Annotated in this window: 433 protein-coding genes, 2 tRNA genes and 7 pseudogenes (2 of these 442 cut by a window edge); 210 read left to right on the top strand and 232 right to left on the bottom strand. The window is 60.4% G+C overall.

Annotation, left to right across the window (positions count from 1 at the left end):
• The 3 genes in view from PSH66_RS08320 to PSH66_RS08310 are tightly spaced (at most 5 nt apart) and all read left to right on the top strand, a layout consistent with a single transcriptional unit that may run on beyond the window.
• Window positions 1-28, top strand: the 3' end of a protein-coding gene (locus PSH66_RS08320) for a phage tail tape measure protein (RefSeq protein ID WP_305428710.1). It extends 3410 nt beyond the left edge of the window; the window shows 28 of its 3438 coding nt (coding positions 3411-3438); the start codon falls outside the window, past its left edge; the stop codon is at window positions 26-28.
• A gap of 5 nt (window positions 29-33) precedes the next feature.
• Entirely contained in the window at window positions 34-474 is a 441-nt protein-coding gene (locus PSH66_RS08315; protein ID WP_305428708.1) for a phage tail protein, read from the top strand.
• Window positions 471-1742 (top strand): phage late control D family protein, encoded by a 1272-nt coding sequence (locus PSH66_RS08310; protein ID WP_305428706.1) that lies wholly within the window; start codon window positions 471-473, stop codon window positions 1740-1742. The genes PSH66_RS08315 and PSH66_RS08310 overlap by 4 nt, the downstream gene beginning before the upstream one ends.
• Before the next feature lie 32 nt (window positions 1743-1774).
• On the opposite strand, the gene PSH66_RS08305 is transcribed toward PSH66_RS08310, so the two are convergent.
• The 3 genes from PSH66_RS08305 to PSH66_RS08295 form a co-directional block, all read right to left on the bottom strand.
• The gene (locus tag PSH66_RS08305) at window positions 1775-1939 is read right to left on the bottom strand and encodes a hypothetical protein (RefSeq protein WP_305428704.1); all 165 of its coding nucleotides are present in this window, start codon (window positions 1937-1939) and stop codon (window positions 1775-1777) included.
• 133 nt (window positions 1940-2072) lie between these two features.
• Window positions 2073-2867, bottom strand: coding sequence for a zinc ribbon domain-containing protein (locus tag PSH66_RS08300; protein ID WP_305428702.1), 795 nt, complete (start codon window positions 2865-2867; stop codon window positions 2073-2075).
• Between the two features lie 92 nt (window positions 2868-2959).
• Window positions 2960-3289, bottom strand: a complete 330-nt coding sequence (locus PSH66_RS08295) for a helix-turn-helix domain-containing protein (RefSeq protein WP_305428700.1) — start codon at window positions 3287-3289, stop codon at window positions 2960-2962.
• A gap of 84 nt (window positions 3290-3373) precedes the next feature.
• On the opposite strand from PSH66_RS08295, the gene PSH66_RS08290 reads away from it, so the two are divergent.
• From PSH66_RS08290 to PSH66_RS08250, 9 genes are all read left to right on the top strand, one after another.
• The gene (locus PSH66_RS08290; protein WP_305428698.1) at window positions 3374-3589 is read left to right on the top strand and encodes a DNA-binding protein; all 216 of its coding nucleotides are present in this window, start codon (window positions 3374-3376) and stop codon (window positions 3587-3589) included.
• Between the two features lie 29 nt (window positions 3590-3618).
• A complete protein-coding gene (locus tag PSH66_RS08285) occupies window positions 3619-4089 on the top strand; it encodes a YmfL family putative regulatory protein (protein WP_305428696.1) in 471 nt (156 codons plus the stop codon).
• On the top strand, window positions 4089-4382 hold the full coding sequence (locus PSH66_RS08280) for an ogr/Delta-like zinc finger family protein (protein ID WP_305428694.1): 294 nt from the start codon (window positions 4089-4091) through the stop codon (window positions 4380-4382). The genes PSH66_RS08285 and PSH66_RS08280 overlap by 1 nt, the downstream gene beginning before the upstream one ends.
• Window positions 4379-4753 carry a hypothetical protein gene (locus tag PSH66_RS08275; RefSeq protein ID WP_305428693.1) on the top strand — a complete coding sequence of 125 codons (375 nt, stop codon included), beginning with the start codon at window positions 4379-4381 and terminating at the stop codon, window positions 4751-4753. The genes PSH66_RS08280 and PSH66_RS08275 overlap by 4 nt, the downstream gene beginning before the upstream one ends.
• A gap of 70 nt (window positions 4754-4823) precedes the next feature.
• Complete coding sequence (locus PSH66_RS08270) at window positions 4824-5069, top strand: hypothetical protein (RefSeq protein WP_305428692.1); 246 nt, start codon at window positions 4824-4826, stop codon at window positions 5067-5069.
• Between the two features lie 11 nt (window positions 5070-5080).
• Window positions 5081-7879 (top strand): toprim domain-containing protein, encoded by a 2799-nt coding sequence (locus PSH66_RS08265; RefSeq protein WP_305428691.1) that lies wholly within the window; start codon window positions 5081-5083, stop codon window positions 7877-7879.
• A gap of 62 nt (window positions 7880-7941) precedes the next feature.
• Entirely contained in the window at window positions 7942-8253 is a 312-nt protein-coding gene (locus tag PSH66_RS08260) for a hypothetical protein (protein ID WP_305428689.1), read from the top strand.
• A gap of 58 nt (window positions 8254-8311) precedes the next feature.
• Window positions 8312-8572, top strand: coding sequence for a hypothetical protein (locus tag PSH66_RS08255; RefSeq protein WP_305428687.1), 261 nt, complete (start codon window positions 8312-8314; stop codon window positions 8570-8572).
• Between the two features lie 265 nt (window positions 8573-8837).
• Window positions 8838-9113: a pyocin activator PrtN family protein gene (locus PSH66_RS08250; RefSeq protein ID WP_124416728.1), complete on the top strand. Its 276-nt coding sequence runs from the start codon at window positions 8838-8840 to the stop codon at window positions 9111-9113.
• Here PSH66_RS08250 and PSH66_RS08245 read toward each other — a convergent pair.
• Complete coding sequence (locus tag PSH66_RS08245) at window positions 9088-10239, bottom strand: site-specific integrase (RefSeq protein WP_305429591.1); 1152 nt, start codon at window positions 10237-10239, stop codon at window positions 9088-9090. The two genes, PSH66_RS08250 and PSH66_RS08245, sit on opposite strands and share 26 nt — an antisense overlap.
• 103 nt (window positions 10240-10342) lie before the next feature.
• Between PSH66_RS08245 and dusA the strand changes: the two genes are divergently transcribed.
• Window positions 10343-11353 (top strand): tRNA dihydrouridine(20/20a) synthase DusA, encoded by a 1011-nt coding sequence (dusA, locus tag PSH66_RS08240; RefSeq protein ID WP_305428686.1) that lies wholly within the window; start codon window positions 10343-10345, stop codon window positions 11351-11353.
• A 266-nt stretch (window positions 11354-11619) separates the two neighbouring features.
• A complete protein-coding gene (gene tal / locus PSH66_RS08235) occupies window positions 11620-12546 on the top strand; it encodes a transaldolase (protein WP_003172603.1) in 927 nt (308 codons plus the stop codon).
• 115 nt (window positions 12547-12661) lie between these two features.
• Here the strand turns inward: tal and rssC are convergent, their stop codons facing one another.
• Together rssC and rssB are read right to left on the bottom strand one after the other, a co-directional pair.
• Window positions 12662-13144 (bottom strand): anti-sigma factor antagonist RssC, encoded by a 483-nt coding sequence (gene rssC, locus PSH66_RS08230; protein WP_003172602.1) that lies wholly within the window; start codon window positions 13142-13144, stop codon window positions 12662-12664.
• Window positions 13144-14325: a two-component system response regulator RssB gene (gene rssB / locus PSH66_RS08225; protein ID WP_003172599.1), complete on the bottom strand. Its 1182-nt coding sequence runs from the start codon at window positions 14323-14325 to the stop codon at window positions 13144-13146. The genes rssC and rssB overlap by 1 nt, the downstream gene beginning before the upstream one ends.
• Before the next feature lie 276 nt (window positions 14326-14601).
• Here rssB and PSH66_RS08220 point away from each other — a divergent pair, with 276 nt between their 5' ends.
• On the top strand, window positions 14602-14898 hold the full coding sequence (locus PSH66_RS08220; RefSeq protein WP_003172598.1) for a PilZ domain-containing protein: 297 nt from the start codon (window positions 14602-14604) through the stop codon (window positions 14896-14898).
• A 62-nt stretch (window positions 14899-14960) separates the two neighbouring features.
• Here the strand turns inward: PSH66_RS08220 and PSH66_RS08215 are convergent, their stop codons facing one another.
• Window positions 14961-15650, bottom strand: a complete 690-nt coding sequence (locus tag PSH66_RS08215; protein WP_003172597.1) for a VacJ family lipoprotein — start codon at window positions 15648-15650, stop codon at window positions 14961-14963.
• A 196-nt stretch (window positions 15651-15846) separates the two neighbouring features.
• Here PSH66_RS08215 and PSH66_RS08210 point away from each other — a divergent pair, with 196 nt between their 5' ends.
• Window positions 15847-16455, top strand: a complete 609-nt coding sequence (locus tag PSH66_RS08210; protein ID WP_141064533.1) for an HAD family phosphatase — start codon at window positions 15847-15849, stop codon at window positions 16453-16455.
• Window positions 16456-16565: 110 nt separating this feature from the next.
• On the top strand, window positions 16566-16832 hold the full coding sequence (locus PSH66_RS08205; RefSeq protein ID WP_141064532.1) for a DUF4404 family protein: 267 nt from the start codon (window positions 16566-16568) through the stop codon (window positions 16830-16832).
• Between the two features lie 138 nt (window positions 16833-16970).
• Here the strand turns inward: PSH66_RS08205 and queF are convergent, their stop codons facing one another.
• Complete coding sequence (gene queF, locus PSH66_RS08200; RefSeq protein ID WP_003172594.1) at window positions 16971-17801, bottom strand: NADPH-dependent 7-cyano-7-deazaguanine reductase QueF; 831 nt, start codon at window positions 17799-17801, stop codon at window positions 16971-16973.
• Between the two features lie 66 nt (window positions 17802-17867).
• A complete protein-coding gene (locus PSH66_RS08195; RefSeq protein ID WP_042944350.1) occupies window positions 17868-18404 on the bottom strand; it encodes a plastocyanin/azurin family copper-binding protein in 537 nt (178 codons plus the stop codon).
• A 156-nt stretch (window positions 18405-18560) separates the two neighbouring features.
• Between PSH66_RS08195 and PSH66_RS08190 the strand changes: the two genes are divergently transcribed.
• Both PSH66_RS08190 and PSH66_RS08185 read left to right on the top strand, forming a co-directional pair.
• On the top strand, window positions 18561-19241 hold the full coding sequence (locus PSH66_RS08190) for a heavy metal response regulator transcription factor (RefSeq protein ID WP_003172591.1): 681 nt from the start codon (window positions 18561-18563) through the stop codon (window positions 19239-19241).
• Window positions 19238-20593 carry a heavy metal sensor histidine kinase gene (locus PSH66_RS08185; protein ID WP_305428685.1) on the top strand — a complete coding sequence of 452 codons (1356 nt, stop codon included), beginning with the start codon at window positions 19238-19240 and terminating at the stop codon, window positions 20591-20593. Before PSH66_RS08190 ends, PSH66_RS08185 begins: the two co-directional genes overlap by 4 nt.
• Before the next feature lie 55 nt (window positions 20594-20648).
• Here the strand turns inward: PSH66_RS08185 and PSH66_RS08180 are convergent, their stop codons facing one another.
• Genes PSH66_RS08180 through PSH66_RS08170 form a run of 3 tightly spaced genes read right to left on the bottom strand, consistent with a single transcriptional unit; the run spans window position 20649 to window position 23893 of the window.
• Complete coding sequence (locus PSH66_RS08180) at window positions 20649-21893, bottom strand: lipoprotein-releasing ABC transporter permease subunit (RefSeq protein WP_003172589.1); 1245 nt, start codon at window positions 21891-21893, stop codon at window positions 20649-20651.
• A 58-nt stretch (window positions 21894-21951) separates the two neighbouring features.
• Window positions 21952-22635, bottom strand: coding sequence for a lipoprotein-releasing ABC transporter ATP-binding protein LolD (gene lolD / locus PSH66_RS08175; RefSeq protein ID WP_165448107.1), 684 nt, complete (start codon window positions 22633-22635; stop codon window positions 21952-21954).
• 7 nt (window positions 22636-22642) lie between these two features.
• The gene (locus PSH66_RS08170; protein WP_305428684.1) at window positions 22643-23893 is read right to left on the bottom strand and encodes a lipoprotein-releasing ABC transporter permease subunit; all 1251 of its coding nucleotides are present in this window, start codon (window positions 23891-23893) and stop codon (window positions 22643-22645) included.
• Window positions 23894-23987: 94 nt separating this feature from the next.
• On the opposite strand from PSH66_RS08170, the gene PSH66_RS08165 reads away from it, so the two are divergent.
• On the top strand, window positions 23988-24572 hold the full coding sequence (locus PSH66_RS08165) for a PilZ domain-containing protein (RefSeq protein ID WP_305428682.1): 585 nt from the start codon (window positions 23988-23990) through the stop codon (window positions 24570-24572).
• Window positions 24573-24616: 44 nt separating this feature from the next.
• Window positions 24617-25339: a glycerophosphodiester phosphodiesterase family protein gene (locus PSH66_RS08160; RefSeq protein ID WP_003172585.1), complete on the top strand. Its 723-nt coding sequence runs from the start codon at window positions 24617-24619 to the stop codon at window positions 25337-25339.
• 42 nt (window positions 25340-25381) lie between these two features.
• On the opposite strand, the gene sthA is transcribed toward PSH66_RS08160, so the two are convergent.
• Entirely contained in the window at window positions 25382-26776 is a 1395-nt protein-coding gene (gene sthA, locus PSH66_RS08155; RefSeq protein ID WP_003172584.1) for a Si-specific NAD(P)(+) transhydrogenase, read from the bottom strand.
• Window positions 26777-26990: 214 nt separating this feature from the next.
• Between sthA and PSH66_RS08150 the strand changes: the two genes are divergently transcribed.
• Window positions 26991-27524 (top strand): chalcone isomerase family protein, encoded by a 534-nt coding sequence (locus PSH66_RS08150; RefSeq protein WP_003172583.1) that lies wholly within the window; start codon window positions 26991-26993, stop codon window positions 27522-27524.
• Window positions 27525-27630: 106 nt separating this feature from the next.
• Here PSH66_RS08150 and PSH66_RS08145 read toward each other — a convergent pair whose 3' ends face one another.
• Window positions 27631-29094: a glyceraldehyde-3-phosphate dehydrogenase gene (locus tag PSH66_RS08145; RefSeq protein WP_078732042.1), complete on the bottom strand. Its 1464-nt coding sequence runs from the start codon at window positions 29092-29094 to the stop codon at window positions 27631-27633.
• 340 nt (window positions 29095-29434) lie between these two features.
• Between PSH66_RS08145 and mfd the strand changes: the two genes are divergently transcribed.
• From mfd to PSH66_RS08130, 3 genes are read left to right on the top strand one after another with little or no spacing between them, the layout of a single operon-like run.
• On the top strand, window positions 29435-32884 hold the full coding sequence (gene mfd / locus PSH66_RS08140; protein WP_003172580.1) for a transcription-repair coupling factor: 3450 nt from the start codon (window positions 29435-29437) through the stop codon (window positions 32882-32884).
• Between the two features lie 11 nt (window positions 32885-32895).
• Window positions 32896-33462 carry a CsiV family protein gene (locus PSH66_RS08135; RefSeq protein WP_003172579.1) on the top strand — a complete coding sequence of 189 codons (567 nt, stop codon included), beginning with the start codon at window positions 32896-32898 and terminating at the stop codon, window positions 33460-33462.
• Window positions 33463-33471: 9 nt separating this feature from the next.
• The gene (locus tag PSH66_RS08130; protein ID WP_003172578.1) at window positions 33472-36162 is read left to right on the top strand and encodes a DEAD/DEAH box helicase; all 2691 of its coding nucleotides are present in this window, start codon (window positions 33472-33474) and stop codon (window positions 36160-36162) included.
• Window positions 36163-36277: 115 nt separating this feature from the next.
• Here PSH66_RS08130 and nagZ read toward each other — a convergent pair whose 3' ends face one another.
• Complete coding sequence (nagZ, locus tag PSH66_RS08125) at window positions 36278-37288, bottom strand: beta-N-acetylhexosaminidase (protein ID WP_141064528.1); 1011 nt, start codon at window positions 37286-37288, stop codon at window positions 36278-36280.
• Window positions 37289-37432: 144 nt separating this feature from the next.
• Complete coding sequence (psrA, locus tag PSH66_RS08120; RefSeq protein ID WP_003172576.1) at window positions 37433-38140, bottom strand: transcriptional regulator PsrA; 708 nt, start codon at window positions 38138-38140, stop codon at window positions 37433-37435.
• Window positions 38141-38403: 263 nt separating this feature from the next.
• On the opposite strand from psrA, the gene lexA reads away from it, so the two are divergent.
• Window positions 38404-39012, top strand: a complete 609-nt coding sequence (lexA, locus tag PSH66_RS08115) for a transcriptional repressor LexA (RefSeq protein ID WP_003172575.1) — start codon at window positions 38404-38406, stop codon at window positions 39010-39012.
• 10 nt (window positions 39013-39022) lie between these two features.
• Complete coding sequence (gene sulA / locus PSH66_RS08110; RefSeq protein WP_003172574.1) at window positions 39023-39496, top strand: SOS-induced cell division inhibitor SulA; 474 nt, start codon at window positions 39023-39025, stop codon at window positions 39494-39496.
• 335 nt (window positions 39497-39831) lie between these two features.
• On the opposite strand, the gene PSH66_RS08105 is transcribed toward sulA, so the two are convergent.
• From PSH66_RS08105 to PSH66_RS08075, 7 genes are all read right to left on the bottom strand, one after another.
• Complete coding sequence (locus PSH66_RS08105) at window positions 39832-40065, bottom strand: hypothetical protein (protein WP_010212068.1); 234 nt, start codon at window positions 40063-40065, stop codon at window positions 39832-39834.
• 118 nt (window positions 40066-40183) lie between these two features.
• Window positions 40184-40705, bottom strand: coding sequence for a DUF6586 family protein (locus PSH66_RS08100; protein WP_141064526.1), 522 nt, complete (start codon window positions 40703-40705; stop codon window positions 40184-40186).
• Window positions 40706-40973: 268 nt separating this feature from the next.
• Window positions 40974-43595: a type I DNA topoisomerase gene (topA, locus tag PSH66_RS08095; protein ID WP_305428681.1), complete on the bottom strand. Its 2622-nt coding sequence runs from the start codon at window positions 43593-43595 to the stop codon at window positions 40974-40976.
• A gap of 114 nt (window positions 43596-43709) precedes the next feature.
• Window positions 43710-43946, bottom strand: a complete 237-nt coding sequence (locus PSH66_RS08090; protein WP_003172568.1) for a DUF1653 domain-containing protein — start codon at window positions 43944-43946, stop codon at window positions 43710-43712.
• A 94-nt stretch (window positions 43947-44040) separates the two neighbouring features.
• On the bottom strand, window positions 44041-45216 hold the full coding sequence (gene fadA / locus PSH66_RS08085; protein WP_003172567.1) for an acetyl-CoA C-acyltransferase FadA: 1176 nt from the start codon (window positions 45214-45216) through the stop codon (window positions 44041-44043).
• A gap of 29 nt (window positions 45217-45245) precedes the next feature.
• On the bottom strand, window positions 45246-47393 hold the full coding sequence (gene fadB, locus PSH66_RS08080) for a fatty acid oxidation complex subunit alpha FadB (protein ID WP_141064524.1): 2148 nt from the start codon (window positions 47391-47393) through the stop codon (window positions 45246-45248).
• Between the two features lie 487 nt (window positions 47394-47880).
• Window positions 47881-48318, bottom strand: a complete 438-nt coding sequence (locus PSH66_RS08075) for a hypothetical protein (RefSeq protein WP_003172564.1) — start codon at window positions 48316-48318, stop codon at window positions 47881-47883.
• A 105-nt stretch (window positions 48319-48423) separates the two neighbouring features.
• On the opposite strand from PSH66_RS08075, the gene PSH66_RS08070 reads away from it, so the two are divergent.
• On the top strand, window positions 48424-48864 hold the full coding sequence (locus PSH66_RS08070) for a universal stress protein (RefSeq protein WP_305428680.1): 441 nt from the start codon (window positions 48424-48426) through the stop codon (window positions 48862-48864).
• A 120-nt stretch (window positions 48865-48984) separates the two neighbouring features.
• Here the strand turns inward: PSH66_RS08070 and PSH66_RS08065 are convergent, their stop codons facing one another.
• A complete protein-coding gene (locus tag PSH66_RS08065; RefSeq protein WP_003172562.1) occupies window positions 48985-50904 on the bottom strand; it encodes an ATP-binding cassette domain-containing protein in 1920 nt (639 codons plus the stop codon).
• A 213-nt stretch (window positions 50905-51117) separates the two neighbouring features.
• Between PSH66_RS08065 and PSH66_RS08060 the strand changes: the two genes are divergently transcribed.
• On the top strand, window positions 51118-53046 hold the full coding sequence (locus PSH66_RS08060) for a transglycosylase SLT domain-containing protein (RefSeq protein WP_042944346.1): 1929 nt from the start codon (window positions 51118-51120) through the stop codon (window positions 53044-53046).
• 87 nt (window positions 53047-53133) lie between these two features.
• On the opposite strand, the pseudogene PSH66_RS08055 reads toward PSH66_RS08060, so the two are convergent.
• Window positions 53134-53898 (bottom strand): annotated as a pseudogene (locus tag PSH66_RS08055) (Fic family protein); the annotation flags it as partial.
• 62 nt (window positions 53899-53960) lie between these two features.
• On the bottom strand, window positions 53961-55727 hold the full coding sequence (locus PSH66_RS08050) for an ABC transporter transmembrane domain-containing protein (RefSeq protein WP_141064522.1): 1767 nt from the start codon (window positions 55725-55727) through the stop codon (window positions 53961-53963).
• A gap of 242 nt (window positions 55728-55969) precedes the next feature.
• Here PSH66_RS08050 and PSH66_RS08045 point away from each other — a divergent pair, with 242 nt between their 5' ends.
• Window positions 55970-56143, top strand: coding sequence for a PA1571 family protein (locus PSH66_RS08045; RefSeq protein WP_014717504.1), 174 nt, complete (start codon window positions 55970-55972; stop codon window positions 56141-56143).
• Between the two features lie 53 nt (window positions 56144-56196).
• Here the strand turns inward: PSH66_RS08045 and pdxB are convergent, their stop codons facing one another.
• Entirely contained in the window at window positions 56197-57339 is a 1143-nt protein-coding gene (gene pdxB / locus PSH66_RS08040) for a 4-phosphoerythronate dehydrogenase PdxB (protein WP_305428679.1), read from the bottom strand.
• Window positions 57340-57520: 181 nt separating this feature from the next.
• On the opposite strand from pdxB, the gene PSH66_RS08035 reads away from it, so the two are divergent.
• The gene (locus PSH66_RS08035) at window positions 57521-58915 is read left to right on the top strand and encodes an MATE family efflux transporter (RefSeq protein WP_305428678.1); all 1395 of its coding nucleotides are present in this window, start codon (window positions 57521-57523) and stop codon (window positions 58913-58915) included.
• On the opposite strand, the gene tusA is transcribed toward PSH66_RS08035, so the two are convergent.
• Window positions 58912-59163: a sulfurtransferase TusA gene (tusA, locus tag PSH66_RS08030; RefSeq protein ID WP_003172555.1), complete on the bottom strand. Its 252-nt coding sequence runs from the start codon at window positions 59161-59163 to the stop codon at window positions 58912-58914. The two genes, PSH66_RS08035 and tusA, sit on opposite strands and share 4 nt — an antisense overlap.
• Window positions 59164-59190: 27 nt before the next feature.
• The gene (gene rlmM, locus PSH66_RS08025) at window positions 59191-60267 is read right to left on the bottom strand and encodes a 23S rRNA (cytidine(2498)-2'-O)-methyltransferase RlmM (protein ID WP_003172552.1); all 1077 of its coding nucleotides are present in this window, start codon (window positions 60265-60267) and stop codon (window positions 59191-59193) included.
• A 196-nt stretch (window positions 60268-60463) separates the two neighbouring features.
• Between rlmM and acnA the strand changes: the two genes are divergently transcribed.
• Window positions 60464-63205, top strand: coding sequence for an aconitate hydratase AcnA (gene acnA / locus PSH66_RS08020; protein ID WP_305428677.1), 2742 nt, complete (start codon window positions 60464-60466; stop codon window positions 63203-63205).
• 130 nt (window positions 63206-63335) lie between these two features.
• Here acnA and PSH66_RS08015 read toward each other — a convergent pair whose 3' ends face one another.
• Complete coding sequence (locus tag PSH66_RS08015) at window positions 63336-64274, bottom strand: aspartyl/asparaginyl beta-hydroxylase domain-containing protein (RefSeq protein ID WP_003172550.1); 939 nt, start codon at window positions 64272-64274, stop codon at window positions 63336-63338.
• Between the two features lie 109 nt (window positions 64275-64383).
• Window positions 64384-65358, bottom strand: a complete 975-nt coding sequence (cysK, locus tag PSH66_RS08010) for a cysteine synthase A (protein WP_003172549.1) — start codon at window positions 65356-65358, stop codon at window positions 64384-64386.
• Window positions 65359-65483: 125 nt separating this feature from the next.
• On the opposite strand from cysK, the gene PSH66_RS08005 reads away from it, so the two are divergent.
• The 3 genes from PSH66_RS08005 to PSH66_RS07995 all read left to right on the top strand — a co-directional run bounded on the left by PSH66_RS08005 (window position 65484) and on the right by PSH66_RS07995 (window position 68688).
• The gene (locus PSH66_RS08005; RefSeq protein ID WP_003172546.1) at window positions 65484-66560 is read left to right on the top strand and encodes a DUF748 domain-containing protein; all 1077 of its coding nucleotides are present in this window, start codon (window positions 65484-65486) and stop codon (window positions 66558-66560) included.
• A 104-nt stretch (window positions 66561-66664) separates the two neighbouring features.
• Window positions 66665-67510, top strand: coding sequence for a MoxR family ATPase (locus PSH66_RS08000; RefSeq protein WP_078823644.1), 846 nt, complete (start codon window positions 66665-66667; stop codon window positions 67508-67510).
• Window positions 67510-68688, top strand: a complete 1179-nt coding sequence (locus PSH66_RS07995; protein WP_003172544.1) for a VWA domain-containing protein — start codon at window positions 67510-67512, stop codon at window positions 68686-68688. The genes PSH66_RS08000 and PSH66_RS07995 overlap by 1 nt, the downstream gene beginning before the upstream one ends.
• A gap of 50 nt (window positions 68689-68738) precedes the next feature.
• On the opposite strand, the gene PSH66_RS07990 is transcribed toward PSH66_RS07995, so the two are convergent.
• From PSH66_RS07990 to PSH66_RS07980, 3 genes are read right to left on the bottom strand one after another with little or no spacing between them, the layout of a single operon-like run.
• Window positions 68739-69647, bottom strand: a complete 909-nt coding sequence (locus PSH66_RS07990; RefSeq protein WP_141064518.1) for a biotin-dependent carboxyltransferase family protein — start codon at window positions 69645-69647, stop codon at window positions 68739-68741.
• The gene (pxpB, locus tag PSH66_RS07985; protein ID WP_305428676.1) at window positions 69644-70348 is read right to left on the bottom strand and encodes a 5-oxoprolinase subunit PxpB; all 705 of its coding nucleotides are present in this window, start codon (window positions 70346-70348) and stop codon (window positions 69644-69646) included. Before pxpB ends, PSH66_RS07990 begins: the two co-directional genes overlap by 4 nt.
• Complete coding sequence (locus PSH66_RS07980; protein WP_305428675.1) at window positions 70345-71085, bottom strand: 5-oxoprolinase subunit PxpA; 741 nt, start codon at window positions 71083-71085, stop codon at window positions 70345-70347. Before PSH66_RS07980 ends, pxpB begins: the two co-directional genes overlap by 4 nt.
• 176 nt (window positions 71086-71261) lie before the next feature.
• On the opposite strand from PSH66_RS07980, the gene PSH66_RS07975 reads away from it, so the two are divergent.
• Complete coding sequence (locus PSH66_RS07975) at window positions 71262-72182, top strand: LysR family transcriptional regulator (RefSeq protein WP_003172538.1); 921 nt, start codon at window positions 71262-71264, stop codon at window positions 72180-72182.
• 64 nt (window positions 72183-72246) lie between these two features.
• Here PSH66_RS07975 and PSH66_RS07970 read toward each other — a convergent pair whose 3' ends face one another.
• The 3 genes from PSH66_RS07970 to PSH66_RS07960 are packed head-to-tail and all read right to left on the bottom strand — an operon-like array spanning window position 72247 to window position 74132.
• Complete coding sequence (locus PSH66_RS07970) at window positions 72247-72789, bottom strand: DUF2937 family protein (RefSeq protein WP_003172537.1); 543 nt, start codon at window positions 72787-72789, stop codon at window positions 72247-72249.
• Between the two features lie 11 nt (window positions 72790-72800).
• Window positions 72801-73577 carry a class II glutamine amidotransferase gene (locus tag PSH66_RS07965; RefSeq protein ID WP_003172536.1) on the bottom strand — a complete coding sequence of 259 codons (777 nt, stop codon included), beginning with the start codon at window positions 73575-73577 and terminating at the stop codon, window positions 72801-72803.
• A gap of 21 nt (window positions 73578-73598) precedes the next feature.
• Complete coding sequence (locus tag PSH66_RS07960) at window positions 73599-74132, bottom strand: hypothetical protein (RefSeq protein ID WP_042944342.1); 534 nt, start codon at window positions 74130-74132, stop codon at window positions 73599-73601.
• 24 nt (window positions 74133-74156) lie between these two features.
• On the opposite strand from PSH66_RS07960, the gene PSH66_RS07955 reads away from it, so the two are divergent.
• Window positions 74157-76199, top strand: coding sequence for a S9 family peptidase (locus PSH66_RS07955; RefSeq protein WP_305428674.1), 2043 nt, complete (start codon window positions 74157-74159; stop codon window positions 76197-76199).
• A gap of 68 nt (window positions 76200-76267) precedes the next feature.
• Window positions 76268-76753: a cyclic nucleotide-binding domain-containing protein gene (locus PSH66_RS07950; protein ID WP_003172533.1), complete on the top strand. Its 486-nt coding sequence runs from the start codon at window positions 76268-76270 to the stop codon at window positions 76751-76753.
• Here PSH66_RS07950 and PSH66_RS07945 read toward each other — a convergent pair.
• Window positions 76750-77028, bottom strand: a complete 279-nt coding sequence (locus PSH66_RS07945; protein ID WP_042944336.1) for a hypothetical protein — start codon at window positions 77026-77028, stop codon at window positions 76750-76752. The two genes, PSH66_RS07950 and PSH66_RS07945, sit on opposite strands and share 4 nt — an antisense overlap.
• 78 nt (window positions 77029-77106) lie before the next feature.
• Here PSH66_RS07945 and PSH66_RS07940 point away from each other — a divergent pair, with 78 nt between their 5' ends.
• Entirely contained in the window at window positions 77107-77793 is a 687-nt protein-coding gene (locus PSH66_RS07940; RefSeq protein WP_003172530.1) for a spermidine synthase, read from the top strand.
• Between the two features lie 83 nt (window positions 77794-77876).
• Here PSH66_RS07940 and PSH66_RS07935 read toward each other — a convergent pair whose 3' ends face one another.
• Window positions 77877-78797 (bottom strand): ParB/Srx family N-terminal domain-containing protein, encoded by a 921-nt coding sequence (locus PSH66_RS07935; RefSeq protein ID WP_305428673.1) that lies wholly within the window; start codon window positions 78795-78797, stop codon window positions 77877-77879.
• A 97-nt stretch (window positions 78798-78894) separates the two neighbouring features.
• On the opposite strand from PSH66_RS07935, the gene PSH66_RS07930 reads away from it, so the two are divergent.
• The 3 genes from PSH66_RS07930 (at window position 78895) to PSH66_RS07920 (ending at window position 80251) form a co-directional block, all read left to right on the top strand.
• Entirely contained in the window at window positions 78895-79269 is a 375-nt protein-coding gene (locus tag PSH66_RS07930) for a YajD family HNH nuclease (RefSeq protein WP_003172528.1), read from the top strand.
• Between the two features lie 96 nt (window positions 79270-79365).
• Window positions 79366-79833 (top strand): RNA methyltransferase, encoded by a 468-nt coding sequence (locus tag PSH66_RS07925; RefSeq protein ID WP_003172527.1) that lies wholly within the window; start codon window positions 79366-79368, stop codon window positions 79831-79833.
• Between the two features lie 67 nt (window positions 79834-79900).
• On the top strand, window positions 79901-80251 hold the full coding sequence (locus PSH66_RS07920; protein ID WP_003172526.1) for a DUF2892 domain-containing protein: 351 nt from the start codon (window positions 79901-79903) through the stop codon (window positions 80249-80251).
• A gap of 100 nt (window positions 80252-80351) precedes the next feature.
• Here the strand turns inward: PSH66_RS07920 and PSH66_RS07915 are convergent, their stop codons facing one another.
• A complete protein-coding gene (locus PSH66_RS07915) occupies window positions 80352-81572 on the bottom strand; it encodes a hypothetical protein (RefSeq protein ID WP_305428672.1) in 1221 nt (406 codons plus the stop codon).
• A 13-nt stretch (window positions 81573-81585) separates the two neighbouring features.
• The gene (locus PSH66_RS07910; protein WP_003172524.1) at window positions 81586-82035 is read right to left on the bottom strand and encodes a YcgN family cysteine cluster protein; all 450 of its coding nucleotides are present in this window, start codon (window positions 82033-82035) and stop codon (window positions 81586-81588) included.
• 153 nt (window positions 82036-82188) lie between these two features.
• Between PSH66_RS07910 and PSH66_RS07905 the strand changes: the two genes are divergently transcribed.
• Window positions 82189-82782: a nitroreductase family protein gene (locus PSH66_RS07905; RefSeq protein WP_003172523.1), complete on the top strand. Its 594-nt coding sequence runs from the start codon at window positions 82189-82191 to the stop codon at window positions 82780-82782.
• Between the two features lie 123 nt (window positions 82783-82905).
• Here PSH66_RS07905 and PSH66_RS07900 read toward each other — a convergent pair whose 3' ends face one another.
• The 4 genes from PSH66_RS07900 to PSH66_RS07885 form a co-directional block, all read right to left on the bottom strand.
• Window positions 82906-83838: a D-2-hydroxyacid dehydrogenase gene (locus PSH66_RS07900; RefSeq protein WP_305428671.1), complete on the bottom strand. Its 933-nt coding sequence runs from the start codon at window positions 83836-83838 to the stop codon at window positions 82906-82908.
• 106 nt (window positions 83839-83944) lie between these two features.
• Window positions 83945-84238 carry a YcgL domain-containing protein gene (locus tag PSH66_RS07895; RefSeq protein ID WP_003172521.1) on the bottom strand — a complete coding sequence of 98 codons (294 nt, stop codon included), beginning with the start codon at window positions 84236-84238 and terminating at the stop codon, window positions 83945-83947.
• On the bottom strand, window positions 84235-85368 hold the full coding sequence (gene rnd / locus PSH66_RS07890) for a ribonuclease D (protein ID WP_003172520.1): 1134 nt from the start codon (window positions 85366-85368) through the stop codon (window positions 84235-84237). Before rnd ends, PSH66_RS07895 begins: the two co-directional genes overlap by 4 nt.
• 122 nt (window positions 85369-85490) lie before the next feature.
• Window positions 85491-86090: a class I SAM-dependent methyltransferase gene (locus PSH66_RS07885; RefSeq protein WP_003172519.1), complete on the bottom strand. Its 600-nt coding sequence runs from the start codon at window positions 86088-86090 to the stop codon at window positions 85491-85493.
• 181 nt (window positions 86091-86271) lie between these two features.
• Here PSH66_RS07885 and PSH66_RS07880 point away from each other — a divergent pair, with 181 nt between their 5' ends.
• Both PSH66_RS07880 and PSH66_RS07875 read left to right on the top strand, forming a co-directional pair.
• Window positions 86272-87045 carry a transporter substrate-binding domain-containing protein gene (locus PSH66_RS07880; RefSeq protein WP_078823631.1) on the top strand — a complete coding sequence of 258 codons (774 nt, stop codon included), beginning with the start codon at window positions 86272-86274 and terminating at the stop codon, window positions 87043-87045.
• A 51-nt stretch (window positions 87046-87096) separates the two neighbouring features.
• Window positions 87097-87936: a cache domain-containing protein gene (locus PSH66_RS07875; RefSeq protein WP_305428670.1), complete on the top strand. Its 840-nt coding sequence runs from the start codon at window positions 87097-87099 to the stop codon at window positions 87934-87936.
• A gap of 66 nt (window positions 87937-88002) precedes the next feature.
• Here the strand turns inward: PSH66_RS07875 and PSH66_RS07870 are convergent, their stop codons facing one another.
• Complete coding sequence (locus PSH66_RS07870; RefSeq protein ID WP_305428669.1) at window positions 88003-89520, bottom strand: MDR family MFS transporter; 1518 nt, start codon at window positions 89518-89520, stop codon at window positions 88003-88005.
• Window positions 89521-89586: 66 nt separating this feature from the next.
• Complete coding sequence (pobA, locus tag PSH66_RS07865; RefSeq protein WP_176156610.1) at window positions 89587-90771, bottom strand: 4-hydroxybenzoate 3-monooxygenase; 1185 nt, start codon at window positions 90769-90771, stop codon at window positions 89587-89589.
• A 188-nt stretch (window positions 90772-90959) separates the two neighbouring features.
• On the opposite strand from pobA, the gene PSH66_RS07860 reads away from it, so the two are divergent.
• The gene (locus tag PSH66_RS07860) at window positions 90960-91838 is read left to right on the top strand and encodes a helix-turn-helix domain-containing protein (protein ID WP_141064509.1); all 879 of its coding nucleotides are present in this window, start codon (window positions 90960-90962) and stop codon (window positions 91836-91838) included.
• Here PSH66_RS07860 and PSH66_RS07855 read toward each other — a convergent pair.
• The gene (locus tag PSH66_RS07855) at window positions 91831-92007 is read right to left on the bottom strand and encodes a hypothetical protein (protein ID WP_003172511.1); all 177 of its coding nucleotides are present in this window, start codon (window positions 92005-92007) and stop codon (window positions 91831-91833) included. The genes PSH66_RS07860 and PSH66_RS07855 overlap by 8 nt on opposite strands.
• A 100-nt stretch (window positions 92008-92107) precedes the next feature.
• Window positions 92108-93013: a LysR family transcriptional regulator gene (locus PSH66_RS07850; RefSeq protein ID WP_305428668.1), complete on the bottom strand. Its 906-nt coding sequence runs from the start codon at window positions 93011-93013 to the stop codon at window positions 92108-92110.
• Between the two features lie 107 nt (window positions 93014-93120).
• Between PSH66_RS07850 and PSH66_RS07845 the strand changes: the two genes are divergently transcribed.
• The 4 genes from PSH66_RS07845 to PSH66_RS07830 all read left to right on the top strand — a co-directional run bounded on the left by PSH66_RS07845 (window position 93121) and on the right by PSH66_RS07830 (window position 97099).
• Window positions 93121-93987 carry an MBL fold metallo-hydrolase gene (locus PSH66_RS07845; protein WP_305428667.1) on the top strand — a complete coding sequence of 289 codons (867 nt, stop codon included), beginning with the start codon at window positions 93121-93123 and terminating at the stop codon, window positions 93985-93987.
• A 34-nt stretch (window positions 93988-94021) separates the two neighbouring features.
• Window positions 94022-94636, top strand: coding sequence for an NAD(P)-dependent oxidoreductase (locus PSH66_RS07840; protein ID WP_141064508.1), 615 nt, complete (start codon window positions 94022-94024; stop codon window positions 94634-94636).
• A 160-nt stretch (window positions 94637-94796) separates the two neighbouring features.
• A complete protein-coding gene (locus tag PSH66_RS07835; protein ID WP_042944331.1) occupies window positions 94797-95984 on the top strand; it encodes a CynX/NimT family MFS transporter in 1188 nt (395 codons plus the stop codon).
• Window positions 95985-96118: 134 nt separating this feature from the next.
• Window positions 96119-97099 (top strand): LysR family transcriptional regulator, encoded by a 981-nt coding sequence (locus tag PSH66_RS07830; protein ID WP_003172504.1) that lies wholly within the window; start codon window positions 96119-96121, stop codon window positions 97097-97099.
• 12 nt (window positions 97100-97111) lie between these two features.
• Here PSH66_RS07830 and PSH66_RS07825 read toward each other — a convergent pair whose 3' ends face one another.
• From PSH66_RS07825 to PSH66_RS07815, 3 genes are all read right to left on the bottom strand, one after another.
• A complete protein-coding gene (locus PSH66_RS07825; RefSeq protein WP_003172502.1) occupies window positions 97112-97477 on the bottom strand; it encodes a 5-carboxymethyl-2-hydroxymuconate Delta-isomerase in 366 nt (121 codons plus the stop codon).
• A gap of 55 nt (window positions 97478-97532) precedes the next feature.
• The gene (locus tag PSH66_RS07820) at window positions 97533-98456 is read right to left on the bottom strand and encodes a LysR substrate-binding domain-containing protein (protein ID WP_078823620.1); all 924 of its coding nucleotides are present in this window, start codon (window positions 98454-98456) and stop codon (window positions 97533-97535) included.
• Between the two features lie 97 nt (window positions 98457-98553).
• On the bottom strand, window positions 98554-98700 hold the full coding sequence (locus tag PSH66_RS07815) for a hypothetical protein (protein WP_003172500.1): 147 nt from the start codon (window positions 98698-98700) through the stop codon (window positions 98554-98556).
• 199 nt (window positions 98701-98899) lie between these two features.
• On the opposite strand from PSH66_RS07815, the gene PSH66_RS07810 reads away from it, so the two are divergent.
• Together PSH66_RS07810 and PSH66_RS07805 are read left to right on the top strand one after the other, a co-directional pair.
• Window positions 98900-100207, top strand: coding sequence for an MFS transporter (locus PSH66_RS07810; protein WP_141064506.1), 1308 nt, complete (start codon window positions 98900-98902; stop codon window positions 100205-100207).
• Window positions 100204-100962 (top strand): substrate-binding domain-containing protein, encoded by a 759-nt coding sequence (locus PSH66_RS07805; protein ID WP_003172498.1) that lies wholly within the window; start codon window positions 100204-100206, stop codon window positions 100960-100962. Before PSH66_RS07810 ends, PSH66_RS07805 begins: the two co-directional genes overlap by 4 nt.
• On the opposite strand, the gene PSH66_RS07800 is transcribed toward PSH66_RS07805, so the two are convergent.
• From PSH66_RS07800 to PSH66_RS30070, 3 genes and pseudogenes are all read right to left on the bottom strand, one after another.
• Window positions 100954-101856, bottom strand: coding sequence for a LysR family transcriptional regulator (locus PSH66_RS07800; protein WP_003172497.1), 903 nt, complete (start codon window positions 101854-101856; stop codon window positions 100954-100956). The genes PSH66_RS07805 and PSH66_RS07800 overlap by 9 nt on opposite strands.
• An 82-nt stretch (window positions 101857-101938) precedes the next feature.
• Window positions 101939-102535: pseudogene (locus PSH66_RS30075) on the bottom strand (methyl-accepting chemotaxis protein); the annotation flags it as partial.
• A 309-nt stretch (window positions 102536-102844) separates the two neighbouring features.
• Window positions 102845-103564: pseudogene (locus tag PSH66_RS30070) on the bottom strand (MCP four helix bundle domain-containing protein); the annotation flags it as partial.
• A gap of 563 nt (window positions 103565-104127) precedes the next feature.
• On the opposite strand from PSH66_RS30070, the gene PSH66_RS07790 reads away from it, so the two are divergent.
• The gene (locus PSH66_RS07790) at window positions 104128-105354 is read left to right on the top strand and encodes an MFS transporter (RefSeq protein ID WP_078823616.1); all 1227 of its coding nucleotides are present in this window, start codon (window positions 104128-104130) and stop codon (window positions 105352-105354) included.
• Window positions 105355-105468: 114 nt separating this feature from the next.
• Here the strand turns inward: PSH66_RS07790 and PSH66_RS07785 are convergent, their stop codons facing one another.
• From PSH66_RS07785 to dapA, 7 genes are all read right to left on the bottom strand, one after another.
• Complete coding sequence (locus tag PSH66_RS07785) at window positions 105469-105897, bottom strand: DUF86 domain-containing protein (RefSeq protein WP_003172494.1); 429 nt, start codon at window positions 105895-105897, stop codon at window positions 105469-105471.
• Entirely contained in the window at window positions 105887-106282 is a 396-nt protein-coding gene (locus PSH66_RS07780) for a nucleotidyltransferase domain-containing protein (protein WP_305428666.1), read from the bottom strand. Before PSH66_RS07780 ends, PSH66_RS07785 begins: the two co-directional genes overlap by 11 nt.
• A gap of 120 nt (window positions 106283-106402) precedes the next feature.
• Window positions 106403-106492, bottom strand: a tRNA-Ser gene (locus PSH66_RS07775).
• A gap of 83 nt (window positions 106493-106575) precedes the next feature.
• Window positions 106576-107289: a phosphoribosylaminoimidazolesuccinocarboxamide synthase gene (gene purC, locus PSH66_RS07770; protein WP_003172493.1), complete on the bottom strand. Its 714-nt coding sequence runs from the start codon at window positions 107287-107289 to the stop codon at window positions 106576-106578.
• A 27-nt stretch (window positions 107290-107316) separates the two neighbouring features.
• Window positions 107317-108075, bottom strand: a complete 759-nt coding sequence (locus PSH66_RS07765) for an MBL fold metallo-hydrolase (RefSeq protein WP_141065062.1) — start codon at window positions 108073-108075, stop codon at window positions 107317-107319.
• Between the two features lie 4 nt (window positions 108076-108079).
• Window positions 108080-109195, bottom strand: coding sequence for an outer membrane protein assembly factor BamC (gene bamC / locus PSH66_RS07760; protein ID WP_003172490.1), 1116 nt, complete (start codon window positions 109193-109195; stop codon window positions 108080-108082).
• A 17-nt stretch (window positions 109196-109212) separates the two neighbouring features.
• Entirely contained in the window at window positions 109213-110091 is an 879-nt protein-coding gene (dapA, locus tag PSH66_RS07755) for a 4-hydroxy-tetrahydrodipicolinate synthase (RefSeq protein ID WP_003172489.1), read from the bottom strand.
• A gap of 272 nt (window positions 110092-110363) precedes the next feature.
• Here dapA and PSH66_RS07750 point away from each other — a divergent pair, with 272 nt between their 5' ends.
• Together PSH66_RS07750 and PSH66_RS07745 are read left to right on the top strand one after the other, a co-directional pair.
• On the top strand, window positions 110364-110924 hold the full coding sequence (locus PSH66_RS07750; RefSeq protein WP_003172487.1) for a glycine cleavage system protein R: 561 nt from the start codon (window positions 110364-110366) through the stop codon (window positions 110922-110924).
• Between the two features lie 10 nt (window positions 110925-110934).
• Entirely contained in the window at window positions 110935-111408 is a 474-nt protein-coding gene (locus PSH66_RS07745; protein ID WP_305428665.1) for a peroxiredoxin, read from the top strand.
• A gap of 147 nt (window positions 111409-111555) precedes the next feature.
• On the opposite strand, the gene PSH66_RS07740 is transcribed toward PSH66_RS07745, so the two are convergent.
• Window positions 111556-112626, bottom strand: coding sequence for an AI-2E family transporter (locus tag PSH66_RS07740; RefSeq protein WP_003172484.1), 1071 nt, complete (start codon window positions 112624-112626; stop codon window positions 111556-111558).
• A 31-nt stretch (window positions 112627-112657) separates the two neighbouring features.
• Window positions 112658-112897 carry a sulfurtransferase TusA family protein gene (locus PSH66_RS07735; protein WP_003172483.1) on the bottom strand — a complete coding sequence of 80 codons (240 nt, stop codon included), beginning with the start codon at window positions 112895-112897 and terminating at the stop codon, window positions 112658-112660.
• 96 nt (window positions 112898-112993) lie between these two features.
• Between PSH66_RS07735 and PSH66_RS07730 the strand changes: the two genes are divergently transcribed.
• The gene (locus PSH66_RS07730; RefSeq protein ID WP_003172482.1) at window positions 112994-114427 is read left to right on the top strand and encodes a M48 family metalloprotease; all 1434 of its coding nucleotides are present in this window, start codon (window positions 112994-112996) and stop codon (window positions 114425-114427) included.
• Between the two features lie 67 nt (window positions 114428-114494).
• Here PSH66_RS07730 and PSH66_RS07725 read toward each other — a convergent pair whose 3' ends face one another.
• The 4 genes from PSH66_RS07725 to rpoE form a co-directional block, all read right to left on the bottom strand.
• A complete protein-coding gene (locus PSH66_RS07725; RefSeq protein ID WP_003172481.1) occupies window positions 114495-115934 on the bottom strand; it encodes a DegQ family serine endoprotease in 1440 nt (479 codons plus the stop codon).
• A gap of 234 nt (window positions 115935-116168) precedes the next feature.
• Complete coding sequence (locus tag PSH66_RS07720) at window positions 116169-117131, bottom strand: MucB/RseB C-terminal domain-containing protein (RefSeq protein WP_003172480.1); 963 nt, start codon at window positions 117129-117131, stop codon at window positions 116169-116171.
• Between the two features lie 16 nt (window positions 117132-117147).
• On the bottom strand, window positions 117148-117735 hold the full coding sequence (locus tag PSH66_RS07715) for a sigma-E factor negative regulatory protein (protein WP_003172479.1): 588 nt from the start codon (window positions 117733-117735) through the stop codon (window positions 117148-117150).
• Window positions 117736-117767: 32 nt separating this feature from the next.
• A complete protein-coding gene (gene rpoE / locus PSH66_RS07710; RefSeq protein WP_003172477.1) occupies window positions 117768-118349 on the bottom strand; it encodes an RNA polymerase sigma factor RpoE in 582 nt (193 codons plus the stop codon).
• A gap of 462 nt (window positions 118350-118811) precedes the next feature.
• Between rpoE and nadB the strand changes: the two genes are divergently transcribed.
• On the top strand, window positions 118812-120428 hold the full coding sequence (gene nadB / locus PSH66_RS07705; protein WP_078823613.1) for an L-aspartate oxidase: 1617 nt from the start codon (window positions 118812-118814) through the stop codon (window positions 120426-120428).
• Here nadB and PSH66_RS07700 read toward each other — a convergent pair.
• Together PSH66_RS07700 and PSH66_RS07695 are read right to left on the bottom strand one after the other, a co-directional pair.
• Complete coding sequence (locus PSH66_RS07700; protein WP_042944327.1) at window positions 120397-120843, bottom strand: hypothetical protein; 447 nt, start codon at window positions 120841-120843, stop codon at window positions 120397-120399. The two genes, nadB and PSH66_RS07700, sit on opposite strands and share 32 nt — an antisense overlap.
• Window positions 120827-121081 (bottom strand): succinate dehydrogenase assembly factor 2, encoded by a 255-nt coding sequence (locus PSH66_RS07695; protein WP_003172473.1) that lies wholly within the window; start codon window positions 121079-121081, stop codon window positions 120827-120829. The genes PSH66_RS07700 and PSH66_RS07695 overlap by 17 nt, the downstream gene beginning before the upstream one ends.
• A 140-nt stretch (window positions 121082-121221) precedes the next feature.
• Between PSH66_RS07695 and PSH66_RS07690 the strand changes: the two genes are divergently transcribed.
• Both PSH66_RS07690 and PSH66_RS07685 read left to right on the top strand, forming a co-directional pair.
• On the top strand, window positions 121222-122163 hold the full coding sequence (locus tag PSH66_RS07690) for a folate-binding protein YgfZ (RefSeq protein ID WP_078823611.1): 942 nt from the start codon (window positions 121222-121224) through the stop codon (window positions 122161-122163).
• A gap of 37 nt (window positions 122164-122200) precedes the next feature.
• On the top strand, window positions 122201-123022 hold the full coding sequence (locus tag PSH66_RS07685; RefSeq protein ID WP_003172471.1) for an HDOD domain-containing protein: 822 nt from the start codon (window positions 122201-122203) through the stop codon (window positions 123020-123022).
• On the opposite strand, the gene PSH66_RS07680 is transcribed toward PSH66_RS07685, so the two are convergent.
• Together PSH66_RS07680 and PSH66_RS07675 are read right to left on the bottom strand one after the other, a co-directional pair.
• Window positions 123023-124408, bottom strand: coding sequence for a sensor histidine kinase (locus PSH66_RS07680; RefSeq protein ID WP_003172470.1), 1386 nt, complete (start codon window positions 124406-124408; stop codon window positions 123023-123025).
• Window positions 124401-125072 carry a response regulator gene (locus PSH66_RS07675; protein ID WP_003172468.1) on the bottom strand — a complete coding sequence of 224 codons (672 nt, stop codon included), beginning with the start codon at window positions 125070-125072 and terminating at the stop codon, window positions 124401-124403. The genes PSH66_RS07680 and PSH66_RS07675 overlap by 8 nt, the downstream gene beginning before the upstream one ends.
• Before the next feature lie 235 nt (window positions 125073-125307).
• On the opposite strand from PSH66_RS07675, the gene PSH66_RS07670 reads away from it, so the two are divergent.
• The 5 genes from PSH66_RS07670 (at window position 125308) to PSH66_RS07650 (ending at window position 130686) form a co-directional block, all read left to right on the top strand.
• A complete protein-coding gene (locus tag PSH66_RS07670; RefSeq protein WP_003172467.1) occupies window positions 125308-126600 on the top strand; it encodes an OprD family porin in 1293 nt (430 codons plus the stop codon).
• A 34-nt stretch (window positions 126601-126634) separates the two neighbouring features.
• Window positions 126635-127618, top strand: coding sequence for a tripartite tricarboxylate transporter substrate binding protein (locus tag PSH66_RS07665; RefSeq protein WP_003172466.1), 984 nt, complete (start codon window positions 126635-126637; stop codon window positions 127616-127618).
• A gap of 63 nt (window positions 127619-127681) precedes the next feature.
• On the top strand, window positions 127682-128140 hold the full coding sequence (locus tag PSH66_RS07660) for a tripartite tricarboxylate transporter TctB family protein (RefSeq protein ID WP_003172465.1): 459 nt from the start codon (window positions 127682-127684) through the stop codon (window positions 128138-128140).
• A 1-nt stretch (window position 128141) separates the two neighbouring features.
• Entirely contained in the window at window positions 128142-129656 is a 1515-nt protein-coding gene (locus PSH66_RS07655; RefSeq protein ID WP_003172464.1) for a tripartite tricarboxylate transporter permease, read from the top strand.
• Complete coding sequence (locus PSH66_RS07650) at window positions 129649-130686, top strand: AbrB family transcriptional regulator (protein ID WP_003172463.1); 1038 nt, start codon at window positions 129649-129651, stop codon at window positions 130684-130686. Before PSH66_RS07655 ends, PSH66_RS07650 begins: the two co-directional genes overlap by 8 nt.
• 319 nt (window positions 130687-131005) lie before the next feature.
• On the opposite strand, the gene ung is transcribed toward PSH66_RS07650, so the two are convergent.
• Window positions 131006-131698, bottom strand: a complete 693-nt coding sequence (gene ung, locus PSH66_RS07645; RefSeq protein WP_141065057.1) for a uracil-DNA glycosylase — start codon at window positions 131696-131698, stop codon at window positions 131006-131008.
• A gap of 136 nt (window positions 131699-131834) precedes the next feature.
• Between ung and PSH66_RS07640 the strand changes: the two genes are divergently transcribed.
• Entirely contained in the window at window positions 131835-132947 is a 1113-nt protein-coding gene (locus tag PSH66_RS07640) for an enoyl-CoA hydratase/isomerase family protein (protein WP_305428664.1), read from the top strand.
• 85 nt (window positions 132948-133032) lie between these two features.
• Here the strand turns inward: PSH66_RS07640 and PSH66_RS07635 are convergent, their stop codons facing one another.
• The 3 genes and pseudogenes from PSH66_RS07635 to PSH66_RS07625 form a co-directional block, all read right to left on the bottom strand.
• The gene (locus PSH66_RS07635; protein ID WP_305429589.1) at window positions 133033-133371 is read right to left on the bottom strand and encodes a group II intron maturase-specific domain-containing protein; all 339 of its coding nucleotides are present in this window, start codon (window positions 133369-133371) and stop codon (window positions 133033-133035) included.
• Window positions 133372-133536: 165 nt separating this feature from the next.
• Window positions 133537-134198, bottom strand: a pseudogene (locus PSH66_RS07630) (reverse transcriptase domain-containing protein); the annotation flags it as partial.
• A 722-nt stretch (window positions 134199-134920) separates the two neighbouring features.
• Window positions 134921-135304 carry a hypothetical protein gene (locus PSH66_RS07625; RefSeq protein ID WP_080547072.1) on the bottom strand — a complete coding sequence of 128 codons (384 nt, stop codon included), beginning with the start codon at window positions 135302-135304 and terminating at the stop codon, window positions 134921-134923.
• Between the two features lie 317 nt (window positions 135305-135621).
• Between PSH66_RS07625 and PSH66_RS07620 the strand changes: the two genes are divergently transcribed.
• From PSH66_RS07620 to PSH66_RS07590, 7 genes are all read left to right on the top strand, one after another.
• A complete protein-coding gene (locus tag PSH66_RS07620) occupies window positions 135622-137244 on the top strand; it encodes a methyl-accepting chemotaxis protein (RefSeq protein ID WP_003172460.1) in 1623 nt (540 codons plus the stop codon).
• A gap of 68 nt (window positions 137245-137312) precedes the next feature.
• Complete coding sequence (locus tag PSH66_RS07615) at window positions 137313-137525, top strand: cysteine-rich CWC family protein (protein WP_042944323.1); 213 nt, start codon at window positions 137313-137315, stop codon at window positions 137523-137525.
• The gene (locus PSH66_RS07610) at window positions 137515-138207 is read left to right on the top strand and encodes a pseudouridine synthase (RefSeq protein WP_305429587.1); all 693 of its coding nucleotides are present in this window, start codon (window positions 137515-137517) and stop codon (window positions 138205-138207) included. Before PSH66_RS07615 ends, PSH66_RS07610 begins: the two co-directional genes overlap by 11 nt.
• Before the next feature lie 306 nt (window positions 138208-138513).
• Window positions 138514-139398 carry an alpha/beta fold hydrolase gene (locus PSH66_RS07605; protein ID WP_078823598.1) on the top strand — a complete coding sequence of 295 codons (885 nt, stop codon included), beginning with the start codon at window positions 138514-138516 and terminating at the stop codon, window positions 139396-139398.
• Window positions 139399-139510: 112 nt separating this feature from the next.
• A tRNA-Gly gene (locus tag PSH66_RS07600) sits at window positions 139511-139584 on the top strand.
• A 203-nt stretch (window positions 139585-139787) separates the two neighbouring features.
• On the top strand, window positions 139788-140312 hold the full coding sequence (locus PSH66_RS07595; protein WP_003172456.1) for a DUF3833 domain-containing protein: 525 nt from the start codon (window positions 139788-139790) through the stop codon (window positions 140310-140312).
• A 21-nt stretch (window positions 140313-140333) separates the two neighbouring features.
• Window positions 140334-140639, top strand: a complete 306-nt coding sequence (locus tag PSH66_RS07590; protein ID WP_305428663.1) for a DUF6482 family protein — start codon at window positions 140334-140336, stop codon at window positions 140637-140639.
• A 77-nt stretch (window positions 140640-140716) separates the two neighbouring features.
• On the opposite strand, the gene PSH66_RS07585 is transcribed toward PSH66_RS07590, so the two are convergent.
• The gene (locus tag PSH66_RS07585) at window positions 140717-140956 is read right to left on the bottom strand and encodes a DUF6124 family protein (RefSeq protein WP_003172454.1); all 240 of its coding nucleotides are present in this window, start codon (window positions 140954-140956) and stop codon (window positions 140717-140719) included.
• Window positions 140957-141500: 544 nt separating this feature from the next.
• Between PSH66_RS07585 and PSH66_RS07580 the strand changes: the two genes are divergently transcribed.
• The 3 genes from PSH66_RS07580 to PSH66_RS07565 all read left to right on the top strand — a co-directional run bounded on the left by PSH66_RS07580 (window position 141501) and on the right by PSH66_RS07565 (window position 143118).
• Window positions 141501-141665 (top strand): type II toxin-antitoxin system HicA family toxin, encoded by a 165-nt coding sequence (locus tag PSH66_RS07580; RefSeq protein WP_305429585.1) that lies wholly within the window; start codon window positions 141501-141503, stop codon window positions 141663-141665.
• A 22-nt stretch (window positions 141666-141687) separates the two neighbouring features.
• Complete coding sequence (locus PSH66_RS07575) at window positions 141688-142098, top strand: type II toxin-antitoxin system HicB family antitoxin (RefSeq protein ID WP_003172451.1); 411 nt, start codon at window positions 141688-141690, stop codon at window positions 142096-142098.
• 519 nt (window positions 142099-142617) lie between these two features.
• The gene (locus tag PSH66_RS07565) at window positions 142618-143118 is read left to right on the top strand and encodes a methylated-DNA--[protein]-cysteine S-methyltransferase (protein ID WP_003172450.1); all 501 of its coding nucleotides are present in this window, start codon (window positions 142618-142620) and stop codon (window positions 143116-143118) included.
• On the opposite strand, the gene PSH66_RS07560 is transcribed toward PSH66_RS07565, so the two are convergent.
• On the bottom strand, window positions 143119-143901 hold the full coding sequence (locus PSH66_RS07560) for a GNAT family N-acetyltransferase (protein ID WP_003172449.1): 783 nt from the start codon (window positions 143899-143901) through the stop codon (window positions 143119-143121).
• 177 nt (window positions 143902-144078) lie between these two features.
• On the opposite strand from PSH66_RS07560, the gene PSH66_RS07555 reads away from it, so the two are divergent.
• Window positions 144079-144486: a low affinity iron permease family protein gene (locus tag PSH66_RS07555; RefSeq protein WP_141064228.1), complete on the top strand. Its 408-nt coding sequence runs from the start codon at window positions 144079-144081 to the stop codon at window positions 144484-144486.
• Between the two features lie 53 nt (window positions 144487-144539).
• Here PSH66_RS07555 and PSH66_RS07550 read toward each other — a convergent pair whose 3' ends face one another.
• The gene (locus PSH66_RS07550; protein ID WP_042944321.1) at window positions 144540-145067 is read right to left on the bottom strand and encodes a DUF4142 domain-containing protein; all 528 of its coding nucleotides are present in this window, start codon (window positions 145065-145067) and stop codon (window positions 144540-144542) included.
• Window positions 145068-145280: 213 nt separating this feature from the next.
• Window positions 145281-145691 carry a fosfomycin resistance glutathione transferase gene (gene fos / locus PSH66_RS07545; protein WP_305428661.1) on the bottom strand — a complete coding sequence of 137 codons (411 nt, stop codon included), beginning with the start codon at window positions 145689-145691 and terminating at the stop codon, window positions 145281-145283.
• A gap of 98 nt (window positions 145692-145789) precedes the next feature.
• On the opposite strand from fos, the gene PSH66_RS07540 reads away from it, so the two are divergent.
• Together PSH66_RS07540 and PSH66_RS07535 are read left to right on the top strand one after the other, a co-directional pair.
• Window positions 145790-146029: a CopG family ribbon-helix-helix protein gene (locus tag PSH66_RS07540; RefSeq protein ID WP_003172444.1), complete on the top strand. Its 240-nt coding sequence runs from the start codon at window positions 145790-145792 to the stop codon at window positions 146027-146029.
• Entirely contained in the window at window positions 146019-146303 is a 285-nt protein-coding gene (locus PSH66_RS07535; protein ID WP_042944318.1) for a type II toxin-antitoxin system RelE/ParE family toxin, read from the top strand. Before PSH66_RS07540 ends, PSH66_RS07535 begins: the two co-directional genes overlap by 11 nt.
• A gap of 59 nt (window positions 146304-146362) precedes the next feature.
• Here PSH66_RS07535 and PSH66_RS07530 read toward each other — a convergent pair whose 3' ends face one another.
• On the bottom strand, window positions 146363-147037 hold the full coding sequence (locus PSH66_RS07530) for an NAD(P)H-binding protein (RefSeq protein WP_305428660.1): 675 nt from the start codon (window positions 147035-147037) through the stop codon (window positions 146363-146365).
• 86 nt (window positions 147038-147123) lie between these two features.
• Window positions 147124-148272 (bottom strand): L-threonine dehydrogenase, encoded by a 1149-nt coding sequence (yiaY, locus tag PSH66_RS07525; RefSeq protein WP_003172442.1) that lies wholly within the window; start codon window positions 148270-148272, stop codon window positions 147124-147126.
• 126 nt (window positions 148273-148398) lie between these two features.
• On the opposite strand from yiaY, the gene PSH66_RS07520 reads away from it, so the two are divergent.
• The 4 genes from PSH66_RS07520 (at window position 148399) to PSH66_RS07505 (ending at window position 153703) form a co-directional block, all read left to right on the top strand.
• Complete coding sequence (locus PSH66_RS07520; protein ID WP_305428659.1) at window positions 148399-149415, top strand: DUF4917 family protein; 1017 nt, start codon at window positions 148399-148401, stop codon at window positions 149413-149415.
• 96 nt (window positions 149416-149511) lie between these two features.
• Complete coding sequence (locus tag PSH66_RS07515; RefSeq protein WP_003172439.1) at window positions 149512-150051, top strand: RNA polymerase sigma factor; 540 nt, start codon at window positions 149512-149514, stop codon at window positions 150049-150051.
• Window positions 150048-151016 (top strand): FecR domain-containing protein, encoded by a 969-nt coding sequence (locus PSH66_RS07510; protein ID WP_305428658.1) that lies wholly within the window; start codon window positions 150048-150050, stop codon window positions 151014-151016. Before PSH66_RS07515 ends, PSH66_RS07510 begins: the two co-directional genes overlap by 4 nt.
• A gap of 128 nt (window positions 151017-151144) precedes the next feature.
• Window positions 151145-153703, top strand: coding sequence for a TonB-dependent receptor (locus PSH66_RS07505; RefSeq protein WP_305428657.1), 2559 nt, complete (start codon window positions 151145-151147; stop codon window positions 153701-153703).
• A gap of 25 nt (window positions 153704-153728) precedes the next feature.
• Here the strand turns inward: PSH66_RS07505 and PSH66_RS07500 are convergent, their stop codons facing one another.
• From PSH66_RS07500 to PSH66_RS07485, 4 genes are all read right to left on the bottom strand, one after another.
• The gene (locus tag PSH66_RS07500; RefSeq protein WP_305428656.1) at window positions 153729-154931 is read right to left on the bottom strand and encodes an SAM-dependent methyltransferase; all 1203 of its coding nucleotides are present in this window, start codon (window positions 154929-154931) and stop codon (window positions 153729-153731) included.
• 219 nt (window positions 154932-155150) lie between these two features.
• On the bottom strand, window positions 155151-155768 hold the full coding sequence (locus tag PSH66_RS07495) for a TPM domain-containing protein (RefSeq protein WP_305428655.1): 618 nt from the start codon (window positions 155766-155768) through the stop codon (window positions 155151-155153).
• Between the two features lie 31 nt (window positions 155769-155799).
• Window positions 155800-156519 carry a YgcG family protein gene (locus PSH66_RS07490; protein WP_141064234.1) on the bottom strand — a complete coding sequence of 240 codons (720 nt, stop codon included), beginning with the start codon at window positions 156517-156519 and terminating at the stop codon, window positions 155800-155802.
• A gap of 18 nt (window positions 156520-156537) precedes the next feature.
• The gene (locus PSH66_RS07485; RefSeq protein ID WP_305428654.1) at window positions 156538-157149 is read right to left on the bottom strand and encodes a LemA family protein; all 612 of its coding nucleotides are present in this window, start codon (window positions 157147-157149) and stop codon (window positions 156538-156540) included.
• A gap of 241 nt (window positions 157150-157390) precedes the next feature.
• Here PSH66_RS07485 and bglX point away from each other — a divergent pair, with 241 nt between their 5' ends.
• On the top strand, window positions 157391-159682 hold the full coding sequence (gene bglX, locus PSH66_RS07480; RefSeq protein WP_141064235.1) for a beta-glucosidase BglX: 2292 nt from the start codon (window positions 157391-157393) through the stop codon (window positions 159680-159682).
• 66 nt (window positions 159683-159748) lie between these two features.
• Here the strand turns inward: bglX and PSH66_RS07475 are convergent, their stop codons facing one another.
• From PSH66_RS07475 to PSH66_RS07460, 4 genes are all read right to left on the bottom strand, one after another.
• A complete protein-coding gene (locus tag PSH66_RS07475; RefSeq protein WP_141064236.1) occupies window positions 159749-160906 on the bottom strand; it encodes a phosphatidylserine/phosphatidylglycerophosphate/cardiolipin synthase family protein in 1158 nt (385 codons plus the stop codon).
• Between the two features lies 1 nt (window position 160907).
• Window positions 160908-161489, bottom strand: a complete 582-nt coding sequence (locus PSH66_RS07470; protein ID WP_305428653.1) for a YceI family protein — start codon at window positions 161487-161489, stop codon at window positions 160908-160910.
• A 91-nt stretch (window positions 161490-161580) separates the two neighbouring features.
• On the bottom strand, window positions 161581-161895 hold the full coding sequence (locus PSH66_RS07465) for an amidase (RefSeq protein WP_305428652.1): 315 nt from the start codon (window positions 161893-161895) through the stop codon (window positions 161581-161583).
• Window positions 161892-162965: a serine hydrolase gene (locus PSH66_RS07460; RefSeq protein ID WP_003172418.1), complete on the bottom strand. Its 1074-nt coding sequence runs from the start codon at window positions 162963-162965 to the stop codon at window positions 161892-161894. Before PSH66_RS07460 ends, PSH66_RS07465 begins: the two co-directional genes overlap by 4 nt.
• A 184-nt stretch (window positions 162966-163149) precedes the next feature.
• Here PSH66_RS07460 and olsB point away from each other — a divergent pair, with 184 nt between their 5' ends.
• Together olsB and PSH66_RS07450 are read left to right on the top strand one after the other, a co-directional pair.
• On the top strand, window positions 163150-163905 hold the full coding sequence (gene olsB / locus PSH66_RS07455; protein ID WP_003172415.1) for an L-ornithine N(alpha)-acyltransferase: 756 nt from the start codon (window positions 163150-163152) through the stop codon (window positions 163903-163905).
• The gene (locus PSH66_RS07450) at window positions 163905-164696 is read left to right on the top strand and encodes a lysophospholipid acyltransferase family protein (RefSeq protein ID WP_141064239.1); all 792 of its coding nucleotides are present in this window, start codon (window positions 163905-163907) and stop codon (window positions 164694-164696) included. Before olsB ends, PSH66_RS07450 begins: the two co-directional genes overlap by 1 nt.
• 71 nt (window positions 164697-164767) lie before the next feature.
• Here the strand turns inward: PSH66_RS07450 and PSH66_RS07445 are convergent, their stop codons facing one another.
• A complete protein-coding gene (locus PSH66_RS07445; protein WP_305428651.1) occupies window positions 164768-165352 on the bottom strand; it encodes an ACP phosphodiesterase in 585 nt (194 codons plus the stop codon).
• Between the two features lie 154 nt (window positions 165353-165506).
• On the opposite strand from PSH66_RS07445, the gene PSH66_RS07440 reads away from it, so the two are divergent.
• The 3 genes and pseudogenes from PSH66_RS07440 (at window position 165507) to PSH66_RS07430 (ending at window position 168086) form a co-directional block, all read left to right on the top strand.
• Window positions 165507-165833 carry a helix-turn-helix transcriptional regulator gene (locus PSH66_RS07440; RefSeq protein ID WP_042944312.1) on the top strand — a complete coding sequence of 109 codons (327 nt, stop codon included), beginning with the start codon at window positions 165507-165509 and terminating at the stop codon, window positions 165831-165833.
• An 11-nt stretch (window positions 165834-165844) separates the two neighbouring features.
• Window positions 165845-167011, top strand: coding sequence for an MFS transporter (locus tag PSH66_RS07435; protein WP_003172411.1), 1167 nt, complete (start codon window positions 165845-165847; stop codon window positions 167009-167011).
• Window positions 167012-167037: 26 nt separating this feature from the next.
• Window positions 167038-168086, top strand: a pseudogene (locus tag PSH66_RS07430) (alkene reductase).
• A gap of 242 nt (window positions 168087-168328) precedes the next feature.
• On the opposite strand, the gene PSH66_RS07425 reads toward PSH66_RS07430, so the two are convergent.
• Window positions 168329-168961, bottom strand: a complete 633-nt coding sequence (locus tag PSH66_RS07425) for a TetR family transcriptional regulator (protein ID WP_003172409.1) — start codon at window positions 168959-168961, stop codon at window positions 168329-168331.
• A 288-nt stretch (window positions 168962-169249) separates the two neighbouring features.
• Here PSH66_RS07425 and PSH66_RS07420 point away from each other — a divergent pair, with 288 nt between their 5' ends.
• The 7 genes from PSH66_RS07420 to PSH66_RS07390 all read left to right on the top strand — a co-directional run bounded on the left by PSH66_RS07420 (window position 169250) and on the right by PSH66_RS07390 (window position 180911).
• Window positions 169250-170392, top strand: a complete 1143-nt coding sequence (locus PSH66_RS07420; protein WP_003172408.1) for an efflux RND transporter periplasmic adaptor subunit — start codon at window positions 169250-169252, stop codon at window positions 170390-170392.
• A 3-nt stretch (window positions 170393-170395) separates the two neighbouring features.
• Window positions 170396-173557 (top strand): efflux RND transporter permease subunit, encoded by a 3162-nt coding sequence (locus PSH66_RS07415; protein WP_078823568.1) that lies wholly within the window; start codon window positions 170396-170398, stop codon window positions 173555-173557.
• A complete protein-coding gene (adeC, locus tag PSH66_RS07410) occupies window positions 173554-175011 on the top strand; it encodes an AdeC/AdeK/OprM family multidrug efflux complex outer membrane factor (RefSeq protein WP_078731944.1) in 1458 nt (485 codons plus the stop codon). The genes PSH66_RS07415 and adeC overlap by 4 nt, the downstream gene beginning before the upstream one ends.
• A 204-nt stretch (window positions 175012-175215) precedes the next feature.
• Entirely contained in the window at window positions 175216-176913 is a 1698-nt protein-coding gene (locus tag PSH66_RS07405; protein WP_078823567.1) for a molecular chaperone HscC, read from the top strand.
• 11 nt (window positions 176914-176924) lie between these two features.
• Complete coding sequence (locus tag PSH66_RS07400; RefSeq protein ID WP_305428650.1) at window positions 176925-178538, top strand: J domain-containing protein; 1614 nt, start codon at window positions 176925-176927, stop codon at window positions 178536-178538.
• A 137-nt stretch (window positions 178539-178675) separates the two neighbouring features.
• Window positions 178676-179926: an OprD family porin gene (locus tag PSH66_RS07395; protein ID WP_305428649.1), complete on the top strand. Its 1251-nt coding sequence runs from the start codon at window positions 178676-178678 to the stop codon at window positions 179924-179926.
• An 85-nt stretch (window positions 179927-180011) separates the two neighbouring features.
• Window positions 180012-180911 carry a polysaccharide deacetylase family protein gene (locus tag PSH66_RS07390; protein ID WP_305429584.1) on the top strand — a complete coding sequence of 300 codons (900 nt, stop codon included), beginning with the start codon at window positions 180012-180014 and terminating at the stop codon, window positions 180909-180911.
• A 70-nt stretch (window positions 180912-180981) separates the two neighbouring features.
• On the opposite strand, the gene pcaC is transcribed toward PSH66_RS07390, so the two are convergent.
• The 11 genes from pcaC to pcaR all read right to left on the bottom strand — a co-directional run bounded on the left by pcaC (window position 180982) and on the right by pcaR (window position 191616).
• Window positions 180982-181377 (bottom strand): 4-carboxymuconolactone decarboxylase, encoded by a 396-nt coding sequence (gene pcaC, locus PSH66_RS07385; protein ID WP_003172401.1) that lies wholly within the window; start codon window positions 181375-181377, stop codon window positions 180982-180984.
• Between the two features lie 10 nt (window positions 181378-181387).
• Complete coding sequence (gene pcaD, locus PSH66_RS07380) at window positions 181388-182179, bottom strand: 3-oxoadipate enol-lactonase (protein ID WP_305428648.1); 792 nt, start codon at window positions 182177-182179, stop codon at window positions 181388-181390.
• Between the two features lie 10 nt (window positions 182180-182189).
• Window positions 182190-183554, bottom strand: coding sequence for a 3-carboxy-cis,cis-muconate cycloisomerase (locus PSH66_RS07375; protein ID WP_003172399.1), 1365 nt, complete (start codon window positions 183552-183554; stop codon window positions 182190-182192).
• Between the two features lie 10 nt (window positions 183555-183564).
• Window positions 183565-184860, bottom strand: coding sequence for an MFS family transporter (locus tag PSH66_RS07370; RefSeq protein ID WP_003172398.1), 1296 nt, complete (start codon window positions 184858-184860; stop codon window positions 183565-183567).
• Between the two features lie 137 nt (window positions 184861-184997).
• The gene (gene pcaG / locus PSH66_RS07365) at window positions 184998-185564 is read right to left on the bottom strand and encodes a protocatechuate 3,4-dioxygenase subunit alpha (RefSeq protein WP_003172397.1); all 567 of its coding nucleotides are present in this window, start codon (window positions 185562-185564) and stop codon (window positions 184998-185000) included.
• 1 nt (window position 185565) lies between these two features.
• The gene (pcaH, locus tag PSH66_RS07360) at window positions 185566-186270 is read right to left on the bottom strand and encodes a protocatechuate 3,4-dioxygenase subunit beta (protein ID WP_003172396.1); all 705 of its coding nucleotides are present in this window, start codon (window positions 186268-186270) and stop codon (window positions 185566-185568) included.
• Window positions 186271-186287: 17 nt separating this feature from the next.
• Window positions 186288-187490, bottom strand: a complete 1203-nt coding sequence (gene pcaF / locus PSH66_RS07355; protein WP_181408622.1) for a 3-oxoadipyl-CoA thiolase — start codon at window positions 187488-187490, stop codon at window positions 186288-186290.
• Window positions 187487-188266, bottom strand: coding sequence for a CoA-transferase subunit beta (locus PSH66_RS07350; protein ID WP_003172394.1), 780 nt, complete (start codon window positions 188264-188266; stop codon window positions 187487-187489). Before PSH66_RS07350 ends, pcaF begins: the two co-directional genes overlap by 4 nt.
• Window positions 188266-189123: a CoA transferase subunit A gene (locus PSH66_RS07345; protein ID WP_003172393.1), complete on the bottom strand. Its 858-nt coding sequence runs from the start codon at window positions 189121-189123 to the stop codon at window positions 188266-188268. The genes PSH66_RS07350 and PSH66_RS07345 overlap by 1 nt, the downstream gene beginning before the upstream one ends.
• A 163-nt stretch (window positions 189124-189286) precedes the next feature.
• Window positions 189287-190627, bottom strand: coding sequence for an MFS transporter (locus tag PSH66_RS07340; RefSeq protein WP_305428647.1), 1341 nt, complete (start codon window positions 190625-190627; stop codon window positions 189287-189289).
• 146 nt (window positions 190628-190773) lie between these two features.
• The gene (pcaR, locus tag PSH66_RS07335; RefSeq protein ID WP_003172390.1) at window positions 190774-191616 is read right to left on the bottom strand and encodes a pca regulon transcriptional regulator PcaR; all 843 of its coding nucleotides are present in this window, start codon (window positions 191614-191616) and stop codon (window positions 190774-190776) included.
• Between the two features lie 559 nt (window positions 191617-192175).
• On the opposite strand from pcaR, the gene PSH66_RS07330 reads away from it, so the two are divergent.
• Together PSH66_RS07330 and PSH66_RS07325 are read left to right on the top strand one after the other, a co-directional pair.
• Entirely contained in the window at window positions 192176-192376 is a 201-nt protein-coding gene (locus PSH66_RS07330) for a hypothetical protein (RefSeq protein WP_003172389.1), read from the top strand.
• 312 nt (window positions 192377-192688) lie between these two features.
• Window positions 192689-194164, top strand: coding sequence for an inorganic phosphate transporter (locus PSH66_RS07325; protein WP_003172388.1), 1476 nt, complete (start codon window positions 192689-192691; stop codon window positions 194162-194164).
• A gap of 168 nt (window positions 194165-194332) precedes the next feature.
• Here PSH66_RS07325 and ccoM read toward each other — a convergent pair whose 3' ends face one another.
• From ccoM to PSH66_RS07310, 3 genes are all read right to left on the bottom strand, one after another.
• Entirely contained in the window at window positions 194333-194449 is a 117-nt protein-coding gene (gene ccoM / locus PSH66_RS07320) for a cytochrome c oxidase subunit CcoM (RefSeq protein ID WP_303047262.1), read from the bottom strand.
• 143 nt (window positions 194450-194592) lie between these two features.
• Window positions 194593-194754, bottom strand: a complete 162-nt coding sequence (locus PSH66_RS07315) for a hypothetical protein (protein WP_003172386.1) — start codon at window positions 194752-194754, stop codon at window positions 194593-194595.
• A 105-nt stretch (window positions 194755-194859) separates the two neighbouring features.
• Window positions 194860-195201, bottom strand: a complete 342-nt coding sequence (locus PSH66_RS07310; RefSeq protein WP_042944308.1) for a hypothetical protein — start codon at window positions 195199-195201, stop codon at window positions 194860-194862.
• Window positions 195202-195421: 220 nt separating this feature from the next.
• On the opposite strand from PSH66_RS07310, the gene rapA reads away from it, so the two are divergent.
• A complete protein-coding gene (gene rapA / locus PSH66_RS07305) occupies window positions 195422-198268 on the top strand; it encodes an RNA polymerase-associated protein RapA (RefSeq protein WP_305428646.1) in 2847 nt (948 codons plus the stop codon).
• Window positions 198269-198387: 119 nt separating this feature from the next.
• On the opposite strand, the gene PSH66_RS07300 is transcribed toward rapA, so the two are convergent.
• Window positions 198388-199734 carry an MFS transporter gene (locus PSH66_RS07300; RefSeq protein ID WP_042944306.1) on the bottom strand — a complete coding sequence of 449 codons (1347 nt, stop codon included), beginning with the start codon at window positions 199732-199734 and terminating at the stop codon, window positions 198388-198390.
• 251 nt (window positions 199735-199985) lie between these two features.
• Here PSH66_RS07300 and PSH66_RS07295 point away from each other — a divergent pair, with 251 nt between their 5' ends.
• Entirely contained in the window at window positions 199986-200354 is a 369-nt protein-coding gene (locus PSH66_RS07295; RefSeq protein ID WP_003172382.1) for a YkgJ family cysteine cluster protein, read from the top strand.
• 235 nt (window positions 200355-200589) lie between these two features.
• Window positions 200590-202785: a hypothetical protein gene (locus PSH66_RS07290; RefSeq protein WP_003172381.1), complete on the top strand. Its 2196-nt coding sequence runs from the start codon at window positions 200590-200592 to the stop codon at window positions 202783-202785.
• A gap of 45 nt (window positions 202786-202830) precedes the next feature.
• Here PSH66_RS07290 and PSH66_RS07285 read toward each other — a convergent pair whose 3' ends face one another.
• Window positions 202831-203919: a hypothetical protein gene (locus PSH66_RS07285; protein WP_003172380.1), complete on the bottom strand. Its 1089-nt coding sequence runs from the start codon at window positions 203917-203919 to the stop codon at window positions 202831-202833.
• A gap of 260 nt (window positions 203920-204179) precedes the next feature.
• Entirely contained in the window at window positions 204180-204482 is a 303-nt protein-coding gene (locus PSH66_RS07280) for a DUF2288 domain-containing protein (protein WP_305428645.1), read from the bottom strand.
• A gap of 341 nt (window positions 204483-204823) precedes the next feature.
• Between PSH66_RS07280 and PSH66_RS07275 the strand changes: the two genes are divergently transcribed.
• The 9 genes from PSH66_RS07275 to PSH66_RS07235 all read left to right on the top strand — a co-directional run bounded on the left by PSH66_RS07275 (window position 204824) and on the right by PSH66_RS07235 (window position 212451).
• A complete protein-coding gene (locus tag PSH66_RS07275; RefSeq protein WP_003172377.1) occupies window positions 204824-205951 on the top strand; it encodes a branched-chain amino acid ABC transporter substrate-binding protein in 1128 nt (375 codons plus the stop codon).
• A gap of 229 nt (window positions 205952-206180) precedes the next feature.
• On the top strand, window positions 206181-207104 hold the full coding sequence (livH, locus tag PSH66_RS07270) for a high-affinity branched-chain amino acid ABC transporter permease LivH (RefSeq protein WP_003172375.1): 924 nt from the start codon (window positions 206181-206183) through the stop codon (window positions 207102-207104).
• Window positions 207101-208354, top strand: coding sequence for a high-affinity branched-chain amino acid ABC transporter permease LivM (locus tag PSH66_RS07265; RefSeq protein ID WP_003172374.1), 1254 nt, complete (start codon window positions 207101-207103; stop codon window positions 208352-208354). The genes livH and PSH66_RS07265 overlap by 4 nt, the downstream gene beginning before the upstream one ends.
• Window positions 208351-209118 carry a high-affinity branched-chain amino acid ABC transporter ATP-binding protein LivG gene (gene livG, locus PSH66_RS07260; RefSeq protein ID WP_012722652.1) on the top strand — a complete coding sequence of 256 codons (768 nt, stop codon included), beginning with the start codon at window positions 208351-208353 and terminating at the stop codon, window positions 209116-209118. Before PSH66_RS07265 ends, livG begins: the two co-directional genes overlap by 4 nt.
• A 1-nt stretch (window position 209119) precedes the next feature.
• Window positions 209120-209821, top strand: coding sequence for an ABC transporter ATP-binding protein (locus tag PSH66_RS07255; RefSeq protein ID WP_078731918.1), 702 nt, complete (start codon window positions 209120-209122; stop codon window positions 209819-209821).
• Between the two features lie 197 nt (window positions 209822-210018).
• A complete protein-coding gene (locus tag PSH66_RS07250) occupies window positions 210019-210315 on the top strand; it encodes a DUF2282 domain-containing protein (protein WP_305428644.1) in 297 nt (98 codons plus the stop codon).
• A 26-nt stretch (window positions 210316-210341) separates the two neighbouring features.
• Window positions 210342-211196 carry a DUF692 domain-containing protein gene (locus PSH66_RS07245; protein ID WP_305428643.1) on the top strand — a complete coding sequence of 285 codons (855 nt, stop codon included), beginning with the start codon at window positions 210342-210344 and terminating at the stop codon, window positions 211194-211196.
• A complete protein-coding gene (locus PSH66_RS07240) occupies window positions 211193-211969 on the top strand; it encodes a DUF2063 domain-containing protein (protein ID WP_141064246.1) in 777 nt (258 codons plus the stop codon). Before PSH66_RS07245 ends, PSH66_RS07240 begins: the two co-directional genes overlap by 4 nt.
• Window positions 211966-212451: a DoxX family protein gene (locus PSH66_RS07235; RefSeq protein ID WP_003172368.1), complete on the top strand. Its 486-nt coding sequence runs from the start codon at window positions 211966-211968 to the stop codon at window positions 212449-212451. Before PSH66_RS07240 ends, PSH66_RS07235 begins: the two co-directional genes overlap by 4 nt.
• Here the strand turns inward: PSH66_RS07235 and PSH66_RS07230 are convergent.
• The gene (locus PSH66_RS07230) at window positions 212448-213356 is read right to left on the bottom strand and encodes a LysR family transcriptional regulator (protein WP_305428642.1); all 909 of its coding nucleotides are present in this window, start codon (window positions 213354-213356) and stop codon (window positions 212448-212450) included. The two genes, PSH66_RS07235 and PSH66_RS07230, sit on opposite strands and share 4 nt — an antisense overlap.
• Window positions 213357-213460: 104 nt before the next feature.
• Between PSH66_RS07230 and PSH66_RS07225 the strand changes: the two genes are divergently transcribed.
• From PSH66_RS07225 to PSH66_RS07215, 3 genes are all read left to right on the top strand, one after another.
• Window positions 213461-214060: a short chain dehydrogenase gene (locus PSH66_RS07225; protein WP_078823545.1), complete on the top strand. Its 600-nt coding sequence runs from the start codon at window positions 213461-213463 to the stop codon at window positions 214058-214060.
• Window positions 214061-214157: 97 nt separating this feature from the next.
• Entirely contained in the window at window positions 214158-214829 is a 672-nt protein-coding gene (locus PSH66_RS07220; RefSeq protein WP_078823544.1) for a COG3650 family protein, read from the top strand.
• A 106-nt stretch (window positions 214830-214935) separates the two neighbouring features.
• A complete protein-coding gene (locus PSH66_RS07215; RefSeq protein WP_305428641.1) occupies window positions 214936-216549 on the top strand; it encodes an NAD(P)/FAD-dependent oxidoreductase in 1614 nt (537 codons plus the stop codon).
• A gap of 69 nt (window positions 216550-216618) precedes the next feature.
• On the opposite strand, the gene PSH66_RS07210 is transcribed toward PSH66_RS07215, so the two are convergent.
• Window positions 216619-217713, bottom strand: coding sequence for a PLP-dependent cysteine synthase family protein (locus PSH66_RS07210; protein WP_003172361.1), 1095 nt, complete (start codon window positions 217711-217713; stop codon window positions 216619-216621).
• 216 nt (window positions 217714-217929) lie between these two features.
• On the opposite strand from PSH66_RS07210, the gene nhaA reads away from it, so the two are divergent.
• The 3 genes from nhaA (at window position 217930) to PSH66_RS07195 (ending at window position 220827) form a co-directional block, all read left to right on the top strand.
• Complete coding sequence (gene nhaA / locus PSH66_RS07205; protein ID WP_003172359.1) at window positions 217930-219105, top strand: Na+/H+ antiporter NhaA; 1176 nt, start codon at window positions 217930-217932, stop codon at window positions 219103-219105.
• 151 nt (window positions 219106-219256) lie between these two features.
• Entirely contained in the window at window positions 219257-220495 is a 1239-nt protein-coding gene (locus tag PSH66_RS07200; RefSeq protein WP_141064249.1) for an S-type pyocin domain-containing protein, read from the top strand.
• Window positions 220492-220827 (top strand): hypothetical protein, encoded by a 336-nt coding sequence (locus tag PSH66_RS07195; protein ID WP_141064250.1) that lies wholly within the window; start codon window positions 220492-220494, stop codon window positions 220825-220827. Before PSH66_RS07200 ends, PSH66_RS07195 begins: the two co-directional genes overlap by 4 nt.
• Window positions 220828-220918: 91 nt before the next feature.
• Here the strand turns inward: PSH66_RS07195 and PSH66_RS07190 are convergent, their stop codons facing one another.
• Complete coding sequence (locus PSH66_RS07190) at window positions 220919-221383, bottom strand: glycine zipper 2TM domain-containing protein (RefSeq protein WP_003189251.1); 465 nt, start codon at window positions 221381-221383, stop codon at window positions 220919-220921.
• A gap of 157 nt (window positions 221384-221540) precedes the next feature.
• Between PSH66_RS07190 and PSH66_RS07185 the strand changes: the two genes are divergently transcribed.
• Entirely contained in the window at window positions 221541-221786 is a 246-nt protein-coding gene (locus PSH66_RS07185; RefSeq protein ID WP_305428640.1) for a hypothetical protein, read from the top strand.
• A 50-nt stretch (window positions 221787-221836) separates the two neighbouring features.
• Here the strand turns inward: PSH66_RS07185 and pdxH are convergent, their stop codons facing one another.
• The 5 genes from pdxH to dinG all read right to left on the bottom strand — a co-directional run bounded on the left by pdxH (window position 221837) and on the right by dinG (window position 229558).
• Window positions 221837-222484 (bottom strand): pyridoxamine 5'-phosphate oxidase, encoded by a 648-nt coding sequence (gene pdxH, locus PSH66_RS07180; protein WP_003172353.1) that lies wholly within the window; start codon window positions 222482-222484, stop codon window positions 221837-221839.
• Between the two features lie 27 nt (window positions 222485-222511).
• Window positions 222512-223657: an OmpA family protein gene (locus PSH66_RS07175; protein ID WP_078823539.1), complete on the bottom strand. Its 1146-nt coding sequence runs from the start codon at window positions 223655-223657 to the stop codon at window positions 222512-222514.
• A 143-nt stretch (window positions 223658-223800) separates the two neighbouring features.
• A complete protein-coding gene (locus tag PSH66_RS07170; RefSeq protein ID WP_305429583.1) occupies window positions 223801-224946 on the bottom strand; it encodes a serine hydrolase domain-containing protein in 1146 nt (381 codons plus the stop codon).
• 81 nt (window positions 224947-225027) lie between these two features.
• Window positions 225028-227325: a beta-galactosidase gene (locus PSH66_RS07165; RefSeq protein ID WP_305428639.1), complete on the bottom strand. Its 2298-nt coding sequence runs from the start codon at window positions 227323-227325 to the stop codon at window positions 225028-225030.
• Between the two features lie 88 nt (window positions 227326-227413).
• Window positions 227414-229558: an ATP-dependent DNA helicase DinG gene (dinG, locus tag PSH66_RS07160; RefSeq protein WP_003172348.1), complete on the bottom strand. Its 2145-nt coding sequence runs from the start codon at window positions 229556-229558 to the stop codon at window positions 227414-227416.
• A gap of 99 nt (window positions 229559-229657) precedes the next feature.
• Between dinG and PSH66_RS07155 the strand changes: the two genes are divergently transcribed.
• Window positions 229658-230122, top strand: coding sequence for a CopD family protein (locus tag PSH66_RS07155; protein ID WP_003172347.1), 465 nt, complete (start codon window positions 229658-229660; stop codon window positions 230120-230122).
• A 115-nt stretch (window positions 230123-230237) separates the two neighbouring features.
• Here the strand turns inward: PSH66_RS07155 and PSH66_RS07150 are convergent, their stop codons facing one another.
• Complete coding sequence (locus PSH66_RS07150) at window positions 230238-230996, bottom strand: collagen-like protein (RefSeq protein ID WP_141064254.1); 759 nt, start codon at window positions 230994-230996, stop codon at window positions 230238-230240.
• Window positions 230997-231152: 156 nt separating this feature from the next.
• Window positions 231153-231848, bottom strand: a complete 696-nt coding sequence (locus PSH66_RS07145) for an OmpA family protein (protein ID WP_305428638.1) — start codon at window positions 231846-231848, stop codon at window positions 231153-231155.
• A 190-nt stretch (window positions 231849-232038) separates the two neighbouring features.
• On the opposite strand from PSH66_RS07145, the gene PSH66_RS07140 reads away from it, so the two are divergent.
• The 14 genes from PSH66_RS07140 to pdeM all read left to right on the top strand — a co-directional run bounded on the left by PSH66_RS07140 (window position 232039) and on the right by pdeM (window position 246714).
• Entirely contained in the window at window positions 232039-232536 is a 498-nt protein-coding gene (locus tag PSH66_RS07140) for a DUF6231 family protein (RefSeq protein ID WP_305428637.1), read from the top strand.
• 4 nt (window positions 232537-232540) lie between these two features.
• On the top strand, window positions 232541-233011 hold the full coding sequence (locus tag PSH66_RS07135) for a YchJ family protein (protein ID WP_305428636.1): 471 nt from the start codon (window positions 232541-232543) through the stop codon (window positions 233009-233011).
• 19 nt (window positions 233012-233030) lie between these two features.
• A complete protein-coding gene (locus PSH66_RS07130) occupies window positions 233031-233513 on the top strand; it encodes an LEA type 2 family protein (RefSeq protein WP_003172339.1) in 483 nt (160 codons plus the stop codon).
• Window positions 233510-233710, top strand: a complete 201-nt coding sequence (locus tag PSH66_RS07125) for an SEC-C metal-binding domain-containing protein (RefSeq protein WP_003189235.1) — start codon at window positions 233510-233512, stop codon at window positions 233708-233710. The genes PSH66_RS07130 and PSH66_RS07125 overlap by 4 nt, the downstream gene beginning before the upstream one ends.
• Before the next feature lie 169 nt (window positions 233711-233879).
• Window positions 233880-236321 (top strand): penicillin acylase family protein, encoded by a 2442-nt coding sequence (locus PSH66_RS07120; RefSeq protein WP_305428635.1) that lies wholly within the window; start codon window positions 233880-233882, stop codon window positions 236319-236321.
• A gap of 133 nt (window positions 236322-236454) precedes the next feature.
• Complete coding sequence (locus tag PSH66_RS07115) at window positions 236455-237459, top strand: ligase-associated DNA damage response exonuclease (RefSeq protein ID WP_141064258.1); 1005 nt, start codon at window positions 236455-236457, stop codon at window positions 237457-237459.
• Entirely contained in the window at window positions 237456-239090 is a 1635-nt protein-coding gene (locus PSH66_RS07110; protein WP_305428634.1) for an ATP-dependent DNA ligase, read from the top strand. The genes PSH66_RS07115 and PSH66_RS07110 overlap by 4 nt, the downstream gene beginning before the upstream one ends.
• Before the next feature lie 243 nt (window positions 239091-239333).
• Window positions 239334-240113, top strand: a complete 780-nt coding sequence (locus PSH66_RS07105; RefSeq protein ID WP_003172332.1) for a transporter substrate-binding domain-containing protein — start codon at window positions 239334-239336, stop codon at window positions 240111-240113.
• A gap of 58 nt (window positions 240114-240171) precedes the next feature.
• Entirely contained in the window at window positions 240172-240900 is a 729-nt protein-coding gene (locus PSH66_RS07100) for an ABC transporter permease (protein WP_003172331.1), read from the top strand.
• The gene (locus PSH66_RS07095) at window positions 240897-241607 is read left to right on the top strand and encodes an ABC transporter permease (protein ID WP_003172329.1); all 711 of its coding nucleotides are present in this window, start codon (window positions 240897-240899) and stop codon (window positions 241605-241607) included. Before PSH66_RS07100 ends, PSH66_RS07095 begins: the two co-directional genes overlap by 4 nt.
• 9 nt (window positions 241608-241616) lie before the next feature.
• Window positions 241617-242735: a succinylglutamate desuccinylase/aspartoacylase family protein gene (locus PSH66_RS07090; RefSeq protein WP_305428633.1), complete on the top strand. Its 1119-nt coding sequence runs from the start codon at window positions 241617-241619 to the stop codon at window positions 242733-242735.
• Window positions 242736-242748: 13 nt separating this feature from the next.
• Window positions 242749-243513 (top strand): ABC transporter ATP-binding protein, encoded by a 765-nt coding sequence (locus PSH66_RS07085; protein ID WP_305428632.1) that lies wholly within the window; start codon window positions 242749-242751, stop codon window positions 243511-243513.
• Between the two features lie 58 nt (window positions 243514-243571).
• On the top strand, window positions 243572-246052 hold the full coding sequence (locus PSH66_RS07080) for a ligase-associated DNA damage response DEXH box helicase (RefSeq protein ID WP_305428631.1): 2481 nt from the start codon (window positions 243572-243574) through the stop codon (window positions 246050-246052).
• Window positions 246052-246714, top strand: coding sequence for a ligase-associated DNA damage response endonuclease PdeM (pdeM, locus tag PSH66_RS07075; RefSeq protein WP_305428630.1), 663 nt, complete (start codon window positions 246052-246054; stop codon window positions 246712-246714). The genes PSH66_RS07080 and pdeM overlap by 1 nt, the downstream gene beginning before the upstream one ends.
• An 11-nt stretch (window positions 246715-246725) precedes the next feature.
• Here the strand turns inward: pdeM and PSH66_RS07070 are convergent, their stop codons facing one another.
• Window positions 246726-246923: a hypothetical protein gene (locus tag PSH66_RS07070; RefSeq protein WP_003172321.1), complete on the bottom strand. Its 198-nt coding sequence runs from the start codon at window positions 246921-246923 to the stop codon at window positions 246726-246728.
• A gap of 107 nt (window positions 246924-247030) precedes the next feature.
• On the bottom strand, window positions 247031-247597 hold the full coding sequence (gene dcd, locus PSH66_RS07065) for a dCTP deaminase (RefSeq protein ID WP_003172320.1): 567 nt from the start codon (window positions 247595-247597) through the stop codon (window positions 247031-247033).
• Between the two features lie 388 nt (window positions 247598-247985).
• Between dcd and PSH66_RS07060 the strand changes: the two genes are divergently transcribed.
• Complete coding sequence (locus PSH66_RS07060; protein ID WP_002554837.1) at window positions 247986-248195, top strand: cold-shock protein; 210 nt, start codon at window positions 247986-247988, stop codon at window positions 248193-248195.
• A 209-nt stretch (window positions 248196-248404) separates the two neighbouring features.
• Here PSH66_RS07060 and rpoS read toward each other — a convergent pair whose 3' ends face one another.
• From rpoS to PSH66_RS07020, 8 genes are all read right to left on the bottom strand, one after another.
• Window positions 248405-249412, bottom strand: a complete 1008-nt coding sequence (rpoS, locus tag PSH66_RS07055; protein WP_141064263.1) for an RNA polymerase sigma factor RpoS — start codon at window positions 249410-249412, stop codon at window positions 248405-248407.
• A 105-nt stretch (window positions 249413-249517) separates the two neighbouring features.
• The gene (locus tag PSH66_RS07050; protein WP_305428629.1) at window positions 249518-250354 is read right to left on the bottom strand and encodes a peptidoglycan DD-metalloendopeptidase family protein; all 837 of its coding nucleotides are present in this window, start codon (window positions 250352-250354) and stop codon (window positions 249518-249520) included.
• Window positions 250355-250561: 207 nt separating this feature from the next.
• Entirely contained in the window at window positions 250562-251197 is a 636-nt protein-coding gene (locus PSH66_RS07045; RefSeq protein WP_169899534.1) for a protein-L-isoaspartate(D-aspartate) O-methyltransferase, read from the bottom strand.
• A gap of 41 nt (window positions 251198-251238) precedes the next feature.
• Complete coding sequence (gene surE, locus PSH66_RS07040) at window positions 251239-251988, bottom strand: 5'/3'-nucleotidase SurE (protein ID WP_003172302.1); 750 nt, start codon at window positions 251986-251988, stop codon at window positions 251239-251241.
• A complete protein-coding gene (gene truD, locus PSH66_RS07035) occupies window positions 251976-253034 on the bottom strand; it encodes a tRNA pseudouridine(13) synthase TruD (protein WP_305428628.1) in 1059 nt (352 codons plus the stop codon). The genes surE and truD overlap by 13 nt, the downstream gene beginning before the upstream one ends.
• The gene (gene ispF / locus PSH66_RS07030) at window positions 253031-253504 is read right to left on the bottom strand and encodes a 2-C-methyl-D-erythritol 2,4-cyclodiphosphate synthase (RefSeq protein WP_305428627.1); all 474 of its coding nucleotides are present in this window, start codon (window positions 253502-253504) and stop codon (window positions 253031-253033) included. Before ispF ends, truD begins: the two co-directional genes overlap by 4 nt.
• Before the next feature lie 56 nt (window positions 253505-253560).
• Window positions 253561-254406: an S-formylglutathione hydrolase gene (gene fghA / locus PSH66_RS07025; protein ID WP_003172299.1), complete on the bottom strand. Its 846-nt coding sequence runs from the start codon at window positions 254404-254406 to the stop codon at window positions 253561-253563.
• A gap of 8 nt (window positions 254407-254414) precedes the next feature.
• A complete protein-coding gene (locus PSH66_RS07020) occupies window positions 254415-255527 on the bottom strand; it encodes an S-(hydroxymethyl)glutathione dehydrogenase/class III alcohol dehydrogenase (protein ID WP_042944300.1) in 1113 nt (370 codons plus the stop codon).
• 108 nt (window positions 255528-255635) lie between these two features.
• Here PSH66_RS07020 and PSH66_RS07015 point away from each other — a divergent pair, with 108 nt between their 5' ends.
• A complete protein-coding gene (locus PSH66_RS07015; protein WP_305428626.1) occupies window positions 255636-256532 on the top strand; it encodes a LysR substrate-binding domain-containing protein in 897 nt (298 codons plus the stop codon).
• A 121-nt stretch (window positions 256533-256653) separates the two neighbouring features.
• Here the strand turns inward: PSH66_RS07015 and ispD are convergent, their stop codons facing one another.
• The 23 genes from ispD to rpsB all read right to left on the bottom strand — a co-directional run bounded on the left by ispD (window position 256654) and on the right by rpsB (window position 282804).
• Window positions 256654-257361 (bottom strand): 2-C-methyl-D-erythritol 4-phosphate cytidylyltransferase, encoded by a 708-nt coding sequence (gene ispD, locus PSH66_RS07010; RefSeq protein WP_305428625.1) that lies wholly within the window; start codon window positions 257359-257361, stop codon window positions 256654-256656.
• The gene (ftsB, locus tag PSH66_RS07005) at window positions 257358-257636 is read right to left on the bottom strand and encodes a cell division protein FtsB (RefSeq protein ID WP_003172294.1); all 279 of its coding nucleotides are present in this window, start codon (window positions 257634-257636) and stop codon (window positions 257358-257360) included. Before ftsB ends, ispD begins: the two co-directional genes overlap by 4 nt.
• A 183-nt stretch (window positions 257637-257819) precedes the next feature.
• Window positions 257820-259109 carry a phosphopyruvate hydratase gene (gene eno / locus PSH66_RS07000; protein ID WP_003172293.1) on the bottom strand — a complete coding sequence of 430 codons (1290 nt, stop codon included), beginning with the start codon at window positions 259107-259109 and terminating at the stop codon, window positions 257820-257822.
• 157 nt (window positions 259110-259266) lie between these two features.
• A complete protein-coding gene (gene kdsA / locus PSH66_RS06995; protein WP_003172292.1) occupies window positions 259267-260112 on the bottom strand; it encodes a 3-deoxy-8-phosphooctulonate synthase in 846 nt (281 codons plus the stop codon).
• 5 nt (window positions 260113-260117) lie between these two features.
• On the bottom strand, window positions 260118-261749 hold the full coding sequence (locus PSH66_RS06990; protein ID WP_078731881.1) for a CTP synthase: 1632 nt from the start codon (window positions 261747-261749) through the stop codon (window positions 260118-260120).
• Between the two features lie 273 nt (window positions 261750-262022).
• The gene (tilS, locus tag PSH66_RS06985; protein ID WP_305428624.1) at window positions 262023-263342 is read right to left on the bottom strand and encodes a tRNA lysidine(34) synthetase TilS; all 1320 of its coding nucleotides are present in this window, start codon (window positions 263340-263342) and stop codon (window positions 262023-262025) included.
• A gap of 136 nt (window positions 263343-263478) precedes the next feature.
• Window positions 263479-264426 carry an acetyl-CoA carboxylase carboxyltransferase subunit alpha gene (locus tag PSH66_RS06980; RefSeq protein WP_003172288.1) on the bottom strand — a complete coding sequence of 316 codons (948 nt, stop codon included), beginning with the start codon at window positions 264424-264426 and terminating at the stop codon, window positions 263479-263481.
• Window positions 264427-264564: 138 nt separating this feature from the next.
• Complete coding sequence (dnaE, locus tag PSH66_RS06975) at window positions 264565-268086, bottom strand: DNA polymerase III subunit alpha (protein WP_305428623.1); 3522 nt, start codon at window positions 268084-268086, stop codon at window positions 264565-264567.
• Between the two features lie 76 nt (window positions 268087-268162).
• Window positions 268163-268795, bottom strand: a complete 633-nt coding sequence (gene rnhB, locus PSH66_RS06970) for a ribonuclease HII (RefSeq protein ID WP_003172285.1) — start codon at window positions 268793-268795, stop codon at window positions 268163-268165.
• The gene (gene lpxB / locus PSH66_RS06965) at window positions 268792-269931 is read right to left on the bottom strand and encodes a lipid-A-disaccharide synthase (protein ID WP_003172284.1); all 1140 of its coding nucleotides are present in this window, start codon (window positions 269929-269931) and stop codon (window positions 268792-268794) included. The genes rnhB and lpxB overlap by 4 nt, the downstream gene beginning before the upstream one ends.
• 2 nt (window positions 269932-269933) lie before the next feature.
• Window positions 269934-270710 carry an acyl-ACP--UDP-N-acetylglucosamine O-acyltransferase gene (gene lpxA / locus PSH66_RS06960; RefSeq protein WP_003172282.1) on the bottom strand — a complete coding sequence of 259 codons (777 nt, stop codon included), beginning with the start codon at window positions 270708-270710 and terminating at the stop codon, window positions 269934-269936.
• Complete coding sequence (gene fabZ / locus PSH66_RS06955; protein WP_003172281.1) at window positions 270707-271147, bottom strand: 3-hydroxyacyl-ACP dehydratase FabZ; 441 nt, start codon at window positions 271145-271147, stop codon at window positions 270707-270709. The genes lpxA and fabZ overlap by 4 nt, the downstream gene beginning before the upstream one ends.
• Before the next feature lie 111 nt (window positions 271148-271258).
• Window positions 271259-272314: a UDP-3-O-(3-hydroxymyristoyl)glucosamine N-acyltransferase gene (lpxD, locus tag PSH66_RS06950; RefSeq protein ID WP_141064268.1), complete on the bottom strand. Its 1056-nt coding sequence runs from the start codon at window positions 272312-272314 to the stop codon at window positions 271259-271261.
• Between the two features lie 3 nt (window positions 272315-272317).
• Window positions 272318-272821, bottom strand: a complete 504-nt coding sequence (locus PSH66_RS06945; RefSeq protein ID WP_003172279.1) for an OmpH family outer membrane protein — start codon at window positions 272819-272821, stop codon at window positions 272318-272320.
• 46 nt (window positions 272822-272867) lie between these two features.
• Window positions 272868-275255 (bottom strand): outer membrane protein assembly factor BamA, encoded by a 2388-nt coding sequence (gene bamA / locus PSH66_RS06940; protein ID WP_003172278.1) that lies wholly within the window; start codon window positions 275253-275255, stop codon window positions 272868-272870.
• A gap of 74 nt (window positions 275256-275329) precedes the next feature.
• Complete coding sequence (gene rseP / locus PSH66_RS06935; protein ID WP_141064269.1) at window positions 275330-276682, bottom strand: sigma E protease regulator RseP; 1353 nt, start codon at window positions 276680-276682, stop codon at window positions 275330-275332.
• Between the two features lie 51 nt (window positions 276683-276733).
• A complete protein-coding gene (ispC, locus tag PSH66_RS06930) occupies window positions 276734-277924 on the bottom strand; it encodes a 1-deoxy-D-xylulose-5-phosphate reductoisomerase (protein ID WP_305428622.1) in 1191 nt (396 codons plus the stop codon).
• Complete coding sequence (locus PSH66_RS06925) at window positions 277921-278730, bottom strand: phosphatidate cytidylyltransferase (RefSeq protein ID WP_003172275.1); 810 nt, start codon at window positions 278728-278730, stop codon at window positions 277921-277923. The genes ispC and PSH66_RS06925 overlap by 4 nt, the downstream gene beginning before the upstream one ends.
• Window positions 278731-279486 carry a polyprenyl diphosphate synthase gene (uppS, locus tag PSH66_RS06920; protein ID WP_003172274.1) on the bottom strand — a complete coding sequence of 252 codons (756 nt, stop codon included), beginning with the start codon at window positions 279484-279486 and terminating at the stop codon, window positions 278731-278733.
• 17 nt (window positions 279487-279503) lie between these two features.
• Entirely contained in the window at window positions 279504-280061 is a 558-nt protein-coding gene (frr, locus tag PSH66_RS06915; RefSeq protein WP_003172273.1) for a ribosome recycling factor, read from the bottom strand.
• Window positions 280058-280801, bottom strand: a complete 744-nt coding sequence (pyrH, locus tag PSH66_RS06910) for a UMP kinase (protein WP_003172271.1) — start codon at window positions 280799-280801, stop codon at window positions 280058-280060. Before pyrH ends, frr begins: the two co-directional genes overlap by 4 nt.
• Before the next feature lie 209 nt (window positions 280802-281010).
• On the bottom strand, window positions 281011-281874 hold the full coding sequence (gene tsf, locus PSH66_RS06905; protein ID WP_003172264.1) for a translation elongation factor Ts: 864 nt from the start codon (window positions 281872-281874) through the stop codon (window positions 281011-281013).
• Window positions 281875-282066: 192 nt separating this feature from the next.
• A complete protein-coding gene (rpsB, locus tag PSH66_RS06900) occupies window positions 282067-282804 on the bottom strand; it encodes a 30S ribosomal protein S2 (protein WP_003172263.1) in 738 nt (245 codons plus the stop codon).
• Window positions 282805-283191: 387 nt separating this feature from the next.
• Between rpsB and map the strand changes: the two genes are divergently transcribed.
• The 3 genes from map (at window position 283192) to dapC (ending at window position 288013) form a co-directional block, all read left to right on the top strand.
• Entirely contained in the window at window positions 283192-283974 is a 783-nt protein-coding gene (map, locus tag PSH66_RS06895) for a type I methionyl aminopeptidase (protein WP_003172262.1), read from the top strand.
• Window positions 283975-284039: 65 nt separating this feature from the next.
• Window positions 284040-286742: a [protein-PII] uridylyltransferase gene (locus PSH66_RS06890; RefSeq protein ID WP_305428621.1), complete on the top strand. Its 2703-nt coding sequence runs from the start codon at window positions 284040-284042 to the stop codon at window positions 286740-286742.
• 71 nt (window positions 286743-286813) lie between these two features.
• The gene (gene dapC / locus PSH66_RS06885; protein WP_305428620.1) at window positions 286814-288013 is read left to right on the top strand and encodes a succinyldiaminopimelate transaminase; all 1200 of its coding nucleotides are present in this window, start codon (window positions 286814-286816) and stop codon (window positions 288011-288013) included.
• 9 nt (window positions 288014-288022) lie between these two features.
• Here the strand turns inward: dapC and PSH66_RS06880 are convergent, their stop codons facing one another.
• The gene (locus PSH66_RS06880; RefSeq protein ID WP_141064271.1) at window positions 288023-289666 is read right to left on the bottom strand and encodes a Na+/H+ antiporter; all 1644 of its coding nucleotides are present in this window, start codon (window positions 289664-289666) and stop codon (window positions 288023-288025) included.
• A gap of 268 nt (window positions 289667-289934) precedes the next feature.
• Here PSH66_RS06880 and PSH66_RS06875 point away from each other — a divergent pair, with 268 nt between their 5' ends.
• The 4 genes from PSH66_RS06875 (at window position 289935) to PSH66_RS06860 (ending at window position 292997) form a co-directional block, all read left to right on the top strand.
• Window positions 289935-290243 carry an arsenate reductase gene (locus tag PSH66_RS06875; RefSeq protein ID WP_232291318.1) on the top strand — a complete coding sequence of 103 codons (309 nt, stop codon included), beginning with the start codon at window positions 289935-289937 and terminating at the stop codon, window positions 290241-290243.
• A gap of 34 nt (window positions 290244-290277) precedes the next feature.
• Complete coding sequence (dapD, locus tag PSH66_RS06870; RefSeq protein WP_078823513.1) at window positions 290278-291312, top strand: 2,3,4,5-tetrahydropyridine-2,6-dicarboxylate N-succinyltransferase; 1035 nt, start codon at window positions 290278-290280, stop codon at window positions 291310-291312.
• Window positions 291313-291381: 69 nt separating this feature from the next.
• A complete protein-coding gene (locus PSH66_RS06865) occupies window positions 291382-292587 on the top strand; it encodes an aminotransferase class V-fold PLP-dependent enzyme (protein ID WP_305428619.1) in 1206 nt (401 codons plus the stop codon).
• Window positions 292584-292997 (top strand): SufE family protein, encoded by a 414-nt coding sequence (locus PSH66_RS06860; RefSeq protein ID WP_003172253.1) that lies wholly within the window; start codon window positions 292584-292586, stop codon window positions 292995-292997. Before PSH66_RS06865 ends, PSH66_RS06860 begins: the two co-directional genes overlap by 4 nt.
• 19 nt (window positions 292998-293016) lie before the next feature.
• Here the strand turns inward: PSH66_RS06860 and tcdA are convergent, their stop codons facing one another.
• Window positions 293017-293826, bottom strand: a complete 810-nt coding sequence (tcdA, locus tag PSH66_RS06855; protein ID WP_003172252.1) for a tRNA cyclic N6-threonylcarbamoyladenosine(37) synthase TcdA — start codon at window positions 293824-293826, stop codon at window positions 293017-293019.
• Window positions 293827-294036: 210 nt separating this feature from the next.
• Here tcdA and PSH66_RS06850 point away from each other — a divergent pair, with 210 nt between their 5' ends.
• From PSH66_RS06850 to PSH66_RS06835, 4 genes are all read left to right on the top strand, one after another.
• Window positions 294037-296628, top strand: a complete 2592-nt coding sequence (locus tag PSH66_RS06850; RefSeq protein ID WP_305428618.1) for a glycosyltransferase — start codon at window positions 294037-294039, stop codon at window positions 296626-296628.
• 110 nt (window positions 296629-296738) lie between these two features.
• Window positions 296739-297890 (top strand): succinyl-diaminopimelate desuccinylase, encoded by a 1152-nt coding sequence (gene dapE, locus PSH66_RS06845; protein WP_003172250.1) that lies wholly within the window; start codon window positions 296739-296741, stop codon window positions 297888-297890.
• Window positions 297890-298699: a putative RNA methyltransferase gene (locus tag PSH66_RS06840; protein ID WP_305428617.1), complete on the top strand. Its 810-nt coding sequence runs from the start codon at window positions 297890-297892 to the stop codon at window positions 298697-298699. Before dapE ends, PSH66_RS06840 begins: the two co-directional genes overlap by 1 nt.
• A gap of 53 nt (window positions 298700-298752) precedes the next feature.
• Window positions 298753-299130, top strand: a complete 378-nt coding sequence (locus PSH66_RS06835; protein ID WP_003172246.1) for a hypothetical protein — start codon at window positions 298753-298755, stop codon at window positions 299128-299130.
• A gap of 70 nt (window positions 299131-299200) precedes the next feature.
• On the opposite strand, the gene PSH66_RS06830 is transcribed toward PSH66_RS06835, so the two are convergent.
• On the bottom strand, window positions 299201-299410 hold the full coding sequence (locus PSH66_RS06830) for a cold-shock protein (RefSeq protein ID WP_003172245.1): 210 nt from the start codon (window positions 299408-299410) through the stop codon (window positions 299201-299203).
• 184 nt (window positions 299411-299594) lie between these two features.
• Between PSH66_RS06830 and plsB the strand changes: the two genes are divergently transcribed.
• From plsB to PSH66_RS06815, 3 genes are read left to right on the top strand one after another with little or no spacing between them, the layout of a single operon-like run.
• A complete protein-coding gene (gene plsB, locus PSH66_RS06825; protein WP_003172244.1) occupies window positions 299595-302099 on the top strand; it encodes a glycerol-3-phosphate 1-O-acyltransferase PlsB in 2505 nt (834 codons plus the stop codon).
• A gap of 51 nt (window positions 302100-302150) precedes the next feature.
• Window positions 302151-302552: a YbaY family lipoprotein gene (locus tag PSH66_RS06820; protein WP_305428616.1), complete on the top strand. Its 402-nt coding sequence runs from the start codon at window positions 302151-302153 to the stop codon at window positions 302550-302552.
• 22 nt (window positions 302553-302574) lie between these two features.
• Window positions 302575-303264, top strand: coding sequence for a DUF4197 domain-containing protein (locus PSH66_RS06815; RefSeq protein WP_141064275.1), 690 nt, complete (start codon window positions 302575-302577; stop codon window positions 303262-303264).
• Between the two features lie 495 nt (window positions 303265-303759).
• Here PSH66_RS06815 and PSH66_RS06810 read toward each other — a convergent pair whose 3' ends face one another.
• Genes PSH66_RS06810 through PSH66_RS06795 form a run of 4 tightly spaced genes read right to left on the bottom strand, consistent with a single transcriptional unit; the run spans window position 303760 to window position 308529 of the window.
• Complete coding sequence (locus PSH66_RS06810) at window positions 303760-304023, bottom strand: hypothetical protein (RefSeq protein ID WP_305428615.1); 264 nt, start codon at window positions 304021-304023, stop codon at window positions 303760-303762.
• 5 nt (window positions 304024-304028) lie between these two features.
• Window positions 304029-304355, bottom strand: coding sequence for a hypothetical protein (locus PSH66_RS06805; protein ID WP_305428614.1), 327 nt, complete (start codon window positions 304353-304355; stop codon window positions 304029-304031).
• A gap of 2 nt (window positions 304356-304357) precedes the next feature.
• Window positions 304358-307423 (bottom strand): efflux RND transporter permease subunit, encoded by a 3066-nt coding sequence (locus PSH66_RS06800; RefSeq protein ID WP_305428613.1) that lies wholly within the window; start codon window positions 307421-307423, stop codon window positions 304358-304360.
• Window positions 307424-307428: 5 nt separating this feature from the next.
• The gene (locus PSH66_RS06795; protein ID WP_305428612.1) at window positions 307429-308529 is read right to left on the bottom strand and encodes an efflux RND transporter periplasmic adaptor subunit; all 1101 of its coding nucleotides are present in this window, start codon (window positions 308527-308529) and stop codon (window positions 307429-307431) included.
• Between the two features lie 93 nt (window positions 308530-308622).
• Here PSH66_RS06795 and PSH66_RS06790 point away from each other — a divergent pair, with 93 nt between their 5' ends.
• Window positions 308623-309276 (top strand): TetR/AcrR family transcriptional regulator, encoded by a 654-nt coding sequence (locus PSH66_RS06790; protein ID WP_042944293.1) that lies wholly within the window; start codon window positions 308623-308625, stop codon window positions 309274-309276.
• 43 nt (window positions 309277-309319) lie between these two features.
• Here PSH66_RS06790 and PSH66_RS06785 read toward each other — a convergent pair whose 3' ends face one another.
• A complete protein-coding gene (locus tag PSH66_RS06785; RefSeq protein ID WP_003172237.1) occupies window positions 309320-310102 on the bottom strand; it encodes a class I SAM-dependent methyltransferase in 783 nt (260 codons plus the stop codon).
• A gap of 96 nt (window positions 310103-310198) precedes the next feature.
• Here PSH66_RS06785 and PSH66_RS06780 point away from each other — a divergent pair, with 96 nt between their 5' ends.
• Window positions 310199-310819: a hypothetical protein gene (locus PSH66_RS06780; RefSeq protein WP_003172234.1), complete on the top strand. Its 621-nt coding sequence runs from the start codon at window positions 310199-310201 to the stop codon at window positions 310817-310819.
• Between the two features lie 3 nt (window positions 310820-310822).
• Here the strand turns inward: PSH66_RS06780 and PSH66_RS06775 are convergent, their stop codons facing one another.
• The 7 genes from PSH66_RS06775 to ppc all read right to left on the bottom strand — a co-directional run bounded on the left by PSH66_RS06775 (window position 310823) and on the right by ppc (window position 318054).
• Window positions 310823-311521: an extensin family protein gene (locus PSH66_RS06775; protein WP_305428611.1), complete on the bottom strand. Its 699-nt coding sequence runs from the start codon at window positions 311519-311521 to the stop codon at window positions 310823-310825.
• A 3-nt stretch (window positions 311522-311524) separates the two neighbouring features.
• Window positions 311525-312352, bottom strand: coding sequence for an oxaloacetate decarboxylase (locus PSH66_RS06770; protein WP_305428610.1), 828 nt, complete (start codon window positions 312350-312352; stop codon window positions 311525-311527).
• A 27-nt stretch (window positions 312353-312379) separates the two neighbouring features.
• Window positions 312380-313240 (bottom strand): DUF72 domain-containing protein, encoded by an 861-nt coding sequence (locus tag PSH66_RS06765; protein ID WP_305428609.1) that lies wholly within the window; start codon window positions 313238-313240, stop codon window positions 312380-312382.
• A complete protein-coding gene (locus PSH66_RS06760) occupies window positions 313240-313530 on the bottom strand; it encodes a hypothetical protein (protein WP_003172229.1) in 291 nt (96 codons plus the stop codon). The genes PSH66_RS06765 and PSH66_RS06760 overlap by 1 nt, the downstream gene beginning before the upstream one ends.
• Window positions 313531-313689: 159 nt before the next feature.
• Window positions 313690-314376 (bottom strand): tRNA (adenosine(37)-N6)-threonylcarbamoyltransferase complex dimerization subunit type 1 TsaB, encoded by a 687-nt coding sequence (gene tsaB / locus PSH66_RS06755; RefSeq protein ID WP_042944292.1) that lies wholly within the window; start codon window positions 314374-314376, stop codon window positions 313690-313692.
• 89 nt (window positions 314377-314465) lie between these two features.
• Entirely contained in the window at window positions 314466-315113 is a 648-nt protein-coding gene (gene adk / locus PSH66_RS06750) for an adenylate kinase (RefSeq protein WP_003172225.1), read from the bottom strand.
• Window positions 315114-315408: 295 nt separating this feature from the next.
• On the bottom strand, window positions 315409-318054 hold the full coding sequence (gene ppc, locus PSH66_RS06745) for a phosphoenolpyruvate carboxylase (protein ID WP_003172223.1): 2646 nt from the start codon (window positions 318052-318054) through the stop codon (window positions 315409-315411).
• A 183-nt stretch (window positions 318055-318237) separates the two neighbouring features.
• Here ppc and PSH66_RS06740 point away from each other — a divergent pair, with 183 nt between their 5' ends.
• Window positions 318238-318546, top strand: a complete 309-nt coding sequence (locus tag PSH66_RS06740; protein WP_370694826.1) for a hypothetical protein — start codon at window positions 318238-318240, stop codon at window positions 318544-318546.
• Between the two features lie 89 nt (window positions 318547-318635).
• Entirely contained in the window at window positions 318636-318956 is a 321-nt protein-coding gene (locus tag PSH66_RS06735) for a hypothetical protein (protein WP_305428608.1), read from the top strand.
• 414 nt (window positions 318957-319370) lie between these two features.
• Here PSH66_RS06735 and PSH66_RS06730 read toward each other — a convergent pair whose 3' ends face one another.
• From PSH66_RS06730 to PSH66_RS06715, 4 genes are read right to left on the bottom strand one after another with little or no spacing between them, the layout of a single operon-like run.
• Complete coding sequence (locus PSH66_RS06730; RefSeq protein ID WP_305428607.1) at window positions 319371-320315, bottom strand: hypothetical protein; 945 nt, start codon at window positions 320313-320315, stop codon at window positions 319371-319373.
• The gene (locus PSH66_RS06725; RefSeq protein ID WP_305428606.1) at window positions 320315-322072 is read right to left on the bottom strand and encodes a hypothetical protein; all 1758 of its coding nucleotides are present in this window, start codon (window positions 322070-322072) and stop codon (window positions 320315-320317) included. Before PSH66_RS06725 ends, PSH66_RS06730 begins: the two co-directional genes overlap by 1 nt.
• Window positions 322069-323313 (bottom strand): metallophosphoesterase, encoded by a 1245-nt coding sequence (locus tag PSH66_RS06720; RefSeq protein ID WP_305428605.1) that lies wholly within the window; start codon window positions 323311-323313, stop codon window positions 322069-322071. The genes PSH66_RS06725 and PSH66_RS06720 overlap by 4 nt, the downstream gene beginning before the upstream one ends.
• Window positions 323310-324122: a Dam family site-specific DNA-(adenine-N6)-methyltransferase gene (locus PSH66_RS06715; RefSeq protein WP_305429581.1), complete on the bottom strand. Its 813-nt coding sequence runs from the start codon at window positions 324120-324122 to the stop codon at window positions 323310-323312. Before PSH66_RS06715 ends, PSH66_RS06720 begins: the two co-directional genes overlap by 4 nt.
• 176 nt (window positions 324123-324298) lie before the next feature.
• On the opposite strand from PSH66_RS06715, the pseudogene PSH66_RS06710 reads away from it, so the two are divergent.
• The 3 genes and pseudogenes from PSH66_RS06710 to PSH66_RS06700 form a co-directional block, all read left to right on the top strand.
• A pseudogene (locus PSH66_RS06710) lies at window positions 324299-324397 on the top strand (pilin assembly protein); the annotation flags it as partial.
• A 284-nt stretch (window positions 324398-324681) separates the two neighbouring features.
• Complete coding sequence (locus tag PSH66_RS06705) at window positions 324682-325107, top strand: DUF4398 domain-containing protein (protein ID WP_042944289.1); 426 nt, start codon at window positions 324682-324684, stop codon at window positions 325105-325107.
• 55 nt (window positions 325108-325162) lie between these two features.
• Window positions 325163-325948 carry an OmpA family protein gene (locus PSH66_RS06700; protein ID WP_003172220.1) on the top strand — a complete coding sequence of 262 codons (786 nt, stop codon included), beginning with the start codon at window positions 325163-325165 and terminating at the stop codon, window positions 325946-325948.
• Between the two features lie 74 nt (window positions 325949-326022).
• Here PSH66_RS06700 and PSH66_RS06695 read toward each other — a convergent pair whose 3' ends face one another.
• The 17 genes from PSH66_RS06695 to PSH66_RS06615 all read right to left on the bottom strand — a co-directional run bounded on the left by PSH66_RS06695 (window position 326023) and on the right by PSH66_RS06615 (window position 343871).
• A complete protein-coding gene (locus tag PSH66_RS06695; RefSeq protein WP_141064284.1) occupies window positions 326023-326388 on the bottom strand; it encodes a hypothetical protein in 366 nt (121 codons plus the stop codon).
• Window positions 326389-327256: 868 nt separating this feature from the next.
• Complete coding sequence (locus PSH66_RS06690; RefSeq protein WP_003172218.1) at window positions 327257-327397, bottom strand: hypothetical protein; 141 nt, start codon at window positions 327395-327397, stop codon at window positions 327257-327259.
• Between the two features lie 132 nt (window positions 327398-327529).
• Complete coding sequence (locus PSH66_RS06685; protein ID WP_003172217.1) at window positions 327530-327856, bottom strand: hypothetical protein; 327 nt, start codon at window positions 327854-327856, stop codon at window positions 327530-327532.
• On the bottom strand, window positions 327853-328758 hold the full coding sequence (locus PSH66_RS06680; RefSeq protein ID WP_305428604.1) for an alpha/beta hydrolase: 906 nt from the start codon (window positions 328756-328758) through the stop codon (window positions 327853-327855). Before PSH66_RS06680 ends, PSH66_RS06685 begins: the two co-directional genes overlap by 4 nt.
• Window positions 328759-328867: 109 nt before the next feature.
• The gene (locus PSH66_RS06675; protein WP_003172215.1) at window positions 328868-330145 is read right to left on the bottom strand and encodes a flavohemoglobin expression-modulating QEGLA motif protein; all 1278 of its coding nucleotides are present in this window, start codon (window positions 330143-330145) and stop codon (window positions 328868-328870) included.
• Between the two features lie 22 nt (window positions 330146-330167).
• A complete protein-coding gene (locus PSH66_RS06670; RefSeq protein WP_003172214.1) occupies window positions 330168-330716 on the bottom strand; it encodes a hypothetical protein in 549 nt (182 codons plus the stop codon).
• Window positions 330717-330751: 35 nt separating this feature from the next.
• On the bottom strand, window positions 330752-331468 hold the full coding sequence (locus PSH66_RS06665) for a TetR/AcrR family transcriptional regulator (protein WP_003172213.1): 717 nt from the start codon (window positions 331466-331468) through the stop codon (window positions 330752-330754).
• Between the two features lie 106 nt (window positions 331469-331574).
• A complete protein-coding gene (gene lysS / locus PSH66_RS06660; protein ID WP_003172211.1) occupies window positions 331575-333077 on the bottom strand; it encodes a lysine--tRNA ligase in 1503 nt (500 codons plus the stop codon).
• Window positions 333078-333147: 70 nt separating this feature from the next.
• A protein-coding gene (gene prfB / locus PSH66_RS06655; protein ID WP_100226016.1) for a peptide chain release factor 2 occupies window positions 333148-334243 on the bottom strand; the annotation gives its coding sequence in 2 pieces (ribosomal slippage) (window positions 333148-334170 and window positions 334172-334243; 1095 coding nt in all).
• Window positions 334244-334517: 274 nt separating this feature from the next.
• Complete coding sequence (locus PSH66_RS06650) at window positions 334518-335519, bottom strand: diguanylate cyclase (protein WP_305428603.1); 1002 nt, start codon at window positions 335517-335519, stop codon at window positions 334518-334520.
• Between the two features lie 52 nt (window positions 335520-335571).
• Window positions 335572-336582, bottom strand: a complete 1011-nt coding sequence (locus PSH66_RS06645; protein ID WP_078823486.1) for a chemotaxis response regulator protein-glutamate methylesterase — start codon at window positions 336580-336582, stop codon at window positions 335572-335574.
• The gene (locus tag PSH66_RS06640) at window positions 336579-338861 is read right to left on the bottom strand and encodes a hybrid sensor histidine kinase/response regulator (protein WP_003172206.1); all 2283 of its coding nucleotides are present in this window, start codon (window positions 338859-338861) and stop codon (window positions 336579-336581) included. The genes PSH66_RS06645 and PSH66_RS06640 overlap by 4 nt, the downstream gene beginning before the upstream one ends.
• Window positions 338858-339559: a chemotaxis protein CheW gene (locus PSH66_RS06635; protein WP_305428602.1), complete on the bottom strand. Its 702-nt coding sequence runs from the start codon at window positions 339557-339559 to the stop codon at window positions 338858-338860. Before PSH66_RS06635 ends, PSH66_RS06640 begins: the two co-directional genes overlap by 4 nt.
• Window positions 339556-340809: a protein-glutamate O-methyltransferase CheR gene (locus PSH66_RS06630; protein WP_003172204.1), complete on the bottom strand. Its 1254-nt coding sequence runs from the start codon at window positions 340807-340809 to the stop codon at window positions 339556-339558. Before PSH66_RS06630 ends, PSH66_RS06635 begins: the two co-directional genes overlap by 4 nt.
• On the bottom strand, window positions 340806-341318 hold the full coding sequence (locus PSH66_RS06625) for a chemotaxis protein CheW (RefSeq protein WP_003172203.1): 513 nt from the start codon (window positions 341316-341318) through the stop codon (window positions 340806-340808). The genes PSH66_RS06630 and PSH66_RS06625 overlap by 4 nt, the downstream gene beginning before the upstream one ends.
• Window positions 341318-342940 carry a methyl-accepting chemotaxis protein gene (locus tag PSH66_RS06620; protein ID WP_003172202.1) on the bottom strand — a complete coding sequence of 541 codons (1623 nt, stop codon included), beginning with the start codon at window positions 342938-342940 and terminating at the stop codon, window positions 341318-341320. Before PSH66_RS06620 ends, PSH66_RS06625 begins: the two co-directional genes overlap by 1 nt.
• Before the next feature lie 217 nt (window positions 342941-343157).
• Window positions 343158-343871: a tellurite resistance TerB family protein gene (locus PSH66_RS06615; protein ID WP_305428601.1), complete on the bottom strand. Its 714-nt coding sequence runs from the start codon at window positions 343869-343871 to the stop codon at window positions 343158-343160.
• 190 nt (window positions 343872-344061) lie between these two features.
• Here PSH66_RS06615 and PSH66_RS06610 point away from each other — a divergent pair, with 190 nt between their 5' ends.
• From PSH66_RS06610 to PSH66_RS06570, 9 genes are all read left to right on the top strand, one after another.
• Window positions 344062-344973, top strand: a complete 912-nt coding sequence (locus tag PSH66_RS06610; RefSeq protein ID WP_003172200.1) for a LysR family transcriptional regulator — start codon at window positions 344062-344064, stop codon at window positions 344971-344973.
• Between the two features lie 133 nt (window positions 344974-345106).
• Window positions 345107-346564 (top strand): gamma-aminobutyraldehyde dehydrogenase, encoded by a 1458-nt coding sequence (locus PSH66_RS06605; protein ID WP_042944284.1) that lies wholly within the window; start codon window positions 345107-345109, stop codon window positions 346562-346564.
• A gap of 70 nt (window positions 346565-346634) precedes the next feature.
• Window positions 346635-347786 carry a putative ABC transporter substrate-binding protein YdcS gene (gene ydcS / locus PSH66_RS06600; RefSeq protein ID WP_305428600.1) on the top strand — a complete coding sequence of 384 codons (1152 nt, stop codon included), beginning with the start codon at window positions 346635-346637 and terminating at the stop codon, window positions 347784-347786.
• Window positions 347787-347925: 139 nt separating this feature from the next.
• Window positions 347926-348960, top strand: a complete 1035-nt coding sequence (locus PSH66_RS06595; RefSeq protein WP_078823476.1) for an ABC transporter ATP-binding protein — start codon at window positions 347926-347928, stop codon at window positions 348958-348960.
• A 1-nt stretch (window position 348961) separates the two neighbouring features.
• On the top strand, window positions 348962-349894 hold the full coding sequence (locus PSH66_RS06590; protein WP_078823475.1) for an ABC transporter permease: 933 nt from the start codon (window positions 348962-348964) through the stop codon (window positions 349892-349894).
• Window positions 349884-350693: an ABC transporter permease gene (locus PSH66_RS06585; RefSeq protein WP_003172193.1), complete on the top strand. Its 810-nt coding sequence runs from the start codon at window positions 349884-349886 to the stop codon at window positions 350691-350693. The genes PSH66_RS06590 and PSH66_RS06585 overlap by 11 nt, the downstream gene beginning before the upstream one ends.
• A 63-nt stretch (window positions 350694-350756) precedes the next feature.
• On the top strand, window positions 350757-352181 hold the full coding sequence (locus PSH66_RS06580; RefSeq protein WP_003172192.1) for a gamma-aminobutyraldehyde dehydrogenase: 1425 nt from the start codon (window positions 350757-350759) through the stop codon (window positions 352179-352181).
• Window positions 352182-352451: 270 nt separating this feature from the next.
• The gene (locus PSH66_RS06575; RefSeq protein ID WP_141064293.1) at window positions 352452-354077 is read left to right on the top strand and encodes a glucan biosynthesis protein D; all 1626 of its coding nucleotides are present in this window, start codon (window positions 352452-352454) and stop codon (window positions 354075-354077) included.
• Between the two features lie 122 nt (window positions 354078-354199).
• Entirely contained in the window at window positions 354200-355378 is a 1179-nt protein-coding gene (locus PSH66_RS06570) for a J domain-containing protein (protein WP_305428599.1), read from the top strand.
• A 9-nt stretch (window positions 355379-355387) separates the two neighbouring features.
• On the opposite strand, the gene PSH66_RS06565 is transcribed toward PSH66_RS06570, so the two are convergent.
• The 3 genes from PSH66_RS06565 to PSH66_RS06555 form a co-directional block, all read right to left on the bottom strand.
• The gene (locus tag PSH66_RS06565) at window positions 355388-355573 is read right to left on the bottom strand and encodes a hypothetical protein (RefSeq protein WP_003172188.1); all 186 of its coding nucleotides are present in this window, start codon (window positions 355571-355573) and stop codon (window positions 355388-355390) included.
• 270 nt (window positions 355574-355843) lie between these two features.
• Window positions 355844-356950, bottom strand: coding sequence for an NADH:flavin oxidoreductase/NADH oxidase (locus tag PSH66_RS06560; protein WP_003172187.1), 1107 nt, complete (start codon window positions 356948-356950; stop codon window positions 355844-355846).
• Between the two features lie 136 nt (window positions 356951-357086).
• Window positions 357087-358988 carry a potassium transporter Kup gene (locus PSH66_RS06555; RefSeq protein WP_003172185.1) on the bottom strand — a complete coding sequence of 634 codons (1902 nt, stop codon included), beginning with the start codon at window positions 358986-358988 and terminating at the stop codon, window positions 357087-357089.
• 289 nt (window positions 358989-359277) lie between these two features.
• Here PSH66_RS06555 and rimO point away from each other — a divergent pair, with 289 nt between their 5' ends.
• The 5 genes from rimO (at window position 359278) to tsaA (ending at window position 363239) form a co-directional block, all read left to right on the top strand.
• The gene (gene rimO, locus PSH66_RS06550; protein ID WP_003172183.1) at window positions 359278-360618 is read left to right on the top strand and encodes a 30S ribosomal protein S12 methylthiotransferase RimO; all 1341 of its coding nucleotides are present in this window, start codon (window positions 359278-359280) and stop codon (window positions 360616-360618) included.
• 103 nt (window positions 360619-360721) lie between these two features.
• Window positions 360722-361192: a GNAT family N-acetyltransferase gene (locus PSH66_RS06545; protein WP_305428598.1), complete on the top strand. Its 471-nt coding sequence runs from the start codon at window positions 360722-360724 to the stop codon at window positions 361190-361192.
• 108 nt (window positions 361193-361300) lie between these two features.
• Window positions 361301-362011, top strand: coding sequence for an rRNA pseudouridine synthase (locus PSH66_RS06540; protein ID WP_078823469.1), 711 nt, complete (start codon window positions 361301-361303; stop codon window positions 362009-362011).
• 67 nt (window positions 362012-362078) lie between these two features.
• Complete coding sequence (locus PSH66_RS06535) at window positions 362079-362540, top strand: DUF1456 family protein (protein WP_003172180.1); 462 nt, start codon at window positions 362079-362081, stop codon at window positions 362538-362540.
• A 3-nt stretch (window positions 362541-362543) separates the two neighbouring features.
• On the top strand, window positions 362544-363239 hold the full coding sequence (gene tsaA / locus PSH66_RS06530) for a tRNA (N6-threonylcarbamoyladenosine(37)-N6)-methyltransferase TrmO (RefSeq protein WP_305428597.1): 696 nt from the start codon (window positions 362544-362546) through the stop codon (window positions 363237-363239).
• A 53-nt stretch (window positions 363240-363292) separates the two neighbouring features.
• On the opposite strand, the gene fpr is transcribed toward tsaA, so the two are convergent.
• Window positions 363293-364072: a ferredoxin-NADP reductase gene (gene fpr, locus PSH66_RS06525; protein WP_003172178.1), complete on the bottom strand. Its 780-nt coding sequence runs from the start codon at window positions 364070-364072 to the stop codon at window positions 363293-363295.
• A 124-nt stretch (window positions 364073-364196) separates the two neighbouring features.
• On the opposite strand from fpr, the gene PSH66_RS06520 reads away from it, so the two are divergent.
• Window positions 364197-365123: a LysR family transcriptional regulator gene (locus tag PSH66_RS06520; RefSeq protein WP_042944277.1), complete on the top strand. Its 927-nt coding sequence runs from the start codon at window positions 364197-364199 to the stop codon at window positions 365121-365123.
• A gap of 3 nt (window positions 365124-365126) precedes the next feature.
• Here PSH66_RS06520 and PSH66_RS06515 read toward each other — a convergent pair whose 3' ends face one another.
• From PSH66_RS06515 to PSH66_RS06505, 3 genes are all read right to left on the bottom strand, one after another.
• Window positions 365127-365489, bottom strand: a complete 363-nt coding sequence (locus PSH66_RS06515) for a diacylglycerol kinase (RefSeq protein WP_003172176.1) — start codon at window positions 365487-365489, stop codon at window positions 365127-365129.
• A gap of 75 nt (window positions 365490-365564) precedes the next feature.
• Complete coding sequence (gene erdR / locus PSH66_RS06510) at window positions 365565-366215, bottom strand: response regulator transcription factor ErdR (RefSeq protein ID WP_003172174.1); 651 nt, start codon at window positions 366213-366215, stop codon at window positions 365565-365567.
• A gap of 252 nt (window positions 366216-366467) precedes the next feature.
• A complete protein-coding gene (locus PSH66_RS06505; RefSeq protein ID WP_003172173.1) occupies window positions 366468-367187 on the bottom strand; it encodes a tRNA-uridine aminocarboxypropyltransferase in 720 nt (239 codons plus the stop codon).
• Between the two features lie 179 nt (window positions 367188-367366).
• Here PSH66_RS06505 and PSH66_RS06500 point away from each other — a divergent pair, with 179 nt between their 5' ends.
• A complete protein-coding gene (locus PSH66_RS06500) occupies window positions 367367-367801 on the top strand; it encodes a PA3611 family quorum-sensing-regulated virulence factor (RefSeq protein ID WP_003172172.1) in 435 nt (144 codons plus the stop codon).
• Window positions 367802-368094: 293 nt separating this feature from the next.
• Window positions 368095-369207: a TIGR00730 family Rossman fold protein gene (locus tag PSH66_RS06495; RefSeq protein WP_003172171.1), complete on the top strand. Its 1113-nt coding sequence runs from the start codon at window positions 368095-368097 to the stop codon at window positions 369205-369207.
• A 138-nt stretch (window positions 369208-369345) separates the two neighbouring features.
• On the opposite strand, the gene recX is transcribed toward PSH66_RS06495, so the two are convergent.
• The 10 genes from recX to PSH66_RS06445 form a co-directional block, all read right to left on the bottom strand.
• Complete coding sequence (gene recX, locus PSH66_RS06490) at window positions 369346-369813, bottom strand: recombination regulator RecX (RefSeq protein WP_003172170.1); 468 nt, start codon at window positions 369811-369813, stop codon at window positions 369346-369348.
• Between the two features lie 8 nt (window positions 369814-369821).
• The gene (recA, locus tag PSH66_RS06485; protein WP_048720087.1) at window positions 369822-370880 is read right to left on the bottom strand and encodes a recombinase RecA; all 1059 of its coding nucleotides are present in this window, start codon (window positions 370878-370880) and stop codon (window positions 369822-369824) included.
• 83 nt (window positions 370881-370963) lie between these two features.
• On the bottom strand, window positions 370964-371464 hold the full coding sequence (locus PSH66_RS06480) for a CinA family protein (RefSeq protein ID WP_305428596.1): 501 nt from the start codon (window positions 371462-371464) through the stop codon (window positions 370964-370966).
• A gap of 81 nt (window positions 371465-371545) precedes the next feature.
• Window positions 371546-372037, bottom strand: a complete 492-nt coding sequence (locus PSH66_RS06475; RefSeq protein ID WP_003172167.1) for a lysis system i-spanin subunit Rz — start codon at window positions 372035-372037, stop codon at window positions 371546-371548.
• A complete protein-coding gene (locus PSH66_RS06470; protein WP_003172166.1) occupies window positions 372019-372582 on the bottom strand; it encodes a glycoside hydrolase family 19 protein in 564 nt (187 codons plus the stop codon). Before PSH66_RS06470 ends, PSH66_RS06475 begins: the two co-directional genes overlap by 19 nt.
• 350 nt (window positions 372583-372932) lie before the next feature.
• Complete coding sequence (locus PSH66_RS06465) at window positions 372933-373238, bottom strand: hypothetical protein (protein WP_305428595.1); 306 nt, start codon at window positions 373236-373238, stop codon at window positions 372933-372935.
• A gap of 2 nt (window positions 373239-373240) precedes the next feature.
• Window positions 373241-373432 (bottom strand): Com family DNA-binding transcriptional regulator, encoded by a 192-nt coding sequence (locus tag PSH66_RS06460; RefSeq protein WP_305428594.1) that lies wholly within the window; start codon window positions 373430-373432, stop codon window positions 373241-373243.
• Between the two features lie 177 nt (window positions 373433-373609).
• On the bottom strand, window positions 373610-374125 hold the full coding sequence (locus tag PSH66_RS06455; protein ID WP_305428593.1) for a hypothetical protein: 516 nt from the start codon (window positions 374123-374125) through the stop codon (window positions 373610-373612).
• Between the two features lie 21 nt (window positions 374126-374146).
• Window positions 374147-374491 carry a phage holin family protein gene (locus PSH66_RS06450; RefSeq protein ID WP_003172163.1) on the bottom strand — a complete coding sequence of 115 codons (345 nt, stop codon included), beginning with the start codon at window positions 374489-374491 and terminating at the stop codon, window positions 374147-374149.
• A gap of 587 nt (window positions 374492-375078) precedes the next feature.
• Window positions 375079-375813 (bottom strand): XRE family transcriptional regulator, encoded by a 735-nt coding sequence (locus PSH66_RS06445; protein ID WP_003172160.1) that lies wholly within the window; start codon window positions 375811-375813, stop codon window positions 375079-375081.
• 193 nt (window positions 375814-376006) lie between these two features.
• Between PSH66_RS06445 and PSH66_RS06440 the strand changes: the two genes are divergently transcribed.
• The 3 genes from PSH66_RS06440 to fdxA all read left to right on the top strand — a co-directional run bounded on the left by PSH66_RS06440 (window position 376007) and on the right by fdxA (window position 379488).
• Window positions 376007-376225, top strand: a complete 219-nt coding sequence (locus PSH66_RS06440; protein WP_003172159.1) for a hypothetical protein — start codon at window positions 376007-376009, stop codon at window positions 376223-376225.
• Window positions 376226-376429: 204 nt separating this feature from the next.
• A complete protein-coding gene (gene mutS / locus PSH66_RS06435) occupies window positions 376430-379021 on the top strand; it encodes a DNA mismatch repair protein MutS (RefSeq protein WP_078823450.1) in 2592 nt (863 codons plus the stop codon).
• 143 nt (window positions 379022-379164) lie between these two features.
• On the top strand, window positions 379165-379488 hold the full coding sequence (gene fdxA, locus PSH66_RS06430; protein ID WP_003172109.1) for a ferredoxin FdxA: 324 nt from the start codon (window positions 379165-379167) through the stop codon (window positions 379486-379488).
• 494 nt (window positions 379489-379982) lie between these two features.
• Here the strand turns inward: fdxA and apbC are convergent, their stop codons facing one another.
• Entirely contained in the window at window positions 379983-381077 is a 1095-nt protein-coding gene (apbC, locus tag PSH66_RS06425; protein ID WP_141064102.1) for an iron-sulfur cluster carrier protein ApbC, read from the bottom strand.
• A 171-nt stretch (window positions 381078-381248) separates the two neighbouring features.
• Between apbC and metG the strand changes: the two genes are divergently transcribed.
• From metG to PSH66_RS06405, 4 genes and pseudogenes are all read left to right on the top strand, one after another.
• Entirely contained in the window at window positions 381249-383300 is a 2052-nt protein-coding gene (metG, locus tag PSH66_RS06420; RefSeq protein ID WP_141064101.1) for a methionine--tRNA ligase, read from the top strand.
• A 171-nt stretch (window positions 383301-383471) separates the two neighbouring features.
• Window positions 383472-383846, top strand: a pseudogene (gene rsxB / locus PSH66_RS30065) (electron transport complex subunit RsxB); the annotation flags it as partial.
• Between the two features lie 624 nt (window positions 383847-384470).
• Window positions 384471-385109: an endonuclease III gene (gene nth, locus PSH66_RS06410; protein WP_003172105.1), complete on the top strand. Its 639-nt coding sequence runs from the start codon at window positions 384471-384473 to the stop codon at window positions 385107-385109.
• A 107-nt stretch (window positions 385110-385216) separates the two neighbouring features.
• Window positions 385217-385399 (top strand): PA3496 family putative envelope integrity protein, encoded by a 183-nt coding sequence (locus PSH66_RS06405; protein WP_003172104.1) that lies wholly within the window; start codon window positions 385217-385219, stop codon window positions 385397-385399.
• A gap of 76 nt (window positions 385400-385475) precedes the next feature.
• Here the strand turns inward: PSH66_RS06405 and PSH66_RS06400 are convergent, their stop codons facing one another.
• The 3 genes from PSH66_RS06400 to PSH66_RS06390 all read right to left on the bottom strand — a co-directional run bounded on the left by PSH66_RS06400 (window position 385476) and on the right by PSH66_RS06390 (window position 388986).
• Entirely contained in the window at window positions 385476-386108 is a 633-nt protein-coding gene (locus tag PSH66_RS06400) for a response regulator transcription factor (RefSeq protein ID WP_003172102.1), read from the bottom strand.
• Between the two features lie 622 nt (window positions 386109-386730).
• Complete coding sequence (locus PSH66_RS06395; RefSeq protein ID WP_003172101.1) at window positions 386731-387948, bottom strand: argininosuccinate synthase; 1218 nt, start codon at window positions 387946-387948, stop codon at window positions 386731-386733.
• 129 nt (window positions 387949-388077) lie between these two features.
• Window positions 388078-388986: an OmpA family protein gene (locus PSH66_RS06390; RefSeq protein WP_305428592.1), complete on the bottom strand. Its 909-nt coding sequence runs from the start codon at window positions 388984-388986 to the stop codon at window positions 388078-388080.
• 156 nt (window positions 388987-389142) lie between these two features.
• Between PSH66_RS06390 and pyrC the strand changes: the two genes are divergently transcribed.
• Window positions 389143-390189, top strand: a complete 1047-nt coding sequence (gene pyrC, locus PSH66_RS06385) for a dihydroorotase (protein ID WP_003172099.1) — start codon at window positions 389143-389145, stop codon at window positions 390187-390189.
• Entirely contained in the window at window positions 390186-390863 is a 678-nt protein-coding gene (gene rnt, locus PSH66_RS06380) for a ribonuclease T (protein WP_003172098.1), read from the top strand. Before pyrC ends, rnt begins: the two co-directional genes overlap by 4 nt.
• Before the next feature lie 78 nt (window positions 390864-390941).
• On the opposite strand, the gene PSH66_RS06375 is transcribed toward rnt, so the two are convergent.
• The gene (locus tag PSH66_RS06375; protein WP_003172097.1) at window positions 390942-391544 is read right to left on the bottom strand and encodes a peroxiredoxin; all 603 of its coding nucleotides are present in this window, start codon (window positions 391542-391544) and stop codon (window positions 390942-390944) included.
• Between the two features lie 242 nt (window positions 391545-391786).
• On the opposite strand from PSH66_RS06375, the gene PSH66_RS06370 reads away from it, so the two are divergent.
• Window positions 391787-392005, top strand: coding sequence for a bacterioferritin-associated ferredoxin (locus tag PSH66_RS06370; RefSeq protein ID WP_003172094.1), 219 nt, complete (start codon window positions 391787-391789; stop codon window positions 392003-392005).
• 201 nt (window positions 392006-392206) lie between these two features.
• Window positions 392207-392677, top strand: a complete 471-nt coding sequence (gene bfr / locus PSH66_RS06365; protein ID WP_003172093.1) for a bacterioferritin — start codon at window positions 392207-392209, stop codon at window positions 392675-392677.
• Between the two features lie 80 nt (window positions 392678-392757).
• Here the strand turns inward: bfr and grxD are convergent, their stop codons facing one another.
• Together grxD and PSH66_RS06355 are read right to left on the bottom strand one after the other, a co-directional pair.
• Window positions 392758-393096, bottom strand: coding sequence for a Grx4 family monothiol glutaredoxin (gene grxD, locus PSH66_RS06360; protein WP_003172092.1), 339 nt, complete (start codon window positions 393094-393096; stop codon window positions 392758-392760).
• An 85-nt stretch (window positions 393097-393181) separates the two neighbouring features.
• The gene (locus PSH66_RS06355; RefSeq protein ID WP_305428591.1) at window positions 393182-395290 is read right to left on the bottom strand and encodes a molybdopterin oxidoreductase family protein; all 2109 of its coding nucleotides are present in this window, start codon (window positions 395288-395290) and stop codon (window positions 393182-393184) included.
• Window positions 395291-395722: 432 nt separating this feature from the next.
• Between PSH66_RS06355 and argF the strand changes: the two genes are divergently transcribed.
• Both argF and PSH66_RS06345 read left to right on the top strand, forming a co-directional pair.
• On the top strand, window positions 395723-396643 hold the full coding sequence (gene argF, locus PSH66_RS06350) for an ornithine carbamoyltransferase (protein WP_003172090.1): 921 nt from the start codon (window positions 395723-395725) through the stop codon (window positions 396641-396643).
• Complete coding sequence (locus PSH66_RS06345; protein ID WP_305428590.1) at window positions 396640-397749, top strand: ABC transporter ATP-binding protein; 1110 nt, start codon at window positions 396640-396642, stop codon at window positions 397747-397749. Before argF ends, PSH66_RS06345 begins: the two co-directional genes overlap by 4 nt.
• Before the next feature lie 71 nt (window positions 397750-397820).
• Here the strand turns inward: PSH66_RS06345 and ybaK are convergent, their stop codons facing one another.
• The gene (ybaK, locus tag PSH66_RS06340) at window positions 397821-398291 is read right to left on the bottom strand and encodes a Cys-tRNA(Pro) deacylase (protein ID WP_305428589.1); all 471 of its coding nucleotides are present in this window, start codon (window positions 398289-398291) and stop codon (window positions 397821-397823) included.
• Between the two features lie 328 nt (window positions 398292-398619).
• On the opposite strand from ybaK, the gene PSH66_RS06335 reads away from it, so the two are divergent.
• The 11 genes from PSH66_RS06335 (at window position 398620) to PSH66_RS06285 (ending at window position 410939) form a co-directional block, all read left to right on the top strand.
• On the top strand, window positions 398620-399474 hold the full coding sequence (locus PSH66_RS06335; protein ID WP_003172087.1) for an MIP/aquaporin family protein: 855 nt from the start codon (window positions 398620-398622) through the stop codon (window positions 399472-399474).
• 78 nt (window positions 399475-399552) lie between these two features.
• Window positions 399553-401058 carry a glycerol kinase GlpK gene (gene glpK / locus PSH66_RS06330; protein WP_003172086.1) on the top strand — a complete coding sequence of 502 codons (1506 nt, stop codon included), beginning with the start codon at window positions 399553-399555 and terminating at the stop codon, window positions 401056-401058.
• A 95-nt stretch (window positions 401059-401153) separates the two neighbouring features.
• The gene (locus PSH66_RS06325) at window positions 401154-401909 is read left to right on the top strand and encodes a DeoR/GlpR family transcriptional regulator (protein WP_003172085.1); all 756 of its coding nucleotides are present in this window, start codon (window positions 401154-401156) and stop codon (window positions 401907-401909) included.
• 224 nt (window positions 401910-402133) lie between these two features.
• A complete protein-coding gene (glpD, locus tag PSH66_RS06320) occupies window positions 402134-403672 on the top strand; it encodes a glycerol-3-phosphate dehydrogenase (protein ID WP_003172084.1) in 1539 nt (512 codons plus the stop codon).
• Window positions 403673-403986: 314 nt separating this feature from the next.
• Window positions 403987-404913, top strand: a complete 927-nt coding sequence (locus PSH66_RS06315) for a glutamate/aspartate ABC transporter substrate-binding protein (RefSeq protein ID WP_042945595.1) — start codon at window positions 403987-403989, stop codon at window positions 404911-404913.
• A gap of 194 nt (window positions 404914-405107) precedes the next feature.
• Window positions 405108-405854 carry an amino acid ABC transporter permease gene (locus PSH66_RS06310; RefSeq protein ID WP_032891809.1) on the top strand — a complete coding sequence of 249 codons (747 nt, stop codon included), beginning with the start codon at window positions 405108-405110 and terminating at the stop codon, window positions 405852-405854.
• Window positions 405854-406525 carry an amino acid ABC transporter permease gene (locus PSH66_RS06305; protein ID WP_078823438.1) on the top strand — a complete coding sequence of 224 codons (672 nt, stop codon included), beginning with the start codon at window positions 405854-405856 and terminating at the stop codon, window positions 406523-406525. Before PSH66_RS06310 ends, PSH66_RS06305 begins: the two co-directional genes overlap by 1 nt.
• A complete protein-coding gene (locus PSH66_RS06300; protein ID WP_305428588.1) occupies window positions 406522-407256 on the top strand; it encodes an amino acid ABC transporter ATP-binding protein in 735 nt (244 codons plus the stop codon). The genes PSH66_RS06305 and PSH66_RS06300 overlap by 4 nt, the downstream gene beginning before the upstream one ends.
• 109 nt (window positions 407257-407365) lie before the next feature.
• The gene (locus PSH66_RS06295) at window positions 407366-409267 is read left to right on the top strand and encodes a sensor histidine kinase (protein WP_141064096.1); all 1902 of its coding nucleotides are present in this window, start codon (window positions 407366-407368) and stop codon (window positions 409265-409267) included.
• A gap of 53 nt (window positions 409268-409320) precedes the next feature.
• Entirely contained in the window at window positions 409321-410601 is a 1281-nt protein-coding gene (locus PSH66_RS06290; RefSeq protein WP_254854402.1) for a sigma-54 dependent transcriptional regulator, read from the top strand.
• Entirely contained in the window at window positions 410601-410939 is a 339-nt protein-coding gene (locus PSH66_RS06285) for a GlpM family protein (protein ID WP_003172076.1), read from the top strand. Before PSH66_RS06290 ends, PSH66_RS06285 begins: the two co-directional genes overlap by 1 nt.
• Window positions 410940-410965: 26 nt before the next feature.
• Here the strand turns inward: PSH66_RS06285 and PSH66_RS06280 are convergent, their stop codons facing one another.
• The 6 genes from PSH66_RS06280 to PSH66_RS06255 form a co-directional block, all read right to left on the bottom strand.
• Window positions 410966-412366 carry a sigma-54 dependent transcriptional regulator gene (locus PSH66_RS06280; protein WP_141064095.1) on the bottom strand — a complete coding sequence of 467 codons (1401 nt, stop codon included), beginning with the start codon at window positions 412364-412366 and terminating at the stop codon, window positions 410966-410968.
• A complete protein-coding gene (locus PSH66_RS06275; protein ID WP_141064094.1) occupies window positions 412356-414125 on the bottom strand; it encodes a HAMP domain-containing sensor histidine kinase in 1770 nt (589 codons plus the stop codon). The genes PSH66_RS06280 and PSH66_RS06275 overlap by 11 nt, the downstream gene beginning before the upstream one ends.
• Window positions 414125-415249 carry a GNAT family N-acetyltransferase gene (locus PSH66_RS06270; protein ID WP_042944239.1) on the bottom strand — a complete coding sequence of 375 codons (1125 nt, stop codon included), beginning with the start codon at window positions 415247-415249 and terminating at the stop codon, window positions 414125-414127. The genes PSH66_RS06275 and PSH66_RS06270 overlap by 1 nt, the downstream gene beginning before the upstream one ends.
• 123 nt (window positions 415250-415372) lie before the next feature.
• The gene (locus PSH66_RS06265) at window positions 415373-416284 is read right to left on the bottom strand and encodes a carboxylesterase (RefSeq protein ID WP_305428587.1); all 912 of its coding nucleotides are present in this window, start codon (window positions 416282-416284) and stop codon (window positions 415373-415375) included.
• Window positions 416281-417675 (bottom strand): aspartate aminotransferase family protein, encoded by a 1395-nt coding sequence (locus PSH66_RS06260; protein ID WP_003172069.1) that lies wholly within the window; start codon window positions 417673-417675, stop codon window positions 416281-416283. Before PSH66_RS06260 ends, PSH66_RS06265 begins: the two co-directional genes overlap by 4 nt.
• Complete coding sequence (locus PSH66_RS06255) at window positions 417668-418366, bottom strand: HAD-IB family phosphatase (RefSeq protein ID WP_141064092.1); 699 nt, start codon at window positions 418364-418366, stop codon at window positions 417668-417670. The genes PSH66_RS06260 and PSH66_RS06255 overlap by 8 nt, the downstream gene beginning before the upstream one ends.
• Before the next feature lie 227 nt (window positions 418367-418593).
• On the opposite strand from PSH66_RS06255, the gene PSH66_RS06250 reads away from it, so the two are divergent.
• Window positions 418594-419349, top strand: a complete 756-nt coding sequence (locus PSH66_RS06250; protein ID WP_305428586.1) for a MipA/OmpV family protein — start codon at window positions 418594-418596, stop codon at window positions 419347-419349.
• Window positions 419350-419487: 138 nt separating this feature from the next.
• On the opposite strand, the gene PSH66_RS06245 is transcribed toward PSH66_RS06250, so the two are convergent.
• The 5 genes from PSH66_RS06245 to PSH66_RS06225 form a co-directional block, all read right to left on the bottom strand.
• Window positions 419488-419880 carry an EamA family transporter gene (locus PSH66_RS06245; RefSeq protein WP_003172065.1) on the bottom strand — a complete coding sequence of 131 codons (393 nt, stop codon included), beginning with the start codon at window positions 419878-419880 and terminating at the stop codon, window positions 419488-419490.
• Complete coding sequence (locus PSH66_RS06240; protein ID WP_078731770.1) at window positions 419877-420257, bottom strand: transporter; 381 nt, start codon at window positions 420255-420257, stop codon at window positions 419877-419879. The genes PSH66_RS06245 and PSH66_RS06240 overlap by 4 nt, the downstream gene beginning before the upstream one ends.
• The gene (locus tag PSH66_RS06235) at window positions 420254-421174 is read right to left on the bottom strand and encodes a hypothetical protein (protein ID WP_003172062.1); all 921 of its coding nucleotides are present in this window, start codon (window positions 421172-421174) and stop codon (window positions 420254-420256) included. The genes PSH66_RS06240 and PSH66_RS06235 overlap by 4 nt, the downstream gene beginning before the upstream one ends.
• A gap of 137 nt (window positions 421175-421311) precedes the next feature.
• Window positions 421312-421965: a DsbA family oxidoreductase gene (locus tag PSH66_RS06230; RefSeq protein WP_042944234.1), complete on the bottom strand. Its 654-nt coding sequence runs from the start codon at window positions 421963-421965 to the stop codon at window positions 421312-421314.
• A gap of 53 nt (window positions 421966-422018) precedes the next feature.
• Window positions 422019-423038: an alpha/beta fold hydrolase gene (locus PSH66_RS06225; protein WP_042944232.1), complete on the bottom strand. Its 1020-nt coding sequence runs from the start codon at window positions 423036-423038 to the stop codon at window positions 422019-422021.
• Between the two features lie 182 nt (window positions 423039-423220).
• Here PSH66_RS06225 and metR point away from each other — a divergent pair, with 182 nt between their 5' ends.
• Window positions 423221-424138: a transcriptional regulator MetR gene (metR, locus tag PSH66_RS06220; protein WP_003172058.1), complete on the top strand. Its 918-nt coding sequence runs from the start codon at window positions 423221-423223 to the stop codon at window positions 424136-424138.
• Window positions 424139-424204: 66 nt separating this feature from the next.
• Here the strand turns inward: metR and PSH66_RS06215 are convergent, their stop codons facing one another.
• Entirely contained in the window at window positions 424205-424711 is a 507-nt protein-coding gene (locus PSH66_RS06215; RefSeq protein WP_042945594.1) for a GNAT family N-acetyltransferase, read from the bottom strand.
• Between the two features lie 14 nt (window positions 424712-424725).
• The gene (locus PSH66_RS06210; RefSeq protein WP_003172056.1) at window positions 424726-425139 is read right to left on the bottom strand and encodes an NUDIX domain-containing protein; all 414 of its coding nucleotides are present in this window, start codon (window positions 425137-425139) and stop codon (window positions 424726-424728) included.
• 35 nt (window positions 425140-425174) lie between these two features.
• On the opposite strand from PSH66_RS06210, the gene PSH66_RS06205 reads away from it, so the two are divergent.
• Window positions 425175-429482, top strand: coding sequence for a dermonecrotic toxin domain-containing protein (locus tag PSH66_RS06205; RefSeq protein ID WP_305428585.1), 4308 nt, complete (start codon window positions 425175-425177; stop codon window positions 429480-429482).
• Between the two features lie 27 nt (window positions 429483-429509).
• On the opposite strand, the gene PSH66_RS06200 is transcribed toward PSH66_RS06205, so the two are convergent.
• Complete coding sequence (locus PSH66_RS06200; RefSeq protein WP_003172053.1) at window positions 429510-430823, bottom strand: HD domain-containing phosphohydrolase; 1314 nt, start codon at window positions 430821-430823, stop codon at window positions 429510-429512.
• A 220-nt stretch (window positions 430824-431043) separates the two neighbouring features.
• On the opposite strand from PSH66_RS06200, the gene PSH66_RS06195 reads away from it, so the two are divergent.
• The 6 genes from PSH66_RS06195 (at window position 431044) to PSH66_RS06170 (ending at window position 439124) form a co-directional block, all read left to right on the top strand.
• Window positions 431044-432918 carry a bifunctional diguanylate cyclase/phosphodiesterase gene (locus tag PSH66_RS06195; protein ID WP_305428584.1) on the top strand — a complete coding sequence of 625 codons (1875 nt, stop codon included), beginning with the start codon at window positions 431044-431046 and terminating at the stop codon, window positions 432916-432918.
• A 25-nt stretch (window positions 432919-432943) separates the two neighbouring features.
• Complete coding sequence (locus PSH66_RS06190; RefSeq protein ID WP_370694825.1) at window positions 432944-433906, top strand: cytochrome-c peroxidase; 963 nt, start codon at window positions 432944-432946, stop codon at window positions 433904-433906.
• A 10-nt stretch (window positions 433907-433916) separates the two neighbouring features.
• A complete protein-coding gene (locus PSH66_RS06185) occupies window positions 433917-435731 on the top strand; it encodes a DAHL domain-containing protein (protein ID WP_305428583.1) in 1815 nt (604 codons plus the stop codon).
• Window positions 435728-437107, top strand: coding sequence for an ATP-binding protein (locus PSH66_RS06180; protein WP_305428582.1), 1380 nt, complete (start codon window positions 435728-435730; stop codon window positions 437105-437107). Before PSH66_RS06185 ends, PSH66_RS06180 begins: the two co-directional genes overlap by 4 nt.
• Window positions 437108-437207: 100 nt before the next feature.
• Complete coding sequence (locus PSH66_RS06175; RefSeq protein ID WP_003172048.1) at window positions 437208-438827, top strand: FMN-binding glutamate synthase family protein; 1620 nt, start codon at window positions 437208-437210, stop codon at window positions 438825-438827.
• A 12-nt stretch (window positions 438828-438839) separates the two neighbouring features.
• Window positions 438840-439124, top strand: coding sequence for a putative quinol monooxygenase (locus tag PSH66_RS06170; RefSeq protein WP_305428581.1), 285 nt, complete (start codon window positions 438840-438842; stop codon window positions 439122-439124).
• 116 nt (window positions 439125-439240) lie between these two features.
• Here the strand turns inward: PSH66_RS06170 and PSH66_RS06165 are convergent, their stop codons facing one another.
• Entirely contained in the window at window positions 439241-439534 is a 294-nt protein-coding gene (locus tag PSH66_RS06165; protein WP_305428580.1) for a GtrA family protein, read from the bottom strand.
• A 222-nt stretch (window positions 439535-439756) separates the two neighbouring features.
• On the opposite strand from PSH66_RS06165, the gene PSH66_RS06160 reads away from it, so the two are divergent.
• The gene (locus PSH66_RS06160) at window positions 439757-440881 is read left to right on the top strand and encodes an OpgC family protein (protein ID WP_305428579.1); all 1125 of its coding nucleotides are present in this window, start codon (window positions 439757-439759) and stop codon (window positions 440879-440881) included.
• Window positions 440882-440932: 51 nt separating this feature from the next.
• Here PSH66_RS06160 and PSH66_RS06155 read toward each other — a convergent pair whose 3' ends face one another.
• On the bottom strand, window positions 440933-442345 hold the full coding sequence (locus tag PSH66_RS06155) for an amino acid permease (RefSeq protein ID WP_205489670.1): 1413 nt from the start codon (window positions 442343-442345) through the stop codon (window positions 440933-440935).
• Between the two features lie 310 nt (window positions 442346-442655).
• Between PSH66_RS06155 and PSH66_RS06150 the strand changes: the two genes are divergently transcribed.
• Together PSH66_RS06150 and PSH66_RS06145 are read left to right on the top strand one after the other, a co-directional pair.
• Window positions 442656-445751 carry a transglycosylase domain-containing protein gene (locus PSH66_RS06150; RefSeq protein WP_305428578.1) on the top strand — a complete coding sequence of 1032 codons (3096 nt, stop codon included), beginning with the start codon at window positions 442656-442658 and terminating at the stop codon, window positions 445749-445751.
• Between the two features lie 165 nt (window positions 445752-445916).
• Window positions 445917-451043, top strand: a complete 5127-nt coding sequence (locus PSH66_RS06145) for a dermonecrotic toxin domain-containing protein (protein WP_305428577.1) — start codon at window positions 445917-445919, stop codon at window positions 451041-451043.
• Here PSH66_RS06145 and PSH66_RS06140 read toward each other — a convergent pair.
• On the bottom strand, window positions 451001-452224 hold the full coding sequence (locus tag PSH66_RS06140; protein ID WP_305428576.1) for a hypothetical protein: 1224 nt from the start codon (window positions 452222-452224) through the stop codon (window positions 451001-451003). The genes PSH66_RS06145 and PSH66_RS06140 overlap by 43 nt on opposite strands.
• A 315-nt stretch (window positions 452225-452539) precedes the next feature.
• Between PSH66_RS06140 and PSH66_RS06135 the strand changes: the two genes are divergently transcribed.
• Both PSH66_RS06135 and PSH66_RS06130 read left to right on the top strand, forming a co-directional pair.
• A complete protein-coding gene (locus PSH66_RS06135; RefSeq protein WP_003172039.1) occupies window positions 452540-453109 on the top strand; it encodes a PadR family transcriptional regulator in 570 nt (189 codons plus the stop codon).
• Window positions 453106-453882, top strand: coding sequence for a siderophore-interacting protein (locus tag PSH66_RS06130; RefSeq protein ID WP_305428575.1), 777 nt, complete (start codon window positions 453106-453108; stop codon window positions 453880-453882). Before PSH66_RS06135 ends, PSH66_RS06130 begins: the two co-directional genes overlap by 4 nt.
• Window positions 453883-454479: 597 nt before the next feature.
• On the opposite strand, the gene PSH66_RS06125 is transcribed toward PSH66_RS06130, so the two are convergent.
• A complete protein-coding gene (locus tag PSH66_RS06125) occupies window positions 454480-455103 on the bottom strand; it encodes a Pr6Pr family membrane protein (protein ID WP_305428574.1) in 624 nt (207 codons plus the stop codon).
• 4 nt (window positions 455104-455107) lie between these two features.
• The gene (locus PSH66_RS06120) at window positions 455108-455353 is read right to left on the bottom strand and encodes a VF530 family DNA-binding protein (RefSeq protein ID WP_078823405.1); all 246 of its coding nucleotides are present in this window, start codon (window positions 455351-455353) and stop codon (window positions 455108-455110) included.
• Window positions 455354-455535: 182 nt separating this feature from the next.
• Between PSH66_RS06120 and PSH66_RS06115 the strand changes: the two genes are divergently transcribed.
• Window positions 455536-459512 carry the 5' portion of a membrane-targeted effector domain-containing toxin gene (locus tag PSH66_RS06115; RefSeq protein WP_305428573.1) on the top strand. The gene runs 1798 nt beyond the window's last position, so only the first 3977 of its 5775 coding nucleotides appear in the window; its start codon is at window positions 455536-455538; the stop codon falls past the right edge of the window.

The raw sequence follows: 459512 nt of genomic DNA, 5'->3' as shown, positions 1-459512 counted from the left end.
GCGCAGCAAGCTATCGGATCGGGATTAATCGCCATGATGCTCAGCCTCGGCATGTTTGTGTTCAGCCTATCGACCCTCGCCTACCAAGAACTGCAGCGCCAGACCAACTGGCGCCATGCGAGCAACAGTCGCGTCGGTGCGGCCCCTGCGCTGCAATTTGTTGGCCGTGGCGACGACACCATCACCCTCCCCGGCATCCTCCTGCCGGAACTGGCCGGCAGCATTCTCAGCCTGGACGCTCTGCGTTTGATGGCGAACACCGGCAAGGCCTGGCCGATGGTCGAGGGCACCGGGCGGATTTATGGTTTGTGGGTGATTGAAAGCCTGAGCGAGACGAAAACACTGTTTTTCCGCGACGGCACGCCACGACGTATTGAGTTCACCCTGAACCTGAAACGTACCGATGATGACCGTATCGACCTGCTCGGCGCTGCTACCAGCACCGGCCTGAACATTCTGAGAGGGCTGCTGTGATTGACGCCGCGCTTTCCAAGGTCACAGGGTTCCTCAAGGACACAGCCGAACGGTTCGTCAGGGACGCAGCCTATCCCGTGCCGGCCTTCCGTCTTTCTGTGGACGGTAACGACATCGCCCACCTGATAAGCCCGCGGTTGATGACCTTGGGGCTCACCGACAATCGTGGTGTGGAGGCCGACCAGCTCACAATCACACTGAGCGACCACGACGGCCTGTTGTCGATACCGCCAAAGGGGGCAGTACTTCGTTTGTGGTTGGGGTGGAGCGACACGGGCCTGGTGGACAAAGGCACCTACACCGTGGACGAAACCGAACACAGCGGCGCTCCGGACGTCCTCAGCATCCGCGCCCGCTCGGCCGACCTGCGCAAGGGCCTGAAAACCAAACGGGAACGTAGCTGGAGCAACACCACGCTCGGCGACGTGCTGGGCGATATCGCCATTGGTAACGGTCTGACGGCCACCGTCGCCGGGGCACTTGATGGGTTGCCCATTCTGCAGCTCGACCAGGCCAATGAGTCAGACGCCAACCTGATCAGCCGCCTGGGCGAAGAGTTCGACGCGGTGGCCAGCGTCAAAGCCGGATGCCTGCTGTGCCTGCCTGCGGGCGGCGGCAAGACCGCCAGCGGCATGGACCTGCCGCACATCACTCTCATCCGCGCCGACGGCGATCAGCACCGCTACCTCCAAGCCGACCGCGACAGCTACGACGGTGTGCGCGCGTATTACTACGACGTGAACAGCGCCAAGAAACAGGAGGCCATTGCCGGCGGCGGCGAGAATCTCAAAGACCTGCGCCATACCTACAGCGACCAGCAATCAGCATTGCGCGCCGCCCGTGCAGAGTTTCGGCGCCTGCAACGCGGTAGCGCCACGCTCAGCTACACCCTGGCTATGGGCCGGCCGGACCTGATCCCCGAGCTGACGTACACGCTCCAAGGGGTGAAGGCGGAAATCGACGAGATCATCTGGTATGGCGGAAACGTGGAGCACAGTTTGACCGCAGACGGCGGCTACACCGTGAGCTTGGATTTGGAAAGCAAATTGCCAGAGGACAATGTCGAGGACTTGGCTGAAGAAAATAAGGGCGATTACACGGGGATCATCGCGTACTACCGCGACCATAAAACCGAGAAGGAAAAGACCGTTACGGCGGGAGATCAGTCGAAGCCGAGGCGGTTGCGTTGGCTATATGCCAGTGAAAAGACCGCCAAGCGGGCGGTGGATCGGGAGTGGAAAAAGGCTCAGGCCGACAAGCAAGTATAAACCCCGGAACTTGTCCGGGGCCTGCTCGCAACTTACTCAGGTGCCTGGGTGAAAACCTCCAACAGTCGCAGCACATCTTTCTGACGCTGGTGGCTGATTGTCCTGAACATCGCCAGCAACATCACTTCCTGATCGCTAAGGCAGTTCGCATCTACGACTTGCACTTGGCCTTCCGATACACCGCTGTTCTCCATCATGCGAATACTCCTTTCACACGCAACGGGGACTCGGCGCCCACATGGCGCCATTAAAGTTTCCCCGGAGAACAGCTAATTTCCATCACGTTTTCCTGTGTCATCGGATGGCAAGAAAAAAGTGTGTTTTATTGCTTCATTGTGCGGGTTTGAAAGGGGGCAGCGTCATGTACACCCCGTTCTCACCCCAGCCTTGCAAGTTGCCCTTAGCGTCAACAACGTAATGCTCGTTGAAGTCGCTCTCGGGATCGTCGAGACGCAGCCCACCATCCGCCAGTTTTTTAGAGACGTATTTCACTGTGTTTTTCCCGCCACTGGGGAATATGGAGTCGATCAGGTACTTGTCATCCTGCTTGTACAACACCATCACATAACCCGTTGAACCGTCCCGCAACCAGCTCCCAATCCTGTTTGGGTACGCCTTCAGGTCAAGCGCTTTCAGGGTCTGGTAATCCGGCAGGCTCAAACCAATAAGTGAGGCTTTATAGTCGGGATCAAAACTAGCGTTTGCCCAGTAGGTCCTTTCGGATTGCCCTTCAACGCGAAACCCAATGAAGGTTTGGTCTGCCTTGATTTTAGTATTTGCACGAATGGCTTTTGCCACTTCAGCCAGTTCTGCCTCGTTTAAACGATTAGGGAGCATGACCTCGACTTTACGTGGTCTACCTTCCCGAAAATCGTCTTTGGTGATTGAGTAGGCGGGCGGCAAAACAGTCGTTGGGGAGCTTTGCTTCGTAGCCTTTTCAGGAGGGCTATCATTACTCGCTATCGAACACATCGAAACGACCACAACGATGATGAGCAGTAGTGTCACCAGCCTGAATACTTTCTGACCCGTGGTCAGTCCTGGATTTTTAATCCCACAGCTGGGACAGTTTTTTGCGGAGGTATCCACTGTGTGTTTGCAGGATCTACAAGGCTTCAAAGCCATTCCTTTTCTCCTTTACCTTCCATGAAAAAACCGACCTTCGTGGTCGGCGTGATGCTTCCGATTATTTAATGACGACTCGTATCAAACGCGAGTTAACCGAAACCTGCGACCTTGGCAAATGCTGAAGCCATACGCAGCAACACTTGGCGGTCATCTTCACTGACGCACTCGTAGGCCTTCAACAATTCCGCAGCATCGGCACTGATGCTATCGGTCGGCGTCGGCTTACGCTCCCCGGTGACTACATACAAAATATCCATCCCCAGCTGTGCGACGGCAGCAAGGTACGTCGCGTCCGGGCTGCCGACTCCCTTTTCGTAGTTTATTTGAGTGGTTTTTCCGACCCCGCCTACCGCCCCTAAATCAGTCTGACTTAGCTTCAGGCGCGCCCTCTCTTCCTTCAGCCGAACGCTGATGGTCATATTTTTGAACCTCAAACATTGACAGGTTCAAATATTTGAACCAATATCATCACACCATTACGCGAAATCACACGAATCCGAACTATGCACGCCACCTATGCACCCGAGCAAGCATGCCAGGCAGCTAGAACTCGTCTGGAAATGAAAGGCATGTCTGTAAAGGACTTTGCCCTCCAGTACGACCTTCATCCTTCAACCGTCTACGCAGTACTGAACGGGCAGAAAAAGTGCCTGCGCGGTGAGGCTCATCGCGCCGCCGTTTTACTCGGCATTAAGAAAGACGGCGTGATCACAAACTAGGGCCTCTGGCTCCAAGGGGAAACCAGAAGATGAAACGCCCAGTTCTAGACAGCAGAAAGAGCGTCGTTATGGCCGTCATCGGCGCCTACCCTGGCGGTCGGTCGTATGCCTCGGCAGACCTCGGCATGCCTCTAAAGAAGTTCGACAACCAAGCCTACGAGAACGCTGGCAGCCGCCCGCTGACCGATGAACACATTCACCGCTTGGAGCAGGTCGCCGGTACAACATTCCTGGCTGACTACATCGCTTCAATGTACGGCGGCATGTTCGTACCACTGAGCGTCCCGGAAAGCCTGGACAACGTGGAGCTATACAGCCGCTCGCTCAAGGCCTCGGCTCAGCGGGGCAAAGTCGACCAGATCATGTCTGCGGCTCTGGATGACGGTGTGATCGAAAAGCGTGAAGCCGATGCGATCATCGGAGCCTTGATCACCTACATGTCGGCCCGGTATGCCGAGGTTTTCGCGACCATTCAGCTCTACAGCCAGGGAGCTGTCTAGTGAGTACTTACAAACTGGTCTGCCCCCACTGCCACTGCCGCATGCGCATCCGCACCAGCGAAGGCCAACACATTTTTCTACGTATTACCTACATGCAATGCACCAACGAGGCCTGCGGCTGGGCGGTGCGTGCTGAATTTCAAATGACCCACGAACTGAGCCCCAGCGGCATGCCAAACCCGGCTGTACAGCTGCCGGTAGCTGACGTTGTCATTCGTCGCCAGGCAATGAAAACCGCCAACGATCAGCCCGATCTGTTGGACCAGTTGGAAATGGAGGCCACAACCGTATGAAAGCCATTACCCTGACTACCAACCCTGCCAGCGATTACCGTGCGGCAATGCAGCAAGCAGCGGTGGCTTACCTCTACCGTCATCGCTGCGAGCATCTTGCCGGTGACACTCAGTTGCTCGACAACTGCGTACGCTACCTGACGCTCTCACTTGAAGTCCCTCAGTACCTGGTGCATCGCATTGCTGAACTGGCGGTGGCCGAGTTCGAAAGCATGACCTGCAAGCGTGTGGCCTGGCTGGGCATTCATCCCACCAGCGGCCCCTTCCGCCCGGTGATCTTGTTGCTCGACAACTGCACCCAACAGCGACATCCCGTTTCAGCGCGCTTGCTCCCCACACGTCTGCTGCTGACTCGCAACCTCCCGCACTAATCCAAAACCCTCCCTGTTTGATGCCCGCACCGCGTGGGTAGGGGAAATTTGCAACTTACTGGTGGCCGAAATGAGCAAAATCACCATAAAACTGGAGCTGGACGAACAACAGGCGCAGCACTACCTGTTGTGGTTGACCAGTCAGTACGAAGTCACGATGGCTGATATTTGGTACTCCGACCGCTACCGGAATGTGCCAACTGGTCAGCGGGCGCCGAAGGTGCTTGAGGACTTGCCCTACCTGGCAGGCATCTGCAAGACGCGCAGCGAGCTGAAAAAACAGCTCGTTGTTACGGTCGCGGAGCATCTGCAGTGATTCGAAAGCCCATGGAAGACAAGATCCGCGCTGACGTGCTTCAGCGCCTGGAGTCTGATTACGGCCTTCAGCACATGAAAGGCACGCACTACATGCGCAAGGGCACATGCCCGCAGTGCAATCAGAAACGTTTGTTTTCGCGCCACGATGAACCCTGGTTCATTCGCTGTGGCCGCGAGAAAAATTGCCGGTACATGTCCCCTACCAAAGAGCTTTACCCGGATCTTTTCGACGACTGGAGCAAGCGTGCACCGGCCACCCGTGACGAGCCTGCCGCCAGTGCAAAAGCGTACCTGACGTTTGCCCGAGGTTTGCGCGTTGAGCTGATAGAGGGCTGGTACACCCAAGAAAGCTACTTTGATCGCGACCTGAATATTGGCTCTGCCACCGTGCGCTTTCCGCTGGAGCATGGTGGGTACTGGGAGCGCTTGATTGACCAACCGTCGCGCTTCGGTAAGAAGAAGGCCCGCTTCCAACCCCTCAAGAGTTACAGGGGGCACTGGTGGTGCCCGCCGTGCCTGGATCTACTTGACGTGGAAGAGCTGTGGATCGTTGAAGGCATCTTCGACGCCATCGCGCTCATTCAAAACGGTATCTCTGCGGTTGCTGCCCTTTCTTCGAACGCCTTTCCAGAGGAATCACTGAAGGCCCTGATCAGCGCTCGCGGCGGCAAAACTCCCAAGTTGGTTTGGGCTCTGGACAACGAGCCAGGCGCTCACAAGTACACCCGTATGTGGGTCAACCGTGCCCGTGAACTTGGCTACACCTGCGACGCAGCCCAGATATCACAGCCTGACGCCCGCAAGGTTGACTGGAACGATCTGCATCAACGCTGGGCATTTATCGACGATGAAAAAGTCCGTGCTGATCGCATAGAAACGGACCTGAAAGAAGCCCGCCATCAGGGTGCCCTGCTGATCGCAGAAAGTGCCAGCGATAAGGCGTTGCTGATGTACCAGTGGCGGGAACGGGAGGAATTTCACTTCTGTTTCGACTCTCGCCTGTACTGGTGGAAATTGGACCTTGCGAAATACAACAGCGCCAAACAGGCCCTTGAAAAAAGCGACGGCCACGAAGCCCAAACACTCAGCGAAAAGCAGCTTCGGGAGAAGGCGCTGAACGTCGCCGGCTGCGTCGTAGAGATCGCCAACTGTTACCCGAAAGCCCTCTATTTCCAGCGCAACGAGATTACAGACGAATCCTGGTACTTCTTCCGCGTGGACTTCCCTCACGACGGCGGTTCCGTGAAAAACACCTTCACTGGCGGCCAGGTCGCCGCCGCTAGCGAATTCAAAAAGAGACTTCTCGGCATGGGTGCCGGAGCCGTGTTCACCGGCAGTGGACAGCAATTGGACAAACTCATGAAAGACCAGCTTTTCGGCATAAAGACCGTTCAGACCATCGACTATGTGGGCTACAGCAAGGAATACCACTGCTACGTGTTCAACGACGTCGCCATCCGCGAAGGCCAGGTGATCCACATCAACGAGGAGGAGTTTTTTGAGATGGGCAAGTTGAAGCTCAAGACTCTGCAAAAGGGTGTGAAAATCGATCTGGAAAAGGATGGCAAAAAATACGATGACCAGTGGCTAGGGCTTCTGTGGCAGTGCTTTGGCGCCCAGGGCATCGTGGCGTTGACCTTCTGGTTTGGCTCGCTGTTCGCCGAACAGATCCGCGGCCGGTATCAGTCGTTTCCTTTCCTTGAGGCCACAGGTGAGGCCGGCGCCGGCAAGACCACGCTGCTCACTCTGCTGTGGAAACTCGCAGGCCGCGACGGATACGAAGGGTTCGACCCGTCCAAATCCACCAAGGCCGGCCGCAGCCGCTTGATGGGCCAGGTATCCGGCATGCCCATCGTGCTTCTGGAATCAGACCGCAGCGGCGACGACAAGGCTCACGCCAAAACCTTCGAATGGGACGAACTCAAGGATTACTACGGCGGCGGCACCCTGGCGACCAAGGGTGTAAAAACCGCCGGTAACGAAACCTACGAACCACCGTTTCGCGGCACCATCGCCATCAGCCAGAACGCCCCTGTGGTGGCGTCAGAAGCGATTATGACCCGGATCGTAAAGCTGCACTTTGTCCGACCGAACGTCACCGCTGAAAGCCGTGCGGCGGCAGATCGACTCAATGCGCTGGAAGGTTCGAGACTCAGCAACTTTGTGTTGCAGGCCGTGCGTAAAGAGCTGGAGGTGATGGAGCTGTTCAGCCAGCGGATAGCGGGCTACGAGGCGAAGTTACGCAATCTGCACTCCCACTGCTTTGCCTGCGACACCCCATTTAAAGACGAGCACAGCGAATGTAGCCATTGCGGCAACAAGCTGCGCGGCTACATCCGTGTGGAGCGGATCAACAAGAACCACGCCCAAATGCTCACCCTGCTGGACTGCCTGTGCATGGTGGTGCAGCTCACCGACGCACAGGTCGAGCATACCCGCTCGCAGATCATCCGCATGGCAATCGAACGCCAGGCCTCGATCAGCTCCGACCATCCGGTAGTGGCTGAATTCTGGGAAGTTTACGAATACCTGGAAGGCCTCGACGCCGATGGCCCGGTGGTCAACCACAGCAAGAAAGACCACGTCATCGCCATCAACCTCAACGACTTCGTGAAATGCGCTGCAGAAAACCGGCAAAAAATCGCCGACGTCAGCGAGCTGCGCGAGCGCCTGAAAGACTCCCGCTCGCGGAAGCTGCTTGACGTTAACAAGGCGACCGACAGCGCGGTACGGGCTCACCAGGCCAGTAAAACCAACGCGGTAATAACCAAGCAACCCATCGTCAAGTGCTGGCACTTCCAGGCCTGACACATCAACAGCTTTACCCGTCAGGCGCTGCAACGTCTGTCACTACCCAAAGGAGAAGCACCATGCACGTACAAGTCATCACCGGTGAAGGACAAAACGGCGCCACAAACCGGCTCAGGCATTTGACAGAGCTTAAGGCTTGGTTCGGCGAGAGCTCAAAAGGCATTCATGCCGAGGCCTATGCACCTGACGGTCTGATCGAAATTTTGGAAGTTCGTGCGGCAACTGATTTTGAAATTTTGGTGCTTGAGTGCAGCAGGGAACAGATCGAGGCAGTCCTGCTGTGGCAATCAGCAACCGAAGAAGTTGCCGCGCTTGAAAACGTGCTTGTGCACCTGGTGCGCAAGCAAAACCCAATCGGCGAAAGCCAGTAAGAAGGTGGTGCCGAGGGGCTGCAACCCCTCGACACCGACCACCCAAAGGAGAAGCACCATGCAAGTGAATCAACCCAAAGGCGGCACCGCAGAGGCTACCACAACCCCGCTGGCTGTCGGCGACAAGGTCAGTTACGTCGCTATGACCGGTGGAGGTCGGGAATACCGTCTCAGCGCGTGTACGGGCGTGATCGTAGAGATCGATGGAAACGTTGCCACCGTGCGTGCGACGACCGGTTCCACCATCACCAAACCGCTCGACAAGCTGACTCCCGACGGCCAGCCCAACGCGCTTACATGCATGCTCATGGGAGGTTAGCGGATGATCGTGTCCCTTCTACTTTACCTATGCACGGATGCGACCCGGACGAATTGCCAGGTGGTGAAAGCCGATAGCTGGGATGGCCCTTACGCCTACGAACAATGCATTGAGGTCCTGCCACGACTTACAGAGTCGTTGACTGCGCCCAACCGGGAACGACACAGGTTCGTTTGCGAGATACAGGGTGATGGAGCAAAACCCGCAGAGCATAAGGCTCAACCGGCATTCATCCATCAATCGTTTTGGATGTGAGGGATTCATCATGAATACAGCGTTTATCCTGATGGCCCAATACGAGGGCCAGGCGATTATCTCGCTGGAGTTGGTGTGTCGGGATTATTTCACGCATCTGACGCCGGAGATGTTCCAGCGCAAAGTGATGAGCGGCCAGATCAAGCTGCCCATCACCCGCCTGGAGCCGAGCCAGAAGTCTGCCAAGGGCATTCACCTCACCGACCTGGCTGCGTACCTGGACCTGCAGCGCGCAGCCGCAGTTAAAGAGCACAACCAGCTCAACGGGTTAAAACACGCCTTTTGAGCCACTTCATTGATGCGGCGCCCAGTTGGACGGGCGCCCTCAATATCTTTTCATGCCATTCCCAGCCCACATATCGGTCACCCTTGCCGCGCAGGTGGGTGTATCGCCGCATCGAGTTCCAATCCCGGTGGCCGGATACGCTCGCCACACGTGGGATGTCCCAGTCCATTTCAAACAGGCGGCTGATGCCTTCATGGCGTAGGTCATGGAAGTGCAGATCCGCAATTTCTAGGAACTTGCACGCTTTCGCCCAGGATGTAGAGATTGATTCAGGGCTGTAGGGGAAGATGTCGTCGCCTGCCTTGGGCATTGTCTGAAGGATGTGCCACGCCTCGTCCGGCAAATAACACCAAACGTCGTTGCCGATCTTCTGCCCGGGGTTTTTCATGTCACGCACCAGCACCCGCTGGCCAGCCTCGTCGAGGTCCGCCCAGCGAATACGGGTTATTTCATCCAGGCGCCGCGTGGAGAACAGAGCGAAGCCCACGACCTTCAACATATTGGTGACTGTCGGGCGTCTCACCTGCATGTCTTGGTAGTGCTTCAGCACCTTTCCCAGCTCGTCCAACGTCGGCCGGCGATCACGCTCCCGGCTTTTCAGGTTATAGCCCAGCTTGCGCAGCACTCGACGGGCGCCTCCCATAGCCAGCGGATCGACCTGGTAGCCCCATGCGTCTTTGGCGATCGATAGAACAGCACCGAGATGCGCCAAGTCGTTGCCGGCTGTTTGCGGCTGAACCCCACCACCCTCTCGGCTCATTCTCCACAGAGCGAAGTCGACCAGGCACTGAGGGTTAATATCGGTATCGTTCAACTTGCCAAAGTCCGTTTCGCCGATGGCGGTGAGAGTGCCCTTCTTGGTTTTGCCCAACGGCCGGGCCTTCCCTACCTCCAGCAGGTATTGGTCGATCATCTCTTTGACAGTGACACCCTTGCGGCTCGCTCGCTCGATCGCACCTGGTTCATCCAGCTCTGCCCCGCGCTTACGCGCCCAGGCCTGGGCGGCCTGTTTTCGGGCGAAGGTCTGGCTCTCTTGGTAGACTTGCACTCCGTCGCGCTTGATGCGGATCTGAGCCGTGTAGCTCACCGTCCCATCCGCCAGTTTTCTAGCCCTGATAGTCGCCATATCGAAAGTGGTACGCGTCAGTTTTGAAGTGGTACATCGTACCACCGAGCCCTCAAAAACGCCTGAAAACGCCCGAAATACCGCCCAGAACACGTTGAAGAAAATGCTAGATAAACAGAGCCTTAGCCCAACAGAATCAAGCTCCGCGCTGTCTCGGCGCTTTAGCGTTGCGCCCATGATGGACTGGACCGACCGCCACTGCCGGTTCTTCCTACGCCTGCTGTCCAAACACGCCCTGCTCTACACCGAGATGGTCACCACCGGCGCGATCCTCCACGGCGACCACGAACGCTTCCTGCGCCACAACGAAGCCGAGCACCCTCTGGCCCTCCAATTGGGTGGCAGTGTCCCCGCCGACCTGGCCGCGTGTGCGCGCATGGCCGAAGCCGCCGGTTATGACGAAGTGAACCTGAACGTCGGCTGCCCCAGCGACCGTGTGCAGAACAACATGATTGGCGCGATCCTGATGGCGCACCCTGCCCTGGTGGCCGATTGCGTGAAGGCCATGCGCGATGCGGTGTCGATTCCAGTAACGGTGAAGCATCGTATCGGCATCAACGGTCGTGACAGTTATGCCGAGCTGTGTGATTTCGTCGGGACGGTGAAGGACGCCGGTTGCACCAGTTTCACGGTGCATGCGCGGATTGCGATTCTGGAGGGGTTGTCGCCCAAGGAGAATCGCGATATTCCGCCGTTGCGCTATGACGTGGCGGCGCAGTTGAAGCGGGATTTTCCGGAGTTGGAGATTGTGCTTAACGGTGGGATCAAGACGCTGGAACAGTGCCAGGAGCATTTGCAGACGTTTGATGGGGTGATGTTGGGGCGCGAGGCTTATCACAACCCGTATCTGCTGGCGGAGGTGGATCAGCGGTTGTTCGGGAGTGAGGCGCCGGTGGTTGGTCGGGCTCAGGTACTGGCGCAATTGCGGCCTTATATTGCTGAGCATCTGGCGAGTGGTGGCGTGATGCATCACATCACTCGGCATGTGCTGGGGCTGGGCACCGGTTTCCCAGGGGCGCGCAGGTTCAGGCAGCTGTTGTCGGTGGATATTCATAAGGCGGCGGATCCGTTGGCATTGCTGGATCAGGCAGGGGCTTTGTTGGAAGGGCGTTAACTGGTTGGCTTGCTGCGGGTCAGTGGGTTATGGCTCGACTGATACATTGCTATCGGGGCAAGCCCCCTCCCACATTAGATCCAGTTGTCATCGGGCAGTTGGGTTGAACCTGCGGTCAGTTTTGACCTCCTATTGAGCAGTACGGCCGGTCACTCAAACGGCTGTTTTCAGGCTTATTGCCCGCGCAAACGATCGAGCGCATTTGCGCCTTGAGCGCCTGTCGACGCTCGGGTAATGTCACCAGACCCATAGGACAGAGCACGCCCATGACTTCCAAGCTGGAACAACTCAAGCAATTCACCACTGTCGTAGCCGATACCGGCGATTTTTCAACGCTCGCCAAGCTCAAGCCGCAGGATGCGACCACCAACCCTTCCCTGCTGCTCAAAGCTGCGTCGATCACAGGTTATGCCAAGCTGCTGGACGAGTGTGTGCAGGACTGCAACGGCGATGTCGGCCTGGCCAGCGACCGTTTCGCGGTGGCGGTGGGTCAAGAGATTCTCAAAGTGGTACCGGGGCGTATTTCCACCGAGGTGGACGCCCGCCTGTCGTTCGATGAGGGCGCGATTCTCAAGCGTGCGCACCGTCTGATCGACCTGTACGAAAAAGCCGGTGTTGGCCGTGACCGTGTACTGATCAAGATCGCTTCCACCTGGGAAGGCATCCGCGCGGCGGAGAAGCTGGAAAAAGAAGGCATCCAGACCAACCTGACGCTGTTGTTCTCCTTCGCTCAGGCCGTGGCCTGCGCAGAAGCCGGCGTGTTCCTGATTTCGCCGTTCGTGGGCCGTATCTATGACTGGTACAAAAAGGCCAACGGCAACGACTACACCGGTTCCGATGATCCTGGCGTACAGTCGGTGACGCGCATCTACAACTACTACAAGGCCAACGGCTACAAGACCGTGGTGATGGGTGCGAGTTTCCGCAACCTGAGCCAGATCGAAGAGTTGGCCGGCTGTGATCGCCTGACCATCAGCCCGGACCTGCTGGAGAAACTGGCGGCCGATGAAGGCAAGCTGGAGCGCAAGTTGTCGCCAGGGCATGCCGGTGAAGCGCGGGTGCATATGACTGAAGCGCAGTTCCGTTGGGAGTCCAACGAGGACGCGATGGCGACGGAGAAACTGGCGGAGGGGATTCGTCAGTTTGCTCGGGACCAGGAGAAGCTGGAGGCGTTGTTGTCGGCCAAGCTGTAAGGGCAGATAGCAGCAAAAAGGGCGGCACCTGTGAGGGTGCCGCCCTTTTTTGTGTCTTCGCCGGTCTCAAGCCGAGCAGACTCCAACTGTGGGATGTGTTTCGACAGGAAGGACGTCAGTGGCGCTCGAGGGCGTTGACGAGGTCGTGGAAGGCTTCGCGGTTGGACTCGTTGAGGCCCATGAGGATCTTGTGCGCTTCCAGCACCTTGACCCGCACCACTTCCTCGGACTGGTCCTGGGACGGCAGGTCGGTCAGGCATTCCGGGCACGGGATCGGGCGGTCAACGATGTTGAACACCTGGTCGAAGCCCATGGACTGCAGCAGACGCGTGATGTCTTCGTGGGTGGTGACGACGGTAGGCAACAGGCCGACCTTCTGCCGCGACAGAATGGACAACTTGGCCAGCAAACCAAGGGTGGTGCTATCGATGCTGCGGGTTTCGGTCAGATCGATCACGATCGCCGAGAAATTCAGCGCAGTGAAGATCCGCTCAATCGTCGCATCCAGCGCCGAACACAAGGTCAGGCGCACTTCACCGACAAACTTCAGGACAAAGGTCCCGTCTTGCTCGGCGAACTGGATTCTTCCGGTACTCATCAAAGATTCCTGCTCAACACCAGTAGGGCGATATCATCCGGCATCTCCCCCAGCGTGGCCAATCCAAAAACCTGCCGCAGGCCATCCAGGCTGCCGCCCGCCGACTTGACCCGTTGGGGCAAGGCGGCTTCTTTCTCTTTGAGTGTAGGTTCCGGCAAAAGGTCCAGAATGCCGTCGGACATCAGCGTGAGACTGAACGTCGGCGGCAACTCCAGGATGTGGTCTTCGTAAGTGGCTTCATTGAACAAGCCGACCGGTAGGCCACGCCCTTCCAGGTAACGCACACTGTCAGGAGTGTATAAAACAGGCATCGGCAGGTGACCGCCAATACTGTAGGTCAAAAGACCGGTTTCTTCATCGATCACGCCGCCGACCATCGTCACGTGCTTGCCCAGCTTGCAGCTGATCAGGCCCCGGTTGATGTGGCCCAGCACTTGCGACGGGGTGAACTCCGGCAAGGTGCCATTGCGCTTGGATTCGAACAGCAGCCGTGTGGTCATGAACTTCAACAGCACGGTGACAAAGGCGGAGGACGCGCCATGCCCGGAGACATCGGCCAGGTAGAACGCTACGCGCCGCTCATCCACACGGAAGTAGTCGACAAAATCTCCCGACAGATACAGCGACGGGATGATCTGGTGCGCGAACTGGAACTCGTCGATGGTCCAGGGGCTGACCGGCAGCATGTTCATCTGCACCTGGCGACCGGCGTTCTGGTCTTCCTGGAGCAAGTTGAGGCTGGCTTCGAGTTCGCGGTTGGCCGTTTCGAGCTTTTCGCGGTAGCGCTGGTTCTCGACCAAAAGGCGTGCACGATCCAGGGCACGGCGCACCGAGTGCTCCAGTACCGCGAGGTCTTCGAGGGGCTTGATCAGGTAGTCGGCGGCGCCCAGGCGCAGGGCCTCGACGGCATCGTTCATGACCCCGGCACCGGACACGACAATCACTGGCGTCTGCGGGGCAAGCTCGGTCACCTGGCGGATCAGCTCAAGGCCGCCCATCTGGGGCATGCGCAGGTCGCAGATCACGAGGTCGGGCTGGTCGCGCTCGAATACCTGGAGACCCTGTTGACCATTGCTGGCCTGCAATACGCTGAAGCCGCTGTCTTCCAAATAGGCCGCGAGGCTCGCGCGCACTACTTCGTCGTCATCGATTATCAGCAGCGTGGCACTGGTTTTTTGCATGTGGGCAAACGGCGCCAGAATTAGGTTGGCGTAGGTGGCTCGGCAATGACCGGGCTCACGTACTGGATTCGCTTTCTAGCCTCTCTGTCCTACAAAGCATAGGCGTTTTGCCCACGCACAACTGTAAAGCAGAGGTGCCCTTCTAAGGCGCAGACGGTACTCCCATCCGACAGGCGTTTCAAGCTCATGCCGATGGTCGCCGAGCGTCTTTACACCGCAAATCACCGGGAGTTATAAGAACAGGCACAACCACAACACAAAGTAAGGACGGAACCGATGAGCCAGCAAGAGCGCGACTATGCTGAAAAACGTGATTTCATCCGCATGAAAGTGGATGCCGATGTGTCACTGATTCACGCTGGGCAAGAGATTGCGGGGGTTTGCGTAGACCTTTCCAGCTCTGGCATGCAGGTACAGGCGCCTCGCCAGTTCACTGTGGGTGACCTGCTGACCGTGCGCATTGATTCGGAGCACGCTGCGCTCGCGGGCCTGGAGGCGGACACGCAAGTGGTGTGGGCTAAAACCGCAGGGGACGAGCAGCAGCTTGGTCTGAAGATCCTGAAAATGCGCTGAAACCCGCACACAAAAAAGGCGACCTCCAGGGGTCGCCTTATTTCGTTTCAAAACATCACAGCTTAAAAGTCGTCGACGACCTTGCCATCCTTGACCTTGAACTCGCGGTTCTGCAGGTAGGCGTTACGGATGAAGGTGTACTTGTCGCCGGTGATCAGCTTCTCACTGTCGAGCAAGCTGGCACGGGTGTCGACGATGTTCAGGCCCATGGTGCTGTTGCGCCAGCCGATATCGTTCATGTAGCGATACGGTTGCGTGTAGCTGTCGACGTATTTGGACGGTGCATCACGCAGTGTGCTCGGGCCCAGCAAAGGCAGCATCACGTAGGGACCGCTGCCCACACCCCAGTAACCCAGGGTCTGACCGAAGTCTTCATCGCTGCGTTGCAGCCCCATTTTGGTGCCGACATCAATGAAGCCCAGCACGCCGAAGGTGGTGTTGACCAACAAACGCGCCGTATCAACGCCTGCGTTGTGCGGCTTGAGTTGCAGCACATTATTGGCCAGGTTGCCGACATCGCCGATATTGCGGAAGAAGTTGTGGATACCGTCTTCGACAAATTGCGGCGTGATCCACTCATACCCTTGGGCCAATGGCTTGAGGGCGTAGGTATCAACGGTGTCGTTGAACGTGAAGATCGGACGGTTGACGCTTTCCCATGGGTCATCTTCCGATGCGGCCTGGGCGGCGAACGGGGCCAACAGGACAGTGGCACACACCGACAGCTGAGCGAAGTAGTGGCTCCAGCGCATAGCTTTATGCTCCTTGAATGATCTGTCATGGGCGCTATGCCCTGAATAAGGCCGTCAGTATATGACGGAAGTCTCCAATTAGGCAGCAACCAAGAAGAGTCATACGGAAAATGGACAAAATTCCTACAATTAACGCGACTGTCATCCCCTTGTCATTCTGCACCGATAGCGTCAGAGCTATTTCAGGGATGCTCACATGCCTCAAGCAGAGACCGCCGTCGCCGACGGCCCCGCCTTGACCGCCGTACTGTTTGGCCTGAGTGGTTGCCTGGTCGACTTTGGTTCCCAGGCGCGCACCGACTCAGCATCCCCCGACTCCCACGTCACCCCAGGCGCGCTGAAAAGCCTGCGCAGCCTCAAGGACCAAGGTGTGCCCTGCGCCTGGCTGGATGAGCTGCCCGCCTCGGTCACCACCCCTCTGGCCGCCTCCCTGCCCAACTGGCTCAAGGCCGCCTCGCCCTCCTCCATCCGCTGGCCTGCGCCCCATGCGTGCTGGCAAGCCTTGATGGAACTGAACATCGAACGCCTGGAAGGCTGCGTATTGGTCAGCGGTGAGCCACGCTTGCTGCAATCAGGCCTGAACGCCGGGCTGTGGACCATCGGCCTGGCCTCCTGCGGTTCGCTGTGCGGCCTCGCGCCCGAACAATGGCAGGCCCTGAGCGACAAGGAGCGCGAGCACAAGCGCGGCAAGGCCACCGTGGCGCTGTATGGCTTGGGGGTCCACTCGGTGATCGATCACCTTGGCGAGCTCGGCACCTGTCTGGCCGACATCAGCCTGCGCCGGCTCAAAGGCGAGAAGCCCTGATCGAGATCATGCACAGTCGGCGCCCGTGGATTAATCTACAGGTCAGTCCATAGACCTTTCACGGCGTGTCGCGGTCTATGCCAGTGCCTATCGATAAAAGGAAGAATGTCATGCCTGATCGCAAAAAACTGGAAGAACAGGTCGAGATCCTGCGCGGGCAGTTGGAACAGAAACCGCTGCTGTCTGAAGAAAAACGTGAAGCGCTGGAAGAATTGATCGCCAAGTTCGAAGTACAGCTGAAAATGGAACCGGCCACCCAGACACCCAGCATCGCTGACGATGTGAACCGGGCAGTGGAAGGTTTTGAACTGGATCATCCTGGCATTGCCGGGACACTGCGCAATATTGTGATTACCTTGGGCAACATCGGCATTTAACCCAAGCCTAAGCCGGATACAGAACCAAATGTGGGAGGGGGCTTGCCCCCGATAGCGGAGTGTCAGTCACAACATCTGTGTCTGAATATCCGTAATCGGGAGCAAGCCCCCTCCCACATTTTGGTTGTGTGTGAAGGCTTATTGGCGCGCCAGGCGCACGTTCTGGAACGCTACATCCTCAGTACTGCGATACGGGTTGATATCCAACCCACCCCGGCGCACATAGCGCGCATACACCGTCAATTTTTCCGGCTTCAGCAGGCGCTGCAAGTCCAGGAAGATGCGCTCCACACATTGCTCATGAAAATCCGAATGCTGGCGAAAGCTCACCAGGTATTCCAGCAAACTGGCGTGATCCAGTGCCGAACCACGGTACTCCACCACCACGCTGCCCCAGTCGGGCTGGCTGGTCACCGGGCAGTTGGACTTGAGCAGGTGGCTGTGCACGCTCTCCTCCAGCACGCGCGAATCATCGCAGCGCAACAGCTCCGGACGCGGGTGCTCGTAACCGCTGACGTTGATGTCCAGGTCGTCGATACACACACCCGGCAGCGCCATCACCCCTTCGGCTTCGATCTCGGCCAGGCTGCGGATACGCACACTCACCGGCTTGCCGGCAGCGGCACTGAGGTCCGTGCGCAGGGTCGCTTCCAGGCCTTCGATATCGGCAAACACGGTCTGGTTCAGCGAGTTGAGGTACAGCTTGAACGACTTGGACTCGATGATATTCGGCGAGTCGGCCGGGATGCTGAACTCACCGATCGCCACCACCGGCTTGCCCGACGGCAGCAGCCAGGACAATTCGAAGCAGTTCCAGAAATCCACGCCTTTGTAAGGCAGGGTCTCGGCGCTCAGGCCAAGCTCGGCCCACTTGGCCGCGCGAGGGATCGGGAACAGCAACGAAGGCGTGTAGGTGCTGATGTATTCACTGGACTTGCCCAGCGGCGAATGTTCGGCTGCGGGATGCATGGCGGAAACCTGGCTAAATAAACCGCGCCAGTCTACCAGCCTTTGCCTGAGCTCTTAAGCGGCACCTCACTCAACGGTCAGCTTGCCGACCATACCCGCCTGGTAATGCCCGGGCAGGTTGCAGGCGAACTCCAGGCCCGTGGCCTGAGTGAAGGTCCAGGTCAGTTCGGCGGTTTTACCAGGCTCGACCAGTACACTGTTAGGGTCATCGTGTTTCATGCCGCCCATATCACCATGGCCCCTATCACCATGACTCATGGCGCTGTGGTCCATCTTGCCCATCCCCGTGGAGGTGAGCATGCCGCTGGCCTGCATCTGTAACATTTCCTTCTGGTGTTCGGCGTGCATCGCCGCGTCACCGAGGTTGAATTCGTGCAGTAGCTGGCCCTTGTTGACCAATACAAAGCGAACGGTCTCACCGGCCTTCACCTCCAGCGACTTGGGCGAAAAGGCAATATCCTGCAGCGTGACGTCCACCGTGCGCGTGGCCTTGTCCGCCGTTGCCGGCTGGCCGAACGCATAGGTATGTGTCGCGTCGGCCATCGCATCGACACTCAACGCCAACAGGCAACCGGCCAACAACAGAGGTGTACGCAATGCCATCGAAATTCTCCCCATATAAGTAACCCGCTTGTGCAGCACTTTAAGATGACGTCGCTGCCAGCCAACTGACTGCTAGATTACAACTTTGTCAGGTTGCGCCCTTGGCCTGGCACCCGCGGTATAAAGCCCGTCGCCACCCGTTGCCAAGAGCTGCCCATGAAACTGCTGATCGTCGAAGACCAACCGAAAACCGGCCACTACCTGCGCCAGGGCCTGGCCGAGGCGGGGTTTACCACCGAATTGGTCGCCGACGGCACCAGCGGCCAACACCTGGCGCTGACCGGTGATTACGACCTGCTGATCCTCGACGTGATGCTGCCCGGCCGCGATGGCTGGCAAATCCTGCAGGCGGTGCGCAGCGCCGGCCTGGATATCCCGGTGCTGTTCCTCACCGCCCGCGATGCGGTGGAGGACCGTGTGCACGGCCTGGAGCTGGGCGCCGACGATTACCTGGTCAAACCCTTCGCCTTTTCCGAGCTGCTCGCCCGCGTGCGCAGCCTGTTGCGCCGTGGCAGCAGCACGCCCCAGGACACTGCCCTGCAACTGGCCGACCTGCGCCTGGACTTGATCCGCCGCCGTGTCGAGCGCGACGGCCAGCGCATCGACCTCACAGCCAAGGAGTTCGCGTTGCTGGAACTGCTGCTGCGCCGCCAGGGCGAAGTGCTGCCCAAGACCTTGATCGCCTCCCAAGTGTGGGACATGAATTTCGACAGCGACACCAATATCATCGAAGTGGCGATCCGCCGCCTGCGCCTGAAAGTCGACGACAACTTCCCCAACAAACTGATCCACACCGTGCGCGGCATGGGGTACGTGCTTGAGGAGCGCCTGTCTTGATCAAGCGCCTGTCCCTCGCCAGCCGCCTGGCGCTGCTGTTTGCCGCCTGCACCGCCGTGGTCTCGCTGATCGCCGGCGTGCTGTTCAACCACGCCAGTGAGGCGCATTTTATCGAGCTGGACCAGCAACAGCTCGACAGCAAACTCATGGCGCTGCGCAGCACCTTGCAAGGTGTCGACTCGCTGGAAACCTTCGTTCAACGTGAAGCGCAATTGCGCGCCGACCTCACGCGCCAGCCCGACCTCAGGCTACGCATCAGCGCTGACGGCCGACGCTGGCTGGACGATGCGCCGAGCGTCAACCTGCCGACGGCGCCCGGCCTGTATAGCCTGCAAACGGCCGGCACCGATTACCGCGTGTACAACGCACCGCTGATGGCAGGCCAAGCCGGCTCGCCGCAACTGAGCCTGATGCTCGACATCACCCACCACCAACACTTTCTGCAACGCATGCAGCATTTGATCTGGCTCACCGTCGGGCTGTCCGCCCTGGCTACCGCGCTGTTGGGTGCCTGGGCCGCACGCAGCGGGTTGCGCCCGTTGCGGCGCATGGGTGAAGTGGCCGCCGGCGTGTCCGCCCATTCCCTGACCCAGCGCCTGCCCCAGCAGCAGATGCCGACGGAACTGGCGGAACTGGCCCAGGCCTTCAACGCCATGCTCGGCCGACTGGACGATGCGTTCCAGCGCCTTTCAGCCTTCTCCGCCGATATCGCCCATGAACTGCGCACCCCGCTGTCGAACCTGCTGACTCACACCCAGGTCATCCTCACCCAGCCGCGCCCGCTGGAGGATTACCGCGAGGCGCTGCACAGCAATCTGGAAGAGCTGCAATGGATGGCGCAACTGGTCAATGACATGCTCTACCTGGCCAAGGCCGACCACGGATTGTTGATGCCCAAGCGTGAACCCCTGGCGCTGGCGGATGAAGCAGAGGCGCTGCTGGAGTTTTTTGCATTGCTGGCCGAAGACGCACAGGTTTCGCTGGTACGCGAAGGTAGCGCCCACACGGCCGGGGATCGCGGCATGCTGCGTCGGGCCTTGTCGAACTTGCTGGATAACGCGCTCAGGTTTACCCCCGCCGGTGGCGAAGTGCGCGTGCGCATGATGCAAAGCATGAAGGGCGTGACGCTGACGGTGGAAAACACGGGAGACGGCATTCCGACGGAGTTGTTACCCCGGTTGTTTGATCGGTTCTACCGGGCCGACCCGGCGCGGCATGAAGGCAGCAGCGAGCATGCAGGGCTGGGGCTGGCGATTACCCAGTCGATTGTGCGGGCGCACGGAGGGAGGATTTTTTGTGAGTCTGGGGCGGGAGTGACGCGGTTTGTGATTGAGTTGCCGGCTGGAGATTGAGGCAAGCAGTACCGGCCCTATCGGGGGGGTAAGCCCCCGATAGCAGTCTAAAGGCTTACGAATACCTCAGCGCATGCGCCGGCTCGATCTTCGCCGCCCGATACGCCGGATACAACGTCGCCAAAAAGCTCAACACAAACCCGGCCGTGCAAATCAGCAGCACATCCCCGCCTTGCAGCTCCGAGGGCAGGTTGCTGACAAAGTACACATCCGAACTGAAGATATGCTGCCCGGTCACTCGCTCGACCCAGCCCACCAACTCGCTCACGTTCAACGCCGCAATCACCCCCAGCACACCACCGATCAAGGTGCCGACGATGCCGATTACGGTGCCCTGCACCATGAAGATCGCCATGATCTGCCGTGGCGTGGCGCCGATGGTGCGCAAAATCGCGATGTCCGCGCCCTTGTCGTTCACCACCATGATCAAGGTGGCGATGATGTTGAACGCGGCAACGGCGACGATCATCAGCAGCAACAGGCCGATCATGGTCTTTTCCATTTTCATCGCGCTGAACAGGCTGCCCTGGGTGTGGGTCCAGTCATCGGGTTTATAGCCGGCGCCGAGGCTGCCGGCGATATCCGCCGAGACGCTGGGCGCTGCGTACAGGTCTTTGACCGCCAGGCGCACGCTCTGCACCTGGTTGGGCTGCCAATGCTGGATTTCTGCGGCGTCAGCCATGTGGATCAACGCCATGGAGCCATCCAGCTCGGCGCCGACCTTGAAGATACCGACCACGTTCAACCGCTGCATGCGCGGGGTGATGCCGCCCGGTGCGCTGCTGATTTCCGGCACGATCAGGGTCACTTTGTCGCCCACATTCAGGCGAAAACGCCGGGCGGTGATGTCGCCGATCACCACGCCGAACTCACCGGGTTTCAAATCCTCCAGCTTGCCCCGCACGATATGCTGGGCAACGATCGACACCTTGCCTTCCTGAGCCGGGTCGACGCCGCTGATCTCGATCGGCTGCATCGCGCCCTTGTAGGAGAACATGCCGTCCATTTGGGTGAACGGAACGGCGGCGGTCACTTGCGGGTTTTTCATCGCTGCGGCGGCCACCGGCTGCCAGTCATCGATCGGGTTCACGCCGACGATGGTGGCGTGGGGCACCATGCCGAGGATGCGCGAGCTCATTTCGCGCTGGAAGCCGTTCATCACCGACAGCACCACGATCATCGCCAGCACGCCCAGGGCGAGGCCGATCATCGAGGTCATCGAAATAAACGAGACAAAACGGTTGCGGCGCTTGGCGCGGGTATAGCGCGTGCCGATGAAAATCGATAACGGTCTGAACATTCGCGGGCACCGTTGAAAAAATGGAAAACCCGGCGTCGGACGCCGGGCTTGAAACGGGTCAGATGGCGACCAGATGACCTTCCTGCAGGTGCAGCACACGGTCCATCTGCCGGGCCATGCTCATGTCATGGGTCACCACCAGGAACGCAGTGCGCATCTGGGTGCTCAGTTCCAGCATCAAATCCTTGATGCCCTGGGCGGTGTGGGAGTCGAGGTTGCCGGTCGGCTCGTCGAGCATCACCAGCCCTGGGTTGTTCACCAAGGCTCGGGCAATCGCCACACGCTGGCGCTCGCCGCCGGACAATTCAGCCGGTTTGTGCTCCAGGCGATGGCCCAGGCCGACACGCTCCAGCAGGGCCTTGGCGCGTTGGCGGGCCTGCGGGATCGCGGTCTTGCCGATCAGCAGCGGCATGCACACGTTTTCCAGGGCGGTGAATTCCGGCAGCAGGTGGTGGAACTGGTACACAAAGCCCAGCGACCGGTTGCGCAACTGGCCACGGGCCTTTTCATTCAGGGCGGACAGTTCTTCACCGGCCAACCAGACGCTGCCCTGGGACGGCGTATCGAGGCCGCCCAGCAGGTTCAACAAGGTACTTTTGCCCGACCCGGAACTGCCGACGATCGCCACGCGCTCGCCCGGATGCAGCTCCAACTGCAGATTGGACAGCACCACCACGGATTCCGGGCCTTCCTCGTAGGATTTGCCCAGGTTGCGGCAGCTCAGGATTGCTTTTTCACTCATGCCCGATTCACTCATAACGTAAGGCCTGTGCTGGCTGGGTACGTGCCGCGCGCCAGGCTGGATACAGGGTGGCAAGGAAACTCAGGACCAACGCGGCGCCGCCCACCATCAACACGTCCTGGGCCTGAACCTGGGACGGCAAGTAATCGATGAAGTAGACGTCGGCGTTGAGAAACTTGTGGCCGATCACTTTTTCAAGCAAGGCAATGGCGGCGCTGACGTTCAGCGCGGCCAGAATACCGACCGCCGTACCGATCAGGGTACCGACCACGCCGATCACGGTGCCCTGCACCATGAAAATCGCCATGATCTGCCCCGGCGTGGCGCCAAGGGTACGCAGGATGGCGATATCGCCCTTCTTGTCGTTCACCACCATGACCAGCGTGGAGATGATGTTGAAGGCGGCAACGGCGACGATCAGCAGCAACAGCAGGCCGATCATGGCTTTTTCCATGCGGATGGCCTGGTACAGGTTGCCGTGGGTGCGGGTCCAGTCGCGGGCGTAATACTGGCTTTCGCCTAGATGCTGGGCGATTTCCCAGGCGCCGCGCGGGGCGTCGAACAGGTCGGAGAACTTCAGGCGCAGGCCCTGCACCTGGTCCGGCTGCCAGCGGTGCAGGCGCGCCAGGTCGGTGAGGTTGGTCAGGCCGAGGTAGCCGTCGATCTCGCCGGCGCCGACGTGGAAGGTGCCGACCACGGTAAACCGCTTCATGCGCGGGAACATGCCGGCCGGGGTCACGGTGACCTCCGGAGCGACGAAGGTCAGCTTGTCGCCCAGGCCCACGCCGAGCTTGGCCGCCGCCTTGTCGCCGATCACGATGCCAAAGCTGCCGGGCGCCAGGTCATCGAGTTTGCCCTGCAACATGAACTTGTCGATGATCGAGACGTTGCGCTCCTGGGCCGGATCGATGGCATTGAGCAGGATCTTCTGCACCTTGCCGTCGTGGGTCAGCAGCCCCTGCATCTGAGTGAACGGCGCGACGGCCAGCACTTTGGGGTTCTGCTTGACCTTGGCGGCCAGGCTTTGCCAGTCGCTGATGGGCGCATCGCCCTCGATGGTCGCGTGGGGCACCATGCCCAGCACGCGCGTGCGCATCTCATGATCGAAGCCGTTCATCACCGACAGCACCACGATCATCACGACCACGCCCAGGGCGAGACCGATCATCGAGGTCAAGGAAATGAACGACACAAAATGATTGCGACGCTTTGCACGGGTATAACGCGTGCCAATAAATACGAAGAGAGGTCTGAACATGTCGGGGCTTGTTCGGAGGAAAAGAAGACGTCCCGGTGGCGGGGTCTGGTAAGCAGCTTTACACTCAGACCATTACCGTTACCTGGGGTTCGCCATGTCGACATTAGATGAAGAAGAGCGCCGCGAATACTACCGTATCGACGACATGATCGCACTCCAAATCAGCACATTGTCTGGCTCCGAAGCGGCGAGCAAGGAAGTGTTGCTGGATGATTCGCCGCTGTTCAATCTGCTCAGCGAACTGCACCTGAGCGAATTCGAAGCCCAGCACCTGCTGCGCCAGATCAGCGAGAAAGATCGCAGCCTGGCGGCCTTCCTCAAAGTGCAGAACAAGCGCCTTGACCTGCTCAGCCAGGTCATGGCCCGCGGCCTGCTGGCTGAAGTGGGCGCGCCGCAGCCGGTGATCCTTTCCGAGGGTGGCATCGACTTCCAGCACCCTACCCCGCTGGCCCCCGATACCCATCTGGCGGTCAAGCTGGTGCTGATGCCCCAGGCACTCGGCCTGCTGCTGCGCGCGCGGGTGACCCATTGCGATCCAAAGGGCAGCGTTTTTGACATAGGCACCGAATTCGAAGCCATGACCGATGCCCAACGGCAACTGCTGGCGCGCTACATCCTGCAGAAACAAGCGCAGGAACGCCGCCTGGCGCGGGAAAAGAGCGACGCCCAAGACACCTGATTTCGTATTGACCTGGCCAGAAGAGCTGGCATTAAGGAGCAACTGTGACCCTGATTTACGGCCATCGCGGTGCCAAAGGCGAAGCACCGGAAAACACCCTGACCAGCTTTCAGGAATGCCTCAAGCACGGCGTACGCCGTTGCGAACTGGACTTGCACCTGTCCATGGACGGCGAACTGATGGTCATCCATGACCCCACCCTCAAACGCACCGCAGACCGGCGTGGCAAGGTCGTCGAGTATTCGGCGGCGGACCTGGTGAAGATGGACGCGCGTAAAGGCGGCCCAGGCTGGGTGAGCCCCTGCCCGATCCCGCGCCTGGAGGAGCTGTTTGAAAAGTGCGACTTCGATCACTGGCAACTGGAAGTCAAAAGCGCCTCGCGCACGCGCGCCGCGACCACTGTGCTGGCGATTCGCGAGATGGCGGTACGGTTCGGCCTGATGGACAAGGTCACAGTGACCTCGAGCTCTCGGGAAGTGCTGAAGGCGGCGGTTGAACTCACACCCGACCTGTCACGCGGACTGGTGGCCGAATATGCCTGGCTTGACCCGCTGAAGGTCGCGCAGAACTACGGCTGTGAATACCTGGCATTGAACTGGACGTTATGCACCCCCGAGCGTCTGGAAAAAGCCCAGCGCCAGGGTTTGCATGTATCCGTGTGGACGGTCAACGAACCTGCACTGATGCGCAGGCTCGCCGACTTCGGCGTAGATAGCCTGATTACAGACTTTCCCGGTTTGGCCACTGCCACCCTTGGGAATTACTGAAATCGGTCTCCCCGGCCGGCTCAGGCCACCGGCCGGAGCCGCTCAAAAAAGCCGGTTGAGGCCGTCGTAGGCCGCTACCCGATAGGCTTCGGCCATGGTCGGGTAGTTGAACGTGGTGTTCACAAAATACTTGAGGGTATTTTGCTCACCCGGCTGGTTCATGATGGCCTGGCCAATGTGCACGATCTCCGAAGCCTGGTAGCCGAAGCAATGCACGCCGAGCACTTCCAGGGTCTCGCGGTGGAACAGGATCTTCAGCATGCCTTGCGGCTCGCCGGCGATCTGCGCACGCGCCATGCTCTTGAAGAACGCCTTGCCCACTTCATAAGGCACCTTGGCCTTGGTCAGCTCGTGTTCGTTCTTACCGATCGAGCTGATCTCGGGAATCGTGTAGATCCCGGTCGGCACGTCATTCACATAGCGCCAGCTGCCATTGTCGACAATGCTGCCGGCCGCCGAGCGGCCCTGGTCATGGGCGGCACTGGCCAGGCTTGGCCAGCCGATCACGTCACCGGCGCCGTAGATGTTCGGCACGCAGGTGCGGTAGTTCTCATCCACCTCGATCTGGCCACGGCTGTTGACCTTGACCCCGATGTTCTCCATGCCCAGCTTGTCGGTGTTGCCGGTACGGCCATTGCACCACAGCAAGGCGTCGGCCTTGATCTTCTTGCCGGATTTGAGGTGCAGGATCACCCCGTTGTCCAGGCCTTCGACGCGCTCGTACTCTTCGTTGTGGCGCACGGTGATGTTGTTGTTGCTGAAGTGATAGCTCAACGCCTGGGAGATTTCCGAGTCGAGGAAGCTCAGCAGTTGATCGCGGTTGTCCACCAGCTCCACCAGTACACCCAGGCCGCTGAAGATCGAGGCGTATTCACAGCCGATCACGCCGGCACCGTAGATGATCAGTTTGCGCGGGGTGTGACCCAGGCTCAGGATGGTGTCGCTATCGTAGATACGCGGGTGGTGGAAATCGATGTCCGCCGGACGATAAGGGCGCGAGCCGGTGGCGATAATGATGTGCTTGGCTACCAGTTTCTCGACCACACCGTTGGAGCACACCACTTCAATGGTTTGCTCGTCGGCGAAGCTGCCGGTGCCGAAGAACAGGTCGACTCGGTTACGGGCGTAGTAGCCGGTACGCGAAGCGACTTGCTTGGCGATGACTTTTTCGGCGCTTTTCAATACGTCCGGAAACGAGAACCAGCGCGGCTCACCAATGGCCCGGAACATCGGGTTGGTGTTGAACTGCATGATCTGGCGCACCGAGTGACGCAAGGCCTTGGACGGGATGGTACCCAGGTGGGTGCAGTTACCGCCGACCTGGCGACGGCTATCGACCATCGCGACCTTGCGCCCAGCTTTGGCGGCGTTCATCGCCGCGCCTTCTCCAGCCGGGCCGGAACCCAGTACCACCACGTCGTAGTTGTAGACAGCCATGCGTACTCCTCAGAACAGGCCAGGCGTACGGTTGGACGCCAGGCTAAATCATGCCGCGGCCAGCGGGCATGAAGGACAATTTGGCTCAAGTGTGTGAACCGGGGCACAGTCTATATAAGGCTCAACGCCGCGCACATTAACCCTTGGTCGCGTCGTAGGCCAGTATTGCCATACTACATGACGCAAATCAGCGCCGATTTCAGGATGAGCCATTATGCGACAACTCTTTGTGTGTTTAATGCTGATGATGTCGATCGCCGCCCATGCCAATGACGCCGACCGACTCAAGCAGGCTGATTTCCCCGCACAGTTCGAGGGCCTGGCCCGGAAAAACCAGGCGGTGCTCAACTACCTCTGGGCGGATGTCTACGCCGCCGGGTTGTATGCCTCTGCGGATGTAAGCGCCAGACAGGCCTGGGCACAACAACAGGATCTGCGTTTGGTGCTGTATTACTTTCGCGACATCGACCGCAAGGATGTGATCAAGGCCGCCACGGCGACGTTGGAGCGCCAGCAAGCCAGTGCTCGTTTGAAGCCTGAACTGGATCAACTGCATGCACGCTTTCGCAATATCCGCAGCGGCGATCGCTACGCCCTGGATTTTCGGCCGGGGCGCGGTTTGAACCTGGAGATCAATGGCCAGGTGGTGTTCAGCAGTCGAGATACTGAATTGGCGAAAGCCTATATGGGTATCTGGCTGGCGCCGAAGGGGTTGTCGGACAGTTTGCGCGGGCAGTTGCTCAATTGATGCGTCGGCTGAACGACCGCTATCGGGGGCCCTCACAGGCAGCCCAAAACCCACAGCCATAAAAAAGCCCCGAACCAGTCGGGGCTTTTTCATTCAACACTCAGGCTTAGCGCGGAAACGCCGGCGGGTTAACCCCAGCCATGTCTTCCATCACACGAACCACCTGGCAGCTGTAGCCGAACTCGTTGTCGTACCACACGTACAGCACGACACGGTTGTCCTGGGTAATGGTCGCTTCCGCGTCCACCACACCGGCGTGGCGCGAGCCGACGAAGTCGGTGGACACCACTTCCTGCGAATTGACGAAGTCGATCTGCTTGTGCAGGTCGGAGTGCAGCGCCATGTAGCGCAGGTACTCGTTCATCTCTTCACGGGTCGCGGCTTTCTCAAGGTTCAGGTTGAGAATCGCCATCGACACGTTCGGCGTCGGTACGCGGATCGCGTTACCGGTCAGCTTGCCGGCCAGTTCAGGCAGGGCCTTGGCAGCAGCGGTGGCCGCACCGGTCTCGGTGATGACCATGTTCAACGCGGCGCTACGACCACGGCGATCGCCCTTGTGGAAGTTGTCGATCAGGTTCTGGTCGTTGGTGTACGAGTGAACGGTTTCGACGTGGCCGTTGACGATGCCGAACTTGTCGTTCACAGCCTTGAGCACCGGCACGATGGCGTTGGTGGTGCAGGAAGCGGCGGACACGATCTTGTCGTCAGCCGTGATTTCACCGTGGTTGATACCGTGCACGATGTTCTTCAGCTTGCCCTTGCCAGGCGCGGTCAGCACAACGCGGTCGATACCCGGGCAGGCCAAGTGCTGGCCCAGGCCCTCGGCATCACGCCATACGCCGGTGTTGTCCACCAGCAGGGCGTTCTTGATGCCGTACTGGGTGTAATCCACCTCGGACGGGTTCTTGGCGTAGATCACCTGGATCAGGTTACCGTTGGCGGTAATGGTGTTGTTTTCTTCGTCGATGGTGATGGTGCCATTGAACGAGCCGTGCACCGAGTCGCGACGCAACAGGCTGGCGCGCTTGGTCAGGTCATTCTCGGCGCCTTTGCGCACCACGATGGCCCGCAGGCGCAGGCCGTCGCCGCCACCGGTTTTTTCGATCAGGATGCGCGCCAGCAGGCGGCCGATACGGCCGAAGCCGTACAGCACCACGTCGGTGCCTTTGCGGGCCGCGGCGTTTTGCTGGCCAACCACGTCGGCCATTTCTTCACGCACGAACTGCTCGGCGCTGCGGCCGGCACCTTCCTTGCGGAATTTATAGGCCAACTTGCCCAGGTCTACCGAGGCCGCGCCGAGCTTGAGCTCGCTCATGGCCTTGAGCAGTGGGAATGTTTCGTGGACGGAGAGTTCGCTGTCGTCGGCGGAGCGATGGCGCGCAAAGCGGTGGGCTTTGAGAATCGCGATGACAGACTGGTTGATCAGGCTGCGGCCATAGATCGAGCTCACCACATTGTTATTGCGGTACAGCTGACCGATAAGCGGGATCATCGCTTCTGCGAGTGCTTCACGGTCGATCCATTCACCAAGACACTGGTCGGGCTTCTGAGTCACGGGAACCTTCCACATGTAGGGGCTGAAAAAAGGGGCTACATTATGTCGCCCGAGTGCCGGTTGAGCAATGCGCGACGGGCAACAAAAAGCCCTTGCAAAAAAATACCACCGCTCTACAGGCCAGGAAATACGCGGGTTCCAGAAGGCCACTAGTGGAACAACCCTGCCGACTTGTCCGTAACCCTCCGAAACAACCGCGGCCTTTGGCACTACATATTGAGTCAAAACCCTGCATTGTTTGTCTTAACCACTACATTTCCTACAAACCGCATTCCACACAGTCAGCAACTGACAGGCGGCACCTCGGGCCGTTACAATTGCCGACTTTGTCGCAACGCTTGGAGCTCAACCTTCCGTGCCCGTTCTGCGTCTACCGCTACTCCCTGCCGCGGCAGGTAAACAGCACTGGGGCAACCTGCCCGGTGCCGCCCTGAGCCTGGCCATCGCCGAGGCTGCCAGCGCAGCCAAGCGCTTTACCCTGCTGCTCACCGCCGACAGCCAAAGTGCCGAACGGTTGGAGCAGGAGCTGAGCTTCTTCGCCCCCGATTTGCCGGTGCTGCATTTTCCCGACTGGGAAACCCTGCCCTACGACCTGTTCTCGCCGCATCAGGACATCATTTCCCAGCGCATCGCCAGCCTGTACCGCCTGCCGGAACTGGCCCACGGCGTGCTGGTGGTTCCGATCACCACGGCGCTGCATCGCCTGGCGCCGACCAAGTTCCTGCTCGGCAGCAGCCTGGTGCTGGATGTCGGCCAGAAGCTTGACGTGGACCAGATGCGCACGCGCCTGGAAGCCAGCGGTTACCGGTGTGTCGACACGGTGTACGAGCACGGTGAGTTCGCGGTACGCGGTGCACTGATCGACCTGTTCCCGATGGGCAGCAAGTTGCCGTACCGCATCGACCTGTTCGATGACGAGATCGAGACGCTGCGCACCTTCGATCCGGAAAACCAGCGTTCCATCGACAAGGTCGAGTCAATCAAGCTACTGCCGGCGCGGGAATTCCCGTTGCAAAAAGACGCGGTCACCCGCTTCAAGGCGCGCTTCCGGGAACGCTTCGACGTGGACTTCCGCCGTTGCCCGATCTTCCAGGACTTGAGCAGCGGGATTACGCCGGCCGGTATCGAGTACTACCTGCCGCTGTTCTTCGACGAAACCTCGACCCTGTTCGATTACCTGCCCCAGGACACCCAGGTGTTCTCGCTGCCGGGCATCGAACAGGCGGCGGAAAACTTCTGGAACGATGTGCGCAACCGCTACGAAGAGCGCCGCGTCGACCCCTCCCGCCCTCTATTGCCGCCCGCCGAACTGTTCCTGCCGGTGGAAGACTGCTTTGCGCGCCTCAAAAACTGGCCACGTGTGGTCGCCAGCCAACAGGACGTGGACGCCGGCGGTGGCCGCGAACGTTTCCCGGCGCAGGCGCTGCCCAACCTGGCCATTGAAGCCAAGGCCAACCAGCCGCTGGAAGCGCTGTCGAACTTCCTCGGCGACTTCCCGGGCCGTGTGCTGTTCACCGCCGAATCCGCCGGGCGCCGCGAAGTGCTGCTGGAGTTGCTGGAACGCCTGAAGCTACGCCCGAAAACGGTCGACAGCTGGCCGGATTTTGTCGCGAGCAAGGACCGCCTGGCGATCACCATTGCGCCGCTGGATGAAGGCCTGTTGCTGGATGACCCGGCCCTGGCGCTGATCGCCGAGAGCCCGCTGTTCGGCCAGCGCGTGATGCAGCGTCGTCGCCGTGAAAAACGCGCCGACGCCAACAACGACGCGGTGATCAAGAACCTGACCGAGCTGCGCGAAGGCGCGCCGGTGGTGCATATCGACCACGGTGTCGGTCGCTACCTCGGCCTGCAGACCCTGGAGATCGATAACCAGGCGGCCGAATTCCTCACCATGGAATACGCCGAGGGCGCCAAACTCTACGTGCCGGTGGCCAACCTGCACCTGATCGCTCGCTACACCGGCAGCGACGACGCCCTGGCGCCGTTGCATCGCCTGGGCTCGGAGACCTGGCAGAAAGCCAAGCGCAAAGCCGCCGAGCAGGTGCGTGATGTCGCCGCCGAGCTGCTCGACATTTATGCGCGCCGCGCCGCCCGCGAAGGCTACGCGTTCGCCGACCCGAAAGCCGACTACGCCACGTTCAGCGCCGGCTTCGCCTTCGAAGAAACCCCGGACCAGCAAACCACCATCGAAGCGGTGCGCGCCGACATGCTCGCGCCCAAGCCGATGGACCGCCTGGTCTGCGGCGACGTGGGTTTCGGCAAGACCGAAGTGGCCATGCGCGCCGCCTTCATCGCGGTACACGGCGGCCGCCAGGTGGCGATCCTGGTACCGACCACCCTGCTCGCCCAGCAACACTACAACAGCTTCCGCGACCGCTTTGCCGACTGGCCGGTGACCGTGGAAGTGATGAGCCGCTTCAAGTCGGCCAAGGAAGTGAACGCCGCCGTCGCTGACCTGGCCGAAGGCAAGATCGACATCGTGATCGGTACGCACAAGCTGCTGTCGGACGATGTAAAGATCAAGAACCTGGGCCTGGTGATCATCGACGAAGAGCACCGCTTTGGTGTGCGCCAGAAAGAACAGCTCAAGGCCCTGCGCAGCGAAGTCGACATTCTCACGCTCACGGCGACGCCGATCCCACGCACCCTGAACATGGCGGTGTCGGGCATGCGCGACCTGTCGATCATCGCCACGCCGCCGGCGCGACGCCTGTCGGTGCGCACCTTCGTCATGGAACAGAACAAAAGCACGGTGAAAGAAGCCCTGCTGCGCGAACTGCTGCGTGGCGGCCAGGTGTACTACCTGCACAACGACGTGAAGACTATCGAGAAATGCGCCGCCGACCTCGCCGAACTGGTACCGGAAGCGCGCATCGCCATCGGCCATGGACAGATGCGCGAACGCGAACTCGAACAGGTGATGAGTGACTTCTACCACAAGCGCTTCAACGTGCTGATCGCCTCGACCATCATCGAGACCGGCATCGACGTGCCGAGCGCCAACACCATCATCATCGAGCGCGCCGACAAGTTCGGCCTGGCGCAACTGCATCAGCTGCGCGGCCGCGTCGGGCGCAGTCACCACCAGGCGTATGCCTACCTGCTCACGCCGCCGCGCCAACAGATCACCTCGGATGCCGAGAAGCGTCTGGAAGCCATCGCCAACACCCAGGACCTGGGCGCCGGTTTTGTGCTGGCCACCAACGACCTGGAAATCCGTGGCGCCGGCGAACTGCTGGGCGACGGCCAGAGCGGGCAGATCCAGGCCGTGGGCTTCACGCTTTATATGGAAATGCTTGAGCGCGCCGTGAAAGCGATCCGCAAGGGCGAACAGCCGAACCTCGACCAGCCGCTGGGCGGAGGTCCGGAAATCAACCTGCGTCTGCCGGCGTTGATTCCCGAGGACTACCTGCCGGATGTGCACGCAAGGCTGATTCTGTACAAGCGCATCGCCTCGGCCACCGATGAAGACGGCCTCAAGGACCTGCAAGTGGAGATGATCGACCGCTTCGGCCTGCTGCCGGAACCGACCAAGAACCTGGTGCGCCTGACCCTGCTCAAACTGCAGGCCGAGCAGCTTGGCATCAAGAAAGTCGACGCCGGGCCGCAGGGCGGGCGCATCGAGTTCGAAGCGCAGACGCCGGTGGACCCGTTGGTGCTGATCAAGCTGATCCAGGGCCAGCCCAACCGTTACAAGTTCGAAGGGGCTACGCTGTTCAAGTTCATGGTGCCGATGGAACGCGCCGAAGAACGCTTCAATACCCTGGAGGCGCTGTTTGAGCGCCTCATCCCGAAAACTGTTTGAAGGACGCCTCAATGCGCCTGTTCCGCATGCTGAGCTTGTTGTTGGTGGTCGTGGCGCCTTCGGCCTTTGCCGACAGCCCGTACCTGGTAGAAATGATCCTGGTACGCCAGAACGCGGAGCCTGTGATCAACAGCCGCGCCGCGCCGGAAAACTGGGACGAAGGGGCGGTGCGCCTGGGCGATAAAATGAGCCCGCCGCGCCTGAACAACATCGTCGACAAGCTCAATGCCGATAACAGCTACACCGTGCTGGCGCACAAGGCCTGGGAGCAGAACCTGGGCGAGCAGCCGGTCAAAATCGCGATCACCGACGGCCAGGAGCAGTTCGGCCAGTTCCCTGTCGAGGGCACATTGAACCTGCAACTGGGGCGCTTTACCGACATCGACGCGCAGTTCTGGGTCAATCAATTCGACAGCAACGCCAGCGTGATCGCCAGCGAACACCTGAACCAGACCGACGTACGCACCAAGAACAACCAGCTCAATTACCTGGATGGTGGCCACCTGGCGCTGCTAATCAAGATCACCTCGCTGACCGCCAAGCCACCGAGCGCACCACCGCCCGACATCCAGGACTGATCCAGCGCCATGCCCCTGACGCCGTCGCTGACCAAACCCCTGGCCCCTTCGTGGGCCAATCGCTTCAAAGAGCAGAGCCTGGAGCGCGGGCGACGTTATGCCCTGGAGAACCGCGTGCGTATCGTCGAATCCGGCGACAGCACCATCATCGCCAGTTGCGAAGGCTCGGGCGGCAACGTCTATCGGCAAACCATCTCCCTGCGCGAATCCGCCAAGGGCCTGTTGATCCTGGTGGACAGCCGCTGCACCTGCCCGGTGCACACCAACTGCAAACACATCGCGGCCGTGCTGCTCAAGGTCCAGGAAACCCTGGCCTATCCAGCAGCGGCGCAGGATGCCGAACTGCTGGAAAAACTCCAGGCCGTGCTGGATAACCGTGTAGTGCTGCCGCAGGTGGTGATAGAGGATGCGCTGCCGATCCCGCGCCTGTGGCTGGCCAGCGTTGAATTCAGTGCGTTCGAACCGCGCAATGGCAAGATGCAGCGCTATATCCAGCACCGTGCGGCGCTGTCGTTCAATTATCGGGGCAACTATGTCAGCGGCCAGAAGAACGCCGACATTATTGTGCGCGAGGAAACCCGGAGCCTTCGCATCAAGCGCCATCCCGAGCTGGAGCAGCCCTACCGCGAACAACTGCGCCTGCTGGGCTTCAAGATCGCCACGCGCCAGAGCAAGGCCTTGCCGGAAAGCGCCGGCGAGCTGTTCGAGATGGTCAATGACAGCGCCTGGCTGAACTTCACCCTCAACGCATCGCCCACCTTGCGTAGCGAGGGGTGGGAGTTGCAGATCGATGAGGACTTCGGCTTCGACCTGAGCCCGGTCGACGACTGGTACGCCACCGTTGATGAAGGGCCTGAGCGTGACTGGTTTGACCTGGAACTGGGGATCATCGTCAACGGTGAGCGACTGAGTCTGTTGCCGATCCTGCTCAACCTGATGCGCTCCCACACCGAGATCCTCAACCCGGAAAAAGTCGCGCGGCGCCGCGATGACGAGCTGATCCTGGTCAACATCCCCGGCTTGCCCAACGGTCACGGCCCGCTGCAAGTGGCGCTACCCTACGGCCGCCTGAAACCAGTGCTGGCAACCCTCGGTGAGTTTTACCTGCAAGAGGCCGGCACCACCACGCTGCGCCTGGCCAAGGCCGATGCCATTCGCCTCAACCCGCTGGAAGACCTGCCGCTGCAATGGGAAGGTGGCGAGAAGATCCGCAACTTTGCCCAGCGCCTGCGCGATATCAAGGACTTCACCTGCGTGGCGCCCGAAGGCTTGAACGCCACCTTGCGCCCTTACCAACTGGAAGGCTTGAGCTGGATGCAGTCGCTGCGCCAACTGGATGTGGGCGGAATTCTTGCGGATGACATGGGGCTGGGCAAAACCCTGCAGACCTTGGCGCATATCCTCAGCGAAAAGATCGCCGGGCGCCAGGACCGGCCGTGCATGGTGGTCATGCCCACCAGCCTGATTCCCAACTGGCTCGACGAGGCGGCGCACTTCACCCCACAGCTCAACGTGTTGGCACTGTACGGTGCCGGGCGTAAGAAACATTTTGCCAACCTGCAGGACTACGACCTGCTGCTGACCACCTACGCCCTGCTGCCCAAGGACATCGACCACCTCGCCACCCTGCCCTTGCATGTGCTGATCCTCGATGAAGCCCAGTACATCAAGAACCCGTCCAGCAAGGCGGCCCAGGCGGCACGCGAGCTGAACGCGCGGCAACGCCTGTGCCTGAGCGGTACGCCACTGGAAAACCATCTGGGCGAGCTGTGGTCGTTGTTCCACTTCCTGCTGCCGGGCTGGCTGGGCGACGTGAAAAGCTTCAACCGCGACTACCGCGTGCCCATCGAAAAACGCGCCAGTGACGTGCGATTGCAGCACCTCAACGGTCGGATCAAACCCTTCCTGCTGCGCCGCACCAAGGAACAGGTGGCCACGGAATTGCCGCCCAAGACCGAGATCATCCACTGGGTCGACCTCAACGAAGCACAGCGTGACGTATACGAAACCATGCGCCTGGCCATGGATAAAAAGGTCCGCGACGAGATCACCCGCAAGGGCGTGGCGCGCAGCCAGATCATCATCCTTGAAGCGCTGCTCAAACTGCGCCAGGTCTGCTGTGATTTGCGCCTGGTCAACGACGCCACCCCGCCCGCCCGGGGCAGCAGCTCGGGCAAGCTCGACAGCCTGCTGGAGATGCTCGACGAGTTGTTTGCCGAAGGCCGGCGGATTCTGTTGTTTTCGCAGTTCACTTCGATGCTGAGCCTGATCGAAGCCGAACTGAAAAAACGCGGGATTGCCTACGCGTTACTCACTGGCCAGACCCGTGATCGGCGCACGCCGGTGAAGGATTTTCAAAGTGGCAAACTGCAGATTTTTCTGATCAGCCTGAAGGCAGGCGGCGTCGGCCTGAACCTGACCGAAGCCGACACCGTGATCCACTACGACCCGTGGTGGAACCCCGCCACGGAAAATCAGGCCACCGACCGTGCGTATCGCATCGGGCAAGAGAAGCCGGTGTTCGTTTACAAAATGATTGCGCGGGGCACAGTGGAAGAGAAAATCCAGCACCTGCAGAAAGAAAAATCCGACCTGGCGGCGGGTGTGCTGGATGGGCGTACCACCGGGGATTGGCAATTGGGCAACGAGGAGATCGAGGCGTTGTTTGCGCCGCTGCCCAACAAGCAAGAGAAGCGATGACGGTCGGATCGCCATCGGGGACGAGTCGAATCGCCGCACCGCTCCTCCCCCCCTTTGATGGCGAATACATACAAATATGGGAGGGAACTCGCCCACGATGAGCGCGACTCAGTCTTCAGTCAATTAACTGAGCAGCCCGCAACGCGGCAAGCGCTGCCAGCCAACGCGGATCCTGTTTGTACTGCGTCGAAGCAATCGCTTGCCCGCGCATCCGCGCAATACGAGCAGACGGTGTGACCTTCATGCGCTGCGCCGCACTCAGCGCCAACTCGGCCGCTGCACGATCGTTGCACACCAGGCCCATGTCGCAACCGGCAGTCAGCGCCGCTTCAATCCGGCTGGCCGCGTCGCCGACCACATGGGCACCGGCCATGGACAGGTCATCGCTGAAAATCACCCCATCAAACTGCAGCTCACCGCGCAGGATGTCCTGCAGCCAGCGGCGCGAGAAGCCGGCGGGCTGGTTATCGACGTGCGGATAAATGACGTGCGCCGGCATCACCGCCGCCAGTTGCTTGCTCAGGCGTGCGAAAGGCACCAGGTCGTTGGCGCGAATCTGTTCCAGGCTGCGCTCGTCATTGGGAATGGCGACGTGGGAATCAGCCTCGGCCCAACCGTGACCGGGGAAGTGCTTGCCGGTAGCGGCCATGCCGGCGCTGTTCATGCCACGGATAAATGCACCGGCGAGCACGGCGGCGCGCTCGGGGTCGCCTTCGAAGGATCGGGTGCCGACCACGGCGCTGCGCTGATAGTCCAGGTCCAGCACCGGGGCAAAGCTCAGGTCCAGGCCGACGGCCAGCACTTCGGTGGCCATGATCCAGCCGCATTGTTCGGCCAGGTATTCGGCATTGGGGTTATCCGCCAACGCGCGCATGGCCGGCAGGCGCACAAAGCCCTGGCGCAGGCGCTGCACGCGGCCGCCTTCCTGATCGACCGCCAGCAGCAAGTCCGGGCGCACCGCGCGAATCGCCGCGCTCAGTTCCCGTACTTGGCGCGGGTGCTCGATATTGCGCGCAAAAATGATCAGGCCACCCACTTCAGGCTGGCGCAAGAGGTGGCGATCCTCGGCCGTCAGCCAGGTACCGGCGATGTCGACCATCAAAGAACCTTGCAGGGCAGCAGTCATAAACCTTCCTTAAATAACGCCCACAACCCAGTGCGCCGACGTCGCGCGGCAAGCACGGCAAGCACAATGGGTTGCGGGTAAATAGCTGAAATCGGCATGGCGGCTAGCTTAGCGGATGCAAGCGGCCGCGCACACCCGCAGCGGTCAAACCTTGGCGGGAACCGGCACGGTTTTGCTGCGTGGACGCAACTGCGCAGCCGCCATCGTCGGGTCCGTCACGCCGGTTTCGGCGCGCATGCCGGCGGCGAGGAACGGCACCATCAGGCGCATGACCTGCTCAATGGAGGTGTTGACGCCGAAATCGGTCTCGGCAATCGCACGTAACGCCTTGATACCGGACATGCTGAACGCCGCCGCACCGAGCATGAAGTGCACGCGCCAGAACAGCTCGATCGGTGGAATACGTGGGGCGGCTTCGTTGACCAGCAACATATAGCGGCGAAATACCTTGCCGTACATGTCTTCCAGGTAGCGGCGCAGGTGGCCCTGGCTCTGGCTGAACGCCAGGCCCAACAGGCGCATGAAGATCGACAAGTCATTACCGCTGCGTGGCTGGACGACCAAGGCTTGCTCAACGAGGATTTCAAGCAGTTCTTCCAGGCTGGGCTTGTGGTCGGCCTTGGCCTGGCGACGCTCCAGCTCACGATCGAGACTGGCGCAGAACGGCCCGAGAAAGCGCGAGAACACCGCCTGGATCAGGGCTTTTTTCGAGCCGAAATGGTAGTTCACCGCGGCAAGGTTGACCCCGGCCTTGCTGGTGATCAGCCGCAATGAAGTTTCGGCGAATCCTTTTTCCGCGAACAATTGCTCGGCAGCATCGAGAATGCGTTCAACGGTTTCCGACTGGGCCATGGCTACTCCGCCTGACAAACACTTGTTTGAAACATACGTTTCAGGGTGTGTCTTGTCAAGTCTGCAGGTTCGCTTTGCGGCTGGGCAGTCATCTATTTCAGCGCTATTTAATCACATCCTTCCAGCTCTGTAGGCAGCGCTATCTCTACCTTGTAGGACGGATAAAGAACGACCGTCCAGCGGAGTCCCGAAAAAGGATGATTGCCAAGCGCAGTTCACTGTATATAATCCCAGTCACTGTATAAAAAGACAGAGCGATCAACATGCTAAAACTGACGCCACGCCAAGCTGAGATTCTGGCTTTTATCAAGCGCTGCCTCGATGACAACGGCTATCCGCCGACGCGAGCCGAGATTGCGCTGGAGTTGGGGTTCAAGTCCCCCAACGCCGCCGAAGAGCACCTCAAGGCCCTCGCTCGCAAAGGCGCGATCGAGATGACCCCTGGCGCTTCGCGCGGCATTCGCATCCCTGGCTTCGAAGCCAAGGCCGACGAATCGACCCTGCCGATCATCGGCCGCGTTGCAGCCGGTGCGCCGATCCTGGCGCAGCAGCACGTCGAGGAATCCTGCAACATCAACCCGACCTTCTTCCATCCGCGCGCCGATTACCTATTGCGGGTCCATGGCATGAGCATGAAAGACGTGGGCATCTTTGATGGTGACTTGCTGGCCGTTCACACCACCCGTGAAGCCCGGAATGGTCAAATCGTCGTCGCCCGTATCGGCGATGAAGTCACCGTCAAGCGCTTCAAGCGCGAAGGCAGCAAGGTCTGGCTCCTGGCCGAGAACCCTGAGTTCGCCCCGATTGAAGTGAACCTGAAAGATCAGGACCTGGTGATCGAAGGCTTGAGTGTCGGCGTTATTCGTCGCTAAAGGAGGCATCATGCAGATCGTGCACACCCCACAACACACACAACTGTCGCTGTTCGAAGCCTTTATGGCCCAACCTCTTGCGCCTATCCTCAAGGAGACGGTCGAAGCGCCCTGGGGCGCCGAGCCTGAGGCGTTCAGTGAGCTGTCGTTGCGCGGTGCTGCCGGAAGCTGCCTGAGCCTGCTGGCGCCCATCCTGCGTGAGTTGAGCGAGGAGCAGGATGCACGGTGGCTGACGCTGATCGCCCCGCCAGCCAGCCTCACCCAGGCCTGGCTGAGGGACGCCGGCCTCAACCGTGAGCGCATCCTGCTGCTGCAACCACGCGGCGCACAAAGCGCCCAGCAGTTGACCTGTGAAGCATTGCGCCTGGGGCGTAGCCATACAGTGGTGAGCTGGTTGAATCCGCTGAATGCGACGGCCAAGCAGCAGTTGATCAGTGCTGCACGTTTGGGCGATGCGCAGAGCTTGAATATTCGATTGGGATAATTGATGCACCAACGACCAGCCCTGCGATGAAGGGCAGCCTGTGATGAGGGGGTTTGTGCGATGAGCAGGCTTGTTGTGGTGAGCGGGCTTGCCCCGCGCTGGGGCGCGTAGCGGCCCTAACCAAAAGATGAATGCGATATATCAGGTAGTCCACGGTGCCTGGTTTGGGGCCGCTTCGCAGCCCAGCGCGTGGCAAGCCCGCTCACCACAATAAGCCAGTTCACCACAGCAATCCAATTCACCAAAACGAGCCAGTGTCCACAGAAGTCAGTTCATCTGAGGCCAGGTTCAGCACAGAAAACCAGGCTCAGCAGTAAGCTCATTCCTCACACGACTCAGTGCAGAACCCGCGGCCCGTCTTCTTTCTCCGGCTCGCCTTCCGCCAGCCGTCCGGCCATCTGCACACCCACGCTCAACATGGCTTTTGCCACTTCAACGTGCTGGCCCTGCAAAAACACTTTTGCGTCTTCGGAAAAATCCAGGATAACCAGAGAACCTTCGTCCTCGGCCCGGCGCAGCTCGATTCGACCGTCAGGCAGTTCAACAATTTCCAGAAAGGACGTCGGCATAAAAGTCTGTTCTCCACGAAAGGCCGGGATTATATCAGTCATACACCCAGCCTCGCTGAGGATCTGAACAGGTTTCTTTACAGCTTGATGAACGGTGCTTTTTGAGTCCGAGCCGCTATTAACACTCGTTAAGACCTTCACGAAAGCGCAGTGCCATCTTCTTCAGCTCTTGCCGCCAGCCTTCCAACTCCTCCCGACTCAGGGGCTTGGGCTCTTCCTCCTCCAACGTCACCGCCACGATCAGCGGTTGGGTCACGTCGCCCTTGGGCACATGGGGAACCCTTGGTGGCTGGAACATATCAGCATGGGCCTTGAGCAAACGCGCCACCCAGCTGTCGGGGCTCTGAGCCATTTCCACCAGTTCAGCCAGTTCGGGGATGGCCATGGACGCCAGCACTTCGCTGTTCATGATCATTTCCGCACGCGGCGAACCGGCCTGTGGCAGACGGTAGAACCCGGCGATCTCATGGCACAAGCCCAGCAAGGCGCCGTACAAGTGGAACAACGCCGCTTCACGTCCTGCCTGGACCAGCGCAATAGCATTCATCTCCTTCCCTTCCTCGGCCCGGCCGAGGGCTTCCAGGGACAAACCCGCAAAGTAAATTTTCTGATTGGTACGGGTATAGAGTTCGTTGGCCATAACGGCAAATCTCCACAACGAATAGGCAGGATGCTGGCTGAACAGTGTCACGGATCAGCCGAGCGCACTGCAAGTGCCATGAACGGCTGCTTATGCAGGTCAACACTCTACTTTCAGAAGCAAACAGATCCAAATGTGGGAGGGGCGGTGCGACGATTCGACTTGCTCCCGGTAGAGGTGCATCAGTCATACACATGTCGACTGATGCACCGCTATCGGGAGCAAGCCCCCTCTCACATTCAAGCGTCAGGTCAGCGTATCCGGTGGATCAAGCGCCCTGGCGCTTGTCCTCGACCTTCCACTTGCCGCCGTCGTAGAACGCTTTCCAGCCGGTAGGCTTGCCGTCCACTTCGGTCTGCACGTACTGCTCCTTGGTCTTGCGGCTGTAGCGGATCACGGCTGGGCGACCATCCGGGTCCTTCTTCGGCGCTTCACACAGGAAGTGGTACTTCGGATCGATCTCGTCCTTGTGCGGCACGATCTCCAGCACCAGCGGTGCACGGGTCTCGCGGTTTTTCGGGAACTGGCTGGCGGCCAGGAACAACCCCGAAGCACCATCACGCAGGATGTAGGTGTCGTTGACCTTCTCGCACTTGAGCTCAGGCATCTTCACCGGGTCCATCTTCGGTGGCGCCGCGTCGCCGCTTTTGAGCAGTTTGCGGGTGTTCTTGCAGGTCGGGTTGGTGCAGCCGAAGAACTTGCCGAAACGGCCGGTCTTGAGCTGCATCTCGCTGCCACACTTGTCGCACTCCAGGCTCGGACCTTCGTAGCCCTTGATGCGGTAAGTCCCCTCTTCGATCTCGTAACCATTGCAATCCGGGTTATTACCGCAGATATGCAACTTGTGCTTTTCATCCAGCAGGTAGGCGTCCATCGCCGTGCTGCAGATCGGGCAGCGGTGCTTGCCACGCAGGACCAGCGACTCGGACTCACCTTCGTCATCGGCAGCGATTTCATCACCCGGCACCAGGTTGACGGTGGCCTTGCAGCGCTCTTTGGGTGGCAGGCTGTAGCCCGAGCACCCCAGGAACACACCGGTGGATGCGGTACGAATCTGCATCGGCCGGCCGCAGGTCAGGCACGGGATATCCGTCATCACCGGCTGGTTGGCACGCATACCGCTCTCAGGGCTTTCGGCCACTTCGAGTTTCTTCTTGAAGTCGCCGTAGAACTCGTCGAGCACGTTTTTCCAGTCGCGCTCGCCCTGGGCCACGTCATCGAGGTTCTCTTCCATGCCGGCGGTGAAGCCGTAGTCCATCAGGTTGGAGAAGCTCTCGGACAGGCGCTCGGTAACGATGTCGCCCATCTTTTCCGAATAGAAACGACGGTTGTGCAGCGCCACGTAGCCACGGTCCTGGATGGTCGAGATGATCGCTGCGTAGGTCGAAGGACGACCGATACCGCGTTTTTCCATCTCTTTTACCAGGCTGGCTTCCGAGTAACGCGCCGGCGGCTTGGTGAAGTGCTGCGACGGGTCGAGCTTGATCAGCTTCAACGTGTCGCCCTGGGCCATGTCCGGCAGCACGTCGTCATCGCCAGGCTTGGCGATCTGTGGCATCACGCGGGTGTAGCCGTCGAATTTGAGGATACGGCCCTTGGCACGCAGCTCGAAGTCGGAAGCCGCCACGCTCACGGTGGTGGACAGGTATTGCGCCGGCAGCATCTGGCAAGCCAGGAACTGGCGCCAGATCAGCTCGTAGAGGCGCTCAGCGTCACGCTCCATGCCGCTCAGCTTGGCGGGCGTGGTGTTGGCGTCGGAAGGACGAATCGCTTCGTGAGCCTCTTGTGCGCCTTCCTTGCTGCTGTAGACGTTCGGCTTCTCCGGCAGGTACTTCTTGCCGAATTCGCTCTCGATATAAGTACGCGCCATCGCCACCGCGTCCAACGACAGGTTGGTGGAGTCGGTACGCATATAGGTGATGTAACCGGCTTCGTACAGACGCTGGGCCATCATCATGGTTTTCTTCACACCAAAACCCAGGCGGTTGCTCGCGGCCTGCTGCAGGGTGGAGGTGATGAACGGCGCCGACGGTTTGCTGCTGGTCGGTTTGTCTTCGCGCTTGACGATGCTGTAGCTGGAGGCCTTGAGCTTCTCCAGCGCGGCCATGGCCTGGGCTTCGTTCAGCGGCTTGAAGGCCTCGCCTTTCTCGCGAGCCACTTCAAAGCGCACGTTGGCGCCCTTGGCGGTGCCGAGGTCGGCGTGGACTTCCCAATATTCTTCTGGGTTGAACGCACGGATCTCGCGCTCACGCTCCACCACCAGCTTGACCGCTACCGATTGCACACGGCCGGCGGACAGGCCACGGGCGATCTTCGCCCACAGCAGCGGCGAAACCATGTAGCCCACCACGCGGTCGAGGAAACGCCGGGCCTGCTGGGCGTTGACGCGGTCGATGTCCAGCTCGCCCGGCTTGGAGAAGGCTTCCTGGATGGCTTTCTTGGTGATTTCGTTGAACACCACGCGCTTGTAGCGGCTGTCGTCGCCGCCGATGGCTTCGCGCAGGTGCCAGGCAATGGCTTCCCCTTCGCGGTCCAAGTCCGTTGCGAGATAGATGGTGTCTGCATCTTTGGCGAGCCGGCGCAGCTCTTCGATGACCTTTTCCTTGCCCGGAAGGATTTCGTACTTGGCCTTCCAGCCATGGTCCGGGTCTACGCCCATGCGCGAGACGAGCTGCTTGCGCGCTTTCTCTTTAGGCGTGAGCACCGGACCTTCGCCCGCAGCCGCCTTGCCGCGCTTGGCGGCTGGTTCCTTGCTGGCGCTAGCCGAACCGCTGGTGGGCAGGTCTCGGATATGGCCGATACTCGACTTCACCACGTACTCGTTACCCAAGTACTTGTTGATGGTCTTGGCCTTAGCCGGGGATTCCACAATGACCAGCGATTTGCCCATGGATCGGAAAATTCCTGAATTCGAGAAGTGAAAGGCAGTTGGCGCCTGACGCGGCAACGCTATATATAGTGGCAACCGGGTGAGGTCAAGCGCAGCATTCTGCGCGACCTGCCGTTATTGCCCTGAAAAAAGACTGGGTTCGGCCTGGACCAAAGCAAAGCGCGGGACCTGCTCGCCGTCAACTTCGACGGACTCCAGGAACATGCTCAAGGGGCGCACCCAAAAACCGTATTCGCCATACAGTGCTTGGTAGAACACCACTTCTTCTTCGGTTTCGGAGTGCCGCGCCACACTGAAAACACGGTACTGCGGCCCCTTATAATGTTGGTAGAGCCCTGGTTCAACTTTCATGCTCCGGCCCTCTTAGAAAATTTGTTAAAAAAATACAAAAAAACCCAAAAACAAAAACCGGGGCACTGGGCCCCGGCTTCCGTCAACTCAACGCTTAGACGCGTTCGAAGACGGTGGAAATGCCTTGGCCAAGACCAATGCACATGGTGGCTACCCCGAGGTTGCCGCCATTTTGCTTCATCACATTGAGCAAAGTGCCAGAAATGCGTGCACCGGAGCAACCGAATGGGTGGCCCAAGGCAATCGCACCGCCGTGCAGGTTAACCTTCTCGTTCATCTTGTCGAGCACTTTCAAATCTTTCAGCACTGGCAAGGCTTGTGCGGCGAAAGCTTCGTTGAGCTCGAAGAAGTCGATATCGGAGATGGAAAGGCCCGCGCGCTTCAAGGCTTTTTGTGTGGCCGGTACTGGACCATAGCCCATGATCGCCGGGTCCACACCCGCCACCGCCATCGAACGGATCACGGCCAGTGGCTGGATGCCCAGGTCCTGGGCACGCTGCGCCGACATCACGATCATGCACGAAGCACCGTCAGTGATTTGCGATGAAGTACCGGCCGTCACGGTGCCGCCCTTTGGATTGAAGGCGGGCTTGAGCGCCGCCAGGCTTTCCAGGGTGGTATCCGGACGAATGGTCTCGTCGTAGTCGAACAGTTTCAGAAAACCGTTCTCGTCGTAGCCGTTCATCGGGATGATTTCATCCTTGAACTTGCCTTCCACGGTCGCCTTGTGGGCGAGTTGGTGGGAGCGCACGCCGAATGCATCCTGGGCTTCACGGGTAATACCATGCATTTTGCCGAGCATTTCCGCGGTCAGGCCCATCATGCCCGACGCTTTTGCCGCATACAGGGACATGTGCGGGTTCGGGTCAACGCCGTGCATCATACTGACGTGGCCCATGTGCTCCACGCCGCCGACCACGAACACATCGCCGTTACCGGTCATGATCGCCTGGGCGGCCGTGTGCAGCGCGCTCATCGACGAACCGCACAGGCGGCTCACGGTCTGGCCGGCCGCGGTGTGCGGGATCTGCGTCATCAGGGAAGCCATGCGCGCGATGTTCCAGCCCTGCTCCAGGGTCTGGTTGACGCAGCCCCAGATCACGTCCTCGACTTCGTTCGGGTCGACCTTGACGTTGCGCTCCAGCAGTTTGCTGATCAGGTGTGCCGACATATCTTCGGCACGGGTGTTGCGGTGCATGCCGCCCTTGGAGCGGCCCATCGGTGTGCGACCGAAGTCGACAATCACCACGTCTCTTGGATTCAAGCTCATAAATATTCTCGCTCTAGTCGTTTGGGCGCTTAACCGAAGAAGCTCTGGCCATTGCTGGCCATTTCACGCAGCTTCGCGGTCGGGTGGTACAGCGGGCCCAAATCAGCGTATTGATCAGCCAGGGCAACGAATTCAGCCACACCGATCGAGTCGATGTAACGCAGCGCACCGCCACGGAAGGGAGGGAAGCCAATACCGTACACCAGGCCCATATCGGCTTCGGCGGCGGTCTCGACGATGCCGTCTTCCAGGCAACGCACGGTTTCCAGGCACAGGGCGATCATCATCCAGTTAATGATGTCCTCATCGGACACTTCACGCTGCTCGTAGATGACTGGCGCGAGTACCTCATGCACCGAAGGATCAGCGACTTTCTTCTGCTTGCCCTTCTTGTCGGTCTCGTAGGCGTAGAAGCCCTTGCCGTTCTTCTGGCCCAGGCGCTTGGCGTCGTAGAGCGCGTCGACAGCCGAGCGGCGGTCGTCCTTCATGCGGTCCGGGAAGCCTTCAGCCATCACGTCGCGACCGTGGTGGCCGGTGTCGATACCGACCACGTCCATCAGGTACGCCGGGCCCATGGGCCAGCCGAATTTTTCCATCACTTTGTCGATGCGTACGAAGTCCACACCGGCGCTGACCAGCTTGGCGAAACCGCCGAAGTACGGGAACAGCACGCGGTTGACCAAAAAGCCCGGGCAGTCGTTGACCACGATCGGGTTCTTGCCCATTTTCTTGGCGTAGGCAACGGTGGTGGCAACGGCCAGCTCGCTGGACTTCTCGCCACGGATCACTTCCACCAGCGGCATCATGTGCACCGGGTTGAAGAAGTGCATGCCGACGAAGTTTTCCGGACGCTTGAGGGCCTTGGCCAGCAGCGAGATGGAAATGGTCGAGGTGTTGGAGGCAAGGATGGTGTCGTCTTTGACCTGGGCTTCCACCTCAGCCAATACCGCCTGCTTGACCTTCGGGTTCTCGACAACCGCTTCGACCACCAGGTCGACATGGCCGAAATCGCCGTAGGACAACGTAGGACGAATGCCGTTGAGCACTTCAGCCATTTTCGCAGCGGTCATGCGACCTTTATCAACGCGGCCCACCAGCAGCTTGGCGGCTTCCGCCAGGCCCTGCTCGATACCGTGCTCGTTGATGTCTTTCATCAGGATCGGCGTGCCTTTGGACGCCGACTGGTAGGCGATACCGCCACCCATGATACCGGCGCCGAGTACGGCAGCCTGTTTCACGTCCTTGGCAATTTCGTCATAGGCCTTGGCTTTTTTCTTCAGTTCCTGATCGTTCAGGAACAGGCCGATCAGACTCTGGGCAGCCGAGGTTTTCGCCAGTTTGACGAAGCCTGCCGCTTCCACTTCCAGGGCTTTGTCGCGACCGAAGTTCGCGGCTTTCTGGATGGTCTTGATCGCCTCAACCGGCGCCGGGTAGTTCGGGCCGGCCTGGCCGGCCACGAAACCCTTGGCGGTTTCGAACGACATCATTTGTTCGATGGCGTTGAGCTTGAGTTTTTCCAGCTTCGGCTGGCGCTTGGCCTTGTAGTCAAATTCGCCACTGATGGCGCCTTTGATCAGGTTCAGAGCGGCTTCAGCCAGCTTGTCCGGGGCAACCACAGCGTCGACGGCACCGACTTTCAGCGCGTCTTCGGCACGGTTTTCTTTACCGGCGGCGATCCACTCGATCGCGTTGTCCGCGCCGATCAGACGTGGCAGGCGCACGGTGCCGCCGAAACCTGGGTAGATGCCCAGTTTCACTTCCGGCAAACCGATTTTGGCGGTGGCGGACATGACGCGGAAGTCCGCAGCCAGGCACATCTCGAACCCGCCGCCCAGCGCGATGCCATTGATCGCGGCAACGGTCGGCACGTTGAGGTCTTCGAAATCGCTGAAAATCTTGTTGGCTTCGAGGTTGCCAGCCACCAGCTCGGCATCGGGCAGCTTGAAGTTGTCGACGAATTCGGTGATGTCAGCGCCGACGATGAATACGTCCTTGCCGCTGGAGACGATCACACCTTTGATCGATGCATCAGCCTTGATGGTGTCTACGGCCTGACGCAGTTCATTCAGGGTTAGACGGTTGAACTTGTTGACGGACTCACCCTTGAGGTCGAATTTCAATTCGACGATGCCACTTTCAAGAGCCTTAACCGTGATGGCTTTACCTTCGTAAATCATCAACTGATCTCCACGATATGGAAGCTGAACAGTACACACTGGACGCTGGCCTCTGGTTTGACATTGACAGTTGCATCAATGCTCACGCCAATCCGCCAGGCACACCCGCCAATGCGATAGTCGGGGTTCTGTATGAACGGTCTGACAGACAAACGCTCAATTCATACGCCCGTTTGATTTGGGTACGCCACCTTCATCCAATTCCAGGCAATTGTCAATCGCCCGAAAGGCCAGGAAAAAGGCGACTTTCCAGTCATTTTCAGAACCTGCCCCCAGGCACGCGCCGCGTCAATATCGCATTATTCATGAAATCAATAATTGAAAAGATTTGGCAAAGGACTGTACAGAACCGGATATGCCGCTAGGCTAGCGACAACCGTAACGCGCCTGGATGAACATCCGACGCGACAAACACTGATTTACCGGCCTGCCTGGCCAACTCCAGCCCGATGATGATGTCGGGCTTTTTATTGCCTGCTGCTTTTAATCAAGCCAAGGCCTTGAGCAGGGCATCAATGGCCAGCAAATCACTTGCTTCGCCCTTCTCGCCCCAATACAAAGCGATCATTTGCGTGTCAGCTTCCACCTTGTAAACGTTGGCCGGCAACGTCGCAAAATGCGGCAACAACTTCTCATCCACACACACTTCGCGCCACTGGTTGACCCACACACCCGGCTCCAACTGCCAATAACTCCAGATCGACGGTGTGCTGCCGCGCCGTGGCCGGCAATACTGCGCACAGGGGCTTGGCGGCTCCTGCTTGAGCCAGTGCGGCCACTCCTGGGGCGCCAGTTGCATGGCCAGGCCGATACGTCGCGCCTCCATGCGCAGGGCCATGCGCCCGCTCTGCCCACGCGACGGGCGCAGCCAGGCCAGGGGGCTTAAAACCACCGCAAGGATTGACACCACTATCCACACCGTCATATGTGTACTCCCGAATTTCTAGATGAGCGGATTTGACCTGACGCAACCCCATCCGCTTGAAAGCAGCCATACTGAACTTATTGCAGTCCCTTGGAGGAACGCCTCATGCCCTACCAACATATTCTGGTCGCTGTCGACCTGACCGAAGAGTGCGATCCGGTGATCAAGCGCGCGCAGGAATCTGCATTGGCCAATGGCGCCGTACTATCGCTGGTGCATATCGTCGAGCCCATGGCCATGGCCTTTGGCGGTGACGTACCGATGGACCTTTCCCAGTTGCAGCAACAACAATTTGACCAGGCCAAGGAGCGCCTGGACCGTTTGATTCTCAAATACCCGCATCTGAAAAAGGAAAACTGCCACCTGACATACGGCCAACCGCGCCAGGAAATCCACCACTTGGCCAAGGAAAAGGCTTGCGACTTGATCGTGGTGGGTAGCCATGGTCGTCACGGTTTGGCGTTGTTGCTGGGTTCTACTGCCAATGATGTGCTGCATGGCGCGCCATGTGATGTGCTGGCGGTGAAGCTGGTCAAGAGTTCATAAGACCACTGAAGATCAAAATGTGGGAGGGGGCTTGCCCCTCCCACATTTAAACCGCATTTCATATGAAAAAGCCCGGCGCTCATAGAAGAGCGCCGGGCTTTTTTATTGCCCGCGAATCAATCAGGCATCCAACTCAGCCCAACGCTCAACCAGCACTTCCAGCTCCTGGTTCAACGCCTCCAGCGAAGCGATGACCTTGGCGGTTTCCGCCGCAGGACGCTGGTAGAAACCCGCGTCGGCCATTTCTGCTTCTACCGCGGCGATCTGCTGTTCCTTGGCGTCGATATCACCCGGCAAGGCTTCCAGTTCCCGTTGCAGCTTGTAACTGAGTTTCTTCTTGGCGGCGGGCGCGGCTTCCTGTGCCGGTGCGGCAGCAGCGGCAGGTGCCACCACCGCCGAGTTCAAGTCGGCCTTGCCGGACTTGCTCTCGGTCACACCCAGCAGGCGCGGTGAACCACCCTGGCGCAGCCAGTCCTGATAACCACCGACGTACTCGCGCACCTTGCCTTCACCTTCGAAGACCAGGGTGCTGGTGACCACGTTGTCGAGGAATGCCCGGTCGTGGCTGACCATCAGTACCGTGCCGTTGAAGGTCAACAGCACCTCTTCCAGCAGTTCAAGGGTTTCCACGTCGAGGTCGTTGGTCGGTTCGTCGAGCACCAGCAGGTTCGCCGGTTTGCTGAACAGTTTGGCCAGCAGCAAACGCGCACGCTCACCACCGGACAAGGCTTTGACCGGCGTACGCGCACGCTGCGGGCTGAACAGGAAATCGCCCAGGTAGCTCAACACATGGCGGCTCTGACCGTCGATGTCGATAAAATCGCGGCCTTCGGCCACGTTGTCGATCACGGTTTTTTCCAGGTCCAACTGATGGCGCAACTGATCGAAGTAGGCCACATCGATACGCGTGCCCTCTTCCACGCTGCCGCTGGTCGGTTGCAGACCACCGAGCATCAACTTGAGCAAGGTGGTCTTGCCGGTGCCGTTGGCGCCCAGCAGACCGATACGGTCGCCGCGTGCCAGGACCATGGAAAAGTCCTTGATCAGGAACGGGCCGTCCGGATGATGGAAGCTGACATTCTCCAGCACCATCACCTGCTTGCCCGATTTGTCGGCGGTATCCAGCTGGATATTGGCCTTGCCGGTACGCTCGCGGCGTTCGCTGCGCTCGACACGCAACGCTTTCAACGCACGCACGCGGCCTTCGTTACGGGTGCGGCGCGCCTTGATGCCCTGGCGGATCCAGACTTCTTCCTGGGCCAGTTTCTTGTCGAACAACGCGTTGGCGGTTTCTTCCGCGGACAACGCGGCTTCCTTGTGCACCAGGAAGCTGGCGTAGTCGCCGTTCCAGTCGATCAGGCCGCCACGGTCCAGCTCCAGGATGCGCGTGGCCAGGTTTTGCAGGAAGGAACGGTCGTGCGTGATGAACAGCACGGCGCCCTGGAAATCCTTGAGCGCTTCTTCCAGCCAGGCAATCGCGCCAATGTCCAGGTGGTTGGTCGGCTCATCGAGCAGCAGCAGGTCGGGCTCGGACACCAGGGCCTGGGCCAGCAGCACGCGACGACGCCAGCCGCCGGACAACTGGGCGAGGGTCTTGTCGGCCGGCAGTTGCAGGCGGCTCAGGGTGCTGTCGACCAGTTGCTGAAGACGCCAGCCGTCACGGGCCTCAAGGTCTTGCTGGACGTGCATCAGTTTGTCCAGGTCCTCTTCGGTGACGCAGTTCTGCGCCAGATGATGGTACTGCGCAAGCAGTTCGCCAACGCCGTCCAGGCCCTCGGCAACCACGTCGAACACTGTCCGTTCGTCGGCCACCGGCAATTCCTGCGGCAATTCGCCGATCTTCAGGCCTGGCGCGCGCCAGACAGAGCCTTCATCGGGCTTCTGGTCGCCTTTGACCAGCTTCATCATGCTGGACTTGCCGGTGCCGTTGCGGCCGATGATGCACACCCGCTCACCACGGGCGATCTGCCAGGACACCTTGTCCAACAACGGCATAGCGCCGAAAGCAAGGGACACATCGCTGAATTTGAGCAGGGTCATACGCTTCTCCAAAAACTGGGCGCGCATTCTACCTGAGTTGAGGGTGGGATGCGGCCCGCATTTTCACTGCTGATACGTTCTGTAGGACATTTCTGGCGAACTTGAACGAACCGCCCGGCAAAGCTTTCGCCCGCCGCTGGCAAAAGGCTAAGCTAGGGGCAATCAGTGTCGGCGGTGCCGGTGCTAGTCGTGATTTCTCTGCACGGACGTCTCATGCGCAGTCGCCTTTTCAACTTTTTATCTTGTCTGCTTCTTTCCGCCACCGCCGTTCAATCCGCCCAGGCCGTGGACCTCACCACCCAACGTCAATATTACGATGAAGCCAAACGCGCCCTCGCCAAAGGCGATACGGGCCCGTACATGCAATACAGCCAGGCCCTGGCCGACTACCCGCTCACGCCGTACCTGGCCTATGACGAACTGACCGCGCGGCTGAAAACCGCGAGCAACGAGGAAATCGAACAATTCCTCGCCAAAAACGGCGACCTGCCCCAGGCCAACTGGATGAAACTGCGCTGGTTGCGCTGGCTGGCCGAACGTGGCGACTGGCAGACCTTTGAAAAGTACTACGATTCCAAGCTCAACTTCGTCGAACTGGATTGCCTGCACGGCCAGTATCAGCTCACCCACAACCTGAAGGCCGAGGGCTACAAGACCGCCGAAAAGCTGTGGATGACCGGCAAATCCCAACCCGCCGCGTGTGATGTCACCTTTGGCCAGTGGGCCTCCGATGGCCAACTCACTGAACAGAAGATCTGGGACCGCGCCAAACTCGCCGCCGAAGCACGCAACTACGCGCTGGCCAACAGCCTGGTGAAAACCCTGCCCACCCTCGGCGCTCAAGGCCGCCTGATGGTGGACGTGGCGCAAAAGCCCGATATGCTCAGCGACCCGTCACGCTTCCGACCGGCCACCGAGGCCATGTCGGACGCCGTGGGCCTGGGCCTGCGTCGCCTGGCGCGCCAGGACCCGGACAAGGCCATGGCCCTGCTCGACGGCTATGCCAGCAGCATGCACTTCTCCCGTGACGAAAAAGTGTCGATCGCCCGCGAAATCGGCCTGACCCTGGCCAAGCGCTTCGACCCGCGCGCCCTTGAAGTCATGACCCAGTACGATCCCGAACTGCGCGACAACACCGTTTCCGAATGGCGCCTGCGCCTGCTGTTGCGCCTGGCCCGTTGGGAAGATGCCTACCAGTTGACCCGTAAACTCCCACAAGACTTGGCCACCACCAACCGCTGGCGCTACTGGCAGGCCCGCAGCCTGGAACTGGCCGAGCCGAAAAACCCGCAAGCCCTGGTGCTGTACAAGAACCTGTCGCGGGAGCGGGACTTCTACGGATTCCTTGCCGCCGACCGTTCCAAGGCGCCGTATCAGTTGAACAACAAGCCGCTGGTGATGAGCCAGGCGCTGATCAACAAGGTCCGTAACACCCCCGGCGTGCGTCGCGCCCTGGAATTTTATGCGCGTGGTCAGGTGGTGGACGGCCGCCGCGAGTGGTATCACGTCAGCCGTCACTTCAACCGTGACGAGATGGTCGCCCAGGCCAAGCTGGCCTACGACATGAAGTGGTATTTCCCGGCCATCCGCACCATCAGCCAGGCGCAGTACTGGGACGACCTGGACATCCGCTTCCCAATGGCCCACCGCGACACCCTGGTGCGCGAAGCCAAGGTCCGCGGCCTGCATTCAAGCTGGGTATTCGCCATCACCCGCCAGGAAAGCGCCTTCATGGACGACGCCCGCTCCGGCGTCGGCGCCAGCGGCCTGATGCAACTGATGCCCGGCACCGCCAGGGACACCGCACGCAAGTTCAGCATCCCGCTGGCCTCCCCGGCCCAGGTGCTGGACCCGGACAAAAATATCCAGCTCGGCGCCGCCTACTTGAGCCAGGTGCACAGCCAGTTCAACGGCAACCGCGTGCTCGCCTCCGCCGCCTACAACGCAGGCCCCGGCCGCGTGCGCCAGTGGCTGCGCGGGGCGGATCACCTGAGTTTCGACGTATGGGTGGAAAGCATCCCCTTCGACGAAACCCGCCAGTATGTGCAGAACGTGCTGTCTTATTCGGTGATCTACGGGCAAAAGCTCAATTCGCCACAGCCGTTGGTGGATTGGCATGAGCGGTATTTTGATGATCAGTAAGAGGCGCAGCTTCAAGCGGCAAGTTTGAAGCTTCAAGAGGAGTGCCCGCATTGAGAGATGCGGGCATTTTTATGGAACCGCCGGACGTTCGCTTTGCACCGCTTCGGCCAACGCCAGACTCAGCGCCTGCAACATGAACTCAACGAAGGGAGTCGCCTCGGCTCGCTGATCGGCCGCCGACAGCGCGCCATAGTAGGCGTCCTGCTGCTCCCGAATCACCGCTTCCACCGGCAAGTAAGCCAATACAGGCCGCCACTGACTAAGGATCAAGGTTTGCCATAAACGCCCCATCCGCCCATTGCCATCCGCAAATGGATGGATAAATTCAAACTCGTAGTGGAACACGCAGCTCGCGATCAGCGGATGCCAATCAGAAACAGATAGCCATTGCAGCAAGTCATCTATCAAATGCGTCACGCGACTTGCCGGCGGAGCCATATGAACTAACTGCTCGCCACGATAAATGCCGACGCCCGACTGGCGAAACCGTCCGGCATCATCGATCAATCCAAACATCAGCAGTTCATGCGCCTTAAGCAGGTCAGCACGATCACCCACAGCCCACTGCGGCATCGCCTCGTAGGCAGAAAATGCATTACGCACTTCCTGGATTTCCCGAGGCAAGCCCAACACCCGCTTACCCTCTAGAACAGCAGTCACTTGCTCGACGCTAAGGGTATTGTTCTCGATAGCCAGCGAGGCCTGGATAGTGCGGATTCGATTGCCACGCCTTAACTGAGGCGTCTGACGATTATCATCACCGACTGAAAGTTGACCGATCTGCTCACTGATGTCGGCGACCAGAGCCAGCATCTTTGTAGTCAGTGTCAACGGAGGTTGATAACGGCTCATGTCCTCATCCAGTTCAATAACGAAAGGTCACATGATGCCTTAGGAACAGGCTAACCGCAGCTTCATTCCGCCTCAGCCCCATCACTGAACTGCAACGCCGCCAACCGTGCATACAGCGGATTACTCGCAATCAACTGCTGATGCGTGCCCACCGCCACCAGCTTGCCCTGGTCCATCACCGCAATCCGATCAGCGTTCTTCACGGTGGCCAATCGATGTGCAATCACCAGCGTGGTACGCCCCTGCATCAACTGCGGCAACGCTTGCTGGATCAGGTGCTCGCTTTGGGCATCGAGGGCGCTGGTGGCTTCGTCCAACAATAGGATCGGAGCATCTACCAGCAACGCGCGGGCGATGGCCAGGCGTTGGCGTTGGCCGCCCGAGAGGCCCATGCCGCCATCGCCCAGATGCGTCTGATAGCCGTTGGGCATTTGCAGGATGAAGTCGTGGGCGTGGGCAATGCGCGCGGCGGCTTCGACCTGCTCGCGGGTGGCGTTCGGGTTGCCGTAGCGGATGTTTTCTTCGACGCTGCCGAAAAACAACGCCGGGCTCTGCGATACCAGGGCGAAGTGACGGCGCAGGTCCATGGGGTCGAGTTCGGTCAGCGCCTGCCCTTCGAGCAGGATGCGCCCGTGCTGGGGGTCGTAGAAGCGCAACAGCAGGTCGAAGATCGTCGATTTGCCGGCGCCGGAAGGGCCAACCAGAGCCAGGGTTTCACCGGGGTTGATGCTCAGGCTCAGGCCGTCGATGGCGTAACTGTCAGGCCTTGAAGGGTAGGAAAAACGCAGGTCCTGCAGTTCCATGCGCCCACTGACCCGCTCCGGCAATTTCACGGCATCGGTGGCGGGCGCCTGGATTTCGTTGGTGGACTGCAACAACTCACCGATGCGCTCGGCTGCGCCGGCAGCGCGCTGCAATTCGCCCAGCACTTCACTCAACGTACCGACGGCGCTGCCGACGATCAGGCTGTAGAACACAAACGCCGCCAGCTCGCCGCCGGAAATGCGCCCACTGATCACATCCATGCCGCCCACCCACAACATCACACCCACGGCGCCGAGCACCAGCATGATCACCAGGGTAATCAGCCAGGCGCGCTGGGCAATGCGTTTGCGCGCGGTGACGAAGGCTTCCTCCACGGTCACCGCAAAGCGTTGTTCGTCCTGCCGCTGGTGGTTGTACGCCTGCACGGTCTTGATCTGGCCGAGAGTCTCGGACACGTAGCTGCCGACATCGGCAATACGGTCCTGGCTCAACCGCGACAGGCTGCGCACGCGGCGGCCGAAGATCAGGATCGGCGCCAGCACCAGCGGCAGCGCCACCACCACGATGCTGGTGAGCTTGGGGTTGGTCACAAACAACAGCACGATGCCGCCGATCACCATCAAGGCATTGCGCAGGAACAGCGACAGCGACGAGCCGATCACCGATTGCAGCAAGGTGGTATCGGTGGTCAGCCGCGACTGGATTTCCGAGCTGCGGTTGTTTTCGTAGAAACCGGGGTGCAGGTAGATCAGGTGGTCGAACACCTGGCGACGAATATCCGCGACCACCCGCTCGCCGATCCACGACACCAGGTAAAAGCGCGCAAAGGTGCCCACCGCCAGGCCCAATACCAGCACCATGAACAGGCCGATGGACTGGTTGAGCAGATGCGGTGACTGGGTCATGAAGCCCTGGTCGACCAGCAGGCGAATGCCCTGCCCCATGGACAAGGTAATGCCCGCCGTGACGATCAGTGCCAACAAAGCGCCCAGCGCCTGCCAGCGGTAAGGCGCGATAAAACGGCTGGCCAGGCGAATCGCGCGGCGTTGACGGACTGAGAGCATAGCGGGATCACCAATGAAGAATCTATCCTCAACATTGGGGGAACTTGGGCAAATAGCAATGAGTCAGGTTAATTATACCCGCCGATGCATGCCTCTAGAGGCTATCGGTCTAACGCCCGGCTGGAAATCCACCGCCGTTTCTGGTGGACTGGGTGTTCGAACCCGTGACCGGCAGGGAGTTGTAACAGCGCGGTCACGCGGGGGTTTTAGAGTAGGTACACAACCTGATGAGGAGACAGGCCATGACCTTGCAAAACAGCAGCGATGCCAAGATTGAAGTAATCCGCCAGCCGCAGCAGCTGCCTTGCTCGTATATCGACGCCAAGGGCCGTGAAGTGCAGATTACCGAAGAAATGATCCAGCAAGCCTGCAGCGAACTGGAACAGCGCCTGGTCAAACCTGCCCAGCAAGGCTGAAGCGCCCACGCTCTTTCAGACCCGGCCTCCATGGCCGGGTTTTTTATGGGAGGTTAAATCGCTTCGGCACCGAGGGCCGAGACGATCTGCGAAAGCGCGACGGATTCGCCGTTGATCCGCACCTTCAGCCCCTCGATCTCACGGCGTGCGGGGTAGTGCTTGCGCAGCAGGTCGAACGCCGTACGCTGCTGCTCCACCGATCCCACAAGACTGCGACGAAAATCCGCATCATCGCGGCGTGGGTCGTACACGCTGCGGCACACGGTCGCCAGCGCCCACGCCGGATCGCTTGCGGCGTTCAAGTGCACCTCGGCCAACCACAGGGGCGGCAGCAGATCACTCAATTGAATCCGCGGCACTTCGCCCAGGTGCGCACAGAACGCCTGGTAAATCTGCGCCGTGCCGCGCTGGCGACCTTCAAGGCTGTAGCCGGCGATATGCGGCGTGGCCAGCACGCACAGGTCGGCCAGGTCGACATCCACCTCGGGCTCGCCTTCCCATACATCCAACACCGCTTGCAGGTCTTCGCGTTCCAGCAGCACCTCGCGCAAGGCGGCGTTGTCCACCACCGGGCCACGGCTGGCGTTGATCAGCCAGGTGCCCGGCTTAAGCTGTTCGAGGCGCTGGCGATCGAGCAAATGCCAGGTGGAACCGTTGCCGGACTTGACCAGCGGGGTGTGCAGGCTGATCACATCGCACTGCTCGACGATCTGCGCCAGGCTTACGTAATCGCCGTCTTCGGCGATCTGCCGCGGCGGGTCGCACACCAGCACATTCCAGCCCAGCCCTTTGAGCACCTTGACCAGCCGCCCGCCCACTTCACCGGCACCGACGATGCCATAGGTGCGTGTGGTGAGGTCGACGCCTTCGATCTCGGCCAGGGTCTGCAGGCTGCCCAGCACATAGTCCACCACGCCACGGGCATTGCAGCCGGGGGCGCTGGACCACTGGATACCGGCCTGCTTGAAGTAGCCGAGGTCCAGGTGATCGGTGCCGATGGTGCAGGTGCCGACAAACCGCACCTTCGTGCCCTCCAGCAACGCACGATTGACGTTGGTCACCGAGCGCACCAGCAGCACGTCGGCCTGCTCGACCGTGGCGCGGTCGATGGAACGACCGGGCACCCGGCGAATCTCGCCAAATCCTTGGAAAAATGCATCGAGCAGCGGGATATTTTCGTCGGCAACAATCAGCATGGCAGGCTCCTTTGGCGGATCGGCAGTGTACAGGGATGCGATCCAAGTAACACAGGAGGACCCTGTGGGAGGGGCGGTGATCTTGGGAGCGCTTACAAATCGCTAACACAGGTTTTTTCCTGACTGATGCGTCAAGGCGTAGAATCCGCCGTCCTTGCGCGCCCCTATTGGACACCCGTACGTGAACACTGCCACCGCCCCCCTCACCCGCCCCGCCCGCATCCGCCAGGAAGTGCGCGGCCTGATGACGCTCGCGCTGCCGATCATGATCGGCCAACTGGCCACCACCGCCATGAGTTTCGTCGACGCGGTGATGGCCGGGCGGGTCAGCCCCCAGGACTTGGCGGCTGTGGGCCTGGGCAACTCGATCTGGATCCCGGTGTACCTGCTGATGACCGGTACCCTGCTGGCCACCACGCCGAAAGTCGCCCAGCGCTACGGCGCGGGCCAGTTCAGAGAGATCGGGCCGTTGGTGCGTCAGTCATTGTGGCTGGCCGTCGTGGTGGGGATCATCGCAGCCCTGCTGTTGCTGTGCGCCCAGCCGATCCTGCAGGCGATGAAGGTCGAGCCTGACCTGATCGCCCCGTCCATGGGCTACCTGCATGGCATCGCCGCCGGTATGCCGGCGGTTGCGCTGTATTACGTGCTGCGCTGCTTCAGCGATGGCCTGGGCCGCACCCGGCCCAGCATGGTCCTGGGCCTGGTCGGCCTGGCGCTGAATATTCCGCTGAACTACATCTTCATCTACGGCCACTTTGGCGTGCCGGCCATGGGCGGCGTGGGCTGCGGCTGGGCCACGGCCATTGCCATGTGGGTGATGATGCTCGGCCTGGCCGCCTGGACGCGCTGGGGAGCCGCCTACCAGAGCAGCGAATTGTTCAAACGCTTCGACTGGCCGCAATGGGCGGTGATCAAACGCGTGCTGGGGATTGGCCTGCCGATTGGCGTGGCGATCTTTGCCGAATCGAGCATCTTCGCGGTGATCGCCCTGCTGCTCGGCAGCCTGGGCGCCACGGTGGTGTCGGGGCATCAGATCGCGCTGAACGTCAGCTCGCTGGTGTTCATGATCCCCTACTCCCTGAGCATGGCCGTGACCGTGCGGGTCGGCCAGGCCCTGGGGCGTGGCGAGGCGCGGGAAGCCCGCTTCGCCGCCGGGGTCGGCATGGGCACCGCGCTGGCGTATGCCTGCCTGTCGTGCAGCCTGATGCTGGTGTTTCGCGAGCAGATCGCAGCGATCTACACGCCGGACCCGATAGTGATCCACCTGGCGTCGACGCTGATCGTGTTTTCCGCGCTGTTCCAGTTCAGCGACTCGATCCAGGTCACCGCCGCCGGCGCCCTGCGTGGCTACCAGGACACCCGCGTCACCATGGTGCTGACCCTGTTTGCCTATTGGGGCGTGGGGCTGCCGGTGGGTTACGCCCTGGGGTTGACCCACTGGCTGGGCGAACCCAGCGGCCCAAGCGGCTTGTGGCAAGGGCTGATCGTGGGGTTGAGCTGTGCGGCGGGGATGTTGCTGGTGCGCCTGGCGCGCAGTGCACGCCGGCGCATCCGGGCCGACAAGGCGCGGGCTTAATCAGCCTTCTTGCGGATCCAGTACAGGTAGGTACCGGCCTGTTCCTGCTGATCCACCAGTTCGTGATCAAGGAACACGCAGAACTTGGGGATATCGCGGCGGGTCGACGGGTCGGTCGCGATCACCTTGAGCAGGCCGCCGGGCGCCAGGTCGCGGATGTGTTGGTGCAGCATCATCACCGGCTCAGGGCAATTGAGGCCCGTTGCGTCGAGGGTGCCATCAACGGCGGTGTCGAAAATATCGCTCATTGTCTACTCCTGAAACCGGCGCTCAGTTCAGCGGGCCTTGGTTTTCTTCACATCCACCAGCCGACGCAGGTGGCACGTCACTTCCTCACGGTCGTGATACAGCTGCTTGCAGCCGATTTCCACGCGAATGCCGCGCGCCTTGAAGCCGTCTTCGATGCGTTCCAGCAGGCGCTTGACCTCGGCATAGCGCTGCTTCATCGGCAACTTCAGGTTCACCACCGCCTCACGGCAATACCCCTCGCCGATCCAGGTTTCCAGCAATGCCGCGTTGCGCGCGGGTTTCTCGACGATGTCGCACACCATCCAGTCCACCGGCTGCTTGGGCACGAAGGTGAAGCCGTCGGCCATCAGGTGTTGCACCAGGCCGGTGTCCATCAGGCTTTCGGCCATGGGACCGTTGTCGATAGCAGTCACCAGCATGCCACGGTTGACCAGTTGCCAGGTCCAGCCGCCCGGCGCGGCACCGAGGTCGACGCCGGTCATGTCGCCATGCAGACGTTCGTCCCACTGGTCGCGAGGGATAAAGTGGTGCCAGGCCTCTTCCAGCTTTAGGGTCGAACGGCTTGGCGCGTCCCGTGGAAACTTCAGGCGCGGGATGCCCATGGGCCACATCGCCGAGTTATTCGACTCGGCCAGGCCCATGAACACTTCGCGGCCACTCTTGAATGTCAGCAGCAGGCGCGGCTTGCTCGGGTCGTCCACCAGCTTGCCGGCATTCAACAACGCTTTGCGCAGGTGCACTTCGAACTTTTTGCAGAAATTCGACAGTTCCTTGCCGTCGTTGGTGTCGACCATCTCCAGCCACAGGCTGCCACACACAGGAAACGCGCGCAGGTGGGTGAGGATCACGCTGATGCGGTCGGTTTCCGGCAGGTCGATGAACACCCCACGCGCCCACTGCCGGGGGAAGATCAGCTCGGCAAAGCGCTGGCCGTGCATCAGGCGCTGGGCGCCGTCTTCTTCGGTGCAGACAAATTCGGCGCAGGCGCTGCCGGTCTTGGCCTTGGCGTAGCCGGAAACGTTCAGGCGCGCGGCGTGTTCCGCGATCTCGGAACAGACTTCGCCTTCAAAGCCCGGACGGCAGTGCATAAAAAGGGTGTTCATTGCATCTCCTGGTGAATCAACCGGCATTGCGCTATCGCAATGCCTGTCATGAAAACGCGCGCATGATAGCCGAGTTCGGAACCTTGGACTTAACCATAGAGTCCAGTTATTAGCCTGCTAATGAAAACAGCGCTAAGTTGATAGCTCTGTTCGTCCCGTCAGGTCCGTAGCCGTGCGGACCAAAAGGAGTCGTGTCATGTCATCGCTTGATAGCCTGAGTACCCTCAAGACCCTGCAAATAGACAGCAAAACCTATCACTACTTCAGCTTGCCCGAAGCCGCCAAGAGCCTGGGCGACCTGGACAAGTTGCCGATGTCGCTCAAGGTGCTGCTGGAAAACCTGCTGCGCTGGGAAGACAACAAGACCGTCACCGGTGCCGACCTCAAGGCCATTGCCGCCTGGCTCAAAGAGCGCCAGTCCGACCGCGAGATCCAATACCGCCCCGCCCGTGTGCTGATGCAAGACTTCACCGGGGTGCCCGCCGTGGTCGACCTGGCCGCCATGCGCGCCGCCGTGGCCAAGGCCGGAGGCGACCCGCAGCGCATCAACCCGCTGTCACCGGTGGACCTGGTGATCGACCACTCGGTGATGGTCGACAAGTTCGGCAACGCCGACGCCTTCGAACAAAACGTCGACATCGAAATGCAGCGCAACGGCGAACGCTACGCCTTCCTGCGCTGGGGCCAGAGCGCCTTCGACAACTTCAGCGTGGTGCCGCCGGGCACCGGCATCTGCCATCAGGTCAACCTCGAATACCTGGGCCGCACCGTGTGGACCAAAGACGAAGACGGCCGCACCTACGCCTTCCCCGACACGCTGGTAGGCACCGACTCGCACACCACCATGATCAACGGCCTCGGCGTACTCGGCTGGGGCGTCGGCGGGATCGAAGCGGAAGCGGCGATGCTCGGCCAACCGGTGTCGATGCTGATTCCGGAAGTGATCGGCTTCAAGCTCACCGGCAAACTCAAAGAGGGCATCACCGCCACCGACCTGGTGCTGACCGTGACCCAGATGCTGCGCAAAAAGGGCGTGGTGGGTAAATTCGTCGAGTTCTACGGCGACGGCCTGGCCGATCTACCCCTGGCGGATCGCGCGACCATCGCCAACATGGCCCCGGAATACGGCGCCACTTGCGGCTTTTTCCCAGTGGATGAGGTCACCCTCGACTACCTGCGCCTGTCCGGGCGCCCGACCGAAACCGTCAAACTGGTGGAGGCCTACACCAAAGCCCAGGGCCTGTGGCGCAACGCCGGCCAGGAGCCCGTGTTCACCGACAGCCTGGCCCTGGACATGGGCAGCGTCGAAGCCAGCCTCGCCGGGCCGAAACGCCCGCAGGACCGCGTGGCCCTGCCGAATGTCGGCCAGGCCTTCAGCGACTTCCTCGACCTGCAATTCAAACCCACCAACAAGGAAGAAGGCCGCCTGGAAAGCGAAGGCGGCGGCGGTGTGGCCGTGGGCAATGCCGACCTGGTGGGCGAAGCCGATTACGAATACGAAGGCAACACCTACCGCCTGAAAAACGGCGCGGTGGTCATCGCCGCCATCACTTCGTGCACCAATACCTCCAACCCCAGCGTGATGATGGCCGCCGGGTTGGTCGCCAAAAAAGCCGTGGAAAAAGGCCTGACCCGCAAACCCTGGGTCAAAAGCTCCCTGGCGCCGGGTTCCAAAGTGGTCACCGACTACTACAAGGCTGCCGGCCTCACCCAATACCTGGACGCGCTCGGCTTCGATCTGGTGGGTTATGGCTGCACCACCTGCATCGGCAACTCCGGTCCGTTGCCCGAGCCGATTGAAAAAGCCATCCAGAAGGCCGACCTCACCGTCGCCTCGGTGCTGTCCGGCAACCGCAACTTTGAAGGCCGCGTGCACCCACTGGTCAAAACCAACTGGCTGGCTTCGCCGCCGCTGGTGGTCGCTTATGCCCTGGCCGGCACCGTGCGCATCGATATCAGCAGCGAGCCGCTGGGTAACGACAAGGACGGCAAGCCGGTCTACCTCAAGGACATCTGGCCGAGCAGCCAGGAGATCGCCGACGCGGTGGCGCAGGTCAGCACCGGCATGTTCCACAAGGAATACGCCGAGGTGTTTGCCGGCGACGCGCAGTGGCAGGCCATTGAAGTGCCACAGGCCGCCACTTACGTATGGCAGCCGGACTCCACCTACATCCAGCACCCGCCGTTCTTCGACAACATTGCCGGCCCGCTGCCGGTGATCGAAGACGTCAAAGGCGCCAACGTGCTGGCCCTGCTGGGGGATTCGGTGACCACCGACCACATCTCCCCCGCCGGCAACATCAAGGTCGACAGCCCCGCCGGCCAATACCTGCGCGAGCAAGGCGTGGAACCGCGTGACTTCAACTCCTACGGCTCACGCCGGGGTAACCATGAAGTGATGATGCGCGGCACTTTCGCCAATATCCGTATCCGCAACGAAATGCTCGGCGGCGAGGAAGGCGGTAATACGCTGTATATCCCCACCGGCGAGAAGATGCCGATCTACGACGCCTCGATGAAATACCAGGCCTCGGGCACGCCGCTGGTGGTGATCGCCGGGCAAGAATACGGCACCGGCTCGAGCCGCGACTGGGCCGCCAAGGGCACCAACCTGCTGGGGGTCAAGGCGGTGATCGCCGAGAGTTTCGAGCGCATCCACCGCTCCAACCTGGTGGGCATGGGCGTGCTGCCGTTGCAGTTCAAGCTGGACCAGAACCGCAAGACACTCAAGCTGACCGGCAAGGAGAAGCTCGACATCCTCGGCCTGACGGACGTGGACATCGTGCCGCGCATGAACCTGACGCTGGTGATTACGCGGGAGGATGGCGGTAAAGAGAAGGTCGAGGTGCTGTGCCGGATCGACACGCTCAATGAAGTGGAGTACTTCAAGTCAGGCGGGATTTTGCACTATGTGCTGCGCCAGTTGATTGCCTCTTGAAGAACGACGTAAACCAATGTGGGAGGGGCTTGCTCCCGATAGCAGTGTGTCAGTCAATACATCAGTGACTGAACCACCGCTATCGAGAGCAAGCACCCTCCCACATTTTGACCGCGTTTAATGTTTCAGATCAGCCGAACAACCACTTCCACAGCAGCACCAGCACCGCCACCGCCAACACCGGCCGGGCAATGCGGTAGGCCTTGGGATGCTTGCGCTTCCACTGCTTGACCACACCGCTGAACTTGTCGCTGAAGGTCTTGCTCCAGGCATACGCCTGGTTGATCCCGCCGACGCGCTCGTCATCCAGGTTCTGTGGCGCCGTGGCGCGCCCCAGCTGCTTGCTGACCCAACGGTTGACGCGGGTCATCAGGCGGTTGCTCAGCGGGCGTTCGATGTCGCAGAACAGGATCACGCGGGTCTGCTCGGTTTCGTTCTTCACCCAGTGCACGTAGGTTTCGTCGAACATCACGTCTTCACCGTCACGCCAGGCATAGACCTGGCCATCGACGAAGATGCGGCAGTCATCGGAATTGGGCGTGGACAGCCCCAGGTGATAACGCAGGGAACCGGCAAACGGGTCGCGGTGCGGGTTGAGGTGGCTGCCGCCCGGCAACAGCGCGAACATGGCGCCCTTGACGTTGGGAATGCTGCTCACCAGCGCCACGGTTTTCGGGCACAGCGCCTCGGCCGATGGCAGCGGTTTGTCGTACCACTTGAGGTAGAAACGCTTCCAGCCTTTCTTGAAGAACGAACCGAAACCGGCGTCGTTGTTCTTTTCGGCGGCGCGGATGTAACCCTCGTCGAACAGATGCATGGCCTCTTCGCGGATCACTTCCCAGTTGTCCTTGAGCACATCCAGTTCCGGGAACTTGCTGCGGTCCAGGTAAGGTTTGGAGGGCACCGCCGAAAACAAGTACATCAAGGCGTTATACGGGGCGAACAGCGCCGAATGGTTGACGAACTGGCGCAACATCGGCAAACGGGCCTTGCCGCGCAGATGTACATACAGCGTGCTGCCGATAAACAGCAGCAACACCGACAACTTGGCGGCCAACGAAAAGGTCATGTAGCAACTCCTGGAAATAAGCGCCTGGCCAACAGCAGACGTAGCAGCCGGCCATGATAAACAGTTGGGCCAGTATGCAGAAGGCCCAGACTATCGGCGCTGACCCAAATCAAGCCTGGTTTTCCTGCTCGGTAAACAAATCGCTGAACAGCATGCTCGACAGGTAGCGCTCACCGGAGTCCGGCAACACCACGACGATGGTTTTGCCCTGCATCTCCGGTTTTTCGGCCAAACGCACGGCCACGGCCATGGCGGCACCGCAGGAGATGCCGCACAAAATCCCCTCTTCCTGCATCAGGCGCAGGGCCATGGCCTTGGATTCGTCGTCGGTCACCAGCTCCACGCGGTCAACCATCGACAGATCGAGATTTTTCGGCACAAAGCCGGCGCCGATCCCCTGGATTTTGTGCGGGCTGGGCTTGATCTCTTGCCCGGCGAGCGCCTGGGTGATCACCGGCGACACGGCCGGCTCAACCGCCACCGACAGAATCGGCTTGCCCGCGGTGTTCTTGATATAGCGCGATACGCCGGTGATGGTGCCGCCGGTACCCACGCCCGCCACCAGCACGTCTACCGCACCGTCGGTGTCATTCCAGATTTCCGGGCCGGTGGTTTTCTCGTGGATCGCCGGGTTGGCCGGGTTTTCGAACTGGGCCGGCATAAAGTAGGTGGACGGGTCGCTGGTGACGATCTCGCCGGCTTTTTCGATGGCGCCTTTCATGCCCTTGGCCGGCTCGGTCAGCACCAACTCGGCCCCCAGGGCCTTGAGCACCTTGCGCCGCTCCAGGCTCATGGACGCCGGCATGGTCAGCAGCAGCTTGTAGCCGCGTGCGGCGGCGACAAACGCCAGGCCGATGCCGGTGTTGCCCGACGTCGGCTCGACGATGGTCATGCCCGGCTTGAGTTTGCCGCTGCTTTCGGCGTCCCAGATCATGTTGGCGCCAATGCGGCACTTCACCGAATACCCAGGGTTACGCCCTTCGATCTTGGCCAGGATGGTCACGCCACGCGGGGCGATGCGGTTGATCTGAACCAGGGGCGTGTTACCGATCGAATGCGCGTTGTCTGCAAAAATTCGGCTCATGGCGGGTCCTATTGGGCAATTTCAGGAAGGCAACAAGGGTATGCCTCGTGTTGCGAAGCGTCCAGTCGGAGGAACGTTGAGCGCGTCTCGGCAGTCAATTTGCTACACGCAAGGAGAACTGCCCCATGAAACGTCGCTACAGTTGGCCGCTATGGACCGTCGCCGGGCTGGTGGTGCTGCTGGTTGCCTTGAACATCGCGTTGCCCTATCTGGTACGCAACTATTTGAATGAAAAGCTCGCGGACATGGGCGACTACCGTGGCGAAATCGCCGATGTAGACCTGGCTTTGTGGCGTGGCGCCTATCGCATCAACGGCCTCAAAATCGTCAAGGTGGACGGCAAGGTGCCCGTACCGTTCGTCAACGCTCCGCTCATCGAATTCGCCGTCAGCTGGCACTCGTTGTGGTACGACCATGCCGTAGTCGCCGAGGGGCAGTTCGTCAGGCCTGAAGTCAACTTCGTCGACGGCGGTGCGAACAAGCAAGCATCCCAGACCGGTAAAGGCACGGATTGGCAGGAGCAGTTGAGCAAACTGTTGCCCATCACCCTCAACGAAATACGCATAGAAGACGGCAAGATTGCCTTCCATAACTTCACCTCCAAACCTGCGGTGAACATCAACGCCACGTCGGTCAACGCCAGTTTCTACAACCTGACCAACGTGGTCGACGTCAAAGGCAAGCGCGATGCCCGCTTCGACGGCAAGGCCCTGCTGCAAGGCCAGGCGCCGCTGGAAGCCAGTGCCACCTTTGACCCGCTGAGCGATTTCGAAGAGTTCGAGTTCCGCTTCCGCGCCCGCGACCTGCAGCTCAAGCGCATGAACGACTTCGCCTCGGCCTACGGCAAGTTCGATTTCAAGGCCGGTACCGGCGATGTCGTGATCGAAGCCCAGGCCGAAAAAGGCCAACTGCGCGGTTATATCAAGCCCTTGCTGCGCGATGTGGAAGTTTTCGATTGGCAGCAGGACGTGGAAAACAAGGATAAGAACATCTTCCGCTCGATCTGGGAGGCCGTGGTGGGCGCCGGCGAGACCGTGTTGAAAAACCAGGGCAAAAACCAGTTTGCCACCCGCGTCGAACTCAGTGGCAGTGTGCATCAGCAAGATGTCAGCGCGTTCTCTGCGTTTTTAGCGATCTTGCGCAACGGTTTTATCCAGGCCTTCAACGCACGGTATGAACAGCCCAAGCCGTCAGCGGACTGAGGCCAGGGTGACTGGCCATTCAGAGACTGAATAACCCGTCTGCGTTCACAGTCGCCGGGGCTGCGCGGTATAGTCCGGGCATTGATGAATGCGAGGAAACACCGATGAAGTTCGAAGGCACCCAGGCCTATGTGGCTACCGATGACCTGAAACTGGCCGTCAACGCCGCCATTACCCTGGAGCGGCCGTTGCTGGTCAAGGGCGAACCGGGCACCGGCAAGACCATGCTCGCCGAGCAACTGGCCGCGTCGTTCGGCGCCAAGTTGATCACCTGGCACATCAAGTCCACCACCAAGGCGCATCAGGGCCTGTACGAGTACGACGCGGTCAGCCGCCTGCGCGACTCGCAACTGGGCGTGGACAAGGTGCACGACGTGCGCAACTACCTGAAGAAGGGCAAGCTCTGGGAGGCGTTCGAGTCCGAAGAGCGGGTGATCCTGTTGATCGACGAAATCGACAAGGCCGATATCGAGTTCCCCAACGACCTGCTGCAGGAACTCGACAAGATGGAGTTCTACGTCTACGAGATCGACGAGACCATCAAGGCCAAAAAACGTCCGATCATCATCATTACCTCCAATAACGAAAAAGAGCTGCCGGACGCGTTCCTGCGCCGCTGTTTCTTCCACTACATCGCCTTCCCCGACCGCACCACGTTGCAGAAGATCGTCGATGTGCACTACCCCGACATCAAGAAAGACCTGGTCAGCGAAGCGCTGGACGTGTTCTTCGACGTGCGCAAGGTACCGGGCCTGAAGAAAAAGCCGTCCACCTCCGAACTGGTCGACTGGCTCAAGCTGCTGATGGCCGACAACATCGGCGAAGCGGTACTGCGCGAGCGCGACCCGACCAAGGCCATCCCGCCCCTGGCCGGTGCCCTGGTGAAGAACGAGCAGGACGTGCAATTGCTGGAGCGTCTGGCGTTCATGAGCCGTCGCGGTAACCGCTGATGCTGCTCAACCTGTTCAACGAGATGCGCGCCGCCAAGGTGCCGGTGTCGGTGCGCGAGTTGCTCGACCTGATCAACGCGCTCAAGCAGCGCGTGACCTTCGCCGACATGGACGAGTTCTACTACTTGGCCCGGGCGATCCTGGTCAAGGACGAGCGGCATTTCGACAAGTTCGACCGCGCCTTCAGTGCCTATTTCAACGGCCTGGAAAAGCTCGACGACCACTTGCAGGCGCTGATTCCCGAAGACTGGCTGCGCAAGGAATTCGAACGCTCACTCAGCGATGAGGAGCGCGCACAGATTCAGTCCCTCGGCGGCCTGGACAAGCTGATCGAGGAGTTCAAGAAACGCCTGGAAGAACAGAAAGAACGTCACGCCGGCGGCAACAAATGGATCGGCACCGGCGGCACCAGCCCATTCGGTTCCGGCGGTTACAACCCGGAAGGCATTCGCGTGGGTGATGCGGGCAAGCGCCAGGGCAAGGCGGTGAAAGTCTGGGACCAGCGCGAGTACAAGAACCTCGACGACCAGGTGGAACTGGGCACGCGCAACATCAAGATCGCCCTGCGCCGCCTGCGCAAATTCGCCCGCCAGGGCGCGGCCGACGAGCTGGACATCGATGGCACCATCGACCACACCGCCCGCGATGCCGGGCTGCTGAACATCCAGATGCGCCCCGAGCGACGCAACACCATCAAGCTGTTGCTGCTGTTCGACATCGGCGGTTCGATGGATGCCCATGTGAAGATCTGCGAAGAGCTGTTCTCGGCGTGCAAGACCGAGTTCAAGCACTTGGAGTATTTCTACTTCCATAACTTCGTGTACGAATCGGTATGGAAGAACAACCAGCGCCGCACCTCGGAACGCACCTCCACCCAGGACCTGCTGCACAAGTACGGCGCCGACTACAAAGTGATCTTTATCGGCGATGCCTCGATGGCGCCGTACGAGATCACCCAGGCCGGCGGCAGCGTCGAGCACTGGAACGAGGAGCCTGGGTATGTGTGGATGCAGCGCTTCATGGCCAAGTACAAGAAGCTGATCTGGATTAATCCGTATCCGAAGGACACCTGGGACTTTACGGCGTCGACGGGGATTGTGCGGGAGTTGGTGGAGGATCAGATGTATCCGCTGACGCTGCGCGGGCTTGAGGAAGGGATGCGGTTTCTTTCCAAGTGACCCTGATCTGCGATCCGATCCACATCCAATCCACATCTTAATTTGCGGCGCTATTTAAATCGGCGCAAATATTCGATGTGCCGCCGATGCGCCGTCTCCTGCACCACCGGCACCAACCTCACCTTTTCCCCCGGCAAACACTGCGCCAGTCGCGCCAGCGATAGAGGCGTCAGCGCGCCCAATCGCGGATACCCGCCAATGGTCTGCCGATCATTGAGCAATACAATCGGCTGCCCATCCGGCGGTACCTGGATGGCGCCCAGGGGAATCCCTTCGGAAATCAGCGACGGCCCCTGATACTGCAACGGCGTGCCCAGCAAGCGCATGCCCATGCGGTCGGCGCGGCTGTCCAGGGCCCAGTCGGTGTTGAACGCATCGAACAGGCTCTGGCCGCTGAACTGGCCAATTTGCGCGCCGACAATCACCTCCAGCGGCGCTTTAGCGGGCAAGGCGGGCTCGCTCAGAACGTTCATCGCCCCGCCCGTGCCTGAATACGCCAGGCGCCCGCCTTCGGCCAACGCCTTGCCGAAACCGTCCACCCCGCCCAGGGCCTCACGCACGACAGTGGCGCAACTGCCCAGCACCTGCGGCGCCTCAAACCCACCCGGCGCCGCCAGGTAAGCCCGCGCACCGCTGAACGGCTGGGTAAAGCGCAGGCGCTGGCCCTTTTGCAGGATAAAACTGCGTCCGGAGCTAATGGCGCGCTCGTCGACGTACGCGCCCAGGTCCGCACCGGCCAAGGCCAGCAGGCAATAATCCTCAGCCTGTACGGTAAACCCACCCAGGGTGACTTCCACCACTGGCGCATCCAGCGCATTACCCAGCAGCCAGTTGGCCCAGGACATCGATACCCAATCCAGCGCGCCGCCCTGGGTCACACCCAGGTGGCGCACGCCAAAGCGACCGGCGTCCTGTAACAGGCACAGCGGCGTGCTGGCCTCAATGATCAAGCGGCTCATGCCTGCGTCTCCAACGGCGTGTCGTCGCCACCCAAGTGGATGAACTCGGCGTGATCGACCGATTCAAAACGTACCGTGTCGCCGGGCCGCATCAGGCTGTAACCGTCACGCTCGCGGTCAAACAGCTTGGCCGGGGTGCGGCCGATCAGGTTCCAGCCACCGGGGGAAACCACCGGGTAAGCTGCGGTTTGCCGTTCGGCAATGCCGACACTGCCGGCCGCCACGCGCTTGCGCGGGGTGTTCAGGCGTGGAGTGGCAAGGCGTTCGTCCACCAGCCCCATAAAGGCAAAACCGGGGGCGAAACCAAGGGCGAACACTTGGTATTCATGGGCGCTGTGGCGGCGGATCACGTCGTCTACCGTCAGTCCGCTGCGCTGGCTGAGCAACGTCAACTCGGGGCCGACGCTCAGGTCGTACCATACCGGCAACACATGGCACTGGCCGCTGCCCTGGGCCAGGGGTTGCAGGTCGGTGAGCGCCTGGTCGATCAGTTCGCGTGCCTGGGCCGGGTTCAACGCGGTGAGGTCGTAATGCACCATCAAGGTGGTGTAGGACGGCACCAGATCCACCAACGTCGCACCGAACTCATTGCGCAGACGCTGGGTGGCGGCGAGCATCCACGGCATGTTGGCTTCGGCGATCACGTCAAACAGACGCACCATCAGGCAGTCGATGGCGACCACTTCAATGCGTGGCTTCATGCTGGCTTCAACGCCTCGCGGATACGCTGCACCGCCGCGATCGAACTGGCGTTGTCGCCGTGTACGCACAGGGTATCGGCCTGCAGGACCAGAGGGCTGCCGTCGCTGGCGGTCAGCGGTTGGCCACGGGAAATGGTCAGGGCCTGTTGCACGATGGTCTCGACGTCATGGTGCACCGCACCCGGTAACTGGCGGGACACCAGGTGGCCGTGGTTGTCGTAGGCACGATCAGCAAAGGCTTCGAACCACAGGGTCACGCCGTATTCGTCGCCCAGGGCCTGGACCGCGCTGTTGTCACGGGTGGCCAGCAGCATCAGCGGCAACTCGCCATAGGCGGCCATGGCCTGGATCACCGCGCGCAACTGCGCGGGGTTGGCCATCATGTCGTTGTACATCGCGCCGTGAGGCTTGACGTAACTGACCCGCACCCCCTGCGCCCGGCAGATGCCGTCGAGCGCGCCGATCTGATAATGCAACAGGTCCTGGATTTCCTGGGGCGTGTACTGCATGGAGCGACGGCCAAAGCCTTGCAGGTCTTGATAGGCCGGGTGTGCACCGACTTGCACGCCATGCTTGAGCGCCAGGCTGACGGTCTTGCGCATGATGCTCGGGTCGCCGGCATGGAAGCCGCACGCCACGTTGGCACAATCGATGAACGGCATGACCTCGGCATCCAGACCCATGGTCCAGTTGCCAAAGCTTTCGCCGATGTCGCAATTGAGTAAAAGGCGGCTCACGCTGGTCGCTCCTGTAGGCTTTGTTTTTTTGTAGTGTGGGATCTTTTACCAAGATCCCGCAACGCTGTTGTCCTGACACCCAACGACGCTTATCGTGGAATGGCTCGATTTTTGGCGCTTGCCCGCGACGCGTCCAACTAATAAAAACCGATCCATGCATAAGAAAAGTTGATCCCATGAATTTGAAGTTTCTCGAAACCTTCGTCTGGGTAGCCAGGCTCAAGAGCTTTCGCCTGACCGCCGATAAGCTGTTCACCACCCAGGCGTCGATTTCCAGCCGCATTGCCGTGCTGGAAAGCGAACTGGGGGTGAAGCTGTTTCTGCGTGATTCACGCGGCGTGAGCCTGACCCCGGACGGGGTGAAGGTGCTCGACTACGCCGAGCAGATGATGGTGACCATGCAGGGGTTGAAACAGTCCCTGGAGACCACCAGCAGCAAGGTCGGGCGCATTCGCATCGGCGCGATGGACACGGTGATCCACACGTGGCTCAGCCCGCTGGTCGCCGAATTGATGGACCAGTTTCCCCTGGTGGAAATCGAATTGGTCGCCGATACCGCGCTCAACCTCAGCGATCAGCTGCAAAAAGGCTTCCTCGATCTGATTCTGCAAACCGATCTGCTGCGCCTGGAAACCGTGCGCAGCCTGGAGTTGTGCAGCCACCCCATGGCCTGGATCGTCGCCAGCCAGTCGATCTATAACCGCGACTATGCCTCCCTCGCCGAACTGGCCCAGGAACGCATCATCACTTACTCGAAAAACTCCCACCCGCATCAGGATGTGCTGAGCCTGATGCAGGCCAACGGCGTGGCCGCGCCACGCATGAACTGTGTGAATTCAGTGTCGGCGATTACCCGCTTGCTGCGCGACGGGTTTGGGATTGGCGCATTGCCGCCAGTGCTGGTCAGTGAAGAACTGGCGCGCGGGGAATTGCTGATGTTGCCGATGGCGCAGCGTTTGCCGAACTTGCAGGTGGTGGTGTCGTGGCGCGTGGGCGTGGAGCTGGTGGAGGAGATCGTGGGGTTGTGTCAGAAGGTGGTGGCGCGGTATGCCGAGGAAGTCGGCGAAGAGCGGATGGTGCTGAGCACACCGATTTGACTGAAGAAACACGATTAAAACTGTGGGAGCAAGCCCCCTCCCACGGTTTGACCGAGTTGGGTCTTTAGAGGCCCTTGAGGTCACGCTCTTCAATCGGCCGGCTCTGGCGCATGCGTTTGCCGCCCAATACGATCCAGTCGATCAAACGGAACAGGCATTCCAGGCCGAACGACAACAGCATCGCCCCGCCCAGCCCCCAGCCCATCGCCTCTGGCGTCAGCAGGATCTGGTAGCTGTAGCCGTTCCAGGTTTCCAGGCGAATGTCCGGGTCGGCCGCCACCGCCACCTGCAGCGCGCGGATGTACCACGGGCCTTGCATGGCCTGGAATTGTTTATCCAACGCCACCTGACGATCGAGCATGGCGCCCAGGCTGTTGGCGTCGCTCTGGAACACCGGATCATCGCTGGCGCGGTAGTGCGCCACCAGGGCCTGCAAGTCACCCTTGAAAAACTGCTGCGCGGTGGATTCAAACCCGCGCAGGCCGGTCTGGGCCTCGATCAGGTGGGCTTCGACGCGCTTGGCGTAGTCATTGATAAACCCCGGCACTTGCACGCCGACCAACAGGCCAATGGCAAACAGCACCAACCGCAGATAGCTGAGCAGCATGGTCGATATCCTTACTCGGTAATGCCCTGGCTGACGCATTCACCGCGTCGCCACAGGCTCCATTGGCCCGGTTCATAGCGGGTCCAGTTTTCGTTGTCGGTCAACGGCTCGGTGGCGATCACTGTCACGACGTCATTGGGGGTGGTTTCGGCTTGAAAATCGACGATCACGTCGACATCTTTCAAGCGCGCCGGGCCAAACGGGGCACGGCGCGTGATCTGCGCCAACTTGGTCGAGCAGTAGCAGAACAGCCAGTCGCCATCGCTGAGCAGGCAATTGAACACGCCTTTGCTGCGGTATTCGGCGCAGGCAGCAATCAGGTCCGGCAGCATTTGCTCGATGTCCACCGGTTCGGGGAAGGCTTCGCGCACACGGTTGAGCAAGTCGCAGAAGGCCGCTTCGCTGTCGGTATCGCCCACCGGTCGATAGAAGGTGGCGCGAGGGCTGAAGTCCGCCAGTTGGCCGTTGTGCGCAAAACACCAGTTGCGCCCCCACAGCTCACGCACGAACGGATGGGTGTTGGCCAGGCTCACCTTGCCCACGTTGGCCTGGCGGATATGGCCGATGACCACTTCACTCTTGATCGGATAACGCTGCACCAGCAGGGCGACTTCCGATTCACTGCTGGCGGCCGGGTCCTGGAACAGACGCAGGCCACGGCCCTCATAGAAGGCAATGCCCCACCCGTCGCGGTGCGGGCCGGTGCGCCCACCGCGCTGCATCAGCCCGGTAAAGCTGAACACGATGTCGGTAGGGACGTTGGCACTCATGCCCAATAATTCACACATGCCAGGGCTCTCGCTGCAACGTTAAAGGCGCGGTTCGACCCGCATACCGCTCACCGGCGCCGGACGACGGAATGGCTCGTCGTCATCCTCGTGCGGCTCGGCGGCCAACGCGGCATCCGTGGCGGCCTTGCGCTCACGGCGCGCATTGGCCGCGCGCTCGATGGGCCAGCGGATCAACACAACTACCAGGTACACGCCAAAGGCGATCATCGTGTACATGAACAGGTCGGAAATCGCCCGCCAGGCGTTGTTACCGACCTTGAGCACCAGGTCCAGGGCGGTGATGGCCACGGCCGGCGCGAACTGGGTCTTGACCGGGTCGACGATGGTCGGGCTGAACAGCAGCACCGCCATCAGCAACTGCAACGGCTCGCGCAGCCAGCGCCAGATCCAGCGGGTCATGCGCCACCACACCAACAGGCAGCCCAAAGCGGCGAAGGCGTAAAGGCCCCAAGCGGTCAGATAGTCGTTCTCGGTCATGGTGTCCATGGCAAGGCTGGCAAAGAGGCGGCTATGATAACGGCTTTTGCGTGTCGCGGCTGCAATGCCTGCCACCGTCCGCCAGACAGAGAGTGTTCCATGCCTACCTCAACCGCCCCAATCGCCCGCAAGGCCCCAGGCCAAGACCCGTACGCCTGGCTGCAAGAGCGTGACAACGGCGAAGTACTCGATTACCTCAAGGCCGAAAACGCCTGGCAGGAAGCCCAACTCGCCGATCAGGGCGCATTGCGTGAAAGCCTGTTTGAAGAGATCAAGGGCCGTATCCTCGAAACCGACCTGTCGCTGCCCTCGCCCTGGGGCCCGTACCTGTATTACACACGCACGACCGCCGGCGACGAGTACGCCCGCCACTACCGCTGCCACCGCCCCGCCGATGACAGTAACCAGGTGGACGAGAGCAGCGAAGAGCTGCTGCTGGATCCGAACGAACTGGCCAACGGTGGCTTCTTCTCCCTCGGCGCGTTCAGCATCAGCCCCGACCACCAGCGCCTGGCCTACAGCCTCGACACCAGCGGCGATGAGATCTACACCCTGTTCGTGAAGGAATTGACCAATGGCAAGGTCAGCGAACTGGAGTTCCAGGACTGCGACGGCAGCATGACCTGGGCCAATGACAGCCTGACCCTGTTTTTCGGCGAGCTGGATGACACCCACCGCCCGCACAAGCTGTATCGCTATCGCCTGGACGGCACGGCGGCGCAGGAAGTGTTTCACGAGCCTGACGGACGTTTCTTCCTGCACTGCTACCGTTCCAGTTCCGAGCGCCAGTTGCTGCTGGCCCTGGGCAGCAAGACCACCAGCGAAGTCTGGGCGCTGGACGCCGACCAGCCGCACCTGGCCTTCACCTGCCTGGCGCCTCGGGTCGAGGACCATGAATACGACGTTGACCACGGCCAACTGAATGGCGCGTGGACCTGGTTTATCCGCAGCAACCGGGATGGCATCAACTATGCGCTGTTCGTTGCAACCGACATTGGCGATGTGCCTACCGAGGATGAGTGGCAAAACCTGATCCCCCATAGCGATGACGTGATGCTCGACGGCGTGAGCCTCAATACCGGCGCCATGACCCTGAGCCTGCGCATCGGTGGCCTGCCGGTGATCGAAGTGCACCCGCAGGGCGTGCCTGCGTATCGCGTGGAATTGCCCGACGCCGCCTACAGCCTCTACGTACAGAACAGCCTGGAATTCGTCAGCGACAAAATTCGCCTGCGGTATGAGGCTCTCAATCGCCCGGCCCAGGTGCGTCAGCTGGAACTGGCCAGCGGCGCGCAGCAAGTGCTCAAGGAAACTCCGGTATTGGGCGTGTTCAACGCCGACGACTACGTGAGCCAACGCCTGTGGGCCACCTCCGCCGACGGGACCCAGGTGCCGATCAGCCTGGTGGTCAAGCGCGACCAACTCGGCAAAGCCACGCCGTTGTACCTGTACGGCTATGGCGCCTACGGTTCGAGCCTCGACCCATGGTTTTCCCATGCGCGCCTGAGCCTGCTCGAACGTGGCGTGGCGTTTGCCATCGCCCACGTGCGCGGCGGCGGCGAGCTGGGTGAAGCCTGGTACCGCAACGGCAAGCAAGAGCACAAGCAGAACACCTTCAGCGACTTTATCGCCTGCGCCGAACACCTGATCGCCCAGGGCCTGACCACGTCCAGTCAACTGGCGATCAGCGGCGGCAGCGCCGGCGGCCTGTTGATCGGGGCGGTGCTCAACCAGCGCCCCGAATTGTTCCAGGCGGCGATTGCCGAAGTGCCGTTTGTCGATGTGCTCAACACCATGCTCGACCCGGAACTGCCGCTGACCATCACCGAGTACGACGAATGGGGCAACCCCGAAGAGCCTGAAGTGTATGCGCGCATCAAGGCCTACGCGCCGTACGAGAACGTCCGCGCCCAGGCCTACCCGCACCTGCTGGTGATCGCCGGCTACAACGACAGCCGCGTGCAGTACTGGGAAGCGGCCAAATGGGTGGCCAAGCTGCGTGACACCAAGACGGATGACAACCTGCTGTTGCTCAAGACCGAACTCGGTGCCGGCCACGGCGGCATGAGCGGGCGTTACCAGGGATTACGTGACGTAGCGCTCGAATATGCATTTGTGTTCAAGGCGCTGGGGTTGATTTAAGGAACTTAGGCCAGCGGTCCTGTCTGAACACAGGACCGCCGACTGATTGATGGATCAAGATTGCAGCCATGGCACTATCGACTTTAATGAGCGCTTCTCTACAAACAGAAATCCGCGACATGCTCATGGATTGCGGCCTGTTCGACCCGCTGTTGCCGGAAGATTTTCACATCGCCGCCGGCTACTTCAACATCAGCACCATTGCCCGTGATGAAGCCATCTTCCTCGAGGGCGACGCCGGCACCTTCATGTGCATCATCCACAGCGGCCAGGTGGCGGTGCAGAAAACCAACCACGAAGGCCAACGTCTGACCATCGCGACCCTGCGCAGTGGCCGGGCCTTCGGTGAAATGGCGGTACTCGACGGCGAGCGACGCTCCGCCAGTTGCGTGGCGGCCAGTGACTGCGTGCTGTTGAACCTGGGCAAGGACTCCCTGGAAAAGATGCTCAACGAAGCCCCGAGGATTGCCGCCAAGATCATCCGCGCCATTGCGATTGCCTTGTCCAAACGCTTGCGCATGGCGGATGGGCAATTAATCAATCAACAGTTTTAACCGCCGGGGGTCTTCGGCTTGCTGTCGTTCTGCTGCAGACCGGGCACCGTCTGGTCCTTTGGCGGCGTCGGCAACACAATCGGCGCCAGGGGCGGCGAGCCGTTGGTCTTGGGCAATGCCGGCGGCGTGACTTGCGGGTACAGCGTCGGCGTTGGCGTGCCCGGCGCGCCGGAGGTTGGCGCGGGGGCGACCGGTACGGTTTGCAACTCCTGAGCCTGCGCTGCACCGCAGGCGAGCGCGCTCAACACAATGACCGTTAGAATGCTGCACTTCATCGATGGCTCCATGGCCTGACCGGAATGTCGTAAGGCTACTCCCAACCGCGCAAGAATGCCCTTCCCAATGAGATTTCCATGAAACGTTTCGTTCTGCTCGACACCACCCCGATCCCCGATAACGGCGGTGCCTTGTGCCTGTTCGAATACGGTGAAGATTTTGTCATCAAGATCCAGGGCGGTGACGGCGGCCAGCTGATGAATACGCGCATGCACGGCTCCGAAGATGCGCTGGCCGAAATCCCCTGCCGCAAGGTCGCTGGCCGCCCGGGTTCACGGGTACTGATCGGCGGCCTGGGCATGGGCTTTACCCTGGCGTCGGCGCTCAAGCATCTGGGCAAGACCGCCGAAGTGGTGGTGGCGGAACTGGTGCCCGGCGTCGTGGAATGGAACCGTGGGCCGCTGGGCGAAAAGTCCGGGCGCCCGTTGCTCGACCCGCGCACGGTGATCCGCCTGGAAGACGTGGCCAAGGTGCTGCAAGCCGAGCCCCAGGGCTTTGACGCGATCATGCTCGACGTCGACAACGGCCCCGAAGGTCTCACGCAAAAAGCCAACAGTTGGCTCTATTCCGCCGGTGGCCTGGCCGCCTGCGCCAAGGCCTTGCGGCCCAAGGGCGTGCTGGCCGTGTGGTCGGCCAGCGCCGACAAACTGTTCAGCGACAAACTGCGCAAGGCCGGTTTCAAGGCCGAGGAAGTGCAGGTGTTTGCCCATGGCAACAAGGGCACCCGGCACACTATCTGGATTGCGGAGAAGCTCAAGGCCTGAGCACTTTTAACCAAGTACTGAAGATCAATGTGAGAGGAAGCAAGTCGAATCGTCGCACCGCCCCTCCCACATTTTTGGCCCCGTCAGTTGTGGGATTTGCGGTAGTCGATCACATACGGCACTTTTTTATCGAAGGTCTTTTCCAGCTCTTCGCGGTCCAGCTTGCTCATGCCGCCCAGTTGCTGCGCGGTGAAACCGCTGTCGCCGACCTGCGCGCCGGGTGCCAGGCTGACCATGCGCTTGGCAACCGCTTCGATCGCATCCTTGTAGCCGCCTTTTTTGTTCAGGTCGTACCGGCCCAGATCAATCTGCGTGCGCAGCCAGTTACCCCAATAGAACTCCAGGAATTCCGGGGCGACCTCCCCCGCCTCCGGCTTGCCGTAGGCGGCCTTGCGCGTGAAATACACCAGGCTGCGAAAGGTATCGTCCTGCAGGCTCTTGAACCCAAGATGGGCCGGCAGTTGCGCGGGCGACAGGGGGTGGCCCTGGTTGTCCTTGAGCCAGACCTTGCGGGCCGCCTCCATGCGCCGCCAGAAGGTGGCGAGGTCCGGGCTGTTGCTGAAGTCGTCCGTCACCTTGACCCACATCTTCAAGCGAGGGCCGGCGCCGGGCGTTTCCCACAGGGTGGTGAAGCTGTGATGACCGTCGGTCAGGTACAACTGGTCGCCGGGGCCGACCACCACGGTTTTCATGTCCTCGGGATGAGTGCCCACCGGGTCTTTGCAGGTGAAGCTTTCGGGTTTATGCAAGTCAGCGTGCTTGGGCACCTTGTCGGCTTCGCCCTGGCCGTTGGTTTCGCAGTACTCATCAAACGCCTTGGCGGGTTTATCGGCGAACAGCCCCAGGCTGTAGTCGATCTGGTCGAAGCCGACCACGGCCTGGGTCGGGTGCAGTTGCTCAAGGGTGACCTCGATCACCTGGCCGGGCCTGGGCGTCGAGAACGCCTGGGCCTGGGCCGACAGGGCGCCCAATAGCAGTGCTACTGTCCATATGTGCCAACGCATAGGTCTCTCATCCTGGTGAATTGCATGAACCGATACTACAAATGGGCGCCGACGGCTAGAATCAAGGTTATCCGTGACCCACCAGACAGGAGCCATGATGAGCTCGACCAACCCGCCCTCCCACACCGCCAAGCTGGACCGCATCCTCGCCGATGCCCAGCGCGACCGGGAAATGGGCTACCGCGACAAAGCCCTGAAGATGTACCCCCACGTGTGCGGCCGTTGCGCCCGTGAATTCGCCGGCAAGCGCTTGAGCGAACTCACCGTACACCACCGCAACCACAATCATGATGACAATCCCCAGGACGGCTCCAACTGGGAGTTGCTGTGCCTGTATTGCCACGACAATGAACACTCGCGCTACACCGACCAACAGTATTTTGGCGAGGGTTCCACCAGCAGTCCGACGATTGCCAAGGCCACGCACAACCCGTTTGCGGCGTTGGCGGGGTTGATGAAAAAAGACAGCTGAGAGCTGCAAGTTGAAAGCTGCAAGAAAAAGCCACTCTGCTTTTAACTTGCAGCTTGTAGCTTGCCGCTATAATGCCGCCTTTTTAAAGGCACACCCGTGGGCAATAAACGCTACAGCTGCATCGGCCTGTATAACCCCAAATCCCCCGAAAACGTCGGTTCGGTGATGCGCGCCGCCGGTTGCTATGGCGTGGCCTCGGTGTTCTACACCGGCGTGCGTTACGAGCGCGCCCGGGACTTCGTCACCGACACCAAGAAAGTCCACCACGACATCCCGCTGATCGGCATCGACGACCTGAAAAAAATCCTGCCCCTGGGCTGCATTCCGGTCGCGGTGGAACTGGTGGAAGGCGCCCGCCCGCTGCCCGAATACACCCACCCCGACCGTGCGCTGTACATCTTCGGCCCCGAAGACGGCTCGCTGGACAAAGAGATTCGCGACTGGTGTGAAGACGTGGTCTACATCCCGACCACCGGTTGCATGAACCTCGCCGCCACCGTCAACGTGGTGCTCTATGACCGGATGGCCAAAGGCAACAACACCCGTTCGGGCCCCAAATACTGATTTTCTTGGAACATCCGACACCTGCGAGCAGTCATCTACCTATCACTAGCCCTGTTGGAGAACGATCATGAGCGACAGCACAACCTTGCGCCCCGTCATCGAACACACGCCCTTCCAGACCCAACCCACGCAAAACGTGCACGGCTGGGAGCGCATCGGCTCGGTCGCCGGTGGCGTGATGATGGTGGGCAAAGGCCTGCGCCGTGGCGGGATTTTCGGCTTGATCCAGGTAGCGATTGGCGGCGTGGCACTGGCCCGCGGTTTTACCGGGCACAGCTCGCTCAAGGCCAAGCTGGAGCAGGGTCGCCAGGAAATGAACAGCGTGCGCACGAAAATTGAACGCGCAGGTGAAGAGCTGAGGAACTTGAAAACCAAGGCGGAAGTGGCGGCTGAGAAAGCGGTGAAGAGCCCCAACTGACCTCAGTCTCCAAACTATTGGAGATCAAAATGTGGGAGGGGCAGTGCGGCGACGATTCGACTTGCTCCCTCCCACATTTCGTTTTGTGCAGGGCTAGGAATCAGCGTAGGAGTTTGGAATCCAGCACCACAGACGATTCGCCAAGGATGCTCTCGGCCAATTTAACGAAGTCTTGGGTATTGACGGTCTCGACGCGCATCACCGCCTGCGTCAAATCATCCAGCGAACGCTTGTTATGGGTTTTAACCCGAATCTCGCGGTCCAGCTCCTGCATCACCAGCACCGCCCGGGACACCGTCGCGCCGTTGACGTGTTCACCGCGTAGCGTGGTGACGTCCTTGCCTTCCTTGGTCAAACGCGCCTGTATCGCTTGATACCGCTCATCGGTGATCCCCCCGGCACGCCGCACCAGGTCGATGGCGTAATACTCCGCCAAGCCCTCGCTAATCCAATCGCTGCGGTCGTGGTCGTTGAAACGGCCGATGGCCTGCACCACTTCACGCATCAACGGGCTGCTGCCGTTTTCGCTGACCAGCGGCGTGCGGCTGTTGAGGTAGATCGAGTCATGTGCCGCGAACGCGCCACGGCGCATCGGGTCACTGGCCCCCACCACCAACAGCTTGGCCGGATGACGCGGGAACGCCGCTTCCACCTGGGGCCAGACGAACGTCAGCAAGGTCAGCACATCCATGCGGCGCATGGCCTGGCCCTTGGGCGAGGCCACGGTGACGTCGGTTTCGCCCAGGCGCACACGGCGGCTGCCCAGGGTACCGGCGAGCATCCAACCAGTGGGGCGGTCGAACAGGCGGGAAACGTTATCGATGCGGAATTTGTTTTTGCCGATGCGCGGCCAGGCGGTTTCAATGCTTTTCCAGCCGGCCGGCAGTTCGAACATCAGGCGCGATACCAGCTCGACGCCGTCCTGCTGGTCCAGACGTGCGGGCGGCACCAGGTCTTCGCCACGAAACAACGCCCAGCTCGGGGTCATCCGTGCGTCATAAATACCCGGTTTGCGCGCACGGGTCAGGCGCACTCGGTAGGTCAGGCTGGACTTCTCGGCGCCGGGCTGCCACCGCCCGCGGCTGCCGGCGACCTTCCACTGTCCGTCGGCCTTGAAGTCGCTGTAGTCGCCGCTGTTGCCGAGGTCGAAGTCCAGGCTGCGCACCGCCGAACCCTGGGACAGGCTGACGCGTACCTCGGCCTGGTCACTCTGGGGCAACAACTTGACGTGATAGTCCAGGTCGACTTTCTTCGCGCACCACGCCGAGCCGCTCAGCGCCAGCAGCATCAGGCTTGCCGCCAGCTGGATTGCCCCCTTCATACACACTCCTTGTTCAGCCTGCGCGGAAGATCAGGTAATCCTCCCAGTCGTCCTCGGGAACGCTGCCTTCGCTGAGCATGCGTCCGGACTGGGAAATGCGTTCATGGTGCACAGCGTCGCGGTCGCCGCAGACCAGGTGGTGCCACAACGGCAAGTCCTTGCGCTCGCTGACCAGGCGGTAGCCGCAGGTGGGCGGCAGCCACTTGAACTGGTCGGCCTGGCCTGGGGTGAGCTGGATGCAGTCGGGCACCGAGGCGCGGCGGTTGGGGTAATCGGTGCACTGGCAGGTTTTGAGGTCGAGGAGTTTGCAGGCGATCCGCGTGTAATAGACGCTGTTGTCGTCTTCATCCTCAAGCTTTTGCAGGCAGCACAGGCCACAACCGTCGCACAATGACTCCCACTCCTCCTGATCGAGGTGCTCAAGGGTTTTGCGTATCCAGAAAGGTTCGACTTTGGCGGCCATGGCTCTACATCAGTATCGGTCGGTGAAAAGGCCGCCAGTCTAGTGCCCCAGGCCCTTGGAACCAAGTGCTTGCGACTGGCGGCGTTACAAGACTTGTCAGTCTAGCGGGCGCGCAGTAGCTTTGAGCGCAGAATTGACCATCAGGAACCGTTCATGAGCACTAACCCACGCGTCGCCGACCACCCGATCCACAGCCAATTTACCGACCGCTGGTCGCCCCGCGCGTTCACCGGCGAGAGTATCCCGAAGGACACCCTGCTGAGTTTCTTCGAAGCCGCCCGCTGGGCGCCGTCGGCGTACAACTCGCAGCCGTGGCGTTTTCTCTACGCGCGCCGCGACACGCCGGACTGGGCGCGTTTCCTGGGCCTGCTCAATGAATTCAACCGCGGCTGGGCGCAGCACGCGTCGGCCCTGGTGATCATCGCCTCGAAAACCGACTTCATCGCACCCGGCGCCACCGAAGAAACCCCCGCGCTGTGGCACACCTTCGACACCGGCTCGGCCTGGGGCCACCTGGCGCTGCAGGCCAGCCTCAGTGGCTGGCACACCCACGGCATGGCCGGCTTCGATCAGGAACTGACACGCAAGGAACTGAAGATTCCAGACGGTTATGCCCTGCACGCGGCCGTGGCGATTGGCAAACTGGGCGACAAGTCGACCCTGCCGGAGTACCTGCAAGGCCGTGAAGTGCCGAGCCCGCGCAAGCCGTTGAGCGAGCTGGTGTCCGAGGGTGACTTCAGTCTTTAAGACTCGCACAGTACCAATGTGGGAGGGGTCTTGCCCCCGATAGCGGTGGGTCAGTCAGAGATGTTCCAACTGACCCACCGCTATCGGGAGCAAGCCCCCTCCCACATTTTTCTCCGCGTCAGGTCAGTAACCGCGCTCGAAATTCACTTCCCCGCGCAACGCTTCATTGGTCCGGTAGGCACGTACGTTCTGTAAAAACAACGCCACCATCATCGGCGGCGACGTCGGCGCCGAACTGTGCCCGGTCAACAGCAGGCCCCAGGCGGTCCAGAATGGATGACGCTGCGGCAGCGGTTCCTGGCGGCACACATCGATCACCGCGCCGGCCAGATGCCCTTCTTTCAAGGCCTCGACCAAATCGGCGTCGACCACCGCCACCCCACGTCCAACGTTGATGAACAAGCCCGTCGGCTTGAATTGCCTGAACAGCGCGGCGTCATACAGGTCGTGGGTGTTCGGTGTGTTGGGCAGCAGGTTGATCACGTAGTCCACCTCCCCCACCAGGCGGCCCAATTGATCGAGACCGGACACTTCGATAAACGGCGCCTGCTCGCGGGCAATGCTGGCGATGCCATACAGCTTGACGCCAAACGGCACCAGGAACTCGGCGACGCTCTGGCCGATATCACCCGTGCCGACGATCAACACCTTGCGCCCCGCCAGGCTCTGGCCGGTGCGGTTGTCCCATTTGCGCTCGACCTGGCTGACCAGCCGCGCCAGCACTTCACGTTCGTGGCCCAGCATGTAGGTGAGGACAAATTCGGCCATGACCTGGCCATAGATGCCGACCGCGCGGGTCAGGCGATAGTCGCGCGGCAAGCCTTCGGCCAGCAGCGGCGTAATGCCCGCCCAGGTCGATTGCAGCCATTGCGGGCGATGGCCCTGGCGCAACAGCGTCGCCAACAGGTCCGGCTGGCCGAGCCACACCGGGCAATCGGCGGCCAGGCGCGACAACTCGGCCGAGTCGCCGCTGGTGAGCACCTCCAGGTCCGGCGCCGCTTCGTTAAGCAATTGGGCGTAGAGCGGGTGATCCTGCTCAGCAATCAGAACACGCATGGTTCAAACCTTTCAAAAACAGTGCAGACGGCCACACACATCCTTACGGCCACCGCCCGCTAATACGATTCCATGAAGCCTGTGCCCTGACGCGGGCACTGATTGATCACATCGGGTCGTTGCGGCGCAGCAGCTCTTCGGGCAAGTGTTCGATGTACTCGTCCTCGGCCGGCGGCATTTGCAGGTGGTAGCCCTGCTTGTCGAGGTTTTCCAGCACCACCAGGATGTCCTCGCGCGACAGCTTGCGCTCCGGTGTCAGCACCATGTCGAACGCGTGGTGCGGCTTGCCGAAGGCGGCCATCAGGGGCTCCGGCACGCGCTCCAGGGCATCGCTTTTGAGCACGTAGAGGTACATGCCGTCTTTTTTCAAGCTGCGATAAATGGAGCAAATACGCTTCAAGGCTGTTCTCCGGCAGTGGCCAGGCTGTCGAGCAGCGCCTGGCCCATCAACTCGCGGCGCCAGCCACGCAGCGAGTCTGGCAATTGGTAAGGCCCATCGGGGTAGCCACTTTTAACCAGGGCTTCGAGGGTTTTCTTGCGCAGCATCAGTTCCGGCGCCATGTCCAGGCGCTCGGCGAACGTCTGGCCCAGGGTGCGCAGTTGCTTGATCAGCGCGGCGGCGTCCACCGGCAGCGGTTCGGCCACGGCGGGCGGCCACTGATCCATGGACACGCTGCCGGCACGTTTGATCAGGTCCAACAGGAACTGGCCATCCTGACGCACGGTGCGCGGGTGCATGTCTTCGATCTTGCCCAGCGCGGCGAGGTTATCCGGCTGGGTTTTGGCCAGGGGCCACAACGAGTGCTCGCGAACGATGCGATTGCGCGGCAGGTCACGGGCGCGGGCCTGCTGCTCGCGCCAGGCGCACAGTTCACGCAGCACGGCGAGCTGGGCACGGGACAGTTTCCACGCCAGCTTGGCGTCGCGGTACACCTCGTACGGGTCGACTTCGCGGCGCAGGTTGGCCACCAGCTCGGCGCCGTCCTCCAGCACCCAGGCGTACTTGTCATCGGACAGCTTCGGTCGCAGGCGGGTATAGACCTCGGCCAGGTGCACCGCGTCTTCGGCGGCGTAGCTGATCTGTGTCTCCGAGAGTGGCCGCTGCAGCCAGTCCGAACGCGTCTCGCCCTTGGGTAAATCGATGTCGAGCACGGCCTGCACCAGGCGCGAGTAGCCCATGGAGAACCCGAGGTTCAGGTAAGCCGCCGCCAATTGGGTGTCGAACAACGGCACCGGCAGGCTGCCGGTCAGGCGCAGCAAGACTTCGAGGTCTTCGCTGCAGGCGTGCACCACCTTGATGACGCTTGGGTTTTCCAGCAAGGCGGCCAGGGGTTGCCAGTTGTCGATGGTCAGGGGGTCGATCAGGTAAGCGCGTACGCCATCGCCGATCTGGATCAACCCGGCAATGGGGTAAAAGGTGTCGACCCGCATGAATTCGGTGTCGAGGGCGACGAATGGCAACTGCTGCCATTCGGCGCAGTGCTGGCCGAGGCTATCGTTGTCGCAGATCCAGTGAATATCGATGGCCACACGGCTCTCCCTTGAAGAATGGCGCGCAGTATATATCGCGAAAGGGGCTAACGAGCATCCGCAGTGCACAGGCAACCATGAAAAGTCAGGCAAGAGCTGAAGAATAGTCCGACAGGCGGGAGTTATCCTCTCTTACGTAAAACGTAAACCCGCCACAGGCCCGAGCCCGGCAGGAACTCCTGATGATTCAGGACCTTGAAGCCTGCCTGGCGAAACTCGTCTTCCACCGCCGTGCGCGAGTTGACGGAGATAATCACCGTGTCACGGCTGACCCGGTGAAACTCACGCAGCAACGCCAACCGCCCATCGCTGCTGGGCACGTGACGAAACAACTCCAGGCAGAAAATGCAGTCCACGGCATTGGCCGACAAGCCGATGGAAAACGCCGACCCTTGAAACGTCTTGACGCGCTTGAGCAACGTCGCCGGATGGTGGGTAACGGCGTGATCGAGCATGTCCTGGGAATTGTCCGACGCCAGGATCACCCGGTTGATGTGTTCAGCCAACACCGGCCAGAACCGGCCCGAGCCACAGGCCAGGTCGAGGATCAGCCCCGGCTCGCCGGCAACCTTCAACGCCTGACGCACCAGCCATTCGTCGCGCCACGACGCCAAACGTCGCCGCAACCCGGGTGGGCGCGTGTCGCTGCAAACCCGGGCGTGTTCACGGTCACAGCGCTCGGCGTATTCGATCTCTATGGATGAGGGAGGTTGTGACGACATCATGCGCTCATAGGGGTTAAACGGTGGTATACGACCTTGTTTCGCAGCTTAACCAGTGCAACGTGAAAAAAAGGTCGAAAACACCAGCGCAAAACGACTAACCCTCCTGTGCGCCTTGCCACCCCGCACCGCCCTCGAAATAATGGCTGCCACCCCGCCCCGGCCCCAAGGACTCGACCGCATGAAAGCTCCGCTAGCCCTGTGTGTATTGGCAACCCTGGCCACCAGCGCCCTGGCCGACCCCGCCCCGTCGCGCCTGGATGAGGTGTTGCAACGCGGCACCCTCAGCGTATGCACCACCGGCGACTACAAGCCCTACACCTCGCTGCGCGCCGACGGCAGTTACGAAGGCATCGACATTGCCATGGCCGAGTCCCTGGCCAAGAGCCTCAACGCCAAAATCACCTGGGTACCCACCACCTGGAAAACCCTGATGCCGGACTTTCTCGCCCAACGCTGCGATATTGCCGTGGGCGGTATTTCGGTGTCGCTGGAACGTCAGAAAAAGGCGTTCTTCAGCCAGTCTCTCGGAGAGGACGGCAAAATCCCGTTGGTGCGCTGCGCCGATGTGCAGCGCTACCAGACCGTCGAGCAGATCAACCAGCCGCAGGTGCGGGTGATCGAACCGGCGGGCGGCACCAATGAAGTGTTTGCCCGCACCCACCTGGGCCAGGCGCAGATCCGCCTGCACGACAACGTGACCATCTTCGACGAACTGCTCGCCGGCAAGGCGGATGTGATGATCACCGACGCCAGCGAAGCGCGTTACCAGCAGAAGCTCAAGCCTGGCCTGTGCGCGGTCAACCCGGAGCGGCAGATGCAGTACAGCGAAAAAGCCTTTTTGCTGCCCCGCGACGATGTGGCGTGGAAGAGCTATGTCGACCAGTGGCTGCACCTGAGCGTCGCCACCGGCGCGTATGACGCAATCGTCAGCCAGTGGCTGGCGGCGCCTTGAGCCAACGCCGTCTACGCTGTGGTCACATCCAATAAGAACGAGGGGCGGAACATGAAGGGACTGCGTCAACTGACCTGGCTGCTGCTGTTGTGTTTCAGCCAGGTGCACGCCAATCCTGCGCAGGATCAGGACGCCCAGGCGGCCAAGGCCCTGCTGGAAAAAGCCCTGGCCTATTACCAGAGCAATGGCGACAAAGCGTTTGCCGCGTTCAGCCGCCAGGGCGAGTTCATCGACCAGGATCGCTATGTGTTCGTGGTCGATACCCAAGGCGTATTGCTGGCCAGCGGCGGGCCCTCTTCGGCGTTGATCGGTCGCGATGTGTCTGAAGTACTCGGGCCGGACTTGCGCCAGTCCTTCAAGGACGCGCTCAAGGTGCCGGAAGGCCAGGGCATCCAGCAGGCCGACTACCGTTGGCAGAACTGGAACGATGGCAAGATCGAACACAAGCATGTGTTTTATCAGCGCGTCGGCGAGCGCATCCTGGCGGTGGGCTACTACCTGCCACGGGCCACCCCGGAACAGGCGCGGGCCCTGCGTAACAAGGCGGTGAACGCGCTGGTCAAGGATGAAGCCGGCACGCTCAAGGCCATCAACTCCTTGCAGGGCGGCTTCCTGCAGGACGACCTGTATGTGTTTGTGGTGGACCTGAACACCGGACGCTACGTGGCCCACGGCACCAACCTGCGGCTGATCAACACCGACTTCGCCAAGATCAAGGACCCGGACGGCAAACCGGTGGGTGAACCGATCCTCAAGATGATGACCGATCAGGACCAGGGGGAATACAAGTATCGCTGGAAAAACCCGGTGACCGACAAGGTCGAGAACAAACATGCGTATATCCGCAAGAGCGGGCATTTCATGGTGGCGGTGGGTTACTACAGCCCCTGAAGCTGAAATGCGGTAAAAAAATGTGGGAGGGGGCTTGCTCCCACATTCTGATCTTCATCGTGTCGGTTATTTGGCCTTGTCTTCGCGACCGCGCAGTACCCGATTCGGCATGGCGATGGCTGCTGCCAGCCCTAATAAAGACACCGCCACGCTCACCCACAATAAATGCTCGAACGTCACCGCCAGCTCCCCGCGCAGGGCATCCTGCGCCGCGCCTGGGGCGGCGTTCAAACCATCGAGCAGCACGTTGCCGGAAGTGCCCTCGGCCACCAGCGCACCGCTGGCCAGGTGGGCGAAGCTGGAACCCTGCAACAGCGCCAGCAGCAACGCCGACATGCACGCCACCCCCACCGCGCCACCCAGGGAGCGGAACAAATTGGTGGTGCTGGTGGCGACGCCGATGTCGCGTTGTTCCACCGAGTTTTGCGCCCCCACCAGAGAAGTGGGGAACTGCATGCCGGCGGCGATCCCGCACAGCAACATGAACAGGCCGGTGAGCAGCATGTCCTGGGGCGCGCTGAAGGCCATGCCCGCAATCGCCAGCGGGCTCAACAGCGCGCCGCTGAGGATCATCGGCTTGTAGCGTCCGGTCACCGAGGTCATGCGCCCGGCGGTATACGCGCCCATTGGCAGGCCCATCGCCAAGGGCATCAAGTGCAAGGCCGCGCTGTCGGCACCGCCGCCGGTTACCGTCTGAAAGCGCAACGGCATTAACACGGTCAGGGAAATCGCCTGGAAACTGGTGAAAAAAATCGTGCACCAGCACAGCACCGCGCTGCGGTTGCCAAACAAATGCATCGGCAACAGGGGCTCACGCGCACGCCGCTCGTGCCACACGAACAGGGTCAGTGCCACCAGCGCGCCGGCCAATAGCCAAAGCACTTCGCGATCACGCCAATGGTGGCCCTGGCCGATTTCGGTGATGCCCAGCAGCAAGGCGGTCAGGCCGATGATCATCAGCACCGTGCCCAGGTAATCGATGACTGGCTTGCGCTGCGGCATCGGCAGCCCCACCAGGGTGCGATGGGCCACGTACCAGGCGCCGGCGCCCAATGGCAGGTTGATCAGGAATACCCAGCGCCACGACAAGTACTCGGTCATGTAACCGCCCAGCACCGGCCCGGCCACGCTGGCCACCGCGTACATGCTGCTGAAATACCCCTGGTAACGCCCACGTTCACGGGGCGGGATGATGTCGCCGATGATCGCCTGACTGACCGAGATCATCCCGCCGGCACCGATGCCCTGCAGCACCCGCGCCAATACCAGTTGCTCCATGCTTTGGGCCATGCCGCACAACAGCGACGCCACGGTGAACAGGCCCATGCCGATCAGCATCATCGGCCGGCGCCCGTACAGGTCGCCGAGCTTGCCGTAGATCGGCACCGCCACGGTCATCGCCACCATGTAGCCGGAAATCACCCAGGCCAGCAGGTTGACGTCGTGGAAACGCGCGGAAATGGCAGGCATGGACACTGCGACGATGGTCTGGTCCAGGGCGCCGAGAAAGATCGCCATCATCAACGAGGCGAGGATACTGCGCACCGCGGGGAGCGGTGGCGCGGGCTGATTGAGCTGAGTCACGGCAGAACCTTCGAGCAAGGCCCGCGGGAAAAGGCGCCCTGCGGGAATGCTCGATACGATAGCAGGCTATTCGATAGCTTCGTAAGGAAGTCCGACGTAATTTTCCGCGATGGTTTTGCGCCCGGCCTCGGACTGGATAAAGTACTCCAGCTCGCTCTCGGCGATGCGCTGGCTGAAGCCGTCCGCCTCGGGAAATTGATGCAGCATCGAGGTCATCCACCAGGAAAACCGCTCGGCCTTCCACACCCGGCGCAGGCAGATCGCGGAATAGCGCTCAAGCAAATCCACCCGGCCTTCGCCGTACACCTTGAGCAAAATCCGAAACAACGTACTCACGTCGCTGGCGGCCAGGTTCAGGCCCTTGGCGCCAGTGGGCGGCACGATATGCGCGGCATCACCGAGCAGGAACAGGCGCCCGTACTGCATGGGCTCGACCACAAAACTGCGCAGCGGTGCGATGCTTTTTTCGATCGACGGGCCGGTGACCAGTTGCTCGGCCAGGTCGCCCGGCAGACGGGTTTTCAGTTCGGCCCAAAAGCGCGCGTCCGACCATTCGTCCAGCGGCTCTTCGGCCGGCACCTGCAGGTAATAGCGGCTGCGGGTCGGCGACCGCATGCTGCACAGCGCAAAGCCACGCGGGTGCTTGGCATACACCAGTTCGTCATGGACCGGCGGCGTGTCGGCGAGAATGCCCAGCCAGCCGAAAGGGTAGACGCGCTCAAAGACCTTCAATGATTCAGCCGGGATCGACTGGCGCGCCACGCCGTGGAAACCGTCGCAACCGGCGATGTAGTCGCAGTCCAGGCGATACGCCTGGCCCTGGTGCTCGAAGGTCAGCCAGGGTCGATCACTTTTGAGTTCATGCGGCTGCACATCGCTGGCTTCATAGAGCGTGACAGCACCCGCGGCGGCGCGGGCGGCCATCAGGTCGCGGGTGACTTCGGTCTGGCCGTAGACCATCACCGATTGGCCGCCGGTCAGCGCCTTGAGATCGATATGGGTCAGCCGGCCGTTCAGCGCCAACTCGAAACCGTCATGCACCAGGCCTTCGGCGTCCATGCGCTGGCTCACGCCGGCCTCGCGCAGCAGATCGACCATGCCTTGTTCCAGCACGCCGGCGCGGATACGGCTCTGCACGTAATCGGCGCTCTGACGCTCCAGGATGAGGGTTTCGATGCCGGCATTGTGCAGCAACTGGCCGAGCAACAGTCCGGAGGGACCGGCGCCAATGATGGCGACTTGAGTTTTCAGCGTTTTCATTATTTTTATCGCCCGCAGGTTCCACCGAACGTATCGAGTGAAAGAGTTGTCATTGATCTTGTTGCTGACATTTTTCACTTGAGTGAGCGCTATAAGAAGGTGAAAACTGCGTCAAAGCCTGCGCTTTTTGCCAATTGGGGCGATTACCGCACAACTATCCTGAGTATCGGATTGAAACCATGACCAAAACCGCGATTCCGGTCTTCAAGCTTTACGGGGAAAGCCAAGAATGGCCGACCCCCGATTTGTTGCACTGCGAAACCATTTCCCGGCGCAGTCGGGAATACCAGTGGGAAATCCAGCCCCACCGGCATGCGGACCTGTGCCAGTTGCTGTATGTGCACAAGGGCGAGGCGCAGTTGGAAATCGACGGCCAGCGCACCACGCTCAGTGAGGCGACCCTGCAGGTATTGCCGCCGCTGTGCGTGCATGGGTTTCGCTTCCCCGAAAATGTGCAAGGTTTTGTGGTGACACTGGCCGCGCCATTGGTGAGCCATTTGCAGGCGCAATTGGGGGCAACGGTGGACGGTCTGCAGGCCCTGGGAACTTACCCTGCGGGCAACGACAGCGATTACCTGAACAGCCTGTTTACCCGTTTGCAGGATGAATATGCCGACACACAACCGGCGCGGGACATGATGATGCATGCCCTGGTCAGCGTGCTGGTGGTGTGGGTCAGCCGCCAGGCCATCAAGCACCGTCATCCACGCGCGCCGCGTGGACGCGAGTATTTCCGGCGGTTCACCCAATTGGTCGAGCAACATTACCGCGAACACCCGAAGATCGAAGACCTGGCTCACAAGCTGGGCATCTCGGTGTCGCATCTGAACGGGACGTGTCGCGAACTGGGCGGGCAGCCTGCGTTGCAGATCATGCATGACCGCCAATTGCTGGAAGCCAAGCGCTTGCTGACCTACACCAGCATGACCATCAATGAAATGTCGCAGGTGTTGGGTTTTTCCGACCCGACCAACTTCTCTCGGCTGTTTCGCCGACGGGTCGGGTTCTCACCCAAGGCGTTTCGCGAACAACTCAAGGCTGAACAACCGCCTACCTGAGTGCGCTGAAACTGCCGCTGTGCGGAACGCATTGGTCCTGATGGCAGCTGATCGCGAAGGTCGGCTGCATACGGGTCTGCTCAACGCGGTAGGCGGCCGTTGCGTACAACGCGCTGGCCAAGGCGCAGAGGGTGAAAATCTTCAGGTATTTTCTGGTTTTTATACTCATGGCACAGACCTCTGGACGGATCCACACGGTGCTGTTTAAAGCATAGGCCAGCCACGGCAAGTTGCCATTATCGGGCGACATTCAACAAGGTGATGTCGCCCTAGAGACCGAGGTCCCACGCCGGTTCCTCCGGAAACCGCTGCACCAGGTAATCCAGCAGGCTGCGCAGCGCCGACGGCATGTGTTTGCGCGAGGCATACACCGCGTAGATGTTCATCTGCCGAGGTTCGACCTGGGGCAGCAGCCTCACCAGTTCGCCCCGCCGAATATGATCGCCGGCCTGGTAACTGGGCAGCATCGCCACCCCCACCCCGGCCAGCGTCACGCGGAGCAAGGTGCTGGCCTCGTTGGCGGTGATATTGCCGTGCACCGGCACCGACACGTGCTCGCCGTTCTCTTCGAAATGCCACAGGCTTTTGCCGAAGTACGAGTGGGTCAGGCAGTTGTGTCGGGCCAGGTCTTCGACTTTTTGCGGAGCAGGATGCTCCCGCAAATACGCCGGGGTGGCGCACACCACCGAGCGACACACGGTCAGGCGCCGGGCGATCAGGTTGGGGTCGAGGTCATTGCTGGTGCGGATGGCCAGGTCGATGCGCTCATCCACCAGGTTCACGGTGCGGTCGAGCATTTGCAGGTCGACCGTGACCAAGGGGTAGCGCTTGACGTATTCGGCAATGGCCTCGGCCAATTGCGCCTGGCCGAACGAGGTGCTGACGCTCAAGCGCAACAGGCCACGGGGCGCGTCATCCGGTTCGCTGACGGCGGCTTGCATATCGCCGCACAATTCCAACAGTTGCCGGCAGCGTGGCAGGGTTTCGCTGCCGGCGGCCGTGAGGCTGAGCTTGCGCGTGGTACGGTGCAACAGGCGCGCGCCGACCCAGTCTTCCAACTCGGCCAAATAGCGCGACACCACCGGGCGCGACAGGTCCAAATGATCGGCCGCCGCCGACTGGCTGCCCAGGTCCACCACAGTGACAAACACGCGCATTGCTTGAAGACGATCCATGATTTGACCGATTTTAGAAACAAACTATGTTACAGCATCGCATTTTTAGTCTTGTTTAGTGCAACTAAGCTCTGTGCATCCTTTGAATCGACTGCTGGAGCTGCCCGATGTTCTCAACCTTCAAGCGCCTGACCCTGGCCACCGCCGCCCTGGCCTTCGCCGCCCATGCGGCCGCTGCCGACCTGACTCTCGATGTGTACAACCCAGGCGAGGCGGCAATCTTCCCGGTCAGCTCGGTGCTGGTCAGCGGCGCCAAGGACGCGATCCTGGTAGACGCGCAATTCGGCAAGGGCCAGGCCGAGCAGTTGGTGCAAAAGATCCGCGCCAGCGGTAAGAACCTGACCACCATCTACATCAGCCACGGCGACCCGGATTACTACTTCGGCCTCGACACCCTCACTGCCGCGTTCCCGCAAGCCAAGGTGCTGGCGCCGCAACCGGTGGTCGACCATATCAACGCGACCGTGGCCGGCAAGCTTGCATTCTGGGGCCCGAAAATGGGCGCCGACAAACCGGCCAAAACCATCGTGCCGCAGGTGTTGCAAGGCCATAGCCTGACCCTCGAAGGCCAGCAACTGGACGTAATCGGCCTGGACGGCCCGCAGCCGGATCGCGGCTTTGTGTGGATCCCGTCGATCAAGGCTGTGATCGGTGGCGTAGTGGTCGCCCAGAACATTCACGTGTGGATGGCCGACACTCAGAGCGCGCAGTCCCACAAAGACTGGCTGGCCACCTTGCAACGCATTGAAGACCTGAAGCCGCGCACAGTGATCCCCGGTCACTACCTGGGCACAGCGTCGCTGGCTTCGGTGACATTCACCGCCGACTACATCAAGGCCTTCGACATCGAGACCGCCAAGGCCAAGGACTCCGCGGCCCTGATCGCGGCCATGAAAAAGCGTTACCCCACCCTGGCTGACGAAAGCTCGCTGGAGCTGAGCGCCAAAGTCGCCAAGGGCGAAATGAAGTGGTGAATCCGTTCCATCCTTAACCCTACTGGAGAACGTCATGAGCAAGATTGCAATCATTGGAGCCACTGGCCGCGCCGGTAGCCAATTGCTGGAAGAAGCACTGCGTCGCGGGCACAGCGTTGTGGCCATCGCGCGCAATACCGACACACTGGCCGCGCGCCCGGGCGTCACCATCAAACAGGTGGACGCGCTGGATGCCGAAGCCCTGCAACAGGCGATCAGCGGCAGCGACGTGGTGATCAGTGCCGCGCACTTCGCGACCCTCCCTGCCAGTGCGGTGATCGGTCCAGTGAAAAAGGCCGGCGTACCCCGCTTGCTGGTGGTGGGCGGTGCGGGTTCGCTGTTGCTGCCGGGCGGCGGTCGGGTGATCGACAGCGAGGGGTTCCCTGCCGAGTACAAGGCCGAGGCCAGTGCAGGCGCGGCATTCCTGGAGACCCTGCGTCAGGAAACAGAATTGAATTGGACGTTCCTGTCGCCATCGGCCCTGTTCGATGGCACCCAGCGCACCGGTCAATTCCGCCTGGGCCAGGATGATTTGCTGGTAAGCAGTGACGGTAACAGCTCGATCAGCTTTGCCGACTACGCTATCGCCATGCTCGACGAAGTGGAAACGCCGAAGCACTCGCGCCAGCGCTTTACCGTCGGTTACTGACTCAACGCGGTCCAGAAATGTGGGAGGGGCAAGCCCCCTCCCACATTTTGATCTGTGGTGTGTCAGTGTCTGCAATTTTTCAATAGCCCCAACGACTTTCTCATTTGCCCAGCTGCCCTGCCCATGGCCTGATTCGCTCTTGTTCACTCAAGGCCCGCCCATGGAAACCGTTCACGCAAAACCCACCACCGGTATGTGGCTGATGATCAGCGTGGTGCTGGTCGCCCTTAACCTGCGCCCGTCGATGGCGGCCGTGGGGCCGTTGTTGTCGTCGATTCGCGCTGATGTGCCGTTGAGTTTCAGCAGCGCGGCGTTGCTGACCATGCTGCCGGTGATGGCCATGGGGCTGGCGATGTTTTTTGGCATGGGCCTGGCCAAGCGCTTTGGCGAGCACCGCAGCATTGTGCTGTCGCTGGGGGTGATTGGCCTGGCGACGTTGTCGCGGCTGTTCCTCGACTCGGTGCTGGAGTTGATCGTCAGCGCCATCGCGGCGGGTATCGGCATTGCGCTGATCCAGGCGTTGATGCCGGCACTGATCAAGTCACGCTTCAGCGCCAACGTGTCGCTGTTCATGGGCCTGTACGTCACCGCGATCATGGGCGGGGCGGCGTTGGCCGCTTCATTCGCGCCCTTCGTGCAGGTGCAGACCGGCAGTTGGCGCATCGGCCTGGCGGTCTGGGCCGTGCTGGCGCTGTTGGCGCTGGTGTTCTGGTACGCCCAGCGGTCGACATTGCCACCATTGCCCCAAGCCAGCGCAGGCCCACAGGAATCTTTTTTCGGCAACCGCCGCGCCTGGTTGCTGGCGATCTTTTTCGGCCTTGGGACCGCGTCCTACACCTGCGTGCTGGCGTGGCTGGCGCCGTACTACGTCGAGCAGGGCTGGAGCGAACAAAGCGCCGGTTTACTGCTCGGTTTCCTGACGGCCATGGAAGTCGTGTCCGGCCTGGTCACCCCAGCTATCGCCAACCGACGCCAGGATAAACGCGGTGTAGTCGCGGTGTTGCTGGTGCTGATCATCGCCGGTTTCTGCGGCCTGATCCTCAGCCCGCAACACCTGAGCCTGGTGTGGCCGTGCCTGCTCGGCCTGGGCATCGGCGGGCTGTTTCCGATGAGCCTGATCCTGTCCCTCGACCACCTGGACAACCCGCGCCGCGCCGGTGGCCTCACCGCGTTCGTGCAAGGCATCGGCTACCTGATCGCCGGCGTGTCGCCGTTGATCGCCGGGATGATCCGCGACCAGTTGGGCAGCTTCGAGTGGGCCTGGTGGTCGCTGACGGCGGTGGTGGTGCTGATGTTGCTGATCGTCACGCGCTTCAATCCCAAGCACTATGCGCAACACATCCACTGACGTCGTGTTGCGAACAGTATTTGTCCCACACCAAACATAGAAACGACCTACAGAGCTTTCTATTGGCACGTCCGTTCCGTTAAGCTTTTTGCGCTTGTACCGCGTTCGGTACATCGGATTGACGGATGGAATGGATGCTAAACAGTAACTCGCTCAGAAAGCTCGATATGCAGGACTTGATGGTGTTCATCGCCGTCTATGACCAGAGCAGCGTGACCGAGGTGTCAGAGACGCTGTTCGTCAGCCAGTCCACCGTGAGCTACAGCCTGAAGAAGCTGCGTACCAGCTTTGAAGACGAGCTGTTCATCAACACGCGAGCCGGCATGCGCCCGACGTACAAGGCCACCAGCATGTATGGCCACGTGCAGAAGATCCTCGAAAGCATCAACCTGTGCCACGCCGGCAGCCAGGCGTTCGACCCGACCCAGAAGGCGGTGACCTTCAATGTGTGCGCCCCGGAATACTTCGAACAGCTGGTCCTGCCGCGCCTGTTGAAGCACTTCGACCGCGCCGACCTGCCGGTGATCGTCAATGTGCACAAGCTGGAAACCGACATCCCCGTCGACGATCTGCGCGAAGGTCGCCTGGACCTGGTGATCTGTTTCGGCCCGCACTTTCATCGCGCTCACAAAGACCTCAAGACCCAGATGCTGCTGGAGGACGACCTGGTGTGCGTCTTCGACAAACGCTCGGCGCCCCGGGAGCCGGCGTTCAGCCTGCAATCCTTCGTCGAACGGCGTCACGTCTTCCCCACGCCGTGGACCTCGGACACCAACATGATCGATGGCTGGCTGGCGCGCCATGCCCACAAGCGCCAGGTGATCGCCAGGGCCAACAGTTACAGCGCGGCGTTGAAGATGATCACCGGCACCGACTTTATCGTCACCCTGCCCCGCCGCGTGCAAAAGCTGTTGGCGCCGACGACGGTGTTCGGCCACTGCGAAGCGCCCAACGGGCTACCGGGGTTCACGCTGGAGATGCAGTGGAACGAAACCAGTGAGCAGGACAGCGCCAATACCTGGTTTCGCGAACAGGTGGTGAAGGTGTGTGGGACCGTAGATGCAAGCTGCAAGTTGCAAGCTGCAAGCCACAGCCCCCCATCGCTCTTAACTTGAAGCTTGCAGCTACTAGCTCGCAACTGCCTCCTTGCTATAGGTATCGCGATCCATGTCGCGTAATTCGACACTCAGTTGCACCTGCACGCCCTCGGGCCATGGGCCGAGGTCCTGCAACACCGCGAGCAAGCTTTGCGACAGTTGCTGTTTGACCTGCGGCGAACGCCCGCTGAGCAAGGCCAGGCGCGCCGCCACAAACCCACGCTCGTTGAGGCCGGTGCCGACGCGAAAGCTGTCGACCTTGACGGCCCGGCTCTTGATGTCGAACTCGGCGCCGAACTGACCGGAGGCCACCAGCGCATGGTTCAGGCGCAACAGGGCCTTGTCGGTGTCCAGTTGCGTCAGGTTGGCGGTGTATTCCAGGTGCAGGTGTGGCATGGCGAACTCCGAGGTTTTTATAGGACGGTTCCTACATATACCACGGATAAATAGCTCAAGCCTTGGCCACCAGGTTTCGATCACTCATAAACGCTTCCAGCCGCGAGCGTACCCAACGCTCGGCCGGGTCGGTGTCCACATGGCTGAGCCAGACCATGGATAAATCCAGGGTCGGCGTCTCGAACGGGAACGGCTCACAGAACAGGTTGCCCGACACCGCCATGGCTTCGGCGGTGTAGTCCGGCAGGCTGGCGATCAGATCGGTGCCGGCCAGCAAGGCGGGCAACGCGCTGTATTGCGGCACCGACAACACCACGTGGCGCTTGCGGCCGATCTCGGCCAGCCACTCATCGGCGAACCCCGACACGTTGGCCGTATGCGACACCAGCACGTGGGGGCGTGAGCAGTATTCATCGAGGGTCAGCGGCGTATCCGAAGCATCGGCACGCAACAGACGCGGGCGGATATGGCGCAGCAACTTGCGCTTGGCATTCGCCGGCAGACCACGGGTCTGGGTGATGCCGACGGTGATATCGCCGGAGGCCAACAGGTCGGGGATGCGCCAGTAGTCGACATGCTGCACCACGAACACCACTTGCGGCGCCTCCTGGCGCAACGCGCGCAACAGCGGCGGCAGCAGGCCGAACTCGACATCGTCGGACAGGCCGATGCGAAAGGTCATGGTGCTGATGGACGGGTCGAAATCGTGGGTCAGGCTCAGCGCCGACGACAGCGAGTCCAGCGCCGGCGACAGGTGCTGGATGATCTCTTCGGCGCGCGCGGTGGGTTCCATGCGGTGGCCGACACGAATAAACAGCGGGTCGTTGAACAGCGTACGCAAACGGTTGAGCGCCGAGCTGATGGTCGGCTGGCCCAGAAACAGCTTCTCGGCCACCCGGGTCACGTTGCGCTCAAGCATCAGCGCTTCGAAAACCACCATCAGGTTGATGTCGGCCTTGCGTAATTCATTGCGATTCATCGGCGCCTGCCCCTTACCCACGACAAGCGGCAGTGTAGAAAGGCCGACGGGCTGCGTCTATGTGCCACCCCGATCAATTGGTCGGGGTGGACACGTGTCACGGCTTGAGCGGGCGCTCCTGATCTCGCTCGGACAGCTCCGTGCCGTCATCCGGGTGTTTCCAGGTTTGCGGTTTTTCGTCCTCGCGCTGCCGCCGGGGCTGCTCACGCGCCGGCTCATCCTGATGTTGGTGTTCGTTACCCATAGCCACCTCCCATCCGTAAGAATTGGTCACGCTCTCAAGCATAGAACAGGCAGGAGGATTTTGATCGGCTTCAACAATTGATAACCTGCATGCATCAATAAATCCAAATCTTTCACTTATCATTTCTAAATGTGTCAGCCACTATCCTCAGTCTTAAGCGAAACAAGCACTTTAAAAAGAACGCTGGAGACACAAAAACATGACTAGCCCTGCTCGGCCCGATTCTGCCCGCTCTAAAGTGGGTGCGGTTTTCCGCGTCACTTCGGGCAACTTCCTCGAACAGTTCGATTTCTTTCTGTTCGGCTTCTACGCCACCTATATTGCTGCCGCGTTCTTCCCCGCCGCTAATGAGTTTGCGTCATTAATGATGACCTTCGCCGTGTTCGGCGCGGGCTTCCTGATGCGTCCATTGGGTGCGGTGATTCTGGGTGCCTACATTGATGACGTCGGTCGCCGCAAAGGGCTGATCGTGACCCTGTCGATCATGGCCAGCGGCACGCTGCTGATCGTGCTGGTGCCGGGTTATCACACCATTGGCCTGTGGGCCCCGCTGCTGGTGCTGCTGGGCCGTCTGTTGCAGGGCTTTTCGGCCGGCGCGGAACTGGGCGGTGTGTCGGTGTACCTCGCCGAAATGGCCACTCCGGGCCGCAAAGGCTTCTACACCAGCTGGCAGTCGGGCAGCCAGCAGATTTCCATCGTGGTCGCCGCCGCACTGGGCTATGGCCTGAACGTCTGGATGGAACCCGCCGTGGTGGCCGATTGGGGCTGGCGCATTCCGTTCGCCATCGGTTGCGTGATTATCCCGTTCATCTTCGTGCTGCGACGCAACCTGCAGGAAACCGAAGAATTCGCCAAGCGCCAGCATCGCCCCACCATGCGTGAAGTCATGGCGACCCTGGTGAAAAACTGGACCATGGTCATCGGCGGCATGCTCATGGTGGCGATGACCACCACCGCGTTTTACCTGATCACCGTGTACGCACCGACCTTCGGCAAGACCGTGCTGCAACTGAGCACGTCCGACGCCCTTCTGGTGACTCTGCTGGTGGCGGTGTCGAACTTCGTATGGCTGCCGATCGGCGGCACCTTGAGCGACCGCTTCGGCCGTAAGCCGGTACTGGTCGCCATGACCGTGCTGACCGTTCTCACGGCTTATCCAGCGCTGTCCTACGTGGTCAACGCACCGAGCTTCGCCCACATGCTGGAAACCCTGCTGTGGTTCTCCTTCCTCTATGGCATGTACAACGGCGCCATGATCCCGGCCCTGACCGAAATCATGCCGGTGGAAGTGCGCGTGGCGGGCTTCTCCCTGGCCTACAGCCTGGCGACCGCCGTGTTCGGTGGTTTTACCCCGGCGATCTCCACCTGGTTTATCCATATCACCGAAGACAAAGCCTCGCCGGCCTACTGGATGATGTTCGCCGCGCTGTGCGCGCTGTGTTCGACCCTGGCCCTGTATCGCCGCGCCAACAGCCGTGGCCAAGTGATGCAGGAGGCACTGCGATGAAGGCGCTGTTCAAGACGCTGACCGCCCTGGCCTTTGGCGCCCTGGCGCTGACGGCCCAGGCCGAAGAGCTCAAAGTGATGACTTCCGGCGGCTTCACCGCGGCCTATAAACTGCTCGGCCCGCAATACGCCAAGCACAGCGGCGACACCCTCCAGACCGTCCTTGGCCCGTCAATGGGCAAGGCGCCGGAAGCGATTCCCAACCGCCTGGCCCGTGGCGAACACGCCGACGTGGTGATCATGGTCGGTTATGCCCTGGATGAATTGATCAAACAAGGCAAGGTCGACCCGGCGTCCCGTGTGGAACTGGCCGACTCGCGCATCGGCCTGGTGGTGAAGGAAGGCGCAGCCAAACCGGCGATCGGCACCGATGCCGAGTTGAAGGCGGTGCTGAGCAACGCCAAGTCCGTGGCGTACTCGGACAGCGCCAGCGGTGTGTATGTCGAGAAAGAGTTGTTCAAGAAACTCGGCATGCCAGCCAAAGGCACCATGATCGAACGTCTGCCGGTGGCCGAGCAGGTCGCCAAGGGTGACTACGAAGTGGGCCTGCAACAGGTGGCGGAATTATTACCGGTAGCGGGCGTGACTTATGTGGGCAAAATCCCCGAAGACGTGCAGTCCGTGACGCGCTTTGCGGCGGGTATTCCGGTGAACGCCGAACACCCGGCCCAGGCCCGGGAACTGCTGCAGTTCCTGGCCTCGCCCGAGGCCCAACCGGCGGTGCAATCCACCGGTCTGGACTCGGTGTCACGCTGACCGAAACGGCATCTCCCGCACCAACCGCTCCAACTCCAGCGCCGCGGGCGGCAACGTCCGCCCGCGGCGCTTGATCAAGCCCACGTTACGCATCACCTGCGGCTCTACCAGCGGCACACTCACCAGAATCGGGTGCTCGCACGCCGGCATCGCAATCGACGGCACCATCGCCACGCCCAGCCCGGCCTCCACCAGCCCGATCATGGTGGTCACGTGGTGCGTCTCGCAGATACTCGGTTTTTTCACGCGTATGCCACGCAGGGCCTGGTCCAGCAGGAAGCGGTTGCCCGAGGTTTTATCCACCGTGATGTAGTCGTGTTCGTACGCCTCGGTCCAGGTGACGCTGTCGCGCTCGGCCAGCGGGTGATCACGCCGGCAGGCCAGCACATAACGCTCCTGCAGCAGCAATTCGAACTCCACTTCGTCAGCCAGGCTGCCGCTGAAACTCACGCCGAAGTCCGCCTCGCCGGTTTCCACCGCTTTGCACACCTCGCCGGCACTGGCATCCAGCACCCGCAGGCGAATTTTCGGATACAGCTTGTGAAATTCGGAGATCACATGGGGCATGAAGTAATACGCGGTCGACGGCACACAGGCGATGGTGACATTGCCCATGCGCGTGGACGCGACGTTGCTGATGCCCATCAGGGCGATGTCGAGATCGTCGAGCATGCGCTCGACCTGGGGCAGAAACGCGCGTCCGACCATGGTCAGGCTGACCCTGCGGGTGGTGCGCTCGAACAGCTTCACATCCAGCGCGGCTTCGAGTTTTTCGATGCGTCGGCTCAGCGCCGGTTGCGAGATCCGGATGGCTTCGGCGGCGCCGCGAAAACTGCCCTTGTCTACCACGGCGCGGAAGGCTTGGAGGTCGTTGAGGTCGAAGTTGATGATCACGGGAGGGGCCAGGTAGTCGAGGTGCAGCGATTATCGTATGAGCGCTGTTGAGACGCCATCGACACCGCTGCCCATTTGCGCCCTACACCTGAAACCGCGCCACCGCGTCATTGAGCGCAACCGCCAACCGCGCCAGCTCCTGGCTTGAACCGTTGATCCGCCCGGCACCGGACGAAGACTGTGCCGACAAGTCGCGAATATTCACGATGTTGCGGTCGACCTCCTTGGCCACCTGCGCCTGCTCCTCGGCGGCGCTGGCGATCACCAGGTTGCGCTGGTGGATCTGGTCGATGGAGTCGGTGATCTGGCTCAAGGCACCCCCTGCCCCTTCGGCCAGGGTCAGGGTGTCGCCGGCACGCTGGGTGCTCGACTGCATCGACGTCAGGGCATCGTTGGAGCCGGTGCGCATCGCCGTCACCATCTGGTCGATTTCCAGGGTCGATTGCTGGGTGCGATGGGCCAGCGCACGCACTTCATCGGCCACCACCGCGAAACCACGGCCGGACTCCCCGGCACGCGCAGCTTCGATGGCGGCGTTGAGGGCCAGCAGGTTGGTCTGTTCGGCGATGGAGCGAATCACATCAAGCACCTTGCCGATATCCCGCGACTGCTCGGCCAGGCTCTGCACCAGGGTCGAGGTCTCGCCGATGTTGCTGCTCAGGGCTTGAATCGCGCTGACCGTTTCACCGACGCGGTGCTGGCCCTCGCGCGCGGTTTCATTGGAAAGGCGGGTGGACTCGGAGGTGGACACCGCATTGCGCGCCACCTCTTCGGCAGCCGAGGTCATCTCGTTGACCGCCGTGGCCGCCTGTTCGATTTCGGCCGTCTGCTGTTGCAGGCTGCGGCTGCTCTGGTCGGTAATGCCATTGAGGTCGGTGGCGGAAGCGGCCATTTGTGCCGCCGATTGGCGAATCAATTGCAGGGTACTGCGCAGGCTGCCCTGCATGGAGTGCAGCGCCACCAGCAAACGAGTCACCTCGTCGTTTCCGCTGACCTCCACGGTCTGGGTCAAGTCGCCCCGTGCGACGTTTTCCGCCGCGCGCATAGCCTGCCCCAACGGACGCACGATACTGCGCGTGAGCAGCCAGGCCAGGGCTATCGTACTCAGGCCCGCCAGAATCACGAAACCGAAGACCATGGTGCGTGAGCGGCTGTACTGCGACTCGGCCGCCTGGCCCTGCTCGTTGATCTGGGCGTTGTAGTAGTCGGCGAGTGCGTTGAGTTGCGCGCCGGAGCCGTCGACCACGGTTTTCATGTCCACCAGCAGCAGCTTGTTGAGTTCAGCGCCCTGCTGCTTGTCGGCCAGCACGAACGACTGCGCCAGGCCCTGCTGGTACTGGCGCAGCGAGACCTGGAACTGGTCATAGAGCGCACGGACTTGCGGTGTGTCGATCACCGCGTCCAGGTCGGTCAGCCTCTTCGTCAGATCCTGACTGCGTGTGTCCATCTGGCTGCGGTATTGCGGGAGGCTCGCGGGGTTGGGGTCCAACGCCATGCGCAAAGAAATCGTACGGATGCGCAGCATGATTTCGCGAATATCCGCCACCAGTCGCATCTTGGGCACCAGCCCTCTTTCCACCTGCACCGCACTGGCGCGAATACTCGCCATGTTGGAGAGCGCAAAAAAACCCAACAGGGCCACAAGCAGGGCGATCAAGGCAAAACCCAGACCCGCACGGCGGGCGATGGACAGGCTGCGAAGGGACATTTTGGGGGCGCGCTCTTATTAGGGGTAAGACATCGTATGACAGCGTTTCGGCCGCGCGGGTGAGGACTTGAGGGCGGTGTGGGATAGGAAATAAGAAGTCGTGAATATTGATGATGTTGGGCTGTGCGTTCGTTCGATCACACAGCGCGCAAAACTGAGTTCGGCAGGTTTCTTTGGCTACTGGCAGGTTCCACCCTTATGATGCGACCCCGTCCCTCCAACCGGATGGGTGCCCTTCGGGCAGCCCATTGCAAACATCGGGCTAGCCGCCAACACCATGAGCAAAACCACCATTGATAGCTTCTTCATACCCATCTCCATGCCTGTCACGATGCGTGATGGCATAAAGATATCACTCACTACAAGATTTATCGATTCGATTTGTTAAGCCCCACCTCCTCATACTTGGTATTCGGACCCTGGCAAAACGCACACATCGATAGCACTGATGATTACTATCGAAACGACCGCCTGCGTGAATGCAAAGCCTGATTCATATAATCCCCTCTTATTCTCTTCACCGCGCCTGACACCAGGCGACATCCCCTCTGGAACTCAAATCCATGCCAAGTGCCAGCCAGGCCCATAGCGGCCTTCCCGAACATAATCAACAGAGCGTCAAACAGCAGTGGCTGGCGATTCTCTCCGTCGCCGTGGGCGCCTTCGCCCTGGTGACCAGTGAGTTTCTGCCGGTGGGCGTGCTCAACGATGTCGCCAGCGACCTCGGTATCACGGCTGGCCATGCCGGCCTGATGGTGACCCTGCCGGGCATCATGGCCGCCCTCGCCGCCCCGTTGCTGTCGGTGATCATTGGCGCCATGGACCGTCGTTACCTGCTGATCGGCCTGACGCTGATCATGATCATTGCCAACTCAGTGGTGGCGTTCGCCAGTGATTTCAGCCTGCTGCTGTTGGGCCGCGTGTTGCTGGGCATCAGCATCGGCGGCTTCTGGGCAACGGCTATCGCCCTCAGCGGCCGCCTGGCCCCCAAGGGAGTGGACGTCGCGAAAGCCACCTCGATTATCATGATGGGCGTCACCCTCGCCACCGTACTGGGCGTGCCCGTCGGCACCTGGCTCAGCGGCCTGATGGGCTGGCGCATGACCTTCCTGGTGACCGCGCTGGTGGGCATCCCCGTACTGCTGGCACAGGTCTTCCTGCTACCGCGACTCAACCCGGAAAAAGCCATTCTCGTCAGCGACCTGCCGGCGTTGTTTATCAACCCACGCGCTCGGGTCGGATTGATCGCAGTATTGTTGATCGGTCTTGCGCACTTTGCCGCCTACACCTATGTCGCGCCGTTCTTCAAATACAGTTCCGGCTTCGATGGGCCGACGATTGGTTCGCTGTTGCTGTTGTTTGGCGTGGCTGGGGTGTTCGGCAATATTTTTGCCGGTTTCGCCGCTAACCGCAGCGTACGTCACACCCTGATGCTGGTCGCGCTGATGATCGGCACCAGCACCGCCCTGTTCCCTTACTTCGCTACCGGCATGACCGGCGCCGCGATGCTGATCGGCCTGTGGGGCTTTGCCTTCGGCGCCTTCCCGGCCTGCGCCAGTATCTGGATGTTCGTGGTGGCGCCCAAGGATGTCGAACGTGGCATGCCGTTGTTCGTCGCATTGTTCCAAGTGATTATCGCCCTGGGCTCGTTCTTCGGCGGGCGGATCGTCGACCAATTGGGCAGCTCGGTGCTGTTGAGCCTGGCGACGGCGTTGGTAGGCGTAGGTTTTGTCACAGTGTTGGTGCTGGGACGTAACATCAGCAACCGCCTGGTGGCGCAACCGGCCTGACGAGACAGGATGCGCTGAAAAGCCTGCTGAGCATTGCGTTCAGCAGGCTTTTTCAGGTTCAGGCGCAATCTTCCATTGCCTGAGTCGGGCGCAAAAATGGTGTCGAGGGGCTTGTTAACCGGCCGACCGGCCCGAGTCTTTGGTTAAAATGTGCGAACTGAATGCCAGAAAGTCGCCCAGATGTTGAGTGATGATTGCAACGGTGATCGGCAGCTGAAGCGTTTGATACTCATGCACTGCGATATTGCGAAATCCGACCATGTTTTTCAGGTTGGTCAGCAAGGACGCACTTACCCACCCGTTCTGGGCCAGCAGCTCGAATACATCACGCGCGCTCTGTGGAATGCCAAGACGCTCACGCCGAATCAAATGCTGCCCCATATCCAGGGCCGCCTCGCAGGCACGCTGAATATTGAGAATGGCCGCATCCTGACGGGTGAAATCCGTAGCAAAGCTGGCAGGATCCTTTTCATACTCCTCTTGAGCACGAGCAACGCAACGCTCGATGCTGGCCGCCTTGTTGATGAGTACGTCATCGACCATATACCGTCCCGTCCTTATGAATATCGGCTAGTAACTCAGCTCTGGCTGAATCCAGCGCGGTTTTTTCGCTGAGAATATAGCTCTCGAAAACACCCGCCTGACTGTCCTTGTTCCAAAGCCGGCGCCCAGTGGTTATGACTTGGTATTGCATGACAGTCGATGCCGCGCGCAAGTCCAGTAGATCGATAGGCACGTTGACAATATCAGCCAATTCTCCGGACAGGCGCCACAATTGAAGCGCGTCAACTCGTCCTTCAACCAGCGCAGCCAAATCCAAATCACTGTTGGCATGCGCCTCGCCTGTCGCTTGACTGCCAAACACATACACAGCCAATAGGTCCGGGAGGTTAACGCGTAAATGCGTGAGCACTTTTTCAAGATTCATGATTGGCCCGCATCGTCATCTGAATAGAAGACCGTAGCAGAATTAACCTGGCAATTTCTGCTACAAAAACAAAAAACCCCAATAACACTTAAGTTATTGGGGTTTTTCGTTTTTCAATAATGGCGGAGAGATAGGGATTCGAACCCTAGGTACCGGTGAAGGTACAACGGATTTCGAATCCGTCCCATTCGGCCACTCTGGCATCTCTCCAACGGCGCGCATCATAACAGCAAGATCGGTGGATGCAAAGCGCCGAAGCGATTTTTTTCCGTGCTATCAGATGCTTGCGTCGATTACAGCGGTACGCCTAGACGATTGGCGACTTCTTCGTAAGCTTCGATAACGTCACCGAGGCCCTGGCGGAAGCGGTCTTTATCCATCTTCTTCTTGGTGTCCTTGTCCCACAGACGGCAGCCGTCCGGGCTGAACTCGTCGCCCAGGACGATGGAGCCGTCGTGGAACACGCCGAATTCCAGCTTGAAGTCCACCAGCAGCAGGCCAGCGTCGTCGAACAGCTTGCTCAGCACGTCGTTGACCTTGAGCGACAGCTCCTTCATGCGTGCCAGTTGCTCAGCGGTGCCCCAGCCGAATGCCACGACGTGGGATTCGTTGATGAACGGGTCGCCCTTGGCGTCGTCCTTCAGGAACAGTTCAAAGGTGTAAGGGTTGAGCTTGAGGCCCTCTTCGACACCCAGGCGCTTGACCAGGCTGCCGGCGGCGTAGTTACGCACGACGCACTCGACCGGGATCATGTCCAGTTTCTTCACCAGGCACTCGTTGTCGCCCAGCAGTTTGTCGAATTGGGTCGGAATGCCGGCCTCTTCGAGTTTCTGCATGATGAAGGCGTTGAACTTGTTGTTCACCATGCCTTTGCGGTCCAGCTGTTCGATGCGCTTGCCGTCGAACGCCGAGGTGTCGTTGCGAAACAGCAGGATCAGGCGGTTGGCGTCGTCGGTCTTGTATACCGACTTGGCTTTGCCGCGGTAGAGTTCTTCACGTTTTTCCATGATGGGCTCCGCTTTGAGTGAGGTGGGCTAGGCGATGTGTCGCCAGTCGAGCCCTGAATCTTGATCGGCCAGTTGCAGCCAGTCCGGGTCGCACCCGAGGGTGTCGACAAAACATTGCCGGGCAAGCGTCGGCAGGTTGTTCTTGCTGCTCAGGTGGGCCAGGACCAGGTGCTGCAGGTCCTGCCAGCCCAACTCATACACCAGGTACGCCGCCTGGTGATTATTCAAATGTCCCAGTTCGCCGCCCACCCGTTGCTTGAGAAAGTACGGGTAGTGACCGCGAGCCAGCAGGTCTCGGCAGTGGTTGGACTCGATCATCAAGGCATCGAGGTTCCGGTAACCGTCCAGCACCTTGGTGCAATAGGAGCCCAGATCGGTAAGCACGCCGAAGCGTCGTTCACCGTCACTGAATACATACTGCGTCGGTTCCTGGGCATCGTGCGCCACGGCAATCACATCGATGCTCAACGCACCAATCCGCAGCTGCTCGCCACCGGCCAGGAAACCCGCAGGTTCAATGGGTTTGCGCATCCCGCGCAAGGTACCGCGACTCAAGTACACCGGAAGATTGTAGCGCCGAGACAGCAAACCCACGCCATGCACGTGGTCGGCATGTTCGTGGGTCACCAGAATCGCACTCAACTGCGCGGGGTGAACCCCCAGGCGCAGCAGGCGCCGCTCGGTTTCCTTTAAAGAGAAACCACAATCCACCAGGACGTACGTATCGTCATGGGCAACCAGCGTGCCGTTCCCTTGGCTACCGCTACCGAGAACAGCAAAACGCATCGGGTCAGCCCAGGTTGTCCTGAATCACGCCCAACACTTTGCGCGCTGTTTCAGCTGGCGCAACGGTGTTGATGTTCTTCTCGACGGTGACTTGCACGCTTTCGCCAACCTTGCTCAAACGAACCTGATAACGCTCGGCGCGGGTCTCGACTTCTTCCTTGGTCGGCTTGCTGCCGAACAGTTTGCCGAAGAAACCAGGCTCGTCGTCTTTGCGCTCGGCCTTTTCAGCCACGTTGATGTAGTAAAGGCCCAGGCTGCGGTTGATGTCTTCAACACGCCAAGGGCCTTGCTCCAAGGCGCGCCCCACGCTGGCCCAGGCACGGTCCAGGTCTTCACCCAGGCTCAGCACCACGTTGCCGCTGCCGTCCTCGGTGAGGCTGACGCGGCTCGGGGTGTCGTAATCACGCGCGGCGAGCAGGGAAACGGAACCGCCCTTCTCGGAGATACGGCTCATGCTGGCCAGCATCTCGTCGACCAGTGCCGCGTCGACGCCGGTGTTGACCGAGCGGTTGGTGAAGTCGACGTTGGCGGTGCTGCCGGCAGGACGCTCGGCGCTCACCACGTAGACTTCACTGGTATTGCGCTGCACGCCAGGCTCGATGCGCACGCGTACACGGGCTTCGCTGTCGGCGGCTACACCGCTGGCCTGCAGACGCTTGGCCACGGTCGCGGACAGCTCGCTGCCTTGCTGCCAGGCGGTGGTGAATTCACCGGTCTGCGGACGCTGTTCGTCGATACGGAAACCGTTGTCCTGGAAGAACTGCACGGCCACCGGCCAGACTTCGGCGGGTGGACGCTGGGCTACGATCCAGCGCGAGTCGCCGCTCTTCTGCAGGCTGTAGTCGCTGGCATCGGCCACGGCCGAGATCGGCTGTGGACGCGGCACGATGTACTCACCCTTGGCGGTGTCGTCGGCGACGTTGCGCGGAATCGGCAGCAATGGGTCAAGGCGCTTGGCGACGTTGACACCCGGCGGCAATTCCATCGGTTTGGTGGGTTGTGCTTCCAGGTAATCGCTGCCGCGGTCACGGAAGTAGCCTTCCGGGCCCCAGATCCAACCGCAGCCACTGGTGCTGGAGATAATCAAGGCAAGTGCGGAAAGTCCGGCCAATCGCTTCATGCGTAGTACTTCCTCAATTAAACCAGGACGCCGGACTGGCGCAGGGCCTGTCGCAGCGGTTCGTGACAGGCTTCGCTGAGGCGGGTGAGCGGCAGACGGATACCGTCCGGCATCATGCCCATTTCAGTCAATGCCCATTTCACGGGGATAGGGTTGGATTCGATAAACAGTGTCTTGTTGAGCGGCATCAGCTTCTCGTGAATCGCCCGGGCGGTCACGGCATCACCTGCGATGGCGGCGGCACACATGTCGCTCATGGCTCGCGGCGCCACGTTGGCGGTCACGGAGATGTTGCCCTTGCCGCCCAGCAGGATCAGCTCGACAGCGGTGGCGTCGTCACCGGAATACAGCAGGAAGTCGCTGCCCACACCGGCCAGGATGTCCTTGGCGCGCTGCAGGTCGCCCGTGGCTTCCTTGATGCCAACGATGTTCGGCACGGTGGACAGGCGAATGACGGTCGCGGCCTGCATATCGCACGCGGTACGGCCTGGCACGTTGTAGAGGATCTGCGGGATATCGACGGCTTCGGCGATGGTCTTGAAGTGCTGGTACAAGCCTTCCTGGGTCGGCTTGTTGTAGTACGGAGTGACCAGCAGGCAGGCATCGGCGCCGGCTTTCTTGGCGTTTCGGGTCAGCTCGATGGCTTCACGCGTCGAGTTGGCGCCGGTGCCGGCGATGACCGCGATACGGCCCGCAACACGCTTGACCACGAACTCGATCACTTTGATGTGTTCTTCCACATCGAGCGTCGCCGATTCACCTGTGGTGCCGACGGCCACAATGGCGTTGGTGCCTTCTTGCAGGTGAAAGTCCACCAGTTTGCCCAGGCTGTCCCAGTCGAGATTACCTTGTGCATCCATGGGTGTGACCAGTGCCACCATACTGCCCGCAATCATGCAACCGCTCCTGCCGGAAAAAGAGAGCCGTAATGGTACTGGCGCCAAGATGCTTGCACAAGCGAAGTACCGCCTGAGGATGCGTTCTGGCGCAACTAAACGATGGGCAATGCCATCATCGGGCCAGAGCACGGCTTTCAACGCGGTGAAATCCAGCCGATCACGCAATGAAAACGCCACCTCCTATCCCTTGACGACGCTTTTCGCTACCCTTCATCCTTTGATCGATACGGCCCTCACAGTATCGACCGCTCATCGTTTAGGAAGGCTGCATGTCCACCCCCACAGTTCGCGAACAATTCCTTGTTATCAGTGCCCTCGGCGCCAACCCCATGGAGCTGACCAACGTCCTGTGCCGCGCCAGCCATGAAAACCGCTGCGCCGTCGTGACGTCCCGCCTGACCCGCCACGGCGAGTGCAGCGCGCTGGTCCTGCAGATCTCCGGCACCTGGGATGCCCTGGCACGCCTTGAGACCGGCCTGCCGGGTCTGGCCAAGAAGCATGACTTCACCGTCAACGTGGTACGCAGCGCCGCCCTGGAGAACCGCCCGCAGGCCCTGCCTTACGTGGCCTATGTCAGCTCGGCCTACCGTTCGGACATCGTCAATGAGCTGTGCCAGTTCTTTATCGACCATAACGTCGAACTGGAAAACCTGACCTGCGATACCTACCAGGCCCCGCAAACCGGCGGCACCATGCTCAACGCCACGTTTACCGTGACCTTGCCGGCCGGCGTGCAGATCAGTTGGTTGCGCGACCAGTTCCTGGATTTCGCCGATGCCCTGAACCTCGACGCACTGATCGAACCATGGCGCCCACAAAACCCAATGTAAGGAAGTTTTCATGGCGGTAGTCATCGACAAACCGGTCACCCATTTCGAAGCCCAGGCCACCAGTGGCCAGACCTTCAGCCTCGACGCCCTCAAAGGCAAGCAAGTGGTGATCTACTTCTACCCCAAGGACAGCACCCCCGGCTGCACCGCCGAAGGCCAGGGTTTCCGTGACCAGTACGCGGCGTTCAAGGCGGCCAACACCGAGCTGTTCGGCGTATCGCGCGACAGCGTGAAGTCCCACGAGAACTTCAAGGCCAAGCAGGCATTCCCCTTCGAGCTGATCAGCGACAAGGATGAAGCGGTCTGCCAGCTGTTCGATGTGATCAAGCTGAAGAAGCTGTACGGCAAGGAATACCTGGGCGTGGATCGCAGCACCTTCCTGATCGACAGCCAGGGTGTACTGCGCCAGGAGTGGCGCGGCGTGAAAGTGCCGGGGCATGTGGATGCCGTTTTGGCGGCAGCGCAGGCGCTGAACAAGGCCTGATTGTAGTGAGCGGGCTTGCCCCACGCTGGGGTGCGAAGCAGCCCTGAAACCTGCTACCGCGTTTTATCTGAAAGAACGCGGCCGCTGTGGCGGGGTCGCTTCGCACCCCAGCGCGGGGCAAGCCCGCTCACTACAAAGGGTGAGGGGTTACAGCAGCGGCGCCACCACCGGCTCACGTCGCGGCCACGCATCCAGCACCGCCTTGAACAGCGTCGCCAGGGGAATCGCAAAGAACACGCCCCAGAATCCCCACAACCCGCCAAACAACAACACCGCACAGATGATCGCCACCGGGTGCAGGTTGACCGCCTCCGAAAACAGCAACGGCACCAGCACGTTGCCGTCCAGTGTCTGGATGATGCCGTATACCGCCATCAGGTAGATGAACTGGTCGCTCCAGCCCCACTGGAACAGGGCAATCAAGGTTACCGGCACCGTCACCACCACCGCGCCGACATACGGCACCACCACCGAAATGCCGACCAGCAATGCCAGCAGCGCCGCGTAGTTCAGATCCAGGGCGATAAAGGCGATGTAGGTCACGCCACCGCAGATGATGATCTCGATGACCTTGCCCCGGATGTAATTGGCGATCTGGCGGTTCATCTCCTCAGCCACCCGAGTAATCAGCGCCCGTTCACGCGGCAGGTAGCCACTCACCCAGCGGCCGATCATCGCGCGGTCCTTGAGGAAGAAAAACACCAGGATCGGCACCAGTACCAGATAGATCATGATATTGACCAGCAACGGCAGGCTGGACAGGGAAAAGGTCAGCGCCCATTGCCCGAATTTTCCGATTTCACCGCGCGCCACTTCAATGGCCTGCAGCACCTGCTCGTCGGACACCAGATGCGGGTAGCGCTCCGGCAACAGCAGCAACAGCGATTGCCATTTGGCGAGCATGCCCGGCAACTCGTTGAACAGTGTGATCAACTGATGCCACAGCAGCGGCAGCACCACCACGATAAACACCACCAGCAAGCCCATGAACAGGGCAAACACCAACCCCACCGCCGCCCCGCCCGGCAGGCGCAGACGCTCCAGAGTAGTGACCAGCCCCTGCATCAGGTACGCCAGCACCATCCCCGCCAATACCGGCGCGAGCATGCCACCCAAGGTGAGCACAGCCGTAAAGGCCAGAAACAGCAGGACGGCCAGCACCACGGCTTCTTCATCGGAGAAGTAGCGCTGGATCCAGTCTCGTAACACTTTGAACATCAATCAACCTCGGGCGGTAGGGGCGAACGACTCAGGCCTTGCGCAACCAGTAGCGGTACACACCGGCGACATCTTCTTCGTGCAACAGGGTATGGCCGGCCAGCTTGGCGAATGTGCGGAAGTCGCGCTGCGACCCTGCGTCCGTGGCGATCACCTTGAGCACGGCGCCACTGGCCAATCGATTGAGCTCCAGCTTGGCCTTGAGCAAGGGCAACGGGCAGTTGAGGCCGCTGGCATCGAGTTCGGCATCAAAGGCTACAGCGTCGGTCATGGTTTTACTCCGGGCAAGCGTTCGGGGGTGCTTAGAATATCTGGTCCGAAGCTCAGTGTCCGGCTACAGTAAGCTCTTTGTCGAAAGGCTCTGTGCATGACTTTTTTGCGCCCCACCCTGCTGACGCTGGCTTGCCTGCTGGCCTCCCCAGGCTTCGCTGACGACCTGCCGTCGCTTGGCGACGCCAGTTCTGCCATTGTCTCGCCGCAACAGGAATATCAACTGGGCCGTGCCTGGCTGGCCTACCTACGCGGGCAGGTTTCCCAGCTGAACGACCCGCAGCTCAAGGACTACGTCGAAACCAGCGTGTACAAACTGGTGGAGACCAGCCAGGTCAATGACCGGCGCCTGGAGTTCATCCTGATCAACAGCCCGCAACTCAACGCCTTTGCCGCGCCAGGCGGTATCGTGGGCGTGAACGGCGGCCTGTTCCTCAATGCCCAGACCGAAGGGGAATACGCCTCGGTACTGGCCCATGAATTGGCGCACTTGTCCCAACGTCACTTCGCCCGTGGCGTTGAAGCGCAACAACGCATGCAGATCCCGATGATGGCAGCCCTGCTCGGCGGCATCATTGCGGCGGCCGCAGGTGCCGGCGATGCTGGTATTGCGGCGATTGCCGGCACTCAGGCCGCCGCGATCCAGGAACAGCGCCGCTTCTCTCGGCAGAATGAACAGGAGGCGGACCGCATCGGCATCGTCAACCTGGAAAAGGCCGGCTACGACCCTCGCTCAATGCCCACCATGTTCGAGCGCCTGGGGCGTCAATACCGCTTCGACGCCAAGCCACCGGAGTTCCTGCTGACGCACCCGGTCACCGAATCGCGGATCGCCGACACCCGTAACCGCGCCGAACAGGCCAAGCCCGGCGGCAAGGAAGACAGCCTGCGCTATCAACTCATTCGCGCACGGGTGCAGTTGCAATATGAGGACACGTCAGGACTTGCCGCCAAGCGATTCCAGGCGCAACTGGACGAGAACCCGAAAAACGATGTGGCGCGCTACGGCCTGGCCATCGCCCAGATCAAAGCCTCGCAGTTCAAGCAGGCACGGGACAGCCTGCAACCGTTGCTGGCCAAGGCGCCCAACGACATCACCTACAACCTGGCGCAGATTCAGCTGGATATCGATAACAACCATCTACCCGATGCCCAGCAACGCACCGATCGGATGCTGACCCAATACCCAGGCAACTATCCGCTGAATCAGATGCGAGTAGACCTGCTGCTCAAGCAAAATCGCACCGCGGACGCGGAAAAGGCACTGGATGGCTTGCTCAAGTCCCGTCCGGACGATCCGGATGTGTGGTATCAGGTTGCCGAAACGCGCGGTTTGTCCGGCAATATCATCGGCTTGCATCAAGCCCGCGCCGAGTACTTCGCGCTGGTGGGTGATTTCCAGCAGGCTATCCAACAACTGGACTTCGCCAAACGCCGCGCCGGCAGTAACTTCCCGCTGTCGTCACGCATCGACGCACGTCAGCGCGAGCTGATCGAACAGGAACGCCTGGTCAAAGGGATGATGGGCTAAACCCATCACTCACAAAAAAGCCCCGCCCTCGTTTAACGAAGGCGGGGCTTTTTATTGGGCTGGAGGGTTACTCAGCCAGTTTGAAGGTGATGAAGCTGGCACGCCCCTCACGCAACACACGCATCGACACCGAACGGTTCTTCGGCAACGCCTTGGCGATGTCGGTGAACTGCTTGGTGGTCTCAATCGCCTGATTGTTCAGGTGGGTGATCACGTCGCCCGGCTGCAGGCCGATCAAGGCGGCAGGACCGTCCTGCACTTCCTTGATCACAACGCCGCTCTTGAGGTCGAACGTCTTCTTCTGCTCGTCGGTCAACTCGGCCACGGCGATGCCCAGGCGGTTGCTGCTGCGCTCTGCGCCCGGCTTGGTGTTACCCAAAGCGTCCAGGGTCGCGCCCTCTTCAGGAATGGCACCGACGGTGAGTTCCACATTCTGGCGCTTGCCGTCACGGATCACTTCCAGCTTGGCTTTGCTGCCCGCCTTGAGCGCACCGACCAGGTGTGGCAGGTCTGCCGACATGATGATCGGCTGGCCGTTCATGCTCAGGATCACGTCACCTACCTGCAGGCCGCCCTTGGCAGCCGGACCGCCATCCTGGATCTGCGCAACCAAGGCGCCGGCGGGCTTGTCGAGGCCGAAGGACTCAGCGAGGTCCTTGTTCACTTCCTGGATCACTACACCCAACCAGCCACGGCTGACTTTCCCACCGCTTTTGAGCTGATTGGAAACGTCCATGGCCACGTCGATCGGGATAGCGAACGACACGCCCATGAAACCGCCGGAGCGGGTGTAGATCTGCGAGTTGATACCCACCACTTCGCCCGCCAGGTTAAACAACGGACCACCGGAGTTGCCCGGGTTGATCGGCACGTCGGTCTGGATGAACGGCACATAGTTTTCATTGGGCAGGCTGCGGCCGATGGCGCTGACAATGCCCTGGGTCACGGTATGGTCAAAACCAAACGGCGAACCGATGGCGACGACCCACTGCCCGGCCTTCAGATCCTGGGACTTGCCCAGCTTCAGCACCGGCAAGTCCTTGCCTTCGATTTTCAACAACGCCACGTCGGAACGCGGGTCAGTGCCCACCAGCTTGGCTTTCAGCTCGCTGCGGTCGGCCAGGCGCACCAGGATCTCGTCGGCGTCGGCAATCACGTGATTGTTGGTGAGGATGTAGCCATCCGGTGAAATGATGAAGCCCGAGCCCAGGGACTGCGCCTCACGCTGACCGCCACCACCGCCACGAGGGGCACGCGGTTGAGGCATGCCTCGTTCGAAGAACTCGCGCAGCATCGGCGGCAGGCCTTCCAGGTCTGGCATCTGCTGGTTCGAGACTTTGCGATCCGGCAGCTTTTGCGTGGTACTGATGTTCACCACGGCAGGCGAGGCTTGCTCAACCAGTTGGGTAAAGTCAGGCAACTCGACCGCTTGCGCGGTCACAGCCTGGCCCAGCACCAGTACCGTGGCGACTATGGATAGGTAGTATTTCAAACGTGGTATCGACATACAGCTCCCGTTACGACGAGCAGGGTTGAGCGACAGGGTTCAGGAAACGCCGGAAACTGCGACCGACGTCTTTGTTCCGCGAACAAGACAAGGCCAGAGCCGACAAGCCCTGACCTATAAAAAACATGAGAGGTTTTTGCAAGTGAAAATGCTGATCCAGACATTTCATGCTCTCGGTAGCCTGGTTGGCGTAGAGCCAAGGTGAAAGAGCAGGATGAACATAGGATTAACACCTCACGGTTTGGTGGGTGCCTTTTTCTCACCACGCACCGACAGCGCGATGCGTTCGGCGGTACCGATAGGAATTTCGCCCACCACCGTCACCATCATTTCGCCATCCACCGTATTCAAACGTCGGGACACCGCCACCGTCGGGCCCAGTTGCGTGCGAGTTTCGGTCACGCTCACATCACTGATGGGCTCAAGAAACACCGAGAATCGAGCCAATCCATCTTCATACATCAGGCTGTCGACTGTCGCTTTGGTATGGATGTCTTTACGGGCACTGCTGTTGGTCAACTGAAACCCCGGCGGCAACCACTCCAGATGCCAGGTCTCGGCGGGCTCAACTGCTGGGGCCTGGCTGTCGACCACGGAAATAGGTACGCATTCCTTGCTGGGCAGCAAGTCGCGATCATCAGGCACCGTAGACGTGTTCAAACGTGTGAACTGGAAACGCTCCAGCAACTGCCCCTGATCATTGAGCAACAGGGACTTGAGCGGCAGTGCGGTATCACGATCCAGATGCAGCTCAAAACCATAACGGTATTGATCACGCGGCGTGATCGACACAATGACCGCATTACGACCGGCCACGCGGGACTTGCCGATGACGGCCAGTTCATAGAATTGATTGAGTTTCTGTGGGTCAAGCACACGTGAGGAGTCGTCACGCGAATTGCCCAAGCCGGCCACAAGGGTGCCGCTGACGCATTGGGTTCGGCCATCTACCCGCACGACTTCCTGGGCAGATCCATCAAGCTGCAAAAGCCGCTCGCGGACTCGACCATCCTGGACGCGATGCCAGATGTCATGGGTAGAAAAACTACCATTACGCTCGTAGACGAACGTACCTTGAAAGCTTTGTTGTTGCTCTGCTCGCCCAAGCCGTGTCAGCCAGTCTTGGGCCTCGTCGGCATGGGCGGGGAGTGCAAACCAGCCACTGAGCAAAAGCGTAAGGAGCGGTATGGCGCGCATAGAGCCCCTTAACGGATCAACGATTTTCCAGGCTTGCAGCACGTGCGTATGGCAGAGCGCTTTCAGTGCCTTTCAAAGCCGATTCCTGTGCATGTTGGCGCAGGTAGCCCGGAAGACGCTGGTCCTGCCACCCGGATTGCCCTTGCAACACACCGTTAGCCATAGGGCCGGTGGTATCGGAGCTTTCCTTGTAGCCGGCCAAGACCGCTGGGCCTTTGACTTGCGGACCGGCCATGACCGGTTGCTGAGTCTGCTGGGCCAGTTCGGCACCGGCGATTTCATCCTGGTTGTACAGGCGAACACCGGCCAGTACGGCAACAGTTACCGAGGCAGCGACCGCCAGACGACCCAGGCTACGCCATGGACCACGAGCAGCTTTTGCCGGAACGGCTTCATCAGCCAGTGCAGCAGAAACGGCCGCAGCAATATCCAGACGAGGGATTAGAAGATCCTTGTGCATCACCGCCCGAGCGACTTGGTAACGAGACCAGGTATCACGGGTTTCGGCATCATCAAATGCATTGAGCACTCGACGAAGTTCCAGTTCATCCGCTTCGTTATCCATCACTGCGGACAGCGATTCCTGCAGGGCATCACGACTCATGGCGGTTCCTCTCTTGGCTGTCGCCGCTGTCTCTAGTTTTCCTGCAACAACGGTTGCAAGGCTTTATCGATGGCTTCCCGGGCCCGGAAAATCCGTGACCTTACAGTCCCCACCGGACACTGCATGACGCTCGCAATGTCTTCGTAACTCAGACCATCGAATTCACGTAAAGTTAACGCCGTACGCAAATCTTCTGGCAGTTGCTGAATCGTGCGATGAACGGTGCCTTCGATCTCGTCGCGCAGCAATGCACGCTCCGGCGACTCGAGATCTTTGAGGCCGTGGTCTCCATCGTAAAATTCAGCGTCTTCTGAACTTACATCGCTATCCGGTGGGCGGCGCCCGCGTGACACCAGATAGTTCTTCGCCGTGTTGATGGCGATGCGGTACAGCCACGTGTAAAACGCACTGTCACCGCGGAAATTGCCCAGTGCACGGTACGCCTTGATAAAGGCTTCCTGTGCAACGTCCTGCGCTTCATGGGTGTCGTGCACGAACCGCACGATCAACCCGAGAATTTTGTGCTGGTATTTCAGCACTAGCAGATCAAATGCTCGCTTGTCGCCGCGTTGTACGCGCTCAACCAGCTGCTGATCCTCTTCCTGGGTTAGCATGAACACTCCTCGTTGTACTTGAAGGAGGCTTGCATAACTAAACGATCAGGCTTGCAAACATAGACTCGGACTTTTCGCAAAAGTTCTCCCCCTTCAAGCAAGTTTCCGGCATGCACTGATTTGGCACACACGAAAAACGCAGCACGGGCAACGCCGGCTGCGCGAATAATCTTGTCGCCGGTTTCTGACGCGTCCAATGCTCCCGACGGGCCAATAAACTCAACATTTCCCAGCTTTCAGGCAACCTGCTATTGAGTCGGGGCTTATGCAAAAAGTTCCCGCGTCAATCACCAGTCGATTTACCCAAGCTGCGCACCGTAATCTCACATTGCCACGAATGCACGGCTATTGTGCCGCTCCCCCCCTCTATATACTAGTGGCCCGTGTGACCCTTTGATTCGCCGATCCAGGCCTCCTGTTTGCGCCACCCCCCTTCGGATCGCTTTTTGCGGAATCCTTCAAATGAGCCAACAGTTTCAACACGATGTTTTGGTGATCGGCAGCGGCGCAGCCGGCTTGAGTCTTGCGCTGACGCTGCCCGGCCACCTGCGCATTGCCGTATTGAGCAAAGGCGACCTGGCCAATGGCTCGACCTTCTGGGCCCAGGGCGGGGTCGCCGCCGTGCTGGACGACACCGACACGGTGCAATCCCACGTCGAAGACACGCTCAACGCCGGCGGTGGCCTGTGCAACGAGGACGCGGTGCGCTTTACCGTCGAGCATAGCCGCGAGGCGATCCAATGGCTGATCGACCAAGGCGTGCCATTCACCCGCGATGAACACGCCAGCGCCGACGACGGCGGTTTCGAATTCCACCTGACACGTGAGGGCGGCCACAGCCATCGCCGTATCATCCATGCCGCCGACGCCACCGGCGCGGCGATTTTCAAGACCTTGCTCGACCAGGCTCGCCAACGCCCCAACATCGAATTACTGGAACAGCGCGTTGCAGTCGACCTGATCACCGAAAAACGCCTGGGCCTGCCGGGCGAACGCTGCCTCGGCGCCTACGTGCTCAACCGCACCAGCGGCGAAGTCGACACCTACGGCGCACGCTTCACTATTCTGGCCTCGGGTGGCGCGGCCAAGGTCTACCTCTATACCAGCAACCCCGACGGCGCCTGCGGCGATGGCATCGCCATGGCCTGGCGCTCGGGCTGCCGGGTGGCCAACCTGGAGTTCAACCAGTTCCACCCCACCTGCCTGTATCACCCGCAGGCCAAGAGTTTCCTGATCACTGAAGCGCTGCGCGGCGAAGGTGCGCACCTGAAACTGCCGAATGGCGAACGCTTCATGCAGCGCTTCGACCCGCGCGCCGAACTGGCTCCGCGCGATATCGTCGCCCGCGCCATCGACCATGAAATGAAGCGCCTGGGTATCGACTGCGTGTACCTGGACATCAGCCACAAACCCGAAGCCTTCATCAAGACCCACTTCCCCACCGTTTACGAGCGCTGCCTGACCTTCAACATCGATATCACCAAAGGTCCGATCCCCGTGGTCCCGGCCGCGCACTACACCTGCGGCGGCGTGGTGGTCGACCAGCACGGCCGCACCGATGTGCCGGGCCTGTACGCAATTGGCGAAACCAGCTTCACCGGTCTGCACGGTGCCAATCGCATGGCCAGCAACTCGCTGCTTGAATGTTTCGTCTACGCCCGCTCGGCCGCGGCGGATATTCTCGAACAACTGCCGCACATCCCGGTGCCGGCCGCCCTGCCCCGCTGGGACGCCAGCCAAGTGACCGACTCGGACGAAGACGTGATCATCGCCCACAACTGGGATGAGCTGCGACGCTTCATGTGGGACTACGTCGGGATCGTGCGTACCAACAAGCGCCTGCAGCGCGCCCAGCACCGGGTACGCTTGCTGCTGGATGAAATCGACGAGTTCTACAGCAACTACAAAGTCAGCCGCGACCTGATCGAGCTGCGCAACCTGGCCCAGGTGGCCGAGCTGATGATCCGTTCGGCCATGGAACGCAAGGAAAGCCGGGGTCTGCATTACACCCTCGACTACCCGCAGATGCTGCCCGAAGCACGCGACACTATTCTGGTGCCAACCACCTACGCCGGCTGAACTTCAGGCGTATCCGCAGGCGCCGGTGCAGATCGGCGACCTGTGCGTCGCAAGGTACGCAGATCGAGCGCACGCGCCATTCACCCGGCACTCGATAGCGCAGCACCACCATCAGCGGCAACGCCAGGCTGTCAGGGCGCAACTGCACGCCGTGCCAGCCGCGCTCAGCGCTGAACAGTTGCCAGCCCGCCTCATCACGGCGCAGGCCTCGAATCGATGAACGATGCGTCAGCAGGACATGCCGTGGCAACACCCAAGCGGCATGCGCCAGGCACACCAGCACACCCAGGCTTGAGAACGGCACATCGATAAACAACCACGCACCCAGCGCGAACAACTGGGCAAGCAGATACGCCACCAGCAGCAGCCGCGAGGCCTGCCAGCGGCATTCAAAATGATTACTTGGGCTGGACACGATCCAGGATCATCCGAACCATGCGCTGCAGCTCCGGGTCTTCAGACTCGGCACGCTCCATGAACCAGCCGAACATGTCCTGGTCTTCACATTCCAGCAGCCGAACATAAAGGTCGCGATCCACCTCATTGAGCGTCGCGTACACCTCTTTGGTGAAAGGCACCAACAACACGTCCAGCTCCAGCATGCCACGACGGCTGTGCCAGTAGAGGCGATTGATTTCTACTTCTTCGACCATGGAACGCTCCTCAAATAGCGCGCCAGTATACAGGCCCGACTGCGAGGGAACACTCGGCTTTGGTCGCCCCATCTGGAAACTATCCATTTGCCGGGCGCCCCTCTATGATGCACCCATGACTTTTTGACCTGCGATGACCCATGGCCGACTCTGCTTTCTTCTGTCCCCTGTCCCACGAAGGCGTTCTCGCCGTCCGCGGCGCCGACGCTGCCAAGTTCCTGCAGGGCCAACTGACCTGCAACCTCAATTACCTGAGCGATACCCAGGCCAGCCTCGGTGCGCGCTGCACGCAAAAAGGTCGCATGCAGTCGAGCTTTCGCATCGTATTGCAAGGTGATGGTGTGTTGCTGGCCATGGCCAGCGAGCTGCTGGAACCCCAACTGGCTGACCTGAAAAAGTATGCCGTGTTCTCCAAATCCAAACTCACCGACGAAAGCGCCGCCTGGGTGCGTTTCGGTGTAGCCAATGGCGATCACCTGCTCACCGGGCTTGGCCTTGGGCTACCCGCCGAGACCGACAGCGTCGCCCGCGCCGAACACCTGATCGCCATTCGTGTTTCCCCCGGCCGCGCCGAACTCTGGGTGCCTGCCGAAAGCGCCGACACCGTGCGCAGCCAGTTGGCCGCACACTTGGACGAAGCCCCTCTGAATGACTGGCTGCTGGGCCAGATCCGCGCCGGCATCGGCCAGGTCATGCCGCAGACCCGCGAACTGTTCATCCCGCAGATGCTCAACCTGCAAGCCGTGGGCGGCGTCAGCTTCAAGAAGGGCTGCTACACAGGCCAGGAAATCGTCGCGCGCATGCAGTACCTGGGCAAACTCAAGCGCCGCCTGTATCGCTTGAAACTCGATGCAGCCCAGATGCCCGAGCCAGGTACACCGTTGTTTTCCCCCAGCCATAACAGTGCAATCGGCGAAGTGGTGATTGCCGCAAAAGCTGACCTGTCGATTGAACTTCTGGCAGTCTTGCAGGCCGAAGCAGCCGATAGTGGCGATGTGCACCTAGGCACACTCGAAGGTCCCGGCCTGCATCTGCTCGAACTGCCTTACACACTCGACCGCGATCGAGAGATCCAGCGTTAATCGCCGTACCTTTTTTGCAACACCCTAGAGAACATGAATGAACAAGCTGGAGGAAAGAGTCCAACAGGCTTTGATCAAGGCCATCGACAACGATGACCTGGTTCTGCCGACATTGCCGGAAGTGGCCCTGAACATCCGTCAGGCCGCCGAGAACCCGGAAATCAGCATCAGCCATTTGAGCAAAGTGATCGGTCGCGACACCGCGCTGTCTGCACGCCTGATCAAAGTGGTCAACAGCCCACTGCTGCGTGCGACCCAGGAAGTCACCGACCTGCACACCGCGATCACACGGCTGGGCACCAACTACAGCAGCAACCTGGCCATCGGCCTGGTGATGGAACAGATCTTCCACGCCCGCTCCGAAACCGTTGAACAAAAGATGCGCGATGTGTGGCGCCGCAGCCTGGAGGTGGCGGGCGTCAGTTACGCCCTGTGCCGCAGCCACAGCCAGCTCAAGCCGGACCAGGCAGCGTTGGGCGGCCTGGTGCACCAGATCGGCGTGCTGCCGATCCTCACCTACGCCGAAGACCATTACGAACTGCTTTCAGACCCGGTCAGCCTCAACCATGTGATCGACAGCATCCACCCGGTGCTGGGTGACAAACTGCTCAGTGGCTGGGACTTTCCGGAAATGCTGGCCAAACTGCCGGGCCAGTACCTGAACCTGGAGCGCGACTCCGCCAGCCTCGACTATATCGACCTGGTACAGATCGCCATGCTGTATTGCCATCGCGGTACAGAGCACCCGCTGGCAAGAGTGGATGTCTCAAGCGTGCCGGCGATGAAGAAACTGAAAATTGATCCCTACAGCGAGAAGCTGCGCATCGAGCTGGATGAAGCACGCTCGATGTTTTATTGATCAACCGGCGATAAAACTCACCCGCACCTTCAACCCCGCCCGCTCGCCATCGTGCAGGCTGATCTGCGCCAGGTGCGCCCGACAGATTTCACCGACAATCGCCAGCCCCAGGCCAGTACCCATGCCTTGCTGGCTGCGCCGATAGAAGCGCTCGAACACCCGGTCGCGTTCGTCCGCCGGAATCCCCGGCCCGTCATCCTCCACTTCCAGCACCGCCGGCGCCGTTACTCGCAGAATCACGTTGCCGCCGGGCGGCGTGTGCGCCAGAGCGTTGTCCACCAGGTTACTCAGCAACTCGTTAAGCAGCGTCGGCTCGCCGCGCAGCCACACCGGCTCGTCAGCCTCCAGCGCCAACGCCACACCGCGCGCATGCGCCAGGGGCGCCATGGCCATGCCCAGCTCGCGGGCCAATTGACTCAAATCCAGCAACTGCGCGCCACCCTCGGCAATGGCCCGGGCGCCGTTTTCGATGCGGGCCAGGGACAGCAATTGGTTGGCCAGGTGGGTCAGCCGATCAGTGCCTTGGGCGGCAGTTTCCAGAGTGCTGCGCCACGTGACGGGGTCTTCAGCGCGCAAGCCCAGCTCCAGCCGAGCCTTGAGCGCCGCCAATGGCGTGCGCAGCTCATGGGCGGCATCGGCAATAAACTGCGCCTGGCGTTCGAACTGGCCGCGCAGGCGTTCGGTGAAGTGATTGAGGGAGCGCACCAACGGCCCGAATTCATGCTGCACCTCCACCAGCGGCAACGGCCGCAGGTCGTCGGGCTGACGCTCTTCCACCGCCGTGCGCAGGCGCTCCAGCGGGCGCAGCGCAGCACTCACGGCAAACCACACCAGCAGCAACGCGCCGATGGCGAGCATGCCCAGGCGCAGCAAGGTGTCAGCCATCAGGCTGCGGGCCATGCTCACCCGCGCTTCATCGGTTTCGGCCACGCGGATTTCCGCCATGCCGTTCATGTTCGGTTCGGAAACGGCCTTCAGCAAGCTTACTACCCGCACTTGCTGACCCTGATACTTGGCGTTGTAAAACCGCGCCAGCGCCGGATAGTCATCAGTTCGCGGCGTGCCGGGCGGCGGCCCAGGCAGGTTCTCGTAGCCAGAGATCAGCTTCTGGTGGATGTCATTGACCTGGTAATAGATGCGCCCGGCACTGTCGTAGGCGAAGGTGTCCAGGGCCACATAGGGCACGTTGGCGCTGAGGGTACCGTCCACCTGGGTCAGGCCCGCGGCGATGGTCCGCGCCGAGGCCAGCAAGGTGCGGTCATAGGCGGTGTCGGCGGCTTCGCGCCCGTTCCAATAGGCACTCATGCCGCTGGCCAGCATCAACAACACCAGCAGCAGCGCCAGGTTCCACAGCAGGCGCCAGCGCAGGCTGCTGGGCTTATGCATCGCGGGCTTCCAGCAGGTAGCCGAGGCCGCGGAAGGTCACGATGGCGATGGGCTGGCCGTCGAGTTTCTTACGCAGGCGGTGCACGTAGATTTCGATGGCGTCCGGGCTGGCCTCTTCGTCCAGGCCGAACACCTGAGAGGCGAGCTGCTCCTTGCTCATCACCCGGCCTGGGCGGGCAATCAAGGCTTCCAGCACGGCTTGCTCGCGGGAGGTCAGCGTCATCAACTCGCCGCCCACGGTGAACCGTCGCGTGTCGAGGTCGTATACCAGCACACCGCAGGTCTGTTGGCGCTCGCCGCCCAGTACGCTGCGGCGCAGCAGCGCCTTGACCCGCGCCTCCAGTTCCGTCAACTCGAACGGCTTGGCCAGGTAGTCATCGGCGCCCAGGTTCAGGCCATGCACGCGGTCTTTCACGTCACTGCGTGCGGTCAGCATCAACACCGGCAGATTTTTCCCACGCGCCCGTAAGCGCGCCAGCACCTCGAAACCATCCATGCGCGGCAGGCCCACGTCGAGGATGGCGACCGCGTAATCCTCACTGCTCAAGGCCAGGTCCGCGGCCACGCCATCGTGCAGCACGTCAACGGTCAAACCCGTGCTCTTGAGCGCCTGGGCGACACTTTCGGCGAGCTGCAGGTGGTCTTCAACCAAGAGGACACGCATGGATTTCTACCTCGTTCAGGGGTGGTCGGCGCCACGCTTTGCCGGGCAGTTTACAGGCGCCGCCTGGCCTGTGAAGCCCGAAAACATTGAAAGGCGATTGAAAGGTTAGTGAAAGCTTCGCCCTTTAGCATCCAGACACGGTAGACCCTGCCTGCCCAGCTACCTCAACCGTAGCGCCCGAAAAACGCCTCGATGCGTTTTCGTCAAAATAAGAACAATAACGGAGTGCACCACGATGCTGTCGACACAGCCCCAGGCTTGTCCGCCTGTTCGTTTTTCCCGCCTGACCCAGACCGCCTTCGCCAGTGCCGCTGCCCTTGCCGGCTTTTCGCCGCTTAGCCAGGCTGCCTTCTTCGAAGACAGTAGCGCGACCCTGGAAACCCGCAACATGTACTTCAACCGCGACTTTCGCGATGGCACCAGTGCCCAGCAATCCAAGCGCGACGAATGGGCTCAGGGCTTCATGCTCAACCTGCAATCGGGCTACACCGACGGCACCGTCGGTTTTGGCGTGGATGCGCTGGGCATGCTCGGCGTCAAGCTCGACTCCAGCCCCGACCGCACCGGCACCGGCCTGCTGCCCACCCACGACGATGGCCGCGCCGCCGACGAGTATTCCAAGCTGGGGTTGACCGGCAAAGTGAAAATTTCCGCCACCGAGCTGAAAATCGGCTCGCTGATGCCTGAACTGCCGATTCTCAAGCCCAACGACGGGCGCATTCTGCCGCAGACGTTCAATGGTGGCCTGCTGACCTCCAAGGAGTTCAAGAACCTGACGTTCACCGGCGGCCGCCTGGACAAGGCCAAGGACCGCGACGACAGCAATTACGAAGACATCGCGCTCAATAACAAGAACAGCCGGTTTCTCAGCGGTGCCACTGGCAAACACTTCAACTTCGGTGGCGTGGACTACAAGTTCGCCGACAAGATTACCGGCAGCTACCACTTCGCCCAGCTCGACGACGTGTACCGCCAGCACTTCCTCGGCCTGGTCGCCGCGCGCCCGATGGGCCCCGGCACCTTCGCCGCCGACCTGCGCCTGGCCATCAGCGATGACACCGGCGCGGCCCGTGGCGGCAAGATCGACAACACCTCCCTCAACGGCCTGTTCAGTTATGCCCTCAATGGCCACAAGCTCAGCGCCGGCTACCAGCACATGTCCGGCGACAGCGCCTTCCCGTATGTGGATGGCAGCGACCCGTACCTGGTCAACTTCGTGCAGATCAACGACTTTGCCGGCGCCGAGGAGCGTTCCTGGCAGGCGCGCTACGACTACGACTTCGCCAAGCTGGGCATTCCAGGCCTGAGCTTCATGAGCCGTTACCTGTCGGGTGACAACATCAAGCTCAAGAACGGCGACACCGGCAAAGAGTGGGAGCGCAACACCGAGATCAAGTACGTGGTGCAAACCGGTACGTTCAAGGACGTGGCCGTGCGCCTGCGCAATGCCACGTACCGCTCCAACTATTCGGCCCGTGACGCGGACGAAATGCGTGTGCTGGTCAGCTACAGCGTCGCCCTCTGGTAAGTAGAACCCCATAACAACAACGATGGAGATCACCATGACCCCTTCACTGCGTAAATTGGCCCTCGCCGCCGGCTGCGTGCTGTTCGCTGGCCAACTGCTGGCCGCCGATGAGCCCAAGCGTCCGGAATGCATCGCCCCGGCCTCCCCCGGCGGTGGTTTTGACCTGACCTGCAAACTGGCGCAAAGCGCGCTGGTCAACGAGAAGTTGCTGAGCAAACCGATGCGCGTGACCTACATGCCCGGCGGCGTGGGTGCGGTGGCCTACAACGCGGTGGTCGCGCAGCGCCCTGCGGATGGCGGCACCCTGGTGGCGTGGTCCAGCGGTTCGCTGTTGAACCTGGCCCAGGGCAAATTCGGACGTTTCGACGAAAGCGCCGTGCGCTGGTTGGCGGCGGTCGGCACCAGCTACGGCGCCATCGCGGTGAAAAGCGATTCGCCCTACAAGACCCTCGACGATCTCGTAAAAGCCTTGAAGAAAGATCCAGGCAGCGTGGTGATTGGTTCCGGCGGCACTGTCGGCAGCCAGGACTGGATGCAAACCGCGCTGATCGCCAAGGCCGCCGGGATCAACCCGCGCGAGTTGCGTTACGTGGCCCTTGAAGGCGGCGGCGAAATCGCCACGGCCCTGCTCGGTGGTCACATCCAGGTCGGCAGTACCGACATCTCCGACTCCATGCCGCACATTCTCAGCGGTGACATGCGCCTGCTGGCAGTGTTCTCCGAGAAGCGCCTGGACGAGCCGGAAATGAAGGACATCCCGACCGCCAAAGAGCAAGGCTACGACATCGTATGGCCGGTGGTGCGCGGTTTCTACCTGGGACCAAAAGTCAGCGATGCCGACTACGCCTGGTGGAAGGACGCCTTCGACAAACTGCTGGCCTCCGACGAGTTCGCCAAGCTGCGTGACCAGCGCGAGCTGTTCCCGTTCGCCATGACCGGCCCGGAACTGGACACCTACGTGAAGAAACAGGTGGCTGACTACAAAGTGCTGGCCAAAGAGTTCGGCCTGATCCAGTAAACGCCCCTCCTTTCTTGCGCGGCCACGTCCTCTTCCACAAGAGGCGTGGCCCAGGAGTTCGACATGCTCTTACAACGCATTTTTGCCGCTGTGCTGTTGCTGGCCTGTGCCGGCCTGGCACTGATGGCCTGGCCGTATCAGGCGGCGTTTTCCTACGAGCCGGTAGGGCCTCGTGCCTACCCGCTGTTGATGCTCGGGCTGATGAGCCTGGCGTTGATCTACATGCTGATTCGCCCGCAACCGACCAGGCACACCGAAGAGGAACCGGCGCTGGACCGCGACACCCTGGTCAAGATCGGCATCTGCGTTGGCCTGTTGATCGTGTTTGCCGCCTGCTTCGAACCGCTCGGCTTCATCCTCAGCAGCATGTTGATCGGTATTCCCATGGCGCGCCTGTATGGCGGTCGCTGGGTGCCCAGCGTAGTGATCATCAGCCTGATGGCCATCGGTCTTTATCTGCTGTTCGATAAGGTCATGGATGTTCCGCTGCCCCTCGGCCTGCTAGACGTTCTGGAGAACTGATATGGATACTTTCGGCTATTTGGGCCAGGGCTTCGGCGTTGCGCTGTCCCCTTACAACCTGATCACCGCGTTGTGCGGCACCCTGATCGGCACCGTGGTCGGCCTGTTGCCGGGGCTGGGCCCGATCAACGGCGTGGCGCTGTTGATCCCCATCGCGTTCGCCCTGGGCCTGCCGCCGGAGTCGGCGCTGATCCTGCTGGCGGCCGTGTACCTGGGCTGTGAATACGGCGGTCGTATCAGCTCGATCCTGCTGAACATCCCAGGCGAAGCGTCCACCGTGATGACCACCCTCGACGGTTACCCGATGGCCCGTAAAGGCCTGGCCGGCGTGGCGTTGTCGTTATCGGCGTGGAGTTCGTTCATCGGCGCGTTTATCGCCACCTGCGGCATGGTGCTGTTTGCTCCGTTGCTGGCCAAATGGGCGATTGCCTTTGGTCCGGCGGAATATTTCGTACTCATGGTGTTCGCGATTGTCTGCCTCGGTGGCATGGCCGGTGACAAGCCGCTGAAGACCTTCGTAGCAGCGCTGATCGGCCTGTTCCTCTCGGCGGTCGGCATCGACGCCAACAGCGGTGTGTACCGTTTTACCGGCGACAACATCCACCTCACCGACGGTATCCAGTTTGTCGTGCTGGTATTGGGCCTGTTCTCCATCAGCGAGATTCTGTTGCTGTTGGAAAAAACCCACCGTGGCCAGGAAGCGGTAAAAGCCACCGGACGCATGATGTTCAACCTGAAGGAAGCTTCTTCGGTATTCGTGGTTAACATCCGTTGCGGCGTGTTGGGCTTCATCATGGGCGTACTGCCGGGTGCCGGCGCGACGCTGGCTTCAGCCGTTGCCTATATGACCGAGAAACGCCTGGCCGGTGCCAGCGGCAAATTCGGCCAGGGCGATATGCGTGGCCTGGCGGCACCGGAAACCGCCATCGGTGCTTCGGCCTGTGGCGCCCTGGTGCCGATGCTGACCCTGGGTGTTCCAGGTTCGGGTACCACGGCGGTGATGATCGGCGCGCTGTCGCTGTACAACATCACCCCCGGCCCGCTGCTGTTCCAACAGCAACCGGACATCGTCTGGGGCCTGATCGCGTCGTTGTTTATCGCCAACATCATGCTGGTGATCCTCAACATTCCGATGATCCGCATCTTCACACGCATCCTCGCCGTACCAAACTGGGCGCTGGTGCCGGTGATCGCCATCATCACGGCGATCGGTGTGTACGCAGTGCACGCCACCACCTTCGACCTGTTCCTGATGGTCGGCATCGGTATCTTCGGCTACATCCTGCGCAAGCTGGACTTCCCACTGTCGCCGGTCCTGCTGGGCTTTATCCTCGGCGGCCTGATGGAACAGAACCTGCGCCGGGCGCTGTCGATTTCCAACGGGGCACTGGAAATTCTGTGGTCGAGCCCGATCACCTTTGGCGTCTGGGTGCTGACCGCGATCATGCTGCTTGTACCGCTGCTGCGTATCTGGCGTAAACGTGCGCTCCAGCGTCGTGCCTTGGCCGATGTCTGAGGTCACCTTTAAACATTGGTGGGCAACACCGCTGGTCGGCTTGGCCGGCGGTTACCTGGCCAGCCTCGTCGGCTGGCCGTTGCCGTATATGGTCGGCTCGCTGCTGGCGATCATCCTGGTGCGTTGCCTCACGCCGTGGCAGTTGGCCGAGATCCCCGGCGGGCGCAAATGCGGCCAATGGGTAGTGGGCATCGGCATCGGCCTGCATTTCACGCCGTTGGTGATCGAGCAGGTGATGAGCCACTTCGGCCTGATCTTCTTCGGCGCGCTGGTCACCAGCCTGTCGAGCGTGGTCGGCGTGTGGCTGATGCGCCGCAGCGGTGAAGACCGCGCCACCGCGTTTTTCTCCAGCATGCCGGGCGGCTCCGGCGAGATGGTCAACCTCGGCGCCCGCAATGGCGCGGTGCTCAGCCGTGTCGCGGCGGGCCAGAGTTTGCGGGTGCTGGTGGTGGTGCTGTGTGTGCCGGCGATCTTCAAGTATTTGCTGGGGGGCGGTGCGCCGCAGTTTCATCCCGCGCCGGTGAGCTGGGCGTGGCTGGCCTTGCTGTTTCCCGTCGGCGCGCTGGTGGCGTGGGGCTGGCAGCGTTTGCGTCAGCCAAACCCGTGGTTGTTCGGACCGTTGTTGGTCAGCGCCACCGCCAGTGTCGTGTGGGACCTGCACATCGGCCTGCCCGACGGCGGCAGCCAGATCGGCCAATGGCTGATCGGCAGCGGCCTGGGTTGCCACTTCAATCGTCAGTTCTTTCGCAGTGCGCCGTCGTTTCTGGGGCGTACCTTGATCGGCACGGCCTTGACCATGGCGCTGGCGACGCTGGCGGCGGTGGGCTTGAGCGCCCTCACCCACCTGGACCTGCGCTCGTTGACCTTGGGCATGATGCCCGGTGGCATTGCCGAGATGAGCCTTACGGCCGAGACCCTGCAACTGTCGGTGCCATTGGTGACGGCGATGCAGGTGATGAGGTTGTTGTTTGTGTTGTTTCTGGCGGAGCCGTTGTTCAGGCATTGGAACCGTCAGCCGGAAAAAATCTAAACCTTCAAGGCAGTTCAAATGTGGGAGGGCTTGCCCCCGATGGCCATAGGTATCTACACAACTTTAATAGAATGATGCGTAGCAGGGGGCGCTCAAGTTCTGTAGATACCAATGGCTATCGCAGCATGAGCCTCTACACCATTTTTAAAAGCTGAAAATCCGCCCGCTCACCACAACAGCCCATTCACCGTAGATTTTTCGCTCACCGGGAGTTGTGTAGATGCCTGCGCCCCGATAGCAGTAGCTCAGTTAAAGCATCCGTGCCTGATTCATCGCTATCGGGGGCAAGCCGCCCTTCCCACATTTGAATGTGCTTGGCCTAGAGCGGCGGCAACCGCCACTCAATCGGCGTCTCGCCATTCTGCTCAAGAAACTTGTTGGTGCGGCTGAAATGCCCGCAGCCCAAAAACCCGCGATACGCCGACAATGGCGACGGGTGCACCGACGTCAGTACCAGGTGCTTGGTGGCATCGATCAGCTTCTGCTTGCTCTGCGCATGGGCACCCCAGAGCAGGAACACCAGGTGCGGCTGATGCGCGCTGACCACTTCGATAATCCGATCGGTAAAGAACTGCCAGCCCTTGCCCGCATGGGCATTGGCGTTGGCGCGTTCCACGGTCATGGTGGTGTTGAGCATCAACACGCCCTGGTCGGCCCAGCTTTGCAGGTAGCCGTGGTTGGGAATGTCGATATTCAGGTCGCGCTTGAGTTCTTTATAGATATTGACCAGCGACGGCGGCGCCGGCACACCCGGTTGTACCGAGAAACACAGGCCATGGGCCTGGCCGGGACCGTGGTAAGGGTCCTGGCCGAGGATCACCACCTTGACCTTGTCCAGCGGGGTGGAATTGAGCGCGTTGAAGATCAGCGGGCCCGGCGGATAGATCTCTTTGCCGGCGGCATGTTCCTGGCGCAGGAATTCGCGCAGCTCACTCATGTAGGGCTTGTCGAACTCATCGCGCAGGGCGTGTTTCCAGCTGGGTTCGAGTTTGATACGGTCGCCTTCGGTCATGATCGAGTTGTCTTGTAAAAAATAATGAGGCGAACCCTAGGAAAGCCGGCCCCGGTTGTCAATTGATCTGACACACCACCGGCACTTTCCTGCCGAGCGATCATACTCATCCTTCACCTTCCCGATTGAGGTCACGATGAACCTGCACTTCGAAGAGCTGACCGGCAGCGACGGTGCCCGCATCGGCATCGCCAGCCTCGACGCTGAAAAGTCCCTCAATGCCCTGTCCCTGCCGATGATCCTGGCGCTGGGCGACCGTCTGGATGCCTGGGCCAAAGACCCGAACATCGTCTGCGTGCTATTGCGCGGCAACGGCCCCAAGGCCTTTTGCGCTGGTGGCGAAGTGCGCAGCCTGGCCCTGGCCTGCCGCGAACAACCCGGCGAGGTGCCCGCCCTGGCCGCGCAGTTCTTCGCGGCGGAATACCGTCTCGATTATCGCCTGCATACCTTCTCCAAACCGCTGATCTGCTGGGGCCACGGTTACGTATTGGGCGGCGGCATGGGCCTGCTGCAAAGCGCAGCGGTGCGGATCGTCACGCCGAGCAGCCGCTTGGCCATGCCCGAGATCAGCATCGGCCTCTACCCGGACGTGGGTGCCAGTTGGTTCCTCTCACGCCTGCCGGGCAAACTCGGCTTGTTCCTGGGCCTCACCGGAGCCCATGTCAACGGCCGTGACGCCCTGGACCTGGGCCTGGCCGACCGCTTCCTGCGCGACGACCAACAAGACGAACTGATCGAAGGCTTGCTGCAATTGAACTGGCAGGAACAGACCGCGATGCAGCTCAACAGCCTGTTCAAGGCCCTGGCCCAGGAAGCTGTCGATCAACTACCCGAGGCCCAATGGCTGCCGCGCCGGGCACAGATCGACGAGTGGCTGGACGTGGGTGACGTGCGCTCCGCCTGGCGCGCCTTGAGCCAATTGCGCGATCACGCCGACCCGCTGTTCAGCCGCGCCGGCAAGACACTCAGCGAAGGCTGCCCGCTGACCGCGCACCTGGTGTGGGAACAGATCCAGCGCGCCCGTCATTTGTCGCTGGCCCAGGTATTCCAGATGGAATACACCCTGAGCCTCAATTGCTGCCGTCACCCGGAGTTCAGCGAAGGGGTGCGTGCGCGGTTGATCGACAAGGACCAGACGCCCCGTTGGCATTGGCCGGATGTGCATACGCTCCCGGATGCGGTGGTGCAGGCGCACTTCAACAAAGCCTGGGAGGGCCGGCACCCGCTGGCGGATCTGTCCGACTACTGAAACCTTGGCATCGAGTAGGAGGCGGATTTACATCCGCCGTCCTCTCACACCACCGTACGTACGGTTCCGTATACGGCGGTTCAGGTCATGCGGATAAGCCGTTGATCGTATCGAGTATCGAGACCAGTCCGAGCTGGTTCCACAGTTTCTTCGGCAGCGCCTGATTCATATGTGACGCTCCCGAGTTCCACCAAGGACCTCTGCCATTGAACGCTGATGTGCAAGCACGTCCTTCATGGATCCCCAGGCGCATCAGGTTGCGCGCCCTCGTAGAGGGCCGCTTCCATTGACGCCAGACGACACATCGAAGCTTACGTCTTACCCAACCGTCCAATTCTTCGAGTGGTTTCCTGCTCTGGCTGAGCTTGAAGTAACCCGCCCAACCACGCAGCACCGGGTTGATCCGCTCAATGACGTTAGCCATCTTGTGGCCCCGGGCTTTACGCAGCAGTGCTCTGAGCCGATCGCGTAGGCGATCCAGGCTCATCGTCGCCACTCTTAGTCTCGGCTGTTGGTGCCAGCTCATCCCATAACCCAAGTAGTCACAGGCCCAGGGCCGTGCCACACGGCTCTTTTCCTGATTCAACGTCAATTTCAGGTGTTGATTCAGGAAGCGTTCAACCCCGGCCAGCACACGCTCGCCTGCGCGACGACTACGCACATAAATGTTCGCGTCGTCGGCATAGCGTACAAAGCGGTGGCCCCGTCGTTCCAGTTCACGGTCGAGTTCGTTGAGCAGGATATTCGACAACAACGGCGAGAGCGGACCGCCTTGCGGCGTCCCTCCTGCCGTCGGCTGGCGATCCCACCCGACATGACTCCAGCCTCGAGGTAGCGACGGATCAGCCTGAGCACTCGCTTGTCTTCGACTTGACGTTCGATGCAGGCCATCAATACATCGTGGTTGACTCGATCAAAGAACTTCTCAAGATCAAGCTCCACGCACCAGCGGTTCCCCGCCGCCACATGGGCGCGAGCTGTTTCGATAGCTTGGTGAGCGCTTCTGCCCGGACGAAAGCCGTAGCTGTAATCCGAGAACAGAGGGTCGAAGATCGGTGTGAGCTGTTGCAGCAAAGCCTGCTGGATCAGGCGGTCCACTACACTGGGAATGCCCAGCTGTCGCGTTCCTCCCTTGGGCTTGGGGATTTCAACGGCGCGTACACCTTGCGGGTGATACTCACCGGCCAGCAACCGAGCCTTGAGGATCGGCCAATACTGATTCGTGTAGTCCGCCAATTGCTCGACCGTCATGCCATCGGCACCCGGCGCGCCCTTGTTGCTGACCACACGGTGATACGCACGCTTGAGGTTGACGGGTGCGAGCACCCGCGCCATCAGCGTGTCCGGCTCCGCTTTCGTCCGCGCCACAGACGCCGCCGATACCTCTGCGCTGTCAGCCGTCATCCTCGGATACTGTCCGGAACTCGGAGTAACAGTTTTCTCTGGGAGAAATTTCTGCATTTCGGTATTCAACGAGACTCTGACGCCTACCGGCGGCATAACCTGTTCAGCCCTTGATGACGTGGTTATTCGTCACTTACTACGGCCTCGGCTGACTTCTGCAGGTTCATCCCGTCGCCTCTCGACGCCCGGTAGCACAGTGGCAAACCTACAGATCTCCCAGGGTAATTCGCGCGACCTTCCTGCTTATGCCTGTCGGATCTACGTCGTAGCGTTCCGTGCAAGTATTGGGCTTTAACGATTTGCGCCGTCTTACCCCGCTACGCCGCCTCTATCCGCTTCCTGTTCGTCAGGCCAGCATTTTGCCTCGGGCTTCCTTCAGATTCGCAGTCACCCGCGACACCCTTGCCTCTGGCTAACACTTCCCCTTGCCGGGTGTGTAGAGGACTTTCACCTCCAAGTCACCAGCGTGGCCACCACAGCCAAGCTGGTTGCGCTTACGCGCAACGCGCCATGCCTGGCGCACGCATAAAAAAGCGGCGCTTCATGCGCCGCTTTGCATTCAAGACCTGTCAACGATGGCCGCCCCGGCCATGTCCATGATCACCGCGATCCCCGCGATCCCCGCCGCGTCCATGCCCGCCGTTGCCCCAGCGATCCCCCCAGCCCTGGTTCGGATAAGGCCGATAACCGGCTCTGGGTCCCGACGGATAGTAGCGTGGTGCCGGCTGGTAATAACGCGGCGCCGAATAGTAACGTGGCGCGGGTGCGTAATAGCGCGGCGACGGGTAATAGTCCCGGCGGTATTGATACGCTGAGCCACCGCCGTAGTAATAGGCCGGTGCCGGCGACGTGTAGACCTCGGAACGGTAGTAACTGCGACCTCCATCGTAATAGGGCACACAGGCCGAAAGGGTTAGACCGAGTAAAGCGCTGAGCAGCAGTCGTCGATACATGGCGGCCTCCTGGACCGCGGAAGAGCACCTCCAGCGACGCGGGAGGGCGGCATTCAGCTTTCACTGAATGACGAAATATCTGACATCAAAAAGCGAATCTGGTGCGTTCTGGTAACAACTTGATACATCAATGCAGAACGTTGATGTCCCCGCATGAAGCGTACGCAGCATAAGCGCCCAACTGACCTGCTGCTTTAACGATTAAGTAAATTTTTCTGGCTCGAAACTATTCGGATTGAGATGATGTCACTATGACACTACGCAAGATCAGGGAGGCTCTAGCGTAAGCCCTTCGCTAACCTCGCCGGATTCGATTCATGAAAATCTCAACCAAACTGCTGCTTTCATTTCTGCTGTGCGCCCTGGTTACCCTCGGGGTCGGTCTTTTGGGTATCAAGGGCGTCGTGCGCCTCGCCAACGCCCTGGAAAAGACGTTTTCGAACAATTTACTGTCGGTCAGCAATACCGCCGCGACCCTCAACGGCCTGGTCGCCCATAACCGTGGTTTGTACCGACTGATGGATGCCAGCAAGGGCGATGTGCCCCAGCAGGACCGCGACCGCGTACGCCAGGACATCGCCAACGAACTCAAACGCAGCCAGGCGGCCTTTGCCACCTATCGCGCCACCCCACTGGAAGCTGACGAACGGGCAGCGGGCGACACGCTCGACCAGATCTGGCCGGCCTACATCAGCAGCTCGGATCGCATCATGTCAATGCTGGAAAGCGGTCAGCTCGAACAGGCACGCACACAGCTCAATACCACCAACAATGAACTGTTCCGCCAGGCGCGCGAGCTGATCCGCGTGATGATCGAGTCCAACAACCGGCAGATCAAGGAAGGGGCCATCGCCGCCGATGAACTGCGCAACAGCGCATTGACCTGGATGATCAGCGGTATCGTGCTGGCGTTCATTATCGCGATCATCATTGGTGTGCTGATTACGCGGCTGATCACCCGCCCTATCGCTCAGGCGGTGCAGAGCGCACAGCGCATTGCCAAGGGCGATCTCACCCAAGCGATCATCACCGAGCGCACCGACGAAGCCGGGCAACTGCTGATGGCGCTGTCCGACATGCAGAGCGGATTGAAAAGCACCCTGATGGAAATCGCCAATGCCTCCGACCAGTTGGCATCGGCCGCCGAAGAACTCAGCGCGGTCACCGACGAGAGCAGCCGTGGCCTGACCCGCCAGAATGATGAAATTCAGCAAGCAGCGACCGCGGTGAACCAGATGACTGCGGCGGTCGACGAAGTGGCGAGCAACGCGGTGTCTACTTCCGAAGCCTCGCGTCAGGCCACCACCGAAGCCGAGGACGGCCGCGAGCAAGTGGCACAGGCCGTGTCCGGCATGCGTTCGATGGTGGTGGAGATCAATGAATCGACGCAATCGGTCGAGAGCCTCGCCAACCAGGTACGCGAGATCGGCAACGTCATCGATGTGATCCGCGCCATCGCCGACCAGACCAACCTGCTGGCGCTCAACGCGGCGATTGAAGCGGCCCGCGCCGGTGAGCAAGGTCGTGGTTTTGCGGTGGTCGCCGACGAAGTGCGGGCATTGGCCCATCGCACCCAGGTGTCTACGGTCGACATCGAGAAAATGATCGGTGCCGTCCAGGTCGGTGCAGATGGCGCCGTGGCGGCGATGAACAAAAGCCTGAGCTGGGCCAACAATACCCAGAGCCTGGCGCAAAATGCCGGCGAGGCGTTGCAGCGCATCACCGCCAGCGTGGCGAAGATCAATGAGCGTAACCTGGTGATCGCGTCCGCCTCCGAGGAACAGGCCCAGGTCGCCCGTGAAGTGGACCGTAACCTACTGAACATTCAGGACCTGTCCACCCAGACTGCCGCCGGCGCCCACCAGACCAACGCCTCCAGCCAGGACCTGTCGCGCCTGGCCACCTCGTTCAACGTGCTGGTCAGCAAGTTCCAGCTGTAAGTAGCCTGTCATGGGTTGGCGCTGTATCGTGCAGGTCCGAGTGAACCTTGCCCGATGCCGCCCGCCCCATGACCACGCCAAGCCTTTGCCCCGCCTGCGGTGCCCGTAACGACTGCACCCTGGCCGACCCGCGCACCGCCGACCAGGCCTGCTGGTGCTACAGCGTCACTATCGACCCGGCGGTGCTCCAGGCGCTGCCCGATGAGTTGCGCAACAGCGCCTGCCTGTGCCCGCGCTGCGCCCAGGTGGACGAACAGCTGCGTGGCCGCAATGCGGATTGATCGCTTCCTGAGCAACTTGCCCCGGTTCAATCGTCGGCAAGTGCGCCTCCTGTTGGTTGAACGGCGGGTGAGCGTCGATGACGTGGCGGTCAGCGACCCGCACCATGACGTTCGTGATTTCAGTTGTGTGTGCGTGGACGATGAGGTCATTCAGGCGGGCAAACCGGCGCGTTACTTCATGCTGCATAAGCCGCAGGGTTGCGTGAGTGCGACGTCGGATCCGCAGCACCCGACCGTGTTGGACTTGCTGGATGAGCCGGATAAAGACGAGCTGCATATCGCCGGCCGTCTGGACTTCAACACCACCGGCCTGATGCTGATCACCAACGACGGCCAGTGGTCGCGGCGCCTCACGCAACCGACGACGAAACTGCCCAAGGTTTACCGGGTGCACACTGAGGACACTATCGGCCCCGAATACGCGCCGACGTTTGCCGCCGGCCTGTACTTTGCGTTTGAAGACCTCACCACCCAACCCGCCGAACTGGCATTGCTGGGGCCGACGACCGCGCGCTTGAGCATCATCGAAGGTCGCTATCACCAGGTAAAGCGCATGTTCGGACACTTCAACAACAAAGTGATCGGCCTGCATCGCGAGCGCATGGGGCCGCTTGAGTTGGACAGTGCGCTTGCGCCGGGTGAATATCGAGCGTTGAGCCTTGAGGAAATCCGACGGATCTGACGACCGTTCGGCCGCCGATGGCAAAAAAACCATTTGTGCGACTTGCGACATCCCGAGCCTGTGCTTGACTCCCAATCAGCCGCCATGACATGACTGGCGAGTCACCTATAACCTCCAAGAAACACCTTGCCCTCGCCCGCGCTTGATCCACGGGCCTTCCAGGCAAACAGCCCGCCATAACAACACCCGTCGGCCAGCCCTCATCGGACCGACATGGGCCCTCATCTTCCAGGCGTATGCCTACCTGTCACAAAGCTCGTGCAGAGTGTTCTGCGCGCCCTACCCGCTTGCCAGGAGTCTTACGACATGAGGCCAGAAATCGCTGTGTTGGATATACAGGGTCAGTATCGGGTTTACACGGAGTTCTATCGCGCGGACGCAGCGGCCAAGACCATCATCCTGGTCAACGGCTCGATGGCCACCACGGCCTCCTTCGCCCAAACCGTGAAAAGCCTGCACCCGCAGTTCAATGTGGTTTTGTATGACCAGCCCTACGCCGGTCGCTCCAAAATCCACAACCGTCACGAGCACATGCTGACGAAAGAAGTCGAAGGCCAGGTCCTCCTGGAGCTGATCGACCACTTCGCCGCCGAACACGTGCTGTCGTTCTCCTGGGGCGGCGCCGCCACCCTGATCGCACTCGCCCAGCGCCCGCGACGTGTGGAGAAGGCCGTGATCAGCTCGTTCTCGCCAGTGATCAATGCGCCCATGCGCGACTACTTGGAGCGGGGCGTCGATTACCTCGGCAACCTCGACCGCGACCGCGTCGGCCACTTGGTCAACAGCACCATCGGCAAGCACCTGCCTTCGCTGTTCAAGCGCTTCAATTACAAGCATGTGAGCAGCCTGGCCGAGCACGAATACGGGCAGATGCACTTCCATATCAGCCAAGTGCTCAACAGCGATCGGCTGTGCTATCTGAAGGCGGCCAAGGCCATCGACATTCCGGTGCTGTTCCTTAACGGCGAATGGGACGAATACACCAGCGCTCAGGACGCCAAGTTGTTTGGCCAGCATGTGGCCAACAGCAGCTTCAGCACCATAGCGGCGACGGGGCATTTTCTGGATATGGAGCACAAGGCGGCGTGTCGGGACAGTCGGGACGCGGTGGTGGGCTTCTTGAAGTCAGAGCGGCAGGTCAGCCGATTGCGCTACAGCCAAGGCCAGACGCAGCATGCGTTTGCGATGTGAAAGGGGATGTGGCGAGGGAGCAACGGCGCGAGCGCCTTCGCCGCAACCTGCACATTTTCAAAGAAAAACTTCAAATCCTGGCGAACATCTGGTACAAAGTCAGCCGCTCTGAGCGGGTATAGTTTAGTGGCAAAACGAAAGCTTCCCAAGCTTTAGTTGAGGGTTCGATTCCCTCTACCCGCTCCACTCCATTTCGCTTTCGCGTCTTGATTTTCTTGACGGGGATGCACAAAAAAACCGACCTGATGGTCGGTTTTTTTATGGGCGAAATTTGGGTTCAGACCATTTGCCCGGTTTTTCGGAGCGAAACCTATACAAAATTATATTTTTGTACAACCATCAAGCCTTGAGCACCGGCACCCCGTCGCGTGTGATCGAGGAGCCCGGCCATGCCACGTCTTCTGGTTTCACTGTTGCTGCTACTCAGCCTGTGCAATTGCACAGGCGTTGGGGTGGAACACTATGCCGACCAGCGACCGACATTGGACCTGGAGCGCTTCTTCAGCAAACCCGTCAAGGCCTGGGGCATCTTCGAGAAGCGCTCGGGAGAAGTGGCCAAGCGCTTCGAGGTGGAGATTGCCAGCCGACGCGAAGGTAACGCGCTGATTCTCGACGAACGCTTCCTGTACAGCGACGGCACGCGCCAGCAACGTGTGTGGACGCTCACCCCCGATGGCCCGGGGCGCTGGCGCGGACGGGCGGGTGATGTGGTCGGCGAAGCCCGCGGCGAGGTGGCCGGGAATGCGCTGCGTTGGCGCTATCGTCTGAACCTGCCGGTGGATGGCTCGGTGTACGAGGTGAGCTTCGACGACTGGATGTACCTGATGGACGAGGACACGATGATCAACCGTTCGAGCATGTCCAAGTTCGGCGTGGAATGGGGTCAGGTCACGTTGTTCTTTCGTCGCCAATAACGTGCGAAGCGAGGGTGAAACATGAATTTGCAGACGTTGAGCGAACTGGCTGAAAAAGGCGAAATACAAGAGTTGCAACTGCTGTCGCTGGAGGGCGGTTTCTATATTGCGCGGGTGAAGTTTGAGCACGGCGAAAAGACTCTGCTGGATGATAACGGCAAGACCCTGCGTCTGCGCTCCAGCACTCATCTACGCGACCTGTTGCAGCGCGTTCCAGCGTTTCCCTGTGTGTTGGTGCAGCAGTGCGTGCATGACGAAATGTGCGGTGTGCGTGACGGGGCTATCGGTGCGTTGCGCATTCCGTTTTCGCTGGCGGCGCCCTTTTAATATCCGTGCGTATCGGCTCCCCTCCCCCTCGGTATGGGCGGCCTGGGAAGGCAAGCCTGTTGCGGTGTTCGCGTGACTTAGGCGGCTCGGTCCACGCGGTCCTGCGCCGCTTCGACCAGCATCAGACCCAGCTCAATCATCTGTTGAATAGCCAGAGCCAGATAGCGATGTTGGGAAGGCAGGCTTTCGGCGAACTCGTTGGTCATCGCGCCAGCACCCGCGATGGTTTCGTAGGCATTGGCGAGCAACGATTCGGTGTTGACCTCGGGACGGACGCTGAACAGTTTTACGGATGGATTACATGAATCAGTACACATCTGTTGATCCTCGTTAGGGACCACCACCCAAGGGGTAAGGGTGGCAGCTGTACGCAGGTTAGTAGACCGGGAAAAACAATCCGAAAACCGGCGCGCCCGAGAGCGCCCTGCGCACAGCTACCAATAAGCACAGGCATGAAAGTGCCTGACAGTAAGGACAGCCGTACGCCAGATTATTTTTTCATCGGGCTACTAAACCCGACCGCTGATGGGCAGCGGCTGGCGAACCTTAAAGAGGTCGCTCAAAGCGCACAACTCGGGCGATTCTGATGGTTGCGTAGGCAATGTCGCAAGCTTCAAAACCACTCGCGCGCGCCCCATTCCCGCTGCAAATTTTGACAATAGGCAAAGCATTCGCTCCTGGCGCAAAACCTCGCAACACCTCTCCCCGACGCCCTTTCCTTTGGCTCATACACTTCATTCAGCGCTCACCGAAACATCAGGCATCGACCGCTGGTAGGTAGAGTGTTGATATTTTATTTTCAGTGGTTATAGTCTCCACCACCACACACCACAAGGAGGTGTTGTGGATAGTCGATATTAGATAGGTCACATCGTTGCAGACGGCTGGTACCTGGTACGCACCCGCGGCAGTCACCATCATTTCAAGCACCCGACCAAACCGGGGCTGGTCACGGTTCCCCATCCCAAAAAGGACCTGTTGGACAAGACCGCCAAGAGCATTTTGAAACAGGCTCTGTTGAGTTAATCGTCCCTGGAGGACAACGCTTATGCTGTATCCCATCGCAATTTCAACCGGCGACGCAGACCACGCCTGGGGCGTGGAAGTCCCGGATATACCGGGCTGCTACTCGGCTGGCGACGATCTTGACGACGCCATGGCCATGGCCCGTGAAGCGATCGAAGGGCACTTCGAGATCCTTGCGGAAGACGGCGCGCCGATTCCAGGCGCGCAAAAAGTCACCGTGCATGCCGCCAACCCGCACTATGCCGGCTGCACCTGGGCGGTCGTCGACATCGATGTCACCAAGTACCTGGGCAAGGCGCAGAAACTCAACATCACCCTGCCGGGCTATCTGTTGAACCGCATCGATGAATACGTGCTGCACCACCCTGAAGAAAAAAGCCGCTCGGGTTTTCTGGCGTCGGCGGCGCTCAAGGTATTGCAACAGGATCGGTAACACCTCGTCAGCAAAGTCCTACAGCGGCAAACAGCCGGTACCCCGATAATGCCGGCTCATCAGCCCACAGAACGGGACTATAGCAATGCTCGAACCTGGACAACACACGCCAAAACCCATACTGCGCCAGGTGGTGGGTTGGGTACTGGTTTTACCGTTTCTGGTCGCATTGGTGAGGCTGCCGTACCCGCTGGGACTTTTGCTGGCACCGGGATCCATTGCGGCATCGGCGTATGGCGCCTGGTTTGCGTGGCATCACGCAAGCCGCCGCGTGTGTTGGTTGGCTTCGCTTACCACAGCGCTCAATATGGTCTCGTTTGGCATGATAGGGACGGCGTCACTGCCGATGGGTCTTTATTATATTTCGTGGCTTTATTGGTACCCGCCTCTCGCCAGTTGGATTCACTGGAATTTCTAAGTCCAAAGGGAATTTGATCGCAAGAAACGTAGTTTCCGACCGAGAGAATGCAACTACAGTGGCGACATTACCTTTTGCACCTGCCTTTTGAGGAGCCACCCATGTCCTGCGAATACACGCTCATGCCCTCCCCCGTCGGCCAACTCACGCTAGTGGCGCGCGATGGCAAACTTTGCGCCATCCTGTGGGAAACAGAACGCGCCAACCGCGTACGCCTGGGCCCACTGCACGAAGCCAACGACAGCCCGGTACTGCTGGAAGCGCAGCGCCAATTGAATGAATACTTCGCTGGCACACGCAACCGGTTCGAGCTGGAACTGGACTTCGCCGGTACCGATTTTCAGAAGCAAGTCTGGCAAGCCCTGCTAACCATCCCGTTTGGCGAAACCCGCAGCTACAGCCAGATCGCCCGGCAGATCGGCAACCCCAAAGCCGTGCGTGCAGTCGGCGCCGCCAATGGGCGCAATCCAATCTCGATCATTGCACCTTGCCATCGGGTCATAGGGGCCTCGGGTACCTTGACCGGATTTGCCGGAGGGCTTGAGGCCAAGCAGTATCTGTTAACGCACGAAGATCGCGGCCAAGTAAAACTGCCCTTCTGATCATGCACCTGCGATCGGACCACGAGTAAACGACTGGTAATCGAACAAAGGCTCAAAACCCAACGTGCGGTAGAGCGAGCAGCCCTTCTCTGACGCCTCCAGAAAGCAGCGTTGGGCGCCCAGCCTGGAGGCGTGAAGCAGCGCCGCTTGAATCAATCGAGTGCCATAGCCTTTTCCACGGTATCCGGCCATCGTTCCCACATCATTGAGCCTGGCGCCCGCATCGCTTATCGACAACGTCAGGCAAGACATCACCTGTCCCGCCATGGACAAGGTGAAATGGTAAAGCGATTGACCGGCGTCCAAGGCTCGCTGGTGCCGGGCCTGATAGTGCTTGACCCCCTCCGGGAGTATCGAGAACGCACTGCCCAGGGGGGCTGCCCAGTCATCCAAGTTTCGAGTCAGGCTTATCTGCGAACAGCACTCGCTCACGCACGGAACAAAGCGCGACAGTTCCAAAACCATCGCAGTGGTCTTTTCGGCAGCCTGGAAACCGGCCCCAATCAGCAGCGCGCCCCACTGCTCGGCATTTTCCTCATGAACCACTACCTGGACCGGCAGCAAGGTACGGCGAATCTGGTCCAACGTCGCAACCCTTGCATCATCACGACAGGCTCTACCCACACGCACCAGTAACAAGTTCCAAGGGGCCGCGTACTCATCGGTGAAATAGCTAATGACGCGAGCACAATAACGACGCTGCAGTGGGCAAGTCGTGGAAAAGAACTGATCTTCGGTCTGGTGGTAGAGCGTGGTCAGATCGCAGGTGGCGGTAGCAGTCACGGAGGATATCCAGCCAAAAGCCCAGTGTTGCGCCGGCCACGATCGAGGCGCCGTAGGCCCGCTCCGAAAAACCTGGAGAAAAAACTACAGCGTTCGTGAGCCGGCTATTTGTAAAAAGAAATTTCAGCACAGGACTGCGGTCAGTATTTTCATCACCCACTTTTGAGGAAACCGGTCATGAAATTCTCCGCAGTCTCACAAAAGCTGTCGCGCTGGGCGGGCAGCCCCCGGACGTTCTACACGGCGGTGGGGTTGATTCTGGCGTGGAGCCTGAGCGGGCCGTATTTTCAATACAACGACACCTGGCAGCTGATCATCAACACCTCGACCACCATCATCACCTTCCTCATGGTGTTCCTGATCCAGAACACACAGAACCGCGATAACGACATTCTGCACATCAAGATCGACGAGCTGCTGCGCGTCACCAAGGATGCCCAGAACGCAGTGCTGAGCCTCGACGGCCTGGACCGCAAGACCCTGGAAAAACTGCGTGAGGAATACCGTGAAATTGGCAAGACCGACACGTTGAGTGTTAACGGCAACGACGCGACGCCCGCCAAGACCGACCTGAACCAGGCGTAAAAAAACGGCGGTTGGAGAGGCTCCAACCGCCGTTTTGTATTTGCACGTAGGAATCAACCGTCGCCTTGATGACCTTTACCGTAGGTCGATGCCAAGGCACGCGCCTTCTGCAGGCGCTCCTCCAGCTTGGGCAGGGTCTCATCCACCAGGGCCTTTATTTCCGGAACGTCCGACGCCGCGCCTTCCTGCTTGAACAGCGCGATGGCGTCTTCGTTTTCCTTGACCTGTTGCGCGGTGTAGGCCGCGTCAAAGGAGTCGCCGTCCTTGAGTTCAGGCATCAGCGTTTCGGCCTTGTCGACGATCTTTTCGCGCGGGGCCACAGGCAGGTCGAGCTTCTTGGCGATGGCCGCCAAGTGCTGGTTGGCCAGGGTGCGCTCGTTGATCACCTCGATGGTGTAGTCCTTGATTTCCTTGGATGAGGTCTTGGCGTGGGCCATGCGACTGGTTTCGATATCGGCCATGCCTTTGGCCGAGGCCTGCTCGATGAATTCAGCAGGCGACTGGGCGAAAGCATTGCTGGCGCCGAGGCCCAGCAGCATCGCGAAGCTGGCGGTGCGTAACCGGATAGCCATGCGGCTCATGATGGGTTCCTCCAGGGCAAAAATTGGCGCGGGGGAACACACCCCGCCCTGAATTCGAATTTTCAGGACGCTAAAGGTTTAGAAAAAACTTGCCAGTACGACGAACGGTCATCGACTCCTCAGGCGGGTTTGCTGCCAAACAGACCGAGCAATTGGGCATGGGCGCAACTCTGACAGAGGTTGCCAGGTAGAGGGATGCTGCCTGTTCCGGAACTATGGGTACAACTTCATGCCGGCATACGGCTTGACGCGACAGGCTTGCAGGCGTGACGCTAGGTCGCCGACATGGGCTTCGAGCTTATGACCATCGGGATCGAGAAAATAGAACGACGCGCCTTCGCTGCGGTTGTCGCGCCACTCCTGCACATCGGCGCCCCGCAGGCGCTCAACCAGCGCAGCGAAATCGCCTGCACCCGCGGTAAACGCATAATGGGTGTAATCAGCCGTTGGCATCGAGTCACGCAGTGGATCCAGCGACAAACATAGCCACAGCCCTGGCAATGACAGGTAGGCCCCGTTGTCCCAGGTGGCATCGAGCCGCAGTTGCAGCAGGTCATGGTAGAAGCTGACGCTACGAGGCACGTCGGTGACTGCCAGGGTCAGGTGATTGAGGCCAGAAAACATAAAGATTCCGTATTAGAAAGGCCCTGACGAACGGGGCAAACCGTTGCTGTGGCGACAAGGTAGTATGTTGCACTACAGATCACTACGTTGAGGTTCATATGTCCGTTATGTCTCTACGCATACCCGAAGACATTGCCCACACACTTGCCAGTCTCGCCAAGGCTACCGGACGCAGCAAATCCTTTCTTGCTGTTGATGCGCTACGCGAATACTTGACACGTGAAGCGTGGCAAATCGAAGAGATTCAAAAAGCACTGAAAGAAGCTGATGCGGGTGACTTCGCAACAGCTGCCGAGGTAAAAGCTGTCGCCGACAAATGGCGCAACAATGCAGGTTGAGTGGCTGAGGGCTGCCCTTAGAAACCTTGACGATGAAGCGGCTTACATCGCCGAAGAAAACCCCAAAGCCGCCCATGAGTTTGTCCAGGCGATTTTGAGTGGCCTTGAATACGTCGCGAAGTTCCCAGCGATGGGGAAGGAGGGTCGAGTACCTGGGACGCGCGAATGGGTGGTGCCTCGCTGGCCATACATCGTCCCCTACAGAATTCGAGAGGGGCGATTGCAAGTAATGCGGATTTTCCACACCCGTCGCCAACCGCCCTCATCCTGGTAGCGTCTATCGAGACGTGTAAACACCCTGCGGCCGGCTGATCAAGCTGTGTTTGTGCAACCTCAGTGCCGCTCGCTGGCCAGGCGATGAATCTGGGCCTGCTCCACCAGCGGTTGCGGCGCGCCATGACGCACCGCCGCCAACATCGCACGGCCGACCGTTTCGGTGCTCACCACCCAGCCCGGTTTTACCCGACGCACCAGCGACAGCAACGGCCCGAGCGCGCTGTAGAACCACTGGTACAACGGCGTCTTCGAGCGTACGCCATGCAACGGCTGGATCACTCCCGGCCGGAACAGATACACCGCCTTGAACGGGAGGCGCAGCAACGCGTTCTCGGTCTTGCCCTTGACCCGTGCCCACATCGACTTGCCCATTTCGGAACTGTCCGTACCGGCGCCGGACACGTAGATAAACGTCATCTGCGGGTTAAGCCGCACCAGCGTGCTGGCGGCAACCAGCGTCAGGTCATACGTGAGGTGGGTGTACTTGACCTCGTTCATACCCGCCGAAGAAACACCGAGGCAAAAGAAGCACGCGTCGAAACCCTGCAGCAGGTTTTCCAGCGGTTGGAAATCCAGCATGTCGCTGTGCAGCACCTGGTGCAACTTGCCGTGTTCCTGGGTCAACGGTGTGCGGCCAACGGCGACGACTTCCTGAACGTCGGCGGCCAGCAGGCATTCACGCAGAACACCCTGGCCGACCATGCCGGTGGCGCCGAATAACAGAACTCTCATAAGGGACCTCAGCGGCAACCCGCAAGCTTGAAGCTCAAGTGCAAATCAACTTGTAGCTTAACGCTTGCGGCTCAAGGCTGCCCCTATCAAAACGCGCTGCGGAAAATCTCCTCGATCTGGCGCTGGTCCGCACGGCGTGGGTTGGTCAAACCGCAGGCATCCTTCAGCGCATTACTGGCCAGCAGTGGGATGTCCTGCAACTTGGCCCCCAGGTCGCGCAAGCCGGCCGGAATGTCCACGTCCAGAGCCAGGCTGCGGATCGCGGCGATGGCGGCCTGGGCACCCTCTTCATCGGTAATACCGCGAGTATCGGTGCCCAACGCACGGCCTACATCGCTCAAACGTTTGGCGCAAACGCTGGCATTGAAGCTTTGTACATGGGGCAGCAACACCGCATTGCACACGCCGTGGGGCAGGTCATAGAAGCCGCCCAACTGGTGCGCCATGGCGTGCACGAATCCCAGGGAGGCATTGTTGAAGGCCATGCCGGCGAGGAATTGCGCATAGGCCATGTTTTCCCGCGCGGCCTTGTCGCTGCCGTCGCGTACGGCCAGGCGCAGGTTGGCGCTGATCAGCTCGATGGCCTTGATGGCGCAGGCGTCGGTGATCGGCGTAGCGGCCGTGGACACGTAAGCTTCGATGGCGTGAGTGAGGGCGTCCATGCCGGTCGCGGCGGTGAGCCCCTTGGGCATGCCGACCATCAGCGACGGGTCGTTGACCGACAGTAAAGGGGTGACGTTGCGGTCGACGATGGCCATTTTTACGTGGCGGGTTTCGTCGGTGATGATGCAAAAGCGCGTCATCTCGCTGGCGGTGCCGGCGGTGGTGTTGATGGCCACCAGCGGCAGTTGCGGCTTGGCCGATTGGTCGACGCCTTCGTAGTCGCCGATACGTCCGCCGTTGGTGGCGCACAGGGCGATGCCCTTGGCGCAGTCATGGGGCGAGCCGCCGCCCAGAGACACCACGAAATCACAGGCACTTTGCTGCAACAGTGCCAGGCCTTTCTCGACGTTTTCCACATTGGGGTTGGGCTTGGCGCCGTCGTAGATTACCGAATCGATGTCCTGCATCGCCAGCTTCTCGGCGATCATACTGGCCACGCCCGCCTTGGCCAGGCCGGCATCGGTGACAATCAGCGCCTTGCGAAAGCCATAGTTGTGAATGGCGAGCATGGCTTCGTCGAGGCAGTCGGTGCCCATGATGTTGACGGCGGGAATGAAGAAGGTGCTGCTCATGGCGAATCCTCGGATGACGTTTATGCCCTACAGCATCGGCCTCACATGGCTGCGGCATCTTGATCAGGATCAACGCCGGCTCGTGATAAAGTCACCACCCAGCCGATTTCGAGTAGAACCGCCGCAATGAAGGATTTCCAGGATGTTGACGCCCACCTTGAAGACTGGAGCGCACTGCGCGCTGCCTGCGACTTCAGCGGGATTCTGATCGGCAACGGCGCAAGCCGCGCTATTTGGGAAGACTTTGCCTACGACTCACTGTTCGAAAACGCCCGCACGGTCGAAGAAAAACCCCTGGGCCAATCCGAGCTCAGCGTGTTCGACGCCCTGCAAACCCGCAGCTTCGAGCAGGCCCTGGGAGCGTTGAAAACCACCAGCCGGGTCAACAAGGCCCTGGCCGTCAGCTCGGCGGCGCCGCGCAACCGCTACTACGCGATCAAGGAAGCCCTGATCAATACCATCCACAGCGTGCACATCCCGTGGCGCCTGGTGCAGCCGTCGACGCTGGCGACGATCAACACAGAGTTGAAACACTACGCGACGGTGTTCACCACCAATTACGACCTGCTCAACTACTGGGCAATCCTGCACGCCTGCGGTATCGACGACCTGTTCCGCAGCGCCGATGCCAGTTTCGACCTGCGCAACACCCACACCGATACCCCCCGTATCCTTTACCTGCATGGCGGCCTGCACCTGGTGCGCAACCTCGACGGCACCGCGCGAAAATTGCCCTCCACCGACAGCACGTTGCTCAGCAGTTTCGCGATCAACAATACGATCAAGACCCTGGACGATGTGCCGTTGTTCGTCAGTGAAGGCAAGGTGGAGGAGAAGCTCAAGAGCATCCGCAGTTCGGATTATCTGTCGTTCTGTTATGAGCAATTGCTGAGCCACGCGGGCGCGTTGTGCATCTTCGGCCATGACCTGGGGCCGCAGGATAAACACCTGGTGGATGCAATTGGCCAAGCCAATGTGAACACCCTGGCGATCTCGGTATCGGGACGCAGCGATGGCTTTATTCGCCAGCAGAAGCGCCGGTATTCGCAGTTGTTCGATGGCACGGGCGTTGAGTTGAAGTTCTTTGCAGCACGCACGCATCCATTGGGCAATCCGGCACTCTCAGTACCTGTGGAACGCTGATCAAATCGAGTGAATCCTTTAAATAGAGACAAATGACAATAATTCTCGATAGTATTCGCGACTTTTCCCAGTCGCGCTTCGTCAAGAAGGATATCCATGTCTCGTCCCCAGCCCGACCCGTTGTCGGCCGACGCCGTTCGCGGGGTTTATACGGATATTCTGTATTTCCTGCGCAAACGCACGGACAACGCCAGCGACGCGGCGGACATGACCCAGGATGTCTTCACCCAATGGCTGGATTACGGCGACCGGAGCAAGGTCGAGCAGCCGCGGGCGTTCCTGTTCCAGATGGCACGCAACCTGCTGCGTGATCACTGGCGCAAACAGAAGGTGCGCCAGACCGTTCATTCCGATCAGCCGGACAGGGACGCGGAACCTGTCACCGAGGAGCAAAACGAGCCCATGGCCGCTGCACTTCGCCTGCAACGCTTGGAACAGTTGAAGGAAGTCCTCACCGAACTCTCGCCGCGCAGGCGAGAAGCCCTTATGCTGCACCGCTTCGAAGGCCTGAGTCAGGCGCAGATCGCCGAGCGCATGGGGATTTCGACCAGCATGGTGGAAAAGCACATCGCGTTTGCCCTGCTGCACTGCAAGCGACGCCTTCAACCCGAACCCGGCACGGAGCAGCCAGAATGAACCGCCTGAGCGACACCGACGCCCTGGATATCGAAGACAGCGACGCCATCGATGCCCAAGCCGCCAGTTGGTTTGCCCGCAACCGCAACGACGCGGGGCGTGCCGACCGCAAGGCCTTTGCCGCCTGGCTGGCCGAGCCTGCCCATGCCCGCGCCTATGCCGAGTTCGAGCAACTGTGGGCGGACCTGGCCCAGTTGCAGCAACTGAACAAGCCCGTTGTGCTGCCCGCGCGCAAACCGTCGATCTGGCGCCCGGCGGTGGCGGTGGCGGCCGCCTTGTTGTGCGCAGTGCTGTCGCCCTATATCGGCGCGCCCCTGGAGACTTATCACACACAGGTCGAAGCCCAAGCCAAGGGCATGCGCACCTTGACCCTGCCGGATGGCAGTACCTTGTATGTGAATGCCAACACCGGTCTGCGCGTGGACTTCACCGCGCAACGGCGCATCGTGCACCTGGACAAGGGCCAGCTGTACCTCGAAGTGGCCGCCGATAAAGAACGACCGCTTTATGTGCAGGCAGGCGAGGCGTCCGTACGCGTCGTCGGCACCGGGTTTGATGTGCGGCGCAGCCCGCAGCAACTGGTGGTCAGCGTCGCTCACGGCCAGGTCGCCTTCGAGCCGGCTGCGAACAGCCCGGTCACCCTGCTCGGCGCCCGGCAACGCGCCAGCTACAGCTATGCCATGGGCACCGTGCAGCAGCAAACGCTCACCACCGAAGAGGTGGCGGATTGGCGCAGCGGGCACCTGTCGTTTCGCAACCGCGAACTGGCCAGCCTGATCGATGAACTGAGCCTGTACCGGCCCCAGGCGCCCTTGCAGGTCAGTAACGCCGTGGCGCACCTGAAGATTTCGGGCAACCTGGATGTGAATGATCCAGACGCCCTGCTCAATGCCCTGCCCGCCCTGCTGCCGGTGAAAACCGTGGCGTCGGCCGATGGCATCCTGCGGATTGAGCCGAACAAATAATCCGCCAAGCCCACACATGAGAATATTTTGCATTTGCATGTGTGGTTTTTTTTGGCTGCCCCGTCTTCCTCCCGTCTGCGTTTGATACGCACACCTTTTTTGGCCATTTGGCCGCACCGGGGGATTTCATGTTTCGCGCGCCTTGCCCTGTTTCGCACCTGTTTTTCCGACCGACCGTTATCGCCGCCGGCCTGGCCTTCAGCCTCACTGCCCAGGCCGAATCGCTGCGCCTGCAACTGCCCGCCCAGCCGCTGGCCGCGTCCCTGAGCCAGGTGGCGCAACAGGCAAAAATCCAGCTGCTGTTCGATGAAGCGTTGCTCAACAACGTGCAGGCGCCAGCGCTTGACGGCGACTTCACAGCACAAGTGGCGATTCGCACCCTGCTGAAAAACAGCGCGTTCACCCTGGTCATGGTGGGCAGCACCTACGTGGTAAAACCCATTGATACCAAGACCACCCAAAGTGGCGCGATCCAGCTGGATGCCCTGAGCGTGATCGGCACCGGCAATGAAGTCGACTCCAGCACCGTCGGCCGCTCCACCCTGAGCCAGGCGGATATCGATCGCTACCAGGCCAATAACATCCCCAGCCTGTTGCAGACGCTGCCTGGTGTCAGCCAGGGCGGTTCGCTCAAGCCCGGCGGCCAGACCATCAATATTCGCGGTTTCGGCGATGCCGAAGACGTGCCGTTGACGGTCGATGGCGCCACCAAGAGCGGCTTTGAGCGCTACCAGCAAGGCACGGTGTTTATCGAGCCCGAGCTGATCAAGAGCATCGAAGTCGAGAAAGGCCCCAACTCTCCGTTCACCGGCAATGGCGGTTTCGGCGGTACCGTCAACATGACCACCAAGGATGCCCCGGACCTGCTGGAGGAAGGCCGCAACAGCGGCGCGATGCTCAAGTACGGTTACGCCAGCAACGACCACGAACAGGTCTACAGCGGCGCCGTGTATGGCCGTACCGAAGATGGCCGTTTCGATGCCCTGGCCTATTTGACCCAACGCGACGGCGGCGACATGAAAGTCGCCGCCAAGTTGCCCAACGAAAACAACCAATACCCGATCAACCCCCAGCGCCTGCCCAACACCGCCCAGGATGTGGACGGCAAACTGTTCAAGATCAACGCGCACCTCACCGATGAACACAGCGTCGGATTTTCCTACTCGCGCTCCCACAGTAACCGCTGGACACCCTTTTCCGCGGCCAGCTACCCGACACCCCCCACCCAGGCCAACATCGACCGTTATGGCTACGAAGGCGCGCTCAAGCGATTTTTAGCCCACCGCGACACCGTCGACACCACCTGGTCGGGCAAGTACGAATACCAGCCACTGGACAACCCCTTGGTGGACCTGACCGTCAAGTACTCCCAGTCCAACACCGACCAGACCGATGCCCGCGACGCCACGGCGTTTTTCCAACTGGCCACTGGCGGGCGCAGGATGGACACCGCCTACACCGACAAAAACCTCGATATCCGCAACGTCAGCCTGTTCGCCACTGGCCCCTTGCAGCATGCGCTCACCATCGGCGGGCAGGTGCGCAAGCACATCCGTGAAACCGAAATGTGGATGCCCGGCGCCACCTACAACACGCCGCGCTACAACAATGGGCACTTCCAGCCGGGCTTCATGCCCCATGGCAAGGTCGATACCAACAGTTTCTTCATTCAAGACGCGGTCACGTTGGGCGACGTGACGGTCACGCCGTCGCTTCGCTACGACCATGTGCGCAACCGTGGCGAAGCCAACGATGCGCCGTACTACAGCAACCCCGACCCGGCGGTCGGCCATGATTACAGCGACCGCACCTACACCGGCTGGTCGCCACGCCTGGCGCTGTTCTGGACCGTCACCCCGCAGGTCGGGCTGTTCGCCAACTGGAGCCAGACCTGGCGTGCGCCGGTGATCGACGAGCAATACGAAGTGCAAGGCGTGGGCAACCGCACGGCCACCAGCGTGGGCCTGGACCCGGAGCGCATCACCTCGATCACCGTGGGCAACATCACCCGCTTCGACAAGCTGATCACCCAGGATGACAACCTGCAAATACGCACGACGCTCTTTCACAACAAGGTCGAAGACGAAATCTTCAAGGCCACCGGGGTAGGTTGCCAGAACCAGGCGGTCAACGGCGGCACCATTGCCACTGCGTGCCCACCGGGGGCGATGGCCAACTATCGCAACATCGGCGGCCTGACCATCAAGGGCTTTGAAGTCGAGTCGTTCTACAACTCCACCTACCTGTTCGGCTCGGTGTCCTACGCCTATGCCAAAGGCCAGCACGAAGGCGCCTATACCAACCCGTGGGGGCCGGATGTCTCGGCACGCGATATTCCGCCCACCAAATGGGTGCTGGTGCTGGGCACAAACATCCCGGCGTGGGATGCCCAGGTAGGCTGGATGGGGCAATTCATCGGCGCGACCGACCGCCTGCCCAGCGATAACTACTCAGGCGGCCCTGGCTCCAGCGTCGGCGACCAGTTCTACGACCAGTACGGCAACAAGCGCTACAACACCCAGGGCCTGTTCGCCAAATGGAAGCCGCAGCAGGCTTACCTCAAGGGCACCGAGGTCAACTTCACCCTGGACAATATGTTCAACAACAACTTCCGCCCGGCCCTGAGCGGCGACCGCGCCTACACCAAGGGGCGTGACGCCAGGATCAGCGTGACGCGCTTCTTCTGACGCTTACCGTGGCGAGGGAGCCGCTTCAGCCCAACATTCCATCCGCGCGCAGCAAGGTTTCCAGGCAGTGTTCGGTGATGTGGTAGAACGCCTTCAGCGCCTGGATCTTCTCCAGCAACTGCGCGTTATCCACAGGCTCGGCGCGCTTGACCGCCAGGATCATCTTGTTTTTGTTGGTGTGTTCCAACGAGATGAACTCGAACACCTTGGTTTCATACCCGCAGGCCTCCAGGAACAGCGCACGTAAAGTGTCGGTGACCATTTCCGCCTGCTGGCCCAGGTGCAGACCGTATTGCAGCATCGGCTTGAGCAGCACCGGGCTCTGGATCTGCAGGCGGATCTGCTTGTGGCAGCACGGCGAGCACATGATGATCGACGCACCGGAACGGATGCCGGTGTGGATCGCATAGTCGGTAGCGATGTCGCAGGCATGCAGGGCGATCATCACGTCCAGCTCGCTGGGCGCCACACTGCGCACGTCACCGCATTTGAACACCAGTCCCGGATGTTCCAGGCGGGCGGCGGCGGTGTTGCACAAGGTCACCATGTCTTCGCGCAGTTCCACGCCGGTGACTTCGCCTTGGGCCTTGAGGGTGTTGCGCAGGTAGTCGTGGATCGCAAATGTGAGATAGCCCTTGCCCGACCCAAAATCGGCGACGCGCACCGGTTGATCGAGCTTGAGCGGTGAAGAGGTCAGCGCATGGCTGAACACTTCGATGAACTTGTTGATCTGCTTCCACTTGCGCGACATGGAGGGGATCAACGCCTGTTTGGCGTCGGTCACGCCCAGGTCGGCGAGGAACGGCCGGCTCAGGTCGAGGAAGCGATTTTTCTCGCGGTTATGTTCGGCCGAAGGCGCCTCGCGCAGTTGCTGCGGCTGACTTTTGAACAGCGAGCTTTTGTTCTTCTTGCTGTATTCCAGCTGCGCTTCATCAGTCAGCGACAGCAGGTGCGCGTTCTTGAACGAAGCCGGCAGCAGCTCGGCAATCGCCGCCACACCGTCGGCCAAGGGCAAATTCTTGGTGATGTCGCGGGTCTTGTAGCGGTAGACGAAGGACAGGCACGGCTGTTCCTTGACGGTGACCGGCTTGATGATCAGCCGTTGCAACTCGGCTTGCGTGCCCACGTACTTGGCCAGCACCAGCTTGATAAAGGCGTCCTGCGCCAGGCTTGCGTTCAGCAGGTCGATGAACTGGGCGTGATGATCCGGTTGAGCAGTGACAGACATGAACAAAAACGCCTCGGGCTGGGAATGCCGGGCATTTTAGGGCGGATGGGGGTTAAGGGCACGGGGTTATTTGCTCAACGGTAAATTCCAAAGCCACTGTAGATCCAATGTGGGAGGGGGCTTGCCCCCGATAGCGGTGGATCAGTCAACTCATGCATCGACTGATCCACTGCTATCGGGAGCAAGCCCCCTCCTACATTTGGAACTCCGTTGGCTGGGCTATTCGAGTATAACCAGGCGATTGGGCAACTCATTGCGAGCCTGCGTCACCGGCACATGCACCTTGAGCAATTCGCCACAGGCTTCAATGCAACTGATAAACCCCGCCAGCGTCTGCCCCTGCTTCACCTGCTGGGTAAACACCTTGACGATGGCATCCCAGTTGCTGTCATCCAGGCGCGTGGAAATGCCCTCATCCACCAGGATCTCCACATATCGCTCCGCCTCGCTGACAAAAATCAGCACGCCGGTGCTGCCGACTGTGTGGTGCAGGTTCTGCTCCAGGAATTGTCGGCGTGCCAGGTTCGAAGCACGCCAGTGGCGCACCGAGCGGGGGATAAGCCGCGTGGTGACCTTGGGCAGCCGAAACACCAGGCACAACACGATGAACGTCGCCCACTGCGCCAACAACAGGGTGTACATGGTCAGGTAGCCCGACACGTAATGCACCACCCCCGGCACCACCAACGCGATCAAACTGGCCCACAGCAACGGGATGTAGGCGTAATCGTCGGCACGCGCGGCCAGTACCGTCACCAGTTCGGCATCGGTCTGTTGCTCGACCCGGGCGATGGCTTCGGCGACTTGGCGTTGCTCGTGTTCAGTCAGTAATGCCATGGTTCTACGTGCTCTTTTCTCGTTATTGTCATCACCAGCCGCCCGAAGCGCCGCCGCCGCCAAAACCACCACCGCCGCCACGGAAACCTCCACCGCCACCGCCGCCGCGCCCGCTGCTGCTGAGGATCGCCAGCAGGATCGTACCCACCGGCAGGCCCATGCGATTACACAGCCACAACACGCCGATCAGCAAAACAAACAGGCCAATGGAAAGCCCGGGATTATCCCTGGCAAAGTTGGCATCCGCCACATGGGCGGGCACCGCCAAGGGTTCACCACCGACCACCCGGATCATCGCAGCCACGCCGTCGCTGATGCCCTGGCTGAAATTGCCGGCCTTGAATTTGGGCACAATGACCTGGTTGATGATCACCCAGGACTGCGCGTCGGTCAGCACGCCTTCCAGGCCATAGCCGACTTCGATGCGCAATGTGCGCTCGGCGCGGGCGACGATCAACAGCGCGCCGTTGTCCTTGCCCTTCTGGCCAATGCCCCACGCGCGGCCCAATTGATAACCGTAATCCTCAATGGTCGTGCCTTGCAGGTCGGGCACGGTGACGACCACGATCTGGTCACCCGAGGTTTGCTCGAGCGCCTGCAACTGCTGGGTCAGTTGCTCGCGCACCGCCGGATCGATCATCTGGGCGGTATCCACCACCCGCCCGGTCAACGCCGGGAAGGTCAACGCCGCCTGCGCCGCACCGACCCAGGCCAACAGCCACAGCGCCAGGCCTATCCGTAATAAACGCATCGACACCTCAGTGCAGCCTTATTTGAACTTCACTTGCGGCGCTTTATCGGCATCGGCGCTGGTGACTTCAAATGTCGCGCGGATCGGCAAGTCGCTGTACATCACGCTATGCCACAGGCGACCGGGGAAGGTGCGGATCTCGGTGTTGTAGGCCTGCACGGCCTGGATAAAGTCGCGACGGGCCACGGCGATGCGGTTTTCGGTGCCTTCCAGTTGCGATTGCAGGGCCAGGAAATTCTGGTTGGCCTTGAGGTCCGGGTAGCGTTCGGACACCACCATCAAGCGGCTGAGGGCGCCGCTCAAACCGTCCTGGGCTTGCTGGAACTGCTTGAGTTTTTCGGGGTTGTCGAGGGTGCTGGCATCCACTTGGATCGACGTGGCCTTGGCCCGCGCTTCGATCACGGCGGTGAGGGTGTCCTGCTCGTGCGCGGCGTAGCCCTTGACCACTTCCACCAGGTTGGGGATCAGGTCGGCGCGGCGTTGGTACTGGTTCTGCACCTGGCCCCAGGCGGCTTTGGCCTGTTCGTCCAGGGTGGGAATGTTGTTGATGCCGCAACCGCTCAGCACCGTGCTGATCAATAGCAAAGCCGCGGCTTTCAAGCCCCAGCGGTAACCCTGTGCTGCTTGCATGGTGTTTCTCCTGCCCAATCTTGATGGAATATGACGACTAACCCTATAAACCGCGCGCTTGGGGCATAATCCGCCACCACTGGATTGCATCGAGCCAATCAGCTACAAAGATGCCCAGCGCAAATAAGAGTTCCGAGTGTGCTGCATTTATCGGAACAACACCCGAACAACAATAGACGCTCCCCACATTTTGGCCGACGGCATCCATGGATGCTGCGCAGTGAGCCGAAAAAGGATATTCATGAAAAAGCTGTGTTTGCTCGGCCTTGTTGCCACTCTGGCCAGTCACCCCGTATGGGCAGAAACAAAGCCTGCTGCGCTTAAAGACAAGGACGCCTTCGTCAGCGACCTGCTCAAGCAGATGACCCTCGATGAAAAGATCGGCCAATTGCGCCTGATCAGCATCGGCCCCGAAATGCCCCGCGAGCTGATCCGCAAGGAAATCGCCGCCGGCCGCATCGGTGGCACATTCAACTCCATCACCCGCCCGGAAAACCGTCCGATGCAGGACGCGGCCATGCGCAGCCGCTTGAAGATCCCGATGTTCTTCGCCTACGACGTGATCCACGGCCACCGCACCATTTTCCCGATCAGCCTGGCCCTGGCTTCCAGCTGGGACATGGACGCCATTGGCCGCTCCGGGCGCATTGCCGCCCAGGAAGCCGCCGCCGACAGCCTCGACATCACCTTCGCGCCGATGGTCGACATCTCCCGCGACCCACGTTGGGGCCGCACGTCCGAAGGTTTCGGCGAAGACACCTACCTGGTCTCGCGCATTGCCGAAGTGATGGTCAAGGCCTTCCAGGGCGCGAGCCCCGCGAACGCCGACAGCATCATGGCCAGCGTCAAGCACTTCGCCCTGTACGGCGCGGTGGAAGGCGGGCGCGACTACAACGTGGTCGACATGAGCCCGGTCAAGATGTACCAGGACTACCTGCCGCCCTACCACGCGGCGATCAAGGCCGGTTCCGGCGGCGTGATGGTGGCGCTCAACTCGATCAACGGCGTGCCCGCCACCGCCAACACCTGGCTGATGAACGACCTGCTGCGCAAGGACTGGGGCTTCAAGGGCCTGGCCGTGAGCGACCATGGCGCGATCTTCGAGCTGATCAAGCACGGCGTGGCCAAGGACGGGCGCGAAGCCGCCAAGCTGGCGATCAAGGCCGGTATCGACATGAGCATGAACGACTCGCTGTACGGCAAGGAACTGCCGGGGCTGCTCAAGTCCGGCGAGATCGAGCAGAGTGACATCGACAACGCCGTGCGTGAAGTGCTCGGTGCCAAGTACGACATGGGCCTGTTCAAGGACCCGTACCTGCGTATCGGCAAGGCTGAGGACGACCCGGCCGACACCTACGCCGACAGCCGCCTGCACCGCGCCGATGCGCGTGATATTGCGCGCCGCAGCCTGGTGCTGCTGAAAAACCAGCACAACACCCTGCCCCTGAAAAAATCCGCGACCATCGCCCTGGTCGGCCCGCTGGCCAAGGCGCCGATCGACATGATGGGCAGTTGGGCCGCCGCCGGTAAACCCGAGCAGTCGGTGACCCTGCTCGACGGTTTGAACGCGGTGATCGGCGAGAAAGGCAAGATCATCTATGCCCGTGGCGCCAACATCACCAACGACAAGGCGGTGGTCGACTACCTCAACTTCCTCAACTTCGATGCCCCGGAAGTAGTGGATGACAAGCGCGCGCCGCAGGTGATGATCGACGAAGCGGTCAAGGCCGCCAAAGAGGCCGACGTCGTGGTGGCCGCCGTGGGCGAGTCCCGCGGCATGTCCCACGAGTCCTCCAGCCGCACCGACCTGAACATCCCGCAAAGCCAGCGCGACCTGATCAAGGCCCTCAAGGCCACCGGCAAACCGCTGGTGCTGGTGCTGATGAACGGCCGTCCGTTGTCGATTCTCGAAGAGAACCAACAGGCCGACGCGATCCTGGAAACCTGGTTCGCCGGCACCGAAGGCGGCAACGCCATCGCCGACGTACTGTTCGGTGACTACAACCCGTCGGGCAAGCTGCCGATCACCTTCCCACGCTCCGTGGGGCAGATTCCGACCTACTACAACCACCTGACCATCGGCCGACCGTTCACCCCAGGCAAGCCGGGCAACTACACCTCGCAGTACTTCGATGACACCACCGGGCCCCTGTTCCCGTTTGGTTATGGCCTGAGCTACACCACGTTCAGCCTGTCGGACATGGCGCTGTCGTCCACCACCTTGAACAAGACCGGCAAGCTCGACGCCAGCGTCACCGTGCAAAACACCGGCAAGGTCGACGGCGAAACCGTGGTGCAGCTGTATATCCAGGACGTGGCCGGCTCGATGATCCGCCCGATCAAGGAGCTGAAGAACTTTCAGAAAGTCATGCTCAAGGCCGGCGAAGAGCGCACGCTGCACTTCACCATCACCGAAGAAGACTTGAAGTTCTACAACACCCAGCTCAAGTACGCGGCGGAACCGGGTGAGTTCAATGTACAGATCGGGCTCGATTCCCAGGATGTGCAGCAGCAGACGTTCGAACTGCTCTAACGCGTGACGCGGTCAAAAAATGTGGGCGGGGCTTGCTCCCTCCCACATTTGACCTCAGTGTTCTTGCTAACCGCGCCGGTCCAGCAGGTTCACCACCAGCCGATCTACCCATCCCCACACCCGCTGCTTCACCCGCCGCCACACTGGCCGTGCCTTCCACGCTTCCAGGCTGACCACCTGGCTCTGGGCAAAGTCCGCAGTAAAACTCATCACCACTGCCTGTGTAAGCTCAGGGTCCAGCGCTTCCAGATTGGCTTCCAGGTTGAAGCGCAAATTCCAGTGGTCGAAATTGCACGAGCCGATGCTCACCCAGTCATCCACCAGCACCATTTTCAGGTGCAGGAAGCACGGCTGATATTCGAAAATCTGCACGCCTGCACGTAGCAGGCGCGGGTAATAGCGGTGCCCGGCGTAACGCACCGATGGGTGATCGGTACGCGGGCCAGTCAGCAGCAAACGCACGTCCACACCGCGCCCTGCGGCACGGCGCAAGGCGCGGCGCACGCTCCAGGTCGGCAGGAAGTACGGCGTGGCCAACCAGATCCGCGTCTGACTGTTGTTGAGGGCGCGGATCAGCGATTGCAGGATGTCACGGTGCTGGCCGGCGTCGGCATACGCGACGCGGCCCAGGCCAGGCCCGGTCGCCGGCACCTTGGGCAGGCGCGGCAAACCGAAATGGGTTGCGGGTTTCCAGGCGCGGCGAGCCGCATTGGCGTGCCATTGGCGGTCGAACAACGCCTGCCAGTCCAGCACCAGCGGCCCGTTGATCTGCACCATCACTTCATGCCACTCGGCGGTGTCCTGTCCAGGTGTCCAGAACTCATCGGTGACGCCGGTGCCACCGACCACAGCGACGCCCTGGTCAACCAACAACAGCTTGCGATGGTCGCGGTACAGGTTGCGCATCCAGCGTCGCCAGCTCAGGCGATTGTAGAAACGCAACTCCACACCCACATCGGTCAAGCGCTTGCGCAGCCCGAGGGTAAACGCGAGGCTGCCGTAATCATCGAACAGGCAACGCACCCGCACGCCGCGCTCGGCCGCCTGCACCAGCGCCTGCACCATGGCTTCGGCGCAGGCACCGGCTTCCACCAGGTACAACTCCAGATCGACCTGACGCTCGGCCCGGGCAATGCCCAGCAGCATCTGTGGAAAAAAACGCGGCCCGTCGATCAACAACTCGAACCGGTTGGCGCTGCGCCACGGAAATACCGCGCCGGCCACGTCAGCGCGCCGTGAAAATCAGCACCGCACCCACCGGCACCGACAAACTGATCGACTTGAGCCCCGCTGCTTCACGCAACGCCGCCACTCCCGGCGCCAGGTCGAAATCCTCGGCATGCAACACCAAAGGTTCCAGCGTCACGACCTGAAAACGCCGATCATCCAGGCGCGTGGCCAGCAACTCGGCGCTGTAGGTCTGGGTCTTGCCGTGCAGCGTCACTGAAAGCGGCAGGCGCAGTTCCAATTGCGCGCCAGGAGCCAGGTCGTTGATCGGTTGCAGGTTGATCTGAGCACTGATCAACGCTTCCGGGAAGGTCTTGACCTGAAACAGCGTATTGCGCATGCGTTCATCACGCAGCGGGATGCCGCTGTTGACCGACTCCAGCTCCACCTCCAACTGCGCCGCCCCCTTGCTGTCGACCTTGCCGTGCAACACCAGAAAGCGCTGCACTTCGGCGACTTCGGTGTTTTTGGTGGTGACGAAAGACAGGCGTGAGGACTCGTTGTCCAGGTACCAGTCGGCGTGGGCAGGCACTGCTGCGGCGGCCAGCAGGGCGAAGGCCAGGGGTCTGACGTTGAACATAAACACTCGTGGGGCAAAAAACCTGCACGAACCTTAAGCGCATGTCACGAACGGCGCAAACCCAAATGTGGAAGCGGGAAAGTGTGGTGTGTCACGGATTCAGGCGACACCCCTGCCGCTCCCCCACCCACCGCGCCGTGTGCGTACGCCCCAACCCACTCGCCGTCACTTCACTGCGCTCGGGGTTATCCCTGAACGCACTGGTAGGCACGTACTGCTTCACATACCCCAGGCAATACTGCGCCGGGTTGTTCGCCACGTACCGGCACGAGCAGTACTCCTTGGCGGTGTACGCCGCGATGATGTCGGGGAAGGCTTGCAGGTTGACGCGCTCGTGCCACACCCAGCCGAGCAGGGCGAGCAACAGCAGCAGAAACACGCTGGTGAACGGCCGACGACGAATCATGGCTGCACCGCCGCGAGCACGCGTTTGAGCAGTTCGTTGTGACGATAAGCGCCGTCGCGATCATCGCCGTAGCGCACGATCACCAGGTGTTCGGCGGGCATTACGAACAGCGCCTGGCCCCAGTGACCGAGGGCGGCGAAGGTGTCGGCGGGGGCGTCGGGCCAAGGCTTTGGGGTGCCTGTGTTGAGCCACCAATGGCCACCGGGGACGGCTTCGTCCTGGCCGGTTTTGTAGTGATCGAACGGCCGGCGGTTGAAGGCGACCCACTCCTTGGGCAGCAACTGTTGCTCGCCCCAGCGTCCGTCCCGTGCCATCAGCAAGCCGATACGCGCCAGATCGCGGGCGGTGAGGTAGGCGTATGACGAGGCGACGAAGGTTTCGTCGGCGTCGGTTTCCCAGGTGGCGTTGTGAATGCCCAGCGGTTTGAACAGCGCATCCCACGGGTAACTCATGTAGGCCTTGTGGCCGAGCATGCCCTTGAGCGCGGCGGACAATAAATTGCTGTCGCCACTGGAGTAACGGAACGCCTGGCCCGGCGCGCTGAAGGTGTCCATGCTGGCGGCGAACTCCGCCATATCGGTGTGACCACGGGTATAGAGCATCGCCACTACCGAGGATTTCAGCGGCGCGTATTCGTAGTCTTCCTGCCAGTCCAGGCCCGAGGCCCAGTGCAGCAGGTCGGCCATGGTCACCGTGGGGTGCTGTTTCATTGGCGGATAAAAACGCGCCACGGGGTCGCTGAGTTTGAAGCGGTTATCGCCGTAGGCCACGCCGAGCACCGTGGCCATCAGGCTTTTGCTGATCGACCAGGTCAGGTGCGGCGTGCTCACGGTGGTGGGCGCGGCGTAGCGTTCATAAACGATCTGGCCATCGCGGATCACCAATAGCGCATCGGTGCGGACGCCTTGGCGGCTGGCGTCATCACGTGGAGGGAAAGCGTAGGTGTCGAGGGCGTCGACGGCGGGGCCGGCCAGTGGCGTGCCCCTGGCCCAGTCCTTGTCGGGCCAGGTGTCGGCGTGGGCGGTAACGGTGACGAGCAGCAGGGCAACACACAACAAGCCTCTGACCATGGACACGAACTCAAGGGGGCATTCAAGCCCGAGAGGCTAGCCCAGACGCATGACAGATTGGCGACAAAGAGGCTGTCATCCAAGCGTCACCATAACTTCATGGAGATGACACCGGGGCTCCATAGCCTGAGTTTGGACAAACAAGTCGACCGGCCGAACAGTGGCTGGCACTCGGAGATTCGCCATGACTCAGATCGCCCGCATCAGCGACACCGGCAATGAACGCCGTCTGCAAGCCGAACGCCTGGTTGGCGCACAGGCATTGCAGGAAGCACAGGCCCTGCGGTTCAACGTGTTCAGCGGCGAGTTCAACGCCAAGCTGAAAGGCGCGGAACTTGGCCTGGACATGGATGACTATGATGTTCACTGCAGCCACATCGGCGTGCGGGATTTGAACAGCGGCCGGCTGGTCGCCACCACCCGTTTGCTCGACCACCAGGCCGCCAGCACTCTGGGCCGGTTCTATAGCGAAGAAGAATTCAGCCTGCACGGTTTGCTGCACCTGCAAGGGCCGATCCTGGAGATCGGTCGCACCTGCGTCGACCCGGCTTACCGCAACGGCGGTACCATCGCGGTGTTGTGGGGCGAGTTGGCCGAAGTGCTCAACCAGGGCGGTTACAGCTATTTGATGGGCTGCGCGAGCATCCCAATGCACGACGGCGGCATCCAGGCCCACGCGATCATGCAGCGCCTGCGCGAACGCTACCTGTGTAACGAACACCTGCGCGCCGAACCGAAAAAACCATTGCCGGCGCTGGACCTGCCGTCCAACGTCATCGCCGAGATGCCGCCGCTGCTCAAGGCCTATATGCGCCTGGGCGCGAAGATCTGCGGCGAGCCGTGCTGGGACGAAGACTTCCAGGTCGCCGACGTGTTCATCCTGCTCAAGCGCGATGAGTTGTGCCCGCGTTACGCGCGCCACTTCAAGGCGGCCATGTGATGAGCCGCCTGCGCGTGTACGGGCGCATTGCCCGCGTGCTGGTGGTGGTGGCGCTGGGCTTGAGCATGGCCAGTGTGTTTGGCCTGTTCGAACGCTTGGGCGTGGCCAACTCGATGGTGCGCCGCCAACGCTGGTCGCGGTTCTTTATGGCCCGACTGACCAACGCCCTGCCCTTTCGCGTGACGGTGCACGGCGAACTACCGACGCAGCCGATGCTGTGGGTGAGCAACCATGTGTCCTGGACCGACATTCCGCTGCTCGGCGCCGTGGCGCCGATGTCGTTTTTGTCCAAGGCCGAAGTGCGTACCTGGCCGGTTGCCGGTTGGTTGGCGGCCAAGGCCGGCAGCCTGTTTATCCGCCGCGGTTCCGGTGACAGCCAGTTGATCCGCAAGCAGATGACCCGCCACCTGGAGCAACAGCACCCGCTGTTGATGTTCCCGGAAGGCACCACCACCGACGGGCGCAGCCTGCGAACCTTCCATGGTCGCTTGCTGGCCAGTGCGATCGATGCGGATGTGTCGCTGCAACCGGTGGCGATTCGTTACCTGCGCGATGGACAGGTGGATGCGTTGGCGCCGTTCATTGGCGATGACGATTTGCTCTCGCACCTGATGCGCCTGTTCGGCAATGATCAGGGCGATGTGGAAATCCATGTGCTCAAGCCGATTGCCTGCGCCGGGCAGGAACGTGCGGCGCTGGCGTTCCAGGCGCAGCAGGCGGTGCAGAAGGCGTTGTTCGGGCCGTTGCCGGAGACTGAGCAGGTAGACGCCCGACCTGCCTTCGCTGCCTGACATGAGCTAAACACTGTTCCAAATGTGGGAGGGGCTTGCTCCCGATAGCGGGAGCAAGCCCCCTCCCACATTTAGATCTCAGTATTCAGTTGGTGTTGTGCGAATGCCTGCAACTCGGGGTAGAACACCCGGAAGTCTTCACTCAACGGTTCGTACAGTTCATGCAATTCGCGCATTGCAAACCCTAGCGCGTCGGGGTCGCTCAGCCGTCGCGAAATCCCCCACAACACCTGCTCCATCACCGCGAACTCACGGTACGAGCCCAGCCAATCGTCCGCCGCCATATACGGTGCAATCTGCGCCAGCCGCCCCGGCAGCTGCGGTTCGGCCGCCAGTACGCGGTACACCTGCGCGGTAAAGCGCTCCAGCGGCTGGTCGGCATACAGCGCCCAATCCCGCGCCAGGCAGTGATCGAAAAACACATCGAGGACAATTCCCGCATAACGCCGGCGAGTCAGGCTGAAGCGCGACAACGCCTCGCCCACCAACGGGTGGCTGTCGGTAAAGCGATCGATAGCGCGGTGCAACTGGATCGCCGCTTCGATGGGCGGGCTGAACTGCCCTTGCAGGCGGCCCTTGACGAAATCGCCATACAGGCTGCCCAGCAGTTGCGCTGGAAGTTGGCCGCCCAGGTGCAGATGTGCGAGATAATTCATGGCGCGCAGTCTAGCACTGCCGCCAACGTATCGTTATAACCCGATATACCGATTTAGCCTGAACTCAGATCAAAATCATATTGGTATATCGGGATATAGCGATTTAAAGTTCGCCTCATCGCGATATAACGCTTCAAGCCACCGAGCAACTGCCATGTCCATCGACCTCGACGAAATAATAAAAGCCCTGGCGCACCCAGTACGACGAGACATCCTCACCTGGCTCAAAGACCCGAAAGTGCAGTTCCCCGAGCAACTGCACAACCACGAATACGGCATCTGTGCCGGGCAGATCGACCAGCGCTGCGGCTTGTCCCAGTCAACCGTGTCGGCCCACCTGGCCACCTTGCAACGGGCGGGACTTATCAGCAGCCAGAAGGCCGGGCAGTGGCATTTTTTCAAGCGCAATGAGGACGTGATCCAAGCCTTCCTCGCGGCGCTTATCACTGAACTCAGCGCTGAAATCAGCGCGCCGCTGTAAAGGACACGAAAATGCCTCTCTCGCTACTTATCCTGGCCCTGAGCGCCTTCGCCATCGGCACCACCGAATTCGTCATCATGGGCTTGCTGCCCGATGTGGCGGCGGACCTCGGCGTGTCGATTCCCGGCGCCGGCTGGCTGGTCACCGGCTACGCCCTGGGCGTCGCCATCGGCGCGCCATTCATGGCTCTGGCCACCGCCAGGTTGCCACGCAAGGCGGCCCTGGTAGCGTTGATGGGGATCTTCATTATCGGCAACCTGCTCTGCGCCCTGGCCAGTGACTACAACGTGCTGATGGTTGCCCGTGTGGTCACCGCACTGTGCCATGGCGCGTTCTTCGGAATCGGTTCGGTGGTCGCCGCCAACCTGGTGCCGGCCAACAAACGCGCTTCGGCCGTGGCCCTGATGTTCACCGGTTTGACCCTGGCCAACGTGCTCGGTGTGCCGCTGGGCACCGCGCTGGGCCAGCAAGCCGGCTGGCGCTCGACCTTCTGGGCCGTGACAGTGATTGGTGTGGTCGCGCTGATCGGCCTGATCCGCTTCCTGCCGGCCAAGCGTGACGAAGAAAAACTCAATATGCGCGCCGAACTGGCGGCCCTCAAGGGTGCCGGTATCTGGTTGTCGCTGAGCATGACCGCGCTGTTCGCCGCGTCCATGTTCACCCTCTTCACTTACGTTGCGCCGCTGCTCGGCGATGTCACCGGCGTGTCGCCCAAAGGGGTGACCTGGACGCTGCTGTTGATCGGCCTGGGCCTCACCGTCGGCAACATCATCGGCGGCAAGCTGGCCGACAAGCGCCTGGCGGCCACCCTGATCGGCGTGTTTATCAGCATGGCCGTGGTGACCACCGCGCTGAGCTGGACCAGCGTCGCGGTGATCCCGACTGAAATCACCCTGTTCCTGTGGGCCACCGCCTCGTTTGCCGCCGTGCCGGCGCTGCAGATCAACGTGGTGACCTTCGGCAAGGCCGCACCGAACCTGGTGTCCACCTTGAACATCGGCGCCTTCAACATCGGCAACGCCCTCGGCGCCTGGGTCGGCGGCAGCGTAATCGCCCACGGTTTCGGCCTGACCAGCGTGCCTTTGGCGGCGGCGGCCCTGGCGATCCTTGCGCTGCTGGTGACCCTGATTACTTTCCGTCAGAGCGGCGACGCCGACCTGGCCCCTGCGACCAACTGATCAACTCACTTGAAGGGTGTTATCTCATGACGACTATTTTCGATCCGATCACACTGGGCGACCTGCAACTGTCGAACCGCATCATCATGGCGCCGCTGACCCGCTGCCGTGCCGATGAAGGCCGCGTGCCCAACGCGCTGATGGCCGAGTACTACGTGCAGCGTGCCTCCGCCGGGCTGATCCTCAGCGAGGCCACTTCCGTGACGCCGCTGGGCGTAGGCTACCCGGACACGCCGGGCATCTGGTCAACGATCAGGTACGCGGCTGGGCCAACGTGACCAAGGCCGTGCACGGCGCGGGCGGCAAGATCTTCCTGCAACTGTGGCACGTGGGCCGCATCTCCCATGAGTCGTACCTGAACGGCGAAACCCCGGTGGCGCCGAGCGCGATTCAAGCCAAGGGCCATGTCAGCCTGGTGCGTCCGCTGGCCGACTACCCGACGCCGCGCGCCCTGGAAACCGCTGAAATCGCCGACATTGTCGACGCTTACCGCACCGGTGCCGAAAACGCCAAGGCGGCCGGCTTTGACGGCGTGGAAATCCACGGTGCCAACGGCTACCTGCTCGACCAGTTCCTGCAAAGCAGCACCAACCAGCGCACCGACAACTACGGTGGCTCCCTGGAAAACCGCGCGCGCCTGCTGCTGGAAGTGACCGATGCCGCCATCGAAGTCTGGGGCGCCGGCCGTGTGGGTGTGCATCTGGCACCGCGTGCGGATGCCCATGACATGGGTGATGACAACCTGGCGGAAACCTTCACCTACGTCGCCAGCGAACTGGGCAAGCGCGGCATCGGGTTTATCTGCTCGCGCGAGAAAGAAGGCGCCGACAGCCTCGGTCCACAACTGAAGAAAGCCTTCGGCGGCGTGTACATCGCCAACGAGCGCTTCACCAAGGACAGCGCCAACGCGTGGCTGGCGGAGGGCAAGGCGGACGCGGTGGCGTTTGGCGTACCGTTCATTGCCAACCCGGATTTGCCGGCGCGCTTGAAGGCCGATGCGCCGCTGAACGAAGCGCATCCGGAAACCTTCTACGGCAAGGGCGCGGTGGGTTACATCGATTATCCGACGCTGTAATCACCTGAAACGCAAACCAAATGTGGGAGGGGCACCGCCCCTCCCACGTTTTGACCGCATGTATCCGTTTGGTAACATCGCTTCACAGAACCGCAACAAAATCCCTACAAAATACTTAGGCGGCTACCTATCAACCGCCCGCCAGCCCGTATATAAAGTCACCCCACCTATCAGGCAGAAGGACGATTGACTGTCCTTGGGCTTTACTGTTGACACAACCTGATGCAATTACGCATTTTGTCTCAATTGCGCAGGCTGGGGCTCAAGCGCAGCATATCGAGCCCCGCGTCCACCCAGCGTTCGGCTTCCTGGTGCAACTGGAAGCTGTCGGGTACCAGCAACCATTGACCGATCAGCCCGTTGATGTAGGCATGAATGCACACGGCGGCGCGGGTAGTGTCGAGATTTTCCGGAAGCTGTCCGCGATGGACCGCGTTACGCAGTGTCAGGCCGATGCGCAGGTTGCATTCCAGGCTGTGGGTCTGGCGCTGGCGGCGCATGTCACACATTTCATCGGTGAATTCGCACTTATGAAACAAAATCTCGTTGATGCGCCGGGTTTTCGGGTCCAGGGCCACTTGATGAAACAGATGAATCAGCAGCTTGCGCATGCAGCCCAGCGGGTCGAGCTCATCCTCGCTTTCGCTGGCCCTGGCCAACTCATCCAGCGGCTCATGCAAGGTATCGAGCAGCGCCTGCAGCAGATCGGATTTATTGCTGAAGTGCCAGTAGATGGCGCCCCGCGTCACACCGGCCAACGCGGCGATATCCGCCAACGTAGTCCGCGCAACGCCGCGCTCGTAAAAAGCGTGCTCGGCGGCATCGAGAATTTGGCTGCGCGTTTCCTGAGCTTCCTCTTTGGTGCGACGAACCATGGCAGTACAACCTCAATCAGGACACTTGAGACTATCGTTAACGCAGCGTTAATAGACGTTAACGATCATCAGAGAATTTTGTGGGACGAACACCGTCATGGGTGCCGAACGTAATGAAATCGAGGTTTCGAACGTTGCTTTGTCAACATTGCGCGAAACCTGTCAAGAGTTTACAAACAACCATGAACGTAAGTATATTGCGTAGCAAGCTACTTATCTACTCGCCGTTTGTTTTTTACCCTTCCACACTTCTTGTGCGCACCCTGCGCGCCTGACCCGAGGATCTTCATGCAACTTAAGCCAGCTGTTACCGCTCTGGTCACTGCCGTCGCCCTGGCATCGCTGCTCAGCGGATGTAAAAAGGAAGAAGCGGCTCCGCCCGCTCAAATCCCTCAGGTCGGCGTGGTCACCATTCAACCGCAAGCCTATACCCTGACATCCGAGCTGCCAGGCCGCACCACCGCCTACCGCATCGCGGAAGTTCGCCCACAGGTCAATGGCATCATTCTCAAGCGCCTGTTCAAAGAAGGCGCGGACGTGAAGGAAGGCCAGCAGCTTTATCAGATCGACCCGTCGGTGTACGACGCGACCCTGAAAAGCGCACAAGCCACCCTGACCCAGACCAAGTCCATCACCGACCGCTACAAGCAGTTGGTCGATGAACAAGCCGTCAGCCGCCAGGAATACGACACCGCCGTCGCCAACCGCATGACCGCCGAAGCAAACGTTCAAACGGCCCAGATCAACGTGCGTTACACCAAAGTGTTCGCGCCGATCTCCGGGCGTATCGGCCGTTCTTCGGTGACCGAAGGCGCGCTGGTCAGCAATGGCCAGGCCGATGCCATGGCGGTGATCCAGCAACTGGACCCGATCTACGTCGATGTGACGCAGTCGTCCGCTGAAATGCTCAAACTGCGCCGCGACCTGGAAAGCGGCCAGCTGGAAAAAGCCGGCGCCAATGCCGCCAAGGTCAAGCTGACCCTGGAAGATGGCAGCGACTACGGCCAGGAAGGCAAGCTGGAGTTCTCCGAAGTGTCGGTCGACCAGACCACCGGTTCGGTGACCCTGCGCGCCGTGTTCCCCAACCCTGACCACAACCTGTTGCCGGGCATGTTCGTACACGCCCAGTTGCAAGCCGGTGTGAACAGCAAGGCCATCCTGGCACCGCAGCAAGGCGTGACCCGCGACATCAAGGGCATTCCGACGGCGCTGGTGGTGACCAAGGACAACAAGGTCGAGCAACGCACCCTGGTGGCCAACCGCACCGACGGCGCCTACTGGCTGGTGGAAAAAGGCCTGGATGCCGGCGACCGTGTGATCACCGAAGGCCTGCAGTTCATCAAGCCGGGCATCGAAGTCAAGGTCAAGGACGCTGACAACGCCAAGCCCGCCGGTTCCGCTCCTGCTGCCGCTGCTGGCAAAGGGGAATAACCCATGTCGAAATTTTTTATCGACCGTCCCATTTTCGCCTGGGTAATTGCCCTGGTGATCATGCTGGTCGGGACACTGTCGATCCTGAAGTTGCCCATCAACCAGTACCCGGCCATCGCGCCGACCGCTATTGATATCCAGGTGACCTACCCAGGCGCGTCCGCACAAACCGTGCAGGACACCGTGGTGCAGGTCATCGAGCAACAGCTCAACGGTATCGACAACCTGCGTTATGTCGCCTCGGACAGTAACTCCGACGGCAGCATGACCATCACCGCGACGTTCAACCAGGGTACCAACCCGGACATCGCCCAGGTCCAGGTGCAGAACAAGCTGAACCTGGCGACCCCACTGCTGCCTCAAGAAGTGCAGCAGCAGGGTATCCGCGTGACCAAGTCGGTGAAGAACTTCCTGATGGTGATCGGTCTGGTGTCGGAAGACGGCAGCATGACCAAGGACGACCTGTCCAACTACATTGTGTCCAACATCCAGGACCCGATTTCCCGCACAGCGGGTGTCGGTGACTTTCAGGTATTCGGTTCGCAGTACGCCATGCGTATCTGGCTGGACCCGGCCAAGCTGAACAACTACCAGTTGACACCGGTCGACGTCAGCACCGCCATTTCCGCGCAGAACGTGCAGGTGGCCACCGGCCAATTGGGTGGCCTGCCCGCCCTGCCCGGCACCCAGTTGAACGCAACCATCATCGGCAAGACTCGCCTGCAAACCGCAGAAGAGTTCGGCAAGATCCTGATGAAGGTCAACGCCGATGGCTCGCAGGTTCGCCTGCGTGACATCTCGCGTATCGAACTGGGCGGCCAGAACTACAGCATCAGTGCGCAGTTCAACGGCAAGCCGGCTTCGGGCATGGCGATCAAACTGGCCTCGGGCGCCAACGCCCTGGACACCGCCAAGGCCATCCGGGCCACCGTGGCGTCCCTGGAGCCGTTCTTCCCGCCAGGCATGAAAGCCGTGGTGCCGTATGACACCACACCGGTGGTGACCGAATCGATCTCCGGCGTGGTACACACCCTGGTCGAAGCGATCGTGCTGGTGTTCCTGGTGATGTTCCTGTTCCTGCAGAACTTCCGCGCCACCATCATCACCACCATGACGGTACCGGTGGTATTGCTGGGTACCTTCGGGATCCTGGCAGCGTTCGGTTTCACCATCAACACCCTGACCATGTTCGGCATGATCCTGGCCATCGGCTTGCTGGTGGACGATGCCATCGTGGTGGTGGAAAACGTCGAGCGGGTGATGGCCGAGGAGCACCTGTCGCCCAAAGAAGCCACGGTCAAGTCCATGGGCCAGATCCAGGGCGCCCTGGTGGGTATTGCGCTGGTACTGTCGGCGGTATTGCTGCCGATGGCGTTCTTCGGTGGTTCCACCGGTGTGATCTACAAACAGTTCTCCATCACCATCGTTTCGGCCATGGCGCTGTCGGTACTGGTTGCCCTGATCTTCACCCCGGCCTTGTGCGCCACCATGCTCAAGCCGATCGACCCTGAGAAGCACGGCCAACCCAAGCGTGGTTTCTTCGGCTGGTTCAACCGCACCTTCGACCGTGGCGTTATCAGCTACGAGCGCGGCGTGGGCAACATGATCAAGCACAAGTACCCGGCGTTCTTTGTGTACCTGATCATCTTCGTCGGCATGATCTGGCTGTTCACCCGTATTCCAAGCGCGTTCCTGCCCGAGGAAGACCAGGGTGTGATCTTCGCCCAGGTACAGACCCCGGTCGGTTCTTCGGCTGAACGTACGCAAAAAGTCATCGACGACATGCGTGCTTTCCTGCTCAACGACAAGGAAGGCGAACCCGGTGAGGGCAAGGCCGTGAAATCGGTGTTTACCGTCAACGGCTTCAACTTCGCCGGTCGCGGCCAGAGCTCGGGCCTTGCGTTCGTGATGCTCAAGCCATGGGATGAGCGCGACGCTTCGCAGTCGGTATTCGAAGTGGCCAAGCGTGCCCAGGGTTACTTCTTCGGGGCCTTCAAGGACGCCATGGTCTTTGCCATCGTGCCGCCTTCGGTTCTGGAATTGGGTAACGCCACCGGCTTCGACGTGTTCCTGCAGGACCAGGGCGGTGTCGGCCACGAAAAACTGATGCAAGCGCGCAACCAGTTCCTCGGCATGGCCGCCCAGAGCAAGATCCTGGCCGGTGTGCGCCCCAACGGCGTGAACGATGAGCCGCAGTACGAACTCACCGTCGACGACGAGAAGGCCAGTGCCCAAGGCATTACGCTGTCGAGCATCAACCAGACCCTGGCGATTGCCCTGGGTGGCAGCTACGTCAACGACTTCATCGACCGTGGCCGTGTGAAGAAAGTGTACGTGCAGGGCGACGCCGCCAGCCGGATGTCCCCGGAAGACCTGAACAAGTGGTTCGTACGCAGCGACTCCGGGAAGATGGTGCCCCTGTCGGCCATTTCTTCGGGCAAGTGGATCTACGGTTCGCCCAAGCTCTCGCGCTACAACGGTGTTGCGGCGATGGAAATCCTCGGTACCCCGGCACCGGGCTACAGTACCGGTGATGCCATGGCCGAAGTCGAACGCATCGCCAAGCAATTGCCGGCGGGCGTGGGCTATGCCTGGACGGGTCTGTCGTACGAGGAACGTCTGTCCGGCTCCCAGGCGCCTGCGCTGTATGCCCTGTCGCTGCTGGTGGTGTTCCTGTGTCTCGCGGCGCTGTACGAAAGCTGGTCGATCCCGATCGCGGTGGTACTGGTAGTGCCGTTGGGTGTGGTGGGTGCGTTGATCGCCACCAGCCTGCGCGGCCTGTCCAACGACGTGTTCTTCCAGGTGGGCTTGTTGGTGACGGTGGGCCTGGCGGCGAAAAACGCCATCCTGATCGTCGAGTTCGCCAAAGAACTGCATGAACAAGGCAAAGGCATCGTCGAGTCGGCCATCGAAGCATCCCGCATGCGTCTGCGCCCGATCATCATGACCTCCATGGCGTTCGTGCTCGGCGTACTGCCGCTGGCGATCTCCTCGGGCGCCGGTTCCGGCAGCCAGCACGCCATCGGTACCGGCGTGATTGGCGGTATGATCACGGCCACTGTCCTGGCAATCTTCTGGGTGCCACTGTTCTTTGCAACCGTGTCCGCCGCAGGCGAGCGTAAACAGACTGAACCCAAGCACACTCCTAAAGAGGCTGGCCAATGAGCAAGTCGCTACTTTCCTTAGCCGTCACGGCATTCGTGCTCAGTGGCTGCTCGCTGATACCTGACTATCAGCGCCCCGAAGCGCCGGTGGCGGCGCAGTTCCCGCAAGGCCCGGCGTATTCGTCGGCCCAGGCGCCGAACCAGACCGCCGCCGAGCAGGGCTGGAAGCAGTTTTTCCATGACCCCGCACTGCAACAGCTGATCCAGACCGCGCTGGTGAACAACCGCGACCTGCGTGTCGCGGCCCTCAACATCGACGCGTATGCCGCGCAGTACCAGATCCAGCGCGCCGACCTGTTCCCGGCCGTCTCAGCCACGGGCAACGGCAGTCGTTCGCGTACGCCGGCCAAGCTGTCGCAGTCCGGTCAGGCGACCATCGCCAGCCAGTACTCGGCGGGCCTGGGGATCAGTTCCTACGAGCTGGACCTGTTCGGCCGCGTGCGCAGCCTGAGTGAAGAAGCACTGCAAAAGTACTTCGCCACTGAAGAAGCGCGGCGCAGCACCCAGATCAGCCTGGTAGCCAGTGTGGCCAACGCCTATCTGACCTGGCAGGCGGACAAGGAACTGCTCAAGCTCACCCAGGACACCCTGGGCGCTTACGAACAGAGCTTCAAGCTGACCTCGCGCAGCAACGAAGTCGGCGTGGCCTCGGCCCTCGACCTGAGCCAGGCGCGTACCTCGGTGGAAAACGCCCGGGTCGCCCTGGCGCGCTATACCCGTCAGGTGGCCCAGGACGAAAACAGCCTGACCCTGCTGCTGGGCACTGGCCTGCCGGCCAATATCGCCAGCAAGCCGCTGTCGGATGACCTGCTCAGTGAAGTGCCGGCCGGGTTGCCGTCGGACCTGTTGCAACGTCGCCCCGACATCGTGCAGGCCGAGTACAACCTCAAGGCGGCCAACGCCAACATCGGCGCGGCCCGTGCCGCGTTCTTCCCGAGCATCAGCCTGACGGCCAGCGCCGGCACCGCCAGCCCGACACTGGGCGGCCTGTTCAAGGGCGGCTCGGGCACCTGGTCGTTCGCGCCGCAGATCAACATCCCGATCTTCAACGCCGGTAGCCTGCGCGCCAGCCTGGACTACTCGAAGATCCAGAAAGAGATCAACGTGGCCAACTACGAGAAGGCTATCCAGACCGGCTTCCAGGAAGTTTCCGACGGCCTCGCCGCGCGTGAGACCTACAAGCAGCAACTGGATGCCCAGCGTGGCTTCGTCGCGGCCAACCAGGATTACTACCGCCTGGCCGAGCGTCGCTACCGCATCGGAGTCGACAGCAACCTGACCTTCCTCGACGCCCAGCGCCAACTGTTCAGTGCCCAGCAATCGCTGATCACCGACCGCCTGGCGCAGCTGACCGCCGAGGTCAACCTGTACAAGGCCCTCGGCGGCGGCTGGAACGAGCAGACCGCGAAGAACGAGCCGTTGAAAGAAGAAGCCCCGAAGCTGAAGTTGTTCTGATAGCACCGCTGTAAATAAAAAACCGCCTTCCTTACCAGGAGGCGGTTTTTTTATGCCATTTTTTTAAACCCACTCCCACATTTAATCAGCTATGCCCGACGAGTCGTATCAAGTCGCCCTAAACCTGCCGCCTTGCTTTTTCGTCAACCTTTCGGGGTAAAATTGGTCACAGATTCTTACAGACCACAGAGGGAGCTTGTCGTAATGATCGTAGGAATCGACCTGGGGACCACCAACAGCCTCGCGGCCGTCTGGCGTGGTGATGCCGCCGAACTGGTGCCCAATGCCCTGGGCCAGTTACTCACGCCAAGCGTGGTAGGGCTGGATGATCAGGGTCGCGTGCTGGTCGGCCAGGCCGCCAAAGAGCGTCTGCATACCCACCCGCACCTGACCACATCGCTGTTCAAACGCTACATGGGCAGCGCCACCGAAGTGCGCCTGGGCGATCGTTCGTTCCGCCCCGAAGAACTCTCGGCGCTGGTGCTCAAAAGCCTCAAGGAAGACATCGAACGCACCTACGGCCATACCGTCACCGAAGCCGTGATCAGCGTGCCCGCCTACTTCAGCGACGGCCAGCGCAAGGCCACGCGCATCGCCGGTGAGCTGGCCGGGCTCAACGTCGAAAAGCTGATCAACGAACCCACCGCCGCCGCCCTCGCCTACGGTCTGCATCAGCGCGACAAGGAGACCTCGTTCCTGGTGTTCGACCTCGGCGGCGGCACCTTTGACGTGTCGATCATCGAACTGTTCGACGGTGTGATGGAAGTGCGCGCCAGCGCCGGTGACAACTTCCTCGGGGGCGAAGACTTCGACACCCTGTTGCTGGAACACTTCGTCGACAGCCAGCGCACCGCCGCGGGTTTCCCACCCACCAGCAGCGTGCTGCAAGCCCTGCGCCGCGAGGCCGAGCGCGTGCGCAAAGCCCTGGGCCAGGACGACAGCGCCGACTTCACCCTGCGCGTCGACGGCCAGCAATGGGTCAAGACCATCACCCAACAGGAACTGGCCAAACTCTACACGCCGCTGCTCGAACGCCTGCGCGCGCCCATTGAACGCGCCTTGCGCGATGCACGGATTCGCGTCGGCGACCTCGATGAAATCCTGCTGGTGGGCGGCACCACGCGCATGCCGCTGGTGCGCAAACTCGCCGCCGGACTGTTCGGGCGCTTCCCGTCCATCAGCCTTGACCCCGACCAGGTGGTCGCCCACGGCGCGGCGATCCAGGCGGCGCTCAAGGCGCGTTCCGCTGCGCTTGAAGAAGTGGTGCTGACCGATGTGTGCCCCTACACCCTGGGCATCGAAACCTCGAACCAGTACGGCGGCCATATCGAAAGCGGCCATTACCTGCCGTTGATCGAACGCAACAGCAGCGTGCCGGTGAGTCGGGTCAAAAGCGTGTTTACCCTGCACGATGACCAGACCCGCGTCCTGCTGAAGATCTACCAGGGCGAAAGTCGCCTGGTCAAAGACAACATCGAGCTGGGCCAGCTGGAGATTCCGGTGCCCAAGCGCAAGGCCGGTGAAGTCGCGCTGGATGTACGTTTCACCTATGACAACAACGGCCTGCTGGAAGCCCAGGTGAATATCCCGCTGACCGGCGAGCAACATTCGTTGGTGATCGAGAACAACCCCGGCGTGCTGAACCCGCAGGAAATCCAGCAACGCCTGCAAGCCCTGGCGCAGTTGAAGGTTCACCCGCGCGACCAACAGGTCAACACCGTGCTCACCGCGCGCCTTGAACGGCTCTACCAGGAAAGCCTCGGCGATCTGCGCGAGCAGCTCGGCCACTGGGCTGCGCAATTCCAGCAGGTGCTCGATACCCAGGACGAACGCCGCATCCGTGAGGCACGCAGCGAACTGACCCGTCAACTTGAGCAGCTCGACAACGGGTTCTGGCGCTGAGGGAAAAGCACATGGAGTGTTGGGCCGTATTGCAACTGCCGGAAGATGCCGACGAGCGCACCATCAAGCGCACCTATGCGCGGTTGCTCAAAAGCTGCCGCCCGGACGACGACGCCGCAGGCTTCCAACGCCTGCGCGAAGCCTACGAGCAAGCCTTGAACGAGGCGCGCTGGCGAGCCGACGACGAGGCAGAGCAAAGCGTCGAGGCGCCGCGGGTCGAACAGGCCCACGACAACCTCGGCGACCTGGCCGAACGGATGGACGTGCGCCCCGTGAGTCCGGCGCCCTTCGACGCGCCCGCGCCCAACCCGGCGCAGGCCTTGCTCAGTGGACTCACCATCGGCAACCTCGATGAGCGCTGGGCCCAAGCGCGGCAACAGGACTGCGCCGACGCGTTCCAGGCAGGTCTGCTGCGCCATTGTTTCGACGTGCCGGGTGAGCGCAGTGCAATCGCCGGGTGGGCGGCGCAGCATCTGGACTGGCTGACCCCATGGCAACAGGTGGCCATGACCCCCTGGCAGCATGAAGCGCTGACCGGCGAACTGTTGCAAGACTACCGCCGCGCCCTGCAGGAACTGCTGGAGCAAAAGGCCGAGCGCGAGTTCATCACCCAACTCACTCACTGCAACAACCAGTCGTGGCTGCGGGTGTTCGACCTGCAGCAGCAGTGGCAGCGCATCGTCCTGCATCTGCTGCATAACACCCAGTGGAGCGTCCCGCTGTTCGAACGTGTGTGCCAGGCCTTCGGCTGGGACGACCAGAAAGGCGTGTACCCGGAACCGGCGTGGATGTGGCGTGAACTGGTGTCGCGCTGCGAGCAGGAAAGCTTCTACGCCAACCTGCAAGAAAAGGCCCAGGACTTGCGACGCAACGCTGCCGATGCGTTGGCCGCGCGCCTGTTGCTGACCCCGCTGTCGGCCACGCAGCAAAAACGCATCATCGACACCTTTGGCGAAAACGAGTGGAACGCCTGCCAGCACCTGGCGCAGGTGTTGACCTGGCGCTACCCGCAACTGGCCGAACGCCTGCCCCACACCGACCTGTTCTTCTGGCGCAAATTCGTGCCGCGGCCGATCTACACCCAGGTATTTATCCGGTTGTGGGCGGTGTTCGCACTGGGCATCGGCCTGAGCATTGCCCACACAGAGACGAAATCACTGAACCTGACGGCGGTGATCATCTTCCTGCTGCTGGCGTTCGTGCCGGCCGGGATCGGCTTTCGCGTCACTCAAATGTGGGCCGGGATGAGCTCCGTCTACCGGGTTCAGGACCTGTGGCTGAGCCAGTACCTGATCCCCAAGCGCCTGAACCCCAACCAATATTGGCTGGTGATTCGCCACGGCGTACCGCAGGCAATCATGCTGGTGGCCTGCGGGTTGATGCTGGGGGTGTTGGGCATGGTCACCTATGCCGGCATGATCCTGATCAACCTGCTGCACAAAAAGCGCATCGGCCAGATGAGCCAGAAGTTCAGCGAAGGCTACCCCTGGCTCAATGGCCTGCATTGGGCATTCTGGAGCCCATGGCAAGCCGTGTTCCTGGTGGTGATGGTAGCGGTGATCGTGGCCGCCCAGCACTATTTGCCCGTCGTGCCCTGGACCCACTTCGACCTGCCCAAGCGATAGCGCAATGCCGGGCGCCAGCCCGGCAACTTGCGTTCGATCATCGCCCACAACCCGCTCTCCCCCACTTTCTTCGCCCCCGCACCGCCAAGCACCATGGCCGCCACCTGCATAACCTCAATAACAACAGGTCAGACGCCATGAGCACATTCCATCCTCGCCAGCTGTTGCTGGCTGCCGCTGTCGCCAGTGCTGCCTTGCCGGTCTTCGCCGAAGAGCACGGCTTTCTCGAAGATGCCAGCGCCAACCTCAACCTGCGCAACTTTTACATCAACCGCAACTTCACCAACCCGACCAAAACCCAGGGCGGCGCGCAGGAGTGGACGCAGAGTTTCATCCTCGACGCCAAATCCGGCTTTACCCAGGGCACGGTAGGTTTTGGTGTGGACGTTTTGGGTCTGTACTCGCTCAAGCTCGACGGCGGGCGTGGCACCGGTGGCACCCAGTTGCTGCCGTTGGACCATGACGGCCGTCCGGCGGATGCATTCGGCCGTCTCGGTGTGGCGTTCAAGGCGCGTATTTCGAAGACCGAAGTCAAGGTCGGCGAGTGGATGCCGGTGCTGCCGATCCTGCGTTCCGACGACGGCCGTTCCCTGCCGCAAACCCTGCGCGGCGGGCAGATCACCTCCAGGGAAATCGACGGCCTGACCCTCTATGGCGGCCAGTTCCGCGCCAACAGCCCGCGCGATGACAGCAGCATGAACGACCTGTCGATGACCGGTAAACCCGCGTTCACCTCAGACCGCTTCAACTTCCAGGGCGGCGAATACGCCTTCAACGACAAACGCACCCAGGTTGGCCTGTGGAATGCCCAGCTCAAGGACATCTACAGTCAGCAGTTCATCAACCTGGTCCACAGCCAGCCTCTGGGCGACTGGACCCTGGGCGCCAACCTCGGGTTCTTCTATGGCAAGGACGACGGCAGCGCCCGCGCCGGCGACCTGGACAACAAGACCTGGTCCGGCCTGTTCTCGGCCAGATACGGCGGCAACACCTTCTACGTGGGCCTGCAAAAACTCACCGGCAACAGTGCCTGGATGCGTGTCAACGGCACCAGCGGCGGCACCCTGGCCAACGACAGCTACAACTCAAGCTACGACAATGCCCAGGAGAAATCCTGGCAGTTGCGCCATGACTACAACTTCGCCGCCCTTGGCGTGCCGGGCCTGACCTTGATGAACCGTTATATCAGCGGCAGCAACGTACACACCGGCACCATCACCGACGGCAAGGAGTGGGGTCGCGAAAGCGAATTGGGCTACACCGTGCAAAGCGGCAGCCTGAAAAACCTCACCATGCGCTGGCGCAATTCCAGCATGCGGCGTGACTACAGCAACAACGAGTTCGACGAAAACCGGTTGATCGTCAGTTACCCGCTCAGTCTGCTATAAACCGGCGCGACACTTGCGGTATCGTGCGCGCCTGCCGCCGCTGGCTCTTCCCGGCGGCGGCCTCTTATTCGAGCCCGCACCCACCATGAAATCCTTTGCCCTCGCATCCGCCGTGCTGGCCCTGGCCGTGAGCCTCAGTGGCTGTATCGGTGCGCCTGTCGCATTGACGCCGCAGACCGAACAACGCTTGCAAGCCCAGGCGCCGATCCGCTTTCTGCTGACCTTCGATGACGGGCCCAGCGCGTCGGGCTACAACAACCCGACCCGCTCGGTGGTCGCCGACCTGGCCAACAACCCGGTGTTGCCGGGGATCAAGGCGGTGTTCTTTTTGCAGACCGAAGCGACTCGCTCCGGCGGCAGTTCACGCGGCCGCAAGACCATGGAGCGCGAATACGCGGGCGGGCATGTGCTGGCCTTCCACACCGCCACCGCGTTTCATACCAACCACCGCTGGCTGAACGACGCCGAGCTTGAGCGCACCCTCACCCAGGGCGCCGCCGACATTGCGGCGATCACCGGTGCGCCACCGACCCTGGTGCGCCCGCCGTTCTGGAACTACGACCGCCGCACCTTCGCCGCCTATCAGCGCCATGGCATGCACGTCCTGTTGACCGATTTGAGCGCCAACGACGGCAAGATCTGGGGGTTCAACGCAAGCCCGCGCCGGCGCGCCAATCTGTATCGACAACTGTCGGTGGTGCGCGAGCATATTGCGTTGGGTGAGTTGCCGACAGTGGACGGCGTGATACCGGTGGTGGTGACCTTCCACGACATCAACCGCTACACCGCGCGGCACATGCAGGAATACCTGCAGATCCTGATGGACAGCGCCCGCATCAACTGCATGAAGACGGCGACCGAGCCGTTCTACACCGACCACGCCGCGCTGGAACGCGCGGCGCTGGCGCGGACGGTGAAGGATGTGAACGAGCAAGTGCATCTGCCGGGTGTGTGGAACTGGGTGTGGGACGCCGATTCCCACTGAGATCTACAGCCCTTGTGAAGAGCAAACATGTGGGAGGGGGCTTGCTCCCTTCCACATTTTCTAGCGTATTTCAGTCCTGGCGGGACTCCACTCCCAACTCATCCCACACCGACTCCGCCAGGTGGAACGTGGCATTCGCCGCCGGAATCCCGCAATAGATCGCGCTCTGCATCAGCACTTCCTTGATCTCGGCGCGGGTCACGCCATTGCTGGCCGCAGCGCGCAGGTGCAGCTTGAGTTCTTCGGCGCGGTTCATACCGATCAGCATCGCGATGGTGATCAGGCTGCGGGTGTGCCGAGGCAGGCCCGGGCGGGTCCAGATGTCACCCCAGGCGTGGCGGGTGATCATTTCCTGGAATTCGCTGTTGAACTCGGTCAGGGCATTGAGGCTGCGGTCGACATGGGCATCGCCCAACACCTCGCGACGGACTTGCAGGCCTTCGGCATAACGTTGTTTCTCGTCCACAAAAAGCTCCTTAACGGGCCAGCAGAAATTCAATCACCCGATTGCTGAACGCAGCACCGGCCTGGACATTCGACAGGTGGGCCGCAGGGAACTCGGCATACTCGGCGCCCTGCACACGCTGCTGGATAAAGTGGCCACCGGCAGGCGGTGTGACGGCGTCTTCAGTGCCGGCAATCACCAGGGTCGGCACCTTGATTGCAGACAGCTGCTCGCGAAAATCCGCATCGCGCACGGCCGCGCAATTGGCCGCATAGCCTTGCGGCGAGGTGGCCGCGAGCATGTCGGTGATCCGCGTGGCCTGGTGCGGATTGGCCGCGGCGAAATCGGCGGTGAACCAGCGTGCAATCGATGCATCGCGCAGCGCAACCATCGCCGCCGCGCCGTCGCGCAGTACCGTTTCGATGCGCGGGTTCCAGATGTCCGGCGTGCCGATCTTGGCGGCGGTGTTGCACACCACCAGGCGCCGCAGACGCTCGCCGCCGTTGATCCCCAGCCATTGGCCGATCAGGCCGCCCATGGACAGGCCGCAAAAGTGCGCGCGTTGAATATCCAGCGCATCCAGCAGCGCAATCACGTCGTGGCCCAACTGCTCGATGCTGTACGGGCCCTCGGTCACCAGGGATTTGCCATGACCGCGGGTATCGAAACGCAGCACGCGAAAATGCTCGGTAAAGGCCGGGACCTGCAGATCCCACATATGCAGGTCGGTGCCCAGGGAGTTGGACAGCACCAACACCGGTGCATCGACGGGTCCATCGAGTTGGTAATGCAGTTCGCCCTCGGCGAGTTGTACAAATGCCACAGTGGCCTCCTCAGGCAGTCAGTGCAAAATGTTCGGTGACCGCGCGCGTGACCCAGGTGCGCGCCTGGCCCAGGTAGTGGGCGGGGTCGAGCAGGCGGTCCAGTTCGGCCGCCGAGAGTTCGGCGGTGATCTGCGCTTCATCCGCCAGCACGGCGCGCAGGTGACGCCCCGCTGCGACGGCACGCTTGCAGCATTGCTCCAGCAGGTGGTGCGCGGTTTCACGGCCCAGGCGCTGGGCGAGCACGATACTCACCGCTTCGGCCAGCACCAGGCCCTGGGTCAGGTCGAGGTTATGCTGCATGCGCTCGGGGTCGACTTCCAACCCTTCGCTCACCAGCAGCGCCTGTTGCAACGCGCCCGAGACCAGGCGGCAAATATCCGGCAGGGTTTCCCATTCGGCATGCCACAGGCCCAGGCTGCGTTCGTGTTCCTGAGGCATGGCGCTGAACATCGTCGACACCAGGCCAGGCACGCGGGTCGCCGTGCTGATCAGTACGGCGGCGCCGACCGGGTTGCGCTTGTGCGGCATGGTGGATGAACCGCCCTTGCCCGGCGCCGACGGTTCAAACACTTCTGCCGCTTCGGTTTGCATCAGCAGGCTGATGTCCCGCCCCAGTTTGCCGAGGCTGCCGGCAATCAGGCCCAGCACGCCGGCGAACTCCACCAGGCGATCACGCTGGGTATGCCAGGGCTGTTCGGGCAGGCCCAACTGCAACTCCGCCGCCAGGGCTTCGGCCACCGGCATGGCCTGTTCACCGAGCGCCGCCAGGGTCCCGGAGGCGCCGCCGAACTGCAGCACCAGCAGGCGCGGCTTGAGTTCGGCGAGACGTTGCCGGCTGCGCGTCACCGCGCCCAGCCAACCGGCGATTTTCATACCCAGGGTGACGGGCGTCGCGTGCTGCAACCAGGTGCGCCCGGCCATTGGCACCTCGGCGTAACGCTGGGCCTGGGCGGCCAGCACGTCACCCAAACGGGCCAGGTCGGTTTCGATCAATCCCAGCGCGCGCCGCAGTTGCAGCACCAAACCAGTGTCCATCACGTCCTGGCTGGTGGCGCCCAGGTGCACATAGCGCTCGGCCCCGGCATCTTCACTGGCGATCAACTTGCCCAGCGCCTTCACCAGCGGAATCGCTGAATTGCCCGCCGTGGCAATCGCGGCGCCCAGGGCATCCACGTCGTACAGCGAGGCCAGGCACGCCTGGGCAATCGGCGCGACAGCGGCCTGCGGGATCAACCCCACCCGCGCCTGCGCCCGGGCCAGCCCGGCCTCAAAATCCAGCATGCCCTGCAAACGTCCCCTGTCGCAGAACACCTCGGCCATGCTGTCGGCGGTGAAGTAGGCGTCGAACAGTTGGTTGCTCGTGCGCAGTGTCATAACTCGTCCTTTACAGATCGTGGTGCAGGTAAGCGGCCTGCTTGGGCAGGCGCAGGCTGAACAGGAAGGCCACCGCCATCATCGCCGTGACATACCAATAGAAGGTGTTTTCCATACCAATGGATTTAAGGCTCAACGCCACGACTTCCGCCGAACCGCCAAACACCGCATTCGCCACCGCATACGCCAGGCCCACGCCCAAGGCACGCACCTGAGGCGGGAACATCTCGGCTTTGACCAGCCCGCTGATCGAGGTGTAGAAACTCACGATCGCCAACGCCAGGGTGATCAATACAAAGGCCAGGAACGGGCTGCTGACGGTCTTCAGGGTCAACAGGATCGGCACCGTGAACAGAGTACCCAGGCCGGCAAACCAGAGCATTGAATTACGTCGGCCGATCTTGTCGGCCAGCATGCCGAACAGCGGCTGCATGCACATATACAGAAACAGCGCGCCGGTCATGATGTAGCTCGCGGTCTTGGCGTGCATGCCGACGGTGTTCACCAGGTACTTCTGCATATAGGTGGTAAAGGTGTAGAAAATCAGCGAGCCACCGGCGGTGTAGCCCAGCACCGTGATGAACGCCCGGCCGTGGTCGCGAAACAGCGCGACGATGCTGCCGGCGTCCTTGTCCTGGCGGATCTCCTTGCTGGTGGTTTCCTTGAGGGTGCGCCGCAGCAACAGCGAGATCAGCGCCGCCACCGCGCCGATCACGAAGGGAATCCGCCAGCCCCAGGCCCGCAGTTCTTCTTCGCTGAGGACCTGTTGCAGGATCACCACCACCAGCACCGCCAGCAGTTGCCCGCCGATCAGGGTCACGTATTGGAACGACGCGAAAAAGCCGCGCTGGCCCTTGAGCGCGACTTCACTCATGTAGGTGGCGGTGGTGCCGTATTCACCGCCCACCGACAAGCCCTGGAACAGCCGCGCCACCAGCAGCAGGGCCGGGGCCCAGGCGCCGATGTCCTTGTAGGTGGGTAAAAAGGCAATGACCAGGGAACCGGCGCACATCATCAGCACCGAGATCATCATCGAATTTTTGCGACCGTGTTTGTCGGCTACGCGGCCAAACAGCCAGCCGCCGATGGGCCGCATCAGGAACCCGGCGGCGAACACGCCGGCGGTGTTGAGCAGTTGCACCGTGGGGTCGTCAGATGGAAAAAACGCCGGGGCAAAATAGATGGCGCAGAAGGCGTAGACGTAGAAGTCGAACCATTCGACCAGGTTGCCGGAGGAGGCACCGACAATCGCAAAGATTCGTTTACTGCGTTCTTCTCCGGTGTAATGACTGGTTTTTGTGGTCATGATTTTTTCACTCAGTGGGAACGGTTATAGCCTAGACATACTTTGCAACAACCATGTTCCGCAAGCAGACTTTTGGATCTGTGTAGTCTGGGCCGGCCTCATCGGGGGCTTGCTCCCGATGGGGCCCTACAGCCAACTCAATAATCGAAAAACACCGTTTCCTTATCTGTCCCCTGCAAAATCACATTCCACTGATACACCCCATCATCCCCCGGCTTGGCAATCAGCGTACCGCGCCGCTGCGCCGGCACACACGCCAGCAACGGGTCGTCCCCGTTCAGCGCTTCACCGTCAAAATAAATCCGCGTCAACAGGTGCTTGACCAAGCCCCGCGCAAACACCAGCACCACCAAATGCGGCGCCTGGGTCGTGCCCTTCAACCCCGGCACACTGCCCGGCTTGATGGTGGTAAAGCGGAAACGCCCCTCGGCATCCACCGGCACACGCCCAAACCCTTCGAAGTTGGGGTCGACGGCCTTGTCCTGCTCATCTTCGGGGTGGTCATATTTGCCGGCGGCGTTGGCCTGCCAGACTTCGAGCATGGCGTCGTTGACCGCATCGCCGTTGCCATCCACCACTTGCCCGCTGATCGCCACACGTTCACCGAGAGTGGCGGCGCTGGTCAGGTCCTCGCGGTTCAGCCAGGTCAGGCCGATGTGATAATACGGCCCAACGGTGTGGGACGTGGTTGCGTAAAGGCTCATCTCATTTCTCCATCGGCGTGGCGTCGCGGCCGCGCAGGACGATGTCCCAGCGGTAGCCGAGGGCATAGGAAGGAATGGTTTTTTCCAGGTCAAAACGCGCGATCAGGCGTTCCTTGGCGCTGGTATCGGGCACGCAGTTGTAGATCGGGTCGTATTCCAGCAACGGGTCGCCGGGGAAATACATCTGCGTCACCAGGCGCGTCAGCACGCTGGGGCCGAACAGTGAAAAGTGGATATGCGCCGGGCGCCACGCGTTGTGGTGGTTGCCCCACGGGTAGGCGCCGGGCTTGATGGTCTGGAACTGGTACCAGCCGTCGGCGTCGGTGACGGTCCGCCCGGTGCCGGTAAAATTCGGGTCCAGCGGCGCGTCGTGCAGGTCGCGCTTGTGGTTGTAGCGACCGGCGGCGTTGGCCTGCCAGATCTCCACCAGGATGCCCGGCACCGGCAGGCCGTTTTCATCCAGCACACGGCCATGAATGATGATGCGCTCGCCCTGAGGCTCGCCTTCATGCTGGGCGGTGAGGTCGTTGTCCTTCGCATCGACACGCTCGGCGCCGATGCTCGGGCCGGTGATTTCCGACAGTGAATGCGGCAAAAACACCAACGGCTGGGACGGCGAACGCAGGTTCGTCGACTGGTAGGCCGGGTGCAGGTAATCAGGTTGGGTGCCCGCTTGCGGGCGCCGGTAACCGGGCTTGTCACTCATGGAGCGGTCCTCTCTTGTTAGATGCGTTCAATCGCCAGGGCCAGGCCTTGGCCGACGCCCACGCACATGGTCGCCAGGCCTTTGCGGCCGCCGGTTTTTTCCAACTGGTGCAAGGCGGTCAGTACCAGCCGCGCACCGCTCATGCCCAATGGGTGACCAAGGGCGATGGCGCCGCCGTTCGGGTTGACCTGCGGCGCGTCGTCGGCAATGCCCAGTTCACGCAGCACCGCCAGGCCTTGGCTGGCGAAGGCTTCGTTGAGTTCGATCACATCAAAATCAGTCACGGCCAGGCCCAGGCGCTCGACCAGTTTGCGTACCGCCGGTACCGGGCCGATGCCCATCACACGTGGCGCGACACCGGCGCTGGCCATACCCAGTACTCGGGCGCGAGCGGTGAGGCCGTGCTTCTTGACGGCCTCGGCCGAGGCCAGAATCAGCGCGGCGGCGCCATCATTCACACCCGACGCGTTGCCGGCGGTGACGGTCTTGTCGGGGCCATTGACCGGCTTGAGCTTGGCCAGGGCTTCGAGGGTGGTGTCGCGTGGATGCTCATCGTGCTCCACCACGGTTTCGCCTTTTTTATGGGCGACCCGTACCGGCACGATTTCCTCGGCGAAGTAGCCGGCGGCCTGCGCGGCAGCGGTACGTTGCTGGCTGCGCAGGGCAAAGGCGTCCTGGTCGGCGCGCGAAACGTTGTAATCGTCGGCGACGTTATCGGCGGTCTGCGGCATCGCATCCACGCCGTACTGGGCTTTCATCAACGGGTTGATAAAGCGCCAGCCGATGGTGGTGTCCTCCAGCTTCATGTTGCGCGAGAACGCCGCGTCGGCCTTGCCCATCACAAACGGCGCGCGGGACATCGACTCGACGCCGCCGGCAATCGCCAGCTCCATCTCGCCACTGGCGATGGCACGGAACGCAGTGCCGACGGCGTCCATGCCCGAGGCGCACAAACGGTTGAGGGTCACACCCGGAATGCTCTCCGGCAGGCCCGCGAGCAACAGCGCCATGCGGGCGACGTTGCGGTTGTCTTCGCCGGCCTGGTTGGCGCAGCCGAGGAACACCTCGTCAACGGCCGTCCACTCCACCGACGGGTTGCGCTCCATCAGGGCCTTGATCGGCAGCGCCGCCAGGTCGTCGGCACGCACGGTGGCGAGGCCGCCGCCGAACCGGCCGATGGGGGTGCGAATGGCATCACAGATAAATACGTCGCGCATCAGGCCTCTCCTGGCGCTTGGCCATGGGCGGCGGCGGTACGGGCTTCGAGGTCACGCAAGGCCGTCAGTTCTATGTCTGTCGGTTCGGCGGTGGTGTCAACCTGGTCGGCAAAACGAATCGCCCAACCGGTGGCCGCCACGACTTGTTCGCGGGTCACGCCAGGGTGCAGCGCAGTGACCACAAATTCATGGGTGCCCTCTTCCGGCTCCATGATGCACAGGTCGGTAATAATCCCTACAGGCCCGGCACCCGGCAGGCCCAGGCGTTTGCGTGAATCGCCGCCTTCGCCGTGGCCGACGGAAGTGATGAAGTCCAGCTTGTCGACAAACGAACGCGACGACTGCTTGAGGATAATCAGCACGCTCTTGGCGGAACCGGCGATCTCCGGCGCGCCACCGGCACCCGGCAGGCGCACTTTGGGCCGGTGGTAATCACCGACGACAGTGGTGTTGATATTGCCGAAACGGTCGACCTGGGCCGCGCCGAGGAACCCCACGTCAATACGCCCGCCTTGCAGCCAGTAGCGGAAGATCTCACCGGTCGGCACCACGGTGTCGGCGGTCTCCGCCAGCTCGCCGTCACCAATGGACAGCGGCAACACCGAGGGCTTGGCGCCAATCGGGCCGGACTCATAGATCAGCACCACATCGGGCGACGAGGTCAGGCGCGCCAGGTTGGCCGCTTTGGAGGGCAGGCCGATGCCGACAAAGCACACCGAGCCGTTCTTGAGGCGGCGCGCGGCGGCGACGGTCATCATTTCGTTGGTCGAGTAAGCCATTACTTGGCCTCCTGCGCGGCGGCCAGCTTGGCCTGGAATTCAGTGAAGTCGGCGGTGCCATGGATGTATGCGTTGATCCATGCGGTAAAGGTCTCACGGTCGCGGGCGATCGGGTCCCACGCCTGGTAAAAACGGTTGTCGCGCTCGTTGTAGCCGTGAGCGTAGGACGGGTGCGCGCCACCTGGCACGTGGCACACCGCAGTCAGGGCCCAGGTCGGCAACACACAGCTGTTCATCGGTGCATTCAAGTCGTCGACGATCTCTTCAACGGTCACGATGCAACGCTTGGCCGCCAGCGCCGCTTCCTTTTGCACACCGAGAATGCCCCAGAGCAGCACGTTGCCCTTGCGGTCGGCTTTCTGTGCATGGATCACCGTGACGTCCGGACGCACCGACGGCACCGCCGCAAGCACTTCGCCAGTAAACGGGCAGGTCACGCTTTTGATCAGCGGGTTGACCTTGGGCAGGTCGGAACCGGCGTAGGCACGCAGCACCGCGAACGGCAAGCCCGAGGCGCCGGCGACATAGGCATTGGCCAGGTCGGCATGGCTGTGCTCTTCGATTTCCAGCGGTTGCGGCCATTGCTTTTCGACCGCGTCACGCAGCCGGTGCAGGGAGCCCACGCCTGGGTTGCCGCCCCAGGAGAAAATCAACTTGCGTGCGCAGCCGGCACCGATCAACTGGTCGTAGATCAGGTCGGGCGTCATGCGCACCAACGTCAGGTCTTTCTTGCCCTGACGGATGATTTCATGACCTGCGGCCGTAGGGATCAGGTGGGTGAAGCCTTCGAGGGCGACGGTATCGCCATCGTTCACAAATCGCTTCACCGCGTCGCGCAGCGCAAGAATTTCAGCCATGGGGTCGGGCTCCCGGTGTTGTTCGAAAAAGGCGCTGAGAGGGCGCCGAAGTGCTTGCAGATTAAGCCGGGCAAATGGGTCAAACAATCCGATAATCGACTAACCGTTCGATTATCGAACTGATTGTTGTCTAGCTACTCACTTGGGCGAACTCGGTCAGGCTTCAGGTAGCGTCGGCGTGGCTGACCATGCCTTTGATGACCACTGCTGTGGCGGCCAACGCCGCCGGAATCACCAGAGCGGTGAGCACCTGCTCGAAGTTCCAGCCCAGGCCGAGCAAGGTGGCGCCCATCCACGCGCCAAGAATCGCACCGAAGCGGCCGATGCCGAGCATCCACGACACGCCGGTGGCGCGGCCCTGGGTCGGGTAGAAACGGGCCGCCAGGGAAGGCATCGCCGATTGCGCGCCGTTGACGCACATCCCGGCGATCAGCACCAGGGTCGCCAGTAGCGTGATGTTGCCCAGGCTCTGCCCTACCGCGTAGGCAAACACCCCCGCCAGCAGGTAGAAAGCGCCGATCACCTTGTGAGGGTTGAACCGGTCCATCGCCCAACCCACGCCGACCGCACTCAACACGCCACCAAACTGGAACAGCGCACCGATAAACGCGGCCTGCTCCATGCTGGCGCCGCTGTCCCGCATCAGCGTCGGCAGCCAACTGGTGAGCAGGTAAACAATCACCAGGCCCATAAAATAGGTGAGCCACAGCAACAAGGTGCCGGCGCTGTAGGTGCCGGAGAAAATCACCGCGAACACGTTGCGTGCCTTGACGGTTTTTTGCTCGGGCACACTGAAGTCGGTGGCTTGGGCGACGATAGTGGGCTCGATGGGTGACAGCGTTTTGCGCACTTTGTCCGTGCCGCGATTGCGCACCACCAGGTAGCGCGCCGACTCTGGCAGCCACACCAGCAGCACCACGGCCAGGATCAATGGCAGGATGCCGCCGATCAGCAGCAGGCTGTGCCAGCCGAACGCAGGGATCAGCTTGGCTGAGATAAACCCACCACCGGCCATGCCCAAGTTGAAACCGCAGAACATGCTGGTCACCAGCAGTGACTTGTGACGTTCGGGGGTGTATTCGGACAGCAGCGTGGTGGCGTTGGGCATCCCGGCCCCCAGGCCCAGCCCGGTGAGGAAGCGCAGCACCAACAGTTGATCGACATTGCTGCTGTAGGCCGACGCCAGGCTGAACGCGCCAAACACCAGCACCGCCCCCACCAGCACGACTTTGCGACCAAAGCGGTCGGCCAGCGGGCCGGAACCCAGTGCGCCAAATACCATGCCGATCAACGCGGCGCTCATCACCGGGCCGAGGCTGGCGCGGTCGATGCCCCAGTCCTGGGACAGGGCAGGCGCGATAAAGCCCATGGCGGCGGTATCCAGGCCATCGAGGAACACAATCAGGAAACACAGAATCACCACACGCCACTGGTAGCGCGACAGTGGCTGGGCATTGATAAAGGACTGCACGTCCAGGGGGGCACCGACAGAAGGTTGATTCATTGTTTTTATTCCACACCGGGGGCGGGCCGACGACCTGGGGTCGTCATTATTATTGGGCGGCGCCAGAAGCGCGCTGCCGCACAGTAATAAGCCAGGTGAAACACCGTCAATCGATTACGCCGGGATCCGTGCGATCACCGAACAGCTTAGGCGAACAGCTGTGTACTCAACTCACGGCTGGCGCTGAGCATGCTCGGCAGGAAGCGCTGCTCCAACTCGCTGCGGCTGACGCGTCCGGCGTGGGTGCTGACATTGAGCGCCGCCAAGACCTGACCCGAGGCGTCATACACCGGCACGGCGATCGAGCGCAAACCCTGTTCCAGTTCCTGATCAACAATGCACCAGCCCTGCTGACGCACTTGCTGCAGGCATTCGAACAAAGCTTCGGGCGTGGTCAGGGTGCGGCTGGTCTTGGTTTGCAGGTCGGCATGATCGAGGTAGTCCTGCAGCGAAGCATCGTCCAGCGCTGCCAGCAGGATGCGACCCATGGAGGTGCAATAGGCCGGCAAGCGCCCGCCCACCGACAGGTCCACCGAAATCAGGCGCTGAGTGGTGGCCGAACGGGCGATATAAAGAATGTCGTCGCCTTCGAGGGTGGCCATGTTGCAGGCTTCGTGGAGTTGTTCGCTCATGCGGTCCAGATAGGGCTGGGCCGACACAGCCAGAGGCGTGGACGACAGATAGGCGTGGCCAAGCGTCAATACTTTGGGCAGCAACGAATAGGTGCGCCCATCGGTGGTGGCGTAGCCGAGCTTGATCAGCGTATGCAGGCAACGACGCACGGCGGCGCGAGGAATCTCGGTGCGGTGGCTGATCTGGGCGATGGTCAGGTGGCGCTTGCGCTCCTGGAATGCCTGCACCACGGCCAGGCCACGCGCCAGGGAGGTCATGAAGTCGGGATCACCGGTAAATGCCTGGATGCGCTTGGCCGGCGAGGCAACGATCGGCGGCGCGGCTGACGCGAAAGAGTTGCGCAATTGATCGTTCATCAGGGGATCCTTTCTTTTATTGTCGACCGCAGGGAATTCGGCCGCTATTACAAGCCGCGCCGGACATGGGGCACAAGGCAGAGCCGGGAACATTGGGCGATTATCGGACGATCATTCGATTATCGCAATTCTACCGGTTGCCGACACCTGAGCGCTTTTCACGCCCCCGGTACAATTTCAGGCATGTTTTATAACACCGCATGTCGGGTAAACTTTATGACGTCAGAATATGAGCACGTATTCACATGCTCGTGTAACAAAACCCGCACATAACGTTGACGCTTTTTAACTTTATCCCGATAGTGTTATCCAAATGCGTCGCTATAATGCACCCTGTGCTCAGGTCTGCCCGGTTTCACCATCGGCACCAGAGCTCGCCAGGTCGTGCACATGCCATGCAGTGCCGGTTGCAACACTTACCTTGAATCAATGCCATAACAAGCGACGGCGCTCTCCTTCACTAGTTGAACGTTTAGAACGTTCAACTTTGAACAAGCCGAGGGCGATATTCAGGGATAACGCTGCAAGCGATTTACACTCAACTCAATTAGGTAACAACGTGACGAAAGATGAACTGCGCGCAGAACTAGAGCGCCAGGAACAACGTTACAAGGACGTTTACGGCGGGGAAGTCACCACTTACGCCGCCCAGCCTGAACCTGAACGCAAACCCTGGCGCAAGCGAGCCAGCTTGCTCGATCAGGCATTTGCCCAGGAAATTCAAAAGATCGAGCAGGAACTCAAAGCCGAAGAGCCCTAAGCGATTCAGGTTGAGCCTCAAGGTTGCAACCCTGACCAAGGGTACATAGCTATCAATTGGCTACTCGTCGCCCATCGCCTCGGTAAAATTTCATACAAATGTTTCTGGCATGACGGATTGATGACAAAAACCGTTGTTTTCGGCCCCCTGCTTTATAAATCAAAGACTTGCCAAAGCCCCGAAAACCCTGGGATGAGGGGCCTTTGCCAGTTTTTTTTTAATGAAGAAGGTAACCGATGAGCAGCTAGTGCATCGATTACCGAGGTTTTCTGGCATAATCGCGCCCCCTTACGACCGGGTCAGAAAACCTTCATGATCGATTTATTCAGCGGACTGGATGCTTGGGTTCTCGTGAGCCTGTTGCTCGCCCTCGCCTTTGTCCTCGCCTTCGAGTTCATCAATGGCTTTCATGACACCGCTAACGCGGTGGCCACAGTCATCTATACCAAAGCCATGCCGCCGCATCTGGCCGTGTTCTTCTCCGGGGTGTTCAATTTCCTCGGCGTGTTGCTCGGTGGTGTCGGTGTCGCCTACGCCATCGTGCACTTGCTGCCGGTGGAGTTGCTGATCAATGTGAATACCGGCCACGGTCTGGCCATGGTCTTCTCTTTATTGGCCGCCGCGATCACCTGGAACCTGGGTACCTGGTACTTTGGCATCCCCGCCTCCAGTTCCCACACGCTGATCGGCTCGATCCTCGGTGTTGGCCTGGCCAACGCGCTGATCAACGATATCCCACTGGCTGACGGTGTGAACTGGCAGAAGGCAATCGATATCGGCGCCTCGCTGGTGTTCTCGCCGATGGCCGGCTTCCTGGTCGCAGCCCTGGTGCTGCTCGGCCTGAAGTGGTGGCGCCCGCTGTCGAAGATGCACAAGACCCCGGACCAGCGCCGCAAGCTCGACGACAAGAAACATCCCCCATTCTGGAACCGCCTGGTCCTGGTGATTTCCGCCATGGCCGTGAGTTTCGTGCACGGTTCCAACGATGGCCAGAAAGGTATCGGCCTGATCATGCTCGTGCTGATCGGTATCGTGCCGGCGCAGTTCGTCCTTGACCTGGGCAGCACCACTTACCAGATCGAGCGTACCCGCGACGCTACCGTGCATTTGAGCCAGTTCTACCAGCGCAACAACGCCACCCTCGGCGAATTCCTGGCGCTGGGTAAAAGCGTGAAGGACGACCTGCCAGGCAAGTTCCAGTGCAACCCACAGCAGACCGAGCCGACCATCAACGCGCTCGTCAGCACCTTGAAAGGCGTCTCCGACTACCATTCGTTGAACGCCGATCAGCGCATCGAAGTGCGCCGCTACCTGCTCTGCCTGGACGATACCGCGAAGAAAGTCGGCAAACTGCCGGGCCTGGATGCACGTGAGAAGTCCGACCTCGACAAGCTGCGCAAAGACCTCACCGCCACCACCGAGTACGCACCGTTCTGGGTGATCCTCGCGGTTGCATTGGCCCTGGGCCTGGGCACCATGGTGGGCTGGAAGCGCGTGGTACTGACCATCGGCGAGAAGATCGGCAAGCAGGGCATGACCTATGCCCAGGGCATGTCGGCGCAGATCACCACCGCGACCATGATCGGCTTTGCCAACATCTTCGCCCTGCCGGTATCCACCACCCACGTGCTGTCCTCCGGCGTGGCCGGTACCATGGTCGCCAACAAGAGCGGCCTGCAAGGTGGCACGGTCAAGACCATCCTGATGGCGTGGGTGTTGACCCTGCCGGCAACTGTGGGCCTGTCGGCCGGGTTGTTCTGGCTGGCGTCAAAGGCACTCGGCAGCTGATACCGCGCTGCAACGAAAAAAGGTGCGATCCGCGAGGGTCGCACCTTTTTTTATGATCAAGCCGGGCATAAATCAAAATGTGGGAGCGGGCTGTGACAACAGCAAAATAAAAAAAAGGCGACCGAAGTCGCCCAAAATGCCTTGCGTGCTCATGTAATCCGGAAAGACCTAAGGTTTTTTACGCTTGTTCGCGTCTCTCCAGATAAAAACTCCAAATCCTACAAAAAACAGCACCATGAGGCTTACAGTCAGCACTCCGGCGAATACCACATTATCGATAAACATGACCGGCCTCCTGTGCTTGCCCTGTTGCGATAGGGCTAAGTTACTGGAGAAGTCAGACGGGAAAATTGACGGGGATCAATGTCGCCCGCAACGGGGCGTAAAGAAGGGCAATAACTGACCTGCATCAATAGATGCAGGTCGTTTCAACGCTTTTTCGGTTTGTTCTTCGGCTTCTTCTTGGCTTTGCCTAACGGCATTGCCTGCTCAAACGCCTGGCGCACTTCGTTCAGGCGTTTGTCATTGAGGTCATGAACCCGCTTGGCGCGTTCGGCATTCAGGTCGATCAATTTATCATCATCACTCATGGCTTGGCTTACGTCGTGGCGAGAAGGGCTTAATAATGCGGCCTCCCCCGCCCGGCGGCAAATCAGTGCGCGACAAAAGGCAGGCCTTCGCCCGCAACCGAGCGATCAAACCTCGACGTCCACCCACAAGCCCTGGCGCGGCGCGTCTTCGATCAGCGGCACCACGGGCACGGTGTTGTCGGCATTGAGCACGTCGCCTGGGATGGCCAGGTGTTGGTCCGGGTCTTCCTCGGCTTCACGCCGGCGTTTTTGCTGCTCCTGCTGGCGGCGTTGCTCTTCGCGCAACACAAAGGCCGACTGCTCGGCATCGCCCTTTTTCAGGTCGATCGCGCTTTCATTGGCGCCTGCTTGCACAGGCACCACGGGCGGGATATCCGGCTTCTGGCGTACCGGATCAAGTTGTGACGTGACCGGCACAACGCTGACGGGCAGCATGGGTGGCAACATAATCTTTACTCTCCTGATCAACAGGCTGTCGGCGGGCCGCAGGGCGACTTGAGCAAAAGCTCGCCAACCTGTGACCCAGTCGACACTCCCAAGTGCCCGCCATCCGTCGATCCAACTGCCGACGCCCCCTTCAAACGGAGTAGTTTTTATCAGAATCCTTGGGCGTGGGAGCCTTGTTCCGTTAACATAGTCGGCTTTTTCACGGCGGGAGTCAGGCAGCATGGCGCAGCAGTATCAACCGGGGCAACGCTGGATTAGTGACAGCGAAGCAGAGCTGGGGTTAGGCACCGTTCTGGCACAGGACGGCCGCTTGTTGACCGTGCTCTATCCGGCCACTGGCGACACGCGCCAGTATGCGCTACGGAATGCGCCCCTCACCCGTGTGAGGTTCTCGCCGGGCGACTCCATCACCCATTTCGAAGGCTGGAAAATGACCGTACAGGAAGTCGACGACGTCGACGGCTTGCTGGTCTACCACGGTCTCAATGGGCAGAACGAGCAGGTGACCCTGCCGGAAACCCAACTCTCCAACTTCATCCAGTTCCGCCTGGCCAGCGACCGTCTGTTCGCCGGGCAGATCGACCCGCTGGCCTGGTTCTCGCTGCGCTACCACACCCTGGAACACACCAGCCGCCAATTGCAGTCCTCGCTGTGGGGCCTGGGTGGCGTGCGTGCGCAACCTATCGCTCACCAATTGCATATCGCCCGGGAAGTCGCCGACCGTATCGCGCCACGGGTGTTGCTGGCCGACGAGGTGGGCCTGGGCAAGACCATCGAAGCCGGCCTGGTGATCCATCGCCAACTGCTTTCGGGCCGCGCCAGCCGCGTGCTGATCCTGGTGCCGGAAAACCTGCAGCACCAATGGCTGGTGGAAATGCGCCGCCGCTTCAACCTGCAGGTTGCGCTGTTCGATGAAGAACGCTTTATCGAAAGCGATGCCACCAACCCGTTCGAAGACACCCAACTCGCCCTGGTCGCCCTTGAGTGGCTGGTGGACGACGAAAAGGCCCAGGACGCGCTGTTCGCCGCCGGCTGGGACTTGCTGGTGGTCGACGAGGCTCACCACCTGGTGTGGCACGAAGAGAAAGCCAGCCCTGAGTATTCGTTGGTCGAGCAACTCGCCGAAGTGATCCCTGGCGTGCTGCTGCTCACCGCCACCCCGGAACAACTGGGTCAGGACAGCCACTTTGCGCGTCTGCGCCTGCTGGATCCGAACCGTTTCCACGACCTGCAGGCCTTCCGCGCCGAGAGCGAAAACTATCGCCCGGTGGCCGAAGCCGTGCAGGAACTGCTCGATAAGGGCCGGCTGTCACCGGCGGCCCACAAGACCATCCAGGGTTTCCTCGGCAACGAAGGCGAAGCGCTGCTCAGCGCCGTCAACGATGGCGACACCGAAGCCAGCGCACGCCTGGTGCGTGAGCTGCTCGACCGCCACGGCACCGGCCGCGTGCTGTTTCGCAACACCCGCGCCGCCGTCCAGGGCTTCCCGGAGCGCAAGCTGCACGCCTACCCGCTGCCGAACCCGGACGAATACCTGGAACTGCCACTGGGCGAACACGCCGAGCTGTACCCGGAAGTCAGCTTCCAGTCGCAGCCGGACATCGAGGAAGAAAACCGCTGGTGGCGCTTCGACCCACGGGTGGAATGGCTGATCGACCAGTTGAAAATGCTCAAGCGCACCAAAGTCCTGGTGATCTGCGCCCACGCCGAAACCGCCATGGACCTGGAAGACGCCCTGCGCGTGCGTTCCGGCATCCCGGCCACGGTGTTCCACGAGGGCATGAATATCCTCGAACGTGACCGTGCCGCCGCCTACTTCGCCGACGAAGAGTTCGGCGCCCAGGTGCTGATCTGCTCGGAAATCGGCTCTGAAGGCCGCAACTTCCAGTTCGCCCACCACCTGGTGCTGTTCGACCTGCCGTCCCATCCCGACCTGCTGGAACAGCGCATCGGCCGTCTGGACCGGATCGGCCAGAAGCATGTGATCGAGTTGCACGTGCCGTACCTGGAAACCAGCCCGCAAGCGCGCCTGTTCCAGTGGTACCACGAAGCGCTGAACGCGTTCCTCAATACCTGCCCGACCGGCAACGCCCTGCAGCACCAGTTCGGCCCGCGCCTGCTGCCGCTGCTGGAAAACGCCGATGACGGCGAGTGGCAAGCGCTGATCGACGAGGCCCGTGCCGAGCGCGAACGCCTGGAGCAAGAGCTGCACACCGGTCGCGACCGCCTGCTGGAGCTCAATTCCGGTGGCGCGGGTGAAGGCGATGCGCTGGTGGAAGACATCCTGGAGCAGGACGACCAGTTCGCCCTGCCGATCTATATGGAAACCCTGTTCGACGCCTTCGGTATCGACAGCGAAGACCATTCGGAAAACGCGCTGATCCTCAAGCCGAGCGAAAAAATGCTCGACGCCAGCTTCCCCCTGGGCGACGACGAAGGCGTGACCATCACCTACGATCGCAACCAGGCACTGTCGCGCGAAGACATGCAGTTCATCACCTGGGAACACCCGATGGTGCAGGGCGGCATGGACCTGGTGCTGTCCGGTTCCATGGGCAACACCGCCGTGGCACTGATCAAGAACAAGGCGCTCAAGCCAGGCACCGTGTTGCTCGAACTGCTTTACGTCAGTGAAGTGGTTGCACCGCGTTCGCTGCAATTGGGTCGCTACCTGCCACCGGCCGCATTGCGCTGCCTGCTGGACGCCAATGGCAATGACCTGTCCGGGCGCGTCTCGTTCGAAACCTTGAACGACCAGCTGGAAAGCGTGCCACGGGCCAGCGCCAACAAGTTCGTGCAGGCCCAGCGCGATCAACTCACCCCGCGCATCAACGCCGGTGAAGAGAAGATCACCCCGCGTCACGCCGAGCGCGTGGCTGAGGCCAAGCGTCGCCTGGCGGCGGACACCGACGAAGAACTGGCGCGCCTGACCGCGTTGCAAGCGGTCAACCCGACCGTGCGTGACAGTGAACTGGTTGCCCTGCGCAACCAGCGCGAGCAAGGCCTGGCCATGCTCGACAAGGCTGCGCTGAGACTGGAAGCGATTCGGGTGTTGGTGGCGGGTTGATTTCCGCCCTGCCCTGTTAAAAAAGGCCCGCGCAATGCGGGCCTTCTTTATTCACTTGAGAACAGTGCTGGTTTTGCGGGCCTCATCGGGGGCTAGCCCCCGATAGCGTCACCGCGGTTTCAAGCCGTCGCGGCCGTAACCGGCACCTCAACCGCGCTCAACCCCTCTTTCATCCGCCGGGCATCACGCACAAAACTGCGCGAGGCCTGGAACAGAAACAGCATGGTCAAAAACAGCGCCACCGGAATCAGGTACATGGCGTCGTGCAAACCCACCGCTTTATAGGCCTCAGTCATCTGCTCGGCCCCCGCGGCATACATCGCCGAATGGGCGAAATGATCGGACAAGCCGCCCACCACGATCGGCCCCATGCCGCCGCCCAGCAAATACAACCCGGCAAAGAACAACGCCATCGCCGTCGCCCGCAGGCGTGGTTCAACCACATCCTGGATCGCCGTGTACACGCAGGTGTAGAAGTTATAGGCAAACAACCAGCCCACACTGAACAGCGCCACGAACACACCAATCTCGATACGTCCGGCATGCAAGGCCCAGGCGGTGGTGACGGTGGAGATGATCAGGCTGAACGCCGCGAACAGCAGTCGGCCATTGGCGACGCGTTGATGGATCTTGTCGGCAATCCAGCCACCCACCGTCAGGCCCACCAGGCCAGTCAAGCCGACGATGACACCGGTAGCGACGGCGGCGTCCTGCAGCGGCATAAGGAAATAACGCTGCAGCATCGGCACCAGAAACGAATTGCACGCGTAGGTGGCGAAGTTGAAGCACAACCCGGCCAGCACCAGCCAGAGGAAAGTAGGCACGGCCAGTACGCGACGGATCGGGCGGTCGACGCGCTCCTGGGACACCTGCACGGTTTCCGCCGCACCGCGCTTGGGTTCCTTGATATAGAACATGAACACCGCGAGGATCAGCCCCGGCACCGCTGCAATAAAGAACGGCGCGCGCCAGCTGTCGAACGCCTTGACCATCGCACCGATGGTAAAAAACGCCAGCAGCAGGCCCAACGGCAGACCGAGCATGAAAATCCCCATGGCGCGTGCACGGCGATGCGCAGGGAACAAATCGCCGATCAGCGAGTTGGCCGCCGGCGCGTAGCTGGCTTCACCGATACCGATGCCCATGCGCACCAGCAAAAAGGTCCAGAAACTGCCGACGAATCCATTGATCGCCGTCAACCCGCTCCAGGCAAACAGGCCCCAGCCCATCAGCTTGCTGCGCGAGCCAGTGTCGGCCATACGCCCCAGCGGCAGGCCGGCGATGGCGTAGACGATGGTGAATGCGGTGCCGATGATGCCGAGCTGGAAGTCGCTCAGGTGCCACTCCATGCGGATTGGCTCGATGATGATGGCCGGGATGGTGCGGTCGAAGAAGTTGAACAGGTTGGCGAGGAACAGCAGGAACAGAATGCGCCAGGCATTCGCCGCTTGGGTCGAGTTCTGCATGGGTCCGTCTCTTTTATTGTTATGAGAGCTGCGATGCACGACGCACCCTGCTCGGGTACTTGCAACATAGTCAGGCGAGCGCCGCTTGTCTGTAATGATTCGTAAAGCTGATAGGGCATGATTTCGTCCGGTATTCCGGGACTTTCCCTACGCAAAATATAAGTGCTGCCCCCTCTTCCCAACGGCCATGGCCCAGATAGAATGGCGAGCCTTCCCGTAGTGCCCCTCCCTACTTTTTATTGATGACGCCCATGTCCGAAGCCAGTCCGTGTCTGAATTGCGGTGCCTGCTGTTCATACTTTCGTGTGTCTTTCTTCTGGGGCGAGTGCGCCTCATCGGGCGGCACGGTGCCCGACGACCTGGTGGTCCAGATCAACCCCACTCGCGTCGCGATGATCGGCACCGACCAGAAACCCGCGCGCTGCTGCAGCCTTGAGGGTGAAGTGGGTAAAGGCACCCGTTGTTCGATCTATGAGCAACGCTCAAGCCCCTGCCGAGAGTTCGATGCCTCATGGAGCCAGGGCGAGCAAAACGTCGATTGCGATGCCGCACGTGCCGCGTTCGGCCTGGCGCCGCTGGAAGCGCCCGCCTTCGAGCTGGAGCTGCCCATCAGCGCCTAGGATCAAACGAACATCGCCAGGCCAACCTGCTGACGCCGAAAATTTGGCATTTCGCCATCACTCACCTAAAGATCGGCGACGAACGGCCGATCAATCAGAGTCCGCCCAGGTTTTGCCTGGGGTTATCAGGGTCAGCCCGATTCTCCGGACAAGGACGCACTGTAAAGTCGCGAACTCCCATTCCGTGATGGCCCTTTGATTCTTTTCAGCCATCCGTCCAGGCACATGGCGCACAATGACTTCTAAAAACAGCTCTGCCACCGTGGTATCCGACGTGTTGCCCACAGCTCCTGCGGACAAACCCTCAGGTTCAAAGTCATTGAGCACCACCCCCCCGCAGGCCACCCAGCAGTACCTGTACTTCACCGAAACCAATACCGACCGTATCCTCGACAACCTCGATGGCCTGCGCGACATGGTGTTCCCGCGCCCGCCCCACCTTGAAGGCGACAGCGATCCGCGCAGCGAACAGGAATTCCCGTCGGTGTGCCTGATCGGCCTGGGGCGGTGCGGTTCAAACATCGCGCTGGACGTGGCGGAACTGGTGTACAACGCGCGCAAGTTCTACCTGAACGAATTCAGTAACGAAGACAAGCTTCAATTTAAAAAGAGCCATACAGACAAGGGTTACAGCCCTACCCAGTGGATCCGCAACAACCTGCGCCTGGGCAGCGGCAAGACCAGCAAACCGGTGTTCCTGGTCGAACCCCTGGTGATGCTCGGCGACCTGGACAAAGACATCGCCGGGCGTATCCGCTTCTCGCGCAAGGGCGAAAAAAGCGGATTCCTGCGCGACTACAGCAAGATGAAAATCATGGACCTCTCCGAAGTCCATGCCGGCGGCGCCGGTAACGCGCCGATCCTCGGCCAGTACCTGGCCAAGATCATCCTCAACAAAGACACCCAGCGCTTCTCCAGCCCCGACTGGAAGATGATCCACTCGTACCTGATCGACTCCTGCGGCATCAAGGCCAACCAGTCGCGCCTGTACTTTTCGATCTTCAGCGCCGGCGGCGGGACGGGTTCGGGGATGGCCTCGGAATTCGGCCTGGCCCAGCAGCATTCGTACATGAACAAAACGTTCGACACCAAACCCGCCGACGAGCACGACAGCAAGAGCGGCCACGCCTTTGTGTTCGAGCCGATCTTCACCAGCGGCATTTGCGTGTTGCCGAACATCTCCGACCACCGCAGTGAAATGTCCGAAGCGCTGCACATCAACGCCGGGCGACTGTTGTGCAAATACCTGTCGGAGGAATGGGATTTCTCGTACAACTTCGCCAACGAAGACAGCAGCGAAGCCAGCGTGAAAGGCCGCATCCGGCCGTGGAACGCGATGATGCTGATCTCCAACGACATCATGCGCTACGCCGAAGAAAGCGATGACGGCAACATCCAGAACATTGACGTCAATGCCATGGAAAAACACGCCAACCAGTACATCTCCCAACAGATCTTCAACATCCTCACCGCCCAGGCCGTGACTACCGACTACGACCAGAACTACTTCCGTCGCGCCGGCATCGACATCGGCGAAACCATCCGCCTGGATGCCAACGACCTGTTCATGAGCCTGGCAGGTCCCGTAGCGATTGCCTACGCCGAGTCCGTCGTCCCGGAAACCCCGGCGCCTTCGAATGACAAGTTCAAGGTGTTCGAAAAAGAGCCGCAACGCCTGAACATCGATGACCTGTTCTTCCGCTCCATCGACCTGCCGCACTTCAACAAGGTCACCCAGGCCATCGAAGGCATCAGCCTGCTGCCGATCGAGTCCAAACGCTACAAAGCTTCCCTGGAACAGTACAAGAACTCCGGCTACGACGCGGCGGCGCTGCACGACCTGCACTTCTTCAAGAACTGCTCGTCGGTGGTGTCCATCGTCTCGCTGCCCAAGGACTACAAACTGTCCTACATGGACCTGAACCGGCTCAAGACCCACCTCAACAGCCTGTTCCCCAACACCACGCTCAAGCGCTACGCGCTGGTGATCGGCGCTTCGGCCAACTTGTCGCTGACAACCTTGATCGCCAAGAGCCCATGCCTGTCGGATGACTTCCTCACCTTGATCGTCGCGTTCATCAAACGCTGCTTTGCGCGCAACCCGTATCGATTCGATGACACGCTGGACAATTCGATGCTGGACTTCATCATCCACGAGGATTTCGACGAAGACCGTATCGACGAACTGCTCAACGAATTCGAGAACCCCGCCAAGATCCTCGACACCAACTGGTACGCGATCAAACCGATGTATGAGAAGAAGTACCGCGAGCTGATCAATGACAAAGACAAGTTTGTGTCGATCAATGACATTCGCCTGTCACGCGATTGCGTGAAGAAGGCGATCAAGTACCTGCGCGAGATCTACCGTCATCGCATCGGCAAGACCAAGGTCATTTCGTTGAATAACCATACCGGCAAGACCGCCTAGGCGATCGCGACGGCGCTGCACGGCGCCGTCGCCGCTTGAGTGTCACTACGCCCGGCGCTGGCGCAGGAAGGCAACGATGGTTTTTTCGTCAGCGCGTTTTGCGGGCCGCGGCAAATGCTTCGGCCAACCGGCGTCGGTTACGCCGAAAAACGTCCTCTGCCGCGCTTCATCCCAGCCGCTAATTTCCTTAGAGGCCGATTCCCACCAACCATGCCGACAGACCGCGTAATAGGGATTTTCAGGCGCAGAGCTGCCGTAGAGCAGGTCGCGACCGACCTTTTTCAAGTGCTTGCCCTGATTGCGCAACTTCCATTTGATCAGCAACCGCTGCCAAGGGGATGGCACCGGCTTGACTCGCGGCACCTCCAGACAGCGTGCGACCAGTTCAGGACTGAACGCTTCGCCATACAGCGTGAAAAAATGCGCCTGCATGGCGTGGAAGAAACGCTTGTCGGCATAGTAGTGATGCACCAGCTTCCTCGCCTCGCGCACCTTGTGGCCGCGCATCGCGAAGGAAATCGCAACCTGTTCGATGGTATGGATATCGAACGAGCCCAGGGTCCACTCGTCGATCAGCCGGATCGAGGCGTCGAGCAGCGGCCCATCACTGGCGCGCACGCCACACAAGCCACTGTTGTAGAGCTTGAAGCTGTTGTCGGCCGAAATACCGTGCGCGTGCAGGTGCTGGCCCAGCTTGAGGTAGTCCGGGCGCTTGCAGACGTAGCTCCAGTCGTATTCGAACTCATCCATCACGTACTGGCCAGGCTCGATCAGGTCGAGCACGCGATGGGGAGAATTGAGGAACAGCGTGTCGGTGTCGACGAACAGGGTCTTGTCGGCAAACGTCAAGCCGTGGGCAATCGCGCAGGCCTTGCGGCGGTGCAGGTAGCCGTTGTCGCCCTGCCACTGAGACAGGGTCTGTGTGTCCAACTCAAGCGTCTCGACAGGCCAACCGGCATAGTCCTGCGGGCGATCGGTCATGACGCGGATACACAGCGACTCACCCTGCTTGAGTTGCGAGAGGGCGGTGAGGATGCTGAATTTGGCTTCGCGCCGGTAGACGTCCTGGCTACCGTAGACAAGGTAAAGCAACTGATGCGAAGTGTTCGCTAAAGAGGGCGGCGCTGACTGCATGACGAGCTCCAGGTAAACAGGCGGCGAACTTTACCGGAATTCACTATTTCCTACGGCCATATCCGACAGACACATGTGTTTATAAATACGCAGAAACAATTCTTCCACCGATTCGGCCACGGGAGAACTGTTCCCATGACGCGCACGTCACCCAGGTCTGTGACCTTTCTCCACGGCAAGGTGCCATCACGGAGTCGGCGGTTACTGCGCTACACACTTCTGCGGGCAAAAAATACGCACCTTTTTTGTGCACGACTTTCTCAGGCTGCCCTTTCCTGGATCAAAATCCAGGGCGAAACCACCACCGCCCACAAGCCCGGGTCACGCTTGACCAGGTCCAATGCCCGCGTCGCAGACACTTCGCCCATGCTGTTCGCGGCCAGCCAGGCAGCGACTTTCTCGCGATTGTCCTGCGCCATCGCCTCCGCCGCCTCGATCAAATTCAGACCGGCATCGACCCACAATAGGGCACCCTTGGCAAAGAACGGTTCAAGCTCCTTCCAGGAAATTTCGGCGGTTTCACCGAGCAGCTTGGCATAGAGGGTGCTAGGTTCTTGCGTCATGGGAATTCACCTTGGGAAAAAATCGGCGCAATCATAACGTCGCGACCAAGGTAGAAAAACCCAGTTGCAAATGAGTCATCGAGAGAAAGTGTCAGGAAAGCCAAGGATTGCCCGAGTATCTGGCACCACCCCGCCGCAATTCTGTCTCTTTCTTTCATTTATGCGACACACCCGGGTTTTGCCCCCAGCAGCCAGCTTTTCAAGCGATCAACCGGCGCTCTACACTGTACCGGTACAGTTGCCAGGGCGGTGCCGGGGGGATATCCGAGATATCTGATCCGGTTCAGCAGCTCACGAGGCCGCTAGAACTATAAAAAATACAACAGTAAGAGTGGAGCACTATGAATAAGGCTACTAAGCAGATTTCCAAACTGTTTGCCGCTATGGTCCTGGCTGGGGTTGCCGGCCATTCGTTCGCCGCTGACACCATCAAGATCGGCATCGCCGGTCCGAAGACCGGTCCGGTAACGCAATACGGCGACATGCAATTCATGGGTGCCAAGCAGGCCATCGCCGACATCAACGCCAAGGGCGGCGTCGACGGTAAAATGCTTGAAGCCAAGGAATACGACGACGCTTGCGATCCTAAACAAGCCGTGGCGGTCGCCAACAAAGTGGTCAACGACGGCGTCAAGTTCGTGGTCGGTCACCTCTGCTCCAGCTCCACTCAGCCAGCGTCCGACATTTATGAAGACGAAGGCGTGATCATGATCACCCCGGCTGCCACCAGCCCGGAAATCACCGCCCGTGGCTACAAGCTGATCTTCCGCACCATCGGCCTGGACAGCGCCCAGGGCCCAGCGGCCGGCAACTACATCGCCGACCATGTGAAGCCTAAAATCGTTGCCGTGCTGCACGACAAACAGCAATACGGTGAAGGTATCGCCACCGCCGTCAAACAGACCCTCGAGAAGAAAGGCGTGAAAGTTGCCGTTTTCGAAGGCCTGAACGCTGGTGACAAAGACTTCTCCTCGGTCATCCAGAAGCTCAAGCAAGCCAACGTCGACTTCGTCTACTACGGCGGCTACCACCCAGAGCTGGGCCTGATCCTGCGCCAGTCCAAGGAAAAAGGCCTGAACGCCAAGTTCATGGGCCCAGAGGGCGTCGGCAACGACTCCATCTCGCAAATCGCCCAGGGCGCTTCCGAAGGCCTGCTGGTCACCCTGCCGAAATCCTTCGACACCGACCCGGCCAACAAAGCCATCGTTGAAGAGTTCACCAAGAACAAGCAGGACCCGACCGGTCCATTCGTGTTCCCGGCCTACTCGGCTGTTGAAGTCATCGCCGGCGGTATTACTGCCGCCAAGAGCGAAGACACCGCCAAAGTGGCCGAAGCCATCCACGCGGGCACCTTCAAGACCCCTACCGGCGAGCTGAGCTTCGACGCCAAGGGCGACCTGAAGGACTTCAAGTTCGTGGTCTACGAATGGCACTTCGGCAAACCTAAAACCGAAGTTTCCCCTCAGTAAGCCAGGCGTTACTGGTCCTACAAGCCCACTGTGAAAGCAGTGGGCTTTGTTTTACGAGGTTTATGGGCCTGTCACCCGCGATCCGGGCGCTGGCTCACCTGAAAATCTTAAAACCGTCACCAGCGGTTCGCTGGCAAACGCTTTGTGCAAATGTGCTCACAGAACACAGCCCAGGGCCGGAACATGACTCCACCAGTGAAATGCGTATCGGGTTTTTAGGAGCGCTGTAATGCCTGAGATCTATCATTTTTTCCAACAGCTGGTTAATGGCCTGACCATTGGCAGCACCTATGCCTTGATAGCCATTGGCTACACAATGGTTTACGGCATCATTGGAATGATCAACTTCGCCCATGGCGAGGTGTACATGATTGGTTCCTACGTGGCCTTCATCGCCCTTGCCGGGCTGGCCATGATGGGTATCCATTCCCTGCCGCTGTTGATGACCGCCGCGTTCCTTGCGTCGATCGTCGTGACCAGTGCCTATGGCTACAGTATCGAGCGCGTTGCCTACCGTCCCTTGCGTGGCAGCAACCGTTTGATCCCGTTGATTTCCGCCATCGGCATGTCGATTTTCCTGCAGAACACTGTATTGCTGTCCCAGGACTCCAAGGATAAATCCATTCCCAACCTGATCCCGGGGAGCTTCTCCTTCGGCCCGGGCGGCGCGGAAGAAGTGCTGATTTCCTACATGCAGATCCTGGTCTTCGTCGTCACCCTGGTGGCCATGCTGGGCCTGACCCTGTTCATCTCCCGCTCCCGTCTGGGACGTGCCTGCCGGGCCTGCGCCGAAGACATCAAGATGGCCAACCTGCTGGGCATCAACACCAACAACATCATCGCCCTGACCTTCGTGATCGGCGCCGCGCTGGCGGCGGTCGCTGCCGTGTTGCTGAGCATGCAGTACGGCGTGATCAACCCCAACGCCGGTTTCCTGGTAGGCCTCAAGGCCTTTACCGCGGCGGTATTGGGCGGCATCGGCAGTATTCCGGGCGCGATGCTCGGCGGGCTGGTGCTGGGTGTGGCCGAAGCGTTCGGTGCCGATATCTTCGGCGACCAGTACAAAGACGTCGTGGCGTTCGGCCTGTTGGTTCTGGTGCTGTTGTTCCGTCCGACCGGCATCCTGGGCCGTCCGGAGGTTGAGAAAGTATGAGCAGATATCTTAAATCGGCGTTTTTCAGCGCCTTGCTGGTATGGGCCGTGGCCTTTCCGGTACTCGGCCTCAAGCTGAGCATTGTCGGCATCAACCTTGAAGTGCATGGCACAGGTCCCGTGACCTTGACCATCATTGCCCTGTGCTCGGTGCTGATGTTCCTGCGTGTGCTGTTCACCCAGCAGGTCGGTGCCTTGTTCAAAGGCAACCGCGCTCCGTTGGTGTCGCCCAAGGTCAGCCAATTCCTGACCCTGCCGCGTACCCAGCGCTACATCATCATCGGCCTGATCGTGGCCGCGCTGATCTGGCCGTTCTTCGGCTCGCGCGGCGCCGTCGACATCGCCACCCTGATCCTCATCTACGTGTTGCTGGGCCTGGGCCTGAACATCGTGGTGGGACTGGCCGGCCTGCTTGACCTGGGTTATGTGGGCTTCTATGCCGTGGGTGCCTACACCTACGCGCTGCTCTCGCACTACCTGGGCTGGAGCTTCTGGATCTGCCTGCCGCTGGCGGGTATGGCGGCGGCCACGTTCGGCTTCCTGCTGGGCTTCCCGGTGTTGCGCCTGCGCGGTGACTACCTGGCGATCGTGACCCTGGGCTTCGGGGAAATCATCCGCCTGTTCCTGCGTAACCTCACCGACATCACCGGCGGCCCCAACGGCATCAGCAGCATCCCCAAGCCGACATTCTTCGGGCTGTCGTTCGACCGTAGCGCCGCCGAGGGCATGCAGACCTTCCACGAGTACTTCGGGATCGCCTACAACCCGGTGAGCAAGGTGGTGTTCCTCTATCTGGTGGCACTGTTGCTGGCATTGGCCGCGCTGTTCGTGATCAACCGCCTGCTGCGCATGCCGATCGGCCGCGCGTGGGAAGCGCTGCGCGAAGATGAGATCGCCTGCCGCGCGCTGGGGCTGAACCCGACCATCATCAAGCTTTCCGCGTTCACCCTGGGTGCTGCGTTCGCCGGTTTCGCCGGTAGCTTCTTCGCCGCTCGCCAAGGCCTGGTAACACCTGAGTCGTTCACCTTTATCGAGTCGGCGATCATCCTCGCCATCGTGGTACTGGGTGGCATGGGCTCGCAACTGGGCGTGATCCTGGCGGCGATCGTGATGATCCTGCTGCCGGAAATGATGCGTGAGTTCAGCGAATACCGCATGTTGATGTTCGGCGCCATGATGGTGCTGATGATGATCTGGCGTCCTCAAGGCCTGCTGCCCATGCAACGTCCACACATGGAGCTGCGCAAATGAGCCGCGAGATCCTGAAAGTCGAAAATCTGAGCATGCGCTTCGGCGGCCTGCTGGCGGTCAACGGCGTGGCCCTGACCGTGAAAGAGAAACAAGTGGTAGCGCTGATCGGCCCCAACGGCGCCGGCAAGACCACAGTGTTCAACTGCCTCACCGGCTTCTACAAGCCAAGTGGCGGCAGCATCCTGCTGGACGGCCAGCCGATCCAGGGCCTGGCCGGCCACGAGATCGCCCGCAAGGGCGTGGTGCGCACCTTCCAGAACGTGCGGTTGTTCAAGGACATGACGGCGGTCGAAAACCTGCTGATCGCTCAGCACCGTCACCTGAACACCAACTTCTTTGCCGGTCTGTTCAAGACCCCGGCGTTCCGCAAAAGCGAACGCGAGGCGATGGAATACGCCGAGTACTGGCTGGACAAGGTCAACCTCACCGAGTTTGCCAACCGCCCTGCCGGCACCCTGGCCTATGGTCAGCAACGCCGTCTGGAAATCGCGCGCTGCATGATGACCCGTCCGCGGATCCTGATGCTCGACGAACCGGCGGCCGGCCTGAACCCCAAGGAAACCGAAGACCTCAAGGCGCTGATCGGCGTGCTGCGTGAGGAAAACAACGCCACGGTGCTGTTGATCGAACACGACATGAAGCTGGTCATGAGCATTTCCGACCATATCGTGGTGATCAACCAGGGCACGCCACTGGCCGACGGCACGCCGGAGCAGATCCGCGACAATCCTGAAGTGATCAAAGCCTATCTGGGGGAAGCGTAAAATGCTGCAATTCGAAAACGTTTCCACTTTCTACGGCAAGATCCAGGCCCTGCACAGCGTCAATGTGGAAGTGCGCCAGGGTGAGATCGTGACCCTGATCGGTGCCAACGGCGCCGGCAAGTCCACCCTGCTGATGACCCTGTGCGGATCACCCCAGGCCCACAGCGGCAGCATCCGCTACATGGGTGAAGAGCTGGTGGGCCAGGAATCGTCGCACATCATGCGCAAGAGCATCGCGGTGGTGCCGGAAGGCCGTCGTGTGTTCTCGCGCCTGACCGTCGAAGAGAACCTGGCCATGGGCGGGTTCTTCACCGACAAGGGCGACTATCAGGAGCAGATGGACAAGGTGCTGCACCTGTTCCCCCGGCTCAAGGAACGCTTCAGCCAACGCGGCGGCACCATGTCCGGCGGCGAGCAGCAAATGCTGGCCATCGGCCGGGCGCTGATGAGCAAGCCCAAGCTGTTGCTCCTGGACGAACCGTCCCTGGGCCTGGCGCCGATCATCATCCAGCAGATCTTCGACATCATCGAACAGCTGCGCAAGGACGGTGTAACGGTGTTCCTGGTGGAGCAGAACGCCAACCAGGCGCTGAAAATCGCCGACCGCGCCTATGTACTGGAAAACGGCCGGGTGGTGATGCAGGGCACGGGGGAGCAGCTGCTGACCGATCCGAAGGTACGGGAGGCGTACCTGGGCGGCTAAGAGACGGTTGCTGAATAAACCGGATCTAAATGTGGGAGGGGCGGTGCGACAATTCGACTTGCCCCCTCCCACATTTGTTTCGCGTGATCCCTGAATAATTATTTTTCGATCCGCATGTAACGAACTCAACCCTCCCCTCTCTAGTGGTGCATGCAGGCAATCAAGCCTACTTATTCAACCGCTACTGGAGACACACCATGACCACCAAACTGTCCGCCGCCACACTCGTCCTGGCCCTGGGTTCCGCCCTGAGTCTGTCCGCCTTGACCAGCACCGCCCACGCGGATGATGACATGCAAAAGTGCTTCGGCGTCGCTGAAGCCGGCAAGAACGATTGCGCCGCGGGCGCCGGCACGTCCTGCGCCGGCACCTCGAAAACCAAGGACCAGGCCAATGCCTGGAAACTGGTCCCCGCCGGCACCTGTGCCAAAACTCCAAGCTCCACCTCGCCGACCGGTTTCGGCCACGAAGCGGCCTTCACCGCCAAGTCCTGAAACCCTGCGCGCCTCGAGTCTCGATCATGAACCTTTCATCCCGGCAAGCCGCTCTGCCGCGTCGGGCCGGGCTTGGGTTGAAGAACGAGCACTTCGCTGAAGTGCTCGACTCCTCACCCGACATCGGTTTCTTTGAAGTACACGCCGAAAACTACATGGTGGCCGGCGGCCCGTTTCACCACTACCTGGGGTTGATCCGCGAGCAATACCCACTGTCATTGCACGGCGTGGGTTTGTCTATCGGCGGCGAAGGCCCGCTGAACCGTGAGCACCTGGCACGGTTGGCCACGCTGATCGAACGCTACCAACCCCAATCCTTTTCCGAACACCTGGCCTGGTCCAGCCACGGCCCGGTGTTTCTCAATGACCTGCTGCCCCTGGCCTACGACACCGCCACCCTCAATCGGGTATGCGAGCATATCGAACAGGTGCAGAGCACGCTCCGGCGGCAGATGCTGCTGGAGAACCCATCGACCTACCTGCAGTTCCAGTGCTCGACCCTGGACGAGACCGACTTCATCAGCGAGACCATCCGCCGCACCGGCTGTGGCTTGCTGCTGGACCTGAACAACGTCTACGTGTCGTGCATCAACCACCAACGCGATCCACTGGCCTACATCGATGCGCTGCCATTGCACGCGGTGGGTGAGATTCATCTGGCGGGTTTTGCCGAAGACGCGGACAGCCTGGGTGATCGCCTGTTGATCGATGACCACGGCGCGCCCATTGATAACGCGGTGTGGCAGTTGTACGAACAGGTATTGGCACGCATCGGGGCGGTTCCGACGTTGATCGAACGGGACAACCAGGTACCGGCCTTCAGCGTCCTGATGGCCGAAGCCCGCACAGCCGAAGGGCATCTGTCGCGAGCACGCTCATGAGCCTTCAAGCCACGTTTGCCAATGCCTTGCTGATGCCCGACCAGCCTTGCCCCGACGGCCTGTTCAGCCGCAACGGTGCCGACCCGCAAAGCCGCTTTGCGGTGTACCGCAACAATGTCCACAGTTCGTTGATCAGTGCCTTGGCCGCCGCTTACCCGGTGACCTTGCAACTGGTGGGCGACGCATTTTTTCGCGCCATGGCCGGTGTTTACGTACAAGCGTGCCCACCCTGCAGCCCGGTGATCAGCGAGTACGGCAGCACATTCGCCGACTTCATCCAGGGTTTCGAACCCGCGAACAGCGTGCCCTACCTGGCGGACATCGCACGGCTGGAGCGGCTGCGGGTACGCGCTTTTCACGCGGCGGACATCCCGTCTCCCAATCAACTCAGCGTGCTCCAGCGACTGCAGGGCTCAACAGACCTCGGGCAATGGCGCCTGCAACTGCACCCCTGCGTCGCCACACTCAATTCGCCCTACGCCGTGGTCGCGGTGTGGGCAGCGCATCAGACCGAGGACGCTGTCGAGACGTTGAATCCCTGGTACGCCCAAAGCGCATTGGTGTTGCGCCAGGGCCTGGAGGTCAAGGTCGTTGCCATCGACAACGCTTCGGTGGCGTTTATCGACAGCCTGAACCGAGGCATGCAACTGGAAGACGCCGTGGCACAGGCCCACGAAGCGTCGGCCGACTTCGACCCGACACCGTGCCTGTCGCTGCTGATCCGCCACGACGCAATCACTCATCTGCTCCCGGAACAAGAGGTTTCACCATGAACATCAGCCCTCCCTGCCTGATCAAACGCGTCATCGCGCTTTTCGACGCAATCCCCTACAGCCTGATAGCCTTTCTGGGGCGCTTCTCCATTGCCGCAGTGTTCTGGAAGTCGGGGCAAACCAAGGTCGAAGGCTTTGCCATTGACCTGATCAGCGGCACCTTCCAACTCGGTACGCCCAAGCTGGCCGCCTCGACCTTGCCGCTGTTTCGCAGCGAATACCACGTGCCGTTGTTGTCGCCGGAAGTGGCCGCGCACATGGCGGCATTCGCCGAACATTTCTTCCCGGTACTGATCCTGCTGGGGCTCGCCACGCGGTTCTCGGCCCTGGCCTTGATCGGTATGACCCTGGTGATCCAACTGTTCGTCTACCCCGACGCTTATCCGACCCATGGCACCTGGATTGCGCTGCTGTTGCTGCTGGTCGCCCGGGGCCCTGGGCGCCTGTCCATCGATCACCTGATCGCCCGGCGCTACCGTTAAAGTCGGTCCAGCGCCGCGCCGCTGCGCTTGAACCACTCCACCAGGTAATCCGCCAATACCTGGGTGCGCCGCGGCAAGCCGCCCTGATAGGGATGGACCAGGTACATCGGCAGGCTACGCGTCTGATAATCGCGAAGGAGGCAACGCAAGCGCCCGTCAGCCAATTCAGCCGGTAGCAGGTAGGACGGCAGGCGGGCGATACCCGCCCCCACCAGTGCGGCCTTTTTCAGCAGGTTGTAGTGGTTGGAGGCAAAGGTGCCGCTGACCTTGACGCGCAGCAACTCGTGCCGCTGGTGGTACAGCCACTCTTCGCGGCCGCTGTAGTGGCTGTTGAGCAGGCAACGGTGCGCGGCCAGGTCGGCGGGGGTCTGGGGTTCGCCATGTTGTTCCAGGTAGGCCGGGCTCGCGCAGGTCATCTCATGCCAGGCCAGCAGTGGCTTGGCCACCAGGCGTTCGTTGTCGAGGGCGCCTGCGCGTACGCCCAGGTCGAACCCGTCCCGCGCCAAGTCCCGATAGCTGTTGTTGAGCTCCAGTTCAATCTGCACCTGTGGGTACTGCTTGGAAAATTCCAGCAACAAGCCATCGAAGAATGTTTCTCCGAGCGAAACCGGCACCGTCATCCGCACCGGCCCCGTCAGATCATCCTTGAGCCGCGCCAACGCCTGACGCGCTCGATCCACCTGCGCCACCAGCGCCTGGGCCTGGGGCAACAGCGCCGCGCCCGCCGCGGTGAGGCTCAGCCTGCGGGTGGTACGGTGCAACAAGACCACGCAAAACTGCGCCTCCAACTGGCTGATCCGCTTGGACAATTGGCCCTTGCTGCAGCCCAGTTGCTCGGCCGCCACGGTAAAGCTGCCCGCTTCGATCAGTACCGCAAACGCGGCCAGGTCATCCATCTCGCTCATGGATTGTTTCCAATTGAAAACCAAAGGTTGCCTATTAGCACGTTTATCCAGTTAAAAAGCCACTCTAGACTGAACCTTCACTTACCCCTTGGAGAAACAGCACCATGAAAATCCTATTGATTGGCGCCAGCGGCACCATCGGCTCGGCAGTCAAGGCAGAACTGGCCCAGCGTCACGAGGTGATCAGCATCGGCCGCAGCAGCGGCGACTTCCAGGTGGATATCAGCGACAGCGCCTCGATCCGCAAACTGTTCGAACAGACCGGCACGTTCGATGCCCTGGTTTGCGCGGCCGGCAGCGTGAACTTCGTCGCGTTGGGCGAGATGAGCGACAGCGACTTCGAACTCGGCCTGCGTGACAAGCTGATGGGCCAGGTCAACCTGCTGCTGATTGGCCGCGAATACGCCAACGACGGCGCCTCGTTCACCTTCACCAGCGGTATTCTCAACCGCGACCCGATTCGCACCGGCGCGTCGGCTGCCTTGGTCAATGGCGCCATCGACGCCTTCGTGAAAGCGGCAGCGATCGAATTGCCACGCGGCCTGCGCGTCAATTCCGTAAGCCCGACGGTGCTGGTGGAAGCCATGGGAAGCTACGCGCCCTATTTCCGTGGGTACAAACCGGTCAGCGGTGCCGATGTGGCATTGGCCTACGCAAAAAGTGTGGAAGGCCTGCAAACCGGCCAAACCTTTACCGTCGGTTGAGCCTACCCGTGCGTAAGAATCGCCTGAAGCGGGCAAGCGGGCTTGTGATGCAACGCCAGCCTGCGTAACGTGGCGGCACTTGTCAGGAGACCCAATAATGCGTGCCGCCCGTACCCTTGCTTTGTGTGCCTTGCTCCCCCTGTTCGCTGCCTGCCAGATGTTCGAAAGCGAGCCGGCCAAGCCCTCGACTGCCGGCCTGACCCGCATGCAGGGCGAACTGACGGCGGTCGGTGACAAGCTGCTGTTCCAACCCTGCGGCGATAAACGCAATTACTTGATCAAGGACACCGGCGCAACCGGCATCCTCCAGGAGGCAGCCTCCCTCGCTGGTCAGCAAGGCGCATTGTTCGCCGACCTGCGCGGCCAGTTCTCCGGAGTGGCCAGCGGTACTCAGGGCGAAGTGGAGCTGCAGCAGTTGTACCGTGTCGAACGCTCGACCTCGGCCTGCAACGACCCTGATTTCAAGCGCATGATCCTGCGCGCCAATGGCCACAAGCCGACCTGGGTGATGAACGTGACCGCCAAGGGCATGGTGCTGGAACGCGAAGGCCAGCCACCACTCGCCGTGCCTTACGTTGAAGAGCAGATCGGCGACGGGCGCTTCAACCTGATGACTGAAGCCAACAACCAGCACGTTGAACTGTGGGTGGCCCCGCAACGTTGCGTCGACAGCGCAAGCGGCCGCCTGCAACACATGACCGCCGAGTTGCGGATCAACGGTCAAGTGCAGCGTGGCTGCGCATCTTTCGGTGGTTCGCGGGACGATTGATTGCCCACAGTGCTGTTTTAGCATGACGGGAAACCACGGTTGGGGCTTATAATCGCCGGTTTGCAAAACCGCCGGCCTTACCGAACGCCGCACACCGGATCCTGTCATGTTACGAATCACCGAACTCAAGCTGCCCATCGACCATCCCGAAGAAGACCTGCGGCCCGCCATCGTGCAGCGCCTGGGCATCGCCAGTGATGACCTGCTCGATTTCACCCTGTTCAAACGCAGCTACGATGCGCGCAAGAAGTCGTCGGAGCTGTGCTTCATCTACACCATCGACCTGAATGTGAAGGGTGAAGCCGCCCTGCTGCTCAAGTTTGCCGACGACCGCAACGTCAACCCGGCACCGGACATCAGCTACAAGGTGGTGGGCCAGGCGCCGCAAGGTCTGGTCGAACGGCCGATCGTGGTGGGTTTTGGTCCCTGCGGTATATTCGCCGGCCTGCTGCTGGCGCAGATGGGCTTCAAGCCGATCATTCTCGAGCGCGGCAAGGAAGTGCGCCAGCGCACCAAGGACACCTGGGGCCTGTGGCGCAAAAACGTGCTCAACCCCGAGTCCAACGTGCAGTTCGGTGAGGGCGGCGCCGGGACGTTCTCCGACGGCAAGCTCTACAGCCAGATCAAGGACCCGAAATTCCACGGTCGCAAAGTGCTGCATGAATTCGTCAAAGCCGGCGCACCGGAAGAAATCCTTTACGTCAGCAAGCCGCACATCGGTACGTTCCGCCTGACCGGCGTGGTCGAAAACATGCGCCAGCAGATCATCGCCCTGGGCGGTGAAGTGCGCTTCGAGCAGCGAGTCACCGATGTGCTGATCGAAGACGGCCAATTGAACGGGGTGGTGTTGAATAGCGGCGAACAACTGCTGTCCAGGCACGTGATCCTCGCCTTGGGCCACAGCGCCCGTGACACCTTCCGCATGCTCCACAGCCGAGGCGTGTACATGGAGGCCAAGCCGTTCTCGGTGGGTTTTCGCATCGAACACCCGCAATCGCTGATCGACGCCGCGCGCCTGGGCAAATATGCCGGGCACCCGAAGCTGGGCGCCGCCGACTACAAACTGGTGCACCACGCCAGGAACGGCCGTTCGGTCTACAGTTTCTGCATGTGCCCGGGCGGCACCGTGGTCGCAGCCACTTCGGAGCCGAACCGCGTCGTCACCAACGGCATGAGCCAGTACTCGCGTAACGAGCGCAATGCCAACTCCGGCATCGTGGTCGGCATCACGCCGGAAGTGGATTACCCAGGCGGCCCGCTGGCGGGTATCGAACTGCAGGAACGCCTGGAGTCCCACGCCTACATCCTCGGCGGCAGCAACTACGAGGCTCCGGCACAGTTGGTTGGAGACTTCATTGCAGGCAAGCCCTCCACGGCGATTGGCAGCGTGGAACCGTCCTACAAACCAGGCGTGTCGTTGGGCGACCTGGCCCTGGCCCTGCCGGACTTTGCCATCGAGGCGATCCGTGAAGCGCTGCCGGCCTTTGAAAAACAGATCAAGGGTTACTCGCTGCACGATGCCGTATTGACGGGTATCGAAACGCGCACCTCGTCGCCGCTGCGGATTACCCGTAACGAATCGATGCAAAGCCTGAACGTGAAAGGCCTGTTCCCGGCCGGTGAAGGTGCCGGTTATGCCGGCGGGATTCTGTCGGCGGGCGTTGACGGCATCCGGATTGCCGAGGCGTTGGCGCGGGATATGTTGGGTATCGAGGACTGAGAACACCGCAAATCAAATGTGGGAGGGGCGGTGCGACTTGCTCCCTCCCACATTTGGTTTTGCGTCCGGTCAGATATTTGCGCGCAGGATGCTGGCCGGCAACGGCTCGCCCCGCTCCACACTGGCCGCAACGGCCGCAATCAACCCTTCCAGCACATACCCCTGCCCCGCCAGCCACGCCTGATCGTAATAGGTGGTGGCATACCGCTCGCCGCCATCACACAAGATCGCCACGATCGAGCCCGATTCGCCTGCAGCTTTCATCTGTTGCGCCGCCATCAGCGCGCCAATCAGGTTGGTCCCACTGGAACCGCCGACGCGACGCCCCAACCGCTCGGCCAGGTAATGCATCGCCGCCATTGACAGCGCATCCGGCACCTTGACCATCGCATCGATCACCTTGGGTAAAAACGACGCCTCGACCCTTGGCCGGCCAATGCCTTCAATGCGCGAACCGCAGTCCAGGCGCAGGCTGGCATCGCCGGTCTGGTAGTAGTCAAAAAACACCGAGCGCTCGGCATCAGCGCACAGCACACGCGTGCAATGCTGGCGATAACGCACGTAGCGCCCGAGGGTCGCCGTGGTGCCACCGGTACCGGGACTGGAGATCAACCAGCTGGGCTCCGGGTGTTGTTCAAAACGCATCTGCTGGAAGATCGACTCGGCGATGTTGTTGTTCGCGCGCCAGTCGGTAGCGCGTTCGGCGTAGGTGAATTGGTCCATGAAATGACCGCCACTTTCCCGCGCCAAGCGTTCGGATTCGGTGTAGATCTGCGTCGGATCCTGTACCAGATGGCTCTCGCCGCCATAGAAGGCAATCTGCGCGATCTTTTCCTGAGAGGTGCTCGCCGGCATCACGGCAATAAACGGCAGGCCGAGCAGGCGCGCGAAGTAGGCTTCGGAGATCGCCGTGGAACCGCTGGAGGCTTCGATCACCGGCGCACCCGGCTTGAGCCAGCCGTTGCACAGCGCGTACAGGAACAGTGAGCGGGCCAGCCGATGCTTGAGGCTGCCGGTGGGGTGGCTGGACTCGTCCTTGAAGTACAACTCGATGCCTGGCAAACCCGGCAGCGGCAAGGGGATCAGGTGCGTGTCGGCGCTGCGTTGGAAGTCCGCTTCGATGATGCGAATGGCTTCGCGGGCCCAGGGACGGTGGTCGCTCATGAGGGTGATCTCTAAGAATTTCAGCCGCAATTTTAAGATGTTTCCTACACTGCATACCGATACAGTGATGACTCAATTGGACACACAATTGCGGGTGTCCGACGCAACACGAAATCTGCCTCTCGCTTATAACAAATAAGAATATATTTTTTGTTTTAACAACTAACGGTACGGGTTAGGGTACCCACCTATTGAATCCGGATTGGAGAGCATCCCTTGGCTCTGCGTAGCACGTTCACCCGTTTCTTCCAGCTGGAAGCCGCCAGCGGTCTGTTATTGATCGCTGCCGCCGCGCTCGCGCTGATCGTCAACAACTCACCGTTGTCGCACCTGTACGCCGCGTTTCTGGATGTGCCGGTGGTGGCGCAGATTGGCGCGCTGAAAATCGCCAAACCGGCCCTGTTGTGGATCAATGACGGCCTGATGGCGCTGTTCTTCCTGCTGATCGGGCTGGAGGTCAAGCGCGAACTGCTTGATGGCCACCTGTCCAAACCGTCCCAAGTGGTTCTGCCTGGCGCAGCCGCCATTGGCGGCATGGTGGTGCCGGCGCTGATCTACTGGGCGATCAACAAGGACTACCCCGCCGCGCTCTCCGGCTGGGCGATCCCGATGGCCACCGACATTGCCTTTGCATTGGGCGTGCTGGCGCTGCTGGGCAAGCGCGTGCCGGTGTCGCTGAAACTGTTCCTGATGACCCTGGCCATCATCGATGACCTGGGTGCGATCATCGTGATTGCCGTGTTCTATTCCGCCGACCTGTCCGGCGCGGCCCTGGCTGGGGCAGGCGCCTGCCTGGTGGCCTTGATTGCGATGAACCGCCTTGGGGTCATCAAGCTCTGGGCCTATCTGATTGTCGGCCTGGTCCTGTGGGTATGCGTACTCAAGAGCGGCGTACACGCCACCCTTGCGGGCGTGACCCTGGCGTTCTGTATCCCGATGCGCACCAAGAACGCCGAGCCCTCACCGCTGCTGACCTTGGAGCACGCCCTGCACCCCTGGGTAGCGTACGGCATATTGCCGCTGTTCGCCTTCGCCAACGCCGGCGTATCCCTCACCGGCGTAAGTCTGGAGAGCTTCACCCATCACGTGCCCATGGGCATCGCCGCCGGCCTGCTGATCGGCAAGACCATCGGCGTGTTCGGCCTCACCTGGCTGGCCATCAAGACCGGCCTCGCCGCCCTGCCGAGCGGCGCCAACTGGGGCCAGGTGTTCGGCGTGGCGATCCTGTGTGGCATCGGCTTCACCATGAGCCTGTTCGTCGGTTCCCTGGCATTTGTGCCGGGCGCCAGCGAATTTGCCGGGGAGGATCGAATGGGGATCCTGACCGGGTCGATACTGGCGGCGTGTATTGGTTATGTGGTGACGGCGATGGCAAGTCGCAAGAAAGCCTGATCCTTGGCAGGAGCCGGCAAGCCGGCTCCTGATTCATCCAATTCCCCCCTCTTTCGCAGTTCCTTCCTACATCCACCCTCCTCGGCTTGCTCTAACGTCGGCACCCGGCTTCTTCGCCGGATCTCGTTAAGCACCACGCCAGGAGGGCACGATGGCAAGCAACAAGGATGTAGTTCAAGTCTGGCGATCCTATGGCACCGGGACCGGTGGGTATCGAAAGCTTGAGCCCATGAGTGAGGCTGAGTTGGCGGTTCGGACCGCGGCCCAGCAACACGCTCATAGAGAAATGATCGACCGGCAAATTGCTGAAGACGCGCGCTTTCAAGTGAGGCCGCTGCCGCCTCAGACACCCAAGGTGGGTTGCGTATTTGCCAAGTCCTGCAACTTGCCAGACGCAATCATCGATTACCACGATCCGACCGGTTATGTCCCCCTGGATCAACTCAAGGATTACGGCGAATACACATTGCTGGGTGCGCGAGAGGCTGACGCCGCTGGCCGTTTTCCCCTGCAAAAAGTCAGCGACACGGCAATACCTGCCGGGCTGGGGGCGCTGGCACTAGGTGGCACCGCGATAGCAGAAAACACAGGGGCCATTGCAGCTGCCGGCGCCAGTACTGTCGGCGCAGCCTTTCTGGCAGGCCTGGTGGCTCTGGTCTGGCCCTCCAGCCTAGGCGACAGTGCGCTCTACAGCGAAGAACAATTGCGCTCCATGACCAGGGCGCGCACTCGGGTCCGACTGCATATCGAGCAACGCGACGATGGCACTCTCAAGGGATACGCCTTCTATACCGGCAAGCATCTTGATTGGGAAATGGTCGACGTCGTGCAGTTTCAGGTATCCGGAACGCAATACATCGCCCACCTGGGTGATGGCATTGAGTTGATCTGGACACCTGCCGCAGACACCGCCGATACGCTCGGAATACCCGCACTGGAAGCGGCGCCATCGATACCACACATATGGGTGTATCCGCCGACCGAAAAAGCCGCCGCTATCATTGTCGACCCGATTTACCCGCCTGAGTACAAGGATTTCATTCTTGTCTTTCCCGCGGACTCCGGGGTCAGGCCCCTGTACGTCGTCGTGAGCTGGAAGTATGAGGACGCGCCTTATCACAGCAAGAAGGGAAACTCAGTTAAAAGTAAAAGGCCTGAAAACGGACTGAACTCACTCGATGAGTCGATAGAGGTAAATCCACCAAACTCGCGTAGACGTATAGCAATTGATCCACACACTAAGGAGTTTGTGGTGATAGACCGTACATCTGAAGGAACCTATCACGCGCATGTAAGGCCTTGGAGCGGCTTACGGCAAGAGATGAAAAACGCCTTAATCAGAGCCGGAAAAACCAACCGCAAGGGAAAAATATTGGGAGATACCAAATGACTATGCGATACCACGACCCATCATTGGATCACGATGAAGCAGTGCGTTATTTAGCAACGACGGATAGAGCCAAAGTAACAGAGGCATTGATCTCAATTGGGTTAGATGAAATAGACGGAGAGTGGGCGCAAAACACGTGCCTCCAGTTTATCGGACACCCTGACGATGACATCGCATCAGCAGCTATCGTAGCTATAGGACATATCGCACGTCGATTCGGACAGATAGATATGACGAAAGTCATCCCGGCGTTCGAACAAGCAAGAAGAAGAGGCTCCTCTTTATCCGCATCCGTAAATGATGCGATGGATGACATCGAGATGTTTACCTGACGCCCTCCGAACGCAATTCGACAAAAGCCCTAACCTATAAAAAACCCCAACCAGTCACCCGGTTGGGGTTTTGTGTTTCTACAACCGACGTTTAGCGAGTAACGCGGCTGGTACCGTCAACCGTCATGATGCGCACGCGGTCGCCAATGCGGAAGATTTCATTTTCCTGCACAGCTTGTACGTAGGCGCGCATGCTGCCGTCGTCTTCGCGAACGGTGATTTCCACGCCTTGGGTACGAGTCAGGCCTTCTTCGGTAGCCGAACCCAACAAGCCGCCGGCGACGGCACCGATCACGGCGGTCACGATACTGCCACGGCCACCGCCGATGGCACTGCCGCCCACGCCGCCAATGACTGCACCGGCCGCGCCGCCGATGGGGGTCTTGGTGCCTTCGATTTTCACCGGACGCAGGGATTCGATGGTACCCATGCGCACGGTCTGTACACGACGCGCTTCATCACGGGAATACGAGTCGCCGGTCAGACTCGAGGCGCAGCCACCCAACAGCAATGACAGGGTGGTAAAGCAGGCAACCAGTAAAACGGACTTACGCATAGCATCAACTCCAAAGGACAGGTCTTCATTAAACGCCGCAGCTTGACGCCTGTCACGGCAAGCCCGGCAGAAAATTGCTTTCATTCAGCCTTAGTACAGACTGCCAGCACTCAAAAACTCGACGAACGGTAGCATTCTTCTAATACCCAGGATGTTTATGGATTACTTCATCATTGTAGTCACTACGCTGGCCGGCCTGTATTTCCATGCTTGGCTTTACATGCGGATCAAACGCTGGGTGGACCGCGACCTCGCGCTGTCCATGGCCGGTGGGGATCCGCTCAAGCGCGCCTTCATGCTGCAACAGCTGGAGCAGGCGCGCGTCTTGAACATCAAACGCGGGGATTTGACGAACTGGCTGAAGAACGCCGCGCAGCAGTACACACCCGACGCCTCACAATAGAGACGTCGGGGTGAAGTGCATCATTCAGGTGAGGTGACGAAAGGTGCAGCTCAGGGCGCCAGGCGCTCACGGGTCCAGTCGGCCCCTTGCAAGCGATAATTCAGGCGATCATGCAGGCGGCTGGCGCGGCCCTGCCAGAACTCGATGCGCTCCGGCAGCAGGCGATAGCCACCCCAATGCTCGGGGCAATCAGGCTGGGTATCGCTGAAACGCTGTTCGGTGGCCTTGAGCAGGTCGTGCAGTTCCTCACGATCACGAATGACCTGGCTCTGCGGCGACGCCCAAGCCCCCAGACGGCTGCCCAATGGACGGACCTGATAATAGGCGTCCGACTCCTCGGGCGTGACCTTGACCACCCGCCCTTCGATACGCACCTGACGCTCCAGGGTCGGCCAGAAAAACGTCATGGCCGCAAACGGCCGTGCCGCGAGCTGCTCGCCCTTGGCGCTCTGATAGTTGGTGAAGAAGGTAAAGCCCTGCGCATCCAGGCCCTTGAGCAACAGGATGCGACAGTGCGGGCGACCGTCCTGGTCGACCGTGGCCAGGGTCATGGCATTGGCCTCCACCGGTGGCTGCTCGGTTTTCACCGCATCGGCAAACCACTGGTGGAACAACGCAAACGGCTCACTCGGGGCCTGGGCCTCGCTCAAACCGTCCCGTGTGTAGTCACGGCGCATATCGGCCAGTGCCTGGGTCATGCGGCTGTATCCTTCTGGTTCAGCAGGTCAGTTTTTTGCCTGGTCGTTCGCCGGTGCATCGGCCTTGGCTTTAGCCGGTGCGGTTTTCTTCGCGGCTGGCTTGGCCGGGGCTTTCTTGGCGGCTGGCTTGGCAGCAGCTTTCTTGGTGCTTGCCTTGCCGGCAGCCGCCTTTTTAGCCGGGGCCTTTGCGGCCGGTGCCGGGGCAGGTACATTCTGCACGGCGACCATTTCAGCCACGGGCGGGGTCTTGCCCGAGTTGTACTTGCTCAGCAACGCCAACATAGTTGTACGCTGAGTGAACATAATTTCCATGCGACGATTCAGCGCACGGCCCTGGTTACTGTCGTTGGCCGCACGTGGCATCAGGTCACCCATGCCGCGCAGCATCAGACGGTCTTGCTTCAGGCCGCTGAGACTGAAGATCGAGGCAATCGATTGTGCACGCTCCTTGGTCAACGCCTGGCTGGCCGGCGCGGTGCCGGTGGCGTCAACGTGGCCCAACACCAGAACGGCGGTCTTCGGGTCGGCTTCAACAGCCTTGGCCACGCGGGTGAATGGGCCGAGAGTGACCGGCAGCAGCATCGCGGGACGTTTCGGGTTGTAGGAACCGTCTACCGGCGCAATCACCACCAGGACGTTGTCGCGACGTTCCAGTTGCAGGTTGCTGTCCTTGATGGCGGCACGCAGGCGCGGCTCGTAGTCGTCCAGCCAGGCCTGGGTGACTTTCGGATCAGGCATCTGCACGTTGGTCACGTCGACCTTGGCCAATGGCTTGGGTTTGCTTTCGAACGGCCACCACCAGTGGGCTTCAGTCTCGTTTTTGGCAACCGCAGGGGCCGGGTCGGCAGCCTTGAGATCGGCTTTCAGGTCAGCCTTGGCGTCAGCGGCCTTTTCGTCGGCGCTTTTGGAACCGAACGGCCACCAGCTGGAACCCGTGTCGGCCTTGGCTGCCGGCGCCGGCGCAGCGGCTACGGCGGCAGGTGCGACAGGCGTGGCGCCAGCGGCGGGTTTGGCGTCCGGCTTGGCGTCGGTTTGGCTCACTGCGTCCTTGGTGGCGGTTTTATCAGATCCAAATGACCACCAATGCCCACCCTCGGCATCATTTTGTGGCGTTTGTGCGCAGCCGGTCATAGTGAGGCAAAGGGCCAGGGCCAAGGACTTGTTCGATAACATGAGATATCCACAAAATGAGAAAAGATACGGGGGTCTGGATGACCCGTTAAACAGACGCTTACAGAACTTTAAAGTTACAAAATTGTGTTCAGCCTCTTCTTATAGTTGCCTTTGTAACAAAAAATTGTGAAACAGCAAGGGGTTTACAGACAACCGGCCAATATTCCGACCAACTTCTGCGCGCGCGGGTCCATAAGTACGTAAGGGCCCAGCGTATTAGTCACGAACCCAAAGGCTACATCATGTTCAGGATCGGCAAAGCCGACCGAGCCACCAGCGCCCGGATGCCCGAACGCACGCGGGCCAAGGCCGAAGGTGGCGTTAGGTAAATCCGGTTGATCCAACATGCAGCCGAGGCCGAAACGGGTTTGTGTCAATAATGTTTTATCCAGGCCGATACTGTGCTCACGGGTCAACTCTTCAAGCATGTCCGCTTCCAGCAAACTACCGTCCAATAAACCACTATAAAAACCGGCCAGGCTGCGCGCATTGCCGTGACCATTTGCCGCCGGCTGCTGCATGCGTCGCCATTCGGGTTTATTAGTACTGGTCAGAATAGACGGCGGATTGGCAAATGCGCGCGTGGTCATTGCAGTCGGTTCACGCATCATTACTTGCAACAACCGTTGTGGGGCTTCATCGCCCATATTGCCTTTGCTGCGCGCTATATGAGCCACGCGATAAAACTCTTCATCCGCCAGGCCCACATGAAAGTCCAGCCCAAGTGGCCGCGCCACCCGCGCCACAATCGACTCACCCGGCCCACGTCCGTCGGCGCGGCGCAGCAATTCGCCGACCAGCCAGCCATAGGTGATGGCCTCGTAGCCATGGCCCTGGCCCGGCGTCCACCACGGCGCTTCGGCGGCCAGGGTGTCAACCATCAGTTGCCAGTCATACAGGGCTTCGGCAGGCAGCATCTCGCGGATCGCCGGCAACCCGGCCTGATGGCAGAGCAACTGGCGCAAGGTGATGGTTTCCTTGCCGGCGGCCGCGAATGCCGGCCAGTACCTGGCCACGGGCGCGTCCAGTTGCAACTTGCCCTCGGCCACCAATTGCAGGGCCGTGACGGCAGTGAAGGTCTTGGTGCAGGAGAACAGGTTGACGATGGTATCGCTGTGCCAGGCTTCGGCGCCGTCCTTGTCGGCGGTGCCGGCCCACAGGTCGACCACGGTTTCGCCGCCGATCTGGATGCAAAGCCCGGCGCCACGTTCCTGCGGGTCATCGAACAACGCGGCAAACGCTTCGCGTACCGCTTCGAACTGTAGTTCGTAATGACCCTGAATCTGCACCTGAGCGACCTCGAAAACGCCATGAAAAGTGGCGGTCATTGTTCCAGCCCTTGTGGCTTTTGTGAACCCGTCAACGTTCAATCAATGACCATTTCCCGAATGCCCACCGGCATGCCCGGCGCCCTGCCCCGAGCCTTTGCCGTCATGCCCGGGTTTGCCGCCTTCGCGTTCACGCACCTCGTCGTCCGGCTTGGCCTTTTGCGCCTCCTTGCCCAACTGATCGACCGCCTCCAGGTTGCTTTTGCGCACACTCTCGACAAACCCCTGGAACGGCATATCGGTAATGCCCACCAGGCCGAAGTGGCCGTTTTCGCCGTCCAGTAAGCGACCGGTCACCGGCTGATCCAGGTATTGAAACCAATGCACGCCGACAATCGACGGTTCGGCCATGGCTTGCTTGAGAAAGCTGGCATACGCCGCGCCGCGATCCTCTTCCCGCGCCAACTGGGTCACACCGCCCCAGAACGGCCCTCGGTCGGCGGAGCCGAAGTTGAACTCGGTGATCAGCACCGGTTTGTCCAGCGCCCGCAACGCGGCGAAGTCATAACCGTCCTGCGGCTTGAGGGTGTACATGTTGAAGCTCAGCACGTCGCAATACTGCGCGCAGGACGCCACCGCTTCCGGCGTGCTGACGGCATAGCGGCCGCCCAACAACAGCTGGTTGGGCGCGTGCCATTTGAGCGAGTCGGAAATGGTCTTGAAGTAGGCGTCGGCAAAGGTCTTCTGGAAATACTTGAAGTCCGCTTCGATTTCCGGATGTTCGGGGTTGGGCATCGGCGGCTCGAAGCCTGGGTCTTCCATCAGCTCCCAGCCGGCCAACTGGATACCCCAGGCTTTCGACAGCCCCTCCTCGTTACGGTACTTGTCGCGCAGTTGCTTGAGGAACGCGCGTTTGGCCGGCACGTCGGTGGTCATGCGCAGTGTGCCGTAGGCCAAGGCGTAGCGGGATTTGGCATCATCACCCGGACCGGCCCAAGCCAATTCGTTATCGGCGAAGAAACCGATCAACCACGGGTCGTCGCGGTGATCGCGGGCGGCAATGGCCACGGCGCGCTCAGTGGCCATGGCGAAGCGCGGGTCGAACGGGTCGGGCATGCCGCCCCACCAGTCGGTGCCGGTGCTGATGCTGGCGTAATCGCCGACGATCGACAGCGGCAGGGTGTACGGCACGCGGTCGGCGGCGGCCAGAGCATCGTCGCTCCAATTGCCTACCGTGTTGAAACCCCAGGCCTGCAGGCGGTCGAGGGTGTGAGCGACCCAACGTTTCTGGTCGAAGCCTTCACCACCATAGGTTCGCTGCAGGTTGGCGCCGTAGAAATCGTACCAACGCCCGGCACCAAAACTACGTCCTTCGCCCGCGCCATTACCGCTGCGGTTGTCGCCGCTGCCGTAGTACTTGTCAAAGGGCTCACCGGCCTTGGGCAGCGCGGCAAACATCCACTCACGGCCGGCTACGTAGGTCTGGCTGTTGTCCGGGGCCACGGTATTGACGCCCAGGGAGTAGAACGGATGGCCCAGCGGAGTCACCAGGTACCAGCGACCGTCGCGTTTTTCGGTGCGGAAAAACCCGCTGGCCTTGAACGCCGGGCCTTTGTTCCAGCCGCCGTATTGATCCAGTGAGGATTTGTCCCGCGTGGCCAGCCAGCCTTGGAGTTGAGTCTGTTCCTTGGCCGCGGCCGCCTTGAGCTGCTCGTCACTGCTGACCTTCTCGGGCCAGCGCGCACGGGTGGATTGACCATAGGCATCCACCAGTTCGCTGTAGGCAGCCTTGAGCACCGGTTCGCTGTCCTGCACGCCAAAGCGTTCCAGCAGGATGCTTTGCGCCGCGCTGGGCTTGAGCATCGACAAGGTCACCGAGACCACCTGGCTGCGGTCGATGTCCCCGGCACTTGCGGCCAGCAACACGCGCTGCCCCTCGACGGTGATCGGCATCGGCGGGCCGGCCTTCATGCCCTGGCTCAGCGGCGAGTTCGCTTGCAGAGGGATCAACAGGGTCTGGGCAGGGCCGGCCGGCAGGTCGATGCGGCTGACCAGTGTCTTGCCGTCACTGCTCTGCACCTTGACGTAGAGGGTCAGCGCCCAGTCCATGGCGCTCTGGATGCGCAGGCTCATGGCGCCCGACTGTGACCAGTCCCACACGCCATTTTGCGGACTGAGCACCAGGCTGGGCTCGGCAGCCGGGTTGAACGTGATGCGGCGCAGTACCTCGCCCTCCGCGGTTTGTTCGGCGTTGTATTGCGGCAGGCTGGCGTCCTGGGTCGCCACCTTGACCACATCGGCCGGACGGACGAAGTTGAACAGCGTCTGTTGCCCGGCTGGCGCGGCCATCAAGGGCGCAGCGAACAACAGGGCAAAAAGGGCGGGCAGCGTGCGAATCATACGAGCAAGGTTCTCCCAGACGGCCGGTGAATGGCCTGATGAAATACATGAGATAGACCACGGAGTGGGCGAATCCGCCCACAGTGGCTTAAGAAATTTCGCGCCTGAAGGGAGGCAAAGCATTAAGGATGGCTTTGCCATAGCGCTGAGTGACCAAACGACGGTCGAGCAAGGTGATGGTGCCGCGGTCCTCTTCGGTACGCAGCAAGCGCCCGCAGGCCTGCACCAGCTTCAGGGAAGCATCCGGCACCGAGATTTCCATGAATGGGTTACCGCCCCGCGCCTCGATCCACTCGGCCAACGCCGCCTCGACGGGGTCGTCCGGCACCGAGAACGGGATCTTGGCGATCACCACGTGCTCGCAGTAGGCACCGGGCAAGTCGACGCCTTCGGCAAAACTCGCCAGGCCGAACAGCACGCTGGAATCGCCACCGTCCACCCGCGCCTTGTGCTTGTTCAAGGTTTCCTGCTTGGACAGGTTGCCCTGGATAAACACCTGCTTGCGCCAGTCGCGGTCGAGACCATCGAACACGTCCTGCATCTGCTTGCGCGAGGAGAACAGCACCAGGGTGCCGCGCGAACCTTCCACCAGCTCCGGCAGGTCACGGATGATCGCCGCGGTGTGTGCCGCTGCGTCCCGTGGATCGGCCTTGAGATCGGGCACCCGCAGCACGCCGGCATCCGCATGGTGGAAGGGGCTCGGCACTACCGCAGTGACGGCTTTTTTCGGCAACCCGGCGCGCATGCGGAAGCGATCGAAGGTGCCCAGGGCGGTCAGCGTGGCGGAAGTCACCAGGCAGCCGTAAGCCACGTTCCACAGGTTGCGGCGCAGCATTTCGGCGGCGAGGATCGGGCTGGCGTTGACCTCGATATCAAACAACGCACCGCTTTCCGACAGGGTCAGCCAACGGGCCATGGGCGGGTTGTCTTCCGGGTCTTCGACGGTAAAGGCGGTCCACAACTCCCAGTTGCCCTGGGCGCGGGACAACAGGCTGCCGAACAGCGGGTACCATTCTTCGGCCTGGTTGCTGGCGATACCGATATTGACTTCACCATCCATGCCTTCCTTGAGCAGGTCGGTCAGGCGGGTGAACAAGTCGGTCAGACGCGAAAAACCTTTCTTCAGCTCGATGCCCATTTCGCGCATATGCTCGGGAATCATCCCGCCGACAAACCGGTGGCGCGGTCGCTCACGGCCTTCCACGTCTTCGCCGGGCTTGAAATCGGCGACCTGTTCGCAGGCGCTGAACATGAACTGCTGCTGGGTCTTGATCTCCCGCGCCAGCTCCGGCACTTGCTCGATCAGCTTGCCCAGATCGCCGGGCAACGGGTGCTGGGCCAGCAATTTGGTGAGGTTCTTGGCGGTGGACTCCAGCCAGTCGGCAGTGGAGCGCAGGCGGGTGTAATGGGCAAAGTGGCCGATGGCCTTGTCCGGCAGGTGATGCCCCTCGTCGAAGACATAGAGTGTGTCACGCGGGTCGGGCAGCACGGCGCCGCCGCCCAGGGCCAGGTCGGCCAGCACCATGTCGTGGTTGGTGACGATCACGTCGACCTTGCCCATGCCTTCGCGCGCCTTGTAGAACGCGCACTGGCCGAAGTTGGGGCAATGACGGTTGGTGCATTGGCTGTGGTCGGTGGTCAGGCGCGCCCAATCGGCGTCTTCCAGGGCGGTGGGCCAGCTGTCGCGATCGCCGTCCCATTTGTTGCCGGCCAGTTTCTCGATCATGCTGGTAAACAGCTTCTGGCTGACTTCATCAACCTCGATCTTGAAGCCTTCTTCTTCGAACAGCGACGCCGTGGCGGTTTGCGCGTGGCCTTCCTGCAACAGCACGTCGAGTTTGGACAGGCACATGTAGCGGCCACGGCCCTTGGCCAGGGCGAAGGTGAAGTTCAGGCCGCTATTGCGCATCAGGTCGGGCAAGTCTTTGTAGACGATCTGCTCCTGCAGGGCCACGGTGGCGGTGGCGATCACCAGGCGCTTGCCGGCGGCCTTGGCGGTGGGGATCGCCGCCAGGCTGTAGGCCACGGTCTTGCCGGTGCCGGTGCCGGCTTCGACGGCCACGACCGCGGGCTCACCGTCGCGGCGGCCTTCGTCGTCGGTGTCGATATCCCCGAGGACCTTGGCCACTTCGGCGATCATCAGGCGTTGGCCGTAACGCGGTTTCAAGCCCTTGGCTTCGAGAAAACGCGAATAGGCGCCCTGGATCGTGGTTTTGAGTTCAGTGCTGATCATGAATAGTCGGGCGCAAAAAACGCTGGATAAATTTTCAGTGGTTCGGATCGGCCGCTATCATACCCCGCTAATTAATCCCGCGCAGAACGGAGTACCACAATGACCGCGTTTAGCCTCGCCTACACCCTGCATGTATTGGCCGCCCTGATCTGGGTCGGCGGTATGTTTTTCGCCTGGATGATCCTGCGCCCCGCCGCTGTGGCGGCACTTGAGGGCCCTGCCCGGCTCACGCTGTGGGCAAATGTGTTTCAACGTTTTTTCGTGTGGGTGTGGGTCGCCGTGCTGATTTTGCCGATCAGCGGTGTAGGCCTATTGCAGCTGCGCTTCAACGGGTTTGAGACGGCGCCGCGCTATGTGCAGGTGATGATGGGTTTGTATCTGGTGATGACGGCATTGTTTATCCGCATCCAGACGCTGAAGTTTCCGGAGCTGAAGGCCGCGGTGGCGGCTAAGGATTGGCCGGCGGGCGCGGCAACGCTGGGGCAGATTCGCAGGCTGGTGGGGAGTAACCTGATTGTGGGGTTGTTGGTGGTGGCGATTGCTTCGGCTCGACCGATGTTTTGAGCGCCTCATCGCAGCATGGGTATCCACCAACTTCCGCTGAGCGAAAAATCCACGGCCAATGGGCTGTTGTGAGCGGGCAAGCCGGCTTGCCCGCGATGGCGTCAGAGCAGACGATTCAGAGCCGCTGAATAGTCACAGAACCCGCAGGTCCCACCGGCCCCGGCTGCCCTTCCAACCCTGGGCGGCCCTTTTCGCCGCCATCGGCGCGGTACACCAGACAGCCTTTGGATTCGCCACCCTTGCCAGGTTTACCGGCGGTTCCGGGCAAACCACCTGCCCCGCCCTCGACCCACACTTTGATCTGCTGCGCCGGGAACTCCTTCGGCAACTCGACGCGCACCTGCGCGCCCGCGGCGCCCGGCAGGCCGTCACCGCCGTTGTCGCCATTGAAGCCACGCCCGGCCGAGCCCCAAGTGCAACCCGGGTCTTCGCCGTTAGCGCCATCGAGCCCGGCATAACCCTGGGCACCCGCGCCGCCACGGGCATCCACCGAGAGTTCTTCAGCCGTCAGGTTATTGATGCGCAAGGTCAGGTCACGTCCGGCCTTGGCGGGTTTTTCATGGGTGCCGGGCGCGCCTCGCGACGTGATCTGGCTGCCGTGCTCCAGTTGTGCCTGGCGAACCTGCAATTGCAGCGCAGTATTGCCGGGCACAATGGCGATGCGTGCGTCGCGGCCCAGATGCAGTTGATCCACCGTGACCTGGCTGATGCTGGACGGGATCAGCAAGGTGCCATAATCCGCCACATCCAGGCGCTCCAGTTGCAACACGCTGGTGCTGCTGGGCAGACGCATCAACGAGTTGGTTTCAACACGGACGCTTTGAGCCAGGGCTACGGGACTGACCAACAGGGCCAACAAAAAAACCTTACGCATCATGGGGCTCCTGAGTATTTTCAAATTTTTCTTTGGACGCACAGTAACGACTTCTACGGGCGCTTTGCCAGTGAAGGATCAAAAAAGTTAATAAAGGGGAGGTTTCAACGAGGATCGCCGGCAATGCCCCTGTGGAATCCACAGGGGCAAGGGCTGTCAGCGATTGATCTGGATTTGCGTACGGCGGTTCAAGGCCCGACCCTCTGCGGTTTTGTTGTCGGCCACCGGCTGGCTTTCGCCCGCGCCGACAACTGACACAAAGCTACTGCGCGGCACGCCACGGCTGATCAGGTACTCCGTGACCGAATGCGCACGTTTTTGCGAGAGCTTCTGGTTATAGGCATCCGCACCGACACTGTCGGTGTGCCCGCTGACCCGCAGTTGGGCGCTCGGGGCTTCCTGCTTAAGGCGCGCGGCGATGGTGTCGAGCGTGGTCTTATCGGCTGCTGTCAAGTTGGCCGAGTCGAATTGAAAGTGCACGTCACGGATCACGATGGTTTCTTCCTTGACCACGGCCACCTCTTCAACCGCAGCCGCCGGAGGCGCGGGCGGGCAACCATTGGCATCCACCTGCATGCCTTTAGGCGTACCCGGACATTTGTCGCGGCTGTCCGGCACGCCATCGCCGTCTTCATCACCATCGCCGTGCACCCAGCAATAGGCGCCGGCCATTCCGCCGACGATCAATGCGCCATAGCCGGCATAGGCTGAACTTTCCGTAGCGCCGATCGCTGCACCGGTCACACCGCCGACGGCGGCGCAGGTGGGCCAATCGGTTTTTTGCAAACCTGCGCAACCTGTCAATACTCCGGTTAGCAGAACCAAGGGTAGAGCTGTACGCATGATGCTCATCAGTTTTCTCCTGGAGGGATCGGCGGGGGCCGATAAAAAGAGTAAAGACCGCTCTTTTCAACCACGCCAGTCAGCCTCGCCCCCGTATTCATTGAGGTTGGCCGCTCAGGTAGGAGTTTTCGCAGTCACCCGCTCTAGGCCCGCGCGCTTAGCCGCGTTAGTCTCTAGGGTCATGATGTGAGGATCTTTGATGAACGCCGGTATTTCTGTCCGTACCCCCCAGCAAGCGCTGGCCGCCCTGCTCGACCTGCACCAGCCCAAACGCCTGTTGCTGTTGGGTGCCAGCCAGTTTCCGGCGCTGGATGCTTTCAAGCAAGCGCACCCCGACACTCAAGTGTCCGTGGCGGCGCCTGGGCCCTTGCCCGCAGAACTCGCCGCCCAGCGTTTTGACCTGGCGCTGGTGGTGGACTGCCTGGAGCACCTGTCAAAACCACAAGGCCTGTCCTTGCTTGGCGGCATTCGCAACCTCAACGCCAGCCGCATTGCCGTATTGGTCGACCTGGGCGCCTGCGATTGGAAGGACACCGACTTCTTCTCCCTGGCCCTGCAGGCCGGCGAACGCTTCCAGCGCGATGAACAGGTGCTGACACTGTTTACCTACGACCTGCTTGACTATAAACAGGTGCCCGACTGGCTCAACGCCCGGTTCTGGGCCAACCCGGAAAATTTTGGAAAGTATTGGTGGTAACCCAATGAGTACATCCATTTGCCCCTGCGGCAGTGGCAACCTGCTGGATGCCTGCTGCGGCCATTATCACGCCGGGCACCCGGCACCTTGCGCCAGCGCGTTGATGCGTTCGCGCTACAGCGCCTATGTACTGGGCCTGGTGGACTACCTGGTGGCCACCACGCTGCCCGCGCAACAGGCCGGTCTGGACCGTAACGCCATGGCCGCCTGGAGCGCCCAGAGTACCTGGCTCGGCCTGGAGGTAGAAAACTCGGAGGTGTTCGGTGGCCAGCCGGAACATGCGTTCGTGACCTTCACCGCGCGCTGGCATGACAACACCGGCGAACATAGCCACCGCGAACGGTCTTCTTTCGTACAAAATGGCGAACGCTGGTATTTCATCGACCCGACGGTGGAGGTGAAGGCCGGACGCAACGATGCCTGTTTGTGCGGCAGCGGGCAAAAATTCAAGAAGTGCTGTTACAGCTACTTCTGACCACCACAGGACCCACGCCATGCTCCGGATCTACAGCTTGATGCTGGCGTTAACTTTCGGCCTGACCGGTTGTGCGTCGTGGTTCGAAAATGACTTGCCCCCGCCCCACGTTTCCCTGGTGAAGGTCGAAGTGGTGCGAGCCAAGTTGCTGGAGCAGAAATTCAAGCTGTACTTTCGCGTGGACAACCGCGACGACGCCGACCTGACCGTGCGTGGCCTGATCTACAAGGTCACCCTGGGTGATTTTGTGCTTACCGAAGGCGAGTCCAACGAGTGGCTCACCGTACCGCCGCGAGGCCACGCGTTTTTCAAGGTGTCGGTGCGCACCAACCTCTGGCCGCAGATACGGGATGTGGTGCAGATGCTGAAAAAACCCAGGCGGCCCGTGCCTTATCGCCTGGAAGGCGAGCTGAAAACCGGATTATTCATCGGTTATGACGTGCAGGTAGCCCACAATGGCGAGATAATCCCCGGTGATTTTATTCCGGAGCAACATCGATGACTCAGCAACCCCATGTCCATGGTCCCGACTGCAACCACGATCACGATCATCATGATCACGACCACGGTCATGTCCACGGCCCGAACTGCGGCCATGCGCACCAGGAGCCCGTGCGCAACGCCTTGAAGGACGTTGGCCGCAACGATCCTTGCCCGTGCGGCAGCGAGAAGAAGTTCAAGAAGTGTCACGGGGCGTAAGCCACACAGATAATCCTGATGCCTGATGTGGGAAGGACTTGCTCCCTCCCACATTGATTTGTACAAGACTCAAGTTCTCACGCAATTGCCACAACTCCTGCTTGCGTCGTTTCGCCGCGCTCACTAACGTAGCGCCTTTACTGACGCTACCCCCCGCAGGAGCTTTGCCATGGCCTCGCCAGCCCTCTCACATTTTCTTCCCCGGTTCGGCGTTGCCGCGGCAGTGGCCAGTGCATTAAGCCTGGCCGGTTGCCAGCTCCAGAGCACCCAGGACACCCTGCCTCCCGTCGCCGGTGTGCAGCCAATCAAGGGCCTGGCACAGAATGTGTCGGTGCGTCGCAATGCTCAGGGCATGCCGCTGATCGAAAGCAACACCTTCCACGACGCGCTGTTCACCCTTGGTTATGTGCACGCCAGTGACCGCATCACCCAGATGGTTACCCTGCGTCTACTGGCCCAGGGCCGCCTGGCTGAGATGTCCGGGACCGAGGTGCTGGATGTCGACCGTTTCATGCGGGCGGTCAACCTGAAGAAAAGCGCCGGCGAGCTGTATAACGCCTCCTCGCCGCGCCTCAAGCGCTTCTTCGAAGTGTATGCCCGTGGCGTCAACGCCTACCTGTTCCGCTACCGCGACAAGCTGCCGCCGGACCTGGCCCAGAGCGGCTACAAGCCCGAGTACTGGAAGCCGGAAGATTCGGCGCTGTTGTTCTGCCTGCTGAGTTTCAGCGAGTCGGCCAACCTGCAGGAAGAACTGGCCTCCCTGGTGCTCGCGCAAAAAGTCGGCGTCGACAAACTGGCCTGGCTTACCCCAAGCGCACCGGATGAACCGATCCCCCTGGCCGAAGCCGACAAACTCAAAGGCGTGAACTTCAGCCAGATCAGCGGCCTGGCCGGGCTGGACACGGTCAGCCAGCAACTGGGCAGCCTCAATGCGCTGGCGGTCACCACCTCGAGCAACTGGGCGATCGGCCCGCAACGCAGCCGCAGCGGCAAGAGCCTGTTGGCAGGCGACCTGGCCGCCCAGCCGCAAGCCCCGTCGCCGTGGAGTTACGTGCAGATCCGCGCCCCTAAATACCAGGCGGTCGGTGCCTCGATTGCCGGCCTGCCGACGCTGTTGTCCGGGTTCAACGGCAAAGTGGCGTGGAGCATGAGCACGGTCAAGGGTGACACCCAGGATCTGTTCCTGGAAAAGGTCAAACGCCAGGGCAACGCGCTGTACTACGAGAACAACGGCAAATGGCTACCGGCGGGCGTGCGTAACGAAACCTTCTTCGTCAAAGGCCAACGCTCGATTCGCGAAGTTGTCTACGAAACCCGTCACGGCGCCCTGCTCAACAGCAGCCAGGCGCTCACCAGCGGTCTGGGCCTGGCCCTGCAAACCGCCGACTTCAAAGACGACAAGAGCCTGGATGCGTTTTTCGACCTGTCCCGCGCGCAAAACGCCGGCAAGGCGTCCGACGCGACCCGGGAAATCCGCGCAATTGCCCTCAACATGATCTTCGCCGACGCCAGCAACATCGGCTGGCAGGTCACCGGCCTCTTCCCCAACCGCCGCGAAGGCGAAGGCCTGCTGCCCTCACCGGGCTGGGACACACGTTTTGATTGGGATGGCTACGCCGACGCGATGCTGCACCCCTATGACCAGGACCCGGTCCAAGGCTGGATCGGCACCGCCAACCAGCGCACCGCACCGCGCGGTTATGGCATGCAGTTGTCCAATTCCTGGGACGCGCCGGAGCGCAGCGAGCGTCTCGCGCAGCTGGCCAATGCGGGCAAGCACGACAGTCGCAGCCTGATCGCCATGCAATACGACCAGACCACCACCTTCGCCGCCAAGCTCAAGACCATGTTCCAGGCACCGGGCATGGCCCAGCCGCTGAAACAGGCAATCGATGCACTGCCGGCCGCCGACCAGGCCAAGGCGCGCGAAGCGCTGAATCGCCTGATGGCCTTCGACGGCCGCCTGGCTGCCACCTCCGCCGACGCGGCGATCTACGAGCTGTTCCTGCAGGAAAGCAGTAAACAGATTTTCCTCGACGAACTCGGCCCGGAAAACAGCGCCAGTTGGAAGGCATTCATCAGCAACGCCAACCTGTCCTACGCCGCCCAGGCCGACCACCTGCTGGGCCGCGAAGACAGCCCGTTCTGGGACGACGTGCGCACCGCGCAAAAAGAAGACAAACCAGCGATCCTCGCCCGCAGCCTGGCGGCCGCGATGACCGCCGGCGACAGCCAGTTGGGCGCCGATCACAAGGCCTGGCAATGGGGCAAGCTGCACAGCACCACCTGGAAGAACGCCGCCGGCCAGATCATTCGTGGCCCGCTGGCGTCCGGTGGCGACCACAACACCTTGAACCCCTCGCCGTATAACTGGGGGCAAAACTTCGACACCACCCAGGTGCCGGCGCTGCGCATGATCGTCGACTTCGGCCAGGCGGAACCGATGATGGGCCAGGGCGGCACCGGCCAATCCGGCAACCCGGCCAGCCCCAACTATGCCAACGGCATCGACCCGTCGCTCAAGGCGCAATACCTGAGCTTCCCGATGCAGCCGCAGAACTTCGAAAAGGCGTATGGGAAGACGCGGTTGACCCTGACCCCAGGCAAGTAAACGCTTCAAAATGTGGGAGGGGCGGTGCGACGATTCGACTTGCCCCCTCCCACATTTGCCCCGATGCATTCAGATAGAACTTCTGCGCTCGCCCCCGCCTCATACCTGATAAGCCCACCTCCCCGGTCACCCCATGGACCTTGTCATCGCCCGCCCCGAAGGCCTCTATTGCCCTGCCGGAGATTTCTACATTGATCCCTGGCGCCCGGTCGAACGTTCGGTCATCACCCACGCTCACGGCGATCACGCCCGTACCGGCAACGAGCATTACCTGGCGGCGGCACCCGGCGAAGGTATCCTGCGCTCACGCCTGGGCCAGGACATCAACCTGCAAACCCTGGCCTACGGCGAACAACTGCAGCACCACGGCGTCACCCTGAGTTTCCACCCCGCCGGGCATGTGCTCGGTTCAGCCCAGGTGCGCCTGGAATACCGGGGCGAAGTCTGGGTGGCGTCCGGCGACTACAAGGTCGAGCCCGACGGTACCTGCACGCCTTTCGAACCGGTGCGTTGCCACACCTTCATCACCGAATCCACCTTCGGCCTGCCAATCTACCGCTGGCAACCCCAAGCGCAGATTTTCGCCGGGATCAACGACTGGTGGCAGGCGAACATCGCGGCCGGCAAGGCCAGCGTGTTGTTCTGCTATTCCTTCGGCAAAGCGCAACGCATCCTGCATGGCATCGACGCCAGCATCGGCCCGATCCTCAGTCACGGCGCGGTCGAACCCTTGAACCGGGTGTATCGCGAGGCCGGCATCTATATCCCAGAAACTCTCTACGCCGGCGATTTCAAAAAGACCGACCCACAGTTGCGCCAGGCGCTGATCATCGCTCCGCCGTCCGCCGGCGGCAGCAGTTGGATGCGCCGCTTCGGCGACTACAGCGATGCCTTCGCCAGCGGTTGGATGCGCTTGCGTGGCACACGGCGGCGGCGTGGCGTGGACCGCGGCTTTGTGCTGTCGGACCACGCCGATTGGCCGGGCCTGTTATGGGCTATCGAACAAACCGGCGCTGAGCGGGTGATGGTCACCCACGGTTCTGTCGGCGTATTGGTACGCCACCTGCGGGAAAAAGGCCTGGACGCCCAGGGTTTCAGCACCGAATACGGTGATGACGAAGAGGAAGCCACAGCATGAAGGCCTTCGCCGAGCTGTACGCCAACCTCGACGCCACCACGTCCAGCAACGCCAAGCTTGCGGCGTTGCAGGCCTATTTCCGGGAAGCGCCAGCGCAAGATGCGGCCTGGGCGGTGTACTTTCTATCCGGCGGGCGGCCCCGGCAATTGGTGCCGACGCGTCTGTTACGGGACATGGCCACCGAAGCCTCGGGTATCGAACCGTGGTTGTTCGAAGAAAGCTATCAGTCGGTGGGCGACCTGGCAGAGACGATTTCCCTGCTGCTGCCGGAATCGACCCACACCTCGGAAGACGGCTTGGCCGTGTGGCTGGAAGAAAAACTTTTGCCCTTGCGCGGTCTGCCACCGCAAGAGCTGGCCGCCCGTTTGCCAGTACTGTGGGCGCAACTGGATCAACCCAGCCTGATGGTGTGCATCAAGTTGATCACCGGCAGCTTTCGGGTCGGCGTGTCCAAACTGCTGGTCACCCGCGCCCTCGCAGCCATGGCCCATCTGGACAGCAAACGCGTGGCCCAGCGCTTGGTGGGTTACACCGACCTGTCCAACCGTCCTACAGCTGAGGGCTACCTCAAGCTGATAGCCGCCGAATCGTCTGACGAACACGCCCAACGTGGCGGGCAGCCTTATCCGTTTTTTCTCGCCCATGGTTTGTCGCAACCGGTGGAGCAATTCGACGCGCTGCTCGGGTCACCCGCCGACTGGCAAGTGGAATGGAAGTGGGATGGCATTCGCGCGCAACTGGTCAAGCGCGAAGGTCGGTTGTGGGTCTGGTCGCGGGGTGAAGAGCTGGTCACCGAGCGCTTCCCTGAACTCCACAGCCTGGTGAGTGGCCTGCCCGATGGCACAGTGATCGACGGTGAAATCGTGGTGTGGAAAGACTCGGTGCAACCCTTCGCCCTGCTGCAACAGCGCATAGGCCGCAAGACCCTGAGCAAAAAAGTGCTTGAGGACGCGCCGGTCGCGGTCCTCGCTTACGACCTGCTGGAATATCAGGGCGATGACTGGCGCAACCGTCCCCAGGCCGAACGTCGAGCGCAGCTCGAACGGGTGATTGGCGAATGCAACAGGCCCGTGTTGCTGGCTTCGCCGCTGTTGCAGGGTGAAACGTGGGCGGCGTTGGCCGAACAGCGCGAAGCCTCGCGCAGCCTCGGTGTGGAGGGCATGATGCTCAAGGATCGCCAAGGCCTGTACGGCGTGGGCCGCACCAAGGACATGGGCCTGTGGTGGAAGTGGAAAGTCGACCCCTTCAGTGTCGATGCAGTGCTCATCTACGCGCAACGAGGCCACGGCCGGCGCGCCAGTTTGTACAGCGACTACACCTTTGCGGTGTGGGACGGCCCGCCCGGCAGCGAGCGCAGCCTGGTGCCGTTCGCCAAGGCATACAGCGGACTGACCGACGAAGAAATGCGCAAGGTCGACGCAATCGTGCGCAAAACCACGGTGGAAAAATTCGGCCCGGTCAGCAGCGTCACGCCGAGCATGGTGTTTGAGCTGGGATTTGAAGGAATTGCCCTGTCCAAACGCCATAAAAGCGGGATTGCGGTGCGCTTTCCAAGGATGCTGCGCTGGCGGCAGGATAAGGCGGTGGATGAGGCGGATAACTTGGCCACCCTGCAAGACCTGTTGGCCTGACGCTGAACCCTGGTGGGAGCAAGCCCCCTCCCGCACGACCCAAAAAAGTGCACTCAATTTTCAATGCCCATTTTCGGGCATTTCCTACGCTCAGAACTCCTTCGTCCCACCTTTTAAAACGATCATTCGGAGCCACATTCGGAACTATGGTGCAGAAATTGCTACCAGTGATCCGTCTGACACCGTTCAGTAACAGTCCTAAACGCGCCACAAGCGCTTATCTTGGTTTCCAGGGATTACATAATGAAAAAAGCATTGCTGACCCTTTCTGCACTGGCTCTGTGCATGGCCGCCGGCGTCGCCACGGCCAAGGAATACAAGGAATTGCGTTTTGGTGTCGATCCGTCCTACGCGCCGTTTGAATCCAAAGCCGCCGACGGCAGCCTGGTGGGCTTCGATATCGACCTGGGCAATGCCATCTGCGCTGAGTTGAAAGTGAAGTGCAAGTGGGTCGAGAGTGACTTCGACGGCATGATTCCGGGCCTGAAAGCCAACAAGTTCGACGGCGTGATTTCGTCCATGACCGTGACCCCGGTGCGCGAAAAGGCCATCGACTTCTCGAGCGAACTGTTCTCCGGCCCAACGTCGCTGGTGTTCAAGAAAGGCGCGGGTTACTCCACTCCTGAGTCGCTCAAGGGCAAATCCGTGGGCTACGAGCAAGGCACCATTCAGGAAGCCTACGCCAAGGCCGTGCTGGACAAGGCCGGTGTGACCACCAAGGCCTACGCCAACCAGGACCAGGTCTACGCTGACCTGACGTCCGGGCGCCTCGATGCATCCGTGCAAGACATGCTGCAAGCTGAACTGGGCTTTTTGAAGTCCCCAGCCGGTGCCGGCTACGAAGTCAGCGCGCCGATCGACGACCCGCTGCTGCCGTCGAAAACCGCGATCGGTATCAAAAAAGGTAACACTGAACTCAAGGCCCTTTTGGATAAAGGTATCAAAGCGTTACACGATGATGGCAAGTATGCCGAGATCCAGAAAAAACACTTTGGCGATCTGAACCTGTACAGCGGCAAGTAATGCCCCGGGGCGCCCCTCTTTTGGAGGGGCGCTTTTTTATCGCCATAGGTCCTGATTTATGTTCGAAGATCTGTTGCAAACCCTCGGGCTGAGCGCATTCAGTTTGAAGGGTTTCGGCCCGCTGTTGCTGCAAGGCACCTGGATGACCCTCAAGTTGTCGGTACTGTCCCTGGCCGTCAGCGTATTGCTGGGTCTGCTCGGCGCCAGCGCCAAACTGTCCAGCCTGCCCTTCCTGCGCATTCCCGCCCAGCTCTACACCACGCTGATCCGCGGGGTGCCCGACCTGGTGCTGATGCTGCTGATTTTCTACAGCCTGCAAACCTGGCTCACCGGTCTTACCGACTTTATGGAATGGGAATACATCGAAATCGACCCATTCAGCGCCGGGGTCATCACCCTGGGCTTTATCTACGGTGCCTACTTCACCGAGACGTTTCGCGGCGCGATCCTCGCCGTGCCCCGCGGCCAACTGGAAGCCGCCACCGCGTACGGCCTCAAGCGCGGGCAGCGGTTTCGCTACGTGACTTTCCCGCAGATGATGCGTTTTGCCCTGCCCGGCATCGGCAACAACTGGATGGTGATGCTCAAGGCCACCGCCCTGGTGTCGATCATCGGCCTGGCCGACCTGGTCAAAGCCGCCCAGGATGCGGGCAAGAGCACCTATCAGTTGTTCTATTTCCTGGTACTTGCCGCGCTGATCTACCTGTTGATCACCAGCGCGTCCAATTTCGTGTTGCGCCGTCTTGAACGTCGTTACTCCGCAGGCGCCCGGGAGGCCGTGCGATGATCGAACTCTTGCAGGAATACTGGCGCCCGTTCCTTTACAGCGACGGCCAGCACATCACCGGACTGGCCATGACGATGTGGTTGCTCAGCGCCGCACTGGTGATTGGTTTTGTGGTGTCGATTCCGTTGTCCATCGCGCGCGTATCACGCAAGCGCCTGGTGCGTTGGCCGGTGCAGTTCTACACCTACCTGTTTCGCGGCACGCCCCTCTATATACAGCTGCTGATTTGCTACACCGGCATCTACAGCATCGCCGCCGTGCGCGCCCAACCGGTGCTGGATGCATTCTTTCGCGATGCGATGAACTGCACCATCCTGGCCTTTGCACTCAACACCTGCGCCTATACCACGGAGATTTTCGCCGGGGCCATCCGCAGCATGGCCCACGGCGAAGTCGAGGCGGCCAAGGCCTACGGCCTCAGCGGCTGGAAACTGTACGCCTACGTGATCATGCCCTCGGCCCTGCGCCGTTCGCTGCCCTACTACAGCAACGAAGTGATCCTGATGCTGCACTCGACCACCGTGGCCTTTACCGCAACGATCCCGGACATCCTTAAAGTCGCGCGGGACGCCAACTCGGCCACCTTCATGACCTTTCAGTCGTTCGGCATCGCGGCACTGATCTACCTGGCCGTGACCTTCGCCCTGGTCGGCCTGTTTCGTCTGGCGGAGCGCCGCTGGCTGGCCTTCCTCGGCCCGAGCCATTAAGGAGCCTTCATGCGGCATCAGTTACATGATCTGATCGCGCCGGTGCCAGGCACCGCGCGGCAGATCCACAGTTTCCACTTCGGCCCTGCGCAGGCCGAAGGCAAGGTCTACATCCAGTCGTCGCTGCATGCCGATGAGCTGCCGGGCATGCTGGTGGCCTGGCACTTGAAGGCGCGCCTGACCGAGCTGGAAGCGGCCGGGCGGTTGTCGAGCGAAATCGTATTGGTGCCCGTCGCCAACCCCGTGGGCCTGGAACAGGTGTTGATGGACATCCCGCTGGGCCGTTACGAACTGGAGAGCGGACAGAACTTCAATCGCCTGTTTGTCGACCTCAGCGAAGTCGTCGGCGACCAGGTCGAGGCGCTGCTCGGCGATGACGCGCAGCACAACGCCCGGTTGATCCGCGCCGCATTAAGCAGCGCCCTGGCCGGACACACCGCCGCGACCCAATTGCAGTCCCAGCGTTTGGTGCTGCAACGTTTGGCTTGCGATGCCGACCTGGTGCTGGACCTGCACTGCGACTTCGAAGCCGTGGCGCACCTGTACACCACGCCCGAAGCCTGGCCGCAGGTGGAGCCGTTGGCGCGCTACCTCGGCTCGGAGGCCAACTTACTGGCCACCGATTCCGGCGGGCAGTCGTTCGACGAGTGTTTCACCCTGGTATGGTGGCAGTTGCAGCAGCGCTTCGGCGAGCGCTTCCCGATTCCCATGGGCAGCGTTTCGGTGACCGTCGAACTGCGCGGCCAGGGTGATGTGAACCACGGCCTGGCCAGCCTCGACTGCCAGGCGATCATTGATTACCTGATTCACTTCGGCGCCATCACAGGCAACGCGGCGCCGCTGCCCGCGCTGCCCTACCCGGCCACCCCACTCGCCGGCGTGGAACCGGTGGCCACGCCGGTTGGCGGCTTGCTGGTGTTCAGCGCCCTGCCCGGTGAATACCTGGAGGCCGGGCAACTGATCGCCGAAATCATCGACCCCCTTACCGACCGCGTAACGCCCGTGCACTGCCGGAACGCAGGCCTGCTTTACGCCCGTTCGCTACGCCGCATGGCCACTGCCGGGATGGTCATCGGCCATGTCGCAGGTTTACAGGCCTACCGTAGCGGCTATCTACTTTCGCCTTGAGGATGCATGCCCCATGTACAAATTGACCGTTGAAGGCCTGCATAAAAGCTATGGCGACAATGAGGTGCTCAAAGGTGTCTCGCTCAAGGCCAAGACCGGTGACGTGATCAGCCTGATCGGCGCCAGCGGTTCGGGCAAGAGTACCTTCTTGCGCTGCATCAACTTTTTGGAAACCCCCAACGACGGCGCCATGACCCTCGACGGCCAGGCGATCCGCATGGTCAGCGACCGCCACGGCATGCGCGTGGCCGACGACGCCGAGTTGCAGCGCCTGCGCACGCGGCTGGCGATGGTGTTCCAGCACTTCAACCTGTGGAGCCACATGAGCGTGCTGGAAAACATCACCATGGCGCCGCGTCGGGTGCTGGGCTGCAGCAAGCAGGACGCCGAAGACCGTGCGCGTTGTTATCTGGACAAGGTGGGGTTGCCGGCGCGCGTGGCCGACCAGTACCCGGCGTTTCTTTCCGGCGGCCAGCAACAGCGGGTGGCGATCGCCCGCGCGCTGGCCATGGAGCCGGAAGTGATGCTGTTCGACGAACCGACCTCGGCGTTGGACCCGGAACTGGTGGGTGAAGTGCTGAAGGTGATCCAGGGCCTGGCCGAAGAAGGTCGCACCATGATCATGGTCACCCACGAGATGAGCTTTGCGCGCAAGGTATCGAGCCAAGTGCTGTTCCTGCACAAAGGCCTGGTGGAAGAGCAAGGTGCGCCGGAGGACGTGCTGGGTAATCCGAAGAGCGAGCGCCTGCAGCAATTTCTGAGTGGCAATTTGAAGTAAACCTTTGCGGCGCCTGGAGGGTCTGTGGGAATAGACCCTCCGGAATGTCAGCCGCCGTATGGCAAAACCCATCGATTTCGCCAAGCAATGGTTTGCCGCCAAGGGCTGGAAGCCGTTCGCCTTTCAAAAAGACGTGTGGGCGGCAGTCAAACACGGCCAGTCAGGGTTGCTGCATGCCAGCACCGGTGCCGGTAAAACCTATGCGCTGTGGTTTGCCGCACTCAATCGCTTCGCCCTCACTCGCCCGCCCGCTGCCGGTAAACGCAAACCGCCCGCCGAACCGCTGACGGTGCTGTGGATCACGCCGATGCGTGCGCTGGCCGCCGACACCGCTCGCGCCCTTGAAGCGCCGCTTGAGACCTTGCAGATTCCCTGGAGCGTCGGTCTGCGCACAGGCGACACCAGCAGCAGCGAGCGCGCCCGCCAGACCCGGCGCCAGCCAAGCGCACTGGTCACCACGCCCGAAAGCCTGACCCTGATGCTCGCTCGCGCCGACAGCGAGGCCGGCCTGGCGCACCTGCGCATGGTAGTGGTGGATGAATGGCACGAATTGATCGGCAACAAGCGTGGCGTACAGCTGCAATTGGCATTGGCACGACTGCGACGCTGGCATCCGCAATTGATGGTGTGGGGGATCTCGGCGACCTTGGGTAACCAGGCCCACGCGCTGGAGGTTTTAGTCCCACAGGGCGGTGGGATCAATGTGCAGGGGCAAACGGCCAAACAGTTGAAAATCGACACCTTGCTGCCACCGGTCGCCGAACGTTTTCCCTGGGCGGGGCATATCGGTCTGAAAATGCTGCCCCAGGTGGTGGCCGAGGTGAACGCCAGCAGCAGTTGCCTGGTGTTTACCAACACGCGGGCGCAGTCGGAAATCTGGTACCAGGCACTCTTGGAGGCACGGCCGGATTGGGCCGGGGTGATCGCCCTGCACCATGGTTCGCTGTCGCGGGAAACCCGTGACTGGGTGGAGCGGGCCTTGAAAGATGGGCAGCTCAAAGCGGTGGTGTGCACCTCCAGCCTGGATTTGGGGGTGGATTTTCTGCCGGTGGAACGGGTGTTGCAGATCGGCTCGGCCAAGGGCGTGGCGCGCCTGATGCAGCGCGCCGGGCGCTCGGGCCATGCGCCGGGGCGGCCGTCACGGGTGACACTGGTGCCCACACATAGTCTGGAGCTGGTAGAAGCAGCGGCGGCCCAGGACGCGATTGCCGAGCGCCACATCGAAGCCCGCGAATCACCCTACAAACCGTTGGATGTACTCGTACAGCACTTGGTGAGTATGGCCCTGGGCGGCGGTTTTACCCCGGATGCGCTGCTGGAAGAAGTGCGCGGCGCCTGGGCCTATCGTCACCTCACCGAGGTCGAATGGGCCTGGGCCCTGGGGTTTGTGCGCCATGGCGGGCTGTCACTGACTGCTTATCCGGATTACCGTCGTGTGGAACCCGATGAGCATGGCATCTGGCGCGTACCCGACGCACGGCTGGCGCGGCGCCATCGCATGAGCGTCGGTACGATTGTCAGCGATGCGAGTATCCAGCTGAAGTTCTGGAACAAGGGCGGCGGCGGCGCAAACCTCGGAAGTGTCGAGGAAGGTTTTATCGCTCGGCTCAAGCCCGGTGATGGCTTCTTGTTCGCCGGGCGTTTATTGGAGTTGGTACGCGTGGAAAACATGACCGCCTACGTCCGCCGCAGCACCGCCAAAAGAGCTGCCGTACCGCGCTGGAATGGTGGGCGCATGCCGCTTTCCAATGAACTGGCACAGGCACTGGTGGCGCGCCTTGATGCAGCAGCCCAAGGGCATTTCGAAGGCCCGGAGATGCGCGCGGTGCAACCCCTGTTGCAGACGCAGTTGCGCTGGTCGGGCTTGCCTACACGCGGGCATCTGTTGGCCGAAGCGTTGAAGTCGCGGGAGGGGTGGCACCTGTTCCTCTACCCGTTCGCCGGGCGCCAAGTGCACCTGGGGCTGGCCAGCCTGCTGGCATGGCGGGTCAGCCAGGTGCAACCGGTGACTTTCTCCATTGCGGTCAACGACTACGGCTTGGAACTGTTGAGCGCCACGGCGGTGGATTGGCCGGCTTTGTTGAACGTCGCGCTGCTGAGCCCGGCAGACTTGCTGACGGACGTCGTGGCCAGCCTGAACGCCGGGGAACTGGCCTTGCGCCGCTTTCGTGAAATTGCGCGCATCGCCGGGCTGGTATTTGCCGGCTACCCCGGCGCGCCGAAAAGTACCCGGCAGGTGCAGGCATCCAGCGGTTTGTTCTTTGAAGTGTTCAAGCAATATGACCCGCAGAACCTGTTGCTGGCCCAGGCCGGGGAAGAAGTCCTACGCGATGAACTGGATATTCGCAGGCTGGAAGAGACATTACTTCACCTGTCGGCCCTCGAACTCGACCTGCACCTGATCGCACGGCCTACACCGTTGGCCTTTCCGCTGCTGGTGGAGCGGATGCGCGAGAGCATGAGTTCGGAAAAACTGTCGGAGCGCATTGCGCGAATGGTCAAGGACCTGGAAAAAGTCGCGGATAACGGGAAACCCTGATGCATTGTTCAGTGACGCTGCTGGGAGAGGAACTGTGGTTGCTGGCGGACAAGGCCGTATATTGGCCGGCACGCCGATGTCTGCTGATCGCCGATGCGCACTTTGGCAAGGCATCGGCCTATCGCAGCCTCGGGCAGCCTGTGCCGCAAGGGACCACCACCGAGAATCTGCAGCGGTTGGATCGGCTGTTGGCGGCCTATCGGTGCGAAAGAGTGATCTTCCTCGGCGACTTCCTGCATGGCCCCGGCTCCCACGCCAGCGGCACGCTGGCTGCGTTGCGCGCGTGGCGTGAGCGCAACCCTGAGCTGCCCATGACCTTGATCCGCGGCAATCACGATAAACGCGCAGGCGATCCGCCTGTCGACTTGAAGATCGAGGTAGTTCAGGAGCCACTGCTGATGGGGCCGTTTGCTCTGCAACACGAACCGGATGCCCACGCCAGCCATCATGTGCTGGCAGGGCATGTTCACCCGGTGTATCGCCTGCGCGGCAAGGGCCGCCAGAGTTTGCGGCTACCGTGCTTTCAGGTCGGGGGACGTGTGAGTCTGTTGCCGGCGTATGGCGCATTTACCGGAGGATTTACCGTCGCGCAGGACAATGATCGCCAAATCTATGTGATCGGCGATCACCAGGTGTGGCCCGTTCGCTTAAGCGCGGACTGACCTTTCAGGAATCAGGCGACTGGCGCTGGCGGTGGCTCGTCCGGAAGAGTGGGTTCACCCGGTTCGGTAGGCTGTGGATAATCCGGCTCGGGTTGGCCGGGGATGCCGCCCGCGTAGGTGGGATCGGCCATCAGGGACCAGGCCAGAACACCAATCTGGTTGGGTTCAAGCCGGGCAAGTTCAGCGCTGATTCGCGGGTCGATTTTCATAAGGCACTCCTCAAGCGTGGCTCGGCGCGTTTTACACGCGCCGAGGCAGTACACCCAATAGAGTCACTTTCTGCAGACTAATTCCCTTTACGCGTAGGACCTTTCGATCAAGCGCGTGGCAAGGTCACGCCGCGCTGGCCCTGGTACTTGCCGGCGCGGTCTTTGTAGGACACTTCACAGGCCTCATCAGATTGCAGGAACAGCATCTGCGCCACGCCTTCATTGGCGTAGATTTTCGCCGGCAGCGTGGTGGTGTTGGAGAACTCCAGAGTCACATGGCCTTCCCACTCGGGCTCAAGCGGCGTCACGTTGACGATAATGCCGCAGCGGGCGTAGGTGCTTTTACCCAGGCAGATGGTCAGCACGTCGCGAGGAATACGGAAGAACTCCACGGTGCGCGCCAGAGCGAAAGAGTTTGGCGGGATGATGCAGACGTCGCTCTTGACGTCGACGAAGCTCTTTTCGTCGAAGTTCTTAGGGTCGACGATCGCCGAATTGATGTTGGTGAACACCTTGAACTCATCGGCGCAGCGTACATCGTAGCCGTAGCTGGAAACCCCGTAGGAGATCACACGGTCATCGCCTTCGCCACGAATCTGGCGCTCAACGAACGGTTCGATCATGCCGTGCTCTTGCGCCATGCGGCGAATCCACTTGTCCGATTTGATGCTCATGGCGGGTGTCCTGAATAGCGAGGTGGAAAATTCTGTTGGGCATCTTACCGGGGCCGGCGTTGGGGTTCAAAGGCCGTCGGGCTTTTCTTGACGAATGCACCGCTTGCTATAAGCCATGGCCCACGTGGCCGGGGACCAAGTAACCATGCCCAGTGAGCGTAAATACCACCGCCAGTCACGAAAATAGAGAAACCTTCGGAAATACCATTGGCACGTTCCTGAAAAACGGTTAAGGTGGCGTCACTGTGTTGCTTGTGTCACTGAGAATCTCTACACGATATGTTGAATTTCGATCCAACCATCTCCAAGAATTTTTCCTGCTCTTTGCACTCAGTCTCGGCCAGGGCTTTTCCTGAGTCGCAGTTAACTTTGTTCAAGGAGTTACACCATGTCTAATCGCCAAACTGGTACCGTTAAGTGGTTCAACGATGAAAAAGGCTTCGGCTTCATCACTCCACAATCCGGTGACGACCTGTTCGTTCACTTCAAAGCTATCCAATCCGACGGCTTCAAAAGCCTGAAAGAAGGCCAACAGGTTTCTTTCATCGCTACCCGCGGTCAGAAAGGCATGCAAGCTGAAGAAGTTCAAGTTATCTAACTTGTACTGACTTAGTCGAAAAGACCCCGCCCTCAAAAGCGGGGTTTTTTTATGCCTGGATTTCTTGAAATACCCGAACAAACGCCAGGCAAAAAAATGTGGGAGGGGGCTTGCTCCCGATAGCGGCGTGTCAGTCAATACTTCCAGTGACTGAACTACTGCTATCGGGAGCAAGCCCTCTCCCACACTCAAGCTTTAAAGCTGCGTCGTTATTGGAACAACGACTCACTCGACAAGCCGTTCTTCTCCAGGATCTCACGCAAGCGCTTGAGCCCTTCTACCTGGATCTGTCGCACCCGCTCACGGGTCAGGCCGATCTCCAGGCCTACGTCCTCCAGGGTACTGCTCTCATGGCCACGCAGGCCGAAGCGGCGAATCACCACCTCACGCTGCTTGTCCGTCAGCTCAGACAGCCACTGGTCAATGCTTTGGGAAAGATCATCGTCCTGCAACAGCTCGCAAGGATCCGTAGGGCGATCATCCGTCAGGGTGTCCAGCAGGGTTTTATCCGAATCCGGGCCCAGCGAGACATCGACCGAAGACACACGCTCGTTAAGACCGAGCATACGCTTGACCTCACCCACCGGTTTTTCCAGCAGGTTGGCGATTTCTTCGGGCGAAGGTTCATGATCGAGCTTCTGAGTCAGCTCACGCGCTGCCCGCAGGTAGACGTTGAGCTCCTTGACCACATGGATCGGCAAACGGATCGTGCGGGTCTGATTCATGATCGCCCGTTCGATGGTCTGGCGAATCCACCAGGTGGCATAGGTTGAAAAACGGAAGCCCCGTTCAGGGTCGAACTTCTCCACAGCCCGGATCAAGCCCAGGTTGCCCTCCTCGATCAGGTCCAACAGGGAGAGGCCACGATTGACGTAGCGTCGGGCGATTTTCACCACCAGGCGCAGATTGCTTTCAATCATGCGCTTGCGCCCGGCCGGGTCACCCTTTTGCGACAAGCGCGCAAAATGGACTTCTTCTTCGGGGGTGAGCAGAGGGGAAAAACCGATTTCATTGAGGTACAGCTGGGTCGCGTCGAGCGCCCGCGTGTAGTCAATGTATTTGTGTTGCTTTAACGCGGTGGAGTTCTTGGATTTGGTGCGAACTGAAGGTTTAGCAGCCCCTTCATCATTCGACATCGATTCCTTATCGATACCGGTCTCCATAAGGAGAACCTCATCGTCGATGTCAAACTCCGGCGCTTCTTTACTGAGAGCCATTGTTATAGTCCTTTGGTGAGTTCGACCTCAAGCTCAAGCGACGCCTTTATCCTTGGCAACGCTGGAGCCTGTTCCTTCTACGTGAGGAACAGGCTGTGCAACACATCAACGACGGGGTAGGAATTGCAGAGGATCTACAGGCTTCCCTTGGCGGCGAATCTCAAAATGCAGCTTCACCCGGTCTGTCCCCGTTGAACCCATTTCGGCAATTGTCTGTCCGACTTTGACCTGCTGCCCCTCCCGAACCAACAGCCTGCGGTTATGACCGTAAGCACTGACGTAGGTATCGCTGTGTTTGATGATGACCAGCTCGCCGTAGCCCCGCAAACCACTCCCGGCGTATACCACTGTCCCATCAGACGCAGCTAAAACAGGCTGTCCCAAATCCCCGGCGATATCAATGCCTTTATTCAAACTACCGTTTGAAGAGAATTTTCCAATTAACACTCCGTTTGAAGGCCATCCCCAGCCGGTCGGCGCAGGCCCGGCAGGTGGCAACGGCGCGGGTGCCGGCTTGCCGGCAGTACTCGGTGCGACCGTGCCGGCAGGCCGGGTAATGTAGGTGGTCTTGCTCGAAGACGAGGGCGAAGATCCGGTGTTTGTCACAACTGCCGTAGGCGCGGCGCCCGTGCGGCCGTCGAAGCGAATCGTCTGCCCCGGATGGATCGTGTAGGGCACCGGAATATTGTTACGCGCTGCGAGCGCCTTGTAGTCCCAACCATAGCGGAAGGCGATCGAAAACAAGGTGTCACCCTTGCGCACCACATATTGCCCGGTGGTCACCGTGGGCCTTTGCGGCGCGGCATTAGTGCGGTCAACGACCCGCGCGCCGCTGCTCGGCGAACTGGAACAGCCTACCAACACCGAACTGAAGACAAGGCCAAGCACCAGTCGCTGAAAGCTTGTTTTACTCATACGCTGCGCAAGACCTGTGAGACTCACCCGCCGCTCCCTTTGTGGTGGCTGAATATGAACGCCTGTATCAGGCTTGAAATGTGACGCAAGTATAACTGGGCATTGAAGTTTTACCGGCACACGACTGAAACGAATCATTCAGCGTGTTGAATCACTGCGGCCATCATGTTGACTTGATAGACCCCGCCGTAAGACACATCCCTATCAACAGAATTCACTGCCGACGAAAATTGATCAGGCCAACGGGCCGTTGAGCAACGGCACAAAGCGTACGGCACCCAGTACATGCCGGGAAAAACCGTCATCTTCACGCACGATAAGCATCAATTGTTGCACTTCGCCGGAGCCCACCGGGATGACCAGGCGCCCGCCCGGCGCCAGTTGGTCGAGCAACGCCTGCGGAACATCAGTGGCCACGGCCGTCACGATGATACCGTTATAAGGCGCCAGTGCCGGCCAGCCTTCCCAGCCATCACCCCAGCGGAATACCACGTTACGCAGATTGAGCTCCACCAGACGCTCCTTGGCACGGTCCTGCAGCACCTTGATGCGCTCCACCGAGAACACCCGCTCCACCAGCTGCGACAGCACAGCGGTCTGGTAGCCGGAACCGGTGCCGATCTCCAACACCTTGTCCAACGGCCCCGCCGCCAGCAGCAGCTCGCTCATGCGCGCAACCATGTAAGGCTGGGAGATGGTCTGGTTATGGCCGATGGGTAACGCCGTGTCTTCATAGGCCCGATGGGCCAGGGCCTCATCCACAAACAGATGGCGCGGCGTGCGGCGGATCACTTCCAGCACCTGGGCGTTGGACAGGCCTTCTTCGTACAGGCGCTGGATCAAACGCTCACGGGTACGCTGGGAGGTCATCCCGATGCCGCGACGCAGCAGGTCGTCTTGTTCACGAGCCATCAGCGCAGCCCCTCCAGCCAGCCATCGAGACCACGGAAGGCATCACTGAAGGTGCGATCGAGTTGCAACGGGGTAATCGACACATAGCCTTGCATCACCGCATGAAAGTCCGTGCCCTCGCCACCGTCTTCGGCGTCGCCCGCCGCGGCAATCCAATAGCCTTCCTTGCCTCGCGGGTCGACCACCTTCAACGGGGCCGTCGCCCGGGCGCGATGGCCAAGGCGTGTCAGCTGGATACCGCGAATGTGATCAAGGGGCAAATTGGGAATATTGACGTTGAGCACCGTGCGCGGCGGCAAGTCCAGGGAGCCATGGGCCTCCACCAGCTTGCGCGCGAAATAGGCGGCGGTGGGCAGGTTGTCGAGTTGGCGTGAAGCCAGGGAAAACGCGAACGAGGTGCGGCCCAGGAAGCGTGCTTCAAGGGCTGCGGCCACGGTACCGGAATACAGCACGTCATCGCCCAGGTTTGCCCCGAGATTGATGCCCGACACCACCAGGTCCGGCTCCTGCGCAAGCAGACTGTTGATCGCCAGGTGCACGCAGTCGGTGGGGGTACCATTCACGCTGATAAAGCCATTGGCCAGAACCTGCGGGTGCAGGGGACGGTCGAGCGTCAGCGAACTGCTGGCGCCGCTCTTGTCCTGGTCGGGGGCAACCACCACGCACTCGGCATAATCTGCCAGCGCAGCATGAAGCGCGGCAAGACCGGGTGCGGTGGCACCGTCATCGTTTGATATCAGAATACGCATGGGCTGTCCGTCTGCCCCACCGGCACCAGATCAACAAGCTCGCGCACCAAGACAGTGGCGAAGCATCCGGCCGGCAGGACGAATTCCAATTGCAGAATGTCAGGCCCGGGATAATGCCACGTCAACCCGCCAATGGGCAGCCGCAGAATGCGACGTTCCTGGCTCATGCCGGCATTCACCAGCCAATCGCGCAGGTCGGCTTCGCTGGCGGCAATCGCCTGTTCCAGCTCATGGGTCGCGCCGGTCGCGGGCGAATCGCCCTCACCCCATTGCGGCCCGGTCGGGTGCAGGTCGAGGATCGCCAGGCGCGGGTCGCTGCATTCAGCTTCGCCCGCCGGGAAAAAACTGCGGCTGTCGGTAAACGCCAGCAAGTCGCCGACCTGGGCCCGTTGCCAGGAACCGTCGGCAACGCGCGCCGCCAATACCTTGTTAAACAGAAAACTGCGCGCGGTGGACAGCAACCGCGAACGCACATTGCGCTGTTCGGGCAAGGCCTTGCGCGCGGCCCACTCACGGGCGTCAACCACATTGCCGCCGTTATGACCAAAACGCTGAGCACCAAAATAGTTGGGAATGCCATGCTGGGCGATCAACTGCAAGCGTGCGTCGATAGCCGCATGATCGCCGGTCAATTGAGTCAGGCGCAGGGTAAACCCGTTGGCCGAATGTGCGCCACGCTGCAGCTTGCGTTTGTGCCGCGCGGTTTTCAGGATTTTGAGGGTGTCGTTTTGCGCAGCGCTCATGTCCGGATCCGCCTTGCCCGGCAACTGCACGCTGAACCACTGGCGGGTCAGCGCCTGGCGGTCCTTGAGCCCGGCATAGCTGACGGTGCGCAACGGCACGCCGGCGGCCTTGGCGATACGGCGCGCGGCTTCCTCGGTGTTCAGGCCACGCTTTTCCACCCACAACCACAGGTGCTCGCCGTCGCCGGTCAGCGGAATATCCAGCACTTCGTCGACCTGGAAATCTTCGGCGGTGGCCTTCAGGACGGCGCTGCCCAAGGCGTCGCCATAGGCACGCGGGCCCAACAGTTCCAGATCATTCATGCGCGCAGCAACAAGGCGACGGAGTGCACCGCAATGCCCTCTTCACGACCGGTAAACCCGAGCTTTTCGGTAGTGGTGGCTTTCACGTTCACTTGATCCAATTCAATGTTCAGGTCGGCGGCAATCAGTGCGCGCATCGATTCAATGTGAGGCGCCATTTTCGGCGCCTGGGCCACGATGGTGTTGTCGACGTTAGCGACCTTCCAGCCCATGGCATGGATCAGGCCGACCACATGGCGCAGCAACACGCGGCTGTCCGCGCCCTTGAACGTCGGGTCGGTGTCCGGAAAGTGCTTGCCGATATCACCCAACGCCGCCGCGCCGAGCAAGGCATCGCTCAAGGCATGCAACACAACGTCGCCGTCGGAATGAGCCAACAACCCATGGTGGTGTGCAATACGCACGCCGCCCAGGGTGATGAAATCGCCTTCAGCGAAACGGTGCACATCGTAGCCGTGGCCAATACGCATAAAAAAAAACGCCCCGATTTTATTCAGGGCGTGATTCTACCTACTTTTGCCGCACATTAACCGAGCAAAGCACGGCCATGGTGTCGCAAATGGTCTTCGATGAAGCTGGCGATGAAGAAGTAGCTGTGGTCATAGCCGGGTTGCAGGCGCAGTTCGAGCGGATGCCCGGCGGCCTTGGCCGCTTGTTGCAAGGCTTCAGGCTTGAGTTGCACGGCGAGGAAGTCGTCGCGGTCGCCCTGGTCCACCAGCAGCGGCAGCTTTTGCGAAGCTTCGCTGATCAACACGCAGGCATCCCATTCACGCCACTTCGAGCGCTCTTCGCCCAGGTAACGGGAGAAGGCTTTCTGACCCCACGGGCAATCCATCGGGTTGTTGATCGGCGAAAACGCCGACACCGACAGGTAGCGCCCAGGATTGCGCAAGGCACATACCAACGCACCGTGACCGCCCATGGAGTGACCGCTGATGCCGCGTTTATCCGAAGCCGGAAAATGCGCTTCAACCAACGCCGGCAATTCCTGCACCACGTAGTCATGCATCCGATAGTGCTTGGCCCAAGGTTCCTGGGTGGCATTCAGGTAAAAACCGGCGCCCAGGCCGAAGTCCCAGGCGTTGTCAGGGTCACCCGGCACTCCGGGGCCGCGCGGGCTGGTGTCCGGCGCGACGATGATCAGCCCCAGCTCGGCGGCCATGCGCTGGGCGCCAGCCTTCTGCATGAAGTTTTCATCGGTGCAGGTCAACCCGGACAGCCAGTACAGCACCGGCAACTTACCGCCCTGCTCCGCTTGCGGCGGCAGGTAGACGGCAAACGTCATGTCGCAACCGAGCACATCCGAATGATGCTTGTAGCGTTTATGCCAGCCGCCGAAGCTTTTCTGGCACGACAGATTCTCCAGACTCATGGCCGACCTCAGAAGTGGATGACGGTACGAATGCTCTTGCCTTCATGCATCAGGTCAAACGCTTTGTTGATGTCTTCCAGGCCCATGGTGTGGGTAATGAACGTGTCGAGTGGGATCTCGCCGTTCTGGGCCATTTCCACATAGCTTGGCAATTCGGTACGGCCGCGTACGCCACCGAAGGCCGAACCGCGCCAGACACGACCAGTCACCAGTTGGAACGGACGGGTGGCGATTTCCTGGCCAGCACCGGCCACACCGATGATCACCGACTCACCCCAGCCTTTGTGGCAGCACTCAAGGGCGGCGCGCATCAGTTGCACGTTGCCGATGCATTCGAAGGAAAAGTCCACGCCGCCGTCGGTCAAATCGACGATCACGTCCTGGATCGGGCGGTCGTAGTCTTTCGGGTTAATGCAGTCGGTGGCGCCCAATTGCTTGGCGATTTCGAACTTGGCCGGGTTGATGTCAATGGCGATGATGCGACCGGCCTTGGCCTTGACCGCACCGATCACCGCCGACAAACCGATACCGCCGAGGCCGAAGATGGCCACGGTATCGCCGGGCTTGACCTTGGCGGTATTGATCACCGCACCGATACCCGTGGTGACACCGCAACCGAGCAGGCAGACTTTTTCCAGCGGCGCTTCCTTAGGAATCTTAGCCACGGAAATTTCCGGCAATACGGTGTACTCGGAGAACGTCGAGGTGCCCATGTAGTGGAAAATCGGCTGACCCTTGTAGGAGAAACGCGTGGTGCCGTCGGGCATCAGGCCTTTACCTTGGGTGGAGCGAATGGCCTGGCACAGGTTGGTCTTGCCCGAAAGGCAGAATTTGCACTTGCCACATTCCGGGGTGTAAAGCGGGATCACATGATCGCCCACGGCAACCGAGGTGACGCCCTCGCCGATCGCTTCAACCACGGCACCGCCTTCGTGACCGAGGATGGACGGGAAGATACCTTCCGGGTCCGCGCCCGACAGGGTGTAGGCGTCGGTGTGGCATACGCCGGAAGCCACCACGCGCAGCAGGACTTCGCCGGCCTTGGGCATGGCGACATCTACTTCTACGATCTCCAGCGGTTTTTTGGCTTCAAAGGCGACAGCGGCGCGTGACTTGATCATCCGGGTTTCTCCAGGCACTGAAAATTGAGAAGAACAGTGTAAAACACCGCTCATTGATTAATAATCCAGCACAAAGCAAAACATTATTGCCATACAGGGACAATCCTCATGCTGGAGAACCGCTGGGAAGGCATTGACGAGTTCGTCGCCGTGGCCGAATGCAGCCAATTTACCGCCGCAGCCGAACGCCTCGGCGTATCCTCGTCCCATATCAGTCGCCAGGTCGCACGCTTGGAAGAACGTCTGCAAACCCGTTTGCTGTATCGCAGTACGCGCAAAGTCACCCTGACAGAAGCCGGACAAACCTTCCTCCAGCATTGCCAACGCCTGCAAGACGGCCGCGAAGAAGCGCTGCGCGCGGTCGGCGACCTGGCCAGCGAACCCAAAGGCATGTTGCGCATGACCTGCGCCGTGGCCTATGGAGAACGTTTCATCGTGCCGCTGGTGACGCGGTTCATGGGGCTTTATCCACAGCTGCGGGTGGATATTGAACTGAGCAACCGCCAACTCGACCTGGTACACGAAGGTCTGGACCTGGCGATTCGCCTGGGGCGCCTTTCTGACTCAAGCATGGTTGCCAGCCGCCTGGCGCCCCGCCGGATGTACGTGTGTGCATCACCGTCCTACCTGGAACGGTATGGGCGCCCTCATAGTTTGTCGGAACTGAGCCGGCATAACTGCCTGATCGGCAGTTCGGATATCTGGCAAATGGCTCAGGATGGGCGCGAATTTTCCCAGCGTGTCCAGGGAAACTGGCGCTGCAACAGTGGGCAAGCGGTACTGGATGCAGCGCTGCAAGGGGTGGGGTTGTGCCAGTTGCCGGATTATTACGTGCTGCAGCATTTGCACAGTGGGGCGCTGGTGTCGTTGCTGGAGGCGCATCAGCCGCCGAATACCGCGGTATGGGCGCTGTATCCGCAGCAGCGGCATTTGTCGCCGAAGGTTCGCAAGTTGGTGGGTTTCTTGAAGGAAGGGTTGGCTGAGAGACCGGAGTACTGCGGTTGATTGTGTGCTGTTCAGGCGGGCCGTCATCGGGAGCAAGTCGAATCGTCGCACCGCCCCTCCCACATTTTGAGCTCTGAACACATTCAAAGGTGGGGCTTGCTCCCTATAGCGGTTTCGCTGATTACCGCCGATTCGCCCAGCGCAACCGCAACCACTCAAGGTCCTCCGGTCGGGTCACCTTGATATTGTCCGAGCGCCCTTCGATCAGGCGTGGCGCCTGGCCGGACCATTCCATGGCCGAGGCTTCGTCGGTGATGACAGCGTCAGCCACCAGGCTGTCGGCCAATGCGCGGTGCAAAGCACCGAGGCGGAACATTTGCGGCGTGTAGGCTTGCCAGATCAAGCTGCGGTCGACGGTTTCCACCACCCGGCCGTGCTTGTCGACGCGTTTAAGGGTGTCGCGGGCCGGCACGGCCAGCAAGCCACCGACAGGATCATCGGCCAGTTCGCTTAACAGTTTGTCGAGATCATCACGGCTCAAATTGGGCCGGGCAGCATCATGCACCAGCACCCAGTCGTCATCACTGGCGCCCAGGGCGTTCAAGTGCAGCAGTGCATTGAGTACCGAGCCCGAGCGCTCTGAATCACCCTCCGCACGCTGGATACGTGGGTCAACGGCACAGGCCAGCGTGGGCCAATAGGGATCATCGCAGGCCAGACTGACCACCAGCCCCTTGAGGTCTGGGTGATCGAGAAAACAGCCAAGGCTGTGTTCGAGAATAGTGCGTCCACCGAGCTGCAAATATTGCTTGGGACGGTCCGCGGCCATACGGGCACCGACGCCCGCGGCAGGAATCACGGCCCAGAAGGCCGGCAAACTGTTGCTCATTGGGCCAACTGGTAGAGGGTTTCGCCCTCCTTCACCATGCCCAATTCATGACGAGCCCGCTCTTCAACGGTCTCCGTGCCTTTCTTCAGCTCAAGCACTTCGGCGTCGAGGACGCGGTTGCGCTCCAGCAGGCGTTCGTTTTCGGCATGCTGGTCGGCAATTTGCTGGGTCAGGTCTTTTACCTGCGCGAAGCTGCCATTACCCACCCATAGGCGGTATTGCAGGCCGGCCAGCAACAAGAGCAAGACGAGGAACAACCAATTGGGACTGCGCATCGAATATCGGGTATCCAGTGAAAAAAGACCGCCATGTAAAACTTTTGTAGCAACTGATAGCACGAAGCCTGGAATAACCAGGCTTGTGCTTGATAGCCATCAGATTAGCGCCGAAATGTTCACTATCGTGAATTTTCCGACGCAATCCGCCGACCTTTTACCATTTTTTTCATCATGTAGCGATCAGCCGCGAAACTCGCCGCGACCGTTGTACTTGGCCTTACCCGCCAGTTGCTCTTCGATACGCAGCAATTGGTTGTACTTGGAAACACGATCGGAACGGCACAGGGAACCGGTCTTGATCTGGCCCGCCGAAGTGCCCACGGCCAGGTCGGCAATGGTCGAGTCTTCGGTTTCGCCGGAGCGGTGGGAGATCACGGCAGTGTAGCCCGCAGCCTTGGCCATCTGGATCGCTTCCAGGGTTTCGGTCAGGGTACCGATCTGGTTGAACTTGATCAGGATCGAGTTGGCGATCTTTTTATCGATGCCTTCTTTCAGAATCTTGGTGTTGGTGACGAACAGGTCGTCGCCCACCAGTTGGACTTTCTCGCCGATTTTGTCGGTGAGGATTTTCCAGCCGTCCCAGTCGGACTCGTCCAGGCCGTCTTCGATCGAGATGATCGGATAGCGCTGGGTCAGGCCCTTGAGGTAGTCGGCGAAACCTTCGGAGTTGAACACCTGGCCTTCGCCGGACAGGTTGTACTTGCCGTCTTCATAGAACTCGCTGGCCGCGCAATCCAGGGCCAGGGTCACGTCGGTGCCCAGTGTGTAACCTGCGTTGGCCACGGCTTCGGAGATGACTTTCAGCGCATCTTCGTTGGACGCCAGGTTCGGTGCGAAACCACCTTCATCACCCACGGCAGTGCTCAGGCCACGCGCCTTCAATACAGCCTTGAGGTGATGGAAAATCTCGGTACCCATGCGCAGGCCTTCGGAGAAGCTCTTGGCACCCACCGGCTGCACCATGAATTCCTGGATATCGACGTTGTTATCGGCGTGCTCGCCACCATTGATGATGTTCATCATCGGCACCGGCATCGAGTAAACACCCGGTGTACCGTTCAGGTTGGCAATGTGCGCGTACAGCGGCAGGTCCTGGTCCTGGGCGGCGGCCTTGGCGGCAGCCAGGGACACGGCGAGGATGGCGTTGGCGCCCAGGCTGCCTTTGTTTTCGGTGCCATCGAGCGCGATCATCGCGTGGTCCAGGGCTTTCTGGTCCAGCGGATCCTTGCCCAGCAACAGGTCACGAATCGGGCCATTGATGTTGGCTACCGCCTTGAGCACTCCCTTGCCCAGGTAACGGCTCTTGTCGCCATCACGCAGTTCCAGCGCTTCGCGCGAACCTGTGGAAGCACCGGACGGCGCGCAGGCGCTGCCGATGATGCCGTTATCGAGAAGCACGTCGGCTTCGACGGTGGGGTTGCCACGGGAGTCGAGAACTTCACGACCTTTGATGTCGACGATTTTTGCCATTGTTGTAAACACTCCAAAGTTGACGAAAACGACGCAGCTGAAGGGAAACTTTTGACCGACCGCAAGGGTGGAACAACGGGGCAGGCTTGCAGGCGACAAGGCTCAGGCCCGAGGGCCTGAGCAGAAAGCGTGGGAAAGTCTACCGGAGAAACGACGCTTACGCGGTCTCTACCGTCGGAAAACTCTTGACCAGTTCGTCCAACTGCTTGAGCTGGGCCAGGAATGGTTCCAACTTGTCCAGGCGCAGGGCACATGGGCCGTCGCATTTGGCGTTGTCCGGGTCCGGGTGGGCTTCCAGGAACAGGCCGGCCAGGGACTGGCTGAGGCCGGCCTTGGCCAGGTCCAACACCTGGGCACGGCGCCCACCGGCGGAATCGGCACGACCACCGGGCATTTGCAGCGCGTGGGTCACGTCGAAGAACACCGGGTACTCGAACTGCTTCATGATGCCGAAACCGAGCATGTCCACCACGAGGTTGTTGTAGCCGAAGCTCGAACCCCGCTCGCAAAGGATCAACTGGTCGTTACCCGCTTCCACGCACTTGTTCAGGATGTGTTTCATCTCCTGGGGCGCAAGGAACTGGGCTTTCTTGATATTGATCACCGCGCCGGTCTTGGCCATCGCCACGACCAGGTCGGTCTGGCGCGACAGGAAGGCCGGCAACTGGATGATGTCGCACACTTCGGCGACCACGGCAGCCTGCTCGGGCTCGTGGACGTCGGTGATGATCGGCACACCGAAAGCTTGCTTGATGTCCTGGAAGATCCGCATGCCTTCCTCAAGGCCTGGGCCGCGATAGGAGGTCACCGACGAACGGTTGGCCTTGTCGAAGCTGGCCTTGAACACATACGGGATACCCAGTTTCTGGGTAACCTTTACGTACTCTTCACAGACCTGCATCGCCATGTCACGGCTTTCCAGCACGTTCATGCCGCCGAACAGCACCATGGGCTTGTCGTTGGCGATTTCGATGTCGCCGACACGAATGATCTTCTGGGCCATCAGGTTTACGCCTTCTTCTGGTGTTGCGTCAGTGCCGCCTTGACGAAACCGCTGAACAGTGGGTGGCCGTCACGTGGCGTCGAGGTGAACTCAGGGTGGAACTGGCAAGCGACGAACCATGGATGATCCGGTGCTTCAACCACTTCAACCAGCGCGCCGTCACCGGAGCGACCGGAAATTTTCAGGCCGGCCTCTTTGATCTGCGGCAGCAGGTTGTTGTTCACTTCGTAGCGATGACGATGACGCTCGACGATCACGTCCTTGCCGTAGCAATCGTGAACCAGCGAGCCCGGCTCCAACAGGCAGTCCTGTGCGCCAAGGCGCATGGTGCCGCCCAGGTCGGAGCTTTCGGTACGGGTTTCAACGGCGCCGGTGGCGTCTTCCCACTCGGTGATCAGGCCCACGACCGGGTGGCCGCTCTTGCCGTCGAACTCGGTGGAGTTGGCGTCTTTCCAGCCCAGCACGTTACGGGCGAACTCGATGACGGCCACTTGCATGCCCAGGCAGATACCCAGATACGGCACTTTGTTTTCACGCGCGAACTGCACGGCAGTGATCTTGCCTTCCACGCCACGCAGGCCGAAACCGCCTGGCACGAGGATCGCATCGACACCTTCGAGCAGCGCGGTGCCCTGGTTCTCGATGTCTTCGGAATCGATATAGCGCAGGTTGACCTTGGTACGGTTGCTGATCCCGGCGTGACTCATCGCTTCGATCAGCGACTTGTAAGCATCCAGCAGCTCCATGTACTTGCCGACCATGGCGATGGTGACTTCGTGCTCAGGGTTGAGCTTGGCGTCGACCACGGCTTCCCACTCGGACAGATCCGCGCCGCCGCATTGCAGGCCGAAACGCTCGACGACAAAATCATCCAGGCCTTGGGAATGCAGGATCCCCGGGATCTTGTAGATGGTATCGGCGTCTTCCAGGGCAATCACCGCGCGCTCTTCAACGTTGGTGAACTGGGCGATCTTGCGACGCGAGGAAATGTCGATCGGGTGATCGGAGCGGCACACCAGCACGTCCGGCTGCAGGCCGATGGAACGCAGTTCCTTGACCGAGTGCTGGGTAGGCTTGGTTTTGGTTTCGCCGGCGGTGGCGATGTACGGCACCAGTGTCAGGTGCATCAGCATCGCGCGCTTGGCGCCGACTTCGAAACGCAATTGGCGGATGGCTTCGAGGAACGGTTGGGATTCGATGTCACCCACGGTGCCACCGATCTCGACCATCGCCACGTCGGCATCGCCTGCGCCCTTGATGATGCGGCGCTTGATTTCGTCGGTGATGTGCGGGATCACCTGGATGGTTGCACCCAGGTAGTCACCACGGCGCTCCTTGCGCAGCACGTGCTCGTAGACACGGCCTGTGGTGAAGTTGTTGTTCTGGGTCATGGTCGTGCGGATGAACCGCTCGTAATGGCCCAGGTCCAGGTCGGTCTCGGCGCCGTCATGTGTGACGAACACTTCACCGTGCTGGAACGGGCTCATGGTGCCCGGGTCGACGTTGATGTACGGGTCCAGCTTGAGCATGGTGACTTTAAGCCCCCGCGCCTCCAGGATGGCCGCCAATGAAGCGGAGGCAATGCCTTTCCCCAATGAAGAAACAACACCGCCCGTGACGAATATGTAGCGCGTCATGAAAAACCCTAGAAGTCTGCGTTAAAGCGGTCCGAGCCGCCGGGGAAAGCGAAGAGAGGCCGAAGCCCCCGATCACCTGCATTAATCACAGTGCACCTTTCAAAAAAACCGCCGCGTTGTGACAGACCAGCAATGGAACACCGGTACGTTGATCGCTACACATTTTTCGGAATCGCCCAGCAAAGACTGCTTGGTAATCGGCAACTGCTGCGATTCAGGCGAATCCACAGAAGTTGTATCAAGAAGGGAGCGTAGTCTACCGGAAAGGCGCTATCAGCTCAAACCTTGATCGCAGGTCTGTGGCATCCAATGTAATTGCCAGCCTTCACTTGAGGCGGCCCAGCGCCCAGTTAGGTTGGGCACGCCGAGCAATTGCTGCCCCTGATACAGCAGCGGCAATCTGCCACGGATGAAGCCCGGCAACCCACTTTCGTTAAGCAGGCGCTTCAAGTCACGCCGGCCTCGGCCGGGCACTTCAAGCATTTCGCCGCCCTGGCGATAACGGACCTGCAGCGGGCCTTCAGGCACCTCGCCGCTCAATTCCAGACGGCCATTGCCGGGCAACTCCAAGGGAGTTTGCGGATCGGGCCAGCTCACAGCCGCGTCGGAAAATTCCGAGAATGCGCAGGGCAACCACCAGAGACGCCCGCCGCAACGGTGCAACTCACCGTCCGCCAGGCACCACACAGGCTGTGCGTCGCCCTTGGCATCGCACAGAGAACGCCAACTGGCCCAGTGGTCGCTGTCGGGTAAGCGGGTCAGAGGCGTCAGCCAATGACGCAGGGCGTTGCGCTGACGGGCGTCGGAAAGCTCGCGTAACGGCGTGAGAGCCAGTGACGGCAAAGGCAACCAGGGAAACGGCGAAGGTTGATCGGCGGTTTTCAGGTCCATGCACGCCAACTCGTCCAGCAGGCCCTGGGCTTCGTCGAGGTGTTCGACAGCACGGGCCAGGTTTGAAACGGCTTGCGGCCAACGTTCGGTGAGTGTCGGGAAGACGCGGTGACGCAGGTAATTGCGCGAGAAGCGTGGATCGGCGTTGGAAGGATCCTCGATCCACTGCAACTGATGCGCATCGGCATAGTTTTCCAATGCAACCCGCGATACATCCAGCAGCGGCCGCACCAGATGACCACCCGCCAACCGTCGATGCGCGGGCATTGCCGCCAACCCTCGCACCCCCGCGCCACGCAGCAGGCGAAACAGCAAGGTTTCTGCCTGATCGTCGCGATGCTGGCCTGTCAGCAACACCTCCCCTGCCCCCGTTACCTCGGTAAATGCCTGGTAACGCGCGTCACGGGCCGCACGCTCAGGGCTGGCGCCGGGTTGGACCTGGACGCGCATCACGCGCAAGGGCACGCCCAGACCGTCGCATACCGACTGGCAATGACCGGGCCAGGCGTCAGCCGCCGCTTGCAAGCCATGATGAATATGCACGGCACTGAGGGGCGGGAGCGTTTCGGTTTTTGCCAGGGAGGCCAACAAGTGCAGCAGGACGGTGGAATCAAGGCCACCAGAGAATGCGACGTGCCAGGCCGGGGCGTCGCGCCAAGGGGCCAGGGTTTGCAGGAGTTTGGCGGTTAACAGGGGCTTCATGGACAAATACCGCCATCAATCTGGAACGCGATAACTCAGCATACACAAAGCAAATGTGGGAGAGGGCTTGCTCCCGATAGCCTTACCTAGCAGCTATCGGGAGCAAGCCCCCTCCCACATGAGTACCGCTGCGAGGTTAGAGACCGTAGCTCATCAGGCGCTCGTAACGACGGGCCAGCAACGCTTCGTTATCCAGCTTTTTGAGCATCGCCAGCTGCGAACCCAACTCGGCACGGATGGTCGCGGCAGCAGCAGCCGGGTCGCGGTGGGCGCCGCCCAGTGGCTCGGCGATCACTTTGTCGACGATTCCCAGGCCTTTGAGGCGATCGGCGGTGATGCCCATGGCTTCGGCAGCGTCCGGCGCCTTTTCGGCGGTTTTCCACAGGATCGAGGCGCAACCTTCCGGCGAGATCACCGCGTAGGTCGAATATTGCAGCATGTTCAGTTGGTCGCAGACGCCAATGGCCAATGCACCGCCGGAACCACCCTCACCAATCACAGTGGCGATGATCGGAGTCTTCAGGCGGGACATGACACGCAGGTTCCAGGCAATCGCTTCGCTCTGGTTACGCTCTTCGGCGTCGATGCCTGGGTAAGCACCCGGTGTGTCGATGAAAGTCAGGATCGGCATCTTGAAGCGTTCGGCCATTTCCATCAGGCGGCACGCCTTGCGGTAGCCTTCAGGACGCGGCATACCGAAGTTGCGACGTACTTTTTCGCGTACTTCACGGCCTTTCTGATGACCGATCACCATCACCGGCTGGTCGTCCAGGCGAGCAATACCGCCAACGATGGCCGCGTCGTCAGAGAAGTGGCGGTCGCCATGCAGCTCATCGAACTCGGTAAAGATATGCTGAATGTAGTCCAGGGTGTACGGGCGGCGCGGATGGCGAGCCAGACGCGCGATCTGCCAGCTGGTCAGCTTGCCGAAGATGTCCTCGGTGAGCGTGCTGCTCTTGTCTTGCAGGCGAGCGATCTCATCGCCGATATTCAGCGAATTGTCATTGCCGACCAGGCGCAGTTCTTCGATCTTGGCTTGCAGGTCAGCGATCGGCTGTTCGAAATCAAGAAAATTCGGGTTCATAAGCGTCCGTCTTGGGTCGACGGCCAGGGTGAGCCTGGCCAGCCGGTTGTCTATTCGCGCCCTACCTTAAGGGAGAGGCGCGTTTAGGTCGAGATTAAATGTTCAGTCAAGATCAGGCGAAATGCTATCGCGAGACCGTCAACGGTATTGGAGGAAGACGTTGTCACGGCCGAACTGGTCACGCAATGCTTGAATCAAGCCATCCGCCGGATCAATTCGCCAGGTCTCGCCGAACTGCAACATCGCCTTGGCGTCGTTGCCGGTGTACTCCATGGTCACCGGGCACGCACCACGGTGCCGCTTGAGCAGGTCACCCAACCAGCGTAGCTGATCGCCCTTGAGCGCTTCGGTTTTCACCTTCAAGCGCAGGCTCTCGGCGAGGTTGGTGCGCGCATCTTCCATGCTCATCACCCGCTTGATGCGCAGGCGCAGGCCGCCGGAGAAGTCATCATTACTGACCTCGCCTTCCACCACCACCATGGCATCGGTCTGCAACAGCGACTGCGCCGAGTGGAAAGCGTCGGCAAACAGCGACGCCTCGATGCGGCCCGAACGGTCGTCAAGGGTGATGAAACCCATCTTGTCGCCCTTTTTGTTCTTCATCACCCGCAGGGCGATGATCATGCCGGCGACGGTCTGGGTGTCGCGCGCAGGTTTGAGGTCGATGATGCGCTGACGGGCGAAACGGCGAATCTCGCCTTCGTACTCGTCAATCGGGTGCCCGGTGAGGTACAGGCCCAAGGTGTCTTTCTCACCCTTGAGACGCTCCTTGAGGGTCAGATCCTTAGCCTTGCGATGGTTGGCGTACACATCCGCGTCCTCCTCGACGAATAGCCCGCCAAACAGGTCGGCGTGACCGCTGTCATGGGTGCGGGCGGTTTGTTCGGCGGCCTTGATCGCCTCTTCCATGGCGGTGAGCAGCACCGCGCGGTTGCGGTCGATATTCGCTTGATACGCCTTTGGCTCGTCATGGAAATACGGGCCAAGACGGTCCAGCGCGCCGCTGCGGATCAAGCCATCGAGGGTTCGCTTGTTGATGCGCTTGAGGTCAACCCGTGCGCAGAAGTCGAACAGGTCCTTGAACGGGCCGTCCTGACGCGCTTCGGTGATCGCTTCCACCGGGCCTTCGCCCACGCCCTTGATCGCGCCCAGGCCATAGATGATGCGACCTTCGTCGTTCACCGTGAACTTGAACTCCGAGGCGTTCACGTCCGGCGCGTCGAGGCGCAGTTTCATGGTGCGCACTTCTTCGATCAAGGTCACGACCTTGTCGGTGTTGTGCATATCCGCCGAGAGTACCGCCGCCATGAACGGCGCCGGGTAGTGGGCCTTCAGCCAGGCGGTCTGGTACGACACCAGGCCGTAGGCGGCGGAGTGGGATTTGTTGAAGCCGTAACCGGCGAATTTCTCTACCAGGTCGAAAATGTTACCGGCCAGGTCGGCGTCGATATTGTTGGTGGCGCACCCTTCAATGAAACCGCCGCGCTGCTTGGCCATTTCTTCGGGTTTCTTCTTACCCATGGCTCGACGCAGCATGTCCGCGCCGCCGAGGGTATAACCCGCCATTACCTGGGCGATCTGCATCACCTGTTCCTGATACAGGATGATGCCGTAGGTCGGCGCCAGTACCGGCTTGAGGCCTTCGTACTGGTAATCGGAGTGCGGGTACGCCAGTTCGGCGCGGCCGTGCTTACGGTTGATAAAGTCATCAACCATGCCTGATTGCAGCGGGCCCGGACGGAACAGGGCCACCAGTGCGATCAAGTCTTCCAGGCAGTCGGGCTTGAGCTTTTTGATCAGCTCCTTCATACCGCGCGACTCAAGCTGGAACACCGCCGTGGTTTCGGCCTTTTGCAGCAGGCTGTAGGTCGGTTTGTCGTCCAGCGGGATAAACGCGATATCCAGCGGTGCCTCGCCAACCTTGGCGCGGTCGCGGTTGATGGTCTTGAGTGCCCAGTCGATGATCGTCAGGGTCCGCAGGCCCAGGAAGTCGAACTTCACCAGGCCGGCCGCCTCCACATCGTCCTTGTCGAACTGGGTGACCAGGCCGTCGCCTTCTTCATCGCAATAGATCGGCGAGAAGTCAGTGAGCTTGGTCGGCGCGATCACCACGCCACCGGCGTGTTTACCGACGTTACGCACCACGCCTTCGAGCTTGCGCGCCATTTCCCAGATTTCGGCGGCTTCCTCATCGACCTTGATGAAATCGCGCAGGATTTCTTCCTGCTCGTAGGCCTTTTCGAGAGTCATGCCGACTTCGAACGGGATCATCTTCGACAGGCGATCCGCCAGGCCGTAGGACTTGCCCTGCACCCGCGCCACGTCGCGGATTACTGCTTTTGCGGCCATGGAACCGAAAGTGATGATCTGGCTGACCGCGTTGCGACCATATTTCTCGGCCACGTATTCGATCACACGGTCGCGACCGTCCATGCAGAAGTCGACGTCAAAGTCGGGCATGGAGACCCGTTCCGGGTTCAGGAACCGTTCGAACAGCAGGTCATATTCCAGCGGGTCGAGGTCGGTGATCTTCTGCACATAGGCCACCAGCGAGCCGGCACCCGACCCACGGCCCGGGCCGACCGGTACACCGTTGCTTTTGGCCCACTGGATAAAGTCCATGACGATCAGGAAGTAACCGGGGAAGCCCATCTGGATGATGATATCCAGCTCGAAGTTCAGCCGGTCGACGTAGACCTGGCGCTTGGCCTCGTAATCTTCGGTGGTGTCCTTGGGCAACAGGACCGAGAGACGCTCTTCCAGGCCCTCAAACGACACCTTGCGGAAATACTCGTCGATGGTCATGCCATCGGGGATCGGAAAGTTGGGCAGGAAGTGTTTGCCCAGCTTCACTTCAATGTTGCAGCGCTTGGCGATCTCGACGGAGTTTTCCAGGGCCTCGGGCAGGTCACTGAACAACTCGGCCATTTCCTCGGCGCTTTTGAGGTACTGCTCTTCGCTGTAATTCTTGGAGCGACGCGGGTCATCCAGGGCACGGCCTTCACCGATGCACACGCGGGTTTCGTGGGCTTCGAAATCTTCCTTCTTGATAAAGCGCACATCGTTGGTCGCGACCAGCGGCGCACCGAGTTTGTCGGCCAGGGCGACGGCGGCGTGCAGGTGCTCTTCATCATTGGGCCGGTTGGTGCGCTGCACTTCCAGGTAGAAACGGTCGGGAAAGACCTGCATCCACTCCTTCGCAAGCACTTCGGCTTCCTGAGGGTTGCCGCCCAGCAACGCGAGACCGATCTCGCCCTCTTTGGCGGCCGACAGCATGATCAGGCCTTCGCTGGCCTCGGCAACCCATTCGCGTTCGATGATGACCGAACCGTTGCGTTGACCATCGATAAAGCCACGGGAAATCAGCTCGGTGAGGTTGCGATAGCCCACACCGTTCATCGCCAGCAGGCTGATGCGGCTCAAGGCATTATCCGGGTCTTTGTTGGACAGCCACAGGTCGGCACCGCAGATCGGCTTGATACCGGCGCCCATGGCATTCTTGTAGAACTTGACCAGGGAACACATGTTGTTCTGATCGGTCACCGCGACCGCAGGCATGTTCATGCCCACCAGGGTTTTAACCAGCGGTTTGATCCGTACCAGGCCGTCGACCAGGGAGTACTCAGTGTGCAGGCGCAGGTGAACGAATGAAGCCGGCATAGTGATCCTGTCTTTATACGTGGAAACAACAAGGCCCGGATTGTACCGGGCCTTGGCAAAAACATCAGCCTCGCGACTAAACCTCGCTGAGGTTCTCGCGCAGCTCATAAGCCTGGCGCACCGGGGCAAAGGAGCGCCGGTGGATAGGCGTGGGGCCAAGGCGGGCCAGGGCTTCCAGATGAACGGGCGTCGGGTAGCCTTTGTGGCCGCCGATGCCGTAGCCGGGGTAGATCAACTCGAATGCGGCCATTTCACGGTCACGGCTGACCTTGGCCAGAATCGATGCGGCCGCGATGGCTGGAACCTTGCTATCACCCTTGACCACCGCCTCGGATGGCATGGCCAGTTTCGGGCAACGGTTGCCGTCGATCATCGCCATTTTTGGCGTGATATGCAGGCCTTCCACGGCGCGCTGCATGGCGAGCATGGTGGCGTGGAGGATATTCAATTGGTCGATTTCTTCGACTTCGGCCCGGGCGATGTGCCAGCTCAGGGCTTTTTCACAGATCTCGTCGTAGAGCTTTTCGCGGCGCGCTTCGGTGAGTTTTTTCGAGTCGTTGAGGCCGAGGATCGGACGGTTCGGGTCGAGGATCACCGCCGCTGTAACGACCGCGCCGCACAAAGGCCCGCGCCCGACTTCATCAACACCGGCCACCAGTTCGTGAGCTTGGGCAACCAGGCTGAAATCCAGGCCCATTTGCGTCTTCATAAGGCTTCCTGTTTGTTGCCGATCAAGGTCAACACGGCGTCCGCCGCCTGATTCGAGGCATCACGGCGCAAGGTGCGATGAATCTCGTCAAATCCACGGGTCTGCTCTTCACCGCCGTCGATCAACGGGAGCAGGGTCTGTGCAAGGGCGTCTGGCGTTGCATCGTCCTGTAACAACTCCGGCACCAACAGGCGCTGAGCCAGCAAATTGGGCAGGGAGATGTACGGGCTCTTGACCATGCGCTTGAGGATCCAGAACGTCAATGGCGCCAGGCGATAGGCCACGACCATCGGACGCTTGTACAGCAACGCCTCCAGGGTCGCGGTGCCGGAGGCGATCAGCACCGCATCACAGGCCGCCAGGGCCAGGTGCGACTGGCCATCGAGCAGCGTCAACGGCAGGTTGCGCCCTTCCAGCAACGTTTCGATCTGCGCGCGGCGTTGCGGGCTGGCGCAGGGCAGCACAAAACGCACCCCCGGCTTCAGGGCCTGCAGGCGCTCGGCAGCATCAAAAAACACGCTGGCCAAACGGCCGACTTCGCCACCGCGACTGCCCGGCATCAATGCGACGAGCGGACCGTCGGGCAAGCCCAGCTCGGCACGCGCCGCTGCGCGGTCTGCCTGCAAAGGTATGGTGTCGGCCAACGTATGCCCGACAAACCGCACCGGCACGCCCTTCTCTTCGTAGAATCGGGCCTCGAAGGGCAGCAACGTCAGCATCAGGTCACAGCCTTCGCGGATCTTCAGCACACGCTTCTGCCGCCAGGCCCACACAGAGGGGCTAACGTAGTGCACGGTCTTGATCCCGGCCTGACGCAACTTGAGTTCGATATTAAGGGTGAAGTCCGGCGCGTCGATTCCGATAAAGACGTCGGGCTTTTCTTCGATCAGCGTCTGGATCAGCAGCTTGCGCCGAGCCAGCAATTCACGCAGGCGACCCAGCACCTCCACCAGGCCCATGACCGACAGGCGCTCCATGGGGAAGTAGGAGGTGAGACCTTGCGCCTGCATCAATGGCCCACCGACACCGATGAATTCCACTGCCGGATGCTGAACCTTGATGGCGCGCATAAGACCCGCGCCGAGAATATCGCCGGAAGCTTCCCCGGCCACCAGCGCAATACGCAAACTGCCCATGATCAGCGGGTGATGCCGCGAGTCGACGCCTGGATCGAGTCACGGAACACCGCGACTTCCGGGAACAACGCCGCCGACTCGGTCAGCTGGGCCAATGCCTGGTCCACCGTCAGCCCCTGGCGGTACACCACTTTGTAGGCACGGCGCAGCGCATGAATGGCGTCTTCGCTGAACCCGCGACGGCGCATGCCCTCGAAGTTCATGCTGCGAGCCTCAGCAGGGTTGCCGAACACCGTCACAAACGCTGGAACGTCCTTGCCGATGGCGGTACCCATGCCGGAAAAGCTGTGGGCGCCGATATGGCAGTACTGATGCACCAGGGTGAAACCGGACAGGATCGCCCAATCATCAACGTGCACATGACCAGCCAACGCAGTGTTGTTGACCAGGATGCAGTGGTTGCCGATCACGCTGTCATGGCCGATATGGGCATAAGCCATTACCAGGTTGTGATCGCCCAGGGTGGTTTCGGCACGATCCTGCACCGTGCCACGGTGAATGGTCACGCCTTCACGAATGATGTTGTGGTCACCGATTACCAGACGTGTTTCTTCACCCTTGTACTTCATGTCCGGGGTGTCTTCGCCTACCGACGAGAACTGGTAGATACGATTGTGTTTGCCAATGCGGGTCGGACCTTTGAGGATCACGTGCGGCCCGATGACAGTCCCCTCGCCGATTTCCACACCTGCGCCGATGATCGACCAAGGGCCGACCTCAACGTCGGCGGCCAGTACGGCCGACGGATCGATGATTGCGCGAGGGTCAATCAAACTCATAGTTTGCGTTCCGCGCAGATGATCTCGGCGGAGCATACAGGCTTGCCATCCACCGAGGCCTGGCACTCGAACTTCCAGATCTGGCGCTTGCAGCTGATGAACTTGGCTTCCAGGATCAACTGGTCACCTGGGGTAACCGGGTTGCGAAAACGCAATTTGTCCGAGCCTACGAAATAGTAAAGCGTGCCATCGGCAGGCTTGAGGTCGAGCATTTTGAAACCAAGGATACCGGCAGCCTGGGCCATTGCTTCGATGATCAATACGCCCGGCATGATTGGATGCGCAGGGAAGTGACCATTAAAGAACGGTTCGTTGATGCTGACATTCTTGTAGGCACGAATGCGCTTTTCCTCGACATTGAGGTCCACTACACGATCCACCAGCAGGAACGGGTAACGGTGAGGCAGGTATTCGCGAATCTCGTTGATGTCCATCATTTCGGGGGGAAGCCTGTAATAAAGATTGGGGGCGGGCGACTAAACGCACGCCCCGCTAGCAAATCAAGGAGGCAAGTCTAGCGGCTGTGCGCACTTGATATGGAAATGGTATCAGCCTTCTGATGAAGCATTACCGCCAGGGGTCACGTCCCCAACACGCTTTTCCAGCTGTTTGAGACGTCTAGCCATGTCGTCGAGCTGCCTCAAACGCGCTGCGCTTTTACGCCATTCAGCCGCAGGCTGCATGGCGGTACCGGAAGAGTAGGCCCCAGGCTCGGTAATCGAGTGAGTGACCATGGTCATGCCGGTGATGAATACGTTGTCGCAAATGTCGATATGCCCCACCAGCCCTACGCCACCGGCGAGCATGCAGTGCTTGCCGATTTTGGTGCTGCCGGAAATCCCCACGCACGCCGCCATGGCGGTGTGATCGCCAATCTGAACGTTGTGGGCGATCTGGATCTGGTTGTCGAGCTTCACACCGTTACCGATCACCGTATCGGCCAAGGCCCCGCGATCGACAGCCGTGTTGACACCAATTTCCACGTCGTCGCCGATCAATACACCGCCGACCTGGGCAATCTTGTGCCAGACACCTTTGGCATTGGCAAAGCCAAAGCCCTCGCCACCGATCACCGCACCGGATTGAATCACCACACGCTCACCGATACGCACATCGTGGTAAAGGGTCACGCGAGGGGCCAACCAGCCATCCGCACCGATTTCGCAGCGCGCACCAATAAAACAATGCGCACCAACCGTTACACCTGCCGCAATGCGCGCGCCACTCTCGATCACCGCAAACGCGCCAATGCTCGCCGCAGGGTCAACGTGAGCATCGTCAGCGATCACCGCCGATGGATGAATACCGCCGGCGGCCTTGGGTTTCGGATCAAACAGGTGCGACACCCGCGCGTACGCCAGATAGGGGTCAGCCACCACCAGCGCATCCCCGGCAAACCCTTCAGCGTCAGCGGCCTTCAGCAATACAGCTGCAGCGTGGCTGTCGGTGAGGTATTTACGGTATTGAGGATTTGCAAGGAAGCTCAACTGAGCTGGGCCAGCCTCCTGCAAGGTGGCTAGCCCAGTAATTTCCTTCTCCGGGGAGCCACGCAAGGCAGCCCCCAGGAACTCGGCCAACTCGCCGAGCTTGATAGTCGCGGTCATGGCTTACTTCAGCTGGTTCATGCGCTCGATCACCTGACGGGTGATGTCGTATTGAGGCTTGACGTCGATCACTGCGCCACGCTCGAACACCAGGTCAAAGGCGCCTTTCTTGATCACTTCTTCCACGGCGCTGTCGAGCTTAGGCTTGAGCTGCTTGAGCATTTCGCGGTCGGCAACAGCCTTGGCTTCGTTCAGCTCCTTGGACTGGAACTGGTAGTCACGGGCCTTTTGCTTGAATTCAAGTTCCAGACGCTCGCGCTCGCCTTGCTGCATTTTGTCACCACCGGCTACCAGACGATCCTGGATGCCCTTGGCGCTGCTTTCCAGAGTCTTGAGCTTGGTCAGTTGCGGCCCGAATTTTTTCTCGGCGTCCACGGCGTATTTCTTGGCCGCGTCGGACTCCAGCAGGGCCATCTGATAGTTCAGGACGGCGATTTTCATTTCGGCGAAGGCCGGGGTGGTTACCAGCACGGTGGCCAGCAGAACCAATTGAGTCAACTTACGCACAATGCAACTCCTACAGAATCCGTTGTCGTTATCTTGGGTCAGACGCTTAGAACGTCTGGCCGAGGGAGAATTGGAAAATCTGGGTTTCAGCGTTATCCGGTTTCTTGATCGGCATGGCCAGAGCAAAGCTCAACGGGCCCAGCGCAGTCACCCAGGTCACACCCACGCCCACGGAGCTCGCCAGGTTGCTGAGGCTCACGTCGTTGCACTGGGTCTTGGACTTCACGCCACTTGGGTTGGTGATCTGGTCGCACTTGGAGTCGAACACGTTACCCACATCCCAGAAGACCGAAGTCCGCAGGGAGCGCTGATCTTTCACGAATGGCAGCGGGAACAGGATTTCCGCCCCGCCCTGAATCAACACGTTACCACCGAACGGCAGCGGGTCGTTGTCGGAGTCAGGGTTAGTGCCCTGGTTACCGGTCACAGCAGCACCACGGCTCGGCGTACCACGCGGACCGAGAGTGCTGTCCTTGAAGCCACGTACCGAGTTGAAACCACCCGCGTAGTAGTTCTCATAGAACGGCAGGCCATTGGTCGAACCATAACCGTCGCCATAGCCCAGCTCTGTGTGCAGGCGCATGGTGTAGTTATCGCTCAGCGGCTGGAACAACTGGCCACGGTAGTCCAGCTTGAAGAACGACAGGTCACTGCCCGGCGTGGTGACTTCCGCAGTAAGGCTCTGGGAATGGCCACGGGTTGCCAGTACGCCTTTGTTCAGGGTCGACTCGGACCAGCCGGCGGACGCCTTGAAGTTCAGGAACTTGTCACCTTCGCGACGGGTAAAGTCGAAGATCTCATCCACGGTGTACACACCGGTCTTGATCTCATCCTGTTGCGCGGTCAGGCCGAACGTCAGACGCGACGTCTCGCTGATTGGGTAGCCAACGCTGACACCCGCACCGAGGCTGTCGATCGCATAGCTTGCAACGTCGACATCAAGGTCTTTGTAATCGGTGGTGCGGTAGAAGGCGTTGTAGCCCAGGCTCACACCGTCAGCAGTCCAGTAGGGGTCGGTATAACCGAAGTTATAGCGGCTCTGGTATTCGCTTCGGGTCAGGCCGATGGACACACGGTTACCGGTACCGAGGAAGTTGTTCTGGGTAATGGAGCCACCCAGGATCAGGCCGGCGCTCTGTGCAAAACCAACGCTGGCGGTGATCGAACCGGAGGCTTGTTCCTCTACCGCGTAGTTCACGTCGACCTGGTCATCCACACCCGGTACGGCCGGGGTTTCGACGTTGACTTCCTTGAAGAAGCCCAGGCGCTCCAGACGAGTCTTGGACTGGTCGATCAGGTAGGTCGAGGCCCAGCCACCTTCCATCTGGCGCATTTCACGACGCAGCACTTCGTCCTCGGACTTGGTGTTGCCACGGAAGTTGATACGGTTTACGTAGGCACGCTTGCCTGGGTCAACCACGAAGGTGATGTCCACGGTGTGGTCTTCATCGTGCGGCGTCGGTACGCCGTTGACGTTGGCGAAGGTATAGCCTTCGTTACCCAGGCGACGGGTGATCAGTTCGGACGTGGTGGTCATCAGCTTGCGCGAGAACACCTGGTCTTTCTGCACCAGCAACAGGGACTTGACCTGGTCTTCAGGCACTTTCAGGTCGCCACTGAGTTTTACGTCGCGAACCTTGTACTTCTCGCCTTCGTTGACGTTGACGGTGATGTAGACGTGCTTCTTGTCCGGGGTGATGGACACCTGGGTCGAAGCGATATCCATGTTGATATAGCCACGGTCCAGGTAGTACGAGCGCAGGCGCTCCAGGTCACCGGAGAGTTTTTCACGAGCGTACTTGTCGTCGTTCTTGAAGAACGACAGCCAGTTGGTGGTCTTGAGCTCGAACAGGTCGATCAGGTCTTCATCAGCAAACTTGGTGTTGCCCACCACGTTGATGTGCTGAATGGCCGCTACGGTGCCTTCGTTGATGTTGACCTTGAGGCCGACACGGTTACGCGGCTGCGGGACCACTTCGGTCTCCACGGTCGCGGAGTAGCGACCCTGGGCAACGTACTGGCGCTGCAGTTCGTTACGAACACCTTCAAGGGTGGCGCGCTGGAAGATCTCGCCCTCCGCAAGGCCGGATTGCTTGAGGCCCTTCATCAGGTCTTCAGTCGAGATCGCCTTGTTGCCTTCGATCTCGATACTGGCGACGGAAGGTCGCTCGACGACGGTGATGACAAGGACGTTGCCTTCGCGACCCAGTTGGATGTCTTGAAAGAAACCGGTTTTGAACAGCGCACGAGTGGATTCCACCAGGCGACGGTCGTCAGCCTGTTCCCCGACGTTCAACGGCAAGGCACCAAAGACGCTACCCGCGGAAACCCGCTGGAGGCCGTTGACGCGAATATCGGAGATGGTGAAGGACTCGGCGTGAACTTCGGCGATCATCAATACGGTGAGAACCGCAGTTAGCAGCAGACGTTTCATGAAGTCCTTTCTTATTCCAACTGGCAATAAACAAACTGCCGCAAAATGCGGCAGATTCGCAATTCAGCGAAGCGTTACAGTCGACCCAGATCGTTGACCAGGGCTAATAACATCACCCCAACCACCAAACTGATACCGATCTGTATCCCCCAACCCTGCACCCGATCCGACAACGGGCGACCACGCACCCACTCGACCAGATAAAACAACAGATGCCCCCCATCCAATACTGGAATGGGCAACAAATTCAGAACACCCAGGCTGATACTCAGATAAGCCAGGAAATTCAGGAAATCCGCGACACCCGACTGGGCAGAAGCGCCCGCCACTTTAGCAATGGTTATCGGTCCACTCAAGTTTTTTACCGAGAGCTCGCCGAACAACATTTTCTTGAGGGATTCGAGGGTCAGCACACTCATGGTCCAAGTGCGTTTTGCACCCTCGCCAATTGCCGCCAACGGCCCGAAACTGACCTCACGAACCATCGATGGTGGCCATTCCGGACTTTTGACCCCGGCCCCCAGGTAACCCCCGGCCGCCTTGGCTTCCCCGCGAACAGCCAGGGTCACCGGGACGTCGAGCTGAGCACCGTCACGTTCAATTTTCAACACAATTTTGGTATCAGGGCGCACACGCACCAGATCGACCACTTGCTGCCAGTCACCCAGCGTCTGGCCATCCAAGGTCAGCAGGCGATCGCCGGTTTTCAGACCTGCGGCCTGTGCCGGCCCCTTCGGATCCAGCTCGGCGAGGACCGGCGGCAATGCTGGGCGCCAAGGGCGAATTCCCAGAGACTTGATCGGATCAGGTTCATCGGCCCCCTTGAGCCAATGGTCGAGGGCCAGCGCGCGCGGGGTTTCGGCGCTGGAATCCTGCTCGCGCACCACGACATTGACGGTGCCGCTTTCACCCAGGCGACGCACCAACTGCAAATTGACCGCGCCCCAGCCCGTGGTGGGTTCGCCATCAATGGAAACAATTTCCTGACCCGCCACGAGGCCGGCCTTCGCGGCGATACTGTCCGCCTCGACGGCACCGATGACCGGACGCACCTGCTGGCTGCCCAGCATGGCCAGCACCCAGAAAAACAGCATCGCCAACAGAAAGTTGGCAATCGGGCCGGCGGCAACGATCGCGATACGCTGACGAACGGTCTTGCGATTGAAGGATTGGTCCAACTGATCGGCCGGCACTTCGCCTTCGCGCTCATCGAGCATTTTGACGTAGCCGCCCAACGGGATAGCCGCAATCACGAACTCGGTGCCACGACGGTCGTGCCAGCGAAGCAGCGGCATGCCGAAACCAACGGAAAAGCGCAGTACCTTGACGCCGCAACGACGCGCCACCCAGAAGTGGCCGAATTCGTGGAAGGTAACCAGCACACCCAGAGCAACCAGGGTGCCGACAATCATGTAAAGCGCACTCATCTAATTTCTCCGCATTCCAAACCACTGCCCGAAGGCTCAGACGCTCACAGACTAACGCGCGTTGCGGCCCAGCCAGTCTCTGGCCAACGCCCGAGCCTTGGTGTCCGCCTCGAATACCGCGTCCAGATCATTCACAGCCACCACGGGCTCAATGCTCAGGACGTCCTCGATGATACTCGCGATCTGCGGAAAGCGGATGCGCCGTTCGAGAAACGCCGCCACCGCCACTTCGTTGGCCGCATTGAGCATCGCCGGTGCACTGTTACCCGCCTGTGCAGCCTCTTTGGCCAAGCGCAGGCAAGGAAAACGCTGCTCGTCCGGCGCCTGGAAATCCAGGCGCGCAATGGCAAACAGGTCCAATGGTGCCACACCCGAATCAATCCGCTCCGGCCAGGCCAGCGCGTTGGCGATCGGCGTGCGCATGTCGGGATTGCCCAACTGAGCCAATACCGAACCGTCCACGTAGTCGACCAGGGAATGAATCACACTTTGTGGGTGTATCACCACCTCGACCTGGTCAGGTCGCGCATCGAACAGCCAGCACGCCTCGATCAGCTCCAGGCCCTTGTTCATCATGCTGGCCGAGTCGACCGAGATTTTGCGGCCCATGGACCAGTTAGGGTGCGCACACGCCTGATCAGGCGATACATGCTCCAACTCCGCCAGTGGGGTTTGGCGAAACGGCCCCCCGGACGCGGTCAGCAGAATTCGCCGTACGCCCACTTGGCTCAAGCCGCGCGCGAAGTCACCGGGCATGCACTGGAAGATGGCGTTGTGTTCGCTGTCGAGAGGCAACAGGACCGCGCCGCTTTTGCGCACAGCCTGCATAAACAGCGCACCGCTCATCACCAGGGCTTCTTTATTGGCCAGCAGGATTTTCTTGCCCGCATCGACGGCTGCCAGGGTCGGGCGCAGGCCGGCTGCGCCGACGATTGCAGCGACCACCGTATCCACCTCGGCGTCGGCCGACACTTGGCACAACCCCGCCTCCCCTACCAACACCCGCGTGGCAAGCCCGGCAGCCCGCAGATCGTCCTGCAGCCCCCGCGCCGCAGCCTCTTCAGGCACAACAGCAAAGCGCGGCGCATGACGCTCGCACAGCGCCAGAAGCTCGCTCAGGCGGGTGAAGCCGGTCAGGGCAAACACTTGATAGCGATCAGGATGTCGAGCGATCACATCCAGGGTGCTCAGCCCTACCGAGCCCGTCGCACCCAATACCGTCACCTGTTGCAGGCGGCTCACGAAGCGGACATCCACAACAGGACGGCGAAGATTGGAATGGCAGCGGTGAGGCTATCGATACGGTCCAGCACTCCACCGTGACCCGGCAGCAGGTTGCTGCTGTCCTTGATCCCGGCCTGGCGCTTGAACATGCTTTCGGTGAGGTCACCCACGACCGAGATGAAGACGACGATGGCCGTGCCCACCAATGCCAGGAAAATTTCCTTTACCGACCAACCACGCACTACACCCACCACCAGGGTGATCAGCAAGGTCAAGGCGAGACCACCATACACGCCCTCCCAGCTTTTACCGGGACTGACCGCCGGCGCCAGCTTGCGCTTGCCGAATGCCCGACCAGAAAAGTAGGCCCCGATATCGGCGCCCCACACCAGCACCATCACGGCCATGATCAGCCAGTTGCCCATCGGTGAATTCTTGATTTCCACCAACCCTTGCCAGGCGGGTAACAGAATCAACAAACCGATCACCAACTTGCTGGCCACACTGGACCATTGCCCGCTGGTGCGCGGGTACGTCAACACCAGGCAGGTCGCAAGCGCCCACCACAACACCGCAGCGCCCAACACCCAAGGCACGACGATGCTCGACAGGGTATACATCAGGAACAGCAACACAGCCACGACCGCGGCATACGCTATGCGCGGCAACTGCGCAGCAAAACCGGCAAGACGCGCCCATTCCCAGGCACCCAGGGTGACAACCAGGCCGATAAACAGCGCAAAGCCGGAACCCTCGAGCAGGAAAAACCCACACAAGGCAATCGGCAACAGGATCAGTGCGGTGATGATTCGTTGTTTAAGCATTTAAACCCGGGCTCCAGCTTCGATCTGCTCGCTCGTTTTACCGAAACGACGCTGACGGGAAGCGAAATCAGCCAGCGCAGTGCGCATGGCATCGTGTTTGAAGTCCGGCCAGAACAGGTCGGAGAAGTACAGCTCGGTGTAGGCCAGCTGCCACAAGAGAAAATTGCTGATGCGATGTTCGCCGCCGGTACGGATACATAAGTCCGGCAACGGCAGGTCGCCGGTTACCAGACAGGTCTGCAACAGTTCGGGCGTGATGTCGTCAGGGCGCAGATGACCGGCCTGCACTTCGCGGGCCAGGCGCTGCGCAGCCTGGGCGATATCCCACTGGCCGCCGTAGTTGGCTGCAATCTGCAACACAAAACGGTCGGCGCCGGCCGTAATGGCCTCGGCTTCACGCATGGCCGCCTGCAACTCCGGATGGAACCGCGAGCGATCACCGATGATGCGCAGACTGATCTTGTTGTCGTTCAGGCGCTTGGCCTCACGACGCAGCGCCTTGAAGAACAGATCCATCAAGGCCGTGACTTCGTCGGCCGGCCGTTGCCAGTTCTCACTGGAGAACGCAAACAGGGTCAGCACCTCGACCTTGGCCTCGGCGCACACCTCGATCACCGCCCGTACCGCATCGACACCCGCTTTATGCCCGGCGACACCCGGCATAAAGCGTTTTTTCGCCCAGCGATTATTCCCATCCATGATGATCGCGACATGGCGCGGCACCACTGAGGGCACAGTCTGCTTGGTCTTGTCCATGAAGGTGTCCTGACTCCTTATACGGCCATCAGGTCCTTTTCTTTTTCTTCCGTGGCCTTGGTGATCTGGGCCTCGGCGTCCTTGGTCAGCTTATCGATATCGGCCACGGCACGACGCTCTTCGTCTTCACTGATTTCCTTGTCCTTGACCAGCTTCTTCAGGTCACCCAATGCATCGCGACGGATGTTACGCACGGCAACACGCGCATCTTCCGCTGCACTGCGCGCCTGCTTGGTGAAGCCCTTGCGGGTTTCTTCGGTCAAGGCCGGCATGGAAATCAGCAGCAATTCGCCCAGGTTGGTCGGATTGAGGTTCAAGCCGGCGCTCTGAATGGCTTTGTCGACAGCGGCGAGCATGTTGCGCTCGAAGGCCACGACCTGCAGGGTGCGCGAATCCTTAACGGTCACGTTGGCCACGCCGCTCAGTGGAGTGTCGGTGCCGTAGTAAGGCACCATCACGCTGCCCAGGATGCTTGGGTGCGCCTTGCCGGTACGAATCTGGCCGAATGCGTGGCTCAGAGACTCCAGGGATTTCTGCATACGCGCTTGGGCGTCTTTCTTGATGTCATTGATCATTGTTGGCCTTCCTCGATCAGAGTCCCTTCCGCGCCGCCATGTACGATATTCAGCAGGGCGCCGGGCTTGTTCATGTTAAATACGCGCAGCGGCATCTTGTGGTCGCGGCACAGGCAAATAGCCGTCAGGTCCATGACCCCCAGCTTGCGATCCAGCACTTCATCGTAAGTCAGATGATCGAACTTCTCGGCATGCGGGTCTTTGAATGGGTCTGCGGTGTACACACCATCCACCTTGGTCGCCTTGAGCACCACGTCGGCATCGATTTCGATGGCACGCAGGCACGCGGCGGAGTCAGTGGTGAAGAACGGGTTGCCGGTGCCGGCGGCGAAGATCACCACCTCTTTGGCGTTCAAGTGGCGCATGGCTTTGCGGCGATCATAGTGATCGGTCACGCCGACCATGGAAATAGCCGACATCACGATAGCCGAGATATTGGCACGCTCCAGGGCGTCGCGCATCGCCAAAGCGTTCATCACAGTGGCCAGCATGCCCATGTGGTCGCCGGTGACCCGATCCATGCCGGCCGCACTCAGTGCCGCGCCGCGGAACAGGTTGCCGCCACCGATCACCAGGCCGACTTGTACGCCGATACCGACCAACTGGCCGACTTCCAGCGCCATGCGGTCGAGCACCTTGGGATCGATCCCGAACTCTTCCGAGCCCATCAGAGCCTCGCCGCTGAGCTTGAGTAGAATGCGTTTATAGCGAGCCTGATAACCACTGCCCTGCTGAGCCATTGCGAATCTCTCCTGCGGCGTATTTTAAAAATTCTTGGCGAGCCGTTTACGGCTTGCGTTCACTCTAGCTGGACGCTATCACAGCGCCATCGGAACACGGCTTTGTAAGCCAGTTCCGAAGGGAATCCAAATAAAATCGGCCTTCCCATTTGAAAAGAGGCTGCGCGCGTGAGCGGGCAGCCTCTTTCGGGCGACAGTTGAAAACCGTCTTATTGCTTGGCGGCAGCCAGCTGGGCAGCAACTTCTTCAGCGAAGTTGTCGACCGGCTTCTCGATGCCGTCGCCTACTTTGAAGTAGGTGAAGGAAACGATTTCAGCACCGGCTTTCTTGGCCAGCTCGCCAACCTTGATTTCAGGGTTCTTGACGAACGCCTGCTCAACCAGGCTTGCTTCGGCCAGGAACTTGCTGATACGGCCCTTGACCATGTTCTCAACAATGTTTTCTGGCTTGCCTTTGATTTTTTCTTCGTTCAGCTGCAGGAACACCGCTTTTTCACGCTCGATGGCTTCGGCAGAAACTTCCGAAGGCAGCAGGAACTCAGGGTTGCTGGCCGCTACGTGCATAGCGATGTCCTTGGCCAGTTCAACGTTGCCGCCTTTCAGGACAACTGCAACACCGATCTTGTTGCCGTGCAGGTAACCACCCACCACATCACCTTCAACGCGTACCAGGCGACGGATGTTGACGTTTTCGCCAACCTTGCCGACCAGTACCAGGCGATCAGCTTCTTGAGCGGCGATCAGCGGAGCGGCGTCAGTCAGTTTGTCGGCGAACGCTTTTTCAACGCTGGCAGCAACAAATGCCTTGAAGTCGTCCTGCAGAGCCAGGAAGTCGGTCTGGGAGTTCACTTCCAGCAGAACAGCAGATTTGCCGTCTTCTTTCAGAGCGATAGCGCCTTCAGCAGCCACGTTGCCTGCTTTCTTGGCAGCCTTGATGGCGCCGGAAGCACGCATGTCATCAATGGCTTTTTCGATGTCGCCGTCAGCCTTTTCCAGGGCTTTCTTGCAATCCATCATGCCTTCGCCGGTACGCTCACGCAGTTCTTTAACCAACGCTGCAGTAATTGCTGCCATTTTCAAATTCCTCTTGGATAGGTTTTCAACCATTCCACCCGATCGAACGGGGGATCAATTCTTCCCGAATCTCCGTTGTAGGCTGCTGCACGTTACAGATGATGTAGCTGCGCTGCCGACAAACGGTTTTCGAGGTGGCAAAAAGGGGGCCAAGCCCCCTTTTTGCTTACTGAGTCAACGCCAGGGCGTCAATTACTCAGCGGCGGCTACCGGAGCTTCTTCAGCGAACTGCTCGGTACCACCAGCAACGTGGTTGCGACCACGGATTACAGCGTCAGCCATCGAACCCATGTACAGCTGGATAGCGCGGATTGCGTCATCGTTGCCTGGGATGATGTAGTCAACGCCTTCCGGGCTGCTGTTGGTATCGACTACGCCGATAACAGGGATGCCCAGCTTGTTGGCTTCGGTGATCGCGATGCGCTCGTGATCAACGTCGATAACGAACAGTGCGTCAGGCAGACCGCCCATGTCCTTGATACCACCCAGGGAACGATCGAGCTTTTCCAGGTCACGGGAGCGCATCAGCGCTTCTTTCTTGGTCAGCTTGGCGAAAGTACCGTCTTCGGCTTGCACTTCAAGGTCACGCAGACGCTTGATGGAAGCACGGATGGTTTTGAAGTTGGTCAGCATGCCGCCCAACCAGCGGTGATCGACGTACGGCGAACCGCAACGTGCTGCTTCTTCAGCAACGATCTTGCCAGCGGAACGCTTGGTGCCGACGAACAGAATCTTGTTTTTGCCCTGGGCCAGGCGCTCTACGAAAGTCAGAGCTTCGTTGAACATTGGCAGGGTTTTTTCAAGGTTGATAATGTGGATCTTGTTACGCGCGCCGAAAATGTATTTACCCATTTTCGGGTTCCAGTAACGGGTCTGGTGACCGAAGTGCACACCGGCCTTCAGCATATCGCGCATGTTGACTTGGGACATGATAGTTCCTTAATAAGTCGGGTTTGGCCTCCACGTATCCCAATGACCAACCAGCGGCATCAAGGCCTCCGGCACCCAGGTCATCGTGTCGACACGTGTGTGGATTTAAGCTTTTCGGGGCATCCCCGGAAAGCGGCGCATTTTATACCACACGAAGGGCGAAAACGAAACACGCAATCACATCTGACGTGCGCGACCTCTACGCAACCCTTTGAATAGAGCGGATTTAACCCCACCCTATAGAGAGAAGCGATCGTCAGGGGCTCATGGTTTACCGTCCGCGTCTGGTAGAATCGCGTTTTTTGTGGCTTGTGCGAATTCCGCAGCCTTTTGTCGCACGCCCGTAAACCGTATTGATTTCAGCGCGTCGCGCTAGAGAGAGCCTGTATGACCGTTAGTTTGAAAACCGCCGAAGACATCGCCGGCATGCGCATTGCCGGCAAACTGGCTGCCGACGTGCTGGAAATGATCGCCGAACACGTCAAGCCCGGCGTCACCACCGAAGAACTGAACCAGATCTGCCACGACTACATCGTCAACGTGCAGAAGGCTATCCCTGCCCCGCTCAACTACAAGGGCTTCCCCAAGTCGATCTGCACCTCGGTCAACCACGTGGTCTGCCACGGCATTCCGGGCGACAAGCCGTTGAAGGATGGCGACACCCTGAACATCGACGTCACCGTGATCAAGGACCGCTACTTCGGCGACACCAGCCGCATGTTCCACGTCGGCAACGTGCCGGTCTGGGCCGAGCGCCTGTCCCAGGTGACCCAGGAGTGCATGTACAAGGCCATCGAGATCGTCAAACCCGGCTGCCGCCTGGGCGATATCGGCGAAGTGATCCAGAAGCACGCCGAAAAGAACGGTTTCTCGGTGGTGCGCGATTTCTGCGGCCACGGCATCGGCACCGTATTCCACGAAGAACCACAGATTCTGCACTATGGCCGCGCCGGCACCGGCATGGAACTCAAGGCAGGCATGACCTTTACCATCGAGCCGATGATCAACCAGGGCAAGGCCGACACCAAGGTGCTGGGCGACGGCTGGACCGCCATCACCAAGGACCGCAAGCTCTCGGCTCAATGGGAACACACCCTGCTGGTCACCGAGACCGGCTACGAGATCTTCACCCTGCGCGCCGATGACACGATCCCTCGCGTTTCAGCCTGACGGATTGCCCAGGTTTTCCCGCAGCGTGTTGTGACTGACTGATAGATAGAAAGGAAAGCCGATCGATGCCCCAGGTGGATCCCGAACTCTTCGACCGTGGCCAGTTCCAGGCCGAACTGGCCCTGAAGGCGAGCCCCATCGCCGCTTTCAAGAAGGCCATCCGCCAAGCCCGCGAGGTGCTCGATGAGCGCTTTCGCAGTGGCCGGGACATTCGCCGGCTGATCGAAGACCGTGCCTGGTTCGTCGACAACATCCTGCAAAAGGCCTGGGAACAGTTCAGTTGGAGCGAAGACGCCGATATCGCCCTGGTGGCGGTCGGCGGCTACGGCCGGGGCGAACTGCACCCCTATTCCGACATCGACCTGCTGATCCTGCTGGACAGCGCCGATCATGAGATCTTTCGCGATTCCATCGAGCGCTTTCTGACGCTGCTGTGGGACATCGGCCTGGAAGTCGGCCAGAGCGTGCGCTCGGTCGATGAATGCGCCGAAGAAGCCCGCGCCGACTTGACGGTCGTCACCAACCTGATGGAAAGCCGCACCATCTGCGGCCCCGAACGCCTGCGCCAGCGCATGATCGAGGTCACCAGCACAGCGCACATGTGGCCCAGCAAGGATTTCTTCCTGGCCAAGCGCGCCGAGCAGAAGACCCGGCATCACAAATACAACGACACCGAATACAACCTGGAACCCAACGTCAAAGGCTCGCCGGGCGGGCTGCGCGACATCCAGACGATTTTGTGGGTCGCCCGTCGCCAGTACGGCACCCTGAACCTGCGCGCCCTGGCCGGCGAAGGCTTTTTGGTGGAGAGCGAAAACGCCTTGCTGGCCTCGTCCCAGGAATTCCTGTGGAAGGTGCGCTACGCCCTGCACATGCTCGCCGGGCGCTCCGAAGACCGCCTGCTGTTCGATCATCAGCGCTCCATCGCGACCCTGCTGGGTTTCGAAAGCGAGGACGCCAAGACCAGCATCGAAAGCTTTATGCAGCAGTACTACCGAGTGGTCATGAGCATCGCCCAGCTCAGCGACCTGATCATCCAGCACTTCGAAGAAGTGATCCTGGCCCCCGAAGACGAAGCGCCGCCGCAGCCGATCAATGCGCGCTTCCAGCTGCACGACGGCTATATCGAGGCGCGCAACGACAACGTGTTCCGCCGCACCCCGTTCGCCATGCTGGAAATCTTCGTGTTGATGGCCCAGCAGCCGGAAATCAAAGGCGTGCGCGCCGACACTATTCGCCTGCTGCGGGAAAACCGTCACCTGATCGACGATGATTTTCGCAACGATATTCGCAACACCAGCCTGTTTATCGAGCTGTTCAAGTGCAAGATCGGCATCCACCGCAACCTGCGCCGCATGAACCGCTACGGCATCCTCGGGCGTTATCTGCCGGAATTCGGCTTTATCGTCGGGCAGATGCAGCACGACCTGTTCCACATTTATACGGTGGACGCGCATACGCTGAACCTGATCAAACATCTGCGTAAGCTGCAATACACCCAGGTGTCGGAGAAATTTCCGCTGGCCAGTAAGCTGATGGCCAAGCTGCCCAAGCCGGAGCTGATCTACCTGGCCGGCCTGTACCACGACATCGGCAAGGGCCGGCATGGCGACCACTCGGAAGTCGGTGCGGTCGACGCCGAAGCGTTCTGCCAGCGCCACCAGTTGCCGCAGTGGGACAGCCGCCTGATCGTCTGGCTGGTGCAGAACCACCTGGTCATGTCGACCACCGCCCAGCGCAAGGACTTGTCCGACCCGCAGGTGATCCACGACTTCGCGCAGATCGTCGGCAACGAAACCCGCCTCGACTACCTGTACGTGCTGACCGTCTCCGACATCAACGCCACCAACCCGACGCTGTGGAACTCGTGGCGCGCCAGCCTCTTGCGCCAGCTGTATACCGAGACCAAGCGCGCCCTGCGTCGCGGCCTGGAAAACCCGGTGGACCGCGAAGAGCAGATCCGCCGCACCCAAAGCGCGGCGCTGGATATTCTGGTGCGCGGCGGCAACGACCCGGACGACGTCGAGCAATTGTGGTCGCAGCTGGGTGACGATTACTTCCTGCGTCACACCGCCGGCGATGTGGCCTGGCACACTGATGCAATCCTGCAACAGCCGGCCGATGGCGGCCCGCTGGTGTTGATCAAGGAAACCACCCAGCGCGAGTTCGAGGGCGGCACGCAGATCTTCATCTATGCACCCGACCAGCACGACTTCTTCGCCGTGACGGTGGCAGCCATGGACCAGCTCAACCTGAACATCCATGACGCTCGGGTCATTACGTCCAGCAGCCAGTTCACCCTCGACACCTACATTGTGCTCGACACCGAAGGCGAGTCCATCGGCGACAACCCGGCGCGGGTGAAAAAGATCCGCGAAGGCCTCACCGAAGTGCTGCGCAACCCGGATGACTACCCGACCATCATCCAGCGCCGGGTGCCGCGCCAGCTCAAGCACTTTGCCTTTGCGCCCCAGGTGACCATTTCCAACGATGCACAGCGCCCGGTCACGGTGCTGGAACTCAGCGCCCCGGACCGTCCAGGCTTGCTGGCGCGCATTGGCGGGATCTTCCTGGAGTTCGATCTGTCGTTGCAGAATGCCAAGATTGCAACCTTGGGCGAACGGGTGGAAGACGTGTTCTTCATCACCGATGCCGATAACCAGCCGCTGTCCGACCCGGAGCTGTGCCTGCGCCTGCAGGAAGCGATCGTGCAACAGTTGAGCGTGACCCAGGAACCCGGCGTTGAGCTGACGCGCCTGACTATTTGAATACCCGGTTTGTGAGCTCTTCTACACCCAGCAGACCGCATGCTTTCTAGCGAATTTGAACGAGACTTTCGATGAACAACGCCCTGAACCAGTTGCAGCCCTACCCGTTCGAGAAACTGCGTGCCCTGCTCGGCAGCGTCACACCCAACCCGGACAAGCGCCCGATTGCGCTGTCCATCGGCGAGCCCAAGCACACGTCGCCAACCTTCGTGGCCGAGACACTGAGCAGCAACCTCGACCAGATGGCGGTGTACCCCACCACCCTGGGCATCCCGGCCCTGCGCGAAGCTATCGGTGCCTGGTGCGAACGCCGCTTCAACGTGCCCAAGGGCTGGCTGGACCCGGCGCGCAACATCCTGCCGGTCAATGGCACCCGTGAAGCGCTGTTCGCCTTCACCCAGACCGTGGTCAACCGTGACGACGATGCACTGGTAGTCAGCCCGAACCCCTTCTACCAAATCTATGAAGGCGCCGCGTTCCTGGCCGGGGCCAAGCCGCACTACCTGCCGTGCCTGGACGAAAACGGCTTCAACCCGGATTTCGATGCGGTTTCGCCGGACATCTGGAAACGCTGCCAGATCCTGTTCCTGTGCTCCCCTGGCAACCCGACCGGCGCACTGATCCCGGTCGAGACCCTGAAAAAACTCATCGCCCTGGCCGACGAATACGATTTCGTCATTGCCGCCGACGAGTGCTACAGCGAACTGTACTTCGATGAACAAACCCCGCCACCGGGCCTGCTGAGCGCCTGCGTCGAACTGGGTCGCCAGGACTTCAAGCGTTGCGTGGTGTTCCACAGCCTGTCCAAGCGCTCCAACCTCCCGGGGCTGCGCTCCGGGTTCGTGGCCGGCGACGCGGACATTCTCAAGGCCTTCCTGCTATACCGCACCTACCACGGCTGTGCGATGCCGGTGCAAACCCAGCTGGCGAGCATTGCCGCGTGGCAGGATGAAGCTCACGTACAGGCCAACCGCGACCTGTACCGCGAGAAATTCGACGCCGTGCTGGCAATCCTTAAGCCGGTGCTGGATGTGCAACACCCCGACGGCGGGTTCTACCTGTGGCCAAATGTGAACGGCGACGATACCGCCTTTTGCCGCGACTTGTTCGTGGAAGAGCACGTGACCGTCGTGCCGGGCTCGTACCTGTCGCGCGAGGTGGATGGCGCTAACCCGGGGGCCGGTCGCGTGCGCCTGGCGCTGGTTGCGCCGCTGGCCGAGTGCGTCGAAGCGGCTGAGCGGATTCGGGACTTTATTCAGCGTCGCCGGTAAGCAACCGGGTCATTTCAGTGGCCCCAGGTTCGCCTCACTCATATCCAGCTCCGCCAGCACCTCCCGCAAAACGTCATCACCGATCTGGTGATGACGGCTCAAGCTATATAGCTCCAACCGTTGCGCGCGCAGGGCCTTCAGCCGCAGTTTTCGCTCAAGCAGGTCCATCTGCCGCGCCAGTGCCTGGGCTTCGGCCGAATCGTTGAACACCTCCAACTGATGACGATACTCCGACATCAGCCGCGCCTTGAGTTCGGTCGACAATGCCGCCTGGGCGGCGTCGGACATTTCCGATTCAGCCGGTTCTTCGACCTCCAGCGCGTGAATCGCTGCCACGGCGGTCTTTTTCCACGCCTCGCGCACTTCGTTATGGCGCTTTTCATCGGGGCTCTTTTCGAGACCGCGCAGTAACAACGGCAAGGCAATGCAGGCGCAGACCAGTGAAAGCAGGATCACGCCGGCCGCAATAAAGATCAGCAGATCGCGCTCAGGAAAGTCTTTGCCAGGCGCCAGCAACAAAGGCACCGACATCACACCCGCCAATGTCACCGCACCGCGCACCCCGCCGACCGTCAAGAGCCAACAGGATCGGGCGGTAGGTACCAGCGTCAGCTCACTTTTCCCACGCAGGCGACGCAACAATCCCGACAGCCTCCAGATACTCTGTACCCAGATAAACCGCAGCACCACCAGTACCAGGAAGATCGCGACCACCTCCAGGCAGCGATAGAAAAGCGTTGGCCAAAGCGTCGGTTCATGGCTCACCACCGCCTTGATAATGTCCGGCAATTGCAGGCCCAGCAGCAGGAAGATCAAGCCATTGAAGGCAAACTCCAACAACGACCACACACTGCGATTGAGCAGGCGCGTACTGGTCTGGCGTGGCAGCAGGTCGAGCCAGCTCTGCATCATCCCAGCAGCGACCGCCGACAAAATCCCCGAGGCACCCAAACGCTCAGCCAACACATAGGCAGCAAACGGCAGCAGTAACATGAACACCACATGGGTCGCCGGGTCGTCCCAACCGCGCGCGATCATCCAGGCGCGCAAGCGGCCGACCAGCCAGCTCAACGCCACACCGACCGCCAGGCCACCCACCGCCACCAGCACGAAGGTCAGGCTCGCATCCGCCAGGGAAAACACCCCGGTCAACGCCGCGACCAAGGCGAACTTGAACGTCACCAGGCCCGACGCGTCATTCATCAACGCTTCGCCCTGGAGCATGTGCATCAGCGGGGTGGGCAAACGGTTCTGGGAAATGGCCGACACCGCCACGGCATCCGTCGGCGACAACACGGCGGCCAACGCGAAAGCCACCGGCAAGGGGATCGTCGGCAACAGCCAATGGATGAAGTAACCGGCCCCCACCACGGTAAACAGCACCAGCCCCACCGCCAACGTCAGGATCGGGCCTCTGAGTCGCCACAACTCGCGCTTGGGCATGCGCCATCCGTCGGAGAACAGCAACGGCGGCAGGAACAGAAACAGAAACAACTCCGGGTCCAGCGCCACATGCAGCCCAAGCGTGGGCCAGGCCAGCAGCGCGCCGGCGGCAATCTGCACCAGCGGCAACGGAAGCGCAATCACACGCCCAACCAGACGCGAAACGCTGACCAGCATCAGCAGGATAAGAACGGTGTAGGCGGTTTGCATAACGCGGGGTTCTCGGACAATCGACTTGCAAAGACACACATCAGGCAACAACTGGTCGTTGAAGTGCCATATTACCGAGCCATATTACCCGGCGATGCCATGCGGTGGCTTTTGCACAAAAGTCGCACGGCGCAGGAGGAGCGGCACCCAAAGCCGCTGGTCGTGGCATAATCCGTAACCTTTAGTTTTCATCCGTCCAAAAGGGGGCAATTCCTTGACCGCTTCAAGCAAAACCTTGCACCTTTTCGGCATAAAAGCCTGCGACACCATGAAAAAGGCGCGCACCTGGCTCGATGAGCACGCGGTGAACTATGAGTTCCATGACTACAAAACGGCCGGTATCGACCGCGAACACTTGACCCAATGGTGCAACGAGCACGGTTGGCAGGTGGTTTTGAACCGTGCGGGCACCACCTTTCGCAAACTCGAAGACGAACGCAAAGCCGATCTCGATCAGTCGAAAGCCATTGAATTGATGCTCGCACAACCTTCGATGATCAAGCGCCCGGTGCTTGATCTCGGTGACAGAACCCTGATTGGCTTCAAGCCAGATACTTATTCGGCGGCCCTCAAGTAGGCCAGCCCTTCCCCATTTTTGTAGAGGTAACAGCATGTCCCATTCCCTGTTCAGCCTGGGCTTCGGCGTCGGCACTCAGAACCGCCAAGGTGCTTGGCTGGAAGTGTTTTACGCACAACCGTTGCTCAACCCACCGGCTGAAATCGTCGCGGCTATCGCACCCATCCTGGGTTACGCCGAAGGCAACCAGGCCATCACCTTCACCGTGACTCAAGCGCTGCAAATGGCCGACGCGCTCAAAGGCGTCGACGCAGCCCAGGCCGCCCTGCTGAGCCGCCTGGCCGAAAGCCACACGCCGCTGGTCGCCACCCTGCTGGCCGAAGACGCCGCGCTGACCTCCACGCCCGAGGCCTACCTCAAGCTGCACCTGCTGTCGCATCGCCTGGTCAAGCCGCACGGCCTGAGCCTGGCCGGTGTGTTCCCGCAGTTGCCGAACGTGGCCTGGACCAGCCAGGGCGCGATCGACATCAATGAACTGGCCGAACGCCAGCTGGAAGCACGCCTGCGTGGCGACCTGCTGGAAGTGTTTTCGGTGGACAAGTTCCCGAAAATGACCGACTACGTGGTGCCGGCCGGCGTGCGTATCGCTGATGCCGCCCGTCTGCGCCTGGGCGCCTATGTGGGCGAAGGCACCACCGTGATGCACGAAGGTTTCGTCAATTTCAACGCTGGCACCGAAGGCCCGGGCATGATCGAAGGTCGTGTATCGGCGGGCGTATTCGTCGGCAAGGGCTCGGACCTGGGCGGCGGTTGCTCCACCATGGGCACCCTGTCGGGCGGCGGCAACATCGTGATCAAGGTCGGCGAAGGCTGCCTGATCGGCGCCAACGCCGGTATCGGTATTCCGCTGGGCGACCGCAACACCGTGGAGTCGGGCCTGTACGTCACCGCCGGCACCAAGGTCGCACTGCTGGACGAGAAGAACCAACTGGTCAAGGTGGTCAAGGCGCGTGAACTGGCCGGCCAGCCGGACCTGCTGTTCCGCCGCAACTCCGAGACCGGTGCCGTGGAATGCAAAACCCACAAATCGGCCATCGAACTGAACGAAGCGCTGCACGCTCACAACTAAGCAGCCACTCGATGCCACTAACGGGCCGCGCCTTCAGGGGACGGCCCGTTCATACGAGTCTTGACCACCATGCTTGTGCCCTCCCCCTGGCGCGCCGACTTTCCGGCCATCGCCACCCTGCAACGGCAAGACCAGACCTATCTGGACAACGCCGCCACCACGCAAAAACCCCAGGTCCTGCTGGATGCCATCAGTCATTACTACGCCAATGGCGCAGCCAATGTGCACCGGGCCCAGCATTTGCCGGGGGCGCATGCGACCCAAGCCTTCGAGGACAGCCGCAGCAAGGCTGCGCAGTGGTTGAATGCAGGCGACACGGGGCAGATCGTGTTTACCCACGGCGCGACGTCAGCGCTGAACCTCTTGGCTTATGGCCTTGAGCATCTATTCAATGCGGGCGATGAGATTGTCATCAGCGCCCTGGAACACCACGCCAACCTGCTGCCCTGGCAGCAACTGGCCAAACGTCATGCGCTGAAACTGGTGGTATTGCCGCTGGACGATGACGGCGTGATCGACCTGAATGCGGCCGCCGAATTGATCGGCTCGCGCACACGGCTGCTGGCGGTGAGCCAACTCTCCAATGTCCTCGGCACCTGGCAACCCCTGGAGGCCTTACTCGCCCTGGCCAAGGCCCATGGCGCGCTGAGCGTGATCGATGGTGCCCAAGGCATCGTCCATGGCCGCCACGATGTGCAGGCGCTGGGCTGCGACTTTTATGTATTTTCCAGCCACAAGCTCTACGGGCCGGACGGCGTCGGCGTGCTGTATGGCCGCAACGAAGCCCTGCACCACCTGCGCCACTGGCAGTTCGGCGGCGAGATGGTGCAACAGGCCGACTACCACAGCGCGAGCTTCCGCCCTGCGCCGCTGGGCTTCGAGGCCGGTACCCCACCGATTGCCGGTGTGATCGGTTTGGGCGCCAGCCTGGATTACCTGAGTTCGCTGGATCAGCAGGCGGTAATCGCCCATGAGGCAGCGCTGCATGACTACCTGCTGCGCGGGCTAAGAGCACGCAATGGCCTGCGGGTGCTGGGCTCGCCGCAAGTGGCGCTGGTGAGCTTCACCGTCGAGAACCTGCACAATGCCGACCTCGCCTACCTGCTGGCGGACCAAGGCATTGCCGTGCGCGCCGGCCATCATTGCGCGATGCCACTGCTCAAGCAGATGAACCTCTCCGGGGCGATACGCGTATCGCTGGCCCTGTACAACGACTCAGCCGATGTGGAGCGGTTCTTTGACGCGCTGGATCACACGCTGGATATGCTGCGATGAGCCTGCCGACAGACGCAGTGACTGCGCTGCACACCTTCCAGACGGTTGGCGGTTGGGAGCAACGCGCCCGCCTGCTGATGCAGTGGGGAGAGCGCCTGCCGGTGTTGGCGGACGAGGATAAGATCGAGGCCAACCTGGTACAGGGCTGCGAGAGCCTGGTGTGGCTGGTCGGCCGCCTGCTGGAAGGCCGTTGGCAGTTTGCTGCCAGCAGCGATGCGCGGATGATTCGAGGGTTGGTGGCGTTGTTGCTGGCGCGAGTCAATGGGTTGTCGGCGGCTGAGCTGCAAGCGGTCGACTTGCCTGACTGGTTCAATCAACTGGGGCTTTCGCGCCAGCTGTCGCCGTCCAGAAGCAACGGCTTGAACGCAGTCCTGCAGCGCATGCGCGAGTTGAGCCGTACACAAATCTAAATGTGGGAGGTGCTGAAATTCAGGCGGGTTTGACCCGCTCTGAAGGCCGGCGCACCCCAGCCACAATCTTGTCCACCGCCTTGGTCGCCGCCACCATGCCAAAGGTCGCGGTGACCATCATCACCGCGCCAAACCCACCGGCACAGTCGAGCTTCACCCCGTCGCCGACAAAACTCTTCTGCAAACAGATGCTGCCGTCCGGCTTGGGATAGCGCAGCTGTTCGGTGGAAAAAACGCACGGCACGCTGTAATGACGGGTCACGGTGCGCGAGAAACCGTAGTCGCGACGCAACGTGGAACGCACTTTCGAGGCCAGCGGGTCGTTGAAGGTGCGGTTCAGGTCGCACACCTGGATCAATGTGGGGTCGATCTGTCCGCCGGCACCGCCGGTGGTGATGATCTGGATCTTGCGGCGCTTGCACCAGGCAATCAGCGCGGCCTTGGCGTTGACCGCGTCGATACAGTCAATCACGCAGTCGATATTCGCAGTGATGTACTCGGCCATGGTGTCGCGGGTCACGAAATCCGCCACTGCATGCACTGTGCAATCCGGGTTGATGCCCCGCAGGCGTTCGGCCATCACCTCGACCTTGGGCTTGCCCACGGTGCTGTCCAGGGCATGCAACTGGCGGTTGCTGTTGCTGACGCAGACATCGTCCAGGTCAAACAGCGAAATCTCGCCCACGCCGCAGCGCGCCATGGCTTCCGCCGCCCAGGAGCCAACGCCGCCGACGCCGACGATCGCCACATGGGCCGCTTTCAAGCGTTCCAGGCCTTCAATGCCATACAAGCGGGCGACGCCTGCAAACCGCGTATCTTCTGTACTCATGACCATTACCCCAAAAACCGGCGCGCATTATGGGCTACGCGGCGACAAGTTTTAAGCTACAAGTTAAGAACTTAGATGTACTTTCGCTGCCCAATGTCCGGTTTTTCTCTGCTTGCTGTACGGTCAGGGAAAGGCCGGTGTAGGATGCGCGCCGTTCGGCGCAGGCCGGCACCTCTTTTCGTTCCACACCTTTTGGAACCCGACATAACCATGGCATCGCGTAAATTTGGACTCAACCTGGTGGTGGTGCTGGCAATTGCCGCACTGTTCACCGGCTTCTGGGCGCTGATCAACCGCCCGGTCACCGCTCCCAACTGGCCTGAGCAGATCTCGGGGTTTTCCTACTCGCCGTTCCAGCAAGGCCAGTACCCGCAAAAAGAGCAGTACCCCACTGACGAGCAGATGCGTCAGGACCTGGCAATCATGAGCAAGCTGACGGACAACATCCGTACCTATTCGGTCGACGGCACCCTGGGGGACATCCCCAAGCTGGCGGAAGAGTTCGGCCTGCGCGTGACCCTCGGGATCTGGATCAGCCCGGACCTGGAGCGCAACGAACGCGAAATCCAACGTGCCATCGAAATTGCCAACAGCTCGCGCAGTGTCGTGCGGGTGGTGGTCGGTAACGAAGCGCTGTTCCGTGAAGAGATCACCCCAGAGGCACTGATCGTGCTGCTGGACCGCGTGCGCGCCGCCGTCAAAGTACCGGTCACGACCTCCGAGCAGTGGCACATCTGGGAAAAGAACCCGCAACTGGCCAAGCACGTCGACCTGATCGCCGCGCACATCCTGCCGTTTTGGGAGTTCATCCCGATGGACAAGGCCGGCCAATATGTACTCGACCGTGCCAGGGACCTGAAGAAACTGTTCCCGAAAAAACCGCTGCTGCTGTCGGAAGTAGGCTGGCCAAGTAACGGGCGCATGCGCGGCGGGAATGAAGCGTCCCCGGCGGACCAGGCGATTTACCTGCGCACACTGGTGAACAAGCTCAATCGCCAGGGCTACAACTACTTCGTGATCGAGGCTTTCGATCAGCCGTGGAAAGTCAGCGATGAAGGCTCGGCCGGTGCCTATTGGGGCGTATTCAACGCCGCGCGCCAGCAGAAATTCAATTTTGAAGGTCCCGTCGTCGCAATCCCCCAATGGCGTGTACTGGCCATCGGTTCGGTGGTGCTCGCGCTGCTGTCGCTGACCCTGCTGATGATCGACGGCTCGGCCCTGCGCCAACGTGGCCGTACCTTCCTGACGTTTATCGCGTTCCTGTGCGGTTCGGTGCTGGTGTGGATCGGCTACGACTACAGTCAGCAATACAGCACCTGGTTCAGTGTCACCGTGGGCATCCTCTTGGCGCTCGGCGCCCTGGGCGTGTTTATCGTGCTGCTCACCGAAGCCCATGAACTGGCCGAAGCGGTGTGGACCCACAAGCGCCGCCGCGAATTCCTGCCGGTTGAAGGGGATTCGGACTACCGCCCGAAAGTATCGATCCACGTGCCGTGCTACAACGAACCGCCGGAGATGGTCAAACAGACCCTCGACGCCCTGGCCGCCCTCGACTATCCGGACTACGAAGTCCTGATCATCGACAACAACACCAAGGACCCGGCGGTTTGGGAACCGGTGCGCGACTACTGCGAAACCCTGAGCCCGCGCTTCAAGTTCTTCCACGTCGCGCCCCTGGCCGGTTTCAAGGGCGGTGCGTTGAACTACCTGATCCCGCACACCGCCAAGGATGCCGAAGTGATCGCAGTGATCGACTCGGACTACTGCGTATCGCCCAACTGGCTCAAGCACATGGTGCCGCACTTCGCCGACCCGAAAATCGCCGTGGTGCAGTCGCCGCAGGATTACCGCGACCAGAACGAAAGCACCTTCAAGAAGCTTTGCTACGCGGAATACAAAGGCTTCTTCCATATCGGCATGGTCACCCGCAACGACCGCGACGCGATCATCCAGCACGGCACCATGACCATGACCCGCCGCTCAGTGCTCGAGGAACTGGGCTGGGCCGACTGGTGTATCTGTGAAGACGCCGAACTTGGCCTGCGGGTATTCGAGAAAGGTCTGTCGGCGGCGTATTACCACGACAGCTACGGCAAGGGCCTGATGCCGGATACCTTTATCGACTTCAAGAAACAGCGTTTCCGCTGGGCCTATGGCGCGATCCAGATCATCAAGCGGCACACTGCCAGCCTGTTGCGCGGCAAAGACACCGAGCTGACCCGCGGCCAGCGCTATCACTTCCTGGCGGGCTGGTTGCCGTGGGTGGCCGATGGCATGAACATTTTCTTCACCGTCGGCGCGCTGTTGTGGTCGGCGGCGATGATCATCGTGCCGACGCGGGTCGACCCGCCGCTGCTGATTTTCGCGATCCCGCCCTTGGCGCTGTTCGTGTTCAAGGTGGGCAAGATCATCTTCCTGTACCGCCGTGCGGTAGGCGTGAACCTCAAGGACGCATTCTGCGCGGCCCTGGCCGGGCTGGCGCTGTCCCACACCATCGCCAAGGCGGTGCTGTATGGCTTCTTCACCACCAGTATTCCGTTCTTTCGTACACCGAAAAACGCGGATAACCACGGCTTCTGGGTGGCCATTTCCGAAGCCCGCGAAGAAATGTTCATCATGCTGCTGTTGTGGGGCGCGGCGCTGGGGATCTACCTGGTGCAGGGCCTGCCGAGCAACGACATGCGCTTCTGGGTGGTGATGCTGCTGGTGCAGTCGCTGCCGTACGTGGCGGCGTTGATCATGGCGTTCCTGTCGTCGCTGCCGAAACCGGCAGCGGCACCTGAGCCCGCACCGGCCAGTTAAAACTTGCGCAATGCACTAAACGGCGGCCTCTGGCCGCCGTTTTGCTATAAGATAACGGCCGTTTTGTCTGCCCGCCCTGCTCTTCCAAACATGCTTTCCGGAGTTTTCCCATGACGGCCCATGCCGACCTTTCGCCGACCCTTCAACTTGCCATCGACCTGATCCGTCGCCCGTCGGTCACGCCGATCGACGCCGACTGCCAGAAGCTGATGATGCAGCGCCTGGGCGACGCTGGTTTTGCGCTGGAGCCGATGCGCATCTTCGAGGTGGATAACTTCTGGGCCACCCACGGCAAGCACGAAGGCCCGGTGCTGTGCTTTGCCGGCCACACCGACGTGGTACCGACCGGCCCGGTGCAGGCCTGGCAAAACGATCCGTTCGACGCGCTGATCGACGAAAACGGCATGCTCTGCGGGCGTGGCGCCGCCGACATGAAAGGCAGCCTGGCGGCCATGCTGGTGGCCGCGGAGCGTTTCGTCACCGACTACCCGGACCACAAGGGTTCGGTCGCTTTCCTGATCACCAGCGATGAAGAAGGCCCGGCGCACCACGGCACCAAAGCCGTGATCGAACGCCTGGCCGCACGCAAGGAGCGCCTGGACTGGTGCATCGTCGGCGAACCATCGAGCACCACCCTGGTGGGCGATGTGGTCAAGAACGGCCGCCGTGGTTCCCTCGGTGCCACCCTGACCGTGCGCGGCGTACAAGGCCATGTGGCCTACCCGCACCTGGCGAAGAACCCGATTCATCTGGCTGCGCCGGCCTTGGCCGAATTGGCCGCGGAGCATTGGGACAACGGCAACACATTCTTTCCGCCGACCAGCTTCCAGATTTCCAACCTCAATGCCGGCACCGGCGCCACCAACGTGATTCCCGGCGACCTGACGGCGGTGTTCAACTTCCGCTTCTCCACCGAATCCACCGTCGAAGGCCTGCAACAGCGCGTCGCGGCGATTCTCGACAAGCATGGCTTGGACTGGCACGTTGAGTGGGCACTGTCGGGCCTGCCGTTCCTCACCGAACCGGGCGCGTTGCTCGACGCCGTATCGGCCAGCATCAAGGCGATCACCGGTCGCGAAACCCAGGCGTCCACCAGCGGCGGCACCTCGGACGGGCGTTTCATCGCCACCCTCGGCACCCAGGTGGTCGAGCTGGGCCCGGTCAACGCGACGATCCATCAGGTCAACGAGCGCATCCTCGCCAGCGACCTCGATGTGCTGACCGAAATCTACTACCAGACCCTGATCAAGTTGCTCGCCTGATGCTCGCTTGCCCCCTTTGCAGCGCCCCGCTCAACGCGGTGGACAATGGCGTGGCGTGCCCGGCCGGGCACCGTTTTGACCGTGCGCGCCAGGGTTACCTGAACCTGCTGCCGGTGCAGCACAAAAACAGCCGCGATCCGGGCGACAACCTGGCCATGGTCGAGGCACGCCGCGACTTCCTTAACGCCGGGCACTACGCCCCGGTGGCCAGGCGCCTGGCGGAACTGGCGGCCGAGCGCGCGCCGCAGCGCTGGGTGGACATCGGCTGTGGCGAGGGTTACTACACCGCGCAAATCGCCGACGCCCTGCCCCACGCCGACGGCTATGCACTGGATATCTCCAAGGAGGCCGTCAAGCGCGCCTGCAAGCGCAACCCGGCGCTGACCTGGTTGATCGCCAGCATGGCCCGCGTGCCCTTGGCCGATGCCAGCTGCCAGTTCCTCGCCAGTGTCTTCAGCCCGTTGGACTGGCAGGAGGCCAAGCGCCTGCTCAGCCCCGGCGGCGGCTTGATGAAGGTTGGCCCCACCCGCGGCCATCTGATGCAATTGCGCGAGCGGCTGTACGACGAAGTGCGCGAGTACACCGACGATAAGCACCTGGCCCTGGTGCCACAGGGCATGAGCCTGGCGCACAGCGAAACCCTGGAGTTCACATTGAGCCTGGCCAAGCCCAGCGACCGCGCCAACCTGCTGGCCATGACACCCCATGGCTGGCGTGCCAGTGCCGAGCGCCGCGCCGAGGTGATCGAGGCCGCCGAGCCGCTGCAGGTCACCGTGTCGATGCGCTACGATTATTTCGTGCTTCAATAACCGACTTTCTACATCCGCGAATGGATTTTCGAATCCCGCAACGAGGAACATCCATGCGCCAACCCGATATCGAGATTTACCTGAAGGACGCCGACGTCGACTACAAGGCCATTGCCGCCTGGCTGGGCGCTGCCTTGGGCCCATGCACCGACTGGGTCCAGAAGGGCCAGACCTACAAGTGCAAGGCCGGCAATGTGCCCGTCACCTGGTTGCCAAAGGCCGTCGGCAAATGGAACAGCCTGTACCTGGAAAGCGACCAGACTCCGTGGGACGACGACATCGCCTGCGCCCGCGCCGCCTTTGCCGCACTGAATGTGGAAGTGCGCTGCGCACCGGGGACATGGGTCGAAGAGGAAGGTGAGGAAAGCGCTGATCGCTGGATGCGCATAAGCGTTGATGGGGAAGAAGAGATCACCTGGAAAACAGCTTAAAAGCAGCTACAAGCTACAAGCTACAAGTCAAAGCGCTTGCAGCTTGTAGCTTGACACTTGCCGCTCGGCCTTACAGGCCGACCACATCCTCCGCCTGCAACCCCTTCTCACCGCTCACAACCGCGTATTCCACCTGCTGGCCTTCGGCCAACGAGCGGTGGCCTTCACCGCGAATGGCGCGGTAGTGTACAAACACATCCTTGCCGTCTTCGCGCTGGATAAAGCCATAGCCCTTTGCATCGTTGAACCACTTCACATTGCCGGTTTCGCGCTCTGCCATCTGTTTTACTCCCACGTCGTTTTTTTATTGTTGAGCCGTTTCGCGTTGAACTGCCGAGTATAAGACAGGCTCAAAAACGATCAACTCAAGTTTACATCGCTGCTTTTTTGCCGATTTTCGGCGAATACGGCACACTACCGGCCCGAGCGCCTGCTCGGTTTTTTCCACTTCAAGCAGCTCGCCTATGACCCGCTCCCCGTTCCGCCGTCTGGTATTTGGCACCTTGCGCCGACTGTTGTACCTCTGGGTCCGCTCGGAGACGATCAACCAGTCGTCCCTAACCCTTAACCTGGACCGCAGCCGGCCGGTGTTCTACGTCCTGCAATCGCCCTCGCTCACCGAGTTGGCCGTGGTCGATGCCGAGTGCACCAAAGCCGGCCTGCCACGCCCGGTGCTGCCGGTATCGGTCGGCCCGCTGATGGAACCCGCGGCGTTCTTCTACCTCACGCCGGAGCCCGACTGGCTCGGCCGTCAGGACAAGCGCGGCGCGCCGCCGACCCTGACCCGCCTGGTCAACACGCTGACCGAACATGCCGAAGAGAATGCACAAATCATTCCGGTCAGCGTGTTCTGGGGCCAGTCGCCCGAGAGCGAGTCCAGCCCGTGGAAGCTGCTGTTTGCCGACAGCTGGGCCGTCACCGGGCGTCTGCGCCGGTTGTTGAGCATTCTGATACTGGGTCGCAAGACCCGTGTGCAATTCTCCGCGCCTATCAACCTGCGTGAATTGATCGAGCACAATAAAGGGCACGAACGCACTGTGCGGATGGCCCAGCGCATCCTGCGTGTGCACTTTCGTAACCTCAAGACCGCCGTGATCGGCCCCGACCTGTCCCACCGCCGCAACCTGGTGAAGGGCCTGGTCAACATGCCGCTGGTACGCCAGGCCATTTTTGATGAAGCCGAGCGCGAAAAAATCAGCCCGGAAAAAGCCAAGGCCCAAGCCCTGCGCTATGGCAACGAAATTGCCTCGGACTACACCTACACCGCGATCCGCTTTTTGGAAGTGGTGCTGAGCTGGTTCTGGAACAAGATCTACGACGGTATCAAGGTCAATAACATCGAGGGTGTGCAAAAGGTCGCCCAGGGTTATGAAGTGATCTATGTGCCCTGCCACCGCAGCCATATCGACTACCTGCTGCTCTCGTACCTGCTGTTCAAGAACGGGCTGACCCCACCGCACATCGCCGCCGGCATCAACCTGAACATGCCGGTGATCGGCAGCCTGCTGCGCCGGGGCGGTGCGTTTTTCATGCGCCGCACCTTCAAGGGCAACCCGCTGTACACCTCGGTGTTCAACGAATACCTGCACACCTTGTTCACCAAGGGTTTCCCGGTGGAGTACTTCGTCGAGGGCGGACGCTCGCGCACCGGGCGCATGCTGCAACCGAAAACCGGGATGCTGGCGATTACCCTGCGCAGTTTCCTGCGCTCCTCACGCATGCCCATCGTGTTTGTCCCCGTATACATCGGCTACGAGCGCGTGCTTGAAGGCCGCACCTACCTGGGCGAACTGCGCGGCGCGAGCAAGAAAAAAGAGTCGATCTTCGATATTTTCAAAGTGGTCGGCGCGCTCAAGCAGCGTTTCGGCCAGGTCGCGGTCAACTTCGGCGAGCCGATCAAGCTGGCCGAGTTCCTTGACCATGAACAACCCGACTGGCGCGCCCAGGAACTGGGGCCTAACTACAAACCGGCGTGGCTCAACGAAACCACCAACCGCCTCGGCGAACAGGTGGCGCGCCACTTGAACGAAGCCGCGGCGGTGAACCCGGTGAACCTGGTGGCCCTGGCGCTGCTGTCCACCACGCGCCTGGCCCTGGACGAGCAAGCCATGGCTCGCCAGCTGGACCTGTACCTGGCGCTGCTGCGCCGTGTGCCCTACTCACCGCACACCACCCTGCCGGAAGGCGACGGCCAGGCCTTGATCAAGCACGTCAAGGACATGGACCTGCTGTCGGAACAAAGCGATGCCCTGGGCAAGATCCTGTACCTGGACGAGCAGAACGCCGTCCTGATGACCTACTACCGCAACAACGTGCTGCACATCTTCGCCCTGCCGGCGTTGCTGGCGAGTTTCTTCCAGAGCAGTTCGCGCATGAGCCGCGAGCAGATCCTGCGCTACACCCACGCGCTGTATCCGTACCTGCAATCGGAGTTGTTTATCCGCTGGTCGCTGGAAGAACTTGACGCGGTCATCGACCAATGGCTCGAAGCGTTCGTCGAACAAGGCCTGCTGCGCTTTGAAAAAGACCTGTACCTGCGTCCGGCACCGAGTTCACGGCACTTTGTGTTGCTGACCCTGCTGTCCAAGAGCATCGCCCAGACCCTGCAGCGTTTTTACATGGCCATCTCGCTGCTGCTCAACAGCGGTCAGAACAGCATCAGCGCCGAAGAACTGGAAGACCTGTGCACGATCATGGCCCAGCGCCTGTCGATCCTGCACGGCCTCAATGCGCCGGAGTTCTTCGATAAGAGCCTTTTCCGACATTTTATTCAGACCTTGCTGGAGCAGGATGTACTGCGTCGCGACGAGGCCGGCAAGTTGAGCTACCACGACCTGCTCGGCGAGTTGGCCGAAGGCGCCGCCAAACGCGTGCTGCCCGCCGAGATTCGCCTGTCGATCCGCCAGGTGGCGCTGCATCGAGTGGACGGCGCAGCCGAACAACCGGCGGCCCCGGAAGAAACCCGCTAAATTGATTGAGGCGCCAGTGGAATACTGGCGCTGTTTACAAGGAGCGACACCATGAAAAAGATCATTCTCCTGGGTCTCACCGCCCTGCTCGGAGCCTGCCAATCCATGAGCCCTGCCCCGAAAGCCAGCCTTGACGGCGAAGTGTTCTACCTGCAACGCATCGCCCTGCCACCGACGGCCACCTTGAGCGTCACCCTGCAGGACGTCTCGCTGGCGGACGCCCCGGCCGTGACCCTGGCCGAACAGAAAGGCCCGGTCAAAGGCCAGGTGCCATTGCCGTTCCACCTCAGCTATGACCCGGCGCAGGTCAAGCCTGGCCACAGTTATTCGGTGAGTGCTCGTATCGAACTGGAGGGCAAGCTACTGTTTATCACCACCGAGCGGCACACCGTGCAACTCAACGGGCAGGACCCTCAGCCTCTGCGTCTGCGCGTTGATGCCGCGACCCACTGAATTCGAACATAAGGAAGCCTCCATGCTCCGTAACTCCCTTCGCCTGACGGCCCTGTGCGCCGGCCTGTTGCTCGGTGCCAACGCCATGGCCCTGGACCTTGGCAGCCTGTCCCAGGGCGACGCCAGCGGCGGCCTCAAGGACGCCCTCACACAAGGCGCGCAGATCGCGGTGAAACAACTGGGCACCCCCGGCGGTTTCAGCAACAACCCCGAAGTGAAAATCGGCCTGCCGGGCAAACTCGGCAAAGTCGCCGACAAGCTGAAAATGTTCGGCATGGGTGACCAGGTGATGCAACTGGAAACCAGCATGAACAACGCGGCGGAAACAGCCGTGACCCAGGCCCAGCCGATCCTGGTCAATGCCGTGAAAAAGATGAGCGTGACCGACGCCAAGGGCATCCTCAGCGGAGGCCAGGACTCGGCAACCCGGTATCTGGATAAAACCAGCCGCGAAGAAATCCGCGCCAAGTTCCTGCCGATCGTCAAGGCCGCCACCGACAAGGTCGGTGTAGCCCAGCAGTACAACGCCCTGGCGGGCAAGGCCGCGGCGTTTGGCGCAGTGGATGCCAAGAGCGCCAACGTTGAAAACTACGTGACCGAACAGGCGCTGGACGGTTTGTTCAAGATGATCGCCCAGCAGGAAGAAACGATCCGCGAGAATCCGGCGGCGGCGGCTACCAGCCTGGCGAAGAAGGTATTTGGCGCGCTGTAACCCTGCCTCACAGCGCCCAGGCCGCGTCCTGCGAACCTGGGCGCTGTGGCTTACACCGCGCGCTTAACGGTTAAACAGCGGATACAACGGCCTGATGGGCAATTGATGGTCGCTTACCGGATGTGGATGAGCGTGATGCGGCCTGCCATAAGTGGGGCGAGCGGGTTGATGGTGCCCATAACCTGGCTGGCTTGGATAAGGACGATAAGAGTGGGGAGGCCCGTATACCGGCCCTTGCGGTACAGCAGAACCCACCTCTGTACGTGGCAAATGATTGCCCAGCAATGCCCCGAGAAACGCACCTTTGAAAGCAGCAATCGCATTGAAAAACGACATCTGAAACTCCTTAAACTCATTGAGATAGGCCGGCCGCCCACTGGCTAAGCCAAGACCTGTGCCTGTCCATCAGGCAAATCTGAGTGGAGTGAACAGCGCAAACGTTCCAGCAGTGCCGATGCCTGTTTGCATCAGCATGTGAAACGGCCGCGGTTGCCCTCAATGAATTACCGAGTCAGCCAACCGCCCCATCATGAGCGTGGCAAAACAGCAGATCGCCACGGACGTTGCGCGATTGATCCTCAACGGCGTGAGCCAAGTCTTTTGACCCCCCGCAAAGCGGCTGCCCAGCACGATCCAGGCCGCCCCTACCGGTATCACCACCAGCGCCAGCGTGCCCATGAACGTGGCATAACCTTGCAGCGTGGCAAAGGTGCTGGCCGGCGCGATAAACGACACGATCAACAGCCCCTTGGGGTTCATGACCGTCAGCCAGAAAAATAGAAGCCTGCGATGTGATCGCGGCGTGGGGCGTCTATGCCGCCGTTATTGCGTTGCCAGAGCGCGTACGAGACAGACAACAGGTAACAGGCCGCAACCAACTGCGTGGCTTTCAGCGCCCAAGGCGAATACGCCGCCAGGTAAAGCAATGCGACGCCCCATACAGACACCTGGAACAAGTACGCGAGACATTCGATAAACACCAGCGCCCACGAGCCCCGGAGCCCGAACAGCACCCCAGCACGAAATAACAGGGTGTTAGTAGGGCCTGGGGCGAGCAATAACAACAAAAGCGCTGAAACAGTGGCCAACATGATTACACGACGTCCTTCCTTACTCGGAACCACGCAGCATACAGCGCCGGCAGGAATAATAGCGTCAACGCCGTCGCCACAATCAGCCCGCCCATGATCGCCACCGCCATCGGCCCGAAGAACACGCTGCGTGACAACGGGATCATCGCCAGTACCGCCGCGAGTGCCGTCAGCACAATCGGGCGGAAGCGGCGCACGGTTGCTTCGATGATTGCTTGCCACGGTGCCAGGCCGGCCTTGATGTCTTGTTCGATCTGGTCCACCAGGATCACGGAGTTGCGCATGATCATGCCCGACAGGGCGATGGTGCCGAGCATCGCGACGAAGCCGAAGGGCTGGCGGAACACCAGCAGGAACAGCGTCACGCCGATCAAGCCCAGGGGCGCTGTGAGAAACACCATGGCGCTGCGTGAGAAGCTGCGCAGTTGCACCATCAACAGGGTCAGCACCACCACGATAAACAGCGGTACACCCGCCTTCACCGAGTTCTGGCCACGGGCGGAGTCTTCGACGGTGCCGCCGACTTCCAACAGATACCCGTCCGGCAGTTCGGCCCTTACGTCTGCAAGGGTCGGCAGGATCTGCTGGACCAGGGTCGCCGGTTGTTCCTTGCCATAAATATCGGCGCGCACGGTCACGGTCGGCAGACGATTACGGTGCCAGATAACGCCCTCTTCGAAACCATATTCGAGGGTGGCAATCTGCGACAGCGCGACGCTTTTGCCGTTATCCGTTGGCACCGCCAGGCTTGGCAGCAGCGACAACTCCGTGCGTTCGTGCACGGTGCCGCGCAGGAGAATTTCGATCAACTCGTTGTCCTCCCGGAACTGGCTGACGCTGGAGCCGGTGAGCGAACTCTGCAGGAATTTCGACAGGTTGGCAGTGCTCACGCCCAGCGCCCTGGCGCGGTCCTGATCGATATTCAGGTAGACAATTTTGCTCGGTTCTTCCCAGTCCAGGTGCACGTTGGCTACGTGGGTGTTTTCGCGAACCTTGGCCGCCACTTTCCGAGCCAGTGCGCGGACTTCTTCAATGTGCTCGCCGGTTACACGGAACTGCACTGGATAGCCCACGGGCGGCCCGTTCTCCAGGCGGGTGACGCGCGCGCGCAGGTCGGGGAATTGTTCGTTGAGGGTTTCGATCAACCAGAGGCGCAGGCTTTCGCGCTCTTCAATGGTCTTGGCCAGCACCACGAATTGCGCGAAGCTGGCCGCCGGCAGCTGCTGGTCCAGCGGCAGGTAGAAACGTGGCGAACCGGTGCCGACGTAGGCCACATAGTTGTCGATGCCCGCGTGCGCCTTGAGCAATCCTTCCAGGCGTTTGACCTGGTCGGCGGTGTTGCTCAGGGAGGCGCCTTCGGCCAGCTTCAGGTCGACCATCAACTCCAGGCGACCGGAAGCGGGGAAGAATTGTTGCGGCACAAAGCGGAACAACGCCACCGAGCCGATAAACAGCAACAGGGTCAACACGATCACAGTTTTGCGCCGACGCACGCACCACTCCACCAAACGCCTTACACGCTGGTAGAAAGGCGTGCCGTAGGGGTCAGGGCCCTTGGTGCCGTGTTTGGCCGCGTGAATTTTCGCCAGGTCCGGCAGGAGCTTTTCCCCAAGGTAGGGTACAAACACCACGGCGGCGACCCATGAGGCGAGCAGTGCGATGGTCACTACCTGGAAGATCGAGCGGGTGTACTCGCCGGTGCTCGACTGCGCAGTGGCAATCGGCAGGAAGCCTGCGGCCGTGATCAGCGTACCGGTGAGCATCGGAAAGGCGGTGCTGGTCCAGGCGAAACTCGCGGCTTTGAGCCGGTCATAGCCCTGCTCCATTTTGATCGCCATCATTTCAACGGCGATGATCGCGTCGTCCACCAGCAACCCCAAGGCCAGGACCAAGGCGCCGAGAGAAATCTTGTGCAGGCCGATGCCGAGGTAATACATGGTGGCGAAGGTCATCGCCAGCACCAGCGGAATAGCCAGGGCCACCACCATGCCGGTGCGTACGCCAAGGGAGAAGAAACTCACCAACAACACGATGGCCAGTGCCTCAGCCAACACTTGAACGAATTCACCGACACTGGTTTTCACCGCTGCCGGCTGGTCAGACACCTTGCGCAGCTCCATGCCGGCCGGAAGATTCTTCTGCAAGCGTGCGAACTCGCCTTCAAGGGCCTTGCCCAGCACCAGAATGTCGCCGCCGTCGCGCATGGCCACGGCGAGGCCGATAGCATCTGCGCCCATGTAACGCATGCGCGGGGCCGGTGGGTCGTTGAAACCACGGTGGATCTCAGCCACATCGCCGATACGGAAGGTGCGGTCGTCGACGCGAATCGGGAAGTTGCGAATCTCTTCCACCGTCTTGAAGTTGCCTGACACACGCAGTTGCACACGCTCGCTCGGGGTCTCGAAGAAACCGGCGGTGGAGACCGCATTCTGTTCCTGCAACGCCTGCTGCACCGCCGCCAACGGCAAGCCGAGGGTGGCGAGCTTGAGGTTGGACAGTTCGATCCAGATCTTCTCGTCCTGTAGGCCAAGCAGCTCGACCTTGCCCACATCCGGCACGCGTTGCAGTTGAATCTGGATGCGGTCGGCGTAGTCCTTGAGCACGGCGTAGTCGAAGCCGTCGCCGGTCAGGGCGTAGATGTTGCCGAAGGTGGTACCGAACTCATCGTTGAAAAACGGCCCCTGGATATCCGGCGGCAAGGTCTGGCGGATGTCGCTGATCTTCTTGCGCACCTGGTACCACAACTCAGGAATCTGCGCCGAGTGCATCGAGTCGCGTGCGATAAAGGTGACCTGGGATTCACCGGGGCGCGAAAACGACACGATGCGCTCGTACTCGCCGGTTTCCATCAGCTTCTTCTCGATGCGCTCGGTGACCTGCCGCGAGACTTCCTGAGCCGTGGCTCCTGGCCAGTTGGTCTTGACCACCATGGCCTTGAACGTGAACGGCGGGTCTTCGCTTTGCCCCAGCTTGGTGTAGGACAAGGTGCCGACCACGGCCAGCAGGATCATCAGGAACAGTACGATCTGGCGATTACGCAACGCCCATTCGGAAAGATTGAAACCCATCGGGACTACTCCTTGGCCGCCAGATTCACCACACGGTTGGAGCGATCCACCGGGCGCACTTGCTGGCCCTCGTGGAGCACATGCACGCCTGCTGCGACCACCCAGTCACTGGCGGTCAAGCCTTCCAGGACCGGCACGGTTTTTTCGCCGAAGGCGCCGATGCGCACCGGGATGCGCGTGAGAGTGTTGTCCGGCTTCACGCGCCAGACGTAGGACGCACCGTTCTCCGCACTCAGGGCAGACAGCGGCACCGACAATGGAATAACGCCGTCGGCCTGTATGAATACGCGAGCACTCTGGCCCAACTCGGCGGGCACCTTGCCACTGGTGAAGGCGACACGAGCTGCGAATGTGCGCGATTTGGGATCGGCGGCGGGCGACAGTTCACGGATGCGCCCGGCAAAACGCTGATCCGGCTGGCTCCACAACTCGACCGACACCGACTGCCCGACCTTGAAGCGGCCAAACCCCTGTTCCGGCAAGCTGATCAGCACTTCGCGCTCACCGTCGGTGGCCAGGGTGAACACGGTTTGCCCGGCAGACACCACCTGGCCGACTTCCACCGCACGCTTGGCGACGACACCGTCCTGGGGCGCACGCAACACGGCGTAACCGGCCTGGTTACTGGCCACGTCGAATTCGGCCTTGATCTGCTTGAAGCGTGCTTCGCCCGCGCGGTAGAGATTCTCGGAATTGTCGTACTGCGAACGGCTGACCATCTGACGGTCCATCAGGGTCTTGTAGCGATCACGCTCGGCGCGCACCAGGCTCAGGTTGGCCTGGGCTGCGGCCACCTGGGCGCGAGTGGCTTCCAGTTGCAGGCGCACATCCTGAGGATCGAGTTCCGCCAGGGCCTGGTTGGCCTTGACGCGCTCTCCCTCTTCCACCAGCCGCTTGCTGACTTTGCCGCCAATGCGAAAGGCCAGGTCCGGTTCATAGCGAGCACGCACTTCTCCGGGGTAGCTGTCCGTCGACTGTGCCGATGGCTGCGGCTGCACCACCATGGCCGGACGGACGCTGGTTTGGGCCGCTTCTTCATGGCCGCAGGCGGCCAGCAGGAAGACCAGGCTGACAGGCAACGCAAGAGGCAGGAAAGTGCTGCGCATGCTGAAGGACCTTTCGCAAATGGAGCTAGGAATAATTATACTGGCCAGTATGTTATTAATACCAAACTCACCAGTCCAGTATTAAAGGTGAAAATGTCCGACAATCCTGCCAACACCAATAACCCTGGGCGTCCCAAGGACATGGCAAAACGCCAGGCAATCCTCGAAGCAGCCAAGTTTCTGTTTTTGAGTAACGGTTACGCCAACACCAGCATGGATGCCGTGGCCTTGGAGGCCGGCGTATCAAAACTGACCGTCTATAGCCACTTCACCGACAAAGAGACGCTGTTCACCGCCGCCGTCGTGGCCAAGTGCGAAGAACAGTTGCCAGTGATGTTCTTCGAGCTGCCCGCGGGCGTGCCCGTGCACACGGTGCTGTTGAACATCGCCCGGGGCTTTCATCGGCTGATCAACAGCGAGGAGTCGGTCAACCTGCATCGCCTGATGATGACCACCGGCAATCAGGACGCGAAACTGTCCCGGATCTTCTTCGAGGCCGGCCCCATGCGCATGCTGCAAGGCATGGAGCGCCTGCTCGGCAAGATCGACCAGAGCGGCGCCCTGAGCATCGACAAACCCTTCAGGGCCGCCGAACACTTTTTTTGCCTGCTCAAGGGTACGGCGAATTTCTGTTTGCTTTATGGCTGCGGCGGGCAACTGAGTGAAGAAGCCGCCGAAGCGCATGTGCAGGAGGTGGTGGGGTTGTTTATGCGGGCTTATAGGAGAGAGGCAGCGGCAAGCGATTAGCCGCGAGCTGCAAGTGAAAAGCGCTTTGCTTGCAGCTTGCCACTTATGACTTGAGCGCTTTCTTGGGATAGATGTCATAGCGGCTGGACTTGCCATCCAGCGCGTGGCTCGGCTTGGGCCCTTCGATGCACGGCGCCTTGCGCGGGCGCTTGACCACCACGCGGTGACTGGCCAGGGCCAGGGCGGCCGCCAGCAGGGCCGGTGCGTCCGGGTCGTCCCCCACCAGGGGTCGAAACAGGCGCATTTCCTTCTTCACCAGGGCAGTTTTCTCACGATGGGGGAACATCGGGTCCAGGTAGATCACCTGGGGCGGCTCACCTTCCCAATCGCGCATCACATCGATGGAGTTGCCCTTGAGCAGCTTCATGCGCGCCACGATCGGCGCCACTTCAAAATCATCCGCAGCGCGTGCCAGGCCGTCTTCGAGCAGGGCGCCGATCAGCGGCTGGCGCTCGATCAGGCTCATTTCGCAACCCAGGCTGGCCAGTACGAACGCGTCCTTGCCCAGGCCCGCCGTGGCATCCAGCACCCGCGGGCGCACACCTTGGGCGACACCCACGGCCTTGGCGATCATCTGCCCGCTGCCGCCGCCGTACAGACGCCGGTGCGCGGCGCCGCCTTCAACGAAGTCCACGCGAACCGGCCCCGGCGCATCCGGCCCAAGCTGCTGCAACTGCAGCCCGTGCTCGCCGACTTGCAGGGAAAAATCCGCATCCGCGAGCTGTAAAGGCAAGCCAAGCAGATGCGCCCAATAGTCGGCGCGGTCCTTGAAACCTTCGGCCAAAGCCTCAACCTGGATGCGGCTGGCCGCTGGATGTTCGTTCATCAATCGCTACGCTCAAAAATATTAAGGATCGGCAAATACCGGCCGATAAAAACAACAGTCAGGTATTTTGCCAGAGCTGAGCGTCGACCGAAAAAAATGTCAGACATTCTCCCCCTAACCATCGGTGTACTGCCGACCCACAACCACTACGGCCTGCGCAATACTCAAGCGCTGGCCGGGGTGAGCCATGTGTGGCAGGACTTCTTCGCCCGGGCGCTGGCCGAGCAACTTGGCGATGCGCCGGACGCGCTCGCGGCTAAAGCAGCGGCTGTGGTGGATCCGGCGGTAGAACCCAGCGAAGGCGCCGACCTGCTGTCGCAGATCCTCACCCAGCGTGAATGCGACGTGAAAGACACCGAAATCGCCCCGCCTGAGCCATTGTTCCTGCCCATCGCCGAATTTGACACCGAGTTGCTGCCACCGGCCGCCATTCCATTCCCGCAAGAAGAGATCGTCGCTCAGCAACGCCAGCAGAACTTTGAAAGCGCCTGGGTTCGCCCCATCGTGCTGACCGCCGGCCAGCCAGTGCCTGAGCCAGGCCCGGCGCCGCAGCCACGCCCGCTGCACTTGCCGATTGCCGAGTTCGAACTGGACCTGTTGCCACCGCCCGCCACGCCTTATCCAACCGAAGAGCTGCTGGCCCAACAGAAAGCCCTGGACTTCGATTATCACTGGGCACGCCCACTGATCACGCAGAACCTGCGACTGGCCGCCTGACCCTCAGCGGCACACCCACCATCGCCCCATATCCAGATGAAAATGGTTGCGGTGCGCGGCGTTGTAATCCGGGCTCAACACCACATTGAAATCATCACAGGCGCTGTCACGCACCTGACGCAGGAAGCGCGCCTTGTCACCCTCCCCCGGCCAATCCCTGAGCACGCTGATACTGCGCCCATCCGCCAGGCGAAACCCGGCGATATCCAAGGCATTGGCCGAGGCATGCTGGCTCAGCCGCCCGTCGGCACGGTTATACATGTTGCGACAGGCAAAGCTGCCCAAGTGATCGACCCGCGTCACCGCCTGGCCAAACACCGCCTCAGCCGCCGGTTGCACGCTGTGACGCTCGAACAGGGCGAACGCCACGGCCAGCGGGCAACTGGCGAGAAAGCTGCTGCTCAACCCGACTGCCGCGCTCTGTACGCGCAAGGTATTGCGCAAAGGGCAGGCCGCGTCGGCAGGCGTATCCGCCTGATGGCTCACACGCAGACCGGATGTTTCCAACACTTGATCACACAGCGCGGGGTCATCCTGCAGGCGCCCCAGTTTGTAGCGGGTCAGCACGTTGGGACTGGCGCGCACGTCCAGCGGTGCCCATGGGTTCCATTCATCGGGGACCGGCAGCCAGCCACGCCATACGCCCATCGCCAGAGCGCCACCAAGCAGCAGCAATATGCCCAGAATTTTAAAAAACCGCACCGTTCAACCTTTGAAGAACTGGTTGGCCTGGCTGAACGGCATCGAGCGCTCGGTAAAGGTGAATGTGCCCGACTCAAAAACTTCCTGAGCGGCGCGATAAAACTCGCCATAGGCCGCCAATGCCATCGCCGAGCCAACGCTGATGCGCTTGACCCCCATCGCGCTCAACTGCGCCACGCTGAGTTTGAGCCCGCCGGACATCAGCACGTTCACCGGCTTGGGCGCCACAGCCGTGACCACCGCCAGCACGTCCTCGGCGCTGCGCAGGCCGGGCGCATAGAGCACGTCGGCACCGGCTTCGGCGTAGGCTTGCAGGCGGCGAATGGTGTCGGGCAAATCCAGGCGGCCATGCAGGAAATTTTCCGCACGGGCGGTCAGGGTAAAGGGGAATGGCAGGCTGCGGGCAGCGACAACGGCGGCCTCCACGCGCGCGACGCCGAGGCTGAAGGAGTAGATCGGGTCGTGTGCAACGCCCGTGGCATCTTCGATGGAGCCGCCGACGATGCCCGTGGCTGCAGCACGCAGGATGGTCTGGGCACAGCCTTCGGGGGTGTCACTGAAGCCGTTTTCCAGATCAGCCGCAACCGGTAGCGCGGTAGCCTGGGCAATCAGGCCGGCGTTGAGCAAGGTGTCTTCCAGGGACAGCGCGCCTTCGGCGTCCGGGCGCGCCAGGCTGAACGCATAACCGGCGCTGGTGGTGGCCAACGCTTCGAACCCCAGGCTGGCGAGCATCACCGCGGAGCCGGCATCCCATGGGTTGGGCATCACGAACGCGCGGTCGCGCTCATGCAGGGCCTTGAAGGTTTCGGCGCGAAGGGTTTGGGCATCCATGGCTGACTCCTGGCGGAAAAAAGAGCCCTAGAGTAACCCCAGTTGCTCCGCTTCGGGAGTGCGTTCCAACGTCGGCAGCGCCGGCAGGCCTGGCAGGCGCGCCATCAGTTTTTCGTGGAAACGCAGCGCCAGTTGCGCGGCCAGGCGGTTGTCCGAGGTATGCAAGAACACGTACGGAGTGCGGCCCTCCTCGATCCAACCGGCGATTTTTTCCACCCATGGGACCAGGAAGGGGTCGTTGGCCTCAAGCTCCGGATGGCCGATAAACCGCACTTGGGGAAACAGCGTCAGCGCCGCCGGGCGTGGTGGCACCTTGGGCTTTTTCGATTGGGCATGCAGCACCGCCGCCGAGGTGGAGGTGCAACTGAACAGCGCACGCGGGTCAAGACAGATACGCTCCACGCCACGGTCCCGCAACAGACGGTTAAGCATGCGCTCGGCATCGCCCTTGGCGAAGAACTCGGGGTGGCGCACTTCCACGGCCATCGGGCGCTCCAGCCCGTCGATAAAACCGGCCAGCTCGCCCAGGCGCTGCGGCGAAAAAGCCGCCGACAATTGCAGCCACAGCGGCGAAACGCGCTCGCCCAATGGGCTCATGAGGCCAACAAAGCTTTCCGCCGCCGGCAGCTGCTCACGCAAGTCGCCACCGTGGCTGATATCACCGGGGAACTTGGCTGTGAAGCGAAAATCATCGGGCATGATTTCGGCCCAGCGCTGCACGGTGGCGGCTGAGGGTCGGGCATAAAACGTGGTGTTGCCTTCAACGGCGTTGAAGACCTGGGAATAGAGGGCAATATAATCGCTGGAACGGGCATCGGCGGGGTACAGGTACTCGCGCCAAGCGTTTTCGCTCCAGGATGGGCAACCGATGAAGTAAGGCAGGCGCATCAAATGTGAATGTCGAGGCCCAGCACTTCCATATCCCATTCGACAAAGCCGGCGGTGGTCAGGTAGCTGGCCAGGGCGGTGGCGACGCTTTTGCTCATGGAGCGCGGGAAGACCATGTCTTGCTGACGGGCTGGCAGGCCGCTGATGCGTGCTTGAGAACTGGCCTGCGCGTCGGACTGCACCTCAATGAAGTCCGGCGAATCTTCGACGGAGTCGTCCACCGTGGCGTTTGCCCTGCGTGGCTTACGCTTGATTGGGTACGACTGTGAGGAAAATCCATCAATACGCATGGCGCGAACTCGCTATCAGTAATGGCATTTTGGCAGCACTGTCCGTCGCGCGCAAATGCTCTGGTGATAACTAGAACACATAATTTGAAAAAGGTTTAAAAACAGGGGCAAATTCTGACGATTGGCGACAATTAGGTCACATTGCCATCATTTTTGGCGTCAAATAATCCCTCTTTCCGCCTTGGTCTGCGCGACCTTGTCACGCAAGTACACGGGTGCCGCCTGATCGGCAGGTATCGCCTCGTCACGCTCGAAAGCAAAACGCGCCAGGGTCAGCAGGTCTTCGGCATGAGGCAGCATCGTGGCGTCCTGGCCAGCCAGGTGCACGCCGATACGCTCGCCATAGCCCCAGCCGGTGCCAGCCCCGAACCAATCACCGCTGGCATCCTCAGGCAATACCGACGACTCCGGTGGCTGCACCGCCTCCACTCCCACCAGGCGCATCTCGCCCGCCGTTTCGCGATAGCAGCCCCAATAGACCTCATCCATCCGCGCATCGATGGCCGCGGCTACTTGCGAGGCACCCTGTTCACGCAACGCACGCTGGGCCAGTACGGCCAGGTTGGACACCGGCAACACCGGACGCTCCAGCGCAAAGGCCAGGCCTTGCACCACGCCAATGGCGATGCGCACACCGGTGAACGCACCCGGGCCACGGCCGAAGGCGATGGCGTCGACCGCCGCCAGGGTGGTGCCGGCGTCTTCGAGAAGCTGCTTGATCATGGGCAACAGCTTCTGGGCGTGCAGGCGCGGGATCACCTCGTAGTGGCTGGTTACTTTGCCGTTGTGCAGCAAGGCAACGGAGCAAGCTTCAGTCGCGGTATCCAGGGCCAGCAGGGTGCTCATCGGTGTGGGTGTCCAAGTCAAAAAAAGTGCGCCAGTATAAACAACAACGGCCCGCAAGCGGGCCGTTGTGTATGAAGCGGATCGAAGGATCAGCTCAGTGCCTGCAGCACCTTGGCAGTGATCGCTTCCACCGAACCCACACCAGGGATGTGGCTGTACTTCGGCTTGCCCTGGGCAGCGGACAGCTTCTGGTAGAAATCCACCAGCGGCTTGGTCTGCGAGTGGTAGACCGACAGGCGATGACGCACGGTTTCTTCGGTGTCGTCTTTGCGCTGTACCAGGTCTTCACCGGTGACATCGTCCTTGCCTTCAACCTTCGGCGGGTTGTAGACGACGTGGTACACGCGGCCCGAGCCTTCGTGAACGCGACGACCGGCAATGCGCTGGACGATTTCTTCGTCTTCAACGGCGATTTCGACCACGGCGTCCAGCTCGACACCAGCCTTCACCAGGGCTTCAGCCTGGGGAATGGTGCGTGGGAAACCGTCGAACAGGAAACCGTTCTTGCAGTCTTCCTGGCTGATGCGTTCCTTGACCAGGTTGATGATCAGGTCGTCGGAAACCAGGCCGCCGCTGTCCATCACGCTCTTGGCGATCAGGCCCAGCTCGGTGCCGGCCTTGACGGCCGCACGCAGCATGTCGCCGGTGGAGATTTGTGGAATGCCGAATTTTTCGGTGATGAACTTTGCCTGAGTACCTTTACCGGCCCCGGGAGCTCCCAGCAGAATGACGCGCATCGATGTGCTCCTCAATTTTTTATAGAGATGACGCTCGGATTCGCCACATGGGGGCAAATCTCGTAGAAATACGGCTCGTAAAAATAGGATTCGGGCCGCACAAACGGCCAAAGGCTGATCAAGATACACAGCAGGCCTTAACCACACAAGCCGCCAAAAGTCGCAGGAACCCGTGCTGCGTATGCGCCATAGGTAGGGTGCGCCTGCGTGCAACCCAACCGTTCAAACAACGACCGCCCGTTTCGGGGCGGCCGTCGCGGTTTAGCCGCAAGCCGTTGAGAACACGCAAAAAACCTCAGCCGGTGTTGCGCAAACCGGCGGCAATACCGGCCACGCAGACCAGCAGCGCCTGTTCCAGAGGGCTGTCCTGTGCCGCTTCCTGTTGACGCGAACGTGCCAACAACTCGGCCTGCAACAAGTGCAACGGGTCGAGGTAGGTGTTGCGCAGGCGGATGAACTCCAGGGTGTCGGGGCTATGGGCCAGCAGTTGCGACTGGCCGGTCAGGCCGAGCACCACGCCACAGGCCTGCGACAATAGGTCGCGCAAGTGCGCACCCAATGGCAACAGGTCGGACTGCACCAGGCGCTCATCGTATAAACGCGCGATATCGGCATCGGCCTTGGCCAACACCATTTCCAGCATATCGATGCGGGTACGGAAAAATGGCCACTGCTCGCGCATCTGCCCCAGCAATTGGCCTTCGCCGCGCGCCAGGGCCTTGCTCAACGCGGCTTCCCAGCCGAGCCACGCCGGCAGCATCAGGCGCGTCTGGGTCCAGCCGAAGATCCACGGAATGGCCCGCAGGCTTTCTATACCGCCGGCACGACGCTTGGCCGGGCGGCTGCCCAATGGCAAACGGCCGAGTTCCCGCTCCGGTGTGGACTGGCGGAAATACTCGACGAATTGCGGATTTTCCCGCACGACGGCGCGGTAGGCACTGACACCATCCGCCGCCAATTCGTCCATCAAATGTCGCCACGCCGGCTCCGGTGGTGGCGGCGGCAATAATGTCGCCTCCAGCACCGCCGCCAGGTACAGATTGAGGTTCTGTTCGGCGATGTCCGGCAGGCCGAACTTGAAGCGGATCATCTCGCCTTGCTCAGTGGTGCGGAACCGCCCCGCCACCGAACCCGGCGGCTGCGACAGGATTGCCGCGTGAGCCGGGCCGCCGCCACGCCCGACGGTGCCGCCGCGACCATGGAACAACAGCAGTTCCACCTGTTGCTCGCGGCAGATATCCACCAACCGCTCCTGCGCCCGATATTGCGCCCAGGCGGCGGCGGTGGTGCCGGCGTCCTTGGCCGAGTCGGAGTAGCCGATCATCACTTCCTGCGGGCCCTGCAACCGCGCGCGGTAACCTGGCAGCAACAACAGCTGCTCGATCACAGGGCCGGCGTTATCCAGGTCGGCCAGGGTTTCGAACAACGGCACGACGCGCATCGGCCGTTGCACGCCCGACTCTTTAAGCAGCAGTTGCACGGCCAGCACATCGGACGCGGCGCCGGCCATGGAGATGACGTACGAACCCAACGAAGCCGCCGGTGCGGCAGCGATTTCCTTGCAGGTATTCAACACTTCAGCGGTATCCGCCGAGGGCTTGAAATAACCCGGCAGCAGCGGTCGACGGTTGGCCAGCTCCTTCATCAGGAAGCTGATACGCGCATCTTCGTCCCAGTCCTCATAGCGACCCAGGCCCAGGTAATCGGTAATTTCGGTCATGGCCGCGCAATGGCGGCTGGCGTCCTGCCGAACATCCAGGCGCACCAGGAACAAGCCAAAGGTCACGGCCCGGCGCAGGCAGTCGAGCAACGGGCCATCGGCGATCACGCCCATGCCGCACTCATGCAGCGACTGGTAACACAGCTCCAGCGGCTCCAACAGGTCGCGGTTGTTCTGCAGCACCTCGGCCGGTGCCGGCGTGTTGCTGCCCAACGCGGCATGGGCCCACTGGCGCGTGGCGCGCAGGCGTTCGCGAAGCTGCTTGAGCAGGCTGCGGTAGGGCTCGACGCTGTCACCGACCTTGGCCTGCAACGCCGGGCTGGCCTTTTGCATCGACAGCTCGGAGGCCAGGTGGTCGATATCGCGCAAGTACAAATCGGCGGCCATCCAGCGCGCCAGCAGCAGCACTTCGCGGGTGACCGGCGCGGTGACATTCGGGTTGCCGTCGCGATCACCGCCCATCCAGGAAGCAAAACGAATCGGCGCCGCCTCAAGCGGCAGGCGCAGGCCGGTGGCGGCATGCAAGGCCTGGTCAGCCTTGCGCAGATAACTGGGGATGGCGTGCCACAGCGAATGCTCGATGACCGCAAAGCCCCACTTGGCTTCATCCACCGGGGTGGGCCGGGTACGGCGGATTTCTTCGGTGTGCCAGGCTTCGGCGATCAGTCGTTGCAGGCGCTGACGGATCTGTTCGCGTTCAGCCGCGGTGAGGTCGCGGTGGTCCTGCAGCGCCAGTTGCGCGGCAATCGCATCGTATTTCTGGATCAAGGTACGGCGCGCCACTTCGGTGGGGTGGGCGGTGAGCACCAGTTCGATCTCCAGGCGCCCCAACTGGCGGGCCAGGGATTCGTTGCTGTGGCCTTCGCTTTGCAGGCGGGTCAGCAACTCCGGCAATACGCGGGATTCGAACGGCGCCGGTTGCGACTCGTCGCGCCGATGAATCAACTGGTACTGCTCAGCGATATTGGCCAGGTTGAGGAACTGGTTGAAGGCCCTGGCCACGGGCAGCAGCTCGTCTTCCTGCAACTGGTTGAGGCTGGCGCTCAGTTCATCACCGGCGGCTTTCTCGGAAACGGCTCCGCGGCGATCCGCCTTGGCGCCTTTGCGGATCTGCTCGATCTTGTCGAGAAAGTCATCGCCGTACTGCTCTCGAATGGTAGTGCCCAGCAGTTCACCCAGCAGGTGAACATCCTCACGCAAGCGTGCATCGATATCACTCATCAGCCAATCTCCAGCCAGAAATCCGGGACGCGCAGGTTTGCCAGAGTGCCGCCAGCTTGGTTTTATGACAAGACTTTAAACCTTGCGACTTGCAGCTAGTCTCAACTGTGAGCCGTCACGCTTGTCAGTGTGGCGACCGGTCACTCATCACCGTCCGCCAGCGCGGGCTTTATTGAGGTTGCCATGAAAATCCGAGAACTGGCCCAGCATTGGGAAGAGAACGCCAAGGGTCGCCTGACAGAAACCAAATATGCGATCCACCTGAATGTTGAGGCCGCCGCGCGGCTGGCGGCCATCGCCGAAATGTACCCCAAGCGCCATCCCGAAGAGTTGCTCGGCGAGCTGATCGGCGCCGCCCTCGAAGAGCTGGAAGCCAGCTTTCCGTACATCAAGGGTCAGCAGGTCATCGCCACCGATGAAGAGGGTGATCCACTCTACGAAGAAAGCGAGCACACAATAGGAAAAGCTGTAAATCTGCTGAAAGCTGCGTAGTACATGGGGCTTCGGCCATTTCAACGAACCGTGAACTGCAAAGAAGGTCACAGCTCCACGAACACATGTAGCCAAGCCGGAGAAGCTCTATGGACGCCTTCAAAACGATGCTCAGTAATTGGGAAAACAGGGCTCACGAAGCCTCGGAGCTTGCTGAAATCACTCTGACCATACGCAAACAAGACCTAGTGAAAATTAAGGCGTTTGCAGAAGCCTACGGACTAGATGAAAGCGTCATCACCGAGGGGCTGATTCACACTGCTATAAAAGAAGCAGAAACAGCCATGCCCTACGTCAAAGGATCTGAAGTGATCCGAATAGAGGAAGGTGAAGAGATTTTTGCCGACGCAGGCAAGACACCCGCCTACGTCGAAGCTGAACAAGCAATTTCAAAGACTCTACGGGAGTAGGGTCTGTATTCCTGAATTAAGCCTCGCAAGAGGCTATGCAGGTTGATCCACACGAAGATTAAGCAAGCAGAACAGACCATACGTGAAGGGAAAGGACGTAATCCGGGTTGAGGATGGTGACGAGGTCTATGCAGACGCAGGTAAAACACCCGCCTACATCGAAGCTGAACAGATATTATTCAAATTTCTTTTAGTTTAAAAATAGGGATCTAATCAATCTACTACATACGAAGGATTTATTGAAGATTGTGCCCTAGCAGCCTTCACTTCTCAAAAATTCTCGGAAACTTTCAGCCTCACAGCTTTTAAAATTATTAAAATTTTTAAACGAAAAAAAATGCAGGGCATCACCCTGCACTCATTGCCAAAAAAGTATCGAAGCATATTGTGCCAGACACTAGCAAAGCAAAAACCTCACACCACTCTAAATATTCGACTCATTACCAAATCCGTAGTAGCGGTAATCGACTGTAGTATTGGGCCGGTGCTAGCATGCAAACAAGTTACACCCTGATAGTTCATCGCAGCAAGTATCGCCGCAAGAGCATGCGGCTTTGGACCAAACGGCACGAGCACTGTTGTAGCAGAGTTCTTGTAAGGAAAAAAAACCTCTCGCATACTATCGTAAGTTTGTTTAACACTAGCAAGTGGCGAATATATTACGCTTTTTACAGACTGCTCAATAAAATCTGAATTTATTGATGAAGTGCGTTTAGCGTAATCTTCCAAAGCTCCGGGACGAGCAACTAAGGCGAACGTCACATCTGGCTCTATCATTTGGTGGATACATATAGGAGCACCCGAATCAAATCCAAGACCAAATATTGCAACTGTTTTTTTATTATAAGTAGCTACAGCTTCACACCCCGGCAACACTATAGGCTCTCTTAGCTGCCTAGGACGATCACTATAAACATGCTCACCAACAGAATAAATAAAATCAAAAACCAAGTCTATTTCGGCACTGTAATTTTTAAAGAAATTTAGGATTTCCGCCGTCCACAACTTTGGCATTGAGGAGTAATCAACTAAAACCCTTGCCGATTCTGTTCCTACAAAAACCAAACGTTCAATTGCCAGCCTCAGACTTTCGACAACCACATGAGCTTGCCCATAGGAAACTTCAATCAACCCACCCGAAACCTTTTTAAAAAAATTTTCATTCTTCCCTCGAACGCCTCTTACATCTAATTTTTCATCAGAAAAATCAAAAACAAGCATATCCCCCATCAGGGGCCTATCTAAGACGGATGATAGATATGTGCAACGTTCCTCATAGCCGCAGCAAAAAACTGACACATCGTACGCACTGGCACAAACATCACCGAAAGAAATATCTTCAACATACAATTGAGACATCAGATCAGCTCCATCTGTTGGGTAGACAAACCACTCGAGGAATCACCATTTAATATTGAACTTAATGAAACGGATTTACCCCGTCTCGGCAACAGTAAAAAGTGAGGACTAAGCATATAGGAGAGCCTAAAGGTACCGCTTTTAACAGGCAATTCATCAAGCTGAGTTTTTTCTACCAGCGGCCTAATTAAGCCTAAACCCACAGCTTCACTAACCACAGACCAAATTTCCGGATCATCGACATTATATTTGAATGACAAGACCAAGTCAGTGGATAGTGGACGATGATGTAAACAATCCTTAAAGTACTTACCAATTATGGATAGTGCTTTATGTATGCCATCACCCTGACCCGGCTCACTTATAATTCTCCGATATTCATTATTGGAAAAATGACGTAAAAGCCGATCTTGAATTGAATAGGGAACTTGCTTAAACCCTTCATCATCAGAACTCGCCAAATAAAGCGAATTAAGAATACTAATAAATCTTCGCGGATTGCCATCCGAGCATCGAATGACCATTTCAACGCCAGCATAAATTTGCGAACTAGCATTCCCTTTTAACTTAGATACCGCTTCCCGAAGTAATAAAGCCCCTTTTAGCTTTCTACCTATTTCATCATCGAATTTTGAGTTAGAAAATAGTGACCGAGCTCGTTCGACAGTAGACTCATTCCCATACTTTTCGATAAGGCCTAACAACTCCGACCTGTCGATGCTTTTATCCGAAAGCACATACGAACTGCCAAGTAGCACTTCTAAACTAACGCCTTCTTGATCCCAGCGACTGCCTCTCAAACGCCGCTCAAATAGGTCAGTACAGAATTTTTTCAAAGCCTCATACTCAGCCTCCCCCTTTTTAGGCAGCTGAACATTGTCAAGATATATATACTTAAAGTCATCATCCCTAACAAGAGGCACTTCAGTATTTGTATCTAGCGTGTAGTGCTTATAAGGCATCGTTGTGATTTTAAAAACCAAACCATCAGCGTACGTTCTCATGTGAGAATTGAGAATACGCTGATACTCCATACTTAAGTATTCTGCCTCATCCAGACAAAGAGCCCATATTGCAGATCGCGGAAATTCTATAAATTTCTTGAGTATCGCTATTGAACGCATCAGTGGCTGAAACAACCCAACGTCAAACTCAACCCCGATCTTACTTCCCTCTTTACCCTCGTTGACCCTGAGCTTCTCTTCGTCGAGCAGTTTCCTATACTCAACATCAGCCAGACTATCTCTAATTTTCCGTATCGAATTTGAATCAGAGTTAGAAAACCATGCTTGCGATATTTCAAGCGAAATATCCCGCTCACCTATGATGCGTTCAAATTCCTCCTCAAAATAAGTACTCAAGCAACTTTCGACCGTTGAAAGGAACGCAGAGCAGCAGGCTACATTTAAACGCCACTGGAAATGCTTTTCTCGCCCCTCATCACTCAACCACGGTTTGCTCTTCAATCCCCCAACCCAAGACAACCTCATCGGCACGTACGTACCTATAAAGCTTTTGCTATTAATTAGCTCTTGAGCTGAATCATGATTCAACTTAGAAAGATACTCATGAGATAGCATCTTAACGATAGCTGTTTTACCAGAGCCTCTTGCACCAATTAAAATATGGTTTTTCGGTGAAATTAGGCGTGCGAAATCCTCAGTCCAAACAAACTGATAAGGCAGATCTTCCGGAGTACTATTTCTAGCATTATCGTTCTCAAACGGATTCTGAGCCCTTTGGCTGGAAATTTTCATCGAACTTTATCCTTAACCAAAATCAGTTTATCAAGAGCTTTCTGCTCACCTTGATACACCATCAAAACACCAACCTTCTTAGCTGCCTTTTCTAGCTGGTTATTCAAAAGCACATTGGGGTAGTATTGAAGAGACTCATTTTTTTCAACAAGATCTGACCATCTTGCCATGTGAGCGTTTTCGAAAACCTCACCTAAAATATCTTCCAAAATTTTATTCAATTTCTTAGGGCTTTCATATGCTCCAAATTGATTGTGACTATCAAAATCAATAGTGCCACTTTCAATCCAATTATGAGCAAGCAAGTGTGCCCAAGACTTTACATATCCTCTTGCCCACCCATTGTCGCCACACCTATCTCGAAAATCTACGAGGTGAAAAAAATTACCTACACCTCCAAAATATCTATCATCCAATCTAGAGCTAAAGCTTCCAGCACATAATATCCATATAGGGTGTCCTTCAGAGTTTATCTCAAGGTCAAATCGAGGAACATGTTTATGCCCATGAACCACGAAGTCAACTTCGTGTTTTGAGAGCAAGTGCAGTAAACCATCAGCATTGATCATGCAACTCTTGTCAGCTGCTCTAAACGTTTTATCCTGATATTGCTTCGGATGATGATGGAGAACAAAAATATTAATCTTAGATCGATCGACATACTTAGAAAGCAATTCATCAATGGCGACTATCTGCTCACTTTTAATTTCTCCACGGTGTGGATTTTCATCTGGCCCATCGTAAACAGCACTATTCAATGCAAAAATATTTATGTCATCAAAAGACCATACAACAACATAAGGAGACACATCAAAGCGGCCGACACCACTCCCTTGATTATCGGAAAACAAAAGACCACCTTTTAGAAAGTTTAGATACTTCGCCCTTACCAAATGATCGAAGTCTTCCCCCCCAGACTGGAGAGCGGCCCAATTTATATCGTGATTACCCGGGCAGAAGAGTATTTTTTCCCTACTAACCGTTAAGGATCGAGCTATTTTTTCGATAAGTTCAGAGGCCAGAGCAAACTCTTGCTCTTTGGCTCGATTGCTTATATCACCAGAAACCAACAGATAATCTGCTCCGATATTTTCCTTCAGAACAAAATCATGAAACTCTTGAAGATAATTTTCAACTGAAGCGTTTTCAGTTCTGTCGGGTGAAAAATCTTTACCCTTCGCCATATCACCGATGTGCAAATCACTGATAACTGCGACTTTCATTGAGCGGAGTTGGCTCATAGCTCCCCCGCCATAGTTTGACGATTTGAAATTAGCAGTTCCCCAACCATTTTTCTATGCTGGTGAAAACCTGCTACATGTCGCCTAACGGACAGATGTTCTACCGACCACTCAGATGGAATTGCACTCAGGAGAGTATCGCTCTCGCAATAGGACAATACAAAAGGAACGCCCCTTTCACTTGCACAGGTAAGAACTGCCACTAATCGGTCTATATCCCCGTAATCAAACGAGTTAGGGCCATACTCCCCTCTTTTTCGACTATCAGGTTTCGAATACGGAGGATCTAAATAAATAAAATCATCTGCACTAGCCCGACCAACCACAGTTTCAAAATCTTCAGCAAAAAAATCAACGTCTCTTAGACACTCGGAATATGCCTCAAGATCCGACAAATTAGGAATTGACCCAGTCTTTACACCCATAGGCACATTAAATCTTCCTTGAAGGTTAGTCCTATAAACTCCATTAAAGCAAAGCTTATTTAAATATATAAACCGACCAGCACGCTGATAATCCTCTAAATTTTTTTCTTCAAGGGCCCTTATTCTTTTGTACTCATCTTGGCTGACTTCAAGTCCACTTAAAAACTCAAAAACTTTCGAAGGAGATGTCTTAACCATTAAGTAAGTATGAATCAACTCAGAGTTCATATCTGACAAAACAGCTTTCTGAGGAAGCGTGTCAAAAAATAAACATGCGGAGCCACAGAACGGTTCAAAATATCGTGAATATGTATGCGGTAGATATTTTTTTATCTGTGGCAGTAGTTTCTTCTTACTACCCGCCCATCGAAATAGAGGCCGCATCTGAATCCACACTTGAAAATAAATTAACGGCATGATAACAGCAAAACGGCCTGCCAATCATAGACAAAACACATCAATCAAGCTAAATCAATTACAAAATCAATTTTAAATTTTTTTAAAGATAGCTTTTATCTATCGAATTGATGTGGTCGATAATTCGCATTTTGCAAAATCGACCTATATCCGAAGACGTCGGCCCTACGCCCCGCTTCCTGACCTTATCGCGCCGCTATCTGCATGATTTATCAGCCGGTTCCGACGAACCCAAGCACTGACCGAGATTCACCAAACCCGTTAAACCCCTGGTATTCCGGGCCTCTACCGAGGCTCGGCGTACTCCTGCGCGGGGCAAAAGTTCCATTTTTTTACACTGACCGATCAGTCAGCTATTTTTTTAGGCAAATCGCCATCCTCGCTGAACTATTCAAAAAAGCCGCCGGTCACAGCCAGTAAGCCATCACTTGGAACGGCCGTTTGAAAGGGTACTTCGAGCATTACCGCCAGGCCCGAAGCCGTTCGCCAAACGAGATGGATTTTGAAGTTTTTCAGGAGTTATCCAATGGAGTTGAAGACGATGAAGACCAGCACTGCCAAATCCTCGTTTAACCACCTGCGCGGGCTTAAATTGGCCGCGCTGGCAATCGGCACCAGCTTCGTTCTGGCGGGCTGCGCCGGCAACCCTCCGACCGAGCAGTACGCAGTAACGCAGTCTGCGGTGAACAGCGCAGTCAGCGCCGGCGGCACCGAGTATGCGGCCGTAGAAATGAAGTCGGCCCAGGACAAGCTCAAGCAAGCTGAAATCGCTATGCACGACAAGAACTATGAAGAAGCCCGCCGCCTGGCCGAACAAGCCGAGTGGGACGCTCGCGTTGCAGAGCGTAAGGCCCAGGCCGCCAAGGCTGATCAGGCGGTGAAGGATTCCCAGAAGGCTGTCGACGAGTTGCGTAAGGAAGGCATGCGCCCGGCTGCTATCCAGCAGAAATAAGCCGCTTGCCGTAACCGCACCGCACCCGATATCGAATTGAAAGGACGACACGATTATGCGTAAACAATTGATGATCCCTGCCCTGCTGGCAATGAGCGTTGCTCTGGCCGCGTGCTCCACCCCGCCGAACGCGAACCTGGAAAATGCACGGACCAATTTCTCGGCCCTGCAGGCCAACCCGAACGCCACCAAGGTAGCGGCCCTTGAAACCAAGGACGCACAAGACTGGCTGGACAAGGCTGACAAGGCCTACCGCGACAAGGAAGACCAGAAGAAGGTCGACCAACTGGCCTACCTGACCAACCAGCGTGTTGAAGTGGCCAAAGACACCATCGCGCTGCGCGAGTCCGAAGCCAAGTTGAAGAACGCCGGCGACGAACGTGCCCGCGCCCTGCTGGACGCCCGTGATGCGCAAATCAAGCAATTGCAGGACAGCCTGAACGCCAAGCAAACCGATCGCGGTACGCTGGTGACCTTTGGCGACGTGCTGTTTGCCACCAACAAGTCCGACCTGAAATCCACTGGTCTGGTGAACATCACCAAACTGGCGCAGTTCCTGCGCGACAACCCGGACCGTAAAGTGATTGTCGAAGGCTACACCGACAGCACCGGTTCCGATTCGTACAACCAGAGCCTGTCCGAGCGTCGTGCGGCCTCCGTACAACGTGCACTGGCCCAGCAAGGCGTGGATATCTCGCGCATCGTGACCCAGGGTTACGGCAAGGAATACCCGGTTGCCGATAACGGCAGCGTGTCGGGCCGCGCTATGAACCGCCGTGTTGAAGTGACTATTTCCAACGACAACCAACCGGTCAAGCCACGGTCTTCCGTCGCTAACTGAATCAGCGGTTTGTGTGGTTAAAAAAAGCTCCGTCTTTATAGACGGGGCTTTTTTATTAAAATCCAATACGAGTATCAGAAACGAATATAAGCGCTGATGCTGTTACCGTTGTGGCCCGAGTTGACATACGTGCTGAAACCGCCACTGTTGCCATTATTCCCGTAATTGCCGTAATTCCCCAAGCCTCCCGCACCGCCCGTGCCCCACCCGACCATTGCCTTCACGTCATTACCGTTCTGCCCGCTATTTTCGTAGCGGCTATAACTGCCGACATTTCCATTGTTGCCGTAATTCCCATGGTTGCCCTGATGCACGTTGCCACGCTCAATTGGCGGTGAATATGCCCGTTGAGTCCCCTCTGTCGACCGCTGATGGTCAGCCGCTGAACCAGGCTGGAAAAAAGCGTAGTGATCGTATCGCGGCACTAATAACTGAGTCATCTTGACATCTTCCTTACTCCAGAGAACTTGATGAGTTTAACCGTACACGATAGACGAAGCCGTTATCTGCAACTCGCGTTCCTATCGCATGTAATAAGTGTAGGAACAGGCGTCATACGTTCCCCTGCGGCGCTTATTAAAAAGTAAGATAAAACTTCAACGGTCGGATGGCGCATCCCCACCTCCAGTGATCCGCTTAAACGCGGCCCTGGCGATGGTTGTCAGTCAAGCCAGCGCTCAACAGGCGCTGGTGGTGGCCGTTATCGCCGAGGTTGGCATAGTGATTATGTTGCCCACTGTTACCGTTATTTCCATAATTGCCGAAGTTACCATTATTCATACTGTGGTGGCCGCTATTGACATGCACCCCCACTTGAGACGCCTTCACATCCCCTACGCTCACATAATTAATATTAAATACATAGTTGATGTGATTGACTCTCTGGGGCCTGGTTGAGGCCAAAGGACCCTGGCCAGGCGGCGGTCCCATGTAGCGCAGGGTCATGTGCCTTGAGGGCTGAGCATTGGCACCCCCTTGGCGCCACACCGCAGGGGAGTCACTGTAACTGCGTGAATGACCGCTTCCCGAATATGGCCACCCCATGCAGTTTCCCGTGACAGTGTTCCACACAGTGGATGCAGCCCTCAGCGTGTTCATGAAAGCGCCGCCAATCAACGAATCTAATCTCATCACTCAACTCCAGACGTAAATTCCCACGAACTCAGCTTGATCTCCTGATCAATACTGCTGTGGTCGCCGACAACAATCAGTTCCTCGCCTGTCTCGCCTGGTAATACAAGTAGAGCAACCAGCAATGATTATCCAGGGAATATAAAAAACCCACCGGAGACAGTGGGTTTGTTTTATTCAGTATTGGATCGGTCGCTGACTGTCGTCGTTGCCCACAAAGTCGGGCTTGGCACGCCGCGTCAACGCTTCCAACTCATTGTCCAACCTGTCGTCGTCGCATTCACGACACTCATCCAGGACCTGCTGCGCACGCGCCATGTCCAGCATCCTGCCTATCGCACTTATATTCACCGTGATTCCCCTTCGTAAGTTATCCATCAGCCACGCTGACACGCCATTGAGTGACGTCTTACGCAATACGGTTCCAAATATTTCAGGTGCGGTCAGGCGTCACTGCTGCAACTGCGGAGTTTCCTGCCCCATGCAGCGCACGGCCTGCTTCTTGTTGTTCACCAGCACACCGCTCAGGCCTTTTTGCTCGGTATCGAACATCACCAGCACGCCATCGACGCATTGCGCCACTTGGGCGGCCGGCGTCAGGGAGATTTTGTAGTCCTCGCCGGGCACGGTCTTGAGCATGGTGAAGTCACTGAGCAACAACGCATCTTCCGGTTTGGCGAAGTGCAGGTAGCCGTAGTACCACAAGCAACCGACGGTGCCGATGATGGTGCCGATGCCGGTGAGGATCAGCGGGATCATGTTGCGTTCTTCGCTCATTGCGGGCTCTCTGATGAATCAAGGTTAGGAATGGGGTAGTTCGCAATTTCGCCCAGGCGGCGCAAGCCGTTGAAGTGTTGCGGGTCATCCAGATAGCGCAGCATCACGGTTTGCCAGGTCTTGTCGGCAAAGGTCTGCACGTGGCCACCCCGGGTCAGCTGCAACACTCTGGGCGGTGGCGCGGCCTGGTACAGGCGAATGCCATTGGCCAGGGGCACGATGGGGTCATCCAGGCTGTGGAACAACAGTTTCGGCACGCCGGTCAGCCGGGGCATGACGTTGATTGCGCTGTCGGTGTCCGGTACCAGCCAGGACAACGGCACCTGAAACGGCCATGTTAGCCAGGAAGTGCTCAACGCGAATTGTCCTACGTCACGATAACTGGCGGGCACGCCATCCAGCACCAGGGCCTTGAGCCTTGCCTGGCGTTCGGGATGCGCTGCCAGGTAATGCACCGCCAACGCTCCGCCCAGGCTCTGACCGAGGACGACCAACGGTTGGCCCTGGGTTTCGGGGGCCCTGTCGATCCAACCGAAGGCGGCGTCAATGTCCTGGTAAATCGCCGGCAATGACGGCTTGCCCTCGGACAGGCCATAACCGCGATAGTCCAGCAACAACACTTGATAGCCCTGCTCAGGCAACCACCAACTGCCACCCAGGTGCCAGGCCAGGTTGCCGCCATTGCCATGCAGGTGCAGCACCGTGCCCTTGAGCGGCACGCCCGGTTTGGCCGGCAGCCACCAGGCGTGCAACTTCACGCCGTCTGCGGTGGTGAGGGTGACGTCGCGGTAAGCCAGGTGGGCTTTTTCCGGTGTGAACGGCAGGCCGGGCTCGGGGTAGAACAGCAAGGAGCTGCAGCCGTTCAAGGTTAGAAGCAGGCAAAGAATGCCGAGGATTCTCATCCGTTGAAGCCTCGTGATTGAGATGAAATGTGCCGACTTGTGAAGATCCAATGTGGGAGGGACGGTGCGACGATTCGACTTGCCCTTCCCACATTTTGATCCGGTTTCGTCAGAGGATGTTGGAGTAATCCGCCTCGATCCGGTCCAGGCTCAGGTGGTTGAGGAAGTTGGAGAAACACATCCAGGCCGCCAGCGCGTTCATATCGCGAAATTGCTCGGGCAGGTACTTGGGCGGCACCACCAGGCCTTCGTCGACCAGTTGGCGCAGGGTGCGCATGTCTTCCAGGGTGGTCTTGCCGCAGAACAGCAGCGGCACTTGCTCCAGCTTGCCTTTGCGCACGGCCAGCTGGATGTAGTTGTAGACCATGATAAAGCCCTTGAGGTAGGACAGATCCTTGGTAAACGGCAGGCCATTGGGCACCGAACCCCGGAACACGCGACTGGCGTTGCCGTAGCTTTCGGCCATTTCAAAACCTTGTTCGCGGAAGAACTCGAACACCTGCAGGAAGTCGGCGCCCTCTTCCACCATATGGATGGCGCGGGTGCGGTTGGTCAGTTTACGCAGGCGACTCGGGTAGGAGGCGAAGGTGATGATCTCCATCAGGATCGCCAGGCCTTCCTGGGTCACGGTGGACGACGGCGGCCCTTTGGACAGGAACGTGCAGATCGGCTGGTTCTGGCCGTTGAGCGTGGTGCCCACATGCACCAGGCCTTCGTGCACTTCGAGGGCACGCACATCGCGGTCGTTGAACATCGCATCGGCGCGGATCTTGATGTAGTCGGCACCCGCCGCGGCGTCGGCGACGATACCGTCGGACTCGAATACGCGGATGGTTTCTTCAGCCTCGCCAAACACTTTGTTCAGGCGGGTTTGCAGCAGCGCGACGGCGTCCTTGGCGGTGAGGGTCTTGGCTTCATCCTTGAGGTCGCCACGGCCGTCGATATTGTTCAGGTAATCGGAGAGCATCAGGCCAAGGTCGGCCAGGGTCGGATCGCCGGCGTGGAACGCGTCGGAGGCGGCGCCGTACAGCTCCTGGGAAATCAGGCCGAAGTCCTCGGTGCCGCGCGCTTCGAGCATGCGCACCACCATGCGGTACTCCTTGCACATGCGGCGCATGATCTGCCCCACCGGGCTGAACTGGCCGAGGCGCCGCGTGATGTCACGCTCGATGTTCTGAAACTCCAGCTTCACTGCGCTGGAGTCGAACGACAGCGGCCGGTTGAGGTAGTAATCGCGGTCCACCGCGGGCATGACCTTGCCCTTGGCCTTGAGGAAGCCCTGACGAATGTTGTCGTCCCACTTCACGGCGTCGAGGACGCGAATCGGTGTCTGCGCCAGCACAATGCGATCAGACAAAGTGCGTATCGTCTGCTGGTAATCGTCCACCTGATGCTTCCTTCTTTAAACGTTATTGGCCCACGCGCCGGTAGCGCACGGCTTCAACGAACACATCGGCATTGGCCGGGTTATCCAGGTAGGCAAACACCTGGTCCATGGGGCTGTCCACCCGCACGCCGGCGCCTTCTACGGTGTCTATGGCGCTGCCATGCAATACCTGTTGACCGATGGCCTGCTGGATCTGTTCCAGATCCAGGTTGTAGACCACCAGTTCGTGCTTTTCGTCGAGTTCGAAGCCCGCCAGGATGAAATGCCCGCCGAACCTTTCCGGTAACGGCGCCGACAGGTACCAGCGATCGCCATGGCGCGACACGTTGAACAGGTACTCATCACGCTGGCCGGGCTTGGCCGTAGGGTAGCTCACGGCCTTGTAACGTCCGTCGCCCGCTCGGGAAATCTGCAGGTTGAGGGGCTCGCCCCAGGCATTCTTGCTGGCCCACTTGCCCAGTAGCTCGTTAGGCGCAGCCTCGTGGGCCGGCAGCGGGTCCTTGAACGTCACCAGGCATCCGCTGAGCAGCAGCAACGACACGACGATTGCGACGACACGCCAGGCTTTCATGTAATAACCCCACAGAAAGCAGATTGAGCACAGGGCTAGACCGAGGCCAACACCAAATGCATGTAGCGCTTGAGAATCTCAAGCATCTCTTCACCGGTCAGAGGCTCTGCGCCGCCCAGCAGGCCCTGATATTCCATCCGACTGATAATCGCCGTCAACACTTTGGCATCCTGTTGCGGCTCGCGGGAGCCCAATACCTGGAAAAACTGCCCGGTGCCCTGCAACAGGATCTGCTGGTGGGAACGCACCAGCTCGGCCAGGCGCGGGTTCAGCAGCGCTTCCTGGCGGAAGGCCAGTTCGGCCATCAGGTAGTCGCGACGGTTGGTCAGTTGGCGCAGCACGTAGTCGGCGGTCAGCCGTGCGATGTCATCGGCCAGTTGCGAGCGCGACGCCGGGCTGCCATCGCCATAGGCGACCATCTCGCGCAACAAGCCTTCGTTGCGTACCCACAGCTTGCCCATGAAGGCAGCGCTGCGTTCCACGTACTGGGCAAAGGTGTCGGTGAGCAGGTCGTCGATATCCTTGAAGTAATAGGTGGTGGCCGACAACGGCACCCCCGCCTCCGCTGCCACCGCCCGATGGCGCACGGCACGCACACCATCGCGCACCACGATGCGCATGGCCGCATCGAGAATATCCTGTCGGCGTTGTTCGCTGCCCCGACGGCTGGCCTTGCGGCCCTGGTACTGGACGCTTTCAGCCACGGCAGCAGCGATGCCGGCGGCGCCTTCTTGTGCGGTTACGCGGTTCACCAAACACATCCTTGAAGAGTAAAAAACCTGGCGTCGTTTGCTTGACGCTTATAAACGCCACATAAAAAAGCCGCCTTATAAAAGGCGGCTTCGGAGTTCGCTACGGTTACGCTTGTGGCCGCATGTGCGGGAACAAGATCACATCGCGGATCGACGGCGAGTTGGTCAACAGCATCACCAGGCGGTCGATGCCGATACCTTCACCGGCGGTTGGCGGCATGCCGTATTCCAGGGCCCGAACGAAGTCGGCGTCGTAGTGCATGGCTTCGTCGTCGCCGGCGTCCTTGTCGGCCACCTGGGCCATGAAGCGCTCGGCCTGATCTTCGGCGTCGTTAAGCTCGGAATACGCGTTGGCGATTTCACGGCCGCCGATGAACAGCTCGAAACGGTCGGTGACGTTTGGATTCTCGTCGTTACGACGGGCCAGCGGCGACACTTCGAACGGGTACTGGGTAATGAAGTGCGGCTGTTCCAGCTTGTGCTCCACCAGCTCTTCGAAAATCATCACCTGCAGCTTGCCCAGGCCTTCGAAGCCCAGCACCTTGGCGCCGGCTTTCTTGGCGATGGCGCGGGCCTTGTCGATGTCGTTCAGGTCATCGGCCGTCAGCTCAGGGTTGTACTTGAGGATCGAGTCGAACACCGACAGGCGCACGAACGGCTCGCCGAAGTGGAACACCTTGTCGCCGTACGGCACGTCGGTAGTCCCGAGAACAAGCTGCGCCAGTTCGCGGAACAGTTCTTCGGTGAGGTCCATGTTGTCTTCGTAGTCGGCGTAGGCCTGGTAGAACTCCAACATGGTGAATTCAGGGTTGTGACGGGTCGAGACGCCTTCGTTGCGGAAGTTGCGGTTGATCTCGAACACTTTCTCGAAGCCGCCAACCACCAGGCGCTTGAGGTACAGCTCCGGCGCGATACGCAGGAACATTTCCATGTCCAGCGCGTTGTGGTGGGTTTCGAACGGCTTGGCTGCGGCACCACCGGGGATGGTCTGCAGCATCGGGGTTTCCACTTCCAGGAAGTCGCGCTGCATCAGGAAGCTGCGGATGTGAGCGATGACTTGCGAACGCACGCGGAAGGTCTGGCGCACGTCTTCGTTGACGATCAGGTCAACATAGCGCTGGCGGTAGCGCTGCTCGGTGTCGGTCAGGCCGTGGTGCTTGTCCGGCAGCGGGCGCAGCGACTTGGTCAGCAGGCGCACGCTGGTCATCTCGACATACAGGTCGCCCTTGCCCGAACGGGCCAGGGTGCCTTCGGCGGCGATGATGTCGCCCATGTCCCAGGTTTTCACCGAGGCCAGGGTTTCTTCGGACAGGGTTTTACGGTTGACGTAGACCTGGATACGCCCGGTCATGTCCTGGATCACCATGAACGAGCCACGGTTGAGCATGATGCGACCTGCCACCTTGACCGGGATCGCAGCCTCTGCCAGCTCTTCCTTGGTCTTGTCCGCATATTGCTTCTGCAGGGCATCGCAGTAGTTGTCGCGGCGGAAGTCGTTGGGGAAGGCGTTACCCTTGGCGCGCTCGGCAGCAAGCTTTTCCTTGCGCAGGGCGATCAGGGAGTTTTCTTCCTGTTGCAGGGCTTGCGTATCGAGTTGTTGGTCGCTCATGTCTTTTGAAATTCCATCACAGGTTCGTTGCCCCCACTGGTGCGGGGGACTTAGGGTCTTGGCTGACGGTTTACAGCCCTGATTTCAAGCTGGCTTCCAGGTATTCGTCGATATCGCCGTCGAGCACCTTGTCGCAGTCACTGCGTTCGATGTTAGTGCGCAGATCCTTGATCCGCGACGCGTCGAGCACATAAGAACGGATCTGGTGACCCCAGCCGATATCCGACTTGGTGTCTTCCAGTGCCTGGGAAGCCGCATTGCGCTTCTGCATTTCCTGCTCGTACAACTTGGCCCGCAGCATTTTCATGGCGGTGTCCTTGTTCGCGTGCTGGGAACGTTCGTTCTGGCAACTGACCACGGTGTTGGTCGGTACGTGGGTGATACGTACGGCCGAGTCGGTGGTGTTAACGTGCTGACCACCGGCACCGGAGGAACGGTAGGTATCGATGCGCAGGTCGGCGGGGTTGATCTCGATTTCGACTTTGTCGTCGATCTCTGGCGAAACGAACACGGCCGAGAACGAGGTGTGGCGACGGTTGCCGGAGTCGAACGGGCTCTTGCGCACCAGGCGGTGCACGCCGATCTCGGTACGCAGCCAGCCAAAGGCGTATTCACCTTTGATGTGCACGGTCGCGCCCTTGATGCCGGCGACTTCACCGGCCGACAGCTCCATGATGGTCGCGTCGAAACCGCGTTTGTCGGCCCAGCGCAGGTACATGCGCAGCAGGATGTTGGCCCAGTCCTGGGCTTCGGTGCCGCCGGAACCGGCCTGGATGTCCAGGTAGGCGTTGTTCGGGTCCATCTCGTGGCTGAACATGCGGCGGAATTCGAGCTTGGCGAGGTTCTCTTCGAGACGGGCCAGCTCGGCGACGACATCGCCCACTGCGCCTTCGTCGTCTTCTTCGACGGCCATGTCCAGCAGGTCACGGCAATCGGCCAGACCGGTGTTCAGTTCGTCGAGGGTGTCGACGATCTGCGCCAGCGCAGCGCGCTCGCGGCCCAGTTCCTGGGCATATTCAGGTTTGTTCCAGACACTCGGATCTTCAAGCTCGCGATTGACTTCGGTCAGACGCTCATGCTTTTGATCGTAGTCAAAGATACCCCCGAATAGTTTCGGAGCGCTCGGACAGGTCCTTGATGGTGTTAAGGATCGGGTTGATTTCCATGGCGGGCAGCACTCGTTGGCGAACTTTTGAAAGCCGGCGAGTATAACGGCAAACGACCCGAAACGGCAGCCCGCTTGGCGAAAAGGCAGGGTTTGTCCACGACCATCAGCACAGTGGAGATCAAATGTGGGAGGGGGCGTGTTGTGGTGAGTGGGGCTTGTCCCCCGACGGGTTCACCTTCAATCCAAGGGGGCTGCTGCGCAGCCCGGCGCAGGACAAGCCTGCTCACCACAGCAAGCCCCCTCCCACAGGTTGAATTGGCGGCGGCCGCGGGTTATTCGATCACCACCTGGTTGCGCCCATTGTGCTTGGCCGTATACAACCCCTTGTCCGCCGCCACGATCAATTTGCGGCAATCGCTGCCCTGCACCGGGGTCATGGTCGACAGGCCGATGCTGATGGTCAGGCTGGCCCCCTCGGTCGGAGCGGTATGCGGGATCTTCAGCGCGGCCACGGCCATGCGCAACTTCTCGGCCACCAGCCGCGCGCCGCCTGGCGAGGTGTTGGGCAGCACCAGCGCAAACTCTTCACCGCCGTAGCGCGCCGGCAAGTCCGACGGACGGCTGCTGGCTTCACGGATGGTGTCGGCGACTTTGCGCAACGCTTCGTCGCCTTCGACATGGCCGAAGCTGTCGTTGTAGGTCTTGAAGAAGTCCACATCGATCATCAGCAGCGACAGCTGGGTCTGATCGCGCAGGGCGCGGCGCCATTCCAGCTCCAGGTATTCGTCGAAGTGGCGGCGGTTCGACAGCCCGGTGAGGCCATCGGAGTTCATCAACCGTTGCAGCACCAGATTGGTGTCCAGCAGTTGTTGCTGGCTGACCCGCAACGCACGGTAGGCGGCATCGCGCTGCAGCAGGGTCATATAGGAGCGCGAGTGGTAGCGGATGCGCGCCACCAGCTCGATGTTGTCCGGCAGTTTGACCAGGTAATCATTGGCCCCGGCCGAAAACGCCGCGCTCTTGATCAGCGGGTCTTCCTTGGTCGAAAGCACAATGATCGGGATATTCGCCGTGGCCGGGTGGTTGCGGTATTCGCGCACCAGGGTCAGACCGTCCAGGCCGGGCATCACCAGGTCTTGCAGGATCACGGTGGGCTTGATGCGGATCGCCTGGGCAATCGCCTGGTGCGGGTCGGCGCAGAAGTGGAAGTCGATATTGTCTTCATGGGCCAGGCCACGTCGTACGGCTTCGCCGATCATCGCCTGGTCGTCGACCAGCAACACCATGGCGGCATTTTCGTCGGTCTTGATGTCGTCGATCTGTAAATCATTCATGTGCAGTCACCTGAATTACCACCTGCACGCCAGCACCCGCGGAAGGTCATGTTCATTGTGCAAAGACCTCCAGCAATCGGGGCGCAATTCTGTCAAGTGGGCGAATTTCAACAGCGGCATCGATTGCCGCCGCCGCTTTGGGCATTCCGTACACCGCCGAGCTTTGCTGATCCTGGGCGATGGTCAAATAACCTTGTTCACGCAGTAACTTGAGGCCCTGGGCCCCGTCGCGGCCCATACCGGTCAGCAGTACGCCGACGGCATCGCCATTCCAGTGGCTGGCCACGCTTTCAAAAAACACGTCGATCGACGGCCGGTAAATCTCGTTCACCGGCTCTGCCGTATAGGCCAACGTGCCATTTTTCAATAAACGAATGTGATGGTTGGTACCGGCCAGCAGCACCACGCCGCGTTGCGGCGGCTCGCCTTCGCGGGCCAGGCGCACCGGCAGGCCGGAGGCGCTGCTCAGCCACTCGGCCATGCCGGCGGCGAATACCTGGTCGACATGCTGCACCAGCACAATGGCGGCGGGGAAATCCCGGGGCAGGCCCTTGAGCAGGATTTCCAGCGCCGCCGGGCCGCCGGCCGAGGAGCCGATGGCCACCAGGCTCTGGCGCTGGCCGCTGATGCGCGGTGCGGCGGCTTCGGCGCGTACCCGGCTGCCGCGCTGGCCAATCAACCAACCGATATTGAGGATCTTGCGCAGCAACGGCGCCGCGGCATCCCTGGGGTTGCCGACGCCAAGCGCCGGGGTGTCCACCACATCCAGGGCACCATGGCCCATGGCTTCGAACACCCGGCCCATGTTGGCCTGACGGTCGACGGTCACCAGCAGGATCGCGCACGGCGTCTCGGCCATGATCTGCCGCGTGGCCTCCACGCCGTCCATCACCGGCATGATCAGGTCCATCAGGATCAGGTCCGGCGTCAGCTCGGCGCAGCGCTGCACCGCCTCCAGGCCATTGCCGGCCACCCAGACCACCTGGTGCGCGGGCTCGAAACCCAGGGCGCGGCGCAATGCCTCAACCGCCAGGGGCATGTCATTGACGATGGCTATCCTCATGCCCGCGCGCTCCCGATCAGCTCCACCACGGCGTCCAGCAAGGCATCGTCGTGGAAACTGGCTTTGGCCAGATAGTAATCGGCACCGGCATCGAGCCCACGGCGGCGGTCTTCTTCACGGTCTTTATACGACACCACCATCACCGGCAGCGATTGCAGGCGAGTATCACGGCGCAAGAGTGTGACCAATTCGATACCGTCCATGCGAGGCATATCAATGTCTGTGATCAGCAGGTCGAAGTCTTCGGAGCGCAAGGCGTTCCAGCCGTCCATGCCATCCACCGCCACGGCCACTTCGTAACCGCGATTAAGCAGCAATTTACGTTGCAATTCACGTACCGTGAGCGAGTCATCCACCACCAGCACGCGCTTGCGCGGTGCCTCGGCGGCCTGCTGGCTGCGCCGGGCAATGCGTTCCAGACGCCCGGTGTCGAGCAGTTTATCCACCGAACGCAGCATGTCTTCCACATCGACGATCAACACCACCGAACCGTCGTCCAGCAAGGCGCCCGCGGAAATATCCTGGACCTTGCCCAGGCGGTCATCCAGCGGCAGCACCACCAGCGTACGCTCGCCGATGAAGCGCTCCACGGCAATCCCATACACCGCATCGCGCTCGCGGATCACCACCACTTTCAAGGTATCCGCAGGGCTCTGCCCCGCCGGACGCTGCAACAACTGGCTGGCGGCGACCAGGCCGACATGCCGGCCCTCGTGCCAGAAATGCTGGCGGCCTTCCAGTTGCACGATGTCGTCCGGGGCCAGGTCACACATGCGTTCGATGTGCGCCAGCGGAAACGCGTAGGCTTCTTCGCCGACCTCCACCACCAGGCTGCGCACCACCGACAAGGTCAGCGGCACCTCCAGATGGAAACGACTGCCCTGCCCCGCTCTTTGCTCCAGCACGACCGCGCCGCGCAGCTGGCGCACCATATGCTGGACCGCATCCAGGCCGACGCCGCGCCCGGAGACCTCGGTGACTTTGTCGCGCAGGCTGAAACCGGGCAGGAACAGGAACGTCAGCAGTTCCTCTTCGCTCAAGCTCGACGCCGTTTCCACGGTAGAGAGATGCCGGTCGACAACCGCGCCGCGCAAGCGTTCCAGGTCGACGCCGTTACCGTCGTCGCTCAACTCCAGCACCAGCAAACCGGCCTGGTGCGACGCGCGCAGGCGGATCAGCCCTTCAGCGGGTTTGCCCGCCAGCAGGCGTTGTTCAGGCATTTCGATGCCGTGGTCGACGGCATTGCGCAATAAATGGGTAAGCGGCGCTTCGAGCTTTTCCAGCACGTCGCGGTCGACCTGGGTCTTTTCGCCTTCGATCTCCAGGCGCACCTGCTTACCCAGGCTGCGGCCCAGGTCGCGCACCATGCGCACCTGCCCGGCCAGCACATCGGCGAACGGCCGCATGCGACAGGCCAACGCGGTGTCGTAAAGCACCTGGGCGCGCTGCCCGGCCTGCCAGCCGAACTCATCCAGCTCGACGGTTTTTTCCGCCAGCAGCGCCTGGGCCTCGCTCAGCAGACGGCGCGTTTCGGCCAGGGCTTCCTGGGCTTCGAGGTTCAAATCCAGGGTCCTGAGATGGCCATCGAGGGTATCCAGGGCGCGCACGCCCTGGCTTTGCACACGTTTAAGACGCTGCATACTGGCCAGGTAGGGTTTGAGCCGCTGGGTTTCCACCAGGGATTTGCTCGACAGGTCCAGCAGGCTGTTCAAGCGCTCGGCGGTGACGCGCAATACGCGCTCGCCGCCTTCGGTCAAGCGTTTGTTCGTACGTGGCAGGTCGCCGGCAAGCAGTGGCGCGGGCTCGGATTCCGGTGGCGGTTCTTCGATGAGCGGTGCGGGCGCAGGCGGCGCCGATACGGGCGGCGGTGCGATCCTGGCCGTCAGCTGCGCCGGATCGAGCAGACGCTCCATCAATGCCACATAAGCCTGGATATCCGCCGGCCCCACATCATTGCCCGGCGTGGCGATGCGCATCAGCAGGTCAGTGCCTTGAAGCAAGGCATCGATGTGTTCGGGTTGCAGGTGCAGGCGGCGCTCCTGAGCGCTGACCAGACAGTCCTCCATGACATGAGCGACGCTCACGCCCGCATCCACCCCCACGATGCGCGCTGCGCCCTTGAGCGAATGCGCTGCACGCATGCAGGCCTCAAGCTGATCGGCCTGGGTCGGGTTGCGCTCCAGCGCCAACAGCCCTGCGCTGAGTACCTGGGTCTGCGCATCGGCTTCCAGGCTGAACAACTCCAGCAACGAGGCATCGCGCATCTGGTCGGGGGTCATGTGAGGCTCCGGGTCACGGCAGACAACAATTGCGCCTCGTCCAGCCAACGCAGGCTGCGGCCTTTCCACTGCAACACCCCTTGGGTATAGCGCGCGCTGGCCTGGGTGCCGGACGCAGACGCCGCCGTCAAGGTGCGCTCATCGATGGCGTGGATGCCATCCACTTCGTCCACCGGCACCACCACCGGGCCGTCCTGCGCGGCGATGATCAGCATGCGCGGCATGATGCGCCCACCGCTGGCGCCGTTGCCGGTACTGTCCAGACCCAGCAGCTCCGCCAGCGACAGGCACGCCACCAGTGCACCACGCACATTCGCGACACCGAGCAGGGCACGAGAACGTTGGTGCGGCAGCGAATGGATCGGTTGCAACGGTGCCACTTCCACCAGGCAACGGGTGGCAATGCCCAGCCATTCTTCGCCGAGACGGAATATCAGCAGTGAACGGGTGACGATGTCTTCGTCGACCTTGGCCGCCGCCACCGCTCGACGGTCGTCCTGCTGCAGCGCGTAGCGGTCGAGCAGGCGCGTGGCGGCGGCGGAATACACCGAACAATTACGGCAGTGGATATGCTCCAGCAACAGCGGGCACGACCTGTCACCGTGGATACCGATACGGTTCCAGCAGTCATCGATGGCTTGCGTATCGGCCAGGGTCAGGTCGAGGCCGGCGGTGTCGAGCGCCCCGGTGTCATTCATCGTTTGGACTCACTGTCAGCTCGTTCGCTACGTGCGGCCCGCGCCTGCAAACGACGCGCCCCCGCACTGTCACCCTGGGATTGGAGCAACGCGGCCAAGTGCATCAGGGCCTGCGGATGCTGCGGTTCGAGGTACAAGGCTTTTCGATAATAACCCTGAGCTTCCAGAGCACTGCCGGCCACATCGCTGAGCAGTCCCAGCCAGTAAAACACCTGCGCGGCCGGAGGATGGCTGTTCAGGTACTGCTCGCAGGCGGTACGGGCCTCGGCGCTTTTGCCTTCATTGGCCAGGGTGGCGATACGGCTGAGCAACGCGCTTGCATCGGACGGCGCCGACGTGGTCGGCACGCCTTGGGGGCTGACCGTACTGAAGGGGCGTGGCTTGGCGGGAATCGGCGGCGCGCGGCGCGGCGTGATCGGCAGGGGCGCGAATACCGGCTCAGGTTTCGGCGGTTCGGCATGCCGACTGAAGGCAAATGACTGCGGCACCCCAATCGAACGCATGCCATGGCGGCCCAGCAGGCTGCCCTCGGCAGGGCCGATAAACAGTACCCCGTCCACGTGGGTCAGCCCCTTGAGCACATCGAACACTTGCTGTTGGGTCGGCTGGTCGAAGTAGATCAACAAGTTGCGGCAGAACACGAAGTCGTAGCTCGACTCGTTCGCCAGCAGCGCCGGATCGAGCAGGTTGCCGACCTGCAGGCGCACCTGTTCGCGCACGCGTTCGGCGAGGTGAAAACCGTCGCCGTACTCGACAAAGTGGCGCTCGCGAAACGCCAGGTCGCCACCGCGAAAGGAGTTCTTGCCATACACACCACGTCGGGCGCGCTCCACCGACAGCGGGCTGACGTCCATGCCCTGCACCTTGAACTGGTGCGGCTCCAAACCGGCATCGAGCAACGCCATGGCGATCGAATAGGGTTCCTCGCCGGTGGAGCACGGCAGGCTGAGGATGCGCAGCGCGCGCATCTGCTTGATCTCGGCCAGCCGCGCCACCGCCAACCGGGCCAGGGTGGCAAAGGATTCGGGATACCGGAAAAACCAGGTCTCGGGGACGATCACCGCTTCGATCAGCGCTTGTTGCTCATCATGGGAGCGCTGCAGGTGCTGCCAGTATTCATCCGCCGTCTGCGCCAGCACTGCCTGGCTGCGCTGGCGCACCGCGCGCTCGATGATCGCCTCGCCGACCGACGCAACGTCCAGGCCGATGCGTTCCTTCAAGAAGGCGAAAAAGCGCGGGTCATCTCTCATAGGCTCAACTCGGCAGAAAACAGCAGGGCACGCACGTCATCGGTGAGCAGGTCATTCACGCCGATCCACTGCATCAGGCCCAGCGCGTCTTCGCGCACTGGCCCCAGGTACGGCGCCTGGCGATTGTCCAGGCCGTAGGGCTGAAACTGCCCCGGCTCGCAACGCAGGGTGTCGGTGGCCTGTTCCAGGATCAGCCCCAGCGAGCGCGGCGCGACCCAGGGTTGTGGCTGGTAGTTGACCAGCACCAGCCGCGTGCTGGTGCGGGCCTGTGCCGGGGTGCCGAAGGTCAAGGCGCTGAGGTCGATCACCGGCACCAACGCACCGCGATGGGCGAAGATGCCCGCGACCCACAGCGGCGCATGGGCAATCGGCTTGAGCGGCAGGCGCGGCAGCACCTCGGCCACTTCGGTGGCCTTGAGGGCATAACGTTCGCTGCCGATATGAAACACCAGGAACAATGCCTTTTTCACTGCCGGGACGGCGCCGCGTTTAGCCGCGAAGTCGCTCATCAGACTTTGAAACGCGACACGCCGCTGCGCAGGCCCACCGCGACCTGGCTCAGCTCATCAATCGCAAAGCTGGCCTGGCGCAGGGACTCCACGGTCTGGCTGCTGGCATCGCCCAGTTGCACAAGGGCATGGTTGATCTGCTCGGCGCCGGTGGCCTGGGCCTGCATGCCTTCGTTGACCATCAATACCCGCGGCGCCAGTGCCTGCACCTGATGAATGATCTGCGACAGTTGCTCGCCAACCTGTTGCACTTCGAACATGCCGCGGCGCACTTCCTCGGAGAACTTGTCCATGCCCATCACGCCGGCGGACACCGCCGACTGGATCTCGCGGACCATCTGTTCGATGTCGTAGGTGGCCACGGCGGTCTGGTCGGCCAGGCGGCGCACCTCGGTGGCGACCACGGAGAACCCGCGCCCATATTCACCAGCCTTCTCGGCCTCGATCGCGGCGTTGAGCGACAACAGGTTGGTCTGGTCGGCGACCTTGACGATGGTGACCACCACCTGGTTGATATTGCCGGCCTTCTCATTGAGGATCGCCAGCTTGGCGTTGACCAGGTCGGCGGCACCCATCACCGAGTGCATGGTTTCTTCCATGCGCGCCAGGCCCTGCTGGCCGGAACCGGCCGCCACCGACGCCTGGTCGGCGGCGGTGGACACTTCGGTCATGGTGCGCACCAGGTCCCTGGACGTGGCAGCGATTTCACGCGATGTGGCACCGATTTCGGTGGTTGTCGCAGCGGTTTCCGTGGCCGTGGCCTGTTGCTGCTTGGACGTGGCGGCAATCTCGGTCACCGAGGTGGTGACCTGCACTGACGAACGCTGGGCCTGGGACACCAGGGCTGTGAGTTCGGTCATCATGTCGTTGAAGCCGGTTTCCACCGCGCCGAATTCGTCCTTGCGCGCAAGGTTCAGGCGTTTGCTCAGGTCACCGGTGCGCATGGTGTCGAGGATCTCGACGATGCGCTGCATCGGCGCCATGATCGCGCGCATCAGCAGCAGGCCACACAGACCGGCAGCCAGAATGGCCACGGCCAGGGACACGAACAGGCTGATTTTGGCCGAGGCGACGGCCTCGTCGATGGCGGCCGTGGCGTTATCGGAGACACCTTTGTTTTCGGTGATTATGTCATTGAGCTTCATCCGGCCTTCGGTCCAGATCGGCGTCAACTCTTCTTCCAGCAATTGGCGCGCGGCCGGCAGGTCATTGGCCTCGATGCGCTCGATCACCTGCTTGAGCACTCTGTTGTAATTGAGGTGAGCGGCCTTGAAGTTATCGAACTCCATTCGATCGGCCTGGCTATGGACCGTACGTTCATAGTTGGCTATCTGCTGTTCAATGCGCGACTCGAAGGCGCTGTAGTCGGACCTGTCGCTGCCGGTGAAGGTTTTATCCTCACGCAAGCCAATGATATCAATGGTTTGAAGGTAGCTGTCGACCCAGGCGCTGCGGATCATCGAGCTGAGATAAACCCCCGGTACCGCGTCGTCACGCACCGCTTCCTGGCCGGATTCGATCTTCTGCAACCGCGAATAGGAGACCACAACCATTAACAGCATGATGGCGATAATGACCGCAAAACTTGCCAGGATGCGTTGGCGCAAGGTCCAATTCTTCACAGTTATTCCTCGGAGGGCCATTCAAATGGGGAGGAGTATAGCCGAGCACAAGGTCGTATTAACGGGTTTTGATGGAGCACCGGCTGAGTGCAGGAAATACCTGTGGGAGGGGGCTTGCTCCCGATAAGGGCGTGTCAGTCACTAAATCTGGTGACTGACCCACCGCTATCGGGAGCAAGCCCCCTCCCACATTGGGATTTGCGTACAACCGCACCTACTATTGGTTAAGCCGTACCTGCTTTTCCAATTCCAGCTTCAAGCCGGGCTCGATCTTCAGTTGGCGGGCCAATTCGTCCAGATAGGCCTTTTCCATGAAGTTCTCTTCGTCCACCAACATCACGCTGGCGATATACATCTCGGCGGCCATTTCCGGGGTGCCGGCCGCCCGCGCCACGTCGGCCGGGTCCAGGGGTTTGTTCAGTTCGGCGTGCAGCCAGCTCTGCAGTTCGTTGTCGTTGTCGTTGTCCAGCTTGGTGAACTCGCCTTCGATCAGCTCGCGCTCACGCTCATCCACATGGCCGTCGGCCTTGGCTGCCGCGACCAGCGCCTTGAGGATGCCCTGGCTGTGTTGCTCGACCTGGGCCGGCGGCAGGCGGTCGATGGTCTGCGGCTCGCCCTGAGGTGCATTGGCCTGGTTGGCCTGCCAGTTGCCATAGGCTTTGTAGGCGATGACGCCCAATGCGGCCAAACCGCCGTAGGTCAGGGCCTTGCCGCCGAATTTGCGCGCCTTTTTGTTGCCCAGCAACAGGCCCATGGCGCCGGCCGCCAGCGCGCCGCCGCCTGCACCGCCGAGCAGGCTGCCCAGTCCGCCGCCGCCGAGCAGGCCGCCCAGGGCACCTTTATCATCCTGTTTGCGCTGGCCGCCGGCCTTGTTTTGCAACATGTCCTGGCCGGACTTGAGCAATTGATCGAGCAATCCACGGGTGTTCATAAACGCCTCCAGACACGTGTGTTCATAGGACCAATAGGCCCCCAGCGTAAAACTAAGTGCCAAAAAGCCTCGATCTAGAGTGCTTCCAGATGTAACGCAACGCTTGCAGCTTGAAGCTTGCAACGGCCCTTCGCTTAAATCGATATACACTCGAACACATCGATAAAAATACCTCACTGGTAATTCCAGCATGATGACCTTGCGTCAAATCCGGCACTTTATCGCTGTGGCCGAGACCGGCTCGATCTCGGCCGCCGCGCAAACGGCGTTCATTTCCCAGTCGACCCTGACCCTGGCGATCCAGCAACTGGAGCAGGAAATCGGCGTCAACCTGTTCAACCGCCACGCCAAGGGCATGACCCTGACCCACCAGGGCCACCAGTTCCTGCGCCAGGCGCACCTGATCCTCGCCACGGTCGACAACGCCAAGCGCAGCCTGCAACAGAGCACCGACCAAGTCGCCGGGCAGTTGATCATCGGCGTGACCAGCCTGGTGGCCGGCTATTACCTGGCCGACCTGCTCACCCGCTTCCAGCGCGCCTACCCCAATGTGGAAATCCGCGTGATGGAGGATGAGCGTCCGTATATCGAGCATTTGCTGGTCAGCGGCGAGATCGACGTGGGCGTGCTGATCCTTTCCAACCTGGAAGACCGCCACGCCTTGCAGACCGAAGTCCTCACCCACTCGCCCCACCGCCTGTGGCTGCCGGCGCAACACCCATTGCTGGAGCACGACAGCATCAACCTCGCCGATGTGGCGCGTGAGCCGTTGATCCAGTTGAACGTCGACGAAATGGGCCACAACGCCCAGCGCCTGTGGACCAGCGCCGGGCTGCAACCACGCGTCACGTTGCGTACGGCATCGACGGAAGCCGTACGCAGCCTGGTCGCCGCAGGCCTGGGCGTGTCGATCCAGCCGGACATGACCTACCGGCCCTGGTCGTTGGAGGGCGACATCATCGAGGCACGCACGATTGCCGACCTCAGCCAGACCCTCGATGTAGGCCTGGCCTGGCGCCGGGGCACTGCTCGGCCTGCACTGGTGGACCCGTTCCTCACCGTGGCCCGCGAACAGCCGCACCCACGCAAGCCATCTATTTAATCGAATGCTGCATTCAGTATTTAGTATTTGTTGACCTCGCGCCCGACCTCTAGTCTCTGCTCATCCCCTAAGAGAAGGTCAGGTGCCTTGTAAGAGAACGCCCATGACCGCACAAGAAAAGAGATCGCGAAAAATGTCCGGCGCGCCCACCCCGCTGCTCACTGCGTTGCTGATCGACGGCGAACTGGTCCAGGGTCAGGGGTTTGTCGAGCCGATCCTCAACCCCGCCACGGGCGAGGTACTCACCCAGATCGCCGAAGCCAGCAGCGAGCAGGTCGAAGCCGCGATCCTCGCCGCCCACCGTGCGTTTGCCGGTTGGTCGCGAACCACACCGCAACAACGTTCAATCCTGTTGCTGGGCATCGCCGATGCTATCGAAAAACAGGCCGACTACCTGGCCCGCCTGGAATCGCTGAACTGCGGCAAGCCGTTGCACCTGGCGCGCCAGGATGACTTGAACGCCACCGTCGATGTGTTCCGCTTCTTCGCCGGTGCCGTGCGCTGCCAGACCGGCCAGCTCAGCGGCGAATACCTGCCGGGCTACACCAGCATGGTGCGTCGCGACCCGATTGGCGTGGTAGCGTCCATCGCCCCGTGGAATTACCCGCTGATGATGGCCGCCTGGAAGATCGCCCCGGCGCTGGCGGCCGGCAATACGTTGGTGTTTAAACCATCGGAACACACACCGCTGTCGATTCTCGCCTTGGCGCCCGTGCTGAAGGATTTGTTACCGCGTGGAGTAATCAACATCCTGTGCGGCGGTGGCGACGGGGTCGGCAGCCATCTGGTCAGCCACCCGAAAGTGCGCATGGTCTCGCTGACCGGCGATATCGTCACCGGACAGAAAATCCTCCAGGCCGCCGCCAAGACCCTCAAACGCACGCACCTGGAACTGGGCGGCAAAGCGCCGGTGATCGTGTGCAACGACGCCGACCTGCAGGCGGTGGTCGAGGGCGTGCGTGCCTACGGTTACTACAACGCCGGCCAGGATTGCACCGCCGCGTGCCGTATCTACGCCCAGGCCGGTATCCACGACAGATTGGTCGCCGAGCTGGGCGCGGCGGTCGGCAGCCTGCGTTTTGCCGGCAAGCGTGATGCCGATAACGAACTCGGCCCGCTGATCAGTACGCGCCAGCGCGACCGCGTGGCCAGCTTTGTCGAACGCGCCCTCGGCCAGCCGCATATCGAACGAATCACCGGAGCCGCCGTGCATTCCGGCGCCGGTTTCTATTACCAGCCGACGCTGCTGGCCGGCTGTAAACAGAACGATGAAATCGTGCAGCGCGAGGTGTTCGGCCCGGTGGTGACGGTGACGCGCTTCGACGAGCTGGAACAGGCGGTGGACTGGGCCAACGACTCCGAATACGGCCTGGCCTCGTCGGTGTGGACGCAGAACCTGGACAAGGCCATGCAGGTGGCGGCGCGCCTGCAATACGGCTGCACCTGGATCAACAGTCATTTCATGCTGGTCAGCGAGATGCCCCACGGCGGCTTGAAGCGCTCGGGGTATGGGAAAGATCTTTCGAGCGATTCGCTACAGGACTACAGCGTGGTACGCCACATCATGGCCCGCCACGGCCAGCATCTTTAAAACAACAACTAAGCTCATGCGTCACGGCTTCACCCACTGCCCCGACCATAATTAAAGAAGAGGGAACCCCATGTCCGCGCACAAGACAGCATTGCTCAGCGCCTTGACCACCGCGCTGCTGGCCAGCGTCAGTATTCAGGCCGCCGAACCGCTCAAGGCGGTTGGCGCCGGTGAAGGCCAGTTGGATATCGTCGCCTGGCCCGGTTATATCGAACGCGGCGAAAGCGACAAGGCCTACGATTGGGTCACCGGCTTCGAGAAGGAAACCGGCTGCAAGGTCAATGTGAAAACCGCTGCGACGTCTGACGAAATGGTCAGCCTGATGGCCAAGGGCGGTTACGACCTGGTCACCGCGTCGGGCGATGCTTCGCTGCGCTTGATCGCCGGTAAACGGGTGCAGCCGATCAATACCGCGTTGCTCGCCAATTGGAAAAACATCGACCCGCGCCTCAAGGATGCGCCGTGGTACGTGGTCGGCCAGCAAACCTACGGTACCCCGTACCAGTGGGGCCCGAACGTCTTGATGTACAACACCAACGTGTTCAAGTCGGCGCCCACCAGTTGGGATGTGCTGTTCAAGGCGCAGAACCTGCCGGACGGCAAGCCGAACAAAGGTCGCGTGCAGGCCTATGACGGCCCGATCTACATGGCCGATGCGGCGTTGTACCTCAAGAGCACCCAACCGGAGCTGGGTATCCAGAGCCCGTATGAGCTGACCGAAACCCAGTACAAGGCGGTGCTCGACGTGTTGCGCGCCCAGCAACCGCTGATTCACCGCTACTGGCACGACACCACCGTACAAATGAGTGACTTCAAGAACGAAGGCGTGGTGGCCTCCAGCGCTTGGCCTTATCAGGTCAACGGCCTGCAAAACGAGAAGCAGCCGATTGCGTCGACCATCCCGAAAGAAGGCGCCACCGGCTGGGCCGACACCACCATGTTGCACAGCGAGGCCAAACATCCGAACTGCGCCTACAAGTGGATGGACTGGTCGCTGCAACCCAAGGTCCAGGGCGATGTGGCCGCCTGGTTCGGCTCGCTGCCGGCGGTGCCTGCGGCGTGTAAAGCGAGCGAACTGCTCGGCGCCGAAGGCTGCAAGACCAACGGCTTCGACCAGTTCGACAAGATCGCCTTCTGGAAAACCCCGCAGGCCGAAGGCGGCAAGTTCGTGCCGTACAGCCGCTGGACCCAGGATTACATTGCGATCATGGGTGGGCGCTGAGGCTCTTCAGACAACACAGGTCCCCTGTGGGAGGGGCTTGCTCCTTCCCACACCGACCGCACTCACAGATCTGTCGTTTTTTTTCAGAAGTCCAGGCCGGGCCGCTGCGACGGTCCGCGCCTTTTCGGAGCACCGCACCATGACGCTTGCAGTCCAATTCACCCATGTCTCCCGTCAGTTCGGCGAAGTAAAGGCGGTTGACCGGGTTTCCATCGATATTCAGGACGGCGAGTTCTTTTCCATGCTCGGCCCGTCGGGCTCGGGCAAGACCACTTGCCTGCGCCTGATTGCAGGCTTCGAGCAGCCGAGCGCAGGCTCGATCCGTATTCATGGCGAGGAAGCGGCCGGCTTGCCGCCCTATCAGCGCGACGTCAACACCGTCTTCCAGGATTACGCGCTGTTCCCTCACATGAACGTGCGCGACAACGTTGCCTATGGTCTCAAGGTCAAGGGGGTGGCCAAGGCCGAGCGCCTGAAGCGTGCCGAAGAAACCCTGGCCATGGTCGCCCTCGGCGGCTACGGCGAGCGCAAGCCGGTACAGCTCTCCGGCGGCCAACGCCAACGGGTGGCCCTGGCGCGCGCCCTGGTCAATCGCCCCCGCGTATTGCTGCTCGACGAACCATTGGGCGCCCTCGACCTCAAGCTGCGTGAACAAATGCAAAGCGAGCTGAAAAAGCTGCAACGCCAGCTCGGTATCACCTTTATTTTCGTGACCCACGACCAGACCGAAGCGCTGTCGATGTCCGACCGCGTGGCGGTGTTCAACAAGGGCCGCATCGAACAGGTCGACACCCCGCGCAACCTGTACATGAAACCGGCGACTGCGTTCGTGGCCGAGTTCGTCGGCACCTCCAATGTGATCCGCGGCGAACTGGCCCAGCGTCTGAGCGGCAGTGCGCAAGCATTCTCGATCCGCCCGGAACACGTGCGGTTTGCCGACGGCCCGCTGGGGACCGGCGAGGTGGAAGTCAGCGGTTTGCTGCACGATATCCAATACCAGGGCAGCGCCACACGCTACGAACTGACCCTGGAAAACGGCCAGGCCCTGAACATCAGCCAGGCCAACAACCAATGGCTGGACACCAGCAGCGGCTATCAGGTCGGCCAGGCCATCACCGCCCGCTGGGCACGGGAAGCCATGACCCCGCTGGCCGACAGCGCAGGCGAGGTGTGACATGAGCCTGGCCGTTTCTCGACAACCGGCGATGCGCAGGCTTTCCAACCTGCTCTACCGCAAGCCCAACCTCTACCTGGCGATGTTGCTGATACCGCCGTTGATCTGGTTCGGCGCGATCTATCTGGGTTCGTTGCTGACCCTGTTGTGGCAAGGCTTCTACACGTTCGACGACTTCACCATGGCGGTCACACCGGACCTGACCCTGGCCAACTTCGCCGCGCTATTCCAGCCGTCGAACTTCGACATCATCCTGCGCACCTTGAGCATGGCGATCGTGGTGTCGATCGCCAGTGCCATCGTGGCCTTCCCCATCGCCTACTACATGGCGCGCTACACCACGGGCAAGACCAAGGCGTTTTTCTATATCGCCGTGATGATGCCGATGTGGGCCAGCTACATCGTCAAGGCATATGCCTGGACCTTGTTGTTGGCCAAGGGCGGCGTGGCGCAATGGTTCGTGCAACACCTGGGCCTGGAGCCGGTGCTGCAGTTTGTGCTGGGCATTCCCGGCGTGGGCGGCAGCACCTTGAGCACCTCGCACCTGGGGCGCTTCATGGTGTTCGTCTATATCTGGCTGCCGTTCATGATCCTGCCGATCCAGGCATCGCTGGAGCGTCTGCCGCCGTCGCTGCTGCAGGCGTCCGCTGACTTGGGTGCCAAGCCACGCCAGACCTTCATGCAGGTGATTCTGCCGCTGTCGGTGCCGGGGATTGCCGCAGGTTCCATCTTCACTTTCTCGCTGACCCTCGGCGACTTCATCGTGCCGCAACTGGTAGGCCCGCCGGGCTATTTTGTCGGCGGCATGGTCTACGCCCAGCAAGGCGCCATCGGCAATATGCCCATGGCCGCGGCGTTCACCCTGGTGCCCATCGTGCTGATCGCGGTGTACCTGTCCATCGTCAAACGCCTGGGGGCCTTCGATGCACTCTGAGAAATCAACATTAGGCTTGAGGATCGCCGCCTGGGGCGGCCTGGTGTTTCTGCACTTCCCGATCCTGATCATCTTCCTCTACGCCTTCAACACCGAAGAAGCGGCGTTCAGCTTTCCGCCCCAGGGCTTGACCCTGAAGTGGTTCAGTGTGGCCTTCGCCCGGCCTGACGTGCTGGAAGCGATCAAGCTGTCGCTGCAGATCGCCGCCATTGCCACGCTGATTGCCATGGTGCTCGGCACGCTGGCCTCGGCGGCGCTGTATCGCCGCGAGTTCTTCGGCAAGCAAGGCGTGTCGCTGATGCTGATCCTGCCGATTGCGTTGCCGGGGATCATCACCGGCATCGCCTTGCTGGCGACCTTCAAGACGCTGGGCATCGAACCTGGGATGTTCACCATCATCGTCGGCCACGCAACGTTCTGCGTGGTGATCGTCTACAACAACGTCATCGCGCGTTTGCGCCGCACCTCCCACAGCCTGATCGAAGCCTCGATGGACCTGGGTGCCGACGGCTGGCAGACGTTTCGCTACATCATCATGCCCAACCTGGGCTCGGCGCTGCTGGCCGGCGGCATGCTCGCCTTTGCACTGTCGTTCGACGAAATCATCGTCACCACCTTCACCGCCGGCCACGAGCGCACGTTGCCGCTATGGCTGCTCAACCAGCTCAGCCGCCCACGGGATGTACCGGTGACCAACGTGGTGGCGATGCTGGTGATGCTGGTAACGATGGTCCCGATTCTGGGGGCCTATTACCTGACGCGTGGCGGGGAAAGCGTGGCCGGTAGTGGCGGTAAATAACTTGGCCACTGAAAGAATGCGGTTCAAATGTGGAATAACACTCGTTTTTTGGAGGACTGAACCATGCAAACCAAACTGCTGATCAACGGCCAACTGGTACAAGGCGAAGGCCCGGCCCAGGCCATCTTCAACCCGTCATTGGGCCGCGTGCTGGTGGAAATCCATGAAGCCAGCGAAGCCCAGGTCGACGCCGCCGTGCGTGCCGCCGATGCGGCCTTTGAAAGCTGGTCGCAAACCGCGCCGAAGGACCGTTCATTGCTGCTGCTTAAACTGGCGGACGCAATCGAAGCCCACGGTGCCGAGCTGGCCAAGCTGGAGTCGGACAATTGCGGCAAGCCCTACAGCGCCGCCTTGAACGACGAAATCCCGGCGATTGCCGATGTGTTCCGCTTTTTTGCCGGCGCCAGCCGCTGCATGAGCGGCTCAGCGGGCGGTGAATACCTGCCGGGCCATACGTCGATGATCCGTCGTGACCCGGTGGGGGTGATCGCCTCTATCGCACCGTGGAACTACCCGCTGATGATGGTCGCCTGGAAAATCGCCCCGGCGCTGGCGGCTGGTAATACCGTGGTGCTCAAGCCGTCGGAACAAACCCCGTTGACGGCGCTGCGCATGGTCGAACTGGCGTCGCAGATTTTCCCGGCCGGCGTACTTAACCTGGTCTTCGGCCGCGGCCCGAGCGTGGGCAGCCCGCTGGTAACTCACCCTAAAGTGCGCATGGTGTCGCTGACCGGCTCCATCGCCACCGGCGCGAATATCATTTCCAGCACCGCCGACAGCGTGAAGCGCATGCACATGGAGCTGGGTGGAAAGGCCCCGGTGATCATCTTCGATGACGCGGACATCGACGCCGCCGTGGAAGGCATCCGCACCTTCGGTTTCTACAACGCCGGCCAGGACTGCACCGCCGCCTGCCGCATTTATGCCCAGGCGTCTATCTACGATGCCTTTGTCGAGAAGCTCGGTGCCGCGGTGGCGAGCATCAAGTACGGTTTGCAGGATGATCCGGCCACCGAAATGGGCCCGCTGATCACTGCGCAACACCGTGACCGTGTGGTCGGGTTTGTCGAACGGGCCGTGGCGCAGCCACATATCCGCCTGGTCACCGGTGGCAAGGTTGTGGAAGGCAATGGGTTCTTCTTTGAGCCGACGGTATTGGCCGATGCGCAGCAGGACGACGAGATCGTACGCCGCGAAGTGTTCGGGCCGGTGGTGTCGGTGACCCGGTTCACCGATGAAGCCCAAGTGCTGGGCTGGGCCAACGATTCGGACTACGGCCTGGCGTCGTCGGTATGGACCGCCGATGTCGGCCGCGCTCATCGCCTGGCCGCACGTTTGCAGTACGGCTGCACCTGGGTGAATACCCACTTCATGCTTGTCAGCGAAATGCCCCATGGCGGTCAGAAACTGTCGGGGTATGGCAAGGACATGTCCATGTATGGGCTGGAGGACTACACCACCGTTCGCCACGTGATGTTCAAGCACTGAACCCACTGGGGGAGGGAGCAAGTCCCTCCCCCATTTTGATCGTCACAATTTCTGAGTAGGGTGTTCCACTCACCGGCTCGGAAACGTCTTGTTTCATATGCGCTGCCATCACCCCGCCATCAATCAATTTTCCTTCCCCATCGAACCGCTTAAGCTATCCGGCGTCTGTTTAATGTCCGTTGCGTTTGGCCGAAGGCATGTCCGAACCGTAATTTCTGATCCAGCACGTGCCAGGAACGGCGCGGGATTTGCTCACGACAGGTTGTCTCTATGCACCGCAGGAATTTGCTCAAAGCGTCCATGGCCATTGCGGCTTACACCGGTTTATCGGCCAGCGGCCTGCTGGCCGCGCAGGCTTGGGCGGGTAACCGCGCCGCCGACGGCAAGGCCGTGGCATTCGACTTCGACACGCTGAAGGCCCAGGCCAAGCAGCTCGCCGGGACCGCGTACAAAGACACCAAACAGGTGCTGCCGCCGACCCTGGCGACCATGACCCCGCAAAATTTCAACGCCATCGGCTACGACGGCAAGCATTCGCTGTGGAAAGAACTGAACGGCCAATTGGACGTGCAATTCTTCCACGTCGGCATGGGCTTCAAGACGCCGGTGCGCATGCACAGCGTCGATCCCAAGACCCGCGAAGCGCGTGAGGTGCATTTTCGCCCTTCGCTGTTCAACTATGAAAAAACCACCGTCGACACCAAACAGCTGACCGGCGACTTGGGTTTCTCCGGCTTCAAGCTGTTCAAGGCACCGGAACTGGACCGTCACGACGTGTTGTCATTCCTCGGCGCCAGCTACTTCCGCGCGGTGGACTCCACCGGCCAATACGGCCTGTCGGCACGGGGTCTGGCCATCGATACCTACGCGAAAAAACGCGAAGAGTTCCCCGATTTCACGCAATTCTGGTTCGAAACCCCGGACAAGGACGCCACGCGTTTTGTGGTCTATGCCCTGCTCGATTCGCCGAGCGCCACCGGCGCCTATCGCTTCGATATCGACTGCCAGGCCAACCAGGTGGTGATGGCCATCGACGCGCATATCAATGCGCGTACCAGCATCGAACAACTGGGCATCGCAGCGATGACCAGCATGTTCAGCTGCGGCACCCATGAGCGTCGGATGTGCGACACCATCCACCCGCAAATTCATGACTCGGACCGCCTGGCGATGTGGCGCGGTAATGGCGAGTGGATCTGCCGCCCGCTGAACAACCCGGCCAAGTTGCAATTCAACGCCTTCGCCGACACCGACCCGAAAGGCTTCGGCCTGGTGCAAACCGACCACGAGTTCGCCAGCTACCAGGACACCGTCGACTGGTACAGCAAGCGCCCAAGCCTGTGGGTGGAACCGACCACCGCCTGGGGCGAAGGCTCGATCGACCTGCTGGAAATTCCGACAACGGGCGAAACCCTGGACAATATCGTGGCCTTCTGGACCCCGAAAAAACCGGTGGCGGCCGGCGACTCGCTCAACTACGGCTACAAGCTGTACTGGAGCGCCTTGCCGCCGGTGAGCACACCGTTGGCGCAAGTCGACGCGACCCGCTCAGGCATGGGCGGCTTCACCGAAGGCTGGGCGCCGGGCGAGCATTACCCGGACGTGTGGGCGCGCCGTTTCGCCGTGGACTTCAAAGGCGGTGGCCTGGATCGCCTGCCCGCCGGCACCGGGATCGAGCCGGTGGTGACCTGTTCCCACGGTGAAGTGAAAGACTTCAGCGTGCTGGTGCTGGACAACATCAAGGGCTACCGCATCCTGTTCGATTGGTACCCGACCAGCGACAGCGTCGAACCGGTGGAACTGCGCCTGTTCATCCGCACCCAGGACCGCACCCTCAGTGAAACCTGGCTGTATCAGTACTTCCCGCCGGCACCGGCGCTGCGCAAGTACAGCTGATGCGCATCCGTCAGGTCGCTCCCTCGTTTGGGAGCGATCTGACTCGCTATGGGTTCATTTCATCCATCGGTGTATAGACGCAGACTTAAGGGATGGTAGCCTTTTCAACCCATTGAAATTAAATGAGTGGCGAGATGATGCCTACTAAATCGAACACTTCGCAGCTCACTATCTCGGCGAAAAACAAGCCGAAACTGTCTTCTGCCCAACGCAAATTCAATAGCCTGTTGAAAAAAATCGACAAGCAACGCCAAACGCTGCTGGCCTGGGATACGGCCATGCCCAGGTACCAACAACGCTGGCATGCAGAGTTCAAGCCCTTGCACGTTCAGTATGCCGAGCGTCAGCTTTCGCTATTGAACGCACTGGACCACGCCGGTGATCGGCTCAAACTGGCAAAAGTCGATCGCCAGACCTTGCAGACCGTTATCTGTGAGTTGGCGACCTCGTTGATGGATGACACCAATCGCGAGCAGATGAAAGCGCTCTACAACAAACACAGTGGCGCAGACTTCGATGACGATGAGCGCCGGGAAAACCTGATCTTAAAGGAGGCCATGGAGCAGGCCTATGACATTAAGCTCGGCGATGACTTCGATTTCGGTTCGCCCGAGGAACTGGCATTGCACCTGCAGGAACGCCTGGAGGAGCAGAACAAAACACAGTCCGGGCAGCCGGAACGAGACGCCACGGCCCGCGAAAAGAAAGATCAGGAGCAGGCACACCAAGCCAGCCAGTCATTGCGCGCGGTCTATCGCAAACTTGCCAGCGCACTGCATCCCGACCGCGAGACCGACGAGGCCGAACGTCAACGCAAGACGACATTGATGCAGCGCGCCAATAAAGCCTACGCCGAGCGCAACCTGCTGGAACTGCTGGAACTGCAGCTGGAGGCCGAACACCTTGACCCGGTAGCCCTGCAAACAATGTCGGATGAACGACTGAAGCACTACAACCGAGTGCTCAGCGAGCAATACGACGGGCTGGTCGTTGAAGTCAGCGCAGTCGCCTTTGATTTTGCCCGGCTATTCGATCTCGATCCTTTTACCCCGGTGACAGTGGCGAACAGCGCATCGCAGGTAAACCTGGCGCTCAAGGAGCTTGAGTATCAACTGCGCGACCTGGAACAGGTGCTGGTTGAGATAGACAGTCCGAAAGGGCTGAAACGCTGGCTCAAGGCAGAACGCGCCGCCATGGAAGACGATCTGTTATCCGCCTTTGACGAATTTGATTTCTTCGACGAGCCAGACTTTTCGGACGATCCGGATTTTCCTGATGACTCAAACCCCTTCATGAGGTGAGCTGCGCCGTCAAAACCGCGACACACTCTTCATCGCCCCAATCAGGTAACGCATCGCCACCTGATCGTTTTCGGTCAGGGTGCGGTACTGCGCCAGCAATTCGGCTTCGTCCGAACTCAACCTGCGGCCGCGCAAGGGCAGCCTGCGGCCCAGAAAAGACACCACCACACCCGCTACACCATAGGACTTGGCCATGGACTGCTTCTCCTGATATCGATCAAATACTCCCGGTACCCATTACCCGCCTCCCGTGAAACGCAAGGTCGCCACGAGCAAACCGACTGACTCCCTGGGCCAGAAATCAGACTTACCTTAAGCGTAGAAACAATCTCGTTACGTGTGGGATTTTTTTAGAGTATTCACTTAAAAAATTACTTCGGTAACAAATACCTACAACCCAATCCTACTCGCGCACATAAAAAAACCCACCGGGCCAGGGTGGGTTTCGACGCAACCGCTGAAGGGTCAATCCCTCAAGTCAGACTCATGAATCGGCTGGTCCCGATGGGTCGCTCGCTGATACTGCGCCGGCCAGATCGCCTTGCGCCCGCCCAGATCATCGTCGGCATGCAACGGCCAGTAAGGATCGCGCAGCAGTTCGCGCGCCAGGAAGATGATATCGGCCTGGCAAGTGCGCAGGATGTGCTCGGCCTGGGCCGGTTCGGTGATCATGCCGACGGTGCCGGTGGCGATGCCCGACTCCTTGCGCACACGCTCGGCGAAGCGCGTCTGGTAGCCAGGGCCGGTGGGGATCTCGGCATTGGCGGCGGTGCCACCGGAGGACACGTCGATCAAGTCCACCCCCAGGTCTTTGAGGCGGCGCGCGAGCTCCACGGTTTCATCGGGGTTCCAGCCATCTTCCACCCAGTCGGTGGCTGACACCCGCACGAACAGCGGCAACTCCTGGGGCCAGACGTCGCGCACGGCCTGGGTCACTTCAAGCACCAGGCGGATGCGGTTCTCGAAGGAGCCGCCGTACCGGTCCTGACGCTGGTTACTGAGGGGCGACAGAAATTGGTGCAACAGGTAACCGTGCGCCGCGTGGATCTCCACCACCTCGAAACCCGCCGTCAATGCACGCTTGGCGGCGGCGACAAAGTCGGCGATCACTTGCCGGATCTGCCCTTCATCCAGCGGTTTGGGTGGGGTGTGTTGCGGGTCGAAGGCAATCGGCGATGGGCCTACCGGCACCCAGCCGCCGTCCTCAGGCTTGACGCTGCCATGCTTGCCGATCCACGGCCGATGGGTACTGGCCTTGCGCCCGGCATGGGCCAGTTGAATACCCGCCACCGCGCCCTGGGCGGCGATAAAACGCGTGATGCGTTGCAACGGTTCGATCTGCTGGTCGTTCCACAGGCCCAGGTCCTGGGCGGTGATACGGCCTTCGGCGGCCACGGCGGTGGCTTCGGTGAAAATCAGCCCGGCGCCACCGACGGCACGGCTGCCGAGGTGCACCAGGTGCCAGTCATTGGCCAGGCCATCGTCGCTGGAGTATTGGCACATCGGCGAGACCGCAATGCGGTTGAGCAGGGTCAATTGACGCAGGGTATAGGGTTCGAGCAGCTGACTCATGGCGCACCTCTTCCGGGTTCTGTGGGCGAGCTTCAAGACTCTCTAACGGTGAGTAGAGCCTAGTCGACAACGTTCGATTGCACAGGGTTCAGAAGACAAAACGGGAGCCGATTGCCGGCCCCCGTGTAAAGCCAGTTTACATTTCGACCTGGGTGCCCAGCTCGATCACCCGGTTTACCGGGAGTTTGAAAAAGCGCAGGTTGCCGTTGGCGTTCTTCAACATGAACGCGAACAAGCCTTCGCGCCAGCGCGCCATGCCTTCGAGTTTCGAGGCAATCACCGTTTCGCGGCTGAGGAAGTAGGTGGTGCGCATCGGGCTGAAATCCAGATCGTCCAGATGGCACAGCTTCAGCGCTTCGGGCACGTCCGGTTCGTCGGTGAAACCAAAATGCAGAATCACGCGGAAGAAGCCTTCACCGTAGGCATCCACCTCGAACCGCCGTGAGGCCGGCACGCGCGGGATGTCTTCGTACACCACCGTCAACAGCACCACTTGCTCATGCAGTACCTGGTTATGCAGCAAGTTGTGTAACAGCGCATGGGGCACGGCGTCGGGCCGCGCGGTGAGGAACACCGCCGTACCCTGCACCCGATGGGGCGGCTGCACGCGGATACTGCTGATGAAGATCGGCAGCGGCAGGCCGCCTTCGTCGAGACGCTCCACCAGCAATTGCTTGCCGCGCTTCCAGGTCGTCATCAACACGAACAGCACGATCCCCGCGATAACCGGGAAGGCGCCGCCCTGGATGATTTTCGGTACGTTGGCCGCAAAATACAGTCCATCGACCAACAGGCAGCAGAGCAATACCGGCACAGCCAGCACCGGTGGCCATTTCCACAGCAGCAGCATCACCGCCGAGACGAGGATGGTGGTCATCAGCATGGTGCCGGTCACCGCCACGCCGTAGGCCGAGGCCAGGGCGTTGGAGGACTCGAAACCCAGCACCAGCAGGATCACACCGACCATCAGCGACCAGTTAACCGCGCCGATATAGATCTGGCCCTGTTCGGCGCTGGAGGTGTGCTGAATATGCATGCGCGGGATGTAACCCAACTGGATCGCCTGGCGCGTCAACGAGAACGCCCCGGAAATTACCGCCTGGGATGCAATCACCGTGGCCAGGGTCGACAACCCCACCAGCGGGATCAACGCCCAGCTCGGCGCCAACAGGTAGAACGGGTTGCGCGCGGCTTCCGGATCGCCGAGCAACAAGGCGCCCTGGCCGAAATAGTTGAGCACCAGCGCCGGCAACACCAGGATGAACCAGGCACGGGCGATAGGCTTGCGGCCGAAATGGCCCATATCGGCATACAGCGCTTCGGCACCGGTCAGTGCCAGCACCACGGCGCCCAGGATAGCCACGCCAATGCCTGGGTGAGCCTCGAAGAAGCGTACGGCCCAGATCGGGTTCAATGCCTTGAGCACTTCCGGATGCTGGCTGATGCCATAGATGCCCAGGCCGCCCAGCACCAGGAACCAGGTCACCATCACCGGTCCGAATAATTTGCCGATGCGGTCGGTGCCGTGTTTCTGGATCAGAAACAGCGCCACCAGCACCACCAGCGCAATCGGCACGACCCATTTTTCCAGACCGTCGAACGCCAACTCCAGGCCTTCCACGGCCGACAAAACGGAAATCGCCGGGGTGATCATGCTGTCGCCGTAGAACAGCGCCGCACCGCACAGACCACACACCACGAGGAAACTGCGCAACTTCTTGCGCTCCCCCGCCGCCCGTCGCGCCAGCGCCGTCAGGGCCATGATGCCGCCCTCGCCCTGGTTGTCGGCACGCAGCACGAACAGCATGTACTTGATCGACACCACCCAGATCAGCGACCAGAAGATCAACGCCAGAATTCCCAGCACGCCGTCATGATTGACCTGAACCCCATAACCACCGGTGAACACCTCTTTAAGGGTGTAGAGCGGACTGGTGCCGATATCGCCGTAAACCACCCCGACCGCTGCCACCAGCATGCCAATCGGCTTGGCGTTTGAATGCTCGGCACCCGCTGCCTGACTACTTGCCTGACCCATCAACCACTCCTGCCCTTTGACCTGAGGTCTTTATAAACAACACATCTAAGCTGACCCTAGCATGCGCTGTTTTACTTCTCGTAACAGACGTTTTATTGACCCAAGGGTTTTACCCGTGCCAACGGCGCGAAGCATAGCGCAGCACTCGTCGCATTTCCCTGCATAAAGCTGGTCAAGTGCGTTGCCCGTCGCTAGAATTGCGCACTTTTTGATCAGAGGCACATTCCAAGTGCCCGTCCGTTGCCTCGTCGTGCACGACCGGCGGCGTCATTCAATACCGAGGTTAGACATGTCCACCACCATCGCAAAAGCCAACCCCAAGGTTGGCTTTGTTTCCCTGGGTTGCCCTAAGGCGCTCGTCGACTCCGAGCGCATCCTCACGCAACTGCGTATGGAAGGCTATGACGTCGTGTCCACTTATCAGGACGCCGATGTGGTGGTGGTCAACACCTGCGGCTTTATCGACTCGGCCAAGGCAGAGTCCCTGGAAGTGATCGGCGAAGCGATCAAGGAAAACGGCAAGGTCATCGTGACCGGCTGCATGGGCGTGGAAGAAGGCAATATCCGCAATGTGCACCCAAGCGTGCTGGCCGTGACCGGTCCGCAGCAATACGAGCAGGTGGTCAATGCCGTGCACGACGTGGTGCCACCGCGTCAGGACCACAACCCGCTGATCGACCTGGTGCCGCCGCAAGGCATCAAGCTGACCCCACGCCACTACGCCTACCTGAAGATTTCCGAAGGCTGCAACCACAGCTGCAGCTTCTGCATCATCCCGTCGATGCGCGGCAAGCTGGTCAGCCGCCCGGTGGGCGATGTGCTGGACGAGGCCCAGCGCCTGGTCAAATCCGGCGTCAAAGAGCTGTTGGTGATTTCCCAGGACACCAGCGCCTACGGTGTCGACGTGAAGTACCGCACCGGTTTCTGGAACGGCGCGCCGGTAAAAACCCGCATGACCGAACTCTGCGAAGCCCTCAGCAGCCTGGGCGTGTGGGTGCGCCTGCACTACGTCTACCCGTACCCGCACGTTGACGAGCTGATCCCGCTGATGGCCGCCGGCAAGATCCTGCCGTACCTGGACATCCCGTTCCAGCACGCCAGCCCGAAAGTGCTCAAGGCCATGAAACGTCCGGCCTTCGAAGACAAGACCCTGGCGCGCATCAAGAACTGGCGCGAGATCTGCCCTGACCTGATTATTCGTTCCACCTTCATTGTCGGCTTTCCTGGCGAAACCGAAGAAGACTTCCAGTACCTGCTGGACTGGCTGACCGAGGCCCAACTGGACCGCGTCGGCTGCTTCCAATACTCGCCAGTGGAAGGCGCCCCCGCCAACCTGCTGGACCTGCCCGTGGTGCCGGACGACGTCAAGCAAGACCGTTGGGAACGCTTCATGGCGCACCAACAGGCCATCAGCTCGGCGCGCCTGCAACTGCGCATCGGCAAGGAAATCGAAGTGCTGATCGACGAGGTCGACGAGCAAGGCGCGGTGGGCCGTTGCTTCTTCGACGCACCGGAAATTGACGGTAACGTGTTTATCGACGACGCCAGCGGTTTGAAGCCGGGCGACAAGGTGTGGTGCACCGTGACCGACGCCGACGAATATGACCTGTGGGCTGAAAAACGCGCCTGATGCAGTAAAGAAATGAAAAAGCCCTGCTTCCAGACAAGATGCGGGGCTTTTTTAGGTCTATCGTTTCGCCCATCAGCACCGTCTACAGTAAGGGGCCGCGGGCATGCGTCAGCATTCGGTTATCCATACACCTAAAACCAGCGACTACGCCGAGTTGGCGCGGATCTGGGAGGCCTCGGTGCGCGCCACCCATGACTTTCTGCCGGAAAGCTACATCGTGCGCCTGAAAAACCTGGTGCTGACCCGCTACCTGGATTCGGTGATGCTCATCTGCACCAAGGACTCGCGCCAGCGAATCACAGGGTTTGCCGGGGTGGCGGCAGGCAAGGTGGAGATGCTGTTTATCGACCCTCAGCACCGAGGCCAGGGCCTGGGGCGACAATTGCTGCGCTATGCCATCGAGCATATGAATGCCGATGAACTGGATGTGAACGAACAAAATCCGCGGGCGCTGGGGTTCTATTTCAAACAGGGCTTCGAGGTGATCGGACGCACCGAGCATGACGGTCTGGGCCAGCCCTATCCGTTGCTGCATCTGCGTTTGCGCCAGCAGCAACACCTACGCAGCGGCTGAGGTCCCCACAAACCGGCTCCCCCGAAAATACAGCAGGCTGAAATGGGGCCGGGATTAACCGGCGCCAGGCAGGTACAATAGTCACCCCCTTTTGTTACGGCCCTTGTCATGACTGACCCCATACGCCTCTCCAAACGCCTTATCGAACTGGTCGGTTGCTCCCGTCGGGAGGCTGAGCTGTTTATCGAAGGCGGCTGGGTTTCGGTGGACGGTGAAGTGATCGACGAGCCGCAGTTCAAGGTCACCACCCAGAAGGTCGAACTCGACCCTGAGGCCAAGGCCACCGTGCCGGAGCCGGTGACTATCCTGCTGCACGCCCCGGCGGGTGTGGATGCCGAGACGGCCATGGCCTCGATCAGCGCCGAAACGCTGTCCGAAGAGCACCGCTTCAGCAAGCGCCCGCTCAAGGGCCACTTCCTGCGCCTGACCGCCAGCGCCGACCTGCAGGCCAAGGCCAGCGGCCTGCTGGTGTTTACCCAGGACTGGAAGATTCTGCGCAAGTTGACCGCCGATGCCGCCAAGATCGAGCAGGAATACGTGGTGGAGGTCGAGGGCGACATGGTTGCCCACGGTCTTAACCGCCTGAACCACGGCCTGACCTACAAAGGCAAAGAGTTGCCGGCGGTCAAAGCCAGCTGGCAGAACGAAAACCGCCTGCGTTTTGCGATGAAAAACCCGCAGCCCGGCGTGATCGCGTTGTTCTGCGAAGCCGTTGGCCTGAAGGTCGTGGCTATTCGTCGCATCCGCATCGGCGGCGTGTCCATCGGCAAGGTGCCGGTCGGTCAATGGCGTTACCTGTCCGGCAAAGAGAAGTTCTAAGCCGTTCCCTTTTCTCGACACCGCCTGCTAGGGCGGTGTCCTCCGTTGAATACCAGGATTGCCCACCATGATTCACAATGACGTACTGCGCAGCGTGCGCTACATGCTCGACATCAGCGACAACAAGATGGTCGAGATCATCAAGCTCGGCGGCATGGACGTGACCAAGGACGACCTGCTGACCTACCTCAAGAAAGACGAGGAAGAAGGCTTCGTGTTCTGCCCGGACGAAGTCATGGCCCACTTTCTCGACGGCCTGGTGATCTTCAAGCGCGGCAAGGACGAAAGCCGTCCACCGCAGCCGATCGAAACGCCGGTGACCAACAACATTATCCTCAAGAAGCTGCGCGTGGCCTTCGAACTCAAGGAAGACGACATGCATGCCATCCTCAAGGCCGCCGAATTCCCGGTGTCCAAGCCGGAACTGAGCGCACTGTTTCGCAAGTTCGGTCACACCAACTACCGCACCTGTGGCGACCAGTTGCTGCGCAACTTCCTCAAGGGCCTGACGCTGCGGGTTCGCACGTAAGCCATGAATTACCAGGTCTCGCCCGTCGGTTTCGTACGCTCCTGCTTCAAGGAGAAGTTCGCCATCCCGCGCCAACCGCAACTGGCGCCTGCCGCCCGTGGCGTGCTGGAATTGGTGGCGCCGTTCGACCAGGGTGAGGCGGTACAGGGTCTGGAACAGGTCAGCCACGTGTGGCTGTTGTTCCTGTTCCACCAGGCCCTGGAAGATAAACCACGCCTGAAAGTGCGCCCGCCACGCCTGGGCGGCAACACGTCCATGGGTGTGTTTGCGACCCGTGCGACTCATCGGCCCAACGGGATTGGTCAGTCAGTGGTCAAGCTGGACAAGGTCGAGCCGGGGCGGCTGTGGATTTCCGGGATCGATTTGCTCGATGGCACACCGGTATTGGATATCAAGCCGTATGTGCCGTATGCCGATATTGTCGACACGGCCACCAACAGCATCGCCAGCGGTGCGCCGCAGCTGATTCCCGTGCAGTGGCTGAAGAAGGCGCTGCAGCAGGCACAAGGCCACGCTCAGCGCCTTGGAGAGCCATTGGTGGAGTTGATCGATCAGTGTCTGGCCCAGGATCCACGGCCGGCTTATCAGACGCCAGGGCCTGAGCGCGAATACGGGGCGCAGTTCTGGGATGTGGATGTGCGCTGGCACTATCCTGAGGCTGGAATGATTTGTGTGCTGGAAGTGGTTCCAGCTGCATAAACCGGAAACCAAATGTGGGAGGGAGCAAGCCCCCTCCCACATTTTTACCGCAGTTATTTCTCGACGAACGCGCGCTCTATCAAGTAATCACCCGGCTCACGCATGCGTGGCGAAACTTTCAGGCCGAAGCTGTTCAACACTTCGCTGGTCTCGTCCAACATGCTTGGGCTGCCGCACAGCATGGCGCGGTCGTCCTCGGGGTTGATCGGTGGCAGGCCGATGTCGCTGAACAGCTTGCCGCTGCGCATCAGGTCGGTCAGGCGGCCTTCGTTTTCGAACGGCTCGCGGGTCACGGTTGGGTAGTAGATCAACTTTTCACGCAGGGCCTCGCCGAAGAATTCGTTCTGCGGCAGGTGCTCGGTGATGAATTCGCGGTAGGCGACTTCGTTGACGTAACGCACGCCGTGGCACAGGATCACTTTTTCGAAACGCTCGTAGGTCTCGGGATCCTGGATCACGCTCATAAATGGCGCCAGGCCAGTACCGGTGCTGAGCAAGTACAGGTGTTTGCCCGGCTTCAAATCGTCAAGCACCAGGGTGCCTGTCGGTTTTTTGCTGATGATGATCTCGTCGCCTTCCTTCAAATGCTGCAATTGGGAAGTCAGCGGGCCATCCGGCACCTTGATACTGAAGAACTCCAGATGCTCTTCCCAGTTCGGGCTGGCAATGGAGTAAGCGCGCATGAGCGGGCGGCCGTTAGGCTGTTGCAGGCCGATCATCACGAACTGACCGTTCTCGAAGCGCAGGCCCGGATCACGGGTGCACTTGAAGCTGAACAGAGTGTCGTTCCAGTGATGAACACTGAGGACACGCTCGTGGTTCATGTTGCTCATGTACGGGGAACTCCTGGAAATGGGTCTGCGCCAGAGATGAAGCGCGCAATTGCACAACATTCTAATGGCGACGACAATATCTGTTAACTGGATTATTAAGATAAGGGTTATCGGTTATATCGATATGCGATTTACTCTCCGTCAACTGCAAGTCTTCGTCGCCGTCGCCCAGCAGGAAAGCGTCTCACGCGCTGCTGGCCTTCTGGCCTTATCTCAATCCGCCGCCAGTACGTCGATTACCGAACTGGAGCGCCAATCCAGCTGCCAATTGTTCGACCGCGCCGGTAAACGTCTGAGCCTCAACGCCCTCGGACATCAGCTATTACCCCAGGCCGTGGCGCTGCTGGACCAGGCCAAGGAGATCGAAGATCTGCTCAACGGCAAGTCCGGCTTCGGCTCCCTGGCGGTGGGCGCCACCCTGACCATCGGCAATTACCTGGCCACCCTGCTGATCGGCAGTTTCATGCAGCAGCACCCCGAAAGCCAAGTGAAGCTGCATGTGCAGAACACTGCCAATATCGTGCACCAGGTTGCACATTACGAAATTGACCTGGGTCTAATCGAAGGCGACTGCAGCCACCCGGACATCGAGGTACAGACCTGGGTGGAAGATGAACTGGTGGTGTTTTGCGCGCCCCAGCATCATTTGGCCAAGCGTGGCGTGGCAACGATGGAAGAGCTGACCCATGAGGCGTGGATCCTGCGCGAACAAGGCTCAGGCACGCGCCTGACCTTCGACCAGGCCATGCGCCATCACCGCAGTGCGCTGAATATCCGCCTGGAACTGGAACACACCGAGGCGATCAAGCGCGCCGTGGAGTCGGGATTGGGGATTGGTTGCATCTCGCGCCTGGCGCTGCGCGACGCGTTTCGTCGGGGCAGCCTGGTGCCGGTGGAAACCCCAGACCTGGACCTGGCGCGGCAGTTCTACTTCATCTGGCATAAACAGAAGTACCAGACCTCGGCGATGCGCGAGTTTCTGGAGTTGTGCCGCGCTTTCACCGCAGGGGTTCAGCGCAGCGACGAGATCGTGCTGCCGAGTATCGCCTGAGGCTTAGATAAGGATCACGGCCCACACCAGGGTGATCATGGTCAGCGCGACGAATTGCGCGGCGCTGCCCATGTCCTTGGCATTTTTTGACAGCGGGTGGCGGTCCAGAGAGATTCGGTCGATCGCCGCCTCCACCGCCGAGTTGAGCAACTCGACGATCAAGGCCAACAGGCAAACGGCGATCAACAAAGCCCGCTCGACCCGGCTGACGTTCAGGAAAAAACTCAGCGGGATAAGGATGACATTGAGCAGCACCAACTGACGGAAAGCCGCCTCGCCCGTGAAAGCCGCGCGCAGACCATCCAGGGAATAGCCCCCCGCATTGAAGATACGTTTGATACCGGTTTGACCCTTGAAAGGCGACATAGACGTAGGCAACTGAACCAAAGAAGTGGGGAAACTAGATCACGCCAAGTCAAAAAAGCGTGAATCGCTATCAGCTTAATGCTGTGAAATTGACTCAAGTTGTTGCAACAGCAGCGCAGCCTGGGTGCGCGTACGCACGCCCAGCTTGCGGAAGATTGCGGTCACGTGAGCTTTGATGGTCGCTTCCGACACGCTCAACTCGTAGGCAATCTGTTTGTTCAGCAGCCCTTCGCAGACCATGGTCAGCACCCGAAACTGCTGGGGTGTCAAACTGGCGAGGCCATCACGGGCAGCCTTGGCTTCATCGGACACGTTGATTTCTTCGAACGCCTGCGGCGGCCAGGACACATCGCCATCGAGCACTTTGCGCACGGCGCTCTGAATATCTTCCATGGCGCTGGACTTGGGAATGAAACCGCTGGCGCCAAACTCTTTGGAGCGCACCACCACGTCGGCTTCTTCCTGGGCCGAGACCATCACCACGGGGATCTGCGGGTATTGCCCGCGTAACAACACCAGCCCCGAGAAACCGTAAGCACCGGGCATGTTCAGGTCGAGCAGCACCAGGTCCCAGTCGGACTTTTCGGTGAGGCGGGCCTCCAGCTCGGCAATGCTGGCCACCTCGACCAAGCGGACATCCGAGCCAAGGCCCAGGGTCACCGCCTGATGCAGCGCACTGCGAAACAGCGGATGGTCATCGGCTATCAGGATTTCGTATGTGGCCATTGATTAAATGATCCTGTTTTTATGGCAGCCCCGATGGGTTCAGGGTTCGCCAGTACACACGGCAACGACCAGGCGGCCATCGCCACAGGGCAAGCTCGACGTCAAAAGCGCCTGGAACGACGTCGAAAATACGAGGTTGCGCCCCAATCGGCGCCCAGCATGCCCAGCGTAGCCTGGGGGGTCAAGCACTACGCCCGGTGGGCATTTTAGCGGCGACTGGGTTTACAGTGCCATCATGCAAACGTCGTCTGGCTATACGCTCGGTATATAGGGCGCCAGTCGAGTATGGACGACATCTGTCGGATCCAAGGGCATCTGGAACTTGGCGGCCAGGTAATGGGTGCTGAAGACGTCGAGGTAGGCATCCAGTACTTCGCTGGCGGCACCGTCGGCGGCCAATTCCAGACACAAGGCGGCGACTTCGGCGGTGCAGAAATGATCATCGCGCTTGGACCGGCGCAGCTTGTAACGCGACAGTTGCTCAGGCGCCAGACTCAGGACCGGCAAATGCTCCAGGTAAGGGCTCTTGCGAAACATCTTGCGCGCTTCACTCCAAGTGCCGTCCAGCAGGATAAACAAGGGGCGTTTGCCCTCGTTCACCATGACCTCACCCACCACCCGCTCAGGCGCCACGAACTCACCGGGGAACACGATATAAGGCTGCCATTGCGGGTCAGCGAGCAAGGTAAGCAACTGCGGATCGACTTCAGTGCGCGACCACGCGAACGCCAGGGTGTCATCGATGACATCGGCGATCAGCCAACCCGTGTTGCTGGGCTTCATCGGTTCGACATCATGCATCAACAGGCACATGGCGGACCTGGCCTGGACCTTGGGCCGCCAGGCGCACAGGCAGTACTCGGGGATCACCCGGCAACCGGGGCAACGTTCGGCACGGGAGCCCCGGTTGACGAACGGCTTGACAGCGCGCGCCAGGCGCAGGGTGCGCAGGCGAGAAACGGCGTGGCTCATCGGGTACGCCGCGGGAAAAGGTCAATCGACACGGAAAAAACTCGTGGAGGGCTGAAGTGCTCGCAGTTTACCAGCGATACGCCTGGCTGTAGTGGCAAGGGGTCACCTATAATCGCGCGCCACTGAACGCACGGCGCAGTGGTTGGTCTATGCACCAGTAACCGAATCAGGAGAATTTCATGCTGCGTTCCATGCTGCGTCTTGTCGCCCCATCCATCGCGCTTGCGCTGGTCTTGCCTGTGGGCGCCCAGGCGGCCTCGCTGCTGGAGGCGCAAATGAACAGGAAGCTGCAAAGCGTCGCGGCCGAAAGCAACAAGGACCTGCCCCGGGAAATCGACGAAAAAACCCTGGAAGTGGCCTACACGGTTGAAGGCATGCAACTGATCGATCACCTCAGCGTGCTGCCCGACCGCGCCGAACAGATGCGCGCCAATCCCAAAGCAGTGTATTTTCAACTGGGCCGCAGCGTGTGCACCAACCCAGGCTACCGCGAACTGATGGCCAAGGGCGCAGTCATGCGCTACGAAATCACCGAGAACAAGACCAACCGTCCTGTGGCATCGGTAAAGTTCGTGGAAGCCGATTGCCCGGCGCCTGCGAAGAAGAAAAAGTAACCTCTGCCTGCCCCCGGCGCGCCGCTGTCCACTGGCGCGCCCTCCCGCGCGTCAATCCCCACCAGCGTCTTGGACTGCACCCGGCAAATCCAATAAGCGGTTGCCAGCCAAGGGTTTTTCGGCCCATGATCAAGTCATCCCAACCGCTTGTTCACAACCTTTTTCAGGTTGTTTTGTAATATTTTCAGGGCAAAAGAAGGTTGCCCCCTGCGGCAAGCAGCGACACATGCAGTGTCGTCGCCTCCGGCGAATCACTCGTCGGCTACCCGGGCCCTGCAAAAAGGAGACGCTGAATGCCTTACGAACCGAATGACAGCCTGCTCAAGCATTTTGCAGAAAAAGACGTCGATCTCACGCAACAGGTCGATACTCAACTTCAGTTGATCGCCCCCAATAGCCCGAATATTCCCCTGTATCGCGACATGATTCTCACCGTGCTGCGCATGGCCGAGGAAGACCGTGATCGCTGGAATGCCAAGATCACTCTGCGTGCCATCCGAGAACTGGACCATGCCTTTCGCGTGCTTGAACAATTCAAGGGGCGGCGCAAGGTCACCGTCTTCGGCTCGGCACGTACACCGGTGGAAAGCCCCTTGTACGCCTTGGCCCGTGAAGTGGGCGCCGCGCTGGCACGCTCGGACTTGATGGTGATCACCGGGGGTGGCGGCGGCATCATGGCTGCGGCGCACGAGGGCGCGGGCCTGGAGCACAGCCTGGGATTCAATATCACCCTGCCATTTGAACAGCACGCCAACCCGACCATTGATGGCACCGAGAACCTGCTGTCCTTTCACTTCTTCTTTACGCGCAAGCTGTTTTTCGTCAAGGAAGCGGATGCATTGGTGTTGTGCCCAGGCGGTTTCGGCACCCTGGATGAAGCACTGGAAGTGCTGACGCTGATCCAGACCGGCAAGAGTCCCTTGGTGCCTGTGGTGTTACTGGATGCTCCGGGGGGTGGCTTCTGGCAAGGCGCCCTGGACTTTATCCGCAGCCAACTGGAAGCCAATCGCTATATCTTGCCTACCGACCTCAAGTTGGTTCGACTGGTGCATAGCGCTGAAGAAGCGGTGGAAGAGATCAACCAGTTTTATGCCAATTTCCATTCCACGCGCTGGTTGAAGCGTGAGTTTGTGGTACGCATGAATCACCCGCTTAGTGATCAAGCGCTTAAGCATCTACAGAGTGAATTTGCCAGCCTGCGATTGAGTGGAGAGTTCCAGCAACTTGCCTATACAGGCGAGGAACATGATGAGCCACGGTTCAGCCATTTGACACGACTGGTGTTCAACTTCAATGGGCGGGATCAGGGCCGGTTACGGGAGCTGGTGGATTACATCAACTTGCCGGCGAACTGGGCGCAGGCTCAAGGGAAGACACAGCAGCGGGTGTCGCCGCAGACGGCTTGATTTTTTGAGCGCAAAAAAAAAGACCCACTATTTTCATAGTGGGTCTTTTTTGTGGTCGGTGAGTCAGGCGAAAGGGTGATGGGACATTTGGGCCTGCTGCGCAGCCCAGCGGGAACAAGCTCCCTCGCCACAGTCAACTTAGTCGTCCACATCTCGGCCACTTAATAAGCGGCTGATCATCTCCATCGAAAAGCCGCGATAACTCAGAAAGCGGCCCTGTTTCGCTCGTTCCTTCGCATCGATAGGCAGATGGCCAGAAAATTTGCGACGCCAGGTGTCTTCCAACTGCGATTGCCAACTGATGCCGCACTCACGCAGGGCGAGGTCGATGTCGGCGCGTTGCAGGCCACGCTGGCTCAGTTCCTCACGAATGCGTGCGGGGCCATAACCGGATCGGGCTCGGTAGGAGACAAAGCTTTCTAGGTAACGGGATTCCGACAGCAGCCCTTCTTCCGTTAACCGGTCGAGGGCTGTGTCGATCATCTCGGGATCTGCGCCGCGCTGACGCAGTTTACGCGTCAGCTCGACCCGACCGTGCTCGCGGCGAGCGAGCAGGTCCATCGCAGTGCGCCGAACGGCGACGAGTGTATCCAGTACAACAGTCATCGTGTGCTTCAGATGTCAGTGTCAGCTTCTTCCACTTCTTCAACCGGCTCGCGGTTGGCGGCAGCTTTCACGTCTGGCGCAGGGGTCAGCAGTTTATCGCGGATCTGCTTTTCAAGCGTGGCGGCGATGTCCGGGTTGTCCGCCAGGAACTTGGCCGAGTTGGCCTTGCCCTGACCGATCTTGCTGCCGTTGTAGGCATACCAGGCACCGGACTTCTCGACGAAACCGTGCAGCACACCCAAATCGATCATTTCGCCGTTCAGGTAGATACCTTTGCCGTAGAGAATCTGGAACTCGGCCTGACGGAATGGCGGAGCCACTTTGTTCTTCACAACCTTGACGCGGGTTTCGCTACCCACCACTTCGTCGCCTTCCTTCACCGCGCCGGTACGGCGGATGTCCAGACGGACCGAAGCGTAGAACTTCAGCGCGTTACCACCGGTGGTGGTTTCCGGGCTGCCGAACATCACGCCGATCTTCATACGGATCTGGTTGATGAAGATCACCAGGCAGTTGGCGTTCTTGATGTTACCGGTGATTTTACGCAGCGCCTGGGACATCAGACGAGCTTGGAGGCCCACGTGCATATCACCCATTTCGCCTTCGATTTCAGCCTTGGGTACCAGGGCTGCCACGGAGTCGACCACGATCACGTCGATGGCGTTGGAGCGCACCAGCATGTCGGTGATTTCCAGGGCTTGCTCGCCGGTGTCCGGCTGGGAAACCAGCAGGTCATCAACGTTGACGCCCAGCTTGCCGGCGTACTCAGGATCCAGGGCGTGTTCAGCATCGACGAACGCACAGGTGGCGCCCATTTTTTGCGCCTGGGCAATCACCGACAGGGTCAGGGTGGTTTTACCGGAAGATTCCGGACCGTAGATTTCAACAATACGGCCTTTTGGCAGGCCGCCAATGCCGAGCGCGATGTCCAGCCCCAGAGAGCCAGTGGAAATAGCCGGGATCGCCTGACGGTCGTGATCGCCCATACGCATTACGGCACCCTTGCCGAATTGACGTTCGATCTGACCCAGGGCCGCAGCCAAGGCTTTCTTCTTGTTGTCGTCCATTAAAGTCCTCACGTAATCAATAAGGCCTGACGGCCAACACCTGTATAAGTAGACAGTATTGTTCCACAAAGATCGGAGATCGCCTACCCCTGATTTTCTATTTCTGCTGCAGCTCGTCGCAACAGACCCTCCAGCGCAGCCTTTACCGTTTGTCGGCGGACCTCGTCGCGGTTGCCGGAAAAGTGCGCAAGCTCGGCGGTGACCTCATCGCCCACGCCGAACGCGAGCCATACAGTGCCCACCGGTTTGTCCGGCGAACCGCCGTCCGGCCCCGCCACACCACTGACCGCCACGGCAAATCGCGCCAGGCTTTTTTCCTGGGCGCCACGAACCATTGCTTCCACCACTTCCCGACTGACCGCGCCCACTTTTGCAAACAAATCCTCCGGCACGTTCAACTGCCGGGTCTTCTGCCGATTGGAGTAGGTGACATACCCCGCTTCGAACCAGGCCGAACTGCCCGGTATCCGCGTAACCGCCTCGGCAATCCCGCCGCCGGTACAGGACTCGGCAGTGGTGACGTGGGCATTGAGCACCTGTAAACGTCGGCCTAATTCAGCAGCAAGTGGGGTAATGTCTTTCACGGTCGTCTCCTGGAGTGGGCGGGCGTTCGACTACCCTACAGGAGCAAATCGCTCATGCAAGCGACAGACTGGAACAAGAGATTAGCGGGCGACCGCGCGCGCATACGCCTGGCAAGCGCGCAAGGCGATCAGTCCCTGGTCGCCGGCATCGGTGATGTCGATAATTCGTTGAGCATGCGCCGGGTCAAGTCGGGCTCGCGCGGCTGCATGAACCACGCCGCCGGAGGTGGCGGTGGCTGGCATTGAACAGCCACGGGTGGGCTCGGTGGCGTCGAGAAGGACTGACAACCGCACATCAGCAGTGGCAAGACGGTCGCGCAAAGCAGCCTGATGACGCTGGACATCGCTCAACTCCCTGGCATGTTGTTGATCGCTGACATTGAGCTGCTGCTCCAGGGCCAGTCGTTTGTCCTGTTCAGCCTGCAGCTGATGCAAGCCCGCCAGGTATTGTTGGCTCAATACCTGCGCATGGGCTGAGGATTGTTGCTCAAGCTGCGCGGTATATCGCCATGCCTGCACTTGCCACACCACTGCGGCCAGCAGGCAGGCACCGATTACGCCTGGGAAGCGCATAGCACCGCCTTCGCCCGCGCCCACAACTGCAGACGATCCTCCAGACCATTAAGCCCACCATTGATGCGCCGAGTGATGGTGGTGAACCGCTCCTGGTCGGCCAGTTCGTTCAGGCCATTGCGCTGCCAGAACCAGGCAGCCGATTCACAGGCCCATTGCGGTTGCTCCAGCAAAGCCGGTTCGCGCAACAAACGATCATCGCCGAACAAGACGTGGCTGCACGCCAGGTAGTTGCGGCGGCCGGTAATCTGGATCAGCCCCCTGCCCCGGTATTTCTGGCCATCGCCGTCGGCGTCAGGGGTGTTGCCCAGGCGAGCGGCCAGCACGCCCGTGTCATATTTGCTCAAGTACGGGTCGCTGCCCAGTTCACGCACGTAGCGCAGTTCACCGGACTCGTGGCCGATTTGGGCAAGAAAGGCGGCAGCACGCGGCACGCTGTTAATTTCATGCCGCGCAAACGCCGCATTCAAGGCGTGCAAAAAGAGGCCTGCTGAAGAGCGGGCTTGCGGCATGATTTGAATCAGTTGGGACAGTGTGATGACCATCGGTTTCATCCTGAAAAACACGCAATACGGACAGCCCACCCGTCGTGATCGAACTGCGATAGCCCGTACCGTATCCCCCACATTCACCATCTTAGTAATCGACCGGAGCCCCTGCATGCAGGAAGGCCTGCTTTCCTCCAGGCTACGCCATTGATCAGGAAACTTACTCAAGCATGCCAATTCGCCAGGTCGTTCTTATTCCACCGACTAGTGACAATTGCGCCTATCAGAACGGCGAATAGCCACGCGTTTGCAGAGCTCCCAGCTCGAAGCAATGGGCGTGGTGGGGTCGAAAATAAAAAAGCCCTGCACAATCGCAGGGCTTCATTTGCTACAAGATCAACTACCGATCAGGGCAGTAAGTCATAAGTTACATAAAGGCTCGAATCGCTGTTACCCGGGCCATACCAAAGACCTTGGCCGGCAGGGATCAGAATCTCAAACGGAACCTGCCCCTGAACCGCGCAAACCACCGGAGAGGTCTTGAGCGTCGCATAAACTGGCGCGACAGTACCCGTGAACAGTCGGCCACCGTTATTGATGCATGTGCGGATCACTATGCCCGTGGTGTTCTGTGCTGGCAAAATCATGGGCCGAACGTAGTCGTCGAAGCCGATGAGGTTGATGAATTTTGCGCCTGCTTTTACTTGATCCATATCTATCTACCTTGAGTCGAATGATTTATCGCGGAGAATTCCGCATTCATGTCGCTCAAAGGCGATTGCTCGAGGCGCGTGGCCTTCACATGATTCAACGTCCCACATCGGGAACACTTGATCTGGAGTTCTGTAAACCCACCCATACGGGCGAGGAGCCTTTTGCAGTTACCGCATCTGAATTCGTTCAACATCCGCACCCCCCTTTTTTCTGAATGGCCTACTCCGTAAGCAAAAACCAGCGCGAAAGCTGGGTATCCGTGTTTTGCCGAACTTGTTGCGGATCGCTCAGGCAGTACGCCGCCGACGCGGTGACAGCAGAGAGGGAAGCGGCCGAAACCGAAGATGACGTGAATGGCAACCTACATGGACTACTTCTGCAAGGGCCGATATTGGTCCGGATCGTCGATGTTTGAGACGTCCCAAGTGCAAGCAAACAGTGGTGTGCCTGTGGGATCTTCGAGCAACGACGGGCCGAGATAGAGTATTTGGGTGAAGGAAACGGTCCAGATGTCGTAGTCAGTTTCGGCGCTGGAAAGTCCGGAGGGTGCCGCGACGACGGCCGTGGGCAAATCGCACTGATCCAACGGCAGGCCCCAGCGGTTATCCAGGGCGAGATCCATCAATTGGCTGGCCAGGTCGCACGCATCAAAAGGTGCCGCCCCGCTGGCGACCGTAGCCCTGAGTGAAACCGACAAAACATGTGCCTTGCGCCCTTCAGGGGAACGAACGCCGGGGCCGTTGCGTTCGACACTGATCAGCACGCCGGTGTGATCACCGACGCCGGCAAAGTCCTGGTGATTGCCTACCCGTAATTGTGGGAAAGCACTCTTCAGCGCCTCCCCAATCGCGACAGGCAGTTGGGATGGTTTTTCGATAAGTGTCATTTCGTTGCGTCCTTGCAGCGGCTATTGCTGATCCGGTCGGGAGGGTGGACCCTCGTTGACCCCGATGCGCTTGGCCGCCCAGCGTTCATAAAGGCCGATGGCAACGTCGGCCCCCGCCATGGCGGTGAGGCAGCCGATCGCGCCGGCGGTCCAGATCGACATGCCGGCGGCGTAGCACAGCATCAATGCCGAGACCCCGCAGACCATGCATGCCCCGGAGCGCAGCGCCAGGCGCCGTACCAGTGACCAACCCCGCGCCCCCTCTTTGTCGGCGCGCCACATTTCGCCGGATACACCGCCGATCAGCGCCAGTACGATCACCAGCCAGATAGGCATTTCCGCTAACGCTTGCTGCTCGTTTGTCATGTCACGCCTCCTGGCTGAGCAATGCCGGCAACGTGCCGGTGCCTGATTTATTCCGTTTGTCGGTAGGCATTCCAAAAAGCCCGGTCACCCAGGCTTTTCAGTAATGCGGTCCTTCGGCGCTACTGGCGCGGTACGGATCTTTCCTCAATGTTTTTCCGACCACGATCCCTGTCTGCCGGATAACTGCTTCTGGTGCTTTACGCTGCACACCCGGGTCAGTTGCCAACCCTCTGAACCGTTAAGGCCGGTTCATCGCTGCCTGTTTTTGTCGCGGTATCACTAAAGAGCGTCGGCATCCTTGCCAGTGTTGCCTGGCGTCCTTGCCATCGCTCGGATGGCGTCCTTGCCAATGTTGCGTGCCTTCCTTGTCTTCCTTGGCAGCATCCTTGCCGCCTCCACCAGGCCTTGTTGGCTGGCTTGAGATGAAGAGTATTACTGGATGCATATACAGTCAATGCACAAATGCATTTATTTTTTTGCGATAAAATGCACAAACGCATTTAAAGCCAGGCAGGCCTAGGGTTTGGCGATTTTTTACAGGTGAAAAAAAGCCCGCACGTTGGCGGGCTTCGTCTGACAGAAAAGAGTTAGCGAGCGTACATGCCCCACCAGAACACGTGGCCCAGGATGCTGATCTGCTCATCCTGGATGTCCTGGAAGCTGTAATCCTCATCGGGGTGTTCATCGCGGTTGAAACTGCGCAGGCGAATACCCGAAGGCAGACGGTAGAGCTGTTTGACCCGCAGTTGGCCATTGTGATTGATGGCGTACAGGTCGCCATCGACGATGTCGCCAATCGCGCTTTTGCCCGCGTTCACACCGACCGTCGCACCGTCGCGCAGCACCGGCAACATGCTGTTGCCGCGCACCGTCACACACTTGGCCTGGTCGAACTGCACACCGTTATGCCGCAGGCTGCGCTTTCCAAAACGCAGGCTGGCCTTCTCGCTTTCCTCGATGACGAATCTTCCTGATCCAGCAGCCAATTCAACCTCACGCAGAAAGGGGATCGACACCTCGTCATCATTAACGGGCGTGTCGTCATCCCACAGGCTTATGTCCTTGAGCTCCGAATGCATGGGGTCGCGCCCCTCCTCGCGCGAAACACCCAGCGCCACGCGGCCGCGCAGTTGGTCGGTGCTGACGCGGAAATACTCGGCAACACGGGAAATGTGCTTGTCCGACGGATCAACGATCTTGCCGCTGAGGATCCGGGACAGAGTGGATTGAGGCACGCCAGTACGCCGGTAAAGCTCCGTGGGGGAGATCCGGTCGCGGTCCAGCAGTTCTCTTAAGACGATAGAAACGTTGCGTTTTTGCATAATGGGGATAGTGACGGGAGTTTTTGGGGTTGGCAAATGCTAAATCGCATAAAAATGCATCATTTATGCATTTTACAGGCCCCAAGCGGCTCTGCGAAGAGTAAACCCTGCATGTTAACCTTGCCGTCATCGCAATAACGGCCGAGGTGGAGATGTCTGCCTCCAAACAAATGCTGCAGTAGGACGAGCACGGATGACTCAATGGCGAACCTATAGCTTTTGGACCAAGGCATGGATGCTCGCAGTGCTTTCGCTCCTGGTCTTGGTGTCCGATGACGCAGACCCAAGCTGGCTGGGCGAAGGTCCATCCCAGCGCAAACGCGTTTTCAGTCCCGGTTTCATTGTGCTCTGCATTTTTGTCGCTGTGTGTGAGCTGATCCTGCTAAGCCACTTTTATGGTGCACGCGGCTGAGTACCCAGGCCCCCATACAAACGGGGATGCCTCAGCGCTTGCGTTGCACACAAGCAGCGAGGGACGTTTCCTTTTGCGTTTTACCCCGGCGCTTGCGACCTGCGAACCTCCGACCTCGCGTGTTAACCTTGCCGCCATCGCAAAAAATGCTGGGCCAAGCGCCCCCTTTGCCCCATCACTTTCAACGAATTTGCCTACTACCCAATGAGTAAGAACACTTCAGACCTATCCTCCCACACCCCGATGATGCAGCAGTACTGGCGCTTGAAAAACCAGCACCCTGATCAGTTGATGTTCTATCGCATGGGCGACTTCTACGAGATCTTCTACGAAGACGCGAAGAAGGCCGCCAAGCTGCTCGACATCACGCTGACCGCGCGCGGGCAGTCGGCGGGGCAGGCGATTCCGATGTGTGGGATTCCTTACCATTCGTTGGAAGGCTATCTAGTCAAGCTGGTGAAGCTGGGTGAGTCGGTGGTGATCTGTGAGCAGATCGGCGATCCGGCCACCAGCAAAGGCCCGGTGGAGCGTCAGGTGGTGCGCATTATTACGCCGGGGACGGTCAGTGATGAGGCGCTGCTGGATGAGCGTCGCGATAACCTGATCGCGGCGGTGTTGGGCGATGAGCGCTTGTTCGGGCTTTCGGTACTGGACATCACCAGCGGTAATTTCAGTGTGCTGGAGATCAAGGGCTGGGAGAACCTGCTGGCGGAGCTGGAGCGTATCAACCCGGTGGAGTTGTTGATCCCGGATGATTGGCCCAAAGACCTGCCAGCAGAAAAACGCCGTGGGACCAAGCGTCGCGCACCGTGGGATTTCGAGCGTGACTCGGCGCTGAAAAGCCTATGCCAACAGTTCTCGGTGCAGGACCTCAAAGGCTTCGGTTGCGAAACCCTGACCCTGGCCATCGGTGCCGCCGGTTGCCTGCTCAGCTACGCCAAGGAAACCCAACGCACCGCCCTGCCGCATTTGCGCAGCCTGCGCCATGAGCGCCTGGATGACACAGTGGTGCTCGATGGCGCGAGCCGTCGCAACCTGGAACTGGACACCAACCTGTCCGGCGGGCGTGACAACACCCTGCAATCGGTGGTCGACCGCTGCCAAACCGCCATGGGCAGCCGTTTGTTGACCCGCTGGCTGAACCGTCCGTTGCGGGATTTGACGGTGCTGCAAGCGCGTCAGACGTCGATTACCTGCCTGCTGGACGGTTATCGCTTTGAAAAGCTGCAGCCGCAGTTGAAGGAAATCGGCGATATCGAGCGTATCCTGGCGCGGATCGGCCTGCGCAATGCACGGCCCCGTGACCTGGCGCGTCTGCGCGACGCCCTTGGCGCACTGCCGCAACTGCAAGTGGCGATGACCGAACTGGATACGCCGCACCTGCAACAACTCGCCGTCACAGCCGGTACCTACCCGGAACTGGCAGCGCTGCTTGAAAAGGCCATCATCGACAACCCGCCGGCGATCATCCGTGACGGCGGCGTACTCAAGACCGGCTACGACAGCGAACTGGACGAATTGCAGTCCCTGAGCGAAAACGCCGGGCAGTTCCTGATAGACCTGGAAGCCCGCGAAAAAGCCCGCACCGGTCTGGCCAACCTGAAGGTGGGCTACAACCGCGTGCATGGCTACTTTATCGAGTTGCCGAGCAAGCAAGCCGAGTCGGCGCCCATCGACTATCAACGCCGCCAGACACTCAAAGGTGCCGAACGCTTTATCACCCCCGAGCTGAAAGCGTTTGAAGACAAGGCGCTGTCGGCCAAGAGTCGTGCCCTGGCTCGGGAAAAGATGCTCTACGAGGCCTTGCTGGAGGACTTGATCAGCCAATTGGCGCCGCTGCAGGACACCGCCGCCGCCCTGGCGGAACTGGATGTGCTGAGCAACCTCGCCGAACGGGCGCTGAATCTTGACCTGAACTGCCCGCGTTTTGTCAGCGAGCCGTGCATGCGCATCGTGCAGGGGCGCCATCCGGTGGTGGAGCAGGTGTTGACTACGCCGTTCGTCGCCAACGACCTGTCGCTGGACGACGACACACGCATGCTGGTGATCACCGGCCCGAACATGGGCGGTAAATCCACTTACATGCGTCAGACCGCATTGATTGTGTTGCTGGCGCATATCGGCAGCTTTGTGCCGGCGGCCAGTTGCGAGTTGTCTCTGGTCGACCGCATTTTCACCCGGATCGGCTCCAGCGATGACCTGGCGGGTGGCCGTTCGACCTTTATGGTGGAAATGAGCGAAACCGCGAACATCCTGCACAACGCCACCGAGCGCAGCCTGGTGCTGATGGACGAAGTCGGCCGCGGCACCAGCACCTTCGACGGCCTGTCCCTGGCCTGGGCGGCGGCCGAGCGTTTGGCGCACTTGCGCGCCTACACGCTGTTTGCCACCCACTACTTTGAACTGACCGTGCTGCCGGAAAGCGAGCCGCTGGTGGCCAACGTGCACCTCAATGCCACCGAGCACAACGAGCGCATCGTGTTCCTGCATCATGTGCTGCCAGGGCCGGCCAGCCAAAGCTACGGCCTGGCCGTGGCACAACTGGCCGGCGTGCCGAACGACGTAATCCTGCGCGCCCGCGAGCACCTCAGCCGCCTGGAAACCACGGCGCTGCCCCACGAAACCGTGGTCGCCAGCCCCGCCAAGGCCGCCCGCAAGCCCGCCGCGCCGCATCAGAGCGATCTGTTCGCCAGCCTGCCCCACCCGGTGCTGGATGAGTTGGCAAAGCTTGACCTGGATGATTTGACGCCGCGCAAAGCGCTCGAAATGTTATATGCACTGAAGACTCGGATATAACGCTGACGCTTGCAAGCTGGTAGACTCTCGCGCGGTTTGGGATGCTGCAGGCTTTTTAGCCTGGCCTGCAGACTATCGCTCCCGAACCTCGCGAGCCCTGCCATAAAGGGTTTCGCTGCCGCCGCCTGAGGAGAAAATTAGAAATGACCTTCGTCGTCACCGACAACTGCATCAAGTGCAAGTACACCGACTGCGTAGAAGTGTGTCCGGTGGACTGCTTTTACGAAGGCCCGAATTTCCTGGTTATCCACCCGGATGAGTGCATTGACTGCGCCCTGTGTGAGCCGGAATGCCCGGCCGTTGCGATTTTCTCCGAGGACGAAGTGCCTGCGGGTATGGAACAGTTCATCCAGTTGAACGTCGAGCTGGCAGAAGTGTGGCCGAACATCACCGAGCGCAAAGATCCGATGCCGGATGCCGCTGAGTGGGATGGCAAACCCAACAAGATTGAGCAACTAGAGCGCTAAAACACCGCTGCCCAACAAAAAAGGCCTTGAGGGCCTTTTTTTGTGCTCGGAGGAACGCATTCACTTTTCTACAGGCAAAAAAAAGGGGCGGTATGACCCGCCCACATTTTTTCCCTAGTCCCTGTATTCCTTTTCATCATCCTGATGAATCGCATCCTGCGACGTTCCCTGAGCCATCGTTCCTTAATGGCTGTGTCAATCCGTGGACACAGGGCTGATATTAGAGAGTTCCAAGGGAAGTTCAACGGGATGCTACCACCGCACCGCCGGGCCTAACCCGTTACCCATTCAGAAATAATATTTATATTTCAATAGCATAGAAAACACTTGCGCAATTTCGAGACAGTCATGGCCGATAAAAACCCCAAACACTTACGAAAAAGTAAGCCAATGCTTACACGAGCAATTGCGTAAAGGGGTAACCAGCGCGCATTGACCGTCTGCCAGCCGTAAAAAAGCCCCGACACTGTCGAGGCCTTTTATCTTCAATCGTTTCAGTCGTCGCTGACGGTAATCGTCGGCATCGCCGGGGCCACGGCTTCCTGTAACACAATCCGCGCACCCACGTGGCGAGCCAGTTCCTGATAGATCATGGCGATCTGGCTGTCGGGCTCCGCCATTACCGTTGGCTTGCCGCCGTCGGCCTGTTCACGAATCAGCATCGACAGCGGCAACGAGGCCAGCAGCTCCACGCCGTACTGGGTGGCGAGCTTCTCGCCGCCGCCTTCACCGAACAGGTGCTCGGCGTGACCGCAGTTGGAACAGATATGCACGGCCATGTTTTCCACGACGCCCAGTACAGGAATGTTGACCTTGCGGAACATCTCCACGCCTTTTTTCGCGTCGAGCAGTGCCAGGTCCTGGGGAGTGGTGACGATCACCGCGCCGGCCACCGGGACTTTCTGCGCCAGGGTCAGCTGGATATCGCCGGTGCCTGGCGGCATGTCGATCACCAGGTAATCCAGGTCGCCCCAGGCGGTCTGGGTAACCAGTTGCAGCAAGGCACCGGACACCATCGGCCCGCGCCACACCATCGGTGTGTTGTCGTCGGTGAGGAAGGCCATGGACATGACTTCGACACCCAGGGACTCGATCGGCACGAACCACTTCTGGTCCTTGACCTTTGGCCGCGTGCCTTCGGCGATGCCAAACATCACGCCCTGGCTGGGGCCGTAGATGTCAGCGTCGAGAATACCCACGCGCGCGCCTTCGCGGGCCAGTGCCAGCGCCAGGTTGGCCGCCGTGGTGGACTTGCCCACGCCGCCCTTGCCGGAGGCTACGGCGACCACATTCTTGACGTTGGCCAGGCCCGGGATCTGCGCCTGGGCCTTGTGCGGGGCGATCACGCACTGGATGTCGACCTTGGCCGAACGCACACCGTCCAGCCCCTCAATGGCCATCTGCAGCATTTGCGCCCAGCCATTCTTGAACAAGCCGGCGGCATAGCCCAGCTCCAGCTGGACCGACACCTGATCACCCTGGACCTCGATGGCACGCACACAACCGGCACTGACCGGGTCCTGGTTCAAATAGGGGTCGGTGTACTGGCGAAGAACGGCTTCCACCGCTGCGCGATTCACGGCGCTCATGGGCTACTCCCGAAAAAGACTGACTGAAACAGGCGGCTATCCTAACCGTTCCAGCAGCTTAACGGCATGCTTTCGAAGGTTCGGAAGATTCGGAAACAGCGCCACGGGGTGAAATAAATTCGCCGGCGCTTTATAGTGGCCGACCTCCGTTTCATCAAGTAGCCGAGCCCCATGTCCGAGCCACGCAAGATCCTCGTCACCAGCGCCCTGCCCTATGCCAATGGTTCCATCCATCTTGGCCATATGCTTGAGTACATCCAGACCGATATGTGGGTGCGCTTCCAGAAGCATCGCGGCAACCAATGCATCTATGTCTGCGCGGACGACGCCCACGGTTCGGCCATCATGTTGCGCGCCGAAAAGGAAGGCATCACCCCGGAACAACTGATCGCCAATGTGCAGGCTGAACACAGCGCCGACTTTGCCGAGTTCCTGGTGGATTTCGACAATTTCCATTCGACCCACTGCGAAGAAAACCGCGAGCTGTCGAGCCAGATCTACCTGCGATTGAAGGAAGCCGGGCACATCGACCAGCGTTCGGTGACCCAGTATTTCGACCCGGAAAAGAAAATGTTCCTGGCCGACCGCTTCATCAAGGGCACCTGCCCGAAATGCGGCACCGAAGACCAGTACGGCGACAACTGCGAAAAATGCGGCGCCACCTACGCACCGACTGACTTGAAGGATCCGAAGTCGGCGATTTCCGGCGCCACGCCGGTGCTCAAGGACTCCCAGCACTTCTTCTTCAAGCTCCCGGATTTCCAGCAGATGCTGCAAACCTGGACCCGCAGCGGCACCTTGCAGGACGCCGTGGCCAACAAACTCTCGGAATGGCTCGACAGTGGCCTGCAGCAGTGGGACATCTCCCGCGATGCGCCCTACTTCGGCTTCGAGATTCCGGGCGAGCCGGGCAAGTATTTCTATGTATGGCTGGATGCGCCGATTGGCTACATGGCCAGTTTCAAGAACCTGTGCGACCGCACACCTGAGCTGGACTTCGACGCGTTCTGGGGCAAGGACTCCACCGCCGAGTTGTACCACTTCATCGGCAAGGACATCGTCAACTTCCACGCACTGTTCTGGCCCGCGATGCTCGAAGGCTCGGGCTACCGCAAGCCGACCGGCATCAACGTACACGGCTACCTGACGGTCAACGGCCAGAAGATGTCCAAGTCCCGGGGCACCTTTATCAAGGCGCGCACCTACCTGGACCACCTGGCGCCGGAATACCTGCGCTACTACTATGCGTCCAAGCTGGGCCGTGGCGTCGATGACCTGGACCTGAACCTGGAAGATTTCGTACAGAAGGTCAACTCGGACCTGGTGGGCAAAGTCGTCAACATCGCCAGCCGTTGCGCCGGTTTTATCCACAAGGGCAATGCCGGCGTGCTGGTGGCTGAAAATGCCGCGCCGGAACTGACCGACGCCTTCCTGGCCGCTGCGCCAAGCATCGCCGACGCCTATGAAGCCCGCGATTTCGCGCGCGCCATGCGCGAGATCATGGGCCTGGCCGACCGCGCCAACGCCTGGATCGCCGACAAGGCACCCTGGTCGCTGAACAAACAGGAAGGCAAGCAGGCTGAAGTCCAGGCGATCTGCGCCACCGGCGTCAACCTGTTCCGCCAGTTGGTGATCTTCCTCAAGCCGGTGCTGCCGTTGCTGGCCGCCGACGCCGAAGCGTTCCTCAATGTGCCGCCACTGACCTGGAACGACCACGCCACGTTGCTCAGCAATCATCAACTGAACGAGTTCAAGCCGTTGATGACCCGTATCGACCCGGTAAAAGTCCAGGCCATGACCGATGCTTCGAAAGAAGACCTGGTCGCCAGCCAGACCGATACCGGCTCGGCTGCACCAGCGGGCAATGGTGAGTTGGCCAAGGACCCCATTTCCCCGGAAATCGACTTTGACGCCTTTGCCGCCGTGGACCTGCGCGTGGCGCTGATCGTCAAGGCCGAAGCGGTTGAAGGTGCCGACAAACTACTGCGCCTGACTCTGGATCTGGGTGGCGAGCAACGTAACGTGTTCTCCGGGATCAAGAGCGCCTATCCGGACCCGTCCAAGCTCGACGGTCGCCTGACCATGATGATCGCCAACCTCAAGCCGCGCAAAATGAAGTTCGGTATATCCGAAGGTATGGTGATGGCAGCCGGCCCTGGCGGTGAAGAGATCTACCTGCTGAGCCCTGACACTGGCGCCAAGCCGGGCCAGCGCATCAAGTAAGCCCTGCCCGACAGCCCTGTCGTTTCGGCGACAGGGCTTTTGCGCTAGCCCCCCTCTCTTGCTTGCCGGATAATCAGCTTTCTGTTTGTTTAACCGGCCTGCCCTGGGGCTTGTCACCACACGGGTGACGCTCCTGGGTTTCAACGCAATGATCAACGCATGAACCTTATTCAACGTATCGACGCGCTGCTGCCACAGACCCAATGCGGCAAATGCGGGCATCCGGGCTGCAAGCCCTACGCCGAAGGCATTGCCGCGGGCGAGGCGATCAACAAGTGCCCGCCGGGTGGGCAGGAAACCATTATCGGCTTGTCGCAGTTACTGCGTGTGCCAGTGCTGGAACTGGACGCGACTCGCGGCGAGGCGCCTGCGCAAGTGGCATATATCCGTGAGGCTGAATGCATCGGCTGCACCAAGTGCATCCAGGCATGCCCAGTGGATGCCATCGTCGGCGCGGCCAAATTGATGCACACGGTGATTAGCGACGAATGCACGGGCTGCGACCTGTGCGTCGCGCCTTGCCCGGTGGACTGCATCGAAATGCGCCCGCCCACATCAGTGCTGCCGATTGTGGGCGGCCTGGCGGCGAGCGACGAGCAGCGCCGTGAACGCAACGTCAAACGCAACCGGGCACGCCGGCGCTTCGAGCAACGTAACGGGCGCCTGCAACGGGAAGAAGCACACAGACTGGCCGAGCGCCTGGCCAGGGCCAAGCGTCCGACGGCGCTGGAGCCGGTTCAACACGATGCGGTAGAGGCGGCACAGGACGCTGCGGTGAAAAAAGCCAAGATCAACGTCGCGATGAGTCGTGCCCAGTTGCACAAATCGCTAAAGGCATTTGGACATCCACCGACGTTTGAGCAACAGTCGCAATTGATCGTGTTGCAACTGCAGTTTGAAGCGGCGGAGCAGGCGCTGGCGGCCATTGAGGCTGGCAGCACACCCGCCATGCCGCTACCAGCTCGCAACAGTGCCGAGCTCAAACGCGCCAAGATCCAGCTGGCAATGCGGCGCGCCGAACTGAAAAAAGCCCAGGACCAGCAAGCCGACACGCAGCAGTTGGCCGACGCGCTGCAACGCCTGGATGAAGCGCAACGCCAGGTAGACGCCCATGGCGCTTGAACCACGACTCGAAACGACGCTGAACGCCTGCAAGGAACCCACCGCCGTATGAACGCCGCCAAACGCCTGGAAATTTTCCGCCGGTTTCACGAAGACAATCCGGAGCCCAAGACCGAACTGGCCTACACCTCACCGTTCGAGTTGCTGATTGCGGTGATCCTGTCTGCTCAGTCCACCGACGTTGGCGTCAACAAGGCCACCGCCAAGCTGTACCCCGTGGCCAACACCCCGGAGGCCATCTATGCCCTGGGTGTGGACGGTTTGTCGGAATACATCAAGACCATCGGCCTGTACAACAGTAAGGCCAAGAATGTCATCGAAACCTGCCGCCTGTTGATCGAACAGCATGGCAGTGAAGTGCCGCAAACGCGTGAGGCGCTGGAAGCGTTGCCGGGGGTGGGCCGCAAAACCGCCAACGTGGTGCTCAATACCGCGTTTCGGCAACTGACCATGGCCGTGGACACGCACATTTTCCGGGTCAGCAATCGCACCGGCATTGCTCGCGGCAAAAACGTGGTGGAAGTGGAAAAACAGCTGATGAAGTTTGTACCCAAGCCCTATCTACTGGACTCCCACCATTGGCTCATCCTTCACGGACGCTACGTGTGCCAGGCTCGCAAGCCGCGCTGTGGCAGTTGCCGTATCGAGGACCTGTGCGAATACAAAGACAAAACTTCCGACGATTGAGGTTCCATAGCTTTTTTCGATCTCTCGATTGAAAAAATCTTTTTTACCCATCCCCGAATTATCGTTATAAGGAGCGCCAACGGCAGTCTTAGCCTGGAGTTAACCTTATGAGCACTGGCAAGGAACAACTGGAAGTAGACGACGGCGTCGAGTCGGAAGAGGATGAGGTGGTAGAGCCTGTCGTAGTGGAAGTCGCCAAAACCAATCTAAGCAAACGCCGCACCATCGACAATCTGCTGGAAGAGCGACGCTTGCAAAAACAATTGGCCGAATACGACTTCGATCTCTGATCAGTCAGTCGACGGCCGGAAGCCTCCCTCACGGAGGCTTTTTCTGCCGGGTACCCTGGATAGGCGTTGAGCGCCTCTAAACCAACCCGTTGCGCTGGGCCAGCTCGATCAGGTCCACCAGGGATCGCGCATTGAGCTTAAGCAGCAGTCGAGTCTTGTAGGTGCTCACGGTTTTGTTACTGAGGAACATACCGTCGGCGATCTCCTTGTTGGTCTTGCCCCGCGCCAATTGCTGCAACACCATCATCTCGCGGCCCGAAAGACGCTCGACCATATCGGCCTCACTGGCATTGCCCATGGTGGAGCGCACTGAGTTGAGCGCCTGGTTCGGGAAGTAGCTGTAGCCCGACAGGACAGCCTTGATCGCACTCAGCAACTCCGTCAGGTCCTGTTGCTTGCACACATAGCCCGCCGCCCCCGCCTGCATGCAGCGCATGGAAAAATGTCCAGGGGCCTGGGACGTGAGCACCAGCACCTTGAACGGTGCAGGTTGCTTTGTAGACGACAACCGGCAAATAACTTCCAGACCGTCAAGTTGGGGGATCCCAATATCCAGTATGACAATATCCGGCATATGCTCCCGTGCAAGCTGCAACGCATCGACACCGTTATCAGTCTCGGCAACGACCTCATAACCATGACGTTCCATTAGCATACGCACAGCAAGACGAATGACAGGATGATCATCCACGATCAGCACTTTATTCATGAGAAAGTCCAATTTCGCTGTTCGAATTATTTAGAGCAAGCACAATAGCCTAGTCGTTTCCTAGTTGGCATAGCGCTCCCCCCCGAGCAACAGCAAGCAGAGACATGAGCCACAGAGATAAAGGAATTGCCCTACAAAAAACCGCCTGACTGGATGTATCCAGTTTTATGGGGCCTTTCAGACCTTTCCGGGACTCTACATATTTTGAGTGAAATCTATAGGTACTGAGGGGCAGCAGGTAAACGTACCGCACAGTACTTTCAGGAAATGCCCCTTGCCCACCCCTGCCGTACGTTAAGAGTGGCCATGAAAGATTGATAGTTTCAGTTCCATTTAACATATTTATTTACTTCCTTATTTCCTACAGAGTTTTCACAAAACTACACACTTACTCCCCTGCATGAGTGAACTTTCTGTAAGACTAGTTCCTACATAGGTGTAAACAATTCATTCAATCCTACACATATCAATGGCTACGGATTTAAATAAACCCAATAAACGTTTATCGACTCGAAAGCCGGTGCACTGTTAAACAAACCTAAACATTGCGCATCCATCTGAATTTTCTGCAAAAAAAATGGCCCCTTGAACAAGGGGCCATTTTTTACAGCGGGTGCGGCACTCAGAACAACGAACGACCTTTGTTGGCCGCGATGCGCATGCGCAGTGCGTTCAACTTGATAAAGCCCGCTGCGTCAGCCTGGTTGTAGGCACCACCGTCTTCTTCGAAAGTAGCGATGTTGGCATCGAACAGCGAATCATCCGACTTGCGACCGGTGACGATCACGTTGCCTTTGTAGAGTTTCAGGCGCACAACGCCGTTCACGTGAGCCTGGGAGGCGTCGATCATCTGCTGCAGCATCAGACGCTCAGGGCTCCACCAGTAGCCGGTGTAGATCAGGCTGGCATACTTGGGCATCAGCTCGTCTTTGAGGTGAGCGACTTCGCGGTCCAGAGTGATGGACTCGATGGCGCGGTGAGCGCGCAGCATGATGGTGCCGCCTGGGGTTTCGTAGCAACCACGGGACTTCATGCCCACGTAACGGTTCTCGACGATGTCGAGGCGACCGATACCGTGTTCGCCGCCGATACGGTTCAGGGTCGCCAGCACGGTGGCCGGGGTCATGTCGACGCCATCCAGCGCGACGATGTCGCCGTTGCGGTAGGTCAGTTCCAGGTACTGTGGCTTGTCTGGCGCGTTCTCCGGGGAGACGGTCCATTTCCACATGTCTTCTTCGTGCTCGGTCCAGGTGTCTTCCAGCACGCCGCCTTCATAGGAGATGTGCAGCAGGTTGGCGTCCATCGAGTACGGGGACTTCTTCTTGCCATGGCGCTCGATCGGAATCGCGTGCTTCTCGGCGTAATCCATCAGTTTTTCACGGGACAGCAGGTCCCATTCACGCCAGGGCGCAATCACTTTCACGCCTGGTTTGAGGGCGTAGGCACCCAGTTCGAAACGCACCTGGTCGTTGCCTTTACCGGTCGCGCCATGGGAAATGGCGTCAGCGCCGGTTTCGTTGGCGATTTCGATCAGGCGCTTGGCGATCAGTGGACGTGCGATGGAGGTACCCAGCAGGTACTCGCCTTCGTAGACGGTGTTGGCGCGAAACATCGGGAAGACGAAATCGCGGACGAACTCTTCGCGCAGGTCATCAATGTAGATCTCTTTCACGCCCATGGCTTGCGCCTTGGCACGTGCAGGTTCGACCTCTTCGCCCTGACCCAGGTCAGCGGTGAAGGTCACCACTTCACAGTTATAAGTATCCTGCAGCCACTTGAGGATCACCGAAGTGTCCAGGCCGCCGGAATACGCGAGAACGACCTTGTTTACGTCGGCCATGCCATCACTCCACGGGGTTGTACGGAAAGGCGTCGATTCTACCGACCAAAACCGCGAATTTACAGGGGCGCGACAGCAAATGAAGATAAAGCGACAGATTATGTCGAGCGAGCGACCGATGGCCGCACGTCAGGACGTGTGCGCAGGGTTGCTCGGACCCGTGGCCTGGGGGGCCGGTTTCTCGGGGGCAGCCACACGCTCAAGCTGAATATTAACCCGGCGGTTGCGGGCCCGGTTGGCGGCATTGGTGTTGGGTACCAAGGGGTAGCTCTCGCCATGGAAACGCAGAGTGATCTGCGATTCCTGGATGCCATTGGCCTTGAAGTAGTCCATCACCGCCAACGCGCGACGGCGCGAGACATCACGGTTGCTCAGGCGATTGCCGCTGTTGTCCGAGTGGCCGTTCAACTCGATATGATTGACGGTCGGATCAGCCTTCATGAACTCGATAATCACCGCCAGTTTCTGCTTGGCGGCTGCGTCCAGCTCGATGCCACCACCGGGGAAACCGACTTCGGTCTGCTTGACCTGATCGTAATTCATCGGCAACAGCTTGCCGGTGCACAACTGATAATCGCTGTAGGCCTTGTTGAATTTGACCGGCAACAGGCGAATTTCCGAATAGCCGCCGTCACGCCCGTAATGTCGGACGGTCGGCGAGCGCCCGTCGAGCAAGCCATTGAACAGGCGCCCGGCCTGGGCCTGGGAACTGTTGAAGAGCACATCGCCGCTGCCGGCACGCACGGCCCCGAGGTTGATATCGCCACGCCCTGGCTGCCACGGCGCGGCGGCGGCCAACAAGGTGGCCGACCCGCCGCCCAGCGAGCCGTTATAGGCTTTAAGGCGAAACGTCGCCTGCTCACCGGCCCGGCGCACGAACTCACCCGAACCGAAGTCGGTGATCGGCTGGGTCAGGCGGCACTCGAATTGGTCACCTTCCACCTTCCACTCAATGTTCTCCAGACGTGTCTGGAACGTGAGTGCCATCGCAGGCAGGCTGGCGAACACACTGAGCAGGGCTAGATAATGCTGGCGCACGGGAGGCTCCACTGGTTTCTACAACACTTCAAAGCGTCATACATCGTTAAGGCATACCCACCGCTATCGGTCGCATCCTGCAAAACTTGATAGCGAGTGCCTGCAAGAGTCTTTTCCGGTAGCATTCCCACCAGATTGACCCGCCTGGAATCCCCAATGTCCGACCGCCTGACCCTGCTGCGTCCCGACGACTGGCATATTCATCTTCGCGATGGTGCTGCGTTACCCCAAACCGTGGCCGATGTTGCGCGTACGTTCGGCCGCGCCATCATCATGCCAAACCTGGTACCACCGGTCCGTAATGCCGCGCAAGCCGACGCCTATCGCCAGCGTATCCTCGCTGCGCGACCGGCCGGCAGCCGCTTCGAGCCGTTGATGGTGCTCTACCTGACCGACCGCACCCAGCCCGAAGAAATTCGTGAGGCCATGGCCAGCGGTTTCGTGCACGCCGCCAAGCTGTACCCGGCCGGCGCGACCACCAACTCCGATTCCGGCGTGACCAGTATCGACAAGATCCTGCCGGCCATCGAAGCCATGGCGCACGTTGGCATGCCGCTGTTGATCCACGGTGAAGTCACCCGTGGCGACGTGGACGTGTTCGATCGCGAGAAAATCTTCATCGACGAGCACATGCGCCGCGTGGTCGAGCTGTTTCCGACTCTCAAGGTGGTGTTCGAGCACATCACCACGGCCGATGCCGTGCAGTTCGTCACCGAGGCTTCGGCCAACGTCGGCGCGACCATCACCGCGCATCACCTGCTCTATAACCGCAACCACATGCTGGTGGGCGGGATTCGGCCGCATTTCTATTGCCTGCCGATCCTCAAGCGCAACACCCATCAGGTGGCGCTGCTGGATGCCGCAACCAGCGGCAATCCGAAGTTCTTCCTCGGTACCGATTCCGCGCCCCACGCCCAGCACGCCAAGGAAGCCGCGTGCGGTTGCGCCGGCTGCTACACCGCGTTTGCCGCCATCGAGCTGTACGCCGAAGCGTTCGAACAGCGCAACGCCCTGGACAAGCTTGAAGGTTTCGCCAGCCTCAACGGCCCGCGCTTCTATGGCCTGCCGGCGAATACAGACCGCATTACCCTGGTCCGCGAAGACTGGACCGCCCCCGCCAGCCTGCCCTTTGGCGAGCTGACTGTTATCCCGCTGCGCGCCGGTGAAACACTGCGCTGGCGCCTGCTGGAGGAAAGCAAGTGAGTGAAGACCATTACGATGACGACCAGGAACACGGCGGCGGCGGCGGTGGCTCGCGCCACCCGATGGCCGAACGTTTCCGAGGCTACCTGCCTGTCGTTATCGACGTAGAAACCGGCGGCTTCAATTGCGCCACCGATGCATTGCTGGAAATTGCCGCCACGACCATTGGCATGGATGAACAGGGTTTTGTGTATCCAGAACATACCCACTTCTTCCGCGTCGAGCCGTTCGAAGGCGCCAACATCGAAGCCGCCGCCCTTGAATTCACCGGGATCAAGCTCGATCACCCGCTGCGCATGGCAGTCAGTGAAGAAACGGCTCTGACCGATATCTTCCGTGGCGTGCGCAAGGCATTGAAGGCCAATGGCTGCAAGCGCGCGATCCTGGTAGGGCACAACAGCAGCTTCGACCTGGGTTTCCTGAATGCCGCCGTGGCGCGCCTGGACATGAAACGCAACCCGTTCCACCCGTTCTCCAGCTTCGACACCGCGACCCTCGCCGGCCTCGCCTACGGTCAGACCGTACTGGCCAAAGCCTGCCAGGCAGCCGGAATCGATTTTGACGGGCGTGAGGCCCACTCGGCGCGCTACGACACCGAGAAGACCGCCGAGCTGTTCTGCGGCATCGTCAATCGCTGGAAGCAGATGGGCGGATGGGAAGATTTCGGCGACTGAGCGTCTCCTGAACGCGCCGCGCGCTCCCATAAAAAAACCGGCCCTCTCAGGCCGGTTTTTTTGTACCTCGATTCCGGCTTACAGCTTGCCGGCATTCTCGGTCAGGTAAGCCGCAACACCTTCTGGCGAAGCGTTCATGCCCTTGTCGCCTTTCTTCCAGTTGGCAGGGCAGACTTCACCGTGCTCTTCGTGGAATTGCAGCGCGTCGACCAGGCGGATCAACTCTTCCATGTTACGGCCCAGTGGCAGGTCGTTGATGATCTGCGAGCGCACAACGCCCTTGTCATCGATCAGGAACGCGCCACGGAAGGCCACGCCGCCTTCGGACTCAACGTCGTAGGCCTTGGCGATGTCGTGCTTCATGTCGGCAGCCATGGTGTATTTGACTTTGCCGATGCCGCCATCATTGATGGCGGTGTTGCGCCAGGCGTTGTGGGTGAAATGGGAGTCGATGGAAACGGCGACCACTTCAACGTTACGCGCCTTGAAATCGTCCATGCGGTGGTCCAGTGCGATCAGCTCCGAAGGGCACACGAAAGTGAAGTCCAGCGGGTAGAAGAACACCAGGCCGTATTTGCCTTTGATGGCTTCGGACAGTTTGAAGCTGTCAACGATTTCGCCATTGCCGAGGACGGCAGGTACGTCGAAATCCGGGGCTTGTTTGCCGACGAGTACGCTCATTGGGTATCTCCTGATGTAAGGGTGACGATTGAAGTAAAAGGACTGGCCTTGAGTCTGCCGCGTTTAAGCGACAGGCCTGTGACGCAGTCACGCTTCGTGAAGACCGATCATCATACACGGAAAAAACCGTTCGTCAGCGCGTGGGCGAGGCCGGCAAATAACGACGAATCTACTTTGACAATCATTCTCGTTAACATTAAGATCCATCGCACTTAAGCCTTAACCCGCGACGGTTCTCCCTTATGTATGTGTGCCTGTGTACTGGCGTCACCGACGGACAAATCCGCGAAGCAATCTATGAAGGTTGCTGCAGCTACAAGGAAGTGCGCGAAACCACCGGCGTTGCCAGCCAGTGCGGAAAATGCGCATGCCTCGCCAAGCAAGTGGTACGGGAAACCCTGACGCAGCTGCAGACAGCACAGGCCTCCCTTCCCTACACAACAGAATTTACACATGCCTGAATAGGCATGTTTTAAAGAACCGGACTTCGTGTCCGGTTTTTTTATGCCTTTAATTCAATTAGTTAGCGCCAAGACGCGGAACACAAACATTCTTATTCCGATTAATTTTCATTTATTATTCAATAACTTAGGTTTGACACTGGAGTTTTCGCCGCTCAAACTCCGCCCTATACACAGCGATTACAGGGCAGGACCCCAGTCATGAAAGGCGACATCTCAGTCATCCAGCAACTCAACAAAATCCTTGCCAATGAACTGGTCGCGATCAATCAGTACTTCCTGCATGCGCGCATGTACGACGATTGGGGCCTGGAAAAGCTCGGCAAGCGTGAATACAAGGAATCGATCAAGGCCATGAAGGACGCGGATGCGCTGATCAAGCGCATCCTGTTCCTGGAAGGCCTGCCGAACGTACAGGACCTGGGCAAGCTGAACATCGGCGAGCACACCCAGGAAATGATCGGCAGCGATCTGGGCTTTGAACGCAAGAGCCATAGCGACCTCAAGGCCGCCATCGCTCACTGCGAAGCCCAGGGCGACTTCGGCAGCCGCGAGCTGCTGGAAGATATCCTGGAAGACCAGGAAGAGCACATCGACTGGCTGGAAACCCAGCTGGGCCTGATCGACAAGGTCAGCCTGGAAAACTACCTGCAGTCGCAGATGGGCGAATAACCCCTCGCCAACAAGTACAAAAAAGCCCCGCTCTCTTATGAGAAGCGGGGCTTTTTATTGCATGGCCTTTTACAAAAGCATCACGCTTCGGTCTTGGCTGCCGCTTTTTCCGCTGCTTCTTTGATCAGCGCCTGCAACGAACCATCAGCCGCCATTTCGGTGATGATGTCGCTGCCGCCAATCAGCTCACCGGCCACCCACAGTTGCGGGAAAGTCGGCCAGTTGGCGTACTTGGGCAGGTTGGCGCGGATTTCAGGGTTTTGCAGGATATCCACGTAAGCGAACTTCTCGCCGCACGCCATCACCGCTTGGGACGCCTTCGCGGAGAAACCGCACTGAGGCGCGTTAGGAGCGCCCTTCATGTAAAGCAGAATGGTGTTGTTGGCAATCTGCTCTTTGATCGTTTCGATGATATCCATGGAACACCTCTGCAGGAACTTTTGCGACTCACAGGTCGGCACGGTGGCGCATTGTAACGCAAAATTCCAGCACCGTGCTGGCGCCCTAAGCTGCAGCCACCTGCACCGGCACGCCGTTCAACGCGGCGTTGCCGGATAACTCATCCAATTGCCGTTCGTCGGTCAAGTCATTGGCGCTCGCCCCCGGCTGCCCGCTGGCAATCGCCATCTGCACACCCGGGCGGCTATGGCCCCAACCGTGGGGCAGGCTGACCACGCCGGGCATCATGTCCAAACTTGCCGATACTTCCACCTCGACCATGCCGATACGCGAGCTGACACGCACCCGCTGGCCATCGCTCAACTGGCGGCTGGCGAGGTCGTCGGGGTGCATCAGCAATTGATGCCGCGGCTTGCCTTTCACCAAGCGGTGATAGTTATGCATCCAGGAATTGTTGCTGCGCACGTGGCGCCGGCCAATCAGCAGCAACTCATCGGCCACCGGCACCGGCTGTGCCGCAAACCGCGCCAGGTCGGCCAGAATCACCGTCGGCGCCGCCTGCACCTTGCCATCTTGCGTTTTCAAACGCGCAGCGAGGTTGGGACGCAGTGGCCCCAGGTCCACGCCATGAGGATGATCAGCCAGCATGGCGACCGACAATTTGTGATCGGAGGCGTCACCGTAAGCCCCGGCCCGCAGCCCGAAGTCGATCATCTGCGCCGGCGGCAGGGTTGGCTTGAGCGCCACCCCGGTCTGCGTCGCGAAGGCGCGGGCCAGGCCGACGAAAATCTCCCAGTCATGCAGCGCGCCCTCGGGTTTGGGCAGGATTGCGCGATTGAAGCGCGTGACATTGCGCACCGCAAACATGTTGAAGGTGGTGTCGTAGTGATCGTTTTCCAGCGCCGAGGTGGACGGCAAAATCAGATCGGCATAACGCGTTGTTTCATTGATGTAGAGGTCGACACTGACCATGAACTCCAACCCATCCAGAGCCTGCTCCAACTGCCGACCGTTCGGCGTGGACAGCACCGGGTTGCCCGCCACCGTCACCAGCGCGCGGATCTGCCCTTCGCCTTCGGTGAGCATTTCTTCAGCCAGCGCCGACACCGGCAACTCGCCGCCGTACTCGGGGCGTCCGGACACACGGCTTTGCCAGCGATTGAAATGCCCGCCGCCGGTCGAAGCCACGAGGTCAACGGCCGGAGAGGTGCACAATGCACCGCCAACCCGATCCAGATTCCCGGTGACCAGGTTGATCAACTGCACCAGCCAATGGCACAAGGTGCCGAACGCCTGCGTCGAGACGCCCATGCGCCCGTAGCACACGGCCTTGTCCGCTGCGGCAAAGTCCCGCGCCAATTGGCGTATCTGCTCGGCCGGCACCGCGCACTGGCGGCTCATCTTCTCGGCGGTAAAGCCGGCGATCGCACGGCGTACAGCGTCCAGCCCGTCGACAGGCAAATGACTCTCACGCGTCAGGTTTTCGCTGAATAAGGTGTTGAGCAACCCGAACAACAGCGCCGCGTCGCCCCCTGGGCGCACAAAAAGATGCTGGTCGGCGACCGCTGCCGTTTCACTGCGCCGAGGATCAACCACCACCACCTTGCCGCCCCGCGCCTGGATGGCCTTGAGGCGCTTTTCCACATCCGGCACGGTCATGATGCTGCCGTTGGACGCCAGCGGGTTGCCGCCCAGGATCAGCATGAAGTCGGTGTGGTCGATGTCCGGAATCGGCAACAACAGGCCATGTCCATACATCAAATGACTGGTGAGGTGATGAGGCAACTGGTCCACGGAAGTCGCAGAAAACCGACTGCGCGTCTTGAGCAGGCCGAGGAAGTAGTTGCTGTGGGTCATCAGCCCGTAGTTGTGCACGCTGGGGTTGCCTTGATACACCGCCACTGCATTCTGCCCGTGTCGGGACTGAATGCCCGCCAGCCGCTCGGCCACCAGGGCAAACGCCTCGTCCCAGGGAATGGGCTGCCATTCACTGCCCACCCGCAGCATGGGCTGCTGCAGGCGGTCCGGGTCGTTCTGAATATCCTGCAGCGCTACCGCCTTTGGGCAGATGTGACCACGGCTGAACGTGTCCAGAGGGTCACCCTTGATCGAGGTGATCGCCAGACGGCCGTCTTCGTCCTGGGTGGTTTCCAGGGTCAGGCCACAGATGGCTTCGCACAGATGGCAGGCACGGTGGTGGAGAGTCTTGGTCATGGCCAGTCTCTTATAGGGGCTTTGATCTCACTATGGGCCGCGCCCCTGAAAGGCACCACCAACGTTCGTCGCGTGAATCGACCGGCATCAGGCCAGGCCATGGGCCAAGCGTGAGCAAATGTTACAGAACCCTGCGCACGGCCTTTGAAACCGACACAGCCTGGCGCAGGACCGCCGCCGCACATTGCAAAAGGTTGCAGCGCCAGTGTACAAATGGGCCGCTGCTGTCCGGAAATCGTCTGCAAAAGCGTTCTAGCGCCTGTCTGAAATCCCTTAAAAACCGTAGCCCTATTGGTAAGACGCGACATTTAATTATAAGATCGCGCCTTCCCCTATTTCGTCGCCCCGTGCGGCTTTCGCCGCAGGTCTCGCCCGTTGTCACAATAAACAAGGCTTTGAGTATCTGCGGTCTGTTGCAAAAGGTAGTTAATGATGAGCGCAAGGCACTTTCTCTCCCTGATGGATTGCACGCCCGAAGAGCTGGTCAGCGTGATCCGTCGAGGCATTGAGCTTAAAGACCTGCGTAACCGCGGCGTACTGTTCGAGCCTTTGAAAAACCGCGTACTCGGGATGATTTTCGAGAAGTCCTCGACACGCACGCGCCTGTCCTTTGAAGCCGGCATGATCCAGCTCGGCGGCCAGGCCATCTTCCTGTCGCCGCGGGACACCCAACTGGGCCGTGGTGAACCGATCAGCGATTGCGCCATCGTCATGTCGCGCATGCTTGACGCGGTGATGATCCGTACCTTCGCCCACAGCACCCTCACCGAATTTGCAGCCAACTCGCGTGTGCCGGTGATCAACGGCCTGTCCGATGACCTGCACCCATGCCAGTTGCTGGCCGACATGCAAACCTTCCTAGAACACCGTGGCTCCATCCAGGGCAAGACCGTGGCCTGGATCGGCGATGGCAACAATATGTGCAACAGCTATATAGAAGCGGCGATCCAGTTCGACTTCCACCTGCGCATCGCCTGCCCTGAAGGCTACGAGCCAAGCGCCGAATTCCTCGCCAAGGCCGATGGCCGCGTGCAGTTGCTTCGCGATCCAAAAGACGCCGTGGTCGGTGCGCACCTGGTGAGCACCGATGTGTGGACCTCCATGGGCCAGGAAGACGAAACAGCCAAGCGCCTGGCACTGTTCGCGCCCTACCAGGTGACCCGCGCCTTGCTCGATACAGCCGCGCCGGATGTGCTGTTCATGCACTGCCTGCCCGCCCACCGTGGCGAAGAAATCAGCCTCGACCTGCTCGACGACCCGCGTTCTGTTGCGTGGGACCAGGCCGAAAACCGCCTGCACGCGCAAAAGGCCCTGCTCGAGTTCCTCGTCGAACCGGCCTACCACCACGCATGAGCCATCCACTACTGCTGAACCTGCGCAATCTGGCATGCGGTTATCAAGATCAACGCGTGGTGCAAAACCTCAATCTGCATCTCAACGCGGGCGATATCGGTTGCCTGCTCGGGTCTTCAGGCTGTGGCAAGACCACCACCCTGCGCGCGATCGCCGGCTTCGAGCCGGTACACGAAGGCGAAATCAGCCTGGCGGGCGAAGTGATCTCCAGCGCCGGTTTCACCCTGGCTCCCGAGAAGCGTCGCATCGGCATGGTGTTCCAGGACTACGCGCTGTTTCCCCACCTCAGCGTGGCCGACAACATCGCGTTCGGCATCCGCAAGCATCCGCAAAAGGACCGCGTGGTCGCCGAGTTGCTGGAGCTGGTCAACCTGAAGAACCTGGGCAAGCGCTTCCCCCATGAACTCTCGGGCGGCCAGCAACAACGTGTCGCCCTCGCCCGCGCCCTGGCGCCGGAACCACAACTGCTGCTGCTCGATGAGCCGTTCTCCAACCTCGACGGTGAACTGCGGCGCAAGCTCAGCCATGAAGTGCGCGACATTCTCAAGGCGCGCGGCACCAGTGCGATCCTGGTCACCCACGATCAGGAAGAAGCGTTCGCGGTCAGCGATCAGGTGGGTGTCTTCAAGGAAGGCCGGCTGGAACAGTGGGACACGCCCTACAACCTCTATCACGAACCGCAGACGCCTTACGTCGCCAGTTTTATCGGGCAGGGCTACTTCATTCGTGGGCAGTTGAGCTCGCCCGAGTCGGTCAGCACCGAACTGGGCGACCTGCGCGGCAACCGCGCCTACACCTGGCCAATCGGCGGTGCCGTGGATGTGCTGCTGCGCCCGGATGACATCGTTTATGCGCCGGACAGTACCTTGAAAGCGCGGATCGTCGGCAAGACCTTCCTTGGCGCATCGGCCTTGTACCGCTTGCAGCTGGCGACAGGTGCGCAACTGGAATCGATCTTCCCCAGCCATGCCGACCACCAGGTGGGCGCCAATGTGGGGATCCGCGTGGCGGCGGAACACCTGGTGCTGTTCCAGGCGTCAGGCAGCGTTGCGGCACAAGTGCCTCGATCCGAGTCAGGCGTACGCCGCTACAGCCCGGCCAGTTGAGTATTTGAAGAATAATGTGGGAGCGGGCTTGCTCCCTCCCACATTGGATTTCACTCAGGTCGAAGTCGATTTCAAACCCGGCCAATCGGCGCGAATTGAGCCCGGGTATGTTCAGCCAGCACCTGCGCCGACAGCTCCACTTCCAACCCCCTTCTCCCCGCGCTCACAAAAATCGTCGCAAACGGCTCTGCCGTCACATCGATAAACGTGCGCAACCGCTTCTTCTGTCCCAACGGACTGATCCCGCCCAGCAGGTAACCGGTCGAACGTTGCGCCGCCGCAGGGTCTGCCATTTCGACTTTTTTTACGCCCGCCGCATGAGCCAGCGCTTTCAAATCCAGACTTCCGACGACCGGCACTACAGCCACCAACAATTCGCCCTTCTCACTGCTCGCCAGCAGCGTCTTGAACACCTGTGCAGGGTCGAGGCCCAATTTTTCCGCGGCCTCCAAGCCATAAGAGGCCGCCTTGGGGTCATGTTCGTAACTGTGGACACGATGTTCGGCGCGAACTTTCTTCAACAAATCCAATGCAGGTGTCATGAGGGCTCCCAGGCGTGGCAGACAGACCGCCAATTCTAGGCCAAGCCCACGTAAAACGCTCTAGTGCGGCGTTCTATCCCATTCCGCCGGTTGACGAAAAGCATGATCATTCATCAAACCAATAGTTTGAAAGTGACCGACAGTTCACTTTCGACCTTTGACAGCCGCCATTCTTGTCTATATTTTTTCGTTTCCGAATACTGTAGGAATATATCCACAGCATTCCAGCAGTAAGCCGTGGCGCGGATGGGGATCTTCGTCACGGTGAAAATCGCGCAACCGCCCATTGAGGCAGTGCGCCAGACAAGAACAACAACTGAGGTTTTCCATGACAACTGCTCTTCAACAGCCTTCACTTTCGAGCCAATGCATGGCCGAATTCCTGGGGACTGCGCTGCTGATCTTTTTCGGTACAGGATGCGTGGCTGCGCTCAAGGTCGCGGGTGCCAGCTTTGGCTTATGGGAAATCAGCATCATCTGGGGGGTGGGCGTCAGCATGGCGATCTACCTGAGCGCCGGCATTTCCGGGGCTCACCTCAACCCTGCCGTCAGTATCGCGCTGTGCCTCTTCGCCGATTTCGACAAACGCAAACTGCCCTTCTATATCCTCGCCCAGGTCGCCGGCGCCTTCTGCTCGGCGGCCCTGGTGTACACCCTCTACAGCAACCTGTTTTTCGATTACGAACAAACTCATCACATGGTTCGCGGCACCCAGGCCAGCCTGGAGTTGGCTTCGGTGTTCTCCACCTACCCTCACGCGTTGCTGAGCACCGCTCAGGCGTTCCTGGTGGAAATGATCATCACGGCGATCCTGATGGGCGTGATCATGGCCTTGACCGATGACAACAACGGCCTGCCACGCGGCCCATTGGCCCCACTGCTGATCGGTCTGTTGATCGCGGTGATTGGCAGCGCCATGGGCCCACTGACCGGCTTTGCGATGAACCCGGCGCGGGATTTCGGTCCCAAGCTGATGACCTTTTTCGCCGGTTGGGGTGAAATGGCCTTTACTGGTGGCCGCGATATTCCTTACTTCCTGGTACCGATTTTCGCACCGATCCTGGGCGCATGCCTCGGTGCTGCCGCCTATCGCGGGCTGATTGCCCGTCATCTGCCCAGCGCCGCACCGGCTATCGCTGAAACACCTGACACGGCTGTCAACGGTAATACCCGTATTTCCTGATCGCGCCAGCCTGGTCGCCCTGCCCCTTGAGGCCCAGGCTGATTTCTGACTTCCTTATTTTCGTGCAAGGCAATCGACATGACCGACCTTCAGAATAAGAACTACATCATCGCCCTCGACCAAGGCACCACCAGTTCCCGGGCGATCATCTTTGATCGTGACGCCAACGTGGTGTGCACCGCCCAGCGCGAGTTCGCCCAGCATTACCCGCAGGCAGGCTGGGTCGAGCACGATCCCATGGAAATCTTCGCCACCCAGAGCGCGGTGATGGTCGAAGCCCTGGCCCAGGCCGGCCTGCACCATGACCAGGTCGCCGCCATCGGCATCACCAACCAGCGTGAAACCACCGTGGTATGGGACAAGGTCACTGGCCGCCCGATCTACAACGCCATTGTCTGGCAGTGCCGCCGCAGCACCGAGATCTGCCAGCAGCTCAAGCGTGACGGCCATGAACAGTACATCAGCGACACCACCGGCCTGGTCACCGACCCGTACTTCTCCGGGACCAAGCTCAAGTGGATCCTCGACAACGTCGAAGGCAGCCGCGAGCGCGCGCGCAACGGCGAGCTGCTGTTCGGCACCGTCGACAGCTGGTTGATCTGGAAATTTACCGGCGGCAAGACCCACGTCACCGATTACACCAACGCCTCGCGCACCATGCTCTTCAACATCCACACCCTGGAGTGGGATACGAAGATGCTGGAGATCCTCGACATTCCGCGGGAAATGCTGCCGCAAGTGAAGTCCTCCTCGGAAATCTACGGCCGCACCAAAAGCGGCATTGCCATCGGCGGTATCGCCGGTGATCAGCAAGCGGCGCTGTTCGGCCAGATGTGCGTGGAAGCCGGCCAAGCCAAGAACACCTACGGCACCGGCTGCTTCCTGCTGATGAACACCGGTGACAAAGCGGTGAAATCCAAGCACGGCATGCTCACCACCATCGCCTGCGGCCCGCGCGGCGAAGTGGCCTATGCCCTGGAAGGCGCGGTGTTCAACGGCGGTTCCACCGTGCAGTGGTTGCGCGACGAGCTGAAGATCATCAACGACGCCCACGACACCGAGTACTTTGCCAGCAAGGTCAAGGACAGTAACGGTGTGTATCTGGTCCCGGCCTTCACCGGACTGGGCGCTCCGTACTGGGACCCCTACGCCCGTGGCGCACTGTTCGGCCTGACCCGTGGTGTACGCGTGGATCACATCATTCGCGCAGCCCTGGAGTCGATTGCCTACCAGACCCGCGACGTGCTCGACGCCATGCAACAGGATTCCGGCGAACGCCTCAAAGCCCTGCGCGTGGACGGTGGCGCGGTGGCCAACAACTTCCTGATGCAATTCCAGGCCGACATCCTTGGCACCCAGGTCGAGCGTCCGCAAATGCGCGAAACCACCGCACTCGGCGCCGCCTACCTGGCCGGCCTGGCCTGCGGCTTCTGGGGCAGCCTGGATGAACTGCGCGGCAAGGCGGTGATCGAGCGCGAATTCGAACCGCAACTGGATGAAGCCGCCAAAGAAAAACTCTACGCCGGCTGGCAGAAAGCAGTCAGCCGCACCCGCGACTGGGAGCCCCACGAAGGCGCTGAATAAGCCAAGCGCAAAACACGCTTAGGGTTGTAACTGGCAGGGAGTCGATTCGTACGTCATCATGGGCCACTTTTGTATGGCAGCCCAAAGGACGCCCCATGAATCTGCCTCCCCGCCAGCAACAAATCCTCGAGCTGGTCCGCGAACGCGGCTATGTCAGCATCGAGGAAATGGCGCAGCTGTTCGTTGTCACCCCGCAAACCATCCGCCGCGATATCAACCAACTGGCGGATGCCAATCTGCTGCGCCGCTACCATGGCGGCGCCGCCTATGACTCCAGTGTCGAAAACACCGCGTATGCCATGCGGGCCGACCAGATGCGCGACGAGAAACAGCGCATCGGCGAAGCCATTGCCGCGCAGATCCCCGATCACGCCTCGCTGTTCATCAATATCGGTACGACCACCGAGTCCATTGCGCGCGCGTTGCTGAATCACCACCACCTGAAAATCATCACCAACAACCTCAATGTCGCCAGCATGCTCAGTGCCAAGGATGACTTCGACGTGCTGCTCACCGGCGGTAATGTGCGGCGTGACGGTGGCGTGGTGGGCCAGGCCAGTGTCGACTTCATCAACCAGTTCAAGGTCGACTTTGCCCTGGTGGGCATCAGCGGCATCGACGAAGACGGCAGCCTGCTCGACTTCGACTATCAGGAAGTGCGGGTTTCCCAGGCCATTATCGCCAACGCGCGCAAGGTGATTCTGGCGGCGGACTCGAGCAAATTCGGGCGCAATGCCATGATTCGCCTGGGGCCGATCAGTCTGGTGGATTGCCTGGTGACTGATCAGGAGCCGGTGCCGGCGTTGGTGCAGTTGCTCAATGAGCATAAGGTTCGGCTGGAAGTCGTATAGCGTCTGCAATGACGCCATCGGGGGCAAGCCCCCGATGGCGATTTATCCAGCGCCTTTTTCTCAAGCCTTCCCCAGGCTCATGTTCACAATTCTTCCTTTTCCCGCCCTTCGATGAGTTTTTTCAATCGAATTCGAGTGGCTGTGTCTGCGTTTATCAGCTACCATTTTCGCAAATGAACATTAATGTTCGAATTCCAATACGAAAAAGATCGCGAGGCCAGCCGATGAACCCTTCTACCTTGCCTGCTCCACCGCTTGCCGAAGTCTATGACGTCGCCGTTATCGGCGGCGGGATCAATGGCGTCGGCATTGCAGCAGACGCAGCCGGGCGCGGTTTGTCGGTATTCCTTTGCGAAAAGGATGACCTGGCCAGCCACACATCCTCCGCCAGCAGCAAGCTGATCCACGGCGGCCTGCGCTACCTGGAACATTACGAATTCCGCCTGGTGCGCGAAGCCCTGGCCGAACGTGAAGTGTTACTGGCCAAGGCCCCGCACATCGTCAAACAGATGCGTTTTGTATTGCCGCACCGCCCGCACCTGCGTCCGGCGTGGATGATTCGCGCCGGCCTGTTCCTGTACGACCACTTGGGCAAGCGTGAAAAGCTCGCCGGGTCCAAAAGCCTCAAGTTCGGTGCCGACAGCCCGCTGAAAAGCGAAATCACCAAAGGCTTCGAATACTCCGATTGCTGGGTCGATGACGCCCGCCTGGTGGTACTCAATGCCATGGCGGCCCGCGAAAAAGGCGCGCACATCCACACGCAGACCCGCTGCATCAGCGCACACCGCAGCAATGGCCTGTGGGAAATGAACATGGAACGCACCGACGGCAGCCTGTTTTCGATCCGTGCCCGCGCGCTGGTAAACGCGGCGGGCCCGTGGGTCGCCAAGTTCATCAAGGACGACCTCAAGCTGGACTCGCCCTACGGCATCCGCCTGATCCAGGGCAGCCACCTGATCGTGCCGAAGCTGTACGAAGGCGCCCACGCGCACATTCTGCAAAACGAAGACCAGCGCATCGTGTTCACCATCCCGTACCTGAACCACCTGACCATCATCGGCACCACCGACCGAGAATACACCGGCGACCCGGCGAAAGTGGCAATTACCGAAGGTGAAACCGACTACATGCTCAACGTGGTCAATGCGCACTTCAAGAAGCAACTGAGCCGCGACGACATCGTCCACACCTATTCCGGCGTACGCCCACTGTGCAACGACGAGTCGGACAACCCCTCGGCGATCACCCGTGACTACACGCTGTCGCTGTCCGGAGGCACGGGCGAGGCGCCGATCCTGTCGGTGTTCGGTGGCAAGCTGACGACCTACCGCAAGCTCGCCGAGTCGGCGATGGCGCAACTGGCACCGTATTTCACCCAGATGCGCCCGAGCTGGACCGCCAAGGCCAGCCTGCCGGGCGGCGAAGACATGACCACGCCAGAGGCCCTGGCCGACGCCATTCGCAGCAAATTCGACTGGCTGCCGAGCGAAATCGCACGCCGCTGGTCCACCACCTACGGCAGCCGCACCTGGCGCCTGCTCGAAGGCGTGCAGTCGCTCGCCGACCTGGGCGATCACCTGGGTGGCGGCCTGTACACCCGCGAAGTCGACTACCTGTGCGCCGAAGAATGGGTCACTCAACCTCAAGATGTACTGTGGCGGCGTACCAAGCTGGGCCTGTTCACCACCGCGCAGGAACAGGACAACCTGCAACGCTACCTGTCCAAGGTTGAACAAAACCGCAGCAAGACCCAGGCGGCCTGACAGCCCCGTCCTGCAAAAGCCCCTGCGCCGTGAGGCCCAGGGGCTTTTTTATGCCCGGCTGAATATTCGGTTTTCCGAACGCGATGCCTCAACCTATTCGGTTTGCCGGACTATCAGGTTGATTATTTCTCGTCATATAAAGTTAATTATCATATAAATCATACGTTTAATCTTTTATCACTGGCCTGGCACGACTCATGCTCTACACTCTTCGACGATTGCCTGAGGACGCCTCAGGAGCCGTCATGGCATTCGCTGTACAAGAGAGCCGCTCAGCCGGCTTCATAAAAAAAACAAATGTCGAGGAAGTATTGATGCGCATCGTTCCCCATATCCTGGGCGCAGCTATCGCTGCCGCTTTGATCAGCACGCCAGTCTTTGCCGCCGAACTCACCGGCACACTGAAGAAAATCAATGACTCCGGCACCATCACCCTCGCTCACCGCGACAGCTCCATTCCGTTTTCCTACATCGCGGATGGTTCGGGCAAACCGGTTGGCTACTCCCACGACATTCAAGTGGCTGTCGTCGACCAACTGAAAAAAGACCTGAACAAGCCCGACCTGAAGGTCAAGTACAACCTGGTGACCTCGCAAACGCGTATTCCGCTGATCCAGAACGGGACTGCGGACCTGGAATGCGGCTCCACCACCAACAACGCCGAACGCGCCCAGCAAGTCGACTTCACCACCAACATCTTCGAAATCGGCACACGTCTGCTGGTCAAGAAAGACAAGGATGGCAAGCCAAGCTACGCTGACTTCGCTGACCTGAAAGGCAAAAACGTCGTGACCACCGCCGGCACCACGTCCGAGCGCATCATCAAGGCGATGAACGCTGACAAGCAGATGGGCATGAACGTCATCTCCGCCAAGGACCACGGCGAGTCCTTCCAGATGCTCGAAAGCGGCCGCGCCGTTGCGTTCATGATGGACGACGCCCTGCTGGCCGGCGAAGAAGCCAAGGCCAAGAAGCCGGATGACTGGGTCATCACCGGTACTCCGCAGTCCTTCGAAGCGTACGCGTGCATGGTTCGCAAAGGTGATCCGGACTTCAAGAAAGCCGTGGATGACGCCATCGTCGCCCTGTACAAATCCGGCGAGATCAACAAGATCTACAGCAAATGGTTCGAAAGCCCGATCCCACCGAAAGGCCTGAACCTGAACTTCCCGATGAGCGACAAGGTCAAGGAACTGATCAAGAACCCGACCGACAAGCCGGCTCCGGAAGTAAAAATCTGATTCCTGACTAACCTTATCTCCTGGGGGAGCTCACCCTCCCCCAGGCGTCTGTTACTACCTGCTGGCTATAACTTGGAACACTCGACCTGGCGGTTTTCGAGCCGATCGTGTGTGCCTGACGTTCTCCGTCAGGCGGGAATGGATGTTCCCCAAGCGGGTGCTTGTACATCGATCGATCTCGAGGGGAGACCCTAATGAATTACAACTGGGACTGGGGCGTGTTCTTCAAGTCCACCGGCGTGGGCAGCGAGACTTATCTCGACTGGTACATCGCCGGCCTGGGCTGGACCATCGCCATCGCTGTCGTGGCATGGATTATCGCCTTGCTGCTGGGCTCCATTCTGGGGGTCATGCGCACCGTGCCAAACCGTCTCGTATCGGGTATCGCGACCTGCTACGTGGAACTGTTTCGTAACGTGCCGCTGCTGGTTCAGCTGTTCATCTGGTATTTCCTGATACCCGACCTGCTGCCGCAGAACCTGCAGGACTGGTACAAACAAGACCTGAACCCGACCACCTCGGCCTACCTGAGCGTTGTCGTGTGCCTGGGCCTGTTCACCGCCGCTCGTGTGTGCGAACAAGTGCGTACCGGTATCCAGGCGCTGCCACGTGGCCAGGAATCCGCAGCGCGCGCCATGGGCTTCAAGCTGCCGCAGATCTACTGGAACGTGCTGCTGCCCCAGGCCTACCGCATCATCATTCCGCCGCTCACCTCGGAATTCCTCAACGTGTTCAAGAACTCCTCCGTGGCGTCCTTGATCGGCTTGATGGAACTGCTGGCGCAAACCAAGCAGACCGCCGAGTTCTCGGCCAACCTGTTTGAAGCCTTCACCCTGGCCACGCTGATCTACTTCACCCTGAACATGAGCCTGATGCTGCTGATGCGCGTGGTCGAGAAGAAAGTCGCCGTGCCCGGCCTGATCTCCGTGGGGGGTAAATAATGGACTTCGATTTCAGCGGCATCATCCCCGCGATCCCAGGCCTGTGGAACGGCATGGTCATGACCTTGCAGTTGATGGTCATGGGCGTGGTCGGCGGCATCATCCTCGGCACCATCCTGGCCCTGATGCGCCTGTCGTCCAGCAAACTGCTGTCGCGCGTGGCCGGCGCCTACGTGAACTACTTCCGCTCGATCCCGCTGCTGCTGGTGATCACCTGGTTCTACCTGGCGGTGCCGTTCGTGCTGCGCTGGATCACCGGCGAAGACACCCCGATCGGTGCGTTCACCTCCTGCGTCGTGGCTTTCATGATGTTCGAAGCCGCGTACTTCTGCGAAATCGTGCGGGCCGGCGTGCAGTCGATCCCCAAGGGCCAGATGAGCGCAGCACAGGCGATGGGCATGACCTATGGCCAGACCATGCGTCTGATCATCCTGCCCCAGGCGTTCCGCAAGATGACCCCGTTGCTGCTGCAACAGAGCATCATCCTGTTCCAGGACACCTCGCTGGTCTACACCGTGGGCCTGGTGGACTTCCTCAACTCCGCCCGCTCCAACGGCGACATCATCGGCCGCTCCAATGAGTTCCTGATCTTTGCCGGTGTCGTCTACTTCATCATCAGCTTTTCCGCCTCGCTGCTGGTCAAGCGTCTGCAAAAAAGGTTTGCCGTATGATCTCTATCAAGAACATCAACAAGTGGTATGGCGACTTCCAGGTGCTGACCGATTGCAGCACTGATGTCAAAAAAGGCGAAGTGATCGTGGTGTGCGGGCCGTCGGGCTCGGGCAAGTCCACCCTGATCAAGTGCGTCAACGCGCTGGAACCGTTCCAGAAGGGCGACATCGTGGTCGACGGCACCTCCATCGCCGACCCGAAGACCAACCTGCCGAAACTGCGTTCGCGCGTGGGCATGGTGTTCCAGCACTTCGAGCTGTTCCCGCACCTGACCATCACTGAAAACCTGACCATCGCGCAGATCAAGGTGCTGGGCCGCAGCAAGGAAGAAGCCACCCAGAAAGGCCTGCAACTGCTCGATCGCGTGGGCCTCTCGGCACATGCCCACAAGCACCCCGGCCAACTCTCCGGCGGCCAGCAACAACGTGTGGCCATTGCCCGCGCCCTGGCCATGGACCCGATCGTCATGCTGTTCGACGAACCGACCTCGGCCCTGGACCCGGAAATGGTCAACGAAGTACTGGACGTGATGGTGCAACTGGCCCAGGAAGGCATGACCATGATGTGCGTGACCCACGAAATGGGCTTTGCCCGCAAAGTGGCCGACCGCGTGATCTTCATGGACGCCGGCAAGATCATCGAAGACTGCCCGAAAGAAGAGTTCTTCGGCGACATCAGCGCCCGCTCCGAACGCGCGCAGCACTTCCTTGAGAAAATCCTGCAGCACTAAGTACTACGCAGCTCCTACTGTGGAAACCGGGTCAATGTGGGAGGGGGCTTGCTCCCTCCCACACCGGACCGCACAGGCTGGCAGCTCTGGTTGACCCAAGGCATCTGTGATGAAATGCGACCCCAACCAATTTCGCGCCGCACCGCCATCACTTGCCGTGAAACCTCGTCTGATTCGCCAACTGTTCCTGCCGCCGTTGACCATCGCACTGATGATCGGCCTGGGTTATATCGGCTTCTGGATCAGCGAGTACTACGGTATCCGCACCCTCAGCGACACCGGCGAACGCCAGTTGGAGCTGCATGCCCGCACGGTCGAAAGCGAACTGAGCAAATACACTTACCTGCCCAGCCTGCTGGAGCTGGAGTCCAGCGTCTCGAAGCTGTTGGCCGATCCAAACCAGGAAACCCGCAAGACCGTCAACGATTACCTCGAAGGCCTGAACCGACGCAGTCGCAGCCGGGCCATCTACGTGATGGACACCACCGGTCGGGTACTGGCCACCAGTAACTGGCGCGATGCCGACAGTTACCAGGGTGAAGACCTGTCCTTTCGCGCCTATTTCCAGAACGCCGTACGCGGCCAGCCCGGACGCTTCTACGGCATCGGCAGCACCAATGGCGAACCCGGCTATTACCTGGCCCATGGCCTGGAAGAACACGGCAAAATCATCGGTGTCGCCGTGGTCAAGGTGCGCCTCGAAGCCCTCGAAGAACGCTGGCAGCGCGCGCGCCTGGAAGCCTTCGTCAGCGACGAGAACGGCATCATCATCCTCTCCAGCGACCCGGCCCGGCGCCTCAAGGCCGTGCGGCCATTGAGCAACGAGACCAAGGAGCGACTGGCCCACAGTCTGCAATATTACTGGGCCACACTGAACGAACTGGAACCCCTGGCCCGTGAGCGGCTCAACGAAGGCACCGAGAAACTGACCTTCCCGGCCAACAGCGAAGTGGTCAACGACGAGCACGCCGTCAGCTACCTGGCGCAAACCCGCCCGCTCAATGACACGCCGTGGAATTTCACCCTGCTCACCCCGCTCAACGACCTGCGCCGCGCTGCGATCAACCAGGGCATCCTGGTGGCCGTGGCATTTGGCCTGGTGGCGTTTTTGCTGATCGCCTGGAACGAGCGGCGCAAGGTCATCGCCACCCGTCTCGCCGCACGGGAAGCCTTGCAGGAAGCCAACAGTCAGCTGGAGCGACGGATTGCCGAACGCACCGCCGACCTGCGCGCCAGCAATGAACGGCTCAAGGGCCAGATCCGCGAACGGCGCCAGGCCGAAGAAACCCTGCGCCGTGCCCAGGATGAACTGGTGCAGGCCGGCAAACTCGCCGCTATCGGCCAGATGTCCACCAGCATCGCCCATGAACTGAACCAGCCGTTGGCGGCGCTACGCACCTTGTCCGGCAACACCGTACGTTTCCTTGAGCGCGGCGCTCTGGACACCGCCAGCGCCAACCTCAAGACCATCAACGAACTGATCGACCGCATGGGCCGCATCACCGCCAGCCTGCGCTCCTTTGCCCGGCGCGGTGATGACCAGGGCGAGGCCAGCCTCGCCAAAGCGGTGGACGCCGCGTTCCAGGTACTCGGTGCCCGCCTGGACAGCCTGCCATTGACCGTGCACCGCGACTTTGCCAACGCTGACTTGCAGATTGACCAGACGCGCCTGGAGCAGATCCTGGTCAACCTGATCGGCAACGCCCTCGACGCCATGCAGGCGCAACCGGCTCCCGAGCTGTGGCTGGAAGGCAGCAGCGGCGAAGGCAAATACCGCCTGCAGGTGCGCGACAATGGGCATGGCATCGACGCCGAGACGCGCAAACATCTGTTCGAACCGTTTTTTACCACCAAACCCGGCGAGCAAGGCCTGGGGCTGGGCCTCACGCTGTCCGCCAGCCTCGCGGCGGCGACCGGCGGCAACCTCGCCGTGGAACACCCGGCCGGCGGTGGTACTGCCTTTGTCCTGAGCCTGCCGTTGGCGGGCACTCAACCAGCTGAGTCGACATGAATATTGATCCCCAAGACCTCACCGTGCTGATCGTCGAAGACGACCCCCATGTGCTGCTCGGCTGCCAGCAAGCCCTGGCGCTTGAAGACATCCCCAGCGTGGGCGTGGGCAGCGCCGAAGAGGCGTTGACGCGCGTCGGCGAAAACTTCGCGGGCATTGTGATCAGCGACATCCGCCTGCCGGGCATCGACGGCCTGGAGCTGCTCACCCGACTCAAGGCCCTGGATAAAAGCCTGCCGGTGGTACTGATCACCGGGCATGGCGATATCTCCATGGCCGTCGGCGCCATGCGCAACGGCGCCTACGATTTCATGGAGAAACCCTTCTCCCCCGAACGCCTGGTGGACGTCGCCCGCCGCGCCCTGGAACAACGCGGGCTGGCGCGGGAAGTCTGGTCGCTGCGCCGTCAGTTGGCCGAGCGCGATTCCCTGGAAGGCCGCATCATTGGCCGCTCCCCGGCCATGCAGAACCTGCGCGAGCTGATCGCCAACGTCGCCGACACCTCCGCCAACGTGCTGATCGAAGGCGAAACCGGCACCGGCAAGGAACTGGTCGCGCGTTGCCTGCATGATTTCAGCCGGCGCCACGCCCACCAGTTCGTCGCGCTGAACTGCGGCGGCCTGCCGGAGAACCTCTTCGAAAGCGAGATTTTCGGCCACGAGGCCAACGCCTTCACCGGCGCCGGCAAGCGGCGTATCGGCAAGATCGAACACGCCCACGAAGGCACGCTGTTCCTTGATGAAGTGGAAAGCATGCCGATCAACCTGCAGATCAAACTGCTGCGGGTGTTGCAGGAGCGTACATTGGAACGCCTGGGTTCGAACCAGAGCGTGGCAGTGGATTGCCGGGTGATCGCCGCCACCAAGTCCGACCTCGACGAGCTGAGCCGTGCCAGCCAATTCCGCAGCGACCTGTACTATCGCCTCAACGTGGTCACCCTGGAACTGCCACCGCTGCGCGAACGCCGCGAAGACATCCTGCAACTGTTCGAGCATTTCCTGCAGCAGTCATCGCTACGCTTCGACCGCGCCGTGCCGGAGCTGGACAACCAGACCTTGTCGAGCCTGATGAGCCACGACTGGCCGGGCAACGTGCGCGAGCTGCGCAATGTCGCCGAACGCTTCGCCCTCGGCCTGCCCGCCTTCAAGAAAAGCGGCGCCGGCAGCGGCAACCAGGGCGTGGCCTTCACCGAGGCGGTGGAAGCGTTTGAGCGCAACCTGCTCAGCGACGCCCTGCAACGCAGCGGCGGCAACCTGACCCAGGCCAGCCAGGAGCTGGGGATGGCCAAGACCACACTGTTCGACAAGGTCAAGAAATACGGGTTGAGTCACTGATGGATCTGTTCCTGAAGGCCGCCCTTGGCGCGGCGGTGGTACTGATCCTGGCCGCGCTGGCCAAGACCAGAAACTACTACATCGCGGGGTTGGTGCCGCTGTTCCCGACCTTTGCGCTGATCGCCCATTACATCGTCGGCAAGGGCCGTTCGCTGGACGATTTGAAGACCACCATCCTGTTCGGGATGTGGTCGATCATTCCGTACTTTGTGTACCTGGCGACGTTGTACGTGATGGTGGATCGGATGCGGCTGGAGGCCTCTTTAGCCGTAGCAGCGGTAGCGTGGTTGATGGCGGCGACGATCCTGGTGAGTATCTGGGTACGCATCCATACCTGACACTCCACATTTTTATCCCGGTTGAGTCAGCGGACTATCTTGTCGACCTGAATACCCAGCTTTTTCAGGCGATACCAGAAACTGCGTTCAGAGATCCCGATCTTCGCCGCCGCCGCCGCCTGCACCCCATTGCTCTCGTGCAAGGCGGCCAGGATATAGGCCTTCTCCACCTCCGCCAGCGCCGCATCCAGGTCCTGGGGAATGCCCGGTCCGTCGCTGAGGATCGCCGCGACCCCGCCCTCCCCGCTCGGCTTGGACGCAAACAGGTAACCCGGCAAGTCGATATCTTCGATCACCGGTGACGCCGCCACGATGGTCGCGCGCTCCACGCAGTTTTGCAGCTCGCGGATATTGCCCGGCCAGTGATACGCCGCCATGGCCTGCAACGCCTCAGGGCTGAAACCGGTGATGCGTTTGCCGGCGGTGGCGCTGAGCGTCTGGGCGAAGTGACGAGCCAGCGGCGCAATGTCTTCCACGCGCTCGCGCAAGGGCGGCAACGGGATCGGGAACACGTTGAGGCGGTAATACAGGTCTTCGCGAAACTCCTTGTCGGCCACGGCGTCGAGCAGGTTTTTGTTGGTGGCGGCAATCACCCGCACATCCACCTTGCGTTCTCGCGGGTCGCCCACCGGCTCGATCACCCGCTCCTGCAAGGCACGCAGGATCTTGGCCTGCAACGCCAACGGCATGTCACCGACTTCATCGAGAAACAGTGTGCCCTTGTCGGCCTGCATAAAGCGCCCGACCCGGTCGGCCACGGCGCCGGTAAACGCACCCTTGCGATGGCCGAACATCTCGCTTTCCAGCAGCCCTTCGGGGATGGCCGCGCAGTTGACCGCCACGAAGGGCTGGTCGGCACGGCTGCCATGCTTGTGGATGGCACGGGCGACCATTTCCTTGCCGGTGCCGCTTTCGCCGGTCAGCAGGATAGTGGCGCTGCTGTCGCGTACCGAATCCACCGCGTGCAGCACCTTGCGAAACGCCGGGCTGTCGCCCACCAGGCTGTCGAATTGCGCGTGCTCATCCAATTCGGCGCGCAGACGTGCGTTGTCGCGCAGAATGTCGCGAAACTGCAGGGCCTTGGCCACAGTGATGTCCAGTTCGTCGATATCGAACGGCTTGGCGATGTAGTCATAGGCGCCGTTGCGCATCGACTGCACGGCGTTCTTCACGGTGCTGTAGGCGGTCATCACGATCACCGGCACATGGGGGTAGCGCACCTTGATCTCGGCCAGCAGCGCCGGGCCGTCCATGCCCGGCATGCGCCAGTCACTGATCACCAGGTCGATGTCTTCCTGTTCCAGCACCTTGAGCGCGTGCAGGCCGTTGCCGGCGATAAACACCTGGATGCCGTTCTGGCCCAGGGCCGATGCCAGCAGGTCGCACAGCTTGGGTTCGTCGTCGACTACCAGAATGTTATGCGTCATGAGTGTCCTCGTCGTCTTCGCCCATCGCTGGAATGTACAGGCTGAAGGTGGCGCCGGCATCTTTCTCGCTGGCGCATTCAATGCTGCCGTCGTGACTTTCCATGATCGAATAGACCTTGGCCAGGCCCAGCCCGGTGCCCGAGGCCTTGGTGGTGACGAAAGGCGTAAAGATGCGCTCGATCATGTCGGCCGCAATGCCTTGGCCGGAGTCGGCAATGCTGATAACCGTGTTGCCGTCCGCCGTGCGAATCCCCACGGTCAGCCGCCCACCGTCGGGCATCGCATCGATGGCGTTGAGAATCAGGTTGAGGCACGCCTGCTTGAGCTGCTTGGCGTCCGCGTAGATCGTCGCGCCCGGCGCCTGGTCATCGATCTGCGCATCGATGTTATGTGTCGCCAGCTCCGGCGCGCAGAAGCCCAGGATCTCCTCCACCAGTGGGCGCGCCGGCTGCAACGCGCGCAGCGGCGGGTTGGGCTTGGCGAAATCGAGGAACTCGGTGATCAGGTCGTTGATGCGGCTGACTTCGCTGATCACGTATTCCAAGTGGCGCTTGTCGGTGTCCGGCAGGTCGGCGCGGCGGTGCAACAACTGGGTGGCGGTCTTGATGATGCCCAGCGGGTTGCGGATCTCGTGGGCCAGGCCCATGGCGACTTCACCCAGCGCATGCAGGCGGTCACGTCGGCGCAGCTGGGCCTCGAGGTGATGCAACTCGCCCAGGCGCTCGGTCATATGGTTGAAGGTGCTGCTCAACTGCGCCAGCTCATCGCCGCCGCTGACCGCCACGCGGTGCGTGTAATTGCCCGAGATCACCGCCCCCACGCCTTCGGACAAATCCCGCAGCGGCCGGGTCAGGCGCCGCGACACCAGTACCCCCGCCGCGAGCGACAGCGCCGAGCTGACCAGAAAAATCAGCACGAACAGGTTGCTCTGGTTGACCAGCCCCATCAGGCTGCTATGGCGCAGCAGGCCGCTGAAGATCACGCCTTGCAAGTCACCGGCATCGTTGAAGATCGGCCAGTACAAACCGCTGTAGTTATTGGTGAACTGCTCGCTGGGCTGGCGAGTGGCGCGCATGGCGGTTTCGACAGTCTTGGGGATTCGCGAGGGGTGATCCTCGAAGCGTTGGGTCGAGAAGATTTCCGAGAACCCGTCCGGGTTGGCCAGGTACAGGCGCAGGTCGAGGGAATGCACATCGGCCACGCTGGTCAGGAAACTGCTGTCCAGGTAGGTACCGACCAGCAGCAGGTAGTCGACACCGTCCCGGCTGGTCTCGAAAGTGGAGACCACGATACCGGTGGTGGCCCCGCCCACCTTGACCGTTTGCAGCACCGTATTCTTGGCCAGGCTGATCTGTTGCACGATGTCATCGGCGGCGGTGGTGAACACCACTTTTCGATCACTGGCGCGAATCAGCGCCACCACGTCGATATCCGTGGCATCGGCGATGTCGGCCGTAAGCCGGTCATGGCGGGCGGCTTGCTTGTTGTCCGGCGGGCTGATGTAGCGCAGGAACAGCTTGGCCATGCGCGCGTTGTCGTGAAGGATGTCGCCGATCTCGTCCTTGACGATCTTGGTCGACTCTTGCAGCCAGATGCGCACGTTGCTGTCGAAAATCTGCGACAGCGTGCTAGCGGCCAACTCCGCCGCAATCATGGTGGGAATCACACTCACCAACCAGAACGCCAGCACCAGCTTGCGCTGGACGCTCCAGCGCGAAATGGCAAAGGGGCGGGCTTTCTGGCGGGTCTTGGTGATCATCAGGTTTCGCTTATCGCAGCAGCCATGGCAGGGTCGGAACGATCCGGTCGAATAAACAGTTTTACCAACTTGAGCAGGCCGTTGACCAGCCGGTTGCGATGCCGGAAGAACACGCTGTTGCCCTGGAACTCGCAGCCCAGGCGCAGCTTACTGGCATACCCGGCCTGGCCGCACTCGTATAACGCAATATTGTGCCGAATACAGTACTCGACGTTGGTCAGCCAACTGCGAAAGTACAGGTTGTAGTCACGGGTAAACGCCACGTCATGCCCGAAAAACTTGTCCACCAGCCGCTGTTCGTCGACCAGCATCAGGTTGAACGCCACCAAGTGCTCGTCCACCCAGTAAAGCGCACACACCGCACGCGACTCCAGGCGTTCGAGCACACCGGTAAAGTAGCTGGCGGGCAGGCGCTCGAACTGCAACTCGGCGCGGGTCAGCGTGGCTTCGTACAGGCGCATGACCTCAGGCAGCACGTCGTCGATATTGCGCCGCCATTCCACCCGTGGGCCGGGCGCGCGCAGTTTGCGGCGCAGGTCCTTGCGCGTGGATTTACCCAGCGAGCCGAGGTAAGCGTCCACCGAACCGTAGGGCAACGGCAATACACCTGTGGGCAAACTCGGCATCGTCTGGAAACCGGCGGCACGGCAACTGTCGACCCAGTGCGGATCGTTGCTCGGTGCGTCCTTGACCGCCAACAGGCCGATGCCGAAATCATCGGCGTCGTGGCGCGCGGCGTGCAGCACATGCTTGAGCAACAGCGGGCGGCGCGACTCGGGCACGTGGCTGGCAAATCCGGCATCACAGCGCTCGGCCACCGGCGAGCCGATGGCGTACAGCCCCAGTTGCAACACGCCCGGCCACAGCCGCTCCAGGCGTTCGGTCAAGCGCTTGCCGGCGCCGGACACCGTGGTGTCGAGGCGGTAATGGGTGATGAACGCGGGCGCGACCGCCACCAGGGTTCCATCTTCGTAAACCGCCAGGTAGCGCCACTGGAAATCAGCGATGGCGGCGTTTTCCACGGCGACGTAATAGTCCCAGTCCTCCAGGGCACCCGGAAAACAATCGTTCCAGGCACTGCGCTGGAGGGCCCGGATGGTGGCGAAGGCTTGGGTGGTGATCACGTCTACTTCCAGTTGGAGTTGTTGTGGTGAAAAGGATGTTTGTGGTGAGCGGGCTTGTCGAATCGTCGCACCGCCCGCGCCGGGTGGCGAAGCCACCCCATTCCAGGCACGAAATATCTCCAGCTAGACCGCGATGGCGGGTTTTGGGGCGGCTTCGCCACCCAGCGCGGGACAAGCCTGCTCACCACAACAGCACTGCTCACCACAGGAAACTTGCCGGCTGATGAAGTCGGCACTCAACTCGATCACCCGCCGGTATTGCAGGTCGACGGTGATCATGTGGTAGCAGTTGTCCAGCAGGACCTTGGTCACCGGCCCGCCGAGGTGGCGCTCCACGTAATCGGCGTTCCAGCGGCTGGTGATGTCGTCCTCGATGGAGTGCAGCACCAGGGCCGGGACCTTGATCCGGGGCATGCGTTTCTTGACCACCGCGTTCATCCAGTGCAACTCGCGCACGGTGACGCCTTCCATGGTCAACAACCCCGCTTCGCTGCTCTGGCCCTCCTTCATCTGCCGCTCGACGATCGCCCGCAGCCGTTCATTCTTGATGCCGTACGGCGGCTTCTCGGTGAAGCGGAACAAGCGCACGCCGAAAGGAATGCGGATCAGCAACGGCGTGATAAACGCCATTTTGCTGATGCTCCAACCGTCGTACCTCAAGGTGGTGGAATACATCAGCAAGCCGGCGACCTGGCCCGGATGCTCGGAGGCCAGGTACATCGACATCACCGCGCCCATGGACAAGCCACCGACAAACACCTGCGCGTGCCGCCGCTTGATCTGCACGAAGGTCTTGCGCACGCCTTCGTACCAGTCCAGCCAACCGGTGGCCTGCAGGTCGCTGTTGTCACCGCAGTGCCCGGCCAGGGTGGGCACATACACCGTGCAATTGCCCACCTTGGCCAGGCCCTTGGCGACCTGGCGCAGTTCGGTCGGGGTGCCGGTCAGGCCGTGGATCAACAGGATCCCGACCGGACCCTCACCGAGAACGAAGCCGGCATCACCTTCACCGAGGTCGATCTCTGCACTGTTCACCGGTTGGTTGCCCGCACCAGCAATTGTTCCAGCAGCTTCAGGCCCAGCTCGATTTCCGGGTAGCTGATTTCCAGGGACGGGGCCAGGGTGATCACGTTCTTGTAGTAACCGCCCACGTCGAGGATCAGGCCGAGTTTGCGGCCATCGACCACCATGTCGCCCTTCATGCCTTCTTCGACCATGTAGTCCAGGGTCGCCTTATCCGGCGTGAAACCATCCGGTCCGCAGATTTCGCAGCGCAGGGCCAGGCCCAGGCCGTCGACGTCGCCGATGATCGGGAAACGTTTTTGCAGGTCCTGCAGGCCTTCGAGGAAGAATTTGCCCTTGGCCATGACCATCGCGCCGTAGTCGACTTCGTTGGTCATCTTGAACATTTCCAGGCCCACCGCGGTGCCCAACGGGTTGGAAGCGAAGGTGGAATGGGTGGAGCCTGGCGGGAAGACCTTAGGGTTGATCAACTCTTCACGGGCCCAGATACCGCCCAGTGGGTTGAGGCCGTTGGTCAGCGCCTTGCCGAACACGATCACATCCGGCTGCACGTCGAAATGCTCGATCGACCAGAGTTTGCCGGTGCGGTAGAAGCCCATCTGGATTTCATCGGACACCATCAGGATGCCGTGCTGATCCAATACCTGCTTGAGTTCACGGTAGAAGTTCATCGGCGGGATCACGTAGCCGCCGGTGCCCTGGATCGGCTCGACGTAGAACGCGGCGTATTCACTCTGGCCGACTTTCGGGTCCCACACGCCGTTGTATTCGGTCTCGAACAGGCGGGCGAATTGCTGCACGCAATGGCTGCCGTATTCCTCTTTCGTCATGCCCTTGGGGCCACGGAAGTGATAGGGGAACGGGATGAATTGCGCACGCTCACCGAAGTGACCGTAGCGACGACGGTAGCGGTAGCTGGAGGTGATCGACGAGGCGCCGAGGGTCCGCCCGTGGTAGCCGCCTTCGAACGCGAACATCAGGCTCTTGCCGTTGGTGGCGTTGCGCACCACCTTCAAGGAGTCTTCGATCGATTGCGAACCGCCGACGTTGAAGTGCACGCGACCGTCGAGGCCGAACTTGTTCTTGGCATCCACCGCGATCATTTCCGACAGCTCGATCTTGCCCTTGTGCAGGTACTGGCTGGCGATTTGCGGCAGGGTGTCGATCTGCTGTTTAAGCGCATTATTCAGGCGCGGGTTGGCGTAGCCGAAGTTGACCGCCGAGTACCACATTTGCAGGTCGAGGTAGGCCTGGTCTTCGGTGTCCCATACATAGGAGCCTTCGCAACGGCTGAAGATACGCGGCGGCTCGATGTAATGGACGGTGTCGCCGTAGGAGCAGTACTTGGCTTCCTTATCCAGAAGGACCTGGTCTTCGGCGGTGGCGATGCGGATATCAGACATGATGGAAGAGTTCCTGGTTGTCAGTCGTAAAGGAGGTGGCGTTGGCGGCGACGCTTTGCGGCAGCTGCGCGAGCAGCGCAGGCACTTGGGCGAAGCAGTCGAAGCGCGCATGGGGAATCTGGTGGGCGACGCAGTACTCGGCGAGGCTGCCCTTGGCGAACACGAAGTCGGCGGTGGAGGCCACGCACATATCGGACTTGCCGTCGCCGATCACCAGCACGCGCTTGTTGCTCGGCGTGGACTTGCATTTGCAGTTGCCCGACGCCGCGCGGCAGGCATCGCTTGAATAGGGGAAGTCGATGCGCCAGCTGTTCTGGTCAACCTGCCGCAGGCGATTGGCGAGAATCGGCAGCAGGGTCACGTAGTTGCGCGACAGAATCCGCGCGATGCCTTGTTCGATGCCGTCGCTGACCACTTCGAGGGACGCGCCCAGGCCGATCACGTGATCGACGAAATCCGGGAAGTCCGGGTCGATCTCGACGCTGTCGAAATACGCCAGCAACTCGGCGGGCGTGGCCTTGATCAGCGCCAATTGGCGGCTCAGGCATTCGCGTGAACCGATGTGTCCATCCAGCCATAGCTGTTCGATGGTTTCCCATTCGGGGCCGGCGAAGCGTTGGAGGACGTTGTCGATGACGTCGGTGGGGGTGATGGTCCCGTCGAAGTCGCACACGATATGCCAGTCGATCATTGCGGTTACCTTGATGGAGTGCGCTGTCTGCGCTTGCACCAGGGGTAGAGCAGGGACTGTGCCAATTGGCCATAACCCAATGGAACCGGGGCTTTGCTCGGTGTGTGCGGGGGATTTGTGTCGTGCAAGCTACAATTTTTGTAGCTTGCTACAAACAAGATGAGTGCTTGCACAGGCGCGCAGGTTTGCGCGTTCATGCGCGTGTATTCACTCAAGGAACTGTGACCATGTTGCGGATCACATGCGCTGCACTGGCCGGCTTATTGAGCCTCACCGCCCAGGCTCAAGGCATCACCGGTGACGTCGGCGCAGGCGTCAGCTCCCAACCCCATGACCCCACCGGCAGTCGCTATGAAACCCGGCCGGTGCCGTATCTCGACCTGGACTGGGGCTCCGTGAGCCTGGGCACCGACGACGGCCTGACGTGGAGCGCGCTGGACACCCACGGGTTTACGGCCGGCCCGTATATCAATTATTTGCAGGGACGCACCTCCAACGGCTCGCTGCAAGGCCTGCGCAATGTGTCGGACATGGCCGAGGTCGGGGGTTTCATCCAATACGCGCCGGCCGACTTCTGGCGCGTCTATGCGCAACTGGGCCAGGCCGTCGGCGGCGGCCACGCGCAGAGCGGCGCGCTGGGCAAGGTCGGTGGCGAACTGGGCTACCCGCTGGGCGGCGGGATCATCGGCAGCAGCGGCCTGGTGGCGCACTTCGCCGACGCGCGCCAGACCCAGACGTTTTTCGGCGTGGATGCCAACGAAGCGGCAGCTACGGGTTTCAAGGCCTACAACGCCAGTGGCGGTTTCCAGAACGTGACGTTGAACCAGAGTTTTCAGTTTCCGCTGGCCCCCAACTGGTCACTGCTGACCAGCGCCAGCTGGGTACACCTGGTGGGTTCGGCGGCGGGCAGCAGCATCGTCCGGCAGACCGGCGAGGTGAACCAGGGACAGGTGCAGACGGCGATCAGCTACACCTTCGACTGATTCCCCTAATGTATGGAGATATAAATGTGGGAGGGGGCTTGCTCCCGATGAGGGGGTGTCAGTTGATAAATCTGTAACTGACCCACCGCTATCGGGAGCAAGCCCCCTCCCACATTGGCCCGCATTTCATGGCCTATATCAGTTCTCTTCGCCCTCGGCCAACAGCGCAATCCCGCCAATAATCACCGCCACTCCCACCCAGTGCAGCGGGCTGATATGTTCACCCAGCCCCAGCCACGACCCCAGCAACACCACCACAAACACCAGCGAACTCAGTGGAAACGCCAGCGACAGACTGCTGCGTCGCAGGATCAGCATCCACACGAAAAACGCACCGATGTAGCAGGCAATCGCCGCCAGGATCCCGGGATTACGCGCCACCTCGACCAGCCACTGCCAATTGAAGTCCATCTGCCCCAACTGATCGCCCGCGACTTTGGTGAACAACTGCCCGGCGCTCTCGGTGCAGATCAGCAAGGCCCACAGCACAACCGTGCCGAACCGCCCGTGCAACCACGTCTGCGTATTCATGCCTGACTCCCGCCAACGGCCACCAACATCACCCCCAGGGTGATCACCAACGTACCCAGCCAGCGCCGGCGGCTGACGGTTTCCCCCAGTACCACCTTGCCCACCAGGACCACCCCGCAATAGGCCAGCGCCGCCGCCGGGAACAACAGGCTCAACGGCGCGCGGGACAGGGCTTCGAGCCACACGAAAAATTCGATGACATAGGCGCCGATCCCGGCCCACAGCAACGGCGCATTGAACACTTGGCCCCAGAACGCATTCAGGCGAAAACCGCCTTCCAGTTCCGGCAAACGATCGAGACCCAGCTTGAAACACAGCTGGCCGATTACATCGAGGACGATGGAAAACGCCACCAGCAACACCACGGTCAGGCTCACGGGAACAACTCCTCAAAGAGCTCGATCAAGGCTTCATTGGTCGCGGCATTGCGCTGCAGATCCTCAGGCCTCCAACGCTGCGGCGGCGGCTGGTCGGACTTGGCCTCCCAGCGCTTGAACGCGTTGCTGAACGCCGGCGTGGCGAACTCGCCGCATACATCGATGCCAATGATGCGCTTGCGCGCGGCCAACGCGCGCAGGGCTTGCAGCAAGTGGCTCAGACGCATGCCGCCCTGGTCCCAGTTGGTGGCCGCGTCTTCGCTGGCCAGCACGTCTTTGTCGATGGTGATCCAGATCGCCTCGGTGGGCAGGCTGGTGATCATCTGTTCAAGAAACGCCGTCCAATCCAGCTGCGCCAGGTTGCGCCAATGCAGGTGGTTCTCCTGCTGCTGGTGACCGGCGCCATCGCCCACCCTGCCCCACACTTTCGACGGCGGATGCTGCCAGGGAAACAGCTGTAATTGCCCGCGCTTGAGGGCGCCGAGGTTGCCGCCGCGCAGTTGCGGGTTGTGCAGGTCATCGCTGCACGGGCCGAGGGTGACGATGCGTTTGATCGCCGGCATCTTCAACGCGCGGTTGACCCATGAGCCACAGTGACGCTTGGGCGCAAAGCGCACCCAGTCGGGGTGGTTGTCGAAGTGGATCAGGCTGATGGGCTCCTTGAGGTCGGCCAGAAACGCCGGGGTCAGGTGGTGATAATCGCCGGAGCCGACAAACAGGATGTCCGGCCGCGCATCCGTGGGCCTGGGCCGTTTGGCCAAGCGTTCGGCAAAGCGCTTCCAGGTTTTTTCGGTGGACCACAGGCGCAGCTTGGGGCCCAGGTCCAGCAGGTCGATGCGGGTGGCACGGCCACTGGCCAAGCGCCGGGCAATCGGCGCTTGGGCCGTGAGGCTGTGATCGAGGTCAAGAATATTCAAGGCAGTGTTCCCCTAAGGCTTTAGGGGGGTCAATGCAAGGGACGGGCCAGCGGGTGAACGAGCGAACTCTTGAAGACTGCGGTGAACTCATGTGGGAGGGAGCAAGCCCCCTCCCACATTTTGATTTGTGTTCGGCTTCAGGATCGGGATTCGTTGATGATCTGGCGAATCGCGCCCACGAACGCTTCAGCCGGCTGGCCACCGCTCACCGCATATTGGTCGTTGAACACAATAGTCGGCACCGAGCTCACGCCACGGGAGATCCATAGCTGCTCCTGCTCGCGCACGTCGGCGGCGTATTCATCCGAAGCCAGGATCGCGGCGGCGCGCTGGATATCCAGGCCGACGCTTTCGGCGATGATCGCCAGGGTGGCGTGGTCGGACGGGTCCTGGCCATCGCTGAAGTAGGCCTTGAACAGCGCCTCCTTGAGGTTGTACTGCAAACCTTCCAAACCGGCCCAATGCAGCAGGCGGTGCGCGTCGAAGGTGTTGTAGATGCGGCTTTGGCCGTCGGTGCGGAACGCAAAGCCCAGCGCGGCGCCCATGTCGCGGATGCGCGCACGGTTGGCCTGGGACTCTTCGGCGCTGGAGCCGTATTTCTCGGTGATGTGTTCGACGATGTTTTGACCGATGGCGGGCATGTTCGGGTTCAGTTCGAACGGCTGGAAATGAATCTCGGCCTGCACCTCGGCGCCCAACTGGTCGAGGGCTTCGGTCAGGCCGCGCAGGCCGATGATGCACCAGGGGCAGGACACGTCGCTGACGAAATCGATTTTCAGGGGAGTACTCATGACAGGCAACCTCGTAGGCAAAATGTGCCGCAAAGGTTGCACCATACACCACCTCACAACAGCTTCGCAGGCGCCACCTGATCAATCTGAGCCCAATGCGCGGCATCTTCACGATGGGCTTGCAGGTACGGCAACACCGCCATCAACAACGGTGCCTTGAACGCTTCCTGGAAACGATGGGCCATGCCGGGAATCAACTTCAACTGGCTGCCCTGGATATGCGCGGCCAGGTGCACGCCGTGCATCACCGGCAACAGCGGGTCGGCGGTGCCGTGCACCACCAGGGTCGGCACGCGCAGTTGGTTGAGCAGCGGCACACGGCTGGGCTCGGCGAGGATCGCCATGATCTGGCGCTTCACACCGTCCGGGTTGAAGGCGCGGTCGTAGGACAGCGCCGCCTGATGCAGCAACGCCTGGCGGTCGTCCTTTACCGTCGGGCTGCCGAGTGCGGCGAGCAAATCGGCCTGTTGTTCCAGGGCCACCTCACGGTTCGGCGCGCCGCGTCGGGACAGCAACTGCACCAGCGCCGCACTCGGTGCCGGCAGGCCTTCGGCGCCGGAGCTGGTCATGACCAGGGTAAGGCTCTCCACCCGCTGCGGCGCCATGGCCGCCAGGTGCTGGGCGATCATGCCGCCCATGCTCGCACCGAGCACATGGAACTGCCGGATCTGCAGCGCATCCATCAACCCCAAGGCATCATCGGCCATATCGGTCAGGGTGTAGGGCGCCGCCACCGGCAGGCCGAGCTTGTAGCGCAGCACTTCAAAGGTGAGATTGGCAGTGGCCGGGGCCTGGCGCCAGGTGGACAGGCCGACGTCGCGGTTGTCGTAGCGGATCACCCGAAAACCCTGCTGGCACAGGGCAACCACCACCTCATCCGGCCAGTGGATCAACTGCCCGCCCAGGCCCATCACCAGCAGCAAGGCCGGATCGGACGCACGGCCGATGCTCTGGTAGGCGATGCTCACCGTTTCCAGGTCGACCGTTTGGGTCGGGACATTGACATCACATCGAGACGCCGCAAAAGACGGCAGGCCGAACACAAGAGCGGCCAACAAAAGCAACACACGCATGAAAAACACCGAAACGCAGAACCCCAGTAGAACGCGAGTCTGATGAAGTTTGTTCAAGCGCGCTGCCACAGTTCCATGACAGTTTGATGAAGTGTGCCCGGCGGTCATGGTCGACAGGCTTTGCAACATGAGACAAACTCACGCTATCCGTTTTCATCACAAATTGTCTTCATGGAGAGCCCGTGCTCGAGATCCGTCACCTCAAGACCCTGCATGCCCTGCGCGAAGCCGACAGCCTGGTGGAAGCCGCCGAGCGCCTGCACCTGACGCAATCGGCACTGTCCCACCAGTTCAAGGAATTGGAAGAACGCCTGGGCATGCCGTTGTTCGTGCGCAAGACCAAGCCGCTGCGCTTCACCAGCGCCGGTTTGCGCCTGCTGCAACTGGCCGACGCTACCCTGCCGCTGCTGCGCGGTGCCGAGCGCGATATCGCGCGCCTGGCCGGCGGCACCGCCGGGCGTTTGCACATGGCCATCGAGTGCCACAGCTGTTTCCAATGGTTGATGCCCACCATCGACCAGTTCCGCGATGCCTGGCCCGAAGTCGAACTGGACCTGGCCTCGGGTTTTGCCTTCGCCCCGCTGCCGGCCCTGGCCCGAGGCGACCTCGACCTGGTGGTGACCTCCGACCCGCTGGAACTGCCGGGCATCACCTATGTGCCGCTGTTTACCTACGAAGCCATGCTGGCCGTGGCCAACCAGCACGCACTGGCGCACAAGGCGTATATCGTGCCCGAGGATCTGCTCACCGAAACCCTGATCACCTACCCGGTGGAGCGTGACCGCCTGGACATCTTCACGCGTTTTCTGGAACCGGCCGATGTGGAACCCGCGCAGGTGCGCACCTCGGAACTGACAGTGATGATGATGCAACTGGTGGCCAGCGGTCGCGGCGTATGCGGCATGCCGCATTGGGCACTGCATGAATACAGCTCGCGCGGCTACGTGAAGGCCAAGCGCCTGGGCGAGAAAGGGCTGTTTGCGACGTTGTATGCAGGGATTCGCGCGGACATGCTGGATGCGCCGTACATGCGCGACTTTTTGCTGACGGCCAAGGACACATCGTTTTCGACATTGGATGGGGTGAGTGCGGTGCGCTGATCAACACAATGTCTGAATCAACGAGGACAAAATGTGGGAGGGCACAAGCCCCTCCCCCATTGCAGCTCAGTCGGCCTTGAGCTCGCGCCACATGTGGATCTTGTCGAAGTAATCCACCCCCACCCGCACCGCCAGCGGCTCCAGGCCGTACTGGATAAACCCGCAACGCCGATAGAGCGCAAACGCTGCGTCGTTGCCGGCGGTGACGGTCAGTTGAATCACCTTCAGGCGCGCCTGTTGACGCGCTTCATCGAGCGCCGCCTCGACCAATTGGCGCCCGAGGCCCAGGCGCTGATACGCCGCATTTACGTACATGCCGAACAAGGTCACCTTGTGCCGCGCCTTTTCGCGGGGTTCGAAGGCCAGACCGACGATACCCGCCAGCTCATCACCGGCAAACGCGCCGAGCAGCCGGTCCAGCGGGTTGTCCAGGCGTTTTTCCCACCAGCTCAACGGCATCGACGCGCGCTCGGCCACGCTGGAGGTGAAGGCCTGGGGATAGCACGCGTAGGCCTCGAGCATCAATGCCCGATAGGCCTCGGCGTCACTGGCCACCAGCGCGCGGATGAACATCGGCGGCGAGGGCATCAGGCGCGGGCAACCAGCGACGCACGGTAAAACGGCAGGACCAGGTCACGCGTCAACGGCGCCAAGTGCAAACCGCCGTCACCCGTAGGGTCGATCCAGCGCAGCTCTTCGATCTCGGCAGCCGCGCTTACCGGCACGTTGACGTGCACCTGGAACAACTCGGCCTGCACGGTGAAGCCCGGCTCGTTGGCCGCCGGCGCCGAAAACTGCCCGAGGTACGCGGCCTGTTCCAGGTCGATATGCAGGTTCAGCTCCTCGTACAGTTCACGCGCGAGGGCCTGGGCAGGCTGTTCACCGGCATCGATCTTGCCGCCCGGCTGCATGAAAGCCTGGGTACCGCGCTTGCGCACCAGCAACGTCTCGCCGAGGTCGTTGATCAGGACAGCGGCGGCGATGCGGATGGTCATGGACATCGAATGAAACCTCGGGGGAAAGCGCGAAGGATCACATGCTCATCGCCATCAGGCAATTTTTCCCGACATACATGCACCGCAATGCCGATCATCGCCAACCCTACACTCAAGACTCATCTTTAGCCGGGCACGCCGCTCCCGCGGCGACGCTGCCCCTCGCATACGAGTCATCCATGCACATTTCACCCACACCCGCGCAGCCGCCGCAGCCGCGCCAGGCCGACAGCGTCCCGCCCACCAGCGTGCAACCCATGACACTGCCCGTCGTGCCGATTGCGAACCAACCTGTCGAAAAACAACAGGCGCAGCTTATTCGCGAACTTGCCAGGCTCAACGCCCAAACCGGCGACCTGCTCCTTGAGCAACCGAGCCTGGAGAGCCTCTATCAACAACAATTGGCGGCACTGTTTCCCGACTTGCACGGCATCATCGATCCGAACCAGATCTTTTACAGTCGCTACCGTGAAGACGAACAGGGCCAAAACCACCTGCTGAGCAGTGAGCCTCTCGGCACACTGCTCAGCAGGCTACGGTTGCCGGACGCGCACGACTATCTGGCGCAAGCGCCAGGCGCCTTCTATCGGGAGGGGCGAACGCTGGAGCCGGACAAGCGCCTGTCCACCTCCCATCCGCCGCAAGCGTTGGCGCGCGTGCTAGAAAGGGCCTGTACCACCGAACTGAGAGCATTCTGGCGGCAGCGGGAGAACGGGCAACCCGACACAGAGCACCAGTTGATCGCCGTGCGTCGCCAGATGCTGGCTCATCAGTTGGCATTACGCAGTCTTGATGGAACGCTGTCGCCCGCTGGACGAACGCTGGCGGACACCGTGCTCAAGTACCCGGACGCAGCGACGCGTGAACGCATACTGCCTGCCGACGGCCGCTGCGGAGTCTACCGGTTGACGCTGGACGGTGGCAGTCAATTTGCCGGGGCATTCATCTTCAGCGCCACGCCGCAAACGCCGCCCGTGGGCAGCGTACTGCTCTATACCCCTGGGGAAGGGTTTGAGGAATATGAAAACCTGGACCGGTTAAACTCAGCCGTGGCGGCGCGCCTGCGCAAGCGTGACCCGGCCAGCGAGTTGCTGGCTGCCAGCCTGCCGACCAAGGCTCGCGCCGAGCTCGGTGACTCGCCCTTGATGGCCGCAGCCCCGTCGAAAATAGCCACCGATGTGATTGCCAGCAGCGTGCGCTCACTGCGCACCTGGCAACACCACAATGTCCGCGAGGCGCTGCGCGGGGACACGATGCCGGTGACGCAGGAGCTTGATCTGGTCGCGGACTTAGCACCGCAATTGGATGTCTGCTGGGCCCTCGCGGCACGCAATCTACGCCTGGTTCAAGCCCGCGAAGCCGATTGGTTGAGCACCGCCGAACCCTCGGACCAGGCCCTGTACCGCCAGCGGCTACAAGCGATGATCGAGAGCAGCGAGACGCTCCTTCCCTTGCTTGAAAAGATGCCGACACTGACCTCTTTCGCCGAAAACGAAGCCGACCAGACATTGAAGAAACTGAAGCCGGAATATGCCGATGTGGACGTGGCCCCCTACAAGAGCCTGGTCAAGCTGCGCGTGACATCGTCGTTGCCCGTTACGGTGTCGGGTTATCGCGACGAACACTTCGACACGGTCTATATCAGTGACGATCCGGGCATCGACATCCCGCAGTTCTTACACACTCGACAGTTGACAAAGGGCACCTGGCAGACCAAATCCGTTGTGGACCTGCGCACCCTGGGCAGTTATGCCCGGCGCAATATCGAACCTCTGACCATTCATGCACTGCACAGAACGATCACTGCCAGCGCCGACATCATCGATACCTCGGGACACAACCAGGGCCGACTCGACGATGCAGCGTTGCGCGCCCTCGCCCAGGAGGCCGACATCGGCAAAAAGTATGCTGAATACCTCCGATCAGCCTTCTCGCAAAACGGCGAAGGTCGCGAGTTTTCCAGGGCCTGGCAGCGCGCCAATGCGGCAAAAATGAACAAGGATGCCCTTGAGAGCCAGCTGAACCCGGCTATCCAGGACCTGTTCACCTTCAAGACGCCCGGTAGTGGCTTTGATTGGATACAGACGATCACGCACTACCCCGACTCGGTAACCCGCCCACAGGTCGGCACCTTCGATATAGAGGCGAACCTTTTGGTGATGGGCAGCGGGCTTGAAAGGGGCCGGGGCGGACAGGTCATCAATGGCGTTCTGGTGATTCAGCGAAAAGGCACCAGGGCTGACGGCGTCTGCGTCCTGTATACCCCGGATGCTCCTGATAACGCGCCGTTCAGGGAACTTGCCCTGGGTCTTGTGCAATTGGACACATTGAAATCAACACCCGAATGGCGCGCCTATTTCACACGACGAATGGCTACCAGCGACACGCAAGAACGTGAGCGGATCTTCACGGACACACGCGGTGTGCACCGTTATACCTTGACCCTCATCAGCGGTGATCTTCACGCCTACCTGTATTCGGTGCAGCTTGGCTTTCAACTGGCGCACGCCGATTACCGCTCCAAGAGTAACGCCGACATATCACAAGAATCGGCGGTGAATGCCTTTATGTTTGGTGCTGAGGTTGTCGATGCATTGGCCGATCTGTTGCCGGCCAAGAAAGCCTTGTCGTTTTTATCGCGGGGCATCGCCAGAGGCTCGCGCAGGGCCCGACAACTGGGGCGTGGCGCCCCAGCGCTGGTCAAGAAAGTCGACGGCGAGCGCAAAATCGACTTCGACGTAGCCGAGCATTCGATCCGACCGCTGGAGCCGGCCTGGGTCGATGTCACCGCGTATCGATTGCCTAAACATATTGATCCGCTCTTTGACGTCGAGGCCTTTGCCGCAACGAACCATTACACGCTGTCGCGCAGCATGGGCGCACCGAGTTTTATTGACGGGCGCAACCATCAATTTATCGCCATTCGGGAGACGGGCGGTCGCTATTATCTGTATGCGTCTTATGTTGAAAAGGGCGCGCGCTATGTCAAACATCCGACCGCAAGTAAACCGGACTTTATGGTGGTGCCAGGAGACGCGAAAAGTTGGAAGCCGCGCTTTGACAGAACGACGCGGGGAGGAGGACAGGCGCTGGGCGCCCTGCGCCCGCTTAGCGCCGAAGAGCAGGTGGATGAAGACTTGATCACGGCACTGCACGTTTATTTGTCGGACGAACGGATGCGGCATTATGGAGAGGAAGTCAAAACGCTCCCTTTCACACAAAAACAACGACTGCTTGCTCACGCTCGACAGCTCATGGGGCCTCATGTGGATGAAGCCACCTTTAGAAGCATGGTCGCACGCCAGGAAGGTTTGAGACACCAGCCGCCCGGGCCGTTACGCGACGCATTGTTGACGTTGAAGGCCGATGTAGATGTTCATCTGCACATTCACAACACCACTCTGTTCATGGGACTGTTACCCATAGAGAAAGACAGTATCTTTGTCAGAATCAAAAGAATGATCGGAAGAGACAACTACCTTTTAAAAAGCATACAAGGATCCATTAGAATTACTGACCCTGACACCAACGCACACTTTGTAGGCTATGCCATTACCAACAAACAACTGAGGAGCCTGCAGGATTTTGAAAAAAAGTACGAAGTCTCAAGTATTTATCAAGATAATCTCAATGCATTTCTCGATGAAAAAGGACGACGGCAAATTGTTAGCAACATTGCCTCGGACAATAACATTACACAGGAGAAGGCCCTGGAGCGGCTTTTATCTGATAGCAGCGTTGAAGAGTCATTCAGAACATTTAGCACTGTAAGGTTTAGGGAAAAGTTGAAGCGACTTGGCGTAGAGTCCTATTCGGATGATTTTAAAAAATCCGGTATACCTTATATCGCGATATCACACATCAGACGAACAGGCAGCCCCACCAACGTCAAAATGGTCGACAGCCTGACCGTCGCTGATTTTGAAAAAAACATTCCACATTTTTCAACGCCTCTGGAACTGACCAGTCCCCAGGCCCGAACCAAAAAAGTCGAAAAACCATCACCAGCGCCCGCCTCCCCGGCACCTGCGCAACCCCTCGTGTCCCTGGAGGCGGCGCCCAACATCGTACATATCGACGAACTGGCGGCCGCCCAAATATCTCTTTTGCCGGACAGTGCAAAAACCAAACTTGAGGAAATCATTCAGGATATCGAAGCCGGTCGCGTGAGCCGCAAGAAGATTGGTAATTTTACCTATGTCGATTTGCCGCAACTGGACCCCGGTTCCGGCCGGGGTCGATGGCGAGCGGCCTTCGAGAAAACCGGAAAAGAAGATGAAAAGGATATCTTCATCCTGCGCGGCATCATCGACTATCACGCCAGCAAGCTGAAAGCCTGGGGACTCTAGACGGCACGGGCGACCAGACCGTTACCGCTACGGATGAGCCGGCAGCTCGTCCGGTTCCTTGATGAACACGCTGTACTTGGCCCCTTCCATCGCCTCGAACGCGATCAGCTTGTCCACCAGTGGCAGGTTCAGCACCTTGCCGGCGTTGAGCAGCAACATGCCGTTGTCGGCATTGAGGTTGCGCGCCAGGACCATGCCGTCTTCCAGTTCGCGGGTGGTCAGCACTTTGACGGTCGGGTCGCCCAGGGTGACATCGCTGAGGAACGTGGCGCAGGCCAGGATGAAGTCCTCGACCAGGTCCGGGTCGTATAAACGACCGGCATATTTGCGGATATACAACAGCGCTTCGTCGCTGTTCATATGCCGCTCGAGGATCAGCCCTTTCTGCAGCTCGATGAAGTCCACCGCCAGTTTCAGCAGGCGCGAACCGAATGGAATCGCATCGCCCTTGAGATGGTCGGGAAACCCGCTGCCGTCCCAGCGTTCCTGGTGATGGCGAATGATCCGCGCGGCATCCTTCATCGGCTCCAGGGTCATCAACAACGACTCGCTCTGGGCCGGATAGCCGCGGTACCGCTCGCGATCGGTGCTGTACAGTTTGTCGGCCGGCTCGATCAACATGCTGTCGCTCCAGCTCAGCTTGCCGATGTTATACAGCGCAGCGGCCATCGCCAGGTCACGCGAACTGGCCTCGTCGACGTACTGGGCGGCGCAGTACACGCGCACCAGTTCGATCAGCGCGCGGTTGGTCTGTTTGTTCTTGGGCAGGCGCAGGTTGGCCAGCAACGAAAACACTTCGGTGCCAGTCACGTAGCTGCGTTTGAGCTCTTCGTAGGCCAGGTCGAGCATGTCGGCGGTTTGCTGCAGCTCCGAGGTGCGCGCGGCCACGCGCTTTTCCAGGGTGGCATTGAGCAGCTTGAGCTGATCGTTCTGGGCATGGGTCAAGCGTTCCAGGCGCTGGTGTTCGAGGGCCTGTTGCAGGATCAGCTTGAGCTCGTCGTCGTTCCAGGGCTTGCCGATATAGCGGTGGATCTGCCCTTCGTTGATCGCCTTGATGATCATCGGCAGGTCGGCGTAACCAGTCAGCAGGATGCGACTGGTACCGGGATACAGCCGGTGGACCTCGGCCAGCAGTTGCGCGCCGTCCATGCCGGGCATGCGCGCGTCGCTCATCACCAGGTCGATCGGCTGGGCCGCCATGATCTCAAGGGCCTGTGCGCCGCCGCCGGCCAATACCACATCAAAGGGTTGGCCGCGCAACAGGCGACGCAGGCTGTTGAGGATCGATTCTTCATCGTCGACCAGCAAAATCGTGGGTTTGGTAGCGAGTTGTTCATCCATGCCTGCTGCGCCTTCACATTGAACTGAATTGAACTAAATTGAACCCTTGTGCCAAGCGGTATTCCCTTGCTTTTGGCGCGGGGTTGATTTGACGCCAACTGGCCGTCGATTTCAAGGTTGCTGGACTATGCTGTCAAAGCAGGCCGCTCGCCCAGCTCAAATTTGGAACCAGGGAAGGACTCGTTATGCTGTCGAACCTTTTGCCGTCAGGGGTTGCACCATGAACTCGAGCTCGGCGCGGGCCAACCGGCGCATCCTGATTGTCGATGACACAGCCTCCATTCATCAGGACTTTCGCAAGATCCTCTGTGCCGATGCACAGGGTGAACCGTCCCTGGACAGTCTGGAGGAAGCGCTGTTCGGCACCGCCACCAAAGTGCGCCAGGCGTTCCAGCTCGATTCCGCCTACCAGGGCCAGGAAGCCCTGGCCCTTGTAAACAAAGCCCTGGCCGACAATGCGCCGTATGCCATGGTGTTTATCGACATGCGCATGCCGCCGGGCTGGGATGGCCTGCAAACCATCGAGCAACTGTGGAACGTCGACCCCAACCTGCAGATTGCGCTGTGCACCGCCTATTCGGACTATTCCTTCGAAGCCATCGAAGCACGGCTTAAATACAATGACCAGTTGCTGATCCTGAAAAAACCCTTCGACCATCTGGAGATCCGCCAGATGGCCAGCGCCCTGACCTGGAAGTGGCAGTTGGCTCAGGACGTCGCCCTCAAGGTGATCGGCCTTGAGCACACCATCGAAGAACGCGTGCAGGAACTGCTCAAGGTCTCGCACCTGCTGCAATACGACACACTCACCGAGTTGCCCAACAGCACCCTGCTGGGCGACCGGCTGACCCAGGCCATTGCCATCGGTCGGCGGCACGACACCCAGCTGGCGGTGATGTTTATCGGGCTCGACCGCTTCAAGCGCATCAACAACGCCCTGGGTTACCCGGTGGGCGACGAGCTGCTGCAACAGGTCAGCCTGAGCCTGGTGGCGGCGGTACGCAGCTCGGATTCGGTGTTTCGCTACGGCTCCGACGAGTTTGTGATTCTGCTCAATGACGTGCAGCACCCGCAGCAAACCCAGCACATCGCCCACAAACTCCTGCGGGCCATCAGCGCCACTCGCCATGTCGCCGGGCATGACCTGAGCGTCACCGCCAGCCTGGGCATCAGCATCTACCCCAATGACAGCGCTAATGCGGTGGAGCTGATCAAGCACGCCGAAACTGCGATGCACACCAGCAAGGAACGTGGCCCGGACGATTTCAGTTTTTATACCGAAGACATGAACCTGCGCGCCCAACACCAGCAAAACCTGGAAAGCGCGATCCGCCAGGCGCTGGAGCGGGATGAGTTCGTGCTGCATTACCAACCCAAGCTGGACCTGATATCCGGGCGCATTGTCGGCGCCGAAGCGTTGATACGCTGGTTCCAGCCGCGTTCGGGCTGGGTCAGCCCGGTGGACTTCATTCCGGTGGCCGAAGACAGCGGGCTGATCGTGCCCTTGACCCAATGGGTGCTGCGCCAGGCCTGCGAGCAAGCACAAGCCTGGCGCGTGATGGGCCTGCCGGAGTTGCGCATGTCCGCCAATATTTCGGCCATCGACTTTCGTCAGCGTGAGTTTGTCGGCAACCTGGCGACGATCCTGAAGGAAACCGGGCTGCCCCCGACCCTGCTGGAACTGGAAATCACCGAAAGCGTGCTGATGCAGAACGTCGACGAAACCGTGGAGCTCCTGCACAAGATCAAGGCCATGGGCGTACGCCTGGCGCTGGATGATTTCGGCACCGGCTATTCCAGCCTCAGCTACCTGCGACGCTTTCCCATTGATGTGTTGAAGATCGACCAATCCTTTGTGCGCGGCCTGAACGTGAATAACCAGGACGCGCAATTGATCAGCGCAATGATCGGCATGGGCAAGAGCCTGGAGTTGAACATCATCGCCGAAGGGGTGGAAACCATTGAACAGCTGGAGTTCCTCAAAGCGCAGGAGTGCGAAGAGGGCCAGGGTTTTCTGTTCAGCAAGGCCGTGCCGGCAAAAGATTTCGCACAGTTGCTGCAGGTAGGCAGCGTAATGCCGATAACCCGTCCATAACCCCACGCTTGCAAGGAGTGCTCGCTTGAGACACCTCTCAACCTACGGTTCAGGTCTGGCCCTGCTGCTGGGGCTCGGCCTGCCGGTGATCGCCGCGCCGTTGGACGAAGCGCTCAAACCTTTGCCGCCGGTGCCGGTGCTGGACGCGGCCAAGGTCGAACTGGGCCGCCGACTGTTCAACGAGCCGCGCCTGTCGGTGAACAACACGCTGTCCTGCGCCAGCTGCCACCGACTGGAAAGCGGCGGTGCCGACAACACGCCGTTCTCCCTGGGTTTCGACGGCAAACCGGTCGCGATCAATACCCCCTCGGTGTTCAACGCCAGCCTGAATTTCAAACAGTTCTGGAATGGCCGGGTCGACACGCTGGAGGCGCAGATCGAACAAGTGGTCATCAGCCCGGTGGAGATGGGCAGCGACTGGAAGACCGTGGTGCAAAACCTCACCGACCTGCCCCTCTACCAGCGCGCCTTCAGCCAGGCCTACCCCGACGGTGTCACCGCCGCCAATGTGCAAAACGCCCTGGCCACCTATGAGCGCACGCTGCTCACGCCCAATTCACGCTTTGATCAATACCTGCTGGGCAACACCGAGATTCTCACGACCCAGGAAAAATACGGCTACCAGCGCTTCAAGGAATACGGCTGCATCGCCTGCCATCAAGGCATCAACATCGGCGGCAATATGTTCCAGAAGTTCGGGGTGATGGGCGACTACTTCAAGGCGCGTGGCAACCCGGTCGAAGCGGACCTGGGGCGCTACCTGTTGACCAAGGACGAAGAAGACCGTCATGTGTTCAAGGTGCCCAGCCTGCGCAATGTGGCCGTCACCGCACCGTACTTCCACGACGCCTCGGCCAAGACCCTGGAGGAAGCGGTTGACGTGATGTTCAAGTACCAACTGGGACGCAACCCGTCCCGGGAAGACAAAGATTTTATTATCCAGTTTCTCAAGACCCTGACCGGCGAATGGGCGGGCAAGCCTTTATGAGTACACCGTCATGACCCTCACCCGCCGTAGTACCAGCCAGGTATTGCTCGGTCTGATCACCCTGCTGCTGGCCTCGATGCTGGTGTTTCTATACCTCAAATCGTCCCGCGATCAGACGGCCAGCTACACCCAGTCGCGAGACTTGATCCGCCAGCTGCAACAGCTCAACGCGCAGTGGGACAGCGAGGTGCTCAAGGCGCGCATTGCGATTACCCATAACTACGACCCGCTGGTGACACCGCTGGCGGAAATGACCCGGCTATGGGACGACCTCAACAATCGGAGCACGTACCACAACCCGCAAGATCTGGCCCGTTGGCAGTCCGGCCAGGCGGCTTACCAGGCCGCGATCCAGGAAAAAGCCCGGTTGGTGGACCAGTTCAAATCCCACAACGCGGTGCTGCGCAACTCGCTGGCCTTTTTACCGACCGCCGAGGACGACATCCAGGCGGAATTCAATCGCATTGATGAAGAAGGCCGTCTGCGATTGCAAGGCGTGGCCACCGACACCTACGACTTGTTGCTCAGCAGCCTGGAGTTCGCCCAAGTCACCAGCGACGAGCGCGCCGCCGATATCCTGGTGGGCCTGGGCAAACTGGAGATCAACAAAGACAGCTTGCCCGATGAATTCCAGGCCCCGGTGGAGATCCTCAGCAACCACATTGCGTTGATCCTGCGCGAACAGCCGTTGGTCAACACCCTGCTCGACCGGATAGCCGCTGTGCCCGTGGCGGAGAGCCTGGACGACCTGACCACCCACCTCGACCAGGACCAGCAAGCCGCCGACCTGGTCGACCATCGATACCACCGCTATCTGCTGATCTTCGCCACCTTGCTGGTGGTGCTGTTGCTGTACCTGGCGGTGCGTCTGTTGCGCAGCTTCGCCGAGATCAACCGCGTCAACCGTGCCCTGCAGGCAGCCAACGAAACCCTGGAACAACGTGTGGAACGGCGCACCCAACAGCTCAAGGATGCCCAGAGCGAACTGCTCGACAGCGCCCGCCAGGCCGGCATGGCCGAGATCGCCACCAACGTGCTGCACAACGTCGGCAACGTGCTTAACAGCGTGAATATTTCCGCCGACATCGTCACCCGCAAGCTGCGCAGCAGCAAGGCGCTGGGCCTGGGCAAGGCCATGCAGTTGATCAACGAGCACAAGGCTGACCTGGGCACCTTCCTAACCGACGATGCAAAGGGCAAGCTGCTGCCCGACTACCTCAACCAACTGGTGGACGCCATTGCCGTCGAGCAGCAAGGCATGACTGATGAGCTGGGGCAATTGAGCAAAAGCGTCGATCACATCAAGGATATCGTCGCCACCCAGCAATCCTATGCCGGCGCGTCCACACTGCTGGAGCCGGTGCACATCAGCGCCCTGATGGAAGACGCCCTGCGCATGAACGCCGGTGCGCTGAGCCGCCACAACGTCACGGTGGTCAAGGAATACGGGCAGGTACCGGAAGTCATGGCGGACAAACATCGCTTGCTGTTGATCATGGTCAACCTGATCAGCAACGCCAAATACGCCATGTCCAACCTCACCGACCGCGCACGGCAGATGACCCTGGAGGTCAAGCAACTGGAGGACAACACCTTGCAGATCAGCGTGAAGGACGAAGGCGAAGGCATTCCCGCCGAGAACATGACCCGCATCTTTACCCACGGTTTCACCACCCGCAAAGAAGGCCACGGCTTCGGTTTGCACAGCTGCGCCCTGGCCGCCGTGGAAATGCATGGCCAGCTCAGCGCCCACAGCGACGGGCCTGGCCTGGGCGCAGTGTTTACCTTGACGATCCCTCTTAACCCTGCCGGAAGCCCCCTATGAATCAGCCCCCTAACCGGCGCATTTTGCTGATCGACGATACCCCGTCGATCCACGATGACTTCCGCAAAATCCTGATGCCCGCCGTGGAGGCCAACCAGGCACTGGACGACATGGAGTCGGCGCTGTTCGGCGATACCAGCACACCTCAGGCGCAAGCCTTCGAACTGCACTCGGCCTATGGCGGCGAAGAAGGCCTGCAGTTGCTCACCACGGCAATGACGGAGAAACGCCCCTATGCGCTGGCGTTTGTCGACATGCGCATGCCCCAGGGCTGGGACGGGGCCAAGACCATCGAGGAATTGTGGAAAGTCGATCCCGGCCTGCAAGTGGTGGTGTGCACCGCGTATTCGGATTACTCCTGGGATGAACTGCTGCATCGCCTGAACGGCCATGACCGTCTGCTGATCCTGAAAAAACCGTTCGACAACATCGAAGTGCAGCAGATGGCCAACACCCTGGCCAATAAATGGGACATGGCCCGCCGCGCCTCGCTGAAAAACAGTCATCTGGAACAATTGGTGGAGCAACGCACCCAGGCGCTGCAGGTGGAAATCAACGAGCGCAAGCTGCTGGAAAGCCAACTGGTGCAGTCGGAAAAACTCGCCTCACTGGGCCAGCTCGCAGCGGGCGTGGCCCATGAAATCAATAACCCGGTGGGCTTTATCTCATCCAACCTCAGTACGCTCGACGGCTACTTCAGCCAGTTGCAACAGATGCTGGATGCTTACCGCCAGGCCGAGGAAAGCCTGGCGCCGGGTGAACAACGCGATCAACTCAAGACGTTGCGCAACGACCTGGAACTGGACTTTCTCAAGGAAGACATCCCGATCCTCATCAGGGAGTCCAAGGAGGGCATTGGCCGGGTGGTGCAGATCGTCAAGGACCTGAAAAACTTCTCGCGCGTCGACAGTGACCAGAGCTGGCAATTCGCGAACCTGCTACAGGGCATCGACTCCACACTGAACATCGTCGCCAGCGAACTCAAGTACAAAGCTGACGTCATCAAGCAATACGCCCCCCTGCCGGAAATCGAATGCCTGGCCTCGCAGATCAACCAGGTGGTGATGAACCTCGTGGTCAATGCGGCGCAAGCCATGGGACCCGAACGCGGCACCATTACCATCAGCAATGGCGTGGAAGGCGAGAACATCTGGCTGGAAGTGGCGGACAACGGCTGCGGAATTGCCCCGGAAACCGTACAGAAAATCTTCGATCCCTTCTTCACCACCAAACCGGTGGGCGAAGGCACGGGGTTGGGCTTGTCGCTCTCCTACGGCATCGTCAAGAAACACCGCGGCGATATTTTCGTGAGCAGCGAACTGGGCAAGGGCACGACATTTCGCGTGGTGTTACCGATTCGGCAGACAGCGGCGTAGGAACTCGGACTACACGCCAGAGCCTTCTGTCCTTGTTCCTGATTTGAGTACAGGCGCAGAATGCCGCACCGACCTGAGAGTCCGACCCCAAGGAAACCGTATGAGCCTGTCCTTGCTTAGCCGTTACGCCTTCTTTGCCGTGTGCGTCATCTTCACCCTCGCCAGCCTCCCCTTTATCCAGCACGAATGGCTGTGGCCCATCACCATCGTCACCGGTGTATTGAGCCTGATCGGGATTTTCGACCTGTTGCAAAGCCCCCACGCGGTGCGCCGCAACTACCCGATCCTGGGCAATATCCGTTATCTGGTGGAGGCCATCCGCCCGGAAATCCGCCAGTACCTGCTCGAATCCGACAGCGACGCCCTGCCCTTCTCTCGGGCCCAACGTTCACTGGTCTATTCACGCGCCAAGAATGAAACCGCCGACAAACCCTTCGGCACCTTGATCGACGTGTACCAGTCGGGCTTCGAATTTATCGGTCATTCCATGCGCCCCGCGCCCTTGAGCGACCCGAGTGCGTTCCGCGTGATGGTCGGCGGCCCGCAATGTACCCAGCCGTATTCGGCGTCGGTGTTCAATATCTCGGCGATGAGCTTCGGCTCGCTGAGCGCCAACGCGATCCGCGCGCTGAACCAGGGCGCCAAGCTCGGCAACTTTGCCCACGACACCGGCGAAGGCAGCATCAGCCCGTACCACCGCGAGCACGGCGGCGACCTGACCTGGGAACTGGGCAGCGGTTATTTTGGTTGCCGCACCAGCGACGGCCGCTTCGACCCGGAGCGCTTCGCCGTACAGGCGCAGAACCCGCAGGTGCGCATGATCGAAATCAAGATGAGCCAGGGCGCCAAACCCGGCCATGGCGGGATTTTGCCCAAGCACAAAGTGACTAAAGAAATTGCCGACACCCGCGGGATCATGATGGGCGAGGACTGCGTCTCACCGTCGCGCCACAGCGCGTTTTCCACGCCGATCGAATTGATGCACTTCATCGCCCAACTGCGTGAACTGTCCGGCGGCAAACCGGTGGGTTTCAAGTTCTGCCTGGGCCACCCGTGGGAATTCATGGGCATCGCCAAGGCCATGCTCGAAACCGGCATCCTCCCCGACTTTATCGTGGTCGATGGCAAGGAAGGCGGCACCGGCGCCGCACCGGTGGAGTTCACCGACCATATCGGCGTGCCGCTGCGTGACGGTTTGCTGTTTGTGCACAACACCCTGGTGGGCCTGAACCTGCGTGACAAGATCAAGCTCGGCGCCAGCGGCAAGATCGTCAGCGCGTTCGACATCGCCAGCGTCCTGGCCATTGGCGCCGACTGGGCCAACTCGGCGCGCGGCTTCATGTTTGCCATCGGTTGCATTCAGTCGCAAAGCTGCCACACCAACAAATGCCCGACCGGCGTCGCCACCCAGGACCCATTGCGCCAGCGTGCGCTGGTGGTGCCGGACAAAGCCCAGCGAGTGTTCAACTTTCACCGCAATACGCTTAAAGCGCTGGCGGAGATGCTGGCGGCGGCAGGGTTGGATCATCCGTCGCAGTTGGCGGCCAAGCATCTGGTGCGGCGGATGTCGGCGACGGAGATCAAATTATTTTCGCAGTTGCATGTGTTTCTCAAGCCTGGGGAGCTGCTCACTGGGGAAGTGAACGGCTTGTTCTATTCACGGATGTGGCAGATGGCGCGGGCGGATAGTTTTGAGCCCCATGAAATTGCTGCTGCCTGAAGGAGGCCTGCCATGTTGAAAGTCATCGCCGAAGATTTCATCAAGCACGAACACTTAAACACCGTGCTCCCGTGGTACACCGAGCTGGTGGAAAAAACCCGCCAGGAACCACTGTGCATCGCCTACGACCTGTTCGTTGATCAAAAAGACCCAGGCCACTTCATTTTTATCGAACAATGGCCCAATCAGGAGGCGCTGGATGCGCACTGCCAGACCGAGCACTTCACTCGGTTGGTACCAAAAATTAATGCATATCAGGCCAAACCATGCCGGGTATTGCTGATGGATGCTTTCTGAGAATACCCATTGCGCGCTGAACCAGACCAACGACGGCATCGTTGAACACAACGAAATTTACATGCCGTTATTGGTCTTCGCCGCCATTGCCGCGCAATTGTCCGAGCGCTGGAAACTCATTGCCGAGGCTCGCGAAACACCACCCAGCGCGACAGCAAAAAACCGCAGACCAGGCTGACCATGCAGAGCATAAACAGCGCGTAACGCGGGACTGAGATCGGCACGCTAAAGGTGTACAGCGCATTGACGTAAAAGGAAAAGGACGCCGCTATACAGAAAACCAATAAATTGCTGACGGCCTGGCTCAGCTCGAACGCGGCCCTGAACACAAAAAACAGCTGCCAATGGATCACCGTATTGGCGACGCCAACCACCGTGTAGCTGGAGAAGCCCTTCCACAGTCTGCTCATACCGTCGTCCTGTTGCGGCTGTGCTCAGCAAGCCACGACGACCGGCACCCGTCTACTGTCAGAATTACAGGTACCCCACCCGGCCAACTGAGACATTCAGTAATACCCAGCTTTTGCAATTACTTACAAATCCCGCCAACCTGCGCCCGCCAGACGTGCGGCGTAGGACACTACGACCCTGCGCCCGCCCTCACTCAACTATTTGTTCAAGAGCCCGCTGCCATGCTGAACGGACGCGACCCGCGCATCGATTTTTTTCGGGGCCTGGCGTTGATTTTCATTTTCTGGGACCACGTCCCCCATAACCCCCTCGGTCAAATCACCTTGCGCAATCTGGGCTTCAGCGATGCAGCGGAAGTGTTTGTGTTCCTGGCCGGCTATGCCTCGGTGCTGGCCTACGGCAAGGTCTTGCAGCGCGAAGGCTATTGGATGGCCGGCTTGAAGATCCTGCGGCGTACCTGGGTGTTGTATGTGGTGCACATCTTTTTGCTGGCGGTGATGATGGGCATCGTGTTTTTCGCCAACAGCCATGTGGAAACGCGCGACCTGGTGGAGGAAATGGGCATGACGCATTTCATCACCCACCCTCAGCAAGCCCTGACCGATGAGTTGCTGCTGCGCTTCAAGCCCAACCTGATGGACCCGCTGCCGCTGTATATCGTGCTGTTGGGCGGATTGTCGTTGGTGTTGCCGTTCCTGCTGCGCCAGACCTGGGCGGTGGTGGCGGTGTCGCTCGCGGTGTACCTGATGGCGCCGTGGATGGGCTGGAACCTGCGGGCGATTGCCGATGGCGTGTGGTACTTCAACCCGGTCACCTGGCAACTACTGTTTGTGCTGGGCGGCGCGGCGGCGATTCATGCCAGCCGGCCGCGCCCCGCCGAGACGCGCGGGCTGTTCCGGCAGCCGTTGTTTATGGCCGCAGCGCTCTATGTGCTGGCGGCGGCGGTGATCACCCTGTCCTGGCGCTGGCCCGAGGTCCACGACGCGTGGATGCCGTCCGCACTCAGCGAGCTGTTGTACCCGATCAGCAAGACCGACCTGTCGCCGGTGCGGCTTGTGCATTTCCTGGCCCTGGCCTACGTCACCGCCAAATTGTTGCCCGGCCGTGCATGGACGCAACACTGGCTGGCCCGGCAAACCTGCCGTATGGGGCGCTTTTCCCTGGAGGTGTTTTGCCTGGGGGTGTTGCTGGCACCGCTGGCGGACATGGTCAACGCACTGGCGGGCGATACCTTCGCCGTGCAGGTATTCACGGCGCTGGTGGGGGTCGGGTTGATGGCCCTGCTGGGGGCCTGGCTGGCGTTCAATAAGCGTCTGCATCAGCAACCCAAACTCGTCCAGGCCTGAACAAGCAAAAAGCCCCATCACGGGGCTTTTTGCTGTGCATACGTCAGGCCATCAGGCGGCTGACCGCACCGCCCCATCGCTCGGCTGCAACTTGAATACATAAAACAGCACGGTCAACAGCACCAGGAATACCGGGCCGACATACAGCGCGACACGTGTGTCCGGGAAGTACGCCATCAGCCCCACCACCAGCACCAGGAAGGCCAGGGCCAGGTATGAACTGACCGGGTACAGCCACATGCGGTACTTGAGCCCGGCGCGTTCGGCCGGGCTCAGACCCTGGCGAAACTTGAGCTGCGCCAGCAGGATCATGACCCAGGTCCAGATCGCGCCAAAGGTGGCGATGGAGGTGACCCACACAAACACTTTTTCCGGCACCAGGTAATTGAGCAACACGCCCAACAGCAAGGCCGCAATCGACAGCAACAGCGCGCGGCGCGGTACGCCGTTGCTGGAGGTGGTGGCGAAGGTCGCCGGCGCCTGGCCGTTCTGCGCCAGGCTGTAGAGCATGCGCCCAGTGCTGAAGATGCCGCCGTTGCACGAAGACAACGCCGCCGTGATCACCACGAAGTTGATGATACCGGCGGCGGTCTTGATGCCCAGCCGCTCGAACGTCATCACGAACGGGCTGCCCTGGGTACCGATTTCGTTCCACGGGTAGATCGACAGGATCACGAACAAAGCGCCGACGTAGAACAGCAGGATGCGCCAGAACACCGAGCCGATGGCGTTGGGGATGGTCTTCTGCGGGTTCTTCGCTTCACCGGCGGTGAGGCCGATCATCTCCACGCCGAGGTAGGCGAACATCACCATTTGCAGCGACATCAACACGCCCTGGATGCCATTGGGCAGGAAGCCGCCATGGGCCCACAGGTTGGAGATCCCCAAGGCCACGCCGTCATTGCCGAAGCCGAAGGCAATGATGCCGACGCCGCCGATGACCATGGCGATGATGGTGACGATCTTGATCAGCGCGAACCAGAACTCGAACTCGCCAAACGCCTTGACCGCGATCAGGTTGATCGTGCCCATGCTCAGCAGCGCCGCCAGGGCCCAGATCCAGCGCGGAACATCGGGGAACCACACGCCCATGTACACCGCCACGGCGGTGATTTCGGCGACGCAGGTCACCAGCCACAGGAACCAATAGTTCCAGCCGGTGAGGAAGCCCGCCAGCGGGCCGAGGTAATCCTGGGCGTAGCGGCTGAACGAACCGGCGACGGGGTTGTGCACCGCCATTTCGCCCAGGGCGCGCATGATCACCAGGATCGCCAGGCCGCCAATGATGTAGGAGAGCATGATCGCGGGGCCGGCCATCTCGATGGCCTTGGCCGAGCCGAGGAACAGGCCGACGCCGATGCAGGCGCCAAGGGCCATGAGGCGAATATGCCGTTCGCCCAGTTCACGTTTCAGCGGGCCGCCTTGAGCGGTCTCGCCATGGGGCAGGTGATTGCCTGTCGGCATAAGGTACAACCTCGTCTTGTTATTGGATGACCCACTGAGCGACGAGCCGCGAGGCCAGTCGGGTCAGTGGATGCGCAGTATAAAAACCCGAACGAGGGGGCTTTCACTCTATAAACGATTAAATTCAGCGTTAAGTCCGGGAAAATACGCTACCCGCGAGAAATATTCACCTGCCTAAGCGTGAAACACAGGCGCCACCGAGGCCGTTGGCAAGGCTCTGACGCCCCGCACTACAAATTCCTCACGCCGCGCCGGCAGCGACTAAGCTTCAACCAGGTCCGATCAATCTGCGTAAATGGATCAATCGACTATGGGCGCTTTATGGCAAACCGATTCGACCCAGGCTGTGGTCCCCACCGACAGTCCGGATCATCCGCCATTGCCACAAAGCCCCCGCACGCGAAGGTTGTGGTGGCGGCTGGTGTGGCTGGTACTGTTGATCGCACTGCTGGGCCTGGGCTGGGCCGCCAGCCGGGAAATGCGCACCTCGCGCCTGCAGGCCGAACACCTGAGCGCGCTTGCGACATCACTGAGCTACCGCGTCGAACCTGGCCCCAGCGACGCCATTGTTTACCCCGGCGATGGCCCGTTCGACCGGCGCCTGGGTTACAGCGGCCTCAATGATTTTTTGCCGCGCCTGCTCAAGCGCAACTACCGCATCGAGGCGCAGGCGCGGTTCTCCCCGGCACTGATGCACTACGCCGAGCGCGGACTGTTCGTACCCTACGCGGAAAAGGTCCAGGCCGGCCTGACCCTCACCGACTGCCGCGGCGCCCCCCTGTACACCTTCACCTACCCGCAGCAACTCTATGCAGACTTCGCCGCGATCCCGCCGCTGGTGGTGCAAAGCCTGTTGTTCATCGAAGACCGCGACCTGCTGGACCCGAAGCAACCGCTGGCCAACCCGGCGGTGGACTGGCCGCGCTTCGCCAAGGCGGCCTGGTCGCAGGTGGCAAAGCTGCTGCATCTGCCGGGCCAGACCGCCGGCGGCAGTACCCTGGCCACGCAGTTGGAGAAGTATCGTCATTCGCCCGATGGCCTGACCCTGTCGGGCGGCGAGAAAATCCGCCAAATGATTTCCGCCAGCGTCAGGGCCTACCAACCGGGCCCGCAGACCCTGGACAGTCGGCAGCGTATCGTGCGCGACTACCTCAACAGCGTGCCGCTGTCGGCGGTACCGGGGCACGGCGAAGTGCACGGCATGGCTGAGGGCTTGCGTGTGTGGTTCGGCGCTGACTTCAACGCGGTCAACCAGGCGTTGAGTGACCACGCGCAGGACCCGGCGAGCCTGGCCAAACGCGGCCTGGCCCTGCGCCAGGTGCTGTCGTTGATGATCGCCCAGCGGCGCCCCTCGCATTATCTGAACAAAGGCCGCGACGAGCTGACGCAATTGACCGACAGCCATATCCGCCTGCTCGCGCAGAGTAACGTCATCACGCCAGCCTTATCCGCCGCCGCCCTCGCCAACCACGTCACCTACCGCGACTGGCAGCGCCAGCCCACGCTGCAACCGATCGAAGGCAACCGGGCCATCAGCGTCGCCCGCAGCCGCCTGGCCAGCCTGCTTGATCGCCCGCTGTATGACCTTGATCGTCTTGACCTGTCGGCCACCAGCACCCTGCAATACGACCTGCAAACCCAGGCCACCGCGTACCTCAAGCGTCTGGCGGACCCCGCGTTCGCCGCCCAGACGGGCCTGCTCGGACCGCGTCTGCTCACGCCACAAAGCACGCCCCAGGTGCGCTACAGCTTTACGCTGTTCGAGCTGACGCCGGATGGCGCGCGGGTGCGCGTGCAAACCGACAACACCGACCAACCCTTCGATATCAACGAAGGCAGCAAGCTCGAACTGGGCTCCACCGCCAAGCTGCGGGTGCTGACCACCTACCTGCAAATCATCGCCGAGCTGCACGAGCGCTATGCGGCGCGATCACCGGCCGCACTGAAGACCGTCGAGGTACCGGAGCAGGATCCGTTATCGCGCTGGGCTGTGGACTATTTGATGCGCAACAGCGACCGCGACCTGGCGAAGATGCTCGACGCGGCCCTCGACCGCACCTACTCGGCGAGCCCTGGCGAAGCGTTTTTCACCGGGGGCGGCCTGCACCGCTTCCATAACTTTCGCAATGAAGACAACGGCCGCAACCCGACCCTGCGCGATGCCCTGCGCGAGTCGATCAACCTGCCCTTCATTCGCCTGATGCGTGACCTGGTGCGCTACACCACCTACTCCGGCGCAGACAACAGCGCGCGCCTGCTCAAGGACGACAACGACCCACGCCGCCAGGAATACCTGGCCCGGTTCGCCGACCACGAAGGCACTGCGTTCCTGCTCAAGTTCTGGAAAAAATACCGCAACAAGGATACCCAGGCGCGCCTCGACACGTTCATGGACAGCCTGCACCCCACCGCCATTCGCCTGGCCGCCGTGCACCGTTATTTGCTGCCCCAGGCCAGCCAGCAAAGCTTCAACAGCTTCGTGCGCTCGCACCTCTTGGGCATCAAGACCCCCGACAAACTCAGCGACGAACGCCTGGCCACGCTTTACCAGAACTACGGCCCCGGCGCCTACGACCTGCCCGACCAAGGCTATATCGCCAAGGTGCACCCGCTGGACCTGTGGCTGCTGGGTTACCTGCTCAACCACCCCCAGGCGACGTTCAGCGAGGTGGTCAAGGCCAGCGAATTCGAGCGCCAGGAAGTCTACAGCTGGCTGTTCAAGAGCCGCCATCAAAGCGCCCGCGACAGCCGTATCCGCACCATGCTTGAGATCGAAGCCTTCCTCGACATTCACCAACGCTGGAAAGCCGTGGGCTACCCGTTCGACCACCTGGTACCGTCACTGGCCACCGCCATCGGCAGCTCCGGCGACCGCCCCGCCGCCCTCGCCGAACTGATGGGGATCATCCTCAACGACGGCGTGCGCGTACCGGCGCTGCGTATCGACAGCCTGCATTTCGCCAGCGGCACGCCCTATGAAACACGGGTGGTCAACGACCCCAATCGCGGCAAGCGGGTGATGCCCAGCGCAGTGGCCACGGCCTTGCGCGGCGCACTGTCGCAAGTGGTGGATGCCGGTACGGCGAAACGCGTGGCCGGCAGCTTCAAACTGGCCGACGGCACACCGCTGTCGATGGGCGGCAAGACCGGCACCGGCGATAACCGCATCGAAGCCATGGGCGCCGGCGGCCGCATCCTCAGCTCCAAGTCGATCAACCGCACCGCGACCTTCGTGTTCTACATCGGCGAGCAGCACTTCGGCACGCTGACCGCATTTGTCCCCGGTGTTTCGGCCGAACACTTCACCTTTACCTCGGCGCTGCCGGTGCAGGTGCTCAAGGGCATGGCGCCGATTCTCACGCCGTATCTGCAACCGGGCAGCCATACTCAGTGCGTTCAAAACTAAATAGCTACCGCCCGTGCAAAGGGGTGCTACGTCGCTATATCCCGTGTTCGATTAACCGCTTAATTCATACATAACCTTATGTTTATCAAGCAGTATTTCAAGCTTAAAGCACGGCCCGCGCCCGCCTAAACTGCCTGTTCATTATTTGCACAAGGCAACTCGACCATGACAGCTGAACCTGCCATCCCCGCGACCGTACCCATCACCCGTTCCGCCCATTTCACGTTGATCAAACAGGCATTGCCGACGTGGCTCACCCAAGCATCAGCGGCACGCGTGGCGGCGCTGGGGAGCGCAGCCAAAACCGCCCCGAGCGCCTTCGCATCGGCGTCACCCGACGCTCGGCAGCGCTTGAAAATCGCTGTGGCCGAGCAATGGACCGCGCAGAACGCAGTCGATAAGCACCTCCAACACCTGCAAGACGTCGAGGCCTTCGCCGAGCCCCTGTTAAAACAGGCACTGCTTGAGCAATACGGTCTGGATGAAGACGTGCGCGAGACCCATCTGAGGTTGTACGCACCGGCCAACCTGCCGTGGTGGGTGCATGACGTCACCGGTGGCGTGCGCAGCCGAACCGTGTCGCTGCTGCACGCCGCGCTGCACAACTTTGCCGCCCCCGAAACCTTTACCGCCGACTCGACGTTTATTACCCGCCCTGACCCCCAGGGCCTGTTCGATATCAAACACATCAAGCATCGGATCACGATCGGTCAATTCAAGAACCTGGTGCGTGAACTCGATATCGGCAGGCGTTACCAACAGCATCTCGAAGAACAGTTGGGGTTCAAGCAGCCGCTGGCCAAGGCGGTGCTACACGCCAGGGTCATCCGCCATGGCAAGGCTGCGTTCAAGACTGCCGTGCAGAGCGCGCTGATGCTGCAACAGATCGACCTGAACACCCACGACCTGATGCTGCGCCTGGTCGAAAGCCGCCAGGGGCTGATGCTCAACGGCGCGCCGCTGTGCTGTCACGATCTGACATTGATGGACACCCCGCTGACCGGCATCGTGGTCATCGCCCCGGACCTGACTCAAGGCCGTCAGCCGCTGCCCGTCTTGGTCTATGTGCCCGACGATCCGGAGCATCCGCTCAAGTACTATCCTGACGGCACGACCTTTGTAAAAGAGCTGACCCGCCAACTGCGCCAGCCCGCCTACCAACGCTTTTTCTGTCGTTTCGTGCCCCAGGCCCAGCGCGGCGTGTTCCTGGCCCGGCTCCATGAGCGCCTGGGTCATGTCACCTGGCACGCCGGGCGCTCACAAGACCCTCTGCCCAACTGGCGCGACACGCCGGTGGACAAGCCCTACCTGCACATCGGCACGCGCCGGGTGCAGACCGATCTGTGGGAGCACCTCTACCAGCGTCAACTGGACAAGATCCTCGATGACGCGCGCGAGATCGCCGTGTCCACGGCCTATGCCGACCGCATGGCGCGCTGGGCCTGGTGGGACAACCTGGAGCACATCCTGTCCGACGTACTGAACGCGGCCTTGCTGGTCGCCACACCATTCATGCCGGTGCTGGGCCAGTTGATGCTCGCCTACAGTGCCTGGCAACTTGCCGATGAGGTCTTCGAAGGCCTGCTGGACTGGACGCAGGGACGCCGTGTAGACGCCATCGAACATGCCGTGGGTATCGCGCAGAGCGTGGTGCAACTGGGGATCTTCGGCGCCGGTGCGTCGTTGGGGGCGCTGGCCAGGGTGAAAGCCTCGGCCTTTGTCGAGGGGTTGAAACCGGTGCAATTGGCCGATGGACGCCAACGTCTGTGGCACCCCGACCTTGCGCCCTACCGACAACCCGAGCTGGCGCCGGTCGCCGGCGCCAAGCCTGACGCCGAAGGGTTTCATCACCGGCAGGAGCAGAAGGTCATGCGCCTGGACAGCCATCACTACGCGGTCGCCCGAAACCCCGGTACCGGCCGGTATCGCATCCTCCATCCCAAGCGGCCCGACGCCTATCAACCCGAGGTCTTCAGCAACGGCGCCGGTACGCTGGTGCATGAAGGCGAGGAGCCCATGACCTGGGACAGTACCCGCCTGATGCAGCGCCTCACGCCCACCACCGCCGACCTCACGCCCGCCGAGCTGGCGCGCATGCGCGATATCAGCGGTACCGCCACCCAAGAGCTGCAGCGCATCTATGTCGAATGTACCGCGCTGCCGCCCCTGCTCGCCGACACCCTGGAACGTTTTGAACTGCGCCGCGCAGTCGATGGTTTCAGCGACCTGGTGCGCAAGGGCGCGCCAACCGGCGAAACGGATGACTGGACTGCGCAATCGCTCACGGAACTGCCGGGATGGCCGGTCGAGCGGGCCATTGAGGTGTTCGATGCGGCGGACCTGAGCGGTGCCTCAATGAAATACGGCGACTACGAGGCGGGGGCCGCGCAGACCTTGAGAATCAGCCGGCAGGCCGTGCAGGCCGGGCGACTGCCGGAACAGATCGTGGGTTATCTAAGTGAAATGGAACTTGAGGGATTGCTCGGCGCCCCCTTACCCGCCGCCCCGGCAAGGGTGCAGGCGTTACGCAATCGTCTGGGTGACTATCTCGACACACAACAAGCCGCGATTTTCGAACACCGTTATCGTCTCGCGCAGGCGTCTGATGACACGAGCGCCCGCCTGGTGCAGCAAACATGCCCGCAACTGCCCGACGCGTTGGTGCAACGCCTGCTCAGCCACGCCCCCCCTGAAGAGCGCCGCATGATGGCCGAGCAACAACGCTTGCCGCTGCGCCTCAGGCGCCTGGCCGAGGCGCTGCAACTGGAAGTACAGGCCGCCCACGCCTATGAAGGTCTCTACCCGGACGTACCGCTCGGCGTCGATACCGAACGGCTGTTGCTCAATGCCTTGCGGCTTTACACCGACACCTTCGCCGACCTGCGGATCAGCGTGCATGAGCACACCCCGGACGGCCTCTTGCGCTGCAGCGTCGGCCCCGAGGATGCGCGCACCGCCAAGGTGCTGCTGCGCAGTGCGAATGGCCGCTATGCATTGCCCGAAGCACGTACGCTCACCTACGACCTGTACGAAGCCACGCTGCGCCTGTTGCCCGAGGCGCACCTCAAGGCCCTGGGCTATAAGCCCGGCCAGGGCCCGGCTCTCAAGCAATGGCTGCAGACAAAATTGCTGCCACCGGCCGAACGCAGGAGCGCGCTGGCGCAGCCGCCCATCGCGCCGGTGATTCAGCGCGACACTCTGCGGTTGTTGAAGTGGCCCGATTTCAAGGCGCTGCGGCAATTGTTCGGCCTGGAACGCTCGGTGCAGGCGCGGATTACCCGCCTCTACCCCACGATGACGCCCGATGAGGCGCGCAGTGTCGCCGTGTTGTTGGATACGCCGGAGGGGCTACGCACACTGGACGCATTCGAAACTGAAAAACACCGGTTGATGCAGGACCTGCACAACTGGCTGCTCACGCCCACGGCGTCGGCAAATCGCGCGCTGGCCGACCAGGAACGCCTGGACCGGGTGAACATCGGCGCCATCCTGCGCCACTGCTGGGAACAACGCCCCCACGACTATCGCAGCGAATATGGCGACCCGTTGTTCGGCCGTGCCCTGGATTTCAGTGGCTACGCCTTACGGGGCGCACTCAGGGATTTTCCCCGGCTGCAGGCGGATTTCGGACATGTCACCAGCCTCACCATGACGGGCGCGGGAATGCTCGACAGCGATGCGGTTTTTTTGCACAACTTTCCCCAGTTGCGCACCCTGGACCTGACGGGTAACCAGCTCACCGAGCTGCCCGGCGCAGTAAGCCAGATGCCGCGTCTGAACGGTTTGAAACTGGGCGGCAATCCCATCCAGTGGACCGAACAGAGCCTGGCGCAGCTCAAGCAGCTTCAGCATTTGAAGATTCTGGAGCTTTCACACAACGCACATCTGTCGCACGCGCCGGATATCAGCCGCATGCCGCTCTTGCAAATGCTGATGCTCAATAACACCGGTATCAGCCGTTGGCCGTCGGGGCTGTTCGAACTCCCGCGCCCCGCGACCTTTGTCCTCGACCTGCGCAATACCGCTGTCCGCCAGTTGCCCCCGGTCGAGCCCGGCTCGTGGGAGGCGGAACTGGTGGTACGCACGCGCCTGAATCGACAGCGGCTTGATTTCGACAGCGAAAACCTGATGGTCGATCTCCGGAGGGCCGCCGGGCTGGACCCCTGGCGCACCTATCCGGCGCGGGGCGAAATCGACAGCGCATTCTGGCTGGAAAATCGTCGAGGCGCCCGCCGAGAACACTTGCAACGCCTTTGGGATGACCTGGAAGCCGAACAGGGTTCCCAGGGCTTTTTTGAAGTGATCAGGAGTCTTCAAGTCGAGGACATCACCTTCCAGACGCCTGAAGACGCCGGTCGTTACCAGCTCAACCGCACGCAGTTGAGCCTGAATGTCTGGCGCATGCTGCAAGCCATGCACAGCGACGATGGGTTGCGTGAACGTCTGTTCATGATGGCCAGGGAGCCGTTCAATTGCGCCGACGCCGGGGCCGAAATTTTCAACGCGATGGGCATTGAAGTGTTGGTGTTCGAAGCGTATCGCGACGCATCGCCCAGCACCTTGGGCCCGGCGCTGGCCCGGCTGGCCAGACAGAAAGCACGGCTGCACCAGGTCAACCGTATCGCCCAGGCCGACGTAAAGCACCGGCTCGCGCCGTTGGACGCCGGCGGACTGGGCCTGCGCCTCAATACCGAGGTGGTCGAGGGACAGCGCGGCACGGTCGATGAAGTGGAGGTTTACGTCGCTTATCAGACGGGGCTCAAAGAACGCCTTGACTTGCCCTGGCTCTCAAGCCACATGGCCTACCGAACCACCTCCGGGGTCAGCACCGAGCAACTGACTACCGCCGCTAATACCGTACTGGAGCTGGAACAGGGCGATGGGCTGGTAAACCAGATGCTCGAACAGGATTTTTGGAACAACTACCTGATGGACACCTACCCACAAGCGTTCCGGGACAATCAATGCCTGCATCGCGACAGCACCGCAGGGGTCGACGACTTGCGCTCGGCCCAGGACGACTGGGCACATTACCTGCGCAAACCGGCGGACCAGCAGGACGCGGTGGTCGCCGAGCAACTGCGCCAGCAGTTGACCACGCTGGCCGATAAAATGGACGTGCCGCACAGCGTGGTGCTGACCGGCGAACCCATGAGCGATGCCATCTACCTGCGCATTCTCGGCGACAGTTTTTACGATGAAAACGAGTTGGGCAGACGGCTGACCCGCGCGGTTCTAAGCCAGCAAGTTCACACTTCCGAATCCCAGATCACGGTGACGTTTCCGGCGTAGGTGCGTGAACTGCCGCTAAGCATTTCCTCGACATAATCGCGGGCGATCTCAAAGTGCAGGGTGGCAGGCTTGCGCTCCACATAGAACCCCGGTTGGAACAACTCGGTGCCGCTGCCATCGCGTCGCAGCAAACGTCTGTTGACGCGTTGACCTTCGGCATCGGTCAGGCCATGGGGCAGGCTTACGCTGATGTTGACCGGTACCGCATGGCCCACGTTCGGCTCCCACAATGCGCAGGTGTTGGCGCCGACACCATATTGGCATTCAAGCAACATTTTGAAGCGTGAAGACGTATAGATATGAAAGGTCTGGTCGCGAAATAAGCGGGTCGGTTTGCGCCCCTGGGTCAACCAGGCTTGCCAGCCGCCCTGGGGCTCCAACTGGACACGATTACCGCCAGGAGGCACTTCGATCTTCAGGGTGTGCTGGACCTCGAGATTGAAATCCAAGGTTAGCTGCGCCTCGTTGGCGACCATGACAGTGCCCATGTCGAAATCCTGTCCTGGGCCGATGCGATACGTCAGCGAACCGGTGTAATGCCCGACCGACATCTTCAACGGATTGGGCGTGCGCAGTTCGTAGGCAAAGTCCAAATAGTTGTAGGCCAACTGAGGGATCAGATAACGGGCACGTTTTGAGCAACTGGCTTCTACTGGGGTTTGCCAGAGAAACGCGTACTGCGAACTGTTGTACGCCCCTACACCGCTATATCGACAGGGGGCGGGTGAGTTCACCCAAGTGGACCCCCACAGCATCCCATGTGCAACACCGGCGCTCACGCCTCCGCCGACCAGGTTTACGGCGCTATCAGGCAGCGCATATTGCGACCCGATGGCGCGCACGCGAACTTCCACAATCTCACTTTCCCCCGAGTCGGCGTTGGTGACACTGATCTCACGCCACTCTGCGGGCACTTTGAACGTTGCGCCTTGCTGCGGATCTTCGTGATTGGGCTGAATTGGCCCGTTCGAAGCGAAACGTATGGGCAAGCGAATACTGAACATCCCCGCCTGCCCGCATTGGGCCGGGTACGATGCGCAGTAGCCACTGGTCGGCGTGGTATTGATGAACTTGTTATCGCTGGGCTTGGCCGAATCAGGCCTGAAGACTGCGGTGATATCCCTGTTCAAGGCGTGAGACTCGGCTGCCGCCACCAGTAAAAACGTAACTCCCAACGCCATCGTCCAACATCTCATCCCTACACCTCGCGTGTTGAATCAAGCCAGCCCCTGGATCTGAGCAGGACGCTGCCGCCAGAGACTTCGAAGCCGCCGAATGATCAACTGTTTTGTCGCGCAAATAAGCAAGGCGGTTCCTGGAAGCCCGTAGTCACTTCGCCTTATGTGAACGTAAAAAATGACGGCTTTTTCAGAAATTCAATCAGCGACTGCCAGAATTTTCCTACACAAGCCGTTCATCGCCCCGAAGAAAAAAACAGCTGCGAAGCCTAAAGATATATCTTAAGTTATATCTTGAAACGCACATGGAGAACGCAGATGAGAGACCACCATCACCGTGATCACGCCGATCACGACAGCTTCGACAGACGCCCACCCGGCCGCGAACGCGGCGGCCGTGGCCCGCGCGTATTCGCCCCCGGCGACCTGAAATTACTACTATTGGCCTTGATCGCCGAACAACCGTGCCATGGCTACGACCTGATCCGCCGCATCGAAAGCATGTTCGACGGCGCCTACAGCCCCAGCCCCGGAGTGATCTATCCGACCCTGACGTTTCTTGAAGAAAGCGAAATGATCAGCGGCGATGCCGACGCCGGCAAAAAACGCTACAGCGTGACCGACGCCGGACGTCTCTCCCTTGAGGACCAGGCCGTGGCGCTGGAGGGCGTGCGCATGCGCATCGAGGTGAGCAAGCGCTCACTGCGCGGGCATGATCGCCCGGCACAGATCCATGAGGCGGTGCACAACCTGCGCCATGCGTTGCAGTTGCATCACGGGCGCTGGAGCGCGGAAGAAATCCTGCGAGTCAGCACGCTGCTCAACGACACCGCCAAGGCCATTGTCGACGGCCCCCTCGCGCAATCCTTACCGGAGCAAACCGAATGAACACATCAAGTACATTGGGAATCCACCGCGTCACCCACGATATCAAGCGCCGTCGCCTGGACGTGCTGCGGGTGGTCGACATCACGCCGCGCATGCGCCGCATCACCCTGGGCGGGCCGCAACTGGCCGGGTTCGTCAGCCTGGGCAGTGACGACCACATCAAGCTGCTGTTCCCACAGACCGCCGCGCAAAAGGCCGCGCTGGAAAGCCCGACGTTCGATATCAAGACCGATGGCGCGCAATTGGCGATGCGCGACTACACCCCGCGCCGATTCGACCTGGCGGTCTTGGAGCTGGACATCGACTTTGTGCTGCACGGCGATGGCCCTGCCTCCACCTGGGCAGAGCAGGTCACAGTCGGCCAGCACCTGTACATCGGCGGCCCGCGCGGCTCGATGATCGTGCCGGACATCTTCGACAGCTACCTGCTGATTGGCGATGAAACCGCGCTGCCGGCCATCGGTCGACGCCTGGAAGAACTGCCGGCGGGACGCAAGGTTGTGGCGGTGATTGAAATCGCCGATGCAGCAGAGCAGCAAGCGCTGGAAAGTGCCGCCGATGTCGACATCATCTGGGTGGTACGTGGCCGGGATGACCTGCTCGACACCGTGCGCAACCTGACGTTGCCGGGGGGCAAGCTGTACAGCTTCGTCGCCACCGAGACCAAACTGTCGCGTCAGGTACGCCGCGTGCTGCTGGATACCCATAAGGTCGACGAAGCGTTTCTCAAAGCCGTGGGTTACTGGCGTGTCGACGGTAGCGACGACGAGTAGGCTCAACGCGATCGAAGTGGGCAGGCTTGTCGAATCGTCGCACCACTGCGATTGCCATAGGACACAACTGCCTGCTCTTGTGCTGTTGCTGTTGCTGTTGCTGTGGCTTTTGATCTTGATCTAAGGCGCCCCGTCAAACACGCTGGCCGCAATTCGATATTGATATGGGGGGTAAACCGGCAGGGATGCCGGTTTAGCCGCCCCGCGCCATGGATGGCGCGTGGCGGCGGCCCCCCGAATCAATGTCGGATTACGGGCACACCGAGCCTAAGCGAGGTGCCGAGTGTTGGGGCAAGAGCGTTTGGTTACTTTGCCGCTTTTGCAAAGTGACACGCCGTAAGGGCGGAACCCTAAGTGGCCGTTACCGCAGAAATGGATATGTACTCGGTAAGATCCAAAAAAATAGTCGCCTAATACGCAGCCATCGGGAGCAAGTCGAATCGTCGCACCGCCCCTCCCACATTTGATCGCGGGCGCATCAGGTAGATATCTCACAGCTGTCAGACCGTCACGGGAGCAAGCTCCCTCGCCACAGGTTCAGGACCGCGCCAAAATGGTCCCCATGGCTATCGCACACAAGCCAGCTCCCACAGCTTTTTACCCTGCGCACTTTAGAGATTTATCCAGCCCTACAATGACCAACGCAACCAGCACAAACCCCACCAATATCCCCCCGGCATTCACAAACACCTGTGGATAACCCAGGGTGCCGACATCAATGAACGGGTACTGGTACTGCCCGAGCAAATCCCCTCGCAACAGGGCGTAGGCAAAATACACCAGTGGGTAAATCACCCACAGACCAATGTGCTTCACGCGCAACGTCCCCTTGGGCACGCAGCGCCACCAGTAGATGAAGAACAGCACCGGCATCACGTCGTGCAGCAGTTCGTCGGCGATGAACTGGAAGCCCTCGGGTTGCCACAAATGCCGCAGCAACAGGTTGTAAGCCACGCCCACCACCACGATGCTCACCGCGATCGCGCTGCTGACCTTCGGTGCAAGGAAAAACCGCTTCGCCGACGAGTGTCGATTGACCAGGGCATAGCTCAACACCACGACCGCCAGGGTATTGGTGAGCACGGTGAAGAAACTGAAAAAATTGATCAGCCCGCCCAACAGGCTCGCGCCGCTGAACCAGCGCGAGTAAAAGATCAGGTACTGCTGGATCGCCAGGCCACTCCAACCGGCGAGTGCCGCCGCCGCAATAAACCGCTTCATTGCCTCAGTCCAACGGACGTTTGGTGCGCATCAGCTTGACGTACAACCCTTCGACTTTCTCGCGCGCCCACGGCGTCTTGCGCAGGAATGTCAGGCTCGACTTGATGCTCGGGTCGCTCTTGAAACAGCGGATATCAATGCGCTCGGCGAGGCCTTCCCATTCGTAGTGTTCCACCAGCGTGGTGAGGACGTGCTGCAGGGTCACGCCGTGGAGGGGATCTTGCGCTTGAGAAGGGGGTTGAGCGGTCATACCAGGCCTTTTTTGCCAAAGGAAAAATAACAAGCTGCGCACCTTAGCCGAGCGCGTCGGTGGGTGGAAGCGCCACCTATCACTGACGACGCACAAACCCTGGCGGCGCCGCCCTGTAAATGTGTAGCACCTCTGCGCGCGCACGGTCGACACAATCATTCCTTTAAGACAAGGAATGTGCCATGACCACTTCAAGTAACACGTCCTTTTTTTTCGAGCGACTCAAGACCAGCCTTAACCAGATCGCCCAATCGACGGGGCTTCTGGAGAACAATGGGCATGCCATGCAAAGCCTGCCCCTGGAATTCGGTCGATTGAAAAGATGCAACGAAGAATTGCTACTCGATAACCGCCAGGTTTCCGGCGCGGCAAAGCTGACCTACCAGAATTTGGCTGGCCTGAATTTGAAGGGGGCAGTAGGGAAGTTACTCAGAGAGAGCACTCACGCAGCGCTCAACGCCAGGCTGGCCGAGATGGAGCGACAGGTGGGGGCACACCGCAAATCTCGCAAAAACCGCCTCATGGACATAGCCGTCGAAGCCCTGCTGGACGAGGCAAAACTGAAAGTCAAAAACAATCTGCTGGCTCCCAGCGATCAGGCGCTCGTCGAACGCGCCGTGGGCTTTCTGCCGCCCGCGTCAAGGCCGGGCACGTATGCCCTGACCTTTGACTACCGCGCGCAGAACATCGAGTTTGCCGGAGCCTTTGTTCTGACCACTCTGCGCGAACCGGTCCGCTCACTGGACACGGATGTCGATGTCGGCCCGGTGCTCCTGTTCACGCCGACCCGAGGCTTGGAGTCGTTCGATTCGCTCAGGCATCTGGACAAGACGTTGCTGCAGTGCATGCAATCCCTCTCTTCACGCAATGAAGTGCTGGGGTGCCTGCCACGCCAGTATCAACACCTGCACACCGCCGCCATCTGGCCAATCGAGCTGTCGGCGATCAGCCCTGAGAAGGTGGCCGAACACACCTATAACGCCCTGCACGCCAAACGGATGCAGGACATCGCGTATGCACTGAGCAGCGAGCGAACCCCGGAGTTGTCCCCTCAGCAACTGATTGATGAACTCGATTGGGCGATGGCTTCCTCCCAACTGGACCTGAGCTTACGCTTGGACCTGTACACCAGAAGTCTGCAGGAGCGAACGCTGCTCCTCGCGGCACCGGACTGGTATCGCAGAGCCACCGCCGCGCAACGCCAACAGCTGGCGCTCCACGTCAGCGAGTACGACGCCAGTCATCAGGAAACCCTGGCCCTGTTCGGCAAGGGCGTCTCCCCGCAAGCCTGCGCACGCCTGCAACTGCTCGAACGTCTGGAACGAGATCATGATTATGACGACCTGCACCCTGATCAACTGATCATTACTACCCGCCGCCAAGTGGCGGGGGTCGGCACCTATCAGGATTCGCACACACTGGTGGAACTGGTCCTGCGAGGGCTGCATGTCGGCGACGACAAACCGGGGTCGGATTTCCTGAACCACAGCGTACTGTCCTACCAGGGCCAGTCGCTGCCACAAAAGTACGAAGAGCTTTCAATCCGCTACCTGATCGCCCTCACCCAGTCTTTGAGTCCACGCCTGGATTTTGCCGACGAACAGCGCAAGGCGCACAGTCAACCGGCATTGAAACAGCACTTGCAGACGATGCTGGACCGACGTACCGAGACATCGACTTATCTGGCGCTGTTACATGGGCACATCACCGCCGATGAGCATCAATGGCTTTGCGGCCGCCAGCAGAACGATCAAACCCTGAAAGCCAACATCGTGAAGGTCCACAATGCGCAACTCAAGGATGTCATGGTGCTCTGCCGCACCAATGCGCGAGGTGAAGTCACTCGAGCCTTGCTCTACACACCAGGGGCACCTCGAGACGAACAACTCAAGGGTTTCGACAGCGAACAGGCGTGCAAAGATCACATATACGTCTGGTTTCCATCTCCGGGGATGCCCGGCCCCAACCCTATGGCCAATTACCTGTTCGAGCAGGTCCTGTCCAGATTCCGCCAGCCGCTGAGAAAAGCCCTGCATCACTACGTCCAAAGTCATACCAAGCCTGACGACATCATCACATTCGAAACAACGTCGAGCTATGCCGATTGCCTGAAACAAGTGGTCGACTTCATGCTGGTCACACAGGAGGAAGAAGAAACCCTGAGAACCCCATCCTGGTTGCGAAGCTGCTCATCCGCTGATCGGCAGTTACGCCTGACGCTGGCGGACGACGCACACGGGGCCGAGCAGACCTACCAGAGCGAGTTCAAGGAACATACGCGGTTCCCGGACTTCGACAGCTTTTTGCTGACCACGGCAAAAACTCATCTGAATGCCTTGCTGGGTAATCCCGCAGGCGATGTCGACCCAAGGGATGTGTGGTTCTACCCCTCTCGAAGACCCACCGATCTGCTGACCGACATCAAAAGTTTCTCGTACCTGGAGCTATTTCGAGACGGGCATGACGCATTTGGTCTGAAGCATCTGATTCCCCTCTATCACCTCTTCGACTCCATCAACAACAACACAACCATCAAAGCGCCAGCAGGCGTCAACCTCAAGGGTCTGACCCTTGACAAGGCCGTGGAGTCCGCAAAAGGCATTTGGATCGGCGAACTGTATGTCGATGCCATCAAGCACCTGTTGATCAACCCCATCGGTCCCCGCTACAGCGAGCGACGCACAGCGGTACTGAGCGTTCAGCAATTGCAAATGAAAAGCTGCGCCTTGGAAAGCCGCCTGTGCGGCCATATAGCGACGGCCGAGCAGAACTGGCTGGTGCGCAGCATCGAAAGCCTGGGAGACAACGCCCCCACCACACGTCAGCGCTTCAAAGTGTATCCGCTACAAATCGACAGCCATGTCATCGATGGCTGCTACGTGTTCACCTACCCGAATGAATACACGTTGCTCTATACCCCCAACGCACCGGACGGCGTCACCTTCAGGCGGGCCAGATTGTTCAATTACATGTTGAAAAACGTCAGTGGGATAATCGATTACTATTGCACGCGTTGCCTGCTACGCAACCAGCCGACGTTGCGCAATTTCCTGGAGTCCTCCAAAAACAGTCTTCCTGCTCAGGACCCGACCACGCCCGCTCGCCCGTTGTATGACGCACCGGAACACGCAGGCACGGCATTGCCGTTATTGAACGAGCCGACTTTTGCGTTTTACAACAACAAACTCCAGTTCATCATCGACAATGTCAAAGCGACGACCACCAGCCGTCTCGACGCGGTGATGAATGTGGTCTGGTCCTGTGTCGATGTGCTGGAAATCGTGCTCGCCGTGGTGACTATCCCCTTTGCGCCGCTGAGCCTGGCGGTTGGCGCGGCCTTCATGTTCAAGGACGCGATGCTGGCGCTGATCGCCTACTCCCAGGGTGATAAGGAAGCCGCGTTCGGCCATTACCTGGCCGCGCTGGCAAATGCCGCAGGCGGCTTGTTGACCGACCTCAGGCCTACCTTGAGGGCACTGGGCAAATTCAATAAGTTGCCCGCGCGACCTATTCACCGAACCGTGGAAAACAGCCGCCTTATCGACGCTGTCCAGCAACTCCAGCCGCCGAACCCGGCACGCCCGAAGCCTTCATTTGCCGCAGCCGACATGCAACCGGTGGTTTACAACGGTGAGACACTCTGGGCACCACTCACAGCCGACCCACTCGGACGTTTTCTGTTGTACCGGTACGATGCCGCCACCCAGTCGTTACAGTCCACGACATGGCTGGTAAACCAGAACGTCGAGGGTAAATGGGTGCGCTCAGGCGTCAGCGGAGGGGCTCCCATCAGACCGATCATTGCAGATAGCCCTCTAAATCGTTATGAAATGCCCGAGCAGCATCGCAGGAAGATGACCCAGGTCCTGAATCCCAACTACAAAAGTGATCTGACCGGCTACTCAGAAGCGCTTGAGCTGAATATCTCGCCGTCTCTCATCAGGGACGAAATCGAATCACTACGCCCAGTTCGTGAACGCTACCTGCTCCAGGTGGACCAGCTCACTCGCGATGCCAACCAGTACTTTAAGGACCTGAAGCCTACCGTTCCAAGAGCGGACGTGCTTACCTTCGAATCTACCGCGTCCCATACCCATATCATTGAGCAGCTTTTCAAGGAGTCAAACGGCCTGATAATCGGCGAAACACACGGTTCGAT

Origin of the sequence: Pseudomonas sp. FP597 (genome assembly GCF_030687435.1) — a bacterium.
GTDB lineage: Bacteria > Pseudomonadota > Gammaproteobacteria > Pseudomonadales > Pseudomonadaceae > Aquipseudomonas > Aquipseudomonas lactucae.
The sequence above is the reverse complement of the archived record's forward strand: the minus strand, read 5'-3'. Positions and strand labels throughout refer to the sequence as shown.

Coding starts and splice junctions, on each gene's coding strand:
- PSH66_RS07720 (WP_003172480.1), bottom strand. CDS start 117,131: ATGCGCGCCATACCGCTCCTTACGCTTTTGCTCAGTGGCTGGTTTGCA.
- PSH66_RS06445 (WP_003172160.1), bottom strand. CDS start 375,813: ATGCAAAAACGCAACGTTTCTATCGTCTTAAGAGAACTGCTGGACCGC.
- PSH66_RS07650 (WP_003172463.1), top strand. CDS start 129,649: ATGTCTGAGGTCACCTTTAAACATTGGTGGGCAACACCGCTGGTCGGC.
- PSH66_RS06925 (WP_003172275.1), bottom strand. CDS start 278,730: ATGCTTAAACAACGAATCATCACCGCACTGATCCTGTTGCCGATTGCC.
- queF (WP_003172594.1), bottom strand. CDS start 17,801: ATGCATCCCGCAGCCGAACATTCGCCGCTGGGCAAGTCCAGTGAATAC.
- fadB (WP_141064524.1), bottom strand. CDS start 47,393: ATGATTTACGAAGGTAAAGCCATCACGGTTAAGGCTCTTGAAAGTGGC.
- PSH66_RS06460 (WP_305428594.1), bottom strand. CDS start 373,432: ATGTTGAACGAATTCAGATGCGGTAACTGCAAAAGGCTCCTCGCCCGT.
- map (WP_003172262.1), top strand. CDS start 283,192: ATGACCGTTAGTTTGAAAACCGCCGAAGACATCGCCGGCATGCGCATT.
- PSH66_RS06690 (WP_003172218.1), bottom strand. CDS start 327,397: ATGGCGCGTGCGCAGCAGGTCCTGGATGAGTGTCGTGAATGCGACGAC.
- PSH66_RS07325 (WP_003172388.1), top strand. CDS start 192,689: ATGATCGATTTATTCAGCGGACTGGATGCTTGGGTTCTCGTGAGCCTG.
- PSH66_RS07470 (WP_305428653.1), bottom strand. CDS start 161,489: ATGTTCAACGTCAGACCCCTGGCCTTCGCCCTGCTGGCCGCCGCAGCA.
- PSH66_RS06225 (WP_042944232.1), bottom strand. CDS start 423,038: ATGCGTGTGTTGCTTTTGTTGGCCGCTCTTGTGTTCGGCCTGCCGTCT.
- PSH66_RS07015 (WP_305428626.1), top strand. CDS start 255,636: ATGCTGGAGAACCGCTGGGAAGGCATTGACGAGTTCGTCGCCGTGGCC.
- PSH66_RS06540 (WP_078823469.1), top strand. CDS start 361,301: ATGACTGACCCCATACGCCTCTCCAAACGCCTTATCGAACTGGTCGGT.
- tsf (WP_003172264.1), bottom strand. CDS start 281,874: ATGGCAGCAATTACTGCAGCGTTGGTTAAAGAACTGCGTGAGCGTACC.
- PSH66_RS07190 (WP_003189251.1), bottom strand. CDS start 221,383: ATGCGTAAGTCCGTTTTACTGGTTGCCTGCTTTACCACCCTGTCATTG.
- PSH66_RS07175 (WP_078823539.1), bottom strand. CDS start 223,657: ATGTTATCGAACAAGTCCTTGGCCCTGGCCCTTTGCCTCACTATGACC.
- PSH66_RS06375 (WP_003172097.1), bottom strand. CDS start 391,544: ATGAGCGTACTCGTCGGCAAACAAGCCCCGGATTTCGACGTACCTGCC.
- PSH66_RS06355 (WP_305428591.1), bottom strand. CDS start 395,290: ATGACCAAGACTCTCCACCACCGTGCCTGCCATCTGTGCGAAGCCATC.
- PSH66_RS06700 (WP_003172220.1), top strand. CDS start 325,163: ATGCGTAAACAATTGATGATCCCTGCCCTGCTGGCAATGAGCGTTGCT.
- bamC (WP_003172490.1), bottom strand. CDS start 109,195: ATGAAGCGATTGGCCGGACTTTCCGCACTTGCCTTGATTATCTCCAGC.
- dnaE (WP_305428623.1), bottom strand. CDS start 268,086: ATGCCGGCTTCATTCGTTCACCTGCGCCTGCACACTGAGTACTCCCTG.
- PSH66_RS07210 (WP_003172361.1), bottom strand. CDS start 217,713: ATGAGCGACCACCGTCCCTGGGCCCGCGAAGCCATTCGCATCATCGAA.
- PSH66_RS07540 (WP_003172444.1), top strand. CDS start 145,790: ATGTCCGTTATGTCTCTACGCATACCCGAAGACATTGCCCACACACTT.
- PSH66_RS06370 (WP_003172094.1), top strand. CDS start 391,787: ATGTATGTGTGCCTGTGTACTGGCGTCACCGACGGACAAATCCGCGAA.
- PSH66_RS06830 (WP_003172245.1), bottom strand. CDS start 299,410: ATGGCAGAGCGCGAAACCGGCAATGTGAAGTGGTTCAACGATGCAAAG.
- PSH66_RS06980 (WP_003172288.1), bottom strand. CDS start 264,426: ATGAACCCGAATTTTCTTGATTTCGAACAGCCGATCGCTGACCTGCAA.
- PSH66_RS07900 (WP_305428671.1), bottom strand. CDS start 83,838: ATGCGTGTTCTGATTGCTGAGCAGGATCACCCGCTCTACGCCCAATTG.
- PSH66_RS06255 (WP_141064092.1), bottom strand. CDS start 418,366: ATGATCGACTGGCATATCGTGTGCGACTTCGACGGGACCATCACCCCC.
- plsB (WP_003172244.1), top strand. CDS start 299,595: ATGACCCGCTCCCCGTTCCGCCGTCTGGTATTTGGCACCTTGCGCCGA.
- PSH66_RS07490 (WP_141064234.1), bottom strand. CDS start 156,519: ATGCGTTTATTACGGATAGGCCTGGCGCTGTGGCTGTTGGCCTGGGTC.
- PSH66_RS06185 (WP_305428583.1), top strand. CDS start 433,917: ATGACCCTCACCCGCCGTAGTACCAGCCAGGTATTGCTCGGTCTGATC.
- PSH66_RS07835 (WP_042944331.1), top strand. CDS start 94,797: ATGGAAACCGTTCACGCAAAACCCACCACCGGTATGTGGCTGATGATC.
- PSH66_RS07285 (WP_003172380.1), bottom strand. CDS start 203,919: ATGCAGTCAGCGCCGCCCTCTTTAGCGAACACTTCGCATCAGTTGCTT.
- PSH66_RS07220 (WP_078823544.1), top strand. CDS start 214,158: ATGCGTGCCGCCCGTACCCTTGCTTTGTGTGCCTTGCTCCCCCTGTTC.
- pdeM (WP_305428630.1), top strand. CDS start 246,052: ATGCATTGTTCAGTGACGCTGCTGGGAGAGGAACTGTGGTTGCTGGCG.
- PSH66_RS08215 (WP_003172597.1), bottom strand. CDS start 15,650: ATGCGCTGGAGCCACTACTTCGCTCAGCTGTCGGTGTGTGCCACTGTC.
- cysK (WP_003172549.1), bottom strand. CDS start 65,358: ATGAGCCGAATTTTTGCAGACAACGCGCATTCGATCGGTAACACGCCC.
- ftsB (WP_003172294.1), bottom strand. CDS start 257,636: ATGCGCAGTCCCAATTGGTTGTTCCTCGTCTTGCTCTTGTTGCTGGCC.
- dapC (WP_305428620.1), top strand. CDS start 286,814: ATGAACAACGCCCTGAACCAGTTGCAGCCCTACCCGTTCGAGAAACTG.
- PSH66_RS07135 (WP_305428636.1), top strand. CDS start 232,541: ATGAGTACATCCATTTGCCCCTGCGGCAGTGGCAACCTGCTGGATGCC.
- PSH66_RS06455 (WP_305428593.1), bottom strand. CDS start 374,125: ATGACACTTATCGAAAAACCATCCCAACTGCCTGTCGCGATTGGGGAG.
- PSH66_RS06725 (WP_305428606.1), bottom strand. CDS start 322,072: ATGAAAATTTCCAGCCAAAGGGCTCAGAATCCGTTTGAGAACGATAAT.
- PSH66_RS08245 (WP_305429591.1), bottom strand. CDS start 10,239: ATGGCGACTATCAGGGCTAGAAAACTGGCGGATGGGACGGTGAGCTAC.
- PSH66_RS06875 (WP_232291318.1), top strand. CDS start 289,935: ATGAAAAAGGCGCGCACCTGGCTCGATGAGCACGCGGTGAACTATGAG.
- PSH66_RS06515 (WP_003172176.1), bottom strand. CDS start 365,489: ATGTCGCCTTTCAAGGGTCAAACCGGTATCAAACGTATCTTCAATGCG.
- PSH66_RS06555 (WP_003172185.1), bottom strand. CDS start 358,988: ATGGGTCAGGCAAGTAGTCAGGCAGCGGGTGCCGAGCATTCAAACGCC.
- PSH66_RS07300 (WP_042944306.1), bottom strand. CDS start 199,734: ATGCAGAACTCGACCCAAGCGGCGAATGCCTGGCGCATTCTGTTCCTG.
- lpxB (WP_003172284.1), bottom strand. CDS start 269,931: ATGGGCAGTTTGCGTATTGCGCTGGTGGCCGGGGAAGCTTCCGGCGAT.
- PSH66_RS08300 (WP_305428702.1), bottom strand. CDS start 2,867: ATGGCTTTGAAGCCTTGTAGATCCTGCAAACACACAGTGGATACCTCC.
- pyrC (WP_003172099.1), top strand. CDS start 389,143: ATGTCCGACCGCCTGACCCTGCTGCGTCCCGACGACTGGCATATTCAT.
- PSH66_RS07435 (WP_003172411.1), top strand. CDS start 165,845: ATGCCTCTCTCGCTACTTATCCTGGCCCTGAGCGCCTTCGCCATCGGC.
- fpr (WP_003172178.1), bottom strand. CDS start 364,072: ATGAGCAACATGAACCACGAGCGTGTCCTCAGTGTTCATCACTGGAAC.
- PSH66_RS06155 (WP_205489670.1), bottom strand. CDS start 442,345: ATGCCGACAGGCAATCACCTGCCCCATGGCGAGACCGCTCAAGGCGGC.
- psrA (WP_003172576.1), bottom strand. CDS start 38,140: ATGGCCCAGTCGGAAACCGTTGAACGCATTCTCGATGCTGCCGAGCAA.
- PSH66_RS07315 (WP_003172386.1), bottom strand. CDS start 194,754: ATGAGTGATGATGATAAATTGATCGACCTGAATGCCGAACGCGCCAAG.
- dcd (WP_003172320.1), bottom strand. CDS start 247,597: ATGAGCATCAAATCGGACAAGTGGATTCGCCGCATGGCGCAAGAGCAC.
- PSH66_RS07690 (WP_078823611.1), top strand. CDS start 121,222: ATGGCCGACTCTGCTTTCTTCTGTCCCCTGTCCCACGAAGGCGTTCTC.
- rlmM (WP_003172552.1), bottom strand. CDS start 60,267: ATGAACACCCTTTTTATGCACTGCCGTCCGGGCTTTGAAGGCGAAGTC.
- PSH66_RS07725 (WP_003172481.1), bottom strand. CDS start 115,934: ATGTCGATACCACGTTTGAAATACTACCTATCCATAGTCGCCACGGTA.
- PSH66_RS07840 (WP_141064508.1), top strand. CDS start 94,022: ATGAGCAAGATTGCAATCATTGGAGCCACTGGCCGCGCCGGTAGCCAA.
- lysS (WP_003172211.1), bottom strand. CDS start 333,077: ATGAGCGACCAACAACTCGATACGCAAGCCCTGCAACAGGAAGAAAAC.
- PSH66_RS07815 (WP_003172500.1), bottom strand. CDS start 98,700: ATGGGTAACGAACACCAACATCAGGATGAGCCGGCGCGTGAGCAGCCC.
- PSH66_RS07905 (WP_003172523.1), top strand. CDS start 82,189: ATGAGCACTAACCCACGCGTCGCCGACCACCCGATCCACAGCCAATTT.
- PSH66_RS06245 (WP_003172065.1), bottom strand. CDS start 419,880: ATGAATACGCAGACGTGGTTGCACGGGCGGTTCGGCACGGTTGTGCTG.
- PSH66_RS06405 (WP_003172104.1), top strand. CDS start 385,217: ATGAGCACTGGCAAGGAACAACTGGAAGTAGACGACGGCGTCGAGTCG.
- tsaA (WP_305428597.1), top strand. CDS start 362,544: ATGAATTACCAGGTCTCGCCCGTCGGTTTCGTACGCTCCTGCTTCAAG.
- PSH66_RS06635 (WP_305428602.1), bottom strand. CDS start 339,559: ATGAATGACACCGGGGCGCTCGACACCGCCGGCCTCGACCTGACCCTG.
- PSH66_RS06275 (WP_141064094.1), bottom strand. CDS start 414,125: ATGATCACCAAGACCCGCCAGAAAGCCCGCCCCTTTGCCATTTCGCGC.
- PSH66_RS06475 (WP_003172167.1), bottom strand. CDS start 372,037: ATGCGCTTCCCAGGCGTAATCGGTGCCTGCCTGCTGGCCGCAGTGGTG.
- PSH66_RS06890 (WP_305428621.1), top strand. CDS start 284,040: ATGCCCCAGGTGGATCCCGAACTCTTCGACCGTGGCCAGTTCCAGGCC.
- PSH66_RS08260 (WP_305428689.1), top strand. CDS start 7,942: ATGCACGTACAAGTCATCACCGGTGAAGGACAAAACGGCGCCACAAAC.
- PSH66_RS07045 (WP_169899534.1), bottom strand. CDS start 251,197: ATGACCTCCCAGCGTACCCGTGAGCGTTTGATCCAGCGCCTGTACGAA.
- PSH66_RS07520 (WP_305428659.1), top strand. CDS start 148,399: ATGAAGGATTTCCAGGATGTTGACGCCCACCTTGAAGACTGGAGCGCA.
- PSH66_RS06520 (WP_042944277.1), top strand. CDS start 364,197: ATGCGATTTACTCTCCGTCAACTGCAAGTCTTCGTCGCCGTCGCCCAG.
- PSH66_RS07640 (WP_305428664.1), top strand. CDS start 131,835: ATGAACCTGCACTTCGAAGAGCTGACCGGCAGCGACGGTGCCCGCATC.
- frr (WP_003172273.1), bottom strand. CDS start 280,061: ATGATCAATGACATCAAGAAAGACGCCCAAGCGCGTATGCAGAAATCC.
- PSH66_RS06305 (WP_078823438.1), top strand. CDS start 405,854: ATGGACTTCGATTTCAGCGGCATCATCCCCGCGATCCCAGGCCTGTGG.
- PSH66_RS08180 (WP_003172589.1), bottom strand. CDS start 21,893: ATGTTCAGACCGTTATCGATTTTCATCGGCACGCGCTATACCCGCGCC.
- PSH66_RS07695 (WP_003172473.1), bottom strand. CDS start 121,081: ATGGTCGAAGAAGTAGAAATCAATCGCCTCTACTGGCACAGCCGTCGT.
- PSH66_RS07845 (WP_305428667.1), top strand. CDS start 93,121: ATGTTCTCAACCTTCAAGCGCCTGACCCTGGCCACCGCCGCCCTGGCC.
- PSH66_RS06880 (WP_141064271.1), bottom strand. CDS start 289,666: ATGCAAACCGCCTACACCGTTCTTATCCTGCTGATGCTGGTCAGCGTT.
- PSH66_RS07920 (WP_003172526.1), top strand. CDS start 79,901: ATGAGCGACAGCACAACCTTGCGCCCCGTCATCGAACACACGCCCTTC.
- PSH66_RS08210 (WP_141064533.1), top strand. CDS start 15,847: ATGCCTCAAGCAGAGACCGCCGTCGCCGACGGCCCCGCCTTGACCGCC.
- PSH66_RS06990 (WP_078731881.1), bottom strand. CDS start 261,749: ATGACGCGCTACATATTCGTCACGGGCGGTGTTGTTTCTTCATTGGGG.
- fghA (WP_003172299.1), bottom strand. CDS start 254,406: ATGAGTCTGGAGAATCTGTCGTGCCAGAAAAGCTTCGGCGGCTGGCAT.
- PSH66_RS06835 (WP_003172246.1), top strand. CDS start 298,753: ATGCGCCAACCCGATATCGAGATTTACCTGAAGGACGCCGACGTCGAC.
- PSH66_RS07530 (WP_305428660.1), bottom strand. CDS start 147,037: ATGAGAGTTCTGTTATTCGGCGCCACCGGCATGGTCGGCCAGGGTGTT.
- PSH66_RS08285 (WP_305428696.1), top strand. CDS start 3,619: ATGAAACGCCCAGTTCTAGACAGCAGAAAGAGCGTCGTTATGGCCGTC.
- PSH66_RS08045 (WP_014717504.1), top strand. CDS start 55,970: ATGACCTTGCAAAACAGCAGCGATGCCAAGATTGAAGTAATCCGCCAG.
- PSH66_RS06315 (WP_042945595.1), top strand. CDS start 403,987: ATGCGCATCGTTCCCCATATCCTGGGCGCAGCTATCGCTGCCGCTTTG.
- sulA (WP_003172574.1), top strand. CDS start 39,023: ATGCAGATCGTGCACACCCCACAACACACACAACTGTCGCTGTTCGAA.
- PSH66_RS07735 (WP_003172483.1), bottom strand. CDS start 112,897: ATGACCGACGCTGTAGCCTTTGATGCCGAACTCGATGCCAGCGGCCTC.
- PSH66_RS07990 (WP_141064518.1), bottom strand. CDS start 69,647: ATGAGCCGCTTGATCATTGAGGCCAGCACGCCGCTGTGCCTGTTACAG.
- PSH66_RS08060 (WP_042944346.1), top strand. CDS start 51,118: ATGCGCAGTCGCCTTTTCAACTTTTTATCTTGTCTGCTTCTTTCCGCC.
- PSH66_RS08165 (WP_305428682.1), top strand. CDS start 23,988: ATGTCGACATTAGATGAAGAAGAGCGCCGCGAATACTACCGTATCGAC.
- PSH66_RS06840 (WP_305428617.1), top strand. CDS start 297,890: ATGCTCGCTTGCCCCCTTTGCAGCGCCCCGCTCAACGCGGTGGACAAT.
- pcaH (WP_003172396.1), bottom strand. CDS start 186,270: ATGAGTGACAAGCCCGGTTACCGGCGCCCGCAAGCGGGCACCCAACCT.
- PSH66_RS06650 (WP_305428603.1), bottom strand. CDS start 335,519: ATGAATGATTTACAGATCGACGACATCAAGACCGACGAAAATGCCGCC.
- PSH66_RS06610 (WP_003172200.1), top strand. CDS start 344,062: ATGATGACCTTGCGTCAAATCCGGCACTTTATCGCTGTGGCCGAGACC.
- PSH66_RS06215 (WP_042945594.1), bottom strand. CDS start 424,711: ATGTTCATCCGCGCGCTGGTGGCCAGTGACGCCGAGGCCTATCGGGCA.
- PSH66_RS07225 (WP_078823545.1), top strand. CDS start 213,461: ATGAAAATCCTATTGATTGGCGCCAGCGGCACCATCGGCTCGGCAGTC.
- PSH66_RS07070 (WP_003172321.1), bottom strand. CDS start 246,923: ATGAAAATCGACCCGCGAATCAGCGCTGAACTTGCCCGGCTTGAACCC.
- PSH66_RS06300 (WP_305428588.1), top strand. CDS start 406,522: ATGATCTCTATCAAGAACATCAACAAGTGGTATGGCGACTTCCAGGTG.
- pxpB (WP_305428676.1), bottom strand. CDS start 70,348: ATGAAGCCACGCATTGAAGTGGTCGCCATCGACTGCCTGATGGTGCGT.
- PSH66_RS06345 (WP_305428590.1), top strand. CDS start 396,640: ATGAGCCATCCACTACTGCTGAACCTGCGCAATCTGGCATGCGGTTAT.
- PSH66_RS07660 (WP_003172465.1), top strand. CDS start 127,682: ATGCTCTTACAACGCATTTTTGCCGCTGTGCTGTTGCTGGCCTGTGCC.
- PSH66_RS07680 (WP_003172470.1), bottom strand. CDS start 124,408: ATGCATAAGCCCAGCAGCCTGCGCTGGCGCCTGCTGTGGAACCTGGCG.
- PSH66_RS07155 (WP_003172347.1), top strand. CDS start 229,658: ATGACCGCGTTTAGCCTCGCCTACACCCTGCATGTATTGGCCGCCCTG.
- PSH66_RS08220 (WP_003172598.1), top strand. CDS start 14,602: ATGAGCCAGCAAGAGCGCGACTATGCTGAAAAACGTGATTTCATCCGC.
- fabZ (WP_003172281.1), bottom strand. CDS start 271,147: ATGATGGACATCAACGAGATTCGCGAATACCTGCCTCACCGTTACCCG.
- PSH66_RS07400 (WP_305428650.1), top strand. CDS start 176,925: ATGGAGTGTTGGGCCGTATTGCAACTGCCGGAAGATGCCGACGAGCGC.
- ybaK (WP_305428589.1), bottom strand. CDS start 398,291: ATGACACCTGCATTGGATTTGTTGAAGAAAGTTCGCGCCGAACATCGT.
- PSH66_RS06570 (WP_305428599.1), top strand. CDS start 354,200: ATGAGTGGCGAGATGATGCCTACTAAATCGAACACTTCGCAGCTCACT.
- PSH66_RS07390 (WP_305429584.1), top strand. CDS start 180,012: ATGAAATCCTTTGCCCTCGCATCCGCCGTGCTGGCCCTGGCCGTGAGC.
- PSH66_RS06580 (WP_003172192.1), top strand. CDS start 350,757: ATGCAAACCAAACTGCTGATCAACGGCCAACTGGTACAAGGCGAAGGC.
- PSH66_RS06205 (WP_305428585.1), top strand. CDS start 425,175: ATGCTCATCGCCATCAGGCAATTTTTCCCGACATACATGCACCGCAAT.
- nadB (WP_078823613.1), top strand. CDS start 118,812: ATGAGCCAACAGTTTCAACACGATGTTTTGGTGATCGGCAGCGGCGCA.
- PSH66_RS06705 (WP_042944289.1), top strand. CDS start 324,682: ATGGAGTTGAAGACGATGAAGACCAGCACTGCCAAATCCTCGTTTAAC.
- PSH66_RS06200 (WP_003172053.1), bottom strand. CDS start 430,823: ATGGATGAACAACTCGCTACCAAACCCACGATTTTGCTGGTCGACGAT.
- lexA (WP_003172575.1), top strand. CDS start 38,404: ATGCTAAAACTGACGCCACGCCAAGCTGAGATTCTGGCTTTTATCAAG.
- rpoE (WP_003172477.1), bottom strand. CDS start 118,349: ATGCTAACCCAGGAAGAGGATCAGCAGCTGGTTGAGCGCGTACAACGC.
- PSH66_RS06670 (WP_003172214.1), bottom strand. CDS start 330,716: ATGAAAGCCTGGCGTGTCGTCGCAATCGTCGTGTCGTTGCTGCTGCTC.
- PSH66_RS08290 (WP_305428698.1), top strand. CDS start 3,374: ATGCACGCCACCTATGCACCCGAGCAAGCATGCCAGGCAGCTAGAACT.
- PSH66_RS08090 (WP_003172568.1), bottom strand. CDS start 43,946: ATGAAAGTTGAACCAGGGCTCTACCAACATTATAAGGGGCCGCAGTAC.
- PSH66_RS06535 (WP_003172180.1), top strand. CDS start 362,079: ATGATTCACAATGACGTACTGCGCAGCGTGCGCTACATGCTCGACATC.
- livH (WP_003172375.1), top strand. CDS start 206,181: ATGCCTGAGATCTATCATTTTTTCCAACAGCTGGTTAATGGCCTGACC.
- recA (WP_048720087.1), bottom strand. CDS start 370,880: ATGGACGACAACAAGAAGAAAGCCTTGGCTGCGGCCCTGGGTCAGATC.
- ispD (WP_305428625.1), bottom strand. CDS start 257,361: ATGAGCAACAGTTTGCCGGCCTTCTGGGCCGTGATTCCTGCCGCGGGC.
- ispF (WP_305428627.1), bottom strand. CDS start 253,504: ATGCGTATTGGCCACGGCTACGATGTGCACCGTTTCGCTGAAGGCGAT.
- PSH66_RS08295 (WP_305428700.1), bottom strand. CDS start 3,289: ATGACCATCAGCGTTCGGCTGAAGGAAGAGAGGGCGCGCCTGAAGCTA.
- PSH66_RS07930 (WP_003172528.1), top strand. CDS start 78,895: ATGAGCTCGACCAACCCGCCCTCCCACACCGCCAAGCTGGACCGCATC.
- PSH66_RS08135 (WP_003172579.1), top strand. CDS start 32,896: ATGCGCCTGTTCCGCATGCTGAGCTTGTTGTTGGTGGTCGTGGCGCCT.
- PSH66_RS06160 (WP_305428579.1), top strand. CDS start 439,757: ATGCTGAACGGACGCGACCCGCGCATCGATTTTTTTCGGGGCCTGGCG.
- PSH66_RS07215 (WP_305428641.1), top strand. CDS start 214,936: ATGTTACGAATCACCGAACTCAAGCTGCCCATCGACCATCCCGAAGAA.
- adk (WP_003172225.1), bottom strand. CDS start 315,113: ATGCGCGTCATTCTGCTGGGAGCTCCCGGGGCCGGTAAAGGTACTCAG.
- PSH66_RS08105 (WP_010212068.1), bottom strand. CDS start 40,065: ATGCCGACGTCCTTTCTGGAAATTGTTGAACTGCCTGACGGTCGAATC.
- PSH66_RS07280 (WP_305428645.1), bottom strand. CDS start 204,482: ATGACGCAAGAACCTAGCACCCTCTATGCCAAGCTGCTCGGTGAAACC.
- PSH66_RS07495 (WP_305428655.1), bottom strand. CDS start 155,768: ATGGCATTACTGACTGAACACGAGCAACGCCAAGTCGCCGAAGCCATC.
- PSH66_RS07715 (WP_003172479.1), bottom strand. CDS start 117,735: ATGAGTCGTGATGCCCTGCAGGAATCGCTGTCCGCAGTGATGGATAAC.
- PSH66_RS07810 (WP_141064506.1), top strand. CDS start 98,900: ATGACTAGCCCTGCTCGGCCCGATTCTGCCCGCTCTAAAGTGGGTGCG.
- PSH66_RS07415 (WP_078823568.1), top strand. CDS start 170,396: ATGTCGAAATTTTTTATCGACCGTCCCATTTTCGCCTGGGTAATTGCC.
- PSH66_RS08015 (WP_003172550.1), bottom strand. CDS start 64,274: ATGACCTTTTCGTTGGCCGCCAAGTTGTCGGTGTTGCTGCTGTTTATC.
- PSH66_RS06785 (WP_003172237.1), bottom strand. CDS start 310,102: ATGAACGAACATCCAGCGGCCAGCCGCATCCAGGTTGAGGCTTTGGCC.
- PSH66_RS06850 (WP_305428618.1), top strand. CDS start 294,037: ATGGCATCGCGTAAATTTGGACTCAACCTGGTGGTGGTGCTGGCAATT.
- rimO (WP_003172183.1), top strand. CDS start 359,278: ATGTCCACCACCATCGCAAAAGCCAACCCCAAGGTTGGCTTTGTTTCC.
- PSH66_RS07935 (WP_305428673.1), bottom strand. CDS start 78,797: ATGCGTTGGCACATATGGACAGTAGCACTGCTATTGGGCGCCCTGTCG.
- ccoM (WP_303047262.1), bottom strand. CDS start 194,449: ATGTTTATCGATAATGTGGTATTCGCCGGAGTGCTGACTGTAAGCCTC.
- PSH66_RS07130 (WP_003172339.1), top strand. CDS start 233,031: ATGCTCCGGATCTACAGCTTGATGCTGGCGTTAACTTTCGGCCTGACC.
- PSH66_RS06795 (WP_305428612.1), bottom strand. CDS start 308,529: ATGCGCAGCACTTTCCTGCCTCTTGCGTTGCCTGTCAGCCTGGTCTTC.
- glpK (WP_003172086.1), top strand. CDS start 399,553: ATGACCGACCTTCAGAATAAGAACTACATCATCGCCCTCGACCAAGGC.
- PSH66_RS07395 (WP_305428649.1), top strand. CDS start 178,676: ATGAGCACATTCCATCCTCGCCAGCTGTTGCTGGCTGCCGCTGTCGCC.
- PSH66_RS07200 (WP_141064249.1), top strand. CDS start 219,257: ATGGCAAGCAACAAGGATGTAGTTCAAGTCTGGCGATCCTATGGCACC.
- PSH66_RS07625 (WP_080547072.1), bottom strand. CDS start 135,304: ATGTATCGACGACTGCTGCTCAGCGCTTTACTCGGTCTAACCCTTTCG.
- PSH66_RS07885 (WP_003172519.1), bottom strand. CDS start 86,090: ATGTCGTCACAACCTCCCTCATCCATAGAGATCGAATACGCCGAGCGC.
- PSH66_RS06740 (WP_370694826.1), top strand. CDS start 318,238: ATGAAAATCCGAGAACTGGCCCAGCATTGGGAAGAGAACGCCAAGGGT.
- PSH66_RS07940 (WP_003172530.1), top strand. CDS start 77,107: ATGAAACGTTTCGTTCTGCTCGACACCACCCCGATCCCCGATAACGGC.
- PSH66_RS08195 (WP_042944350.1), bottom strand. CDS start 18,404: ATGGCATTGCGTACACCTCTGTTGTTGGCCGGTTGCCTGTTGGCGTTG.
- PSH66_RS07245 (WP_305428643.1), top strand. CDS start 210,342: ATGAACCTTTCATCCCGGCAAGCCGCTCTGCCGCGTCGGGCCGGGCTT.
- PSH66_RS06145 (WP_305428577.1), top strand. CDS start 445,917: ATGACAGCTGAACCTGCCATCCCCGCGACCGTACCCATCACCCGTTCC.
- PSH66_RS07875 (WP_305428670.1), top strand. CDS start 87,097: ATGAAGGGACTGCGTCAACTGACCTGGCTGCTGCTGTTGTGTTTCAGC.
- rpsB (WP_003172263.1), bottom strand. CDS start 282,804: ATGTCCCAAGTCAACATGCGCGATATGCTGAAGGCCGGTGTGCACTTC.
- PSH66_RS06560 (WP_003172187.1), bottom strand. CDS start 356,950: ATGAGTCAGCTGCTCGAACCCTATACCCTGCGTCAATTGACCCTGCTC.
- PSH66_RS08275 (WP_305428693.1), top strand. CDS start 4,379: ATGAAAGCCATTACCCTGACTACCAACCCTGCCAGCGATTACCGTGCG.
- PSH66_RS07910 (WP_003172524.1), bottom strand. CDS start 82,035: ATGGCCGCCAAAGTCGAACCTTTCTGGATACGCAAAACCCTTGAGCAC.
- PSH66_RS07790 (WP_078823616.1), top strand. CDS start 104,128: ATGCCAAGTGCCAGCCAGGCCCATAGCGGCCTTCCCGAACATAATCAA.
- PSH66_RS07745 (WP_305428665.1), top strand. CDS start 110,935: ATGGCGGTAGTCATCGACAAACCGGTCACCCATTTCGAAGCCCAGGCC.
- PSH66_RS06585 (WP_003172193.1), top strand. CDS start 349,884: ATGCACTCTGAGAAATCAACATTAGGCTTGAGGATCGCCGCCTGGGGC.
- PSH66_RS06815 (WP_141064275.1), top strand. CDS start 302,575: ATGCTCCGTAACTCCCTTCGCCTGACGGCCCTGTGCGCCGGCCTGTTG.
- PSH66_RS07425 (WP_003172409.1), bottom strand. CDS start 168,961: ATGGTTCGTCGCACCAAAGAGGAAGCTCAGGAAACGCGCAGCCAAATT.
- PSH66_RS06280 (WP_141064095.1), bottom strand. CDS start 412,366: ATGACGCATAACATTCTGGTAGTCGACGACGAACCCAAGCTGTGCGAC.
- PSH66_RS06175 (WP_003172048.1), top strand. CDS start 437,208: ATGAGCCTGTCCTTGCTTAGCCGTTACGCCTTCTTTGCCGTGTGCGTC.
- PSH66_RS07310 (WP_042944308.1), bottom strand. CDS start 195,201: ATGTTGCCACCCATGCTGCCCGTCAGCGTTGTGCCGGTCACGTCACAA.
- rseP (WP_141064269.1), bottom strand. CDS start 276,682: ATGAGTGCGCTTTACATGATTGTCGGCACCCTGGTTGCTCTGGGTGTG.
- PSH66_RS06565 (WP_003172188.1), bottom strand. CDS start 355,573: ATGGCCAAGTCCTATGGTGTAGCGGGTGTGGTGGTGTCTTTTCTGGGC.
- pdxH (WP_003172353.1), bottom strand. CDS start 222,484: ATGACCCAGGCACTGGCCGATATGCGCCGTGACTACACACGGGACGGT.
- PSH66_RS08005 (WP_003172546.1), top strand. CDS start 65,484: ATGAAACGTCGCTACAGTTGGCCGCTATGGACCGTCGCCGGGCTGGTG.
- PSH66_RS07020 (WP_042944300.1), bottom strand. CDS start 255,527: ATGATCAAGTCACGCGCCGCTGTCGCCTTTGAAGCCAAAAAACCGCTG.
- dapA (WP_003172489.1), bottom strand. CDS start 110,091: ATGATTGCGGGCAGTATGGTGGCACTGGTCACACCCATGGATGCACAA.
- PSH66_RS07485 (WP_305428654.1), bottom strand. CDS start 157,149: ATGCAAGCAGCACAGGGTTACCGCTGGGGCTTGAAAGCCGCGGCTTTG.
- PSH66_RS06730 (WP_305428607.1), bottom strand. CDS start 320,315: ATGTCTCAATTGTATGTTGAAGATATTTCTTTCGGTGATGTTTGTGCC.
- lpxD (WP_141064268.1), bottom strand. CDS start 272,314: ATGACCGCGACTATCAAGCTCGGCGAGTTGGCCGAGTTCCTGGGGGCT.
- PSH66_RS06130 (WP_305428575.1), top strand. CDS start 453,106: ATGAACACATCAAGTACATTGGGAATCCACCGCGTCACCCACGATATC.
- PSH66_RS06120 (WP_078823405.1), bottom strand. CDS start 455,353: ATGACCGCTCAACCCCCTTCTCAAGCGCAAGATCCCCTCCACGGCGTG.
- PSH66_RS07105 (WP_003172332.1), top strand. CDS start 239,334: ATGAAAAAAGCATTGCTGACCCTTTCTGCACTGGCTCTGTGCATGGCC.
- PSH66_RS06125 (WP_305428574.1), bottom strand. CDS start 455,103: ATGAAGCGGTTTATTGCGGCGGCGGCACTCGCCGGTTGGAGTGGCCTG.
- tcdA (WP_003172252.1), bottom strand. CDS start 293,826: ATGAGTACAGAAGATACGCGGTTTGCAGGCGTCGCCCGCTTGTATGGC.
- PSH66_RS07785 (WP_003172494.1), bottom strand. CDS start 105,897: ATGGTCGATGACGTACTCATCAACAAGGCGGCCAGCATCGAGCGTTGC.
- PSH66_RS06250 (WP_305428586.1), top strand. CDS start 418,594: ATGTTGCGGATCACATGCGCTGCACTGGCCGGCTTATTGAGCCTCACC.
- PSH66_RS08075 (WP_003172564.1), bottom strand. CDS start 48,318: ATGACGGTGTGGATAGTGGTGTCAATCCTTGCGGTGGTTTTAAGCCCC.
- PSH66_RS07535 (WP_042944318.1), top strand. CDS start 146,019: ATGCAGGTTGAGTGGCTGAGGGCTGCCCTTAGAAACCTTGACGATGAA.
- PSH66_RS08250 (WP_124416728.1), top strand. CDS start 8,838: ATGAATACAGCGTTTATCCTGATGGCCCAATACGAGGGCCAGGCGATT.
- erdR (WP_003172174.1), bottom strand. CDS start 366,215: ATGGCCACATACGAAATCCTGATAGCCGATGACCATCCGCTGTTTCGC.
- bfr (WP_003172093.1), top strand. CDS start 392,207: ATGAAAGGCGACATCTCAGTCATCCAGCAACTCAACAAAATCCTTGCC.
- PSH66_RS07685 (WP_003172471.1), top strand. CDS start 122,201: ATGAACAAGCTGGAGGAAAGAGTCCAACAGGCTTTGATCAAGGCCATC.
- pcaR (WP_003172390.1), bottom strand. CDS start 191,616: ATGAACGATCAATTGCGCAACTCTTTCGCGTCAGCCGCGCCGCCGATC.
- lpxA (WP_003172282.1), bottom strand. CDS start 270,710: ATGAGTTTGATTGACCCTCGCGCAATCATCGATCCGTCGGCCGTACTG.
- PSH66_RS07345 (WP_003172393.1), bottom strand. CDS start 189,123: ATGGCTGAAATTCTTGCGCTGCGCGACGCGGTGAAGCGATTTGTGAAC.
- PSH66_RS06680 (WP_305428604.1), bottom strand. CDS start 328,758: ATGAGAATCCTCGGCATTCTTTGCCTGCTTCTAACCTTGAACGGCTGC.
- PSH66_RS07420 (WP_003172408.1), top strand. CDS start 169,250: ATGCAACTTAAGCCAGCTGTTACCGCTCTGGTCACTGCCGTCGCCCTG.
- PSH66_RS07185 (WP_305428640.1), top strand. CDS start 221,541: ATGGATTACTTCATCATTGTAGTCACTACGCTGGCCGGCCTGTATTTC.
- PSH66_RS06805 (WP_305428614.1), bottom strand. CDS start 304,355: ATGTTGGCCACTGTTTCAGCGCTTTTGTTGTTATTGCTCGCCCCAGGC.
- PSH66_RS07290 (WP_003172381.1), top strand. CDS start 200,590: ATGACTTCTAAAAACAGCTCTGCCACCGTGGTATCCGACGTGTTGCCC.
- fdxA (WP_003172109.1), top strand. CDS start 379,165: ATGACCTTCGTCGTCACCGACAACTGCATCAAGTGCAAGTACACCGAC.
- PSH66_RS07655 (WP_003172464.1), top strand. CDS start 128,142: ATGGATACTTTCGGCTATTTGGGCCAGGGCTTCGGCGTTGCGCTGTCC.
- PSH66_RS07595 (WP_003172456.1), top strand. CDS start 139,788: ATGCCACGTCTTCTGGTTTCACTGTTGCTGCTACTCAGCCTGTGCAAT.
- PSH66_RS07195 (WP_141064250.1), top strand. CDS start 220,492: ATGACTATGCGATACCACGACCCATCATTGGATCACGATGAAGCAGTG.
- PSH66_RS07965 (WP_003172536.1), bottom strand. CDS start 73,577: ATGTGTGAATTATTGGGCATGAGTGCCAACGTCCCTACCGACATCGTG.
- PSH66_RS07445 (WP_305428651.1), bottom strand. CDS start 165,352: ATGAATTATCTCGCACATCTGCACCTGGGCGGCCAACTTCCAGCGCAA.
- sthA (WP_003172584.1), bottom strand. CDS start 26,776: ATGGCTGTCTACAACTACGACGTGGTGGTACTGGGTTCCGGCCCGGCT.
- kdsA (WP_003172292.1), bottom strand. CDS start 260,112: ATGGCCCAGAAGATCATTCGTGTCGGCGACATCGAAATCGCCAACGAC.
- PSH66_RS07555 (WP_141064228.1), top strand. CDS start 144,079: ATGAAATTCTCCGCAGTCTCACAAAAGCTGTCGCGCTGGGCGGGCAGC.
- PSH66_RS07115 (WP_141064258.1), top strand. CDS start 236,455: ATGGACCTTGTCATCGCCCGCCCCGAAGGCCTCTATTGCCCTGCCGGA.
- PSH66_RS07970 (WP_003172537.1), bottom strand. CDS start 72,789: ATGCTGCTCAGCTATCTGCGGTTGGTGCTGTTTGCCATTGGCCTGTTG.
- livG (WP_012722652.1), top strand. CDS start 208,351: ATGAGCCGCGAGATCCTGAAAGTCGAAAATCTGAGCATGCGCTTCGGC.
- metG (WP_141064101.1), top strand. CDS start 381,249: ATGTCCGAGCCACGCAAGATCCTCGTCACCAGCGCCCTGCCCTATGCC.
- rssB (WP_003172599.1), bottom strand. CDS start 14,325: ATGCAAAAAACCAGTGCCACGCTGCTGATAATCGATGACGACGAAGTA.
- uppS (WP_003172274.1), bottom strand. CDS start 279,486: ATGGACAAGACCAAGCAGACTGTGCCCTCAGTGGTGCCGCGCCATGTC.
- PSH66_RS07670 (WP_003172467.1), top strand. CDS start 125,308: ATGCTGTCGACACAGCCCCAGGCTTGTCCGCCTGTTCGTTTTTCCCGC.
- PSH66_RS08205 (WP_141064532.1), top strand. CDS start 16,566: ATGCCTGATCGCAAAAAACTGGAAGAACAGGTCGAGATCCTGCGCGGG.
- PSH66_RS07500 (WP_305428656.1), bottom strand. CDS start 154,931: ATGTCTGTCACTGCTCAACCGGATCATCACGCCCAGTTCATCGACCTG.
- PSH66_RS06335 (WP_003172087.1), top strand. CDS start 398,620: ATGACAACTGCTCTTCAACAGCCTTCACTTTCGAGCCAATGCATGGCC.
- PSH66_RS07120 (WP_305428635.1), top strand. CDS start 233,880: ATGGCCTCGCCAGCCCTCTCACATTTTCTTCCCCGGTTCGGCGTTGCC.
- PSH66_RS06735 (WP_305428608.1), top strand. CDS start 318,636: ATGGACGCCTTCAAAACGATGCTCAGTAATTGGGAAAACAGGGCTCAC.
- PSH66_RS06285 (WP_003172076.1), top strand. CDS start 410,601: ATGGATCTGTTCCTGAAGGCCGCCCTTGGCGCGGCGGTGGTACTGATC.
- tsaB (WP_042944292.1), bottom strand. CDS start 314,376: ATGAGCACCCTGCTGGCCCTGGATACCGCGACTGAAGCTTGCTCCGTT.
- PSH66_RS06720 (WP_305428605.1), bottom strand. CDS start 323,313: ATGAGCCAACTCCGCTCAATGAAAGTCGCAGTTATCAGTGATTTGCAC.
- PSH66_RS06400 (WP_003172102.1), bottom strand. CDS start 386,108: ATGAATAAAGTGCTGATCGTGGATGATCATCCTGTCATTCGTCTTGCT.
- PSH66_RS08100 (WP_141064526.1), bottom strand. CDS start 40,705: ATGGCCAACGAACTCTATACCCGTACCAATCAGAAAATTTACTTTGCG.
- PSH66_RS07140 (WP_305428637.1), top strand. CDS start 232,039: ATGAACGCCGGTATTTCTGTCCGTACCCCCCAGCAAGCGCTGGCCGCC.
- PSH66_RS06295 (WP_141064096.1), top strand. CDS start 407,366: ATGAAATGCGACCCCAACCAATTTCGCGCCGCACCGCCATCACTTGCC.
- PSH66_RS07110 (WP_305428634.1), top strand. CDS start 237,456: ATGAAGGCCTTCGCCGAGCTGTACGCCAACCTCGACGCCACCACGTCC.
- PSH66_RS06790 (WP_042944293.1), top strand. CDS start 308,623: ATGTCCGACAATCCTGCCAACACCAATAACCCTGGGCGTCCCAAGGAC.
- PSH66_RS07945 (WP_042944336.1), bottom strand. CDS start 77,028: ATGAAGTGCAGCATTCTAACGGTCATTGTGTTGAGCGCGCTCGCCTGC.
- argF (WP_003172090.1), top strand. CDS start 395,723: ATGAGCGCAAGGCACTTTCTCTCCCTGATGGATTGCACGCCCGAAGAG.
- PSH66_RS07440 (WP_042944312.1), top strand. CDS start 165,507: ATGTCCATCGACCTCGACGAAATAATAAAAGCCCTGGCGCACCCAGTA.
- PSH66_RS06440 (WP_003172159.1), top strand. CDS start 376,007: ATGACTCAATGGCGAACCTATAGCTTTTGGACCAAGGCATGGATGCTC.
- fos (WP_305428661.1), bottom strand. CDS start 145,691: ATGTTTTCTGGCCTCAATCACCTGACCCTGGCAGTCACCGACGTGCCT.
- PSH66_RS07265 (WP_003172374.1), top strand. CDS start 207,101: ATGAGCAGATATCTTAAATCGGCGTTTTTCAGCGCCTTGCTGGTATGG.
- PSH66_RS06595 (WP_078823476.1), top strand. CDS start 347,926: ATGACGCTTGCAGTCCAATTCACCCATGTCTCCCGTCAGTTCGGCGAA.
- PSH66_RS06505 (WP_003172173.1), bottom strand. CDS start 367,187: ATGAGCCACGCCGTTTCTCGCCTGCGCACCCTGCGCCTGGCGCGCGCT.
- PSH66_RS07550 (WP_042944321.1), bottom strand. CDS start 145,067: ATGAGCCGCATGGCTATCCGGTTACGCACCGCCAGCTTCGCGATGCTG.
- PSH66_RS06210 (WP_003172056.1), bottom strand. CDS start 425,139: ATGTCCATGACCATCCGCATCGCCGCCGCTGTCCTGATCAACGACCTC.
- PSH66_RS08065 (WP_003172562.1), bottom strand. CDS start 50,904: ATGACCCTGCTCAAATTCAGCGATGTGTCCCTTGCTTTCGGCGCTATG.
- PSH66_RS07620 (WP_003172460.1), top strand. CDS start 135,622: ATGAAAATCTCAACCAAACTGCTGCTTTCATTTCTGCTGTGCGCCCTG.
- PSH66_RS07635 (WP_305429589.1), bottom strand. CDS start 133,371: ATGGCTAACGTCATTGAGCGGATCAACCCGGTGCTGCGTGGTTGGGCG.
- PSH66_RS06230 (WP_042944234.1), bottom strand. CDS start 421,965: ATGAGTACTCCCCTGAAAATCGATTTCGTCAGCGACGTGTCCTGCCCC.
- PSH66_RS07150 (WP_141064254.1), bottom strand. CDS start 230,996: ATGCGTAAGGTTTTTTTGTTGGCCCTGTTGGTCAGTCCCGTAGCCCTG.
- PSH66_RS07880 (WP_078823631.1), top strand. CDS start 86,272: ATGAAAGCTCCGCTAGCCCTGTGTGTATTGGCAACCCTGGCCACCAGC.
- rssC (WP_003172602.1), bottom strand. CDS start 13,144: ATGAGTACCGGAAGAATCCAGTTCGCCGAGCAAGACGGGACCTTTGTC.
- pyrH (WP_003172271.1), bottom strand. CDS start 280,801: ATGGCTCAGCAGGGCAGTGGTTATCAGGCTCGCTATAAACGCATTCTA.
- PSH66_RS08050 (WP_141064522.1), bottom strand. CDS start 55,727: ATGCTCTCAGTCCGTCAACGCCGCGCGATTCGCCTGGCCAGCCGTTTT.
- PSH66_RS06715 (WP_305429581.1), bottom strand. CDS start 324,122: ATGCGGCCTCTATTTCGATGGGCGGGTAGTAAGAAGAAACTACTGCCA.
- PSH66_RS07060 (WP_002554837.1), top strand. CDS start 247,986: ATGTCTAATCGCCAAACTGGTACCGTTAAGTGGTTCAACGATGAAAAA.
- PSH66_RS08265 (WP_305428691.1), top strand. CDS start 5,081: ATGGAAGACAAGATCCGCGCTGACGTGCTTCAGCGCCTGGAGTCTGAT.
- PSH66_RS06605 (WP_042944284.1), top strand. CDS start 345,107: ATGTCCGGCGCGCCCACCCCGCTGCTCACTGCGTTGCTGATCGACGGC.
- truD (WP_305428628.1), bottom strand. CDS start 253,034: ATGAATGATCTGGAACTGTTGGGCCCGCGTGCCTATGGCGACGCCTTG.
- dapE (WP_003172250.1), top strand. CDS start 296,739: ATGACGGCCCATGCCGACCTTTCGCCGACCCTTCAACTTGCCATCGAC.
- rapA (WP_305428646.1), top strand. CDS start 195,422: ATGGCGCAGCAGTATCAACCGGGGCAACGCTGGATTAGTGACAGCGAA.
- nth (WP_003172105.1), top strand. CDS start 384,471: ATGAACGCCGCCAAACGCCTGGAAATTTTCCGCCGGTTTCACGAAGAC.
- PSH66_RS06590 (WP_078823475.1), top strand. CDS start 348,962: ATGAGCCTGGCCGTTTCTCGACAACCGGCGATGCGCAGGCTTTCCAAC.
- PSH66_RS07370 (WP_003172398.1), bottom strand. CDS start 184,860: ATGACCACAAAAACCAGTCATTACACCGGAGAAGAACGCAGTAAACGA.
- PSH66_RS08255 (WP_305428687.1), top strand. CDS start 8,312: ATGCAAGTGAATCAACCCAAAGGCGGCACCGCAGAGGCTACCACAACC.
- PSH66_RS07830 (WP_003172504.1), top strand. CDS start 96,119: ATGCTAAACAGTAACTCGCTCAGAAAGCTCGATATGCAGGACTTGATG.
- fadA (WP_003172567.1), bottom strand. CDS start 45,216: ATGAGCTTGAATCCAAGAGACGTGGTGATTGTCGACTTCGGTCGCACA.
- PSH66_RS06450 (WP_003172163.1), bottom strand. CDS start 374,491: ATGACAAACGAGCAGCAAGCGTTAGCGGAAATGCCTATCTGGCTGGTG.
- PSH66_RS07825 (WP_003172502.1), bottom strand. CDS start 97,477: ATGCCACACCTGCACCTGGAATACACCGCCAACCTGACGCAACTGGAC.
- PSH66_RS06150 (WP_305428578.1), top strand. CDS start 442,656: ATGGGCGCTTTATGGCAAACCGATTCGACCCAGGCTGTGGTCCCCACC.
- PSH66_RS07805 (WP_003172498.1), top strand. CDS start 100,204: ATGAAGGCGCTGTTCAAGACGCTGACCGCCCTGGCCTTTGGCGCCCTG.
- PSH66_RS07955 (WP_305428674.1), top strand. CDS start 74,157: ATGCCTACCTCAACCGCCCCAATCGCCCGCAAGGCCCCAGGCCAAGAC.
- PSH66_RS07515 (WP_003172439.1), top strand. CDS start 149,512: ATGTCTCGTCCCCAGCCCGACCCGTTGTCGGCCGACGCCGTTCGCGGG.
- PSH66_RS07750 (WP_003172487.1), top strand. CDS start 110,364: ATGTCCACCCCCACAGTTCGCGAACAATTCCTTGTTATCAGTGCCCTC.
- ung (WP_141065057.1), bottom strand. CDS start 131,698: ATGACCGAAGGCGACCGTATCAAACTCGAACCCAGCTGGAAACACGCC.
- pdxB (WP_305428679.1), bottom strand. CDS start 57,339: ATGCTGATTGTTGCCGACGAAAATATCCCGCTGCTCGATGCATTTTTC.
- PSH66_RS07860 (WP_141064509.1), top strand. CDS start 90,960: ATGACCAAAACCGCGATTCCGGTCTTCAAGCTTTACGGGGAAAGCCAA.
- PSH66_RS08170 (WP_305428684.1), bottom strand. CDS start 23,893: ATGTTCAGACCTCTCTTCGTATTTATTGGCACGCGTTATACCCGTGCA.
- PSH66_RS07255 (WP_078731918.1), top strand. CDS start 209,120: ATGCTGCAATTCGAAAACGTTTCCACTTTCTACGGCAAGATCCAGGCC.
- glpD (WP_003172084.1), top strand. CDS start 402,134: ATGAACCCTTCTACCTTGCCTGCTCCACCGCTTGCCGAAGTCTATGAC.
- PSH66_RS06820 (WP_305428616.1), top strand. CDS start 302,151: ATGAAAAAGATCATTCTCCTGGGTCTCACCGCCCTGCTCGGAGCCTGC.
- tilS (WP_305428624.1), bottom strand. CDS start 263,342: ATGAAGCCCCTGTTAACCGCCAAACTCCTGCAAACCCTGGCCCCTTGG.
- olsB (WP_003172415.1), top strand. CDS start 163,150: ATGACTCAGATCGCCCGCATCAGCGACACCGGCAATGAACGCCGTCTG.
- PSH66_RS06325 (WP_003172085.1), top strand. CDS start 401,154: ATGAATCTGCCTCCCCGCCAGCAACAAATCCTCGAGCTGGTCCGCGAA.
- PSH66_RS07585 (WP_003172454.1), bottom strand. CDS start 140,956: ATGTGTACTGATTCATGTAATCCATCCGTAAAACTGTTCAGCGTCCGT.
- apbC (WP_141064102.1), bottom strand. CDS start 381,077: ATGAGCGCCGTGAATCGCGCAGCGGTGGAAGCCGTTCTTCGCCAGTAC.
- PSH66_RS08145 (WP_078732042.1), bottom strand. CDS start 29,094: ATGTGGAAGGTTCCCGTGACTCAGAAGCCCGACCAGTGTCTTGGTGAA.
- bglX (WP_141064235.1), top strand. CDS start 157,391: ATGAAAAAGCTGTGTTTGCTCGGCCTTGTTGCCACTCTGGCCAGTCAC.
- mutS (WP_078823450.1), top strand. CDS start 376,430: ATGAGTAAGAACACTTCAGACCTATCCTCCCACACCCCGATGATGCAG.
- PSH66_RS07375 (WP_003172399.1), bottom strand. CDS start 183,554: ATGACACTGCGCACGAGCAACCAACTGTTCGACGCCTACTTCACCGCC.
- PSH66_RS07565 (WP_003172450.1), top strand. CDS start 142,618: ATGTCCTGCGAATACACGCTCATGCCCTCCCCCGTCGGCCAACTCACG.
- PSH66_RS06770 (WP_305428610.1), bottom strand. CDS start 312,352: ATGGATGCCCAAACCCTTCGCGCCGAAACCTTCAAGGCCCTGCATGAG.
- PSH66_RS07450 (WP_141064239.1), top strand. CDS start 163,905: ATGAGCCGCCTGCGCGTGTACGGGCGCATTGCCCGCGTGCTGGTGGTG.
- PSH66_RS07250 (WP_305428644.1), top strand. CDS start 210,019: ATGACCACCAAACTGTCCGCCGCCACACTCGTCCTGGCCCTGGGTTCC.
- PSH66_RS07240 (WP_141064246.1), top strand. CDS start 211,193: ATGAGCCTTCAAGCCACGTTTGCCAATGCCTTGCTGATGCCCGACCAG.
- PSH66_RS07235 (WP_003172368.1), top strand. CDS start 211,966: ATGAACATCAGCCCTCCCTGCCTGATCAAACGCGTCATCGCGCTTTTC.
- PSH66_RS06165 (WP_305428580.1), bottom strand. CDS start 439,534: ATGAGCAGACTGTGGAAGGGCTTCTCCAGCTACACGGTGGTTGGCGTC.
- PSH66_RS07855 (WP_003172511.1), bottom strand. CDS start 92,007: ATGAGTATAAAAACCAGAAAATACCTGAAGATTTTCACCCTCTGCGCC.
- PSH66_RS06180 (WP_305428582.1), top strand. CDS start 435,728: ATGAATCAGCCCCCTAACCGGCGCATTTTGCTGATCGACGATACCCCG.
- PSH66_RS06765 (WP_305428609.1), bottom strand. CDS start 313,240: ATGCGCCTGCCTTACTTCATCGGTTGCCCATCCTGGAGCGAAAACGCT.
- PSH66_RS07665 (WP_003172466.1), top strand. CDS start 126,635: ATGACCCCTTCACTGCGTAAATTGGCCCTCGCCGCCGGCTGCGTGCTG.
- ydcS (WP_305428600.1), top strand. CDS start 346,635: ATGTCCGCGCACAAGACAGCATTGCTCAGCGCCTTGACCACCGCGCTG.
- lolD (WP_165448107.1), bottom strand. CDS start 22,635: ATGAGTGAAAAAGCAATCCTGAGCTGCCGCAACCTGGGCAAATCCTAC.
- PSH66_RS06495 (WP_003172171.1), top strand. CDS start 368,095: ATGCCTTACGAACCGAATGACAGCCTGCTCAAGCATTTTGCAGAAAAA.
- PSH66_RS07095 (WP_003172329.1), top strand. CDS start 240,897: ATGATCGAACTCTTGCAGGAATACTGGCGCCCGTTCCTTTACAGCGAC.
- grxD (WP_003172092.1), bottom strand. CDS start 393,096: ATGGATATCATCGAAACGATCAAAGAGCAGATTGCCAACAACACCATT.
- yiaY (WP_003172442.1), bottom strand. CDS start 148,272: ATGAGCAGCACCTTCTTCATTCCCGCCGTCAACATCATGGGCACCGAC.
- PSH66_RS07740 (WP_003172484.1), bottom strand. CDS start 112,626: ATGTTCAAAGTGTTACGAGACTGGATCCAGCGCTACTTCTCCGATGAA.
- bamA (WP_003172278.1), bottom strand. CDS start 275,255: ATGAAACGTCTGCTGCTAACTGCGGTTCTCACCGTATTGATGATCGCC.
- tal (WP_003172603.1), top strand. CDS start 11,620: ATGACTTCCAAGCTGGAACAACTCAAGCAATTCACCACTGTCGTAGCC.
- PSH66_RS06575 (WP_141064293.1), top strand. CDS start 352,452: ATGCACCGCAGGAATTTGCTCAAAGCGTCCATGGCCATTGCGGCTTAC.
- tusA (WP_003172555.1), bottom strand. CDS start 59,163: ATGAGCGATATTTTCGACACCGCCGTTGATGGCACCCTCGACGCAACG.
- PSH66_RS07675 (WP_003172468.1), bottom strand. CDS start 125,072: ATGCGTGTCCTCTTGGTTGAAGACCACCTGCAGCTCGCCGAAAGTGTC.
- surE (WP_003172302.1), bottom strand. CDS start 251,988: ATGCGTATTCTGATATCAAACGATGACGGTGCCACCGCACCCGGTCTT.
- PSH66_RS07165 (WP_305428639.1), bottom strand. CDS start 227,325: ATGATTCGCACGCTGCCCGCCCTTTTTGCCCTGTTGTTCGCTGCGCCC.
- PSH66_RS06685 (WP_003172217.1), bottom strand. CDS start 327,856: ATGAGCGAAGAACGCAACATGATCCCGCTGATCCTCACCGGCATCGGC.
- PSH66_RS08070 (WP_305428680.1), top strand. CDS start 48,424: ATGCCCTACCAACATATTCTGGTCGCTGTCGACCTGACCGAAGAGTGC.
- eno (WP_003172293.1), bottom strand. CDS start 259,109: ATGGCAAAAATCGTCGACATCAAAGGTCGTGAAGTTCTCGACTCCCGT.
- PSH66_RS06195 (WP_305428584.1), top strand. CDS start 431,044: ATGAACTCGAGCTCGGCGCGGGCCAACCGGCGCATCCTGATTGTCGAT.
- PSH66_RS07915 (WP_305428672.1), bottom strand. CDS start 81,572: ATGAAGGGGGCAATCCAGCTGGCGGCAAGCCTGATGCTGCTGGCGCTG.
- PSH66_RS06780 (WP_003172234.1), top strand. CDS start 310,199: ATGTCAGACATTCTCCCCCTAACCATCGGTGTACTGCCGACCCACAAC.
- PSH66_RS07295 (WP_003172382.1), top strand. CDS start 199,986: ATGTCCGAAGCCAGTCCGTGTCTGAATTGCGGTGCCTGCTGTTCATAC.
- PSH66_RS06865 (WP_305428619.1), top strand. CDS start 291,382: ATGCTTGTGCCCTCCCCCTGGCGCGCCGACTTTCCGGCCATCGCCACC.
- PSH66_RS06395 (WP_003172101.1), bottom strand. CDS start 387,948: ATGGCCGACGTAAACAAGGTCGTTCTCGCGTATTCCGGCGGCCTGGAC.
- recX (WP_003172170.1), bottom strand. CDS start 369,813: ATGACTGTTGTACTGGATACACTCGTCGCCGTTCGGCGCACTGCGATG.
- PSH66_RS08150 (WP_003172583.1), top strand. CDS start 26,991: ATGCGACAACTCTTTGTGTGTTTAATGCTGATGATGTCGATCGCCGCC.
- nagZ (WP_141064528.1), bottom strand. CDS start 37,288: ATGACTGCTGCCCTGCAAGGTTCTTTGATGGTCGACATCGCCGGTACC.
- PSH66_RS07085 (WP_305428632.1), top strand. CDS start 242,749: ATGTACAAATTGACCGTTGAAGGCCTGCATAAAAGCTATGGCGACAAT.
- PSH66_RS07505 (WP_305428657.1), top strand. CDS start 151,145: ATGTTTCGCGCGCCTTGCCCTGTTTCGCACCTGTTTTTCCGACCGACC.
- PSH66_RS07125 (WP_003189235.1), top strand. CDS start 233,510: ATGACTCAGCAACCCCATGTCCATGGTCCCGACTGCAACCACGATCAC.
- dinG (WP_003172348.1), bottom strand. CDS start 229,558: ATGATCAGCACTGAACTCAAAACCACGATCCAGGGCGCCTATTCGCGT.
- PSH66_RS07575 (WP_003172451.1), top strand. CDS start 141,688: ATGCTGTATCCCATCGCAATTTCAACCGGCGACGCAGACCACGCCTGG.
- PSH66_RS07275 (WP_003172377.1), top strand. CDS start 204,824: ATGAATAAGGCTACTAAGCAGATTTCCAAACTGTTTGCCGCTATGGTC.
- PSH66_RS07730 (WP_003172482.1), top strand. CDS start 112,994: ATGACTTTTTTGCGCCCCACCCTGCTGACGCTGGCTTGCCTGCTGGCC.
- PSH66_RS07820 (WP_078823620.1), bottom strand. CDS start 98,456: ATGAATCGCAATGAATTACGCAAGGCCGACATCAACCTGATGGTGGTT.
- adeC (WP_078731944.1), top strand. CDS start 173,554: ATGAGCAAGTCGCTACTTTCCTTAGCCGTCACGGCATTCGTGCTCAGT.
- PSH66_RS06465 (WP_305428595.1), bottom strand. CDS start 373,238: ATGGATCAAGTAAAAGCAGGCGCAAAATTCATCAACCTCATCGGCTTC.
- PSH66_RS07950 (WP_003172533.1), top strand. CDS start 76,268: ATGGCACTATCGACTTTAATGAGCGCTTCTCTACAAACAGAAATCCGC.
- PSH66_RS06640 (WP_003172206.1), bottom strand. CDS start 338,861: ATGACCCCCGACCAGATGCGCGATGCCTCGTTGCTGGAGTTGTTCAGC.
- PSH66_RS08270 (WP_305428692.1), top strand. CDS start 4,824: ATGAGCAAAATCACCATAAAACTGGAGCTGGACGAACAACAGGCGCAG.
- pcaG (WP_003172397.1), bottom strand. CDS start 185,564: ATGAGCCTTTACGCAACCACGTCCCACACCGTTGGGCCGTATTATCAC.
- PSH66_RS07340 (WP_305428647.1), bottom strand. CDS start 190,627: ATGAATCAACCTTCTGTCGGTGCCCCCCTGGACGTGCAGTCCTTTATC.
- PSH66_RS08130 (WP_003172578.1), top strand. CDS start 33,472: ATGCCCCTGACGCCGTCGCTGACCAAACCCCTGGCCCCTTCGTGGGCC.
- rnhB (WP_003172285.1), bottom strand. CDS start 268,795: ATGAAGACGCAAATGGGCCTGGATTTCAGCCTGGTTGCCCAAGCTCAC.
- PSH66_RS06695 (WP_141064284.1), bottom strand. CDS start 326,388: ATGACTCAGTTATTAGTGCCGCGATACGATCACTACGCTTTTTTCCAG.
- PSH66_RS07510 (WP_305428658.1), top strand. CDS start 150,048: ATGAACCGCCTGAGCGACACCGACGCCCTGGATATCGAAGACAGCGAC.
- PSH66_RS06260 (WP_003172069.1), bottom strand. CDS start 417,675: ATGTCTGATATCCGCATCGCCACCGCCGAAGACCAGGTCCTTCTGGAT.
- PSH66_RS06645 (WP_078823486.1), bottom strand. CDS start 336,582: ATGAGGATAGCCATCGTCAATGACATGCCCCTGGCGGTTGAGGCATTG.
- PSH66_RS08305 (WP_305428704.1), bottom strand. CDS start 1,939: ATGATGGAGAACAGCGGTGTATCGGAAGGCCAAGTGCAAGTCGTAGAT.
- PSH66_RS06625 (WP_003172203.1), bottom strand. CDS start 341,318: ATGAGCGACTTCGCGGCTAAACGCGGCGCCGTCCCGGCAGTGAAAAAG.
- PSH66_RS07590 (WP_305428663.1), top strand. CDS start 140,334: ATGAATTTGCAGACGTTGAGCGAACTGGCTGAAAAAGGCGAAATACAA.
- PSH66_RS06630 (WP_003172204.1), bottom strand. CDS start 340,809: ATGAGAGATGACCCGCGCTTTTTCGCCTTCTTGAAGGAACGCATCGGC.
- PSH66_RS07850 (WP_305428668.1), bottom strand. CDS start 93,013: ATGGATCGTCTTCAAGCAATGCGCGTGTTTGTCACTGTGGTGGACCTG.
- PSH66_RS07090 (WP_305428633.1), top strand. CDS start 241,617: ATGCGGCATCAGTTACATGATCTGATCGCGCCGGTGCCAGGCACCGCG.
- PSH66_RS07610 (WP_305429587.1), top strand. CDS start 137,515: ATGCGGATTGATCGCTTCCTGAGCAACTTGCCCCGGTTCAATCGTCGG.
- PSH66_RS06860 (WP_003172253.1), top strand. CDS start 292,584: ATGAGCCTGCCGACAGACGCAGTGACTGCGCTGCACACCTTCCAGACG.
- PSH66_RS07995 (WP_003172544.1), top strand. CDS start 67,510: ATGCTGCTCAACCTGTTCAACGAGATGCGCGCCGCCAAGGTGCCGGTG.
- PSH66_RS08315 (WP_305428708.1), top strand. CDS start 34: ATGATGCTCAGCCTCGGCATGTTTGTGTTCAGCCTATCGACCCTCGCC.
- PSH66_RS07100 (WP_003172331.1), top strand. CDS start 240,172: ATGTTCGAAGATCTGTTGCAAACCCTCGGGCTGAGCGCATTCAGTTTG.
- PSH66_RS08190 (WP_003172591.1), top strand. CDS start 18,561: ATGAAACTGCTGATCGTCGAAGACCAACCGAAAACCGGCCACTACCTG.
- PSH66_RS06135 (WP_003172039.1), top strand. CDS start 452,540: ATGAGAGACCACCATCACCGTGATCACGCCGATCACGACAGCTTCGAC.
- topA (WP_305428681.1), bottom strand. CDS start 43,595: ATGGGCAAATCGCTGGTCATTGTGGAATCCCCGGCTAAGGCCAAGACC.
- PSH66_RS06470 (WP_003172166.1), bottom strand. CDS start 372,582: ATGGTCATCACACTGTCCCAACTGATTCAAATCATGCCGCAAGCCCGC.
- PSH66_RS08000 (WP_078823644.1), top strand. CDS start 66,665: ATGAAGTTCGAAGGCACCCAGGCCTATGTGGCTACCGATGACCTGAAA.
- PSH66_RS07615 (WP_042944323.1), top strand. CDS start 137,313: ATGACCACGCCAAGCCTTTGCCCCGCCTGCGGTGCCCGTAACGACTGC.
- rpoS (WP_141064263.1), bottom strand. CDS start 249,412: ATGGCTCTCAGTAAAGAAGCGCCGGAGTTTGACATCGACGATGAGGTT.
- PSH66_RS06545 (WP_305428598.1), top strand. CDS start 360,722: ATGCGTCAGCATTCGGTTATCCATACACCTAAAACCAGCGACTACGCC.
- PSH66_RS07405 (WP_078823567.1), top strand. CDS start 175,216: ATGATCGTAGGAATCGACCTGGGGACCACCAACAGCCTCGCGGCCGTC.
- PSH66_RS06500 (WP_003172172.1), top strand. CDS start 367,367: ATGCTGCGTTCCATGCTGCGTCTTGTCGCCCCATCCATCGCGCTTGCG.
- PSH66_RS07605 (WP_078823598.1), top strand. CDS start 138,514: ATGAGGCCAGAAATCGCTGTGTTGGATATACAGGGTCAGTATCGGGTT.
- PSH66_RS07460 (WP_003172418.1), bottom strand. CDS start 162,965: ATGGTCAGAGGCTTGTTGTGTGTTGCCCTGCTGCTCGTCACCGTTACC.
- acnA (WP_305428677.1), top strand. CDS start 60,464: ATGTCATCGCTTGATAGCCTGAGTACCCTCAAGACCCTGCAAATAGAC.
- PSH66_RS07080 (WP_305428631.1), top strand. CDS start 243,572: ATGGCAAAACCCATCGATTTCGCCAAGCAATGGTTTGCCGCCAAGGGC.
- PSH66_RS06760 (WP_003172229.1), bottom strand. CDS start 313,530: ATGCGTATTGATGGATTTTCCTCACAGTCGTACCCAATCAAGCGTAAG.
- PSH66_RS07350 (WP_003172394.1), bottom strand. CDS start 188,266: ATGGCTTACTCGACCAACGAAATGATGACCGTCGCCGCCGCGCGCCGC.
- PSH66_RS06140 (WP_305428576.1), bottom strand. CDS start 452,224: ATGGCGTTGGGAGTTACGTTTTTACTGGTGGCGGCAGCCGAGTCTCAC.
- PSH66_RS07465 (WP_305428652.1), bottom strand. CDS start 161,895: ATGATTCGTCGTCGGCCGTTCACCAGCGTGTTTCTGCTGCTGTTGCTC.
- PSH66_RS07765 (WP_141065062.1), bottom strand. CDS start 108,075: ATGCGTTTTGCTGTTCTCGGTAGCGGTAGCCAAGGGAACGGCACGCTG.
- PSH66_RS07780 (WP_305428666.1), bottom strand. CDS start 106,282: ATGAATCTTGAAAAAGTGCTCACGCATTTACGCGTTAACCTCCCGGAC.
- ppc (WP_003172223.1), bottom strand. CDS start 318,054: ATGAGTGATATCGATGCACGCTTGCGTGAGGATGTTCACCTGCTGGGT.
- PSH66_RS06800 (WP_305428613.1), bottom strand. CDS start 307,423: ATGGGTTTCAATCTTTCCGAATGGGCGTTGCGTAATCGCCAGATCGTA.
- PSH66_RS07145 (WP_305428638.1), bottom strand. CDS start 231,848: ATGAGCATCATGCGTACAGCTCTACCCTTGGTTCTGCTAACCGGAGTA.
- PSH66_RS06170 (WP_305428581.1), top strand. CDS start 438,840: ATGTTGAAAGTCATCGCCGAAGATTTCATCAAGCACGAACACTTAAAC.
- dapD (WP_078823513.1), top strand. CDS start 290,278: ATGTCCCATTCCCTGTTCAGCCTGGGCTTCGGCGTCGGCACTCAGAAC.
- purC (WP_003172493.1), bottom strand. CDS start 107,289: ATGGAAAAACGTGAAGAACTCTACCGCGGCAAAGCCAAGTCGGTATAC.
- PSH66_RS06810 (WP_305428615.1), bottom strand. CDS start 304,023: ATGAACCCCAAGGGGCTGTTGATCGTGTCGTTTATCGCGCCGGCCAGC.
- PSH66_RS06310 (WP_032891809.1), top strand. CDS start 405,108: ATGAATTACAACTGGGACTGGGGCGTGTTCTTCAAGTCCACCGGCGTG.
- PSH66_RS07230 (WP_305428642.1), bottom strand. CDS start 213,356: ATGAGCGAGATGGATGACCTGGCCGCGTTTGCGGTACTGATCGAAGCG.
- PSH66_RS07975 (WP_003172538.1), top strand. CDS start 71,262: ATGAATTTGAAGTTTCTCGAAACCTTCGTCTGGGTAGCCAGGCTCAAG.
- dusA (WP_305428686.1), top strand. CDS start 10,343: ATGCTAGATAAACAGAGCCTTAGCCCAACAGAATCAAGCTCCGCGCTG.
- PSH66_RS06615 (WP_305428601.1), bottom strand. CDS start 343,871: ATGAACACCCGTGGATTGCTCGATCAATTGCTCAAGTCCGGCCAGGAC.